The 459,244-nt window shown below is 33.4% G+C and carries 402 protein-coding genes, 7 tRNA genes, 2 rRNA genes and 2 pseudogenes (1 of these 413 cut by a window edge); 88 read left to right on the top strand and 325 right to left on the bottom strand.

All coding sequences use genetic code 11. The annotated features are described in order from the left end of the window. Window positions 1-120 precede the first annotated feature (120 nt). Genes ROY99_13175 through ROY99_13185 form a run of 3 tightly spaced genes read left to right on the top strand, consistent with a single transcriptional unit; the run spans window position 121 to window position 5,443 of the window. A complete protein-coding gene (locus ROY99_13175) occupies window positions 121-1,041 on the top strand; it encodes a hypothetical protein (GenBank protein MDT3697329.1) in 921 nt (306 codons plus the stop codon). Between the two features lie 12 nt (window positions 1,042-1,053). Next, a complete protein-coding gene (locus tag ROY99_13180) occupies window positions 1,054-3,552 on the top strand; it encodes an Ig-like domain-containing protein (GenBank protein ID MDT3697330.1) in 2,499 nt (832 codons plus the stop codon). A 55-nt stretch (window positions 3,553-3,607) separates the two neighbouring features. After that, window positions 3,608-5,443, top strand: a complete 1,836-nt coding sequence (locus tag ROY99_13185; GenBank protein MDT3697331.1) for a PQQ-binding-like beta-propeller repeat protein — start codon at window positions 3,608-3,610, stop codon at window positions 5,441-5,443. 905 nt (window positions 5,444-6,348) lie between these two features. On the opposite strand, the gene ROY99_13190 is transcribed toward ROY99_13185, so the two are convergent. Continuing rightward, on the bottom strand, window positions 6,349-7,950 hold the full coding sequence (locus ROY99_13190) for a phosphoenolpyruvate carboxykinase (GenBank protein ID MDT3697332.1): 1,602 nt from the start codon (window positions 7,948-7,950) through the stop codon (window positions 6,349-6,351). A gap of 44 nt (window positions 7,951-7,994) precedes the next feature. Continuing rightward, on the bottom strand, window positions 7,995-8,720 hold the full coding sequence (gene bshB1, locus ROY99_13195) for a bacillithiol biosynthesis deacetylase BshB1 (protein ID MDT3697333.1): 726 nt from the start codon (window positions 8,718-8,720) through the stop codon (window positions 7,995-7,997). Window positions 8,721-8,911: 191 nt separating this feature from the next. Here bshB1 and ROY99_13200 point away from each other — a divergent pair, with 191 nt between their 5' ends. The 3 genes from ROY99_13200 to ROY99_13210 all read left to right on the top strand — a co-directional run bounded on the left by ROY99_13200 (window position 8,912) and on the right by ROY99_13210 (window position 12,694). Continuing rightward, complete coding sequence (locus ROY99_13200; GenBank protein ID MDT3697334.1) at window positions 8,912-10,444, top strand: T9SS type A sorting domain-containing protein; 1,533 nt, start codon at window positions 8,912-8,914, stop codon at window positions 10,442-10,444. A 129-nt stretch (window positions 10,445-10,573) separates the two neighbouring features. Further along, window positions 10,574-12,226, top strand: a complete 1,653-nt coding sequence (locus ROY99_13205; protein ID MDT3697335.1) for an amidohydrolase — start codon at window positions 10,574-10,576, stop codon at window positions 12,224-12,226. 75 nt (window positions 12,227-12,301) lie between these two features. Next, a complete protein-coding gene (locus ROY99_13210; protein ID MDT3697336.1) occupies window positions 12,302-12,694 on the top strand; it encodes a hypothetical protein in 393 nt (130 codons plus the stop codon). A 382-nt stretch (window positions 12,695-13,076) separates the two neighbouring features. Here ROY99_13210 and prmA read toward each other — a convergent pair whose 3' ends face one another. The 12 genes from prmA to ROY99_13270 all read right to left on the bottom strand — a co-directional run bounded on the left by prmA (window position 13,077) and on the right by ROY99_13270 (window position 26,441). Then, window positions 13,077-13,928 carry a 50S ribosomal protein L11 methyltransferase gene (gene prmA, locus ROY99_13215; protein MDT3697337.1) on the bottom strand — a complete coding sequence of 284 codons (852 nt, stop codon included), beginning with the start codon at window positions 13,926-13,928 and terminating at the stop codon, window positions 13,077-13,079. Window positions 13,929-13,933: 5 nt separating this feature from the next. Continuing rightward, window positions 13,934-15,304 carry a D-alanyl-D-alanine carboxypeptidase/D-alanyl-D-alanine-endopeptidase gene (gene dacB / locus ROY99_13220; GenBank protein ID MDT3697338.1) on the bottom strand — a complete coding sequence of 457 codons (1,371 nt, stop codon included), beginning with the start codon at window positions 15,302-15,304 and terminating at the stop codon, window positions 13,934-13,936. A gap of 118 nt (window positions 15,305-15,422) precedes the next feature. Further along, the gene (locus ROY99_13225; protein ID MDT3697339.1) at window positions 15,423-16,784 is read right to left on the bottom strand and encodes a YchF/TatD family DNA exonuclease; all 1,362 of its coding nucleotides are present in this window, start codon (window positions 16,782-16,784) and stop codon (window positions 15,423-15,425) included. Next, on the bottom strand, window positions 16,784-17,779 hold the full coding sequence (gene purM / locus ROY99_13230) for a phosphoribosylformylglycinamidine cyclo-ligase (protein MDT3697340.1): 996 nt from the start codon (window positions 17,777-17,779) through the stop codon (window positions 16,784-16,786). The genes ROY99_13225 and purM overlap by 1 nt, the downstream gene beginning before the upstream one ends. A gap of 94 nt (window positions 17,780-17,873) precedes the next feature. Further along, entirely contained in the window at window positions 17,874-18,356 is a 483-nt protein-coding gene (locus tag ROY99_13235) for a PaaI family thioesterase (protein ID MDT3697341.1), read from the bottom strand. Window positions 18,357-18,386: 30 nt separating this feature from the next. Next, window positions 18,387-19,265, bottom strand: coding sequence for an EamA family transporter (locus tag ROY99_13240; protein MDT3697342.1), 879 nt, complete (start codon window positions 19,263-19,265; stop codon window positions 18,387-18,389). Window positions 19,266-19,394: 129 nt separating this feature from the next. Then, a complete protein-coding gene (locus tag ROY99_13245) occupies window positions 19,395-21,770 on the bottom strand; it encodes a TonB-dependent receptor (protein ID MDT3697343.1) in 2,376 nt (791 codons plus the stop codon). Between the two features lie 231 nt (window positions 21,771-22,001). After that, window positions 22,002-23,192, bottom strand: a complete 1,191-nt coding sequence (locus tag ROY99_13250; protein ID MDT3697344.1) for a YeeE/YedE thiosulfate transporter family protein — start codon at window positions 23,190-23,192, stop codon at window positions 22,002-22,004. A gap of 17 nt (window positions 23,193-23,209) precedes the next feature. Then, complete coding sequence (locus ROY99_13255) at window positions 23,210-23,725, bottom strand: YeeE/YedE thiosulfate transporter family protein (GenBank protein MDT3697345.1); 516 nt, start codon at window positions 23,723-23,725, stop codon at window positions 23,210-23,212. Between the two features lie 8 nt (window positions 23,726-23,733). Next, a complete protein-coding gene (locus ROY99_13260) occupies window positions 23,734-24,387 on the bottom strand; it encodes a cytochrome b/b6 domain-containing protein (protein MDT3697346.1) in 654 nt (217 codons plus the stop codon). Then, the gene (locus ROY99_13265) at window positions 24,387-25,961 is read right to left on the bottom strand and encodes a tetrathionate reductase family octaheme c-type cytochrome (protein ID MDT3697347.1); all 1,575 of its coding nucleotides are present in this window, start codon (window positions 25,959-25,961) and stop codon (window positions 24,387-24,389) included. Before ROY99_13265 ends, ROY99_13260 begins: the two co-directional genes overlap by 1 nt. Window positions 25,962-26,000: 39 nt before the next feature. Continuing rightward, window positions 26,001-26,441, bottom strand: coding sequence for a MarR family transcriptional regulator (locus ROY99_13270; protein ID MDT3697348.1), 441 nt, complete (start codon window positions 26,439-26,441; stop codon window positions 26,001-26,003). Between the two features lie 252 nt (window positions 26,442-26,693). Here ROY99_13270 and hrcA point away from each other — a divergent pair, with 252 nt between their 5' ends. The 8 genes from hrcA to coaD all read left to right on the top strand — a co-directional run bounded on the left by hrcA (window position 26,694) and on the right by coaD (window position 32,734). Beyond that, window positions 26,694-27,749: a heat-inducible transcriptional repressor HrcA gene (gene hrcA, locus ROY99_13275; protein ID MDT3697349.1), complete on the top strand. Its 1,056-nt coding sequence runs from the start codon at window positions 26,694-26,696 to the stop codon at window positions 27,747-27,749. Between the two features lie 15 nt (window positions 27,750-27,764). Next, entirely contained in the window at window positions 27,765-28,337 is a 573-nt protein-coding gene (grpE, locus tag ROY99_13280) for a nucleotide exchange factor GrpE (protein MDT3697350.1), read from the top strand. Window positions 28,338-28,359: 22 nt separating this feature from the next. Then, window positions 28,360-29,508 (top strand): molecular chaperone DnaJ, encoded by a 1,149-nt coding sequence (dnaJ, locus tag ROY99_13285; protein MDT3697351.1) that lies wholly within the window; start codon window positions 28,360-28,362, stop codon window positions 29,506-29,508. Between the two features lie 52 nt (window positions 29,509-29,560). Continuing rightward, entirely contained in the window at window positions 29,561-30,055 is a 495-nt protein-coding gene (locus ROY99_13290; protein ID MDT3697352.1) for a helix-hairpin-helix domain-containing protein, read from the top strand. A 30-nt stretch (window positions 30,056-30,085) separates the two neighbouring features. Then, entirely contained in the window at window positions 30,086-30,658 is a 573-nt protein-coding gene (locus tag ROY99_13295; GenBank protein MDT3697353.1) for a hypothetical protein, read from the top strand. A gap of 12 nt (window positions 30,659-30,670) precedes the next feature. Next, window positions 30,671-31,597, top strand: a complete 927-nt coding sequence (locus tag ROY99_13300) for a hypothetical protein (GenBank protein MDT3697354.1) — start codon at window positions 30,671-30,673, stop codon at window positions 31,595-31,597. Between the two features lie 16 nt (window positions 31,598-31,613). Beyond that, complete coding sequence (gene rsmD / locus ROY99_13305) at window positions 31,614-32,168, top strand: 16S rRNA (guanine(966)-N(2))-methyltransferase RsmD (GenBank protein MDT3697355.1); 555 nt, start codon at window positions 31,614-31,616, stop codon at window positions 32,166-32,168. A gap of 86 nt (window positions 32,169-32,254) precedes the next feature. Further along, window positions 32,255-32,734 (top strand): pantetheine-phosphate adenylyltransferase, encoded by a 480-nt coding sequence (gene coaD, locus ROY99_13310; GenBank protein ID MDT3697356.1) that lies wholly within the window; start codon window positions 32,255-32,257, stop codon window positions 32,732-32,734. Window positions 32,735-33,282: 548 nt separating this feature from the next. Here the strand turns inward: coaD and ROY99_13315 are convergent. Next, window positions 33,283-33,355 (bottom strand) — tRNA-Thr (locus ROY99_13315). A gap of 59 nt (window positions 33,356-33,414) precedes the next feature. After that, on the bottom strand, window positions 33,415-34,734 hold the full coding sequence (locus tag ROY99_13320; protein ID MDT3697357.1) for a hemolysin family protein: 1,320 nt from the start codon (window positions 34,732-34,734) through the stop codon (window positions 33,415-33,417). 123 nt (window positions 34,735-34,857) lie between these two features. On the opposite strand from ROY99_13320, the gene ROY99_13325 reads away from it, so the two are divergent. Continuing rightward, window positions 34,858-35,199, top strand: coding sequence for a DUF971 domain-containing protein (locus ROY99_13325; GenBank protein ID MDT3697358.1), 342 nt, complete (start codon window positions 34,858-34,860; stop codon window positions 35,197-35,199). Then, complete coding sequence (locus ROY99_13330; GenBank protein ID MDT3697359.1) at window positions 35,196-35,960, top strand: RNA methyltransferase; 765 nt, start codon at window positions 35,196-35,198, stop codon at window positions 35,958-35,960. Before ROY99_13325 ends, ROY99_13330 begins: the two co-directional genes overlap by 4 nt. A gap of 21 nt (window positions 35,961-35,981) precedes the next feature. Here ROY99_13330 and ROY99_13335 read toward each other — a convergent pair whose 3' ends face one another. From ROY99_13335 to ROY99_13350, 4 genes are all read right to left on the bottom strand, one after another. Further along, window positions 35,982-37,181: an RtcB family protein gene (locus ROY99_13335; protein MDT3697360.1), complete on the bottom strand. Its 1,200-nt coding sequence runs from the start codon at window positions 37,179-37,181 to the stop codon at window positions 35,982-35,984. Window positions 37,182-37,315: 134 nt separating this feature from the next. Continuing rightward, a complete protein-coding gene (locus ROY99_13340; GenBank protein ID MDT3697361.1) occupies window positions 37,316-40,177 on the bottom strand; it encodes an alpha-amylase family glycosyl hydrolase in 2,862 nt (953 codons plus the stop codon). Between the two features lie 3 nt (window positions 40,178-40,180). After that, the gene (locus ROY99_13345; GenBank protein ID MDT3697362.1) at window positions 40,181-40,612 is read right to left on the bottom strand and encodes a secondary thiamine-phosphate synthase enzyme YjbQ; all 432 of its coding nucleotides are present in this window, start codon (window positions 40,610-40,612) and stop codon (window positions 40,181-40,183) included. A gap of 70 nt (window positions 40,613-40,682) precedes the next feature. Further along, a complete protein-coding gene (locus tag ROY99_13350) occupies window positions 40,683-43,190 on the bottom strand; it encodes an ATP-dependent Clp protease ATP-binding subunit (protein ID MDT3697363.1) in 2,508 nt (835 codons plus the stop codon). A gap of 317 nt (window positions 43,191-43,507) precedes the next feature. On the opposite strand from ROY99_13350, the gene floA reads away from it, so the two are divergent. The 3 genes from floA to ROY99_13365 are packed head-to-tail and all read left to right on the top strand — an operon-like array spanning window position 43,508 to window position 47,148. After that, the gene (gene floA / locus ROY99_13355) at window positions 43,508-44,497 is read left to right on the top strand and encodes a flotillin-like protein FloA (GenBank protein ID MDT3697364.1); all 990 of its coding nucleotides are present in this window, start codon (window positions 43,508-43,510) and stop codon (window positions 44,495-44,497) included. Between the two features lie 54 nt (window positions 44,498-44,551). Beyond that, window positions 44,552-45,154, top strand: coding sequence for a hypothetical protein (locus ROY99_13360; protein MDT3697365.1), 603 nt, complete (start codon window positions 44,552-44,554; stop codon window positions 45,152-45,154). Continuing rightward, on the top strand, window positions 45,151-47,148 hold the full coding sequence (locus tag ROY99_13365) for an ATP-dependent helicase (GenBank protein ID MDT3697366.1): 1,998 nt from the start codon (window positions 45,151-45,153) through the stop codon (window positions 47,146-47,148). Before ROY99_13360 ends, ROY99_13365 begins: the two co-directional genes overlap by 4 nt. A 453-nt stretch (window positions 47,149-47,601) precedes the next feature. Here the strand turns inward: ROY99_13365 and ROY99_13370 are convergent, their stop codons facing one another. The 38 genes from ROY99_13370 to ROY99_13555 all read right to left on the bottom strand — a co-directional run bounded on the left by ROY99_13370 (window position 47,602) and on the right by ROY99_13555 (window position 91,495). Then, a complete protein-coding gene (locus ROY99_13370; GenBank protein ID MDT3697367.1) occupies window positions 47,602-48,099 on the bottom strand; it encodes a hypothetical protein in 498 nt (165 codons plus the stop codon). Window positions 48,100-48,210: 111 nt separating this feature from the next. After that, window positions 48,211-51,087, bottom strand: coding sequence for a S8 family serine peptidase (locus ROY99_13375; protein ID MDT3697368.1), 2,877 nt, complete (start codon window positions 51,085-51,087; stop codon window positions 48,211-48,213). Window positions 51,088-51,237: 150 nt separating this feature from the next. Then, a complete protein-coding gene (locus tag ROY99_13380; GenBank protein ID MDT3697369.1) occupies window positions 51,238-54,819 on the bottom strand; it encodes a S8/S53 family peptidase in 3,582 nt (1,193 codons plus the stop codon). Window positions 54,820-55,120: 301 nt separating this feature from the next. Beyond that, the gene (locus ROY99_13385; GenBank protein ID MDT3697370.1) at window positions 55,121-56,119 is read right to left on the bottom strand and encodes a hypothetical protein; all 999 of its coding nucleotides are present in this window, start codon (window positions 56,117-56,119) and stop codon (window positions 55,121-55,123) included. 23 nt (window positions 56,120-56,142) lie between these two features. Next, the gene (locus ROY99_13390) at window positions 56,143-57,273 is read right to left on the bottom strand and encodes an autotransporter outer membrane beta-barrel domain-containing protein (GenBank protein ID MDT3697371.1); all 1,131 of its coding nucleotides are present in this window, start codon (window positions 57,271-57,273) and stop codon (window positions 56,143-56,145) included. A 2-nt stretch (window positions 57,274-57,275) separates the two neighbouring features. After that, window positions 57,276-58,187 (bottom strand): hypothetical protein, encoded by a 912-nt coding sequence (locus ROY99_13395; protein MDT3697372.1) that lies wholly within the window; start codon window positions 58,185-58,187, stop codon window positions 57,276-57,278. Window positions 58,188-58,210: 23 nt separating this feature from the next. Next, window positions 58,211-59,353 carry a poly-gamma-glutamate system protein gene (gene pgsW, locus ROY99_13400; GenBank protein ID MDT3697373.1) on the bottom strand — a complete coding sequence of 381 codons (1,143 nt, stop codon included), beginning with the start codon at window positions 59,351-59,353 and terminating at the stop codon, window positions 58,211-58,213. A gap of 26 nt (window positions 59,354-59,379) precedes the next feature. Beyond that, window positions 59,380-59,832 (bottom strand): poly-gamma-glutamate biosynthesis protein PgsC, encoded by a 453-nt coding sequence (gene pgsC / locus ROY99_13405; protein MDT3697374.1) that lies wholly within the window; start codon window positions 59,830-59,832, stop codon window positions 59,380-59,382. Continuing rightward, window positions 59,833-61,032, bottom strand: a complete 1,200-nt coding sequence (gene pgsB, locus ROY99_13410; GenBank protein MDT3697375.1) for a poly-gamma-glutamate synthase PgsB — start codon at window positions 61,030-61,032, stop codon at window positions 59,833-59,835. Window positions 61,033-61,137: 105 nt separating this feature from the next. Continuing rightward, a complete protein-coding gene (locus tag ROY99_13415) occupies window positions 61,138-64,914 on the bottom strand; it encodes a C25 family cysteine peptidase (protein ID MDT3697376.1) in 3,777 nt (1,258 codons plus the stop codon). Window positions 64,915-65,195: 281 nt separating this feature from the next. Next, window positions 65,196-66,359 (bottom strand): iron-containing alcohol dehydrogenase, encoded by a 1,164-nt coding sequence (locus ROY99_13420; GenBank protein ID MDT3697377.1) that lies wholly within the window; start codon window positions 66,357-66,359, stop codon window positions 65,196-65,198. Window positions 66,360-66,392: 33 nt separating this feature from the next. Then, window positions 66,393-66,917, bottom strand: coding sequence for a DUF6580 family putative transport protein (locus ROY99_13425; GenBank protein MDT3697378.1), 525 nt, complete (start codon window positions 66,915-66,917; stop codon window positions 66,393-66,395). A gap of 30 nt (window positions 66,918-66,947) precedes the next feature. Then, window positions 66,948-67,496: a BMC domain-containing protein gene (locus tag ROY99_13430; protein MDT3697379.1), complete on the bottom strand. Its 549-nt coding sequence runs from the start codon at window positions 67,494-67,496 to the stop codon at window positions 66,948-66,950. A gap of 13 nt (window positions 67,497-67,509) precedes the next feature. Further along, window positions 67,510-68,850: a 4Fe-4S dicluster domain-containing protein gene (locus tag ROY99_13435; protein ID MDT3697380.1), complete on the bottom strand. Its 1,341-nt coding sequence runs from the start codon at window positions 68,848-68,850 to the stop codon at window positions 67,510-67,512. Window positions 68,851-68,865: 15 nt separating this feature from the next. Further along, window positions 68,866-69,693, bottom strand: a complete 828-nt coding sequence (gene eutJ, locus ROY99_13440; protein MDT3697381.1) for an ethanolamine utilization protein EutJ — start codon at window positions 69,691-69,693, stop codon at window positions 68,866-68,868. Window positions 69,694-69,698: 5 nt separating this feature from the next. Next, a complete protein-coding gene (locus tag ROY99_13445; GenBank protein ID MDT3697382.1) occupies window positions 69,699-71,108 on the bottom strand; it encodes an aldehyde dehydrogenase EutE in 1,410 nt (469 codons plus the stop codon). A gap of 3 nt (window positions 71,109-71,111) precedes the next feature. Next, window positions 71,112-71,417 carry a EutN/CcmL family microcompartment protein gene (locus ROY99_13450; protein MDT3697383.1) on the bottom strand — a complete coding sequence of 102 codons (306 nt, stop codon included), beginning with the start codon at window positions 71,415-71,417 and terminating at the stop codon, window positions 71,112-71,114. Window positions 71,418-71,488: 71 nt separating this feature from the next. After that, a complete protein-coding gene (gene eutM, locus ROY99_13455) occupies window positions 71,489-71,776 on the bottom strand; it encodes an ethanolamine utilization microcompartment protein EutM (protein MDT3697384.1) in 288 nt (95 codons plus the stop codon). A gap of 33 nt (window positions 71,777-71,809) precedes the next feature. After that, window positions 71,810-72,082, bottom strand: a complete 273-nt coding sequence (gene eutM, locus ROY99_13460; protein MDT3697385.1) for an ethanolamine utilization microcompartment protein EutM — start codon at window positions 72,080-72,082, stop codon at window positions 71,810-71,812. A gap of 34 nt (window positions 72,083-72,116) precedes the next feature. After that, a complete protein-coding gene (pta, locus tag ROY99_13465) occupies window positions 72,117-73,097 on the bottom strand; it encodes a phosphate acetyltransferase (GenBank protein ID MDT3697386.1) in 981 nt (326 codons plus the stop codon). Further along, complete coding sequence (gene eutT, locus ROY99_13470) at window positions 73,094-73,924, bottom strand: ethanolamine utilization cob(I)yrinic acid a,c-diamide adenosyltransferase EutT (protein MDT3697387.1); 831 nt, start codon at window positions 73,922-73,924, stop codon at window positions 73,094-73,096. Before eutT ends, pta begins: the two co-directional genes overlap by 4 nt. A 12-nt stretch (window positions 73,925-73,936) precedes the next feature. Then, window positions 73,937-74,632 carry a cupin domain-containing protein gene (locus tag ROY99_13475; GenBank protein ID MDT3697388.1) on the bottom strand — a complete coding sequence of 232 codons (696 nt, stop codon included), beginning with the start codon at window positions 74,630-74,632 and terminating at the stop codon, window positions 73,937-73,939. 38 nt (window positions 74,633-74,670) lie between these two features. Continuing rightward, the gene (locus ROY99_13480; GenBank protein MDT3697389.1) at window positions 74,671-75,120 is read right to left on the bottom strand and encodes a EutP/PduV family microcompartment system protein; all 450 of its coding nucleotides are present in this window, start codon (window positions 75,118-75,120) and stop codon (window positions 74,671-74,673) included. Beyond that, entirely contained in the window at window positions 75,120-75,479 is a 360-nt protein-coding gene (gene eutS / locus ROY99_13485) for an ethanolamine utilization microcompartment protein EutS (GenBank protein ID MDT3697390.1), read from the bottom strand. Before eutS ends, ROY99_13480 begins: the two co-directional genes overlap by 1 nt. Then, a complete protein-coding gene (locus ROY99_13490) occupies window positions 75,479-76,237 on the bottom strand; it encodes a ParA family protein (protein ID MDT3697391.1) in 759 nt (252 codons plus the stop codon). Before ROY99_13490 ends, eutS begins: the two co-directional genes overlap by 1 nt. Further along, window positions 76,234-76,797, bottom strand: coding sequence for a BMC domain-containing protein (locus ROY99_13495; GenBank protein MDT3697392.1), 564 nt, complete (start codon window positions 76,795-76,797; stop codon window positions 76,234-76,236). Before ROY99_13495 ends, ROY99_13490 begins: the two co-directional genes overlap by 4 nt. Window positions 76,798-76,808: 11 nt before the next feature. Beyond that, a complete protein-coding gene (eutL, locus tag ROY99_13500) occupies window positions 76,809-77,480 on the bottom strand; it encodes an ethanolamine utilization microcompartment protein EutL (GenBank protein MDT3697393.1) in 672 nt (223 codons plus the stop codon). A 16-nt stretch (window positions 77,481-77,496) separates the two neighbouring features. Next, window positions 77,497-78,399: an ethanolamine ammonia-lyase subunit EutC gene (eutC, locus tag ROY99_13505; protein MDT3697394.1), complete on the bottom strand. Its 903-nt coding sequence runs from the start codon at window positions 78,397-78,399 to the stop codon at window positions 77,497-77,499. A gap of 15 nt (window positions 78,400-78,414) precedes the next feature. Beyond that, window positions 78,415-79,776, bottom strand: a complete 1,362-nt coding sequence (locus tag ROY99_13510; protein ID MDT3697395.1) for an ethanolamine ammonia-lyase subunit EutB — start codon at window positions 79,774-79,776, stop codon at window positions 78,415-78,417. Window positions 79,777-79,794: 18 nt separating this feature from the next. Continuing rightward, window positions 79,795-81,231: an ethanolamine ammonia-lyase reactivating factor EutA gene (locus tag ROY99_13515; protein MDT3697396.1), complete on the bottom strand. Its 1,437-nt coding sequence runs from the start codon at window positions 81,229-81,231 to the stop codon at window positions 79,795-79,797. Window positions 81,232-81,305: 74 nt separating this feature from the next. Next, complete coding sequence (locus tag ROY99_13520; GenBank protein ID MDT3697397.1) at window positions 81,306-82,562, bottom strand: haloacid dehalogenase-like hydrolase; 1,257 nt, start codon at window positions 82,560-82,562, stop codon at window positions 81,306-81,308. Window positions 82,563-82,580: 18 nt separating this feature from the next. Next, window positions 82,581-83,684, bottom strand: a complete 1,104-nt coding sequence (locus ROY99_13525) for a hypothetical protein (protein ID MDT3697398.1) — start codon at window positions 83,682-83,684, stop codon at window positions 82,581-82,583. Window positions 83,685-83,724: 40 nt separating this feature from the next. After that, window positions 83,725-84,960, bottom strand: a complete 1,236-nt coding sequence (locus ROY99_13530) for an ethanolamine utilization protein EutH (GenBank protein ID MDT3697399.1) — start codon at window positions 84,958-84,960, stop codon at window positions 83,725-83,727. A 299-nt stretch (window positions 84,961-85,259) separates the two neighbouring features. Beyond that, window positions 85,260-86,018: a response regulator gene (locus ROY99_13535; GenBank protein MDT3697400.1), complete on the bottom strand. Its 759-nt coding sequence runs from the start codon at window positions 86,016-86,018 to the stop codon at window positions 85,260-85,262. Between the two features lie 4 nt (window positions 86,019-86,022). Beyond that, a complete protein-coding gene (locus ROY99_13540) occupies window positions 86,023-88,041 on the bottom strand; it encodes a cache domain-containing protein (GenBank protein ID MDT3697401.1) in 2,019 nt (672 codons plus the stop codon). A gap of 4 nt (window positions 88,042-88,045) precedes the next feature. Further along, on the bottom strand, window positions 88,046-88,747 hold the full coding sequence (locus tag ROY99_13545) for a hypothetical protein (protein MDT3697402.1): 702 nt from the start codon (window positions 88,745-88,747) through the stop codon (window positions 88,046-88,048). Between the two features lie 196 nt (window positions 88,748-88,943). Next, window positions 88,944-90,917: a hypothetical protein gene (locus ROY99_13550; protein ID MDT3697403.1), complete on the bottom strand. Its 1,974-nt coding sequence runs from the start codon at window positions 90,915-90,917 to the stop codon at window positions 88,944-88,946. Next, window positions 90,914-91,495, bottom strand: coding sequence for a hypothetical protein (locus ROY99_13555; GenBank protein MDT3697404.1), 582 nt, complete (start codon window positions 91,493-91,495; stop codon window positions 90,914-90,916). Before ROY99_13555 ends, ROY99_13550 begins: the two co-directional genes overlap by 4 nt. Window positions 91,496-91,941: 446 nt before the next feature. Here ROY99_13555 and ROY99_13560 point away from each other — a divergent pair, with 446 nt between their 5' ends. From ROY99_13560 to mscL, 4 genes are all read left to right on the top strand, one after another. After that, window positions 91,942-93,159: a pyridoxal phosphate-dependent aminotransferase gene (locus ROY99_13560; protein ID MDT3697405.1), complete on the top strand. Its 1,218-nt coding sequence runs from the start codon at window positions 91,942-91,944 to the stop codon at window positions 93,157-93,159. Further along, complete coding sequence (pckA, locus tag ROY99_13565; GenBank protein ID MDT3697406.1) at window positions 93,156-94,808, top strand: phosphoenolpyruvate carboxykinase (ATP); 1,653 nt, start codon at window positions 93,156-93,158, stop codon at window positions 94,806-94,808. The genes ROY99_13560 and pckA overlap by 4 nt, the downstream gene beginning before the upstream one ends. A gap of 152 nt (window positions 94,809-94,960) precedes the next feature. Next, entirely contained in the window at window positions 94,961-96,331 is a 1,371-nt protein-coding gene (locus tag ROY99_13570) for a T9SS type A sorting domain-containing protein (GenBank protein ID MDT3697407.1), read from the top strand. A 130-nt stretch (window positions 96,332-96,461) separates the two neighbouring features. Next, a complete protein-coding gene (gene mscL, locus ROY99_13575) occupies window positions 96,462-96,860 on the top strand; it encodes a large-conductance mechanosensitive channel protein MscL (GenBank protein ID MDT3697408.1) in 399 nt (132 codons plus the stop codon). A gap of 48 nt (window positions 96,861-96,908) precedes the next feature. On the opposite strand, the gene dsbD is transcribed toward mscL, so the two are convergent. Then, window positions 96,909-98,702 (bottom strand): protein-disulfide reductase DsbD, encoded by a 1,794-nt coding sequence (gene dsbD / locus ROY99_13580; GenBank protein MDT3697409.1) that lies wholly within the window; start codon window positions 98,700-98,702, stop codon window positions 96,909-96,911. Window positions 98,703-98,902: 200 nt separating this feature from the next. Between dsbD and ROY99_13585 the strand changes: the two genes are divergently transcribed. After that, window positions 98,903-99,808: an EamA family transporter gene (locus tag ROY99_13585; protein MDT3697410.1), complete on the top strand. Its 906-nt coding sequence runs from the start codon at window positions 98,903-98,905 to the stop codon at window positions 99,806-99,808. Window positions 99,809-99,839: 31 nt separating this feature from the next. On the opposite strand, the gene ROY99_13590 is transcribed toward ROY99_13585, so the two are convergent. From ROY99_13590 to ROY99_13605, 4 genes are all read right to left on the bottom strand, one after another. Next, complete coding sequence (locus ROY99_13590) at window positions 99,840-100,880, bottom strand: agmatine deiminase family protein (protein MDT3697411.1); 1,041 nt, start codon at window positions 100,878-100,880, stop codon at window positions 99,840-99,842. Between the two features lie 55 nt (window positions 100,881-100,935). Beyond that, on the bottom strand, window positions 100,936-101,829 hold the full coding sequence (locus tag ROY99_13595; protein MDT3697412.1) for a carbon-nitrogen hydrolase: 894 nt from the start codon (window positions 101,827-101,829) through the stop codon (window positions 100,936-100,938). Window positions 101,830-101,930: 101 nt separating this feature from the next. Further along, window positions 101,931-103,292, bottom strand: a complete 1,362-nt coding sequence (pfp, locus tag ROY99_13600) for a diphosphate--fructose-6-phosphate 1-phosphotransferase (protein ID MDT3697413.1) — start codon at window positions 103,290-103,292, stop codon at window positions 101,931-101,933. A gap of 33 nt (window positions 103,293-103,325) precedes the next feature. Continuing rightward, the gene (locus tag ROY99_13605; protein ID MDT3697414.1) at window positions 103,326-105,506 is read right to left on the bottom strand and encodes a UvrD-helicase domain-containing protein; all 2,181 of its coding nucleotides are present in this window, start codon (window positions 105,504-105,506) and stop codon (window positions 103,326-103,328) included. Between the two features lie 542 nt (window positions 105,507-106,048). Here ROY99_13605 and lon point away from each other — a divergent pair. The 7 genes from lon (at window position 106,049) to ROY99_13640 (ending at window position 115,480) form a co-directional block, all read left to right on the top strand. After that, the gene (lon, locus tag ROY99_13610) at window positions 106,049-108,487 is read left to right on the top strand and encodes an endopeptidase La (protein MDT3697415.1); all 2,439 of its coding nucleotides are present in this window, start codon (window positions 106,049-106,051) and stop codon (window positions 108,485-108,487) included. Further along, window positions 108,487-108,975, top strand: a complete 489-nt coding sequence (locus tag ROY99_13615) for a GAF domain-containing protein (GenBank protein ID MDT3697416.1) — start codon at window positions 108,487-108,489, stop codon at window positions 108,973-108,975. Before lon ends, ROY99_13615 begins: the two co-directional genes overlap by 1 nt. Before the next feature lie 5 nt (window positions 108,976-108,980). Next, entirely contained in the window at window positions 108,981-110,657 is a 1,677-nt protein-coding gene (gene dnaX / locus ROY99_13620; protein ID MDT3697417.1) for a DNA polymerase III subunit gamma/tau, read from the top strand. A gap of 71 nt (window positions 110,658-110,728) precedes the next feature. Continuing rightward, complete coding sequence (gene cmk / locus ROY99_13625; protein ID MDT3697418.1) at window positions 110,729-111,400, top strand: (d)CMP kinase; 672 nt, start codon at window positions 110,729-110,731, stop codon at window positions 111,398-111,400. Window positions 111,401-111,503: 103 nt separating this feature from the next. After that, the gene (rpsA, locus tag ROY99_13630; protein MDT3697419.1) at window positions 111,504-113,321 is read left to right on the top strand and encodes a 30S ribosomal protein S1; all 1,818 of its coding nucleotides are present in this window, start codon (window positions 111,504-111,506) and stop codon (window positions 113,319-113,321) included. A gap of 71 nt (window positions 113,322-113,392) precedes the next feature. Beyond that, window positions 113,393-114,712 (top strand): tRNA (N(6)-L-threonylcarbamoyladenosine(37)-C(2))-methylthiotransferase MtaB, encoded by a 1,320-nt coding sequence (mtaB, locus tag ROY99_13635; GenBank protein MDT3697420.1) that lies wholly within the window; start codon window positions 113,393-113,395, stop codon window positions 114,710-114,712. 30 nt (window positions 114,713-114,742) lie between these two features. Beyond that, the gene (locus ROY99_13640) at window positions 114,743-115,480 is read left to right on the top strand and encodes a hypothetical protein (protein ID MDT3697421.1); all 738 of its coding nucleotides are present in this window, start codon (window positions 114,743-114,745) and stop codon (window positions 115,478-115,480) included. A 44-nt stretch (window positions 115,481-115,524) separates the two neighbouring features. Here ROY99_13640 and ROY99_13645 read toward each other — a convergent pair whose 3' ends face one another. Continuing rightward, window positions 115,525-116,676 (bottom strand): choice-of-anchor V domain-containing protein, encoded by a 1,152-nt coding sequence (locus ROY99_13645; GenBank protein MDT3697422.1) that lies wholly within the window; start codon window positions 116,674-116,676, stop codon window positions 115,525-115,527. 781 nt (window positions 116,677-117,457) lie between these two features. On the opposite strand from ROY99_13645, the gene ROY99_13650 reads away from it, so the two are divergent. Both ROY99_13650 and ROY99_13655 read left to right on the top strand, forming a co-directional pair. Continuing rightward, window positions 117,458-118,495, top strand: a complete 1,038-nt coding sequence (locus ROY99_13650) for a tyrosine-type recombinase/integrase (GenBank protein ID MDT3697423.1) — start codon at window positions 117,458-117,460, stop codon at window positions 118,493-118,495. Between the two features lie 65 nt (window positions 118,496-118,560). Then, window positions 118,561-118,698 (top strand): hypothetical protein, encoded by a 138-nt coding sequence (locus ROY99_13655; protein ID MDT3697424.1) that lies wholly within the window; start codon window positions 118,561-118,563, stop codon window positions 118,696-118,698. A 91-nt stretch (window positions 118,699-118,789) separates the two neighbouring features. On the opposite strand, the gene ROY99_13660 is transcribed toward ROY99_13655, so the two are convergent. The 7 genes from ROY99_13660 to ROY99_13690 form a co-directional block, all read right to left on the bottom strand. Continuing rightward, window positions 118,790-119,053 (bottom strand): hypothetical protein, encoded by a 264-nt coding sequence (locus tag ROY99_13660; GenBank protein ID MDT3697425.1) that lies wholly within the window; start codon window positions 119,051-119,053, stop codon window positions 118,790-118,792. A gap of 67 nt (window positions 119,054-119,120) precedes the next feature. Next, window positions 119,121-121,547, bottom strand: a complete 2,427-nt coding sequence (locus ROY99_13665) for a PriCT-2 domain-containing protein (protein ID MDT3697426.1) — start codon at window positions 121,545-121,547, stop codon at window positions 119,121-119,123. 49 nt (window positions 121,548-121,596) lie between these two features. Continuing rightward, complete coding sequence (locus ROY99_13670) at window positions 121,597-122,685, bottom strand: site-specific integrase (GenBank protein MDT3697427.1); 1,089 nt, start codon at window positions 122,683-122,685, stop codon at window positions 121,597-121,599. Window positions 122,686-122,730: 45 nt separating this feature from the next. Beyond that, window positions 122,731-123,084 (bottom strand): helix-turn-helix domain-containing protein, encoded by a 354-nt coding sequence (locus ROY99_13675; protein ID MDT3697428.1) that lies wholly within the window; start codon window positions 123,082-123,084, stop codon window positions 122,731-122,733. A gap of 193 nt (window positions 123,085-123,277) precedes the next feature. Continuing rightward, window positions 123,278-123,694 (bottom strand): hypothetical protein, encoded by a 417-nt coding sequence (locus ROY99_13680; protein MDT3697429.1) that lies wholly within the window; start codon window positions 123,692-123,694, stop codon window positions 123,278-123,280. After that, on the bottom strand, window positions 123,694-126,786 hold the full coding sequence (locus tag ROY99_13685) for a DEAD/DEAH box helicase family protein (protein ID MDT3697430.1): 3,093 nt from the start codon (window positions 126,784-126,786) through the stop codon (window positions 123,694-123,696). The genes ROY99_13680 and ROY99_13685 overlap by 1 nt, the downstream gene beginning before the upstream one ends. After that, entirely contained in the window at window positions 126,786-129,869 is a 3,084-nt protein-coding gene (locus ROY99_13690) for a site-specific DNA-methyltransferase (protein ID MDT3697431.1), read from the bottom strand. The genes ROY99_13685 and ROY99_13690 overlap by 1 nt, the downstream gene beginning before the upstream one ends. A 268-nt stretch (window positions 129,870-130,137) precedes the next feature. On the opposite strand from ROY99_13690, the gene ROY99_13695 reads away from it, so the two are divergent. From ROY99_13695 to ROY99_13735, 9 genes and pseudogenes are all read left to right on the top strand, one after another. Then, the gene (locus ROY99_13695; protein MDT3697432.1) at window positions 130,138-131,076 is read left to right on the top strand and encodes a hypothetical protein; all 939 of its coding nucleotides are present in this window, start codon (window positions 130,138-130,140) and stop codon (window positions 131,074-131,076) included. Window positions 131,077-131,085: 9 nt separating this feature from the next. Continuing rightward, window positions 131,086-131,322 carry a hypothetical protein gene (locus tag ROY99_13700; protein ID MDT3697433.1) on the top strand — a complete coding sequence of 79 codons (237 nt, stop codon included), beginning with the start codon at window positions 131,086-131,088 and terminating at the stop codon, window positions 131,320-131,322. Further along, entirely contained in the window at window positions 131,309-133,090 is a 1,782-nt protein-coding gene (locus ROY99_13705; protein MDT3697434.1) for a DUF2326 domain-containing protein, read from the top strand. The genes ROY99_13700 and ROY99_13705 overlap by 14 nt, the downstream gene beginning before the upstream one ends. A 279-nt stretch (window positions 133,091-133,369) precedes the next feature. Next, complete coding sequence (locus ROY99_13710) at window positions 133,370-134,329, top strand: hypothetical protein (protein ID MDT3697435.1); 960 nt, start codon at window positions 133,370-133,372, stop codon at window positions 134,327-134,329. A gap of 42 nt (window positions 134,330-134,371) precedes the next feature. Continuing rightward, window positions 134,372-134,947, top strand: coding sequence for a hypothetical protein (locus ROY99_13715; protein MDT3697436.1), 576 nt, complete (start codon window positions 134,372-134,374; stop codon window positions 134,945-134,947). Between the two features lie 184 nt (window positions 134,948-135,131). Beyond that, entirely contained in the window at window positions 135,132-136,133 is a 1,002-nt protein-coding gene (locus ROY99_13720; GenBank protein MDT3697437.1) for a putative DNA binding domain-containing protein, read from the top strand. Between the two features lie 39 nt (window positions 136,134-136,172). After that, window positions 136,173-136,793: pseudogene (locus tag ROY99_13725) on the top strand (hypothetical protein). 1,468 nt (window positions 136,794-138,261) lie between these two features. Next, window positions 138,262-138,519 (top strand): hypothetical protein, encoded by a 258-nt coding sequence (locus ROY99_13730; GenBank protein MDT3697438.1) that lies wholly within the window; start codon window positions 138,262-138,264, stop codon window positions 138,517-138,519. A gap of 208 nt (window positions 138,520-138,727) precedes the next feature. Continuing rightward, the gene (locus ROY99_13735) at window positions 138,728-139,411 is read left to right on the top strand and encodes a hypothetical protein (GenBank protein MDT3697439.1); all 684 of its coding nucleotides are present in this window, start codon (window positions 138,728-138,730) and stop codon (window positions 139,409-139,411) included. Between the two features lie 562 nt (window positions 139,412-139,973). Here ROY99_13735 and ROY99_13740 read toward each other — a convergent pair. Next, window positions 139,974-140,267, bottom strand: a complete 294-nt coding sequence (locus tag ROY99_13740; GenBank protein ID MDT3697440.1) for a hypothetical protein — start codon at window positions 140,265-140,267, stop codon at window positions 139,974-139,976. Between the two features lie 395 nt (window positions 140,268-140,662). Here ROY99_13740 and ROY99_13745 point away from each other — a divergent pair, with 395 nt between their 5' ends. Then, on the top strand, window positions 140,663-140,857 hold the full coding sequence (locus ROY99_13745; GenBank protein MDT3697441.1) for a hypothetical protein: 195 nt from the start codon (window positions 140,663-140,665) through the stop codon (window positions 140,855-140,857). Next, on the top strand, window positions 140,854-141,033 hold the full coding sequence (locus tag ROY99_13750; protein MDT3697442.1) for a hypothetical protein: 180 nt from the start codon (window positions 140,854-140,856) through the stop codon (window positions 141,031-141,033). The genes ROY99_13745 and ROY99_13750 overlap by 4 nt, the downstream gene beginning before the upstream one ends. A gap of 179 nt (window positions 141,034-141,212) precedes the next feature. On the opposite strand, the gene ROY99_13755 is transcribed toward ROY99_13750, so the two are convergent. The 3 genes from ROY99_13755 to rnhC all read right to left on the bottom strand — a co-directional run bounded on the left by ROY99_13755 (window position 141,213) and on the right by rnhC (window position 143,822). Beyond that, a tRNA-Asp gene (locus ROY99_13755) sits at window positions 141,213-141,286 on the bottom strand. Between the two features lie 501 nt (window positions 141,287-141,787). Beyond that, window positions 141,788-142,885, bottom strand: a complete 1,098-nt coding sequence (locus ROY99_13760; GenBank protein ID MDT3697443.1) for an ATP-dependent 6-phosphofructokinase — start codon at window positions 142,883-142,885, stop codon at window positions 141,788-141,790. Window positions 142,886-142,898: 13 nt separating this feature from the next. Beyond that, entirely contained in the window at window positions 142,899-143,822 is a 924-nt protein-coding gene (gene rnhC / locus ROY99_13765) for a ribonuclease HIII (protein ID MDT3697444.1), read from the bottom strand. 76 nt (window positions 143,823-143,898) lie between these two features. Here rnhC and ROY99_13770 point away from each other — a divergent pair, with 76 nt between their 5' ends. Continuing rightward, window positions 143,899-144,228, top strand: coding sequence for a hypothetical protein (locus ROY99_13770; GenBank protein ID MDT3697445.1), 330 nt, complete (start codon window positions 143,899-143,901; stop codon window positions 144,226-144,228). A gap of 27 nt (window positions 144,229-144,255) precedes the next feature. On the opposite strand, the gene ROY99_13775 is transcribed toward ROY99_13770, so the two are convergent. From ROY99_13775 to ROY99_13840, 14 genes are all read right to left on the bottom strand, one after another. Then, window positions 144,256-144,681 (bottom strand): septal ring lytic transglycosylase RlpA family protein, encoded by a 426-nt coding sequence (locus ROY99_13775; protein MDT3697446.1) that lies wholly within the window; start codon window positions 144,679-144,681, stop codon window positions 144,256-144,258. Then, entirely contained in the window at window positions 144,678-145,376 is a 699-nt protein-coding gene (locus ROY99_13780; GenBank protein ID MDT3697447.1) for an RsmE family RNA methyltransferase, read from the bottom strand. Before ROY99_13780 ends, ROY99_13775 begins: the two co-directional genes overlap by 4 nt. Next, window positions 145,360-146,706, bottom strand: coding sequence for a BamA/TamA family outer membrane protein (locus ROY99_13785; GenBank protein MDT3697448.1), 1,347 nt, complete (start codon window positions 146,704-146,706; stop codon window positions 145,360-145,362). Before ROY99_13785 ends, ROY99_13780 begins: the two co-directional genes overlap by 17 nt. Window positions 146,707-146,752: 46 nt before the next feature. Then, window positions 146,753-149,635, bottom strand: a complete 2,883-nt coding sequence (gene gcvP, locus ROY99_13790) for an aminomethyl-transferring glycine dehydrogenase (protein MDT3697449.1) — start codon at window positions 149,633-149,635, stop codon at window positions 146,753-146,755. A 103-nt stretch (window positions 149,636-149,738) separates the two neighbouring features. Further along, on the bottom strand, window positions 149,739-150,524 hold the full coding sequence (gene rnc / locus ROY99_13795; protein ID MDT3697450.1) for a ribonuclease III: 786 nt from the start codon (window positions 150,522-150,524) through the stop codon (window positions 149,739-149,741). Between the two features lie 2 nt (window positions 150,525-150,526). Further along, window positions 150,527-151,774, bottom strand: a complete 1,248-nt coding sequence (fabF, locus tag ROY99_13800) for a beta-ketoacyl-ACP synthase II (protein ID MDT3697451.1) — start codon at window positions 151,772-151,774, stop codon at window positions 150,527-150,529. An 82-nt stretch (window positions 151,775-151,856) separates the two neighbouring features. Then, a complete protein-coding gene (locus ROY99_13805) occupies window positions 151,857-152,090 on the bottom strand; it encodes an acyl carrier protein (protein ID MDT3697452.1) in 234 nt (77 codons plus the stop codon). Between the two features lie 92 nt (window positions 152,091-152,182). Then, window positions 152,183-152,959: a 3-oxoacyl-[acyl-carrier-protein] reductase gene (fabG, locus tag ROY99_13810; protein ID MDT3697453.1), complete on the bottom strand. Its 777-nt coding sequence runs from the start codon at window positions 152,957-152,959 to the stop codon at window positions 152,183-152,185. Beyond that, window positions 152,952-153,557 (bottom strand): DUF3109 family protein, encoded by a 606-nt coding sequence (locus ROY99_13815; protein ID MDT3697454.1) that lies wholly within the window; start codon window positions 153,555-153,557, stop codon window positions 152,952-152,954. Before ROY99_13815 ends, fabG begins: the two co-directional genes overlap by 8 nt. Next, complete coding sequence (gene fabD / locus ROY99_13820; protein ID MDT3697455.1) at window positions 153,557-154,471, bottom strand: ACP S-malonyltransferase; 915 nt, start codon at window positions 154,469-154,471, stop codon at window positions 153,557-153,559. The genes ROY99_13815 and fabD overlap by 1 nt, the downstream gene beginning before the upstream one ends. Before the next feature lie 24 nt (window positions 154,472-154,495). Beyond that, window positions 154,496-155,494, bottom strand: coding sequence for a beta-ketoacyl-ACP synthase III (locus ROY99_13825; protein ID MDT3697456.1), 999 nt, complete (start codon window positions 155,492-155,494; stop codon window positions 154,496-154,498). A 13-nt stretch (window positions 155,495-155,507) separates the two neighbouring features. Beyond that, a complete protein-coding gene (plsX, locus tag ROY99_13830) occupies window positions 155,508-156,536 on the bottom strand; it encodes a phosphate acyltransferase PlsX (GenBank protein ID MDT3697457.1) in 1,029 nt (342 codons plus the stop codon). A gap of 22 nt (window positions 156,537-156,558) precedes the next feature. Beyond that, window positions 156,559-156,738, bottom strand: a complete 180-nt coding sequence (gene rpmF, locus ROY99_13835; protein ID MDT3697458.1) for a 50S ribosomal protein L32 — start codon at window positions 156,736-156,738, stop codon at window positions 156,559-156,561. A gap of 20 nt (window positions 156,739-156,758) precedes the next feature. Beyond that, entirely contained in the window at window positions 156,759-157,265 is a 507-nt protein-coding gene (locus tag ROY99_13840) for a DUF177 domain-containing protein (GenBank protein MDT3697459.1), read from the bottom strand. Between the two features lie 319 nt (window positions 157,266-157,584). On the opposite strand from ROY99_13840, the gene ROY99_13845 reads away from it, so the two are divergent. Genes ROY99_13845 through ROY99_13875 form a run of 7 tightly spaced genes read left to right on the top strand, consistent with a single transcriptional unit; the run spans window position 157,585 to window position 164,515 of the window. Next, complete coding sequence (locus tag ROY99_13845) at window positions 157,585-158,538, top strand: PrsW family intramembrane metalloprotease (GenBank protein MDT3697460.1); 954 nt, start codon at window positions 157,585-157,587, stop codon at window positions 158,536-158,538. 3 nt (window positions 158,539-158,541) lie between these two features. After that, entirely contained in the window at window positions 158,542-159,228 is a 687-nt protein-coding gene (locus ROY99_13850; GenBank protein ID MDT3697461.1) for a hypothetical protein, read from the top strand. Further along, window positions 159,225-159,806, top strand: a complete 582-nt coding sequence (gene nadD / locus ROY99_13855; protein ID MDT3697462.1) for a nicotinate-nucleotide adenylyltransferase — start codon at window positions 159,225-159,227, stop codon at window positions 159,804-159,806. Before ROY99_13850 ends, nadD begins: the two co-directional genes overlap by 4 nt. Beyond that, window positions 159,807-160,727 carry an NAD-dependent epimerase/dehydratase family protein gene (locus ROY99_13860; protein ID MDT3697463.1) on the top strand — a complete coding sequence of 307 codons (921 nt, stop codon included), beginning with the start codon at window positions 159,807-159,809 and terminating at the stop codon, window positions 160,725-160,727. Window positions 160,728-160,731: 4 nt separating this feature from the next. Beyond that, complete coding sequence (gene meaB / locus ROY99_13865; GenBank protein MDT3697464.1) at window positions 160,732-161,685, top strand: methylmalonyl Co-A mutase-associated GTPase MeaB; 954 nt, start codon at window positions 160,732-160,734, stop codon at window positions 161,683-161,685. Between the two features lie 11 nt (window positions 161,686-161,696). After that, entirely contained in the window at window positions 161,697-162,854 is a 1,158-nt protein-coding gene (locus ROY99_13870; protein MDT3697465.1) for an acyl-CoA dehydrogenase, read from the top strand. A gap of 5 nt (window positions 162,855-162,859) precedes the next feature. Further along, window positions 162,860-164,515 (top strand): carboxyl transferase domain-containing protein, encoded by a 1,656-nt coding sequence (locus tag ROY99_13875; GenBank protein ID MDT3697466.1) that lies wholly within the window; start codon window positions 162,860-162,862, stop codon window positions 164,513-164,515. A 9-nt stretch (window positions 164,516-164,524) separates the two neighbouring features. Here ROY99_13875 and ROY99_13880 read toward each other — a convergent pair whose 3' ends face one another. Both ROY99_13880 and ROY99_13885 read right to left on the bottom strand, forming a co-directional pair. Further along, window positions 164,525-165,178, bottom strand: coding sequence for a response regulator transcription factor (locus ROY99_13880; protein ID MDT3697467.1), 654 nt, complete (start codon window positions 165,176-165,178; stop codon window positions 164,525-164,527). Window positions 165,179-165,220: 42 nt separating this feature from the next. Beyond that, entirely contained in the window at window positions 165,221-167,020 is a 1,800-nt protein-coding gene (locus tag ROY99_13885) for a histidine kinase (GenBank protein ID MDT3697468.1), read from the bottom strand. A 79-nt stretch (window positions 167,021-167,099) separates the two neighbouring features. On the opposite strand from ROY99_13885, the gene ROY99_13890 reads away from it, so the two are divergent. From ROY99_13890 to ROY99_13900, 3 genes are read left to right on the top strand one after another with little or no spacing between them, the layout of a single operon-like run. Beyond that, a complete protein-coding gene (locus ROY99_13890; GenBank protein ID MDT3697469.1) occupies window positions 167,100-167,759 on the top strand; it encodes a hypothetical protein in 660 nt (219 codons plus the stop codon). Then, window positions 167,756-169,111 (top strand): sigma-54 dependent transcriptional regulator, encoded by a 1,356-nt coding sequence (locus ROY99_13895; protein MDT3697470.1) that lies wholly within the window; start codon window positions 167,756-167,758, stop codon window positions 169,109-169,111. Before ROY99_13890 ends, ROY99_13895 begins: the two co-directional genes overlap by 4 nt. Then, the gene (locus ROY99_13900; GenBank protein MDT3697471.1) at window positions 169,111-169,455 is read left to right on the top strand and encodes a histidine triad nucleotide-binding protein; all 345 of its coding nucleotides are present in this window, start codon (window positions 169,111-169,113) and stop codon (window positions 169,453-169,455) included. Before ROY99_13895 ends, ROY99_13900 begins: the two co-directional genes overlap by 1 nt. 23 nt (window positions 169,456-169,478) lie before the next feature. On the opposite strand, the gene dinB is transcribed toward ROY99_13900, so the two are convergent. From dinB to ROY99_13965, 13 genes are all read right to left on the bottom strand, one after another. Continuing rightward, window positions 169,479-170,669 carry a DNA polymerase IV gene (gene dinB, locus ROY99_13905; protein MDT3697472.1) on the bottom strand — a complete coding sequence of 397 codons (1,191 nt, stop codon included), beginning with the start codon at window positions 170,667-170,669 and terminating at the stop codon, window positions 169,479-169,481. A gap of 95 nt (window positions 170,670-170,764) precedes the next feature. After that, the gene (locus ROY99_13910; protein MDT3697473.1) at window positions 170,765-171,646 is read right to left on the bottom strand and encodes a DUF72 domain-containing protein; all 882 of its coding nucleotides are present in this window, start codon (window positions 171,644-171,646) and stop codon (window positions 170,765-170,767) included. A gap of 70 nt (window positions 171,647-171,716) precedes the next feature. Then, window positions 171,717-172,340 carry a transcriptional repressor LexA gene (gene lexA / locus ROY99_13915; protein MDT3697474.1) on the bottom strand — a complete coding sequence of 208 codons (624 nt, stop codon included), beginning with the start codon at window positions 172,338-172,340 and terminating at the stop codon, window positions 171,717-171,719. A gap of 134 nt (window positions 172,341-172,474) precedes the next feature. Next, a complete protein-coding gene (locus ROY99_13920; protein MDT3697475.1) occupies window positions 172,475-175,939 on the bottom strand; it encodes a PAS domain S-box protein in 3,465 nt (1,154 codons plus the stop codon). 14 nt (window positions 175,940-175,953) lie between these two features. Further along, entirely contained in the window at window positions 175,954-177,168 is a 1,215-nt protein-coding gene (locus ROY99_13925) for a fibronectin type III domain-containing protein (GenBank protein ID MDT3697476.1), read from the bottom strand. Between the two features lie 68 nt (window positions 177,169-177,236). After that, window positions 177,237-178,817: a hypothetical protein gene (locus ROY99_13930; GenBank protein ID MDT3697477.1), complete on the bottom strand. Its 1,581-nt coding sequence runs from the start codon at window positions 178,815-178,817 to the stop codon at window positions 177,237-177,239. A 14-nt stretch (window positions 178,818-178,831) separates the two neighbouring features. Beyond that, the gene (locus tag ROY99_13935) at window positions 178,832-180,727 is read right to left on the bottom strand and encodes a hypothetical protein (protein ID MDT3697478.1); all 1,896 of its coding nucleotides are present in this window, start codon (window positions 180,725-180,727) and stop codon (window positions 178,832-178,834) included. Continuing rightward, window positions 180,718-181,170 (bottom strand): hypothetical protein, encoded by a 453-nt coding sequence (locus ROY99_13940; protein ID MDT3697479.1) that lies wholly within the window; start codon window positions 181,168-181,170, stop codon window positions 180,718-180,720. Before ROY99_13940 ends, ROY99_13935 begins: the two co-directional genes overlap by 10 nt. After that, on the bottom strand, window positions 181,171-182,601 hold the full coding sequence (locus tag ROY99_13945) for a glycosyltransferase (protein MDT3697480.1): 1,431 nt from the start codon (window positions 182,599-182,601) through the stop codon (window positions 181,171-181,173). Window positions 182,602-182,778: 177 nt separating this feature from the next. Beyond that, window positions 182,779-185,625 (bottom strand): tetratricopeptide repeat protein, encoded by a 2,847-nt coding sequence (locus tag ROY99_13950; protein MDT3697481.1) that lies wholly within the window; start codon window positions 185,623-185,625, stop codon window positions 182,779-182,781. A gap of 15 nt (window positions 185,626-185,640) precedes the next feature. Further along, window positions 185,641-186,846, bottom strand: coding sequence for an ATPase domain-containing protein (locus ROY99_13955; protein ID MDT3697482.1), 1,206 nt, complete (start codon window positions 186,844-186,846; stop codon window positions 185,641-185,643). A gap of 176 nt (window positions 186,847-187,022) precedes the next feature. Further along, a complete protein-coding gene (locus ROY99_13960) occupies window positions 187,023-188,714 on the bottom strand; it encodes a glycoside hydrolase family 9 protein (GenBank protein MDT3697483.1) in 1,692 nt (563 codons plus the stop codon). 2 nt (window positions 188,715-188,716) lie between these two features. Continuing rightward, window positions 188,717-189,346, bottom strand: coding sequence for a sterol desaturase family protein (locus ROY99_13965; GenBank protein ID MDT3697484.1), 630 nt, complete (start codon window positions 189,344-189,346; stop codon window positions 188,717-188,719). 190 nt (window positions 189,347-189,536) lie between these two features. Here ROY99_13965 and ROY99_13970 point away from each other — a divergent pair, with 190 nt between their 5' ends. Continuing rightward, window positions 189,537-191,096 carry a sodium-dependent transporter gene (locus ROY99_13970; GenBank protein ID MDT3697485.1) on the top strand — a complete coding sequence of 520 codons (1,560 nt, stop codon included), beginning with the start codon at window positions 189,537-189,539 and terminating at the stop codon, window positions 191,094-191,096. Between the two features lie 198 nt (window positions 191,097-191,294). Here ROY99_13970 and ROY99_13975 read toward each other — a convergent pair whose 3' ends face one another. The 24 genes from ROY99_13975 to ROY99_14090 all read right to left on the bottom strand — a co-directional run bounded on the left by ROY99_13975 (window position 191,295) and on the right by ROY99_14090 (window position 220,635). Beyond that, window positions 191,295-193,352, bottom strand: a complete 2,058-nt coding sequence (locus tag ROY99_13975; GenBank protein MDT3697486.1) for an agmatine deiminase family protein — start codon at window positions 193,350-193,352, stop codon at window positions 191,295-191,297. A 221-nt stretch (window positions 193,353-193,573) separates the two neighbouring features. Next, window positions 193,574-195,685 (bottom strand): T9SS type A sorting domain-containing protein, encoded by a 2,112-nt coding sequence (locus tag ROY99_13980; GenBank protein MDT3697487.1) that lies wholly within the window; start codon window positions 195,683-195,685, stop codon window positions 193,574-193,576. A gap of 469 nt (window positions 195,686-196,154) precedes the next feature. Continuing rightward, complete coding sequence (gene rlmB / locus ROY99_13985) at window positions 196,155-196,892, bottom strand: 23S rRNA (guanosine(2251)-2'-O)-methyltransferase RlmB (GenBank protein MDT3697488.1); 738 nt, start codon at window positions 196,890-196,892, stop codon at window positions 196,155-196,157. 103 nt (window positions 196,893-196,995) lie between these two features. Further along, window positions 196,996-198,252, bottom strand: coding sequence for a histidine--tRNA ligase (gene hisS / locus ROY99_13990; protein MDT3697489.1), 1,257 nt, complete (start codon window positions 198,250-198,252; stop codon window positions 196,996-196,998). Between the two features lie 101 nt (window positions 198,253-198,353). Next, on the bottom strand, window positions 198,354-198,824 hold the full coding sequence (locus ROY99_13995; protein ID MDT3697490.1) for a PTS sugar transporter subunit IIA: 471 nt from the start codon (window positions 198,822-198,824) through the stop codon (window positions 198,354-198,356). A 99-nt stretch (window positions 198,825-198,923) separates the two neighbouring features. Beyond that, window positions 198,924-199,409, bottom strand: coding sequence for a tetratricopeptide repeat protein (locus ROY99_14000; protein MDT3697491.1), 486 nt, complete (start codon window positions 199,407-199,409; stop codon window positions 198,924-198,926). 177 nt (window positions 199,410-199,586) lie between these two features. Continuing rightward, window positions 199,587-202,733 (bottom strand): CusA/CzcA family heavy metal efflux RND transporter, encoded by a 3,147-nt coding sequence (locus tag ROY99_14005; GenBank protein MDT3697492.1) that lies wholly within the window; start codon window positions 202,731-202,733, stop codon window positions 199,587-199,589. Between the two features lie 10 nt (window positions 202,734-202,743). Then, window positions 202,744-203,721: an efflux RND transporter periplasmic adaptor subunit gene (locus ROY99_14010; GenBank protein ID MDT3697493.1), complete on the bottom strand. Its 978-nt coding sequence runs from the start codon at window positions 203,719-203,721 to the stop codon at window positions 202,744-202,746. Window positions 203,722-203,833: 112 nt separating this feature from the next. Continuing rightward, a complete protein-coding gene (locus tag ROY99_14015) occupies window positions 203,834-204,382 on the bottom strand; it encodes a TolC family protein (protein ID MDT3697494.1) in 549 nt (182 codons plus the stop codon). After that, on the bottom strand, window positions 204,367-205,086 hold the full coding sequence (locus tag ROY99_14020; protein ID MDT3697495.1) for a TolC family protein: 720 nt from the start codon (window positions 205,084-205,086) through the stop codon (window positions 204,367-204,369). The genes ROY99_14015 and ROY99_14020 overlap by 16 nt, the downstream gene beginning before the upstream one ends. A 74-nt stretch (window positions 205,087-205,160) precedes the next feature. Next, window positions 205,161-205,493 carry a hypothetical protein gene (locus tag ROY99_14025; protein MDT3697496.1) on the bottom strand — a complete coding sequence of 111 codons (333 nt, stop codon included), beginning with the start codon at window positions 205,491-205,493 and terminating at the stop codon, window positions 205,161-205,163. Between the two features lie 170 nt (window positions 205,494-205,663). After that, window positions 205,664-206,035 (bottom strand): YHS domain-containing protein, encoded by a 372-nt coding sequence (locus tag ROY99_14030; protein MDT3697497.1) that lies wholly within the window; start codon window positions 206,033-206,035, stop codon window positions 205,664-205,666. A gap of 236 nt (window positions 206,036-206,271) precedes the next feature. Then, a complete protein-coding gene (locus ROY99_14035; GenBank protein ID MDT3697498.1) occupies window positions 206,272-206,670 on the bottom strand; it encodes a heavy metal-binding domain-containing protein in 399 nt (132 codons plus the stop codon). A gap of 684 nt (window positions 206,671-207,354) precedes the next feature. Then, window positions 207,355-207,765: an endonuclease domain-containing protein gene (locus ROY99_14040; GenBank protein ID MDT3697499.1), complete on the bottom strand. Its 411-nt coding sequence runs from the start codon at window positions 207,763-207,765 to the stop codon at window positions 207,355-207,357. A gap of 310 nt (window positions 207,766-208,075) precedes the next feature. Then, window positions 208,076-211,240: a CusA/CzcA family heavy metal efflux RND transporter gene (locus tag ROY99_14045; GenBank protein MDT3697500.1), complete on the bottom strand. Its 3,165-nt coding sequence runs from the start codon at window positions 211,238-211,240 to the stop codon at window positions 208,076-208,078. A gap of 103 nt (window positions 211,241-211,343) precedes the next feature. Further along, window positions 211,344-213,026 (bottom strand): efflux RND transporter periplasmic adaptor subunit, encoded by a 1,683-nt coding sequence (locus ROY99_14050; GenBank protein MDT3697501.1) that lies wholly within the window; start codon window positions 213,024-213,026, stop codon window positions 211,344-211,346. Window positions 213,027-213,196: 170 nt separating this feature from the next. Continuing rightward, window positions 213,197-214,447 (bottom strand): TolC family protein, encoded by a 1,251-nt coding sequence (locus tag ROY99_14055; protein MDT3697502.1) that lies wholly within the window; start codon window positions 214,445-214,447, stop codon window positions 213,197-213,199. Window positions 214,448-214,589: 142 nt separating this feature from the next. Then, window positions 214,590-215,009, bottom strand: coding sequence for a hypothetical protein (locus tag ROY99_14060; protein MDT3697503.1), 420 nt, complete (start codon window positions 215,007-215,009; stop codon window positions 214,590-214,592). A gap of 143 nt (window positions 215,010-215,152) precedes the next feature. After that, window positions 215,153-215,962, bottom strand: a complete 810-nt coding sequence (locus ROY99_14065; GenBank protein ID MDT3697504.1) for a hypothetical protein — start codon at window positions 215,960-215,962, stop codon at window positions 215,153-215,155. Window positions 215,963-216,004: 42 nt separating this feature from the next. After that, window positions 216,005-216,409 carry a hypothetical protein gene (locus ROY99_14070; GenBank protein MDT3697505.1) on the bottom strand — a complete coding sequence of 135 codons (405 nt, stop codon included), beginning with the start codon at window positions 216,407-216,409 and terminating at the stop codon, window positions 216,005-216,007. 59 nt (window positions 216,410-216,468) lie between these two features. After that, window positions 216,469-217,965 (bottom strand): ammonia-forming cytochrome c nitrite reductase, encoded by a 1,497-nt coding sequence (gene nrfA / locus ROY99_14075; protein ID MDT3697506.1) that lies wholly within the window; start codon window positions 217,963-217,965, stop codon window positions 216,469-216,471. Window positions 217,966-217,992: 27 nt separating this feature from the next. Then, window positions 217,993-218,583 carry a cytochrome c nitrite reductase small subunit gene (gene nrfH / locus ROY99_14080; GenBank protein ID MDT3697507.1) on the bottom strand — a complete coding sequence of 197 codons (591 nt, stop codon included), beginning with the start codon at window positions 218,581-218,583 and terminating at the stop codon, window positions 217,993-217,995. A gap of 490 nt (window positions 218,584-219,073) precedes the next feature. Further along, a complete protein-coding gene (locus ROY99_14085; protein ID MDT3697508.1) occupies window positions 219,074-220,171 on the bottom strand; it encodes a 4Fe-4S binding protein in 1,098 nt (365 codons plus the stop codon). A gap of 32 nt (window positions 220,172-220,203) precedes the next feature. Further along, window positions 220,204-220,635 carry an Rrf2 family transcriptional regulator gene (locus tag ROY99_14090; protein MDT3697509.1) on the bottom strand — a complete coding sequence of 144 codons (432 nt, stop codon included), beginning with the start codon at window positions 220,633-220,635 and terminating at the stop codon, window positions 220,204-220,206. A gap of 284 nt (window positions 220,636-220,919) precedes the next feature. On the opposite strand from ROY99_14090, the gene ROY99_14095 reads away from it, so the two are divergent. After that, a complete protein-coding gene (locus ROY99_14095; GenBank protein ID MDT3697510.1) occupies window positions 220,920-222,194 on the top strand; it encodes a hypothetical protein in 1,275 nt (424 codons plus the stop codon). Between the two features lie 56 nt (window positions 222,195-222,250). Further along, window positions 222,251-222,688 (top strand): DoxX family protein, encoded by a 438-nt coding sequence (locus tag ROY99_14100; protein ID MDT3697511.1) that lies wholly within the window; start codon window positions 222,251-222,253, stop codon window positions 222,686-222,688. Between the two features lie 170 nt (window positions 222,689-222,858). Here the strand turns inward: ROY99_14100 and ROY99_14105 are convergent, their stop codons facing one another. The 5 genes from ROY99_14105 to ROY99_14125 form a co-directional block, all read right to left on the bottom strand. After that, on the bottom strand, window positions 222,859-223,488 hold the full coding sequence (locus ROY99_14105) for a molybdenum cofactor guanylyltransferase (protein ID MDT3697512.1): 630 nt from the start codon (window positions 223,486-223,488) through the stop codon (window positions 222,859-222,861). A gap of 35 nt (window positions 223,489-223,523) precedes the next feature. Beyond that, complete coding sequence (locus ROY99_14110) at window positions 223,524-224,600, bottom strand: hypothetical protein (GenBank protein ID MDT3697513.1); 1,077 nt, start codon at window positions 224,598-224,600, stop codon at window positions 223,524-223,526. A 7-nt stretch (window positions 224,601-224,607) separates the two neighbouring features. Beyond that, the gene (locus tag ROY99_14115; protein ID MDT3697514.1) at window positions 224,608-225,258 is read right to left on the bottom strand and encodes a hemerythrin domain-containing protein; all 651 of its coding nucleotides are present in this window, start codon (window positions 225,256-225,258) and stop codon (window positions 224,608-224,610) included. A gap of 147 nt (window positions 225,259-225,405) precedes the next feature. Further along, window positions 225,406-226,713 carry a radical SAM protein gene (locus tag ROY99_14120; GenBank protein MDT3697515.1) on the bottom strand — a complete coding sequence of 436 codons (1,308 nt, stop codon included), beginning with the start codon at window positions 226,711-226,713 and terminating at the stop codon, window positions 225,406-225,408. Window positions 226,714-226,796: 83 nt separating this feature from the next. Next, on the bottom strand, window positions 226,797-227,264 hold the full coding sequence (locus ROY99_14125) for a CopD family protein (GenBank protein ID MDT3697516.1): 468 nt from the start codon (window positions 227,262-227,264) through the stop codon (window positions 226,797-226,799). 601 nt (window positions 227,265-227,865) lie between these two features. On the opposite strand from ROY99_14125, the gene ROY99_14130 reads away from it, so the two are divergent. Then, on the top strand, window positions 227,866-228,957 hold the full coding sequence (locus ROY99_14130; GenBank protein ID MDT3697517.1) for a tellurite resistance/C4-dicarboxylate transporter family protein: 1,092 nt from the start codon (window positions 227,866-227,868) through the stop codon (window positions 228,955-228,957). A 137-nt stretch (window positions 228,958-229,094) separates the two neighbouring features. Here ROY99_14130 and ROY99_14135 read toward each other — a convergent pair whose 3' ends face one another. From ROY99_14135 to ROY99_14160, 6 genes are all read right to left on the bottom strand, one after another. After that, window positions 229,095-230,570 (bottom strand): MFS transporter, encoded by a 1,476-nt coding sequence (locus ROY99_14135; GenBank protein ID MDT3697518.1) that lies wholly within the window; start codon window positions 230,568-230,570, stop codon window positions 229,095-229,097. A gap of 39 nt (window positions 230,571-230,609) precedes the next feature. Beyond that, complete coding sequence (gene narI, locus ROY99_14140; protein MDT3697519.1) at window positions 230,610-231,338, bottom strand: respiratory nitrate reductase subunit gamma; 729 nt, start codon at window positions 231,336-231,338, stop codon at window positions 230,610-230,612. Window positions 231,339-231,347: 9 nt separating this feature from the next. Beyond that, on the bottom strand, window positions 231,348-232,007 hold the full coding sequence (locus ROY99_14145) for a hypothetical protein (protein ID MDT3697520.1): 660 nt from the start codon (window positions 232,005-232,007) through the stop codon (window positions 231,348-231,350). Between the two features lie 99 nt (window positions 232,008-232,106). After that, window positions 232,107-233,657, bottom strand: a complete 1,551-nt coding sequence (gene narH, locus ROY99_14150) for a nitrate reductase subunit beta (protein ID MDT3697521.1) — start codon at window positions 233,655-233,657, stop codon at window positions 232,107-232,109. Window positions 233,658-233,764: 107 nt separating this feature from the next. Then, the gene (locus tag ROY99_14155) at window positions 233,765-237,373 is read right to left on the bottom strand and encodes a nitrate reductase subunit alpha (GenBank protein ID MDT3697522.1); all 3,609 of its coding nucleotides are present in this window, start codon (window positions 237,371-237,373) and stop codon (window positions 233,765-233,767) included. Between the two features lie 27 nt (window positions 237,374-237,400). Then, window positions 237,401-238,285, bottom strand: a complete 885-nt coding sequence (locus ROY99_14160) for a cytochrome c (GenBank protein ID MDT3697523.1) — start codon at window positions 238,283-238,285, stop codon at window positions 237,401-237,403. 407 nt (window positions 238,286-238,692) lie between these two features. Between ROY99_14160 and ROY99_14165 the strand changes: the two genes are divergently transcribed. Beyond that, entirely contained in the window at window positions 238,693-240,321 is a 1,629-nt protein-coding gene (locus ROY99_14165; protein MDT3697524.1) for a C69 family dipeptidase, read from the top strand. A 239-nt stretch (window positions 240,322-240,560) separates the two neighbouring features. Here the strand turns inward: ROY99_14165 and ROY99_14170 are convergent, their stop codons facing one another. From ROY99_14170 to ROY99_14470, 61 genes are all read right to left on the bottom strand, one after another. Further along, window positions 240,561-240,980, bottom strand: coding sequence for an Rrf2 family transcriptional regulator (locus tag ROY99_14170; protein MDT3697525.1), 420 nt, complete (start codon window positions 240,978-240,980; stop codon window positions 240,561-240,563). Between the two features lie 12 nt (window positions 240,981-240,992). Then, window positions 240,993-241,781, bottom strand: a complete 789-nt coding sequence (locus ROY99_14175; GenBank protein MDT3697526.1) for an ABC transporter permease subunit — start codon at window positions 241,779-241,781, stop codon at window positions 240,993-240,995. Next, a complete protein-coding gene (locus ROY99_14180; GenBank protein ID MDT3697527.1) occupies window positions 241,772-242,488 on the bottom strand; it encodes an ABC transporter ATP-binding protein in 717 nt (238 codons plus the stop codon). Before ROY99_14180 ends, ROY99_14175 begins: the two co-directional genes overlap by 10 nt. Beyond that, a complete protein-coding gene (gene nosD, locus ROY99_14185; GenBank protein ID MDT3697528.1) occupies window positions 242,485-243,729 on the bottom strand; it encodes a nitrous oxide reductase family maturation protein NosD in 1,245 nt (414 codons plus the stop codon). Before nosD ends, ROY99_14180 begins: the two co-directional genes overlap by 4 nt. Further along, window positions 243,730-244,179 carry a nitrous oxide reductase accessory protein NosL gene (locus ROY99_14190; GenBank protein MDT3697529.1) on the bottom strand — a complete coding sequence of 150 codons (450 nt, stop codon included), beginning with the start codon at window positions 244,177-244,179 and terminating at the stop codon, window positions 243,730-243,732. After that, window positions 244,169-244,750: a hypothetical protein gene (locus tag ROY99_14195; protein MDT3697530.1), complete on the bottom strand. Its 582-nt coding sequence runs from the start codon at window positions 244,748-244,750 to the stop codon at window positions 244,169-244,171. The genes ROY99_14190 and ROY99_14195 overlap by 11 nt, the downstream gene beginning before the upstream one ends. Before the next feature lie 54 nt (window positions 244,751-244,804). After that, complete coding sequence (nosZ, locus tag ROY99_14200; GenBank protein MDT3697531.1) at window positions 244,805-246,763, bottom strand: Sec-dependent nitrous-oxide reductase; 1,959 nt, start codon at window positions 246,761-246,763, stop codon at window positions 244,805-244,807. A gap of 21 nt (window positions 246,764-246,784) precedes the next feature. Further along, window positions 246,785-247,273: a cytochrome c gene (locus ROY99_14205; protein MDT3697532.1), complete on the bottom strand. Its 489-nt coding sequence runs from the start codon at window positions 247,271-247,273 to the stop codon at window positions 246,785-246,787. Between the two features lie 114 nt (window positions 247,274-247,387). Then, entirely contained in the window at window positions 247,388-247,918 is a 531-nt protein-coding gene (locus ROY99_14210) for a GAF domain-containing protein (GenBank protein ID MDT3697533.1), read from the bottom strand. 9 nt (window positions 247,919-247,927) lie between these two features. Next, window positions 247,928-248,242, bottom strand: a complete 315-nt coding sequence (locus ROY99_14215; GenBank protein ID MDT3697534.1) for a cupin domain-containing protein — start codon at window positions 248,240-248,242, stop codon at window positions 247,928-247,930. Window positions 248,243-249,336: 1,094 nt separating this feature from the next. Next, window positions 249,337-251,019, bottom strand: a complete 1,683-nt coding sequence (locus tag ROY99_14220; GenBank protein ID MDT3697535.1) for a formate--tetrahydrofolate ligase — start codon at window positions 251,017-251,019, stop codon at window positions 249,337-249,339. A 420-nt stretch (window positions 251,020-251,439) separates the two neighbouring features. After that, window positions 251,440-252,225 (bottom strand): class I SAM-dependent methyltransferase, encoded by a 786-nt coding sequence (locus ROY99_14225; protein ID MDT3697536.1) that lies wholly within the window; start codon window positions 252,223-252,225, stop codon window positions 251,440-251,442. A gap of 26 nt (window positions 252,226-252,251) precedes the next feature. Continuing rightward, window positions 252,252-252,953, bottom strand: a complete 702-nt coding sequence (locus tag ROY99_14230) for an FAD-binding oxidoreductase (GenBank protein ID MDT3697537.1) — start codon at window positions 252,951-252,953, stop codon at window positions 252,252-252,254. A 233-nt stretch (window positions 252,954-253,186) separates the two neighbouring features. Continuing rightward, window positions 253,187-253,531 (bottom strand): carboxymuconolactone decarboxylase family protein, encoded by a 345-nt coding sequence (locus ROY99_14235; GenBank protein MDT3697538.1) that lies wholly within the window; start codon window positions 253,529-253,531, stop codon window positions 253,187-253,189. Window positions 253,532-253,605: 74 nt separating this feature from the next. Then, entirely contained in the window at window positions 253,606-254,091 is a 486-nt protein-coding gene (locus tag ROY99_14240) for a hypothetical protein (protein MDT3697539.1), read from the bottom strand. Window positions 254,092-254,464: 373 nt separating this feature from the next. Next, window positions 254,465-254,821, bottom strand: coding sequence for a DUF488 family protein (locus ROY99_14245; GenBank protein MDT3697540.1), 357 nt, complete (start codon window positions 254,819-254,821; stop codon window positions 254,465-254,467). 36 nt (window positions 254,822-254,857) lie between these two features. Next, window positions 254,858-255,529, bottom strand: a complete 672-nt coding sequence (locus tag ROY99_14250; protein MDT3697541.1) for an FAD-binding oxidoreductase — start codon at window positions 255,527-255,529, stop codon at window positions 254,858-254,860. 49 nt (window positions 255,530-255,578) lie between these two features. After that, on the bottom strand, window positions 255,579-256,040 hold the full coding sequence (locus ROY99_14255; protein MDT3697542.1) for a carboxymuconolactone decarboxylase family protein: 462 nt from the start codon (window positions 256,038-256,040) through the stop codon (window positions 255,579-255,581). Between the two features lie 69 nt (window positions 256,041-256,109). Then, entirely contained in the window at window positions 256,110-256,490 is a 381-nt protein-coding gene (locus ROY99_14260; protein MDT3697543.1) for a hypothetical protein, read from the bottom strand. A gap of 115 nt (window positions 256,491-256,605) precedes the next feature. Continuing rightward, window positions 256,606-257,067, bottom strand: coding sequence for a carboxymuconolactone decarboxylase family protein (locus tag ROY99_14265; protein MDT3697544.1), 462 nt, complete (start codon window positions 257,065-257,067; stop codon window positions 256,606-256,608). A gap of 68 nt (window positions 257,068-257,135) precedes the next feature. After that, window positions 257,136-257,867 (bottom strand): iron-sulfur cluster repair di-iron protein, encoded by a 732-nt coding sequence (gene ric, locus ROY99_14270; GenBank protein MDT3697545.1) that lies wholly within the window; start codon window positions 257,865-257,867, stop codon window positions 257,136-257,138. 13 nt (window positions 257,868-257,880) lie between these two features. Next, window positions 257,881-258,186 (bottom strand): cupin domain-containing protein, encoded by a 306-nt coding sequence (locus ROY99_14275; protein MDT3697546.1) that lies wholly within the window; start codon window positions 258,184-258,186, stop codon window positions 257,881-257,883. Window positions 258,187-258,311: 125 nt separating this feature from the next. After that, the gene (locus tag ROY99_14280; GenBank protein ID MDT3697547.1) at window positions 258,312-259,715 is read right to left on the bottom strand and encodes an NAD(P)/FAD-dependent oxidoreductase; all 1,404 of its coding nucleotides are present in this window, start codon (window positions 259,713-259,715) and stop codon (window positions 258,312-258,314) included. Window positions 259,716-259,728: 13 nt separating this feature from the next. After that, window positions 259,729-259,971, bottom strand: coding sequence for a 4Fe-4S dicluster domain-containing protein (locus ROY99_14285; protein MDT3697548.1), 243 nt, complete (start codon window positions 259,969-259,971; stop codon window positions 259,729-259,731). Then, window positions 259,971-260,426, bottom strand: a complete 456-nt coding sequence (locus ROY99_14290) for a cbb3-type cytochrome c oxidase subunit I (protein MDT3697549.1) — start codon at window positions 260,424-260,426, stop codon at window positions 259,971-259,973. The genes ROY99_14285 and ROY99_14290 overlap by 1 nt, the downstream gene beginning before the upstream one ends. A gap of 2 nt (window positions 260,427-260,428) precedes the next feature. Continuing rightward, window positions 260,429-260,731 carry a metal-sulfur cluster assembly factor gene (locus ROY99_14295; GenBank protein MDT3697550.1) on the bottom strand — a complete coding sequence of 101 codons (303 nt, stop codon included), beginning with the start codon at window positions 260,729-260,731 and terminating at the stop codon, window positions 260,429-260,431. A gap of 2 nt (window positions 260,732-260,733) precedes the next feature. Next, window positions 260,734-262,002, bottom strand: coding sequence for a hypothetical protein (locus ROY99_14300; GenBank protein ID MDT3697551.1), 1,269 nt, complete (start codon window positions 262,000-262,002; stop codon window positions 260,734-260,736). Between the two features lie 6 nt (window positions 262,003-262,008). Continuing rightward, entirely contained in the window at window positions 262,009-262,812 is an 804-nt protein-coding gene (locus ROY99_14305) for a DUF2249 domain-containing protein (protein MDT3697552.1), read from the bottom strand. Window positions 262,813-262,826: 14 nt separating this feature from the next. Beyond that, a complete protein-coding gene (locus ROY99_14310; GenBank protein MDT3697553.1) occupies window positions 262,827-263,054 on the bottom strand; it encodes a DUF2249 domain-containing protein in 228 nt (75 codons plus the stop codon). Between the two features lie 200 nt (window positions 263,055-263,254). Beyond that, window positions 263,255-263,950, bottom strand: a complete 696-nt coding sequence (locus ROY99_14315) for a Crp/Fnr family transcriptional regulator (GenBank protein MDT3697554.1) — start codon at window positions 263,948-263,950, stop codon at window positions 263,255-263,257. Window positions 263,951-263,958: 8 nt separating this feature from the next. After that, window positions 263,959-264,948 carry a YihY/virulence factor BrkB family protein gene (locus ROY99_14320; protein MDT3697555.1) on the bottom strand — a complete coding sequence of 330 codons (990 nt, stop codon included), beginning with the start codon at window positions 264,946-264,948 and terminating at the stop codon, window positions 263,959-263,961. Next, window positions 264,941-267,169 carry a phosphoribosylformylglycinamidine synthase subunit PurL gene (gene purL, locus ROY99_14325; GenBank protein ID MDT3697556.1) on the bottom strand — a complete coding sequence of 743 codons (2,229 nt, stop codon included), beginning with the start codon at window positions 267,167-267,169 and terminating at the stop codon, window positions 264,941-264,943. The genes ROY99_14320 and purL overlap by 8 nt, the downstream gene beginning before the upstream one ends. Window positions 267,170-267,530: 361 nt before the next feature. Continuing rightward, window positions 267,531-268,418, bottom strand: coding sequence for an SDR family oxidoreductase (locus tag ROY99_14330; protein MDT3697557.1), 888 nt, complete (start codon window positions 268,416-268,418; stop codon window positions 267,531-267,533). A gap of 55 nt (window positions 268,419-268,473) precedes the next feature. Further along, a complete protein-coding gene (locus ROY99_14335; protein ID MDT3697558.1) occupies window positions 268,474-268,983 on the bottom strand; it encodes a UpxY family transcription antiterminator in 510 nt (169 codons plus the stop codon). 231 nt (window positions 268,984-269,214) lie between these two features. Further along, window positions 269,215-271,719, bottom strand: coding sequence for a T9SS type A sorting domain-containing protein (locus tag ROY99_14340; protein MDT3697559.1), 2,505 nt, complete (start codon window positions 271,717-271,719; stop codon window positions 269,215-269,217). A 71-nt stretch (window positions 271,720-271,790) separates the two neighbouring features. Then, entirely contained in the window at window positions 271,791-272,600 is an 810-nt protein-coding gene (locus ROY99_14345; protein ID MDT3697560.1) for an IPT/TIG domain-containing protein, read from the bottom strand. A gap of 75 nt (window positions 272,601-272,675) precedes the next feature. After that, window positions 272,676-275,042 (bottom strand): serine/threonine-protein kinase, encoded by a 2,367-nt coding sequence (locus ROY99_14350; GenBank protein MDT3697561.1) that lies wholly within the window; start codon window positions 275,040-275,042, stop codon window positions 272,676-272,678. A 28-nt stretch (window positions 275,043-275,070) separates the two neighbouring features. Then, window positions 275,071-276,951 (bottom strand): protein phosphatase 2C domain-containing protein, encoded by a 1,881-nt coding sequence (locus ROY99_14355; GenBank protein MDT3697562.1) that lies wholly within the window; start codon window positions 276,949-276,951, stop codon window positions 275,071-275,073. Window positions 276,952-276,970: 19 nt separating this feature from the next. Further along, entirely contained in the window at window positions 276,971-278,461 is a 1,491-nt protein-coding gene (locus ROY99_14360; GenBank protein ID MDT3697563.1) for an FHA domain-containing protein, read from the bottom strand. A 37-nt stretch (window positions 278,462-278,498) separates the two neighbouring features. Continuing rightward, complete coding sequence (locus tag ROY99_14365) at window positions 278,499-279,098, bottom strand: DcrB-related protein (protein ID MDT3697564.1); 600 nt, start codon at window positions 279,096-279,098, stop codon at window positions 278,499-278,501. A gap of 1 nt (window position 279,099) precedes the next feature. Beyond that, window positions 279,100-279,681: a hypothetical protein gene (locus tag ROY99_14370; protein MDT3697565.1), complete on the bottom strand. Its 582-nt coding sequence runs from the start codon at window positions 279,679-279,681 to the stop codon at window positions 279,100-279,102. Window positions 279,682-279,784: 103 nt separating this feature from the next. Further along, the gene (locus tag ROY99_14375) at window positions 279,785-280,813 is read right to left on the bottom strand and encodes a hypothetical protein (protein ID MDT3697566.1); all 1,029 of its coding nucleotides are present in this window, start codon (window positions 280,811-280,813) and stop codon (window positions 279,785-279,787) included. A gap of 40 nt (window positions 280,814-280,853) precedes the next feature. Further along, on the bottom strand, window positions 280,854-281,717 hold the full coding sequence (locus ROY99_14380) for a SpaA isopeptide-forming pilin-related protein (GenBank protein ID MDT3697567.1): 864 nt from the start codon (window positions 281,715-281,717) through the stop codon (window positions 280,854-280,856). A gap of 2 nt (window positions 281,718-281,719) precedes the next feature. Further along, window positions 281,720-282,871, bottom strand: a complete 1,152-nt coding sequence (locus ROY99_14385) for a hypothetical protein (protein MDT3697568.1) — start codon at window positions 282,869-282,871, stop codon at window positions 281,720-281,722. After that, window positions 282,843-286,097, bottom strand: a complete 3,255-nt coding sequence (locus ROY99_14390; GenBank protein ID MDT3697569.1) for a hypothetical protein — start codon at window positions 286,095-286,097, stop codon at window positions 282,843-282,845. Before ROY99_14390 ends, ROY99_14385 begins: the two co-directional genes overlap by 29 nt. 8 nt (window positions 286,098-286,105) lie before the next feature. Next, a complete protein-coding gene (locus ROY99_14395) occupies window positions 286,106-287,182 on the bottom strand; it encodes a PAAR domain-containing protein (GenBank protein ID MDT3697570.1) in 1,077 nt (358 codons plus the stop codon). Window positions 287,183-287,203: 21 nt separating this feature from the next. Further along, window positions 287,204-289,321, bottom strand: a complete 2,118-nt coding sequence (tssI, locus tag ROY99_14400) for a type VI secretion system tip protein TssI/VgrG (GenBank protein ID MDT3697571.1) — start codon at window positions 289,319-289,321, stop codon at window positions 287,204-287,206. A 117-nt stretch (window positions 289,322-289,438) separates the two neighbouring features. Then, window positions 289,439-292,057, bottom strand: a complete 2,619-nt coding sequence (tssH, locus tag ROY99_14405; GenBank protein MDT3697572.1) for a type VI secretion system ATPase TssH — start codon at window positions 292,055-292,057, stop codon at window positions 289,439-289,441. 109 nt (window positions 292,058-292,166) lie between these two features. Then, window positions 292,167-293,186: a type VI secretion system baseplate subunit TssG gene (tssG, locus tag ROY99_14410; protein MDT3697573.1), complete on the bottom strand. Its 1,020-nt coding sequence runs from the start codon at window positions 293,184-293,186 to the stop codon at window positions 292,167-292,169. Then, complete coding sequence (gene tssF, locus ROY99_14415; protein MDT3697574.1) at window positions 293,150-295,003, bottom strand: type VI secretion system baseplate subunit TssF; 1,854 nt, start codon at window positions 295,001-295,003, stop codon at window positions 293,150-293,152. Before tssF ends, tssG begins: the two co-directional genes overlap by 37 nt. Next, the gene (gene tssE / locus ROY99_14420) at window positions 295,003-295,455 is read right to left on the bottom strand and encodes a type VI secretion system baseplate subunit TssE (protein MDT3697575.1); all 453 of its coding nucleotides are present in this window, start codon (window positions 295,453-295,455) and stop codon (window positions 295,003-295,005) included. The genes tssF and tssE overlap by 1 nt, the downstream gene beginning before the upstream one ends. Before the next feature lie 240 nt (window positions 295,456-295,695). Continuing rightward, window positions 295,696-296,163 carry a type VI secretion system tube protein TssD gene (gene tssD / locus ROY99_14425; GenBank protein MDT3697576.1) on the bottom strand — a complete coding sequence of 156 codons (468 nt, stop codon included), beginning with the start codon at window positions 296,161-296,163 and terminating at the stop codon, window positions 295,696-295,698. Between the two features lie 52 nt (window positions 296,164-296,215). Beyond that, window positions 296,216-297,685: a type VI secretion system contractile sheath large subunit gene (tssC, locus tag ROY99_14430; protein MDT3697577.1), complete on the bottom strand. Its 1,470-nt coding sequence runs from the start codon at window positions 297,683-297,685 to the stop codon at window positions 296,216-296,218. A gap of 41 nt (window positions 297,686-297,726) precedes the next feature. Next, a complete protein-coding gene (gene tssB, locus ROY99_14435; GenBank protein MDT3697578.1) occupies window positions 297,727-298,242 on the bottom strand; it encodes a type VI secretion system contractile sheath small subunit in 516 nt (171 codons plus the stop codon). Between the two features lies 1 nt (window position 298,243). Beyond that, window positions 298,244-299,947 carry a TssA family type VI secretion system protein gene (locus ROY99_14440; protein ID MDT3697579.1) on the bottom strand — a complete coding sequence of 568 codons (1,704 nt, stop codon included), beginning with the start codon at window positions 299,945-299,947 and terminating at the stop codon, window positions 298,244-298,246. Between the two features lie 32 nt (window positions 299,948-299,979). Then, on the bottom strand, window positions 299,980-300,927 hold the full coding sequence (gene tagF, locus ROY99_14445; protein ID MDT3697580.1) for a type VI secretion system-associated protein TagF: 948 nt from the start codon (window positions 300,925-300,927) through the stop codon (window positions 299,980-299,982). Between the two features lie 3 nt (window positions 300,928-300,930). Then, window positions 300,931-304,452 (bottom strand): type VI secretion system membrane subunit TssM, encoded by a 3,522-nt coding sequence (tssM, locus tag ROY99_14450; GenBank protein MDT3697581.1) that lies wholly within the window; start codon window positions 304,450-304,452, stop codon window positions 300,931-300,933. 44 nt (window positions 304,453-304,496) lie between these two features. Further along, window positions 304,497-305,189 carry a type IVB secretion system protein IcmH/DotU gene (gene icmH / locus ROY99_14455; protein ID MDT3697582.1) on the bottom strand — a complete coding sequence of 231 codons (693 nt, stop codon included), beginning with the start codon at window positions 305,187-305,189 and terminating at the stop codon, window positions 304,497-304,499. Window positions 305,190-305,233: 44 nt separating this feature from the next. Beyond that, entirely contained in the window at window positions 305,234-306,568 is a 1,335-nt protein-coding gene (tssK, locus tag ROY99_14460) for a type VI secretion system baseplate subunit TssK (GenBank protein ID MDT3697583.1), read from the bottom strand. A gap of 57 nt (window positions 306,569-306,625) precedes the next feature. Continuing rightward, window positions 306,626-307,072, bottom strand: a complete 447-nt coding sequence (gene tssJ / locus ROY99_14465; protein MDT3697584.1) for a type VI secretion system lipoprotein TssJ — start codon at window positions 307,070-307,072, stop codon at window positions 306,626-306,628. 42 nt (window positions 307,073-307,114) lie between these two features. Continuing rightward, on the bottom strand, window positions 307,115-308,323 hold the full coding sequence (locus ROY99_14470; protein ID MDT3697585.1) for an FHA domain-containing protein: 1,209 nt from the start codon (window positions 308,321-308,323) through the stop codon (window positions 307,115-307,117). A gap of 1,066 nt (window positions 308,324-309,389) precedes the next feature. Here ROY99_14470 and ROY99_14475 point away from each other — a divergent pair. Then, on the top strand, window positions 309,390-311,828 hold the full coding sequence (locus ROY99_14475; protein MDT3697586.1) for a phosphodiester glycosidase family protein: 2,439 nt from the start codon (window positions 309,390-309,392) through the stop codon (window positions 311,826-311,828). A gap of 121 nt (window positions 311,829-311,949) precedes the next feature. Here ROY99_14475 and ROY99_14480 read toward each other — a convergent pair whose 3' ends face one another. The 13 genes from ROY99_14480 to ROY99_14540 form a co-directional block, all read right to left on the bottom strand. After that, a complete protein-coding gene (locus ROY99_14480) occupies window positions 311,950-312,780 on the bottom strand; it encodes a class I SAM-dependent methyltransferase (protein ID MDT3697587.1) in 831 nt (276 codons plus the stop codon). After that, window positions 312,771-313,856 carry a glycosyltransferase gene (locus tag ROY99_14485; GenBank protein ID MDT3697588.1) on the bottom strand — a complete coding sequence of 362 codons (1,086 nt, stop codon included), beginning with the start codon at window positions 313,854-313,856 and terminating at the stop codon, window positions 312,771-312,773. Before ROY99_14485 ends, ROY99_14480 begins: the two co-directional genes overlap by 10 nt. A 6-nt stretch (window positions 313,857-313,862) precedes the next feature. After that, window positions 313,863-314,552, bottom strand: coding sequence for a ribonuclease H-like domain-containing protein (locus tag ROY99_14490; protein ID MDT3697589.1), 690 nt, complete (start codon window positions 314,550-314,552; stop codon window positions 313,863-313,865). Window positions 314,553-314,669: 117 nt separating this feature from the next. Then, complete coding sequence (locus ROY99_14495; GenBank protein ID MDT3697590.1) at window positions 314,670-315,113, bottom strand: thioesterase family protein; 444 nt, start codon at window positions 315,111-315,113, stop codon at window positions 314,670-314,672. Window positions 315,114-315,195: 82 nt separating this feature from the next. Then, window positions 315,196-316,218 carry a low-specificity L-threonine aldolase gene (gene ltaE / locus ROY99_14500; protein MDT3697591.1) on the bottom strand — a complete coding sequence of 341 codons (1,023 nt, stop codon included), beginning with the start codon at window positions 316,216-316,218 and terminating at the stop codon, window positions 315,196-315,198. Between the two features lie 99 nt (window positions 316,219-316,317). Further along, complete coding sequence (gene lnt, locus ROY99_14505; protein MDT3697592.1) at window positions 316,318-317,970, bottom strand: apolipoprotein N-acyltransferase; 1,653 nt, start codon at window positions 317,968-317,970, stop codon at window positions 316,318-316,320. After that, window positions 317,967-318,575: a DedA family protein gene (locus tag ROY99_14510; protein MDT3697593.1), complete on the bottom strand. Its 609-nt coding sequence runs from the start codon at window positions 318,573-318,575 to the stop codon at window positions 317,967-317,969. The genes lnt and ROY99_14510 overlap by 4 nt, the downstream gene beginning before the upstream one ends. Beyond that, the gene (gene ispF, locus ROY99_14515; protein ID MDT3697594.1) at window positions 318,568-319,065 is read right to left on the bottom strand and encodes a 2-C-methyl-D-erythritol 2,4-cyclodiphosphate synthase; all 498 of its coding nucleotides are present in this window, start codon (window positions 319,063-319,065) and stop codon (window positions 318,568-318,570) included. The genes ROY99_14510 and ispF overlap by 8 nt, the downstream gene beginning before the upstream one ends. An 86-nt stretch (window positions 319,066-319,151) precedes the next feature. Beyond that, window positions 319,152-319,433, bottom strand: coding sequence for an acylphosphatase (locus ROY99_14520; protein MDT3697595.1), 282 nt, complete (start codon window positions 319,431-319,433; stop codon window positions 319,152-319,154). Beyond that, on the bottom strand, window positions 319,426-320,328 hold the full coding sequence (locus ROY99_14525; GenBank protein MDT3697596.1) for a DMT family transporter: 903 nt from the start codon (window positions 320,326-320,328) through the stop codon (window positions 319,426-319,428). Before ROY99_14525 ends, ROY99_14520 begins: the two co-directional genes overlap by 8 nt. 36 nt (window positions 320,329-320,364) lie before the next feature. After that, window positions 320,365-321,276, bottom strand: coding sequence for a GTPase Era (gene era / locus ROY99_14530; protein ID MDT3697597.1), 912 nt, complete (start codon window positions 321,274-321,276; stop codon window positions 320,365-320,367). A 118-nt stretch (window positions 321,277-321,394) separates the two neighbouring features. After that, window positions 321,395-321,901, bottom strand: coding sequence for a hypothetical protein (locus ROY99_14535; GenBank protein MDT3697598.1), 507 nt, complete (start codon window positions 321,899-321,901; stop codon window positions 321,395-321,397). Continuing rightward, window positions 321,898-322,470, bottom strand: a complete 573-nt coding sequence (locus ROY99_14540; protein ID MDT3697599.1) for a sigma-70 family RNA polymerase sigma factor — start codon at window positions 322,468-322,470, stop codon at window positions 321,898-321,900. The genes ROY99_14535 and ROY99_14540 overlap by 4 nt, the downstream gene beginning before the upstream one ends. Before the next feature lie 170 nt (window positions 322,471-322,640). Between ROY99_14540 and ROY99_14545 the strand changes: the two genes are divergently transcribed. Beyond that, on the top strand, window positions 322,641-322,991 hold the full coding sequence (locus ROY99_14545; GenBank protein MDT3697600.1) for a DUF6249 domain-containing protein: 351 nt from the start codon (window positions 322,641-322,643) through the stop codon (window positions 322,989-322,991). A 97-nt stretch (window positions 322,992-323,088) separates the two neighbouring features. Here ROY99_14545 and trxB read toward each other — a convergent pair whose 3' ends face one another. From trxB to ROY99_14595, 10 genes are all read right to left on the bottom strand, one after another. Beyond that, window positions 323,089-324,048: a thioredoxin-disulfide reductase gene (gene trxB / locus ROY99_14550; GenBank protein MDT3697601.1), complete on the bottom strand. Its 960-nt coding sequence runs from the start codon at window positions 324,046-324,048 to the stop codon at window positions 323,089-323,091. Window positions 324,049-324,132: 84 nt separating this feature from the next. Continuing rightward, complete coding sequence (gene queG / locus ROY99_14555; protein MDT3697602.1) at window positions 324,133-325,059, bottom strand: tRNA epoxyqueuosine(34) reductase QueG; 927 nt, start codon at window positions 325,057-325,059, stop codon at window positions 324,133-324,135. A gap of 162 nt (window positions 325,060-325,221) precedes the next feature. Then, a complete protein-coding gene (locus ROY99_14560) occupies window positions 325,222-326,067 on the bottom strand; it encodes an MBL fold metallo-hydrolase (protein MDT3697603.1) in 846 nt (281 codons plus the stop codon). Window positions 326,068-326,168: 101 nt separating this feature from the next. After that, window positions 326,169-326,501, bottom strand: a complete 333-nt coding sequence (locus ROY99_14565) for a 4Fe-4S dicluster domain-containing protein (GenBank protein MDT3697604.1) — start codon at window positions 326,499-326,501, stop codon at window positions 326,169-326,171. A 126-nt stretch (window positions 326,502-326,627) separates the two neighbouring features. Further along, entirely contained in the window at window positions 326,628-327,356 is a 729-nt protein-coding gene (locus ROY99_14570; GenBank protein ID MDT3697605.1) for a TPM domain-containing protein, read from the bottom strand. 1 nt (window position 327,357) lies between these two features. Then, window positions 327,358-327,966 (bottom strand): LemA family protein, encoded by a 609-nt coding sequence (locus ROY99_14575; GenBank protein MDT3697606.1) that lies wholly within the window; start codon window positions 327,964-327,966, stop codon window positions 327,358-327,360. A gap of 112 nt (window positions 327,967-328,078) precedes the next feature. Further along, window positions 328,079-328,918, bottom strand: coding sequence for a hypothetical protein (locus tag ROY99_14580; GenBank protein MDT3697607.1), 840 nt, complete (start codon window positions 328,916-328,918; stop codon window positions 328,079-328,081). Continuing rightward, complete coding sequence (locus ROY99_14585) at window positions 328,902-329,747, bottom strand: hypothetical protein (protein ID MDT3697608.1); 846 nt, start codon at window positions 329,745-329,747, stop codon at window positions 328,902-328,904. The genes ROY99_14580 and ROY99_14585 overlap by 17 nt, the downstream gene beginning before the upstream one ends. Continuing rightward, window positions 329,744-330,211 (bottom strand): membrane protein insertion efficiency factor YidD, encoded by a 468-nt coding sequence (gene yidD / locus ROY99_14590; protein ID MDT3697609.1) that lies wholly within the window; start codon window positions 330,209-330,211, stop codon window positions 329,744-329,746. Before yidD ends, ROY99_14585 begins: the two co-directional genes overlap by 4 nt. Beyond that, on the bottom strand, window positions 330,198-331,343 hold the full coding sequence (locus ROY99_14595) for an acyl-CoA dehydrogenase (protein MDT3697610.1): 1,146 nt from the start codon (window positions 331,341-331,343) through the stop codon (window positions 330,198-330,200). Before ROY99_14595 ends, yidD begins: the two co-directional genes overlap by 14 nt. Window positions 331,344-331,498: 155 nt before the next feature. On the opposite strand from ROY99_14595, the gene rlmN reads away from it, so the two are divergent. The 5 genes from rlmN to ROY99_14620 all read left to right on the top strand — a co-directional run bounded on the left by rlmN (window position 331,499) and on the right by ROY99_14620 (window position 336,556). Next, on the top strand, window positions 331,499-332,611 hold the full coding sequence (rlmN, locus tag ROY99_14600; GenBank protein MDT3697611.1) for a 23S rRNA (adenine(2503)-C(2))-methyltransferase RlmN: 1,113 nt from the start codon (window positions 331,499-331,501) through the stop codon (window positions 332,609-332,611). Between the two features lies 1 nt (window position 332,612). Further along, window positions 332,613-333,173 (top strand): RNA methyltransferase, encoded by a 561-nt coding sequence (locus ROY99_14605; protein MDT3697612.1) that lies wholly within the window; start codon window positions 332,613-332,615, stop codon window positions 333,171-333,173. 158 nt (window positions 333,174-333,331) lie between these two features. After that, the gene (locus ROY99_14610) at window positions 333,332-333,517 is read left to right on the top strand and encodes a hypothetical protein (GenBank protein MDT3697613.1); all 186 of its coding nucleotides are present in this window, start codon (window positions 333,332-333,334) and stop codon (window positions 333,515-333,517) included. A 61-nt stretch (window positions 333,518-333,578) separates the two neighbouring features. After that, window positions 333,579-333,947 (top strand): nucleotidyltransferase domain-containing protein, encoded by a 369-nt coding sequence (locus ROY99_14615; protein ID MDT3697614.1) that lies wholly within the window; start codon window positions 333,579-333,581, stop codon window positions 333,945-333,947. 500 nt (window positions 333,948-334,447) lie between these two features. Next, the gene (locus tag ROY99_14620; protein ID MDT3697615.1) at window positions 334,448-336,556 is read left to right on the top strand and encodes a hypothetical protein; all 2,109 of its coding nucleotides are present in this window, start codon (window positions 334,448-334,450) and stop codon (window positions 336,554-336,556) included. 66 nt (window positions 336,557-336,622) lie between these two features. Here the strand turns inward: ROY99_14620 and ROY99_14625 are convergent, their stop codons facing one another. Then, window positions 336,623-338,059: a T9SS type A sorting domain-containing protein gene (locus tag ROY99_14625; protein MDT3697616.1), complete on the bottom strand. Its 1,437-nt coding sequence runs from the start codon at window positions 338,057-338,059 to the stop codon at window positions 336,623-336,625. A 224-nt stretch (window positions 338,060-338,283) separates the two neighbouring features. On the opposite strand from ROY99_14625, the gene ROY99_14630 reads away from it, so the two are divergent. Then, the gene (locus tag ROY99_14630) at window positions 338,284-338,487 is read left to right on the top strand and encodes a hypothetical protein (GenBank protein ID MDT3697617.1); all 204 of its coding nucleotides are present in this window, start codon (window positions 338,284-338,286) and stop codon (window positions 338,485-338,487) included. 29 nt (window positions 338,488-338,516) lie between these two features. Here ROY99_14630 and ROY99_14635 read toward each other — a convergent pair whose 3' ends face one another. Further along, window positions 338,517-338,741 (bottom strand): type II toxin-antitoxin system HicA family toxin, encoded by a 225-nt coding sequence (locus ROY99_14635; protein ID MDT3697618.1) that lies wholly within the window; start codon window positions 338,739-338,741, stop codon window positions 338,517-338,519. Between the two features lie 2 nt (window positions 338,742-338,743). Then, on the bottom strand, window positions 338,744-338,992 hold the full coding sequence (locus ROY99_14640) for a hypothetical protein (GenBank protein ID MDT3697619.1): 249 nt from the start codon (window positions 338,990-338,992) through the stop codon (window positions 338,744-338,746). A 196-nt stretch (window positions 338,993-339,188) separates the two neighbouring features. Here ROY99_14640 and ROY99_14645 point away from each other — a divergent pair, with 196 nt between their 5' ends. Beyond that, a complete protein-coding gene (locus tag ROY99_14645) occupies window positions 339,189-339,326 on the top strand; it encodes a hypothetical protein (protein MDT3697620.1) in 138 nt (45 codons plus the stop codon). A 61-nt stretch (window positions 339,327-339,387) separates the two neighbouring features. Here the strand turns inward: ROY99_14645 and ROY99_14650 are convergent, their stop codons facing one another. After that, a complete protein-coding gene (locus ROY99_14650; protein ID MDT3697621.1) occupies window positions 339,388-342,252 on the bottom strand; it encodes a LamG-like jellyroll fold domain-containing protein in 2,865 nt (954 codons plus the stop codon). 133 nt (window positions 342,253-342,385) lie between these two features. Between ROY99_14650 and ROY99_14655 the strand changes: the two genes are divergently transcribed. Continuing rightward, window positions 342,386-343,390 (top strand): hypothetical protein, encoded by a 1,005-nt coding sequence (locus tag ROY99_14655; GenBank protein MDT3697622.1) that lies wholly within the window; start codon window positions 342,386-342,388, stop codon window positions 343,388-343,390. 141 nt (window positions 343,391-343,531) lie between these two features. Then, complete coding sequence (locus ROY99_14660; GenBank protein ID MDT3697623.1) at window positions 343,532-344,074, top strand: hypothetical protein; 543 nt, start codon at window positions 343,532-343,534, stop codon at window positions 344,072-344,074. A gap of 39 nt (window positions 344,075-344,113) precedes the next feature. Here the strand turns inward: ROY99_14660 and ROY99_14665 are convergent, their stop codons facing one another. The 5 genes from ROY99_14665 to blaOXA form a co-directional block, all read right to left on the bottom strand. Further along, window positions 344,114-344,770: an ATP-binding protein gene (locus ROY99_14665; protein ID MDT3697624.1), complete on the bottom strand. Its 657-nt coding sequence runs from the start codon at window positions 344,768-344,770 to the stop codon at window positions 344,114-344,116. A 23-nt stretch (window positions 344,771-344,793) separates the two neighbouring features. Next, the gene (locus ROY99_14670; GenBank protein ID MDT3697625.1) at window positions 344,794-347,190 is read right to left on the bottom strand and encodes a tetratricopeptide repeat protein; all 2,397 of its coding nucleotides are present in this window, start codon (window positions 347,188-347,190) and stop codon (window positions 344,794-344,796) included. A 45-nt stretch (window positions 347,191-347,235) separates the two neighbouring features. Further along, window positions 347,236-347,574: a P-II family nitrogen regulator gene (locus ROY99_14675; protein ID MDT3697626.1), complete on the bottom strand. Its 339-nt coding sequence runs from the start codon at window positions 347,572-347,574 to the stop codon at window positions 347,236-347,238. Window positions 347,575-347,589: 15 nt separating this feature from the next. Then, window positions 347,590-350,628, bottom strand: coding sequence for a preprotein translocase subunit SecA (secA, locus tag ROY99_14680; GenBank protein ID MDT3697627.1), 3,039 nt, complete (start codon window positions 350,626-350,628; stop codon window positions 347,590-347,592). 114 nt (window positions 350,629-350,742) lie between these two features. Continuing rightward, window positions 350,743-351,531 (bottom strand): class D beta-lactamase, encoded by a 789-nt coding sequence (blaOXA, locus tag ROY99_14685; GenBank protein ID MDT3697628.1) that lies wholly within the window; start codon window positions 351,529-351,531, stop codon window positions 350,743-350,745. Window positions 351,532-351,616: 85 nt separating this feature from the next. Between blaOXA and ROY99_14690 the strand changes: the two genes are divergently transcribed. Both ROY99_14690 and ROY99_14695 read left to right on the top strand, forming a co-directional pair. After that, on the top strand, window positions 351,617-354,382 hold the full coding sequence (locus tag ROY99_14690) for a hypothetical protein (GenBank protein MDT3697629.1): 2,766 nt from the start codon (window positions 351,617-351,619) through the stop codon (window positions 354,380-354,382). Between the two features lie 3 nt (window positions 354,383-354,385). Then, window positions 354,386-356,338: a DUF2723 domain-containing protein gene (locus ROY99_14695; protein MDT3697630.1), complete on the top strand. Its 1,953-nt coding sequence runs from the start codon at window positions 354,386-354,388 to the stop codon at window positions 356,336-356,338. A 61-nt stretch (window positions 356,339-356,399) separates the two neighbouring features. Here ROY99_14695 and ROY99_14700 read toward each other — a convergent pair whose 3' ends face one another. The 7 genes from ROY99_14700 to ROY99_14730 all read right to left on the bottom strand — a co-directional run bounded on the left by ROY99_14700 (window position 356,400) and on the right by ROY99_14730 (window position 366,356). Continuing rightward, complete coding sequence (locus ROY99_14700; GenBank protein MDT3697631.1) at window positions 356,400-357,503, bottom strand: DUF4837 family protein; 1,104 nt, start codon at window positions 357,501-357,503, stop codon at window positions 356,400-356,402. Window positions 357,504-357,505: 2 nt separating this feature from the next. Then, on the bottom strand, window positions 357,506-358,174 hold the full coding sequence (locus ROY99_14705; GenBank protein MDT3697632.1) for a dolichol kinase: 669 nt from the start codon (window positions 358,172-358,174) through the stop codon (window positions 357,506-357,508). 2 nt (window positions 358,175-358,176) lie between these two features. Then, entirely contained in the window at window positions 358,177-360,210 is a 2,034-nt protein-coding gene (gene ftsH, locus ROY99_14710) for an ATP-dependent zinc metalloprotease FtsH (GenBank protein ID MDT3697633.1), read from the bottom strand. Between the two features lie 8 nt (window positions 360,211-360,218). Further along, the gene (hpt, locus tag ROY99_14715; GenBank protein ID MDT3697634.1) at window positions 360,219-360,776 is read right to left on the bottom strand and encodes a hypoxanthine phosphoribosyltransferase; all 558 of its coding nucleotides are present in this window, start codon (window positions 360,774-360,776) and stop codon (window positions 360,219-360,221) included. Further along, complete coding sequence (gene tilS, locus ROY99_14720) at window positions 360,769-362,133, bottom strand: tRNA lysidine(34) synthetase TilS (GenBank protein MDT3697635.1); 1,365 nt, start codon at window positions 362,131-362,133, stop codon at window positions 360,769-360,771. The genes hpt and tilS overlap by 8 nt, the downstream gene beginning before the upstream one ends. Window positions 362,134-362,411: 278 nt before the next feature. Continuing rightward, the gene (greA, locus tag ROY99_14725) at window positions 362,412-362,888 is read right to left on the bottom strand and encodes a transcription elongation factor GreA (GenBank protein ID MDT3697636.1); all 477 of its coding nucleotides are present in this window, start codon (window positions 362,886-362,888) and stop codon (window positions 362,412-362,414) included. A gap of 306 nt (window positions 362,889-363,194) precedes the next feature. Then, the gene (locus tag ROY99_14730; GenBank protein MDT3697637.1) at window positions 363,195-366,356 is read right to left on the bottom strand and encodes a carboxypeptidase regulatory-like domain-containing protein; all 3,162 of its coding nucleotides are present in this window, start codon (window positions 366,354-366,356) and stop codon (window positions 363,195-363,197) included. A 269-nt stretch (window positions 366,357-366,625) separates the two neighbouring features. On the opposite strand from ROY99_14730, the gene ROY99_14735 reads away from it, so the two are divergent. From ROY99_14735 to ROY99_14745, 3 genes are all read left to right on the top strand, one after another. Continuing rightward, entirely contained in the window at window positions 366,626-367,849 is a 1,224-nt protein-coding gene (locus ROY99_14735) for an ectonucleotide pyrophosphatase/phosphodiesterase (GenBank protein ID MDT3697638.1), read from the top strand. Window positions 367,850-367,912: 63 nt separating this feature from the next. Then, window positions 367,913-369,181, top strand: a complete 1,269-nt coding sequence (locus tag ROY99_14740) for a pitrilysin family protein (protein ID MDT3697639.1) — start codon at window positions 367,913-367,915, stop codon at window positions 369,179-369,181. Continuing rightward, a complete protein-coding gene (locus ROY99_14745; GenBank protein MDT3697640.1) occupies window positions 369,178-370,542 on the top strand; it encodes a pitrilysin family protein in 1,365 nt (454 codons plus the stop codon). The genes ROY99_14740 and ROY99_14745 overlap by 4 nt, the downstream gene beginning before the upstream one ends. A 3-nt stretch (window positions 370,543-370,545) precedes the next feature. On the opposite strand, the gene ROY99_14750 is transcribed toward ROY99_14745, so the two are convergent. The 5 genes from ROY99_14750 to truA all read right to left on the bottom strand — a co-directional run bounded on the left by ROY99_14750 (window position 370,546) and on the right by truA (window position 374,249). Continuing rightward, window positions 370,546-371,562, bottom strand: a complete 1,017-nt coding sequence (locus ROY99_14750; GenBank protein ID MDT3697641.1) for a hypothetical protein — start codon at window positions 371,560-371,562, stop codon at window positions 370,546-370,548. Window positions 371,563-371,573: 11 nt separating this feature from the next. Continuing rightward, window positions 371,574-372,356, bottom strand: coding sequence for an enoyl-CoA hydratase-related protein (locus ROY99_14755; protein ID MDT3697642.1), 783 nt, complete (start codon window positions 372,354-372,356; stop codon window positions 371,574-371,576). 11 nt (window positions 372,357-372,367) lie between these two features. After that, on the bottom strand, window positions 372,368-372,976 hold the full coding sequence (locus ROY99_14760) for a hypothetical protein (protein MDT3697643.1): 609 nt from the start codon (window positions 372,974-372,976) through the stop codon (window positions 372,368-372,370). A 17-nt stretch (window positions 372,977-372,993) separates the two neighbouring features. After that, on the bottom strand, window positions 372,994-373,443 hold the full coding sequence (locus ROY99_14765; protein MDT3697644.1) for a DUF2231 domain-containing protein: 450 nt from the start codon (window positions 373,441-373,443) through the stop codon (window positions 372,994-372,996). A gap of 77 nt (window positions 373,444-373,520) precedes the next feature. Further along, window positions 373,521-374,249 carry a tRNA pseudouridine(38-40) synthase TruA gene (gene truA / locus ROY99_14770; protein ID MDT3697645.1) on the bottom strand — a complete coding sequence of 243 codons (729 nt, stop codon included), beginning with the start codon at window positions 374,247-374,249 and terminating at the stop codon, window positions 373,521-373,523. A 157-nt stretch (window positions 374,250-374,406) separates the two neighbouring features. Between truA and ROY99_14775 the strand changes: the two genes are divergently transcribed. Continuing rightward, the gene (locus ROY99_14775; protein MDT3697646.1) at window positions 374,407-377,511 is read left to right on the top strand and encodes a PAS domain S-box protein; all 3,105 of its coding nucleotides are present in this window, start codon (window positions 374,407-374,409) and stop codon (window positions 377,509-377,511) included. Here ROY99_14775 and ROY99_14780 read toward each other — a convergent pair whose 3' ends face one another. The 6 genes from ROY99_14780 to ROY99_14805 all read right to left on the bottom strand — a co-directional run bounded on the left by ROY99_14780 (window position 377,512) and on the right by ROY99_14805 (window position 382,664). Further along, the gene (locus ROY99_14780; protein ID MDT3697647.1) at window positions 377,512-378,876 is read right to left on the bottom strand and encodes an NAD-dependent succinate-semialdehyde dehydrogenase; all 1,365 of its coding nucleotides are present in this window, start codon (window positions 378,874-378,876) and stop codon (window positions 377,512-377,514) included. Between the two features lie 12 nt (window positions 378,877-378,888). After that, a complete protein-coding gene (locus ROY99_14785) occupies window positions 378,889-380,124 on the bottom strand; it encodes a SpoIIE family protein phosphatase (GenBank protein MDT3697648.1) in 1,236 nt (411 codons plus the stop codon). A gap of 9 nt (window positions 380,125-380,133) precedes the next feature. Next, window positions 380,134-381,405: a M64 family metallopeptidase gene (locus tag ROY99_14790; protein MDT3697649.1), complete on the bottom strand. Its 1,272-nt coding sequence runs from the start codon at window positions 381,403-381,405 to the stop codon at window positions 380,134-380,136. Window positions 381,406-381,494: 89 nt separating this feature from the next. Continuing rightward, on the bottom strand, window positions 381,495-382,079 hold the full coding sequence (gene pyrE / locus ROY99_14795) for an orotate phosphoribosyltransferase (protein ID MDT3697650.1): 585 nt from the start codon (window positions 382,077-382,079) through the stop codon (window positions 381,495-381,497). Beyond that, a complete protein-coding gene (locus ROY99_14800) occupies window positions 382,066-382,377 on the bottom strand; it encodes a hypothetical protein (protein MDT3697651.1) in 312 nt (103 codons plus the stop codon). Before ROY99_14800 ends, pyrE begins: the two co-directional genes overlap by 14 nt. Continuing rightward, window positions 382,374-382,664 carry a 4a-hydroxytetrahydrobiopterin dehydratase gene (locus ROY99_14805; protein MDT3697652.1) on the bottom strand — a complete coding sequence of 97 codons (291 nt, stop codon included), beginning with the start codon at window positions 382,662-382,664 and terminating at the stop codon, window positions 382,374-382,376. Before ROY99_14805 ends, ROY99_14800 begins: the two co-directional genes overlap by 4 nt. Before the next feature lie 132 nt (window positions 382,665-382,796). On the opposite strand from ROY99_14805, the gene rocD reads away from it, so the two are divergent. Further along, entirely contained in the window at window positions 382,797-384,017 is a 1,221-nt protein-coding gene (gene rocD, locus ROY99_14810; protein MDT3697653.1) for an ornithine--oxo-acid transaminase, read from the top strand. A gap of 86 nt (window positions 384,018-384,103) precedes the next feature. Here the strand turns inward: rocD and ROY99_14815 are convergent, their stop codons facing one another. Then, window positions 384,104-386,731, bottom strand: a complete 2,628-nt coding sequence (locus tag ROY99_14815) for an ATP-binding protein (protein ID MDT3697654.1) — start codon at window positions 386,729-386,731, stop codon at window positions 384,104-384,106. A 97-nt stretch (window positions 386,732-386,828) separates the two neighbouring features. On the opposite strand from ROY99_14815, the gene ROY99_14820 reads away from it, so the two are divergent. The 4 genes from ROY99_14820 to fabF (ROY99_14835) all read left to right on the top strand — a co-directional run bounded on the left by ROY99_14820 (window position 386,829) and on the right by fabF (ROY99_14835) (window position 390,011). After that, complete coding sequence (locus ROY99_14820; GenBank protein MDT3697655.1) at window positions 386,829-387,419, top strand: phosphatase PAP2 family protein; 591 nt, start codon at window positions 386,829-386,831, stop codon at window positions 387,417-387,419. Between the two features lies 1 nt (window position 387,420). Then, window positions 387,421-388,155 (top strand): DUF3298 and DUF4163 domain-containing protein, encoded by a 735-nt coding sequence (locus ROY99_14825; GenBank protein MDT3697656.1) that lies wholly within the window; start codon window positions 387,421-387,423, stop codon window positions 388,153-388,155. 1 nt (window position 388,156) lies between these two features. Continuing rightward, window positions 388,157-388,624, top strand: coding sequence for a GNAT family N-acetyltransferase (locus ROY99_14830; GenBank protein ID MDT3697657.1), 468 nt, complete (start codon window positions 388,157-388,159; stop codon window positions 388,622-388,624). A gap of 127 nt (window positions 388,625-388,751) precedes the next feature. Further along, window positions 388,752-390,011 carry a beta-ketoacyl-ACP synthase II gene (gene fabF / locus ROY99_14835; GenBank protein ID MDT3697658.1) on the top strand — a complete coding sequence of 420 codons (1,260 nt, stop codon included), beginning with the start codon at window positions 388,752-388,754 and terminating at the stop codon, window positions 390,009-390,011. An 82-nt stretch (window positions 390,012-390,093) separates the two neighbouring features. Here fabF (ROY99_14835) and ROY99_14840 read toward each other — a convergent pair whose 3' ends face one another. Genes ROY99_14840 through ROY99_14850 form a run of 3 tightly spaced genes read right to left on the bottom strand, consistent with a single transcriptional unit; the run spans window position 390,094 to window position 392,560 of the window. Next, on the bottom strand, window positions 390,094-390,789 hold the full coding sequence (locus tag ROY99_14840; protein MDT3697659.1) for a hypothetical protein: 696 nt from the start codon (window positions 390,787-390,789) through the stop codon (window positions 390,094-390,096). Between the two features lie 11 nt (window positions 390,790-390,800). Further along, entirely contained in the window at window positions 390,801-391,640 is an 840-nt protein-coding gene (locus ROY99_14845) for an ABC transporter permease subunit (GenBank protein ID MDT3697660.1), read from the bottom strand. Beyond that, window positions 391,640-392,560: an ABC transporter ATP-binding protein gene (locus tag ROY99_14850; protein ID MDT3697661.1), complete on the bottom strand. Its 921-nt coding sequence runs from the start codon at window positions 392,558-392,560 to the stop codon at window positions 391,640-391,642. The genes ROY99_14845 and ROY99_14850 overlap by 1 nt, the downstream gene beginning before the upstream one ends. A 424-nt stretch (window positions 392,561-392,984) precedes the next feature. On the opposite strand from ROY99_14850, the gene ROY99_14855 reads away from it, so the two are divergent. Next, window positions 392,985-396,572, top strand: a complete 3,588-nt coding sequence (locus tag ROY99_14855; GenBank protein ID MDT3697662.1) for a vitamin B12-dependent ribonucleotide reductase — start codon at window positions 392,985-392,987, stop codon at window positions 396,570-396,572. 118 nt (window positions 396,573-396,690) lie between these two features. On the opposite strand, the gene ROY99_14860 is transcribed toward ROY99_14855, so the two are convergent. The 55 genes and pseudogenes from ROY99_14860 to ROY99_15130 form a co-directional block, all read right to left on the bottom strand. Next, window positions 396,691-397,389, bottom strand: a complete 699-nt coding sequence (locus tag ROY99_14860) for an NlpC/P60 family protein (GenBank protein MDT3697663.1) — start codon at window positions 397,387-397,389, stop codon at window positions 396,691-396,693. Between the two features lie 3 nt (window positions 397,390-397,392). Further along, window positions 397,393-398,247: a sigma-70 family RNA polymerase sigma factor gene (locus ROY99_14865; protein MDT3697664.1), complete on the bottom strand. Its 855-nt coding sequence runs from the start codon at window positions 398,245-398,247 to the stop codon at window positions 397,393-397,395. A gap of 115 nt (window positions 398,248-398,362) precedes the next feature. Continuing rightward, window positions 398,363-398,767 carry a hypothetical protein gene (locus ROY99_14870; GenBank protein MDT3697665.1) on the bottom strand — a complete coding sequence of 135 codons (405 nt, stop codon included), beginning with the start codon at window positions 398,765-398,767 and terminating at the stop codon, window positions 398,363-398,365. Continuing rightward, the gene (locus ROY99_14875; GenBank protein MDT3697666.1) at window positions 398,745-398,927 is read right to left on the bottom strand and encodes a hypothetical protein; all 183 of its coding nucleotides are present in this window, start codon (window positions 398,925-398,927) and stop codon (window positions 398,745-398,747) included. The genes ROY99_14870 and ROY99_14875 overlap by 23 nt, the downstream gene beginning before the upstream one ends. Further along, a complete protein-coding gene (locus ROY99_14880) occupies window positions 398,920-400,083 on the bottom strand; it encodes a phosphopentomutase (GenBank protein ID MDT3697667.1) in 1,164 nt (387 codons plus the stop codon). The genes ROY99_14875 and ROY99_14880 overlap by 8 nt, the downstream gene beginning before the upstream one ends. 34 nt (window positions 400,084-400,117) lie before the next feature. Beyond that, window positions 400,118-401,977, bottom strand: a complete 1,860-nt coding sequence (locus tag ROY99_14885; GenBank protein MDT3697668.1) for a GAF domain-containing protein — start codon at window positions 401,975-401,977, stop codon at window positions 400,118-400,120. Window positions 401,978-402,066: 89 nt separating this feature from the next. Beyond that, the gene (gene yihA / locus ROY99_14890; GenBank protein ID MDT3697669.1) at window positions 402,067-402,651 is read right to left on the bottom strand and encodes a ribosome biogenesis GTP-binding protein YihA/YsxC; all 585 of its coding nucleotides are present in this window, start codon (window positions 402,649-402,651) and stop codon (window positions 402,067-402,069) included. 201 nt (window positions 402,652-402,852) lie between these two features. Then, window positions 402,853-403,200, bottom strand: a pseudogene (gene rplQ, locus ROY99_14895) (50S ribosomal protein L17). 17 nt (window positions 403,201-403,217) lie between these two features. Continuing rightward, window positions 403,218-404,213, bottom strand: coding sequence for a DNA-directed RNA polymerase subunit alpha (locus ROY99_14900; GenBank protein ID MDT3697670.1), 996 nt, complete (start codon window positions 404,211-404,213; stop codon window positions 403,218-403,220). Between the two features lie 32 nt (window positions 404,214-404,245). Next, window positions 404,246-404,872, bottom strand: a complete 627-nt coding sequence (gene rpsD / locus ROY99_14905) for a 30S ribosomal protein S4 (protein ID MDT3697671.1) — start codon at window positions 404,870-404,872, stop codon at window positions 404,246-404,248. 18 nt (window positions 404,873-404,890) lie between these two features. Then, a complete protein-coding gene (gene rpsK / locus ROY99_14910; protein ID MDT3697672.1) occupies window positions 404,891-405,277 on the bottom strand; it encodes a 30S ribosomal protein S11 in 387 nt (128 codons plus the stop codon). 25 nt (window positions 405,278-405,302) lie between these two features. After that, window positions 405,303-405,686: a 30S ribosomal protein S13 gene (gene rpsM / locus ROY99_14915; GenBank protein MDT3697673.1), complete on the bottom strand. Its 384-nt coding sequence runs from the start codon at window positions 405,684-405,686 to the stop codon at window positions 405,303-405,305. Between the two features lie 18 nt (window positions 405,687-405,704). Continuing rightward, the gene (rpmJ, locus tag ROY99_14920) at window positions 405,705-405,818 is read right to left on the bottom strand and encodes a 50S ribosomal protein L36 (protein ID MDT3697674.1); all 114 of its coding nucleotides are present in this window, start codon (window positions 405,816-405,818) and stop codon (window positions 405,705-405,707) included. Between the two features lie 11 nt (window positions 405,819-405,829). Beyond that, window positions 405,830-406,048, bottom strand: a complete 219-nt coding sequence (infA, locus tag ROY99_14925) for a translation initiation factor IF-1 (GenBank protein MDT3697675.1) — start codon at window positions 406,046-406,048, stop codon at window positions 405,830-405,832. Next, window positions 406,049-406,810: a type I methionyl aminopeptidase gene (gene map, locus ROY99_14930; protein ID MDT3697676.1), complete on the bottom strand. Its 762-nt coding sequence runs from the start codon at window positions 406,808-406,810 to the stop codon at window positions 406,049-406,051. 6 nt (window positions 406,811-406,816) lie between these two features. Continuing rightward, the gene (secY, locus tag ROY99_14935) at window positions 406,817-408,151 is read right to left on the bottom strand and encodes a preprotein translocase subunit SecY (GenBank protein ID MDT3697677.1); all 1,335 of its coding nucleotides are present in this window, start codon (window positions 408,149-408,151) and stop codon (window positions 406,817-406,819) included. Window positions 408,152-408,160: 9 nt separating this feature from the next. Beyond that, the gene (gene rplO, locus ROY99_14940; GenBank protein ID MDT3697678.1) at window positions 408,161-408,619 is read right to left on the bottom strand and encodes a 50S ribosomal protein L15; all 459 of its coding nucleotides are present in this window, start codon (window positions 408,617-408,619) and stop codon (window positions 408,161-408,163) included. A gap of 11 nt (window positions 408,620-408,630) precedes the next feature. Then, a complete protein-coding gene (gene rpmD, locus ROY99_14945) occupies window positions 408,631-408,816 on the bottom strand; it encodes a 50S ribosomal protein L30 (GenBank protein ID MDT3697679.1) in 186 nt (61 codons plus the stop codon). A gap of 7 nt (window positions 408,817-408,823) precedes the next feature. Further along, window positions 408,824-409,336 (bottom strand): 30S ribosomal protein S5, encoded by a 513-nt coding sequence (rpsE, locus tag ROY99_14950; GenBank protein ID MDT3697680.1) that lies wholly within the window; start codon window positions 409,334-409,336, stop codon window positions 408,824-408,826. Window positions 409,337-409,382: 46 nt separating this feature from the next. Then, window positions 409,383-409,456, bottom strand: a tRNA-Gln gene (locus ROY99_14955). Window positions 409,457-409,460: 4 nt separating this feature from the next. After that, window positions 409,461-409,826: a 50S ribosomal protein L18 gene (gene rplR, locus ROY99_14960; protein ID MDT3697681.1), complete on the bottom strand. Its 366-nt coding sequence runs from the start codon at window positions 409,824-409,826 to the stop codon at window positions 409,461-409,463. Window positions 409,827-409,849: 23 nt separating this feature from the next. After that, complete coding sequence (gene rplF / locus ROY99_14965; protein MDT3697682.1) at window positions 409,850-410,389, bottom strand: 50S ribosomal protein L6; 540 nt, start codon at window positions 410,387-410,389, stop codon at window positions 409,850-409,852. Between the two features lie 19 nt (window positions 410,390-410,408). Next, window positions 410,409-410,804, bottom strand: coding sequence for a 30S ribosomal protein S8 (rpsH, locus tag ROY99_14970; protein ID MDT3697683.1), 396 nt, complete (start codon window positions 410,802-410,804; stop codon window positions 410,409-410,411). A 12-nt stretch (window positions 410,805-410,816) separates the two neighbouring features. Then, the gene (gene rpsN, locus ROY99_14975) at window positions 410,817-411,086 is read right to left on the bottom strand and encodes a 30S ribosomal protein S14 (protein MDT3697684.1); all 270 of its coding nucleotides are present in this window, start codon (window positions 411,084-411,086) and stop codon (window positions 410,817-410,819) included. 18 nt (window positions 411,087-411,104) lie between these two features. Then, complete coding sequence (gene rplE / locus ROY99_14980; GenBank protein ID MDT3697685.1) at window positions 411,105-411,752, bottom strand: 50S ribosomal protein L5; 648 nt, start codon at window positions 411,750-411,752, stop codon at window positions 411,105-411,107. A gap of 24 nt (window positions 411,753-411,776) precedes the next feature. Next, window positions 411,777-412,103 carry a 50S ribosomal protein L24 gene (rplX, locus tag ROY99_14985; GenBank protein MDT3697686.1) on the bottom strand — a complete coding sequence of 109 codons (327 nt, stop codon included), beginning with the start codon at window positions 412,101-412,103 and terminating at the stop codon, window positions 411,777-411,779. Between the two features lie 14 nt (window positions 412,104-412,117). After that, entirely contained in the window at window positions 412,118-412,486 is a 369-nt protein-coding gene (rplN, locus tag ROY99_14990) for a 50S ribosomal protein L14 (GenBank protein MDT3697687.1), read from the bottom strand. Window positions 412,487-412,500: 14 nt separating this feature from the next. Continuing rightward, complete coding sequence (gene rpsQ / locus ROY99_14995) at window positions 412,501-412,758, bottom strand: 30S ribosomal protein S17 (GenBank protein MDT3697688.1); 258 nt, start codon at window positions 412,756-412,758, stop codon at window positions 412,501-412,503. Window position 412,759: 1 nt separating this feature from the next. Further along, complete coding sequence (gene rpmC / locus ROY99_15000) at window positions 412,760-412,993, bottom strand: 50S ribosomal protein L29 (protein ID MDT3697689.1); 234 nt, start codon at window positions 412,991-412,993, stop codon at window positions 412,760-412,762. 17 nt (window positions 412,994-413,010) lie between these two features. Continuing rightward, a complete protein-coding gene (gene rplP, locus ROY99_15005; GenBank protein ID MDT3697690.1) occupies window positions 413,011-413,427 on the bottom strand; it encodes a 50S ribosomal protein L16 in 417 nt (138 codons plus the stop codon). 21 nt (window positions 413,428-413,448) lie between these two features. After that, a complete protein-coding gene (rpsC, locus tag ROY99_15010) occupies window positions 413,449-414,090 on the bottom strand; it encodes a 30S ribosomal protein S3 (protein MDT3697691.1) in 642 nt (213 codons plus the stop codon). 16 nt (window positions 414,091-414,106) lie between these two features. After that, complete coding sequence (gene rplV / locus ROY99_15015; protein MDT3697692.1) at window positions 414,107-414,451, bottom strand: 50S ribosomal protein L22; 345 nt, start codon at window positions 414,449-414,451, stop codon at window positions 414,107-414,109. 18 nt (window positions 414,452-414,469) lie between these two features. Continuing rightward, window positions 414,470-414,754 carry a 30S ribosomal protein S19 gene (rpsS, locus tag ROY99_15020; GenBank protein ID MDT3697693.1) on the bottom strand — a complete coding sequence of 95 codons (285 nt, stop codon included), beginning with the start codon at window positions 414,752-414,754 and terminating at the stop codon, window positions 414,470-414,472. Window positions 414,755-414,771: 17 nt separating this feature from the next. Then, window positions 414,772-415,596 carry a 50S ribosomal protein L2 gene (rplB, locus tag ROY99_15025; protein MDT3697694.1) on the bottom strand — a complete coding sequence of 275 codons (825 nt, stop codon included), beginning with the start codon at window positions 415,594-415,596 and terminating at the stop codon, window positions 414,772-414,774. A gap of 21 nt (window positions 415,597-415,617) precedes the next feature. After that, the gene (gene rplW, locus ROY99_15030) at window positions 415,618-415,914 is read right to left on the bottom strand and encodes a 50S ribosomal protein L23 (GenBank protein MDT3697695.1); all 297 of its coding nucleotides are present in this window, start codon (window positions 415,912-415,914) and stop codon (window positions 415,618-415,620) included. 1 nt (window position 415,915) lies between these two features. Beyond that, window positions 415,916-416,569 carry a 50S ribosomal protein L4 gene (gene rplD, locus ROY99_15035; protein ID MDT3697696.1) on the bottom strand — a complete coding sequence of 218 codons (654 nt, stop codon included), beginning with the start codon at window positions 416,567-416,569 and terminating at the stop codon, window positions 415,916-415,918. Between the two features lie 13 nt (window positions 416,570-416,582). After that, complete coding sequence (gene rplC, locus ROY99_15040; GenBank protein ID MDT3697697.1) at window positions 416,583-417,206, bottom strand: 50S ribosomal protein L3; 624 nt, start codon at window positions 417,204-417,206, stop codon at window positions 416,583-416,585. A gap of 18 nt (window positions 417,207-417,224) precedes the next feature. Further along, window positions 417,225-417,533 (bottom strand): 30S ribosomal protein S10, encoded by a 309-nt coding sequence (rpsJ, locus tag ROY99_15045; protein MDT3697698.1) that lies wholly within the window; start codon window positions 417,531-417,533, stop codon window positions 417,225-417,227. 71 nt (window positions 417,534-417,604) lie between these two features. Next, window positions 417,605-418,810: an elongation factor Tu gene (gene tuf, locus ROY99_15050; GenBank protein MDT3697699.1), complete on the bottom strand. Its 1,206-nt coding sequence runs from the start codon at window positions 418,808-418,810 to the stop codon at window positions 417,605-417,607. Window positions 418,811-418,854: 44 nt separating this feature from the next. Further along, a complete protein-coding gene (fusA, locus tag ROY99_15055; GenBank protein MDT3697700.1) occupies window positions 418,855-420,951 on the bottom strand; it encodes an elongation factor G in 2,097 nt (698 codons plus the stop codon). Window positions 420,952-420,971: 20 nt separating this feature from the next. Then, the gene (gene rpsG / locus ROY99_15060) at window positions 420,972-421,439 is read right to left on the bottom strand and encodes a 30S ribosomal protein S7 (GenBank protein MDT3697701.1); all 468 of its coding nucleotides are present in this window, start codon (window positions 421,437-421,439) and stop codon (window positions 420,972-420,974) included. A gap of 3 nt (window positions 421,440-421,442) precedes the next feature. Next, window positions 421,443-421,823 (bottom strand): 30S ribosomal protein S12, encoded by a 381-nt coding sequence (rpsL, locus tag ROY99_15065; GenBank protein MDT3697702.1) that lies wholly within the window; start codon window positions 421,821-421,823, stop codon window positions 421,443-421,445. 147 nt (window positions 421,824-421,970) lie between these two features. Continuing rightward, the gene (gene rpoC, locus ROY99_15070; protein ID MDT3697703.1) at window positions 421,971-426,230 is read right to left on the bottom strand and encodes a DNA-directed RNA polymerase subunit beta'; all 4,260 of its coding nucleotides are present in this window, start codon (window positions 426,228-426,230) and stop codon (window positions 421,971-421,973) included. A 39-nt stretch (window positions 426,231-426,269) separates the two neighbouring features. Further along, the gene (gene rpoB, locus ROY99_15075) at window positions 426,270-430,028 is read right to left on the bottom strand and encodes a DNA-directed RNA polymerase subunit beta (GenBank protein MDT3697704.1); all 3,759 of its coding nucleotides are present in this window, start codon (window positions 430,026-430,028) and stop codon (window positions 426,270-426,272) included. A gap of 129 nt (window positions 430,029-430,157) precedes the next feature. Continuing rightward, window positions 430,158-430,538: a 50S ribosomal protein L7/L12 gene (rplL, locus tag ROY99_15080; GenBank protein MDT3697705.1), complete on the bottom strand. Its 381-nt coding sequence runs from the start codon at window positions 430,536-430,538 to the stop codon at window positions 430,158-430,160. A 33-nt stretch (window positions 430,539-430,571) separates the two neighbouring features. After that, window positions 430,572-431,093 (bottom strand): 50S ribosomal protein L10, encoded by a 522-nt coding sequence (rplJ, locus tag ROY99_15085; GenBank protein MDT3697706.1) that lies wholly within the window; start codon window positions 431,091-431,093, stop codon window positions 430,572-430,574. 72 nt (window positions 431,094-431,165) lie between these two features. Continuing rightward, window positions 431,166-431,861 (bottom strand): 50S ribosomal protein L1, encoded by a 696-nt coding sequence (gene rplA / locus ROY99_15090; GenBank protein MDT3697707.1) that lies wholly within the window; start codon window positions 431,859-431,861, stop codon window positions 431,166-431,168. 42 nt (window positions 431,862-431,903) lie between these two features. Continuing rightward, the gene (gene rplK, locus ROY99_15095) at window positions 431,904-432,329 is read right to left on the bottom strand and encodes a 50S ribosomal protein L11 (GenBank protein MDT3697708.1); all 426 of its coding nucleotides are present in this window, start codon (window positions 432,327-432,329) and stop codon (window positions 431,904-431,906) included. Between the two features lie 28 nt (window positions 432,330-432,357). After that, window positions 432,358-432,894 carry a transcription termination/antitermination protein NusG gene (gene nusG, locus ROY99_15100; GenBank protein ID MDT3697709.1) on the bottom strand — a complete coding sequence of 179 codons (537 nt, stop codon included), beginning with the start codon at window positions 432,892-432,894 and terminating at the stop codon, window positions 432,358-432,360. Window positions 432,895-432,905: 11 nt separating this feature from the next. Continuing rightward, window positions 432,906-433,088 carry a preprotein translocase subunit SecE gene (gene secE / locus ROY99_15105; protein ID MDT3697710.1) on the bottom strand — a complete coding sequence of 61 codons (183 nt, stop codon included), beginning with the start codon at window positions 433,086-433,088 and terminating at the stop codon, window positions 432,906-432,908. A gap of 20 nt (window positions 433,089-433,108) precedes the next feature. Next, window positions 433,109-433,182 (bottom strand) — tRNA-Trp (locus ROY99_15110). A 5-nt stretch (window positions 433,183-433,187) separates the two neighbouring features. Continuing rightward, window positions 433,188-433,352 carry a 50S ribosomal protein L33 gene (gene rpmG / locus ROY99_15115; GenBank protein MDT3697711.1) on the bottom strand — a complete coding sequence of 55 codons (165 nt, stop codon included), beginning with the start codon at window positions 433,350-433,352 and terminating at the stop codon, window positions 433,188-433,190. Window positions 433,353-433,424: 72 nt separating this feature from the next. Continuing rightward, window positions 433,425-433,497 (bottom strand) — tRNA-Thr (locus ROY99_15120). Window positions 433,498-433,554: 57 nt separating this feature from the next. After that, a tRNA-Gly gene (locus tag ROY99_15125) sits at window positions 433,555-433,628 on the bottom strand. 48 nt (window positions 433,629-433,676) lie between these two features. Then, a tRNA-Tyr gene (locus ROY99_15130) sits at window positions 433,677-433,760 on the bottom strand. 380 nt (window positions 433,761-434,140) lie between these two features. Between ROY99_15130 and ROY99_15135 the strand changes: the two genes are divergently transcribed. Continuing rightward, on the top strand, window positions 434,141-434,821 hold the full coding sequence (locus ROY99_15135) for a hypothetical protein (protein ID MDT3697712.1): 681 nt from the start codon (window positions 434,141-434,143) through the stop codon (window positions 434,819-434,821). A gap of 45 nt (window positions 434,822-434,866) precedes the next feature. On the opposite strand, the gene ROY99_15140 is transcribed toward ROY99_15135, so the two are convergent. The 6 genes from ROY99_15140 to ROY99_15165 all read right to left on the bottom strand — a co-directional run bounded on the left by ROY99_15140 (window position 434,867) and on the right by ROY99_15165 (window position 442,583). Next, complete coding sequence (locus ROY99_15140) at window positions 434,867-436,405, bottom strand: YifB family Mg chelatase-like AAA ATPase (GenBank protein MDT3697713.1); 1,539 nt, start codon at window positions 436,403-436,405, stop codon at window positions 434,867-434,869. A gap of 71 nt (window positions 436,406-436,476) precedes the next feature. Then, window positions 436,477-436,986, bottom strand: a complete 510-nt coding sequence (gene nuoI / locus ROY99_15145; protein MDT3697714.1) for an NADH-quinone oxidoreductase subunit NuoI — start codon at window positions 436,984-436,986, stop codon at window positions 436,477-436,479. A 52-nt stretch (window positions 436,987-437,038) separates the two neighbouring features. Continuing rightward, window positions 437,039-438,094, bottom strand: a complete 1,056-nt coding sequence (nuoH, locus tag ROY99_15150) for an NADH-quinone oxidoreductase subunit NuoH (GenBank protein ID MDT3697715.1) — start codon at window positions 438,092-438,094, stop codon at window positions 437,039-437,041. Between the two features lie 21 nt (window positions 438,095-438,115). Next, entirely contained in the window at window positions 438,116-439,801 is a 1,686-nt protein-coding gene (locus ROY99_15155) for a molybdopterin-dependent oxidoreductase (protein MDT3697716.1), read from the bottom strand. Between the two features lie 25 nt (window positions 439,802-439,826). Then, complete coding sequence (locus ROY99_15160; GenBank protein ID MDT3697717.1) at window positions 439,827-441,077, bottom strand: pitrilysin family protein; 1,251 nt, start codon at window positions 441,075-441,077, stop codon at window positions 439,827-439,829. Between the two features lie 285 nt (window positions 441,078-441,362). Beyond that, window positions 441,363-442,583, bottom strand: coding sequence for an aminotransferase class I/II-fold pyridoxal phosphate-dependent enzyme (locus ROY99_15165; GenBank protein MDT3697718.1), 1,221 nt, complete (start codon window positions 442,581-442,583; stop codon window positions 441,363-441,365). 418 nt (window positions 442,584-443,001) lie between these two features. Between ROY99_15165 and ROY99_15170 the strand changes: the two genes are divergently transcribed. The 3 genes from ROY99_15170 (at window position 443,002) to dprA (ending at window position 444,833) form a co-directional block, all read left to right on the top strand. Continuing rightward, entirely contained in the window at window positions 443,002-443,250 is a 249-nt protein-coding gene (locus ROY99_15170; GenBank protein ID MDT3697719.1) for a hypothetical protein, read from the top strand. Between the two features lie 149 nt (window positions 443,251-443,399). Next, window positions 443,400-443,687 carry a DUF3098 domain-containing protein gene (locus tag ROY99_15175; protein ID MDT3697720.1) on the top strand — a complete coding sequence of 96 codons (288 nt, stop codon included), beginning with the start codon at window positions 443,400-443,402 and terminating at the stop codon, window positions 443,685-443,687. 24 nt (window positions 443,688-443,711) lie between these two features. Next, window positions 443,712-444,833, top strand: coding sequence for a DNA-processing protein DprA (gene dprA, locus ROY99_15180; GenBank protein ID MDT3697721.1), 1,122 nt, complete (start codon window positions 443,712-443,714; stop codon window positions 444,831-444,833). A gap of 17 nt (window positions 444,834-444,850) precedes the next feature. Here dprA and ROY99_15185 read toward each other — a convergent pair whose 3' ends face one another. From ROY99_15185 to ROY99_15220, 8 genes are all read right to left on the bottom strand, one after another. Beyond that, window positions 444,851-446,146: a replication-associated recombination protein A gene (locus ROY99_15185; GenBank protein ID MDT3697722.1), complete on the bottom strand. Its 1,296-nt coding sequence runs from the start codon at window positions 446,144-446,146 to the stop codon at window positions 444,851-444,853. A gap of 38 nt (window positions 446,147-446,184) precedes the next feature. Beyond that, window positions 446,185-446,481: a septum formation initiator family protein gene (locus ROY99_15190; GenBank protein ID MDT3697723.1), complete on the bottom strand. Its 297-nt coding sequence runs from the start codon at window positions 446,479-446,481 to the stop codon at window positions 446,185-446,187. After that, window positions 446,478-447,479: a D-alanine--D-alanine ligase gene (locus ROY99_15195; GenBank protein ID MDT3697724.1), complete on the bottom strand. Its 1,002-nt coding sequence runs from the start codon at window positions 447,477-447,479 to the stop codon at window positions 446,478-446,480. The genes ROY99_15190 and ROY99_15195 overlap by 4 nt, the downstream gene beginning before the upstream one ends. 14 nt (window positions 447,480-447,493) lie before the next feature. After that, on the bottom strand, window positions 447,494-448,147 hold the full coding sequence (locus ROY99_15200; GenBank protein ID MDT3697725.1) for a class II aldolase/adducin family protein: 654 nt from the start codon (window positions 448,145-448,147) through the stop codon (window positions 447,494-447,496). Further along, window positions 448,126-449,127, bottom strand: a complete 1,002-nt coding sequence (locus ROY99_15205; GenBank protein MDT3697726.1) for a Gfo/Idh/MocA family oxidoreductase — start codon at window positions 449,125-449,127, stop codon at window positions 448,126-448,128. The genes ROY99_15200 and ROY99_15205 overlap by 22 nt, the downstream gene beginning before the upstream one ends. 4 nt (window positions 449,128-449,131) lie before the next feature. Then, entirely contained in the window at window positions 449,132-450,082 is a 951-nt protein-coding gene (locus tag ROY99_15210; GenBank protein MDT3697727.1) for a methylenetetrahydrofolate reductase, read from the bottom strand. A 110-nt stretch (window positions 450,083-450,192) separates the two neighbouring features. Beyond that, on the bottom strand, window positions 450,193-452,646 hold the full coding sequence (locus tag ROY99_15215) for a penicillin acylase family protein (protein ID MDT3697728.1): 2,454 nt from the start codon (window positions 452,644-452,646) through the stop codon (window positions 450,193-450,195). Window positions 452,647-452,919: 273 nt separating this feature from the next. Next, entirely contained in the window at window positions 452,920-453,753 is an 834-nt protein-coding gene (locus ROY99_15220; protein ID MDT3697729.1) for a c-type cytochrome, read from the bottom strand. A 504-nt stretch (window positions 453,754-454,257) separates the two neighbouring features. On the opposite strand from ROY99_15220, the gene ROY99_15225 reads away from it, so the two are divergent. Beyond that, a complete protein-coding gene (locus ROY99_15225; protein ID MDT3697730.1) occupies window positions 454,258-456,453 on the top strand; it encodes a helix-turn-helix domain-containing protein in 2,196 nt (731 codons plus the stop codon). Window positions 456,454-456,619: 166 nt separating this feature from the next. On the opposite strand, the gene rrf is transcribed toward ROY99_15225, so the two are convergent. Then, window positions 456,620-456,736, bottom strand: a 5S ribosomal RNA gene (gene rrf / locus ROY99_15230). A 71-nt stretch (window positions 456,737-456,807) separates the two neighbouring features. Continuing rightward, window positions 456,808-459,244, bottom strand: a 23S ribosomal RNA gene (locus tag ROY99_15235); it runs 570 nt beyond the window's last position.

The raw sequence follows: 459,244 nt of genomic DNA on the forward strand, positions 1-459,244 counted from the left end.
TTTTTTTATCTGTGTTATAAAGATAAAGCATCACACCATAATAAAACAAACTGATTATCTGCTAATTTTTTTTTATCTTTCAACGTCAAATACTAAATTAAATTAAGCAAGGTTTCTAAGATGAAAAAAGTATTTTTATTTTTAATTATTCTTTCAGTTTCTGTATTCCCACAACATAAGGCTCAGCTTATAATAGATGGAACGCAGGAAGAAGCAGCTATAAATCCACAATACTCACCGGATGGTTCTAAAATAGCATACACTAAATCTGGTTATCAGGGTTTATTTATATATGATTTAACTAATAATTCCACAACACAATTAACTGATGAAATAGCGGCTGGATTCGGTTATCAATGGTCTTCGGATTCCAAGAATATTTTAACACGTGTTGCAAAATATGAAGATATGAGAAGATATAATGCAGTAAAGATATTTGATGTTGAAACTAAAAGTTCAAATCAGTTAAATGAATATAAAACAATGATGCCCTATCTTCCACAATGGACAGATGGCGGTTCAAAAGTTTATCTGCCGGTAAAAGGTGTTAATGAGGTTTACAATTCAGGATTAGAAAAAAGTTTAACCGGACTTAACAAATATCTTGTATTTGAGAAAGGCAATAAATTAAATGTCCTCAACTTGTCAACTAATTATATTAATACATTTGAGCCTATAAGAGATGCTGAATATATAAATATTAGTTTATCGCCAGATCAATCGAAAATTGTTTTTGAAGTAATGGGCGGAAACATGTTTAAAATTAATATTGATGGTTCCGGTTTAACTGATTTAGGAAGAGGCAACAGACCAAAATGGTCTCCGGATAGCAAAAATATTATTTATATGATAACTGAAGATAACGGATATGAAATCACTTCTTCAGATATTTATCTTATCAATTCCGATGGCAGCGGAAAAAATAATTTAACCAACACAGACACAATTATAGAGATAACCCCTTCCTTTTCACCTGATGGCAAATCAATTTTATTTGAGAACTATCTGGAAGGTTCAATTTATTTAATGAACATTGAGTAACGGAGTAAGAAAATGAAAAATCTAAATCTAAAATTGTTTACTATAATACATCTGATATTATTTATCTTCTTATTAACCGGTACAAAAAGTTTTGCTCAACAGGTAACCGGACTTGCAGGCTGGAATATCTATATTGACCCCGGACACAGCGGCTATGAAAACATGGGTATTTATAATTATTCAGAAGCTCAAAAGACCTTACGGGTTGGATTAAATCTCAGGCAAATGCTTACCGACTGGACTGATATTGATACAGCTTACATCTGTAGAACAAACGATCAGCAAAATGTGTCACTTACACAAAGAACTGATCAGGCAAATGCACTTGGTGCAGCACATTATCACTCAATTCATAGCGACGCTGCAACTATGGGAGGTTCTGCTAACAGTACTTTAATTATGTGGGGTCAGATGGGAATTGGCGGACCCGAGAAAACTCCTCCAGGCGGTAAAAAAATGTCTAACATTATGATCGGATTGTTAACAGCAGGCATGCGTACAAATACACGAGGAGCAATGGGAGACAGAGATTTTTATCAGGTTGCTGGTTCATTACCATATTTACATGTTAACCGCGAAACTAATATGGCTTCAGAATTAAGTGAAGCCGGCTTTCATACTAACCCAACCCAAAACCAGTTGAATATGAATGCTAAATGGAAAAGGCTTGAAGCAAAAACAAAATTCTGGACAATACTCAGATATCATAATATTGCCAGACCATTTGCCGGTACTGTTGTAGGTATTATTAAAGATTTGGAATCAGGATTAGCAATCAATGGAGCAATTGTTTCACTTGAAGGACAATATGATACCACAGATACTTACGAATCACTATTTCATTTATATTCTACTGATCCGGAACTTTTAAGAAACGGATTTTATTACTTTGAAAATATTTCACCGGGTACTCATCAGATTCAGGTTTTGGCAGAAGGTTATGATCCCTATACAGCTAATATAACAACACAGGATACTTTCTTTACTTTTAAAGATATTAATCTTATTTCAAACCTGCCTCCAAAGGTAGCTTCTACAACTCCCGCTCAAAATGATAGTATTTATCCCGGAGTTGAAAATGTTGTTATTTATTTTTCACGTCCGATGGATAAAACATCAGTAGCATCAAATATTACTGTTACACCAGCAGTAAGCTATACTTTGAGCTGGACTAATAACGATAAAACTTTGACTATTAAGACTGATAACTTCAATTTTACCACTCAATATGATATTACAATCAGCGGCAATGCAAAAGATAAATACGGACATCTGTTTGATGGTGACGGTAATGGTATTGGCGGTGATCCTTTTACACTTACAATTACAACTAAACATCCGGATTTAACAGCACCTTCGATAACTTATGTTTATCCTTCAGCTAATGCTGTAAATGTTGAATACAGACCAGTTCTAAATATATCTTTCGATGAATTGTTAAAAACATCAACAATTTCAAGCAGATTTAAAGTTGTTAGAAATTCTACTCAGACTAATGCAGCAGGTATTTTAAAACACTATGCGGTTAATGGAAGAAGTGTTTTAAACTTTTTTGTTTCAGCTCCGCTCATAGAGAACGAAGCATACACAATAAAAATACTGGCAGGAATGGAAGATGTATTTGGTAATCAAATTGCAGAAGATCATAATTATGAATTTTCAACCGGCAGCTCTAATTACTTTACAGAAACTAATATAGATAATTTTGAAGCCGGAGTTGGTAACTGGTGGCAGCCGGGTAGTTCGGGCAGCACTATTGGAATCTTACCTTTATCAACAAATATGGCTCTTTCAACTGCTATACTTAATCTGAATACTGCGAGTACAAAATCAATGCAACTAAATTATGAATGGGATACTTCAGCATCAGCATGGCTAATAAGAGAATATTTTACTCCAACTACTCCATCTTTTGGTACAAATACATTACTTCAGGCTTTTGTATTTGGCGATGGATCAAACAATAAATTCAGATTTGCTGTCAGAGAAACATCGCCGGGCAATTTTGAAGTAAGTCCTTGGTATGATATAAACTGGCTCGGCTGGAAGTTAATCAGCTGGGATCTTTCTCAAGGACAAACAGGAAACTGGATCGGTAACAATATTCTTGAGCCTCCATTAAGATTTGATAGTTTTCAGTTAACATATACACCGGGTAATCTCAGCACATCAACAGTATATTTTGATGATCTCAGAACTGCTGTTTTTGCTCCATCCGATGTTGAACAAGAAGATGGAATTACTCCAACAGAATTTGTGCTTCAGCAAAATTATCCGAACCCTTTTAATCCGGTAACACAAATAAAATTCAGTATTCCATCATCATCAAATGTTAAGTTAATTGTTACTGATATTTTAGGAAGAGAAATAACCGCCCTGGTTAATGATGAATTAGCAGCCGGAAATTATAGCGTTAGTTTTGATGCAAATAATCTTTCAAGCGGTGTTTATTTTTACACTTTGGTTACAGACAATTTTAAGCAAAGTAAGAAAATGATTTTAATGAAGTAAATTATCAAACCCTTCCTTAGTGAAGGGTTTTTTATTTTTAAAATATGTTTATCTAATGAAGAAATTTTTATTATTATTTCTGTTGTTCAGTACTCTGATTTTTAGCCAGAATTTTCAATTTGCCTGGCTGTCTGATATACACGTTGGCAATCTGATTTCTGAAGAAGACCTGAAAAGATCTGTAATTGATATAAATGCCCAGAAGAATATTCAATTCACTATTATTTCCGGTGATATAACTGCTGATGGAGCTTTATCAGATTTGATAATCGCAAAAAATAATCTCGATATGCTGAACAAACCATATTATATTATTCCTGGCAACCACGAAGCTAAATGGTCTGAATCAGGATGTACAGATTTTGCAAAATTATGGGGATATGAAAGATTCGTTTTTGAATTTGATAAATTTTTGTTCATTGGACTTTATGAAGGCCCATTAATGCGAATGGCAGATGGTCATTTCTCTCCTCAGGATTTGCGATGGTTAGATTCTGTAATTAATAATATGCCGGACATTGATAAGCCAATAATCTTCGTTACACACTATCCGCTTGATCAAAGTATCGCGAATTGGTATGAAATGACTAACCGTCTAAAAAAAATTAATACTCAGATTGTTTTTTGCGGTCACGGTCATAAAAACGAAGTTTTCGATTTTGAATCTATCCCCGGTGTAATGTGCAGATCAAATTTAAGAGGTAATCAAGAAACCGGAGGTTATAATCTTGTTGAAGTAAAAGATGACTCTGTTTTCTTCTATGAAAAAAATCCGGGCAATGAAAAAAAACTATGGCATAGTTTGCTCTTGAAGCAAAGAGACTTTGATAAAAACCTGCCGGAACCAACAAGACCTGATTATTCAATTAACTCAGTTTATCCAAATATTAAATCAGTATGGAAGATAAACACCGGTTACACAATTGGGTCATCAGCAACTGTAACAGACAAATCAGTTTTTGCAGGAGATGTTTCAGGAACATTCTATTCAATAAATATCAGCAACGGAAATATTCAATGGAAATATAAAACAGATAACGCTATCTACTCTACTTCTGCAGTAAGCAGCAGTTTTGTAGTTTTTGGTAGCGTTGACAGCAATATTTATTGTTTAAATACAAATGATGGAAAATTAAACTGGAAGTTTAAAACAAATGCAGCAGTTATGGGCTGCCCTGTTATAATTGATGATATTGTTTATATAGTCGGAAGCGATAAGGTCTTTAGAGCTTTAGATTTGAAAAACGGAAAACTGATCTGGCAGTTTACTGGTCTTAATGGTTTTGTAGAAACTAAACCAACTTTCTACGATAATAAAATCCTATTTGGTGCATGGGATGAAAACTTTTATTGTCTCAGCGCTGATGATGGACAATTACTCTGGAAGTGGAATGGAGGCAGAAAAGGTAAATTATATTCACCTGCTGTTTGCTGGGCTGTTGTTTCTGATGATGTTGTATTTATCGCTGCACCTGATAGACAATTAACTGCTATTGATATTTCGACCGGAAATAATTTATGGCGTACCGGTAAATATCAGGTTAGAGAAACTATTGGTATCTCCGAAAATAGTAAATCTATCTATGTGCGTACTTTCAATGATTCAATCATCTCGATCCCTGCATTAAAATATTTACAGGAACCTAACTGGATAGCCGATTGTAAATTCGGTTACGACATCAGTTCAGCACAAATTGTTGAAAAAGATGGAGCTGTTTTTTATGCTACTAAAAATGGAATGATTTTTTCTTTAAGTCCGTTAACAGGAAAGATTAATTGGCAGCATAAATTTTCTAATGGATTTATTAATACTATTACTGCAATCAGCAATAAAAAGATCATTGTTACTGACTTTGATGGGGCTATCAGTTTAATAGAAGATATTGACTGAGTTTTATTTTTTTTAATGCAAATATTCTATAATCTTACAGAGCATCTCAAGCAGTGCGTTACACTTAGTTTTTTGAAGTGTGGATGAAGACTAATTAATAATGAATGTCACTCTTTATCAAGTTAAGGATAAAAGATAATTGTCACTTTGAGCGAAGTCGAAAAGTGACAAGAACAAAATCAGTCTTCGACTCCGCTCAGACTGACTAATTAGAAACTAAAAATCCTCTGTAACTTTGAGCGAAGCCGAAAAGTGATAAGAACAAAAGTCAGTCTTCGACTCCGCTCAGACTGACTATGTAAACTGTTAATCCTCTGTCACTTTGAGCGAAGCCGAAAAGTGACAAGAACAAAAATCAGTCTTCGACTCCGCTCAGACTGACTAATTAGAAACTAAAAATCCTCTGTAACTTTGAGCGAAGCCGAAAAGTGATAAGAACAAAAGTCAGTCTTCGACTCCGCTCAGACTGACTATGTAAACTGTTAATCCTCTGTCACTTTGAGCGAAGCCGAAAAGTGACAAGAACAAAAATCAGTCTTCGACTCCGCTCAGACTGACTAATTAGAAACTAAAAATCCTCTGTAACTTTGAGCGAAGCCGAAAAGTGATAAGAACAAAAGTCAGTCTTCGACTCCGCTCAGACTGACTAATTGGAAAATGTTAATCCTCTGTCACTTTGAGCGAAGTCGAAAAGTGACAAGAACAAAAATCAGTCTTCGACTCCGCTCAGACTGACTAATTGGAAACTGAAAATCCTCTGTCACTTTGAGCGAAGCAGAAAAGTGACAAGAACAAAAGTCATTCTTCGACTCTGCTTAGACTGACAGAAAATAAGATTATAATGAAACGAAGAAATGCTCTATCAGTTTATTGCAATAAAATTACAATGTTATTCTCAATAACTATTAAAACTTATTTGGACCTGCGTTTCTTATCTCTTCTGAGGTACTCTCTGCATACTCTAAAAAATTATCAACAAACATATTCGCAAGTTTCTTTGCCTGCTCATCATAAGCATTTTTATCTGTCCAGGTATTTTTCGGATTCAGGATTTCTTCAGGAACATCTGGACAGCTTTGCGGCACCATCAAATTAAAGAACGAGTCTTTAACAAATTTAACATTATCAAGTTTGCCTTCTAATGCAGCAGTAAGCATTGCTCGTGTATATTTTATTTTCATTCTGCTGCCAACACCATAAGGTCCGCCTGTCCAGCCTGTATTTACGAGCCAGCAGTTAACTTTATGTTTAATAATTTTTTCACCGAGCAGTTTAGCATAAATACTTGGATGCAGAGCCATAAATGGTGCTCCGAAACAAGTACTAAATGTAGCTTTGGGTTCATTAACTCCTTTTTCAGTTCCGGCAACTTTTGCAGTATAACCGGAAATAAAATGATACATCGCTTGTTCTGTTGTAAGTTTTGAAATTGGCGGCATAACACCAAATGCATCAGCGGTTAGCATAATAATATTTTTAGGATGTCCAGCTTTTCCGTCTTCAACAATATTTAACAGATGTGTAATCGGATAAGCAGCGCGGGTATTTTCTGTAAACGAATCATCATCAAGATCCAATCTGCGTGATTGAGAATCAATCTGAACATTTTCCAGGATAGTCCCGAATTTTCTTGTGCACTCATAAATCTCAGGTTCAGCTTCCTGTGAAAGTTTTATCACTTTGGCATAACAACCGCCTTCGTAGTTAAACACCCCATCATCGCCCCATCCATGTTCGTCATCACCAATTAATTTTCTGTTCGGATCGGAGGATAAAGTTGTTTTTCCAGTACCGCTTAAACCAAAGAATAAAGCTACATCATTATCTTTACCAACATTAGCAGAACAGTGCATAGACATTACTCCGCGTAATGGCATAAGATAATTCATAATTGTAAAAACAGATTTTTTTATCTCACCAGCATAACTTGTTCCGCCGATCAATACCAGTTTCTTTGCAAAGTTTAAAAGTATAAACGATTCTGAGTTTGTACAATCAACATCCCTATCGGCATTAAAATTAGGCATATGGATAATTGTAAAATCTGTCTGATGTGCAGTCAGCTCTTCCGGAGTTTTATATCTTCTAAACATATTTCTGGCAAATAATGTATGCCATGCATTTTCAGAGATAACCCTAATGCCAATTTTATGCTTTGGTTCTGCACTTGCAAAGCAGTCTTCAACATATAAATCTTTACCCTGAATATAAGCCATCATCTTAAAATAAATTCTCTCAGCACATTCTGAAGACATGCCTTTATTAACTTTTCCCCACCAGATATTTTTTTCACTTTCAGGTTCACGAACAATAAATTTATCATTAGGGCTTCTTCCGGTATGATAGCCGGTCCTAACCACTAAAGGTCCCAAATGAGCTAATAATCCTTCACGCCGTCTTATCACCTGTTCGTAAAGTGCAGGCGTGCCGTAGTTATAAAATACCTCTCTGATATTCTTAATACCTAAGGTATTAAGTTCTTCCATCAATCTAACTTTTTTAATCATAATTTTTCCTTTTACTGTTTAATCAAGTCTTTAAGTGTTTAATCTTATTTATTTATTTTAAATATACTGTTATGATCGAGTTCAATTTTCTCTTCACAAAAGAAAGGTTCAGCATAATTTCTTCCTATTGCGAAACCATAAAACTTTGCCCGTGACTTAACATAATTTATAAATCCTGGTTTACTAATAAAAGTTTCAGGTTCCAAACTTCTTGGGTTATGAAATTGTGTAGAATAACATTCAATAGCTTTCATTTTTGTTTCAAATGTATCGGAGATATCATATACAAACGAAGGCTCAAAAGTGTAAGTCTGCATATAATAATATAGTCTTTCAGGTCTAAAATGATTTTGTGGAACCTTCCTATCAAATGTTTTGATTTTTGCAAGACCGGTAGAAAACATTGCTCTTTTAACAAGATTGCTTGCATCAATATGATCAGGATGACGATCATTAAAATAAGGAGCGAAAATTATTTCAGGTTTATATTTTCTGATTTTACAGATAACCTTCATCAGATTTTCTTTTGTATTTTCAATATTTCCATCCGGAATTCCAAGGTTTTCGCGAACAGTAACTTTCAATACAAGTGCAGCATTAAAAGCCTCTTGTTGTCTGGTTTCTGCGGTACCCCTTGTGCCAAGTTCTCCTTTAGTAAGATCAATTATACCAACTTTAATATTGTTTTTAGAAAAGTCTGCAATAGTTCCACCCATTGCCAGTTCAGCATCATCCGGATGAGCTGCGAATACCAGTACGTCTAATTTCATGCTTTACCTAAATTTTAAAATTGATACTCCGAACTTAAAAATTTTATTTTATGTAAGCTAATAGCTTTGATGATGTTCTGATTTGGATTAACAATTTTATAATAAGTTTATTGAATCATTTGTTATTTGACATCATATTTTTATTTTAATAAAAACTAATCCAATTAATAATTAAAATCTCAGGTAAATAAATGAAAAAACTATTTACTCTTTTAATGGTCATATTTTTTCTGCCTTTTATTTTCTCGCAAAATTATGTTTGGCAGCTTAAAAAATCCGGTTCTAGTTTAGGCGGTCCAATTGATGTAGAAAAGTATAACCACAATAATGTTTATTACGGCTCAGTTAATAAGATTTTTAAAAGTACCGACCGGGGTGAAACTTTTGTTCAGATTGGTGTAAATATTCCATCAGCAAGTGAAATCAAATGTGTAATTATTGATGACAATAATCCGAATGTTATTCTTGTTGGAATTGAAGCCGCATCAGATAAGATAGTCAAAACTACTGATGCTGGTGCAACCTGGACCATTACTGCCGATGGCTTATCTTTTTCATATTTTGGAATTCCAATTACACAGGATCCTGCTCACCCGGATACTTTTTATACAATGAATGGAAACAATTTTATGCGCTCAACTGATTTTGGTTCAACCTGGACTACTATTGCGGCATCCTTTGGAACAAACAGCGCACCTTGTGATATCGAAGTTTTCCCGGATACTTCAATCATCCTTGTTGGAGATAATGGAACAGGTATTTTCAGAAGTTCAAATTATGGTTTAACCTGGACACAAACTTACAGCACTTCAGGTGAAATCCCCACCATTGCTGTTGACTTTACTCAGCCAGGTATTGCTTATGCAACAAAATGGGCTGGCGGCGGCGGACTGCTTAAATCTACTGATTATGGCGCAACCTGGACACTTATACCTGGATTTACAGGTCAGTATATGTGGGGAGTTCATGTTAATCCTTTCGATGGAAATGAAGTTTATGCAGGCTGTTACTCTTGCAACTTAACCTGGAAAACAAAAAATGGTGGAGCAACCTGGCAAACTGTTTCAATTCCTTCAACAAATTATCAGTACTTTATTGTTGATTCTATGAATGTTTTTGCTGCTCAGGGTAATGGGTTTTATAAATTAGATTCACCTTTCTTTATTCCGGTTGAGTTAACTTTATTCAAGGCTGAACTGCAAGATGAAAATATTTTACTTAATTGGACTACTGCAACTGAGTTAAATAATTCCGGATTTGAAATTGAATCAAGTACAAATAATGTGGATTTTGTTAAGATAGGATTTGTTCCCGGATATGGAACAACAACAGAATCAAAAAGTTATTCGTTTATTATTTCACAAACCTATGACTTTAAAACCTTTTATAGACTTAAACAGATTGATTTTGATGGTTCACATCAATATTCATCTTCGGTTGAAGTTGAATCAGTTCTGCCCAAAGAATTTTCTTTAGCTCAAAACTATCCCAATCCATTTAACCCTTCAACAACTATCCGTTACCAGATTCCAAAAGATGGTTTGGTAACACTAAAAATTTATGACATACTCGGTAATGAAATTGCCGAATTAGTGAACGAACAAAAAACTGCAGGCAGATATGAATTGAACTTCAATGCCTCCGGAATTGCAAACGGAGTTTATATTTATAAAATACAATCAGGAGAATATATTTCTTCCAGAAAGATGATGCTGATTAAATAATGTTTGGTATTAACAAACCCAATTTCTAAAAAATCTTTTCAAGAATAATTTAACTCAGCAATTGGATTAAATCCTTTTTATTTTTGAAGCAGGAAGATATTTTTACAAAAGTAAATCAAGAGGCATTTTATGAAATACTTCATAACTATTTTTATAATATTTTCAGGATTGTCTTCAATGCTTGCACAAAATAATAAAACAGCTTTCATTAATGGTAAAGTTTTTACAGTAAACGAGAATCAGCCGCTCGCACAGGCAGTAGTAGTACAGGATAATAAAATTCTTTTTGTCGGTACCAATGATGAAGCAAAAAAGTTTATTGATAAAAATACTAATGTAGTTGATTTAGACGGCAAACTGATGCTTCCGGGATTCAATGATAATCACGTTCATTTTTTAACAGGTGGTTTTTATTTACTTGGCATCGATCTTAGACCGGCAAATTCAACTTCAGAGTTCAAACAAATACTTAAAGACTATGCAGCTAAGTATCCCCGTAAATGGATAACCGGTGGATATTGGGATCATGAAAAATGGGAAGTTAAAGATCTTCCGACTAAAGAAATGATTGATGCAGTAGTTTCTAATCAGCCTGTATTTGTTGAAAGACTTGATGGACATATGGGTGTTGCAAATTCTTATGCACTTAAAATTGCAGGAATCACAAAAGATACTGAAAGTCCTGACGGCGGTCTTATTGTTAAAGATCCTAAAACCGGTGAACCAACCGGAGTGCTAAAAGATAATGCAATGGAAATTCTGACTAAACATATTCCTGACCCAACTGAAGAAGAAAATTATGATGCTCTTTTAGCTGCACTTAATGAAGCCAAGCGATTGGGAGTAACAAGTATTCAGGATATGAGTTATCTTGATGCTTTAACAGTTTATGAGCGTGCAAAAAATGAAGGTATATTAACTTGCAGAATTTTTTCACGATGGCCCATTGCTGATTATAAATATCTTGTAAAGAACAATATAAAGGCAGGCTATGGTGATGATTTGATCAGAATGGGTTCATTAAAAGGTTTCGCAGATGGATCATTAGGATCAAGCACTGCATGGTTTTTTGAAAAATATGTTCAGGATACTACTACAAGCGGTTTGGCAATGGATAATATAACCGATGGCAGTATGGATAAATGGTGTCTGGATGCAGATAAAAACAGACTACAAATTTGTGTTCACGCTATCGGAGATAAAGCAAACTCGTATATGCTCGATCTTTACGCTAAGATTATACAAGAAAACCCCAAGTGGGATAGAAGATTCAGAATTGAACATGCACAGCATGTAAAATTTGAAGATATTAAAAGATTTGCTGAGCTTGGTGTTATTGCTTCTGTTCAGCCTTATCATTGTATAGATGACGGCGTTTGGGCTGAGAAAAGAATAGGACCTGAAAGACTTAAATATTCTTACCCTTTTAAATCATTTCTTGAAGCGGGAGTTAAATTATGCTTTGGTACTGATTGGTATGTTGCACCACTAAATCCATTACTTGGGATTTATGCCGCCGTAACAAGAAGAACTCTGGATGATAAAAATCCTGATGGCTGGATACCTGAGCAAAAAATCTCAGTTGAAGATGCAATTAAATGTTATACTTTAAACTCAGCTTATGCATCGTTTGAAGAGAATATTAAAGGCAGCATTGAAACAGGCAAGCTGGCTGATTTAGTTGTACTTAGTGATGATATACTCACAATTGATCCAGTTAAAATTAAAGATGTAGAAGTTACAATGACTGTCTTTGATGGCAAGATCATTTATAAGAAATAAGAATACGGAATCTGCCTTATTTACTTAAGTAAAGTTTCTGAATAGGTTTTGCTCAAATAAATCAAGGATTCTGTTATGAAACATTTCAAATGGCTCTCTTTTGCATTTGTGCTTATAATCTTTTCAGGAATGTTAAATCATTCTTATTCACAATCTATTTACTTCTGTGAAGGAGTAGATGATGATGGGCAGCCAATTAACGAAAGTTCAGTGTTTACAATTCCGGAAGGCGGTGGATATCTCTATGTACTTATTCAATTGCCGTATGAGATTGATTGTAAAGAGATTGATCTTGAGATTTACAGAAATGACAGCTATGATACTACTATTACCATCAATACAGAGAGAAACTGGACATGGTTCTGGAAAAAAGTTACTTTTTATAAATCGGGCGATTTTGATATTGATGTTTATGATTGTAATGATGAATATATTATATCCGGATCAGTCACAATAGAAATGGAATAAAATTCGTCTATGTCAGTCGAGCAGAGTCGAAGAATGACTTTTGTTCTTGTCACTTTTCTGCTTCGCTCAAAGTGACAGAGGATTAACAGTTTACAATTAGTCAGTCTGAGCGGAGTAGAAGACTGACTCTTGTTCTTGTCACTTTTCGACTTCGCTCAAAGTGACAGAGGATTAACAGTTTCCAATTAGTCAGTCTGAGCGGAGTCGAAGACTGACTTTTGTTTCTGTCACTTTTCTGCTTCGCTCAAAGTGACAGAGGATTTTCAGTTTACAATTAGTCAGTCTGAGCGGAGTCGAAGACTGACTTTTGTTCCTGTCACTTTTCGGCTTCGCTCAAAGTGACGATTTTCTTTTATCTTGAGATTGAAGAAGACTGGCATTTTTATTTTATCTTCTTAAACACCAACCCAATCCATTCATCCATTTTCAAATAATCAATTTCTTGAAATCCTAAAGAAGAGTATCTTGAAACAATTACTTCCCTATCCATCTCTAACAAACCGGATAAAATTAAAACCCCATTCGCTTTTATTCTAAAACTAAATCCATCAGATAACTCAAGCAGAATATTTTTCTGGATGTTTGCAATAATTAAATCAAAATCATTTTCTTTTATTTCATTCAGCTCACATTTCCTGATTTCAACTTGCGAACTAACTTCATTCAAGTTTGTATTTTCAACTCCGTTTTCATAACACCATTCATCAATATCAAATGCAATAACTTTTTCTGCTTTAAGTTTAGCGGCAGCAATTGCTAATATAGCTGTCCCTGAGCCGGCATCCAGCACCTTTGAATCAGCTTTCAAATATTTTTCAATAAACTTCAGACAAATTTTAGTTGTCTGATGATCTCCGGTTCCAAAGGACATTTTAGGATCAAGTGTTAATACAATCTCTTCGGGTTTGGGATGATATTCTTTAAATGTCGGCTTTATAACTATTCTATCGGTAACGTGTACAACTTCTCTGCTCTTTTCCCATTCTTCATTCCAGTTTTTTTCCTGAACATAATTTTCCTGAATTGAAAAATCCCTGAGTAAACTATTATCCTTTAAATGATTTAGAACGGTTTCTATCCCGTCAACAGTAATATCTTCTTTACTTGCAAAAACTTTCAGACAATTAACATCTTCGTTAATTCCGTCAATATCAAGTTCCCATAAAACAGAGCTTAATATCTCTGCATTAAATGGCTCGGCAGTAATAATAAATTCTTTAAATAATCTGGTCATAATTTTTATTTATACTCGTAAATAATTTTACAGATTTCATCTTCTAATTTTTTAGCAGTTGAAGATGAGCCGACAAAGTTTTGAAGTATAATTGAAAAAGCGATCAGGTGTTTATTTTTTGAAGTGAGATATCCTGAAAGAGAACTAACACCTGTTAATGTTCCGGTTTTAGCATGAACATTATCTTTTAACTGACTGTTAAGCATTCTTTTTTCAAGTGTTCCATCAATCCCGCCAATTGGAAATGAATCATAAAGCAGGCTAAAAAGCTCAGGTTTCGCTGTATAAAAATATTTTAGAAGCGTTAGGAGTAATTCAGTGCTGACCACATTATAATGAGAAACACCTGAACCATCAACTAATCTGTAGTCTTTGGGGTTTAATCCAATTTCTTCAATCATCTGCTGAATAACCTTAATTCCGTTTTTTGCATTAGCTGGTTTGCCATAAAATTTTTCTGCTAATGCTGATAAAGTCATTTCAGCACTAAGATTATCACTTTCTTTATTCAGATTAATTATAACATCGGAATATTTTCTTTTAAGCGAAGTAAGAAATATCTGAGTATTGGTAAGGGTATCAATTCTCAGGTTTCCCTTACACTTAATCTGATTTGAGTCTAATACTTCCGAAAAAACTTTTAAGAAATATAATTCGGGTTTTAAAACATTAACCTGCACTGAATAATCATTTTTATTATCAGAACCTTTAACAATAATTTCATTTTCTCTTTCAAACCAGTTTCTGTCGATGGTTAGTTTATCAGTATTAATATTTCTGTTTACACTTACATAATTTGTTTTGGGGATAATCTCAATCGAATCAGCTTTACCATAATAATTTACTATAACACAATTATCATTGATGTTCAAAGCACTTAAATACGGTGCATCGCTTGAAGGATCATCATCCCACATCCAGCCGCTGCCCCAATAAAGTGAATCCTTAAATGAAACATCACCGATTATATCACCTGTTACAACAGAAATATTCAATGATTTAATTGCATCAACAAAAAAATAAAGATCATTGGTAGTAAAATCAGGATCGCATCCGCCAAGCACATAAATATTTCCATAAAGCGTATCGTGCAAAATTGTTCCGTCATAATACAAATCAGTTTTAAACTCATAATCTGGACCAAGATAAAGTAATCCTGCGGCTGAGGTTATAATCTTCATGTTAGAAGCTGGTCTCAGTAAATATTTTTCATTTTTCCTGAAAAGAACTGTATTTGAGGTAAGGTCTTCAGCGTCAATTGATACGACACAGGATTCAAAAAATTTATCAGTTAAAAGCTGATCAAGTTTTGTTTTGATTGACTGTGGATAAACTGAACAGGCGATTATAAATGCAAGAACTATTTTCTTTATCATATTTCTTTTATCACATTTTATTTTGCTTGTTTAAACTTTTAACAACTATTAAAAATTTAAAAGCAAGAGATGACTGTTTCATTAAATTAATTGCTATTTATCTATTGGAATCAATGAATTAGAAATATTCTCTGATTCTAAACTCCACACCGATTTCTTCTTCAACAACTTTACGTGATTTTTCAACTTCAACTTCATCTAACGAAACGATACTCAATACAACTTTATTAACATATTTCTTAGCAGAGCCGGCAAAGTTTTTCATTTCGACAAAATGATCTTCACTAACCTGCATCAGTTCTGAGTACTGTTTCGGATCGTACGAGTTTAAGCTAATGGAAACTGTATCAATCAAGCCTTTCATTTCAGGAGTTATATCTTTTTTGTTTATCAGATTTCCATGCCCGTTAGTATTAAGTCTTGTTTTGCCGCCGTTTGATTTGACATAATCAGATATTTTTTTTACAACATTCCAGCGGATTGTCGGTTCTCCATATCCGCAAAATACTATTTCATCATACTTTTTAGGATCACCAATTTCACTAATGTAAGTTTCCGCAGGTGGTTCTTCAGATTTTTTCATCCCAAGATTATATCCAGCTAAATAAGGATCTTCTTTTCTTCTGCAGAAAGTACAATCAGCATTACAGCGATTTGTAATATTAACGTATAATGAATTATGAATCTTATAAGTAAAACTTGTTTCCGGCGGACTTCCAATCCCGAAAAACCTGAAGGCATTAAGTGAAGTTATTCTGCCTGTTTCTTCAATTGTTATTTTATGGATATCGGCAATTTGCTGCGCAATATATTTCAGGTTAGCGGGTTCATTTCTTTTACCACGAAAAGGAACAGGTGTCATAAATGGTGAATCAGTTTCGAGCAGTAAATGATTTAGATTTATTGATTTTAATATCTCCCTTAATGAATTACTCTTTTTATAAGTTATGTTTCCAGTAAAAGAGATAAAATGATTCATCTTCATAAATTCAATTGCATCATTTAATGAAGCGTTGAAACAATGAAACTGAGCTTTCAGACCGGTGCCGCAATAATCTTGAATAATATTCATCATATCTTCATCGGAGTCACGGTTATGTATTATTACAGGCAGTTCAAGTTTTAATGATAAGTCAAGCTGCGCTTTAAAGGCTTTTATCTGTTGCTCCTTTGGAGAAAAATCATAATAGTAATCTAACCCTATTTCACCAATTGCAACTACCTTTGGGTGTTTCGTTAGTTCTTCAATCTCCTTGATTAAATTATCATTCCAATCTTTTGTATCGTGCGGATGGATCCCTACAGCTGTATATATATTTGGATATTTTTCCGATAGAATAATTGCTTCTTTTGCAGTTTTAATATCAGTAGCAGGTACTATAATATAATCAACATTATTTTGCGAGGCACGATTAATAACTTCATCAATATCATCTTTGAAATTATCAAAAAATAAATGTGCGTGAGTATCAACAAACATCAGACAACTTCACCTATTAATAACGGATGTTCCTGTGCATCGTGTGCAGCCTGAAAAGCAACAATTTTATCTTCCTTCGAGATAACAGCAATTAGACCAATGCCGCAATTAAAAACCTTTCTCATCTCATCATTAGAAATATTTCCGGTCTTCTGAATCAATTTAAATATTGCAGGCATTTCCCAATTACCCCAGAAAATATTTATGTTCAAATCTTTTGGAATTATTCTTAAAGTGTTTCCGATAATTCCGCCGCCCGTAATATGAGATAAACCTTTTACATTTATTGTTTTCTTTAGATTTGAAATTAATCCGAAATATGATTTATGAACTTTTAAAAGCTCATTGCCAAGAGTATTGTTTAATTCAGTAATGAAATCATTAACAGAATACTTTTCGAGAAGAATTTTTCTGGCAAGTGAATATCCATTAGTATGCAATCCGTTAGAGGGATAGCCGATTAGATAATCACCTTTTTGAATTTGTTTACCGTCAATAATTTTAGATTTATCAACAACACCGACAATAGTTCCTGAAATATCAAAATCATCATCATTATAAAGTCCCGGCATCTCAGCAGTTTCGCCACCGACTAATGCACAATCATTTTCTTTACAGGCAATTGCAAATCCTTTTATTACTTCTGCGGCATTATCAGGATTTAATTTACCAGCAGCATAATAATCTAAAAAGAATAATGGTTTTGCACCGCATACAGCAATATCATTAACACAATGATTTACAAGGTCCTGACCAATAGTATCATACTTTTTCATTTCGACAGCAATTTTAAGTTTGGTTCCGACTCCATCAACACTCGATACCAAAACGGGGTTAGCTAATCCTGAAAAATCAGGTTCATAAAAAGCACCAAACATTCCTATATCTGTTAGAACACTTTTGTTAAAAGTTGATCTTGCATAGGTTTTGATTTTATCAACAGTTTTTTCGCCTGCTTCGATATCAACACCGGCGGATTTATAATTCTCTTCCAAAACTCACTCTCTTTTTTTAAGTCTTATTATCTTACAAAAAAATTAATATTAAAATCAGATTATTACAAAATATTTAATTACAATATTAAGCTACCTATTTATTACTAAAGTTATCCGGCATTTGAACTGCAACCACTTTCCCCTTGGCAGTTATAACTCCATCTGCTAAAAGTGAAATTTCTGTTGTTACCCTACGTGCTTTTATTTCAATAATTCTTCCTCTTAACTCTAACTCAACGCCTAAAGGAGTTGGTTTCAGATAATCTACATTCAAAGATGCAGTAACAAACCTGAAAGCAGGTAAAGTATCAATATCCCTGTTTTCATTACGGTAAGCTGCTAATGCAGCACTGCCAGTTCCATGACAATCAATCAATGAAGCAATCAGACCGCCATAAACAAAACCGGGAATAGCGGTATGATATTCTTTTGGAGTAAACTTTGCAATTGTTTCATTACCATCCCAATAGCTTTTTATCTGAAGACCAAATTCATTTAATTTCCCGCAGCCATAACAATGGGCAACATCATCCGGATAAAAATCCTGAACAGCTTTAATCTTTTTATTTTGTTCCATATTAAAAACCATTATGGTTAAACTATTAAATCAATCCCTAAGAATTAAGATTGCACCGAATAAAATAAACAGAACTGCAATAATTTTTTTTAACATATTGGAATCTTTGAAAATTTTGCCGCCTATTATTGTTGCCCACAAAACAGAAGTTCTTTTTACTGCAAGAGTTAAAGCAACTGAAGACATACTGATTGATATAACCTGTGTAAAACGATAGCCCAACGTTAAAACCGATATCAAAGAAATCCATATATAATCTTTTCTGTTTGCCAATAAACTTTTTACCTCAAATTTCTTTTCTGATATCAAAAATATGAAAAAGAATAAAACAGCATAGAAAAGATGTTGGAAAGCAGTTAGCGAAACAGGAGTAAAATCAAGTTTTACTAAAAGCAGTTTATCCATAACTGAAGATGCAGTAAACAAAAGCAATGCTGCAAGGATATAATGATGATATTTTGATTTGAAGAATACATTTAACGGAAATAATATCTCTTTTAAGTTTTTGCTTTCTAAAATATATGTCCCAACTATCAGAGATATCAATCCGATAACTTCATACAAGCTGAGTGATTCGCCAAGGAATATGAATGCAAATACAGCTACAAGTCCTGGAGTTAAAGCAAGTAAAGGCAAAGCATTGCTGATCTGAAGGTTCTTTAACGCAGTCATTACACATAAAAATGCAAGCACTCCAATAACTGATTTGATAAACAAAACAAAAAGATTGTATGAATATATTGCTTCATAATTAATAAAAAAGAAAAATGGTATTGATAATATTAGATTTACTACTGCTAAATGAAATGAGAATTCAACAGGGTTAAGATCAAATAATACTTTCTTTTGAGTTATCGCTGCAAATGCAGAAAAGAAAGAAGAAAGTAAGGCAATTAAAAACCAGTCCATCAGAATATTTGTTTAATTAATATTATTGTTCTTGTCTATCATTACAATTTAGAAACAGCACGGTAATCTTTGATTTGTATTAAAAGTAAGATCACTTTGCTCAACTTGTAATGACAATAATAAGAAATATTAAAACTCCACTGCTAATTTAGCAAAAATATTTCTGCCCGGTTCAATTGTTAAATTACCTCTTGTAGTTGAAAGGTGATTACGGTATGATTTGTCAAATAGATTATCAATACCAGCAAATACTCTCACTTTTACCGTTGTAAAGTCTATTGGCACAGATGAAAAAGCACAATTAAAAATTACATAACCCGGAGTTTTTAATTCACCTGGTGCAACATCACCCTGCTCAGCAAATAGTGTAGATGAGATATCTGCATTGGCAAAATCAAATAAGTTAAATTTAATTCCCGCAGTTCCGTTTAATGGCGGAATCTCAGACAGATTTCCTCCGCTTGTAACATCATCACCTTTGGTATAAGAAAACGCTGTATAAAAAACATAATCATTGATAAAGTTAAATTCAGAGCTAAGATCAAATCCATATATTCTTGCTTCACCAATGTTTGTTTTGAATGTTGCATTTCTGCCTTCGAAAGTACCGCGGACTTCTGAAACAAGATTATTGAAATAGCTGTAGTAAATACTTGTAATAATTTTAAGATTATCTCCATATAGTCTGAATCCTAAATCTATATTTTTTCCTTCTTCGGGTTTTAAAGCAGGATTTCCAATTCTAACCAAACTGCCCTGATCTATGAATTGAAATCTTTCTTCCAATGAGGGAGAACGAAAAGAATAAGCTAATCCGAGAGTAATATTTATTAATGAACTCAGCGAATATTTCAATCCAAGGTTAGAACTAAACGAGCTATTATTTGATTTAACATCATTCCAGATTATTTGCTGTCCGGCTGGATTATTATTCAGGTTTCCGTTCACAATTTCATACTCAGGATTAAAAGTCTTTTCACCAGAAATACCGATGTAATCATATCTGACACCAAGATTAAGATCTAATTTATCTTTAAGCAGATTCATTCCATCCTGTGCAAAAACGCCAAAGCTGCTGTATGATGAATTTGGAAGCGGTTTTTCACCGATTATTTTATTTGTAGTACTTAAAACTTGTCCTGCTGAATCCAGTGCTTCTATCTTTTGATATTTTTCTCTATGACCTTCATATTTTCTATCCCAATAATCCAGCCCAAGAATTAAGTTATTCCAATCTGCCAACAAAAGATTTCCCTGAAGCAGAATATTATTACTCTTGTGATCGGCACCGGGAGTAATCTTAAGAACACTGACTCTTCTTGCCGGTGTGCCGCCAGAACCCGGAACCATCTGCACAGTATGTGGAATATTTTCCACGTCTCTTGCGATATACTGATAAGAGTATTTAGCAGTCAGCTTATAAAACATTTCTGAAATATTCTGGATTTCATATCCGGCAGAGATCAATTCTCTTTTTTCAAATGGATAACGAACATCTGCATTATTTGGAAAGACTGATGCACCTGGTATCCCTACATTATTTGCTTTAAATAATTGATAATCAATTGAAAGTTTTTGATTTGTTACCGGTAAAACATTTAGCGAACCGGTAAAACTATAATCTTCAAACTGACTGTTTTTTAATTCACCAAGTGGAGTACGGGTATTGTTTGCTTTTCTGTACGAGCCGGAAAATTTTGAAGCCCAGAAAGTTCCACCGCTGTATAATGAACCTGCAAATGCAGATAAGTTATTTACCGAATTAAACTGTGCAGCAAAATTTCCATTAACTGAAAATGTATTGTATAAAGAAGGAGCCTTTGTAATTATATTCACAATTCCTCCTGTTGCACCAGATCCATAAATTGAAGATGATGCTCCTTTAATAATCTCAATTCTGTCAATGTCATTTAGATTTACCATTGATAAACGCGCCGCTATATCTGTAGCTGTTAATATCCTGCTGCCATCAATCAAAGTAACAATATTTTCTCTGTTTAATCCTCTAATACTGATTTCAGTGCCCCAGACACCATCGCGTAAAAGAGACACTCCCGGCTGATCTTTTACAATATCAGCAAATGATTGTAATGGTTTTGATTCTATTTCTTTAGCACTGATAAGCAATTCAGAGTAAGGTGAGTTTTTTAAATAGTCCTCAGTTTTACTAGTACTTACTATTACTTCATCAAGCTCAATCAATGATGGTTCAAGTGTTATACCTAAATCTTTCATTGATGATTCTATTGTTACTTTATCTGAAAATAGTTTATATCCTAAGCGTGAAATTTTTATTTCGTAACTGCCTGAAGGAATATCATGAATTGTAAATAATCCATGATTATTTGTGTATGTGGAATAATTATAATTAATAAAAACAAAAGCACCTGATATGGGTTGATTCGTTTTTGAATCAGATACTTTCCCCTGAAAATTTATTGACTGAGAAAATATTGACTGGGTAAATCCAATTAATATTACTAATGTTAGGACTCGGAGTTTCATGATGGTAGTTTGGTTTTTCAATGAATTGTATTAACATATAAAAGTAAATTTACTATGTAAAGATAACTCTTCTTATGCAAGTTTCGAAGTTTAGATCAGCTTCAGCAATTATTAATAATTATGAAAGATCGAATATTTGATAAACATAGTTTTAATATTTTACAGATAGAATTAAAACCTGCAAATCAATGTTTAGTAATAATAAACACCGCCATAAGCCGGCATTAAATCTTAGCATCCACCTATAATTCGCTTTTGTGTTTTCTTTACAGGTCCTGCTGATTTATTTTCTTTTATCAGCACAGGAATTATTGAACTAGCTTTTGTCCTGAACCTGTATGTATCCTCTTCCCTTTTATTATTTGCAACGAGAGTTTTATCAAATTCCAAAATTTCTTTATTGAATTTATTTAATCCGCCTTCAAGAATTATAATATTTTTAAAACCTAATTTGTTCGCTACAATTGCCAATTGCCTTTCTTGAAATTCGTCTTCAGCAACAAACAAATTAATTTTATGTCTGATGCTTAAAATTCTTCCCGGTTCTTTCTCAAAAAGATTATCGAATGTAAATGAAGTTGATCCTGGCAGACTTTCTTTTTTAAATTCTAAAGGCAAGCGGAAATCTATAATCTGTAATCTGTTGTCATTTTTAATCAATCTGTAAGCTAATTCATCTACAGTCATACTTTTTAAATTGTAACTATTTACAAATTCTTTATCTGAAACTAACTCCTGTAAATGATCTTTTCTCTCGGTTAATACAAAAGCAGAAACTGAAAGCACAAATCCAATTATTCCTAAAGTAACATAATAAGGTGTAAATCTGAAAACAGGTTTTTTAATTCCGTTTACTTTATTCTCAATTATAGATACCATCCAAAACATTGAAAGTGCAATTGCAGTTAATATAAAAGCAAAAACAGTTTGCTGCATCCCAAGCAAATCAAATACTCTTACATTTCCCCAGCTTTCAGCTTTATATAAACCTTCCCATATTGGATAACCTTCTGCAAAAATAAAAACTCCAATAAATGAGCCAGCAACAAAAATCATTGCATCAATCTTTCCAATTGCTGCCGCACAGATACTTGTACCCGGACAGAATCCACCAATAACAAAACCTAAACCCATAATCAGTCCACCAACAATAGCAGACCAGAGAAATGTTGGATTTATATAAGTTAGACTTATATCCAACAAACCGAAATGTTCAAATGCAATAACACCAATCATTGCAACAACACCGGCGGTAAAGAAAACTCTTAACACTGTAAAATCGTATCCATAAAATAATCCAACTAATTTCTTAGACGTTGAAAATCCAGCCTGCTCAAGTATAACACCAAAGAATATTCCGATGATAAGAGCAGCAATATAATTTAATTCAGGTCCTACAATATCTGGTACTAATGGTCCCATAATTTACAATCTCCTCTCTATATCCAGAGTTTTCTGAAAAAATATGCAAACATATATGCTCCGCCGAATATTGCCATCATTGTTATCAATCCTCCTGCTGAAAGCACTGCCATGCCGCTCAGTGCAGAACCGCTTGTGCATCCTCTCCCAAGCTGAGCACCAAATCCAAAAAGTAATCCTCCAATCAAAGCGCCCGCAATTCTTATGTTTGGTTTTGATCTTGGTCCGTATTCCAATTTAAGATTTAATCTGTTAGAAATTAATCCGGATATAAATCCTCCTATTAGTACTCCAACAACTTCAAAGACAAGCCAGTTCATTAATGGACTACCTTCATGTTCCTTTGCATACTCTGTATAGAACGAGTTATTATTTGCATGTTCAGGTGCAGCAGATTCAACAATTCCAACAGTAAAACTTTTAACCGCCCCGCTTGCACCTAATCCTCTGCCTGTAATGTAAATTGTAGCCAGTAGTAAGAGTCCTAATAATGTACCAGCCAAATATGGATTCATATATTTTTTTTCTTCCATAAATTCCTCTATTCCGATTTTTCTGACGAAGTTCTTTTCACTTCATCTTGATGTTCTTCTAATTCTTCGTAACCAGTTAACATTGCTTTTAAGTTTGTAGTAATTTTTTCGCCGGTTGTAATCAGATATAAATGTGCTATAATAAACGAGATAAGAAAAAAAGCAGCTATCGTATGAATAATTGCAATAAGCTCTAATGATTCAATATTCAGGGATTCTATTCCATATCTTTGCGGATATCTGTAAAGCATATAAAGTAACCCTGATGTAACAATAACCGGAATTACTAATATCTTCAGTCCAAAATAAGTAAGCTTTTGCAATGGATTGAGTTTACTTAATACCGTTTTTTTTGTTGGATGCGGAGTATTTTTAAAAATTCCAAAAATGTAATAGTTAAGTTGTGCTGCTATGTTTTTAAATGAAGGAATATATTGTCTCCACTCGCCTGTAGCAAAATGCCAGAAGATTGCAAAGACAATAAGAATAATTAGCATATAAGCAGCTATGTTATGATATTTAACTGCATCTCTAAAACCGAAAAATGTGTAAGATCCATGTATTTCAAATCCGCTGAAAGCTAAGAAAAAAATCAAGATCGCCTGCATCCAATGCCAGAATCTTTCAAAAGCTTTATAGACATAAACTTGCTTCTTTTTCATTAGATGCCTCCTTTCTTTGATCTTATTGCGATAACTATTCTAACCGAAGCGTGTGCAAGCACACCGATTAATGTAAGTATCAACATCCAAACTCCGCCTACTTCAACAATATTAGAATAGTCTCTTCCGGGCATATAAAAATCTTTAAGCCCAGCAAGTCTGCTGTTTTCTCTTGTATGACAGCTATTACAATCAAGCGTGTTTTCTTTTACAGAAACCATATGATTTACAGGCCAGTACATTTCAGTATTAATAAATGATATCTGTCCGCTGAACGGAAGATTTGCTTCTTTCATTCCTTCATCAGCGGCTGAATGCCAATCAAAATCTATCCATAGTGCGCCTTCACCTTTTTTATCGGCAAATAGTTTAGGCTGAATTAAAATCTTGTTAACAGGATCAAACGGTTGTTTTGCTTTATGAATTTTTACTGGATAAATCTTTGATTCATCGTCAGCATAAGACCCATGCAGTTGATTTAATATCAAAGGTTTGGTTGTGTCGGTTATCAGATCACCTTCAAGATAATGCGAAGCTGTACCATTAAACCATATATAATCAGGAACAACATTTCTATCCCAGGTAAAATCTCCCTTAATAGACAAATAAGTGTGATTACCTAAACTATCATTTTCTTCATAAGGTTCACCATTTCTTAATTTGCCTGCGGTTGACCAATCCCATGTCATCTTAGTTGAATTTACTTTAGCATAAATGGGTATATGGCAGCTTTGACATGCAACTTTAATTGTATGCTCGTTTAAAATATTATCTTCGTGCGGTGTTGCTGTGTGGCATTGTTCGCACGTATTTCTATTCATATTCATTGATGAAAGTGAATAAACCTTTCCGGAAATATTATGCTTTTCAGTTGTATGGCAATCAACACACTGCAGCTTAGCACCATCAATCCCCATATGAACATCAACATCCCTGGTTGTTTCAAACATAGCTTCATCAAGATCACCATGTTTAACATTATTGCCTCCGCCACCATAAAAATGACAAACACCGCAGTTACTTAATTTTGGTTTGCCAACACTTTGAGCAATTGCATTAAAATCTAAAGTGGTTAAGGGCATTCCTCCCATTTCAGTACCCTTTACATAAGTTTCGGTATTATCATGGCAAACTAAACAATCAACACTAGTAGAATCAGTAAAAGACTTACCTTCAGAAGTCATTCCATAACCTATGTGGCATTTTGCACAGCTTTTTTCATTGCCCTGAGTTCCAATACAAAAATTATTTATCGCATTTTTTTTACCCAGATATACAATTCCTTTTCCCTCAACATATTCTTCTCTTTCCCAGTTCCAGTGATTTGACTGCATTACTTCCTGATGCCGTTTATTGTGACAGCTTATGCATGCTGCTGTAACCTGCTGAGGAGCTGAAAATTTTTGCTGAAGTGATGTAAACTTTGAATGATCAACAGACGGAAAATATTTTTTCGAATATTTTTCTTTCAATTTCATTAAAGTAGTTGGCTCATAGTCTTTTTGGGAAAAGAAGCCAATTGCAATAATTATCATTAAACCGATGAAAGCAAGAATTACAATTATCTTTCTCATTTTATTTTATGAATTATTTTAGTTGTTTTAGTGTATAAATTATTTTTGATTGACCCATTCAGCAAAAACTTGATTGAGAGTCTTTAATGCCGATGAAATATTTTCAAGTTCTCTCTGGCTTACATTCTGAAGAATTCTTTTATGAAGCTCGTTATAATTCTGCTTCAAATTTGTAATTAGTGGATTAGCTTTTGGCAGCAGGCTAACTAATATTTCCCTTTTATCATTTACATTCAAAGTTCTGGAAATAAGGTTTTTGGCTTCTAATGAAGTTAAAACATGTGTTATTCTGCCAGGTGTAAGTTTTAATACATCACGCAATTCCTTGATAGTATATTGAGGTTTGACTGCAAAAAGTTTTAAGAATTTAATTTCAGTTGGCGACATATTAAAACTCGCAGCAAAATATTCTTCTTTAATATTACAATTGCGTGTAAGTTCGCAAATCATATCTGCGATTGGTTCCATTTCAGCAAGCATAAAAAACCTTATATATTTTATATCCTAAAATAATTTGGATATTCATAATTTCAAAAATATTTTTTATTAGCAACTAATAATGGCTTTATTTTGCACCAAAATCTCAACATTTTTATAATTGGAGTAATTATTGAATAAAAATTACTCTTTTCTTTTAGCATCTAAAAGCTTTTGGAAGTTTGGTGATTCAGATTCTAAATAATCTTTTGAATTATTGATATATTTGCAACTTAAATAATAGTTTTTATGAAAATGGCATCGATACTTCACGAAAATCTAAATGAACGGGAGAAATTGATACTGCGATCAATTATACAGCAGTTTATTTTAACTGCTTCTCCGGTTGGTTCAAGAAATATTACAAAAAGATTTGATGTCGGAGTTTCACCGGCAACAGTTAGAAACATAATGTCTGAGCTTGAAGACTCTGGTTATATTAATCATCCTCATACCTCCGCCGGAAGAGTTCCAACAGATAAAGGATATAGATATTATGTTGATTCACTGATGGAAATCTCTGAATTGAAAGCCTCCGAAAAGGGATTAATAGACAAAAGTCTTGATACTCAGTTAATTGAGAAAGAACAAATACTAAAAGTTGCTTCCAAATTGCTTAGCAGTATTACCAAACAGATAGCTTGTGTTACATATCCAACACTTGATAAAGGAATACTAACCAAGATTCAACTCGTTTCACTTTCAAGTACCAGATTGTTAGTTATAGTTAGTATTCAATCAGGTCTGATAAAAACAATTACTTTGGAATTTGATTCAGAAATTGAAGCAAGTTCTTTACACGAAATAGAATCAATACTAAATGAGCGATTAAACGGTCTAACATTTCAGGAAATAAGACAAACAGCTAAAGAGAGACTGATAGATATTGAAGATTCAGAAAAGCCCATAATGCGTTTATTTGTAGATTCTGTCGATAAAATTTTTACTAATGTTCAGCCTGAAGAAAAAATACTGATTACAGGAGCAACAAACATAATTCAGCACCCTGAATTTGAAGACCCTGAAAAATTTCAGAGTGTTATTGAACTTATTGAAGATAAAGATATTATAATACATATATTAGATAAGAAAAAACCTGATAAATCTGATAACATAATCATTTCAATCGGTACCGAAAACGAAGATGAAAAACTTCACGAATACAGTCTAATTACAAAAGAGTATTCCTTTGGAGAAACATCTGGTACGGTTGGCATAATAGGACCAAAAAGAATGGAGTATTCGAAAGTTGTAGCAATCATCTCATATCTTGGAGATATGTTAACAGAAGTATTAACAGGAAATAAATAAGGAGAAAAATGAAAAATGTCTAAAAAAAATGTTAATGATGAAAAACTTGAAGAGTTAAACCAAACTAATCAAACAGAAAATGAAGTGAAAGAAGAAGTAAATAATGAGCAGCAAACATCTGAAAAATTATCTGACGAAGAAAAGATAAAAGCTTTAGAAGCAGAAGTAGCTAATTACAAAGACTTGATGCTCCGTAAAGCAGCAGAGTTTGAGAATTATAAACGGCGAACCGAAAATGAACAAATAAATTTATTAAAATATGCCGCTGAATCATTAATCATTAAACTTCTTCCTACAATAGATGATTTTGAAAGATCATTATCTCATATGTCTGAAGAAACTGATGTTCAAAAAATTAAAGAAGGTATCCAGCTTATTTACAATAATTTTTTAAAAACACTTGATGAACAAGGTGTACAGAAAATTGAATCAGTTGGTAAACCATTTAATTTTGAGTTCCACGAAGCTTTGATGCAAAGACCTGATGATTCTGTTCCACCGCACACAGTTCTTGATGAATTGGAAACAGGTTACATTTATAAAGATCATGTTATAAGATATGCTAAAGTTATTGTAAGTGAAGAATAATTTTTAAATAAAAAGAGAATCAATGAGTAAAAGAGATTATTACGAAGTATTGGGAGTTACAAGGAACGCTACAAAAGACGATCTTAAAAAAGCCTACCGAAAACTTGCAATGCAATATCATCCGGATAGAAACCCCGGAAATAAAGAAGCAGAGGACAAATTCAAAGAAGCAGCTGAAGCTTATGAAATCCTAAATAACGATGACAAACGTGCAAGATACGATCGTTTCGGTCATAATGGAGTTAAAGGTAGCGGATTTGGCTCTCAGGGGTTTTCTGATATCAATGATATATTTTCACACTTTTCAGATATTTTTGGCGGCGGCTCTTCTATCTTTGATGACTTTTTTGGAAGCGGTCAGCAAAGAGGAAGACAAAGAAGTAAAGGTGTACCTGGTTCAGATCTTAAAGTTACCCTTAAACTTACGCTGGAAGAAATTGCAACCGGAGTAACAAAGAAAATTAAAATAAAAAAACAAATCATCTGCGATCAATGTTCCGGAACAGGCGCTGAAGGTAGTACTTCCAGAAAAAAATGCCCAATTTGTAATGGAACCGGCGAAATAAAATCAGTTTCAAGATCTGTATTCGGACAGTTTGTTAACATAACTGCTTGTGCAAATTGCAATGGAGAAGGTGAAGTTATTGATACACCCTGTAAAAAATGCTCTGGCGATGGCAGAATTAATAACGAATCAACAATAAAAATTGATGTGCCTCCTGGTGTTCACGAGGGAAGTTATATGACATTGCGAGGTGAAGGAAATGCAGGCAAACGAGGCGGTCATCCGGGTGACATAATAGTTGTATTTAAAGAAGAAGAGCATGAATATTTTGTAAGAGAAGAAGATGATATTTTATATGAACTTTCCATTACATTCCCTGAAGCTGTATTAGGTACCGAGGTTGATGTTCCAACTTTAAATGGCAAAGCAAGATTAAAAATAGATTCTGGAACTCCATCAGGTAAATTGTTGAAAATGAGAGATAAAGGGATAAAGCATCTGAACCACTCCGGCTATGGCGATCAAATAATTAAAATTAACATAAATATTCCTAAAAAATTGTCTAATAAAGAAAAAGAATTACTTAAAGAATTAGCAAACCAACCAAACTTCAAATCGATAGATAAAGAAAATGGTAATGGAATTTTTAGTAGATTCGGACTTTGAGAATAATTGACTTAAACAAATTTTATAATTTGGTACAATCAAAGCAAAATCAATGCTTGAAAAGCTGTCAAAAAAAAGCGGGTTAACTAAAACTGAGATAAAAATTTTAGGATTTTTTATATCTGTATTCCTTATTGGGGTTGTTTACAAAACATTCTTTACAAAGGAAAGCAGTCAATATCTCAGTTTTGATTATGCCAAAGAAGATACAAAATTTTATGCTTTAACATCAGACTCGGTATCTTTAAATAGTCAAAAAAGTGGCAGTACAAATGTTGATTATAAGCAGGAAGTTTTAGATTTTAACACTCAGAATTTTAAGAATATTAATAAGAAAATTCTGCCTGCTGAAAAAAGTATAAATCTTAATACAGCTACAGCGGATGAGTTGTCTAATTTACCGGGCATAGGCGTAAAGACAGCTCAAATAATTATAGAATATCGACATAGTATTAAGAAATTTAAAAGTATTGAACAGCTTTTAAATGTTAAGAACATCGGCGAAAAAAAACTTATGCAAATTAGAAAATATGTTTATATCGATTAACAATAATCAAATTATTTTACCGGAGGAATAATGCCATCCAATAGTTCTAAAAAAAATGAAGATCCTTGGTACCTACATGCTGGATTATATCTTATAATTGCAATTCTTACTGTACTACTTATTAAAGTTGCTGTACTTGATCCTCAAGAGCAAATTAATAAAGAGAATTATTTTAAGAAAGAAACCAGATTAAGAATGACAAATCTTAAGGAAGCTCAGATACTATGGCAGCATAAAAATGGCTCATTTACTGGCAGCTTAGATAGATTGATTAGTTTTATTAAAAATGATAAATATGTTGACAGTGTTCGCAAAGCTTTCGATTCATTAAGACAAAAATCTGCTGATCCATTCAAAGTATTATCTGATGGCACATTTACTCCGGACAGCTTGTTCTTATCACCCAAAATTAATCAGAGATTTGTTATGGGAATTGACAGTAATGTTGTAAGTGATACTGTTATTAATCCATCTGGTAAAGTTATCCGTGTTGAAAAGAAAATTGTTAAGGGAACAAAATATTACATCGAAGACCCTGCAGGATATGGTTCAATTGGCAGTCTGGATAATGATGCATTAAAAAATACTGCTTCCTGGGAATAACAATATTGGATAATGGCTGGATTTGAAAATCATATCGGGTTTAATTTGTCCGGCACTAAATTGCAGATTGTTGAAGTTAATTATCTCAATGATCAGTTTAGACTTGTAAATGTAGATGAAACTTACTTTAATGATCCGATAAATTTTGAAATAGATAAAGAAACAAAAGTCAGCGCCCTTTTGCAGGGCGCTTTTGATGAATTGCTGATCAAAAAGAATTTCAACAGCAATTCTGCATCCTTTACATTACCTTTCGAACTTTTTCATACAATGCAAATCCCTTATGATACCACCTTGCTTTATCAGGATTTGATTGATGAATTCAAATGGGAATTTTCTGTCAACTATCCATTCATCTCTACAAAAAATCTGGTTCTTCAATATTACGAAATTGAAAAGGGACCGTTTATTGAAATAAACACAGCACTTGTTTTTGCTGTTCAAAGAAGATACTTACAAATGCTTGATACATTCTGTAAAAAAAATAATTTAAAACTGAGATTTGTTGATAATCTCCATATCGCCGCAGAAAGATCACTTTCGGTAAGTAATGCAATCGTTTATAAAGGATTAACTCTCAGTGTTTATTTTAATAGTAAATTTCTATCACTTTTTTATGCTTTTAACGGAAGACCTTTATACTTCAAAGTTATTCCTTTAAATGATGCAAGTGAAATTACAGAACATTTGTTAAAAGAAACATCAACTTCGTCTATATTAAATATTCAAAGAACACAAATTGAAGCTGCATTTATTTCCGGTGATGAAATATCACCCGCAATTGTGCATACACTTAAAAAAGTTTTAGGACTTGATTTTATCGCCTTTAATCCTTTTGATAAGATCAGACCAATGCCTGATTTATATGAGAGTAAACTTTATCTTGAAAAATACAATTCATTTTCTTCTGCGGCTGGTATTGCATTTCGAATAGCATAATTTTACCGGTAATGCGATGAGAATAAGAATCATTTCCGGAATATTTAAAGGAAGATTTATTACTGTGCCTCAGTCCAGAGAGATTCGCCCCACAACTGACAGAGTAAAAGAAACATTGTTCAATTTACTTAATAACAGAATTGATTTTGACGGGATTGAAGTTCTGGATTTTTATTCAGGTTCAGGCTCACTCGGATTAGAGTGTATTAGCCGAGGGGCAAAGCATGTTACTTTTGTTGAACGAGACTTTAAGATATATAAAAACCTATTGGAAAATATTAAATCGCTTAGTGTTGAAGATTACTGCAAAGTGATACGAATGAATGCAACAGACTATTCTAATAAAATGCCTGATAAACAGTATGATCTTATACTTGCTGATCCGCCATTTTTTAAAGATGATATCTACGAGGTAGTTAAAAATATTTTGCAAAACAATTATCTTAAAAACGATGCAAGAATGGTTGTTGAACGATCTGTTCAAACTAAAGTTAAAGATATAGAAAATTTTAAAACTGAGCCGTTCAAAATTATCGGCGACTCCTGCCTTTATGAGATATTTCAAAAATAATTTTCTGGATTATTTTTTCTATGTTTTTTTATCTAAACCTGATTATCAATAGATTTGATTATACTAAATAAGAAATTTATAATGTTATGAAAAGAGTAATTTATCCCGGCACTTTTGATCCTGTAACTTATGGACATATTGATATCGTTAAACGAGCAGTTGATCTTTTTGATGAAGTTTTTATCACAGTTGCAATTAACCCATCAAAACAGCCGTTGTTTACTACTCAAGAACGAGTTGATATGCTCAGAGAATCATTAAAGGAATTTAGTAATAAAGTGATAATTGATTCATTTGATGGACTTTTAGTTGAACACGCAAAAAAAGTTGGCGCTATTGCAATTGTAAGAGGTTTAAGACAAATAAGTGATTTTGAATTTGAATTTCAAATGGCATTGATGAACCGCAAACTTAGCGGAGATATAACAACTATTTTTTTAATGCCTCACGAGCGTTATACTTATCTTAATTCAACTGTTATCAGAAATCTTGCATCACTCAAAGCTGATATCAGCAACTTCGTCCCGTCGAATGTACAAGAGGCACTAAAGAAAAAGTTTCGATAGCTGTTTATTTTTCAAACACAATTTTAATCAGCATTATATTACGAGTGATAATACTGTAAGTGAGAAACATAAAAGCAACTGTTCATAACACTAATATCTATCGTTTCAATGTATCTTTATTTATAAAGAGAATCTTTTTTAAAAAGGAGTGTTTTACTTTTCTAAATAATCTTTCCTGATAACCTTTCTTCCTCTCTGACAGCTCAGTTTTCCACTTTAAAACACAAAAAGAAAATTCAATAATAAATTGTTGGAAAGGAATGTCTGTGATGTAAGTTCTGAGATTCTTTGTTAAAAAATTAATCAGGATAGATAGATATTCTCTCTTAGTCCGGTACTTTTTTCTAATTTATTCTTTAATCAATTTAACTTCTTTAAGTCAATAATCTCCATTATGATTATTTATAGTGGGCTTTAAGCGATTTAAATCCTTTTTGAATTATTATATCTTACTTTGGTCAGTAAATTGTAAATAATCATTATTAGTTTGAGTAGAACCGCATTAATTAAAAAACCCCAAAACATTTAATTTTGGGGTTTATTTTTTGAGCTGGTGAACGGATTCGAACCGCCGACCGGCTGATTACAAATCAGCTGCTCTACCAGCTGAGCTACACCAGCGCAATTTTTTGTGTGCCAAAAATAATATTTATTTTTTTGTTGTGCAATTCCTTTTTAAGCTAACTTAATTCAACTTGCGAACTAAGACTGAAGTTGCCAGCTTCGTCATAAACTCTGAATTGAACCATCTTTTGCCTGATCTTTTTGATCAATTCAAATATTAATCCATCAAATTCAAATTTTTCGCCCACATCTAAAATTTTACCTGATTTATCTGCAACAAATCCTGCAATAGTATTATACTCATCCGATTCATCCAGTTTAAAATTAAATGTATCATTAAACTCATCAATAAACATTGATCCCAGCACATAAAACTTACCATCGGGCAATTTGCTGTAACTTTGTATTTCGCTCTGTGTTTTATCTTTTATCTCTCCAACAATTTCTTCAAGAATATCTTCTATCGTTACAACACCTTCTGTTCCGCCGTATTCATCAGTTACAATAGCAATTTTTTCTCCTTGTTTTTGCATATCCTTTAAAATTTCTGAAATAAGTTTTGTTTCCGGGACAAAACATGCAGGTCGAATCAAAGATTTAAGATTTAAATTCCTTTTTTCAATTATCGCACGCATTAAATCTTTAGTATGAAGTATCCCAACAATGTTATCCAATGAGTTTTCGTAAACAGGAACCAGAGTATGTCCAGACTTAATTATTAAGTTTATGTTTTTCTCATTTTCTTCATTCAAATTAACAGCAATCATTTCTGTTCTTGGAATCATTACTTCATCGGCTTTCAAATCATTAAACTCAAAAATATTTTCAATAATTTCCTGGTCTGCTTCATCAATAGTACCTGATTTTACTCCATCCGAAATTATATCAAGTATTTCATCCTCTGTAGGACGTTCTTGTGAGAAGTTGATCTTTTCTTTAAAGGGTAATAAAATAAGATTACTGATTGCTGTTATACCTGAAGTTATAAATTTAAGTGCTTTGGATATTATTAAAATTATCTTAATAGATTTTTTACCAATAGAATCTGAGTAACGATAAGCAATCGCTTTCGGGACAAGTACATTAAATACCAAAATTATAATTGTAATTACTATTGATGTTATAACAATAGTTATAGCAGTATCTAAATAGTTGTAAAAACCTGTAAGTGTTAGAGCCTGATTATAAATCCAGTTTGAAAAAATAAGATAGCCTAATACTGAAATTATAACTATTAAAAATTTAGAAGTGAGCTGAATGCTGCTATACACCTGCTCTTCATTTTTATTCAATTCTTCAAAGTATGGAACATCTTTATCCTGCTTTTGTTTTAGTTCTTCAATTTTTGATTCACCAAATGATGCTAATGCAATTTCTGATGCTGCAAGAATAAAGTTAATAAATAGAAGCAGTAAAAATACAAGAACCAATTCCATTAAAAATTTATTATCCTTCTGTTGTTATTAGATACTACAAAGATAATGCATTATTATAAAATTACATTACAAATTTTTGATTATTATGTTATTTTAAGGCAAACATTATAATTTATTAATCGAATGAAGCCAAAACAAATTAAAATCAAAGATAAAGCTGATTTATCAATAACGTGGCAGGATGACAGCATAACAGTTATCCCGTTAAAATATCTTAGAGATGAATGCCCTTGCGCAAGCTGCAAAGGCGAAACTATTTTACTTAGAACTTACAGACCACCAAAACCAACTATTTTTTCAGAGAATATGTATAAGGTTTCAAATATTAATATTGTCGGTGGTTATGCAATTCAGATTTCATGGAAAGATGGACACGATACCGGTATTTATTCCTGGGATTATTTAAAAACTCTTGAAGATGGAATAGATAACAATTCAGAACAAAAGTATAACAGACTTATATGATCTCAAAAAACGATCTTAAATATTATTCATCTCTATTAATTAAAAAATATCGCACTCAAGAAGAAAAATTTATTGTTGAAGGATTAAAAATTGTTGAAGAGGGATTAAACAGTAATTATTCCAACGAGGTTGTTTTTGTAACTCCGCTATTTGCTGAATCATTTTCTGAAATTGTTTCTTTATTAAAGAAAAAAGTTAATAAAATTATTGAATTGAAGTCATCTGAATTTCAGCGAATATCAGACACTAAAGCACCTCAAGGTATAGCCGCTGTTTTCGAGAAAAAATATCCTAAGAGAAAGTTAACTGAATTAAAAGAAAACATACTTGTTCTGATTGATAATATTTCTGATCCCGGTAATCTTGGTACAATTATAAGAACTTGCGATTGGTTTGGGATTTATAATATTCTGATAACAAATGAATCTGTTGAATATTTAAATCCTAAAGTCCTCCGTTCTTCAATGGGTTCTGTTTTTCATCTTAATATTTATGATGAAGTTTTTGAAAATGATATTATTAATCTAAAGTCAGAAGGTTATCAGATAATTAGTTCCGATACTAAAGGAAAAAATGTTTTTAATTTTAATCCTGCAGCAAAGTCTGTTCTGGTTTTCTCAAATGAATCTACCGGACCCTCGGAAATGATAAGTGGACTTGCTGATAAAACAATTACTATCCCGGGTAAAGGCAGAGCAGAATCACTTAATGTTTCTACGGCAGCAGCAATAATTATTTCAACAATTGTAAATAAACAGTAATATTTTGCTCACTTTAGTCAATTAATCTTTATAAGGATCATAAACATCGGAGCCAGCCATCGCTACACCGATCGGATGTAATCTGAAAATAATCTTTATTGTATTTCCCATGTAAGAAATAACTTCATCTAATTTTTTATAACATTCGGGAGCTTCATCTGCGCCTGAACCGCGAAGTTCTATTCCCTTTTGTTTCATTTCAAATTTAACTTTTTCAAAATTCACCTTCCCTCTGCTAACAGACAGAAGTCTGCCGTGTTTCCATTTTTTTCTGCCAGCCGCCTCGTTCCTGCTCATTGTTCTACCTGCTCCATGAACAGTGGAGTATAAAGCCTGTCTGGAAAGTTCAGAATCAATGCCTTCAACGATAACAGAGTCATCCATCATATTTGCACCGATAAATCCGAGTTGTTTAGGAAATGCAGGAGTACAGCCTTTTCTTACAACCCAGTATTTCTCTCCAAAATGTTCTTCTTGCCATGCAAAGTTGTGATGATTATGCACTTCAAAAGTTTTAGCCGGATTACCTAAAATTCTTAACACCTGCTCTACAACAATATCTCTTCCAGCGTAGGCATATCGACCTGCAAGATTTATCGCCTGAATATATGCTTGTCCTATTTCGGATTTAATATCAAAAAGTATTGGTGGAGAATCCATTGAACCTTCACTGACTCTATCTTCAAATGATTGCCCTTTTGATAGTGCAATAAAACCCATAGTAGTTCTATGTCCAAAACCTCTCGAACCAAAATGAACTCCAATCCACAAATAACCCTCATCATCTTCAAAAAGATCTACAAAATGATTACCGCTGCCAACTGTTCCAAGTTGTTCCTTAGCTAAATTAATAAGTTTTCTTTGCTGCTTAAATTCAGAAGATGCAATTTTATCAATAACCTCGTGGTCAACCGGTTGATTATTTTTTCTTCCCATACCAAATGAAATTTGCGAATAAATCTCATCCATTATTTTCGGCAATTCAATCATATCTGCTTTGATGTCAGTTCTAACTGCTTTATTCCCGCATGCAATATCAAATCCGACACCGGAAAGAGAAATCTTATTTTTGTATGCTACTGCTCCGCCAATCGGGTGGCTGTACCCGTAATGTGCATCTGCGGTTAATACGCCGATATCATTTTCAGATGTACATCTATCAATCTGAGCAATAGATTTTTCATCTATTATTTCTTCTCCGAATATTTTAATACGTTTCATCCGACAGCTAATCACTTAGTAATAAACAATAAGAAAATAAAGGTGTTAATCAACCTTAATAAAAACAAAATTGTCAGTTCTGAATACAAACTAAAGTAATACTCTTACTGCAGTAACTTTTGAACATTATTTGTTTATCTAAGCAGAATCATTTTTTTTGTTTCTAAAAACTTTCCTGCATTGATACGATAAAAATAAACACCAGAGCTGACTGACTTATCATTTTTATCTTTTCCGTCCCATGTAATTTCATAGGTTCCGGCTGACTGTTCTTTGTTCACTAAAGATTTTATCTCTTTGCCAAGTGTATTATAAATTTGTAATGTAACCTTTGCAGGGGTTGTTATACTGTACCTGATAGTTGTGACAGGATTAAAAGGATTTGGATAATTTTGTTCTAATACATATTCAACTGGAATTTGGTTATCAATTTGTTCAACATCAGAAAGGATTCCTTGTTCCGGAAGCGGTAATCTAACAGAGGTATAAAGTTTAAAATCTCCTGGTGCAAGTACAATGCTGTCTGTTAAATTAGTTGTGCTTGTAACATTAATGCTATCACCTGTAAAGTAATCATACCAATAACCAATCTTACTGAAATTTGGTTTTGTTGATTGCTGAATTACATTAAAGTTACCAACAATAAATGCATCCATTGAAGAATGATAAAGATTAATTTTCTTCATAAATCCGCTTACATTCAGATTAAAATTTGCTGCGTGAAAAGTTTCATAATTATTACGAAGATTTATTAATGCAGAATAAACCTTGTAAAGATTAGTTCTTCTGTCATCGTTTAGATAGTCCCATTTAACCGGCTTTTCACCTGTTCTTCCGTTAAAATTAATACTAATATCATAACCAAGTTCACCAAACTGCCATAAGAGTTTTGGTCCGGGTATGGTAAAGAAAAAAGCACCTGCAAGTTTCATTCTGTTCAATGCAATATTAAGATTCTTTATGTTATAAGAGCCTGAAGAATTACCAAAAGCAAGATTTTTTACCATAAGTCTTTCTTCATCATGGCTTTCCATATATCCGACCAAATGCGGATCTGTCCAGCCCCGATTGAGATATGATATACCGGAAAAATCTGAAGTATATCCCATTGTTGCTTCATTATAATCGTGGTTATGATTACCCCAAAGCATCATGCCATAATCTGATAATACTATTTCTTCACTGTTGACAGCAAAATGTTCAAGTATTACATAAGCAGTTGAATCAACTTCCCATAACTTATCAGCCATCCGTTTCAGGATATTTATTCTGCTTTGATCATAAGCATTCCAGGCATTTACATCATTAGAAAATTTTTGAGTAAATCCTTTTGAAAGATCGAAACGGAATCCATCAAATTTAAATTCTTTTAACCAGTATTCGTTTACACGATCAACAAAGTATTTTGTAGCATTACTTTCATGGTTAAAATCATTAAAAACATTAAACGGATGCCGTGCTATTGGATTTAAATATGGATTATTAGCTGCGGGTCTGTTGTTTACATTATCCCACCAAAGCATTGCAAGCGGAGATGCATTATCAGCCTGATTTAATACCATATCAAGTATTACTGCAATTCCGTTCTGATGACAAGCGTCAATAAACTCTTTGAGTTTATTAGCTGTTCCGTAATATTTATCCACTGCGGTATGATAAATCGGATTATATCCCCAGCTAAGATTTCCACTAAATTCCATTACTGGCATTAACTCAATTGCATTAACACCAAGGGATTTTAAATAAGATAAAGTATCAATTAGAAATTGAAATGTTCGCTGTGTCGAAAAATCTCTTACAAGTAATTCATAAATAACAATCTTTTCTTTGGCAGGTCTTGTATAATCTGATGCCTGCCACTGGTATTCTGATTGATTTGTCTGAACAATACCTACAATTCCGGATGTTTTACCCGAAGGATATGGTTTTAATGATGGATATGTTGTTGAAGGAATATAGCCGTCATTCCAGGGATCGAGAATTTTTTCTGAGTAAGGATCACCAGTTCTTATTTTACCATCAACAAGATATTGAAACGCATATTCAGTACCTGGATTTAATGTTAAATTAATCCACCAGATTACACTATCTGCATTAACATACTGCCTGTTAAGAAAATAATCAGTCTGAACTTTCCAGTCATTAAAATCCCCGATCAGATAAACATACTCTTTATAAGGAGCATACAAAGCAAGTGTAGCAGTAGTTGAACTTGAGTAGTTTAATCCGAGTCGTAAACCGTCTGGCAATGGTAAATTATTCATAACAGGATTTGAGAACATCACAAAGGTTGTTGAATCTGTACTTCCTGTTGTATCTGTACCAATTATCTTTACATAGTGTGCCCCAGCTGAATAATCAGCGTAATTAAAATTAAAAGATATATTACTGGAATCTGTCTGTGCGACCTGAACACCATCGATCAAAATATTTAAAGATGAAACTTCTGTTTCTATTTCAACTGCTTCAATATTTATCGGAACAATTTCTCCTTCTTTAACAAATGCCGGCGAGCGAAGAGGATCACTAAAATCAACTGAGACCTGAGGGCTTTGAATAACCAAATTTAATCCGGGTTCATAAAGATCAATAAAAATATCGGGTCTGGTTTGTTTTGATGCGTCTGAACTTCGGAAAACCATTGCAAGCTGTAAAATTTTTTCTGATGGATTGGTAACAGAATAAAATGTTCTCGGAAAACCAATCGTTAATTTGTATAAGTTCTGTCCCAACCTGGTAAGAGCAGGCTGATTTGAATTATTTCCCCAATTTCCAATTACGTGCTGCCACTGTCCCAGATTAGAAGTAACGCCTGTATGCGCATATACTGTTCCTGTGTAGTTTAATAATTCACTTGCACCGGGTTGTGTTGCATCAAAGATAACCACTATGCTGTCATTCTGAGTCGGGTATTGTGGTTCAGTTACAACAATCTGAGCAAAACCTATTAAAGCAAAAGCAAAAAACACAATGATAGATAAATACAATTTTTTCATACGTTACTCTTTTATACCTGTTATTTGAACAATGATTTCTCTTCTCCTCGGCTTGTTATCAAAATCAATAAAAACAATCTGCTGCCACGTACCCAAAATTAGTAATTTATCTTTAAATGGTACTGTAAAGGAAGCTCCCTGTAATGAAGCTCTTACGTGTGAGTGTCCGTTTCCATCATGCCATGTTCTATCGTGCTGATACTCCTGGTTTTGTGGGATGATCTTTTCAAAAAAGTGCGGATAGTCTTTTAACAAACCCGGTTCATATTCTATGGTAGTAATTCCGGCAGTTGAACCCGCAATAAAAACAAGCGCGCTGCCTTCTAAAAATAAATTATCTGAAACAACTTGCTGAATGTACCCGGTAATATCAATTATCTCACAATTTCCTTTGCTGCTGACAGTAAAAGAATGTGTTTCAAGTTTAAGCTGCATAATTTGTCCGCTGTTAATAAAAAAAAGGCTCGCATTATAGCGAACCTTTAATTTGTAAAAGAATTATTACTTAATTACCGGATGAATCAGATTTTTCTGGTTCCACATTAGGATCAGGATGTTCGAGTGATTCATCAAAAAAGACCAGCTCTTCAGAATTTTCAACATGTTTTGCGATGATTGTAGTTCCTTCTTTAAACGAGCCTCGCAATATTTCTTCTGCAAGAGGATCTTCAACATACTTCTGAATAGCTCTGCGCAAAGGGCGAGCGCCAAATTTTTCATCAAATCCTTTATTGACAAGAAAGTCTTTTGCTGTTTCATCAAGCTGAAAGTGAAGTTTATTCTCTTTAATATTAGCGTGAAGATCTTTTATTTCAATATCAATAATCTTGTAAATATCTTCCTTAGCAAGATTCCTGAATACAATAGTATCATCTATCCGATTTAGAAATTCAGGATTAAACAATCTCTTCATTGCATCTTCAACTGTATCTTTAAGAGTTGAATATTTATCAACATTCTCATCGCCGCCAAAACCAAATTTACTGATATTCTTAATATCTTTAGTTCCAGCATTTGATGTCATTATGATGATAGTATTCTTAAAATCCACTTTTCTTCCGAGTGAATCTGTAAGTGTTCCATCATCAAGTACCTGAAGCAGCAAACTGAAGATATCGGGATGTGCTTTTTCAATTTCATCAAAAAGAACAACTGAGTAAGGTTTTCTTCTGACTTTTTCTGTAAGCTGTCCGCCTTCTTCATATCCTACATATCCTGGAGGCGCTCCAACTAATCTGGAAACTGAAAATTTTTCCATATACTCGCTCATATCAATTCTTACAAGAGCATCTTCGCTGTCGAACAAATACTTTGCAAGCACTTTACATAGTTCTGTTTTACCAACTCCTGTTGGTCCCAAAAAGATAAAACTTCCGATCGGGCGATTAGGATTTTTAAGTCCTGCTCGTGTTCTTCTGATTGCTTTTGTCAGTTTACTAACTGCTTCATCCTGCCCGACAATGTGCTGCTTTAATGCATCATCCATCTTCAGCAATTTTTCTGATTCGGTCTGAGCAATTCTGTTTACCGGAATTCCGGTCATCATTGCAACAACAGTAGCAATATCTTCTTCACTAACATCGTGGACTATATCTTTAGTCTTTGTATCCCATTCACGCTTTGCAGTATCAAGATCAGATAAAAGATTTCTTTCTTTATCGCGTAAGCGTGCTGCTTCTTCATAGTCCTGCATTTTAACCACACGTGCTTTATCTTTTTTTACACCTTCAATCTCTTCTTCAAGTTCAAGTATTTCCTGCGGAACTTCAAAGTTACCCATGTGTACTCTTGAACCGGCTTCATCAATAACATCTATAGCTTTATCAGGTAAGTGTCTGTCTGTTATATAACGATTACTTAATTTTACAGCGGTTTCAATTGCTTCTTTCGAGTATTTTACGCGATGATGTTCTTCGTACTTAAATTTAATATTTTCAAGTATCTGAAGCGTTTCATCATACGTTGGCGGATCAACCATTACTTTCTGAAATCTTCTATCAAGTGCTCCATCAGTTTCAATGAATTTTCTGTATTCATCAAAAGTTGTTGCACCAATACATTGAATATCGCCGCGAGCTAAAGCAGGTTTAAACATATTTGAAGCATCAAGTGAACCGCTTGCACCGCCGGCACCGACAATCGTGTGCAGTTCATCGATAAAAAGAATTACATCTTCAGCTTTTTCAAGTTCATTCATCAGAGCTTTCATTCTCTCTTCAAATTGTCCCCGGTATTTTGTACCAGCTACAAGTCCGGCAAGATCTAATGTTACCACTCTTTTATCCTGAAGAGTTCTAGGTACCTTCTTTTGAACTATCCGGAGTGCCAATCCTTCTGCAATTGCAGTCTTACCCACACCCGGCTCACCGATAAGTACAGGATTATTCTTTTTCCTTCTGCTTAAAATCTGAGCTACTCGTTCAATTTCTTTTTCTCTGCCAACAACCGGATCAAGTTTATCTTCGTTAGCAAGTTTCGTAAGATCGCGTCCAAAATTATCCAATACAGGTGTTTTGGTTTTTTCTTGTTTCTTATCAAATGATTGAGAAGCTTTTTGTCCTGGTTCTTTTGGATTTTTTGCACTAAGCATTGAATTCAATTCAGCCCGGGCAGCATCATAAGAAATATTAAATTGATGAAGTATCTGTGTAGCAATATTATCTTCATCTCTTAAGAGAGAAAGCAGAAGATGTTCCGTTCCGATAACATCTGCTTTATAAATTTTTGATTCTATTTGTGTAATCTTAAGTACTTTTTCTGCCTGTTTTGTCAGAGGAATGTTTCCAATTGTCAAAGTTCCGCCGGAAGTTCTGACAGTATCTTCAATAGCTTTTTTTAATTTAAGTAAATCACATTCAAGATTTCTTAAAATCCTTACAGCAACTCCCTGTCCCTCCCGGATAATTCCAAGAAGAAGATGCTCCGTACCAATATAATCATGACCAAGTCTAAGAGCTTCTTCCCTGCTAAGTCTTATTACATCCTGCAGTCTATCCGAAAAATTTCCGTCCATATTTCTCCTTATTTTAACTTAAAATGAACCAAAGATTTTGAATTTTGGTTTCACGGTTGAAATATACTAATTGTGATTCGCCGTTTCAAGGCAACATAAAATCGTTGTTAAATCATCACAATTACTTATCAGATCAACATCCCAAATAAAGGCAATTCAAATGCCAGTAAACTTTGGTTAATTTTTTGCTTAATTTCATATTGAAAAGAAAAATTTTTCTGTTAAAATGATATTTTTAACGTCATAAAATCTTAATAGTAGTCAATACGACAGATAATTCATCTGAAAATATATTTCAACAAATCAATGGAGAATAAATGGAAGCATTAACAGGATTATCACTCATAGTTATTATAGCAATTATAATCTTCTTATTCTTATTTCTCTATTTCGTTCCTTTGGGATTATTTATAACTGCTTACTTTTCTGGTGTAAGAGTAAAAATTGTTAAGGATCTTATTGGAATGAGATTAAGAAAAGTTCCGCCGGTTTTAATTGTAAGAAATATGATAACAGCTACAAAAGCCGGGTTATCAGTTGACCAGGCAAAAATGGAAGCACACTATCTTGCCGGCGGTAATGTTACAAAAGTAATCAATGCACTTATCTCTGCAGATAAGGCTAATCTTGGATTAACATTTGAACGAGCCACAGCAATTGATCTTGCAGGAAGAGATGTTCTAGAAGCAGTTAAAATGTCTGTTGTTCCTAAAGTTATCGAAACACCAATGGTTTCTGCTGTAGCAAAGGATGGTATCCAATTAAAAGCGATGGCAAGAGTTACTGTTCGTGCCAACATTGAAAGATTAGTCGGCGGTGCTGGTGAAGCTACTGTACTAGCAAGAGTTGGCGAGGGAATTGTGTCAACTATTGGATCGAGTGAATCACACAAAGATGTACTTGAGAACCCTGATAAAATATCCAAATCAGTTTTGGCAAAAGGATTAGACAGCGGAACAGCATTTGAGATTTTATCAATTGATATTGCTGATGTTGATATTGGTCAGAATATCGGTGCAATTCTTCAAGCTGATCAGGCAGAAGCTGACTTAAAAGTTGCCCGTGCTAAAGCTGAAGAAAGACGTGCTGCTGCAGTTGCAACAGAGCAGGAAAATATTGCCGAAGTTGCTAAAATGAAAGCAAAAGTTGTAGAGGCAGAATCAGAAGTTCCGCGTGCAATTTCTGATGCATTCAGAAATGGAAAGCTTGGTGTTATGGATTACTATAATCTTAGAAATATTCAGGCAGATACTGAAATGAGAACTTCAATAGCACAGCCAGAAGAAAAGAAAAAAACTGATTCATAAAGCGTATCCGAAATGAAAATAAATAACAGTTTAATTAAGAATTAGAGAAGCCTGATGGATGATTTATTTCAATACCTTATTTGGGGAATCATAATTTTCAGTTTCTTAAGCTCCTTCTTTAAAAAGAAAGAGCCTCCGAAGAAAACCCCTGTGCATAAAAATAAAACTGCAGATGGAAACATCTCTTTGAGGCAAACATCAAAATCTGAACCTGAGGTGATTACACAAAAAAGGGATGAATATGATATTCTTAAGGAGCTTGAAAATCTTTTTAAAGGTGAAATAAACATTCCTAAACCGCAGCCTCCTAAGGTCAAAAAATCTTATGAGTATTCAGAAACGGAAATAGAAGATAAGAACCTTGATCTTGCAAACGATACAAGATTACAAAAAAGTGTTGAGGATAGAAAACCCATTGGCTCAAGAGGAACTTACGATACAAGAATAACAAGCAGGAAAACTGTTACAAGTCAGCCAAAAGCAATCAGTCCAAAAACAGAAGCAGATGCTAAAAACTTTGAAAGACTTTTATCCAGCCGTAACAAACAAAGAGTTAATGTCTCTGATGTTAATCTTAAATTAAAAAATCCTGTTACAATCAGAGAATATATTTTATTTTCAGAAATTTTAGGAAAGCCTAAAGCACTGCGAAGATGAATCAAAAGAAATATGTTTTAAAAAGAACATCACAAACGGGCTTGGTTAATAAAATTGACGAAGCCCGTTTTACAATTAATTATATTGAAGAATTAAATGCTTCACAGTTTGAAGCAGCATCTGCAGTCAGCGGGTGTTATTTGATTATTGCCGGCGCCGGAACAGGTAAAACAAGGACACTTGTTTATCGTGTTGCCAGATTAATCGAACTTGGCTATGATCCAAATTCTATTTTACTTTTAACTTTTACTCGTAAAGCTGCTAATGAAATGATGAAGCGTGCAGCAATGCTGCTTGATGACCGTTGTTCAAGAATCAGAGGCGGAACTTTTCACTCGTTTGCAAATTTAACTTTAAGAAAATATGCCAAGGCAATCGGGCTTGATTCTGCTTTTACTATTCTTGACCAGGGTGATAGTGAAGATATAATAAATCTTATCCGTGCCCAGGATGTATTTCTTACAAAAGACAGAAGATTTCCGAATAAACAAACACTTAATAAAGTTTATAGTTTAAGTGTCAATACCGGAAAGAAAGTTGGAGAAATAATTGAAAATGATTATCCGCACTTTATTCCATTGCTTGATAAGATTTTAGAAATCCGGAAAATATTTATTAAATATAAAAGAAGTAATAACCTTCTGGATTATGATGATCTGTTAATTTATTTACTCGAATTTCTAAAAACTGAAAGTCCTGCTGTTAAAGCTCTACTTTCTGAAATAAAATTTGTAATGGTTGATGAATATCAGGATACTAATCACTTACAAGCAGAAATTGTAAAAGGATTGGCTAAGTATAATAAAAATGTTATGGTTGTTGGTGATGATTCACAAGCGATTTATTCTTTCCGCGGAGCTGATTTTCATAACATTATGGAATTCCCAAAACTGTTTAATGATGTAAAGATTATCAAACTTGAAGAAAATTACAGAAGTGTTCAATCTATTCTGGATTTTGCAAACCGCATTAACGAAGCAGCTGTTGAAAAGTATAAAAAAGACCTCTATACAAGACGTGGCAGCGGACAATTGCCGAATATTGTTGCAGCAACAACTGATAATCTTCAATCTAAATTTATTGTAGAAAAAATTCTTGATCTAAGAGAAGAAGGTGTTCTGTTAAGAGATATTGCTGTATTGTTCCGTTCATCTTTCTTTTCGTTTGATCTGGAGCTTGAACTTTCAAAAGCTAATATTCCCTTTCAGAAATTTGGCGGAATGAAATTCGTTGAAACTGCACACATTAAGGATGTTATGGCATTTCTTAGAATTGTTGTTAATCCCAAAGATGTTATCAGCTGGTATAGAGTTTTGCTTTTACACGAAGGTGTTGGACCAAAAACAGCACAGCGTATTCTGGATGAACTGGCAAAAGCCCGGATCACAATAAAAGCAGAACCCGATAATCAGCCTGAGTTTAAACATCATAAACTTGGTCCATTGTTTTATCTTTTATACGAACTTCAAAAGAAAAAATATATTCCCTCTGAAATGGTGCAGAAAGTTTATGAATATTACTGGGAATTATTCAAAGCTAACTATGATGATTGGAACAAACGCAAAAAAGATTTAGAGATTTTTCAGAATATTGTAGAGAATTATACTTCGGTTGATTCATTGCTTTCTGATATGGCAATTGAACCGATAATTGAAAGTGTTGTTGATGTTGATGCAACTGATAAAGAAGAGGAATATGTTACGCTTTCCACGATTCATTCTGCTAAAGGATTGGAGTGGCATTCAGTCTTTATAATTCACGCTGTTGAGGGCTACTTCCCCTCTGCAAGATCAGTTGAGAATTTAGATTCATTAGAAGAAGAAAGAAGACTAATGTATGTTGCTTCAACCCGAGCAAAGAATAATTTGTTTATAACTTACCCAATGAATCTTTATGATAGGGAAGCAGGAATGACATTATCAAAGCCATCACGATTCATTTCAGATATTTCTCCTGATTTGGCAGAAGGCTGGCTGCTGGAGGAAGAGTCTTAACTCAAATTTAGCAGTGGAGTTCTGGGGTATTGGAATATAAATGTATTGTTTGTTTTTGTCTTACTTCTTTCTTCTTTCGTCTCTCGTCTTTCATCAGAGAATCATCTCATTCTTAATTCGTTCTTCTCTTCCCTTTTTTGCTGTAATCTTTCCTGATGCCAGTTATAATCTGCAAGCCATTTATCAACTTAAAATTTTATCAGATAGCAATAAATATAAAATGACATCAGCGGAATAAGAATTAATGCTTCAACAAAAAAAATGTTATTATTATTAAAAGAATTGGAATAGCAATTCCAACCAACTTTGAGCAAAACCTAAGAAGTAAAATACACCCACTAGCGAAAATCCATCTACAAATCTTAATTCATAAAATAAAATATTCCTGAATCTTTGAACTATATCATAATTTTTAATGAGATTTTTATTTTCTTTCACTAGTATCACCCCTTGCTAAAACAGACCATTCTTAAGTCTTTCCGATTCTTCTTCTTTTAATCTTTTTTGTTCTAATCTGTTTTGATGTCCGTAATATTCAGTAAGCCATTCACTTATTTGGGCTTTTAATAGATAACAATATAAAGCATACAAATAAACCGGGACGCTTGCTGCCATATTGTAAAACACTGAAATTTGAAAAATCAAGGAGACAAACAAAAAAGGAATTACTACGATTATTATCAGAAAGGAAATCCAGCCTTTTCGATTTTCTTTAATAAGAACATATAATATGTAAGGTATAAAAATAACCGCAGTTGAAGCTATTATTATTATTAAAATCCTTGCTAAAGGATTAACCATATTATCTAAAACACCGCCCGTTCTTCTAACAATATAAATCAACAATGCAATTATTATTGTCAAAGCCAATAATATTCTAACATAGATTTGAAAATAATTCTGAAATGTCTGAACTAAAAAGACATCACGAATAAATTTTTTATCGGACATCATTTTATTACTCTAAAATTGTTATTTAAAAATGAGGAATTCGTAACAAAAAAGCGAGCCAAATGGCTCGCTTTTCATTTCACATTTAACCTCTGATGTCTTACATAAAAATTATTTCATCAACAACATTTTTCTAACTGATTTAAAATCACCGGACTCCATCGAATAAAAATATATTCCGCTTGATAGTGATGAAGCATTAAAATTTACTTCGTAATTACCAGCTCTTTGAGTTGTATTTACAAGTGTTGCAACTTTTTCACCAAGCAGGTTGAATACTGCAATGTTTACAAATCCATCCTGTGCTAGCGAATACTTTATTACTGTATTAGGATTAAACGGATTCGGGTAGTTTTGTTTTAATGAGTATTCCGTTGGTAAAAGATCCTCTTCTTTTTCAACACTTACAACAATTAAAGCTGATTCAGTTGTATCAGAAAAAGCAGTTGAATTTCTGCAATAAACAGCATAATGATAACCCACTCCAAATTGAGCAGAAGTATCAATATATGAAGTTTGATTTGCTCCCAGTGAATCTAATTTAGTAAAACTTGAAGACTCGGTTCTTCTCAGAATAAAATAATTGGTTTCAACAGATGACTTATCAAGCCAATCTAAAACAACATCATTATTTAAGTTAACATTAACAGTCAAGCTATCAGGGCTTTTTAACTTTGTTGTAAAATTACTTTTTGGTGAGTAGGCGCTTGTACCTGAAGGATTTATAGAACTTACTCTCCAATATAATTTTTTACCTTCTTGTAAATCATCAACCGGGTATGAGTTATCTGACAAAATAGTATCAATAATTATATCTGAAAAAGGAACATTATTGGACAATTGATATCTGTATTCAGTTGCATTTGAAACATCTTCCCACTGAAACACTTGATCAATGTTTTGATGAACAGAGTTATTAGCTGGTATTAACAAAGTTGGTGGTGAAGGAAGAGCATAAGTTGTTGTGAATTTATTAACAGCTGACCAAGCACCAATTCCACCGCTATTAATTGCTCTGACTCTCCAGTACACAACTGATAATTCTGGTAAGTTAGTTAATGAAGCTGTTACAGTTTTACTGAGCACACTAATAACGCCTGTATTGAAAGTTGAATCTAAAGAAGCTTGAAGTTCATATCTCATACTTTTAGGTGCTCTTGTCCACTTGCATAATACCTGAATACTTGAAATTCCCTGTGCATTATTTACTGGTTCAACTAAGGATACAATATCAGGAACAGGTACAACTGTTCCACTAATTATAATTGAAAATTTTTGTGAACCGGTTGCTAAATTATTTTTATGTCCAACTTTGATCGTATATGTGCCAGCAACAGGTGATTCAATATAAACCTGTTCAACATTATCTCTGAAGTTATTTCCGGTAGTAGCAGCAGCTGATGGATTTGCCGGATCTAGCACCCAGGGATAATATACAGTTGAATTAGGAGCTGTTACAGTTAAATCCAAATCATTAACAAGCATAAGATTTGCAGGATTTAGAGAAGCTTGTGCCGGTGTACCAGATGGGTCAAGCCAGCAAATTGTAACTTTTAGTGGTTCACTACCATTAGATTCAACAGTAAATTGTTCAACGCCGCTCTGATTTAATGTAAGTTCTCTTATTAATTGATTACCACCAACTTCATGATTTAAGGTTAATAATTGAATTGCTCTATAAGTGTTCATCAATCCCCAACCGTGCCTGTAGTCCGGACCCGGTGCGGTACCGGCTTCATCTGTAGTATTGATAATCAAACCTTTAACTGTTGAAGAACGGAGATAATTTGTTGAACCATTTAATGCAGCTTGCTGTTCTAATATCAAAGCAACTGAACCAGCAGCATTTGGTGAAGCCATAGAAGTACCACTCATATTCTCATAAGCTGTATTTGAAGTGTTAGTAGAGGAATACAAATCAGTACCATTTGCTACAATATCAGGTTTTATTCTTCCATCATCAGTTGGACCCTCGTTACTCCAGGATGTAACAACAACATCTGACGGTGAATTATATCCATTGACAATATCATTTACTGCTCCAACAGTCAGTGCATTTTTTGAAATGCCAACTCCATCATTGATACAATCATAACCATCAATACCTCCATCTTTTTCTCTAACAGTTGAAGACCAGACCCAGTTACCATTAACTAAAACCCAATGAGCAGTTCCACTGGTAGGTCCATCGCCTCTATCATTACCAGCACTTTTACAAACTAAAATATTTGGTGCGTTTACCAAAAAATAATCCCACGAGGCAGAAGTAGTAGAATAAAACCCAAACAGGTAATCTTCAGTTTCGCTGATAGACGGTGTTCCAAACCAAGCCCACTTACCGTCATTACGATAATCATATACCCAGCCTCTTATGGATCCATAGGAGTGATTAGATACTTTTAAACCATTTGCAGCAGCATTCATAATCTCACTTAAATCATTACCAGAAGTATATGCATCTATCTTACCCATTTTAGACATACCTCTTGCATTAGAAACAATTCCAGTTGCAACCAAAGTACCGGCAACGTGAGTAGCATGATCAGTATAGGTACCGCCTGCATCTCTTTGAGTTACTTTGCCAGATAATTCCTGATGCGTCAGTAATGGTATTCCATTGCCTGCTTCCCATAATCCAATTACCTGACCGATACCTGAAAGTGAAAAACCTCCTCCTCCATTATCCCATAAATATCTGGTGGATATGGTAGCAGCGGCATTAATATTATCAGTCATATGATAATTTGGCATGCCATTCTCAAAACTTTGTAATTCTATAATTGCACCATTACTTAAAGTCTCCAAAATGGGCATCCCATAAATTTTTGCTAATGAATCTGCTTCTGCTTTTTTCAAGTCTTCAATTTTTTTAATTCTGGATGAATTTTCAATTAACCAGTTTTTTTGTTCGATGGTTTGTGCAGTAACAACAAAACTTAAGAATAAAACCATCCCTAATGCGAAAATTGTGAATGTTTTTCTCATCATAAAATCTCCTATTATGTATTTAAAGATATAAAAAAAGCTGACACTTTGCTTAAAATATTTTATACAAATAGAAAGCGAGCTGTCTAAGCTCGCTTTAATTTTTTTAAATGTATATACTATCTCTTTTCAGAAAGTATGAATGAACAAATATTATTTCATCAACATCATCTTACGCACTGCTTTAAAATCACCAGCTTCAATTGAATAGAAATATATTCCGCTAGACAGTGATGAAGCATCAAATTTTAATTCATAACTTCCTGCTGTTTGATTTGTATTCACTAAAGTTGCTACTTTTTCGCCAAGCAGATTGAATACTGATATTTTTACCAGTCCATCTTTAGCTATGGAATAATTTATCATTGTTGACGGATTAAATGGATTTGGATAGTTCTGTTCCAAACTGAATTGTAATGGAGCAGTTATATCTACATTAACCACTTGTGAGTAAGAAAATGATCCGTCAAAATCTATTTGCTTTAGTCTGTACGAATAACTTCCAACTTTAAGATTGTTATCAATAAATGAATATGATTTTGGATCTGTTGTTGTACCAAAGCCTGCAACAAAACCAATATTGTTCCATTCACTGTTATTGGATTTTCGCTGAATTTCGAAACCACTGTTATTTAATTCAGTTGCGGTATTCCAAATCAGATTTACTGAGTTACCAGCTGATACAGCATTAAATGAAGTAAGCTCAACAGGAATAATATCTCTGAATAAATATGCGACTGTATTTTCTATCAGATTTGCAGCAACTGTTTGATTTGCTATTTGTGATACTGCAAATGTAAAGAATATATTTCTGCATTTTGATGTGTCATTACCAGGGCTATGAATAATAATACCAGCATTGGAAGCAGTACCGCCTGTCCAGTTTGCTATTCTGCTGACACCAATTTTATTCAACAAAGTAACTTCATCTCTTGTCCCCCAGCCATTAGTGCCTCCGTTATTAACCGCAATGGGACCAGTAATAGCATTTGGCATAGTGAATATTGAATGAGTTGTTGTTACAATCTGAATACTTGCACCACTGCGATCACTAACCCAGGTACTATCATTTAATACATTCCTTCTGAAAAGCGGGTCAAGATCAGTTGTATTTCCTGATTTTCTATATATGTAACCGACTTCACCGCCATCAACTAATGTTTTACCACCTGCCAAAGTCCAGTTTGTAATTGCAGTTCTCTTTGTTTGATTATTGAACATAGTTCCTTCATTTAACCCGGCTGATAAAATAACAAGATCATAGTTATTCAAATCTGCTGGATTAAACGCACTGAAAGTAACTTGTTCAGCCAGATAACCAGCATCATTTAATGTATTAGTAAACAATGTTGCTGATGCACCTAGCGGAGTTAAAAAATCTGCTTCGTGAAATTCTTTATCAGGTGAAATTCTGTTTTCGTAAGTAGCGTCATCATCAATTACCAGTACTAAGCCTATTACATCAGTTATATTAAATGAATGATATCCAGATGCGGGATGATAACCAACATTACTTTGAGCTGAATTATCAGTTGCCTTAATTCTGTATTCAACAAAATCACCAATATTAACTGTTCCGGTAAAGGTACCTTTATAAGTATTGTTATTTACAAGGTTCATAGTTACAGTAGTAATTGAACCATTATTAATTCTAAATTCACAAACAACAGATCCAACGCCAATATTATCAGTAATATTTGCTGTAATATCTAACGGCCATCTTTGTTTTGGTGTATTATCTAATGCAGTATGTGTAATTGCAGGAGGAACTAAATCTGTTGCTGCTTCGAATGAATATAAATTTGAAGGAGCATTTAATGGACTTGTAGATTTTCTTCCGAGTATATCCTGTGCTTTTATGTAATATCTGTACAGACCTGCACCTGAACCAACGATATCTGCTGTATAGTTGCTGCCGCTTGTATTTGTCAGCATAACACTGTCGGTTATTGACGGATTATCTTTTGACCAGAATAACTTCAGACTTGATGGATCTACTGTTGAAGAAGCTGAAGTAATTGAACAGTTAATGGTGTAATTACCTGTGATCTGTTCTGTGTTTTCTAATGGTACGTGCTCAATTACAGGTCCCATTAAGTTTAATGTCTCAAGTAATACTTTATAAGCATTCACTTTTCCATAACCCATCTCATTATTCCATCTGGAAAGATTTCTAGGCCCCACTTGTGTATATGAATAAGAACCAACTCTGTCTGCTGTTCTGTCTATTCTTACTCTTACAGAATCCCATCTTAAATTTGGATCTACTGATAGTATTAAAGCACATACACCTGCTGTATTAGGTGTTGCACTTGAGGTCCCATTAAACTCCGGATCATAGTCTCCGCTTGTAAATCCGCCACTACCTGTTATATCTGTTGCATATATTTTTACACAGGGCGCCACGATATCCAAATTAGAACCATAACTTGCACCCCAAAAACTTTCGTTATCACAACTGCTAAATGATTTACGCTGATTACAAGGACTTATTCCACCAACGACTAAAACATTAGGATTTGTATTTGCCGGAAATCTCATCGCTCCATTTTCATTACCTGATGCAACTACAAACAAAGACCCCTTGCCGCCTCTGCCTAAGTTCTTTGCATCTGCTATTGCATTATCCAATGCTGAACTCGCACCATTCTGAAAACCCCAGGAGTTACTGATTACCCAGGCACCTGCCTGATAAGAATAAACAGTTGCATTTGTTGCTCCGGCATAGTCACCACCTCCCTGTGAATTCATCCACTTTACAGGTAACATTTTACAAAGAGGTGCGATGCCTGATATACCAATTCCATTATTACCTACTGCAGCTATTATTCCCGCACAACTTGTGCCGTGCCCCATATCATCAAAACCACCGATAGTGTTATTGTAAAAATTTCTTCCTGTACCGGGGATGAAATTAGCTGCAAGATCTACGTGCAATGTATCGCAGCCTGTATCGCTTACTGATATAATTACATCTGGATTTCCAAGAGAAATATTCCAGGCACTATCTACATTCATATCACAGCCAGGTGTGCCTACTATTCCTGTTGGAATATTGAGACCTGTGTTTCTAATCGACCACTGACTAGTTACAAGCGGATCGTTTGGCATATAGGTAATCAGGTTTGTAAAAAATAAGTTTGGCTCAGACCAGTTTACCATACCGCTCTCATATAGTGCATTTGCTGCTGAAATTGGAAAATCTGAAACTGAGGTTTGTAGTTTATAGCTCTTGCCGCCTTCAAGCTTAAGCTCTTCTAATACTTTTAGATTATTTGATCTCAGATAATCTGATATCTGATTTGATGAATATTCAGGTTTGAATTGAACCAAAATTTCATCCTGAACTCCTATCAGTGTCTTACCTTCATCGGGAGAAAACACTATTGAAGCATATTTAATCTCCGGATTTTGTCTAAGCTTTCCTAAGAGTGAACTAACTTCAGTGTTTGTCAAAGGATTGTTAAGCAGAACAAAATCTTTTCTATCCTTTACATTAAAATCTGCTCCGGATTTGATTTCAGGAAAAGATGAAATTAATTTTATGAATGAAGATGCTGTTACATTTTCATTCAATATAATAAACACAGCATCAGATTTTTGTGTTAGCTTAAAAGGTTTACCCTGATAATAATAGAAGTCAACAAATTCTTCATTACTGAATTTGAAGCCTAGTACTATTCCTACAAACAAAAATAGAAACAGTAGTTTAACACGTAAAGACTTTCTTTTCATATTGGTCCTTATTTATATAGTGATTAATGTTGATTAAATACTTAAAAACTTGGGGGATAATAAGTAAAAAGGTTAAGGAAATTATTAAACCGGATAATGTATATGAAAACAATAATAACCTGATTAGTTAAAGAAAAACAATTTCAATTTCGCAACTGAAACTATAATCATTTTATAAAAGATACAAGAAAATAAATTAAAAGATTATTTTCTTTTAATTCAAACACGGCGATAGTTTGTTAAGAATAAGTACTATTAGTTCAGCTCAATGTTGTTAAGTAAAAATTCTAATATTTATTCATTATGGTATTTTAACTATAACAATTCCTTCCTGCTGATCAGCTACATACACATACTGATCTTCAACATAAATTCCCATAGCATATTTAGTAGTTACTGCTGCAATACGTTTTGGCTTTGATAAATCTGATACATCAATTATTTGAAGCCCTCTTGTTTCAGTTGTTATGAAGATTTTATCGTCTTTATATGCCAGTTCTTTTGCATATCCGCCAGTATTAAACACACTAAGTACTTTTAAATTTAACGTATCAGCATAATCAATAATTACCAAGCCTCCTGTTCCACAAGCTAAAAATGCAACTGGTTTAGAAGGATGAGTTATCACATCTACAGCATAACCCGGTGTATCAAGCCAGCCCGCAACAGAATAAAGCCCAAATCCATCCTGAAAATCAGAAATGTCCATCATAGCAAAACCAAGCTCACCACACGCAACAAGCAAGTATTTATCATCATCAGTAGTAATAAGGCTTTGTGCATAACCTGGAGTAAAAGTTGTTGTTCTAACATCTGGACTATTGGGAAAGCTGATTTCAGCAATATTAAATCCAAGCTCACTTACAGCAGTAAAAAGATAATCATCTTTAACAAACAGGTTTTTTGCAGGTTTCATTGGCAGATTGTTACCTGTTACAACCGGATTGCCAGGATCAGAAACATCAACCACCGATACACCAAAGTTACCTGCTGCTATAAATACAACACTATCTTTGCCGGCAATTTTGTATGAATATCCGCGCAAAGATGAAATTACTTCTGAGACGAGTTTGGGTTTTGAAGGATCTTTGATATTAACTATTACTAATCCTCCTTCGCCCTGAGCAACAAATAATAATGAGTCTTCTTTGATTATATCCTGGGCATAGCCTGATGTTACAAATTTGCTGACTATTTCATACCCGTTATTATTATCTGTAAATACTTCTGGTTCATTTGGCGAACCACAACTGATAATAAAAAAAATTGTAGAAATTAAAAGCAGTAATACTGTTCTCATCTTATTAACCTTCTGTACTTTTTTTAAAATTGAAGTTTATATAACACACTGACACCACACTTAGCCTGATCATAATCTTTTTCATCCGATATAAATTCGTTATTTGTGATGTTTGAACTTTGAGCATTTCTGAAAGCATAATTAAAATATAAACCTGTAGTCAGATTTTTTAATATTGCAAAATCATATTTTAATCCTATACGATAGCTTAAATCATTTCTGCCGCTATGCAGCTGATCTTCCGTTACAGTTTTATCAGTTAAATAATATCGTCTGAATAATTCAACAGAAAAATTAATTTTATTATCAAGGTTAAATATTCGGGGCATTTTATAAGCTGCGCCAAGGGATATATTATGTTCATTATAAGTTGCATCAGCATCATCAGAAGTTAATTTATCTTCGCCCAGTTCATCAAATCCTTTTGCATTTGATCTGACAAACTTATAAGCAGCATCAAGAGATAATTGTGGACTTAAATTATGAGATACTCTTACACCTGTTAAATAATTATCGCTGTCATATTCAGTAAAATGTTTGTTGTAATAATACTTCATCAAAGAAAAATAAACCCTTACACGAGTGTTTGTATTAAAGTTGTGCTGAAGCCAGAAACTAAAATCATTTTTAGAAAATGTATAAGGCTGAAATGTAATCGGAGTATAACCATACATTTTTACCCAATCATTATCTCTAAAGTGTGCAACGTAAAATTCAGGTAAATATGAATAAGAAAACATCAAACTTGTCTTTTGTGTTATATACTGCTGATACATTAAGTCTATCTGATACCAGGTTTTAATTGTATTGAATGTATATTGGTTATAATTAATTCTTGCTGTAAAAACTGATAGCATATTTTTTATAAATCTTTCTGAGTATGATATGCGTGCAGTATAATCCATTACCAGATCATCATATTTTTTTATATGAAATCTGCCCTTGTCTTCATTGTTTTTAAATCTCTGAAGATATTTATCAGAATAACGTAATGCATTATTATCATAGCCTGACTGCATTGATAATTCCATCGACCATCTTTTGCTTGTTTTAACTTTTTTCTTTTGCGCAATAACCGGATTGTTAATTGTTATCATTAAAATAATTAAAACTAAAAATCTTATACTTATTAATTGAACAGGAAAGCTTTTCATAATCATTCCTTAAATTCATTTTTAATATCTTTTTTAGGAAATAAAATTCTGCATAGCAAAGAGCATTTATTTTTATCGAGCAGATTTAATTGATAAGAATGGCTTCCTTTGGGAACATCAATTACAATTTCATTTGCTTTGCCGGGTATTTTTGTGTTTTCGTGCATGTATTTTGCTGTTTGTGAACGAACGCTGCTTAATTGATAAGTATTTTTGACTTTCGAATCTTCTTTTATTTGAAGTCTGTAATCAGTTCTTCCTTTCATCGAATAATCATTTTCAACACGAAGAAGGAATTTCAATTTAGATGGACCTGTTATTTTTAACTTAACAGGTTTTTCATCAGTAAACCGGTAATATAAAACTTCATCTTCATTACTGATAAGGTTAACAGGTTCATTATTAGAAGTTGGAGTTAGTGAAACCCAGCTTTTTTTCTTTGTCTCTTTTTGTATGAAAATAAACCTTGCTGCAACTTTTGGATCAGATGATTCTAACCAAACTTTTATATTATGCTCGCCTGCACCAAGTTTAAATGAAATAATTCCTTCATCTCCAGGAATGCCAAGTGACTGATTTTTATAAATTGCTTTCAATGATCTTTTAATCCCGTCGAATTCAATTTTATTTTTTTTACCCCCGTCAACACGATAACCAATAATATACTTGATGTCATTGGGTTCTGAGTTAGTGAATCTTGCACGGGTGATTATCTTAAACTCACCGGCACCTTTGATAGAAATGATTGCAGCATTCTTACTGGATAATGGATAATACAATCTTTCTTTGCCTGAAACAATCGTTGTAACGGGTTTGGAAGGGTTATCAGGCTTGATTGATTTCCTTTCATTATCAGCCCCATAAAGCAAAATTGATGAAATGAGCAAAAGTAAAGCTGGGTAAAATAATTTCATTTAAACCTCATAATTCTGAGTGACTAAATCTCACCAATATTATTTGTTCTGCTGTGTTTAAATATTTCTACTTGTTCAGTTCCCATTTTATGTCTTTTTTGTTCTAACATAAATACAGTAACGATAAGCACAATTAATATTGATGTAACAATGATTGTAAGCAGAACATTATATTGTTTTTTTACAAACACCTCTCCGCTGCCAGGAAGTGGAATTGGCTTAGGGCTTACAGGTAAACCATATTTTTCTGCAAGTTGATTAACATTTAAAAGATGTATTACTGGAATTTTTTTATCTGCCATTTTAAGTAATACACCTGCAGATGGATAATTTTTAACAGGTAATGATTTAATCAATCCGGATGGAATAAATTGCGTGTTCTCAATTGACCCTAAACTTGCTATTCCGCCGCCAACATTAATAAATGCTTTGATTGATTTACTATCAGCATATTTTTTATATATCTCCATTCTTTTTTCAATACTTCTTTCCAGATACTCTTCATTAATAAACAAAACATTATTCCTTTTTATAGCTGCATAAATTAAATCACGCCCTTCTGGACTAAGCCCTCTGCCTCTGTCAAGTCCGCCACCAATTGAAGCAGCAATAGATTTATATTTAAATATCCCGGCATCAAAAAGAATTCTTTCCATATCAAGCCAAGTAAAATCCGGGTTATTGGCTCCCCAGTTGGAAGAACCTACCGAAGTGATAATGATTGGATTAAGTTTTAATGTTTGAAGAGCAGAAATAACACATACATTTAAACCTGGAATTGATCCTGTAAATGCAACAGCAACATTATCGCCCTGCATAATATCAGCTTCATTTAACATCTCAACAATAACAGCAGCAAAGTTTGGGTTTAATGCTGTTAATTTGGCTTCGATATATCCTCTGTCGGTTGTAATCGGAGTTATATCCTGACCTATCAGTGCAGTTTCATTAGGGTCATTGATTGCATCAATAAACACTCCTTTTTGCAAATGATAATTCTTCAGATAATCAAAAGAACTTTTTGCAAGTTGTGATGCTTCTAATTTCTGATCGTACCACTTTCTCTTAAAATCAACTTTATAATGCTCAACTACTATAAAAGCAACAAGAGAAAAAACTGTTAATACTGTTAATACACGTTTAGATTTTGCACTGAACTGATACATTATTTAATAATCCTGTATGAGATTTATTATGCCGGGAATAGCTCACCGTTAAATAAAATAATAACAATTAGCCGAACCAGAACTGAAGTAATAAGTAAAACACAAATCGTTCTGAAGATACCCTGTTTAGCAAACCAATGTGCAATCAATCCGGGAATAACCCACCCGACTGCCTGTAACTGAATGGTACTGGCTGTAAGATCAATAGCTAAAAAATATCTTGAAGCATTGGCAAGCAAGCAACCAATTAATAAACTCAAAACCATTTGACGTCTTCCATATAGAAAAGTATAGCTGCCAAGCAACTTAATTACTGCAAATGTTACCAGACTAACTATAATTGTTCCAAGCAGTCTATCAGGCTGCGAGAGCTGCAAAGAAATATATCCGGGGACAACAATGCCGCCGGCAGCCAAGCCAAATATTTCATAAGATATTAAACTGAAAACCAATCCAATTGTAACGGCTAACTCTATCATTTAATTACTCCGGTTTTCTATTGCTAAACTTTTATTAAAAAAATATTCTACAACAGGATTTCCCATTCCGCCAACATTTCCAATTGCCAAAACAGTTGATATGTCTTTTGTAAGATTGATAATTGAATTGAAAACATTTTCCGGTTCAGTCCAGCCAAGATTTACAATTTTATCTTTTTCAAATCCAAAATCTTTTGTTAAAGATTCAACTACATCAGTTGACTGCCCTATTAGGATTAGTAAATCTGTATCATTGTTAATCTCTTTACCAACCATTTCAGCTAATTGTTTTGCACGATCCAATCTATCCTGCCTTGTATTAAGCAGCAGAATTTTATTACCTACAAATCTTTTCTCTGCTTCAAGTTTTTGCCAGATCATTAAAGTGGATTGCGGATCATTTGCTGCAAATCCATTATAAAAAATAATTTCTTTGCCTGAATCGGAAATATTATAACGGACCAAAGCACCTGAATCCGGATTAGCTTTATACATTCCTTTAAGTGCGGTTGATCGTTCTATGCCAAGGTGTTTGCATATTAAAAGAACCAGGGCAACATTTTCTTTATGCTCAATATATTTGAAATGACTCATTTCTTCATCTGTAACATCATCAACATTTGAAAAATGTATTGAACACTTTTTATCGTTTGAAATTTTTCTTAATACATCGGGGATCTGGTTTTCGGCAGTAAATAAATGCTGTTTGCCTGGGATAGTTCTGCCCAGCACATTAGCAATTTCAGTAAGAGTATAACCCATTATATCTACATGATCGAGTCTGATATTTGTAATAACACCAATTGTAGCATGGATCATTTTCTCTTCAGTAATTGATTGATACTGGGGTTCAAGCGCCATACACTCTATAACAAGTGCTTCTGCTTTTCTTTTAAAAGCAAATTTTACAATATCAAGCTGTTCAATGATATTGGCATTGGCTTTTCTGAATATTGAAACTTCTGTTCCATCTTCAAGAATCAATCGTGGATAAGTTCCAGTAACTTTAGTAATAGTTCTTATGCCTCCCTCAGTCAAAGCAGCGCCAATTAAACGAGTAACACTTGATTTACCTCTTGTACCATTGACGTGAATCCTGATAGGGATTGAATATATTCTCTTTTGATGCAGATGAAATTCAATGATGCCTAACACAGAAACTGTAAGGACCATTATGAGCAGCAGAAGAAATATATACATAATAATATTTAAAATATTTTAAGTAAAAACATCTGTCAGCAAAAAATAAAAACTACTGTTATCATCAATTAAGAACTAAGTCCAAACGATAATAACAGTGATGCTTTACTTCAACAAAACAAGTTTTTTTGTTTGAATAAATTTATCAGTAACCAATTGATAGAAATAAACACCGGAGCTTACTTTCATTCCGTAATTATTTGTACCGTCCCATACTACCTCATAGTTTCCGGCTCTTTTATTTGAATTGACAAGCTCTTTAATCATTTCACCATCAACTGTATAAATTCTAACCGCAACAAATCCTTGTTCAGGGAGACTGTACCTGATCCTTGTTTGCGGATTAAAAGGATTAGGATAATTTTGTTCCAGAGAAAAATCAGCAGGTGCAAGGTTATTACCTTTAGTGTCTTCATCAATAAATGTAATCGTCGGAATGTCAGTAGTTATTTTTATTGCGAATTCACTTTCAAGCTCATTTGCGGTTATATCATAACTTTCATTAAACAGATAGAGCAGCCCGATATCCTGGCTGTTGTTTTCCATTCCCACAGTTACACTTGATGGTTCTTCAACATCTTTATATTGTATAAGTATTTCACCATCACCTGTGGAAGTAGGATAATAAACCGGATCAAAAAGGATTATTTCAAATGTTTCAAGTTCATCAGGTTCAGCAAAATGTGGAACTTTGTGCCACTCAACAATAAATCTGTGATTTTCCTGATCGCTATAGTAAAGTAATTTAGCTTCAGCATTAGCAGTATTAGTAAATAAATCGTCCCAATAGGCTGCAATCATATTATTTATATCATCATTAAACGGCAGTATCTGATTTTCAAAAGCAGTTTCTTCACCGCTTCCAAATGCTATCCATCCATCACTACTAATTCTAACCTGATTAAAATTTAGACCATAATACTTAAATGCAAATGGAAGTGTAACTGTCTGCGTAAAATCATTTTTGTTGGCAGGTTTGGGTATTTCTGTACCTATTCCATTAATTTCGACCCAGTTATACTGCGGTGCCTGATGCCATAAGAAATCTTTGTTTGAATATGCATAATATCCGTATGCGTCTGGTCCGGTTGCATCTAATGCAGAAGGCATAGCAATGGGTAAAGTTATATTTTTTTCGATTGAATAGGGATACAAACCATTTTCTGTCTGTAATAAAAGTAAAAAACTGGTTTCATATTGTACCGGACAGCTCTCATCAATTTTAACTTCAAAATAATCTGCATCGTTGAAGGCTGAACTATCTTTAAGCAAAGTTCCAAATGTACCTATTGAATCAATGATGGTTATAAACTGATCAGCTGATCTTAACACTGCATTTACATTAGCAGCAAGATCATCACCTGAGTTTAACAGTTTAACTTTTAATTTTACAGTCTCACCTGGATCCATTCGGAAATTTCTAAGTATATTTCCTTCATCATCTACTACATAGTCTTTGTATTCGAGTTTACAGCCATGAGTAGTTAAATTTAGGAAATATTCCCAACTACTTGTTTCGCTGTAAACAGAAAGTTTCAGAGGAATTGTTGCTCCAATCGGACAATCGGGTTTAATATAAACTATAAACGGCTGACCGACAGCAGAATCTCCTGGTGCAATATTACCAAATAACACTGAGTCAACAGTCTGAACTTCGGCTTTACTTGTTGAATCAGTAATTGTCAATACTGCACTAACATTATTGGAAGTAATTGTTCCCCAATTTTTTAGAGTATATGTTATAGAGCAATGTTCATTTGGATTAACCAACCCATCATTATTGCCGTCAATATCTGTTACATTCGGAATAGAGCCTGGTGTAATATTTTCAGTTCCTGTAACAACTTCAATCAAAGTGCTTTTTGGAATTATAGCTCCGCCGCTAACAGTAATCGTTAAAGTTCCTTCAGCAACTGGAGAACAAGTAATTAAAGCACTGCCTAATGAGTTAGTTTTACCGGTAACAAAAAATGAATTACCTGTAATTGTAACTCTTGCATTTGGAATCTGTAAACCTGTTACTGAATCTTTAACCACAACTTCAATTTGATTTAAACCTACATATATTGTATCAGGGTTAGCAATTGTAATTGGTCTTGGCACCTTTTTCCAAATATGGATAGAAGGATCACCAAGGATACAATAAACTTTAAAGTGATGCGCAACAGCAGTGGTATTACCGAAGATGTTGTACATATTTATCTTGCCTCTTAACAAAGCTTCACCTGGACTATCAAGCCCTTCCTGAAACATACCCATATAAATTCCGAGATCAATTTTATTATTATAAGTAGTATGTGTATTTGAAGTTGGTCCAACAAAAGCAATTGCACCTCTTGGCTGGGTTGCTGTTCCAAGTTCCAACCATTGCTCGCCAAAACAGTTTCCGCTGCCCGAATTAAACATAGCTGTACCACAGCCAATATTTGTAACAAATGTAAGTTTACGTCCGTTATTTATCGAACTAATATTTGTTGTGCGAAAAGGAAAACAATTTTGTGAAGTCCACCATCCATAATCCCAGCCTTGTCCCCGATAGTTTAGAAAACTTCGGCCGTCATTTATAAAATTAATAAGTGTGTTTACATTTCCGGGACAGGGATAACCATCATACATTGAATCTACTTTTGCGAAACTGCCGTATTCCAGCATATACTGAGCAGTGGTTCTTTTAGTTTGTCTTTGAGAAGGATATTGACTATCAGAACAAACTAACGCTTTTTTAAACCAAGTATTATCCTGAATGTAAGGCGTTTTTTCATATCCGATAAATTTGTTTATTAATATCTGAAGAGTACTGGTATTCTGATTGGTAAATCTTCCGATTATCATTTCCGGGAAGAAATCATTACCATCAATCTCAACAAAATAATCTTCGTTAACAAAAGTATAACCATCATATTGTGAAGTATAATTTTTTGTAGGTGCAACACCGGCATCTCCTATAAGCAATATATGTGTTGGGGGTTTCTGCCAGTTATGATAGGCATCAGCAATAAAATTTTTAATAACATCCGGTGTATTTGAAGTAGCACCAATCTCACTGAATTTTTTTACAACTACTTCCATCCCGCTTAAAATCTTCCAATCTTTATATGCAGTAAAAGTATTAACATAAGAATCCGGCATAATACAAAGCATAAGATCATTTGCAGTTTCATCTCCAATTCCGTATCGGCTTCTTATTACTTCATCGTAATTAAAAATCATTGTCTTGTAAATCTTATCAAAAGATGATGCTATTTTCCTTTGAGGTGTTGTTTTAATATTCTCACCTCCACCGGGTAAATAATTTACTTTTACAGTTATTGATGAAAATGCTTCAATTTCATTTTTTGATGGCGAGTATCTAATTGGAAATATTGAAACACGAACTAATCTGAAATCACGAAAAATTACAGGTTCATCAACACTAACAATTTCTGATGGATAAACATTACCGTTTTTATAGAAGTCAGAGTTTTCAATATATTCTGTTTCGGGATTACCTTCCTTCCAACTGTTACGAGCAGGTAAGATATTAAAACCACTGACAACACTTTTAGTTCCTGTCTCTATAACCTCTACACTTACAGAACCATAATCAGGTATAGCAAGAATTTTAGCAATGTGAGGAATTTCCGGCAAACCTACTTCGGTTGTGATTGCTTCGTCTCCAATGTCAATTGAGTAATAGGATTTATCTTTATACATAAAATGATTTAGCATATATCCAGGCAGGTCAACTTTTATGATCGAACTGGCTGCATCACTGCTGATTAGTTGAACTTCCGGATTTGAACCAGGTAAAGAATAATTTTCGATGCTAATCCACTGGGCTTTTATTGGTGTCGTTATCAGGCAGGTTAGAAAAAAAATAAAAAGTAAGTTAAATACTTTCATAGATTCTCCTGATATAATGTTTTAATAAGAGACTAATGCTCAATCATTTACTTTCTGATTCTATAAGAATTTTTTGAATCAAGAATTAAGGAATCAAGAAATTTCTGTCGTAAAAATTAAACGATTCCTTTATTATATCAAATAACTTGAATTAAATAATTACTGGACACATCATTTTTTATTTAGCTGAACTAAGTTTATCAAGGTAAGTATTGGAAGTGAAATTCTCTATACTCAAAACATTAAGCAATGATTAATAAATACTGATGGTTTAATAATGGTTAGATCTTTGGCAAAAGCATAGCATCTTTATAGATCTGATTGATCATTATTATGTTTGCTTTTCTTGGATTTGTACGACCGACAATTTCATCATTTGCTGCTTTTGACAAGACAGGAATATCATTTACATCAACACCCAAATCTTTAAGCCCACCCGGTAAGTTCAATTTTTTAATAAGTTTTATAATGGCAGGAATAACCCTTTGTGCGTTTTCATAATCAGTATGCCAGGAGATTGCAGCCTTCATAGCAGCTGCAACCCTGGCATATTTACTCATGGAGGATACCATGTTAAACTTTACCACAGCAGGTAGTAAAACAGAATTAACAATACCGTGAGGAAATCCATACATTGAAGTTACCGGATGAGAAAGGGCATGCACTAAACCTAATCCTGAATTGTTAAAAGCTATACCAGCTAAGAAAGCACCGTGACACATTTCTGTCCGGGCTTTTAAATTCTGACCATCTTCAAATGCAGCAGGCAGCCATTCATTTATCAGTTGAATTGCTTCAAAAGAAAGAGCATCTGTAATTGGAGTTGAATTATTTGATACAATTGCTTCAATTGCATGAGAAAATGCATCCATACCAGTAGCAGCAGTTAAAGACTTCGGCATTGAAAGAGCAAGTTCTGCATCGTTAATAGATACAGCAGGAGTAATCCGCCAATCAACAATTGTCATTTTGCGACCGCTTAATGATTCAGAAATTACAGTAAATGATGATACCTCACTTCCGGTACCCGAAGTGGTATTGATTGCAATTAACGGCGGAACGTTGTTTAGAGATTTATTAACACCTTCGAACTCTACTATATTCTTTCCGGAAAGGGCTACAAGTGCAATTCCTTTTGCACAGTCAATTGCGCTTCCCCCTCCAATTGCAATTATTATGTTACACTTGTTGCTGTTAAATTCTATTGCACCCTGCATCACCATTTCATCAGTAGGATTTGAACCAGCACCGGAGTATAAACAAGATTTTATCCCATCATTAAAAAGAATTTCTTCGACTTTCTTTCCCAGTTTTTTGCCAAATTCATCGGGTGAAGAAACTATCAGTGCATTTTCTCCTCCGAGAATCTTAGTCCACTCTCCTGTTTTTTTAATACAGCCCGGCTCAATAAGATTAGTAGTCGGTATATGATAAGTTCCTGGCACTTTAATTTATTATTTACTTCTTAAAATTGTTATTTAAACTTTTGCTAATACCTGATATTTTTTTGTCAAAAATTCAAATGTCATAGACATTGCAATAACAAAGAACATATCTGCAATTAAAGTATTAAAGAAAAATGGAATTGCAGCTACATAACAAGTAATCAATCCGCTAAAAGTATGCGGGTATAATATGCCTGCATACCACTCAAAAAAGTTAGTAAGAATAAAAAACAAAGTTGAGGCAGCAATTGACCCTGCAATTAACCATGATACTTTGTTTGACTTCCGAAGCATTATTCCGATACCCACTATAAGCAGGAAACTTATATAAACTGCGGGAATTAAATAATGAAAACCTATTACAGCATCAGTAATAATCATCACAAAAACCGGAACAACAAAAGCCAGCTTTTTATCAGCATAATATTTCCCTCCGAATAATGCTAATGCGGCAATAGGTGCAAAGTTTGGAGGATGCGGAATAAATCTGACAAGTGCGGCAAGTATTATCATAACTGTAATAACCAGAAATCTCGGTTTAATCAAACTCGAAAACATTTTATTTCTCCTTTAAGTTATTAGATTAAATTAAATCCATTGTTTAAGAATTTCTTTCCTTGGAGAAGGAATAACAACTTTGTTAACAAGAAGTCCCTTTTCTTTAATTACATTTACACCAGCATCAACTGCGGCTTTAACAGAGCCAACATCACCGGTTAACATCACATAAGCTTTCCCTCCTATAGCCATTGCAAGATAAACAGTAATTAAACTGACCGGTGCTGCTTTAACTGCTGCATCAGCACATTCTATAATCGAAGCAACTGAAAATGATTCTATAACTCCTAACGCATCTAACTCTTCAATTGCGTTTATTCCATTGATAGCTGGAAAAATTGATGGATGAACATTTGGAATTACAAAATGATCAACAATCTCTTCCTGTGCTAACTCAACACCAGTTTCAACACTTGCATTAACAGCATCAACATCCCCTCCTATTAACACCATATATTTACCAGGGCAAATAGTTCGGTTAATTATCATCTTAACCTGAGCTCTTTTCAACATTGCATCTGATACTTCGATTCCTTTTGCTATACTTGATAATTCAACTAATCCAATTGAAGCTTTCATATTCTTGTAACCTTTAAGAATTATTTGAAGTTATAATAACACAGTTATTTACTATCTCCTTCACTCTGCCATCAATGCTTGAATGAAAAGGAGTAGCTAAAGCATTTCCATTTACTTTACCAATCATCTGTCCTTTTGTAACAACATCACCAGGATTAACACAAGGAACTGCATCTCCGCCAAATGTATTTTTCAATTCTATTTTTACGCTGTTTACAGGTGCTGTTTTTACGAAATCAGCTTTGCGGTCATATTTTTTTATCCCTAATCTTTTATACAAGAAACTAATAGGAATTTCTCTTCCATCTCTAATCGGATGTACATCATTGAATAAAACTTCAAGTTCAGTTTTTGAAAATCCCTTATTTTCTTTTCTCAGTCTCTTTTTAGTATCGGTACAAATGTTTTTTGGATCAAGTTTTTCAGGGCAGGCAAAAAGTGAACATACATTACACTCACAGCAATTTTGAGCCCAATTACTTAATATATCTTTTTCATCGCCAGTCATTTGCAAGCTTCTCATTACTAAATGAGGCTGTATTGGATAACCTAAAATGTAGCGCGGACAAAGTTGAGTACAAATACTGCATTGATCGCAGGCGCTATGACCTATGTTATTATATACTTTAGCCGGAGTGGTTTTTCTTACAACTATACTATGATCTTCGGGAAGAACTATAAGTCCGCTTAATGTCTTTGATACTGATAGAGATAAGTCATTCACAACGCTGCCCATCATAACACCGCCGGTTAAAATAGAAAACCTTTCAACTGCAGCACCGCCGGCAAATTCCAAACATTTTTCATAACTTGTTCCTATGGGAACTTTTATTGTAACAGGATTATTAACTGCACCAGCAATGGTCAGATACTTTTCAGTAACCGGAATATCATTTACCGCATTGGTTATATTAATTATTGATTCAACATTTTCAACTACACAGCCAACCTGTAACGGAATGCCAAGCGGCGGAATTCTTTTACCGGTTACATCATATACCAATATATATTCATCACCTGCAGGATAAACATTTTCCATAATAAATAAATCAATATCATATTTATCTGCTGATGGTTTAAGAATATTAATCAAATCAGAGTTTTTTCTTTTGATAGCAATAGTAGCTTTTGCTGCACCAGTTATACTTTTTGCAATTATCAATCCGGCAATCAGTTTATCAGCCTCCTGCAGCATTACTTCTCTGTCTTTATAAAGCAGTGGTTCACATTCCACACCATTTGCAATTATATGTTCAACATTTGCATCAAGCTTTTTAAAAGCTGGAAATCCTCCGCCGCCAGCTCCAACAACTCCGGCTTGTTTTATTTTATTTAATAACTCTTCTCTGTTCATATTATTTCTACCCGACTAATTTTTTCTATATGATGTTATTGCTAATGGGGTTGAATAAAGAGGATTGCTAGGTAAATATATATTTTTATCAGGGAAAGCATTTTTAAAAACTTCATCAATTCCGGGATAACAACAAGTTCCGCCGGTTAAAAATATATCATTCACTTTGTAATCAGAAATATGATTTTTAACTATGTCAGTCATCTTTTCAAATACAGGCAGTATTATTGGCTTTAGTTTGCCATTAAAATCTTTTCTCTTCATGATTTCAGCATCATCAAAAGATACTTTTTGATTACCGGCAATTGTTAAAGTAAGATGAACCCCGCCTGTTGGTTCATCACCAGAGTAAATAATTTCCTTATCCTTTACAATAGAAATACCTGTCGTACCTCCGCCAATATCAATTACTGCCCCGCTTTCCAGATTAATCAACTTTGCAAAACTTGAAGGTTCATCAACAATCTCGCTTACCTCTAATCCGGCACCTTTAATAACATTAACAGAAATATACGGGTCTGTTCCGGGCGGATAAGATGTATTCACTGATTTGATCTCAACACCTAATTTGTTCTCAGCTTTTTTAATCAGCCTTGATACAATATTTATCGCTTTCCAATAGTCAAGAACAATCCCATCTTTAACTACATCAGCCCATTCAAGAAATGCAGCGGCAACATTATTATTTTCATCCAGAACAACAACTACAACATCAGACGTTCCAAGATCAACTCCAGCTCTGAAAGTAGAATTGAACTTTACTTTAGACTCATCATTTACAATTTCTTCAATTCTTCTGATTTGTGAATTAACAAATTCAAATTTTCCGTTGGCTCTCTCCATTTCAATCAAACAATTCTGAAATGATCAACCAGAGTGCATCTTCTTAACCGCACAAAAGTTTTTGCATTTGTTACACCTTCACCAGTCGGAGTTGAGATCGTCATACTTGTCCATCCTTCACCACCAACACCAAGCCCAGCAAGGCAAGGTCCGTTTTTTACAAACAGGCTTGTATTGATTTCACTTGCCATTCTATGAAGATTATCAATATTTCTTGAGTGCATAGCTGCAGTATGTTTCAATCCATGTTCAAGCTCAATCCCGATATCAATTGCTTCATCAGCATTACGCGCTCTTATCATTGCAATCACCGGCATCATCATTTCAGTCTGCGGAAAAGGATGATCTTTATCAGTTTCTACAAAAAGCAATTTTGTATCTTCAGGAACATTAACTCCAATTGCATCAGCAAGAATCTTAGCATCTTTCCCAACAAATTTTCGGTTCAATACCAGATCATTTGATGGATAATTTTTGAACATCAGTTTTGCTAATTCATATGCCTGAGCAAGGCTGATTTCAACAGCGTTGTGTTTTTTCATTTCACGTTTAAACTCATCAGCAACAGAATCAACTATTACAATTTCTTTTTCATCAACACAAATAATATTGTTATCGAATGACGCTCCGAACACAACTGACTTAGCTGCTTTTGCAATATCTGCAGAATCATCAATCACCACTGGCGGATTACCGGCTCCTGCTGCAATAAGTCTTTTATCAGTTACTTTTTTTGCTGCACTTATAACTGCCTCGCCGCCTGTAATGACAAGTAAATTTATTCCCTGATACTGGAACAGATTATTTGCAACTTCAATACTTGGCTCGGCAACAGTAACCATCAGATTTGCTGGTCCGCCCGCATTTATGACAGCTTCGTTAAGTATTGCAATAGTTCGCTGTGAAGCCGCTTTAGCTGCCGGATGCGGAGAAAATATTATTGAATTACCAGCAGATATCATACTTATACTATTGTTAATAATTGTAGCAGTTGGGTTGGTTGAAGGAGTAACTGAAGCAATAACGCCCCAGGGTGCATTTTCAACTAATGTTAATCCGCGATCTCCTGATAGTGCCTGAGGTTCTAAAATCTCAGGACCCGGAGTTTGATTTGCCACAAGTAGATTTTTACTTATTTTATCAGACACTCTACCCATTCCGGTTTCTCTTACTGCTATTTCAGCTAGTTCTTGCGAGTGTTTTATAGACGCTTCTCTAATTGTCTTGATAATTTTATGGCGCAACTCCAGGTTCCTGATTTTCTTTTGAGCATTACTTGCTTCGTAAAACGCTTCTTCAAGAGTTTCAAAAATTCCTATCGGCAGTTTTCCTTTTTTATCATAACCAGGTGATTCTTTTAATCTTCGAAGTACACCTTCAACAATAAGGTTTACATCTTGCTTAGTAAGTTCCATTATTTATTCCTTTAGAATAGGTTCATTTTTAATATACACTACCTTACCGTTTGAACGGATATTATCAACTATCCCTACAACATTTAAATCGACAGATGATTTATTGGATAGAGAGACTCTTGCTGAACTTCCCCGGACGAGTAATACAATCTCCTCTTCACCGGCACCAATTGTATCAAGTGCTACCTGAGGATTTCCGACTGCAATACCGTTTTCATCAATAGATTTTACCAGCAAGAGTTTTCCTGCTCCAAGATTTTCTATCTTAACTGTTGCAACAACATTTCCTATTACTTTAGCTAATTCCATAGCATTACCTACACTTTCTTACCGAAGTAATATTATTAAACACTTAAATTAAAACAGATATTCTGTTATAATTATTCTATTGGAGTTTTAACAGATATTTTAAAAATATCTTCAAGATCTCCGTGAGGTCTTGGTATTACATGAACAGCAACAAGCTCTCCGATTCTTTGAGCAGCAGCTGCACCTGCATCTGTAGCAGCTTTACAAGCGGCAACATCACCTCTTACTAATGCTGTAACAAATCCGCCGCCAATCTGTTGGTAGCCGACTAATTTAACTCTTGCAGCTTTTACCATTGCATCTGATGCTTCGATTAAACCAACAAGACCTTTTGTTTCTATCATTCCTAAAGCTTCCATTGTGTTTCCCTTTCTATTAATAATTTATTTTTATTATAATTTAATTGAATAAACGTCTTCAAGATCTCCGTGAGGTCTTGGTATTACATGAACAGCAACAAGCTCTCCGATTCTTTGAGCAGCAGCCGCGCCTGCATCTGTAGCAGCTTTACAAGCGGCAACATCACCTCTTACCAGTGCTGTAACATAACCACCGCCTATTTTCTGCCATCCGACAAGTTTAACTCTTGCGGCTTTTACCATTGCATCAGAAGCTTCTATCAACGAAACCAATCCTCTGGTTTCAATCATTCCTAATGCTTCCATTTTATCTCCTGTTTTATTGTGAAATAATAATAATTTAATTTTCAATACATGAAGCGATAACAGTGGTATTAACAATATCCTGCCAGCTGCATCCACGTGAAAGATCATGCATTTGTTTTTGAAGTCCTTGTATAAAAGGACCTAATGCCAAATAATTACCAAGTCTTTCTGCAATTTTATAACCGATGTTACCTGCCTCCAAAGATGGAAATACAAACACATTTGCATCTCCTTTAATTCTTGAATCGAGAGCTTTCTTTTTTCCAACTTCCGGAACCAAAGCTGCGTCAAACTGAAGTTCACCATCAAAGATCATATCAGGATATTTTGATGATAACAATTTTACTGCGTTTTTAATTTTTTCTGTTGATGGATGGTCAGCACTCCCTTTTGTTGAAAACGACAGCAATGCAGTTTTGGGTATATTGCAAGTAATACTTTTATAATTCATAGCTGATGAATATGCAATATCAGCTAACTGATCGCTTGTTGGCTCAGGAATTACGGCGCAATCTGAAAATGAATAAATAGTATTTCCATCAGGACTAATCATTAAAAAGAAACTCGATACCGTCTTTATTCCATCTGGCATTCCGATTATCTGAATGGCTGATTTTAATACATTTGCAGTTGTTGAAAGATTTCCTGCAATACAAATATCAGCACTCTTTTTTCTAACAAGCATTGCGGCATAATTAACTGGTTCCAGAATTAATTTTTCCGCTTCTTCAAGTGTCATTCCTTTATGTTTTCTAAGTTCATAAAAGGTAGAAGCAAAACTTTTAATGTCAGGACATTGTGCCGGACTATTAATGTTTATACCCTTTGTTGAAATCCTGTATTCATCAGCTAAATCTCTTATTTCAAAAGGACCGCCGATTAATACCGGAACTGCCAAGCCTTCATCAGCTAAATATCTGGCAGCTTTAAACACACGCTCATCCTTTGAGTCAGGAAACACAACTCGTTTAGGATTTTCTTTAATCTTTAGTTTACAAGTTTCTATTAAATTCATTTTATCTCTTCAATTACCTGGTCTAATTTTTTTCCTTTATCTGAAACAAGAATCATAATCATAACAATATATAAAGCGCTGCTTAATCTGTTAAGCGCTCTCATAATATCCGGTCTTAAAACATTTAATGAAGAATCTATATACAAGTTTGCTGCAATCAACTCTGCTTCTCTAACCATTGATCTGAGATAATTTAACAATGCGATCCACTTGCCATGGCTTAACTCTGGAACAATATGATCGTGCCCCAGATATTTTAACGGGTTATGAGATATTTTCCTGATTGCATCATCCGAAAAATCGCCCATAAATATCGGGTCAATATTCTCATCTTTAACTTCAGCTTTAAGTACATTACCCATATTAGATCTTATGTCAGCAAGAAATCTTTTGATGATCTCAGGTCCGTCATAATTAACAAATTCATTTTGCACCAGCACAGCATAAGAAATCATACTATCCAGTTTACCTCTGAAGGCAATCCGTGGATGATTTTTTGGCACCAGATGGTTTGAATCCAGCCAGGTCAATACATCTGATTTTGTTTCAATTTTGTTATTGCACAAACCACAATAAAGAGCATCCGGTCTCTGATCAGAAGTTGTAAGCGGATGAACCTTCTTTTCTTTACCAGTATCATCACCAAAGCTATTTTTAACAAAAACTTTCCCCTGCTCATCAATATATTTAACTGATATTTTTCTATCACTTAGGTATTGAGAAGCTGATGGTGTCAGTCTTGTATTATAAGGCAAATGAATTTCAGTGCCCCAGGTAAGACTGAATTTTTCTCTAAGTTCTGTTTCTGTTAAGAATTTATCATTCATATAATTCTCAAACTATGCAGACCAGTTAGCCGGATAAGTTACATACATAATTTTAGTATAACTTGGAGTGCCAAATATTATTTTACTTCCTTTTGGTATGTAAAAAATATCACCTTGCTTTCCGGAAAACACCTGTCCATCAATTGTAATCTCTAATTCACCTTCAATAACATAATCAACTTCATCATAAGTTAATTCCCATGGAAAGGAATCTTCTTTTTTCCAGGACATAATTCCTGCAGACATAGGAGATCCATCCTGATAGGTAATCACATCCAGCAGATTTACATTCTTATCTTTACCTGCATCTTCAAATCTTTTTAATTTTATCGAGTTACCCTTAATCACTTTTAATCCGTTAGATGCCTTACCTGAAATATATCCGGTATCAACATTACAGGTTGTTGTATTTTCCCTTCCGAGATACTTACATACAATCGCTGTTATTTCATCTTTGCTGTATTCAGAATTACCAAGTTGCGAAATTATTTTATCAACAATAACAGTGATTAACTCATTTGATGTTTTGTCAAAGTCATCAACAGGACTTGCAGAAACAGGGCTGCAAAAATTAAACTTTATATTGTACTTCTGGGCTAAATCTCTTGCTTCAGATGTTATTATAGTATTTTTATCATCTACATAAATGTATTTTAGCCCGTCACTGTGGCATTCTTTAACAATATTGGCAGAGATTAATTTTTTCATGTTTTTCTCATCTATCTAAATTGATAAAAGTATTTTTATTATTCTTTACTAAGAAACTCCCTGAGTTTATCTATTGAGTTTTCAGAATAAATTGAGACTTTAAATATTTCTCCTTCGATCCCAAAATCTCTCAGAATTTCTTCTACAGCATCTATATTTGCATCAGGTAAATCTGTTTTTGAAATTACACCAACTAATCTTTTTGAATTATAAATCTGAAATAAACCATGCGGCAGTTTTCTTTCAATAGAATTTGAAGGATGAACATAAATGATTGTATCAATATCCGACATAGTTTGAATTATTGCCGAGTAAAGTCTTGGACTATCAAAATATTCACCAGGAGTATCAACAGTTTTTTCGTTATGATAAACAAGTGCCTGTGTTTTCAGAGCTTCATCTTCAATACCCAACAACATATTAAACAGTGATGTTTTACCAACACCTACTCCACCTATTAAAATGAAGTTTGTTAATTTGTCAGTCATTATGTTATCGTCAACTTGCATGGTGTATAGTTTAACAATTTTTCTAATTTATCATTTACCATTTTTAATGATTCTTCAACAGCTCCAACAGAGCCGTATATAACAAGTGCACCGGTAAATCTGTCTAAAAAACCTATCTGAACTTCAGCAGCTTTTAATGCAATATCGCCGGCAATAATGGCTGTTTCACCAGGTGTTAATGTCATTATCCCAATTGCATCTACAGCAGGAACACCGATTTTTTTACAAAGCTCCTGCCCAGGATGAGCAATTAAGTGTGCAAGTGTTACCTGCTTGCCGGGAACATATTCCTGAATAATCCTTTCTTTATTAGAAAATAAATTTTCCTGTTCAGACATTAGTAAATCCTCATCAATACTTCTTTTGCAAGATTCATATAATCCAGTGATCCTTTGGCACCGGGAAAATATTCAATTACAGTTTTACCATTATTATATGCTTCTATAAGTTTACTATTAACACTGATTGTACTATCAAATAACTGATCACCAAAGTTTTCTTTTAGTTGATTAAAAACCTCTTCAGATAATTTTATTCTTCTGTCAAAATATGTGGCAAACAGACCCAGTATCTTTAACTCAGAATTAAAATAGCGTTTAACTTTATCAACAAGTTCAATAGTTATATACAAACCGGAAAGAGCACTATATTGCACCTGAGCAGGTATCAGCACATAATCTGATATTGACAATGAATTAAAAACCAGATTACCCATATTTGGCGGGCTGTCAAAAAGAACAAAATCATATTCAGAATCAAAGTAGCTTCTTTGCAGTAATTGTTTTTCTTCTTCATCATTTGCTACTTCCTGATAGAAATCTGATAGAAGTCTTTCAGAGGGAATAACATCAAGGTTCTCTGAGTATTTCTGAGTATAACTTTTCAGGTTTTTATTTTTATCAATTATAAAATCACAGATAGTAAGAAACTTCTTTTTAGTTTTATCAAATCCTAAATGAATAGAAGCCGATGCCGAAGAATCAAGATCAACAAGAAGAACTTTATTCTTAAGCAAAGAGATACAATATGCAAGGTTTACTGCACTTGTAGTCTTTCCTACTCCGCCTTTATTATTTAGAATTACAACTAATTTCATTTCATTATAAAATATTTGTTACCTGCTTTTTCAATCAGATTATCATCAATCATTTTCTTTAGTATTTGTCTTAATTTATCTCTGTCGATTCCGGTTTTTTCAGATAATAAATCAAGTGTCAATCCCTTAGAAGATTTTACCAAATCAAGAATATCCTTTTCTGAATCTTTTTCTGAATCCTTTTTCTTACTAACCGATTTCTTCTTTACAACTGCCTTTTTTGACTCTGATTTAACAGGAATTTTCTCCTCTATCTTCCCAGCTATAAAAAGATTTACTAAATGATCAGTATCTTCAAACGGTCTGGCAATTACATTTGATGATAATAATTCTCCCACTTTCATTGCTGCTTCTTTACCAGCTTCAACTGCTGCTATACAGGAAGCTAAATCTCCTTTAACAACAACAGTTACTAATGCGCCGCCGATTCTAAAATGGTTAATCAGTTTTACTTTGGCAGCTTTTACCATTGCATCAGAAGCTTCAATTGCACCTACAAAAGATCTAGTTTCTATAAAGCCTAAAGATTCACCGTAAATATTTTCTGTTACATCAGCCATTTAAATAATCATTATTTTACATGTAACTTATAACGAATCGGATAATCAGCTACCTCCAGCACTGCTTCCTGAAATGCATCACAAGCTGCTTTACATGCTGCCTGTGTTCCGGTTAATAGTCCACCAGAATAGTTTGTTTCAGATGGCGGAGCAAACCAGGATTTTATTTCAACATTTGCTCTTTTAAGTGCAAGGTCCAGCGCATAGTTAGCTTCTAACGGCGGCGCGATTAAATAAGCTAAAGATTCACCTGGATTTATACCAGCAACCTTTGATAAATATGTTCCGGTCCTGGAAATAAGATGTGGGAAAAATGTAATTGTATTATCTTCATTTGCAGAATACCAGATAGCTTCGTTTTTAATGTATTGAATGGCTGCATTTAATCCTGCTTCAACTTCGCCCGGTGTTGGTCCAGATAACATAGCAATTATTTCACCGGATAGTTTACCTGAAGCGTGTGCTGAACCAGCATAAAACGATTTAGCATAGATAACTTCAACATCAGCCATTTTAGTTGCTTCGTCTATTGCTACATAACAAGCATCATCTATGTCACAAGTAAGAAGACCCAAGCTGCGATGTTCTTGTGGCATGTTAATCTGTTTTGAAAGTCCTGCATCAACTGAAGAAATTAGCCTGACAGCCAAAACGTTTGCTATAATTTGATCTAATTTTGCCATTGCTTTTCCTGATTCCTTATGAGTTATTTGATAATTTAATTCCGCTTGCCTTATTGGCTAACATCTTCTTAACAAGATCTACAATAACCGCAGATGCTTCTACCGGCGGTGTTCCTTGTCTGTGAATATTAGAAATAACTGTTCTGTCTGATTCAACAGTTGTGGCAACTGAAGGTTTGTAAATCATATACGAGCTCATACTTTCAGACTGACCAAGACCCGGTCTTTCACCAATTAGAAGTACTATCACATCAGCATCCAATAGTTCACCAATTTCATCTTCAACTTTTACTCTGCCGTACTTTACAAAAAACGGTGTTCCAACATTTATTCCAGCTGATTCAAACCCCTTTAATAATGGAGGTAAGATTTCATCATAGTTCATTGTAAGTGCATCAGTGCTTAATCCATCTGATAGAACAATTTGCACCTGCGGATTTTTCTTACACTTTTCTTTAATTGTCTGTATCGCTTCTTCACTAAGCTTTCTTCCTAAATCCGGTCTGGTCAGGTATTCGTCTTTATCCTGAATTTTTGTTTGAACCATGAACAAGCCGGTTTTTTTAACCCACTCTTCCGGAACCTCTTTAAAGACAGTATCGCGCGAAAGTGAATGATCGGCAAGAAATCTTAACAGAGTATTTGTACGTGGACGTGGACCAGCGTGTCCAACGCATACTCTGGCATTTGTTGATTTTCTGATCTCTTTTACTGTTTCAAAATTTTTTGCATGATCAAGCCCAATCCAGGCTTTACATTCATCACCAGTTAAATCAGGTAAAGCTTCACCAATATTGCAGGCAGCAGCAGCAGTTGTACCTGAAGGTGCAGTATTAACAGCTTTTTTTGAATCAGAATTATCTTTCTTAATTTCTTTAAGAACAGCTTCAACTAATTGTTCAATTTGTTTATTGTCCATCTTTTACTTCCTTTCTTATGAAAAAATTGATGGATCACCAGCAATAGCTGTTAATTTTCCATCTGCCATTAAACCCATTTTCTCCATCCACTTCTCATACTCAGGGCAAGGGCGGAGATTTAACAGTTGTCTTACAGTAGCTGCATCATGAAAACTTGTTGTTTGATAATTAAGCATTATATCATCGCCCATAGGTACACCCATAACAAAATTGCAGCCGGCAGCAACAAGAAGAACAGTTAAATTTTCAATTGTGTTTTGATCTGCATCAGCATGATTAGTATAACAAGCATCAGCACCCATTGGTATGCCGGTTAGTTTACCCATAAAGTGATCCTCAAGACCAGCGCGTGTTATCTGACGACCATCATATAAATATTCAGGGCCTATAAATCCAACTACGGTATTAACCATAAATGGTTTATATCTTTTTGCTAATCCATAGCATCTTGCTTCCAATGTAACCTGATCAGCGCCAAAATGTGCATCTGCTGAAAGTTCAGCGCCCTGACCAGTTTCAAAATACATCATATTAGGTCCAGCTATTTTACAATAGTGCTTGCCTATTTCATAAGCTTCATCAAGCATTGCAACCGAGATTCCAAATTCATTATTACCTTTTTCTGATCCGGCAATACTTTGGAATATCAGACCTGCAGGAGCACCATCCTTGATTGCTTTCATTTGGTTGCTAACATGAGCCAATATGCAATTTTGTGTTGGTATCTGATACTTCTGAATAATTTCATCAGTTGCAATTAATAACTTCTTAATATTTTCAGGAGTATCAATAACAGGGTTGATGCCGATTACAACATCACCTGAGCCATAGGCAAGACCTTCAAATATCTCTGCTCTTATGCTCTTTACATCATCGCGGGGATCATTTGGCTGCAGTCTTTGTCCAAATGTACCCGGTAATCCGACAGTTGAATTAGCTTTAGCTACAACTCTGATTTTCTTACCGGCATAAATTAAATCCATATTCGACATCAACTTGGCTGCAGCAGCCACCATTTCTGATGTTAAACCTCTTCTAAGTTTTTCAATATCTTCGTGCGTAGTCGAATCAGAAAGGATATACTCACGAAGTTCTCCTACAGACCAATTTTTTATCTGACTATAGAATGTTTCATTAACTGAATCCTGGATAACCCTGGTTACCTCATCTTTTTCGTAAGGAACTACAGGATTATTTCTCAAATCAGCTAAAGTTAAATTACTCAGGACGTACTTTGCTGCAACTCTTTCCTGAGATGTTTCGGCAGCAACACCGGCTAACACATCCCCCGAGCGTTGTTCGTTGGCTTTAGCCAGAACATCTTTTACATCCTTGAAAGTATAATTTTTTCCGAACAATTGAGTATTTAATCTCATTGTTTATACCTCTTCATTTTATGGAAACGCTAGTGACTTAATTGTTAAGGGAACTATTTCACCGCCAAAATAACTTTTACCGATATCAATGTAATCTCCTTCATAAGAAACTACCTCATCAATAATTGCCAGTGGATGAGATTTCAGAGATGCTGAAAGCTCCATCCCCAACACCTTTCCAATATCATTAAAAGCTAAAATTATAACGGGTGAATTGTCTTCTTTTCTATGTTTATTTAATACAGTAATTAATTCCTCTGCACATTTTTGAACTGCTCTGTAAGTAACAGGAATTTCTTTGGGAAGATAAATTGCATATTCATCATTAGATAAACTAACATCCATTATTTTTGCTGCCTCCTCAATTCCATAGGACAATGATGAATTTGTATCGTTCCAATCGAAGTGAGGATGAAGCACCGGTAGATTACGCAGAGGCAAATTTTCTGCAGTTAACCATATCGTACTTCCGCTTAATGATAAAGTATATGCACCTGCTCCTATAACTGTTGCTCTTATAGTTTGATTAGGTTCAATTACATTAAATTTTCTCAATTTATTGTTTTTCATTAAAGCTTCTGCCAGTAATACACCAATATCTGAAAATTGAAATCTGTCTTTTGCCATTTCATCAAGTTTGTAGTAACACTCGCCAACACCGCCTGATAGAAAAACAGCGCTAAAAGTATATTGCTGCTTTAACGGATTTGTCTGCAGTAATTCGTTAGCTAAAGGAGATACATTATTACCTTCTATACATTCAATTATCAAATCTGCCATTACATCACAAATAGATTTAATATCATTTAGAGAAAGTGAATCGTAATCTTCGTGAAAATTTGGAATAATGCTTTTCAATATCTTCTTAACAGGTTCAGTTATTTTTGTAACCTTGCCGTTTCTATCTGTTTGGATTAATCTTCCGCCTACATTCAAGCAACAAGAATCTATGATTCTGCCGTTTCTAAAAACAGCATAATTAGAAGTTCCACCACCGATATCAATATTCAAAACAGTTGTTGTATGATCTTCAGAATAAACAGAGCTTCCTGATCCTCGTCCAGCAATTACTGATTCGAAATGCGGACCAGCAGTTGCAACAACAAAATCTCCCAAATCACCAGCTAATTTCATCAGTGTTGCTTTGGCATTTTTTGCTTTTGAAGTTTCACCGGTTATTATGATTGCACCGGTTTCAATTTCTTTCAATCCAAAGCCAGCTTTTTTGTATTCATCTAATACCATATCCCATAATTTTATATGATCGATCGATCCATCAGAGTTAAATGGAGTAAATAGAATTTTACCTGTATAAAGAATTTTCCTATCTACAAATTCAAAGTGTGGGACTTGAGTGGGTGCTGCAATATTCCTCAGCACTAGAGATGAAAATATGACCTGTGTAGTAGTAGTACCAACATCAATCCCCACACTATTTATAACCTTATTGCTCAATTTTTTTTGTATATCCCATCATTAGTAAAAGTAACAGAGAGGATTTTTCCTCCCTGTTACAATACAAAAGACTATTATTTTAGCAACTGCGGTTCAGTTTTGCCTAAAAGAATAGATTCAGAGCTTTTACGAAATACACCTGTATTTTCATCTCGTCCCTGTAAAATAAATCTTGGATATGCTTCGCCTTGTTGTTCAACAGATTTCTTACTCAGCTCTCCAATTGGTCCGCCTTTTACTCTGTTAAATACAACTGTAAGTTTCATATCTTTAAACTCTGTTGACATTTCATAATCACCATCACTATCACCAGCTGACATTAAAGGATCATAATTCTTTCCAAGACCATCCTGAATTATCATCTTGATCGCTTCAACTTTACCCATTCTTTGAGTCTGAGGATAATTTTCTTTATAGTATGGCTGGATAACTCCGTTCTTTTCACCTAATTCCATTGCAATAACTCTGTCAGAAGGAACATTGTATCCATAATCGTTACCTGAAATTACCTGTATAACTGGTTTATAGCTTGCTGATACAATCCATACATCAAAACCATTTGATTTAAGTGCGTGAATAAGATTTTGCATTTCAGGATATAATCTTAATCCTGTTTTAAAGGAGTAACTAACCGGACCAGCTTTAGTATTAAATCCAGCTGGTGTTCCCCATTTGCTCTTTCCTAACTTATTTCCTAATTCAAATTGGATAGCTTCTTTTGCTAATGCCTGAACATCAGCTTCTGTAAAGCCAGCAAAAAGATAAAGAACCCAGGGATATCCATAATCTGCTTCAATACCTTTTGTATCGCAATAACCATCATATAAGAACGCAACTTTAGCGATAAAATCATTGTATTGAGGAGTCTTTTGAATATCTTCTAATTTCATCTTGCCGCCCAAGCCTTCATAATTATCATAAAGGTAATTGTAATCAGCTATCAGATCAGCATTGATGTCTTTCAATAGTGTATTATTATAATCTGCTGAAAGTTTAGTAACACCTTTTATTTCATCTTTTAACAAACCGGCAAATTGATCTTTTGTCATCTTAAAACGAAGATGACTTAACTGATATCTCATAATTGCTTCTTCAACATCAAAATGACCGCAAGTTTGATCCCAGTCAAATACAACATAAGGAGGTTTACTTGCATCATAATACTTTCCTCCAATTCCATAGTCTGTAATAAAATTATTAAGAACTTCATAATTCTTATCAGACCAGTTCATTCTGGCTAACTTTGTTTTGTCGCCGGCAGAATTAACTGATGAACACCCCAGCACAATAGCACTAAGAATCAGAATATTAAAAACTTTTTTTAATAACATTTTTATACCTCTAATTTTTTAGAAATTAACTAATAATTGGAAATTATATCTCATATTTGATTTTGATTCGCCGCCTACTTTAAAGCTTTCGTTAATCAGGTTGAACATTATGTAGGTATCAGAAACAAATTCATAATTAAAACCGCCAATGATCATCAGCATTTCATCATCACTTGTATCTGTATCATTATCCATCATACCTACCTGCCCAACAAACATCAACTCAGGTAGTGGTGAATAATTAACATATCCCATATATGAAGCAGCTTTAATTTCAGAAACTGAATTTTTTGCAAAATCAACTTCGCCGCCGACGTCTAACATTTTAGCAAGTTTATATTCTAAACCGCCGCCAAACATGTTGTTATGTGCTTCATTATTATTTGCTGCATAATAATCAATCATCGTCCAGCCAAATACTGTTATACCGGTTCCTGGAGGTTTTATCCAAATGTCTGATATAAAGTTTTTAGCTTTATTATTATCTACTGCATTTGTATAACCGTTATAATTAGCAACTGCAGCTCTAACATATCCCCATTTTTCCGGGAAGTTATAAGTTAACATTGCACCGGTAACAGCAGAACTGAAACCATAAGTATAATACCTGTCTAACCAGCTGTTCTCAATTGTGTTATGGTAATCCTGCGGACCTGGCTGCTCGTAATTACCAAAAGTAGCTGTAAGACCATTTAGCCCAAGAAAATCATCCATTTCCAAATAAGCATATTTTATTCTTCCACGGGTACCATCATTGGCATTAACTGTACTTGTAGTTAAATCTCCACCGGAGCCAATAGAAGCAGACCTAAGTGCAACTCGGTTGGTATGATCAAAATCCATTGTGAATCTTGCCCGGATTTTATCATTGAATTTGTACTTCATAGTGATATAACCACGTTGGAAGTAAAAATAGTTTTGTGTCCTTTTTGTATATGGATCATCAATTAAATATCTGTAACGCAGTGTTGAAGACAAACTGAAGTTATCAGATATTTTTCCGAAAAAAGGAGTATTTGGGATATATGAATTATCCTCAGAATACTTTTCCGGGTCAGCAGCAAATGTTGCAGGAATCAGCATCATAACTGCGACCATAATTAAAAAGAAGTTTTTTATCATTGTAGCTCTCCTCTGTTTAGTTGAATTGAAAAAAGAATATTTAATTAGATAATTTATTTTTGGGTGCAACAATCATTGCAACTAAAATAGCAGTAACTCCTGCTGTTAGTTTTCCAACCATCACCGGAAATATCATATCCGGTTTAACTGCGGCTGTAAAACCAAGATGATCTCCTAAAGTAAATGCAGCACTAACTGCAAATGCAATATTAATTACCTTCCCGCGCTCATCCATATTACTTAAGATTTTGAACATTGGAATGCAATTAGCAAGCGTGGCAATAAACCCAACAGCTGAAACTTCGCTCACTCCCAGTTTTATTCCCAGTTTTGTAAGTGGTTTTTTAAACCATTTGGAAACAAGATAAACCATTGGATAAGCGCCGGCTAGAATCAGTGCAATTCTGCTGACTACTTCGAGTGCCCTGATATCTATCCCGGGTGTATCTCCAATAATAGGAACAATTGGTTCGAGACCTGGTATCAATGGAATTCCTGTCAATGTTTCAAAAACAATTGAAGCTAATCCTATTGTAATTAATGCCACTAATATTTTTGCGAAAATCATAAAACCTTTTATCATCAAGTTTGGGATCTTCCATAGTCCGATGGATATCAGAGCAGAAAAAACTACAATAGGAATCAGATTAGTAAACACTAATGAATAAGAAAAGATTATCGGAGCTCCTTCCGGAGTTGTAATGGAAGAATAAATGGCAATCAAACCTCCGGCAATACATCCAATTGGTATTGTAACAATTCCGGCTAATATTCCAAGTGCTAAAGATGGTCTGTCTTTTTTATCAATTATTCCGATGCCAACAGGAATTGTAAAAACAATCGTTGGACCCATCATAGAGCCAAGTATTAATCCTGCATACATCCATGATGCATAATCTGTTACTACTCCATTTTCGGTAACTAATTCTTTAGCAAGAAAATATCCGCCCATGTCATTAGCTAAGAGAGTGGTTCCGAACATTGCAGGACTTGCACCAAGAGCTGAATAAAGAGGTATAATAACAGGGCTTAAAATAGCCGCTAAAACAGGTGCTAAAGCAATAACTCCAACCATTGCCAGAGCCAGAGCGCCCCACGAATTAAATCCTTCTTCAAACTCTTTACCTACTCCATCAATTGCATTGCCCAAAAAACCTAATCCAATTTTTTTTAATACATTTGCTGAACCACCGAATTGATCCAATATTCTGTCCAAAGCACCAATGATTAAAAATCCCACCATTATGTATAAAATTATTTCATTAATAATCTGCATATCAATTTCCCTTAATTATAAAATATGAATTGATTTTCTGAGGTAAACAATTTTGGTCAGATTTCTGCTTGTCTAAAAAGCAAAAACGATTTAAGAGATTTAGATTTTTATAAGTTATATCTACACGAATAGTATTCATAATCAAAAGCATAACACCATTTTGTTCGATAAATTTTCTGAAATCCTGAGCAAACATCATTAAAATTGTTATGAATAACATGAAAATGTAATAAGCTTGCTGATTTTTGTAATAAGCTTAGTCTTTTCAGGATAAAAATCTGATGTGCAAAAAAGAATGTTTACTGAAACAACTTTTCTCTTAATCTTCTGCTGAATTTATGACTTGATACAATTGCGCGGTTGAAATCTTTCAAGAAAATCCTAAAAGTGTGGTTTGGACTTTTTTCAATAGATTTGATATGATTAGTATTTATAATTGCTGTCCGGTGAACTCTAATAAAACACTTTTCCGGTAAAATTTTTTCCCACTCTTTGATTAATTTTCTTACCAAAAAAACTTCATTATTGATGATATTAATATTTGAGTAAACACCTGCAGAGATAATACATACAATTTCATTTATGTTTACTGAGTGTGCTTTCCCATCAGATGATATTAGAATCGAATCTTCAATGGATAATTGCTGGTTTTCGTCCTGTTTTACATCTGCTGCCATTTCACTTACTTTAATTTTCTTATCCAATCTCAAACGAATTGCTTTAAGTACTTCTTTGGTTTTTATTGGTTTTGTTAAATAATCATCAGCACCTAAATTCATACCTTTACGCAGGTCTTCCATCTCAGCTTTGGCAGTAAGAAAAATAAATGGAATGGTCTGAGTTTCTTTTGATTGAGAAAGTTCCTTTAATATCTGATAACCATCAATGTCAGGCAGCATAATATCACAGATTATCAAATCCGGTATTATCTTTTTTGCCAATCTTAAACCCATCTCTCCGGTTTCTGCTAATATAGGGTAATAATTATTTAAGCTTAGGATTTTTCCAAAATTTTCGCGCAGGGCTCTATCATCTTCAATAAAAAGTACTGTTTCCATAGAGTTAAATTTTTTCAGTTATGGTTACTTTGGGTTTAGTTTGTTTATTAATAATGTTATGCGGAATCTTTACAATAAAAACACTACCGACATTTTCTTTACTGTTAAAGAAAAGTTCGCCGCCTAAAATCTCAATTGATCTTTTAGTTATCGCTAATCCAAGTCCGGTTCCATGAATCCCTCCAACATTTTTTCCACGAGCAAATAACTCTAAAACATTTTCCTTATCTTCATCTTTAATCCCAATACCTTCATCCTTTACTTCAATTATTACTTTTTCCTTATTCAAAGAAACGTGAAAGTAAACTTTTTTATCTTCGTGTGTGTATTTAAGTGCATTAACAACTAAATTTGAAATTATCTGTCTTAATTCCTTCTTGTCAGAATTAACTTTAATTTCAGTATTGCTGGAAGTAAACACCAACTCAGGTTTTTTTTCAAATCTTGAAGATAATTCCTCAATAATCTGCTTGCTATAATCAACAATGTTTATTTCTTCTATCTTAAGTTCAACTTTACCGATTTCAGCTTTATTGATGGAAATAACATCATTAAGCAGTTCCATAATTTCTTCAATTGCATTTTGAATTCTTTTAAATTGTTCAATCTTCTCATCATCTTTAATTCTGTTGCTATACAATTCCAGAATTTCTGCAGAAGATGATATTGTATATAATGGTGTTCTAAGCTCGTGCGAAATCATTGAAATAAATCTGGATTTCAGTTCATTCAATTCTTTAGCTTCAACAAGAACTTCCTTTGTTCTCTGATTAACAATTTCTTCAAGTGATCTGTTATATTTTTCTAATTTTGTTTTTGTATCCCTAATCTCCTGATAAGCTTCATGGAGTTCATTCATTTTTCTTTTAAGCTCATCCCGCATATAACTAAAGGATTTCGCCAGGTAACCTATTTCATCATTCGAACTTACTTCAGATAACGGAAAATCCATTTTACCTTTTGCAAAGTGATCAGCAGCTATTGATAATTTGGTTAATGGTCTTGTAATGGATTTTGATATTATCATTATAACTGCAAATAAAATAACAATACCAAAAACACTTAATGCAATTATTTTTCTGCTCAAAGAATCCAGCTCGCCTGTCAGTTCATCAAGCGGATACATTACTGCTAATGACCAGCCATTGTGTGGAATAGATGCATAATAAATCCAATTAACTATTCCATTTGTTCCGTCTGTGTAATTTATTTTTGCAAAACCAGTTTGTCCTTTCGTCATCTTGTTTGCAACCTGATCTAACTGCGGTGATTTCAACGATCTTGCTAAATCAAATATTGTATAATTCATGATCTTTTCAATTTCAGGATAAGTAATCAATCGCCCTTCTTTTGAAATAAGGAAACCATATCCTGTTTCAAGTACTTTAATAGTTGATACTATCTGATCAAGCCACTCCAACGAAATGTCCGAAGTAATTATTCCAATAATTTTTCTTTGACCATCAATTGTCCTGAATATCGGGACTGAAAATGTTGACATAATAACATTACCGCCGCCTTTATCGAAATAAGGTTCACTCCAGACAGCCTTTCCAAGTGATTTAGGTTTAGTGTACCAATCCGCAAAATGATAGTTATATGTTTCTGTTCCTAATGAAACTGCTTTTAATGATCCAAATGATTTGTACACATAAGGAGCAAAATATTTTCTGTTCTTATCAAACATAAATGGTTCAAAAGCAATCGTAGCTCCGTATATCTCATCATTTTCACCAACCATTGTATTTAATATCTCAACAAGCTGCTCTTCAGTATATGAAATCTTTTCGATCAGGTTTGCAATATTTTGAGGCACCTTTTCAACAGAAATTAATACTTTTTCAACCTGATTAATTTTATTCTGTGCAAGATTTTCAGCATTGTCTTCGATATTCTTTTCAATAATTGTTCTGGTAACATTGTAGTTATACAAAAATATCACCAATAGTATAAATGAGATACTGAGAAAAATAGAAGTAACTATCTTAAATGATAATCCGGTTTGTGGTTTATAAGTTATCATTAAGTCATTTTCTAAATTCTGTTACCAATGCCTTCAAAGCTTCGTCAACAGCAAGATACATGTCATCTTTACCAAGTGATTTATCTATCATATAACTTTTCTTTGCTACACCTTGCACAGTACCGGAAATGACAATTTTTTTTCCACTTATATCATAAACTGCATAACTAACAGAAGCTTCAATCCCCGGTTCAACTAAATCTGCACTTTGATAACGCTCATTAATATTCCGTACATCATCCAATTGAATTGCTAATGGAATTAAGATGTAATCACCATTTTGTGTAAGCTTTTCGTCTATATTAAACTCTGTTTTTGATGCAGCTCTGTAAATACCGTCTCTTTTAATTATTGGTATTAAAATTTTTGAGCCTTTGTTATTTTCAAGGACAAAACCTTTATTCAAAGATTTTGGAATAAACAAATCCAGATTCTCTGAAATTTTTTTCATCATAAGATTTTGTATATCTGTATCAATGCTTTCTCTCTTTGAAAAATCATCGCCATCAAAAAAAGGTAATTCAGTTGCTTTTGAAACATTGTTTTCTATTACCTGCGGAACAGATATAAGCACCTCTTTGCCCTTCAGCTTATTTAAGTTAAAATCCGGATCTTCAATCACTAAACCACTATTAACAGTCTGACAACTATATATTCCTGCAATCAGTGGTAAGATTGAGAGTAATAGTTTTATTTGGCTTTTCATTTGGGTTTTCATAATAAAGTATTAGTATATAATATTTCGAATGTAATTTATTGATTTCACCAAATATTCGCAAAGAAACGAATTAGGCATATATATTTGACGAAAACTAAGGGTTTACTAAAAAGAAACTGATTGCATTACTACTAATTGGTACTAATACCAATGGTTTACTAAATCATTTCTAAAATTTTCAATATCATATTTTTAGTACCGAGTTAAAATTAACTTCAACTTTCAGAAAGAATGTCAGATCGAAAGTACCGCCGACCGGATGGTACTGAATCCTGTTGTTTAATAAATTTTTGACCGCTGCTGTAACTTTAATTTTTTCTTTCCAAAAATTTTTTGTTAATGAAAAATCTATCATAAGTTTTTCAGATAATGTGCTTTTATATAAATCGTTAGTCATTAATTCTATATTTCTGTATTCAATCCATTCGGCAGATGATAAATATGTAAAAGCAATAGAACCATAAAGATCCTCGACCGGCTGATATGTTAATAAATAAAAAGCTTTATGAGCAGGTATTCTTTTTATCAGCATTTTGTAAATCTCACTGCCAGTTAAATAATATCCATAACGATAATAAAATTTTCCTCCGAATCCTTTTAAAAATTTATGCTCAAAACTCAAATAAAGTTCACCGCGACCGCCCTCAATATCAGTAAACAATTTCTGATTTCTGTTTTCAACAATTCTATCCTGATCATTATAAATAAAATCATTAAGGATATAATTCAAACCATTATCCTTAAAGATGGTAATGCCTGAATTTATTTTTTTATTATCAAGTTTATATTTGTAATCAAAACTAAAGAGATAGGATACTCCGTTATAAGTTATGTTGTGATTGTTTATCGTGTCGTTGATAAATGATAAGTGATTTATATTTTTTCGTTGTTCAAGTAGGTTATCTATATTATACATATTACCAACTGAAATTGAAAACATTAAAAGATTTTGATTGTCTATCTCATACAGATTGGCAACATTTGTAAAAAAAGCTGTATTTCTTTTTTCATTTCTGAAATTGAAATCAATATTATGTTTTAGTTTCTCTGTGGTTCTAAAATTCAATAATGCAAAAAATGAATTTATATTTCTGCTGTAATCTACTCTTTCACTTTTTGTCTGCAGATTTTGGTATTCAATGGATAAGCCGGCAAAGTAATTTATTGCCCCAACCGATGACTTAAGTCCTGCTTTGGTATTAATCAAAAGATTGTCTAATCTGAAATTGAAATCATCTGAAAGCCTTGACTGTTTAGCACTCGAGTGCTTAATATTCAAATCAAGACTTATTATATCCGTATCATTTAAGAATATTTCATTACCTGAAACAAAATAAATATTCTGACTTTCATAAGGGATCTCAGAACTTAAATTATCATCAAAATATAAATCAGCCCCATAAACATAACCGATTAAAGGCTGACCTGTTTTACTAAATGCTGTAAATAAACTATGGTGGCTTGTGTTATTCTTTAAATATGAATTTACCGACAATCCAGAATATCGGACCTGATAATTTTGAAAAATATAATCAGGAGTACGCATTAAAATTGCCTCATCAGTTGCAGGCGATACCTGATCGACAAAATTAAGTGAAAGTCCAAAATTTTTATTTCCATAACTTGAGTTAAATGAAGTGTTTGGTCCAAATTGATCTACATTGTTACTAAAATATTTTGTATATCTATAGGGACCAGGATCACCTACTTCGTTTCCGGTTGAATAGTTAAATGAAAATGAAATATCCTCTGGCGGCTCTTTTGTAATAAAATCAATTAAAATACCTGCAGAGTAATTGCCAAAATAATTAACCGGATAATATTGGATTACAATTGAATCAATTGCATTCGGGTCTAATGGTAATTGACTTAAATTAACTTTATCCAGAAATCCAAAATTAGTTTTAACCCCGTTTATAAGGATGGATATATCTGCTGGTGTTTGTTCGAATAAATTGTTTTTTAATGAAGTATGACGATATCCATCAAGAGTATATAGATCAATTTGAGGCAGAATTGAATAAATGTCTGACAATCTTATTATTGGAAAAAATTTCAAGTCATTTTTTTTTAAAATAATCTCACCTGCCGACTGAGAATAAATTGAACAAAAAGTCATTAGAAAAATTATCGTTAAATTTTGTACAATTTTTTTCATTCAAAGAACTCACTAAGCCAGGCTGGCGCTGTAAATGATTTAACTAATCCAATCCGAAAAGAAAGTAATTCAATTTTCTTTCTGGTATAAATGTAACTGTAACCTAATCCTAACTCTGCACTCCAAGTATTATAAATCTTAAAGTCAATACCGGAAACAAGTTTAAGAGCAAATTCTCTTTCAATCTGCCCTGCAGGGTTTTCAAAAAGATCTGCATCTTCAAATCGAAACTCATAAATACCAAAATCAAACCCAGCCATTAAACTAAAATCAGAAAATAATTCAAAGTAATTTCTGTAAAGGAAATAATAATCTATTCCATAAAATCCCAGTGTAATATCATTATAACTATCAAATTTCATTAAACTTAACCCAACACCTAATTGACCGACTGGATGCTCAAAACGAAATTCACCCAGAATACCAATATCAGAGCTCCAGATATTTTCAAAATCACTTGAACCAAGGGCTTTCATGGGACTGACAGACAGATAAATTTGCTTATCCGGATTTTGAGGATATAAACATCTGATAAGCAGAAAAGCTATTACAAGAATTTTAATTATTAATGAGTTCAAGATTTTACTAATTTACTTATTAAAATTATCGAAATAGAAACTTACATACACTAATAAGCTTCAAGAATCTCAAAAGATTAGAAATATTCTCTTCTTCTTTGGAATTGTTATTTTAAATTCAGTTTAGGATTTTTTTTACGTATGAATAAGGTTTTGAGTTATTGTAATTACAACTTTTAGTCAGCTTATATCAAATAGCTTAAGAATCACAAAAGATTTTTTATTTTCAGTCCAAACCAATTTCGGAATCGGAATAAAAAGGTTCTTAAATAATCATTTTATAGTGATCAGAATGATATTCTCCAATTAATAATTTTTTAGGAACAGTATTTCAAAATAATGAATAAGGAAAATCCATGTTATTTTCTTGTTTCTGTTACATATCACAAATAATTTAGCAGTGTTAATTTTAAATTAATATTATTCACTTAATTAGAGGTTCTTGTATGAGTCTCAGTCTTATAGCAAAATCAATTAAAGCGTCACCAACTTTAAAGCTGAATGAGAAATTTGCAATTCTTAAAGAAAAAGGAGATCCTGTAATTCACCTTGGTGGAGGTGAACCCAAAAGTAAAGCACCAATGGATGCAATGCTGGCAACTATAGCACATGTAAATACAGGCGAGGTTCGGTATGCTCCGGCAGATGGTATCCCTGCATTAAAGCAAGCAGTCATCCGTTATACAGAAGAGTTTTATGAAAGAAAAGTAAAACCAGAAAATGTTATCGCTTCCAGTGGTGCAAAACAAGCGATAATGGTTGCATTACAGGCAGTATTAAATCCGCAGGAAGAAGTATTATTTCCTGCCCCTTATTGGGTAAGCTATCCGGATATGGCAAGATTGATTGGTGCAATTCCAATTGCAGCTCCGCCTGAAGATGGTTCGTTTTATCCAACTTTAAAAGATATTTCCAGCAGGGTTGGGTCTTACACAAAAGCGATTATCATCAACAGTCCGAATAATCCAACCGGTGCTATGTACAGCGCAGACTTTATTGCAGAGATAGTAGAGTTCTGTGAGAAGAAGGATATCTGGCTGATTATGGATGATATCTATCATCGTCTTATCTTTGATGGAAAGAAGCCAATTAATGTTTATAAGTTTGCTAAAAAGCTGGATGATAACTCTAAGATCATTGTTATCAACGGAGTCTCTAAACAGTATGCAATGACTGGTTACAGAATTGGCTGGGCTGTCGGAAATAAAAAAGTTATCGAAGCAATGGCTAATATTCAGGGGCATCAAACTTCTGGTCCGTCTGTCCTTTTGCAAAAAGCAGCAGTTGGCGCTATAAACGGGATACAGTCAGGTGTAGAAAGCTTACGAGCAACATTAGAAAATAATAGAAATGTTATGATTGATCTCTTAAAATCTTTTGAAGGAGTTAAAGTTCATAAACCTGACGGAACGTTTTATTGCTTCGCTGATTTTAGTGCTTATATGAAGGATTCAAATAAACTTTCAGAATTTTTAATTGATAAAGTTCAGGTATTAACTGTACCGGGGAAAGAGTTTGGTTTGGATGGTCATTTAAGATTAAGTTATTGCGGAACAATAAAAGATATTCAGGAAGGTATCGAAAGAATGAAATGGGCTTTAGATCCTAATTCACCAAATGAACTATATATTGGTGATAGAAAACTAGTGAGGGATTGGGCATGAGTAAATATTTAGAATTCAATACACCTGCAACAAAACAGGCACAAGAGCTTGCTTCAGATTACAGATTAAAGAATCAGGGTTTTACAGATCTTGATCGTGTGTTCTGGAATTTACCAGACGAAGCTTTATATGAAGAAGCTATCTTTAGAAATGAGGGTAAACTTTCTAAACACGGACCGCTGATTGTAAACACCGGTAAACATACAGCTCGTGCCGCAGCAGATAAATTCATTGTACAAGAAGCAAGCACCAAAGATAAAATTTGGTGGGGCGTTTATAACCGTCCATTCAGTTCTGAAAAGTTTAATCAGCTTATGGGAAGAGTGCAGGCTTATCTTCAGGGAGAGGAATTGTTTGTACAAGATTGTTATGTAGGCGCAGATCCTGATTATAGAATGCCAATCAGAATTGTAACTGAAAAAGCATGGCATAGCTTGTTTGCAAGAAACATGTTTATTACAACAGAAAACAGAGACGAATTGAAAAAATTTGTTCCTGACTTTACTGTTCTGACACTTTCTGGTTTTAAAGTTGACCCTTCTGTTGATGGAACAAGAACTGAAACAGGAATAATCCTGAACTTTGAACAACGAATTGCTGTGATAGCCAATAGCCTTTACGGCGGTGAGATTAAAAAATCAGTGTTTACGCTACTAAACTTTTTATTAACATTTGAAGATGTTCTGCCGATGCACTGCTCAGCAAATGTTGGTAAAGATGGCGATGTTGCCTTGTTTTTCGGATTAAGCGGTACAGGTAAAACAACTCTTTCTGCTGATCCAAAAAGAAAACTAATCGGTGATGATGAACATGGCTGGAGCTCGCAGGGCGTTTTCAATTTTGAAGGCGGATGTTATGCAAAAGTAATTCGTCTTTCTGCTGAACATGAACCTGAGATATATGCAACAACCAGAAGATTCGGAACAATATTAGAAAACGTTGTTTATGATCCAGTCAGCAGATACATTGATCTGGATGATGATCAAATTACTGAAAATACAAGATGCTCGTATCCTTTAGAATTTATTCCGAACGTTGTGCCTGATGGATATGTAAGAACTCATCCAAAGAATATAATCTTCTTAACTTGCGATGCATCGGGAGTACTTCCGCCGATTGCCAAATTAAATCCGGCACAGGCACAATATCATTTTATAAGCGGTTATACATCTAAAATTGCCGGAACAGAAATCGGGCTGGGAGTCGAACCTCAAATAACTTTCTCTGCCTGCTTTGGTGCACCATTTATGGTTCGTTATCCATTTGAATATGCAGCAATGCTTAAAGAAAGAATGTTAAAACATAACGCAAATGTCTGGCTGGTAAATACTGGATGGGTTGGCGGAAGGTTTGGAGTTGGTAAAAGAATAAGCATACGACACACAAGAAATCTTCTTAATGCTGCATTAGATGGAAAACTTGAAAAAGTTAAGTTCAGAAAAGATAAATTATTCGGATTTGAAGTTCCATTAACTTGTCCTGAAGTTCCTGAAGATGTCTTAGAACCATCAAACTCCTGGGGTAACAAAGACGAGTACTGGAAAAAATATGATGCTCTTGCAGCGCGATTCATAGAAAACTTTAAACTCTTCTCTGATGGCTGTTCTGAGGAAGTAAAAGCAGCTGGACCAATCCGGTTTTCGAAATAATAAATGGCGGGCTTATGCCCGCCTTTTTTTTTGACATATCTCCGTAAAAAAAATTGACAATTAAATATCAAATTATTAGGTTAAAATCAGTTAATAAATAGTTATTAACAAATCCAACAAATAAGTAACTAACAAAAACAAAGGAGTGTGTTATGAAAAAAACTTTTTCAATATTTACTATGCTCATCTTCTCTGTCCTTCTTCTAACGGATGGATTTTCTCAAAGTTTCTTTACAGGAGCAATAGGTGTAAATCAAAGTAATGGAGGAAGACAAAGAGTATTTTCAGACAACTTGTCAACCAGACAAATTGAAAGAATTTCTGTTTTAGTAGGTGTAAGTACCTCAGCAGTATTTGACTATAATGAAGATCAGAATTCTGAAGTTCCTGCAGCAACAGTTGCTTCACCTTTAATGAGTGATTTTGAAGTTACATCTACAATTAACAACACATATTCTAATTTGCCGCCAAATGTTAGTGTCAGTTACAATATTTACGGATGGACAAATGATCCTTATCTGTTAGTTAAAACAACTGTAAAAAATAACGAAACCTCTGCAATCAATGCAGCAATTGGTTTGGAGATTATTCCTCGCATAAATGGAACTTACGAAAACGATACTTTACAATGGGATGCTACCACACTTTCTTTATCTATACATAAAGGATACTATGTCAATGTAAAGTTCTTATCACACACTCAGAAATCACTTAAACTAGTTCCCTGGACAGATCCTTATGCCAATGATTCACTTTATTATTCCTGGTTAACACAAAATTCATTTGACCCGGTTTTGGTTGCTAATTCTGCTGGCGATGGTGCAGTAGCTATTATGGGGCAGGATCCGGTAAGTATAAATCCCGGAGAATCAACTGTTTTCTATTATGGTGTTTCGGTTGGTGCAAATTATAATACTTGCGTTTCAAATATGGCTTTATGTATTGCAAAATATAATCAGGTTGTTCCTGTTGAATTGACTTCATTTACTGCATCTGCTCAGGATCAGCAGGTTACCTTGAATTGGTCAACGGCAACTGAATTGAATAATAATGGTTTTGAGATTCAAAGAAGTTTGAATAATAGTAGTTTTGTAACTGTCGGATATGTTAAAGGTAAAGGAACAACAACTAATCAAACGGATTATGTTTATGTTGATAAAAATTTAACTCAGGGAAATTACTCCTACCGGCTAAAACAAATAGATTTCAACGGTCAGTTTGAGTATTCTGATGTAATAGAAGTTTTAGTTGCAAGTCTTGATAAATATGCACTAGTTCAAAATTATCCGAACCCATTCAATCCATCAACAACTATAGGATATATTCTTAAAGATAATGCTAATGTTAAATTATCAATCTATAATTCGCTTGGAGAAGAAGTAGCAGTTCTTGTAAATGAATTACAGGAACAAGGATATCATCAGATAAATTTTGATGCTTCCGGTCTGCCAAGCGGAATTTATTATTATACGATTAATGCAGGCGATTTTGCTCAAACTAAAAAAATGCTCCTCATCAAGTAATCATTTTTAATTAAAAGAAACCGCAGTAATTAAGCTGCGGTTTCTTTTTATATAGTCACTTAATTTTTAAAATTTGCCTGTCAGTTCATTATAACAAACTATTTCAAATACTAATTAGAAGGAAAATACAATGAGTATGATTAAAGAATTCAAAGAATTTGCAATGCGCGGTAATGTTGTTGACATGGCTGTCGGTATCATAATCGGCGGTGCTTTTGGCAAAATTGTTTCATCTTTTGTTGCTGATGTAATTATGCCGCCAATCGGGATTTTACTTGGCGGAGTGGATTTTTCTAAGCTGGCAATTACAATTAAAGAAGGCTCGGAAGGTGTTGAACCTGTACTTCTTAAATACGGTATGTTTATAAATACAATTATTGATTTCTTAATAATTGCATTCGCAATCTTTATGGCAATTAAAGCTATGAATTCATTGAAGAAGAAACAGGAAGAAGCACCTGCAGCACCACCCGAACCACCTGCAGATGTTAAACTGCTTACAGAAATAAGAGATTTATTAAAAAAATAACAGGTAATTAAAAAAGGCCGCGAATTTTGCAGCCTTTTATTTTATTCTTTACTCAACATCTTTAATAAAAGTTAAAAATTCATCTGCATTAACAAAACCTGTAAGCCGTTTTGTTTCATTTCCATTTGCATCAATAATAAGTACAGTTGGCATTCCGACTACATTGAATTTTTTCCTGAGTTGTTCATTGGTTTCATTATTTTTCGTCATATCAACTTTATAAACTGTAAAGTGATCAAACTTTTCAATAATCCGTTTATCTGAAAATGTAAGTGCATCTAATTCCTTACACGGAATACACCAATCAGCATAAAAATCAATAACCATTCTTTCTTTATTATTTAATGATGATTGATAACCATGTATAGAGAATGGTTTCCATTCAGGTTCAAGTTTTTCAGATGGGATAAGCACATAAATTGATAATACAAGTACAACTACTGAAAATATTGTTTTAAAAGTTCTGAATCCCTTGGCATCGTTTGCTGTTCTATCAATAAATAAAAGTATCAACGCAGCAATAATTCCAAAAGCCGGTAAAACATACCCTTGAGCAACTTTTGGCAAAATAGGATCTAAGAAATATAACGCCATCCCAATTAGTAAAAATCCAAAAATATGTTTAACACCTTCCATCCAAATTCCTGCTCTTGGCAAACTTTTAATTTTACCAGAAAAGATTGCAAGAATTAAATAAGGAAACCCTAACCCAAGTGCTAGAACAAAGAACATTAAGAATCCATAAAGCGGGTCTCCTTTTGCGGCAACATAAGTAACCAGTCCAAGTACAAAAGGACCAATGCAGGGTGCAGCAACAATACCCATAGTTAGCCCCATAAAGAAAGCACCAAAAGTTCCACCCTTTGCACCGCCGGCTTTAGCAACAAGTGAATCCGGCAATTTAAATTCATAAACACCAAACTGACTAAGTGCTAATGCAACAAACAATAAAACAATTACTATTATCACAATTGGATTTTGCAAGAGCGAACCGAATACTGCCCCGCTAAGTGAAGTAATTACTCCCACAACAGAATAAGTTAATGCCATACCAAGCATATATAATAAACCAAGCAAAACAAGCCGACTGGTTTTACCTTCTGCTTGTCCTCCAAAATATCCTATAGTAATCGGTATCAAAGGATAAACACAAGGAGTCAGATTTAATGCAAGACCCGCAAGAAATACAAAGATCAGACTCAAAAATATTCCACTGCTCTCAAGTGTAGAAGCAATAGAATTTTCATCAGAAGATTGACTTTGCTGAGAATTCTTCTTTAACATCTCAAAATTGCTTTCTTCATCCTGCTCATCAGTATCGGAAGATACTGTAACCTTAGAAGTATCTTCTGACTTATTCTCAATTACTTCAATTTCAAATTCAGTAGCTGCATCGTTTGGCGGCATACACGTCATATCATTACAAGCCTGATAACCAAGATTTATTTTTACTTTCTGTTTACCAACGGGTGCATTTTTATCAACTCTGAAATTTAACTTAGCAGCTGTAGTCCCCTCATAAACTGAGACCAGTTCTTCGGAGAATGCAAGTTTAATATTATGTGCTTCAGGATAGATAACCTTAGTTAACCTAACACCATTTCCTTTAGCAGTAATTTCGCTTGGTATTAAAAAATCATCATTGGGTTTCTGGGAATTGATATGCCAGGTTTGATCTACGGTAATTTCAAGAGTTATTTTAAATTCATCCCCCTGAATTACTCTTGGAACAGACTCTTTTGGAGTAATCTTTACTACATCACTTCCCTGTGCAAAATTAATTTGCTGAAATGATAACACAATAAAGAATAAAAAAAAGCCAACAAATCGTAATTTTGTCATTTCCATCCTTAAAAAATTAATTTATTAAGGCAAAGATAAAGCCCTAGTGGAATTATCTACAAGCCATTTAAATAAATAGAATAAATATTCATTCATTTAGATTCGGACAACTAATAAAAGATTTAAATTTTTGACGACTTCAAACCTCTCAACATATCAAAGTTTGATCAGGATTATGTAAGTTTGCACAGAATTTTTTTATGGATAAACCAAACATCAAAGCATACTTTGCCTGGATTGCAATCTGTATAATCTGGGGTACGACCTATCTTTTTATCAGAATCGGAGTCGAAACTATACCGCCAATGTTGTTTGCAGGATTTAGATGGGTTGCTGCGGGTATATTTTTGATTGCAATTTTAGCTCTTAAAAGAAAGGCATTCCCCAAAAAAAATGATATCAAGCATATTCTGATAATCGGAGTTGCATTGCTTGGCTTAGGAAATGGACTTGTAGTTGTAGGAGAACAATGGATCGAAAGCGGATTAGCAGCTCTACTTATAACAACTGTGCCTTTTTGGATGGTTGGTGTTGAATCTTTACTTCCTAAAGGACCGAAGTTAAACAGATTAACAATCTTAGGCTTAATCGTGGGAGGTTTAGGCGTTGTATTAATTTTTGGCGGTGACTTAAAATACATTTTTGATTCAAAATATCTGATCGGGGTTATATGTATTCTCGGTGCAGTGGTAGCCTGGTCTTTAGGATCTGTATATTCAAAATATAAAAAAGTAAGTGTTCATCCCTTGATGAGCGCTTCAATCCAAATGCTGTTTGCCGGTAGTGTGCAAGTTTTATTAGGGTTTATTCTTGGTGAGTTTAATCAATTACAATTTACTCAAGATGGTTTTTTGTCTTTAGCATATCTAATTATTTTCGGTTCAATTTTTGGTTATGGTTCATACATATATGCGCTTGAACATTTGCCTCTCTCACTAGTTTCAACTTATGCTTATATTAATCCAATAATTGCACTCTTTCTCGGTTGGGTTTTTCTAAATGAACAATTGAATATTTTTATAGTTATCGCCTCTATTATAATAATTGCTGGAGTAGTACTGGTTAAGATTGGTAATAATAAGAGAACCCTGCTAAAGAGATTTTAATATAAAAATAGAAATAATTTTATAGATGCTGCTAGAAAACCTGCTCGTGAGTAAGACAATGAAGTGTTCCAAGTCCCCAAATCAAATCAACAGCATGAATTCCGATTACAGGACGATCCTGAAACAACTCAGATAAAATCCCCAATGCATTTTTGTCATTTGGATCATTAAAGGTAGGAACTAATACAGCGTAATTTGAAATATAAAAATTTGCATAACTGGCTGGCAGTCTTTCACCTTTAAAAAAAACAGGTAGCGGCATTGGCAATTCAACTATTTCTAAAGCAGTACCATCTTCAAGTCTTGCTGTTTCAAGAATCTCTTTGTTTTCCATCAAAGGAATATAATTAGGATCATTTGGATGAGTTTCAATAACTGTAACAACTGTATTCTTGTTTACGAATCTTGTTATATCATCGACATGTCCATGAGTATCATCACCAGCAATTCCTTTATTGAGCCAGATAACATTGTCTGCTCCAAGATATTCTTCAAAAACTTTTTCATAATCTTTTTTTGTAAATCCAGGATTACGCACCTGAGTTACAGAATCCATTAAACATTCTTCTGTAGTTATTATAGTACCAAAGCCGTTGTAATCAATGCTGCCGCCTTCAAGCACAACATTACGATTTTTGTATAAGGCTTTAACTAGTTTTAACCCAAGCTTATCGGAGATCATCGCCGGAATTTTATCATCAAGTTTGTAATTGTTATACTTTGCCCAGGCATTGAAACCGAACTTTATTAAAACAGTTTCATTCTTTTTATTTTTTACAAATTGAGGACCAGAATCACGAAGCCAGTTTCTATCCGTTGAAAGCTTATAGAATTCGATATTGAAAAAATCAGCATCAACAGCATTAAGTACTAATTCTGCCTTTCTTTGCTGCTCTTTTGACTGAACAATAATTCTAACTTTTTCTCCGCGTGATATATATCTTACAATCTCTCCATAAACCCATTGTATTGGTTGAAATTTACCAGGCCAATCTTGTGTATTTGCAGGCCAGCCTATCCAGGTAGCTTCGTGATATTCCCACTCTGCGGGTAATCTAAGTTTTGTTTTCATCTTTTAATTAATCAAATTTCTTTTTGAACAGATCTGCTAAAGTAATTGCTGAACTTTATTTCAGGAACCTTTCAGTTATATCGCTATAAGCATCAATTCTTCTGTCTCTCAAAAAAGGCCAATTGCGTCTTATATATTCAATTCTATCAATATCAATCTCAGCAATCAAAATCTCTTCTTTATCGTGCGACGCTTCTGCTATAATGATACCTTGAGGATCACAGATAAAACTTTTTCCCCAAAATTCTATGCCGGCAGAATCTTTTGTTTCCTTTTCAAGCCCAATTCTGTTAACTGAAGCAACATAAACTCCATTTGCAATTGCATGTGAGCGCTGTATTGTCTGCCAGCTTTCAAACTGTGGCTTACCGTGTTTTGCTTTTTCGTGAGGATGCCATCCAATTGCTGTTGGATAAAACAAAACGCTTGCACCTTGCAGCGCAGTTAATCTTGCACCTTCAGGATACCATTGGTCCCAACAGATCAATGTTCCGATATTCCCAAATTCAGTATCAAATGACTTAAAGCCTAAATCGCCCGGTGTAAAATAAAACTTTTCATAAAATGCAGGATCATCAGGTATGTGCATCTTGCGGTAAACACCAGATATTTCACCCTTTGTGTTTATTACAGCAATTGAGTTATGATAAATACCTGCAGCACGCTTTTCAAAAAGTGGAACAATTACAACAACCTTAAGTTTTTTTGCAATCTTAGAAATGACATCAGTAGATTGACCCGGAATAGTTTCAGCCAAATCAAAAAAATCAATGTCTTCTGACTGACAGAAATATTGTGAGCGGAAAAGTTCAGGTAAGCATATAACCTGTGCACCTTTTTTAGCTGCTTTCACTATCCACTCAACCGCTTTATTTAAATTATTGTCCAGATTTTTTGAAAGGCTAATTTGAATTAAACCTACTTTAAATTTTTTAGGATGGTTTTTCATATTCATCATAATTTGTTTTATGTGCAAATATAAAGTGATGTGCTGTTAAATAAAAAAACCCGGGATGTTAACCCGGGCTGCTGTATAATTAAAAACAAAATCTATTCGCTATAATGATCTTCTTCTCTGTCAGCACTGTACCTGTGAGCCAAATTTGATTCAGTAGCATCAATAGCAAAAATACCCTGTTTAATAAACTGATATAAAAGATCATTTTCAATCAGATAACCAAATCTTTTTTTGAACTCATCAATTGATATCCCTGCAGTTGCTGCTAATTTAGCCAGCTCATGCGGATCATCAAAATCAGCCTGATTTAATCTAAGCATATAATGCCGGGCTATATAAAAACTTTCAGATGCCGGGTCAACCATCCTCACCTTGGTTTTCATAGTTGTCGGATCAATTATATCTTTAAAATACATAGGCACGAACATACCGTTCTGTATTGAAACCATTGCACCGCTGCCTTCTGATAGGATAAACTGAGCAGCCGAAAAACCAAGGTCTCTGGTATATTCCATATCAAAAGGAATCGGGTCAGCGCATCTAAGTTCGTAACCAATATTTTTTGCAACTATTGTGGATTTTAATCCAAATTCTTTTAATCTCTCCTGAACTTTTGCCTTTAATATTTCGCCAAAATTTATCTCAGCAATCCGGATATTATCATGTGCATCTCTTTCAATTTCCACTAAAGTATCCAAGTCTGAAGTATCAAGATGTTCGACCAGCCCTTCCGCAATAATAGCAACACCATCAGGCTTACCGTAGCTTAATCTTTTAATGATTGCACCGACAAGAATATCTACGATATGCGATAACTTAATTTTTTTATTTGAAAACTCCTCGGGGATTAAAGTTAAGGTAGCACCGGTTGCTTTGCCAATTCCAAGCGCAAGATGCCCTGCTTTTCTACCCATTGAAATTACAAAATACCATCTTGAAGTTGTTTGTGCATCTACCATCAGATTTTTAACCAGTTCTACACCTATATGTCTTGCAGTATGAAAACCAAAAGTTGGAATTCCATGCGGCAGATCGAGGTCATTATCAATTGTCTTAGGAACATGAACAACTTTTATTCTGCCTGAAGCCATTTCATTTACCTTAAGTGCGCTGTAAGCAGTATCATCGCCGCCGATTGTAATAAGTTTATCAACATTAAGCCTTAATAAAGATATAACTGTATTTTCTAAGTGTTTAGGATCTTTAGTTGGATTTGCTCTTGATATTCCGATGTAAGATCCGCCTCTAAAATGGATTCTGCTTACACTATGAATAGTAAGTTCTCTTACATGACTGATATCTCCCTGCATTATCCATTGAAAGCCATCTTTAATACCAATAACATCAACTCCCTCTACTGCTGCTCTAATAGTTGTAGCACCGATAACACTATTAATGCCTGGTGCCGGTCCTCCACCTACTAATATTGCAAGTTTCTTAGGTGCATAGGTCATTTGTAACTACTCCTGTAAAATTTAATCAGATTATTATAATACTTTAAGCTTAGCAAATTTAAGCATTAATTGTTTAACATTGTTTCCTTCAAAATGAACTGTTGCTTTAGTCATATCTCCAGCTCCGGTAACATCAATAACTTTTCCTAATCCAAATTTATCATGCATTACTCTGCTTCCAATCTTTAGAGTTGTACCATCATTATCAAAACTTTCGTAATCAACTTTTTCAAAATATTCATAATACATTTCTTTTTTTGTTTTACGATTAGCTTTTCGGTTAAACCCGCCATTAAGTTCTTTATAGGTCTTAGGATCAAGTTCATCAATAAATCTTGATCTGCTTTGATAAGCTACTTCGCCAAATCTGTAACGAGATCTTGCATGTGTGATATAAGCTTTTTTCTGTGCACGGGTTAATGCCACATAAAATAATCTTCTTTCTTCACTTACTGATGCGTCTGACAAAAATTTGTTTGCAATAGGAAAAACCTCTTCTTCACATCCGCTGACAAACACGATTGGCCACTCTAAACCTTTTGCAGAGTGAACAGTTAAAAGTGTAACACAATTTTTATCCTCTTTATAATTATCAACATCTGCAATCAGAGAAACTTCCTCCAGAAATTCTTCCAGTTTAGCTTCTGTATTGACTTCAGAAAATTCATTTAAGGAAGCAAGCAGTTGATTAATATTTTCCATACGCTGCAGTGATTCCTGAGTTCCCTCTTCTTTAAACATGCGTATCAGAGCCAGCTCATCAACCATTGCCCTTGTAAGCTCGCCAACTGATAGTTTATCCTTTAATGAAATGTACTTATCTAAAAGTGTTTTGAATTGTTTTACATTTTTCTGAATTCTTTCTTTTATATCAATTACTTCAAACACTCTTCCCATAGTCTGAAATAAAGTAATATTATGTTTTCGTGCAAATGCAATCATACGGACAATTGTAGTACTGCCGATGCCTCTTTGAGGAAAGTTCATAATCCTAAGCAAACTTTCTTCATCATTCTGGTTGGAAATTACTCTTAAATAAGCAACTACATCTTTAACTTCTTTGCGTTTATAAAACTCCAGACCGCCAATAATCGTATAAGGTATTTTTTCTTTTCGGAAAATATCCTCCATTGCCCGAGATTGAGCATTTGTGCGATATAAAATTGCAAAATCTTTAAAGGATATTTTTTTCTTTGAAGCATCCTGCTTGATATATTTAGCAATCTGAGATGCTTCATCTTTTTCATCAGCACACTTAAGAAGCATTACAGGTTCGCCTTCTTCATTCTCAGTCCATAAAGTTTTAGGAACTTGTTCAGCATTATTTTTAATCACAGAATCAGCAGCTTTCAGTATCATCTTTGTAGATCTGTAATTCTGCTCAAGTTTAAATAATTTGAACTTTGGAAAATCCTTTCTGAAATCCTGCATATTGCCAATATTAGCACCTCTCCAGCTATAAATACTTTGTGCATCATCACCAACTACAGAGATCAATCCATTTTTAGATACTAACAGTTTTAACAATTCATACTGGGCTTTATTAGTATCCTGAAACTCATCAACCAGCAGATATTCAAATCGTGATTTATACTTTTGATGAATACTCTTCTTTTCATTAAAAAGCTCTATTGGTTTCAAAAGCAGATCATCAAAATCCATGGCATTAAATTCCACCAAACGCTTCTGATATTCAAAGAATACTTCTGAAATTTTTTCCTCAAGAAATGATTTAACCTGATTTTTCCGGTATTCTTCAGGCGTAATCATATAGTTTTTTAGAAAACTTATTCGATGACGTACTGAGTTTGGTGTAAATTTATCCAGATCAATATTCAGATCTGTCATAATATTCGATACAAGTGAAAGTGAATCAATAGTATCGTATATAGAAAAGTTACTTTTATAATTGATATGTTTTGCTTCAGTTCGCAATATCTTTGCGAATATTGAATGAAAAGTCCCCATCCATAAATTATCAGCTTTTTTGCCTATAAGCTCTTTAATCCTGCTCTTCATTTCATTAGCAGCTTTATTTGTAAAGGTAAGAGCCAATATAGATTCTGGTGAAAAATTCTTCTTTAATAAATAAGCTATTTTATAGGTAAGAACTTTTGTTTTACCGGAACCTGCGCCTGCAACAATAATTTGAGGTCCCTCAATATATTCTACTGCTTCTAATTGAGCAGAATTTAAATCCTTAAATTGATGCATAACTCTTTCTATTTTTTGGAAAAACAGGTGCAAATATACAAAAAGTGACCTCTAATAGAAAGAAATGAAGCCTCTAAAAAAAAATTAAAATTAATTGATACCTCTGAAAAATTGTTGTAAGGGTTATTCATAACTGGTTTCGGAACCAAAATAATCAGTTTATTATATAATTCATCATTTTCAGTAAGAATGAAATTATCTGCTTTTTAATTTTTGAAATAAATTTAAGATTCTTTTATCCATTATTGTCAGTATCAAAACCTCGGGTAATTAACTAACATTCCAGTTGAAGATAAACTATCACCGAAAATTTTTAATAATCATCATAGCCTTATCATAAAATGAAGGAATGCGAAATGTTTTATTCAGATTATTTTTTATGTACTGTTATAGAATATTTATGGTCATTCTATTGGTTATTTTTTAATAATTATTGGATAAAAGAATCATTAGAAATTTTTAAGTGTATCTTTCACTTCCTTGATAGCCCATTGCATAATAAGTATATTTGAATAAATAATGTTTGAAACTAAGGAGATAAATTGACAAAAGAGAAGGAACAAATAAAGAAATCAAACAGCGATAATTCACTTGTTGATGATATACCTTCAATATTACCGATTTTACCTTTAAGAGATATAGTAATATTTCCATATATGATTTTCCCGGTTTTAGTGGGTCGTGAGCAATCCATTAAAGCTGCTAATTATGCTTTAGATAATACAAAGTATATTTTCCTATCGACGCAAAGAAAATCAAGTATAGAAGATCCCTTACCAGCAGATCTTTTTCAGGAAGGAACAATTGCAAAAATTGTTCAGATATTAAAACTGCCAAACGGATTACTTAAAATACTTGTTGATGGTTTACTTCAGGGCAGAATAAAAAGATTTACAGATAATAAGAATTTTTTTGAAGCAGAAATTGAAGTAATAATTCCGCAGATTATTTTGGATCACGAGATGAATGCATTAGTCAGACAAATGACTCAGCTATTCAAGGATTATGTTAAGATAAGCCGTAACCTGCCAAATGAAACTATCGCTGCTTTTGATAATATAGAAGAACCGGACAGAAAAATATTTTATGCTGCTGCTAATATCAATCAATCGATAGATGTTAAGCAGAATATGCTTACCAAATTTGATCTTAAAGAACAATATTATGAAGTTATTAAAGTACTTAATTCAGAAATTGATATACTGAAAATAGAAAAAGAGATTGATACAAAAGTTCAGGAAAATATTGCAAAAACCCAGCGTAAGTTTATAATTCAGGAACAAATAAAAATTTTACAAGATGAACTTGGAGATGAAGAAGAAACTTCATCTGATTTTGCAAAGATAAAAGAAAAGATTGCTAAAGCTAAAATGCCAAAAGATGTGGAGACAAAAGCATTTGAAGAATTTAACAAACTAAAAAAAACTCCACCAATGTCGCCTGAATCAACAGTAATCAGAAATTATTTAGATTGGCTTGTTGATATCCCCTGGTCAAACAGAACTAAAGATAATCTGAATATAAAACATGTTCAGAAAATTCTTGATGAGGATCATTTTGGATTAGAAAAACCAAAAGAAAGGATTATCGAACACATTGCTGTTCTTAATCTTGTAAAAAATATGAAGGGACAAATATTATGTTTTGTTGGTCCTCCCGGAGTTGGAAAAACTTCGTTAGGTAAATCTATTGCCAGAGCTATCGGCAGAAACTTTGTCAGAATAAGTCTTGGCGGTGTTAGAGATGAAGCAGAAATCAGAGGTCATCGGAAAACTTACATTGGATCAATGCCCGGTAAAATAATTCAATCAATGAAAAGAGCAGGCTCAATAAATCCTGTTATATTACTTGATGAAATAGATAAAATGAGTATGGATTTCAGAGGCGATCCATCTTCGGCAATGCTCGAAGTTCTTGATCCTGAACAAAATAATACCTTTAATGATCACTACATCGAAGTTGATTACGATCTTAGTCAGGTTATGTTTATAACAACCGCAAATGTCAGATACAATATACCGTTGCCTTTACAGGATAGAATGGAAATAATTGAACTACCGGGTTACTTGGAATATGATAAACTTGAAATAGCAAAAAGGCATATTCTTCCTAAACAGCTTGCAATCCACGGAATAGAAAACAAGAATGTTACAATACCTGATGATTCAATTAAAAAAGTAATTTCTGAATATACCCGTGAAGCCGGTGTAAGAAATCTGGAAAGAGAGCTAGCAACGGTGTGCAGAAAAATCGCCCGCGATATTGTTTTGAAAGAATCAGGCAATGGTACAAAGAAAAAAACTCATAAGTTTTTTATTGATAATATCAAGATCGAAGAGTATTTAAAAACTCCGAGATTCAGAATTCACAGACACAGCAAGGTAAATAAAGTTGGAAGTGTTACTGGTTTAGCCTGGACAAGTGTTGGCGGCGAAATATTAACTGTTGATGTTACAATTATGAACGGCGGCGGTAAACTTACACTGACCGGACAGCTTGGAAATGTAATGAAAGAATCTGCTCACGCTGGATTAAGTTATCTAAGATCGAAAGCCAAACACCTTGGATTAAATCCTGATTTTTTCAAAGGAAAAGAAATACATATCCATTTACCTGAAGGCGCAATACCAAAAGATGGTCCTTCTGCTGGAATAACAATGGCAATGGCTATGCTTTCAGCTATAAGCGGTAAACCTGCCTCAAACAATGTTGCTATGACTGGTGAAATAACTTTGACCGGTTCTATCTTAGCAATTGGCGGATTAAATGAAAAGCTGCTGGCTGCAAAACGAAATGATATTAAAACTGTCTTAATACCTAAGGATAATGAAATTGATCTTAAAGAAATTCCGGAAAAAGTTAAAGAAAGTCTTAAGATTATTCCAATTTCAAAACTTGAAGAAGCAATACCATTTGTTTTCCCGGATATGAAATCAAAAAAAACACCGACTGTTAAAAGTCCTGTAAAAAAGAAAAAGTAATGGCTGAATCCTTACAGATAAATACTTTAGCCGCATTGGATGAGCAGTATGTTTTATTAATAAAACAGATAAAGAGTTTATTAAGCAAGAATGATCATCTTATAACTAATCTTGCTAACCTTGCTGCAGCATTAAAACAAACATTCAGTAAAATCAGCTGGGTTGGATTCTATTTGTTTGATGGAAATAAACTTTATCTTGGTCCGTTTCAGGGTAAAGTTGCTTGTACTGAAATAGAAATTGGAACAGGTGTTTGCGGAACAGCAGCACAAAAAAAACAAACTTTAGTAGTTAGTGATGTTGATAAATTTCCAGGTCATATTGCTTGTGATGCTGATTCCAAATCGGAAATTGTTGTTCCTGTTTTAAAAGATGGTAAGTTATTCGGAGTTTTGGATTTAGACAGCACAGATTACGGTTCATTCAACGAAACAGATAAATATTTTTTAGAAAAGATAACTGATTTTTTAAGCAAAGAAATTATCTAAATATTATGGAATATCAGGTAACTGCAAGAAAATGGCGACCCCAAAAATTTGAAGATGTTGTAGGTCAGGAACATATCACTGCTACATTAAAGAATGCACTTAAAAGTAACCGGATCGCACATGCATATATCTTTACCGGACCGAGAGGTGTAGGTAAAACAACAACTGCAAGAATTCTTGCCAAAGCTTTAAACTGCGAAAACTCAAAAGACTTTGAACCTTGCAATAAATGTGATATGTGCAGAGCTATTAATGAATCTCAAACATTGGATATAATTGAAATTGATGGTGCTTCAAACAGAGGAATAGATGAAATAAGAACTTTACGCGATTCAGTAAAATATGCACCGACACGCGGTAAATATAAAGTGTATATAATTGATGAAGTGCATATGTTAACAAAGGAATCATTTAATGCATTTCTTAAAACTCTTGAAGAACCGCCGCCGCACACTATTTTTATTTTTGCAACAACAGATATTCATAAAGTTCCTTTAACAATCATCTCCAGATGTCAGCGTTTTGATTTTAGAAGAATACAACTTGAAACAATTAAAAAAACTCTTAGCAGCATTGCACAGCAGGAAAAGATTTCAATTGATGATAAAACTCTTACTTTAATTTCCAAGAAGGCTGATGGTGCGTTAAGAGATGCTCAGAGTTTGTTTGATCAGGTTGTATCTTTTTGCGGTGTAAATATCAATGCTGAAACTGTTTCTAAAATGTTAAATCTGATTGACGAGGATTTATTCTTTAATATCTCTGATGCTGTATTAGAAAAAAACTATAACATTGTATTTGAAACTACAGATAAAATTTTTCAACACGGCTGGGATTTTATTGACTTCACAAATGGCTTGATTGAACATTTCAGAAATATCCTAACAGTAATTATTACAGAAAAAACTGAGCTGATCGAAACTGCAGATGTATTCAAAAAGAGATATATAAATTACATTCAGACTTTTTCCAAAGGTGATCTGCTAAGAATACTTAATTATTTAAATAAACTGCAGCAAGAACTCAGATATTCTAATAATCATAAGCTTAAAATAGAAATTGCACTTACAAATTTAGTTGGTTTGGAAAAGTCAGCTACACTGTCAGAGATATTATCACAAATCGAATCTCAAAATATTCCAGAAAAAAAAAGTAATTTCATTGACTCCGAGCCTGAAAAACAACTGCTAAAAAATAAAACTTCCATTCGTAGTCAATTACAAAAGAATGATACTGCAACCGACGCAAATATTAAAACGGAACCGTTTATTCCTCCAACCGTTGAATCCCAAGCCGGAATGCAAACAGATTTTAATCTTGGCAATCTGACTGATAAATGGCAGGATTTTGTGAATGTTGTATGCAATGAAAAATCGCTGCTATTAAGTCCCTTTTTCAGCAAAATAAAACCTGCAAACTTTGATGGGGTCAATCTTTATCTTGATCTTGAAGATGAAAATATGGAATCATCATTATTACTGCATCTTGATTATTTGACTAAGAAATCAAAAGAAATCTTTGGTAAAAAAATCAACTTTAAATTTGGTTCAGATTTAGCAAAAGAAAATAAATCAAACGAAAAATCCTCTGAAAAACTGAAAAATCGAGATAAATCTCAAAAAATCACCGATCCTTACGAAAAAATTATACTCGAAGAATTAAATGGAAAACAAATTCAGTAAGTATAATTCCTGAGTATTTTGATCTCCATAAACGTTTGATTATTAAATAGTTATAACTATTTTTGACGCCTATGTCAAAAAAGTTAATCATTGCCATAGACGGACCGGCTGGTTCGGGTAAGAGCACAACTGCAAAGCTTGTTGCTCAAAAGCTGAGCTATCTATATATAGATACCGGTGCGATGTACAGAGCAGTTACTTTGTTTGCACTAAGGGAAGGTTTAATTGGACAAAGCGATAAAATAATTGAGCTGGCTAAACAATTAGACATTGTTTTAGAATTTGTTGATGGTGAAACTAAAATTACTGTAAACGGTGAGGATGTTTCAAAAGAAATAAGATCTTTTGAAGTTAACAGTAATGTCAGTGAAATAAGTGCTATCCAAAGTGTGAGAGAGATACTTGTAGAAAAACAGCAGAAGATGGGAAAAGATGGCGGTGTTGTAATGGAAGGACGTGATATAACAACAGTTGTTTTTCCTAATGCAGATATTAAAATCTTTTTAACTGCAAGTATTGACCAAAGAGCAATAAGAAGAGCTAAGGAGTTTTCTGAAAAAGGTAATAGTGTTCCTTTAGAGAAAGTAAAAGAAAATCTTAAATCAAGGGATTACATTGATTCTCATAGAGAAGCAAGCCCTTTAACAAAAACTCCGGACTCAATCGAAGTTGATACATCTGATATTACGATTGAACAGCAGGTTCAGAAAATATTGGATTGTGTAAAAGAAAAACTAAAATGATTATAAATTAAGCCGTTTTAACTAATGTTAAACTAAACAATCTGTTTCTCTAAGTATTACGGCTTAGACTTAGAAAAACAGAAAAATATTTTTAGGAGGATTAATGTCCGAAACAAAAGAAACGACTCTAAAAACAGTGACTCCCGATGAGTATGAAAAAGCAAAAATTAAATTTAACGACGATGAATATTCGCAGGAAGAATTTTTAGCTCTTGCCAAACTTTATTCAGATTCTTTCAGAGATGTTAAAGAAGGTGAACTGATAAAGGGGAAAGTAGTACGAATCCAAGGCGATAATGTTATTGTTGATGTTGGATTTAAATCTGAGGGTACAATTCCAAAAATTGAATTTGCTAATATAAATGAGATTAAAATTGGACAGGAAATTGAAGTTGTTCTTGAAAGTGTTGAAGATCAGGAAGGAAATCTTGTTCTTAGCAAGCAGAGAGCTGACTTCTTACGGATCTGGGAAAAAGTACTCAGAGCACATGATACCGGAGAAATTATCGAAGGTAAAATTGTTAAAAGAATCAAAGGTGGAATGGTTGTTGACCTTTTAGGAATGGAAGCATTCTTGCCTGGTTCACAAATTGATATCAGACCTATCCGTGATTTTGATGCTTTTGTAGGTCAGACAATGGACTTTAAAGTTGTTAAAGTAAATGTTCCGACCGAAAACGTTGTCGTATCGCATAAAGTACTTGTTGAAGAAGAAATTTCTGATCAAAGAAATGCAGTACTTAATAGTTTGGAAAAAGGTCAGATTCTTGAAGGTGTTGTAAAAGCAATAACAGATTTTGGTGTATTCGTAGATCTTGGCGGTGTTGATGGTCTTATACATATTACTGACCTAAGCTGGGGCAGAATAAATCATCCAAATGAAGTAGTTAAACTTGATGAAGTAATTAAAGTTGTTGTTACTGAATTTGATGAAGAGAAAAAGAGAATATCACTTTCACTCAAAAAATTATTACCACATCCCTGGGAAAAAATTGAAGAGAAATATAATCTTGGAGATAAAGTTTCAGGTCGTGTTGTTTCTCTTACAGATTACGGTGCATTTATCGAAATTGAAAAAGGGATTGAAGGTTTAATTCACAATTCTGAAATGAGCTGGACACAGCATATCAAACATCCATCACAAATTGTAGCGATGGGACAAATGGTTGAAGCAATAATTCTTAGCCTTGATAAAGAAGAAAAGAAAATCTCGCTTGGTATTAAACAACTTGAACCAGACCCATGGGATACTTTGATGGCTAAATATCCTGTCGGCTCAAAGCATTCAGGTATTGCAAGAAACCTTACAAACTTTGGAGTTTTTGTTGAACTGGAACCGGGTGTTGATGGATTGGTTCATATCTCTGATCTTTCCTGGACAAAGAAAATACGCCATCCCGGCGAAGTTGTAAAGAAGAACGAAAGAATTGATGTAATTGTTCTTGGTGTTGATGTTGAACAAAGAAAAATCTCCCTTGGTCATAAGCAAATTATGGATAATCCCTGGGATCTTTTTGAGAAACAGTATTCGGTTGGAAATATTACCGACGGCAAAGTTGTGCGTATTATTGAAAAGGGAATTATCGCAGAACTTCCATCTAATGTTGATGGATTTGTTCCAACAACCCAGCTTTCAACTACAAAGATAAAAAATATTGCAAATCACTTCCCTATTGATTCGACTTTACCACTTAAGGTAATTGAGTTTGATAAAGAAAGTAAGAAGATTGTTCTTAGCGCAATTGCAGCACTTAAAGAAAAAGATGATGCTGAGATAGAAAAATATCTTACTGCTTTCAAATTGGATAAAGTATCAGTTCAGAGTATTAAAAATGCTGAAATGGGTACTATTGATTCATCTGAATTCCCGATCTTTGAAGTTGCTGAACCTGAGATGCCGAAGAAAGAAGAGACTGAATAATATTAACTCAATATTCTAAATTCAGAGCGGGAAATTATCCCGCTCTTTTTATTTAAAAAAGAAAATAAAAAGTGAATCAAAAAGTTGCATTACATACTTTAGGCTGTAAACTTAATTTTTCAGAAACATCAACAATCGGAAAACAGTTTTTAAAGAAGGGATTTTCAATTGTTGATTTCAACGATAAAGCAGACGTTTATCTTTTCAATACTTGTGCTGTAACTGAAGCAGCTGAACGTGAATGCAGACAGCTTGTAAGAAAAGCTCTCAGAATAAATCCGGAAGCTTTTATAATTGTGACAGGATGTTATGCCCAACTTAGACCTGAAGAAATTTCTGAAATTGAAGGAGTTGATGCCGTACTTGGAAGCAACGAAAAATTTGAGATATTCTCATTGCTTCAGGATTTTGACAAAAAAGAACTTTCGTGCATTTATGTTTCACCCAAAGAAGATCTAAATTTATTTGGACTTGCATCTTCAACGGATGCTGACAGCAGAACACGGGCATATTATAAAATTCAGGATGGCTGTGATTATAAATGTTCTTTTTGTACTATTCCGCTTGCCAGAGGTAAAAGCAGAAGTATGCCACCTGATTTAGCAGTAAATGAATTTAGGAATCTTTTAAAACAGGGCTATAAAGAAATAATTCTTACCGGTGTAAATGTTGGTGATTATGGAAAGTCATTCGATACTTCTTTTTATAATATTCTTAAATCCTTAATAAGTGTTGAAGGTGATTTCAGATTAAGAATAAGCTCAATCGAACCTAATCTTCTGACTGATGAAATAATCAGTTTAGCCGCTGAATCTGAAAAGATATGTAAACATTTCCACATTCCATTACAAAGCGGATGCAATTCAATTCTAAGGTCTATGCAGAGAAGATATACAGTTGAAGATTATAAAAATGTTGTTGAAAAAGTGAAAAAAAGGATTCCTGATTGCGGCATTGGTGTAGATGTAATTGTTGGTTATCCCGGAGAAACTGAAAAAGAATTTTTGGAAACTCATAATTTTTTACTTGAATTACCGGTTTCCTACTTTCATGTTTTTACTTACTCTGAAAGACCGGATACAAAAGCAATAAACATAAATGCTAAGGTTAGTGTAGCTGAAAGAAAGAAAAGGAATAAAATGCTTAGAATACTTAGCGATAAAAAGAAAAATTCTTTTTACACCTCAATGATAGGAAAAGAACTTGAAGTACTTTTTGAATCTGGTGATGCAGGTAAAACTATTAAAGGATTTTCATCAAACTATATTAGAGTACAGACAGATTATTACCCTGAACTGGAAAACTCAATTTGTTTTTTTACAGGAACCGAAATTCACAATGGTATTCTTACAGGAAAGATTAAAGAGATTAAAAAATCAATTGCTTCCTAAATTGCATAATTATAATATTGAAATAAAAAAATGAAAAATATCTTATTTCTGCTCATTATTTTCGCTGTTCAAATTTCTGCACAAGTAAATCAACAATCATTTTACAAACTTAAAAATGATGTAGTAAATCAGCTTCAAAATGCTGAGACCGAAACTAATTCTGTGTTTAACGATGAAGTTAAGAAAAAGAAAAGCACCGGATTAGCTATTATTTATTCATTTTTGCTGCCGGGTATGGGTGAGCTTTATGCTGAGGCTTATGATACAGGTGTTTACTTTACTATCGCTGAAGGAGTTCTTTGGGGCACTTATTTAGGAATGAATATGTATGGAAACTGGCAAAAGGATCGTTATATTTCTTTTGCACAGGTTAATGCAGGAATCACTACTAATGCAAAGGATGAAGATTATTATGCAACTATTGGCGAATATCTGAGCATTGAGCAGTACAATAATGACAAAACCTTCGAAAGAAATTTTAGTCAGATGTACAACACCGAAAAGTTTTTTTGGAAATGGAATTCATCTGATGATAGAAAAACCTACAGAAGTATGTGGGTATCATCCGAACAAACTTTTAATGATCTAAGATTTGTTGTTGGTGCTATGCTGGTTAACCGGCTTGTCAGCGCTATAAATGCAGTTAGAATGGTTTCAAAATACAACAAGAATCTTGAACAGGAAATAAGCTGGAATGTTTATCTGGATTTACAAAAGTTACCGGATAATTCTTCTGTTTATAATCTGAATTTTTCTGCTTCGTTTTAAACAAAAGAAATAAATAAGATAATCTTCCTTAAAAGACAATTTGGTTATCTCATTAATACCATTTTCTTTGTTTGTATATAATCTACAACCTTGCTGTTAGCGGATTGTATTTTAAGCTGATAGAAATAAATACCGCTCGATAGATTACCTGCATTAAATATTACTTCATAAACTCCAACTGGTTTTTCTTCATTAACAAGTGTAGTGATTTCTTGCCCAAGTAAATCATAAACACCAAGAGTAACAAGAAAACTCTCCTTCGTTCCTTTTCCTTTGTAAATATTAGCTGGAATGCTATAAGATATTTTTGTAACAGGATTAAAAGGGTTTGGAAAGTTCTGTAATAAAGAAAAATCAGTTAACTGTTCAACTTCAACCTTAACTTCATTTGAATATTTAAATGAGCCGTCATTGTCTGTTTGTTTTAACCTATACCTTATAAATTGAGACTTATCTGTTATGTTAGAAATATCATCTTTGAAAAAATAAGTATTTGAATTGGTCGTAGTGCCATTGCCTTTTACAAATCCAACAGATTCCCAAATCTCTTTCCGATTAACTTTAATTATTGACCGTTCCAGATCAAAACCATAATTATTCAGTTCAGATGAAGTTATCCATTTTAGATTAACAGTATTATTTTCTATCTGTGCTGAAAAAGAAACAAGCTCAACTGGAACAGGACTTTGAATAATAGTAACGGGAAACTTCGGTCCAAAATTCCAACGGTCGCGGGCATCAGGTATTGAGTCATAAACAATGCTCAATCCACAAGAATAAAGTGTATCGGTTAAAACTGAGTCAGGTGCAGTATAAGCAAAAGCCCAATAAATAGTATCCATAGGTGTTGGAAAAACGAGCGGAAAAGCTTGAGTTAATTCATTCGGCGATCTGTAATCCCAAACAGAAAACGAATCTACCAGAGACATTGTTCCATATCTTCCGGCAACATTGTAACCTCCGGCTTCTGCGGGACCTTTAGCAAGATACATTTTGAACAAAGCTGTTTCACCAGATATTAAAGTATCAGGTCCTTCAATCCAGACCATTACTGATGTATCAATCTCTGTTGTATGACAAACGCAGCCGCTGCCATTTAATTGTGTCCCGCCTAATAATTCATGATCAAACAGACCAGAGTATGCAAACACCACAAAAGAAACGAATATGACAAATAAAACAGAATAGACTTTCATAATTATGTATCTTGGACTAGATGAATAAGTTCTGCAACAATATAAAAAATCTAACCGCAAATTAAAACATTAAGTCGCTAGATCAATCACTCATTTTTTACTAAAATAAATCAACCTTGTAGATGATATTTTGTTTCAAAGCAGTTTCATACAGATTCATTAAAGCTTGCAAAACTATCCTTCCATTAAAACAAGTTTGATCTCAAGTAACTTATAGAAAGACCCTTATGTGGTTTAGAAAAATTATTCAACCACTATGCAAACAAATTTTTGCAAAAAGATTCATATTTAGAAAAGCAATTATAAATGATAAACTCCCTTAGTATTTAAAAATCTATTTTATGTATTTAAATAACAATAAAGTTATCAACGCTTGCTAAATCTAAACCTGCATTGCACTCTCAATTGTTCTAAAAAAGATATGATTTTAATGTGTTGCTTTGGTTTGTTGAAAAAAAAAAATTCCAACCATCACCTATGTATATATAACTCTGCTATTTCTGAAACTGTCCAAGGGAAATTACTAGCAATCATTATTATTCAGCTTTCTTTCTGTTATGTACTCATATTTGTACAAAAAACCTGAGCAAACTAAAAAAAAGGAAAAAAGAAAAGCCTTATAAGTTATTCACTTACAAGGCTTTTAAGAGCGGGGCCGACGAGACTCGAACTCGCGACCTCCTGCGTGACAGATATTCGCATTTCTGCTTTCCCGCTGTCAATTTACTGCTTTTTAGCCAGTGGGTACACATTGGGTACATCCGCGAAAGGAGTATCTATTATGTTTCTCACACCGCCTAACGCTAAAAGACGCTATTACCAATTAGTCTATTTTATTAATGGTAAACGAACAAAAATTTCTACTAAAACCACAGACAAAAAAGAAGCAGAAAAATTTCTAAAGTCTTTTGTGCCTCAAATCAAAGATAAGAAAGTTGAACAAGAAAAACTAAACGAAAATACAACCACAATAAAACTAAGCAGCTTCTTTACTGAGTATAAAATATATATTGGTAATACCTACTCTGAAAAGTACCTTAAAAAAGCTGTTATTCCTTCCTTCGCTGCTTTACAAAAAAATATCCCTGATATGCAACTCGAAACAATATCAACGAGAATCCTCGATCAGTTCATTTCTTCAGTAGCTGCCAGATCAAAATTTTGTGCTTCACTTTATTATCGTACATTGAAAGCAGCTTTTAATAAAGCTTTAGTTTGGAATTACATTGAAGTGAATCCTTTTAGCAAAATAAAAACTCCTAAGCTGCCTAAATCATTCCCGTTATTTATTTCTGAATGTGAATTGATTGAGATCCTGAATAACACAACTTCTAATTTGATGAAAGATATTTTCACGACTGCCTTTTACACTGGTATGCGTTTGGGTGAGTTGCTAAATATGAAATGGAACTGGATTGACTTCAATCAAAATATAATCACAATCAAAAACTCTAACCAATTTATTTCTAAGAACAAACGTGAAAGAATTATCCCAATTCATCAAAAAGTTAAGGCAATTTTACAAGCTCGTTTTCTGTTAGGCAAGCCGGAAAATAATCTATTGTTTTATAAATATGAAGATGTTAAGCTAAATGAAGATTTTGTTAGTAAGCAATTTAAGAAAGCTGTTAGGGCTGCTAAGCTTAATGAGAAAATTCACTTTCACACTCTCCGACATTCATTCGCTTCTGCCTTAGTACAGCGAGGTATTTCTCTTTATGCAGTAAAGGAATTGTTAGGCCACGAGAATATTAAAACAACTCAAATTTATTCTCATCTGCAGAAGCAGAATTTGATGGAAGCGGTGAATCTCTTATAAAAAGAATTTGAGTTTTTCATTTTTTAAAGTAAGCTAATTTTTAAAAATCACTGGAGGCAATAAATATGGCTAAAGGTAAGGGTTCCCACTCTGCATACAGAAGTGCAATTTCTGGTAGGTTCGTTACAACTAAGCACGGAAAATCTCATCCAAAAAAAACTGTTAAGGAAACAGTTAAAAATCCTTCTCCAAAGAAAAAATGAATCTTTAACGCAAGGACTGATTTAAATTGAATTTTATTTCCGTCCTTGCGTCCAATTTTTGTTTTATTCCCAAAAACTCCCCTCTCAACTCTCACTTTTCAAACAAACTGGTTTCAAAAAATGGTTTATGTTCAACTCTATCTATCTGTTTCTTTTCAATAGGTGAGACGCTGTTTTTAATTCCTTCTTGAGCGGGCGAAATTTTTAGACGAAGCCCCTTCCGGTTAGGGTTTTTCCCCAATCTAAAAGGATAGAGCGGACAATCCTGGATAATACATTCTCTCACTTCTTTTTTAGAACCACCGGAACAATCAAGACAATGTTTTTTAATTGCTTTTACTGGTGACAAGTGCATTTCTATTATTCCTTTATTTATTAATTACAATTTTTTGGTCGGAAATCCTTGGTAAGCTTTTATTCAATTAATTTCTGCCACTATTTCCATCCTTGCGTCCAAATAAATCAGCTTCACCTGTCCCGATGCGGGGACTCTTTTCTCTTTCCTTAAAGCATATCGTTCTTTTACTTCCGCTCTTTCCTTCAACAACTTCATAATTCTTCACCCTTCCCCATACCTTCAGCCAACGAGTAAATTTACTTTGCGTAAGCTTATCAAATTCTTCATACTCTTTCTTAAAGTTTTCATAGAGTTCTTTCTTTTCAAACTCTTTCCCTGGCGCAATCGATTCAGCGAATTCCACAAACTCCGGACAAGTTTCATCAATCAGTTTTTTCTTTTCTAAGTTTATATACTCATAAGCAATCAAACCTTTATTCAGATAGAGCTGCAAGCAGCCAATCATAAAATTATCAAAGTCGCTCCATTCTTCTTCATTCCATCCGCTAAAGAAGGGATTGCCAAAATCATCAACGGGACGATGAGATTTGTTATAGTAATCCGAAAACTCAATAATAAATTGCCTGTCAATTGTAGAGTCATCAACACCGGTGATAGAAAAGTTTGTACTTAAAACAATTTTCGGAGATTCAGTGAATGGAATAAAAATTTCATCTTTATTTTTTCTTTCTACAACGCAGCCGTCTGTAATAAGAGAGAACAATCTTTCAAAGGGAAATTTTTCCCGGATATCCTCAAAGCCAATTACATTTGTATCTGCCTTAACTCTTTGGAAAGCAAAATTCTTTGAAGGATTAAAATTCCTTCCATCCTCAATAACAACATTTCTAACTTGTGAAATAGATTTTATAACTAATCCTTTTCCGCTTCGTCCAAACGCACCTTCACTCAGCTTCTCATCAATAAACACAACAGCTTTAGCTAATGAAGGATCTTTGTAAGTATGAAGCAGATAGCCAATCCCACTCTTTAACGCATTATATCTTTTAACATCATTCCGACATACATTAAAAAGAAAATCTTCAAACACACTTCGCTTTGTACTTTCAACAAAGTTTCTGTTTATTATCTGCTTTCGCCAAATATGTTTATTCAGCTTCTTATAATTGTAAAACTCAATCGAACTGCGGCTTACCTCAACAAATCCGTTCTTAAAATAAAAGTAACCCTTATCGTAAGTGTCTTTGTTAAATTCAATATTCCTTGTAATTAAGAACTCAAGAAACTGCTGAGTGAAAAGCTGATTCGCGGATTTTATTAACGCATCAATAATCTCATTCCTGTTTGTTCCCTCAAGTTCTTCAGTAGCCATTCTTTCAATAAAATTCATTACAAACTCTTTTACATCAACATCAGCAATTTCCTCAACAATATTATTTTCAATCCGAACGAAGATATGACTCGATTCGATCTTGTATTTGCAAAATCCTTCGCTCTCCAAAAACTTCTTAAAACGTATTCGTGAAATTTTTATTCTGTCATTTTCTCGATGCCAGAATTTAATTACCGGTTTCTTCCACCCATACATTTCAGCAATATGATAAATCGTTCCTATCGTTACTCTGCCATCATAATCTTTATTAAGCAAATCAAATTTTTTCTTTAACTCAAATTCAGTGTCTTTATACTTAGGATTCTTTAAGCTCATCTCCACAAAATATTTCTCACCCTCTGCACCTAAAGGAACTAAAGCAAAACCTATTTTATACCATTCCTCATAACTTCCATCCGGTAAATTCTGTGAGAGGAAATCAAGCGCACTTTCCAACCTTGCTTTATCATAAAAAACTTTTTCACCATTGTTGTTTTGATTCTGGGTTTTCTCCCTCTCGCTTTGGTGAGCCTGTCCGCCTTTGGCGGAGGATGGGGTGAGGGTGCAATACTTCTCTAAGCAGCAAATCAACTTCTCCAAATCAACATAAACCGGCGGCTCTTTCGGTTCATCATAATAAAAATTATATATGCCACCGCTCTCGTGATTTGAAGGAGGCAAAGCAGTTTGGCAGTTCATCCATCTCAGTTCAATATGTTTGCAATAACCACTTTCCCTGCCTCGGCTCTCCGAAGGAGAGACGGGTTTTAGCTTAAATTTATAAACTGCTTTTTCACCACCAAGTCTATAGAAAGGATTTCCCTCTCCCTCTGGGAGAGGGTTAGGGTGAGGGCTTCTAATATAGATATGAAATCCTTCACCACTTCCACTTTGAACAACCCAACTATATTTTCCCGGCAGTTCCAATTCTTTTAAGATCAATTCAACAATCTCAAAATCTTCCACCCTATCAAAGTCAATACATCGCCAATCATTTATTCCTTGAATTCCGCCAAGTCCGGTTGAATTAGTCCATTGCATTTTTTCTATATCTTCAATTGTCTGAATATCATTTTGCCATCTATCCCAATCGATTATAGGTCTTTTACCTTTCAAAGGCAGCAAATTCATATTCAACTTCTGTTTATACGTTAATGCTATTTGCTTAAATAAACTCATATTGAAAATCCTTTTTTAATAATCTTGAAATCTTTCAATTTTGAAATCTTTACAATCTATTCACCGCATCCCTCAACTCTTCCAAATCCACTCCCGCATAAAACCTCGTAGTTACATTCACAGTAGAATGACCAAGCAGCTTTGACACAGTGAATATTGGTACCTTATTGCTCGCCCAACGAGTTGCTGCAGTTGCACGCAAACAATGCCAGTGAAGTTCATCGGGCAGCCCGGCTTCTTTAATTATTTTCTTCAATGACTTCGACACAGTATCCTTCTTGTATTGCTTTCCGTTTTTCTGAACGAATACAAACTCTCTCAATATTTTTCCATTCTCAATTTGCCTGTTGGAATTCCTGATTAATATTTGCTCCATTTTCTCATTAAAAGGAATCCGTCTTATTTTTTTCGATTTAGTTTTAAACAGCTTATTACCGATTGTTATAACCTTGTTTTTAAAATCAACATCACTCCATCGCAGATTATTTTCTTCATCTAACCTCATTCCTGATTCAACAGCAAACAGAACCATATCTGCAATAACTTCTTTCCCTTTTCTCATTAATCCTTCACAAACAATGTTTATCTGTTCATCAGTAAAAGCAATTGGATCTTCTTTTTGTCGTTTCGGTAATTTTACTTTTAGGAAGGGATTGATTGAGATGTAATTCCAGTCAACAAAAACATTAAACATTGTTCGATACACTTTCAGATAATTATAGCAGCCAAGAGGGGCAGATTTAGAAATCTTCATCATTAAATTTTCAGCTTCTTTTCTTTCAATTGTATTTAATGATCTGTTTCCGGGAATGAATTCTAAAAATCTTCTCTCAGCAGTCTTTGCAGTATCAACAGACTTTTTCGCAAGGTTAAACTCAATAAGTTTATTATACTCACTAAATGCCTGTTCAACTGAAACATCTTTCCTTCCGCCTGTGGAGGACTGCTGTGCTTGTCCCGGTGAAGCGTAAGCGTAGCCGGAACCTATTCCAAACAATCCAGCAAGAAGTTTTATCTTTTCAATATCCTCAGCAGTGAAATTTTTAAAAATCTGAAGAACATCACTTTGCGTCGAGTTTATCCCGCTTGCTGGGCTCTCTGCATTTTGCTGTTTATGTATGTTATTCAAGCTTTCCATATTTCTTATCTGTTTTTAATCCGTTTTATTAGTCTAATCCGTGTTCTATTCATAATCCCATTTTGAGCAGTCAGCATCACTTGTCGCGGCGTAGCCATTAGGCGAAGCCGGATCTTCCTCATCTTCATCACTGCCTTGCATTTCGTTTGACTTTTCACTTTTTACTTTTGACTTTTTACTTGAGAATATCCACTCATCTAATTCCACCTTTGAAAAAAACAGCATCTTTCCGGTTGGTCTATGACAAGGAATAATTTTACGCGAAGTTAATTTGTAAAGGTAGGAATGAGAGAACCCAAGATATTGTGCAGCTTGTACGAAGTTGAGGGGCTGATCGTTCTGCTTTCTGAGAAGAGTTTTAATCTCCTCAAGTTGTTTCTTTATTTCTTCCTTTTTCATAGTAAATCCTTCCAACAAAAAAGCCGCATTGACTTAACCCGGTTTAATGTCAGTAACCGAGTGTCAATAACGGCTCTTAATAAAAAAACCGTCAGCTTCCGAGTTATTAACTCGATTACTAACGGTTCGAAAAATATATTATGGATTAGGATTTTGTTTCACGGGTTTTTCACCTTTTTTCCCCATAAAATCCCTATTTCTTTTTTACAATATCATAACATTGTTCCTTTGTCCAATCTTTCCAACGAAAATTGTGTTCATCATATAATTTATTTGAAGCATCTCTTAAGCTAAGATATTTTTTCTGACCTGTTTTCTGATCTTCCAAATAAGCATCATTAACAAAAGTTGCAAATTCGCCTTTTGTACCTTTCCAATCTTTTTTCAATTCATCTTTCCCATTATCTAAAAGCTTTATTTCCCTTTTGATCTCTTTATCAAAATTATATGGTGCATAAAGGCTATGGTCAATTAAAATTTTGTTGTGCTTTTTTAAGAATAGTATATCCTTAAAATATTTTTTTCTTTCTGTTCTATCTTTAATGTTCCTTCCGAAATCTTTTACCTTTTCTAAGTCAAAGTTAAAATGTTTCAGCTCGTTCTTATCCATTAGCTGACTATTTTGTTTATAATTTTTTCGATATAATCAGTACTTCCAATCTGTAAAACGTTAAACTGTTCTGCTTCTTCACTATTCCTAAAATGCGCAATTTGGTGCAATGGCGTAACCGAAAGTATAAATGAATTTAGAATAAGATTATCATCATTTAGCTCTAAATCTTTTATCTTGTTAGACAGTTGTATTTTATCGCTTTGAAATCCATCTGCCTCATTTCTTAAACCGTGTGGATCAATAAATGTTAAATATTGTTTGTCAGCTTGTTTGATCCATAAAATAAAATCTGGATAAAATCCACCGGAAGATTCAAAGTAAAAACCAAATCCTTTTCTGCTTTGATTTCTCAATAGATATAATTCCTTATCCTCAAAAAAATCTTTATTCTCTTCAATATAAGTTCTCAAATCTTGAATAAAAGTTCTTTCACCTTTATTCAATCCTTTTGGTCTAATTGAAGTAATTAATTTCTTCCTGTTGATTGCAAGTGTCTGATTATCCTCATCATCTAATAACGGCTGGTATAAATGTTCCTCAAGCCAAGTGTTATTAATAACTGTATTGTTTTTAAGATTTATCGGATATGCCGGTTCAGTGCTATTTATAATTTGCTCAATATCATTAAGAATTTGTTCGATGTTGTGCAGCGGGTTTCCTTCATCGTCAGTTTCTATCAATTCAACAACATAATCAATTCCAGCTAAATTTGGGTGGTTACTGCTTAGTGGCACCGTTTCTAAATGTTGGCCTTCGTACACATTTAATTTTCTGTTAAAGAATAATGTTATGTATTGTTCAAAAATTAGAAGCACAACTTTATTCACTTTTTTAATATCTTCATAACTTTTAACAGCAAGCACATCATCAGTGTATAGTTCAAAATCTATTTCATTCAACAATCCCGGTAATTCAGTTTTTTCTATTCTTAGATTATTAAATCTTTTCTCTCTTTTAAATTTTAATAGACTTAAATAAATATCGTCCCATTTGATATACTTTTTTATTTTATCTTCTATTGCAGTGGTTTTTAATCTATCTGCACTATCATTACTTTGTCCTTCTGCAGTTACCAATAGTCTTTTAGTACTTAGGTCAATAATCACCTTTATGTTTTTATTTACCTCAATCTTCACTTCTTCAGTTTGATTAAATGGAGTAATATTATCTTTCTTTTTTAGGCTGGTTAATCCAAGGTTACTTAAATTTTCCTTTGGCACAATTCTAAATATTTTCTCACTCTTTCTTACTTTAACACCTTCCTGGCTCAAATCATCTCTGAATTTTTTCATATAATCAGCATTCAATCCGAATATATTCAGCGTCTCAACAATATCAATATTTTGATATTCATTTCGCTCACTTCTTTTAAGCGAATGATTTTTACCCCTTAAACGCACTCCTCTTCCAAATAACTGTATTATTTGAGCTCCCTCTGCACGCCCAAAATTAATTAGTCCAATTGATGAAACCCTATAGCTGTTCCATCCCTCAATAAATTTCCTCGCACCAATTAATAAGTTTATAGGCTTTTCTTTATTTGCGGATATTGTATCAAATAAAGGCTCTGTCAGCTTATCTTGTTCAAAAGTAAATTCATTCTCCAGACTTGTCTTAAAAGTAGATACATCACCAATATTTATTAAACCAAAATAATTTTCACTTCCTTTTAGTCTTAGTGCAATTTCCCCATCAGCTTTTGAAATTACCCATAATATAAGTTGGTCTGGTTCAACAGCATTAAATACTTCTTTTATTATAAATCTGTATACCCTTTCTGAATCATTCAATCGTTCTTTTATGTAAATCAATTTTGTATAATAATCTTCTTTATATATTCCTTCATTTGAGAATATATTTTGAATATATCTTTTGTATTTGCTCCCGTTATCAAGAAAATCTTTAATAAACTCCAATAATATTTTAACATCACTAACTGTTACAGTATTGTCTTCTTTCTCGCTTTTACTCGTTGCTTTTGGATTCACCGTATGCCCGATAAAAATTAGCAGCGGATTTTCAATATTGTATTCCTCAATTTCATTCTTATTATTTTTATAAAACAAAACTTGCTGCACAAATAGGAGTAAATTCAGAAGAAGATAATTTTGCTTTCCTTCATTATTCTCAATGTATCTGTTATCGCTTATATTATGAATCCAATAGTCCTTTCCGTAGCCATCTCTGTGAAATTTACCATACGAATAATCAAATATTATATTTTTTGCGTATTCATCTTGAAGCGAACCGCTTATTTGTCCAAACGTTGCACTGTATTCAAAGGTAAAACCATTAAATCCGATTTTTTCTCTTAAAAATCTCCAAACGCTTTCATCTTCACCCGATGAGCCTTTATGTCCTTCATCTACAAAAAGAGCATTGCTTTGTTCAAATTCATCAACTCCGATTGTTACTCCTTCACCTTTTTTTGATTCTCTTATCTTATGAATATCAATTACTTTAACCTGGTCACCCATTTTATTATTTAAGTAATAGTCAGCTTCAATAGAATCGGTGGCTAAATCTTCCAAGTGCTGTTTGCTCATCATTTCACTGGGTGTAAGCAAAATATAATTATTTGCATTTGTCCCGTAGTAATTGCTGTAGTGTTTGTATTGAAGAATATTGAAATGAAGTATAAATGTTTTCCCGGAACCCGTTGCATTCCAGTATGAAAGTTTATTTAATTCTTCTGTTTGATAATGCGGTAAGTCTAAACGCCGCGAGTTATTATATCCGTGTAAATACTGATTCAGCTTATCACAGAATTCATATTTATCATTAAAATAATTATCCAAATAATATTCAGTAAATATTAGCGAGAAATACTGAAAATACTTTAAACTTATTTTTCTTTCACGGCTTCTGTTAATAACTGCCAAATGCTTTATAATATTATCTTCATATCCTTTCAGTTTCAGCAGCCCAAATTGTAAAGTTTCGCGACTAAGCATCTGGTAAAAAATTGAATTTCCCGGAACATCATAACCAAGTTCATAATCCTTATATTTATTCCTCAAGTCATCAAAACTTGAAAAACCAAATTGCTCCAGTAAGAAATGAAATAAAACAGTCTTGTTAGTAAGCATTATTTCACATCCTCAAACATCAATCTCTTAAACTCTGCCTCAGTACTTTCTGCCCCAAATCCGTTATCTGCATTGCAGTACAACTTGGCGTTCATATCAAAATAAGGCAGCGATTTTATCCAATCCCTTTCATCATCTAAACGTAACGAGTCGTCAAACTTCCGCCAAACCACAAAATAATTTTGCTGTTTCTTTGTGCCGGTAATTATTCTATAAATTCTGCCGTTATGTTCTTCAGTTTTTATTTTGTCCACATCAATACCGAGCAAGAAGTTGAAAGTAGTTACCAAATCTACATTCTGCAGCTTTCTTTCATTCTGCTGTAGTATTTCCATTTTGTAATTAAACGGATCTGCAAACCTATCCACCATCATTATTGAAGCGCTGTTTTCCGCTCCTTCCCTAAATCTATATTTTATTCTGTCTTCAAATTCTAATTCAATTTCTTGTTCATCAAAAACAATGTTGTTTAAGCTGTCTTCGTATTGCTCAAGTTTTTGGTATTGTAATATCGTACTATAACCATCAAGGTTTTCTCTATCCTTTGGTTTGCCGTCTTTCCATTCAGCAGCAAACATTATTTTTTTTAATCTTTTTAAAAGTACGCTTTCAAAATACTCTCCCATTTCCATTAAAATAAATTTTCTATTCCCGTCATCTTCTTTATTTAATTTTATCACTGCGTGACCGGTTGTACCGCTACCAGCAAAGTAATCAATTATTAAACCTTTATCGTTAAAATAAGTCTTACTTTTAATAATAGCTTCCAAAAGCGTGATAGGCTTTGGATAATCAAATTTATTTTCATTAAATAATGAGTATAATAGCGCTGAGCCATCTTCATTTGTTCCAACTTTTATATCTTCATTAGGCATAGAAGGAAATGGTTTTGAACTTTCACCCTCCCTAAAGAACCTTGGTAACATTTTATCCTTATCCTTTATAATAATTGTTGCTCCTTTTTCTAATTCTTCTTTAAGAAAATTTTGAGTCCACGTAAAATTTCCCTCAAGTCGTACCGGATTCATATTCATTTTATTTCTTACCCTTATTTTTTCCAACACCCTTACAATAGATGCTGTAGTTCCATATTCGCCTGGCTGTATTTCAAATTCACCGTTATCCTCATTTATAAATGTTATTTTTCCTATATCAAAAATTAATTCTTTAATTGAATTACCATTTTTGTTCAATGGCTGGGATTCTTCTGGATCAGCTTTGCCACCGAATAAAAATTGTTTCGGATAATTTAAATCAGTAATTAATACATAATCTGATAATTTGTTTACTGTATTACTTAAATGGCCACCCGTTCTTGTTCTTCTCCATACAAAATTGCCTAAAACTCGATAACCGCTATTTTCATATAATGAGATTGATCTTGCTAATTCATCATCACCAATGCTTTGGAATTGCAAACCGTCTTTTGCTAAAACTTTTTTTACTTTATTTAATCTATCGCTCATCATATCAACCCACGTTGAGTGTTCAAAAGAATCTTTATATACAAATTTTCCTTGTTGTCTGTCTAATTCTGTATTGTAAGGTGGATCAATGTATGAGAGGGTTACATTGTTCTTATATTTATTTTCAATTACATTTAATCCTTGCCAATTCTCAGAATTTATCAGTAACCCATTACTTTTTTCATCAATCCTTTCAATATAATTTAACAGTTTAAATTTTAGCCCATCATTAAAAAACTTTGTATCAATTACTAATCCCTTATTATTTTCAATTTCTTCTTTACATATTTCATTGCTTTCGAGAAATCCTAAATCCACCCATTCATTAATTTGCTTTTTCTCTGCATCGTTTACTATTGCTTCAACAACCTCGCTGTAAACCTCTTCCGGTATCATAGCCATTGTCATTACATATTCGCTCTGCACAACAAATTTTTTCTTTTCAAAAAGCCGCCGCTGGAAGTTCTCAAGTTCACTTAAGAAGTCTATAATTGTGTATGCCGCTTCTCTTATTACTCCGGCTTTAACAACATTTAATTTTATTGCTTCCTGCACATCCTCTTCACGCCAGTCCGGGTCAAGAAAATTTATAGAAAGAATTTCATTCTTTAGAAAGTAATCCAGCTCTCTCATTAAAAATTTCTTAAGGTCTTTATGTATGAAGTAATCAAATTTATTTAATGAAGTGTAACGGTTTAAGTGGTAGTAAAAGACTTTCTGCTGTTTCTTATTTACCTCACGCTCTTTACTAAAAAACAAACTTAGCTGCGGATAGTTTGTTTCGTTTATTTTTCTCTCTAAAGCAATAATTAATTGTTCATTAATTCCCTTATTATCTTTCTTAACGGACTGCTTGCTTCCCCAAGTTTCTTTTTCGTTTTCATCCGGCACTTTATAATAAAAATAAATACTTAACTTTTTATCGGCTTCGTTCCATTCATAAAAATCTTCCGCCGGAATAAATAATCTTCCTTTTTGGTTCTGGTTATTATTAACGCTTGTTTCCACATCTTTAATTCTAAACTCTACAGTAATTTTGTCTTCGCCTTCTTCACCATTCGTAAAAACATAATTCTTAAAATTCTCTCCGGTTTTTATATAATACTGGTCGTAATTAGCCCAATAAAGCTTTACCTCCTCGCCGTCATAAGGTATCATATAGGTTTTATCGCCGGCACGCGGCTTTGTCACAAAATCGCCTTCCTCATAATAACGTTCAAAAAATCTGTAAAGCTCATTATAAACATCCGTCTCGAGTTCCTCGGAAATTCTTGCATTATCTAATTTCTCTTTTAATAAAGAATACCTGCTATATTTTTCCTTAAACAATTCAATCTGTCCATATTGATCAACTTTAGTTTCAAAGTCATTGCCATAAGTTGTTTTCAATTCGGTTGTAACGGTTTCCAAATCTCTTTTAACATCTGCGGAAGCTCTATCGGCAAGTTTCTTTTTTACTTCTTCTAACTTTTCCGGCAGCACATTATTGATAAATTCCTCAACATCACGGCTTCTTAATTTTAGAATCCGGTAAATACCAAAGTCCAAATCGGTATTATTTAACTGGAAAAGTTCTTTTAATAATTCAATAAAATTTTCTTTTGGATTTTGCGGCATCTGAATTCCTTAATTCTTTTAATTTTGTCATTTTTCTTCCCTTAGATTTCTCCCGGAGTTTATCCCGATTTTTTCGGGAGTCGAAATGACAACACACACTGTCATTTCGAGTGAGTCCTCGAGCGAGAAATCTTTCATTCACTTCTCACTTTGTCATTTTGAAGAAGCGAAGCGACCGAGAAATCTTTTCTTTTTTCTTCTCTTTCTTTCAATTTTTGTAAAAATATCATAATTTGCGTTAAATTACTACAAATTTTCGTTCTTTTTAATGAATAAACTAAATTATTCAAGCATTGTAGAAGAACATATTAGGTCTCTTGACGACAATGCTTTTCTTGAAGTTTGCAGTAGATTACTGGAAAAATTATTTCCTGATCACAAATCATCTGTAAATGGGGAAAGCGCCAAACAAGGGATTGTAATTGAATCGGTTTTGTATAAAGCATTGCCTTCTAATTTAAACTCAAAATCGGTTCTTAAAAATTTATTGCCCAAAAATAAAATCCAGTTTAATTTTTGCACTTTGTTTGCAAAAGATTCCGGTTCAGTTGATGGTAAAATTAAGGAAAAGTTGAACAAATTATACCCCGGAAATGTTTTTAATATTTGGTCGCCTTTGGATATCTCCGCCAAAATCCTTTCCTTTGAAATGAAAGATATTACTTTTATTCTCGGTTCAAATTCTTTGCTCGCTTCCTATATGTACAACACCTACAGTGAAGAAAGAGACCGCTCGATTCTGAAATCAATTTTTGATTATTTATTTAATGCGCCGCTTCCAGCTGATTTTAAAACGCTCGCCGAAGATGATATTAAACTAAAAAAAATTGAAGAAAAGATTCCCTTAAATTTTGGGAAATATCAATTCGATATTGTTAAAGATATGTTTGTTAAATGCTTCTCCAATATATTATTGGCTGAACAATTTTTGAAGTACCAGCTCGAAATAGATTCACGCCAAGTTGATTTTTTAATTAAAAGGATTCGGATGTCATTCTGTGAAATCAGAGATATTGCTGATTATCGTGTTATACTATACGATTATAAAATCATAGAAAAGATTGCCAAAACTTTAGTCCAGCCTGAACATCGCGATGATGATTATTACATTCACAATGCAACTGCAATTGTATTTTTATTTTTTGAAGCTTGTGAATTTGGCGTAAGGACGGAAGAAGAATTAAAAGAACCTTCTTTTTGGAGCTGACAAGAATAGATGATTATTCCGAATAAATACGAAGACTTAAACCAGAATCCTTTAATTATTGGGTCATATATAATAGAGCATCTAAAAGATAAGCCGTACAATATTGAAAAACTTTTTCAAAGGCTTCGTGAAAAACATTTGCTTAATTTAGAACAATATTATAATGCTATAACATTTTTATGGTGGGCTGATATAATTACTTTTTCAAATTCTCAACTAAATTTAACAAAAAATGCTGCTGAATAAATTATACACCATTGGTAAGGAATTTTTTGAACCGATTGAATTTCAACCTGGTGTTAATTTTATATTCGGTAAAAAAGAAGTTGATACAGATACTAAGGAATCACTTAACGGAATCGGCAAATCCGCCTTACTTGAATTAATTGATTTTGCTCTTCTGTCCTCATTCAAGAAAAATGAAGGCAAGAGAATTTATGATGCTAAAAAAGCTGGTATACTAAATGGCATTTCGGTAGTTCTTGAATTTACTGTTGATGATGAGGTTTATAAAATAATTAGGCCATTCGATACACCGGCTCGCATTAAATTTTCACAAATAGATTCCGCTCCGGTCGAATATTATATTGAAGATTTAAAACCCGTTCTTTGCGATCTTATTTTCAAACGTCCGGACTATCCCGGTTTCTATTCCAATCAATGGTTAAGAAAACTTTTACCCTTTTATATTAAAATACAATTTGCAAAAGATCATAAGTTCACCAATCCTATAAAATACTTGAAAGGTTCTTCTCTTCCTGAACTTATTCAATATCATTTCTATTTACTTAACATCGATAATGAAATATCCCATCTAAATTATGAAGTTCAGCAAGAATTGAAAAAGCTTGGCCCCGCGCTCGATGAAGTAAGCGCTATTCTTAATGTGACTTATAACCTTAAAGAAATTCCGGCAGCAGAAAATAGAATAAGTAATCTTGAAATTGAAATCGAAGAATTGAACCGTTCAATCGATGCCTTCAAATTAAAAAAACAGTATAAGGTTGAAGAAAGCAAAGCGGATAAATTAACCTCTGAAATTAAGCAGCTTTGGTTTCAGAATAATAATGATCAACAAAAAATTGATAATTACCTTGAAAGTTTTAACCTTGAATTGGGTTTTACTACTTCTAAAGTAAAAAGATTATACGAAGAATTTAATTCTTTACTTGCCGATAATATTAAGAAATCTCTCGATGAAGTAATTGCCTTTCGAAAATCTCTCGTTAAATCACGAAGTGAATTTTTAAAAGATGAAATCGAAAGGTTAAAAGGTGTCATTAGCGAAAGGGAGGCTAAAATAGAAGCGATGGACAAAGAGCGAAGCAGTATTTACAAATTTTTATCAGCCCAAAAAGCCATTAAAGATTTAACTTCCGCTTATCGCTCTCTTGATGACCTAAAAACTGAGATGAATGATTTAAAAAGCAAAATCACTATCTATCAAAATCTTTCCCGCAAAAAAATATCAATTGAAAAACAAGAAAAAAATATTGAAGCCGACTTGTTGGATTTCAAAGATAAAATTAATCGGCAGCAATTTGAATTTGCTCGTGTATTATCCGGAATATACCACAGACTTTATGCAGACATCAAAGCCCCCTCTGAATTTGTTATAAGTACAAATTTCAAAACTGATGCAAAGCTTACGATAAGTATTTTAGAATCCAGCAAGATGCTTTCAACCGGCAGAAATCAAGGGAGAACACTAATATATGATTTATCCGTTTTATTTTATTCAATAGAAAAAGGTTACAAGGCGCCTCGTTTTTTAATCCACGATGGAATATTTAATGAGATGGATAAAACACATTTGATTGAACTATACAAATACTTAAATGAACAGAAAGCAGACGGCAAAGAATTTCAGTACATCCTTACTTTAAATGAAGAAGGAACACTCACAGACAATTTCGGCGAAGCAGACTTGCTCACTCCCGAAAAAATTGCCAATGAATCTATAAAAGTACTTACACCAACTAAATTATTATTTGGAGTAGATTACTCTATATGAAAGATGAAGATTTTAAATATGAACTTCTGAAATCATTTCATCAACAATTTGCCCAGAACCAGAACCACAATCAAGGATAATATTCTTCAAGATGACAGATAGCTTTACGATTTGGTAGTAAAAGCAATGATGGATGATTATTGCTCAAATTACATAATTGATAACTCACCGCATCTTTACGCGAGTTTAACCAAATATGAAATTCAGAACTATATCAATTATACAACTTTTAAGATGATGAAAGAATCATTAAGAACTTTTTAACTTTAACAATAACGTATGAATCCTGCTTTACAACAAAATAATTATCTGAAAAAGGATCTTTTTGGACTGATAATCAATGAGCAAATTGAAGTAAACATTTATGCTGATGAGATAATGTCAAGGAAGTGCCCATATAGCGGTAACTACTGGCATTATATAGGCATTATAGTCGAAGATTGCAGTAATCCATTGTTACCGGATATTATTTGTGAAAGATTTTGTAATAACTTTGATAAAAAATCTCCCTACTATAATAAGAACAATTTACCTATTCATTGGGTTGATATATGTTCTGCTGATGAAAAAAATATTTGTAAAAGATGGTTCCAATACATTCTTAATCCATCCAAAAGTCATAAAAAATTTTATTGCTACATTCTCGGAATAAATGATAGCAATCTGAACAAAGAGGAATTCGATCCTAACAGCAATTTCAATTCTAAATATAACCGATTTTTTAGAACCGCGATTAAATATGCACTTAAGTGTTTCTTCAGAAATAAAAAGATTACTATTAAGAACATCTATCACGAACAAGGACAGCAGCAGCTTCATCACTATTTCCCTTGGCACGTCATTCATAAATTGCATTCCGAAGAATCAAATTTCACATTCCAAAAAAATGAAATAGAATTTTTACAAAAAGATCATACAATTGATGAACGCTCGAATATAATTCAACTTATTGATTGCGTATTAGGTGCTGTTACAAATGTTATTCACGGAGTAGAAGAAAGCAATAGAGGGAAATACAGAACGGAATTATTAAATCTTATGCTGCCTTTAGTTCAGCGAATTATTAGAGAACCGCAAAACAAAAACAGTCCTTATTCACATTTTAATAGAATTATGATCAGATTTTTCCCAAAGGAAAAAACAGATTTGAATGATCCTCAGAGATATAGAAACCAATTTTATAATGTCAGACCATTGAAATATGAAGATGATATTTCCGGTCAAGGAAAGTTATTTTAAAAAATCTTATGCTCTAACATCATCAAACGTAATACCCAAAATATGAACGAAAATAAAAAACTTGACGAAGCCAAATATTTTTTAGAAATAATGAAATCTCAAAAAATGAAAAGAAAGGATTTTGAGAACAATTTAAGTGCTTTTTTAACATCATCACGTTCTGTTTTTCAATATGCCCAGAAAGAATGTAAAACTATTTCTGGTGGTCAAACTTGGTATGATAAAAAAGTTAATTCCAATCAAGTAATTAAATTCCTTAAAGACAAAAGAGATTTAAACATTCATAGTGAACCGCTCAAAACACAAGCCGAGCATTTTATAGAATCAACAGCAACAATTTACGTGAGCGGCACTGCAACAGTTACTGATAAGGATGGAAATATTATATCGCAAAGCGAATTCGGACAAAAAGCCCCTAAAATAAATTCAAATATAACTAAGGCCTCGATTATTTATAGGTTCAATGATTGGTCTGGCAAAGAAGAAATAATTACTCTTTGCGAATTATATATCGAAGAAATAGAAAAATTTCTTGATGAAGGGAAAAAATTAAAATTTATTATGGTTAAAATTGTTATACAAATGCTTGTACGGTGCAACAACATAAAAGCATATTAATTTGTCCAGTTTTTTAATTAAAAAACTGGACATTTCTTGAACCGGCGTAGTCAATGACAGCGCCGTTTTTATTGATTCTATTTGGAGAATACAAATAAAACTAAACTTTCCATCCTCTAATTCTTTTCCTAATTTTACTAATATCATTTTAAGTATGTTATTAGCATCAATTCATAATTAAAATATGACTCAATCTGAACTATTAAATAAACTAAACAAATTACTTGCTCTTCCTGGAGAGACAGAGCTTGTGGAATTCAAGGAAGCAAGAAACGATTACTCTTTTGAAAAACTGGGTAAATACTTTTCTGCTTTAAGCAATGAAGCAAATCTTAAAAACAAAAATTGTAGTTGGCTAATCTTTGGTGTAAATAAAAATCACGTTGTTGTAGGAACCAATTATCGTAACTATCGCCCGGCTTTGGATTCTCTTAAATCTGAAATCGCAAATAAAACTACTAACCGGATTACTTTCGTAGAAATCTTTGAAGTAAATCATCAAAACGGTCGCGTTGTTTTATTCCAAATTCCTGCAGCTCCGCCCGGAATTCCGGTAGCGTGGGAAGGTCATTATTACGGACGCGATGGAGAAGATTTAGGTGCGTTAAACCTTCAAGAGATTGAACAAATTCGCAAGCAAGCTAATCAATTCGATTGGTCTGCTCAAATAATTCCGCAAGCTTCAATCAATGATTTGGATCCAACAGCAATTCTAAAAGCCCGCGAAGTATACAAAGCAAAAAGTAAGGACAAAGCAATATTCAGTGATATTAATAATTGGAATGATGCTGCATTCCTTGATAAAGCTAAAATCACTATAAATGGTAATATTACAAATGCAGCAATAATTTTACTTGGCAAACCCGAATCAACTCATTACTTGTCACCGTCAGTTGCAAGAATAACCTGGAAACTCGAATCAGAAGAATCCGGCTACGAACATTTCGACCCACCGTTCTTCTTAACGATAAATTATCTTTATCAAAAGATTCGTAACTATAACTACAAAATACTTCCGGCTGATAGTATTACACCGATTGAAGTCAGCAAATATGAGCAATGGATTATTTTGGAGGCATTAAATAACTGTATAGCTCATCAAGTCTATTCACTCAACTCACGGATAAATGTAATAGAAAAAACCGATGAATTGATTTTTACCAATGCCGGAAAATTCTTTGAATGAAATCTTGAAGAATATCTTTTCAAAGATAAAACACCGGAAAAATATCGCAACAGTTTTTTAGCACAAGCAATGGTAAACCTTGGAATGATAGATACTGTTGGTCACGGAATAAAAAAGATGTTCCTTGAGCAGAAGAAAAGATACTTGCCTTTACCCGAATATGATTTTTCTATGCCTGATAGAATAACACTAAAAATCTATGGTCGTATTATAAATGAAAACTATTCAAAACTTCTTATTGAAAAAGCAGACTTAGATTTATACACAACATTTCTATTGGACAAAGTTCAAAAAAGTCAGCAGCTAACAAAAGAAGAATCACAGCATCTTAAGAATCAAAAACTCGTTGAAGGCAGATACCCTAATATTTTTGTAACATCAAAGATTGCATCCATCACTGGTGATAAAACTACCTACATTAAGAATAGAGCATTCGATAAAGATTACTATAAAAAATTAATTTTTGAATACTTATCTGAATATCATTCAGCTTCCAGAGAGGACATTGACAAATTATTATTGAATAAGCTTCCTGATGTTTTGAATGAAAAGCAAAGGTTGAATAAAATAAAAAATCTATTGTCTGAACTTTCTCAAAAAGACAAAAGAATAAAAAACGTTGGCACTCGCTCCATTTCTAAATGGATTCTCGTTAAATAATTTAGAAAAGAAAATCGAACATTTTAGAAAAGGATTAGCAGAGGTTATTGCATAAATCTTTATAAATCAAAGGATTTCCTTTTCTAAAACCCTCTTTACTTCTTGCACAAAATCTGTTTTTTAGAAAAGAAATTAGACAATCTTTAGACAATAATTAGCCAATCATTTAGACAATAAAATCACTAAATATTACGTTTTCATTTAATAATCAAAACATTTTTAGCCAATATTTAACCAATGAATTAGCTGTAAAACTCATACTTTTAGCTGTAAGTAAGCTGTAAACAATAAGTTTTAAGTTCAGTAAGTCCCTTTTGTTCTTTTCTAACCTTATATAACTCCAGTAAAGAAATCGCCCTTTTTAGTAAAGCCCAAGTAAAACTATCCTTATAACTTACCATAGAATAAGAATTTACCTTTTCTAAAAATCCTTTCACTTCTCGCTGGGAAACTATTATTTAAGAAATGAACGAACCAAAAGAGGAACATCATCAAGCAACGATACATTTGTGGTCTCAGTTCACCTGCCCCGCCAAATTATTTTAATACTTACGATCCAGCTATTGTTTAATTTGGCGGGGTCTGACATTGTCAGCCAGATTTACATAAGAAACATTATATAACTGGGTTAAGTAGTTCTATCTGATACTTTGTAGTTCTATCGAAGTCATATAATGTTGGCTTATGTAAACTCGGCACGTTACCTTGTCAGTTCATCATCGCTCATTCCGGGTGGCTCGTTCCTCGCCACACCCTTCATTCGCTTTCATTGGTAGAAAGCATCATTTAATCATAATATTTTTTGTCCTGTCGAAATATTTTAGATTAAACATCGCTTCATTACGGCGGCTCGTTCCTCGACACGCCTTCATTCCGCTCATATAGGCAAGCGACACGCTGGAATTTATCCCGATGCAAATCGGGCTTCAGCTTACACTGGTAAAAAGAAACCAACATAAAACATTTCCTTTGTATAATTAACTTTTTCTTTCTTATTGTTCTCTAAAAAACGACCTCAAATAAATTCCGTCAAGAAATTATTCGCAATGGAGCAGCTTGTCCCGATTCATCGGGATTAAACAGAAAAATCTGTTTGAGCGAAGCGAGTTATTTTTCTGTAGCGTAATGAAGAACAATTTTAGGAATTTATTTGCAGTCTTGATCTTTTGGTTCTTTTCTATCAAGAGAAAAGAACGTAAAAGTTTTGGACACTTTGGATACAATTAATGGTACTTTTCATTTGCGATTTAAAACCTCTGGAATTTGCGTCCAATCTGTCCAAATACAAAAATACACTTTAGAAAATATTTCCGTTTTATCCGCCGTAATGAAATGAAGGCGGACCATTTCGTCCAAGTTACATTTTTAGAATGAAGTGAAAACAAAGGCAATACAAACATAAACATTGAACGTTGTCTCAAATTCATCCATTCAATAATTTTGATTATGGAAACAGTAAATAATTACAATGAACGAGAAATTTGATATAAAGCATATTATTTCATCTGATTACTTCAGCCAACTACGTTCATTAAATTTGATTGATGAAACAGAACTCCGCAACCTAAAGATTAGAAACGAGTATAAAGAACTTCGTAACAAATTCACCGCTTCAACTTGCATCCAAATCTTAAGTGAGAAATATTCACTCTCTGATTCTACAATCAATAATATTCTTTTCCGAAAAAGAACTTTGAAGCTAAAGCTTCCAGTTGTCTTTTCTTAATAATCTTTTTCAGCCAATCTTGTAATCTTGCAATTTTGCAATCCTGCACTCGCTCCAAATGACCGTTGACCAATGACTGTTGCCCAGCCCTGACCAAGTCTCTAACAAGTCTCTAAATAGTCTCACTGTCAAATCTCTACAGTGTAAAATTCCTCATCCTTTTTTAGAATTGAGCCATAAATTTTCACTAAACATAAGAGGTAATAAAATGGCTATAGTAAAAGGTTCAGTAATTGGAAATTTAAGTGGTAAGCTTGGTAACCTTGCTGCCCGAACTGTTAAAGGTAGAACCATACTTGCTTCAAGACCTGCCAGCTTTAATGCAAGTCAAGATCCTACCGTTGTTGAAATCAGAAAGAAATTTGCTGTAACCGGCAACTTCATTAAGGTTTTGCTCTCTCTTCCATCTTTATATGAGATATGGAAGAAGGTGAAAACATTTCGTTTATCGGTGTTTAATTATGCATTTAAGAATAACTTTGCTTATTCTTCAACAGAAAGACCAACCGATCAGAACATTTTGACACCTGGTGGTTTCGCACTTCCAGTGCAAGCAGCTACAGTTGAAGCTGATAATGTTTCTGTAGAGCTTTTGGCTCTTAATTCTGCTTCTGTATTCACTCCGGAAGAAGTTAATCTTTCAGCAAATGGTGTGTTGTGTTACTTCAATCCAACTAATCCTGAAGATCCGGCATATCAAGTTACTTCAATTAATTCTGAATTGGCTGATTATGATTTCACTCAGCCATCCACAGTTGACATTCCATTGAATGTGTTACAGCAAGCAGTAGCAGCTAAATACCAGAACTCAATTTTGTTCTTTATTGTTGCTTCCAAAACTGCTGAAGGTAAGATTGTTCAGTATTCGGCAACCTATACTACAAACAACTAATCTTCAGTAAATCAATCCTTCCAGTTCACCTGCCGGAATAAAATGAAGGTAGGAAGCCTCGAGTAATCGGGGCTTTTTTATTAACAATTACTCATAGTGTTTGTATTTCTTTCTATTCCTTCGCCCTTTATTTCATCATTTTGCTTAGTGACTCCTATCGGAGACACACGCTTCATTCTTCATAAAAGGCTCTCAGTAAAACCTATTATTATCATTAATAAGGATGTAACTGTTTCTCCCGATGCTATCGGGATCAACAACTACAAAGAGATTATCACAGAACATTTGAAATTCTATCATTCACTTCGCCCTATTTCCTTCATTTCGCTTGTACTACATTTCGTCGCTTTGCTGCCGCAAAACAAAACTCCATTTCGTTCAGCCCTGCCTGCCGGTAGGCAAGTTCATTTCGTCAATAAGGCTCTCATATAACTTTGGCATAGCCATCCCTTCGGGAAACCTTTAGCGTCAATTGAGTGTAGCTGTGTCGCTATCGCTCCACAACTACCAGAGGAAACTCATTCTCAGCTTATATTTTAACCATTCTAATAAAGACATTATATTAGCCTTTGTTTATGAACAGTGGTATAATCTGCAGAATATAACCAAGGATAATGAACAATAATCCAATATATACCAATCTCTTTGATACCTTAAAAGAAAAGTTTTCTAAGTGTCTGTCCATTCCTGTAAGAACAATCTGATCAAAATTTCTCACGTTACTATCATTTACCATTTCCATAATTTTAAACAACCCTTTAATTGATTTGAATACTGGATTCACGCTGAACGCTAATAATATTGTTCCAATAAAACCAGAAATTGCTGAAAAAATATTGTATAATGAATTTTCCATTAGCTTTCTCCTAATTAATTTGATAAAAGTTTATTCATATATAAATATAGGATTCAAATTAATTAATACTGTTTTTCTCTCTTTTTTTATAAATATTTTATTACTGATTATTACAACCGCTTCTTTGAACGGTCTCTACTTCTTTAAAATTTTGCCCCCTTTGAACAATTTGCTATAAGGCGTTCCAAACATTTCCTTTTTCATTCTCATTTTATTCTCATTCCAAACTGACCTGGCAAGGCAAAAAATACAACCAACCGCTTCGCTATCGGCAGTCTTTTTCACCTTGCCTTTCTCAGTAAATCAAAAAAAGAGGTTAGTAAGGGGGCAAAATGTTTTTTTTCGGGGCGGTGTGCCTCGGCTTGTTTGATTAAGAAATAAAAGGAGCATTAATAATGATTGAAGTAAAAATACCTGGTGTTGTCGTTAAATCTGAATTGTTTCCAAAACACAACTGTAAAGAAAATTTACGAGTGACTGAAGAAACTCATTCGTTTGTTAATTCCCGTAATGTAGTTATTGGTCGTTATTTCAGATGCAAAATCTGTTCAAGAATTTTTGAACAATATTATCCAAGGGGGTTAAAATGAAAGTTTACGAAAGTAGTCATCCAACAAAGAGGGATTTTACAAAAGTCCCTCAAATTAAAATCAAGAATTCGCAGCTTGTTCGTTCCGGCTTTGAAGTTGGAAAAGAATTTGCTGTAATCTATCAACCGGGAAAAATTACCCTTGTTTTAGTTGCTAAAGAAGGAAGCAATCAGTAATTTATTTCCGCAATGTCTATAAATTTAATCAACCATATTAACCAATCAATAATAAACCGGATGTACCTTCGAAAAGTGGGTACAAAATGGGTACACAGTGGATACAATGACAGTGGGATTATAGAAAAGAACAGAAATAAAAAAAGCCTCAAAACTATTCGTTTTGAAGCTTTTAAGAGCGGGGCCGACGAGACTCGAACTCGCGACCTCCTGCGTGACAGGCAGGCGTTCTAACCAACTGAACTACGACCCCGTTATACTTTTCTGTTCTAATTTTATTCTTACTGAACTCGAGACCTTCCCGACACAGTCGGGACGTTCTAACCAACTGAACTACGACCCCGTTATACTTTTCTGTTCTAATTTTATTCTTACTGAACTCGAGACCTTCCCGACACAGTCGGGACGTTCTAACCAACTGAACTACGACCCCGTTATACTATTCTGATCTAATTTTATTCTTACTTAACTCGAGACCTTCCCGACATAGTCGGGACGTTCTAACCAACTGAACTACGACCCCGTTATACTTTTCTGTTCTAATTTTATTCTTACTGAACTCGAGACCTTCCCGACACAGTCGGGACGTTCTAACCAACTGAACTACGACCCCGTTATACTATTCTGATCTAATTTTATTCTTACTTAACTCGAGACCTTCCCGACATAGTCGGGACGTTCTAACCAACTGAACTACGACCCCAATTTTTTTTGCACGGCAAATATATAGTTACTGCTTAATAATTCAAAATATTTAATCTCCAAATGAAATACCAACTGCTCTAGCTGCAAAAACAGCCTGATCGTCCAATTGAACAAGCTTTTGTTTGGAGATTGCATCTTCAATTTTTACACTTTTAATTTCATTACCTTTTAATGCAACCATTTTCCCAAACTTTTTATTGGCTACCAGGTCAATAGCAAATGCACCAAATTTAGTTGATAGAATTCTATCGTAAGGTGTTGGACTTCCACCACGTTGGAGATGCCCCAAAACTGTAACTCTTGTTTCGCGACCGGTCATTTCTGCAATTTTATTTGCTACTATTTCTCCTATCCCGCCCAATTGAACAGGATCGGTTCTTTTGATGTCATTTCCTTTTGCAACAATTTCTCCGCCAATCGGCTTAGCTCCTTCTGCTACACAAACTAATGAAAATCTTTTTCCCTTTAATTCTCTTTCACGAATTTTTTCAGCCACACTATCCCAGGAAAAAGGAATTTCAGGAATCAAAATAATATCTGCTCCTCCCGATAGTCCACCGTGTAATGCAATCCAGCCGGCATAACGCCCCATTACTTCTGTAACAATCACACGATGATGCGATGATGCAGTTGTATGCAGTCTATCTAAAGCTTCAGCTACAACAAAAACTGCAGAATCGTGACCAAAAGTTACATCAGTTGCATCAAGATCATTATCAATTGTTTTAGGTACTCCGATTACATTTATTCCTTTATGAGAAAGTTTATGAGCAATATGCATAGTTCCATCACCACCAATAGCAATCAGAGCATCAAGTCCCCAGGTTTTATAATTCTGAACTGCAGCATCTGATTTATCCTGTATTACTATTTTCCCATTTACTTCAACAGGCCAATGATACGGATCCCCTTTATTAGATGATCCCAATATAGTTCCACCGCGAGCAAGAATACCGGAAACATCAGAGTTTTTAAGTTCTTTTGCTTTACCTTCAACTAATCCTTCAAAACCATCAAGGATACCATAAACCGACATTCCATAATCTTCAGCTGGTTTTGTTACACCCCTGATAACTGCATTAAGTCCAGGACAATCACCGCCTCCAGTCAATATTCCTATTCTTCTTATTCCGTTTTTCTTAGGCATTAAATATTTCCTCTCACTTCATAAATATGTTTTTGGAATTTTTAAAATGAAATTTAATCATTTTAGATAAATATTCTTTATCTGTTTTTTTTAAAATTTTTTGTGCAATAAGATTCACTTGTCCACCTGCACCTTTGGGAATTTCCACTCCAATCTCTTTACTTTTGTTCTTAAACCAATCAATTACTTTTGCTCTTGCAAGAATAGAGGCTGCGGCAACACCAATAAATCTTTCTCCCTTTGTTATCTGAAAGATATTTAACTCAATATCTTTTTTTGATAATTCTGATTTTATCAGATGCTCGTTTCCAAATTTATCACTTATTACATTGTTGCAATTTACAGACTCAATAAGATTTTGAATTGCTTTAGTATGAGCCCAAGCTAAAATCTTATTCAGATTATTAAACTTTTCAAACAATAAATTATATTTTTCCGGATTTATTACGATTAAATCAAATTTATTTTTAATAATTTTTTTAACATCAGCTTCCATTTTCTTTATTTCATTATCGGAAATAAGCTTACTGTCTTTAACCCCTATTTTTCCTAATTCAATGCTAATTTGTTTATTTGTATAGACTGCTGCAGTCACCAATGGTCCAAAGTAATCTCCCTTACCTGATTCATCTGTACCAATGTATTCATCAAAGTCTATTTCATCGGCATTGTTGTTTTCGATAAACAATTCACTTCCAAATAACAATTTACTGATCTGTTTATAGAGTGCTGATTCTCTGTTGCCCTGTAATATAGTTTTAACTCCTTTTTTTCCGAAATACACTAATATCTTGATATTTTCTTTATTTTTGATTACAATCATTTCGTAATTGAATGCTTTTGTAGTCAGTTCCGAAATCTGACAACCAATATTTGTTAGCTTTTGTTCAATTTTTTTAATTTCTGCTAGAGCATCTTTTTGGAATAGAACTTGCATAAGATAGGCTGTAAAGTTTGATTATTTTTTTGGTTAAAATTAATTTATATTACCAATAGTTACAAAGGAGAAAACGATGAAAAGAATACAAATAAACTTGATTAAGGTTTTAGTAATCGTATTTGCATTTTTTCTTTTTTCAAATAATTACCTTTTTGGCTTCCAGCAGGATGAAAAAAAGACAGATGAAATAACTAATACTTTAAAACAAAAAGTATTACTTACCAGTGATCAGGAAACCAAGGTAAAAGATATTATATCTGAGTTACAAAATAAAATTGCTGCTAATCCGGCTTCTAAAAGTCAATTTATCAGTCAGGCTCAAACTAAACTTGAATCTTTACTGGATAAAAAACAGAAACTCAAATACGATATTATTAAGAATGAAATCTGGAAAAAATTCTAATTTTTAAGCCCGGTTTATCCGGGTTTTTTAATTCCCCCATTTTAATACTTCAATTTTTACTTCCTGAATACCATCTCTAATCATATTTATTTTTTCAGCAGCTTTTAGTGACAAATCGATTATTCTGTTTTTAAAGCTGGGCATCCTATCATTTATTCTTACCTTAACACTCTTGTTATTCTTTAGATTAGTAACAATAACAATTGTGTTGAATGGATAACTTGGATGTGCTGCAGTAAGTTCATTCATATTATAGATTTCTCCGCTTGCTGTCTTCTTTCCATTAAACTCATCTGCATAAAAAGATGCTGTTCCTGTTTGGATTTCTAAATAGCCGTAGATTTCATTTCTATTATTATCTTCTGAAGATTTTGTATATCGTGATGTAGAACTGCAGGCAGCAAGGAACAATAAAAGATTGAGTACTAAAATAAGTTTGATTTTCAATTTCATAAACTTAAAATAGATGCTGCCTTAATAATTGCAGTCTCAGATCTTAATCTGTTTTCAGATAACTTAACAATCTTGTCAGGCTTAAGAGTAATTATTTCTTCTTCAGTTAAACCGCCTTCAGGACCGAAGACAAACAAGTATTCTTTGTCTTTATTTATTGATAAGCTATTTAACTGCATATCAGAATGCTGATCAAAAAGAATAACTATCTTATTAGAAGAATTAATACTTTTTATTTCCTCTGCAGAATTTATCTCAGGTAAATAAGTTCTAAGTGATTGCTTTATTGCTGTAAGAACAATCTTGTTTAGTCTAGAGATATTAATATTTTTATTAACCGACCGAGCCGAATTAAAAATAATCATCTTTGTGAAACCAAGTTCTGTACATTTTTCAAATGCAAATTTCAGTCGTTCCGGATTTCTGAGATTTGGAATACAAAATGTAATATTGCTATTAGAATTCTGATATGTAATAGTATTTAATATTTCTGCCTTTAATGTATTCTTATTTATTTCGGCAATTTCAGCTTTAAATAAATTCCCTGTTCCATCTGTTGCATATATTTGCTGTGCTTTTTTATTACGCATTACTTTAATACAATGCTTAAATTCATCATCTTCTAAAAAGAAACAGTTTTGTTCCTTATTGACAATTTTACAAAAATACAACTCAATATTAGAAAGATATTCCAAGGTCTAGAACCAATTGTGATTCAAATTTTTCATTAAATGCTATCTCAACTCTTAAGATTTGATAAGGTAAAACTAATAATGTTATTCCTAATCCATAGCCCGAATTAAATCTATTTAATGCAAAGGGCTGTTCCTTAAATCGTGTCAAAGCTGTTTCTGCAAAAATCTGTGCAAATAATCCTATTCTATAACTTAATAACTGGTTTGGAATAATCGGTAAAAAAGATAAATCCAGGTTTAATTCTTCAATTATCGGATAATACAATTCAACTGAACCAAAATAAAATTCCTTACCTTCAATTTTTTCAGAAAGATGACCTCTGACTTTTTCATCCAAACCAATAATTGAGTAATCATAATAAGGCACATCATCTCCAAATGTAACTCTGGTAGAAAATCTCCATTTACTGATAAGATTAAAAAGAAGTTTCCGGTATTCGCGGAAATCAATTTTGCCAACGCTGTAATTAATGCCATCTATGCCAAGTCCTCTGAAATTAAAACTTACACTTGAGAAAATTCCATTCTTTGGAAATTGCGCGAGGTCTCTTGTATCATGCTCGTATCCCAAACCTAGTTCAAATAAGTTATCAATTCTGTTATCAGAAGCATTTACACCGGGTATGAAGAATGGAGTTTCAATATAACTATAGCCAGTTAAAGCATAGATACGATTAAACAAGCTCAGTCTTTTGCCAACTAAAAAACTTAAACCGATAGATTTTTGAGAAAAACTGCTCCCGTACAATTTTTCTGCTATAGGACTTTTATTTGAAATAGAAGCATATCTAAAAGAAGTCCTAAAAAAAATATTATTCTTGTATAGGAGATTAGGACTGTAATAGCTTAACGAAAAAGAAGGATCGTAACCAAGCCCGATTGCAGCAATAAGATCTTCATTCCTACCTCTAAAATTCTTCAACCTTAAATAGATTCCATATGTTAATTTCTTTAAATCACCTTCATTCGCATCAATAAATGGTATGGGATATATATACCAGCTTTCCTCAACAATAATATTTAGAATATTAGTTGAATCAAAAATGGTTGGTTCAAAATAAACCTGATTGAAGATTCCAAGACTATATACTCTTTCGCGGTTAAAAATTGCGTTTGATTGTGTTAATGTATCGCCCTTTGCAAAATTCAATTCTCTTAGAATAATAAACGGTTCTGTAATTTCATTTCCGGTAATTATAATTGAATCAACTACGAATGGATAGAGACTAGAGGAAAATTGAGAGCCGGTTGTTTGTGCATTTGAAATAAGTGAAAATACAATAACAATAAATGACAAAAGATATTTTAGTTTTTGTGTAATTATTATCACTAAGGTTATTGTATTTTCAAATAAAATATTAATCTGTTAATTAATTTTAGTCATTATATTCTTCAATTGGCGGACAACTGCATACTAAATTCCTGTCTCCATAAGCATTATCAACTCTGCTGACACTTGGCCAGAATTTATTAAGTCTTGTCCACTCTATCGGATAAGCTGCTTTTTCTCTTGAGTACTGATAATTCCAATTATCAGAAATTACAACACTGGCAGTATGTGGCGCATTCTTTAATGGATTACTCTTTTTGTCAGATATACCATTTTCTATATCCTTAATTTCCTGACGTATGCTGATCATTGCATCGCAAAACCTGTCAAGCTCAGCTTTTGATTCACTTTCAGTCGGCTCTACCATTAAGGTTCCTGCTACCGGAAAAGAAACAGTTGGTGCATGATATCCATAATCCATTAATCTCTTGGCAATATCTTCAACTTCAATATGGGCAGATTGTTTAAATTCTCTCATATCAAAAATTAATTCGTGAGCCACTCTTCCTTTAATGCCTGAATAAAGCACTTTGTAGTAAGGTTCAAGTTTTGCTTTAATATAATTTGCATTAAGTATTGCAAATCTGGTTGCATTAGTTAATCCGGCTTCTCCCATCATTTTTATATAAGCATAAGAAATAACAACAACACTTGCACTGCCAAAAGGTGCTGCTGATACAGAAGTAATTGATTTTGATTTATTAATATCAACCAAAGGATGTCCTGGTAAAAATGGAGTAAGATGTTTTGCCACTGCAATTGGACCCATTCCAGGACCGCCGCCTCCGTGAGGAATTGAAAATGTTTTGTGTAAGTTCAAATGACAAACATCTGCACCAATTTCCCCCGGACTTGTTAATCCAACTTGTGCATTCATATTTGCACCATCCATATAAACCTGACCGCCAAACTTATGCACTATGTTACAAATTTCTTTAATTGATTCTTCAAAAACACCATGAGTTGATGGATAAGTAACCATCAATGTAGCCAAATCTTCTTTATGTGCTTCTGCCTTTTTATGCAAATCTGCTACATCAATATTACCTTTATCATCACAATCAACAACAACTACTTTCATTCCAGCCATCACAGCGCTGGCGGGATTTGTTCCATGTGCTGAAGAAGGAATTAAAGCAATATTTCTTTGAGTTTGTCCGATATCATCCAGATAAGCTTTAATAACCGATAAACCAGCATATTCCCCCTGCGCTCCGGAATTAGGCTGTAGAGATACAGCATCAAACCCTGTAATTTCAGCAAGACTCTTTTCAAATTTCTGAAACATCTCAAGATATCCTTCTGTCTGATTAAGCGGTGCAAAAGGATGAATATTTGAAAATTGGGGTATCGTTACACCAAGCATCTCTGTAGTTGCATTTAACTTCATTGTGCAGGAACCAAGCGGTATCATTGAATGAACCAAAGAAAGATCTTTGTTTTCAAGATGCTTCATATATCTTAAAATATCAGTCTCGGATCTATAAGAATTAAAAACAGGATGTGTTAAATAATTTGTTCTACGCTTAAATTTATCTTCAAATGATTGCTTAGTAACCGACAAGGGTTCAATAGATTTTATCGGATTTGCTTTGCCAATTGCATTTGCAATTACATCTATTAATTCAACTACATCTTCTATTGTAGTGATTTCACTTAAAGAAATACTGATTGAATCTTTTAAGAAATAGTTAAGATTGATCTCTCGTTTTAAAGCTTCATTTTTGATTTTTCCTTTTGTTGTTTCATCTGAAGAGAACGTCAAAGTATCAAAATAATTTTTATTTACCTGATTTAATCCTAGTCTTATCAATGCTTCACTAAGAACAGAAGCTAAAGCATTAATTCTTTGCGCAATTGTTTTCAGATTTTTTGGTCCATGGTAAACAGCATACATACCTGCCATTACTGCTAACAGAACCTGAGCAGTACAAATGTTACTTGTTGCTCTTTCTCTTTTAATATGCTGCTCACGAGTTTGAAGTGCCATTCGCAAAGCACGTTTACCTTGTGCATCAACAGAAACACCAATTATCCTTCCGGGGATAACTCTTTTAAAATCCTCAGTTGTAGCAAAATATGCAGCATGAGGACCACCAAATCCCATTGGAATTCCAAAACGTTGTGTACTTCCGACAGCACAATCAGCACCAAACTCTCCAGGCGGCATAAGTAAAGTCAAGCTCAATATATCAGCAGCAACAACTTTTAGGATATTAAAAGATTTTGCAGTTTCAAAGAATGAAGAATAATCATACACTTCACCATTTAATGCAGGGTATTGAACAAGCAAACCAAAAAAATCATTATTTAATTTTACCTTAGTATGATCACCGATAACAAGTTCAATTCCCAAAGGTTTTGATCTTGTCATTAAAATATCTATCGTTTGCGGAAAAACCTGATCTGAAACAAAAAACTTGTGAGAGTTAGATTTGTCTTTTTTTCTATTATTATAAAACATCGCCATTGCTTCAGCAGCTGCAGTTCCTTCATCAAGCAAAGAAGCATTTGCTATTGGCAAACTGGTAAGGTCAGATACAACTGTTTGGAAATTAAGCAATGCTTCCAATCTGCCTTGAGCAATCTCAGCCTGATAAGGTGTATATTGTGTGTACCAGCCTGGATTTTCTAGGATATTTCTTTGAATAACCGGTGGTAAAATTACAGGGTAATACCCCAAACCAATATAACTTTTATAAATTTTGTTTTTTGAAGCGAGATAATTAAGATGTTTAATAAATTCCTGTTCACTTAATGAAGCATCAAGATTTAATTTATTTTTCAATCTGATATCTTTTGGAATTGTTTCATCTATTAATCCCTCAAGTGAATTAACTTTGCAAGTATTCAGCATTACTTTTAATTCATCTTGATTTGGTCCGATATGTCTTTGTTCGAAAATATCGGGGTGTTGAAAATTGTTCATATTGTTACTCTTTATTAGGTTAGATTACAAAATTTTTGGTAAGCAAAATTAAGGAAAATCTTAATAATTTTGCCCGATTAAAAACAGAAATGGTCGTTTTATTTTATTGAGATAAGTGATTATTAATTTGTTGTAATGCTGATTGTGCCGCATTCTGTTCGGCAGTTTTTTTATTTTTGCCAGTCCCGATTCCCGAATGTTCTTTTCCAATAGTTACTTTAATCGTAAAGACTCTGTCATGCTGGGGACCTTCTTCTTTAATTACAATATAATTAGGAGTTTCCAGTTTATTTGCCTGCGCGTATTCGAGCAGCTGACTTTTATAATTCTCGTCTTTTAGATATTCACCTTCTTTAATCAAAGGTTCAATTAATACATTACGAATAAATTTTCTGGCAACACATATATCATTATCAAGATAAATAGCTCCAACAATAGCTTCAAAGGCATCGGATAATACTGTTTTAGATGCTTTTGAAAAACTATTTGAAAGATTTTGATTAATCAAGATAAACTTAGCTAGCCCAATAGACTCAGCCGCATCTGAAAGTGCAGATCTGTTTACTAATTTTGCTCTGGTTTTAGTTAAGAAACCTTCGTCTTCGTTAGGAAAAGCTTCAAACAAATATTCTGCAGCAGTTAAGCTTAATACTGAATCACCAAGAAATTCCATTCTTTCATTTGAAATATCTCCGCTTTCGAGCTCCTCAAGAAAAGACCGATGCATTAAAGCCTGGATATAATATGATTTATTTTTAATAGGAAAGCCAATGATTTTTTCTAACTGAGAAAACTTATCCGCAGTTAAAATTTTTTCTACAGGATTGTTGATTTTATTTTCTTTCCGAACACCAAAATATTTTAATAAGCGGGAAAAAAAAACAAACAAGACTATTCCTTAAACTTTTTAAACAATAAAGAGGCATTGTGTCCGCCAAATCCAAATGTATTACTTATAGCAGCTCTGATCTCTTTTTTTGTAACAACTTTTGCGCTGTAGTTCAGATCGCATTCAGGATCAGGATTATCAAGATTAATTGTAGGCGGAATTAAATTATTTTTTAGAGAAAAGATTGTAGCAATTGCTTCAACTACACCTGCAGCTCCAAGTAAATGTCCTGTCATTGATTTTGTCGAATTTACAATCAGCTTATATGCGTGATCTCCGAAGACAGTTTTAATAGCTTTAGTTTCATTAATATCATTATGCGGAGTAGATGTACCATGAGCGTTAATATAATCAATATCGAAAAGAGTCAAACCTGCATCTTCAATGGAAATCTTCATTGATCTGACAGCACCCTCACCGCCCGGCGCAGGTGCAGTAATATGATATGCATCAGCAGTTAAACCTATACCAGCAAGTTCAGCATAGATTTTAGCTCCTCTGTCAATAGCATGATTCATCTCTTCTAAAATTAATGAGCCAGCTCCCTCACCCATTACAAATCCATTTCTATCTTTATCAAATGGGCGTGAGGCTTGGAGATATTTGTCATTCCAGGTTGAAATTGCTCTCATTGCATTAAATCCACCGACTCCCATTTCTGTTATTGATGCTTCACTGCCTCCGCAAATCATTAAATCAGCAGAACCTCTCTGAATTAACATAAAAGCATCTGAAATTGCATGTGAAGATGTAGCACAAGCAGAAGTAGTTGCATAATTAGGACCTTTAAATCCAAAGCGGATTGAAATTTGACCAGCAGCAAGGTCTGAAATCATCATTGGAATAAAAAACGGACTTAATACACCAGGATTTTTCTCTTGAAAATATTTCCAGTGTTCATTTTGAAGCGTTTCTAAACCGCCAATACCGCTTCCAAAGACTACACCGCATCTTTCTCTGTTCAAATTCTCAAGCTTTAATTCAGCATCATCAATTGCCTGAACAGCAGAAGCAATAGCAAATTGTGAAAAGCGATCTAATCTTTTGACAGATTTTTTATCAAAATAATTATCTGGATTAAATTCTTTTACCTCTGCAGCAAACTTTGTATCAAACTTTGCTGTGTCGAAAAGAGTAATAGGTGCAACACCATTTTTTCCTGAAAGCAGAGCTTGCCAATAATCAGGGACACTAACTCCAATTGGTGTTATTGCTCCGAGTCCGGTAATTACAACTCTTTTTTTAGTCATTTAACCACTACAAAAGAATTGTTAATCTTTGATGGTAAAACATAGAAGGACAAAGTCGGGAGTTTTAATCCCGACTAATAAATTATGCTAATTTCTCGGAAAGATACTTTACGGCATCACCAACGGTACCGATTTTTTCAGCATCTTCATCAGGTATTGAAATCTGAAAAGCACTTTCAAATCCCATAACTAATTCGACAATATCCAAAGAATCAGCACCTAAGTCATTTGTAAAGGATGCCTCGGGTGTAATTTGAGATTCTTCCACTCCTAATTTATCAATGATAATCTCTTTAACTTTTGCAGCAACATCCATAATATTCTCCTCTTTTGATTTTTATTTGTATTTATAATTATTGGTTTAAATTTAATAAAATTAAAAACTAAGAAACAACTTGAATTAGCAAATTACATAGTCATTCCGCCATCAACAGAAATTACCTGCCCTGTAATATAATCAGCATCTTTACTGCACAGAAATGATACAACTTTTGCAACATCTTCCGGCTTTCCTAAACGAGCCATTGGTACGTTTTGAATAAGTTTCTTTACCTGCTCTTCAGTCAATTTATCTGTCATATCGGTCTGAATAAATCCAGGTGCCACCGCATTAACAGTTATTCCTCTCGAAGCTAACTCTCTTGCCATTGATTTGGTGAATCCAATTATACCAGCTTTGGAAGCTGAATAATTTGATTGCCCGGCATTACCGATTAAACCAACAACAGATGAAATATTAATTATTCTGCCATATCTTTGTGTAATCATAGGTTTAACAACAGCTTTAGTATAATTAAACACACTTTTAAGATTCGCAGCAATAACTTCATCAAAATCTTTCTCAGCCATTCGTAAAAGCAAATTATCTCTGGTAATACCGGCATTATTTATCAGAATATCCACACCACCAAGTTTTTTCAAAATGTCATCAACCACCGCTTGAGTTTGCTCAAAAGATGAAACATCTGATTTAAAGCTATATACTTTAACATCCGGATTATCAATTTCATTTATCAGTTGTTCTGCACATTCATCACAGCTATTGTAAACAAAAGCAATATCAGAGAATAAATTACTTCTGGAGTTTCCTGATGCCAGCTCTTTTACAATAGCTCTTCCGATACCACGAGTGCCGCCAGTTACAATTGCTCTTTTAGGATTAGTTTCAATTGTTTTATTATCCATTTTTTGCTACTCCAGAATAAAATGTTGAAAGATATTCATTCTTGTATTCCTCCAGTTCAGCAAAATATTTTTCACCAAAAAAATGTAATAATTCTTCATGACAGGCTTCGTAAATAGATGTAGTTTGAATAGGATTTTTATTACAGGTTTTTAACCTATCAATATGTTCATCATCAATTGTCAAAGCACCTTCAAAAATTGTGAGAGGAAAAAGAACACAAAATATCGGTTTATATTTCCATTTATGTTCGCCTTCTAAAATTGCAAGTTTTTGTAAAGTACATAATCCATTTTTATCTAAGAATGTACATTTATTATTGATGATTTCAGTTCCTACCGCAATTCCACTCTCAAAGTCATCATCTTCTTCCGGTGGTTCAAACCATTTCGCAACATTTTTTGATTGGGTTTCATCCATTAAAGGAATAACTTTATCTTTTATACTAAGAATATAATCATGTTCTTTTAAATCAGTATAAACCCCGTAGTTACAGCATTCACCGGCACAAGCGCACGAAAATGGAAAAGTGAATATCTGCGGATCAATAAAAACCCCTTTTATTTGCTTTGTAAATTTTGGGTGTGAAACTGATTTCACTATAAATACTCCTCTACATCTTTAAATTTATCTATTCCAAATATCTTAACATCTGGATTAATTCTTTTAACCAATCCTTGCAAAACCTTTCCAGGTCCGATTTCATAAAACTCATCAAATCCATCAGCAATCATATTTACGATTGTTTCTTCCCATCTGACTGGTGATGTTACCTGTTCATACAACAGATTCCTTATTTCATCTTTTTTAGTAACTGGTTTTGCAGTAACATTAGCATAAACAGGAAATCTTGAATCGTAAAAAGGGGTTTCATTAATATCTTTTAAAATAGAATCTTTTGCAGATTGCATAAGTGGCGAATGAAATGCCCCGCTAACAACAAGTTCCTTAACAATTTTAGCTCCGCCGGATTTACAAAGCTCCATAGCTTTTTTAACACCAGTTAACGATCCTGATATAACAATTTGTCCTGGTGAATTAAAGTTAGCACATTGAACAACACCTACTGAAGATGCTTCTTTACAAAACTCTTCAACTTTTGCTGCTTCTAATCCAACTATTGCTGCGAGGGTTCCGGGATTATCTAAACCAGCCTGCTGCATAGCTTTTCCTCTTGCTCTAACGAGTTTAATAGCATCATAAAATTGAATAGAATTTGCAGAAACCAAGGCGGAATATTCACCAAGTGAATGACCTGCAGCTGCATCTGGCTGTAGAGTTCTGATAAGACTTGATAATACAATACTATGAAGGAAGATTGCCGGTTGAGTAAATTCAGTTTGCTTTAACTGCTCTTCCGGTCCGTTAAACATTATGTATGATAGATTAACACCGAGAGCATCATCTGCAGTTTTAATCATCTCAACAGCTTCTACTGAATTATCGTAAAGATCTTTTGCCATCCCAACATATTGGGAGCCCTGACCCGGAAATAAAAATGCTTTTTTTGACATCAGCTAAGTAAAAATTATTTGTTATTAAATAGACCAAACAATATGCAAAGCACCCCAGGTATAACCGGCACCAAAAGCTGATAGTATCAGGTTATCACCTTTTTTAAGTTTTCCATCTCTGTAATATTCTGTTAAACAAAGTGGAATTGTTGCTGCAGTAGTGTTTCCATATTTATCAATGTTGATCATAACTTTGTCTTTACTTAATCCCATTCTTTCAGCTGTTGCATCAATTATTCTTAAATTTGCCTGATGTGGTACGAGATAAGCAATATCATCAGATTTTAAACCGCTTAATTCCATCAGTTCTGCTGAAACATCAGCCATTCCTTTAACAGCAACTTTAAATACTGCTTTACCATCCTGATAAATGTAATGCCATTTTTTATCAATTGTTTCATAAGAAGCGGGGTTTAAACTGCCGCCGCCAAGCATATTTAGTGCATCCTTTCCTGTTCCATCAACACGCAAAATAGATTTTTGCAGTCCAATAGATTTATCCTCAGAAGGTTCCAACAAAACTGCAGAGCCTGCATCGCCAAAAAGGATACAGATATTTCTATCAGTATAATCAACTATTGAACTCATTTTATCTGCGCCGATAACTAAAACCTTTTTATATCTTCCGGTTTCGACCAATGACGCACCGGTTTGCAATGCAAATAAAAAACCTGAGCAAGCAGCCGAGAGATCAAATCCCCAAGCATTTTTAGCTCCAATCTTATCCTGAACAAGACATGCAGTTGCAGGGAAAAACATATCAGGTGTTACAGTAGCTACAATAATTGCATCAATATCTTCAGGATTAATGTTATGTTTATCAAAAAGATCAAGGGCAGCTTTTGCACCCAGATCGCTTGTAGCACCATGTTCAAGAATTCTTCTTTCCCTGATTCCTGTTCTAACTCTTATCCATTCGTCATTAGTTTCTACGATGGATTCAAAAAACTTGTTATCAAGTATTTTATCAGGAACATACATTCCAACACCGGTTATTTTTGCATTATATTTTTTTTCAGTCATTAGATATCTGTAATTATTTTAAATTTTCTTTAATTGAGTTTTCTATTTTTTTCACTAAATCCGTTTGATACATCTCATAAGCTTTTAGTACCATATTTTTTATTGCTTTTGGTGAACTGGAACCATGTCCAATTATACATATTCCATTTACTCCAAGCAAGGGTACACCACCATGTTCCTGATAATCCAGAGATTTTAATGCTTTCTTAAGAGTTCCCTTTGCAATACCGACTCTAATCTTATCTATCAAATTAGTATTTGCAGTTTGGGTTAGTAGATGTTTTAATAACTTTGGAACAGATTCACCAAACTTTAAAATAATATTACCTACAAATCCATCACAAACAACAACATCAACATTTTTTGTTAATATATCTCTTCCTTCAACATTACCAATAAAATTTAATTTAGATTCTTTAAGAAGTTTAAATGCAGCGGCAGATACTTCATTACCTTTGCCCTCTTCTTCACCCATACTTAATATGCCAACAGTTGGATTTGAAATTCCTCCCATTTCTCTGGCATAAATAGTTCCCATAACAGCATATTCGAAAAGATGAGATGCTTTTGCATCTTTACCTGCACCGACATCATATAAATAACAAATTCCGTTTACATTAGGCATTTCAGCACCTATTGTAGGACGCCCAACTCCTTGTATCCTGCCCATGATTAAAGTTGCAGCACTCATTACTGCGCCAGTATTACCAGCACTGACAAAAGCTTCTGCTTTGCCCTCTCTTACAAGTTGTGCTCCTTTAACAATTGATGAATTTGGTTTTGATTTTAATGCAGCAGTCGGAGTATCCTCCATTTCAATAACTTCAGGTGTATCAATAATATAACTTTCATCAAAAGAAAGCTGACTTGCTTTGATCACAGAAATTATATCATTTTTTTTTCCGATAAGATAAAGTTGAAAATCTTTACTATGATTATATGCATCAATAGCACCGATAACTGTGTTTTGAGGGGCATAATCGCCCCCCATAGCATCAACAATAATTCTACATTTAGAATTTTTCAGATTTGAATCAGGCATTATCTTTAAAAGCTATCAAATATCAGCTTTTGGGAATAAATACCGATCGTTCGTTGTAATATCCACAAGAAGGGCAAGCACGATGAGCTAATTTCATTTCACCACAATTTGCACAGGTACCTAATGAAGGTGCAACAGCTTTGTAATGTGTTCTTCGCTTATCTCTGCGGGTCTTAGACATCTTACGTTTTGGATTTGGCATATTATAGTTCCATTATATTTTTAATTTAAATTTAATTTATCTTTCAAATCAATCAGTGGTTTCCATCTTGAATCAATTTCGTCATTCTTGCAAGTACATTGCTCTTTGTTAAGATCTTTACCACAATTAGGACACAAGCCTTTACAGCTTTCCTTGCACAATTTCTTCATAGGAACTGAAAGTAAAGCATATTCTCTAACATCAGATGAAATATCAATCTTAACAGTATCTCTGGAAAGATAGCTTATATTTATTGAATCAGTTTCAGCAGGTTGTTCATTCATTAAATAAACCATCTGATAATCGCTTTTAAGTGTTGTTTTATAAACCTTTCCGCACCTATCACATTCATACTTAACTTTAAATTCTGAAGATACATCAACAATTATCTGATCGTGATGTTTATCTAATTTAACACTCGAATTAAAGCCATTATAGAAAGGCTCACTAAGTTCAATAGTGTCAATTTTCTCTTCAAAATCAAAATTATGCACCCCATCGTTTAAATTTGATATTCTAATAATCATATAGCAAAATTGTGCAAAAAACGAGGCTTAATATAAAACTGTATGATATGATAATCAAACATTCAGATCTGTTAAATTATTGGTTTTATGAAGAAAATATGCGGTCAATTTTAATCTTCATTCGTACTGAGGGTAAAGTAAGCTTTTTTAATTATTGTGTATTAACTAACAAAGACTTCTATAAATTGTTGATATTCACTTTCTGTAAACTGAAAAGCTTTTATTGCAAATTGATTATAACAAATGAAAATTCATTTGGTATTTTTAACTCTAAATCTATAATTTGAATGAGTTATTTATTTACTCTAATTATAATTAAATGCTAATATTTTTTTCTGCCATTGCAGCTATCATCCCAATGAGTTTTTATCTGTTTCTTATTTGGAAATTTGACAGATATGATAGAGAGCCTTTTAAATTTGTACTTATTAATTATTTATGGGGCGCTTTAGGTGCAATTTTTTTAGCTCTGATCGGAAGTCTTATTTTAACAAGTTTTGCTTCAATTTTTATTTCAGATAAAGATAGCCTTTCTATATTCAGCTCAATTGCAGTTGCTCCTTTTATGGAAGAAATCACAAAGGGAGTTTTTCTTTTAATTACCATTTCAAGTAAAAAATTTGATAACTTAACTGACGGCATTGTTTTTGGAGGAGCAATTGGTCTGGGATTCGGAATGACAGAAAATTTTCTATACTTTGTTGCTTTTAGTGAATCCGTTTCTGATTGGATAATGTTAGTTATAATCAGAAGTTTATTCTCGGCAGTTATGCACTGTGTTTCAACTGCAACTTTAGGAGCTTTTCTTGCTATTGCTAAATTTAAATCAAACTTTCTGAAAATAATTTTAAGTTTTATCGGATTATTAATTGCTATGCTGATTCATTTTATTTGGAATTATAGTGTAAGCTTTGAAAAAACTGCTCTGTTAGGATTTGTATTTATGATATTTTCAATTATCATTTTTATAGTTATTTATATTATTTCGATAAGAAAGGAAAGATTGTTAATTTACAACGAGCTTAAAGAGGAATCTGAGTCAGGTCTTATTCCAGAATTGCATTTAAAAATTTTAAGCTCAGCTAACAGAGAGCGTAAAGGATGGCTGGATGAATCGAAAAGAAATATTTACATCAATGCTGCAACTTCATTAGCATTCAGAAAAATGCAATTTCGTAATGCTAAAGGTGTAAGTAAAACATATTATCAAATGGATATTGATAATTACAGAAACTTTATCAGCACATTGCTTTCAAATTCTGAAAGAAGTTAATAAGTGAATCAAAATGCTATATATATTTTTTCACCATTACTGTTTGCCTCCGGTGAAGAAAATCTGATTAAGAATTTTAGTGAAACTGATTCGAACTTCTTCAAAGCTACATTGTACCTTAACATAATGGATAATATTCTTAAGAGAAAAGATAAAACTGATTTGTTTGTAATTTTATCTAAGGATGAGATGTATTCCGAATTTGAAGCTGTAAATGATTTTAAGCTGATTACTGCAGAACAGAATTCAATTGAAGTCCTTCAATCAGAGCAGATAACCAAAGAGTTTAGTAATCATAAATACAATATCTTAGTGGCTGGTAATGTAGTAAATTTAAGTTCGTCTGATATCGACAAATTTTTTAACCTGCTTGGGATAGATGAAAAAACTATTCTGATATCCAAATCTTCATCTAACAAAATATCTGCATTCGGATTGTGCGGATACACAGAAGAGTTAGTTAGATTTTTCATTGAATCTGAGTTATCAATTCAAAAATTTCTCGGTTTTAACAAATCCTGCGATTACTATATTACATTAGCCAAGGACCTTTTTGAAGTTACAGACACAAACGATTTTAAAAAATTATATATTGATTTATCACAAAAAGCCAGTCAGGAATATTGTTCACAAGATATTCATGAAAGGTTTACACATTTGTTTATAGAATATAAGGATTTACTTAAATGAGCCGGATAGGGATATTTGGAGGAACTTTTGACCCAATCCATAATGGACATCTGATAACAGCACAGTCTGTTAGAGAACTTAGAAATCTTGATAAAGTTGTTTTTATTCCAACTTATATCTCACCGCATAAGCAGCAAAAAGCTGCATCAACCGCTGAGCATAGAATTAATATGCTCAGAATTGCTTTAAATGATGTTCCCTTTTTTGAATGCTCAGATTTCGAAATTAAACAGCATACTATTTCATATACTATTGATACACTGCGCGAGTTTAAAAAGTATTATGATGAGATAGATTTAATAATCGGTTATGATAACATTTTCCAGTTTCACACCTGGAAAGAACCAGATGAAATTTTAAAACTGGCAAACATAGTCGTCTTAAAAAGAAAATCTTCACATCCATTAGATTTTGTTGATAAGTATGTTGAAGCAGCAATATTTGTTCAGACTCGTGGAATCGAAATCAGTGCAACTGATATCAGAAACAGAGTTAACGCCGGTTTGCCAATTTATTATCTTGTACCGGAAAAAGTTTTAGAATATATAAATAATAATAATCTTTATAAGGAAGACTGATTGAAAATTTTAGTTACCGGAGGAGCAGGATTTATTGCTTCTCAAGTTGCGGATGCCTTTATTAATGATGGACATCAGGTTGTGGTTTTAGATGACTTATCAACAGGTTTTGAAAAAAATATTAATCCAAAAGCCAAATTTGTCAAAGCAAATATCTGTGATAAAGAATTAACAGAGTTGTTTGAAAAAGAAAAGTTTGATGTTGTAAATCATCACGCAGCTCAAATGGATGTCAGAAGATCTGTAAAAGATCCTGTTTTTGATGCTACAACAAATATATTAGGCACTATAAATCTGCTGCAAAACTGTATTAAATATAATGTAAAGAAATTTATGTTTGCCTCAACCGGCGGCGCTGTTTATGGAGAGCAGGATTACTTTCCTGCAGATGAAAAGCATAACACTCAGCCAAAATCACCTTACGGAATTTCTAAACTTGCTGTAGAAAAATATCTTTACTTCTATAATTCCGAGTATAACTTAAATTATACAATTCTGAGATATGCAAATATTTATGGACCAAGACAAAATCCATTTGGCGAAGCAGGTGTTGTTGCTATCTTTTCTACAAAATTATTGAAGGGTGAACAGCCAATTATTAATGGCAATGGTAAACAGACCCGCGATTATGTTTATGTCGGCGATGTTGTTAAAGCAAATGTTATAACAATTAATGACAGCAATTCCAGTATCTACAATATCGGAACAGGTATTGAAACTGATGTAAACCAATTATTTAATTATCTTAATGAAATTACAAAAGCTAATAAGGAAGAAAAACATGGACCTGCTGCGCCCGGAGAGCAGATGAGAAGCGTTATTACTTCAAATAAAATGTTTGCTAAGTTTGGCTGGTGTCCAAATACAAAACTTGAAGATGGACTAAAAGCAACGGTAGATTTCTTTAAATCCAATTTGTGAAGTAATGATCAACAAGAATCTAATTGAAAATCTTTATAAAACTGACCGCAGGTCTGTAGCTCGTGTTATCTCAATCATTGAATCTGATAACTTGCTTACTTCCGAATACCTGAAAGAAATATACAGCAAAACCGGAAACGCATATCGGATTGGTATTACAGGACCACCCGGTGCAGGTAAAAGTACAATTACAAATCAGCTTACAAAATGTTTTTTGAATGACAATAAAAAAATCGGGATAATTGCTGTTGATCCGACATCTCCTTTTACCGGCGGTGCTTTATTGGGTGATAGAATTAGAATGACAGATATTGGTATGAATGATAATGTGTTTATCAGAAGTATGGCAACAAGAGGCAGTTTGGGTGGTTTATCTAAAAAGGCGGTTGATGCAGCTGATGTTCTGGACGCCGCAGGATTTGATATTATTATTTTAGAAACTGTTGGCGTAGGGCAGTCTGAACTTGATATTGCGAGTGCTGCAGATACTACAATTGTTGTTCTGGTTCCAGAAAGCGGTGATTCTGTTCAGGCAATGAAAGCAGGATTGATGGAAATAGCTGATTTTTTTGTTCTTAATAAAAGTGAAAGACCCGGCGCACATCAGGCATATACTGCTTTGCAGACAATATTGTTGATAAAAGACCGTGATGAAAATTCGTGGAAGCCGGATATCATTAAAACAATTGCTTCTGAAAATAAAGGCATAGATGAAATAGTAAAAGAAATTGAACGGCATAAATTTTATATGAAAGATAAAGATCTTTTTTTTGCTAAAAGAGAAAATCAGGCAAAGATTAGAATTAAAGAAATTGTTGAACACAAACTTAAAGATGAACTTTGGAGTGAGACAGGAGAAAAATCATTGAACGCTTTTTTACAAAAAGTAATTCCAGGCAGCTTTTCACCTTATCATATTGCAGAAAAAATAATACAGGAATTTAAAGACAGAATTTAAATGGAGTTTTAGTGGAACAGATACCTTTTATACCGGAGTTAACAGAGAATCAGATTATTATCAGAGATACTATAAAAGATTTTGCTGAAAATAATATTCGACCTGTTATTATGAAATACGATGAATCTCAGGAATTTCCGATGGAAATTATGAAACAACTTGGAGAATTAGGATTCCTTGGCATACTTGTACCTGAAGAGTTTGGAGGAGCAGGTTTAGGTTATGTTGAATATGCTTTAATTATTGAAGAAATTTCTAAAGTAGATCCATCAATCGGACTTTCTGTTGCTGCACATAATGGATTGTGCACAAATCATATCAATCTTTTTGGTAATCCAGAACAAAAGAAAAAATATTTACCTGATTTAGCAAGCGGCAAAAAAATCGGTGCCTGGGGTTTAACCGAAGCTGTTTCGGGCAGTGATGCAGCAGGATTAAAAAGCACGGCTGTTAAAGATGGAAACTATTGGATTCTAAATGGAACTAAACAATTTACCACTCATGGCAGTGTTGCTGAAACTTATGTTGTTATGGCAATTACAAATAAAGAAAATGGGAAAAAAGGAATCTCTGCTTTCATACTTGAAAAAGGAATGCAGGGATTAATTATTGGCAGGAAAGAAAATAAACTTGGAATGCGTGCAAGTGATACTACACAATTAGCTTTTGAAAATTGTAAAGTTCCTGCAGAAAATTTGTTAGGTGAAGAAGGAATGGGATTTATAAATTCAATGATGGTATTGGAAGGCGGTAGAATTTCGATTGCTGCAAATAGTATGGGATTGGCTCAGGGTGCATTAGAAGCTGCTGTAAAATACTCAAAAGAGCGCAAACAGTTTGGAAAACATCTGGCAGATTTTCAAGCAATACAATTTAAACTTGCAGATATGCAGACAAATATAGATGCAGCAAGACTGCTGACATATCGTGCGGCATGGATGAAAGACAATGGAATTCCAAATACAAAAGAAGCTGCTACAGCAAAATTATTTGCAAGCGAAATTGCAGAAAAAGCAGCAAACGAAGCTGTTCAGATTTTAGGCGGTTATGGTTTTATAAAAGAATATCCAGTTGAAAAATTTTACAGAGACGTTAAACTTCTTACGATTGGAGAAGGAACATCCGAAATACAACGCATAGTTATTGCAAGAGATTTATTGAAGGATTAAAAATAATGAGGCAAATCGGAAATAAATTATCTGAAGATAGCTCTTTTCTTAAACGCGAAGATTTTCAAAAAGAATTGTTACGAAAACTAAACGCTGTAAAAGATAAGGTAAAAGAAGGCGGTGGTAAAAAAGCAATTGAGAAACATAAAGCAAAAGGTAAATTAACTGCGCGTGTAAGAATTGAAAAACTCATTGATAATCCAAAGGATTTTTTTGAATTAAGTACTCTTGCTGCCTATGGAATGTATGATGAGTTTGGAGATGCACCATCTTCCGGAACAATTTATGGAATTGGAAAAATCCATAATAGACTTTGTGTAATTGTTGCAAATGATGCAACTGTGAAAGCCGGTGCCTGGTTTCCAATTACTGTAAAGAAAAATCTTCGTGCGCAGGAAATTGCAATGGAAAATTGTTTGCCGATTATCTATCTGGTTGATAGTGCCGGTGTTTTTCTACCAATGCAGGATGAAATTTTTCCTGATAAAGAACACTTTGGAAGAGTATTTCGTAATAATGCAAAAATGTCTTCAATGGGGATTCCACAAATAGCTGCTATAATGGGACCTTGTGTTGCCGGTGGAGCTTATCTGCCAATTATGAGTGATGAGGCATTGATAGTTGAAGGTGAGGGTTCAGTTTTTCTTGCCGGCTCTCATCTTGTTCGTGCTGCTATTGGAGAAGTAATTGATAATGAAAAACTTGGAGGCGCATCAGTTCAGTCAAACATTTCAGGTGTTACCGATTATATAATGAAAAATGATGATGAGTGTATTCAACAAATCAGAAACTTGATCGAAAAGTTTGCGAAAAGAAATTCTGCTGGTTTTGATAGAGTTAAAAATAAACTTCCTAAATATCCGACAAAAGAAATTTTAGGTATTTTACCCGAAGATACAATCAAACCTTATGATTCTTATGAATTACTTTCACGCATTGTTGATAACTCCGAAATTGATGAATACAAAGCTGGTTACGGAAAAACAATTATTACTGCTTATGCAAGAATTGATGGCTGGGCTGTTGGAATAGTTGCTAATCAAAGGAGCGTTGTTAAAACAGAACAAGGAGAAATGCAGGTTGGCGGAGTTATCTATTCTGACTCAGCAGATAAAGCTGCAAGATTTATTATGAATTGTAATCAGAAAAAAATCCCTTTGATTTTTTTACAGGATGTTACAGGTTTTATGGTCGGCAGTAAAGCCGAGCATGGCGGTATAATTAAAGATGGAGCAAAAATGGTTAATGCTGTTGCAAATTCAGTTGTACCTAAAATTACTATTATTGTTGGAAACAGTTATGGTGCCGGTAATTATGCAATGTGCGGAAAAGCTTATGACCCCCGATTTATTTTTGCATATCCAAATGCAAGAATCTCTGTAATGGGCGGCAGTCAGGCTGGCAGTGTTTTACTGGATATAAAAATTAAACAAGAAGAAAAAAGCGGTAAAAAATTAAGCGATGCTGAAAAGAAAAAACTCCTTAACGATATAATCAAATCTTATGATGAAAAAAGCTATCCATCATACGCTGCAGCAAGATTATGGATTGATGAAATTATTGATCCTTCACAAACCCGTGAATGGATTTCTATGTGTCTGGAAACTGCTGATAATAATCCTGATATACCAAGATTTAATCCCGGAGTAATTCAGGTTTAAAAACGTAATCTATATAATCCTGCTGGATGAAGCTTTTTGGACAGCCTGCATTTTATTATTTACCTGCAGTTTTTTGTAGATGTTTTCGATGTGTTTTCTAACTGTAAAAGGTGAGATAAATAATTTCTCAGCTATCTGGATATAATCAAATCCCTTTTTTAAAAACTCCAATACTTCAACTTCTCTTTTAGATAAGTTAAAATCCTCTTGAGGATCTTCTGAAATTATATCTGAAGATTGTTTTAATAATTTAAGCGTTTTAGATGCAATTGCTGCAGACATCGGAGCGCCGCCATTTAAAACCATATCAATACTTTCAACTATTTTCTCAACTGATTCATCTTTTAACAAATATCCGCTTGCACCTGATTTGATTGCCTTTAATATTTTGTCTTCATCATCAAATACAGTAAGCATTACAATTTTTATTTCAGGAAATTTTTCATTGATTTTAGCTGTTGCAACAATACCACTCATTACCGGCATTTCAATATCCATAAGTATAACATCAGGTAAATCTGATACATTTAAATAATCAACTATTTCCAAACCATTTTTTGCTCGGAACACCATTGAATATTTATTGGGGAATAAAGCAAGTTTTTCTATCAAAGATTTTGCTAGAAAATCATTATCCTCGGCTATAGCAATTTTAACTTTCATATTATCTATTATTCTTGTTAAAAAGTTAAATTACAAATCCTGTTAGTTCAATAAGGCAGATGTAGTAATTATTTTTGATTGATCCTGAAAGAATTTTAATCTGCAAATTATTGTAGTGCCTGTTTCATTACTTAACAGATTTAATTCCGCACCAGCCTTTTCGCATCTTGATTTCATATTATTAAGTCCATTGCCTTCCATGTTTTGTTTAGGATCAAATCCTTTTCCATTATCCTTAATAATTATTTCCAAACCATTTTCGTAATTATTAAATACTATTTCAATCTTACTTCCGCCGGAGTATTTTAGTGCATTCTGAATTGCTTCCTGAACTATTCTAAACAAATTAAGTATTTGGATAGATGACAATTTAAGATATCCATTAAAATTATTCTGGAAAGAAATCTTGACACTACCTAAACTTGAATTCAATTTTTGAATCATCTCATTTAATTTTATTGTCAATTTTTCACTATCCCCTTCTTCCTGTTTCATAGCCCAAATAGTATTTCTTAAATCATAGAGTGCATCTTTACTAAAACTTTTCAAAACACTTAGTCTTTGATAAACATCTTCCTGAGGGTGAGAATATGTCAGATTATCCAGTGAGCTGATAATAAATGTCAACTGAGAGCCGATGTTATCATGCAATTCCCTTGAAATGTTTAATTTTTCTTCAGCTATTTCTTTTTCAAGTTCTGTATTCTTCAACTGACTTTTAAATTCAACTTCTTTAACAATCTTAATCCGCTTTAATTGCTGATATCTGTATATTCCAATTAACAGCAGCACCAAAAGAATAACTACTACAAGAGCAAATATCAGCAACTGATTTCTGCTTTCAAGTTTATACTGACTTTCTTTTATTTGTAAATTTTTTTGTTCTGTTTCATAAGCAATCTCCAGCTGTGCTACTTTTTCATTTGTCTCTATATTAAAAATACTGTCTTTATAGGCAGAGTATTTTTGATATGTATCTAAAGCTTTATATAGGTTGTTTTTTTGTTTATACAGCTCAGTAAGATTTTGGTAACAATACAAAACCATATAATTATAATCTAAAGAATCAGCCATCTTCTGACACTTTTCATAGCTATCAATTGCTTCATCAATCCTGCCTTGCATTTTCAGAAAATCTGCATGTATGGATAAGTTTTCTACCCGACCAAAATTACCTGATTCTTTACTGCGATATTCATCGGATACTGCCAAATATTTATTCGCTTCTTTAAATTTTCCCTGAGCGGCTTTTAAGACAGCAATTTTATTCAGACTATAAGGTATTCCAATATTATCTTTGTTTCTCTTTTTTATTTCAAGTGCCTTTGTGTAATAAAGTAAGGCACTATCTGCATCTGATTCCATCTCTTTCAATACACCGTAATTATCAAACAGTTTACCCAATCTACTTTCAGGAATTTGGTGCTCATTGGCAATATTTAAAGCTTCCTGCATATATGCAACGGCTTTATTTAAATCGCGCCTTTTTAACTGATAACCATACTCACCATAGGCATTACTTAATTCATCATACATTTGCTGACTTAAGAATATTTTAAAAGACTCAATATGATATTGAGTTGATTTATCATAATCGCCTCTTAGATAATAAACCAGAGCAAGATTACTTAAAGCTATTCCTTCACCGCGCGGATATGATATTGATCGAGCTTTTATAAAATTTTCTGTAAATATTTTTGCTGATCTACCAAGATTTGAAACTACAACTTCGTAACTGATTGAATTTATTGAATCAATACTGCGTTTAACATCCTGGCTAAAAGAAATACAATTAAAAGCCAGAAATGCAATTATTACTCTGACACAACAATAATTTTTCATCAGTAAATTTAAATAATTTGTAATCTGTTATTAGATTTCTAAAGCAAATATAATATACTTGTATAAATCTAATTATATCTTGAACAATAAATTTTCAATATTGCTTTTAATTATTCTTTCGGTTCTGTTCACTTCAATTATTTATCCTCAGCAAAGCCAAATATCCAGAACAGTAAATCATATTTCAGAATATATTGCATCTGAAAAATTTATATCAATCAGAAATCAATTCGGGGATCTGGCTGCTAGCGATTCAATTTACTCTGAAGCTGTAAGGTATTGTGCAGGTGATATTGGAGATGCGTTACTATGTTTAATGTTGGCAACAGTGCCTTATCGCGAAGTTCCGATCTCCATACCTTTAATTAATTCAGTAATATACTATCCATTAACATCTGCAGATGAGGAAACATTTCATAAAAAAAACGAAAACCTTCCAAGATATTTGTTCATTGATTCTCCTGATAATGATTATGGTGATAAAGATAAACTAGCTCATTTTTTTGGAAGCGCATTCTTATCATACGAGTCATGTATCTTTGATTTGGGAAGGCTAATTGGTTATTTTGTGGAAGTGTTTGAAGAAAATTTCAAAGTTCAGTCTAAAGTCGATTATCGCGATTTAGATGTTAATGATTATGGAAGATTATTTGGCAATCTGCTAAAAAAAGATAACACAATTTTACCGTCAAAAATATTTTTATTAAGATCATTTAGTTTTTTAAGAGTTACATTATGAAATCTGTACTAATTATAGATGATGAACTTCTGATTTGTGAAAGCATCAATATGATTCTTGAATATGAAGGATATGATGTTGAATTTACAACTAGTGCAATTGAAGGATTAGAAAAATTTTCATCGAAAGATTTTGCTGCTGTTTTTCTCGATATTCAAATGCCGGAGTTAAATGGATTTGAAGTACTAAAAAAAATAAAAGAACAAAAACAATCTGCTTCAGTAATAATTATTTCTGCTCATGGAAGTGTTGAAAACGCAATTAAAGCCACCCGATTAGGTGCGTTTGATTTTCTTGAGAAACCTATTGATAGAGATAAACTTTTAATAAGTGTCCGTAATGCAACTGAAAGCGCTTCTTTAAAAGAAGAATACGAAGAAATAAAAAAAGTATGGGTAGGTGATGGTGAGATTCTGGGAAAGAGCAAAGCTATCAGGAACATTCTGCAAATGATTGATAAAGTTGCACCGCTTGATACCCGTGTTTTGATTACTGGCGAAAACGGAACCGGGAAAGAACTTGTTGCAAGAGCTATTCATAATAATAGCGAAAGAAAAGATAAATCTTTTGTGGAGGTAAATTGTGCAGCTATCCCAAATGAATTAATCGAATCTGAATTATTCGGACACGAAAAAGGTTCTTTCACTGGCGCTGTTCAGCAACGAATTGGCAGATTTGAACTTGCAAATAAAGGTACATTATTTTTAGATGAAGTAGGCGATATGTCTTTGCAGGCACAGGCAAAAGTATTAAGGGCAATTGAAGATGGTAAGATTGAAAGAGTTGGCGGCGGCAAAAAAATTGATGTTGATGTTCGTTTAATTGCTGCTACAAATAAAAATCTAAAGGATGAAATTTCAAAAGGAACTTTCAGAGAAGATTTATTCCACAGATTAAATGTAATCCCAATAAATGTACCTCCTCTTCGCGAGAGATTAGAAGATATTCCAATTTTAGTTAATCACTTTGCAAATGATATTTCTTTAAAGCATAAAAAACCTTTAACCAGGTTTTCTGATGATGCAATACAGGTTCTGAAAAATCAATCCTGGACGGGTAATGTGCGTGAGTTAAGAAATATTGTTGAGCGGATAATAATTATCGTTGATAAAAGAGAAATCAGTCAAAAAGATATTGATTTTATGTTTGCAAGTAATCAACAATCAGTTGATGATCTTGTTGATACAAGCAATTCATTTCAGGAATTTAAAGAAAAAGCTGAGCGTGTTTTTATTCTTAAGCAGCTAATTGCAAATAATTGGAACATAAGCAAAACTGCAGAAATTCTTGATATTCAAAGAAGCCATCTTTATAATAAAATGAAAAAATATGGAATTGAGAAGGAGGAATAATGCCGACAATTTTCTCTAAAATTATCAGCAAAGAAATACCAGCTGATATTGTTTATGAATCTGAAAATGTTCTTGCATTTAAAGATATCAAACCTCAGGCACCGGTTCACATTCTTATTATCCCAAAAATTGAAATACCTAAAGTAACTGAGATTAAAGGAAGTGAGCATTCAGCCCTTCTTGGTGAAATGATAGATGCAGCTAATAAAATTGCAAAGGATTTAGATATAGCAGATGATGGATTCAGATTAGTTTTTAATTGCGGTAATAACGGCGGTCAGGAAGTTTATCATTTGCATTTGCATCTGCTTGGCGGCAGAAAAATGAACTGGCCTCCGGGATGATAGAGAGAATATCAGGCAGCCCATCAAATCTGAAAATAATTTTCCATCCCTTTTAATTTTTTATCTTCTTGTGTTCTTCCGAACAATAAAGATTCATATCCAAACTTATCTCTTACCTTTGTAACTGCCCTTAACATTTGTTTTCTTTTTATTTCATAATCTTCAAACAAATATTCCTGTTCATTTAAAGGAGAAAAATTTGTAACACCAACACCTATTAACCTTACACCAACTCTTCTGGTTCTTGCTTTCTTCATTAAATCCCATGCAGTCTCAAAAATAATTTTATCATCATCTGTTGGTTTTATTGTTTTTGAGCGAGTTAAAGTTTGGAAATCTGTATAGCGGAGTTTTATATCGATTGTTGATGCTTCCCAGCCTCTTTTTCTTAATGATTGTGCAACTTTTCCGGTTAGATAGAATAAAGTACTTCCAAGTTCTTCTTCATTTGTTACATCATTATTAAAAGTAGTTTCGCGCGAAATACTTTTTCTTTTCCTTTGAATTGTTAAATATTCTATTCCTTCACCGTTTGCTTTACGCCAAAGCTCAATTCCGTATTTACCAAATGCAGTTCCAAAATAATCTGAAGGTAATTTTGTTATATCAGCTATCTGAAATATTCCGCGATTATTTAAGCTTTGTTTCATAACTTTTCCAACACCTGGAATTGTTTCAACAGGCATTGGAGCTAAGAATTCTCTTTCCATTCCCGGAATTATATATGTTATGCCTTTTGGTTTCATACAATCTGAACCGATCTTTGCAATAGTTTTGTTGCTGCCAATTCCAATTGATATCGGCAAACCAATTTTATCCCATATTTCTTTTTGTAATCTTGTAGCAAATCCAAACATTGAGCCGTACATTTTTTGTGTTCCGCTCATATCAAGATAAAACTCATCAATTGATGCCTGTTCAATCAAAGGGGCATATTGTTCTAAAATATTTTTTACAACTTGCGAAAATCTTGTGTACTCATCACCATGTCCATGTAAGTAAACACCGTGTGGACAAAGTTTGTATGCGGTTCTGATTGGCATTGCAGAATGTAATCCAAATGCCCGTGCTTCATAAGAACAAGCAGCAACAACTCCCCTTCCGTATTTTGGATCGCCTCCGACAATTACAGGTTTGCCATTAAGCTTTGGGTCGAGAATTCTCTCTACAGAAACAAAAAATGCATCAAGATCAAGATGAAAAATTGTTCTCATAAATAGTTATTCAATTCGTAGTATCATCCTTTAACTCAGCCCGGGGTAACAAAGCTGATGTAATACTGAGCAGTGTTGAAGTATGCTCACATAATTCATTGAATCTCCTTCAGCCTCTGATAAGCCTTAACAATTGTCGGCGGCATATTAACTTTTCTCTTTTCTTCAAGTAAATGAATCAACTCAAAAGCATTTGCTATCGCATCGCCTTGCGGATGATTATTCATTATCACATTTACTTCTTTCACTTTATGCAGTACAGATTTTATCTTTTGTTCAATTTCCACAAGTTCGCCAGGTGAATAGAGATAATTGTACCGGGAACTTTGCTCCTCATAAGTTTGCGCTTTTCCGAAGTTAGATAAAGATTTTTTCCAGGCTTCAACATTTCTTCCGTGAAATCTGATATAAGCTTTGTCGTTAGTAACTACAGGATTAAACCCAATTGCCTTTCCAATTTGCGGTTGATCAATAGTGCAAAAGGTCAAGTCATTTTCTTTAAAGAAATCCAGTGCACGATTATTATTCCAGCTTTGATGACGAACTTCAACAAAACAACTAACATCAGAAAAAATATTTTTAAGCTTTTGTATATACTGAATAGAATTTCCATCAAAAGAATATGAATAAGGAAACTGAATTAACAATCCTCCAAGTCTCTCAGATTTTTTTAACCGCTCCAGATTATAACGAACATCTTTTATATTTTGCTCATCATACTTTCTCTTATGTGTAAAATCCTGATGAAGCTTAATATGAAAAACAAAGTCATCTGTATTTTCAACTTTTCTTATCCATCCATCAACTACTTTATGGCTTATATAACTATAGTAAGTGGAATTAACTTCAACACAATTAAAATAATGTGCATAAAACTGCAGCCAGTCAAATCCGGCAGATTGATTTTTTGGATAAAAATTCGGCACCCAATCTTTATATGACCAGCCTGCAGTGCCAATGTTAAATTTCGGGTTCATTACTTTATTTTAATTTTAAATACATATAATAAACACATTTGTTAACCTTCTAAGCTTAGTAAAGAAGCAGTTATACTTCTTTTTTTTCCATACTTCTGTATATGCCTACAACTATTCCAACAACTTGAAATAATGTATATTTTTTATCAATAACAATTGGTTTGTATTCAGGATTCTCAGAAATCAGTTCTATCTCATTTTTCTTCTTATAAAATCTTTTTACTACAGCAGCATCATCAAGTATTGCAACAACTATTTGTCCGTTCTTCGGTTCAAGATTTGGATTAACAATTACTATATCGCCGCTGAAAATATAAGCATCTTTTAAGCTGTCACCTTTTACACGAAGTAAAAATGAATCCTGAGGCATTTTAGCTATTGTAGGAAGTTTAACTGTATCAATAGCATCTGGATAGATAGTCAGTGGATTACCTGCGGCAACTTCTCCAAGTATTGGTTTAGGAACAAAATACTTATCGTCAAGAGTTAACTCTATTCCACGGGAAAGTTTTGGGTTCTTCTTTATATATCCTTTTTTTTCGATTGCATGCAGATGCTGCTGAACAGTTGCTCTGTTTGAGTAGCCGAAATAATTTGCAATATCAGCAAGGGTTGGCGGAATCCCCTTGCCTTTTATCTGATCAATTAAATAATCCAGAATATTCTTTTGGATCTCTGTTAATTCTTTTTTCATAAACTATATCTATAACAAAATACCATACATTTGTATGGCAACATAAATTGATATAGTATAAATGTCAAGTACAGATAAAAAAAATCCTCTTAGTTGTAAAAACCAAGAGGATTAAAAACTTTATTAAAGATTTTTCATCTAGAAAGGAATATCTTTTCAAGAGAGGCTATCATTTTTTCTCTAAAAATGGGTTTAGAAATAAAATCATCAAATCCAGCAGCTATAAATTTTTCCTTATCACCAGGAAGTACATAAGCAGTAACAGCAATAACTGGAATTGAGCTGAATGCGGGCATCGTTTTAATTATCTTAAGTGCATCAAGTCCATTATACTCACCCTGTAAATTTATATCCATAACTATAAAATCAAACTGATGATCGAACAAAAGCAATTGTGCTTCTTCAAAACTAACTGCAAATTTTACATCTCGCAATTCTTTTAACTGAACTTTAAACAAAAGCTGAGAATCTATCTGATCTTCAATGTATAAACAATTCAGTTTAGACAGGTCTAATGATTTTACAGGAACAACTTCAGGAGTCTCCTCTTTAACTTCCTGCTGGGGTATTAAACTTTCTTGTTCAGGTAATTGATCGCCTTTATTAGCAGTCTCTGCTTGTACATCAAGAGTTTCATCCTGCTCAAAACTGGTTACTACTTCTTCATCAGCTGCATTTTCATCTAAAATATTTTCAGAAAGTTTACTCAATATCTCCTGTGATACTGGCGGTACAGGTTTAAAAATATCATCATCTGCTGCAGGTATTTCCTGCCCAGTAGTTAAATCAACATCTTCTGACTTCTCAATTTCCTCTGAAACTTGTTTCTGATCAGCAACTGCATTTTTATAAATTATAACATCAGGTTGAGTCCGGGCAGTTTCAAATCTGCTTTTTGAAGACAATGTCAAATTGAAAACAAATCCTGTTTCAGGTCTTAAAGTCTGAGCTGATGAACGATAAAATCTTCCGCCAAGATATTCAAGCAGTACTCTTGACAAATATGTAGTTAGCTTTGGTAAACCGAAATCTTTAGGATCGCGGTTATTTTCATAAACCTGCTCAAGTACATTTGCAACATATTCTGAAGGATTTCCATATTGGTCGCTTAAGCCAATTAAAAATGTATCATTATCAAGCGGAAATGCAGAGAAATATACTTTTTTGTCCTTACTTAATCTTGAAACAACTTTAATTACTGTAAGAACGAAACTTTCAAACTTATGCAGATCACTTTTAAATTTTAAAGATGAAGAAATTTTTCCATACAAAAACTGTATGTCATTAATACCCGAAATATTCTGAATATTTTCATCAAGCTTTTCGATAATATCTGTAATGCTAATATCATCAACTTTTAATGGTGCCCTATTTTGAAGTATATCTGAATACTCAACAACGGAATTCATTGTATCCATCATCTTTATACGATTTTGATTGATGATTTCTGCCGCTTCCTTTTGTTCTTCAGTTGGACTTTCAGTACTGCTTATCAGCTCCTGAGAAAAACCAATTATAACATTTATCGGAGTCAGAATTTCATGGAACATTCCTGAGAGGAAGTTCGAATCAAATATTACAGTTCTTTTATCTTCTTCAACAGGTTTTTCAACTGCAATTTCTCTTACAATTTCTTTAATGATTTCTTTTGGTTCAGATAGAACTGTCTTTGGTTTTAATATTAAAGTAAATGAATCGGTCTCACCTTCAAAATCCATAATCGGGTAGGCTGATAGATAACATTCTATAACTCTTCCATCAGATGATTTGATTGTTGTTTCAAGCTCAATAGCATCTTTTATATGATATTGAAAAATTGAAGTATTAATCAATGCTCTTTCGTCATCAATAACAAGACTTGCAAATGAAGAGCGTAATAATTCATCCGCATTATAACCGAATGTTTTAACAGAATTCTGGTTAACATAAGTTATAAACCCGGCTGCATCTGTGGTTAATATCATCAAATCCGATTGTGCAAAAATTGCACGAAGCATTTGATTCTGTTTATCTTTCTCTATGCTATCGGTAATATCATTTACAATATTAAAATGAGCTTCTCTATCATTAAAGATAAATGATGTTTTACTAATCTTAACTAAAATGATAGTTCCGTCTTTTTTCCTATGTCTGAAAGGTTTACTGAAACTAGCTGTTGAAGTTTCATCACCAGAAGAATCGAGAAGAGTTTGAATATCTTCAGGCGAATACAGATCAGTTAAATCCATCTGAAGAAATTCATCTCGGGTGTAACCGTACAGATTTACAGCAGCTTCATTAACTTCAAGAAACTTTAAGTTTTCTTTATCGTATATTAAAACCGGTTCTGGATTCTTTTGAATTAAAACGTCAAACATTTCTCCTCTATTAGTTAAAATGAATTCTATTTCATCTTCATAAATCTTTTCATCAATAATCAATTCAAGAGTAATGAGTACTGCTTTTTCTGAGTTGAATTCTGAAACCTGCTTACAAAAATACAGTTTATATTTGTATTCAACATTCTTTTTATCATCAAAAAATAAAGTATCAGTTGTAAGATCAGTTAATTCACTTTCAATAAACGAAATAAATTTTTCAACTAAGTCCTCAGAAAATAAATCACTTAATTTTTTATTTAATATTTCTTCGGAATTTTCATTTGTAATTTCAAGAAATTTCTGATTACATAACTTAAAATTTCCCTTAAAGTCTGCTATCGCTAATGGATCTTTAAAACTTTCTAAGATTTCCCTAAAAAAACCCGTTAATTTGCCTGTCCCGCCGTATTCTGTCTTATTATCAACTATCAGACCAAGTATATAATTTACTTGTCCATTATGATCAAGAATTGGTATCTGTAAAAGATCTTGCGAAACCTTAAAATTTACATTTTTTTTAATAAACCCTTCTAAAATTACAGGTTTTTTGTTCTGACATACAAACTGATTTACAAGTTGTATTGATAATTGCTTATGAAGCGGTAAAAACATCTCATGTTTTTTACCTGATGCAAAACTTTTTTCAACATCCAGATTATTAGCAAATGCATCATTTACACATATAAGTTTATCATCTGAAGTTTTAATCCATATCGGCTCTGAAAAATCATCAATTATTTTTTGAACATTTTTTAATGACAGAATAGTAAAAGGAAAATTAGAACTGACTGCATCAAACAATTCCTTAATTGCAGGATAAACTAATTTTAATTTTTCAATTGAAACAGAAGAATTAATAATGCCGGTCAGATTATCACTGATTTCATTTTTCCTGGAAAAAAAGAGAATTGTATTTATGCCGTACTCTGATGATATTGTTTCGAGAACTAACTCATAATCTTCTGTCGTTCCCGTTTTTAATTTCAGTGATATATTTCGTTCTATCAGTTTAGTAGATGTATTTATAGACAATCCGATTAAGTCACTTAATTCGATAACCGTATCAGGTTCAAAAACCTGATCAAGATTAACATTATGATCATCAATCAGAAAATTTGAAATTGCGTTTTGATTGGTAAAAACAATTTCTTGTGATTCATCCAGAATGATAAGTGGATTACCAAGCTTATCAGCAGTTTTACTAAAAAACTCTAACCATTCTTTATTTAAGGTTAACACATTTAAGCCAATAATCAATAGGTTGATACTACTACTTCATTTGAATAATCTGAATATCTTACTGAATCAAATCCTCTTACCCGATAAGCATAATTCTGTTGCAATTGAATATTAAAATCAAGATACAAATTATTTCCTGCATTCACTCTTTTTAATAATGCAAAATTACCATTTTCTGTTTTTCTTTCTATATCAAAAAACAAGATTCTATTATCATTATTTATCCACCTAAGTTCCACAACCGGTACAGTACTATCATAATTTGCAGATAAATTCGTTGGAGGATTAAGTATTGTAGAATTTAATACAATGCTTGCCACCTGACTAACTGCTGAATCCGAATTGCTAAAGTTTTTTATTCTGTAAAAATAAGTTAATCCTAATGTCAGTCCACTCTTGGGATCTACATATTGAGTGGTATTTGGCGGCAAATATGCTACTGAACTAAATAAAATGTTATCAGTGCTTTTTTCAACAGAAAAATAATTTTCATTATCACTATTATCAGTCCAGTTAATCCGAATCGAATAATCTTCAAGAATCTGAAGAGTAAGATTAGTTGCAGGTAATAAATCGCCTGAACTGATAACTCCAGAAGTATTTACTTCAGAGCTAAACTCAGATACACCAGATAATTTTACTCCTCTTATTTTGTAATAATAAGTTTTACTTGAATCCAGCCCGTTATCATTTGTATTAAAAGATGCTCCGGATAATTTCTGATGCAAAAGATATTCACCATCAAGTCCTGTTTTTCTCCACAGTTCGTACTGCTCTATATATTTTGAAGAATCCATCCAGCTAATGTTACAAGTGCCATTTTTAAAATTAATAAGTCTTACATTGTACGGTTTGAACGGAAGGCGTTCATCTTTAATAATCGTTATATCCGAAATAATATTGCTTTTGTATGACTTCCCTTCATTGTCATAAAATATAATATATAAGTTGTAAATTTTATTTACTTGGCTTGAATCAAAAAAGTAGTTTACTGGCGGAAGTGTGCCATCAGAATTGGGAGGAATATTTTTTATAAAATTTCCATTTATATACAATTCCAGAAATTTTACCGAATAAGGCTGATTAACATTATAATAAATATTAACTAATCCTTCGGAAATTTCATCTCCGCTTTGGGGATAAGTAATCTGAATTTTCTTTCCATCATTCAGATAATTTTCAGGTTCAGAACTCCACTCAGCGCAAGAAACATAAAAAAACGCCAGCAAGAAAAATATCTTAATATAAAGGTAAGAGAAGTAATTATTAAAAAAATTATTTCGAACAATTTTAATCATCACCTGCCTGAATTGAAAATAATTTTTTCTTCTGATCTTGGCAGGATTTCATTTATAAATATCTTTTTCATACCGTTTCCTGAATCGACAGAATAATTTAAAAAAGATTTTCTCTTATCAGATACAACATTAAAATCATTAATATTTACATATAAAATAATGTCTTTAAGTTCAACCGGATTATCGTTTCTTACAGTAATTTCAATACTCTGATTATTCTGAACACTTACTTTTATTTCTCTTTCAAGATTCAATTTATTTCTTAGTACAGTAAGGTTGGTAAATACAGTACGATCATTTACTTTGTTTTTGAGATCTTTCAGAAAATTATTTTCGACATCAGTATTGCAATCAATCTTGGGTATATAATAAACTACTTCCACAGGTTCATTAAAATAAGTTCTAGAAGCTGAGCCAACAGTTAAAAACAAACTCCCATCATTTGTTAATTGTGTCCCAGAAACCTTTTCATTAAAAAGTATAAAATTTTTTATTCCATATTCTTTTAATTGAGTAATCTGTGAGGGATCAAAATCAGAGGAAATAAATACCGACTGCACAGTTATATTATTCAAAGATTCAAAGCTTCTTAAGTAATCAATAATATTACTATTATTTTTATTATACTGGATTGTTGATCTTAAATCTAAAATAATCTGTTCCTCAGGAACCTTATTCAGCAAACTCTTATCAAGCTGTGATATTTCGCTAATTACAATATGCGGATTAAAACTATTTAGTATTAAAACATCAGCAAAATCTTTGTTAAAGGCATTATTATACTGCATAAGGAGAAGCTTTATTTGCTCTTTTTTATTAATAGTTAAATATGGGAATGCAGAAACTTCAATATCTAACCATTTTATGGAATCCAGTAAGAACTGTTCAAAGTTGTGATACTCTTCAGAGCCGCCAATCAGATCTGTTAATCCAAATCCGATAAAAACAAATTTGCCAGAATTATTTTTTCCATAAACTATTGAACTAATTTCAGAATTATTATCCGCATTCAAAATATAACCAGCAGTGGAATAATTATATCTTCCTAAATCAACACACTGATTTTCGCTTTTTACAGCAACTAAAAAATCCGAATAATTTTTGAACGAATTTATTGGACTTTGAAATATTGTCTGAGTGAAACCAAGCCTTTTATTTAGCACCTGATTTTTTAACATTATACCAAACAAATCTTTTAACTCGTTTGTATTACTGTTCATCAAAGCTGAGTTAAAAGCATTTGCTGATAGAATAGATTTACCTGCCAGTAAAAAATTTTTAATTACTAAATACTTTTCAATTGATTGAACATTATACCGCGGTAATACCAAAATATCGAAATCATCCTCTAAACCAGTAACCAGATCTTCATCATAAATAACTTTGTAATTAATTTTATACTGCATTAAAAAGATTTCCCATGCAGTAAACTCATCTAAATAAGAATTGGTATTTGTGAAAAATGTTTTTTGAGAATAATCTGAATATAAAACAGCAATCCGGTTATGCGCATTTAACTCAATTGAAGTAAATAAAATAAGAGTGATGATTAAAGCAGATATTTTAGTTTGAGTATTCAATTTGTCTGTGGTAATTATTTTATTTGATCATAATCTATATAATACTGTCTTGATTCACCTGGTTTAAGATCGTCTATAAAAAGATAAACCATTTGAGAACCATTACTGTGTTTTACACTAGCCGGTTTCGTTCCGATTAACTCAGATCCAATTGTAACATTATTTGCAAAATCATTTAAATCGATATCTATAACAAGATTATTAATATTTTCCACACCTGGATTTGAAACTTTAACCGCTACTCTTGATTTGCCTCTTCTATCGGATCTGATTTCAATATAGTCCCTTTTTTCATACCATTTCTGAATTTCAGAAGCTGTGGTAATCCAGAACTTTTTTCGTTTTAAGTCTTTAACTATATCTCTTACAACTCCGATATTTTCACTCCTGCACTGATAATCTGTATGGACTTTGAATATGTACATTCCACCCTCAAATAGAGTACGGTCTAAATCCTCCTGATAAGTATAAAACTGAAAATCAGGAATCGTCAAACCAAAATCTCTAATTACTTCATAATCATCACGTGCTGTTTTTGTCATTGTAACAATGCGTTTATCACCGCGTATAATAGTTTTTGGAACAGAGCGGTCTGTAAGAGAATCAGTTAATACATATTTATAATCAGCATACACTACTGCATTTAGAGTGTTATTATCAAACAATCCGTACAATGGAAGCAAACCAGTTACACTTTTAGATACAATGTTTTCAAGAACACCTTTAGCCTTTGAAATTTTCTGAAGCTGTAAATCATAATTATTAAGCTTATTATCTTTATCATTAATTGAATTTAAAAAACCGATATCTACTAATGCACCTACTTCACCGTAATTAGAAATATTTTTCAATATACTTTTATTAATTTCTGCAGTTAGCGGGTCAACAAAAAAAGTAGCAGTTAGACCTTCATCTCTTAAAACAGGCAGCAGATTATTTATATTTTCTACTTTTTCTGAAAGAACCGGAATAATAACAGCAGCAGCTTCATAACCTGTAGGCCAATCTCTTACATAAGCAATTGGTGCATATAAAAGCCATTTGATTGAGTTATTAAACAATCTTTCGAAGTATATGTAGTCTTCCTGAACACCAATTATAGAATTAAGTTCAAAACCCATCCACATAAATCTGCCTTTACCATAATTTCCAAAAGCAATACCAGCAGATTTTTTTATTTCTTCGCGTACCAATCCATCATCGAGCCGGTAATTATACCAAAAGCTAACTTGCGTAGTCCTTGGATCTAATACTTCCACAGCCATAGGTCTATCCCATGTAGCAACTTTTAGTGGAAATCCTGTAGGAATATTAGCAGTTATTGGTAAACTGCCACAGACAGTATGAATTTTTGAAAACTCGTTTGGTTTTAATTCGTATGAGAATTGGATTCCAAAAACCTGATTGAGAAACTCCCAACCCCGCCATTTACCATCATCAGAATAGGTACCAATTCCACCAGTAGCAAAAACACTGCCTCCTTGTTCCAGATATTTTTTTAATTGTAAAGCTTCTTCGCTGCTTATCGATTTTGTACCTGGAAGAACAATTAATTTATATTTGAAATGCTTACCGGTTTCAACAGTATTATCCGAAATTACATCGTATTTAATATTCAGGTTATCAAGAAATTTTTTCCAGGTTGATAAATTATCATTTAACCAGGTGCTTCCAATTGGTAATGTGTTTTCTGTGTATTTGGAATAAAGAATTGCAACTTCAGGTGATTTTCCAAACAGGAAGTCTTCTATAACAGATTGATTTGGAATCACATCATCAATATCAAATCGTCCATATATGCCGCGTAATATAAAATAATATATAAGAAAGGCTGAAATAAGTATTACTATTCCAGATAAAATAATAAAGAATTGATTAACCCTTACCCCGAAGATTTTATTTACCGCCACTTCAGTTCCCCTGAACTTCTATCTTCCTGAGTCGGGATGTACCCTTCAGAAGTATATTTCAGGAATTTATTTTCATCACTACGTCCAGAGTTTACACGCATTCTAACTTTTTGTTTTTCAACTTTAGATTCCTCAGCTTTATATTCTTTTGGCTCAGGAGTAAATTTGGATTGAGCGGGCTGTTGTTGTTTTGTGTATTCCTCTCTTGTTATACCAGGTTCTACAGGCAGTGTTCTCCTTTGCTCGGGTTGAATTGAAACTTTACCAATTGCTGCTTCACTTGGAATAACTAACTCAGCTTTTACAGTAGAAGGTTTTGTTTGAAAGGCATATTGTTGTTTACCTTCTCTAATCTTATAGAGTATATAGGCTCCAACTGCCAGAATAAATGTGCATATAGTGGCAACAAGAATAATAGTGGACAATATCGGTATAAGTTCCATTTAATTTCCTACAGTATTAACGACAATCTTACCTGATTTACCAGATGTACTTCTTTCCAGTTTACCCCATGTCATTCTAATCCCTAAAAATTCTTCAATTGTTGACATGGTTTTACAAATATCGATGATTAAAATAAAAAACATTCTGTAAATAATCGCATACCATACAAGTCTGAATTCTTCTTTCTCTACAGCTACACAATATAGTGCAGTTACAAGATCCAAGATCGCCAATCCCGCCCACCAGAAAAAAATCAGGTGAGAAAACCCAAACAGTAATGCTGCAAAAATAAAAAAAGCATTAGCAGCAATATTCATTGTTGGCCATATCAGCGCTTCATAAGACATCACCCAAAGAATAAAAGCTTGACCAAAATGTGTAGCCGGACTAAGCATAATTTTTTTGTGTTTTCTGATCGATTGCAATATTCCTCTTGTCCATCTGTATCTTTGTTTTAATAACTGCTGCAAAGTAACCGGTGCTTCAGTGTATGATATCGACTTCGGCTCATAATAAATTTTCCAACCTTTTGACAGAAGTTTTAATGTTAAATCAGCATCTTCTGCATAAGTATCACTCGAATAAAATCCTGCCTGTTCAATGGCAGCTTTTCTAAATACTCCAATTGGTCCCGGGATTATATTAACATATCTGAAGTAACTTTGAGCACTTCTTGCCATATTTAATCCCTCAATATATTCAAGAGCCTGCAGATCTGTAAAGAATCTTTTTCTGTTTTGAACTTTAACATTTCCTGCGACAGCACCTATCTTAGGATCTTTAAAGTGTCTTACTGCAACTTTTATTGATTCAGGAGATAACTGAGAATCACCATCCATACAAAGGACATAATCTGCTTTTGAATAAAATATTCCTGCATTCAATGCTCTTGCCTTACCAAGATTAGGCTGATTGATTAAAGAAACTAAAACCTTTCCATAAAGAGCATCCTGAAACCCTACCATTGATTCTGCAATTTGTTTTGTATCATCTGTAGAACCGTCATTGACGATAATAATTTCGTAATTGAAATAATCCAGTTTCAATAATGAAGAAATTGAATCACGAATAATCTTTCCTTCGTTATACACCGGAACTATAATTGAAACAAAAGGCGCAAATCCATTTACAGACGAAAATGTATATTCGTTTATATACAAATACGCTGAGATAAGAATTGCAAAATATCTTACCAGAAGGATAAAGAGAAAAATTACCAGAGCAACAATTATCGAGTATTCAAATAGTGAACTATATGATAGTATAGTGTATGGTAAAGAATAAATGATAATCAGAATAAGCAGTAAAGACATAATTCCGCTTATAAGAATCCTTCGTAAATACTTCTGCTCTAGATTTTCTCCTTTTTTTTCTTCCTCACGGTTTGAAATAGTTATTACAGCACGCTCTACGATTTGGTTAAACTTCATTTCTCCGAAAGATGGTTTTGCAAAAATTTTTCAATAACAATGCCATTAAACCGATTTTTTACAGTTTTTTTTCACACAGAATTTCTACCAAAATATTACCAATTTTAGATTTTGATTTGAATTGTATCATTATCAAACAGCGACAAAAATTGCAGCACTATTAATTTTTTAATGAGATTACAGACTCCAAATTAAACTTCCAGAAATGGAATTAGAGCGATAACCTGTTCCAGATCTGAATGAACTACCCGTCAAAAATCTTGCTTGAAACATCAGTGATTTAATAATCAAATAATCAAACTCTGCATAAAATTCGGATAATAGATAATTATTTTCAGGAATTATTCCGCCCTTTCCGCCAATTGTAAATCGCACTTCTTCATCTTTATACAAACTCCAATCAGCCCAAAGAGAATGGGATTCGAAGTTTTTCGGACTCCAGTATAATGAAACAGTGTTATCAAAATCAAAATAGAAATATTCATAACCGGCACTAAGATCACTTTCAAACTCTTTCCCTAATCTTAACTGTAGTTGGTTACCTGAATTTTTATCAGAAAGATCAAAGTATTGAAACTTACCAGAGATAATTAATTTATTTCTGAATTTATATGAACCTATTACACCAAGATGATTTACACTTATCCGATTGTTGACCAGAAAAGGAGAGTAGAGAATAAATACTGCATCTGAATAATTTGCAAATGCTGTAAAATCAAATATATCTTTTTTACTGGCTGATAATTTGATTTCATATAAATCAGAGTTCTTATCATCAATAAATCTATTCTGTCCAATTGAAGCTGAACCTGAAATAAATCTATTGACTTTGAAGTACGCAATACCCTTAAACTGATTGAATCTTACATTAAAATCTTTAGAAGAAAGCGTACCTGCAGAACCCGAAAGACCAAGGCTTAAGAAGTTTGTAACTCCCAAATCGAAACCAAGACCAATATTTGAATATTTGAAGTTTGTATTATCATTGAAATATGCTGCTCTAGGAATTAATTGTATATAAGTAGGAAATTGAGCAAAAGAAAATTCTCCTGTACCATCAATCCAACCTAACCTGGTTCTTATAATATGAGAGTTTGGTGATTCTTTCAGCAGATCTTCATAAATAATTTTTGCTGTTTCTGTCTGGTGATTCTGCAAATAAGCATCACCCAGCAGCATTTTGGTTTCTACATCTCCAGGATTATTGGTATGTAGATCTATAAATTCCTTTAATGCTAAGCTTGAATCGCCTGACCATAAATACAACTTTGCAAGCTTTTTTCTGATTTCATAATCAGGCTTATTTTTTAAAAGCTCTTTATAAATCGATATTGCTTTGTCCTTCTGATTATTAAGGATATAAATATCTGCAAGTTCCATTTTAACATTTGAATTTGAATCAACAGAAGATAAGTAATCATTAAAAAGTTTAATTGCAGAATTATAATTTTTATCAGCAGCCAAAAATCTTGCTTCATCAAGTTTTGCAAATAATTTTTTCTCTTCAACATTCATTTGAATGATATAATAATCCTGCAGTAATTTTTTATACTCTCTTGAAGTGCTGTCAATTTTTGAAATTTCGTTAACAATCTCACTAAAACTATTAAAATCAGAATTTGTTAAATACACATTTGCCAATCCAATCATAGCCTCATAATTAAGCGGATCAACCATAAGTACTTTTTCATAAAGAGATTTTATTTTAATCGGGTCAGCATTTAACCAGTAATTTAACTTAGCTGCTAATAACAAGTACTCAACTTTGTTCTTTCCCTGTTTAATAAGAGATTCAACTTCGTCCAGTGCTTCACATAGATTATTCTGCCACATTAAAACCTGAGCTACATTAAACCTAACTTCATTATCTGAAGGATCAAGATTCAAATATCTTTTATATAATTTAATTGAATTATCATATTCTTGTTTATAAGAATAATATTTTGCAAGCTCTAATAATGCTGTTTTATTATCAGGATTCTTACTTAAAATATCCTCGTAGTATTTAACCTTATCCGAATAGTAAGAATTGCTCAGCATTAAAATTCTTTCAGACAGTTCAACATTCCTTTGCAGATTATTTGTATTTAAGGCTAAAACTTTAAACTGATCTTTAGCTTCTTCAAACCGATTTGCTTTAAGCAATTCTTCAGTCAGTTTATATCTTGTATCATAATCTTCAGGATTGCTTTTCAACAATCTATAATACTTATCTATTATATACTCTTTAGATTCCGGTGCAATACCATAATTATAACGTACAGTGGTATCGTTAATTGAATAGACATAAGCTTTGCCCTTAGCCATATCGAGCCCGTCAATAGCTTCTTTAAAGAAGGGCCTGATTTCAAGCGATTTGGTAAATGCATCAACAGCAGATTTATTTTTTCCTAACCACAATAAAAAATATCCATATCTAGAAAGTAACCTATGATCATCTTGATATTTTTCTGTGTAAATTTTGAGGATTTTTTCACCCTTAACTAATTGATTATTTTTTGCCAGAATCTCACTATACCTAATAATTTCATCTGCTGAAGCTGATTCTTTTTCCAGATACAGATCATACCAAACCTCAGCTTCACTCCAATTACCTAAATGTTTAAAACACTTTCCTATCTCAAGATAATTCTTTGCAGAGTTTGGGTCTATAGCTATTTCTCTTTTATGTCCCTCAATTTTATTATAAAGGATTTTATACCAATTGGAGATTGCCCTGTTAAGATTGGAATTAACTTCTTTATCATGAGGTTTTAGTTTTTTGGCAGTTCTAAAATCATAAACTGCATATTCAAAATTTCCTCGCTTTTCGTAACACACACCTCTGAGATTAAAACCTTCAGCAGAAGTGGGTACAGCTGAAACATACTTATTTAACTGATCAATAGCCTCACCGTAACGGCCATAATCCATTAATTGCAAAGCTTCAGATTTGAATTTTTCAGGATCCTGCGATTGAGGAAAGATAAAAGGACTAATTAAGAAAATTATTAAGAAAAACTGTGGAGAGTAAAATGATTTCATAACAGACTATCACTTTTATCCCTGGTTTAATTGAGTTCTGGCTGCCTCAAGATCAAATTCGTTAAAAATGTCCTCAACACTATTCATAAACTGGTTAATCTTCAAAACAAGATAAGATACATTTACGCTTGTTTCAACTTTTAGTGAACTGTGTACTTTATTAATAAACTCTTCAACAATACCGTTTTCGGATTTTGTTAACAGAATAAATATTTTTTCACCGATAACACATATCTTATTTTTTTTATCTGCGGTTATTTTAACAGCATTAAACAATTGTTCAAAATTGATTTTTACTTCTGCATTACTATACTGGTTTAATCTTAATGAAACAATCGTAAAAGGCTGACCGGTAGTTTTGTAAAGTGCAATCTGATTATTGACAATTAATTTGAAATCATTAACGGAATAAATATTAGGAATCAACAAATCCGAAATAGCATTTAATGAAGTTTTTGAAGGCTGAAGCTCAGTAATATCTAACAAGTTGTTTTCTTTTGTAGATTTTTTGGCAGATTTAAAATCTGTTGTTATTCCTTTATAAGGTTCGATAAAATAATTTGCTTTAAAGTAGCCTTCTGTATGTCCTATATTTGGAATGATTTCAATTATACCCGGTTGTTCTTCACCAGATTCTTTTGCTTTGTGAAGATGGATAATGCCGGTTGAATATGAATTAAGAATATCAAATATCATCTTGGAAGTTTGAGCAGCAGGTTCGCGTAAAATCAACAGACTTGTAATGCCTGCTTCTTCGATTGATTCAATTAAAGAGCCAAATGCTTCTTGCAAATTGTTAAGATTCTCAAACTCTACATACGGAGTTATCTCATCAAAAATAATCTTTTCGGGTTTATACTGATTTATAACTGATAACAAATCACTTAAATAATCATTCAGTAATTCATCTCTGGTTTTAAATTCTTCGGAATCTGATGGGTGAGCAACTCTTACAACTATTATGAGGTTTTGATTTATATAGTTTTCAAGATCAACATCAATTGAAGCAGCATGAATGATCAAATCTTTTGGACGTGAACTTGTAAAAAACAGACAAACTTCATTACTTTTTGCTGCTTCGATAGCGTATTGTAAACTTAATAGAGTCTTACCAGTTTTACGCTCCCCAACAAGCAAATAAGTCCCCCCATGATAAAATCCCCCCCATGCGTTATCGACAATAGGAATCCCCGAACGAAATAGTTGAACGCTTTTTTTCATGAATTAATTTTTTTTTTGTTGATTTTACCAATAATTATACCGTAAAAGCTTTTATTTAAGCTATAAATCAATAAAAACATTATTATTTTTTGGATTAAACAGAGACAAAAGTTTATTATGTATTATTATGCAACAACCTGATTTTTCAAAAATTTATTTGCATTTAGAATTATTTTTTATTCTGCTATACTAAAACATCCAAAAACAAATAGTGCAGTAGCATTACCTGCTATTGTTGGTTCATTAGTTACAAAATCTTTATAATCATCAAAATATTTAATCTGTTCAGAATTAAAAAAATTATAATCAGAGTTTCCTCTAAATATTTCTTTGGTTTTTAATACTGAATCTGGAGCTGGTCCAGCAGCTAACCCGCCAGGCAGGTATCCATTATTATAGAATGCAACTTGTGAATGAAGATGTTTTGAAAATTTTTTTCCAATGTTATATATAAATGAAACTCCCCACGCATTCCTACCAAGCACAAAATCCCGTTGATAAATATTTAATAAATCGAATTCTGTTGAATGAGTTAACTCTTTATATAAAATTGATTGAAGACTTATCCCTAACAGACAATTAGTAGTGCCCCAAGAAAAATCCAACCCAATATGAAAAGGATCTTTATCGGAGTTTTCTTTTGCCATCTTCAAGTTCTGATAAATATAATTTGCAAATTCTGGTTTATACTTTGCTATTTTGTAATGAGCCAAAGAATTAATCTGACTGACACTCCACCAAAAATCGGAGCCGGCAGATGTACCATATTTTACAGCATCATCAAGATAGTTTTTATCACCCGTCGTAATAAACAACTCAACAGCAGCTAAAGCAAGCTTACCATTAAAATCTATATCCGGATAATGATTGGAAAATAAAGAATCAAAATCAGGTACATTGTTTTTTAATTCATAAAATTTTCTTGCCAAATCCAAACATTTGGCTGAAAATTCCTGATCATAAAATTTTTCTTTCCAAATCCTGGCGGCAATAGCAAGTACAGCAGAATAATACCCAATTGAATTTTTACTTATGCTTACGAATGCAGGTCTGTTAAACTGTAATGAGTCGTTTTCAGGTAACCGCCAACCCACCGAATGATCTTTTTCGTCCTGCACCTGAATAACCAGTTTTTGATTATCTACATTAGCCCTGATTAACCAATCTAATCCAACTCTTGCTTCCTCAAGTATATCTGGAACGTTATTATTATCAAGATCAAAACCAAATTTTGTGTTATCAAATTCATAACTGAACAATAAAATGTATGATGTATAAGCAGTGGTTTTCAGAAATTTTATATAATCACCGGCATCATGCCATCCTCCAGTAAGATCTTTACCCACAGAATCTTTATATCCTATTAAATATGCTGCATCAGATAAATGACAAGGTTCATGTAGAATCGGATTTGTTGGTCCGCATCTTTGAACTTTAAAGAACAAGCTGAGTGAATCTCTAACATGATTAAATATTTTTTTATCTATTCTAAAATCAATTGATTCAATATTATTGATTTTAATTTTATATCTGCCGGGTTTTTTGATATCAGAAAAATTTATTTCAAAACAGTATTCAAAATTACCGAATGAATAAGTTGAAGAATCAATCATTCTTTTTAGAATTGTTTCCCCTGATGAAGTATCAAGAATAGAAAAATCCTTTTCAGTAAGATCAGTATTGGATAGAATCAAAGCGGTCTTAATATCCTCAGGTAAAAAACCTGTTTGACTTGTGTGTATGTAAATATCTTCTGTTTTAACTGTACCGCAGCTAGCAGTAATCAAAAGAGTAAAGACTAATTGAATAACACCTTTAATAAAATGACATATAAAATCTTTACTCTCTTTACAACAACAGATAAGCAAGATTATTTTTCTTCTTTTTCTTTAAAAGTTGTACCAAAAACTTTATCCCAAAATGGAGAACTTACACCATAACCTTTAGCAGGGTCCTGAAAATGATGCTTGATATGATGATGCTTTATTGCAAGCCAAAACTTATTATGCATATTAAAATGATGGACAGCATAATGAGTTAAATCATAAAAAAGATATCCTGTTAAAAATCCAGCAAAAAAAGGATGAACCGAAATGCTTCCTATTAAATAAAAAAACAAGAAGTAGAAAATAACAGCAAGCGGAATGCTGACAGATGGAGGCATCACTAATCTTTTAGAATCACTTGGATAGTCATGATGAACGCCGTGAAAAATAAAATGAATCCTTTCGCCAAGCTCGCCTTTTAGTTTGAGATGAAAAACAAATCTGTGCAGTAAGTATTCAGTTAAAGTCCAGACAACTATACCGAAGATGAAAATCCCTATAATATTACCAGCCGAAATACTATACTGAAAGATTGATAAATAAAGCATGTAAAGTATAACGGGTAAATATATTATAACCGGAACTGAAGGATGAACTTTTGACAGAGCTTCCATAAAATCACTTTTAAACATCCTTACAGTTTCATCTTTATTTGATACAAAATTTTTTGTCATAAAAACCTCTTCCAAAATTTCTTCTGCACAAATTTAATAATTCATAATAAAATTGAAAATCCATCTAATTTATTTATAACGATCATTGACTTATCTCACTAAAAACAATCTGCCGTTTCAGTTGTAAATAATATTCAAAGTCATAATATTCAATATTAAAATTTATAATTCCTTGATATCAGGAGGTAAAATGACCCAAGTTACTGAGCGTGAACAATGGGGTACAAAAATAGGATTGATTCTTGCAGTTGCCGGAAATGCAGTTGGTTTAGGTAACTTTTTAAGATTTCCTGTTCAAGCAGCTCAAAATGGCGGTGGTGCTTTTATGATTCCGTATTTTATATTTTTCATTCTGCTTGGCATTCCGTTAATGTGGATTGAATGGGGAATCGGTAGATATGGCGGGTCATACAAGCATGGCAGTGCACCCGGTATGTTTGATGTTTTATGGAAAAATAAACTTGCTAAATATTTTGGTGCTATTGGTCTTTTTATTTCAATTACCATTCTTATTTACTATACTTACATCGAATCATGGACGCTTGGTTTTAGCTTATTTTCAATATTAGGAATGTATTCCAACGAAACCAAGGAAACAATGGCAGGATTTTTATCAAGCTATCAGGGGATAACAACTTCAGAAACATTCAGTTCAATGTGGACAGCATATCTTTTAATGCTTTTAACTTTTTTCATAAATTTTTTCGTTTTATATAGAGGGATATCTAAAGGAATTGAAAAACTTGCCAAGATAGCTATGCCACTGCTTTTCATATTTGCAATTGTACTTGCGATTCGAATTATAACATTAGGTGCTCCTGATCCTGCTCATCCTGAAAATTCAGTGGCAAACGGATTCGGTTTTATATGGAATCCTGATTTTTCTGCGTTAGGAAATCCTAACATCTGGCTGGCGGCGGCTGGTCAGATATTTTTTACTTTATCGGTTGGGATGGGTACCATTCAAGCTTATGCAAGCTACTTAAAGAAAGATGATGATATTGTTTTATCCGGATTAACAACTTCTTCTACAAATGAATTTGCAGAAGTGATTCTTGGTGCCTCAATTGCAATTCCAGTTGCAGTAGCTTTTTTTGGACTTGATGCTACAAAAGAAATCGCTAAAGGCGGAGCATTTAACCTCGGGTTTGTTTCTATGCCCACAATTTTTGGAAGCAGTGCATTTCCACAAGGTAGCATTTTTGGATTTATGTGGTTTCTGCTTTTATTCTTTGCAGGAATAACATCTTCAGTTGCAATGGGTCAGCCGGTTGTTGCTTTTCTCGAAGAAGAACTTGGGATGAACAGAAAAAAAGCTGTAGTGTTTTTAGCAATCGGTGTTTTAATTGCTGTTCAGTTTGTAGTGTTCTTTCTTAAATATGGTTTTTTAGATGAAATGGATTACTGGGCAGGCACTTTTGGACTTGTTGTTTTTGCTTTGGTTGAAACTATACTTTTTATGTGGGTATTTGGTGCAGATAAAGCCTGGAAAGAAATGAATTATGGCGGTGATATTAAAATACCATTTTTCTTTTATTACATTATGAAATATATAACCCCTGTTATATTAATGATATTAATGATTTGGTGGTTTATCGAAAGTGCTTTACCCACACTTTTACTTAAAAATGTCAAACCTGAAAATATTCCTTATATCTGGGGTTCAAGATTGTTAATGGTGTCGATCGCCTTGATATTCTTATGGATGGTTAAAAAAGCCTGGGATAATAATCATAAGGAGGTAAAATAATGGGTTTAACAACTGCCGGTTACATTTTCTTAATAACAGCCTGGTTAATAATAATTACTTTAGTTACATATACTTTTTATAAAGTATTTAAAGGTCAAAAGAAAAAACAGTGAACTTGTTTTAAATAAAATATCCGGATTGTTAGTCCAATTACTACAATCCGGACAAATATCACTAGTATTGTTCACTGATATTATATTATCTGATTAATACCATTTTCTTTGTTTGAATAAAAGCTCCGTCATTGTTATTTGCGGAGTAAATCTTAAGCTGATAAAAGTAAACCCCGCTGACCAAATTATTTGCATTAAATTCAACTTCATAATTCCCTGCTGGTTTTTCTTCATTAACCAGTGTTGAAATCTCATTCCCCAGAATATCATATACTTTTAATGTTACCAAACACTTTTCTATTTTGCTCTGAATGACTTCGGGAATTGAGTATTTTATTTTAGTGGATGGATTGAATGGATTTGGATAATTCTGTTCAAGTGAAAATACATTTGGTACATTTACATCTATTTTTATTTCTTGTGAATATGCAAATGAACCATCGTAATCAATCTGTTTCAATCTGTAATCAAGAGTAAAACTTGGATTGTTTATATGCGATAGATCATCTTTAAATGAATAGAATTTTGGTTCAGTAGTAGTTCCGGACCCGGGAACGAATCCTACTTTCTTCCAATCATTCATTTTTTCAATATTGCCATGCTGCAATCTTTCAATCTCATAGCCTTTGTTATTTAATTCAGTAGCAGTTCTCCAGTTAAGAGTCACCACTGAATTATTTATATCTGCTGAAAAAGAAATCAATTCTACCGGCACGTTATTAGAAATTTCAAAACTATAAAAACCCGCCGGTGCAGTTAATGGTTTGGTTACAGTTCTTCCACTAAATGAAGAAGCTGAGATGTAATAATAAACTTCAATTCCATCTATCTGAGCAGGAATATAAGCTTTAAATGTATCACTATTTGTTTCGTTCATTGATAATTGAGTAAAACCAGAAGTTGTATCAGTCGTCCAGTAAACAAAAGCATCTTCTATTCCAGATTTGGTTTTGATGTATGCCTTTATTTCTATTGAATCAGATGAAACTATAATACCACTTAACTTTGGATGTGAAATATAAACTGGTTCTGTTACTCCGATCTCTTTTGTAATGCAATGAATTGTTCCGAGTGCAGGAATAATAGAATTAGAATTTATTCCAACTATTCTATAACCAGGCATTGCCTCTCTATATATTCTTAATGCTGTTGTATCATACTGTAACTCATAAGTTGGAACAATTACTGTTTTGTTTATAATTAGTGAATTTGTATAAGTTCTGTAATTTGCAGAAGGTGGATATTGACCGTTTTCGGGAGGCATTGGAATACGGACAACTTTAAAGGGTCTTCCATAGCAGGTTAAAAAATTATTTAACACATACTGAAGATTTGCCTCTATCTGCGGACCATCTGCAACACCGGGTGGATACTGACCAACAAGTAATGTTTCTTCATCAAGTAATTTCATATGCATATCTATATGATGGATCTGATCATAAGGAAGTGTTTCCATTTTAATATATCTGTCCAGCCCCATAAACTTATTCATTATAAGATTGATTTGTGCTTCGGTTTTCCCAGAGTTTTCATTTAAAATAAGTTTTGAAGAAAAACCAGTACCATGTCCATCAGTCATAAAATTTCCGCCAGAAGCAATCAGATCATAAGGAGGTGTTGTTGTTTGATAGATCGGAAGTCCAGTATAGTTAGCAAAGAATACCGGAATTACATCATCGAGAGGTCGTGGTCTGTTATAAATCCAATCAATAATTTTTAATGTATCAGAAACTCCTGAATATACACTCCATGGACCATAATCTCTGACCCAAATGGAATTGAATGAAGTGATAAGAAATTTAAGATTAACTAAAGGTACCCCTCCGGCAGAAAGATAATTTTTAACACTATTGGAATCACTGCAAACTATATATACTAATCCTTCTTCTTGAGCATAATCCACTATCTGCCTTAGTATCGAAGTATAAGATGTCCAGGTAATTAATATACCCTGCAGTTCTTCCCATTCAGCCATAGTTCTTACAGGTGTTGGCGGCGGTTCAGAAAATTCCGGAAATAATAAAGGCTGGTAATTTTGCCATAACTGTTTTTCTTCTTCTGTCATCTGATGAGGAAGATCCTGTGCAAAATAAATTTGCGTTACAAGGATAAAGAAAAACAGGATTCTATAAATAGTTTTCAAAATTCATCCTATTTCTGATTGAAAAATATTTGATTATATCTTTTCTTTTTAAAGTGAACTCATCCTAAGTCAAACTCTTAAAAAGAGAAAGGATTTCTCTCCTTCTCTTCTTACGGGAAGTGGCAGGGAGATGAATCCTGTATTTAATGAATCTCTTTATATGGCTAAAGCCAATCTCTGATTATTTTTCATTTCCAAGTTGCAAGGTAAGGGATAATATTTTATCTCAGCAAAATCATTTTGCGCACTTGAACTAATTCACCTGCATTTAATTGATAAAAATAAACTCCACTTGAGAGATTAGTTGGAGACCACTCAACTTCATAAGTACCTGCGGATTTGTATTCATCAACCAATGCTGCAATTTCATTTCCTAGAACATCATACACTTTAAGTGTAACGTATTGAGTACTGTTTATTGCATACTGTATTCTGGTTGATGGATTAAATGGATTTGGATAGTTTTGAAAAAGCTGAAATGATTCAGGTATCGAAGTTAATTTATCAGAGACACTTACGGGTGATTCAAAAAAAGAAATTACCTTGCTTAAAAACAAATCTCGTTTAGCTTCGGGATAAATAGTTTCAAAAGGGAAACCCATAAAAACTACTTTAGCATTTTCAGAACCACCGGGGAATATACCTGCGAAGTTAACAGCAGCGAATTGACTTGTTAGATTAGAATATTGCAGACAGTTTACTCCGCCATTTACTCCTTTAACTACATCAGGATACTGAACATTTATAGTTCCCTGTGTTCCGTTATCAAAATTAATCACACCAATGCCATCAAATATTCCGGATGATACAGGTTCTGCTTGATAATATGTTCCGGAAATATTATTTGGTGCATCATATACATACTGGCTTTTTAAATAATTGTGAATAAAATCTTTATCGCTTGAAGAACCTTTATTATCCAAATCCCATGCAATCTCTGCTCCTGATACAAAAAGGTTGCCTCCGTTTTTCAGAAAATTTTTTACAATCTGCTGTTCAGTATTGCTAAATGTTTCATCTGCAGTGCTTTCATCACCAAGAATATAATCTACAATTGAATAATCCTGAAGCGATACTAACCCTTGAATAACTGCATCATTTGTTGCAGAACAAAATGAATAACCATTTTGTTTAAAAGATTTTCCATGCTGACGAATAAAATTGTAAGTGTTTCCTGAAGAAGCGCGATCAAAACCATTGATAATTAGAACCTGAGAATTAGATTCTGAAGTAATACCCCCTAAAACTTCAGATGGAATAGAATAACCGTCAGAATTCTGAGCCCTTAATCGGAAAAAGAATATGCTATCCATTGACAAACCGCTTACAATTATACTGTCAGTAAATGCAGAAGTAGAATCATTAAAAGTTAATCCATCATTTCCATAGAATGCTTTGTAAGTTATACCCGGAGTTGGTAAAACAAAAATCTTTAAGCTTGAAGGTGAGTTCCAAATTATTCCAAATGTTTTAGGCGGAGGCGGAGCATTACCGGAAAGAGTATAATATGGTTTTAAAATTGTTCCTTCATCACTGACAAGACTGCACAAATTAGCATTAGCTAAAAGCTGTGCAAAAGTAGTGGGGCTGCCATCAACAATAACTGAATCCAAAACTAAACGGATACCATGGCTATAATCAGCATAAGTTTCACTATGTCCGTTGTAAACAGGCTGGATTGGAGAACCATTCAACTGATGCCAGCCATAAATTACAACAGGCTTTGGGACGTTTGGTCTTAAATTTTGGTAAATGCTGTTCGATATTATTACATCTTTCTTTGTTCCACCCACTAAGCTTCCAAGCGGATATTGCGGGATAACAGGAAATCTTATTGATTTAACAGAATCATTATGCTGTGAAAAAACCGGAACAGTTGTCATTGCACCGGTTGGAGGAATTGGCTGCGGTCTCAATTTTAATGTTGATGAAGTATAAATCTGATCAACCATTTTTTTTGTCGGAAGTGTACAATTAAGATAATTGCATATCCTTTGAGCAAGCAGCGGCGTCATCGGACATAAAAAATAATCTGAGTCAGATCCAACTGCAAGATACTCGGGAATAGCAAAATATTTTACTGAATGATTATTGCCGCCAATATTTACATTAGCTGTGATTGAATTTAATTGTCTCATAAACTCAGGAATGTTTCCGGTTGTAATTTGAGAGTATATCTGTTCTTCTCTATCCTCTAAAGACATACTCCAGATTAAATTTACAAAGGAAGAGCCAGACATCGCATTTGGTGATCTTGGGGGAACCGGTAATGTTTGAGTAAATGAATTAAATGAGACTAATACAGAAAACGTTATACAATAAATTATCTTCATTTCATCCCTTAAATTTGTTTGAGAAAATTTATCTTTTGTTTTGATAAAATTACCAATTATAATCCTTTAAACCGAGTCTCACTCTGTAAACCTTGTCTGTAGCTAAATATGTTACTTAAATAAATTTCGGATCATAACTACAGGAATTTCTACATTCGTTTTCCAAGCCTGCAACTTCATTTGATTAAACTCAAAAAGTTTTTAAAGTAATATCTGGTAGAATAAATCAATATTCTGTCCAACTGTGAATTGATAATAATACATAAAAAGATACAGGTGTTTGAGTGGAAAATGTTTTTGTAACGCTCAAAACATCAAATGAAAAGTAATTGTAAGTTTTGTTTGTCCGTTTGAATTTGGAATTGTTGTGATAATGAAAAGTTAACAACTGTTGGAGATAACATTAAATATTTTATTCTGTTTTCTTAAAAATAATATTCATGCTTACTAAGCAAAAACATAAAGTAAGTTAACTGCTAAGATTTCTTTGTCTGATTATTTCAAAAAGCAATATTCCCGCTGCAACTGAAACATTTAATGACTGAATTTTCCCCTTCATCGGGATACGGACAAGATGATCACAGTTATCGGCAGTAAGCTTTCTGATTCCCTTTTCTTCATTACCCACTATCAATGCAATCGGAGTTTTGTAATCAACTGTTGTATAATCTTTAGCACCTTCGAGATATGAGCCAACAATCCAGAAACCATTTTTTTTGAGTTCGGTAATTGCCTGAGATAAGTTATTAACCTGAGCTATTTTAATATACTCACTTGCACCGGCAGATGTTTTTGCAACTGTTTCATTAATAGGTGCTGAATTGTGTTTGGTAACAATAACTCCATCAACGCCGCTGCATTCCGCACTGCGTAAAATTGCGCCAACATTATGTGTATCCTGAATTGAATCAAGTATTAGAAGAAGAGCTTCACTTTCTTTCGATTTTGAAATTTTGATAATTTCATCAAGTGAATAAAACTTAAACGAGGATTTAACAGCAGCAACACCCTGAGCGATTTTATCTTTGGTAATAAGTTTAAACTTATCAGAAGGAATCTGATTTATTTTTATTCCTTTTTTTTTAGCAGCAATACGAATTGCATCAATTATTCCCCCCTGCTGACCAAACAGAATATAAACCTGAGAAATATCTTCATCAGAATTTAATGCTTCTAGAACAGGTTTTCTTCCGATTATTATGTTCATAAAATATTCAGGAATTCTTAATTATAGCGTTAAGCAAAACTGAGGTACTGTATATCAAACTATTAATTTTAATTTCTCTACACTACTAATACTAAACAGTTCTTCACTTAAGTTTTGCATAAAGTGTATTGAATTCGCTTAGAGCAATTATCTCTTCAACACCAGATGACATATCCTTAAGCTTCAGTAATTCTTTTTTATATTCATCGCCGCCGACAAATAATACATACTTTGTATTCATTTTATTTGCTTCACGCATTTGTGCTTTTACGCTTCGATTCAGATAATCATAATCGCAGCTAATATTCTGTGTTCTCAAAACAGAAGCAAATTCAGCGATCTTATCTTCCAGTCCAGAATCAACTCTTATCAAATATACATCAATTGATTGATCGGGAATATTAAGTGATTTTTCATTTTCACAAGCAAGAAGAATTCTTTCTATCCCGGCAGCAAATCCAGTTGCCGGAGCTGCTTTACCTCCAAGTGTTTCAATCAGCAGATCATATCTTCCACCGCCGCATAATGCTGTTTGTGCTCCAACACTTCCGCTGTCAATTTCAAAAGTCAGTTTTGTATAATAATCCAACCCTCTGACAAGTGCGGTATCAATCTGAAAAGGAATTCCGGCTTTTGATAACTGGTTTTTTACCACTTCAAAATCTTGCTTACTCTCATCATCAAGATGTTCAATTAACTTAGGTGCATCTTTTATAATATTTTGATCTGATTCGATTTTACTATCAAATATCCTTAAGATATTAGTATCAAATCTTCTTCTGCTGTCTTCGGATAGCAAACTCTTTTTATCTTCAAGATAATTTTTAAGCAGCTTTTTATAAGTTTCTCTTGTTTCAGGTGTGCCTAAAGAATTTATTTTAACAGTAAGATTATTTAATCCGAGTGATTTAAGAATTCCATACGCTAATTGAATCATTTCAGTATCCAGCAAAGGAGACCTGCTGCCGATTGCTTCTGCACCAAACTGATTAAATTGTCTTAGTCTGCCTGCCTGCGGTCTTTCCTGTCTGAACATCGGTGAGATGTAAAACAATTTTGTGAGCGGCTGTTGTGCCCCAAGTGAATGCTCAATATAAGAGCGTACAACTGGTGCTGTCATTTCAGGTTTTAATGTTAAGCTTGTTTCACTTCTATCTTTAAAAGTGTACATCTCTTTTCCTACAATATCAGTCTCCTCACCTATTCCACGAATAAACAAAGCTGTTTCTTCAAAGACCGGAGTACGAATTTCCTTGTAATTAAAAAGACGAAAAGTTTCTCTTAATAGTTCTTCAAGATACTGCCATTTTGCAATATCAGCCGGCAGAATATCTTTTGTCCCTGTTATTGATTTAATCATTTATCAGTTGGATTTATTTTCACACTGAGCAATGTCGAAGTGTGACAGAGTAATAATTAATTAAGGCAGGTTATCCTTCGACCGGCTCAGGATAACAATTATTAAAGTTCAAGAAAATGTTCTTCTTCTTCAGAAAACAATTTAATTATATCTTCCTTAGTATCTGCTTCAAGCAATCGGTGTCTGAAATCATCTTTATTCATTAATCTGGATATTCTGCTCAGAAGCTTAATATGCGTGCTTATCAAATTATCCTTGCCTACTAATAAAAAAATTAATTGTACCGGATTTCCATCAAGGGAATCATAATCAATTCCTTCATTAATTTTTCCAAAGGCACCTATTATATCTTTTACTGCATTTGTTTTCCCATGCGGAATCGCGAATCCTTTTCCAACCCCGGTGGACATAATTTTTTCACGATCCAGAACTGCAGCTCTTACTTTCTCAATATCTTCAACTTTACTATCATTTTTAAACAGATCAATCAATTCATTAATCACATCTTCTTTTGATACGCCTTTTACATCAGGAACAACAAACTCCGGTTTTAGCAGATCACTTACTTTCATATTAGCTCAAATAAGAAATTAAAAATTATATGAATTTACTTGAGTAAATTTAACGATGGATGGATAGTTTTACAATTAACAGTTTAAGTAATTGTAACATTAATTCAGGATTGAAGTTAATCTGAAAAATGCGTCTTTTGCTAATTGATAATCAGCTTTGATTTTCAGAGCTTCAGAATAATAACTGAGAGCAGTAAACCAGGCTCCTTTCTTTTCGTAAATTTTTCCCAGATTATAAAAGGAGAAGTGTTTTGATTGATAATCAGATGCTTCAATTGCCTTTTCAAGCCAGTATATTGCTTCATCATGTTTTTCAAGATTAATCAAATAAGAGCCGATATCATTGTATGGATTTCCATATTCCGGGTCCAAATCAATTGCAATTTTACATTCCTCAATCGCCTCTTCAAATTTTCCATTAAGACTGAATGCCCAGCCTAAATAAGTATGTGCTTTAGGGGTTGGATAATAACCGATAGATTTTTTATATGCTTCAATTGCTTCGTTTATATTTCCATCCAAATGAAATTTAAAAGCTTTATCAAAGTATTCGACTGCTAATAATATTTTATCTTTTTCTACCATTATAAAAAAATCTTTTGAATCAATTCTGATACATATATAATGAAAAGGAATTAAGAATACAACCTTTTGATCCTGGTATTGTTATTTGTCGCAACGCTGCTTCTTTAATAATTTTTTATTGTTTAATTGAAGCACAGACTATCAATCTGTGCTAAAAAATTTCTGTTCATGATTTACTTACGATTCATCATCTTCAGTTTTAACTGCAAACCATTTATATAATGCCGGCAGTACCAACAAAGTTACAACAGTTGATGTAAGAAGTCCTCCGGCAACTACAGTTGCAAGTGGTCTTTGTACTTCACTACCTGTACCAGTAGCAAAAAGTAAAGGTATTAAGGCAATTGCTGTTGTTAAAGCAGTCATTAAAACCGGTCTGACTCTTAAACAAGCTCCCTGTATTGAAGCATCATCAATATTCAATCCTTGCATCCGCAATTGATTTAAATATGTTATCAAAACAATTCCGTTAAGCAGTGCAATTCCAAACAAAGCAATAAATCCTACCGAAGCAGGTACGGAAAGATTTTGTTCAGAGATCCACAAAGAGGCAATACCGCCAACCAATGCCAGTGGTATATTAAGAAAAATCAGCAGCGAGTTTTTTAAAGAATTAAAACTGGAAAAAAGCATTATAAAAATTATAAATAATGTAATAGGCACAACAACCATCAATCTTGCATTTGCTTCCTGCTGAAGTCTGAACTGCCCGCCCCAGGTTACAAAATATCCAGCAGGCAGTTTTATTTTCCCATCAATAATTTTTTGTCCTTCTTCTGCAAACGAACCAATATCCCTTCCTACAACATTACACTGAATTGTAATAAATCTCTGATTGCGTTCACGTGTAATCTGCCTTGGTCCAACTACTTCTTTAATTTCAGCGAGTTGAATTAATGGTACCTGAATACCTTTCGGTGATTCAACTAATAATTTACTGATTGAGTTGATATCTTTTCTAAATTCTTCATCAAACCGTACATAAATATTAAATCGCTTTACGCCTTCAAATATTTGTCCGGCAGTTTCTCCGCCGATTGCAGTTCTTATTGTATTCTGAACATCTTCAACATTAATTCCGTAGCGGGCAATCTGATTTCGGTTAATTACAATTCTCAATTGAGGAGCACCTGAAACCTGATCGACCTGAACATCGGCAGCACCTTTTACTTTTCTGATTTGATCAGCAATCTCACCGGCTTTGTTTTTAAGTACGTCAAGGTCATCACCAAAGAGTTTAATTGCAAGCTCAGCCCTTACCCCTTCAAGCAGTTCATCAACAGACATTTGAATAGGCTGGGTAAAATTTATTAGTGCTCCCGGCATATCACCAAAATCTTTTCTTATCATTTCCTCAAGTTCTTGTTGTGATGCATTATCTCTCCACTGACTGTTTGGTTTAAGAAGGATAAGCATTTCAGCATTATTAACCGGATCTGCATGAGCACCAACTTCGCCCCTTCCAATCCTTGTTACCACTCCTGAGACTTCCGGAATTTTCATTAATCTTTTTTCAGCGATCAGTGTCAGTCGTGTGCTTTCGGTTAAAGATATTGAAGGCGCCATAGTCATTCTTAAAACCAAGGTACCTTCCTGCAGAGTTGGAGTAAACTCGGAACCAAGACGGGGAAAGATTATCACACCGGTAATTATTAAAATAACAGCGAGCACTATTGCAGCTATTCTTTTCTTTACAAAGAAGGTTACAATTGGTTTGTAAACTTTTATTAAAGTTTTAAGAATCCATATCTGCTCACTATCTTCACTTTCAGAATTTTTAGTTTTATCAATATCTTCAGTTTTCTTTTCATTTAGATTTTTCTTTAAGGGAGTTTTCATAAAGAATGAAGAGAGAACAGGTGCAGCTAAAATCCCAAACAAAAGCGAGCCGAACATAGCAAGTGCGATTGTATAAGCAAGTGGTTTGAAAGTTTTTCCTTCAACTCCATGAAGTGTAAAGAGAGGAAGAAAGACAATTATTATAATTATTACGGCAAAAGTTATCGGTTTGATTACTTCTTTAGAAGCTTTAGCAATCACATTAAGTTTTGATTCGCCTGAATAATTTGAACGCAGCAGACGATCCGTATTTTCAACTATAACAACAGCCCCATCCACTATCATTCCTATTGCAATTGCCAATCCGCCAAAAGACATCAGATTAGCTGAGATACCGAAATAATACATCCCGATCATTGTAAACAGAACCGAGAAGGGTATAGCAAATGCAACAACTATACTAGGTCTAACTGCACCAAGAAACACAAACAAAATAATTACCACCAGAACAATTCCTTCAAGCAAAGCTTTAGTAACAGTTTTTACTGCGGCTTCTACAAGTGTCTTCTGCTGATAATAAGGAATGATTTTAATACCTTCAGGAAGTGATTTATTGATTTCTGCCAGTTTATCCTCTACTGCCTGAATTACCGCAGATGAATTAGTTCCAAATAATTTTACAACCATGCCGGAAACAACCTCGCCAATACCATTAGCAGTTTGCACTCCTCTTCTAATTGCACCGCCGATTCTTATATCTGCAATCTGATTTAAATAAACAGGAATTCCGTTTTCAGATTTAAGAACAATGTTTTCGAGGTCTTCAATATTGGAAATAAGTCCTGTAGAACGCACAATAAATTCTTCTGCATTCTTTTCAATGAACTGAGCACCTACATTAAGATTATTAGATTTAATTTTTTCTACAACACTGTTGATTGTTAAGTTGTACCGAAGTAACGAGTTTGGATCAACAACAACCTGATATTGTTTTTCCCAGCCGCCGATACCAAGAATCTCAGTTACTCCCGGAACAGTTTGAAGTTGATATTTTATCAGCCAATCCTGTATTGTTCTTAATTCTTCAAGTGAATACTTTCCGCTTTCATCTTCGAGATAATAAAAAAGTATTATTCCCATACCGGTAGAAATTGGACCCATTTCCGGATCACCAAAACCTTCCGGAATTTGTTCACGAGCTTCAATCAGTCTTTCATTAACTAACTGTCTTGCAAAATAAATATCAGTTCCATCTTCGAAATAAATATTCACTACAGATAAACCGAAGTTTGAGACTGACCTGATAAGTTCAAGATTCGGTAAACCATTCATTGCAGTTTCAACAGGATACGTAACATACTTTTCAATTTCTTCCGGTGCTAACCCTTCGGTAATTGTAAACACCTGAACAAGTGTTGGAGAAACATCTGGGAAAGCATCAATTGGAAGCTGCTTATAACTCAAGTAACCTGCTGCCATAATAATAACTGCAAGCACTGTTATTAACAGACGGTTATGCAAAACAAAATCAATAATTCTATCCATATTATACCTCTTAATGCACGTGCCCGCCGCCAAAAGATTCTTTCTGAATCTCTGACTTAAGTATGAATGAATTTTTTGATACATATTTATCTCCTGCTTTTAAGCCTGAGATAATTTCAATCGTATCATCATTTTCGCCGCCGGTTTTTACATCACTTGGATGGAAACCGCCATCCTCATCTTTAATAAATACAACTAACTTATCATCTAAAGTCTGTAATGCAGTTTTCTCAATAACCAACGCATATTTTTTTTCACTTACATGGACCTTTGCTGTTACAAACATTCCCGGCATCCACCTGCCTGATTGATTATTTAATATAACTCTTCCTGAAGCTGTTCTGGTTTTTTCATTTACAACGGGACTAACATAAGAAATAGTTCCTGTTTCTTGAGAGTCATTTGCTCCAATAGATACAATAGCTTTCTGTCCTGCTTTTATTTTACCAAGATCTTTTTGATAGATATTAAAAATAGCCCAGACTTTGTTCAGGTCTGCAATAACAAATGCGTGCAATTCATTGCCAATAAGTTCACCTTGAGTCATATGCATTTCGATAATAGTCCCATCAATCAACGACTGAACTTCGTAAGTTGCTAAACTTTCATTGCTTTCAATCAAAGCAAGCACCTCGCCTTTTTTTACTTTATCACCTACTGTTTTGAATACTTCTTTAACAATACCTTCAAACCGCGGAATTACGTGAGAGATTCTGGAAGGTTCGGCAATTATTTCACCTGTAAGTTCGATATAATTTTTAATTACACCAGAACCAGCCTCTTTAACTTCAATACCTAATTCTTTCATTGTTTCTTCGGTCATAAATATTTCATCAGAATGTTCTTCTGATTCATTATGTACTTCAGCTTTATTTGTATCTTCGTTTGTATTGCTATCACTGCATCTGATTGATAGGAATAGCAATAACGATGCAGCTATTATCCCAAATAATTTGTATGAATTTACGTTGCTTATTTTATTTATCATTTTATTTTCTCTCTTTTTTACATTGCTGATTTTCTTAACCGCAAAATTTAATTCTCTTCATATAAATCAAGAATATATTAATAGAATTTTTAGACTGAGAATCATATAGATTTTAATTAATCATTAAAAAATTCTTTCCGGTTAGATTTTCAATTTCAATTATTGAATTATAATATTCAGAAAGTTCAAGCAGATATTGTGCTTGTGTATCGAACAGAGTTCTTTGAGCATCGAGCATATCAATAAACGCAAATCTGCCTTGTAAATATCCTTTACTTGTAATCTCGTATGCATTCTCAGATTCTGACAAAATATTTTCATTAAACTGAACCGCATTGTTGTAAGCAATTACTAAATTATTAAAAGAAGCAGTCAGCGATTCAATAATGGAAAGTTTCTGTGCGTTTATCAGCTCTTCCATCTGCCGCACTTTTATCTCTGCAGACTGAATATTTCCCTGGTTTCTGTTAAAGAACGGCAGCGGCATCGATAACCCCGCGACAAAGGAATTTGTCTTAAGTTCATTTAAATACCTTATCCCTAAGCTTGCAGTTAAATCCGGTACCGAGTTTGATTCTTCTAATTCAAGCTGTGCTTTCCTAATATTAGTTTCATTGTTAAGATATTTTATTGAAGGAATATTTTCTATCTCATGAAATATTTCTCTTTATTAGGCGGAGAAATAAGTGCATCAAACAAATCGGATGAAGGAACAAAGTTTTTGCCTGAAGTTCCGCATAATGAATTTATTTTAGTTTGAGTAGATAAATAATCTCTTTGAAAACGCTGTAACTCAAGTCGGCTATTCATTAAAGCAAACTTTTCTTTTGATTCTTCTGCAGGAGAGGTTTTGCCGGCTTTAACACGCTCAGAAATTATTTTTAATATCTCTTCATTCAAATTCACAAACTTATGCTGCAATTTTATCTGATGCTGAATTTTAACAAGCTCAATAAATGCTTTCTTAACCTGTGAAATAACATCAAGTTTTAATAATTCATAATTACTTTTAGCTGAATTAATTTCTTCATTAACAAGGTTAACACGATTATTCCTTTTGCCTCCAAGTTCAAAAAGATAACTTGCTGATAGAGTATATTCTGCTCCTGTAAATCCATTTAATTCCTTACCACCAAGAATATTTTCTATCTCCAGATCTGCTTCTGGATTTGGGAGCAGACCCGCTTGTCTTTTAATGCCCTCCAATGAATTAATATCATAATAATATGCTCTGAGATTAGGATTATTCTTCAACGCCATATCAACAGCATCTATTAAGGATATTTTAATTGTATCATTATTTTCCTGTGCATATCCTGTGAAATAAAAACAAACAGATACGAACAAGACTAAAAGTTTGTTCATAGAAAAACTCCGGTTTTACCAAAAATAATTACTTGAGAAAAAGTATCACTTGAAATTGAACTGAGATAAAAAAATCAGATCAGCAGTGATTTATTGATTAGATAAGTTGGTAGAATATTTAAATGATGAAATGAAGAGTTTTGTAAGTGATCCAACAATGGATTTCTGGTGATATAGTTCGCCAGATTATCCTGAAAAACTGATTCAGAGAAATTAATTTGTTTAGGAACACTTTTAAAACCATTATGGCGTACTAACGATGCGGCTTCAACGAGTTTGCAGTAATCGTTTACAATCTTACAATTAAAATTACCTTCAAGCTGATCAATTATTTCAGAATGGATAAAGTTGAAAGCAAAAATAACTATAATTAAAACAGATAAATTTTTAATGTAGTTAATTAACATAATTATCGTGCTTCAAATATAGATACTGAATTATTTATATGAAAACGTTTGATAAGTTTTGTTAATTATCAAATAAACCAGAATAAAATCTAACCGAATATCACAAACAAGTTTAATTTGGAATTGCAAATAAATAAGGGATGCAGATAACTGCATCCCTATTTGAAATACTAGCTGCCAATGAACTCAGAACCATCTTTATTCAGATTTTTCATATACTTCTCAGGATCTTTTTCAAATTTTGAAACGCATTTTTTGCAGCAGAGCCCGATAGTCTTGCCGTTATATTCAACAGTTCTTGCATCACTATCCAATTCTTCACCTGTTACTGGACATACTTTATTCCAGATTTTAGGATCAGAAGTGTTCAAACTCTGTTGTATCTGCATTTCGTTATTGGATTTATCAGTTGAACAGCAGCTCTTAGAATCTTTTGTTTGTTCCATCTTTTCTTTTTTAACTGTCGTTGTATGATCTTGGGCGGATGTAAAAACACCAGTCAACGAAACGACAACAGCAATAAGAATGAGTTGTTTTAACATTTAGTTACTCCTTTTTGTTTTAAGACATTTAGTTAGTTAGTTTTTTTTCAGCTACAAGCAATTTCAGTATTGGTCTTTATTATATCGGCTTAATATAAAATCAGAGAATTTGGATCTTTTGATGATTAGGTAATTATTTTTTACAACAATCTTTTCCACTACTTACGCGCCTGAATCTCATAAATCCAATAAAAGCCACAAATACAATAAATACAATTCCTACAATTACTTCCATTTTATTTATCCTCTTTCACTTTAAAATCATGTTTTAAAAGATTTTCCTTTGCTTTTTCAAGCGATACTTCCTTGAGTATCATTCCGCATTGGGGACATTCACCCGGTTCATCCGAAATCACATTCCAGCACATCTGATCCTGATAAACTTTTCCATCTTTGTTAACATCAATTAAAGCAAGGTTAATTTCTCCTTCACGAATTATTGAACTTTCATCTTTGGATTCTGAATGATTATCGTGATTCATATCGTGATGCATTTTCTGCATAGTAGAATCGTGCTTCATATGCTCCATTTTATGATGTTCGTCTTTTTTGTCTGTCTTAGGTTTTTCCTGTGCAAATATAAAAGCACTGAAAAAAGAAACAAATACGAAAGCGATTACAAATTGTTTTAACATTATGTTACTCCTTTATTGATTGTTAATATTAAGTGTTATTTATTATCACATTAAGTACATCATCATTGAATTAAATAGTTCGTGAAAATTATTTCAGAATCAACTCACAGTTATCTAATGCATTATCCTTCAATTATTTTACTATAACAAAAAAAATATCATTATAAAAAAGATCTAACTTATATTTTGAACAATTAACTTCTTCCTTTGTCAATACCAACTCACCCTTCTTCCCTCTCTTAAAAAGAGAGGGACTGCTTCCCCTTCTCTTCCTAAGAGAAGGGGCGAGGGGTTGAGTTAAGTAAACAACTCACAGTTATCTAATGCATTATCCTTCAATTATTTTACTATAACAAAAAAAATATCATTATAAAAAAGATCTAACTTATATTTTGAACAATTAACTTCTTCCTTTGTCAATACCAACTCACCCTTCTTCCCTCTCTTAAAAAGAGAGGGACTGCTTCCCCTTCTCTTCCTAAGAGAAGGGGCGAGGGGTTGAGTTAAGTAAACAACTCACAGTTATCTAATGCATTATCCTTCAATTATTTTACTATAACAAAAAAAATATCATTATAAAAAAGATCTAACTTATATTTTGAACAATTAACTTCTTCCTTTGTCAATACCAACTCACCCTTCTTCCCTCTCTTAAAAAGAGAGGGACTGCTTCCCCTTCTCTTCCTAAGAGAAGGGGCGAGGGGTTGAGTTAAATAATAAATTATTCTTTATCTCTTTTATTACGTTGGATAAATCATTCAGAACTTCTTCATTCTTAAATCTGATAACTCTAATCCCAAGATTGTTTATAATATTACTTCTTATAATATCCTCAGTTATTCTGTATTTATGATACTCACCATCAAGTTCAATAATTAATCTTTCTTCGTGGCAGTAAAAATCTGCTACAAAAAAAGAATCCTTCCCGGTTAAATCATAAAACAGTGGATGTTGTCTCAAAAATTTTCTTCCTTCCATATTTCTATTACGAAGAAATTTCCACATTATTTGTTCAGCTTCAGTAGATTTTTTTCTTAACTCTCTGCAAACAAATTTTGCTACTTCTCTAAGTTGTCCTTTTTTGTTAAGACTCATTTAATTTATCCTAAATTATCAACTCACCCTTCCTCCCTCTCTTAAAAAGAGAGGGACTGCTTCCCCTTCTCTTCCTAAGAGAAGGGGCGAGGGGTTGAGTTAAGTAAACAACTCACAGTTATCTAATGCATTATCCTTCAATTATTTTACTATAACAAAAAAAATATCATTATAAAAAAGATCTAACTTATATTTTGAACAATTAACTTCTTCCTTTGTCAATACCAACTCACCCTTCTTCCCTCTCTTAAAAAGAGAGGGACTGCTTCCCCTTCTCTTAGGAAGAGAAGGGGCGAGGGGTTGAGTTCATTTAGTTATTCTCCAAATTCATTCTTCTCAACTCTCTCTTCTTTATTGTATAAAATATTGCAGGATAAACAGTCAACTCCATTATCATACTTGTTAAAATCCCTCCAACCATAGGTGCAGCGATTCTTTTCATCACATCTGAACCAGTTCCTAGCCCGATTACAATTGGAAGTAAACCAAGCAGAGTAGTCATCACAGTCATCATCTTTGGTCTGATTCTTTTTACTGCTCCTTCAAAAATTGCTTCACGAAGATCATCCAGATTTTTTAACAATCCATTCTTCTTAAATTTTTCATAAGATATATCGAGATACAAAAGCATTACAACACCGGTTTCGGCATCAACTCCGAGCAAAGCAATTATACCAACCCAAACTGCAACCGAAAGATTAAATCCTGCTAAATACAAATACCAAATTGCACCAACCATTGAAAAAGGCAGTGCTAACAAAACTATTCCCGTTTTTATTGCAGACTTTGTATTCATATATAACAAAACAATAACGATTAAAAGTGTTAAGGGAATCACAAGCAAAAGATGTGACTCAGCTCTTTCCATATACTCAAATTGTCCGCTCCATTTTATAGAATATCCTGCGGGTAGAGTCAGGTGTTTATCAACAACTTCTTTTGCGTTCTTAATATATGTCCCGACATCAATATCATGAATATCAATATAAACCCAAACATTTGGTCTTGCATTTTCAGATTTGATCATTGATGGACCTTCACGCACAATAATTTTTCCGAGTTGTTCAAGAGGAACGTTTCCACCGCCTGGCAGAGAAACAAGAACCCGTTTAAGCTGATCAATATTTTCTCTATAGTCTCTCTGATATCTCATATTAACCGGATATCTTTGTAAACCTTCAACCGTCTGAGTAAGATTCATTCCACCTACAGAGGTCATAAAAACATCCTGAACATCACCAACAGTTAATCCATATCTTGCAACTGCATTCCGGTCAATTTCAAAATCAACATAATTTCCGCCGAGAGATCTTTCAGCAAAAGCGGAACGTGTGCCGGTAACCGTTTTTACAAGAGTTTCTACCTCTGCACCCAGATCATCCAGTAATTTAAGATCAGGTCCGGCAATCTTAATTCCAATCGGTGTTTTTATTCCGGTTGAAAGCATATCAATTCTTGTTTTTATCGGCATAGTCCAAGAATTTGTTAAACCAGCAATATGAACAGCTTCATCCAATTCATCTACGAGTTTATCTGGGGTCATTCCATCTCGCCACTGATCACGCGGTTTTAACCGAATTGTTGTTTCGAGCATTGTCAATGGTGCTGGATCAGTTGCTGTTTCTGCTCTTCCAATCTTACCAAAAACTGATTCTACTTCGGGAAAAGTTTTGATGATCTTATCAGTCTGCTGAAGAATTTCTTTTGCTTTTGTGATTGAAATTCCCGGTAGTGTTGTAGGCATATAAAGTAAGTCACCTTCATACAAAGGAGGCATAAATTCAGAGCCAAGTTTAGAATATGGAATTACAGTGATAAGGATTATCACAAAAGCTGAGCCCATCACCCACCATCTTTTGTTCATTACAAAATCAACAACAGGATGATAGATTTTAATAAGAACTTTTGTAATTGGATTATCCTCTTCCTTTCTCAGCTTACCACGAACAAGAAAACCGATTAAAACCGGTACGATTGTTACTGCAAGTATTGCTGCGCCAGCCATCGCATAAGTTTTTGTAAATGCGAGCGGCTTAAACATTCTACCTTCCTGCTGCTCAAGTGTAAAGACGGGAAGAAAAGAAATTGTAATTACTAAGAGCGAGTAAAATATAGAAGGTCCGACTTCTTTTCCTGATTCTAGAATAACAGTCCAATGTGATTTTCTTTCAATAACAGGTTTATCTTTTTCCATTGAAAGATGAGTAGCAGCATTTTCAACCATTACAATCGATGCGTCAACCATCGCTCCGATTGCAATTGCAATTCCGCCTAAAGACATAATGTTTGCATTAATTCCCTGAAGCCTCATTATTAAAAAAGAAAACAGAACGGCAGCAGGCAAAGTGAAGATAGCAACAAATGAACTTCTGATGTGAAGAAGAAATGCAATGATCACAAGCGCAACAATTATTGTCTCTTCAAATAATTTTCCTTTAAGATTATCTATTGCACTGTCAATTAGTGTTGATCTGTCATAAGCAATATCAATTGTTATATCTTCAGGTAAAGATTTTTTTAATTCTTCAAGCCGTTCTTTAACTTTATCAATAACCGACAAAGCATTTTCGCCGTAACGGATAACAATAATTCCTCCGACAGTTTCGCCTTCACCATTCCAATCGGCAAGACCTCTGCGAAGTTCAGGACCTACATCAACAACTGCTACATCTCTTAAATAAATCGGCGCTCCGGTTTTTGGTGAATTTCCGATTGCAATACTTTTTAAATCGTCAACATTTTTTATATAACCGAGAGCACGTACCATATATTCCATTTCACCCATTTCGATAACTCTGCCGCCTACATCGTTGTTGCTTCGTTTTATTGCCATCTCAACCATCTGCAGTGGAATATTGTAATAGGCAAGTTTAGTCGGATCAATGTTTACCTGATATTGTTTTACAAATCCTCCAACACTTGCAACTTCAGAAACACCTTCAATTGAATTGAGTTCATATCTTAAAAAGTAATCCTGAATTGAGCGCAGTTCCTGTAAATCGTGCTTATCTGAATTAAGCGCATACTGAAAGACCCAACCAAGTCCTGTAGCATCCGGTCCAAGCTGCATTTTAACTCCGATAGGCATCTGTGCCTGAATAGTGCTTAGATATTCCAATACCCTGCTTCTCGCCCAGTAAATATCTGTTCCATCTTCAAAGGTTACATAAACCATTGAAACGCCAAACATCGAAAATCCCCTTACATCTTTTGCGAATGGAACTGAAAGCATCTTTGTTGTCAGGGGATATGTTACCTGATCTTCAACTATTTGTGGTCCTTGTCCTTCATATTCGGACATAATGATAACCTGCACATCGCTTAAATCAGGAATCGCATCAACCTTAGTAGTTGTTAATGCCCAAATACCAAGTGCGATCAGTGCAATGGTAAAAACTATTACTAAAAATTTATTATTGACTGACCATTCAATGAGTTTAGCAATCAGTCCTTCTTTATTTTGATCTAATGTCATTTGATTACTCCAAAACTTTTTTGCATAAGTGAACTCAGCTCCTTGGTTTCCCTTAGAAACAGAATAAGAGTTTAACAGTTAATCTCTTTTCAAGAGAGCGAGTTTATTTAAACTTATAACCATATTTATCAAGATTAACTTTTATCTCTTCAATCGAATACTCTTTCAATTTCATATTACACAATGGACATCTTCCTGATTCATCAGAAATTACATTCCAATCCATCGGGCATTCCCATAGCTTTCCATCTTTATTCTGATCAATTGATTCAACATCAATTATACCTTGATGAACGATCGAAGAAGTATGATCGTGCTCTTGTTCTTTCATCTTCATTTCTTTCTTCTCATCCTGTTCCTTATGTTTTTCGTCTATCGTATTTGGTTTTTCATCTTTCATTTCCGGCGTTTCAGTTTTATCGGAAGAATGAACAGCAGTTCCTGTTTGAAATTGACTAACCGCAGCTTTAAGATTACTTTCGGAATCAATCAGGAATTGGGCAGATGTTACAATTTTATTTCCTTCCTTTAATCCACTTAAAATTTGATAATAACCATCAGAATAAATCCCAAGCTTAACATGCAGAGGTTTAAATTTTCCATCGCCAAGATCTACAATTACAACATCTGTTTTTCCTGTTCTAATCACCGCGTTTTCAGGAATAACAGGTGCGGGCTTCAACGAAGGTCCATCAATTACAACATTTGCAAACATTGATGGTTTAAGCTCACCTTTTATATTCGGAACATCAATTCTTACTTTAACAGTTCGGGATTGTTCGTCAAGTGTAGGATAAATGAACGACACTCTTCCCTGATAATTTTTCCCTGGCAGAAAATCAAAATTAATATCAGCTTTTGAACCGATCATTACTTTCGGGATTTCATATTCATATATTTCAGCAGTTAACCAGAGATTGGCTAAATTAGCAATCCTCAAAAGTGGTTCGCCTGCCATAATTTTTTGTCCCTGAAGAATATTTTTCTCTAAAACGGTTCCTGAGTTTTGTGCATACAGAGTAACATAAGTTTTCACTTCACGGGTTTCTTTTAGTCTTTCAATTTCGGAATCAGAAACATTTAATAACTGTAATTTTCTAACTGAATTTTTCAGCATTTCATTACTGCTGCTCTTAATTTCTTCAAGAGCACTCCCCTTCAATGAGCCTTGATAGGAAAGTGCAGTTAATAATTCCTGTTGTGCAGAGACAAGCATCGGTGAATATATATCCATCAGTTTTGCACCCTTTGAAACCTGCTGCCCTGTATAATTCACATAAAGTTTTTCAACCCAACCATCAACTTTTGTAGTAACGATATATTCCTGAGTTTCATCTGTAACAAGAACAGCATTTGTAGTAACCTTCGAAGAAAGTTTTTTGTTTTCAACAATCGCTGTTTTGATATTCATATTCTGCTGAACGTGAGGATCAATTGTTACAACACCTTCAGAACCTTCTTCATCTTCATAAACCGGCACATAGTCCATTCCCATTTCATCTTTCTGAGGATGATCAGAAATAATATCCGGATTCATTGGATTGCGGTAAAACAAAATTTTTCTTTCGCCGGATTTTTGATTTTTGTTTTTTATCGGCACTAATTTCATCTCACAAATTGGGCAAATGCCCGGTTCATCAGAAATTATCTGCGGATGCATTCCGCAAGTATAAAGCTGTTTTTCTCCTGAGGCTGTTTCAGAAGAACCGCCGGCAAAAAATAAAAAGTAAGCAGGCACAAGTATTACAACAGCTATTATGGCTATTATTAAAATTTTCTTATTCAATTTATTTTCTCCTAAAATTTTATTCTTTGTCTTTTGAGCTTACGCTTAATAAGTATATTTCAATTTCATTATTCGAATTAATAATTCGTGGTTAATCAATCTTTTTCACTCTATAGAATAAATGTTATTAATCTGTTAAACATTTATGTTAATCTGATGCGAGTAATATTTTAGATTTTAGTTCCTGTTAAAAATTCAAGTTCGGCAATTAGCTTTAGATAATCAGTTTTTAGTCTATACAAATTTTTCTCAATAGTATAAAGATTATCTTGCGCTTCAATAATGTTCATAAAATCAATTTCGCCAACCTGATATGAAGCAAGTGCAGATTTAAAATTTTCTTTTGCTTGCACAAAAGAGCCTTGTTCAACAAGTTCTATTCTTTCTTCTATAGATTTAAGTTTTGCTACTCTCATTCCAAATTCACGTTTCAGCATCTGAATTGAAGCTGAATATTGCTCGCGATACATTTCCTGCATTGATTTTGTCTCATCAACCATTGCACTTGCTTTGCCGCCATAATTAAACGGTAATGAAATATCAAGCATTACCGAGAGCATATTATCAGGCTTCATTCCTTCAACTTCACTTCTGAAAGCATACTGAGCGGAAAGTTTAAACATCGGATAAAAATCATATTCTGCGGCTGATTGATTTAACTTTTCTTTTTCTTCAGATAGTTTAATACCTTTCAGAAAAGGACGATTTGCTTCAGCTCTGAAAATTAAATCATCAACATTTATTTGATTAAATTTTATTTCGGGCAGCGAATCAGTTTTCAATTCTGCTGAAGGATCTCTCAACAGCAGCGAATTAATTACAGATAACTGCTCGTTCTCTTCACTTTTCAATGCTGCAAGCATATCTGACATTTTGGTAATCTCCAGATCAACTCTGAAAATATTTTGCTGGCTTGCATCAGCAACAGAATACATAGATCTTACAACCTCAAGTATCTGTTTCATCAGTTTACGCGATTCAATAGTTAACTGAGTTTCTTTACGGATGTTAATTAATTCATAGTAGCTTTGAGTTATATCTTTAATGATCTCATTTCGTTTATCTATGTATTCCTGTTTTACAATTTCAACATCTTTGCTGTTCACTTTCTCTTTTGCACTTAACATTCCGGGAAAAGGAAATTCCTGACTAAGTCCTACGACTTTAGCAGTCATCATATCTTTATTAAAAGAAAATGATGGGAGCGGAAGGCTCATCACACCAAGCGTAAGCATCGGGTCTGGCAGATTTGTGTTTTGCTGAATCCGGTTTTCTGAAGCATTGATTTTTGCCTGATACATTTTTAGTTCCGGACTTACCTGCAATGCTGCATCAATCAAATCATGCAGAGGTTGAACTTGTGCAAAAGAATTACTTATAAGTGCAATTAATCCAATTATTAAAACTCTGATTTTATTCATCTTAATTATTCCTGTTATTGTTTTAACCTCGTGCTCTTCCTTTAATGCAATAGAAGAAAAGGCAAATGAGGTGAATAAATTTTAAATACTAAAAGTATAATGGACTGGCTTAACTAGTCCAAAGAAATGGAAGACAGAAGTATCAAATCAGAAGTATTGAGTTTGTAATATAAAGATCGTGATGTATTAGAAATGGTGGGGATGAATTATTATGAAAACATAAACTGTTTGAAAGTTCTACAGGTAAATGTAAGATTTCTACAGAGTGTAAAATATTTTCATTTGCTGAAGGATCTAAACTGGTTTTATTGGTGAGATATTGATCTTCAACTTTTTTATAAACAAATTTTGTCTGGCAGCAGCTTGACTGATCAAACGTAATTGACGGTTCCTGTTCAGCAGTCTGATTACTGCAACAACTGGAACTGACTGGTGCATTATGCATCGTGCATTGTTCTCTTTCAGAAACAGCCATTTTACAGAGAGTAATTGTTATCGGTAATCCTGCTGTTGAAATAACAAATAAAAATAAAAGTGAAAATATTTTAATTTTTCTAATCATCGCTGATTAACATATCTAAATAATTGTTCATAAGCAATGATGATGCCGGCTAAAATGTTGCGGAATTTTAGAAATCTTTCATAAATTATTTTTCATAGGTGGAATGTGTCAGATATATTTTCCTGAAATCAAGATTCCGGTTTTCAAAGATTCGCAGTAATCATCAGATAAGTCCAATATGAAATATCACTGTTTCCGAAGTATGAGCTCATCAAATCATCCGGTAAAAACAAACTTCCACCCCAGCTTAATGCAGTTCCTCTTATTAAATTATACTTTACTGTTAAATCTAATTCCTGACCGAAAGTATTTTCATCCGCTATTGAGTTTTTATTCGACATAAAATGATGAAGCTTTACATCAAAATTCCATTTTGAATTTTCCGGAGAAAAATTTCCTGTAAGATAAAAATCATTTAAACCAAGATTACCAGTATTTGTTGCAACATTAATAAAGTAATCCATGTATCCGTAAAATTTATGGTTAGTACCATATGCTGGCTGAAAAGTGTTCATACTTGTCGAGAAGTCATCGGGATCTGTACCTGACAGCAAATCAAATCCTAAGCCCAGTTTTGCTTCATCAAAAGAATAATTTCCTGAAAGTGAAAACAGATAAGCAGATAAATCTCTTCCTAACATATCACCAAAGTGGAAAGCAGCTTCTGAGATAATTGAAAGTTTGTCGTAATTTCCCCAGTAACTTCCTCCTAAAGTAAACATATTCAGAAAACAAGTGTCTTCGGCTATTTCTGTTCTGTCAATCTCATAATAGCCGAATAAATCAAACTTACTTTTTTCAGTCAACGTATTCTGCTTCCAGAATCCATAAATACTTCTGGAGGGAGTTGATTGTCCGGGTGAGAGATACATACCTGGTGTTGCGTTTGCTATGTAATTTACTGATTCATCAATCCTTAAACCGAACAAATCAAGCTTCCAGGTTTCTGGCAAAATAGTAAAACGAACTCCATCAAACGATCTCCCGACATAATGTCAGCCAACTGCACCGAAAAATCTTTCTGTTCCATAAGCAACTTCAAATCTTCCTGCCTGTATTTGCCAATCCCAATCAAACAGTTTATTAAATTTTAAGAAGCCCTGATGAAGATCAAAGTTATCAATCGGAGTAAGTGTATTTGGTTCTTCACCAAAGACTCTTGAATCCTGAAATTGAACTAAAAACGAAACGACCTCCTCGAATGTTTTTTCAACTCCAAGTCTTGTTCTCATGCTCGCAAACGTCAGCGGATGTGTACTGTTTGAAAAATCTCTTACGTCTAATTCAGTTCTGAGCTGGATTTGTCCGTTGAGTTTCCATCCTCCGCCAAGATCCTGTTGGGAAAAAATAATCGGTGATAGAGTTAATAAAACTACAAATGTTAAATTCGATATTTTCATTTCTCTCTCTCCGCTTTAATTCATTGTCACCCTTCGAAAATCTCAGGGTGACTGAATTCTTATTTCTTCAATTTATAATCGAACAAAAACCCCTGTCGTTGTTTTGCTTCTTCATCCCACTTTACTGTTGTGGTTTTCAGGAATTCTTCTTTATCGGCTTTCATCTTTTCAGGATTCAGTCCGATAAATATTTGAGCTTTTTCTTTTGAAGAAATATCAGGCATATCAATCGGGTATTTCCAACCTTGTTTTGAAAACAGGATCGCGATTTCTCTTCTTGCCTGCTCTCCCTTTTGAATTGAAGTACCAAGAACTCTTAGGGCTTCAACCGGTGCATGAAAACCATAAGCATTAGCAGCTGCAACCCAATCCCATCTCCATTGTGCGTGACGAATAAGTTTTAAAATAGGTTTCATTTGTTCTTCAGTAGCACCGTTATCCCAAGCAACTTTAGCTTCAATATGTGCAGCAGCTAAAGTTTTCTCCGCTATTCTTCTTATTTCTTCGATCCTATCCTGTCTGTCATAAACATCCTGTATCAATCTTGTAGTTTCTTCACGATGGCAGATCTGACAAGTGTTCGCAGTATTATTCAATGGTGATTGAATGTGATGATCAGTAAACTTAACTCCGCCTTCACTCTTGTAAGGCATATGGCAGTCAGCACAGGAAACACCGCGAATAGCATGAATGCCAGTCATAAACAATTCATAATCAGGATGTTGTGCTTTCAACATTGGAGCCTTGCTTAATGCATGTGTCCAATCAGTAAATTCAATATTATCATAATAAGCTTCCATATCATCAGCACTGAATCCTTTATCCCAAGGGAAGGTAAGATATTTTTCATCACCTTTGAAGTAATATTCAACGTGGCATTGTGCACAAACAAGTGATCGCATTTCCTGTCTTGAAAAACTATTTATATCTTTTCCCTGTCGTTGATATGCTTCAATAAGAGCAGGTCGTGTAATTCTCAAATTCATTGTTTTCGGATCATGGCAATCCTGACATCCGATTGGATTAATTATCTCAGAACCGAGATCAGTCCATTTTTTCTTATAGAAGTTTGCAGCACCAATTTCATTCATCACTCTAGGAACATCAGTGCTTTTACAAGTCCAGCAAGTTGCTGGCTGTGGAGAATACTGATTATCACCAGTCCTTAAAATCTTTCTGATATCTTCAATTGCATAGCCATGACCTCTTCCCTGATTGTATTCCCTTGAAAAAGCATAACCAGCCCACATAACAACAAGCTCAGGATATTTTTCAAGATAGTCTATCATCTTTGAGCCGCCATGTTTGCTGGCAAAATCTGTATTTAACGTTTTTAGATAAGATTCAAATTCACGCGGATAGTTTTCACCCCACACTTCATTTCTTGGCTCCCAGTCGTTGATTGGTTTTACAATTTGTAATGTTGCTGATTCACTTCGTCTTTCAATGATTGATGAAGCAAATAATCCTATTAAAAAAACTACTACTGCAGTTGCAAAAAACAAAAGCCATCCAAGCCATGGTTTATTTTTTACTACTTCACTAATTGGTTTCATAACTTATCCTGATTGATTTATTATTAATTAATTCTTTTTTATTCCTAAACTTTTTTCTATCCACTTAGGTATCGGTGATGTTAAAACCGGCACTCTTGCATAAGGAGTTGATGATAAGCTGTTAACTCTACCATGTGGAACTTCCCGATGACAATCCCAGCAATATCCATCACCTTCTTCCTGAATTTTCTGATTGCTTATTGCTCTTACTGAAATAGGGTGTATTGTTTCGATATGACAGCGAATACAATTTTGCTGAACTGCATTCCTTCCTGCTTCGTGTATTTGGATTACCTGAGGTTCAAGCCTGAATGTAAACATAAATGAGTGTCTTAGTCCATCAGTAGCTTTGAAGTAATATTTTTTTAAAATATTATCCTGCGGAACGTGACAATCATTGCAAACAGTAAATCTGCCGTGATTACTTCTTTCCCAGGTTGCAAATTGCGGTGTCATTACATGACAATTTACACAAGCTTCAGGCTTATCGGATAAATATGATGTTGCTCTGGCAACATGTAGTATAAAGAAAAATAGTCCGGTTATTATTCCAAGACTGAATAAAACCGGTATCTTCCATTTGGGAGGCGGTTTGATTTTATCAATAACTTTTTTCATAAACGTATGAAATTTGTTTTATTTGTTTTATTCTATTACTGGAACTGTTTTGCTTACTTTTTGTTTTTCCAGAACAAACTCCTCTAAAATAAGCAGCTATAAAATTCTGTTACTAAGATTTTGTCCTATAGCCCGGTGCAGGACGCAGGCAGGCAATCATAGTATAAATTTAGATAAAAAATTCTTTTATCAACTAGTGTTAATATATAGTTTTTTAAAACCACTTGCTTTTGAAAGAATTACGGAAATCGCACAATCACCTGCAATTTTCTTTTTAATCTATTGTGCGTTCGGTTCAATCATTCATCCCCTGATATTGATTTAAATATTGGATAAAGGTTCAATAATTATCCGTATTAGGATTTTAATTTCTAATTATTAAATCTGCTATTCAAATTATCTTTCAATAATAATCCTGATTAACAAAAGATAAGATAAATGCCTCTTTATATCAGCTGTCTGCACAAAAAAATTTTCATCAGCTTAAATTTTATTTTTTCATCTCAACTTCTTCGTTCAGCTTCTTAAACTCTCTCGTACCAGTGGGATGACCATAACTATTCATTATCTTATAGTGCATCAGATATTCTTCTTTGGTGATACTGTTTTGCCAGTTACCGGTTAACATTGCAAATCCTGTAACAATCATAAAAACTGAAATGATACCAATTGCTACTGTTTTCTTACTGATTCTTTTCTTACCTGAAAAAATCGTTTTCAACTCTAAAGTATCTTTTACCGGACAAACATCAACACAATTAAGACAGGTTGAACATTCATCTGATAAAACAGTTTTTACACTATCAACTTTTATAAATGATGGACAAGCTTTGTTGCATAGTCCACAATCAATACAGCTATTAACATTTCTTTGAATTTTATTCGGGCTTAATAATGATAAGATTCCGAGTAAAGCTCCATAGGGGCAAAGAAACCTGCACCAGAAATTTCTAATAAATATTGAAAGTAGAAACAACACAGCAATTACTATCAAGGAGGTCTGAGAAATGTCTGCAAAGAAATAATACATCTTAACATCGGATACTAAATTATATGGACTGTCAAGAAAAGCTTTTAATGCAGCTTCAGTCATTACAAAAGCAACCGAGTAAACAAGAAAACCTAACAATAAATATTTTAAGCTTCTTAAAGGATAGTCCAGCCATTTTGAAAGTTTTAATCTCCGCTTAAAAATTTTTTCTCCGAAATCACCAATAAGCTCAGAAATAAATCCAATCGGACAAAACCAGCTGCAAAAAGATTTGCCAAAGACAAGTGAAATTAAAATGATAGCAAAAAATATAAAAAATCCTGCTGGATGAGCATTATGTATTACTCCGGTTTTTAAGAACAAATAAAAGCTCATAAAAGAACTGATGGGAAGGAATCCATCAACACCGGGCGGTCTGGAATAAAATTCCGCAGCACCATTAGTTTCCAGATATTGAGTGAACAAATAAAATTCAACTCCAATCCATATACACAATACTGCAAAAAGAGATTGAATAATAAATCTTGTTTTCTGAATCCCCTTTTCATCATTTCGGATTATTTTCACTTTGTTCAATTTTATTTTTGTCTTATCCATTTTTATCAATTCAATTTATCTTAAAATAATTTTCAAAGAACACTGATTTTATTTAATGTTTTTTCTTTGAATTTATCTATCGTTTCAGAACTAAGCATTTCATAGGCTTTGTTTCTTAATTCTCCCCATTCCTTGTGAACAGGACAAGGATTTTTTGGAGAGCAGTTGGAAAATCCAAGGACACATGAATTAAAACTCTCAAGACCGTCAATCGCTTCAACAATATCTATTAATTTTATTTTTGATGAATGGATTGCAAGTTTGAAACCTCCGGTCTTCCCTTTTTTGGATTCAATTATTCCGCTTGCTGTTAAACTTTGTAAAATCTTTGAGGTGAATTCTTTAGGTATGTTTAATTTATTTGAGATTTCTTCAGCAGAACAAATACGATCTTCTTCCAGAGCTGCCATAAATAATACAGCTTGCAAACCGTATTCACATTTTTTGGAAAACAAAACTGTCATATAATAAACAAAAAAAATCAGATATTTTTATCTGATTTAAAATAAAAAAGTTATGCAGCATAATCAAGAAAGAATAAACGTATTAGTCTTTATTTTCTATAATTATATTATTTTTTTCGTATTAAATACCGTTGACAGAAATAAATTATAGTGCTATCTTAAACACGACTTTAATATCTGATTATGATTAATCACTTGTCTTTATAATTGATTTGATACAGTCATTTTAATTCTGATATCGATTGCATTAATAAATTAATTCTTAAACAAAAAATATTTTACCAATGGATTGGCTTAATAAACTTGCACTACCACAATCATTTGAGCATATTGAACTTTTAGGCTATATGCTGTTAATAATGATTTTTCTTTTCATTCTGTTCAGCAGTATTGCGCTATGGGGTACTGTTTTATCGTTCTATCTAAAAAAGAACGTGAGTAAAAGTCTTAATGCAAATTACAGGCGACTTTCAAAAGAAATTATGGATATAGTTTTGTTTAACAAAACAACCGGCATAGCGTTTTGTGTTATACCAATTATAACTATGATTATCATTTTTTCTCAACTGTTTCAGTCTCAGAGTTCTTCTGTTCAGGAATATCTTGTTTACTCATTATTATTTTCGCTTATTGGTTTGATTTTAGTTTACAGTTACAAAAATTCATTTGACGATTTCAGACAAACAGATATTTATTCCGGTCTGATTGGTTCGATAAGTTTGTTTTTCTCTTTGTGGTTATTTATTGCTGCACTTACAAATTCAGTGTTTATTGAGTCATCACAAACAACAACTGCAATCGGATATTTGTTCACTTCAGTTGTATTGAACAGGTTCGTACTTTTATTGTTGATATCTCTTGTAATAACAGGAGCATATCTCGCTTTCGGAATTTTCAATATTAAAAACACGCAGAAAGAAGATGATGAAGAATACTCGGGGATTGCAAAAAAATTTATTTTAAATATTGCTTTTACGGCTGCTTGTTTTATACCTGTATTTATTATTATAGATATGAAGATGATGCCTGAGAGCTATCTGACTGCCGGTTATTTTCTTTACTTAGTCATTGGTCTTATCTTTCTTTTTATTGGATACCATCTTTTTTATCTCCTCTACAAAAAAAGCAATAAAACAATCGCCGCTTATCTTATAGCTGTAATTATAGTTTTCTTGCTTACTTATGGTTTGAATAATCAGAAGATTATTTACGGTGCTAACCAGTTCAATTTTGTAAAACTAAATAGTGAATATAATATTCATCTGGCAGCATTAAGGGGTGAAGATAAAGCATTAGTAATCAATGCAGAAGAGGTTTATACAGTAAAATGCGCACCGTGTCATGCTTTTGATAAAAAATTAGTTGGTCCGCCTCACGATGAAGTAATCCCGAAATATTTTAATAAAGAAAAGCAGCTAATTTCATTTATTCGAAATCCGGTTCGGGTTAATGAAGAATATCCCCCGATGCCAAATCCAGGATTAAAACCTGATGAAGCAAAAGCAGTTGCTGAATATCTTCTGACAAAAGTTCAAGAAGATATTAATACTAAAAAATAAATTTAATCTGTTCAATTACTGTTGATGAATGTTTAATAAATCTTAAAGGATAGCTGATGAAATCTGAAAACTTTTGGTCAATTTTAGATGACAATAGTTCGCTTGCTTATTCTCTTATCAGAATTTTTTTGGGCACAGCACTTTTTGTAAGAGGTATTTTACTTTTTTCAGACCCTGATACTATTACCCGTCTTGCAGGCGAAGATAAAATTTACTGGTGGTATTCATACATAACAATTGCTCATGTTGCTGGTGGATTTTTATTAGCTATCGGTTTTCTTACACGGCTTGCTGCTGTGATTCAGATTCCAATTCTGTTTGGAGCAGTTTTTATTATACATCTTAAACAAGGATTGCTTACAGTCGGACAGTCGTTGGAATTATCAGTTCTTGTTCTTGTTTTACTGTTAGTTTACTTTATTTTTGGTTCGGGTTCGTTAAGTGTGGACTGGAGATTAAAGAAAAAGAAACAGGAAAGTAACACTAAAGGATGATTTGTTAAATTCTTTCCCTTGTGTATTTTTTCCAATGAGGAGCGGACTTTAAATCCCTCATTATATTTTTATCACAATTTCGCTTCTGCAAATTTAATAAAACCTTTGCGGACTTTGTTTTTTTGCATGTAATAAATTACTGCATCATCCGCCAAGAATCGTAAGCTTGTTTATTCATTAAATCTTTTTATTGCTACTTCAAAATCGTCCTTCTGATTTACGTTTAAAAACATTCCTTTCTTATATTTATCAAACTTAGCTTCAATATCTATTATTTCAGTGCTTATGCTTTGGAATAGATGCTGAACTTTAAAACTGATATTTTTTCTATACTCTTGTTCATTATTAATTAATAAATTTTCTTTAATAAGTCTTTCTATGTCAGTCAAGATACTTTTTGAAAATACTCCGCATAATTGTTGAGTACTTCCTTCAGCATTTGGAATTGTAATATGTTTATCTGTTTTATAGTTAATAATAAATTCAATAAGTTCTCTATTTATAAACGGCATATCGCAAGCAATAATAAAGTTCTTTTCTGTTAATGAATGGAATAATCCTGAATGTATGCCTGCAAGGGGTCCAACATTTTTATAAATATCTTCAAAAGTTTCCAGTCTGAGAAAACTATATTCTTCTGGAGTATTGGTAATCAATAAAACTTTTCTGAATAAACCTGACATTAAATTACCGGCTCTTTCAATCAATGTTTCATTACCAATCTTTAACAATGCTTTATTAACACCCATCCTTTTGCTTTTACCGCCTGAAAGGATTATTCCTGTAATATCATCATACATTTCTTATAACCATATTGAATAAATGTTTTTAGGAATCAATTTGATTTATAATCCTGAAGAAGATAAACCAGTGAAGTTACAATAAACAGATTAAGCCTTTTAATCCCTTTGCGATTTGAACTGCTTTTCCAACTGGCTGCAATCAATCCTTTTAAAGTTGGAATTGATGATAAATACAAATCAATATCTTTTGCGTATTTATTCTGCCTGTTATAGAAAAACTTTTTAACATAATTCTTAACTCTCGGGGCAAAAACAAAAAACCATAATGACATTATAAGTATTGATCTGCCAATCATAATCAGAATATCATTAACAACTATTTTATCAGACAGGGGATAAAAATAATTGAGGATTACTATCACTGATGCAATAAGTAATATTATTATTGCTGATGGCTTTAACCATTTCCTTCTTTTAGCTTTTTTTAATTTCTGTTCTTCTGATACAGTATCAACAATGGGTATAAATAAAGCGGGTTCACTAAGTTTTTTTTCAACCGATTTGGGAATTGTATATGCAAATATCCCAGCAGCAATACCAATCAGCAAATGCATTCCTACATATAAAATAATCAATACAAAACTAAATTGAACTTGATTATTTATTGGAATAAATAACCAGTCTTTAGCAATATAGTTTAAAAGATCATCTATGCTTTTCCACAGAGTATTTCCATAGATCAGTGTTAATACCAAAACTCTTTGAAATCCGTTAAGTAATGAAATAACAATTCCAAATATTAAGGACGAGATTAAAGTGAATCTTTTAGAAAAGAATAATAACTCTCCGATTAATCCCTGAAGCAAAACTGAAAGATAAGCAGTTGCAGGGCTGTGTGGACTAATAGCAGCTTTAATAAAAATCACAACAAAAGTAGATTTTATTATCTGTCCGCGCTTATCAGAAAATTTTGCAATCATTCCGATGAGAATTATAGCAGCGCTTGATATAATCATGCCGCGGAAAGGCAATTTTAATGCGTGGAGCAATCCGCCCAATGTTGATTCGCTTAATGCCCAAAGTGCTGTAATCTTTCCTGCTTTTGATAAAGAAAGGAATGATTCCTTATAAAGATTTTCTGATTGGGATTGGATTTTAACTTCAGTCAATTTTATTCTAATCGGTCATGTTATTGAATTCTTGTTCAGTAAAATACTTCATAGCTTGAGTGAATAAAATATTTTCCTCTCTAAAGATATGCAATTTCATTGTTTCAATAATTGCCATTCCCTGATTAAATACTGACTGATAAGTAATTTCTCTTGACCGCTGATCCGGAAGCCTGGCTGCCAAACCGAGAAAATTAAAAACAATAGCTGCAACCTGTGCAACTTTTATGTGTTCATCTTCCATTATATTAATTCCGGTAATAGATGAATCGGCAGAGTTGTGTTCTCCTTTCTCAATCAGTTTTTTATGCAGAAGCGGAAATAATTTTTTTTCTTCTTTTGAGTTATGAATCGGAACTTTCTCATCAAAAAAAGTAAAAAATTGTTTTAATCCCTTGTTAATCTCGTCATTAAAAACCCAGTTGTTGTTTTTCCATTTGAATAATGCTTCTTCAAACTTGATCAGAACTTCAGTAAATGCTTTATGTTCATCCATTAATTTCTGGATAAAAGGATGCATATTTTCATAAGGAACAGATTCAATATTTTGTGGATCGTAAGCATCGGGCGGATCCATTGGTGAAAGCTCTTCACTGCCGGTGTCTTTTTCTACAAAGCGTTTAATTGGGTCATTGTTTTTTAATTTATCTGAGTCCATAATAATTATTTAGCCTATATTTCTGAAATAATATGTTTTAATATAACTATTAAACTCATTAAAGTGAGTATCCTGAAAGCACACATATTACCACTCACTTATAAATAACAAAGGATTTTTTATCAGCCGCCCGTATAAGAAAAAAGTTTAATCCGCTAAATTATTGTAATTGTAGTGTAGAACATTTTCTTTTTCTTTCTCTGTACCTTTTTCTCTTTTGGGAACCATCCTAAGAAAATCACCATACTTCATCGGTTCTTCCAGTCTGCAGGACCAAACAAGTTTTTCTTTTCCATCTTTGTCCTTCCAATAAGTAATATCAGGACATCCATCACACATACTCTGATCTCCATTGGGCATTAAATCCGGAGGCTGAATAATTAAAATTGACTGCAGATGTGCTCTTTTAAATAATCTCAATGGATTTACCACCAGATATTTCAGATAATTTTTTAATGCTTTTCTGACTCCTTTATCAAAAACAGAGAGAAGAAACATTGTTGATCTGCCCATTCGTAATGTTTTTGGAGAAGCATAACTCAGATATTTATCAAACATAAAATGATAGGATATCATTACCAGTTCCATAAACTTCTTACCAGTGTATCCAAAAATTTTATCCTTCGTCCCGATTCTTTCAGAAAGCAGCCACTTATAATCATCAGCTTTGTGAGTGCCGTTAAGAAATGCAGATGGTGTAAATTCAGGAAATTTTTCCCGGATCTTTTCTATAATCATCGGTGATTTCAAATCTACAACTTCTTCCTGATCTGAATGATAATGAATATCCGTCCAGATGATCTTGCTGTCACCAACGTAAAAATTAAACGGAGTGTTTGGAGTTATATATCGGAATAAAATAAAAACCATCGTATCAACTATATCAATATGTTTCTGTGCCCAGGCAACGAGTTCGGGAACGTATTGAAGCGTATCTCCATAAACTGTTGAATTAAATGAGCAAGCTATTCCTCCTTCAGCAGCAAGCATATCTGCATAATAAAAACGAAGTTCGTTAAGCTCAACTTCATTTTTGTTACGCCATTTTTCTTCTCTACCTCTTCCTTGCTTTGAATCTATGTGGAATGTAAAGCCAAATACTCCGGCTTTCTTAAGCTCGTGAAGTAGTTCTTTTGTAAGAGCTATTCCATTAGTATTAATAATCGGTTTTAATCCTCTTGATTTTATTTCCTTTACCAGTTCAATAATATGCGGATATACTAGAGGATCACCGCCAGCTATAGAGATACAATCTGATTTTCTTTGTGACTGGAAAAAATCAAGTTCGTGGTTAATCTGTTCAATGGATTTATGTGAATCTTTGATATTCTTCCTGTAACATCCGTAACAACTAAGGTTACATTGCGATGTTGGCTCGAGCCATGTTATGCCGTTATCTGGCATTGTCCAGGGCATTCTATAGAGTGATTCAATTGGGAAATATGGCTTTTCCATTTTTGTTGCTCCTATTTATTAACAAAATTTTTTAAATAATTATTTTGATTTTAAACTTTCTTTATAAAGTACTCTTCGTTTCATTACCAAAGCATTGATGCACAAATTAGTATCAATATTCCAAGTATTAAATTCGTTGTTGCAAGTAACTCTAATCTTTTTTTGAATAATAAGAATTTTTCCCTGGGCTTTTCACCGGGATTTGGCATATTTTTTCGTAATCCCGGAACAACTATTCCGCCGATTACAATTCCAACCAAAACAACACCGAGGATAAAAATATGTTTTATAAGAAGAACGATACCAAATTGAGTTGAAATATTCAATAACATTTCACCAGGAGTTTTTAGGAAGCCAGTTATAATGAGAATTATTATTGCAACCCAGGCAATTATAGAAAATCTTTTAGCAGCTATGCCCTGTAGTTTACCGCTTTCACCAGGATCTATTTTGGATACTGATGGCAATAAAATAAAATGAGTGTATATCATACCGCCGATCCATACTGATGTACCGAGCAGATGAAAAAAATTAATTGTTTGGTCAGCCATATTTTATTCCTTATATTTTTTAATAATGAATGTTTATTAAAGACTTAACCAAGATATTCTATCGATGCTGCAGTATTGTTTTACTGCTCTTCCCTTTATAAATAAAGTGGAGATAAATTTGCTTTCATTAAAATTTCAATATTACATCTACAAATTATGGTTTTGATTATTGATTGCTAAAATATTCTCATTTGAACCCTTTCTGTCTTTTTAAACAATTCTACTTCTTGTTTTTCATTCTGCAAAAATTTTACATTTACTTTGAATTAATAAATTACTGCTATTACACTAATGGAATTAAATATATTTATAGAAATTTAAATCGCGGGTCTTTTTTTATGAATATTTATTGCCTCTGAGACAGGAGAAGATTAAGATAAGTGTAGCTTTGTGATTTTTTTTCTCATAGGATTTACCAACTTATAACCGCGAATCTCTGACACACTCATTCGCTTATATAGTAAACTTATCAGTCATTGCCCATATTTCATAATAAAATTTAGAAAATTTCAATTGAAGAACAAAATAATTTTTTTTTTTTGCAATATTCTTTTTTAGAATTTGGAACATTCCTTTTTTATTCACTAATTTTCACTTAACTATGAGTAACAAAACTAATACTCCACACAGTGGAAACTCTTTAATCCGATTAAGAGAGATTATAAAAAATCTTCCGTCTGCATATTTCGCGATGGTTATGTCCACGGGTATTATTTCTATTTCCTGCTATCTACTTAAAATTAATTGGATAGCATATCTGCTCTTCTGGCTGAATTTATGGTTTTACATTTCGCTTGTGCTTTTAACTCTTTTAAGACTTCTATTTTATCACAAAGAATTCTTAAAGGATATGATTGATCATCAGAAAGGACCGGGTTTTTTTACCATTGTTGCTGGTTCATGCATTCTTGGCAGTCAGTTTATAATTATTTATGATAATCATTCAGCATCATTTATTCTTTGGATAATCGGACTTGCTGCCTGGATTATTTTAAACTATTCAATCTTTACTGGATTTACTGTAAAAGAAAATAAACCGCCATTAGACGAAGGAATTACCGGTGCATGGCTTCTGGCAGTTGTCGCAACACAATCTATTGCAGTACTTAGCACATTACTTGCAACTAATCTGTCGCAACCATTTAAATTACAAATGAATTTTTTAGCTCTTTGTATGTGGCTTTGGGGCGGCATGCTTTATATCTGGATGATATCGCTTATCTTTTATCGTTATACTTTTTTTAAATTTGTTCCGGGAGACCTTTCGCCACCTTATTGGATAAACATGGGTGCAATGGCAATATCTACTCTTGCGGGTTCACTCTTAATTTTAGAAACTGATAATGCTCCTTTTGTGCAATCCCTGCTACCATTTATAAAAGGATTTACAATTTTTTATTGGGTTACAGGTACATGGTGGATACCAATGCTTTTCATACTCGCTATTTGGAGACATATCTATAAAAGGTTTCCTCTTAAATATGATCCTTTATATTGGGGAGCTGTCTTCCCTCTTGGGATGTACACTGCCTGCACATTCCGTATGGCTTATGCATTAAATATTCATTTCTTGGATAAAGTGCCTGAGTATTTTATTTACATAGCTCTTATAGCATGGTTAGCAGCGTTTGCCGGATTTGTTAAATCAGTTTTAATTCAATTTAAATGGCTGATCAGCAAAAGTGCGGTTTAGACAATCAAATTTTTAATACCAGATTTATCTTCTTCACAATTGTAATTATCTCAGAAGTGTGAAGATTTTTCTATTAAATTTTTAATAAGATTCCTATTTAATCCGCAAATGACAAGAATTATTTTCTTACAATTAATTTACTCCAGACCCTCAACCACTTTTGGGTCCAAAGTTTTTGTTACAGATTTATGTAACCATGTTAAACAGATAGCTGCAAGAATCAGCATCATAAACCAGCTTGAAGTCCAAACTCCTGAAAAACTAAGCACATATCCAAAAATTATCGGTGCTATAAATCCTCCTAAACCGCCGAGCACACCCACCATTCCGCCTACTACTCCAACTTCATTAGGAAAATATTCCGGAATAAATTTATAAACTGCACCCATACCAAGCCCCCAGACAATACCAATTAAGAACACAAATCCAGAAAATATCCAGACATTAGCCTGAAAGAAAATCCTCGTAACACCTTTGGCAAGCAGCTCTCGTTTCTGAACCTGATCACCTACTTTAACCGCCGGCTCGTTCCAGGATTCTATTTTAGGCAATACAAGAGTTTCATCAGATTCGGGATTAAAATCAGAAGACTTTTTTATCAATGGATATTTATGGTCATCAAGAATTATTTCATTTTCATTCACTTCAGTAATTACTCCGCTTTGATCAGCCATAATACCTGAACCGGGTGAGTAAATCTCCATCTTAGGAAATATCAACAGAAATGATAAAACAATTGATACGCTGAACACGTTAAACAATACTCTTTGCGGACCGAATTTATCTGCAAGCCATCCACCTAAAGCACGTACAATCCCTGAAGGTAAGCTAAATGCAGAAGTTAGAAGTCCTGCTGTAATAAGCGACATATAATATGCATTCACATAATAAGGAATCAACCATTGAGAAAAAGCAACAAAGCATCCGAATACCAGAAAATAATACAAGCCAAAACGCCAAACCTGCACTTGTTTTAAAGGCTTGGTAAGCTCTTTAAATGATTTCTTCTTTTCAGGAACTCTTTTGTTTGAAAACAGAAAGAAGACTATCCCCATAATCAGCAGAACAGCTGCATAGATTTGAGGCAGATATCTCCAACTTTCAATATTCACTCCATTGTCAGTTAACATATTTAATAATCTGGGTGCGAATATCGCTGTTAAAGCAGTACCGATAGTTCCAACACCAAAAATACCAAGTGCAGTTCCTTGCTGTTTTTTGGGAAACCAAAGTGATACATAAGCAACTCCGCAGGCAAAACTTGAACCAATTATCCCAAAACAAAAACTTAATACTGCAAAGATTAAATAATCATTAGCAAATGAAAGCAGATACATCGGTACAGAACAAAGAACAAGCAGTAAAGTAAAAACAATCTTTCCGCCGAATTTATCAGTTAGAATACCAATCGGAAATCTGAAAACTGCACCCGATAAAACCGGAATACCGAGCAGCCAACCAACTTCTACGCTGCTCCACTTAAATACATTATTATCAACAAGAAATGCTACCAGTATTCCATTAATTGTCCAGGCAGAAAATGAGAGCATAAATGCAAGAGTATTAAGAAATAAAATTTTGTAAGACCTGAAGTCGGCTTTTTCTATATTCATAACACTAATCTCACCCTGTAACTATAAAAGAATAGTTAATTAATTATTTTTAGATTTTGTTACCGACCATATAGAGCGTGGATTCCGAATTTTTTTTCTATTCCAATTCCATATAACTTTTTGATACGGTCTCCATAAATAACTTAGCGGAAAGACAAGAAAATGGACTAATCTTGAAAATGGAATAAGCAGCACAATTAAAAAGGCTGTTGCTATGTGCAACTGTATTACAAGCGGCAAATTAATAATAGGATCAATTTGGGGATTAAGAGTAAAAATTGATATTAAATATGGTGATAGTACAGAAGCAAACCACGAAGAGCCCCAGCGATAACCGTATGCAATCCATAAACCTAAAAATATTTCTGCAATTAACAATATCTCTATTATCATATCCATTTTGTTTGTAACCATCTTGATTCTTGGATTGGTTTTTCTCCTGATAAAAAGATGAATTATTCCAACGAATGTTGTAATACCAAAAACAAATGCTGTAATTTCAAGAATTATTAATCTTACAGGATGGCTGTTCCACAATAGCACTTCCCTTGGAAACAGAAATGCAGTCAAATGCCCGAAGAACAGAAAAACAATTCCATAGTGGAATGGAACAGAACCCCAGAAAAGCTTCCTGCCTTCAAGAAATTCGGACGATAAAGATGAATACTTAAACTTTTTACTTTTATACCTATAAATAGTACCTATCAAAAAAACAATAAGTGCTATATAAGGCAGTGCTATAAAGAGAAAATTATTTAGTAATGTCATAATATTTTCCTATTCAGGTAATTCCATTTCTTTGGCAAATTCAGTCTTAAAATTACTTCCATCGGCTGAGTTATTAACATCTCTGCCGAAATCTGTATTCAGAACTATCAATAATGCTTTTAGAATAGACTGATAAACTGTTCCGTATTTCTTTTCTTGCTGTATAATTGTTCTATGATGCTTTTGATAGACCTTATTCTTTTTATCTATATTAGTACTTTCAAACTCATCAATAATTTTGTTAAGCGCCGGTATAATAATTAATCCAACAAGATCATTTTTAAACTCATTATCATCGTGTTTACTTAATAGATTTAAAACATTTGGTAAATGATCAGCTAATTCTGTAGAACAATCATTGCCGGCCTTATTATGCTCCCTGTTTAAGTTCGCTAACAATTCACCTCTTTTATAATCATCACCGAACAAAGTATAACCAATATCAAGAGTTGATATAGCCTGCACATCAAAAGTACGCGTAAATATTTCTTCCCATTTCCAGATAGATATTGATTTTGCAAATTCAAAAAACTCAGCCATCATTTCAGAAGCACCAGGATAATCATTGTCCAATAAATTCTGCATTTGATTAACTGTCTTTCGAACTTCTTCATCCGGATAAGTTAATGCTGAGGCAAATTGTTTATAAATTTCTGATTTAAAACTCATTCATTAGTCCGGGTTTATATTTATTACAAAATCATCAAGCATATTAAAATTGTTTACCTATTAATAACTTACTTTGATTAATTATACATCTTAAAACAATCACACTCCTCTAACTGGTCTTTCTTTAAATCCAAATCCGGTTGAACCTTTTTCGTCAGCAGTACTTTCCAGCATTTCAATTGCTTGTTCACGATGAGCTGGCGGTATAACGAATCTTTCATCAAATTTTGCAAGTGATGTCAAAGCATAAATTGCATCTGCCTGTTCAGGGCTTAATCCTGTATCTGTTAAAGCAGAATTAACTTTTTCAGCGGATAGATCACCAACCGTTACACTTCTTCTGTGTATTCTAACAGCCATCATCTTTTTAAGAACAGGACTTATTTTAGAGGTATCACCGGCACCAAAAAGATTTGCCATATACTGCAATGGAAATCTTGCTTTTTCAATAGTTCCCCAAAGTTCTTCGGTACTTGTATCATACAACCAGTTATCATCCCATCTTTTTGCAATCGGATTCAGTTTATCGTTTTGTGCTCCATTCTTTGATTCGCTTAAAGATGCCATAACAGGCAACAATGGCGGAACATAAAATAGCATTGGTAAAGTTCTGAATTCAGGATGCAGCGGCAGTGCAAGTCCCCATTCTTTTACAAATTTATAAACGGGTGAATTCTGTGCTGCATGTAAGGTTGAATCAGCAATGCCATTAGCTTTTGCTGCAGCAATAACTTTTTCATCAAACGGATTAAGAATAATATCAAGCTGCTTTTCGATCAGATTATTATCATTAGCAGAAGCTGCTTCATGAATACGATCAGCATCATAAAGCATTACACCTAAGTATCTGATTCTTCCAACACAAGAGTGCATACAGGCTGGAGTTAATCCTGCTTCAAGCCTGGGATAACATAAAATACATTTCTCCGACTTTCCTGTGTGCCAGTTATAATATGATTTTTTATATGGACAAGCAGTAACACACATTCTCCAGGCACGGCAAACATTCTGATTAATCAGAACGACGCCGTCTTCGCCTCTTTTATAAATTGCACCAGATGGACAAGAAGCAACACAAGCAGGGTTAAGACAATGATTACAGATTCGCGGTAAATAAAACATTGCCATTTTTTCAAGCTGAAACATCGCTTCCTGTTCAGCAGGAGAAAGATTTTCCAGATTAGGATCATTTCTTGCATAGTCAGGTGTCCCGCTCAGATCATCATCCCAGTTAGGTCCTGCCTTTATATCAATTGGTTTTCCGGTAATCAGAGAAATTGGTCTTGCAACAGGTTGATCATCCTGCTCAGGTGATTCGATCAGGTCCAGATATTTATAAGTCCATGGCTCATAGTAATCATCAATTACCGGCAGGTACGGATTATGAAAAATATTTGCCAGTCCTTTAAACTTTCCGGATCCTTTTAAGGAAATGCTTCCGTTATTTTTCTCCCAGCCTCCTCTATAGATTGTCTGATCTTCCCACTTAGAAGGATAACCTGTACCTGGTTTTGTTTCAACATTGTTCCACCACATATATTCAGCACCTTTACGATCAGTCCAGATATTTTTACATGCAATTGAACAAGTATGACAGCCGATGCACTTGTCTAAATGAAACACCATTGATATTTGTGATCTTACATCCATAATATTTTAATTATTATTTATTAATGATTATTGTTTTTCTATCTGATTTTTCAATTTCTTTTATCCTGTTTTTTCAGGATAATAAATCATCACTTTCTATAGATAAATTAAAAATTAACTTTGTCCATCTTTTTAACAACAACGTGCGTATCTCTGTTCGGTGCCGATGGTCCCCAATAATTAAAATGATACGAAAACTGAGCATATCCGCCAGCCAGCAGATTAGGTTTCAAATGAATCCTTGTTATACTGTTATTCATACCGGCTCTTTTATTTCCACGAACTTGTGATTTCGGAATTGATATTGTTCTTTCTACGGTATGATAAACGATGCAAACACCTTTTGGTATTCTTGTGCTGACAACAGCTCTGGTGCAATAAACCCCGTGATCGTTATAAACTTCAACCCAGTCATTATCATTTATTGAAAGTTCCTTAGCATCTTCTTCATTAAGCCAGCATGGCTCCATACCTCTCGAAAGAGTAAGCATTCTTATATTATCCATATACGTTGAATGAATATGCCATTTACCATGCGGTGTTAAACAGTTAAGCACTTTAGCTTCACCGAATTTTAAAGTTTCTTTTAAATCACCATAAGCCTGATACCTTGGAGAAGGTTTATATGTAGGCAGATTTTCACCAAAGCTAAGATACATATCATGATCAAGATAAAAATGCTGTCTTCCGGTTAATGTACGCCATGGAACCAGACGCTCTACGTTATATGTATATGCTGAATAGGCTCTACCATCATTCATTAAACCTGACCAAACCGGCGAGTTGTGATATCTTCTTGGTTGTGCTTGTAAGTCTTTAAAATTTATTCTGACATTTTTATTGCCTTCTGCCAGATCAGCAAGCACAAGTCCTGTTTTTGTTTCCATGTATTTATAAGCTCTGTATGCTAACTCGCCATTAGTAAGAGATGATAGATAAAGAACGGCATTAACAGCAGAAACATCTTCTTTAATTGATGGATAGGTTTTGCCGTCGAATTTTTCAACCGGAAAATGATAAGAGTCTATCATATCATCATAGAAGTCATCGCACTTATAATGATTACCATGAGCGCCCAAACCTTTGCTTTTTATATTGGGTCCCAGCGAGATATACTTATCATAAATTTTGGTAAAGTCTCTTTGAAGCACTGTAATTTTCTGTGTTGTCTTCCCTGCGATAACATCGCATTCGCCTAAATACCAATCCTTCATAGAAGGCTGAGTAATTTCATCCGGTGAATCGTGGGAAAGAGGACTTGTAACTACATCAACTTGAGTTTGCTTTAAATGTTTTTTAGCTGTTTGACTGGTTGCCCATGCAATATTTCTAAAAATATCCCAGTCAGTTTTTGCTTCCCATACCGGAGGGATAGCAGCAGATAAAGGATGTATAAAAGAATGCATATCAGTACTATTTAAATCATCCTTTTCGTACCAGGAGGCTGCAGGTAAAACAATATCAGAATAAAGTGCGGATGAATCCATTCTGAAATTTAAATCAACAACTAAATCCATTTTACCAACCGGCGCTATATCATGCCACTTTACCTCTTCGGTTTTATCTTCACTGTCTTTTGCAATAATATTTGTGTGAGTTCCAAGATAATGATTAAGGGCATATTCGTGTCCTTTCATACTTCCGGCTATTGCGTTACCACGCCAGATAAACCACACTCTAGGAAAGTTTGTATCCTGATCGGGATTTGCAATTGAAAATTCAATTTCTTTATTCTTGATTTTTTCTAAAACAATTTTCTTCAATTCATCCGGATCATTTGAATTACATTCTTTAGAAAGTTCAAGACTATTTTTATTAAACTGCGGATAAAACGGCATCCATCCCATCCTAACTGATTTGAATATCATATCAGCCATGTGTTTATTTGCCAATTCATTATCCGGCACAGCATTATATTTTGAAGTCTTTCCGTCATATCTGTACTGACAAGTATTTATATAATGCCACAAAGGAGTTTGTTGTAATCGTACTGCATCAACCCAATCTCTTGCAAATGCAATATTTGACCAGGAATCCTGCGGTGCTAACTTTTCCTGCCCAACATAATGATTTAAGCCGCCGCCGTTTTTCCCAACACATCCGCACATCATAAGAGCCATTGCACCAGCACGATAAATAAGATTTTGATGGAACCAATGATTAACACCGGCGCCGATGATAATCATACATTTACCCTCAGTGTTGATTGCAGTTTGAGCCCACTCTCTTGCAAAGCTTACTACTGCTTTTGAATCAGCTCCCGTAAAAACTTCCTGCCATGCCGGAGTATAAGAAGAGTCTTTATCAGAATAATCTTTTGGATAATCACCGCCTAATCCTCTGTCAACTCCATACTGTGCCATTATCAAATCATAAACAGTTGTAACAGGTATTTTCTTACCATCGCTTGTTTCAATAAGTTTTACAGGCACACCTCGTAAACGTTTAGTATTTAAACCGAACTCCGTAAACTCTACCTGCAAAATTTTATCATTAGATTCAGTAAGACTTAACACAGGATCGTATTCTTTATTATCGGTTTCATTTTCATATTTAAGATTCCAGTTGCCTTGTTTTGAATCCCATCTGTGACCGATAGTACCTTTTGGTACTACAAGCTTACCGGATTTGGAATCAATATTTAAGAATTTCCAGTCTCCGTTATTAATATCTTTAAATTCAGATATTCTGTTTGCTCGAACAAGTCTGCCCGGCTTAAAATTACCATTATTATCTTCAAGCTCAACAAGGAAAGGAGAATCAGTATATTTTTTTACATAATCTATAAAGTAAGGTGATTTTTTCTCGTGATGATATTCTTTAAGAACAACATGTGTAACCGCCATCCAAAATGCACCGTCACTGCCGGCATGAAGAGGAAACCATTGATCAGAAAATTTTGCTACCTGACTAAAGTCCGGCGAAAAAACAATTGTCTTTGTTCCATTGTGTCTGCTTTCAGCAAAGAAATGCACATCTGGTGTTCTTGTCATATTAAGGTTTGCACCCATTACAGCAATCATTTTAGAGTTATACCAATCTGCACTTTCACAAACATCGGTCTGCTCTCCCCATATTTCGGGAAATGCATTCGGAAGGTCACAATACCAATCATAAAAACTAAGATTAACACCACCGAACAATTGAAGAAACCTGCTGCCAGCAGCATAACTAAGCATAGACATTGCAGGAATGGGTGAAAAACCAATAACTCTATCCGGACCATATTTTTTAGCAGTATAGATATTAGCCGCAGCAATTATCTCAAGCACTTCATCCCAGGTAGCTCTTCTAAATCCGCCTTTACCTCGGGCTGTCTGATAAGCTTTTCTTTTTTCCTTATTGTTCTGAAGATTTTCCCAAGCAGTTAATGCATCACCGGTTTTTAGTTTTTCTTCTCTAAAGGCATCTATTAAAGCACCTCGGATAAGCGGATATTTAATTCTCAGCGGGCTGTATAAATACCACGAAAAAGAAATTCCTCTCTGACATCCGCGGGGCTCATAAGGCGGCAGTGAACCTTCTAATTGAGGATAATCAAGCTGCTGTGTTTCCCATACAACTATTCCATCTTTAACATGAACCTGCCATGAACAGCCGCCGGTGCAATTTACACCGTGTGTACTTCTTACAATACGATCGTGCTGAAAACGGTTTCTGTAAAACTCTTCCCACTTACGGGTTTGAGGTGATATTAAATCCTTAATCCAACTCATAGAAAATTTCTCACTGTTAGATAAATATTAAATTGATTTTAACTGTCTTTTAAAAATTGAGTCATTGACGCTTTTTCTTTTTCGTTTCCACCAGATAACTCCGTAAACACCGAACAGAATAACTCCGCCAATAATTCCTGCATATAAAAATATCTGTTGAGGGGTTGCGGGTTCCTGCAATGAAACAACGAAATCAGCATTCTTTAAAAAAGCAGTAAGATAAAATGATTCATCTGCTGTAACCAGATGATTTGAATATGCTGCTTTCATAACCGGGAAAGGCGGATTTGAAATGATGGAATGAACTCCATTTACTCCAAGACGTGTAACAACATTAGTTAGATCGAGTGCTAAAAGCCCGCCGCTCACTACTTCGTCATTAACAACATTATGACAGGAAATACAAGCAGGTCCGCCGTTAGTTAATCTCTGCTCGCCCGAAAATATTTTTCTGCCGGTAGTAAATTCATTATCACGCGCCTGTTCAAGCGTTAATCCTGAGCTTAATACGATCGGCTGAATTTCAGTTACAACTGCACCAGTTGATTGCTGTTTGATATAACTTAAAACATCTTTTATCTCTGCATCAGATAAATTCTGATCCGGCATTATTGACTTATTAAATTCATTAAAAATAGCAACAGCATCAGCATCACCGCTGTTAACCATACTTTGAGATGATCTGATAAATTTTATAAGCCAGCTTTCAGGTCTTAAATCCTGTATATTTATTAAATCAGGTCCAACCAGCTTTCCTTTACCTATGGTATGACAAGCTTGACAAATACCTTTAAATGTCGTCTCACCAGGCGATTGCGGATATAAAAATGATGATAGATTGAATGTTAGTAAAAATAAAACTGTAAAGGTGAGTAACTTTCCATTGTAGTTTCTAAAAGAAGTATAAAACATCTTTCACCTTTCAAATGCAAATGATTATTAAACTTTTGTTAATTAGGACACTATAATATCTGCTCCGTACTAAAAACCTGTTCTAAGGTTGAGCATAGATAATTATTATAAATATAAATTGCAAATAATGAGCTTCTAAAAATCTATTTTTATTTCTCTTCTTTTCTTGAAGAAAATTTGGAAATATTATTTATTATCCGAAAAGAGGTATAACAAAAGATAAACTGCCTTTAATTCTTATATTTATTATAAATCCGGTTATAAATAATAATCCCTGATTTCAAACTATTATCAGGATTCTCTGTCAGTTTGAGAGAAGCAGAATTACTCTGATAAATCTTTTATTTCTTAACCAATATTTTTTAGTTTTGCAAAAACAATCGTACAATTTTGAAAGACACTGCCACATGAAAACCAATCTGACCATACTGCTTTTTTCTATTCTGTTATTTTCTCTTTTTATTCCATCACAAAGTACAGCCTGCACTTCGATAATCGTTACGAAGAGCGTTTCAAAAACCGGCTCACCGATTATTACTTATTCGTGTGATGGAGAGTTTCATCCGATCCTAAGCTTATTCCCTGCATCTGATCATAAACCGGGTGAAATGCTTGAGCTTTCAAACTGGTACGGTCAAAAATACAGCATCAGACAAGTCGAACATACATACAGGGTTGTTGGTTTGATGAATGAATATCAGGTTGCAATTGGTGAATCAACCTGGGACGGAAGACCTGAGCTGGAAAATACAAAAGGATCTTTTGATTATTATACTTTGATGCTTATTGCATTACAACGCTCTAAGACAGCACGCGAAGCAATTAATGTAATGACTTCGCTTGTTGAAGAATATGGTTATGCAAGCACAGGTGAATCTTTTTCTATTGCAGATAAAGAAGAAGCTTGGATAATGGAGATGATTGGACCCGGTGAAGGCGGTAAAGGTGCAATATGGGTTGCGATAAGAATTCCAGATGGATATGTTTCTGCACATGCAAATATGTCCCGCATACATGAATTTCCACTTAACGATCCTGAAAATTGCATCTATTCAAAAAATGTAATTTCATTTGCAACCGAAAAGGGTTACTTCGATCCTTCAAAAGGAAAGCCGTTTAGTTTTTCAGATGCTTATAATCCTCCGACAGAAGAGCAGGTGCGTTATTCTGCAAGAAGGGTTTGGAGTATTTTCAGAAGAGTTTCACCTTCACTAAACCTAAGTCCAGCATACAGTTCGTTTGAAGAAAATGCATTGCCTTATCCTCTTTACATCAAAGCTGATAATAAACTTGACGTTAAGGATGTAATTGAATTGCACAGAGATCATTATGAAGGAACTGAATTTGATATGACACAGGACTTAGCTGCCGGTCCTTTTAATGCACCTGATAAATGGCGTCCGATGAAATGGGAAGTTGATGGAAATAAATATGCATGGGAAAGACCAATTGCTACTCAGCAGGCAGCTTTTGTTTTTGTTGCAGAACCACGCACTGATCTGCCGGATGAAATTGGCGGAATATATTGGTATGGGTTAGATAATCCTTATACTAATTTCTTCGCGCCGTTCTATACTTCCATAACTTCTTTACCAAAATCTTATACTGTTGGTAAGTTAAGTAAATTTACGCGCGAGTCTGCCTGGTGGGCTTTTAATTTTGTTGCTAATTATGCAAATCTTAGATGGAGCTATATGATCCAGGATATTCAAAAAGTTCAGGATGAAATTGAAAATGATTTCTTCGGCAAACAATCAGAAGTTGAAGCTGAAGCTAAAAAGTTATTAACGGAAAATCCTGCAGAGGTGGAGAAATACCTTACTAAATATTGTGTTGAAAGTGCTGAAACCGGAATTCAGAAGTGGTGGGACCTTGGCGATTTTCTAATAACAAAATACAATGATGGCTATATAAAAAATGATAAAGGACGACCGCAGGAAATTGGTTATCCAGAGTCCTGGCTGAAGACAATTCCGAAAGAGAAGTTAGAAAAATACAGATTGCGACAAGAACGCGACGGCGTAGGTGAGTTGTAGCTTGAGTGAAGAAATTAGATTTGGTGATTAATGGTATTAATACATTAAGCAACTTTGAAAAAATATTTGCTCCAAACCTATCACTTGGGAAAAGTCCAGATAAAAAGATTATCTGAAAGTTAGTCGTAATACATTAAAGCAGCAAAAAAATAAAATAAGTGTTGATACTGATGAATTTATCTCACTGTTTCTATTAATCAACAGCTGAGTGAGAAATTACATTTAGTATTTAAAAGCAATTATGCGTGGAGAAACTTCTCCTTAAAATTGCCAACCGTTTCATTGCTCAGCATATTATAGGTTTGGTTTAATATATTACTCCATTCATCCTGAAGAAAACACTTTTTATATTTCCTGCAGTTATTAAATCCGAGAATACAGCTTTTAAAAATATCCAATCCATCAACTGCTTTTATAATATCAATCAGCTTTATTTCATCTGCATTGACTGCAAGTTTAAAACCGCCGTCTCTTCCCTTGCGCGAAAAAACCATTCCTTTATCGGTCAGGTCTTGTAAAATTTTGGATATAAATTCTTTTGGTATGTTCAGCTCTTCAGATATTTCTTTTGCTGAGTATAATTTATTGTTCTCTTTAGTGGCTAAATAAATAACCGCCTGTAATCCATACTCGCATTTTTTAGAAAAGAATGATGCCATTGAATAACTCAGTTAAAAATCTTTTTTATTAAAGCTTCGCAATCCAAAAAGAAACGGGATAATAAACCATAAAACCATCAAACCGGCTGATACCAGAACGCCCATCGAGGTACCGAAAAATTTATTGAACAAAGCACCTGTATATCCCATCAAAGCAGAAATATTAAAATCAAGTATGAAAAATATTCTTGCCAGGTCAATCGGATTTATTAAGCTGATCCCAAGAATAATATTTTCAATAGGATAGTCTCTGAAAAAATAAGTAATGAATAAAATCAATCCATCGTAAATTACTGCAAGCATCAGCCAGATAAGAATTGAAGCTCCTAAACCTTTTGCTTTATCAGAAAACTTTATTGCAGTTAAAAACGCAATTGATGTAAATATAAGTGTAAGAGCAAAGCCGTTTATCGTAAGGATTAAAACAGGCGCAATGCCTTCAGTGTTTGCACCGGTAAAAATAAATCCGATAAATATTCCGGCTACAAAGCTTAAAGCAAGCGGAACAGCATTGCCAAGATATAATCCAAAATAAAGCGATCTTCTGTCAAGAGGCTGACAAAGAACCATTTGTATATAATCATTCGAGTTATAAACATACATCGTTCCGAAAATTATACTTACTAATGGAATAACTATCAGTACAATATTCATCAGACTTAATACTGCTTTGCCTGTTTCATCTTCAAAGTTGAACATTAAAAAAGACAGAATTAAAAAGAAAGAAAAGTAAAATATTATCCATTTACTTCTCAGTGAATTGCTAAACTCAAACTTTATGATTTTTAAAATCAGTCCCATTTAAAATCCTTATTCATCATAGCTGCAATTGCATTTTCAAGTTTAGTTTCTCCGCTTAATCCGACAAGGTTTTTAAGTGAACCATCAAAAACAATTTTACCTTCAATCAGGAAAATTATGTTATCTGACAGCTCTTCAATTTCAGCCATAATATGCGAAGTAAGAATTACAGTTTTTCCTGCATCTCTTTGTTCTATTATTTTTCTTTTAAGATTTGCAGATGCAACAGGATCAAGCCCGGCAGTAGGTTCATCAAGAATAATTATTTTCGGATTAAACATTAAAGCAATACAAGCACTTACCTTTTGCTTATTGCCGCCGGAAAGATTTCTGATTTTTTTATTTAGTTCAGTCTGTAGATTTAATATGTTTATTAACTCCGCATTACCGTTCATCTGCTGCATTCTTAAATCACTGATCATACTGAATACTTCATTAACAGTAAGGTTATCAGGGAAGCTTGCAGCCTGAGGCATATATCCAATATCTTTTCTGTAAAGATGTTCTTTAATAACAGATTTATTGTTTAAAAGAATTTCTCCCTTATCAGGCTGTACTAGACCAAGAATTGATTTAATGATTGTTGTTTTACCTGAGCCGTTTGGACCAACAATAGCAGTTATTTTACCAGGTTCAATTTTTAAGGATATATTTTTTAAAACCTGATATTTGCCAAAAGTCTTTTCTATGTTTTTCAGCTCAATCAATTTAGTTTCCTCATCAAGGGCGATTGATCAACTAAAGTTTCAGGAGTTAATGAAGGAAAAACACTTTCTGCAATGTTCAGTAAATCAATAAACAAGCTGTTTAATAAGATCAATGATGGTTCATTTTGTTGTGCCATAATTGAATACAGCTTAACCGGTCTGTAAGGAACATCGCCAATGCCATCTTTATCAAGATCATAGCCGTCATATTTACTCCAGTAATTTGCATTAAACTGGTTAAAATTTTGTCTGCTGTTTGTTGACAGATCAAATGTATTTGCAATAAAATTGTTTGAACTGAAAATATTTTCCATCGAGTTTGCCATTAGTTTAATTGCCCAGCCGTTTTTTTCAAACTGATTATAAAAAAACTCGGAGCCATCACAGCCTTCGATAAATATTCCTGTAGTATTTTCAATAAAATAATTTTTCAGAATTTTACTTCGGGAAATATCCTTAAGCAGCAAGCCATAGGAAGCAGGTCCCCAATTATTATTGAACATATTTCCTTCCATATCAACATAACGGGAATACATTACGGCAACTCCGGCACTATTTTTTTCAAAATGATTTGTATAATATTTACAGCTGTCAGAAAACATAAAATGCAAACCATATCTTAAATTATTTACACCATAATTTTTACTGATGATTGTCTGCCTGACAAATTCAAGATAGATTCCATCGCGGTGCCCTTTTATTTTATTACCGGTTATCTGGCTGTCGCGGCAATACCATAAATGAATACCATTGCCGGATGAAGTTTCTTTTTTGCCATAAGCTTCAAAATAGTTGTTAAGCACTTTGCAGTTTCCGGATTTAGCCAGATAAACACCAAAGAAGTTTCCGAAGAATCTGCAGTCTGATACAATTCCGTTTTTTGTATTTTCAAATCTTACAGCAGCATTTTCTTTAAGATAACTAACACCGGCATTTTTAAATGTAATTCCGGAAATTGAAACATCATCTGCATGGACAGTAAATATTTCATATTGATTATCACCGTCTATAACAGGATTATTTTCACCAATAAACTTTAACGGCTTTGTAATTATAATGTTGCCTTCTTTGTAATAACCGGATTTGATTATTATCTCGTCGTAGGGTTTTGCAATTTCGATTGCTTTAGAGATAGAACTTACAGTAGTGTTTTTATCTACAATAATTTTATCAGCATAAATCGTAATTTGAATTGCCAGCAGAAAAAAAAATAAACGCGATATTCTTAAATGAATTTTCAATTACATTTCTCTTACAAGATCAGACAGATCTTCAAACTTCAATTGTGTACCGCCAAACTCCTGCAGAACCGGATTTAACTGTGCTTCATTTTCAACAGCTAATACATTCAGCCCCATCGGACTTCTCAAAGAATCATTCTTAAGATAGATAGCTGTTTCAGCATTAATAATATTTCCCGGGTCAGAATAATTACTTACCCAAAGAGAATGATAATCATCTTTTGTCATTTTCTGATTTTCTAAATAGCCAACGAGACATTCAATCGAATCAAAAAAATAAATTTTACCTTTAGCTGTAACCATCTCTGAACCGTAACGCTTATCCATAACAAGCATTTTGCAAAACTCACATTCATCTTCGCCATAGCTGATTGGTTTTGGTTCTTTACTGCATCCGACAAACAATATTGTTATCAGAACGAAAAAACTATATTTAAATTTATTTTGCATTTTTACTTTCTCTACTCAAATACAAAGCAGCAACATTTAAAAGAATCGAAATAAAAATTACAATAGCTGCAACAGATGGTAATGATGTTGCACTTATATTCAGTAATTGTTTGGAGCCGAATATTGGCGGCATATATGTCATTCCCGGCACTTTTATCGGTGCATTCGGGTTTAAATTATGTCCGTAATCATAAGCCCACATATAAAAATCATATATGCCGATTGCCCCGAGTATAACAAAAAGTATCAGCCAGATGTAGATTAGCTTTTTATTTTTCAGATAAGCATTTAACAAACCAAATAGAATCATAAAAATCATGATATAGGGCATAATTTCTAATTCCGGTATTGCATCCGGCTCAATTACTTTCATACCGATATAATGATTAAGTCCATTAATATTTTGCAGGTCGTTTGGTCTAAGCCCTGAAATTTCATTCAGCCAGATTCTTAAACCAAGTCCTTCAGGATACTGTGGTGCATCAAGATCAATCGTCCAGAGCGGAAAGAAAAAGGTAAGAATTAGTATTACTGCGCCAATGGCAATTAAAGCAGCCGATTTAGTTTTCATATTTTCCTCAAAAAAGAAGAGGAACTGTTTTTCCAGTTCCTCTTTAACAACTCATTATTTTCCTAAACTGTAAGATAGTTGGATATTTGAATTAGCCGGTGATACTCTTATGTATCCCTGCATTTCCTGATGTAATGCTGAACAGAAATCTGAACAGTAAAATGGAAATACACCAACTTTCTTCGGTTCCCATTTAATTGAAAGTGTTTGACCGGGCATTATCAACAACTCAGAATTATTCATTCCTTTCATTGCAAAACCATGCGGTATATCCCAATCCTGTTCAAGATTTGTAACGTGGAAGTAAACCACATCGCCAATCTTTATACCTTCGATATTATCCGGTGAAAAATGACTTCTTATTGCAGACATATAAATGTGAACTTCATTACCCTTTCTTTCAACACGGGTGTCTTTCTCAGATTTAACTGCATAAGGATTTCCGTTATCTTCAATCCTGTATATTTTCTGAGAGTTTTTCATAATAAGCTCTGCAGGAATAGCCTGTGCATAATGCGGCTCGCCGACAGTTGGGAAGTCAAGCAATAATTTCATTTTATCGCCGGTGATATCAATCAGTTGGGCTGATTGTGTAAGCTCCGGACCAGTTGGCAGATATCTATCCTTTGTAATTTTATTTAGAGCTATAACATATTTACCCCAGGGTTTCTTACTATCGCCGCCGGGAATACATAAATGCCCGATTGAATAATAAGTCGGGATTCTGTCAACAACTTCCCATGTACCTAATTTCCACTTAACAATTTCTGATGAAATAAATGATGAGGTGTAAGCATAACCGTTACCGTCAAATTCAGTATGCAATGGACCAAGCCCTGGATTTGAAACTTCGCCTGCAACAACAGCATCATATTTTAGAATAGGTATTCCATTGATTTCACCATCAAACTGTTTATCTTCGATAGCCTTTATCATTTTATCAAATGAATGAACGGGAATAACAGTAGCTAACTTGCCACCTGCAACGATATATTGACCGGTTGGATCAACATCCACTCCGTGAGGTGATTTTGGAGTAGGCAGATAATAAATCATTCCGGGACAGTCTTTCGGATCAAGAACTTTTACCTGTTTATTAAGCTGGCTGACTGCAGTATGGGTTTTTTCATCCACATAATTTCTATAATACTCTGCAGAAACAGTTTTAGCTTTACCTTCCTTAAGATATTGTTCAGCTTTTTTCCAATTGATAGCAGCAATAAAATCTTTATCATTTTTTGAAGCATTAATTTCCAACAGTGTATTTGCCTGCTCTGAATTATAACTTGTAAAGAAAGCCCAATCGTGTGAAGGACCTTTACCTGCATGAGCAAGATCGTAATTAAAACCGGGAACAATTATTTGAAATTCCAGATTCATGTTTTCCGTTTGCGGATCAAGCTTAATAAAACTAATAGTTCCCTTAAAATTTTCTTTATATGATGAAATTGACACATCACTTTGCGGGATCGGAACACTGAATCTTGTAGAAGCAACTATATATTCTGTATTCTCTGTTACAAAAGGCGAACCGTGATTACCTGCTGAATTTGGTATTTCAATTATCTCTTTCGTTTCAAATTCTTTCAGATCAATTCTTGCAACACGCGGAGTATTATTTCCGTTAATAAAAATAAATCTTCCATCAGGAACACCATCTGTCATTGAAAGCTCCGGATGATGAGAGTCATCCCATGGAATAAATCCATAAGTAGTGTTAAGCATTGCTTTTGTTTCTTCAGAATATCCGTAACCTGTTTCAGGATTCTGTGAGAAAACCGATATGGTTTTGAAATGTCTTCCTGAAGGAAGCCCATACACTCCCATTTGCCCGCTAAACCCTCCAGAAGTAAACAAATAAAACTCATCATAATTACCTGGGGCAACATAAACTCTTTCAGCTTCGTTACCTGATAATGAGCTTTTGGACTGATTACATCCTACATAAGCCAGGACAATCAGCAACATAGCTCCAAATGCACCAAATAGAAATTTTTTTGAAATGTTTTTCATAAGCGCTCCCTTTTATTAGTTTTATTTTTCTTCAGCTACTTTTCTAAAATAATCAAGTAATGCCTTAGCATCATCAATAGTAAGATTTTGATTCGGCATAGGCGTCATATATTCAGCAAGCAATTTCTTTGCTTCAGGGTGTCTATGAAGGTTTTCATCCGGATTTAACATATAGTTTATTATGTATTCCGGGGTTCTCCTTTTGATTATATCTCTTTGTGCAGGACCGACATATCGTTCATCTAATTTATGACACGCTGCACATTTTGTATCAAATATTTCCTGCCCTTTTTTTACAAGTAGCGGATCAATTGGTCCTAAGTCTAATTTTTTCTTAACCGGACCGATACCGTTTTCAAGTTCAAAGTCTGTAAGTCCGCTTGCATTTTCTTTTTTATCAGTATTAGAATTTTCCTTATTGGTGTTATCACCACAAGATATTAACGCAACTAATCCAAAAACCAGCAGCAAGGTAAATAATAATTTTCCTTTCGATGAAAGTAAGAACATAAATACTCCTTATAAGTTAATTTAAGATTTTTTCTATGATTGTAATTTAAGGAACGATTATACTTTTTATCAAAAAAATATAATCGGATTTTTTACTCCGATTAAATTAAAAAGTTATTTGAAATTTGTCAAATTTGCTTTATCAGGATTCACAAAATTTTCATTCAAAGAGATTTCTTTTAACGAATTAAAGATCAATTCACACTCTTTTTTATCCTTTTCTGTAATTCTATTGAAATAAATACAGATTACATTTGTTACTTTCTCCCCTTGAATAATCGGGATGCTTATAGAAGAATTCAATCCGGATTTGATCAATATATCATTTCTTAAGAAAGTACGTTCATTCAGTAAATCTTCAAACACTACTGGGAGCTTTTTTTCCCAGGCTTTTCCGATAATTCCTATTCCGTTTGCAAATTTAAAATATGAACTATACTTAGAGAACTTTTCAAAATAACTGTCATTGTTACTCCAATAACCAGCCCAAACCATAAACTTATTTGATTGAGCTAATTGCCAAATCTCAGAATAGCGCCAGTTATTTATACTGCAGATTTTTTTTTGAAAATATATTAATGAAGATATTGTATTCCCCCATTCACTCAACTCAGATATTATTTTTGTGTATTTGTTCTCTTCCATTTGCGCGATTTACTTTATCATTGTTAACAACATCTTAGAATTAGACATTGCTTTCAATCCATGTGGAATGTCCGCAGGCATAATCAGATATTCACCTTTCTTTATGTAGTGCGGATTTCCTCCGATTGTTATCTCCATTTCACCATCAGCCAAATAAACTATAGCTTCATAAGGTGATGTGTGTTCAGTTAAAGATTCATCTTTGGAAAAAGCGAACAATGTAATGTTTCCATTTGGTTTTTTAACTATCTGCTTACTCACAATTGAACCATCCTGATAGTTAATTGCTTCAATTAATTTTTCGTGTTTAATTATTTCTGACATCTTTTTTTTTGATTTAGTTGAGCAAAGATAATGATTATTGATTTAATCATCATGCTGAAAAAGTATTAAAAATTAACCAAAAACAGTACAATCATTCAAATATTACAACTGCTTGTGTATTAAATGCTGTGCTGGTTATTCTTTCTATTTTTAAAATGAACAACCGGTTTTAATTTCTAAAAAAAACACTTAAAAAATAATCTTTCCATAAAATCTATTCCTTGACTTAAGTCAGGTTTGCGTAGTTCTGATTCTCAAATTACACCCTATGTTGAATACAGCTTATTTAGTCAAAGAAATAGAAACAGTAACAATTTATTTTATTGGGATATATATAAATACAAATCCTTATCAGTATATGCTGTTGAATAATTGATAACCATTATGCAGGATTTTTTTATGAATTATTCATAATAACTAAAAAAGGCGGATATGTTGTGTTTGAAGTTGGAATAGTTAAAAATAGAAAAGAAAAGCTTGATGAACACATTTTGCCTTTAGGAGTTAAAGCCGGTTTTAAGGCAATAGCTTTTGCAATTAAACAATGACAATAAGCGAACTAACACAAACAGAATCGTGTTGTTTAAAATAGAATAAAAATATCCACAAGAAATTATCAATACACTGTAATCGCAATAATGAAGATATCGAATAATCTTTAATTATTTTAATTCATTGTTGAACGGTTTTATTTGCTTGATCAAACAACTAAACTACTCACCTCTTCTCTTACTAAGTGCAGTGGCTGGTGGATGACAGTTTAACTTTACATTGATACAAAGGTAGTAAAGCTGATAAAATCGAAGCTGGTACAAAAGTTTATATTACAGGTTGAGTAACGAAGAAAGAAACTAACTATACACCCAAACAGGATTTTGGCGTTAAGTTATCTGATCACAATGTTTACAAATATTTCCATATTCAGAAATAAATTTATATGATATGAATACTCCAAAAGTGGAAATTATAATTACAAAAGAAGTAAATGGGACTAGTCAAAATCCTGCCAGAATTTAAAAGTGCTGCAGTTCAGGTTGTTATTAAATTATAACCTGTAAAGCAGCACTAAACAATTACAAAAAAATTTCCTCTATTTAAAACAATCCGATTATTTCTCCTTCTTCGGTTACATCCATTTTTGCAGCAGCGGGTATCTTTGGTAAACCCGGCATCAACATCATATCACCGCAAACAACTACTAAAAATCCTGCTCCAGCAGAAAGATTAACATCACTAACAGTCAAAACCCACTCATCAGGTACACCAATAACTTTTGGATTATCTGATAGAGACATCTGTGTCTTAGCAATACAGATTGGTAAATTTCCAAAACCAGACTGGACAAATTTTTCTATTTTAGCCTTTGCACGTTTTTCAAAATAAACATCTTTAGCTCCGTAAATATTTGAAGAAAGGGCACGAATCTTTTCTTCAACTGACATATCAAGTTCATACATAAATTTCTTTTGCGGATTTTTATTTGCTTCGACTAATTTTATTGTCTTTTCTGCTAACTCAATTGTTCCTTTGCCGCCCTTGGCATAAGCTTCATGAGGGGCAACTTCAACACCAAGTTTTTCGCACAATTCAGTAATCATCTTTATTTCATCAGGAGTATCTTTTGGGAACCTGTTGATTGCAACAATAACCGGAACACCAAACTTTTTCATATTCTTTATGTGAACTTCAAGATTACCTAAACCTTTTTTAAATGCTTGGGGATTTTCTTCATACAACAGCGATTCGGGTTTTGATTTTACTCCGCCGTGATATTTGATAGCTCTGCACGTAGCAACAATTACAACTGCTGATGGCCACATCGGATTTTTTCGACATACAATATCAAAAAATTTCTCTGCACCCAAGTCTGAACCAAATCCGCACTCTGTAACGACATAATCAGCAAGCTTAAGTGCAATTTTATCAGCAATAACACTATTAGTACCATGAGCGATATTTGCAAAAGGACCAGCGTGAACTAAAGCCGGAGTATTTTCATTAGTCTGAACAAGATTTGGCATAATAGCATCATTAAGTAAAACTGCCATTGCATTATTAGCCTGAAGATCCTTGGCGTGCACTATCTCCTGCTTGTGATTATATCCAACAGCAATTTCACCAAGTCGTCTTTTTAAATCTGTCCGTGATTCTGCCAATGCAAGAATAGCCATTACTTCAGACGCAGCAGTAATTACAAATCCGGTTTCTCTCGGCACTCCATTGACACGACCGCCTAATCCAACAACTATCTGACGCAGTGCTCTGTCATTCATATCCATTGTTCTATTCCAGAGAATATTTGTAACATCAATACCAAGATCGTTTCCTTTGAGTATATGATTATCAAGCATAGCAGCAAGCAGATTATGTGCAGCAGTGATTGCACCAAAGTCACCGTTAAAATGGAGATTAATCATTTCCATCGGCAAAACCTGCGAATGTCCTCCGCCGGCAGCACCACCCTTCATACCGAAAACCGGACCAACAGAAGGCTCGCGTATAGCAATAATTCCTTTTTTACCTAATTGATTTAATGCCTGCCCTAATCCGATTGTTGTTAATGTTTTACCTTCTCCAAAATTGGTAGGACTCATCGCAGTAACTAAGATAAGTTTACCATCAGGATTGTTTTTAAGTTTATCAAGAACATTTAGTTTGATCTTGCCGGTGTATTTACCATAATAATCAAAATCATCCTCAGATATTCCTAATTGATCAATTATTTCTTTGATACTTTTTAGTTTTACCTGGCGTGATATTTCTAGATCTGTAGGCATAATTACTCCCTTATAATTTTATAATAGCACAAATAATTAAGGTAAAAAGCAATTTTCTTTCTTTTACATCTGATCATTTAGTTTATTCTTGTGTGGAAGATCAATATTTCTATGATACTTAACAAGAAAGAAAAATTGTTTTAATTACCGTTACAAATATCATAAAAATTATAATCATTAAATAAGAATTCCTGATTAATACTTTGTTGAGAAAGACAGATTTAAGCGGGGTTTATTTACAAGTGGTGTTAATGATGTTGCTACAAATAAATTAATCTTCTTCAAAAGAATTCATCTTTGAATATGTACAGTTTTGATTTTACTCAGACTGTCATTATCAGCAAAATAAATTCTTTAGAAAAATAACAGTCTTCTGTGTCAGTGAATGCAATTATGCCAAATAAGCAGTTGGAAGTTATCTTAGTTTTTCCGGGCAATAATCACCACAGCATTCATACTATCTTTATATTTTCTGAATGTTTCCCTCATTGCCAGGATTCTCTTCCGCTCTTTTGGATGTACAATAATATTAAATGTTATCTTTAGAGTTCTTAATAATCCTTCATCGTCAATCATACGTTTCAATTCAAGTAAACTCATCGAATTAGTTTCTACTTTTACAATCTTGAACCCTTCATTTTCCAGAAGCTTAGACCATTCACTGATTGTTAAAGGGCGTGCATTTACTTTTATTGTCTGAGCAAGTTCCCGTTGAATAATAGATTTAGTTTCTTCGTTAAGATTATCAGGAGTTAAACCAAGTTCGTGTATGCCATATAATGCACCGGGTTTCAGAATACGGTAAGCCTCTCGTATTATTTCAGACTTTCTATGATCAGCCTGAATTGTAAGCATTGCTTCACCATAGACTTTATCATATGAATTTTCACTTAGCGTAGAATTAGCCGCATTGCCAATTACTATTCTCCTGTCATAACCGTTCTGTCCGATAATATTTTTTCTTAAAATAGATGCTGCTTCTTCATTTAGTTCTACACCGGTATAAGACTTAGGATTTTTTCGCAATGCAACTGAAGCTGTAAAACCTAAGCCTGGTGCAAATTCCACAATTTCATCGGTTTGCTGAATATTCAGATTATTAATAAGCTTCATTGTCAGCTCTTTACCGCCGGGACGCAAAACTTTTTTCCCCATCTTTGCTAAAATCCAATGCCCCTGATCGAAATCTAATGTTTTATTACTCATAGTTTATTTACGTTTTATTTTAATTGTTAGCTTTTTGTTATTTGATATTCTTTAAGTATAGCTTCTTCAATGATAATTAATTCATCCGGTACATCAAGCCGCTTTAAGATCGAAAATATGTTTTTGACAAAGTGGGATGAACCATTAATGTAGAAGTATTGTTTAGTATCTGTTATGTGCATTTTTAAAAAGTTTTCATCAATTCGTCCAAAATAAAAACCATTGTAACGCTGCTTTGTAAAAAGATTTATATAATTCAGATTAAGCATTTCGAATAATTCGTTATGCTGAATAATATCTTCCATTGTTTTGTTAGAATAAATCAATTTGTTACCAGCAAGATTATTTTTTCCTCTTAAGTTTCGGAAAATTGAAAGAACAGGAGTAATACCTGTTCCTGCAACAATAAATATTCCCATCCCTTTATATTTAAAACTACCCTGTGGTTTTCCAATTCTGATTTTATCTCCAATTACCGAGTTGATAATCTTCTTAACAATCATGTTGCCGTTATTATTATACTTGATAATAAACTCAAGATAATCAGCATCAGTTAAACCGGTGAAGCAGAATAATGTTTTTCTGTTAGCTGGATCAGATGCATCAATTGAAAGGTTTGTGAATTGCCCGGGTATAAATGAATACTTTTCAGGTCTTTCAACCTTAATACAAAAAGTATCTAATGCAGCTTGTTTAATATCTAATATCTTTACTTCAGAATAATTCATATTCACAAATCAACTTTTACTGATTCCAGTTATTAATAAAAAGCTGCTGATACCATTATCAAATTAATTGGAGTTTGGTTTCTTCTTTTTTCTGAATGGAATAATAATGCACGCAAATACATTTGTACATATATGCTCAAGACACTAAGCTGCTTTTTAGTTTTAACTTTAATAATTCTGATATTTTTTTTTATTTCAATGCTTTGCAACTGACAAAAAAATTAAACATTGAATTATCTTGCAGCAGGAATTTTCTCTATCTCATCCATTGCAATATTGGCATGTGCATAAGCCGCACCCGATCGCATTTCAGCAGCAACCCAAACAGCTTCCATTATTTCTTCTTTTGTTGCTCCTTTTCTGATTGCTTGTCTGCTGTGTGATCTTATGCAGTATGGACATTGAGTAACGTGTGCGACAGCAACTGCTATAAGCTGTTTAGTTTTTTCAGATAATGCACCTTCTTCAAAAACAGTTTTGCTGAAATTCTTCCAGGCTTCAAGATTCTTAGTTGCATAAGCAGCTTTTTTATCAGCCAGTTCCTGAGTAGCTAACGGATATAAATTTTTTTCATCCATGATTTAACCTCAATTAAGTAGTCTTTTTATTTATAAACAGATAAGATAAAAATGAAACAGATTCAATCTTATTTTTAGATAATTCCGTGAGCAGCATTAATCATTAAAAGAAATATTATTGTTAAAATAGTTAATCCAACTCTCGGAACAATCTTCATTTTTAAATGTACTTCTTCCAGCTTCTGATTATCACCCTGTTTACCCTGCATTATTTTTTTTGATAATTTCTCTTCAAGGAAAAAGTGAAAAAGTGTTAATAAGATACCAAGTGAGCTTCCAATCAAAATCGAAATTCCCCATCTGCCATACAGTAATGCTTCAAAATTTCCGCTGGTGAGATAATAAACTAATATTAAACCTGTTAACACAACTGTTGCAGAGAATATAGACGCAAGCTTAAATATTTTTGGGAATATTGATTTTATAACCTGTCTTCTTAAATCGCCTTCAAGTTTAGATAATGTGGGTTGAATTACAAAATTAATAACCATTACCAATCCAAGCCAAAGAGCAGCAGCCAGTATATGAATTGCGCGTATTATTGTATAAAGCTCAGACATAATCTTTCTCGTTTCATACTTCTCAGCGTTTATCTAAAATATTTTTATACATAATCTTAAAATTTAATTAAGGCAAAATATCTTTCATTTAAAATGTTTACCATGACTTAAGTCAGAATTAGTCATTTAATAAGCTGCACAGGATCAGCAGTTAACCAGATTCATTTTGTACTCAAATATCAGATAGTATTAAATTGGATATTATTGTTAACTGAGGCTCCGAAATCTGATTTTATAATTTTGAAATAATTAAGTGAGAAGAATCCGGTAAGTCTGTTTTCAAATAATTCTTAAGGAATGAAATCGGCTGATATACAACACGACAAACAGATTGTTCTATGTTTTCAAATTAACAATCGTATCACAAATACAATCAGTTGTACTTATCAGACAATATCAGCTTTTGCAATATAACAGCATTGTTTCTAACAGTATCTTTATAGGAATAAACCAGAGTTATAGTACCTTTTTCCTTTTCAAGATTTTTGATTTGCACAAGTAATTCCTTTTTATTCTTTATTTCAGCAAGGAATTTCTTTCTGAAAGAATCCCATTCATCAGGATTCTGGTGAAACCATTTTCGCAGTTCGGTACTTGGTGCAATATCTTTAAGCCAAAGATCTAATTTTGCTTCAGCTTTGGTTATACCTCTTGGCCATAATCTGTCAATTAAGATTCTGAATCCATCAGCTTTAGATGGTTTATCGTAAGCTCTTTTAATTTGTATCATATAGAATTACAAAGAATAATTGAAATTCATTACAGACTATAAAGCTTCTATTACAATTCTGCTTTTATCAACCTTTAGATTATCAAATATTTTTCCAACAGCATTCATCATCGGCGGAGGTCCGCAGAGATAGAACATTTTATTAAAGTCATCTATATTTGATTTAAGAAACTGTTCAGTTACAAACCCTGAGGCATACTTTCCGCTCTTATCATCTGAAAGAATATTGATAAAATTCTTTCCAAGAATCTTTTCAAATTCATCTTTATGGATTATATCTGATTCTGTTTTATTAGCAAAGATAAGTTTATTGCTGCCAATCATTTTTTTGCTATAAAGATCTCTTAATATCGCAATAAACGGAGTAACTCCTGCACCGCCGGCAAGAAATATTCCTTCACCTTTATAGCTGATAGCACCCCAAGGATCACTGACAATCAGTTCGTCACCTTCAACTAATTTTCCTATTTCTTTAGTAACTCCATCATGATCAGTATAACTCTTGATAGTAAACTCAAGATAATCCCAATCATTTAATGCTGTAAATGTGAATGATCTTTTTTGATCAACAAACCCAGGTTTGTTAATTGCAACATCAGCAGCTTGTCCCGGAACAAATCTAAATCCTGCAGGTTTCTCTAATCTATATGATCTTACGTCGTGTGTTAATCTTGTAATTTTCAGAATTTTTAATTTATGATCTTCCATTTTTCTCCTAACAGTTAATGGTTTAGAACAGATTTATTTATGAATTATTTTATTTACCGGACTTCCGGTTTGACACATAGTGTCCGGCTTCAGATTCAAATCCAACTGCCAAACGATTCCAGCCATTAATTACAACAATAGCAAGAGTTAATTCGACTATCTGTTCATTTGAAAAATGTTTTTTTAAATCACTAAATTGTTTTTCAGGTGCACCTTTTGAAGAAATTTCTGTAAGTGATTCGCACCATGCAAGTGCAGCTCTTTCTTGTTCAGAATAAAAGGGAGCTTCCCTCCAAGCAGCCAACACATGCAGTCTTTGTTCAGTCTCACCGATTGCGATTGCATCCTTTGTATGCATGTCTAAACAATAAGCGCATCCGTTAATTTGAGATGCCCTAATTTTTATAAGTTCAATCAGTTTATGATCAAGAGAGCTTTTATCTGTAAATCCTTGTACAGCCATCATAGCTTTTAATGCTTCAGGTGAAGTTTTAGCCCAGTCTAATCTCATCTTTAATCTCCTTTCAAATAAATATCCTTTGCAATAACATCTTATCACAAATTTTAAAATTATCCGTAATTATTTCGGCTGAATTATGGTCAGCAAAAATATTGAATCTTCTTTCGCAACAACATCATGACTAATTGTTTCATCAAGAACGATAAAGCCATCCTTTGTTAAATTTATACTGCTTTCACCAGCAATGAACTTTATATTTCCTGATATTACAAATAATGTTATTGGTCCTTCAACTTTATGTTTATTTAATGCAGCACCTTTACGCAATGAAATCAATACAACTCTTATTTCAGAACTTTTTTGAAGTGTGATAGCATTGCGGTCTCCTTTCTCAAATTTTGATTCTGCTTTAAGTTTTTTAATTTCTTTATCAAGTGAGAAGAATAATAAGGGACCTGTTAAAGCCCTTTCTTTAAGTGATGGTCTTCTATTTGCAGCCATTTTTTTATTCCCTATGATTGTTTAATAATTACATTTTAATCTAACAGTATAGAGTTGAATTATCATTGAGTTGAATCACAATACAAATTACTTAAGTTACATCAAGTTGTAATGGTCACTTGGCTTTTCTGCGGTGCGAAACATAATACCCGACATCAGAATGGAAGGAGACTGCAAGCCTGTTCCAACCATTAATTGCAACAATTGCAAGAGTCAGGGCTACAATCTCTTTATCTGTAAAATGCTTTTGTAAATTTTTATAAAGATTTTTCGGAGCACCTTTTGAAGAAAGCTCAGTCAGAGATTCGCACCAGGCTAAAGCAGCTTTTTCTTTTTCGGAATAGAATTGACATTCTCTCCAGGCAGCTACAACATATAATCTTTGTTCGCTTTCTCCGATTGCAATCGCATCTTTTGTGTGCATTTCCAAACAATGTGCACAACCGTTTATTTGTGATGCCCTGATCTTTAATAGCTCAAGTAATTTTGGTTCAAGACTGCTTTTATGCACAAACTTCTCAAGCTCAAGCATAGAATGATAACCATCAGGCGATGTTTTATACCAATCAATTCTCATACACAATCTTTCGTACAACTTTCTGACTGCTTTTGAAACCGTGTTGCTTCAATAAATCTTATCTATGATTACACTGTTTCATTTATCTTCTTTTCAAGTTCAATAGTGCCGGGGAAAAGAATATTGTTTTCTAAATGAATGTGCATATATAAATCTTCTTCAAACTCTTTTAATAAAGAAAAAGTTACATTATAAGTACTGCAGCCATCCGGAGGTGTAGTATAATTATCTGTTAACGCAGCTATCTGTTTAAAACGCACACCTTCGTTCTCATGTTCAGATATCATAGTCTGAACAATTGTAGAAACTGAGCCTGGTTTCTTATTTCTATCAGCATCGTTATTTTCACTTAGTTTTACAAGCGCCTTAATCTTGGGAAATAACATCAACTCTTCTTTTTTCATATGCTGTGCAAGTTCACCAGCACCCTGAGTAAATAATTCTGTAATCTTAAAAAGCTCCGGATGATTATTTCCATGAACTCTGCATAGTTTATCAAGGTATGCTTTTATTTCCGGTGACCGTTGTTCAATGTAGCGGTGGTGTTTCTTTTCAATATAATCTGCAAGTAAATCCAAAGGCCAGGATTGAAAATCAACCGTTGGCTTCTGATTAGAATTAATTACTGAATTTAATTCTTCAGTAAGCAAATCAACATTAATCTTTTTAGCTTCACACACTTCACCAAAACTTTTATGCCCGTTGCAGCAGAAATCAATCTTGTATTTATTAAAAATAGTTGCAGTACGAAAATCATCTGCGACTATGCTGCCAATAGATTTTGATAAGTAATTATTCATTATTGTTTCCTTTTTAATTTATAAATTCAATTTGTGATTCAATATCCATAATAACGACTGCTTTAAAACTGCTTAGTATAGTCAGTTTATGTTTTGCACCAGCAGGAATTATAAACACATCATCTTTTTTAAGGTTGTAATTTTCATTATTAATTTCAAAAATTGCTTCGCCCTCCTGAACAATCACAACTGCTTCCTTTGTACTGATATGATCAGGCATACCCATTCCGGCTTCACCTGTAACACGTAATACTTTATGCTGTTCCTTTTTGTCCAGTAAAATTAATTTAGGTAATACTTTTTCCTGTATTGTATCCATTTTATCTTGTAATATTTTTTTAATATGCTCGTTATACTTTTTATTTAAGCTGGCTTTGTTTTAATAGTTTATTAAATAAAGCTGCAATCTACATTAGATATCCAGGCAGGTTTATTATTTATCAATTAGTATCTTATCCAATTACGACTCTCTTTCCTCAAAAGAAAAACATGTTTTTCCTTGATCGCAGCTTTTAGAAGGTTTGCCAGAAAACCTACAAATGTTACTTTCTTAATAAGCGGTAAAGCCAGCCAGCCAACAGCCAGATGTCTGCCCAAACTAACAACTTCACCCATTACCTTAGGAAGATATTGCTCCTTATGTTTATTGGTTACTTCTGATAATATATTTTTAGCAACCAAACGACCTTGCTGCAAAGCAAATTGTGCCGCTGCTGGAACAGGTTTATTTGTAACCGGATTTATTGCATTGGCGCTGTCACCTATTGCATATATCTGCTTATCATCTTTGGACTGTAAAAATTCATTAACCATTACTTTGCCTGCAAGCCCGGTTTGCAGCCCGCTGTTTCTTAACAAATCAGATACTCTTATTCCACCTGTCCAAATAAAGTTGCCAGATTGAATAACAGTTCCATCAGAAAGCATTATCTGATTACTTGTTCGCTTTATTATTTTAGCGCCCTTTAAAATACTTATACCTTTTTCGAGTAGTTTTTTCTCTACTCGTTCAGAAAATTCTTTATCCATAAACGGCACCAACCGCTCTGCTGCTTCAATAATTATTATTTCAACTTCACTTTTGTTAATCCCGAAGTTGGTTACACATTTAGAAGTGTGGTCTGCCAATTCACCTGCAAATTCAACTCCTGAAAGACCGCCGCCGCCGATAACAAATCTTAAATTTTCTTTTCTTTTTAATTCATCCTCCTTAGATGCAGTTGAAGCACAAATTTTTGAAATGTGCTCATAAATTAAATCTGCATCATGTAAAGTCTGCAGAGCAAATGAATTTTCTTTCATACCCGGGATGTTGTAAAAATTAATCTTGCTTCCGATTGCAATTACCAAAAATTCAAATATCAGTTTTTCTTCTTCAGTATTATCTGAGATATGAATAATTCTATTCTTAACATCTATAAAATTTACTTCACCCAGATGAAATCTTATATTCTTATTTTTTAATATTCTATCTAACGGAATAGTAACATCAGTGTTACGCACTGCTGCTTCGTGCAATTGTGTTTTTAATGTATGATATGGATTTTTATCAATCAGATGAATTTTATAATTGTCAGATTTTCTGAAAAATTTTTCCAGCCTTAGTGCTGCTGTAAGCCCGCCATATCCTGCACCGATTATTACAATATTCTTTTTTAGCTGCATAGCAGACCGATCATTTAATGCTGGTAATAAAGATTCACTTTCTGAATGATTTTGAAAAGGAAAAATCTTTGTAAACATTTCCTTGTAGTGTTCTCTTGCAAAGATATCGTCATAATCTTTGTATTCGATTAACATAAAATCGTCTAAAATCTTTTCAATATTTTCTTCTAACAAATCTGACATTTTAATTCAAAGTTCAAATAAAATTATTATTTACCTTTATAGCATCCATTGGACAAACAGAGATACATTTTATTTCTTCTAATTCTGCACATTCATTGCATAGTTCAGGTAAGATAAAATAATGCTCGGTTGATAATGGTTGAAACTTATTATTATAGAAATGTCCGGAACCGTTTGCTATAAATATTGCTGATTCAGGGCATTCGGATGCACAAGCAGCACAGTTTATACAATCATCATTAATTATCATTGACATTAAAACCTTTCTCCTTTCGCTTCGCGATGCTGGCTTCCAACTGCTCTTATTCTTCCCCACATGGAATAGAAGAACAAGATCATTGCCAAAACCTGAAAAGATGAAAATATAGCAACTGAAGTATTAACCCAGGGAATATAATAGTATGAAGAAATCATCTGCATTATAAATCTAAATGCTGTTGCAATTGTAATCATCCAATAAGTAATCCAGATTAAATCAGGATTATACTTTTTATCATTTTTTTCAGCTCGCGGAAAAAACCATAGTGCAACACCCATGATCATCATCATAACAGATCCGACAAGAATAATATGGGTATGTGCTGAAACCAATTCCTGTGTATAGCCGCTTCCCGAAACATATTTTGCAAATGACATATGCAGACCTGCTAATATGCCAACTACAAGAAAAACTAAACTTGTTTTAACAAAATATCTGACAGTTGTAAACACTTTTAATTCCTTTCAAATAATTCTTGTTTTGCTTCAGGACTCATTTTATCGGGAGTCCATGGCGGCTGCCAAACTAAATTTACAAAGACATTTTTCTCCGGTTCAATTTGTCTTACCGCATTTTCCACCCAATTTGTTATACTGCTGTGCATCGGGCATCCGGGTGTTGTCAGTGTCATAGTTATCTTATTTGCATCTTCAGTTGATTCAATTTCATAAACCAATCCAAGATCAACAATGTTTATTCCAACCTCCGGATCAATGACACTTTTTAGCACTTTAAGTATTTCTTCTTTGTTAGCCATAGTTATTTCCTTATGAATATTGTAACCATGTTAAATGAAAAGATCAGTGAACTTAAAAACATTAATGTAAATGATATTACTAATCCAATTTCATTTCTTAATGTTAACGAAAACAGCGAACCAAATAATGCTGTTACCATAAAATAAAAACCATACAATGCAATTTTTTCATTAAACATTTCTTTTAATAACGGAACTTTTTCCAAACCAACTTTACTGCTGTATCTGTGATACCATACAAGAAACGGAACTATCTTATACATCTGCCCGACAATGAGCATTGACAGATATCCAAAGATTATCATATAACCGTAAATTAAAGTCAGGTTAGTTATGTTTTCATAATCTACAAACGCGATAAAAGATCCAAGTATAGTTGTTAATGCCAGCATCAGATATGAATAAGAAGAAAATTTTAATCCGATATCTAATTTTTTTCTCATTCTCTTTTGGAAAATCAAAAAAACCTGTATAAGAAAAAATGAAATACCAAGTGCAATCATTGGTATAAAAATGTAATATAAAAATGTAGTATCCTTGTAATGAAAAATAGTATTGATCCCAAGAAGCCCGACATTAATTAGCCCAAATGCCCACTTTGCAAAAGTTAACTTAAAGCCATGTGAAAGAGTAAACATTGGAATCAGTTTGTAGGTTACTCCCATTACAACCATAGAAACCCAGCCGATAATAGCAACGTGAGCATGAAGACTTAAATATTGAAGATGATCTATTTTTATATATGGTGTTCCAAGATTTATTGCCAGCAGAAGTCCTGCGATAGCTGTAACAATTAGATAGAAGATTGCACCTCCAAGATATAAACCTGTTACATTCCAATTCTTTACTCTGGTAAAGGTCATAATGATATTGAATGAAAAAATAAACATGACAAGAGTTAAAAGAATAGCGGCAATATTCATAAACATTCCTGTAGTAAAAGTCCAAAAGCAGTAAACCAGCCCAACAGCACCAACGATATAAATCCAGTATTGAACTTCTGCGAGAATTTCACTGAATAGTTTTACTTCAAGTACTACAGGAATTAACTGAAATAATGCGCCGAAGATGATCATTGTTATCCATCCGAGTGTTGCTATATGTGTTATCGCCAGGATTTTAGGACTGAAATGATGACCGGCGATATACGAGTGATTTAACAGCAGAAAAAGATTAAGCAGTACAAACGAACTTATAGCTGTAACAAAATACTTTGATACAATTCTGAAAGGCGGCGAATATGCAGACACTATGGAAGTTGGTTCGCTCAATTGCTGTTACCTCTTTTTTGTAATAACTACTTTGTAATAGTTATCCTCTATCTTATTTGTAACTGCTGTATAGCCTCTTTCTTCTAATTTTGGATAAAGCATCATTGGCTCACGATGATGATGAACTATCATAACTGTTTTATCATCAACCTTTGAAATGTTCTCAAGAATTTTCATCATTGGTTCCGGCGGAACTAACTGACGCACATCAAGCTCAATCATATTTTCATATTCTATAGTTTCAGTTTGCTGAGATTTAGGCTCTTCTGTTTGCAGCTCATCTGAAACTGCAGTTTTAAAGAAAAATACATTAAACACATTTTCACTTTTTTCAGTCCAGTGATTAAAACCCTTCTTTTCCAGAACACTGTAAAGCGGGATCGGTTCGAAAGAGTTTATCAAATGTAATATCTCATCATCATTAAGAGATTTTATCTTAGTCATTATTTCAAGAAACGGATCTTTACCTGAATCTATTATAGGTCTTACATCTAACTTTTTAATTTTATCAGAGTTTATATTTTTTAGTACTTCAGGTTTTACAGCATCAGTCATTTTGTTTTCTGTTATTCCTTCATTAATAGTTACTGCATTATCAGAGTTAACTGATTTATTCAATTCATTTAGCAGCAGGATGAGATTTACTCCCGCTATTCCTGCTGCCTGCTCAACATTTACCCTGCTTGCTAAAGTTTTTCTCAAAATTTTATTATTAAGTTTTGAAAAATGAGGACTGTAATTAATCAACACATCAAGGGTTTGTGGATACTCAGCAAGCATTTTTGATATTTTAGTATCTTTGGTAATCATTGCTCTAAAATTCTTTAGACTTTGGAAATATTAACTCTCCACACCTGAGGTCCCCGCTCAACATATTCCCAGCCAAACTGATTTGGTCTTTCAGCATTGAACTGATAATATAATGGCATTGGATCGTGATCATTAACTAATTGAAACATCTCACCATTTTTCAATTCATCAAAAGTTTTGAAAATAGTTGGATGTTTTTCTCTGGGTGGAACTGGACGAATATCAAGTTGTTTTGTTTCCATTATAACTCCTTTTTTTTGAATTTCGAAGTAAAATTAAACAGTTATATAATGGATTTCCTTGACTTAAGTCAGAATTACTTAGTTATGTATTGTGTGCAAACAGGGGAGTTAAAGAATTTTTATTAATTCATTTGACAAAAACATATCGAAGATTAATACTTTAGCTTTTAGAGTAAACACCAACAAAAAAAATCAGGCACTTACCTGGATAAATCCTCTAACCGAGTTAAGTTTACTACAAAAATTGTTTTTCCACTTACTCTTATTATCTCTTCATTTTGTAATTTTTTAAACGCACGCGAAAGAGTTTCTGTAATAGTACCAAGGTAGGCAGCGATAGTTGATTTTGGAATTGTCAGCTTAACAAATGGTTCGGGTAAATTATATGTACCTGCAGATTTTATTTCACCAATTAAATATTTTGCAAGCCTGCCCGGCACTTCTCGTGACGCAACATCATCAAGCTGGTTTATTAATGATTTTAATCTTTTAGCAAAGCCTGCAAGCATTTTTAAAGATATTTCTGGTTCAGTTTTAAGCAGCTCCAAAAAACTTTCTTTTGGAATTAACAATGCAACAGTTTCATCAAGTGATACAGCACTAACGGGGTAATTGCCACCTTCAAAAAGCGGGATATCGGCAAAAGTATTTAACGGTTTTATTATATGCACAACTGATTCTTTACCTTTTGATGACACTTTAAATACTTTGACATTTCCCTTTAACAAAATATAGAAACCAATATAAGTATCATCTTCGTTAAAAATAATTTCATTCTTTGAAAACCTTTTCACTTTGCTGAACACAGAAATTTTTCTCAGTTGCTCAATGCTTAATTCTGAAAAAAGCGGAATATCACGTAATGTTTCTTTAGGTTTTAGATCTTTAGCAATCATTAACATAATTACTCAATCGGTGGAATGTTTTGAGCAGCAATCTTTTTTTGTGCAATTGATTCATTTAATCTTTCATCAAAAAGTTTAGCAATTTCAGCTCCGATTATGAAAACTGCAGCGGTATAATAAATCCAGAAAGCAATAACAATCAGCAATGCATAAGTTCCGTATATCTTTCCCCAGGTTTGGAAGTTTGCGAGATAATATCCAAACAGAACCTTCATCCCGACCCATAATATTGAAGACCAGAATGCACCAACCAGTGCAGAGCGATGTTTGATTTTAGCAGTCGGGATAAAACTATAAAACAAATACATCAACAAAAGCATTATAAAAATTGAAACCAGAATTGTAAAGAGTTGCTGAAAGATCGGGTGATTAAATATTTGCAGATAATCTGAAGACTTAGCAATTGATTTAAACAATTCTAAAAGCGGCAGAGCAAGAACTGAAGCGAAGAACAATAATATCGCAATAAGTATAACTAAAAAATCTCTTAGTTTGCCAAGAAAATAATTGATATCTATTTCAGTTCCATTAATTTTATTTAATACAGTACGCATACTGCTGAAAAAACCGCTTGCTGCAAAAAACAATCCGCTAAAACCAACAATACCGGCTATATTTTTTAATTCAACTACTTCTTCTACTCTTGTAAATATAATATCTTTAACAAATTCAGCATACTCGCTGTAAGGTATTATAGTATTTATCAAAGTAATAATTTGCAATTCCATTTCTTCAGAGCTTAAAAAATTTCCAAGTATCCAGAACATTATCAGTATTAAAGGAATGATACATGTAAAAAGTGAAAATGCTAATCCGCCTGAAAGCAAAAAAACATTATGCCTGTCAATCCGATCATACAAACCACCAAAATAATGTTTAAAGAACTTATATGTTCTTTGCCAGTGAGGACGGCGATGATATAGAAATCTAAGTTTTCTAAAGTATTTGAAATAAACTGAGCTTTTGTATTTTTCTTTAAGCTTATTCATCACCAGACATAATAGCGGGGATTGTATTGTAATAAATATCCGAAACTTCTTTAATGGTAATATCAAAAAGATTCTTTACTTTTAATAAAGAGCCGCCAACAAAACCAAGTTTCGTAAATTTTAACTCTGTCAGTTTAAGCTCTCTTTCAAGTTCGGAAGCATTTTCTTTTGAGACCGAAATAATTATTCTTGATTGCGATTCTGAAAACAGCGAAAAGTCTATTCTTGATTTAATCGGAATTTCAACTTCGCAGCCAATTTGTTCTTCCTGATTGATGATACAGCATTCAGCTAATGCAGAAACAATTCCGCCTTCAGATATATCGTGTGCGGATTTTATCAATCCCAATCTGATAAGGTTTAATAGAGAATCCTGCAATTTCTTTTCTTCATCAAGATTAATTGATGGTGAATCGCCGGTAACTTTATTGTAAACAACTTTTAAGTATTCGCTTCCTCCAATCTCCTCTTTATCTTCACCAAGCAAGTAAATTACATCACCCTCATCTTTAAAATATGATGTAGTTATATGTTTAAGATCTTCTACTAAACCGACCATACCTATTGTAGGAGTAGGATAAACTGCAGCTTCAGGCGATTCATTATAAAAACTGACATTGCCGCCTGTAACAGGAGTTTCAAATTTTCTGCAAGCTTCTCCCATTCCTGATATTGCCTGAGCAAACTGCCAGTAAACTTCGGGTTTGTATGGATTACCAAAGTTCAAACAATTTGTAACTCCCAATGGAATGCCTCCTGTACAAACTATGTTTCTGGCACACTCAGCAACAGCTATTTTAGTTCCCTCTTTAGGATTTAAATAAACATACCGTGAATTGCAGTCAGTCTTCATGGCAAGTGCTTTGTTGGTTCCTTTAATAAAAATAACAGCAGCATCACAACCAGGTCCAACTATTGTATTAGTTCTAACCATTGAATCATATTGCTGATAAACCCATTGCTTAGAAACAATATTTGGAGAAGAAAAAACTTTTATAAAGTTCTCCTTAATGCCTTCCAGTTCAGGCAAAGTATTCTGATCAAATTTTCTGGTTTCTTTTAAATACTCGGGCTCCTTTTGTTCTCGGATGTAAACCGGTGCTCCGCCGCCCAGCACTAACTCATACGCAGGTACTGATGCTTTAGGATTACCTTCATAATCAATGTGAAGTAAACCATCATTTGTAACTTCACCGATTATCTCGCAATGCAAATCCCATTTCTCAAAAACTTCTTTCACATGATGTTCATAACCTCTTTTAACACAACATAACATTCTTTCCTGACTTTCACTTAGCATTATTTCATAGGCAGTCATTCCATCTTCGCGCAAAGGCACTTTATCAAGATTAATTTTCATACCAGAATTTCCCTTTGCACTCATTTCACTTGTAGAGCATGAAATTCCCGCAGCACCCATATCCTGTATTCCGATCAGCCAATCATTTTTTATTATTTCCAAAGTAGCTTCGAGCAAAAGTTTTTCAGTAAACGGATCTCCTACCTGAACAGAAGGGCGTTTAGCTTCAGATTTTTCAGAAATTTCCTCTGATGCAAAAGTAGCGCCGTGTATTCCATCTCTGCCGGTTGAAGACCCTACAATCATCACAGGATTTCCAACTCCTTTTGCTATAGCAGAGGCAACGTGTTTTTTATTTACAATCCCGACAGCCATTGCATTAACAAGCGGATTACCTTGATATGATTCATCAAAATAAACTTCTCCGGCAACAGTTGGAACTCCGAAGCTGTTTCCATAATCTCCAATTCCGCGTACAACTCCATCAAATAAAAATCTTGTGCGGGCATCTTTTAATGATCCGAATCGAAGTGAGTTTAAAGAGGCAACAGGACGTGCGCCCATAGTAAATATATCACGCATTATTCCGCCAACACCGGTTGCAGCACCTTGATATGGTTCAACTGCTGAAGGATGATTATGACTTTCAATTTTAAAAGCAACTGCAAGATCATCACCGATATCAATAAGTCCGGCATTTTCTTCGCCGGCTTCAACGAGTAATCTTCCACCGCTTCGGGGTAAAGTTTTTAATTGAGCTATGGAATTCTTATAACTGCAATGCTCGCTCCACATCACAGAAAATATCCCAAGCTCTGTAAATGTTGGCACCCTGCCAAGAATTTTTAAAATCTTTTCCCATTCTTCTTTAATTAAACCGTGCTCTTTCGCAAGTTCAAATGTTACCAATGGTTCTTTCATCAGCTATTCAGATTGATTTAAAATAGTTTAAAAATATCGTAAGGAAATATAAGGAAAGCAGGATAAAAACATCTAAAAAATACCCTTCAATATTCTGTAGTTTCACTGACTATAATAATTATTAAAATGCTGAAAGGTTAAAATCACATTAAGAACACTTAAACTAGAAAAGTATTTTGGGTAAAGATATTCTGACGATAAAAGTATTGGGGGATCTATTTTAATAACATCGTGAGCCTGCTTAAAAAGAATATTGTTTTACAATAGATGTTATAATTAAATAACAGGTTTCAGACCGGGGAGTTAACTTACTTATTTATCTTCAGTAAAAAATCAATAAAATTAAATCTGTCATTTCCATCTAACTTCCTTTAACGCCCCGCACCATCTTTTCAATCTCACCCCATTGTTCGCTGGTAACAGTCTGTAGCAGATTAAACTGACCGGCTCCATTTAACCATTCACCGCCATCAATTGTAATTACTTCACCATTTATAAAAGAAGAAAAATCAGAGAGCAGATAAGCAGCTAAATTTGCAAGCTCCTGATGTTCGCCAACTCTTTTAAGTGGAATTTTTTTAACAGCATCAAGTTTTTCTTGTAAATCGCCTGGCAGCAGTCTATCCCAAGCACCTTTTGTAGGAAACAATCCGGGAGCTATAGCGTTAAAACGAATTCCATATTTAGCCCACTCAACAGCAAGTGACCGGGTAATTGCCAAAACTCCTGCTTTAGCAGCGGCAGACGGAACAACAAAAGCTGATCCTGTCCAGGCATAAGTAGTTACAATATTTAACACCACTGCTTTGTTTTTATTTTCTATCCAGTGTTTACCAAAGGCAAGTGTGCAATTATAAGTGCCTTTAAGTACGATGTTTACAATTGCATCAAATGCTCTGTTTGACAATTTTTCTGTTGGGCTGATAAAATTTCCTGCGGCATTATTTACTAATGCATCTACCCTTTCAAATTTTTCCAAAGAGGCTTTCAGTAATACTTCAACCTGTTTATAATCAGAAACATCACAAGCAAATGGAAAAACATCATTATTGGTCTGTGATGAAATTTCTTCAGCGGTTTTTTTCAATACATCAATTTTGCGGCTGGTTATAATAAGTTTAGCACCAAGCTCTGAAAAATATTTCCCCATTGATTTTCCCAAGCCAGTACCGCCGCCGGTTATTAAAATAACTTTATCTTTTAATGCATCGTTTTTAAACATAGAAGTCTTGTAGTTGTTATCTGACATTTTATTTCTCAATTCTTATTTTTTTGTAAAGATTAAAAGGCTCAATCAATATCATTCAAATTTTTGTAAAAGATATTTCATCTGAAAGATGAACAATTACAGTTCGATTTATAAGTTCTATAGATATAGCTAATTGATTACTGTTTTTCATTTTGATTATAACACCAGATATTCCCTTTAACGGACCATTTGTTATCTGAATTTTGTCACCGCTTACCAACCCTTCAAATATCTTTGGTTCCAAATCCTTCTGAAGCATCATTTTTAAACTTTCAATTTGCCATTCCGGAACCACAGCCGGTTTTCGCCCATCGCATAAACACCTGACAATCAGTTTATCTTCCAGGGAAAGTAATCTTTCTTTCTCATCAGTATAAATAAAAATGTAGCTTGTAAAGAGCGGCGAAGTAATTACTTTCTTTCTGTCACTCCATTGTTTAATTGTTTTCTTTACAGGCAGAAATACATCGATTCCTTTAATTTTCAACGATCGCTCAACTTTAAACTCAGCCCGCGGACGAGTATAAAGTACATACCAGTTTCTGATTACTTGAGTATTATCCATATTAGTTTTGGGATTGAGTGTATCTGTTTTTTCAAAATAGTTTTGAAAATAAATAAATCAATTTGAAAGAGAATATAATTAAAAAAGTTATTTTTAAGGCAATGTATTTCTTAACAGCTTTTTTCTGAATTCTGATTTTACAAAAGGATTTTAGCCAGTTTAATAATTTAAAATAAAAAACCCTGACAATAATTTGCCAGGGTAAAAAGAAAAGTGAAAATTTTCTTTGGGTTACTTCATCAGCAGCATCTTTTTAGTTTGGATATATTGTTTTTCTCCGGCAGAGTTAACTTCAAGCATATATAAATAAACTCCTGATGCTAACTGTCTTCCATCAAATTCTATTTCCTGATAACCAGCTTCAAATGTTTTATTATCTAACACCTCCGTAACTAATTGACCTAGAAGGTTAAATATCTTAAGGGTAACATTACTTTGTTTAGGTAATGCAAACCTGATAACTGTAGTAGGATTAAAAGGATTAGGATAATTTTGAGATAAGCTAAATTCAGTCGGTATCATTCCGGTTTGCTTTTGCAATATATATTCACTTGAACCTACAAGAATGCTGAAATTTTTTGAAGCAGTATTTTCTCTTATCCTAAATGATTCAGAAGTTTTCAGATTATAAAGTTTGGAAAGGCTTTTATCCAATAAATAAACTTCCTTGTCAGCAAAATTTTCAGTTCCGGTTATATTCATACTTACAGATTGGTCTGATAAATTCTTAACATTAAACTCAAACTCCTGCCCATCGTCAATAATTGGTCTGTAATCTTTTTGCAGAAATTTATAGTTAGTCTCAAGTTTATTGTTGACCAGATTTATATTTACATCGCAAAACTGTGAAGGCGGTGCAAAAACATCCATCATATCAACACCCTCGTTAGCCTGCTCTGTAATTCCAATATTCACAGATGCTCTAACTTCTGAATTATCTGTAAGTGTTATCTCCAATTCATTGCTGTTTACTGAGTTTTGCTTTGGTAAAATTGATGTTGTTGAATAAGGTATCTTAAGTACAGGTAATCCTGTGTTGTTAAAGAAGTAATATCCGTTATAAGGTTCTAAAGAGCTTGGATTAGTATAAGTGCCATTCTGAAAGAAATGGATAGGTTGTGTAATAGCATTAGAGTTCTGGACTGCAAGCCAGGAAATATTTTTATCAAATGGATTTGAAATAAGGTTCCATTCACTATGAACAGGAATATCATAAAAATTATTATCTTCAACTATAACAGAATTAACGCTTTGATTAACGGTTATAGAGTTTTTACTTATTACCCAAAAAGCTTTACCCGGTTCAAAATTAAAGACAGCACTGCCATCAAATTCTGTAAAAGCACCAGTACCCGGATCCCAGAAAGCACGCCAGTCTCCTTTTACTCCCGATGTACCACTGATTATATTGTTTATCGGAATAATATTTGCACCTGGCAAACCGATCATTTTATAACTTGAAGTCTGAGTAGCATCACCAAATGTATAACTTGTATTAAGTGTTATTGTGGTTGGATAATGTCCGGTAATGTAAGTAAATAATGATCTGCTTGAATTTATCCAGGAACTACCATTCCAATTTTGACTTGTCTGTTCTGTTAGATTATCGTTTGAGTCGTATGTATAAGAATTTTTTTGATTATTTCTCCAGGTTGAAACGTCCCAGGATTGAAATAATATCTCTGTAAACTTATAAGTTGAACTATAGGTTACAGAGTATTTATTTAGGTTAACCCACGCTCCTGCAACCCAGTCTTGAGAAATCAATCCTGTTATATCATTATGTGCATTAAAAGTGTAGGATGTCTTAAGATCATTTTCCCAAGCTGTTGAGTTCCAGGTCTGACTTAGATACTCTATTTGATTATTATTTGAATCAAAAGTATATGAATATTTTGAATTGTTCACCCAGGCAATGCCCGTCCAAGTAACATAAATCTGCTCAGTCATTTTATTATTTTGATTAAATGTACTTGAGCTTCTGGAATAGTTATTCCAAGCCGTTCCACTCCAGGTTTGATATAAATTTTCGATCTCATTTCTGTTAGAATCATAGGTATAAATATATTGTGAACTATTATCCCAGGACGACCCGTTCCAGATTTGAAATACAATTTTTGTTATTTTATTAAATGAGTTATATGTATAGACACTCCTGCTGCTGTTTACCCAGGCAGAACCATTCCAGTTTTGATAAGTTTGTTCAGTTCTATTATTATTTTGATCATAGGTGTTGAGGTATTTAGAATTATTAACCCAGGTACTTCCATTCCAAGTCTGATAGATCATTTCGATTTGATTATCTTTCTGATCATATAAATAGGAATATCTGAAACTATTTTCCCAAGCTGAAACATTCCAACTTTGATAAGTATATTGAGTGTTATTATCCCTGCTATCATAAGAATACAAATATTTGTTAGCATTAGCCCAGGCAACTCCATCCCAGTTTTGATAAGTTCGCTCAGTTGGCAAAAATCTCTTCTCAGCCATAGGTTTATAAAGTGAATTGCTATTCAGGGAACTTAAGAAATCTAAATTCGCTTGTAATCTTTCGGTACTGCTTGATGAATTAACTTGTTGATTTTCATTATAATCTGCAAGAGTATGCTTTAGTATTTCAATAAATTTTTCCAAAGCATTATCACCGTTATCCCGGTATGTACTTTTCTCTTGTGAAAGTATTTGCGCAGAGAAAAATAAAATTATTATTAAAAGTTTAGTTATGTATTTCATTTTCAATCTCGTCTTTAAATTTTTAATCAGTTTAATTCATTACTTAATAAATTACTTAAATAATTAAAATGTCAAGGTCTTGTAGGCGGATCAGCTAATATTACCTCTGGTGTTGTTGATTCATCTTTTTTACCCAAAGTCAGAACCGCAACAACAGCAGCTGCTACTACACCGCCTCCCACAGCTATCCAGGTCCAAGGGAATGAAGAGGCTTTCTGGACAGTAAATTTTTCTGCTTCAGAAGTTTTACCACCCATTATTGGGCTGTAAACAGTAACATCATATTCTCCTGTTTTTGCTAAGTCACTAGTAAGAACATCAGCAGTAAGCTCTGTGGAACTGACATAAGTAGTTGATTTAGAGACACCATTAAATTTTACAACAGAGCCATACGCAAAGTTAGTCCCTGTTACTTTTAACTTAATACCCTTTTCACCTTGATCAACATTATTGGGTGAAATACCTGAAATTTTAGGATTTAAAGTCAGTGCCATATTATCGATTATTTTTTGTAATGACGGCGGATCTTTAACCGGATCAACTTTATAATTAGGAACCATTATTAAAAGATTCTTCACTGCATCATTTGCTTCTTTTTCCAACTGAATTGCAATATAAACCAAACCTAAGATCCTGTATGCTCTGCCTTTCTCAAGTTCTCCTACATTCTCTTTCTTTAAACATTGTTCAATAAGTGCAATTGCTTCTGTCCATTTACCAGCTTGATACTCTTCTTCAGCTTTATCAAGTTGTTCAGTACATTGATCTTGAGTTTGTGCCCAAAGAACATTTAATTTAATTGAATCAGCATTAAACGTCAGAATTGGAGCAATAATTAAAATTGCTGCAATCAGTGTTATGCTGTTAATCATTTTTTTCATTTGAACCTCCTTAGAAATAATATTTAAAACCTTTACTTAATCAATTTTTTTTCTCAATTTATTTAAAGATTGAACTTACTTTGATTTAGTTAATTCAAATTCTTTTCTGTCTTCACGATCATTTGCTGCTTCATAAATACTATATGGCACCTCATATTTTTCTTCTTTTGAATTTACATATCCTTCTTTTTTGAGAACGATTTTATATGTGCCGGGTTTTAGCTGCAGCTGAACAGGTGTATATTTTCCGGTTGTACTTCCATTAATAAATATTTCACAATACGGCGGGTTAGAAATTAAAGTAAGCTTTGCTATCCTGCTTAAATCATAAACAAATTTTTGACTGCCGCCAGTAACATTAATAGTCATTGTTGGCGTTGAACCTAATGTTGGATGTGTTAATTTAATTTTATATCTGCCTGCTGGTAATTCAGTGTTAAAGGGAGAATTAGTATCCTGTGCTTTTAATTCATCATTGATATAGATACTTCCATAAGGACGAACCAGGATTTCAACCTTACCCAATGAGCCGGAAGATGAAATCAATTCTGCAGTAAGTGTAGTTGTTTTACTTACTTCAACTTCCACTGTTTCACTATAATCAGCAAAACCTTTTTTCTTAATTACTAATTTATGCTTACCAGCAGTTGTTTTTGAATTATTAAATGGTGTAGAACCAACAAATGCACCATCCAGATATACCGATGCTTCTGAAGGTTTTGAGGTAATTTTTAATCTGCCAAACTGATCTGCTGATGTTTCGGTTGCAGATGATAATTTTTTATTGATAGTCTTCGTTTTATTTAATAGTATCTTAAATGATTCAGTGTAATCAGTATAACCATCCTGTCTTAATACTAAATTGTAATCAGCAACTGGCTGTTCATTATTAAGAAAAGGAGTTTTTCCTACGGCTTCACCATTTAAAAATACTGTAGCACCAGCCGGGTTACTATCTATTTTTAAAATTCCAAAACCTTTGAAATTAGGATCCTTTGTAAGAGTAAAATTAAACAGCTTCGAGCTTTCTTTCTGAACATCAATTTCTGTATCTAAAACATTAAATCCAGCCTTTTCAACTCTTATCCTGTGTTTACCGGAATTAATGGAATAATTTTCGATTGGTGAGTTGTTAATTGGATATCCATCAACAAATAATTTCGCTCCCGAAGGATTAGTTGTAATACTTATTTTCTCTTTTTGGATTGGTCTTAAATTAAATGAAACGTTTTCATTCATACCGGATTCAACTGTAATAATCGTATCAACAGATAAAAATCCATCTTTGCTTACAGTTAAAGATATTTTTCCGGCAGATTCCAATTTATAATCCTTAACGGGTGAAACTCCAATTGATTTTTGATTAAGCATTATATCAGCATCAGAAGGATTTGAAGTAATTGACAAATAAGTTTCATCTGTCGAATTGCCACCGGGTAGAAATAAAAATAAAGAAGCAGCTAATAACACTATAACAGCTATAGACGGGAATAAAACAGCGGGTTTCTTAAAATCAAATTTACTGCTTTGTTTAACAGTTGGTTCTTTTACTACACGTTCAATAATTGTAGTATCCTGAGATTTGCCTTTACCTTTTTCAGGATGATATTCTCTTTCAAAGCTGTATATATCTTCAAGCATTTCATCAGCAGTTTGATACCGTTTATCAGGATCTTTGTTGATTGATCTGGAAATAATTTTTGTAAATTTTTTCGGAATACCGGCATTAAATTTTACTGGTGAAGGAATTTCTCCATCAACAATAATTTTTTGAATAGTAAAATCAGAATCAGTTTTATCAAACGGAACCCTACCGGCAATCATTTCATAAACAGTCATTCCTAATGAATACAAATCACTGCGTAAATCAACATTCTTTAACCCTTTAACCTGCTCTGGAGACATATAATATAAAGTTCCTGCTCTTGCCTGAGTTACTGTACTTGCAGGACCTTTTTGTTCAACTACTTTTGCCAGACCAAAATCTGTTACTTTTACTTTGTTAGTACCGGATAAAAGAATATTACTTGGTTTGATATCGCGATGTATTACACCAACCTTGTGGGCATGACCAATAGCATTAAGAAGCTGCTTAGTTATTGATATAGCATCTTGAATATTGAACGGACCATTTTCCTGAAGGTATTGGGATAATGGTACAGATTCAACATATTCCATCACCATAAAGAAACCGGCATCTGTTTCCCTTAAAGCATATACACCAACTATGTTTGGGTTTTCGAGTTTTGCTAATGCTTTTGCTTCTGTCTTAAATCTTCTGACAAAATTCTCATCCCTTGCAAGAAAAGGATCAATCATTTTCAATGCAACGATTTTTTCAAGATTAGTATCAAGCGCTTTGAATACAACGCCCATACCGCCTCTTCCAATCACTTCAAGGATGCGATAGCTATCGACAGTTTTACCAATTAATGAATCCATTTACATTACCGAATGTATAATACTATATTTAATTTTTTTCGAATGCTGATTTAATTGTAAGATTGCTGAATTCAACTTCAACATTTGAGTCAGCAAAAAAACCAAACTTACCTTTAATAAAATCGCTGCTAAGATACGATTCTAAAAGTTTATTGTCATTATATATCATTATCCAGGGACCAAGACATTTCAACTTTATTTGAAATCCTTTTTTACCTGTATCCATAATCTGTTTGCCGGTTACAATTGTTTCCTTTTTATCATCATTAACTTTAATTAAGGAATAACTACGCGAATTGTTCAACAAGAATAAATAATAATTTTCGTTCCCGCTGTTTTCATCTCTGTTATATCCAACAATAACGCCTGCATTTTCATTAGAATATTCATCAAAGCGAACATCAACATTTAAGTCAATATCTTCCATTGCCTGTTTAAAAAAAATCTTTTTAGATTTATTTGTTTTCAGAAACGCTATTCTATCGTCATTATTCTTAAAATCGCCTGCCGATAATCCGGGTTTTTCCCAATTACTTAAATTAAAGTTTGCAAAGATTATTTCCTTTTCATCATCATCTTTGTTTACTGTTTTATCATCAAGCTGTTTTTTCAGCTGGTCTTTATTTACCTTCGGATTTTTATTGTTATCGGATAAATTTTTATTATCAGATTTTTCAATTATCATTATTTTATTGTTTAACTCTTTATCATTTGGATCAAGTGTATAAGCTTTTTTAAAATTTAACAAAGCTTCATCTTTTTTGTTAACAGCTAATAATTCATTACCAGCTTGAATATATTTCAAAATCACATTCTCTCTGCCACTTAATGCACCAATATGCAGCGGATTCTGGTTTAAAATTAAATTATAAAGAACCATTGCACTATCAAGTTTACCTTCAGATAACAGATTATTCGCTTCAGTCAAAAGTGCATCAGGATTTTCATCTGTAATAATTTCTTCCTTAACCATAGTACTATCAGCAGCAGTGATATTCTTTTTAGAAAAAAGGTCAGTTATTTCTTTCTGATAAATTAAAATAAAGACAGCAATTAAAATGATCAGCAATAATAATACTGTAACCGGAAACCAGGAATTTTTCTTTTTAACTGCAGGTGTTTGTTTAATCTGATTATCATTCAAGTTTTCATCAACTATTTTGACTACCAGTACTGTAACATTATCATTTCCACCGCGATCATTTGCCAGGGCAATCAGTTTTTTGCAGGCTTCCTCTTCAGAATTACTTAATACTATCTTTTTTATCTCTTCAGGAAGCACTTTTGAAAGACCATCTGAACACAAAACGAAACAATCGCCACCGCTTATTAAAATATTTTCAATCAAGTCAACTTCCAGATCGGTTTCAATCCCCATAGCTCTGATTAATACAGATTTGGAAGGATGATTTTTTGCTTCTTCCTCCGTAATAATTTTTTTACGTACCATTTCCCCAACTTCTGTATGATCGTTTGTAAACTGAATTATATTATCATCAGAAATTTTATAAATCTTACTATCACCAACATGGGCAATATGTGCCCTGTCATTTTCTATTACAAGAGCCGAACAAGTTGTACCTTTTTTGCGGAATTGAAGAGCATCCTGAGAAGTTTGATTGATTTTATAATTAGCTTTTTTAAATGAATATAAAAGCGCACTGGAAATAATTTCAGAATCAAAAGAAAAGTATTCGTTTCCAATAACATCAACCGCTGTCTGGCTTGCTTCTTTACCTCCGGTATGTCCACCCATTCCATCGGCAACCATAAACAAAATGCCTTTGGATTGGTACATATTTAAACCATCTTTTGGAAATTTACCAAAGCTGTCCTGATTTTCAGTTCTTACAAGACCAATATCGGAAGCTCCAAAATATTTTATACTAAGCTGCTGCTTTTCTTTCAATAGATTCAACCTTTTAGAGTTAATTGAGTTGCTGTAAACTACTTAATAATGGATTATCAAAATCAAACCCGAATAATCTTGGATTTTCACCAATTACTGCGGCAGAAAAGATATAGAAAACATAGTTATATGTTTCATCTGGAATTCTTTCTCGATACTTAACAAGTAAATTCCAAAAATTTCTTTGTTTCGGATCTTCGGGTAATTCGTTGACAAGTTTTCTGAAATTATTTTCGCCCCAATTGTATGAGCCAATAACAAGTAAGCCAGAAGCTTGAGCTTCAGTCTGGTAAATAAATTTAATATACTTAGCAGCAGCAGTTGTAGCTTTAGGTACATTAAAACGATCATCCAAGGGATCGTACTGATTTAGCTCAACTAAAGGTCCTGTTTCCAAACCATACTGCCGCGCAGTCATTGGTATAAACTGCCACATTCCTTTTGCATATCCGTATCGTGTTATTGGTCCAACAATATCAAACTTAAAGTCACTTTCCTGCAATGCCAGATAAAAAAACTGTGGAGGCAGGCTCTGTTTTAAAAACGCTTCAATTATAGGTCGGATATAATTGTTTTCCTGTGCACGTGTTATTGCTGATTTTAATCTTGGAGATGACTTCCACTTGTTAATAAATGTTTTTACTTCTCCAACAAAATTTTCAGGCATATTAATTTCGCACTCACCAAATAATCTTGCCATTTTAAGAATCAACCTGTCCTCTTCACTAAGATCATAAACATCAAGTTCACCAACATACTTATCGTAAATTTTTTCCATTCTGTTATAATCACCGCGCATTTTTTCAATAGTCTGTTCAACTTCAGTATTACCGGCATTTTCCACAGCAGATGATAATTTTGAGAGCTGAATATCAATCCCTTTCATCTGATAAAAGATTGATTCAGCCAGTTCTTTTTGTTCGTTAGCTTTAATATGCTGATAAACTGCATAAGCTGAGGCAAGTATTCCAATAAATGCAACAAGAGCAATTATCAGCCAGTATTTTTTCGATTGCTTTTTCTGAACAACTTTAAATGCCTGCTGTATCATTCTTGTATGATCGCCGGCATTAGGATTATTACCTTCCTGTTCAAAGTAACGCTGGATATAACTTTGCAAAGAACTATCGGTATCGGATGCACCAGAAGTTGATGATGGTTTGCTTTCAGTGTCTTTAATTAATTCTAGTTTAACTATAGGACCATTCTTCCCCAATTCAAGTTTAATCGGATTGGATAATATAATGTGATCAATTTTTTTTCCATCCAGATAGGTACCGTTACTGCTAAACAGATCAGCAATAAACCATTTACCTTCTTTATAAGATATCTCCAGATGATCACGGCTTACTAAGCCATCATCAATCTTAACTGCACAGGTATCAACACGTCCGATACGAAAAGTGTCTTTAAAAAAGTATTCTTTCTTTTGTGATTCTCCTTTTTCTATGGTTAATCGGACAATAGTTTTATTCTGTTCATTTTTTATTGATGTAGGTTCTGTACCCATAGTAGAAGCATAATGTCAATTCTTTAAGATAAAGTATTTATTTTTTGTCTTGATTAAAACTAAGCATCATTCTTAATACAGCAGGCCCAATCGTTTGTCTTGTTTTTTTTGTAAATGTTGCCGTAAGTTTATACGCTTTTTTATTACCCATTACATAAATCTGATGCTGATATATTCTTAAATCATCTGTAGGATACCAGCTAAAAATTGCTTCATAGGCATCGCTGCCATTTGTTAATTTTGTTGCACCTTGTTTAAGAAGCATACAGGATTTTAATTCGCTTTCCAGTGTTTGTATCTGTATCTGGGAATATTCAGTAAGATCTTCAGCAGCTGGTTCTGTATCAATTGTAACAATAACATTATGTTTAATCCCATCTGTAACGGGACCTTCCAAAGTGTAAATTGTTTTATCTTTCCAATCTTCAAGCTGCTCTAACAAAAAACCATTGCCTTGAAACGGAATTGTTTTGTCTTTTACTGCAGGCTGCTGCGATTGTTGTGACTGCTTTTGAGGTTCAGCTTTTTGCTGAAGCTTTTCAGTAGAAGAGGCTTCAGCTTTTTCCGGCAGCTTAACTTCTTCCTCCTTTTTAGGAGGCTGATTTTGAAACTGTTTATAATATTCCGGGATATCCATTTTAATCTACACCTTCATCAGATAAATGCTCAATAAGAGAAATCCACTCTTTGGAAGATTTAATTCTTTCAATTTCCTTATCTTTCTGATCATCAGTCATGTTCAAAAATAATCTTTCATTCATCATTAAGTCTTCTTCTGTTTCTTTAAATGCAGTAAGTCGGCGTAGCATAAGATACCCTTCATCACAAACACGACGAGGAATAGGTAGTTCCTCCATTAGGGCTTGAGGCTCTGTATCATCCAGCTTTCTTTTATCAAGAAGCATGGAATTAATTACAGAAGTAATTTTATTTCTGTTATTTAAAATAACAGATACCAAAACATCTGTTTCCCAAACAAAATTATCAGCATTTTTTGTATCTAACGATTCCATAAGAGGAGTAAATGCTAAGTCGCCTATGGACAATAATACCATAGCAGCTTTTTGAGCTTCTTCTTCCTTATCGGAGTGCAGAATTTTTACTAATTCAACTGCATCTTTTCTTGATTCTTCTGATATAACCTTGCTAAGTGTGTCTATCTTTTTATTGTCTTGTAATTTAATCTCCTTAAGTATCGATGAGATATTCTTGTTTTCCATTTTTGGTTCCTCATTTATTGATGAATCATTACAGCTTGATAATAAGAATACAAATAGAAGATAAATAATATAAAGTCTGTTCATTCTTGAACTCTTGAAGTTTTTAGTAAAGTTGAAACTTTGTTTTTCCTCTTCTACTTCTCAGAAAATTATTTGTTGATCTTTTGGCATATTCAAGGCTGCGCCACCATGATTGATAAGCATTTACTTCTGAATAACTCAAAATATAAAATAACCAGTAGCACCACCCTCTATAATCACCGGGTCTGTCAGAAAAATATGCAAACCGGTCGGTAGGTGGAATATCTCTTGCCCAGTTTTTATAGGGATTCTTTCTTATAATTTTCCAATAATGGAGTTTAGAACTACATCCGAAATGACAGAAGACTTTGCATTTCAATTCTACTGCTCCTAAGTCATAAGGGCTACTAAAGGTATTTTCCCAGCCTGCATGAAGTAAAATGTGATTTTCTCTTTTGAAAAAACCCCAATAGCGGTTTGAAGGAGATTTAAATGCATCCAGCACATAGTTCTTTAATGAATCTGGTAAAGTAATTCTTCTTAAATCAAGTTTTGCCTCGGGATGTCTGTCATTAATTGATGGAGGTCTCTCCTCAACTGCAACCGGGGCAAATTTATACTTATGGTGTAAAATGTCAGAAAACGGAATCCCAACAAATGGATACGCAAGGCGAAATATTCCATTACGATTACTATCACCCTGTTCCCATCTATCGCCTTCAATATAATTATCGGATGAAATATCAGGATCAAAGCAGGTTCCTCTGCCGTAGCGCGAGTGTCCGGCATAGATAACATGAATCCCTGGTGTTTCCAATGCTTTGTAAAAATCATCTTTACTTCTTACAATTTCAATAAAAAAATGTACTTGTTGATCATCACTGATATATTCAAAGTGAGTTGAATCCAAAGCAGTAAAGTTTGAAGTAAAATTATTTTTTAAAAAATCTTCTAATGGTTCTTCAGAATATCTGCTGTCTCTGGCTTTTCTTGCTCTTAGGTCATCATCACGAAAATCTAGCCCTTGAGCCACAATAATTTTCCGTCTCTCGTATGTTAATCTAAAAGCACTTAACGAACCTGATGAACCAGAACTTGTTCCGTCAGTCATATTATAACTTGTTTATCTATAAGTTAATTAGTTGTAATTCTTATTTTGATTTGCCTATGCCTTTAATATTCTCAAATTCAATTTCGTATTTACCAGGCGGGACATTTTCAATTTTTGCATATCCATTTGAATCGAGCTTCCCTTCTTTATTCTTTCCATCAGAAAATTTAATTTTATACGAAATATCTTTCAAGGGATTTCCTTCCTGATCCTCAAGTTTTATCTCAATCCAATCTTTAAACTTTAATAAATCCGAATCAGCATAAACACCGCCTACATCAACCCGAAAAAAATATTCAGGGTTTTTATATCCTTTTTCTGTCTCCTGATCGGTTGGTATGTTTTTGGTGTCAGTCTGAAATTTAAATTCCCAATCAACTTCTATCTTTTGATTCTTTACATTTGTTTTAAGACTTGCGATCAGATCATGTGCGCCATCATCATCATGTTCAAAAATTAAAACCTTACATTCAGCTCCTTCATAAGTATCGGTAACATCTGCAGAAATCTTTAAGACATCACCTCTCCTTGCTTCCTGTTTATCCCACTTTAGATTTTTAATCTTCGGCGGTAGGTAAACATATAAACAATTGGATTTTTTACTCAATCCAAGCTTTGATAGCTTTACTTCAGCGTATAACTCATCTTTTGCTTTTTCAGGAATTTTTATTTTGGTTAATAAATAATTACCGGCAATCTTAGTTTTAATGGTATCAAGCACTTTGCCTGAAGCATCAGATATTTCTATTTTAACTTCAGAGTTATTACCGACAAAGTGTGTATTAATCTCAAGCCCAACCTCTGCACCATTACACCCGATTCCGGCTGTCCATATTACCCGGTCAATTGATGACTTAAGTTTTATTTTATTTGATTTACCTGTATTTCCTTTGTGGTCAGACATTTTTATTCCATCAGATATACAGTTGTATTTGTACAGAACATCAGCCTTCCCTGATCATCTAAAACGGGCGGTGCAAAAATCTTTCCCTCAGCTTCAAAGTTTAATGATTCATTTCCTTTTGCATTCAGTCTTATCAGCTTATTTTCTGCAGCAATGATAATGGAGTTATCAGCAAATGCTGTTGCAGAGTTAATACCTCTGATTAATTTAGACCAAATAAGCTTCTTATCTTTAATACAAAACACTTTGTTGTTAGTAAGAATAAATACAAATCCATCCGGTGTTAAGATTGGCGGACACAATACAGGTCTTGCATCAACAAAATCATCTATAACCTCAACAGAATACTTTTCTTTTCCATCAAAACTTATACACTTAAGATTTACAAAATGTTTTGAAGAAGAAGCTAAATAAATATCACCTTCTTGGGAACTGCTTGCAAAAACTGAATTATAATCCTTTGGTAAATCAAAACTGTAATCCGGATTGGCTTCATCCGACTTTTTTCCTAAAATAAATATCTGCCCCTGAGTTGGTGAAAAGGTTAGAACAAAACCTTTTTCATAATTAACTAATGGTAATGACGGACAAATTTGATTATAATATCTCTTATGCCAGATAAAACCTAAACTTTTTTTTGCTGCCTGATAGATTAAATATTCCGGTACTGAAGTATCAACAATATCTGAATAATAAATCTGAGCTATTAAACCATCTGCATCTGGTTGGAAAAGTATTAGTTGTGATTCATCAATTATCCCGCTTATCGGGTACTTACTAATCATTATGTTATTTTGATAATCAATTGCTTCCATATCATCTTTACGGGCAGCTGACTGATAGAAAAGCAGCTTATTATTTAGAACAACCTGCGAACCATACCATTTGGATCGCCTCCATTTAATTTTCCCTTCCCCGCTAAAACAGATTATTTCGGACATGTTATCCAGAAAATAATCCTTACCATCAGTTAAGATTAATCTGATTTCATGATTAGATGCACTCTTATCACCGATCTCAATTTCTCTTAGAATTTTGCCATTAACTTTTGGAATTGAGTTAATAAAAGAATCGTGGCGAGAATTTGAATAATACTGTGTGTACATATTATTAACTAAAAAAAAATTATAAATCAAACATAGTATAATTAGCATTGCCTACTCCAGGGCTGCCGACCCAATTAATTATTGTACTAAAATCTGTTTTTATCAGGTTTCCATTTCCGGTTTCTTTCCCAAAAAGATATCTGATGATCTTTTCTTTATCAGTATCCCAATCAACCTGTATTCTTTTTCCTGAAGTAGTAAAATTATTTCCAAGTCTGAAAGTTACTTCAATATCATACTGGGAATTAGCTGGAGCTGTACCTGTATAAACCTGATAACCTGGAGTAAAAGCAACAAATAAATTTTTAATGTCGTTACTGTTCGATGTTGCTGCTCTAAACTTATTATTAAGCATAACACCAATATCATTATTCAATCTTTGAGCCCAGCTTCGTTGAGATTCAAAATTCCAATTTTCAGTACTAGAATTGATAAACTTTAATGCAAGCCGGATTTGAACAACAAGAATACCATTAAATGTCTGACCCTCTTTCGCCATAATTGAAAATTCATCATCACCGAGTTTATATATTAATAAATCTACATTATGATTGGGAGAAATTAAATGATTGTTTATTGAATAAGAGGCTAACTCAACATTCCGATATTTGTCGTCCAGAAAAAAATTATGTTTGTGCTTAAGCCCTTGAAAAGTAATTTTAAATTTTGTGTCTTTCAGAAATTCGTTTAATTGTTTACCAGAACCGGATTCATCATTAATCCAAAGTATATATTTCCAATAATTTCTGATACGCGGAGTACGGTTATGATACATTCTTGCTAATTCATCAAACCTATATGGACCTCCAACAGCAGTATATGGCTGATCATATCTTGGTAGTCCGATCCACACGTTACTGCCTGTTTCATAATTATAAAGATAAGAATCCCAGTTGCCTGTAGCATGACCCATTTCATGGTGATTGGTTAGAACTGCATAAGTGTTTCCATCAACGTCCTTCAAAGAATTATTTGGATCAGGCGTACCAAAATAAGTAGGGTCAGCCTGGTAATCTCTGCTGCGGAATTTAGCATCACCGGTTCTCATCCAGGCGCCATTTGTGTTATCAGTAACACTAACTAAACATTTATGTCTGTCACCATTGGTATCGTTTTTTGCTTCCATATAAAAGAAAAGTCTGAGTAAAATATCTTCTGAGCCTGAATGCTTTTCAATTAAATAGTTTTTGTTCATCCTTGTCATCGCATTAGTCATTCCTTCTTTACGATGATTTGTTACATCAGCTGCTGTTCCGCCTTGATTGAAAATAAATCTGCAATTCCAATAGACTATTAAATAGTTAAGCGGCTTACCATCCAGTTCAGCACAGTCATGAAAATAATGCATTTCGTAATTACCGCAGCCAGTTAATGCGTATGCTTTAGTCCTATCAGCAGCATCAGTTGCAATCACACTTTTTGATTTATGCAAAGATGTATCGTCTTTTATTGCCAGTCTTGCACCAACAACATGATTTTTTTTATAATCAAAAGAGGTGTCCCCTTCGCCGGATCTTTGAAGTCCAATATCGTAGAAGTTATTACAAAAATAAACTACCCGGGTAAATATTGGTACATCGGTTATAAGATTTTTATTAAACTTACAATTTGTAAATACCGGTTGATCAGTATCCGGATTATAGATTTTCATCCTTCGTAAGTTCTTGTTCTTTCCATCAACCGTTTCCATAGTATCATAATCAATACAAAACAACGCATAACGAGAATTATCATCCAAAGCCAAAGCAGTACCATTCGGTTTTTTATCAGATAAAATTTGACTTTTGGAAGAATCCACTAATACAATATCATCCAATGAAAAAGTAAGCGGCTTTTCTTTATCAGTAACCTTATCGCCAAATGGTTTCAAATCAAGTTCATCTTTAAATACTTTCTCAAACCTATCACCTTTATTTATATCTCCATCGTAACGTGTCCAATAATTTCTTGATGACCACTTTAATGGCAGATCATAATATTTCTGACGTTCTACAAAAGTTAATTTTTTTATTTCCTCAATAGTTTTTTCAACAATTACGGGATCAGTGCTGTCATCCTGAGTAAATATCCATTTATTTTTTGCTTCAAATTCAAAATAAAATTCTTTTCTTTCCGGCTTTTTTATCTTTTTCCCAAACTTAACTTTAATAAAGTAAGTGTCATCTTTATAAATTGTTTCGCTGGATATTTCTTTCTTATTATCTTCATAAACCTTAAAAGTTAAACCATCAGGCACCGGTAATTGTTTTTTCTGAATCTTGTCGTAGAAAACTAATTTAAGATTATAAACAACATACTTTAAATCAGCAGGGTCTATGTATAATTGCTTAAAGTAAAATTTCCGCCAAAGAGGGCACTCTTCTTCTTTATGTGTGCGATTCTTTACTGCAGGGCAATTTATTTCTGGAATTTCATCTTTATCAAAGAATAGTATTTCTACTCTTCTGTTACGCTGTGATCTGTAATTGTCTTTATTTTTTGATTCAATCGGGAAAGATTCACCACATCCTAAAAAAGGGTTTTTATCATCAATAAATTTAACATCTGATTCTCTTCTTGCATTCAGGTCTGCAATTGAAATTTCAAGCGCTTCAGCTATTTCCTTTGAGTAAAGATCATAAACATATTCCCAAATTTCTTTAGGCCATCTATGTTTAGAGTCATTATTAACTAACTTAAAATTTTTATCAGCATTTGCTGAATCAATCTTATTAAAGAATTTTTGTGTAGCATTTCTTGTAGCATCATTATATTTATCATTAATTTCTCCAGGGTTGCATCCGCAATTTAATTTTGGTTCAAAGTATTTCATTATCTGCTGATAATCTTCCACTTTATGTCTGTTGTATGATAACTCAGCCCATTCTTCTCTTTTTCCGATTAATATGTAAAGAACATTTTTTGCTCTTTCATCCGAAAGAGTAAAATTAAATTCGGGTGTACCAGAGGTATCAGTATGACCGGTTATGATCATTCTTACCTCCGGATCAAATTCAAATTGTCTAAAAACAACAGCGAGCGCTCTGATACCAGTTATATCCAGACTCTCATCATTAGATTGAAGATCACCATCTTCTGAGCTTTTCCCCTTTGGATTTTCAGGCATTAACACACAGCTGTTAAGATGGAAAAGGACATCTTCCATTTCAAGTACAGACACTTTAACAAACTTCAGAATAAGTTCGTTCTTTTTACTGGTTAATGCAGAAGATTTGCCATTCCCAAATATATCGCTGAAAATAACATCAACTTTATTTTGATCACCATTACTCATATAATCACTTAGGGCTTAAACGAAATTTTAATTTTACCGGGCGGGATTTTTTCAATCTTTGTTTTTCCGTTACTATCAAGTTTTCCTTTCTTGATTTCTCCTGACGGCAGATAAATCTGATATTCTTTGTTGGCTAAAATATTACCTTCTTCATCCTTAAAAACTATCTCAATATCATCATCAACATCCAGTATTCCGGATTTAGCAACCATTTCATTACAGTAAGCATCAAAATAGAAAAACGGACGTGAGTATCTGCCGATGTTTTCTTTGTAATCAACAATCTTAATCAGATCTTCATCAACTTTTAACTCCCATTCTGTTTCAGCCTTATCACTATTGATATCAGCATCAAGTTTTGTTAATAAATGGTCGCTGTAATTAATATCTTTAACAAAAATCCTGAACTCAACCTTACTTCCATCTTTTATACCGATTGATTTTACTTTAAGTTTTATTTTGTCACCCATCTTTGCTTTTTCCTTAGACCACTCAGCGCCAAACAGATCAAATAATTCCACTTTACATTGTCCTTCTTTTAATGCATCGCGGGCTATTCTTCCATCGGAGTTAACTACTGCAGCAGATTCCTGATTGTCAGTATCGGTTAAAAGATAATTAACTCCGCTAACTGCATTTCCAGCTTCATCTTGTAATTCAAATTCAATCCAATGTTCATTTCTTGTTGTAGCTTCGACATTACCGGATAAAGCATTTCTTGCACCTGCATTTGCAGAAGCAGCTCCGCTTGATCCCGCACCGCCTCCGCTTCCGCTTCCACTGCCTGCTGTACCAATCATAACTGTCATACAACCCATAACAATAGAATCAGGCGGACCAACACAGGTAGCCATATCTCCCATTCTTGCAGCAGGCACTCCACCAATTAAAACTGTTGGACTGCCGGGCGGAAGGATTGGTCCTCCAACGTGTGGAATAGGCGGTGTACCTGGTGTAACCATCGGACACATGTGCATATCACCAACCCGGGCGGCTGGCATATTACCAATCAATACTGTCGGGCAGCCGGTAACAATTGCACCTCCGTGTGCACAAGTATCACCCATTCTTGCAGCGAAACTCATTTGTATTATCTCTGTTTATTATTAATTAATTTTAACTAAGGATCCTTTAATTGTATTTATTCCTGAGGCTTCGACTGTAACTAACGAACCTTTGACCTGAGTATTTACACCAGCTTCAACGGTTGTATTCATTCCTTTAATTTTATGCTCTGCACTTGCTTCTGCTGTAATGTTGAGAGCCTTAATCTTAAGATCAGCTTTAGCTTCTTGTTTAATATTAGCAGAACTTAGCTCATAATCCTGATCGGTTTCAGTTTTCATATTACCGGAATTGATTTTTGTATCCCCTTCTGTTTCGATAGTAAGATTTTTGGATTGGATTTTTATTTCTCCCTTAGGTGCAAGAATATCTATATCACCGTTCTTTGATTCTATCACAATTTTATTATTAGTTATATCAATTGTCAGATAATTGTTTCCCGGTTTATCCGAGAAATGAATTTTTTCACCTCCGCCGGAATCATCTATTTTCATAAAGTGACCATTCTTTGTCATCACCTCAAGTTTGGTATTTTTATCATCCATCAGAATTTTATGCCCTTCTTTACTGATGACTTCAATTTTCTGTTCTTCATCATTCATTATTAGTTTATGGTCTTCTTTACTTATAATTTCAATTTTTTTATCAGCATCATTTAAAGAGAGCTTATGATTACCTGATGAGGTTAAAGAAATTTTTGTCTCTCGTGATGAATCATCCATTACTATTTCATTACCGGATGCAGTTCGTATGATATTTTGTTTTCTGTTTTTCTGAGCAACAGGAGTTGCAGTAGATGGATTTGGAACGGTACCCAAACCAACAGGGCGGTCAGGATTTCCATCAACACAAGACCATAGCAATTCTGTTTCTTCATGATTCGGGAAATGGATTCCATATCCGGGTCCTGAATAAAACTGTGAAAGCCTTAAAGGCATTGTTGCTCCTTCATCACTAAGATCAAAATTCATCTTTGCCCGGTATCTTCCATGATCATCAATGGATGCATATTCGTCGCCGGCATTTGATAATATTTTAGCACTCATAATACCGGTTACTTTTGGTACTGGTGTATTTCTCAATGGTCTGTATTCGATACTGAATGGTATTGCTTCGAACTCACACTCAAAAGTTGGCTCATACTTTTTCTGATCAGGCAAAAAAGCAAAAAGACTTTTTTGCTGTCCTTTATAAGTAATACTTGTTAAAATATATTCGTTATTCCAATCATTACGATAATGTTTATCCATATTAAAACGATAACCAGCTCTGAACAATCTGCAATCACTTACTCCGTAAAAGATTTTACTCTGTGCAATAAATTCCTGATTTCTTACTTTCGCAAGAAATTCAGCTTCATTTTCATTCAGAAAATTATCTCCATAATCATAGTAAAAGCCCGGATCATTGTTATTTATCTGACTCTGACCAATCAATTGTTTTTCAGGAAACATATAATTGTAATCTTTTAGTTTTACCAGACCTGTAACAACTTTCTCCTTACAGCTTATTTCATGAATTGATTCATCTTCACCAAACGGGTCTTTGTTTAAATTAAATTTAATAGGTTCTTTGGAATCAATTTTAGGCAGGTTATTATTATTATCAGTAATTACTACTATATCTTTATCACTTGAGTGATCGAAATAATAGTAAATACCATAATGTTCAAGTCGTCTGTTGATAAAATTGAGATCTGTTTCTTTATACTGAACCAAATACTCACTTTCAGGGTATGAACTCTTTAAATCAATTTTAAAATCAATACTGGATTTATTGAATATAGTCTTAATTAAGTCTTCTATTTTATAATTTTCAAACACAGCATTCTGATAATTAAGACCAAGCCGCCAAAGCGAGGGAACTAAAGTAACTTTATAAAAATTGTATTCATTTGATTTGCCATATTGCTCTAAGTTTGAAATTATTCCGTGAATTTTAAATGGGTCTTCATCACCTCGATTAAAAACAAGTGCAGCGGGATTATTCAGGATTTTAGAAGAGTCCAACTCAAAATTATCAGAGATAAATCTGATCTGATATTCAAACAGCTCTGAAATTTTTTCTCTGCCTTCAAAAGACAACACATTAATACCTTCATTTTTCACTTCAGAAAAATGTATTTCATAATGCGGCTGGTTGTGTTTATAACTAACCATTACTTACCTCTTTTTAAAAATTTCATTTTAATAATTTTACATACTTAATTCACTGCTTCACAGATTCATTCTCTTAAACCGTCAATCAAAATGTCATCACTAAATAATAATCCAGTCTTAAGAAAATTTATATTTGAATGAACCGTCTTTAGCTTTTGTAACCATCAGTTTATCAGGTTCTTTGCCTTCAGCCATAAAGGCAATCATCTGAGAGGAAATTTCGGGTGCCAGTTTTTTATCAATAATTGCATCAATATTTCTTGCTCCTGTTTCTGCTCTTGTGCAGGATTCAAGAATATCATCAACAACTTTTTTATCAAATGATAATTCAAGTTTTCTGTTCTGCATCAAACGTTTTTTAATTTTATTTAATTTAATCTCAACAATCGGACGCATTGCCTCGGCATTCAATGGCAGAAAAACAATTGGTTTAACTCTTCCTAAAAACTCGGGTCTAAAATATTGATTAAGATATGGTCTTAACTCTTCGAGTAAATCTTCCGGAGAATTCATCCCTTCATTATACTTTTGAAATACAACATCCGAAGCAATGTTGGATGTCATAAAAATAATAGTATTTGAAAAATCAATATTTCTTCTGTCAGCATCCTGAAGCATACCTCTGTCAAAAACCTGCATAAAAAGATCTATTACACTTGAATTAGCTTTTTCAATTTCATCAAGTAAAACAACACAATAAGGTCTTCTTCTGACCGGCTCACTTAATGCACCACCTTCGCCATATCCAACAAGACCCGGATCAGCTCCAATCAATCTTGATGTATTATATTCGTTCTGATATTCTGTCATATTCAAAGTAACCATAAATCTTTCATCACCGAATAAAACTTCTGCAACTGCTCTGGCTAATTCGGTTTTACCAACACCGCTTGTTCCGATAAGCATAAAAACACCAATCGGTCCTTCTTCTTTTTTAATTCCGACTTTTGCACCCCGTAATACATCGGCTATTTGTTTAATTGCATGATCTTGTCCTAAAACACGCTTTCTTAATTCATCTTCTAATTGCAGCATAGTAGTCATTTCATCTTTAGTCATATTACCGACCTTAATTCCTGTCCAAGCTTCGATTACTTCTGCAACCGTGTTCTTAGTTACTTCTGCAAACACCTGTGGTCTTACATCCTGAATTTCACTAAGTTCTTTTTTAACCTTTTCAATTTCATCAATGATTGATTTATCTGCTCCACCGTTATTAGCTGCTGCAAATTTTTTCTTCCTTAATTCCATAAGCGTGCGTGTCAGTTCACTTTCCTTCAGCCATTTATCTTCTTTTTCTTTAACCTCTTTTTCAAGATTTTCTTTTTTTACTTTTAGCGCTTCAAAGCTTTCTTTATTAAAAGCAAGATCCATATCAGAATCTTTTTTAAGTGAGCTGATTGCCATTTCTGTAGATTTTAATTCGCTGATCAACAGTTCAAGTTTAGGCGGTTTACTTGTTAATGACATCTTAACTCTTGTTGCTGCAGTATCGAGTAAATCAACTGCTTTATCGGGTAATTGTCTTCCGGCAATATATCTTCTGGAAAGTTTAACCGCTCCTTCAAGCGCTTCATCAGTAATATGAATTCCGTGATATCCTTCGTATTTGGTTTTGATACCGCGCAGCATTAACACAGCTTTATCATCATCAGGTTCACCGACATATATCGGCTGGAATCTTCTTTCAAGTGCAGCATCTTTAGCAAAATATTTATTGTATTCAAGATATGTTGTAGCTGCAATTGCTCTGAACGAACCTCTTGCAAGTGCAGGTTTAAGAAGATTAGCAGCATCACCTCCGCCTGCAGAAGCACCTGCACCAATCAGAGTATGTGCTTCATCAATAAATAAAATTGCCGGTGTTGGCGAATTTGCTATTTCTGTTATTACAGCTTTCAATCTTTTTTCAAACTCGCCTCTCATTTTTGTTCCTGCTTGTAAAGAACCTAAATCAAGTGAATAGATTTGATTATTCTTCAATACATCAGGCACTTCATCAGAAGCGATCTTTATAGCTAAACCTTCTACCAAAGCAGTTTTCCCGACACCCGGTTCACCAAGAATAATTGGATTGGATTTTTTTCTTCTTGATAATACTTCAATAACCTGAATGATTTCATCATCTCTTCCAAGGATTGGATCAATCTTTCCATCTTTAGCCTGAGCTGTTAGATTTGTAGTAAACAAATCAAGGACTGTTCCATCGGCAGGAATTTCTTTTGCTTCTTCAGCTGATAGCATTTCAGATGCAACTGAAGCATCTTCAACTGAGCCTTTAAGAATATTATAAAACTCAGTCTTTAATTCTTCCTGTTTAATAGGTGCAAGAATATTTAACAAGTTGCTGCTTATTGCCTGCTCTGATGCTATAAAAACTTCAAACAATGCTCCTGATCTGATTTTCGTTTCGTGGTGATGGACGGAGCTTGTTATCCATGCTTGTTCCAGAAGTTCAGCAAGCAATGGAGACAGTTTTGGTTTGCCTGTATTTCCCTTTGTCATCTCTTCCAGATTCTTAATCACCCGGGATTGTACCTCACCCGCATCAATATTGTAATGTTTAAGAATCAAAGGTACATCACCCATTCCATCTTCGATTAAACAATTAAGCAGATGATCAAAAGTAATTTCATAATGTGAGCGATTTATTCCTAAACCAGTTGCCGTATCAAGATTTCTGATAAGATAGTTATTAAGCTTTACAAGAAGTGATTTTAAGTCCTTACTCTGCATTTTTATCTCCAGGAAATATTTTTATTTGATAATTAATTCTCATCAGAACTATTATACATTAAATTATTTTTTTGCTGATGAGTGAACTAAAACAGTGAATGTTGAAACTTTAATTTATCTCAAAAAGTTGTTCATAAGGCATATAAACTGAAATGATTTCGGAATGTGGTTTTCCAAGCCAAAGTGTTGAACCTAGCTTTAATCTATCATCATTCCAGGCAATAGTAGTTATAGTTTCACTTTTTATCTTAAAGCAAAAGTCATATTCAAGTCCATCGTTAAGATATATTGCCAGCAGTTCGGTTAGTTTTTTTGATTGTGTTTTACCGGGCAGAAATTCTAAATAATCACTGAATGACATTGGACCAATTTCGACACTTATTCTTCCGGTATAATCCAGTGCTTGTCTGCCGATAAAACTTGTTTCACCAAGAATATTATTATCATCTCCAAGCAAGGGTGCATCTGTTAGTTCAAGCCAGGTTGGCACAAACTCATTTATCTTATTTCCAAATTGCGGAAATAAATAATTCAGTAAAACTTCTAATCCGGATTTGTTTCTTACTCTAAGACTGAATAAACCGGAAAACTTGAGTAAGGCATAATCTGAAAGTTCGTTGTTTTTATTTTTTCCAAAGAAACCCCTGCCGCTAAAGGAACTAATCCTTTGAATTATTTTATTATTTTCATTGGAATTAAGATTCAGATAAAATCTGTATTTTTTCCATGACTGGTAATACAACCAGTAAAATCTGTTGTTAAAAATATCAAGAAAGTTTTGTAACGGAACCTGTCCTGCACCTAATATCCTTTGCTGAAAATCAACCTGCTCTACATAACATCTTGGTATTGGAGAATTAATGCCATATAAACCCAAAAAAGTAACAAGAAATGTAACCTCATCATTTTCAAATATAATTTTTTTGATGTCTGTCGGAGGATATTCGTACTTCTCATAAGGTCTAAATCTAATTCCGGTCTGTTCAAAAATAGATTCTTCCCTTTTAGGATGTAATTTTTTTACATAGCTGTCAGCAATTCTTGTAGCCTGCCAGACATTATACAATGGTCCGTTGTTTACAAGATCTTCAATTACAGCGGCAGTATTTTCCCGATTATCGGTTCCCATAAATATTCTTTATTTGTTCCGGATTCTGTAATCCTTAGTTGCACAAACGAATTTACAGTTACATATTGTGATAAAAACTTATTCAGTAATAATCCAAAGAGATAGATATCACCCGCACCGTGTTCAAACTCATTTGGGTCAATAGTAATATGAAATTCTATTCCGCGGATAATACTTCTGTTTTTCATCTTACTGATAATTTTAGGTTTATCTATTCTTAATATGCCATCAATACGTTTTTTATTTGGATGATTATGTATTTTGAACCAGTTATAAAGATTAAGAATACTCTTTAACGTCTCAACTTCTGAAAGGCTTGTATAACTGACTGATAGATTAGCAATAAGTGACCAGAGATAATTGCTCTTGTCAGGTCCTTCAAGAACATCAGTTGGAATAGTAACATTTGATGCTTCTATGCCAACAGGAAAATTTATCGGTTCTTTAATGGCTCCAACTTCCAAATATGAAGCCGGTAAAAACCCGTTTGAAAGAGTTGCCTGAATGCTTAATGTTTCTTTGGGAAAATCATCCTCTTCCATACTCGGTCCAAATAAACGAATAAATGTTTCTGACATATCGCTTATTTGAGTTCTTCTGAATACAGAAAAAAACCTTTTATAATTATAATCCGGATCACTTGTATCAAGAATATCGTGTGAAGAAATCGGTATATATTTATATTGTTCAATTTTACTCTCACTGATTCCCGAAACCTTATCAACTGAATATATCTCTCTGCTTTTTCTTCTGTCAATATCAGGAACTATATAATATTCCGGCAAACGCTGATTGACAATTACTTCTTCAGTCATTCTGCTGAATAGATTAACTATCGGTGTACAATGCAAAGAAATATTTTTTATTGTTGCCCATTTTTCTTTTACAATTCTTCTGTTAAAATCTATTTTAATTTCAAATGCGCCTGACTGTCCTGAACTTTTAAACTGTTCTAATCCATTTATCTGAATAAAAAAGAATTTTTCAGGAAAAGAAAAGTATTCCTGAAGAAGTTTATATCCGCTGAATGTTTGTTTTGAATAAGGCAGAATTGAATTATCCCTGATTGAATAATCCTCAGTAAACAAATCAGGTATTTCAATTCTGAAATCTTTGATCTCTGTATATGGTGCTTTATTATCTGATAACTCTTTAACCGAAATTGAGGAAACAAAATTTGTAAGGAAATAGAGCAGTTCATATTTAATAGATGCAGCGCCTTGTAAATATATCTGAAAGTTATTCATTTGAAGAGATTCATAATCAACATTTCTATCAGGCTGAATTTTAAGTTTCAGAATTGAATTTCCCTTAGTTGAGTCCTCAACGGTAACATCTGAAAGAGCCATTGGTCTTACAACTACATCCTGAGTTGTGCGGAAAATAAAATCAGCAGGTTCTTCTTTCTCAGTTAGACGGCTTTTATCAGAAACTCCGGCATATACTTTATATCTGACTTTATATTTTGATGAGGTGGTTTGAATTTCACTGCCTTTATTAACAACAATTGGTTTGGATATTGCCCCTGGTTTATGTTTTAACTGAAGAATTGAACACGAAGGAAATGGTTTTAAAAGATTAGGAAACAATATTTCAAGAATACCTCCGGCAATTTCAGGAAATTCATCATCCAGTCTTTCCTGAATTCTTCCTGCAAGAAATGCAAAACCTTCAAATAGTCTTTCAACAAACGGATCTTTTCTTTCACGCTCGCTCATTCTGAGTCGAGAGCCAAGTGTAGGATGTTTTTTAGCAAACTCTTCACCAGCGGTCTGAAGAAAATTATATTCACGTTCGAAATATTTTTCTATCCCCATTAGTTTGTATCCTTCTCAAACATAACTTTCGTCCAACCGGTAGTTGAAAATTCTGTAAGTAAAATTTCTTTATTTGGTATATCTTTTATGGTTGCAACCACTTTTAAAGTTATCTTCATCGACTCCTGATCAAAATCTGTTTTATGAACTTCAACATTAGCAATACGAGGTTCATACTTCAGTATAACATTTTTTATCTCTTTTTTAACCGGATCAATTGAATTGTTAGAATTAAAATATAACTGAAGAATGTCAGGCATTCCAAAATCAGGCAGATGCTGAACAGAGCCCTGTCTGGTTGATAAAACCATTCTTAAGTTTTCAATTATACTTGATCTTATTTTTTGTTCTTCTGTAAGATCATCGAGCTTTGAAAAATCAGTCTCATCTATATTCTTTGTTTCAGATGAAAATTGTCCAACTAATAAATCGTAGAGGCTTAAGTTTTTCAATTGATGTCAGTTATTAGATTAGATTTTATAAAATACGTATTACTTCAACTAACTTAATCAGCAGCTCAAATAAAGGTATCCGCAGCATAATTAAGTTAACGCAACAGTAAACTAATAACACAGACCTGCCTGCATATAACAAGCATTAGTCTGTGCTATAAATAAATCATATAAATAATTAAACTAAATAAAATGATTGTGAATAATCGGAATATCATTCATAATCATCATAAAATTTAATTAGAAAGTATTTTCCTCGAACATAATACCGCCTTCAATATACTCCCAGATAAATGTTCTTGCCAGCATTGAAACCTTTTCAAGATGTCCAACACCTTCATTCTTGGGATCATAAGTCGGAGGCATCCAATTTTGGACTGAAACAATTTTTGCATCTTTAAGTGTATAATGGAAGTACGGTTCTTCCTCACCAGTTTGCATTCCGATCCTATAGAGTGTAACTTTAATTTCTTTGCACATCTGTCCGTTAGAGCAAATCTGATACAACTGCGGTGTAAGCGGATCAATTGCCTTAACAATAGTAAAGGCGGTTATCTTTCTTGATCCTTGAATTTTGTTTTCTTCCTTTTCATAAGGGAGATAAACTTCATGAGCAAATTCATACACTAAACTGCTCCCATTGTCACGAGGACCTTTCAGTTCATTTCCTTCGTGATTTTTGATTACGATCTCACCTTTAACTGCCATAGTAGTGCTCCTTTTTATTATTGATAAATTATTTATTTAGAGTATCCGATTTCTATTGGCCTTCTTCAGAAGAATGGAATGCGATTAGTTTCAGATTAACATCCATACCAGTAATAGCAACATGAGGTCTAAACTCCGCACTAATCTGGAAAAAGCCGGGTTTCTCAGGTAATTCCTCAACATGCAGTTGATATGATCTTAAAGGTCTTTCAGCAATTACAGATTCAGGTGCATTTGGAAAATCTGCAACAAGAGTATCTAACCATTTTTTCATATCCTTTTCGATATCACCAGCACCGGCATTCTTACCGACAAATATTAGCTGTCTGTATTTAAGATAGTGAGCAATTCTGGTAACAAGCATAGTATATTGTAATCTTGCACCTACAGCATAATTGGCTGTGGCTTCAGCGTCATTCTTTATTTTCTTTGGTCTGTTAACAGATGGTACCTCAAAGAAACATGCATAATCTGTTCTATCCCAGTGAGCAAGAGGAATGAATCCAAGATCACAAAGTTCCTGGTCTTTTGCCTGTCCAACAGAAGCTTCGATTGGCACTTTTACTTTTTTCTGACCATGTTCTTCATAAGTAGGAGTTGGCAGGTTTTCAACTTTTCCACCGGAGTCAACTCCAACAATTTTTACGCTCCAGCCCCATTTCTCAAAGCTCTTAACCATATTTGAAGCAAGAGCAAATGAAGCATTGCACCACAAGCTGTTATCACTACCTTCTTTATAAACTCCCTCATTATAGTTGAAGTTTTTAGTTGGTTCAGATTCAGCACTATATGGCAGTCTTCCAAGAAATCGCGGCAAAGTTAATCCAATGTATTTAGATCTGTCATCATCTCTGAAAGCTCTCCATGCAGTATATTCTGCACCATCGGTTATCTGATCAACTAAAAAACGGTTGTTCATTACATCTCCAAAACTCTTTTCGCCAAAGAATTTATGACCAGCGTTACCGATAAATGGTATTTGTGCGGATTCTGAAAGTACAGATAAATGCTGAAGTAAATTTATATCCTGTGCAGAGTTGTCAACTTGTAAATCAGCAATGATGGCTGTATAAGAATGACCGCCTACTTTATCATAAGCGCCCCAATAGACGTGATGCCAGAAACCGGAGTCTTTTTCATATCCTTCTCCGTTTGCTGCTTCATTTAAGTCTTCATACAGTTCTTCTTTTGTAACATCAAGAAGTTCAAATTTAACCGGTTTACTGAATTCTGTATTTTGTACTAAAAACAATAAACCGCGCCAAGTTGATTCGAGTCCTTTAAATTCTTCATTATGAAGAATCTCATCCATCTGGGCACTAAGAACAGTATCAATATCAGCAATAAAAGAATCTACAAGCGCACCAGTAACTTTAAATACCTGTGATTCCTTGCCAACCTTACTTATAAACTCTGCTACTGCATCTTTCTTAGTATCATCCAGCATGGTTAATAATTTATCAACAGAGGTTTCCTGAGTTTTTTGTTCCTGCCCTGTTGAGGTGGTTTTTTCATTTTCCATTTTGTAAAGCCTCCACGCTTTTTTAATTATAAGTAAAGATATTAATTAGATTTTTGTTCTTTATCCTGAGAGCTTCCAAGCTTAGCAAGTAATTCATCAATACTTCCGCTGCCATCTTTAAGAACTCCCTCAATTGCCTTTTTAAGATTTGCATCTTTAAGAACCGCAACCTTTAATTGTTTGAGTCTTTCACGTGCATCAAGCAATTGCTTTAACGGTTCAACTTTTTTAACAATCTCATCCGGATGAAAATCTTTGATCTCTTTGAAATCCAGATTTACCTCCATTTTGGATTCAGGGTCATCAGATAGTTTGTTGTTTACAGTAAGTTTTAATTTAGGATTGATATCCTTTAAAACTCTCTGATAGTCGCCCTTGTTTGCTATTACGCGCAATCTCCTGTCCTTGATCATACCAAGGCTTCCTGGCTCACTTCTGCTGAAGTTTCCCGGAATCATCATTCTGTAGTCAAGTTCAACACTTTCCTTTGCATCGCTGCTCGGAAGTATTGATACTTTTACACGCTGCGCAATCTTTGGTGCTGTTGGTCGTGCCATATTAACGCTCCTTTTTTTGTTTAAGTTTTAATGCAATTATACTGTCATATTTTGCAATTTTATTAAATAAATCTGTCTGATCATTTTCCAAATCAGTTTTTAATTCTTTGTCTTTAGTCTTTGCAATAATTTCTTTGTTTACCAAATACATAGCCTGCCATACCGATGTACATAGCGCTGGTTCCCAAAGTGTTATATTGTATTCATCAATCAGACCAATTAATTCAGTTAAATGAACTTTGGCAAGATCATACATTTTTGCCTGCATACAATAATTTGCAAGATTGAGTCTTCTTAAAAACTTTCCTTTTCTTCTTTCATCAGAACCGATAGCTTTTTGCATCGAAGCAATATTAGCTTCAATATTATTCGGCAATTCTATACAAGCTTGTTTATATTCATTATTTATCTGTTCATAGTCTTCCCCCATAATCGGAGGTAATATTATCTGATCTCTATTCTCTGCTTTCGCGGCTGAAGTCATTACATCTTCAAGTATCCATCTTACAGTATCATCATCAGCAAATGGAGTGGTTTTATCTTTAAACTTTAATTTATAAATGTCAGGTATTCTGTTAACAAGCTGAGATAGTTGTCCTTTAATATCCTGTGCTGCCAAAGTGTAATTACCGCCCTTTTGTTCAAGAGCTTTAACAACATATCTGTGTGCATCAAACCAGTATGGAAAAGCACCATCGGCTTTAAGAAGGTTTATTTCAACTCTGGGAATCAACGAATCCCACTCAGAATTTTCAAACCACTTTTTAATATTAGTCTGCATAATGCTGTTCGGAGCTTCAATCTGAGTAATTCCATCTGTTTCCTGCGGCTTTATTAATCTGCCCCATTGTAGTTGTCTGATAATTCCAAATACAAAAAAGGAATCGGGAACTTTTTCTTTTTTATTTCCATCAACAATCTGTTCAAAAAACTGAGTTAATATTTGCCTCAACTGAATAACGCCATCATTTTCATTTGTTACTTTTACTGGTTGAGCAGCAGTCTGCTGTACGGGTGCAGCATGTTGAACCGGTTTCTCAATCTCTTTTGGAGCAGGTGCAGTTTCACTTACAGTTTTTGTAATAGTTTCAGCTTGCTTTTCCGGTTGTGGCTGTGCAGTTGGTTGTTCTGTTTTTACTGCTGATGGAGATAAGATTTTATTAGCAGTATCGGCATGATCTGCCAAGGCTTCAGCAATAAATTTTAATACAGGCGGATTATCAGGAAACAGCTTTGCACATTCGTTCACTATTTCTTTTAATACTAAATCAGCTTCAATAAATTCTTTTGCATTTGTTGAATCAGGTTTTTCTTTTTCTATCAGTTTAAAAAATCTCGGCTGATTCAAAAACTGTATTGCTTTACTTCTATAATTTGCATTTGATGGATAAAGATTATTTTCATAGTTCTTTAAATAATGATAAATAATTTTTAAACCGTTAAGTAATCCTTTGATTTTTTCGGTACGGAACATAGCAAAGCTTAACCAGCTTGCAATTTTTATGTCCTTGCTTTTTTCTGTCAATATGGTTCTGCTGAGTTCAATGCACTTTTTATAATCCGGAGTAGTTTTTTGAATTTCCATATTAAGGACAAAATACTCCTCTTCATTACTTGCATCATTACCAACTGGCGGATTATCCGATATTGGTTCTAAGTAATCCTGTACTACTTCAGGTATCTCAAGCTCCGAAATTTCAGGCATCTCTGTTTAGCTCCGCTTTATAATTTTAAACACTAGTTAAGATGAGTTTTAATATAGTTCAAAAATTCAGTTAAGTTTAAATTATAATCTATCATCAAACCATCCTGAATTAAATTTTTACCATTGCTAATACTATTCTGATCAGTTGTATTTACAGTTATCTCTGAATTGTTGCTGTTTAATAAAAGGTCTATAAAATCTTTAGGAGTCGGTTTGGAAAATGTAAAAAATATTACACCCGAATTATCATCATATTTAATCCAGAAAACTGCCGGTGATGTATTTGGATTTTTAAACAATATTTGTATTAACTGAATGTAAAAGCTTATGATTAAATTGCTATCTGATTGAACTCCTGTTGATTTATATTTAATACAAATTAAATGCAGAAATATTTTAATATTATTTTCCAGATAATTGTTTAACTGAATTACTTCATTATCATCAAATCCAAACAGACTGTTCAAATCAGTTCTTGAAACAAAATTTTTATAATCATTAAATATATTTGGATTTTTTGATCCGAACTGATTAAGATTATCCATCACTGCTTTTAAATCTGCTGTATCTTGAATCGTTTTGTTTTCTTCAATTACTTCTTCAAAACTCACAAACAATCTGTTATAAAAAGAAGGGATCAGATAGTTAGGCTCGTTTGCTTTTTTCTCAATATTCCTGAATACTAAAAAGGGATAACTTCTACCGCTTTTATCACAACTTGGAACCATAATTCCGATAGTAATATTATCAGTATCAGTAAACGGATAAATGAAATTTATATTTGATATTTTATCGTAATAGTTCTTCCATTCATTTTTAAGTTTTAATTTGGCAAGTGCCAATCCTTCCTGAAGCCAGCTATCAACTGTTAATATTTCGTTACCTGAAGCATTATATTTAATAAAATCAGCAAACCCTGTAAGCTTTCCAAAAAAGCCGGTGGTAACATTTTTAGTATTTGTGCTATTATCATTTAACATAAATCAGTTAAGTGAATTAGGCATCTTAAATGATTTGAAAAAATTCTGAGAAAACGGATGTTTTGAACTTCCGGCATTTAAGATATAACTTGCAGTAACATCATATAAATTCGGTTTTGCGAAATTCCAGCTGAGTATTAACTGAGATGCAGAATTGCCTCTTGAAATAGATGCATCATTAAGAAGTCTGAAAAATGACCAATCACCGTTATAAGATTTAATATCAGAAGTTCCAAACTCATTTAATGTTAAATATAAAGATGAACCAGAAGAACTTTTATCAGGCCAGTTAAAAACTGTTTCGTAAGGTGCACCCATTTTATAATTATCAATCACACCGTCAATTTTTAAGTAATATTGTATAACCGTTGCTTTTCTATCTGATATAGTTTTTGAATCTGGTAATTGCGGTTTGAGTTTAAATGTTAAATTTAACTCACCGCCTTTATAAAGCATACTTGTTATCTCATCAGCTTTTTTCAGTGCATTAAGTAAATCAGCAGAGAAACTGGCTCCGGTTCCTTCCTGCTGATTAACCTTCCAATCATCTTTCTTGATAAATGAACTTAGCTCAGAATTATAAAAAGTCCAAAATACCCCGGTTTGCGGATTAAAAAATTCATCAAAGTCCTGTATTGGTGCATCAGTTCCTTTATCATTAAATGGAAATGACTTGGCAAGAATCTTATTAAATACATCAACAACTTTGGTTTTCCACTGAACACTGATTGATGAAGTTGCATCAGAAAGAGTTGCTCTCCAGGTTGCATTGACTGGTTCGGTTAACAATGATTGTAATTCCGGTACATTATATATTGCACTCTGTATTGTCTTAACAGCAGTTTGATAATCAAGCGCCTGCTGATTCATAACCTTAATAGCGTAATCTTTTACTAAATCAGGTCCGCCTTTTAGTCCTTCAAGTATTCCATTTAACATCCCATACTGCATAATTATAATATTTAAATCAGGCGGAGCAGAACCATCTTCAGGACCAACAACAAATTTTCTTAATCTCTTAATATCAGAATTACTTGCGGTGCTGTAAAAAGCTGCATAAGGATTAGTTGAATCAACAGGTGTTTTGATATTTGCTAATACGCTTGACTGATCGGCAAATACTTTTAATAAAAGCACTAATGGGGAAGTGCCCGGATCACTGAGTAGTTTTAAACTGTTTGCCGCAAATGGTATTGATTCAAATCCAGAGTATTTTATGCTCTGAAAAAATTGTACCCATGTTTGTGTATAATCTCTGATATATAAATCAGTCAGTTGATTTCTCATATCTTCGCTATTATAATTATCATAATATGAGCGGCTGTTTTGAGACTTGCCAAGCACCCAATCTTCTTTACCCGGATTTTTGCTTTCTTCAGATATTGCCTGCTCAAAATAATTCCTCCATCCATCTAAAGTAAAAATGAATGGTATTCTGATATCTGTGTACATTATCTGTCCGGTTTTTCCCTGAACCAATTGTCCTAAAGTTAATTCTGCAGGATATTGAGTTCTGGCATTTTCTTTCATTCTTGCATAAATACTTTCAGCACTCGGTTTGTTTTGGAATTTATTTCTTACCAAACTTAGCAGAGTGTTATCATTTTGAATAGGATAAACTGCCGGATTGGATAATTTCTCTGTAAAAAATGTGGTGTAATTTCTGAAATAATTATTCAAAGAATCCTTATCTGCAGAAGAAACAATTGAATTTGAATTAAGAAATTTATTTTTAAGAATGCCAGTAAAAGTATTAATTAATACTTTTTGATTTATAGTATCCAGCTTTGACCGTTCGCTGCCAAGCAATAGATAAGCTTTAAGATTGTTATAAATTTGTTCACCAGAATATTCTTGTCCTTTTGAATAATTTGTAAGTGTATTAATAATATCGTTGTATATATACTGTGTAAAGAACGGATTAGTTTTATTTAAATAAAGACTGGTTAAATTATCGAGTGCATCTTCGCTTCTATCCAATCCGAAATTAAAAAATGAATTGTTGAAATCATTATTCTCTATCTGAACAATAATCTGTCTTAATGAATCTGCCTGAGTGAAGTTTTTAAGTAAATCGCCGCTCCAGTTAATCTTGCTGAATGAATTTGCTTTTGCACTTATTTTATCAAGTGCTTCAGAACTTCCGCTTCTGCCTAAAAGAAAGAATAATCCAAATAATAAAAACACAAATGCAGATGCGCCTATTGTTATAAGCCTTGTAACATTGCCCTGCTTAATAACAGATGCAGTTTGACCTACAACATAATTCTGATCAGGAATAACGACTTCATTAAGAAGATCTTTAATAAAATAATTTTTAGTCTCCAGCATCTCATCAAACTGTTCGCCCTGTGCTGGTGGAAGGTTAAACTGCTGAGCTATTTTTTTAATTGCCAGGTCAAGTGGGGCGCCCTCTTGTGTTCCGCTAGTAAAATAAAATCCACGGAAAATCGGATTATCCTGATAAGGATTTGATTGAAACACTTCACCAATTAAATATGTAAGTTTTTCTTTTAATGAATTAAACTGATACGGGAATAAAAAAACTTTTCTTCTTTGTTCTCTTTTAAGCGGATTACTTAGCCTGATAGTTCTTGCTTTATAGATAACTTCGGATAATTTATTAAATTCATTTTCAAATGCTTCTTTAGGATTTTTTTCAATTTGTCCCTGCGAACTAAATGTAGAGCCCCAGATCTGCGAGCGCTCTATCTCACTAAAATCACCAAAGTATTCTACAAATCCCTGTATCAAATCACATTTTGTAAATACAAAATAAACCGGAAAGACAATACCCAGATTAGAAATTAATTCATCAATTCTTCCTCTGATATTTTTAGCATGTTCATACAACTGAGCATTATCATTCTTGATTATCTCATCGATGTTTAACGCAACAATAACCCCATTGATTGGTTTTTTCTTTCTGTTCTTTTTCAGAGTTTCAAGAAAGGCAACCCATTCTGGTCTGTCTTCAGATTCAGATATATATCTGCCTGCTGTATCCAGAAATATTGCACGGGTCGAAAAGAACCAATCACAATTCCGTGTTCCTCCCACACCTTTAACAGAATCTTTACCATACGGAAATTCTAATCCGGAATTTTGAATTGCTGTTGTTTTACCCGCTGCAGAAGGTCCGATTATCATATACCATGGTAAACTGTAAAGTGCAGCTTTACCAGTTTTTCCGCGTCCAAGCTTTGAATTTTTTAACGCTGTTATTGCGGCTTCAAGTTGCTTCTTAAATTGGTCTATCTCAGCTCTTTTTTCCGGGCTTAACATTTGTGAATCAGATGAGCTGCTTATTGAGTTCTCAATTTGTCCTGCTTTCTGTGCATCTTTCATTTTCTTGAAAAGAATAACAATAACAGTAACAAGCAGAATAAAAATTATTATACCGATTCTAACTGTCCAGGTTATATGTATAACTGAACCGAGATAAATAACAAGAAATATCAGAATTACTAAGCCGAGAGCTAATAATATATTTTTACTTTTTAAGATTCCTGCAATTTTACCCATAGTAATAAAAGAATAATTTTAAAAGATTTATAGAAAATACCGCATTATGATTTCAATGAATTGAGAATATCCATAACATCATCTAATTTTCCGGAAACTGAGAATGATAAAATGACATATAAGACCAACAGCAATGCTGCGGCACCAACCGGATAAATCCATAAAGGCAAACCTGTGTTAACAGTCTGTACAATACTTTGTTTTGGTTTTCCGTTTGGTGAAAGTGCATCTAATGAACGATATGCTTCAGGATGTAATTCCAGATTAAGATCATCTATTACTCTTCTTAAATTTTCAGGAGATTGCAGCTGATATTTGCCTTTGAATCCAAGACTTAAGCATAGATAAAATATTTCAAGAACATCCTTATTTGCACTGCTTCTCTGCCGCAATTCACTCATATAAGTAAAAAATTCTTCCCCTGCGTTAAATGTATCGAATAATTTTATTTGTAATGGTTCGGTAAGCCATTCGCTCTTTTCTGACCATTCGGAGCTGATGATAGTTTCATCAAGCAATGCAACAAGCGCAAATTTTGCATGTTTTATCCTTTCATTATCCACACCGATTTTTCTTGCATTACTTTCAAATCTCTCGAACATTTCCAGCACACGCGATTTAAGTGTATTTGCAGCGCCGTAGTTAGTTGTTGCTCTTAATTGTAAAATAAGTATCAGACATTCAGAAGCTAAATCAGAAAGATTTTTCTTTTTCTCCATCGGATTATCTTGTGCCATTTAAAAACCCTATAAAAATATTTTTAATCAGAGTGATCAATAAACTAAAACAGTAAAACCAACTCCATCTGTAATGATTTAAATTCAGCAGCAATAAAAAAAGCTATATTGTTTTTCTGGACTATCTTTTCCCAGAATCTGCCTTCTTTATTTATTTTGAAATATTGTGCTTTCTCATTTACAGAAACTCCTGCTGGCGGTCGTGCAACATATTCAATCGTTACACCCTGTATGCCGGCTTGATGAACTGCAAAGATTTCTTCGTAAGCAGATATTTTGATGTTCTTTGGCAGTTCAGTAATTATTTTCTTTTCAGGAATATCACCCGTTACAGAGATAAAGAATTGTGCCTGAATATGATTTGGTGAAAGTTGTCCGACAAATAAAGTTTCAGCTTGTCTTCTTAATTGTATAACAAGATCCTTTCTCTCAACTGTCTTCTGAACATTCAACATAGTTTGTATCTCATTAACAACATGTTCAAATATTTCTGTAAGATGTTTATGATCGTAAATTGGCAATGAATCAACTCTTAACTCTGAGTTGGAAAAAGTTGATAACTGCCCCGCTACTGTTAATAGAAAAGAATATAGCACTTCGGGATGAATATGTTTTGAATTATGATAATAATTTAACAATGGAATAAAGGAATTAATTGATTGAAGCATTAAGAGAACTTCAACCTGTGTTAATGATAATTCAGGCTTTTGAATATTTGTCTGTGCTTTTAACTCTTTGCTTTTAGAAACGAGTGTGCTCAATATATTTCTAACGTGCTGCAGTATTACTTCTGAAGCTGAGATTTCAAGACATGGTGGAATATATTGCACCTCCATCTGATATTTTCCATCGGAACTTCTTGATATTTCGCCAAGTTTTATCGAAACAAAATCTTCTAAAGATTCATCTTCAAACTTAAATTGAAAATTAGGTTTGGCTATTCCAATGTTTCTAAGATTTGTTCCTGTATTATAATCCATTACATCAGTATTCTGCATTACAAATCTGTAAGGATCATTAAATTGTGAATCTTCAAGCTGACAATTTTTGCCTGAAGAATGTTCTACCGGTAAGGCAAGATATACACTAAGCCTTTCAGCAGTTGCAGAGAAAATACTTTCAAAATTTCTGCTTTTAGGTGCAGAATCATTTTCAGGGATATTGAATATCATTCCATCCGGCATTACACCGCTGCAGTTTATAAGGCTGAAATTACCGCCTGAAAGTGAAGCATTATCAATCATTATTTTTTTTAATCCCCAATTGCTGGAGTTGATCATTGATAATCTGGAATTGATGTAATAATGATTGTATCTGTCTGTTTGCTGGAAATGATGAGGATCCAGTTTCATTCCTTCATACCAAACTGTTTTTTGCATTTTCATAAAATTGTAATCGCTTTTAATGCTTGGAAAAATCTTTAATTAAGTAATGAACTAATTATCAACCTGAACAGAGATTGAATTATCCTGAACCTTAACTGTTAGTTTGTCTATTCCATCTTTTAAATCAACAACGCTCTGCCATCCATCTGCAGAAGGTGAATGAAAATCCGCCAAAACCCCAAGGAAAGCTGCTTCTTTCTTTATCTCAAGTTCATCAAGATTAAAACTTTCACCCGGTACCATTGTTTTTTCATAAACAGAATTTGGGATAAGATCAGACCCTAAAGCCGCAACTGCATTTTTAGTGAGAGATTCAAAACTTGAAAGACGGAATTTATCAGCATTTGCTAACTGGTAAATTGTAACTACAACAGCATTACCGCCGTTTGAGTTATCATAACTTTTAAAACTTACTTGTATATATTCTTTACCGCTGCCGCATCCGGAAAATAAAAGCATTGTAAAGACTGGTAAAAGTGTTAAGATTATTTTTTTCATATCTATCAACAATATTTTTTAAGTTAAATTGATTTGTAAAAGTTAATATTCGTTTACTTCGTTCCTGGCAGATATTCTTTTCTGATATCCTTTGATAAACGGCGGTCTGAAATATTTCTTTTCCAAATGATACGGATCCGAAATATATTTTTTATAATTGGTTTTTATCGCTTCAAGTATTTTTACCTTTTTTGCATTTGGTATCAGATTATCCATTGCGGATGTTTGTTTGCTTAATGTTTCTCTTTCAATTATTTCAGGATCAAGAGATTGAAGTAATGATTGACTGCCTTCAGTTGCCGATGTTCTGTATCCTTCCAGTATTCCAATCTGATGCGTAAGTAATTTTTGAGTTTCTTCTTTTATAAGACTGATTCTCTTCTTTTGTTCTTCTGCTGAAAGATCGGGATTAAATAAATATTCCTTAATATCCTTTAATGACCCGGTTGGAATAGTCTGATAAATAGTAACACCAAAAAACTCCTGCCTGAATTGTAAATAACCCTGGATAAGTTTTGTGATGGTATCAAGCAGTACATCCACAGATTCAGAAAAATATGAGCTGAATGAATAATCAACCTGTGGTTTTGTAGTTGGTGCAGAGTGGGAAGTTTCGATGTTTGATTTTATCTGAGGCTTTTCTTCGGTTATTATTTTTGGTGAGGGTTCTGTCTTAACAGAGCTGATAAAACTTTGATCTAAAAATTTAGATGCAAAATATTCTGATAATACTTTGTTAACATCATTTGATAAAAGTCCATCCAACCCCTGCATTATTGACATTCTAAGCATCTCACTTTTTAACGGAGACTCATCATAGAAATATTTTTCGGATAATTTAAGTATGGAATCAGATATTTTTTGCACTTCATCAACAAACGGATTTGAAAAGATCATTGTCTTTTGATCATCCCACTGAGGTGCGCTTTCAACCTTGATTTGTTCAACTGCTATATCAAGTTCATAATCGCCAATTCTAATCACATCGCCGTTTTTTATTGCATTCTCATCATTCGGAAATAATTTATTTCCGTTCAAGTAGGTAAAATTTGCAGAACCAAGATCAACAACTTGTAATAAACCATCGGTATTAATAATCCTGGCGTGATTTCTTGAAACAACTTTTCTCTGATCTTCTAATACAATATCATTATCGGCTTCTCTTCCCAATTTTACAGGATATTGTGTAAACTCAAATTTACGGTTAAATGAACTATCAGAAATTTTTCGGAGTGTAATTAGTAATTTCATAAAGCAATAATTCCAATATTAATATTTGTTTAAACACAGCTTCGCTTGGTCAGTTACATTTTAACTTTCAAGCTTAATTGATGTAATCCAAATTTCCGGTTTTTACATACCGAGAACAAACTACAAAATCTAATTACAATAAAACTTTATTTACAGAATTGAGTAAAACCAATAAAAACTTCTTATACTATTATTACTTTATTATTGATCACTTTTTTTTGCTCAATTAAAAGTAATTTATAAGAAATGTTCATTAATTGAGAACAATTAAAACAAAAGTCTTTTACCAATAAAAAATCTATGCTTGCTCAAAAATATGTTTTTTATTCAAAAATCAAAACTAATTTAATGAAAATGTTTAGTTAGGATACAGCGTCAAGATTGGCAGTGATCAAAGGTTATTTACAGGATGCTGATGAACTATTCTTTTAATTAAAAAGTTTAGAATTTCCTTTTACCTACTAAGGCAGGATTATTTTAAAATTCCTCAATATAAAATCAGAAATTATTAAAAATGAGTATAACAACAGTTTTTCAGAAGTTACTACAAAGTGGTAAACAGAATAACATTACTACTTAATTCTTATACAATTAGATTCTAAGTTCACACTAATAAACGGCGGCAATTTTGTCATAAAGAAATTAATCCGGAGTTTAATACTTGAGTAATATTAAAATTAAAATTTTATCCAACTATATTTTTTATCATTAAAACTATTCAAACAACCCTTACTTGAACCCTCATTAGTTTTAAAATTTTAATCACTGAATGCTTTTCCCTACCAACGTAAACAGAGTAGTACTAGTTTATTTTTCTAAGTTAATTTGTTAATTTTGGAGCGTACTTAGGAAAGGCTTACCCCCAGGCCTGAAACTAAGGCAAAGCCCTGGTACGAAAGTATCAGGGTTTTTTTATGAATATAACATTCCGCTTTAAGATCTTTATTAAATCCTATTAAATTTTTTTTAACCATTGTAGAGTTATTTAGATTGTTTTGATACATTATTGTTAATTTAAAGGTGTCATTTAATAAAATTGTCAACAGGAAATTAATTTGGAGTTATTATGAAAACCGCAATTTCTCTCTTTGCAATTTTAATCTCCTCAATAAGTTTTCCAGGTTCTCTGGATAGTGTTCAAATTGGACCCGGCGTAACTCATTATCATCAGATTCTTGATTCTGGTCCTTGGAATATTAACATTATTAAAATTGATCTTCAGAATCCGTGGCTTAAGTTTCAATCTGTAAAAGCAGGGGATAAGTTACTTGCATTTGAAAAAACATCTTCAATGGCTTTAAGAAACAATTATGAAGAACACAAAGTTGTTGCTGCAATTAATGGTGATTTTTACAATACAAGCACTGGAGAGCAAATCGGATCACAGGTAGCAAATGGAGAACTACTTAAATCAAACAATAATTGGCTTAATGTCGGTTTTGATGTTTACAAAAAACCTGTTATCGGATTAAATAGTTTTTCAGGTTCAATAATTACAACTGACAGCATTAAAAATATTTCAGGCGTTAACAAAACCAGAAATAATAACGAACTGATTTTTTATAACTCGTTTATGGGCGCTACTACATCAACTAATCAGTTCGGTACAGAAGCCAGGATTATTCCAATTGATAACTGGCTGGTTAATGATACAATAAGATGTTTGGTTGAAACAGTTATTTCCGGAGTAGGAAATGCTGCTATAGGAAATAATAAAGCAGTGATTTCCGGGCACGGCAGTGCAAGTGCATTTATTGAAAATAATCTTTCAACTGGTGATACAATAAAAATAGTTTTAAAATTATTACCCTCATTGCCAAGTCTTGACCAGTTAATTGGCGGAAATACCTGGCTGGTTCAAAATGGCGTTGTTAATCCTGATAATGGAGATCGTCATCCACGCACTTCTGTAGGATTTAATCAGGATACAACTGAATTTTTCATGTTTGTTGTTGACGGCAGACAACCTTTGCTAAGCATCGGTATGACTTATAAGGAACTTGGCGATTATATGAAAACTTGGAGTGTACATAATGGTTTAAATCTTGATGGAGGCGGGTCATCCACAATGGTTGTAAGAGGTAATATTGTTAACAGCCCTTCGGACCCCGCTGGTGAACGGTCAGTGTCAAATAGTCTTTTGTTAATCAGCACTGCACCAACTGGAGTTCTTGCTTCTATAAAGATAAATCCACGCGAGATTTTCATCAATGGAGGAAAGAGCATTACTCTGACTGCTAAAGGGTTTGATGAATATTATAATCCTGTTACAATACCTGCCGGCTCTTTAGTCTGGAGTTGTGATCCCTTAATCGGCAGTATAACTCAAAACGGAAAGTTTACTGCTTCATTTGATACAGTATCAGGTTTTATTTATGCAGAAGTAGGAGATATCAGAGATTCGGTAATTGTTCATCTTACTAAAATCTCTCAAATAATTTTAACACCGAATCCGGTTATTTTACAGCCCGGTCAATCACAGCAGATGACAGCAACAGCTTATGATAATTATAACAACACTATTTCTCTTCTACAGAGTGATTTTCAATGGTCAGTAACTAATAATTTAGGAACGATAAATCCCAGCGGATATTTTACTGCAAGTAATACAGGCTCAGGACAGATAATTGCAACAATTGATAGTGTCAGCGGAACTGCTGAACTACTTATTGGAACTTCAACTACAGTAATGCTTGATGATTTTTCCGATCTTTCCGGATATACTTTAACCGGTACAAGAGTTAATCTCGCTCAATGCAGCTTTTCATTTGATAGTACTATTTATATTTCTGAACCAGGTTCGGGAAAATTAATTTACAGTTTAACAACCGGGGGTACAAGTGCATTATATCTTAATAAAGAGATTCAAATATCTGGAATACCCAGTAAACTTAGTTTGCAGGTTTATGGCGATGGAAAAAAACATTGGCTAAGAGGTGAGTTTAAGGACAAAGACAACGAAACATTTTTAATTGACTTTACAAGCGGTGATCCGGGAATTAACTGGACAGATACCTGGAAATATATCGAGATAAATTTGAGTGATGCTGTTCCCAGTTGGGTAAATCCTTCTGCTATTCTTGATTTCCCGATAAAATGGGTAAGAACATACCTGGCTGAAACAAATGATGGAAAGAAAGATAATGGTGTAATATATTTTGATGATTTTCGTGCACATTTTATTGTAACTGATGTTGAGAAAGAGGAAGGGATACCCGGTAATTTCAAATTGAATCAGAATTATCCCAATCCGTTTAATCCTTCAACTATAATAGAGTTCGAAACCAAAAGCAGACAATTAATTTCACTTAAAGTTTTTGATGTCTTGGGAACAGAAGTAGCAACTCTTGTTAATGAGTATAGACCTGCTGGTAATTATAGTGTAAAATTCTCTAAAAATAATCTTAGCTCAGGTATTTATTATTATCGGCTACAAGCTACAGATCCTGAATCAAATTCAGGACAAAATTTTACCGAAACAAAAAAAATGATACTATTAAAATAGTGCCAGAGGTTACTCAGAATATTAGATTTAATTAAAAGCGTTAATAAAAATATTTTAAGTTGAAAGTAATTGTAAATTAGGATTTGTAAAGAACACTTTTATTGATAAACATAAACTTTAATCAGCTACTTTTCCTGGTGAAGACAAAATAGAATGTCGGGGTAATAAATTTGTTTACAATCCCTGATTTATTATTTGCTATTTTTTTTATAATTGTGTCAATACGGGTTATCTTACAAAATGAGATAAACTTTAAATGAATGTCACTCCATACTATTCCTTTATTTCCATCAAACAATTCTTCAACTGCTAATTTAGTATTCAGCTCAAAACAAAAATCTTTGGCAAATAATTCAATCAATTCTTTAAGTGATAGCAGCTGTGCAATATCATTTCTGTAAAAGTCATTTTTACGAAAATATTTTAAAAAATATTTTTTTATTGTCCGGCGTTTTAGTATTGAAATAAACGGTAATCCGAAATGCGGATCGGAAATCAGATTAATAAATGAAAGTTTATTTGGAGTGCTCAAATAGACAATTCCATCCGGCTTCAATACTCTTTTAATTTCCTCATAAAAAGAATGAATATTATTTAAATGTTCGATTACATCCTGAACAATAATTAAATCTGCAAACTTATCTCTGACAGGCAAATTAGTTACATCACCGTTAATCTTAGAGAATTTGATATCAGAATTATTCTGCCTTTGTAGTCTTATCAAACTTAGATCAACACTAACCACAAAGTTATCTTCTGCAAGCACTCTTGTAGTTCCGCCTTCACCTGAACCAAGGTCAATAATTAAGAAATTTTCTATCTTATTTTTTTGTTCAATGATTGACCGGACAAATCTACCACGCTCAAGCGATAGTTTGCGAGACTTTTCCCACCTTAAAAAGTTTGGATGCAAAGGGTCAAGCCAAATGGGGGTATTGCTATTTACTTCCACTCAGGTTTACCAATAAGTGAGTTGATAAAGTTTATTATCAGAAATATTTCAAATGCGATTTGCATAGGAATTATCTGCCAGAAACTAAAATGCTGTCCAAGTTCTTCCTGATGTTTGGTAACAACATAAAAATCATAAACAAGTTTCACTGTAAAAGGAAAGATAAAATTAAATGAAACTGGGAAAAGAACCACTGAAAATAATGAGCTTAGATTTACGGTATGCCACAAACCTAAAAAAAGTTTTTGCTTAGGCAGGTAATAAAGAGAAGTTTTAAGGTGTCTGCTCTTCTGCCTTAGATAGCTTTTTAATGAATTGGGCGGATCAGAAAAAACAAATGTATCAGGTTCGACAATAGTACCAATTAACATTTTACTTTTAACTGCTTCGCGCAAAAGCAAATCATCATCACCGGAAATTGTTTGGGTAGTATTGGAATAACCGCCAACACGATTAAACGAATTTTTTCTGAATGCAAAACTTCTTGCAGAAGCAGAATAAGGTATGTTCAATCCAACTGCTGATATAGTTAAATAGGTATTTCTGAAGTTTTCAAATGCAGCTAACTTCTGAATAAAATAACTTCCGCTTTTTATCGGTGAAACACCGAATGCAAAATCAAATCCTGCATCAAGTTTACCAGCAGTTTCTTTCAGCCAATTATTTTCAGGTCTGCAGTCTGCATCTGTTATAACGATTAGATTATACTTTGAGTTTTCAATACCCAGTTGCAATGCACCTTTTTTACCTTCAAACTTTTTTTTGTCCGCTTTTATCAGTTTATAATTTGTCTTTGATTTGATATACTCTTTAATCAGCTCGTTAGTTTTATCGGTAGAATTATCATCAACAAGTATTACTTCAAATTTTTCAACAGGATAATTTATTTTATCTAATGATTCAAACAGCAAAGGAATATTTTCCTCTTCATTCTTTGCTGCTATCACAACGGATAACTCTGGTTTATTTATGCTGCCTGATTTTTGTTTAATCTGATATAAATATCCTTTATAAACACTAACAGCCATCAGAAGAAAAAAAAATATTATAGAATAAATTGTAATTTGAATTTCCATTTTACACTAACGATTAGCTAAATACTCTTCCCAAATTTTATACAACTGATAAGTAGCATAAATATCTTTTGAACAATAGACTGCGATATCTTTTATTTTACCTGCTTCATAAAGGGTTTTCACTTCCATTCCCGATATATCTTTTGATTTTGGAGATTCAATTCCAAATGCGTGACAATAAAAATCAAGATTAAATTTTCTTGTTGTACTGTAAAAAGTAAATTGCTCGAGCAGATCAATATGCTCATCACCATACCGGTATGCCATTAAGTTTTTGCTTGGCTTAATTTTCAGAATTGCAGAACGCATCATTAAGAAAGGAACATCAAAATTTCTCCCGTTAAATGTTACAAATTGATCAACATATTTTGCAATTCTCCAGAATGACTCCAGCATTTCTTTTTCAGTTAAGCCTTTATAAAATACATTTGTATTTTCAGAATTCCATTCTTCTGATTTTTCTGATTCGTAGTACACATAAGATTTATCTTTCATAACATCATACATGCCAATTGCAATACACCTTGCAGTAAAGGGATAAAGCGAGGTATATCGAATAGTCTCATCTTTCATTGTTTCTCTCTTTACCGGATCATTTTCTTTTTCAGAGTACTTTAATAAATATTCCCGCTGGCTATCAGAAAGAGAATCGAAAGGAACAGAACAAGTTTCAATATCAAAGATTAGTTTACGCATTTTAACCTCCAAATAATGAATTAAGAATGTCATTGTAAATCCCTGATTCTATCGGGGTGAAGCAATCCGCAACCATAAATTATATTGTTTAGTTCGAGGATTTACTCGCAACGACAATTATTGAAGAATCTCAACTCCAGGTTCAAATGTTTTAATCTTTTCAATAAACTCATTTGTTAATGGTGTTGATTTCCTTGTTTTGGGATCAACAAAAACTACTACTCCTTTACCATCAACAATGATTGAACCGCTTTTTTTATTTACAATTATATGATCATATCCAAAAGAAGATTTTTTTATATATGATATCCTGGAGTAAATATCCAACTCATCATCAAAATAAGAATGTCCGCGATAATTAATTTCATTCCTAACCATAAAAAACAAATTACCGTCTGAAAAAATTCCTCCCTTAGGAATTAAGCCGGCAGCTTTAATATATTCAAGTCTCGCTGTTTCAAAATAATTTATGTAAACGGCGTTGTTACAGACACCAAGCATATCTACTTCGTGAAAGCGTACCTTAACTGATGTCTTATGTGTAAAATCTTTTATTTCCATTTATTTTTCCATTGCTACATCGTTGTATTGCTTCATTGTTAAAATTAAAACAATTGAACAATGAGATAATCCAACAATTTAATTAACTAAATACTTCATCAATTATATCAGCAGCTTTTTTAACATCATCAAAAGAAACATCCAGATGTGTAATAGCGCGTATCAAATCTACTTTACCTATTGAAAGAAGTAATCCCTTATCCTTGGATTTTTTTATTCCTTCTTCAACAGAGATATTTTTTGGACGAAAAAGCAGAATGTTTGTCTGCACTGCTTTCAAGTCAATCTCAAGATTTGTATTTGCATTAATTCTTTCGGCAAGAAATTTAGCTTTCTCATGATCATCTTTTAACCGATCAATATTATTCTGTAAAGCATACAAACCGGCAGCAGCAATAATTCCGGCTTGTCTCATTCCCCCGCCCCAGGCTTTTCGAATCCGGTAAGCCTCTTTGATAAAGTCTTTTGACCCAGCAATGATAGAACCAACCGGTGCGCCTAATCCTTTTGATAAGCAGCAGGAAACTGAATCGAAGTGTGAGGCATAATCCTTTACAGAAATGCCGGATGCAACAGAAGCATTCCAGATTCTTGCTCCATCTAGATGATAGTTAAGATTATATTTTTTTGCTAATTCCTTTAATGCAATAATATTTTCAATCGGACAGATTGTTCCGCCAGCACGATTATGAGTGTTTTCTATTTCAATAACTTTTGTCCTTGGCATATAATAAGCAGAAGAGGGACGGATAAATAATTCAACCTGTTCAACAGTAATAATTCCATATTTACCATCTATCGGATTAAGCTGAATACCGCTTAATGCAGCTGGTGAACCAGATTCATAATTAAAGATGTGGGCATCACGTTCGCATATAACTTCATCACCGGGTTTTGTTAAAATATTTAAGCAAATCTGATTTCCCATCACTCCGCTTGATACAAAAAGCGCTGCTTCTTTACCAAGTAAATCAGCAGCATATTGCTCAAGTTTGTTTACTGTTGGATCTTCTTTAAATACATCATCGCCTACTTCGGCATTATACATTGCTTTTCGCATTGCTTCTGAGGGACGTGTAACTGTATCGCTTCTAAGGTCAATCATTTTTTACTCCATATCATTGCGAACATGGTTTCACTAAACGAAGCAATATAAATAAATAATTACATATCACTTCGCTTTTGGTCGCGATGATATTAATTATTATAACTTAAATTTTTTCTTCATCCACATTAAAATATTAATACCAAAAATCCAGAATCCAAATGCAGATGACAGAACCGGAATTATCAACGGATATTTAGTATAGAAAGTTATCTGATCGTTTAATGGAACATCAACAACCAAATAAGTTCGGGTAAACATTTCAGTTTCAACTTCAGTAACGCCAAATTTATTTATCAAACAGCTTATTCCTCCATTGGCACAACGAACTACAGCTCGTCTGTTTTCAACTGCACGTAAATCTGCAAATTCTTTATGTTGATAAGGTCCGCTAAGTTTACCATACCAGCTATCATTTGTAACTACTGTCAGAAACTCAGCGCCGCGTTCAACAAAGTTATTTGGGAATGCCGGAAATACAGATTCATAACAAACCAAGCCTCCGATTTTTACAGTGTCACCATTATCATAAAAATTAAAGACTGTAGTATCCTGTCCGATATTCCAGCCGCTGATTCCTACTCCCCATTTTAGAAGATCACCTAAAAACGGAAGCTGATCAACAAAGGGTGTGTGTTCGCCGAGCGGTACAAGATGAATCTTACCATATCTTTGAACTTCATAAGAATCATCTTGCAGTAATAAGATTGAATTATAAGTTCCGTAAAAATATTTTCCGATCTCACTATATTTTGCAGACTTTGGAGGATCAGCACCAAAAATCCTGAAGTCGGGCATACCAGTTAATAATGATACTTTATTAGCATTCAGGAAAGAATAAATTGTATCAACTTCTTTTTCGTAACCACCCGATAATAAATAAACAGGTAAAGCTGTTTCTGGCCAGATAATTAATTTCGCACCTTGATCAATACATTTTTGTGATAGTTCAAAATAATTATCAAGTATTTGTCCCAAACCTCCTAATTCCCATTTATTCCAGGGATCAATATTTGGTTGAATGATTCCAACTTTTATTTTCTTCTCAATTTCATCCGATGATGAGATTTTTATAAAGCCATAAATAATAATCAGAACAAAAATTCCTGCTGCTGCAGATATATTCAATAATCCGGATGAAGATTTATCTATAAAATGTTTCAATCCTTTAAATATGAAAATGTTTATCCACAATACTATAAAAGATAAACCAAATGCCCCGACAACATCAGCAATCTGAATAAAAGAAGTAAACTTTGTCAAGCCGTGCCCGATTGTAAGCCACGGAAATTTTAAATCAGTTAATGTTAAAATATATTCTCCTGTAACCCAAAACATCGGAAAGAAGTATAGAGAAAGATCCTTCTTAAAAACTTTTCTTGATAAAAAATAAAGAGATGAATTTATAAGCATCACACAGGGCAGAAAGAACACAAGTACAACACCGCTCAACATTAAAAACGGATCAGCTTTACTTTGCCAGCTCCCGACCCAGTATATTGTGGTAATACTCATTGCAAAAAATGTCAGGTAAGAAGCTTTATTAACATCAGCTAAACTTTGTCTTTTAGTAACAACAAAAAAGAATGGAACAAAAGCAATAAATAAAAAGAGAGTAAACGGAAAAGGAAACGGAGTAAATGAAATACCAAACATCAAACCAGAAAGGATTAATAAGTACCTTTCTCTTTTTCTGATCTTTTTTTCTTCAGCTGATAATTCAATCTTATTTTTTCTATTAAATAATTTCAATTAATTCTTTTCTTCTTAATAAAATAGTTAATGACTAGTAACAATATTACTATAGCTGTTACTGCAACAACTATATTGCTGTAGGTGTTAAGATATCTATCTACAAGAGCAACATTTTCACCAAAAAAAATTCCAAGATAAATCAGTATAATATTCCATAGCAGCGAACTGATGGAAGAAAGAAACATTGTTTTGTGTACATCAAGACGGCTCATTCCTCCAAAAAATGAAATAACTGCTCTTGTGCCGGGTAAAAACCTGTTTGCAACGATTAAATAATATCCCCATTTACGAAATGCTGTTTCTGCTTTTTCAATTGTCTGAAGATTTATAAACTTCAATTTTCCTGAGTGAATTAGTTTTTTATCCAACAACCAGCCTATACCGAAAGCTGTAAGGAAACCTGCAATACTTCCTCCGGTAGCAAAGATAAGAGTTGGGATAAAATGTAAATAATTTGTTCCAACTAATGTACCTCCGATTACAATAACAATATCACTCGGCGATGGAGGGAAAAGATTTTCGATATAAGCAAAAGTGAAAAGCAAAACATAAATCAAGATTGGGGTTAAGCTTGATAAGTGGGTAAGCAGCTCTTCAATCATTAATTTCCTTCTTTACAAGTAAGACTGTGGCGTAAGAAATAACTCCTTCGTTTCTTCCAACAAAGCCGAGTTTTTCCGTAGTGGATGCTTTTAATGAAACTTGTTCAATATCTACTTTAAGTATCTCTGCAATCTTACTTCTAATCGCAGCAGAATAAGGAGAAATCTTCGGCTGCTGCAAAGCAAGAACACAATCAAGATTCCCGACTTCATAGCCTTTAGATTTTACTAACTCATTAACCTGTTTTAATAACAGCTTGCTATCTGCATCTTTCCATTTTTCATCTGTATCCGGAAAATAAACACCAATATCACCAAGTGCTAAAGCACCAAGCATAGCATCACATATTGCATGCAAAAGCACATCGGCATCTGAATGACCAGTCAGACCTTTATCATAAGGAATTTCAATCCCCCCGATAATTAACTTCCTTCCTTCAGCAAAAGCGTGAACATCAAATCCAAAGCCTGTTCTAAAATTTAATTTCATTTAATTCTCTTTGTTAGCCTTGATAAACTTTATATGCAATGCGTGAATTGATTGAATATTTAGCACGCAAAGAAAGATGAGTATGTTTAATATCGAACTTCAAATCTTGAAAATTCATTTTTATTCTCTGACCATTCAACAAAGCAGTTAACAACATGCGCTCTTGATGGACCAATTTTTAATTGTTTAATCAATTCAAGTATCAATACTTCATCACCTTCAACCTCAGTTAGTACTTCGCCTGTAAACAGATTTTGCGTATAGCCTTTCAACCCAAGGTTTTCAGCATGTCTCATCACAAAGTATCTGAAACCAACTCCCTGAACAAGTCCGTTAACGATTATTTTTGTCCGTTTACTATTATTCATTTTTAGTTGAAAATATTTCTGACAATATCAGCCCTAAAAAAATAAGAACACATCCAATCAAGCCAAAATTAGATATTTTTTCATTTAGTAAAAAGTAAGCAAAGACAGCGGCAAAAATAGGTTCGATGGAATAAATTATTCCTGCTTTTGTAGGTGATACTACTTTCTGGTATTTCAACTGAATTATTGTTGCAAGTACTGATGCAAAAACAGAAGTGTAAAGAACTGTAAAGATGAGATTACCAGTCAGGGTAAATCTAACAGTTTCAAGAGAAGTAACAGAAAACACTGCGGCTAATAAAAATCCACCAATAGCAGAAATTAAAAGCTGAACAAAAACCATTGGAAGGTAATCGTACTTTTTAGTAAATACATCTACATACACAACCTGAAAAGCAAATAACAAAGCACAGATTAAGGTCAGAAGGTCACCAAGATTAAAATCAGAGCCAAGTTTTTGCATAAAACTAATAACATTATCTCCTCCGCTTGATAACATAAGCAATCCTATAAGCACTAAAACAATACTAATAAGATTAAACCAGCCGGGTTTTCGTCTTTCAATAATCAATTGTAAGATTGGAATAAAGACAACAAATGTTCCGGTTATAAAACCAGATTTTGTTGCAGTGGTAAGATTAAGTCCGATTGTTTGAGTAGCAAAACCGGAGAAATAAAAAACTCCAAGTATTGAGCCGGCTAAAAAAGTTTGTTTGTTTATTACAATCAGTCTGTTAAAAGCAAAAGGGATGATTAACAGCGCTGCAATAGTAAATCGGATACCAACAAATAATGTTGGAGAAATATCTGAAAAAGCATCCTTCATTAAGGCAAATGTAGCACCCCAAATGATCGTCATTGAAAATAATGCAGTTTCGCCAAAATATTTTTTCATGAGTGCATAGTTCTGAGCTTTATTTCAGGCTAAACCTTAACCTTCTTTTTCACGAATGTAACCAAACGATTTTAAAAATACTGGATTTGAGCGCCACTTTTCTCTTACTTTAACTCGCAGTTCAAGATAAACTTCTTTGCCTAAAAATTCTTCAATTGCTTGGCGGGATTTTTCGCCTAATTGTTTTATTGCCCTGCCGGCTTTGCCAATAATAATAGGTTTCTGAGAATCACGCTCAACAACAATTTCTGCACTGATGTAATCTTTGGCGCTTTGTCTTTCTTTAAATTCAGCAATTAAAACTTCACAACTGTATGGAATTTCATCTTCATAAAGTTCAAAAATCTTTTCGCGAATTATTTCTGAAACAAAAAATCTCTCATTCTGATCAGATACAATTTCATCATCGTAATATTTTGGACCTTCAGGCAGGTTTTCTGCAATTTCGTTTTTTAATCTTTCTATGTTAAAGCTTAAGTTAGCTGAAACAGGAATTACAGATTTAATTTTTTTTGTGTCTTCATATCTTTGTATAAGCTGAACAGCTTTATCCTGCGGTATTGTATCAATCTTATTGAGTACTAATATTTTAACTTTCGAATCATCATCCATAAGGTTTTTTATAATTTCATTCTCTTCTGATTCTTTTAGTGAACCAATTGAGCTGACATCAAAAATTATTATAAAAACATCTGCATCTTTAATTGATGATTCAACATCTTCCATCATTCTTTCCTGAAGCAGATAAACCGGTTTTAAGATTCCCGGTGTATCAAGAAAAATTATTTGATATTCCTTTTCGGATAGAATACCAAGAATCCTTTTTCTTGTTGTTTGGGGCTTTGCCGTTATTATTGAAATTTTCTGACCGAGCAAAGCATTCATTAAAGTTGATTTGCCAACATTAGGCAAACCAATTATTGCTGCGTAACCTGATTTATTTTTCATCATTTTTAAATTTATTAGGGTGCAAATATAACAATGATAAGGGAATTAATAGATAGCCGAAAGCTGCAATTAAATCAACAGAAGAAAATTCTGATTAGAGAAAGGAGTACATAGTGAATCAGTGAGTAAAATTATTTTTTGATTTCTTTTGATATTCGTAAAAAAAATAAGCAGATACCAACATTACAAAAGATAAAACTGAACCGAAGATTGTAATGTTTTTCTTTCCGAACAAATCTGAAATATAATTACCTAAACCTTTAGAATAAGTGGTAACTACCCGACTTGACTCAGGTGCTGAAGAGGATATGATTTGATAGAATATGTAAACAACAGTTCCAAGTACAATAATTCCCAAAAAGGAAAGGACGATAAATAAAAAATATTTCTGTTGTTTTGCTAACACTTTTCTGCGTTGAATCTTTTGCAGAACTGATTTTGAAAAATCCGGAGTAACTGATTCTAAATTCATTTTGTGCAAAATTTTGTCTGCATTTACAAGAGCGAGGTATCTTGATTTCAATTCCGGAATATTTTTAATCGCATCATTTATTATTCTAACTTCCTCAGCACTAAGCTCATTATCAATATACTTATTCAGCATCTCATCGCTAATGTTGCTCATAATAATTCCTTTTTTAAATTCCTTTTTTGAATTATGTCTTTTAACAGATTGCGTGAACGATGCAGTATCACTTTAACATTTGGCACCGAAATATTTAAAACCTGACTGATTTCTTCACTGCTCATTTCCTCTAAATAAAACATTGATATTACAGCAGCATTTTTAGCTGGTAATTCATTTATAATTTTATTTATTATTTCTGAAAGCTCTATTTTATTATAATCATCTGCGCTGTATTTACTTTCCAGATAGTCCAGATTATCAATTGTCTGCATTTCATTTTCAACTTTTCGTTTTATACTTGACAATTTAGTCAATGCAGTGTTATAAACTATTCGATAAAACCACGTAGAAAATTTCGATTCAAATTTAAAAGAACCAAGATTATTATAAGCTTTCATAAAACAATCCATTAAAACTTCTTCTGCATCAAATTCATTCTTTAACATTCTCTTAAGCATCGTAAAAGATTTGTTCTTATAACGATCTACTATGACAGTATAATCCGCAGTATTTCCCTTTAATACTGATTCAATAATTTCTATATCTGAAAGATCTTTCACTATCATTATAGACTAATCCGTTTTAAGAAAGGTTACAAATTAGATGCTCAATTATAATGTCAGCCTTGATTCAATTCAATTGTAACCTAAAATGTTTTTGTCAAGTCAAATGTAATAGAAAACAAATTAAGATTTATAAACATATCTTTCATTAAGGATTAAAAAAGGAGAAAATTATGGCTTCCGAAGTTATTGCAGTATTTATTCCGATAATAATAACATTAGTTGTTGGGATAGTAATCATTGTTGCTTTTTATCTGGAATCAAAAGAAAAACAGCTGCTAATTGAAAAAGGTCTTTCTGGCGAGGAAATAAAAAAATTTCTGGAAAAGAAAAGAGATGGGCTTGGATTGATGAAGATCGGCATTATCTCCATCTTCTTTGGTTTAGGATTAGGTATCGGAATGATGCTTCAAGATTGGAGCAGCAAAGAATACTGGATTCCACTGTTTCTTATTGTTAGCACCGGTGTTGGATTTGTATTAGCTAACATTATCGCTAACAAAATGAAAAACAAAGACACATAAAACAAAAAGGGATTATCTCAAGATTATCATCATTAGTTTATTGAGAGATGACAGATAAAATTATTCTTGAGATAATCCTCTTAAAAATAATTTATTATTATTCCTGTGCTTCAAGCCAGCGCTCTGCATCCAAAGCAGCCATACAACCTGTACCTGCAGCAGTAACAGCCTGACGATATGTTTTATCAGCAACATCACCGGCTGCAAACACACCTTCAATATTAGTGTAAGTTGACCCTGGTTTAGTTATCAGATAACCTGTTTCGTCCATATCAATTATGCTTTTAAATAGACTTGTATTCGGCTGATGTCCAATCCCGATAAACAATCCATCAGCAGTAAATTCAGTTACTGAACCGGTTTTAGTATCTTTTAACATCACACCAGTCATACTCTTTCTTCCGCCCTCTTCTTTGCCTAAAACTTCCGTAATTACTTTATTAGTTAAGAATTTAATTTTAGGATTCTTTAATGCCCTTTCATACATAATTTTTGATGCTCTGAATTCATCTCTTCTATGAATGATTGTAACTTCACTTGCAAATTTTGTTAAGAAGTTTGCTTCTTCCATAGCTGTATCACCGCCGCCGACAACAATTACTTTCAGACCTTTAAAGAAAAATCCATCGCAGGTTGCACAAGCAGAAACACCATATCCCATATATTTGGATTCACTTTCTAATCCAAGCAATTTTGCTGATGCTCCGGTGGAGATGATTATAGAATCTGCTGTGTATTCTTCTTCATAAGATTTTAATTTAAATGGTCGTTTTGAAAAATCAACTTCTGTTATCTCTTTATAAAATGATTGAGCTCCAAATCTTTGAGCTTGTTTACGCATAACATCCATCAATACCGGACCATCAATTCCATTTTCAAAACCCGGATAATTTTCTACTTCAGTCGTAATTGTTAACTGTCCGCCAGGCTGCATTCCTTCAAATATCACAGGATTTAGTCCAGCTCTTGCTGTATAAATTGCAGAAGTTAATCCTGCCGGTCCCGAACCTATTATTAATACTCTAAAATGATTTTTTTTACCACTTTGTTCAGACATTTTTTCTCCAGAATTATCAAATTAACAAAATTTTTATTTTTCACTCAGGTAAGATTCAGATAAGTTGAGGAAGTTTCAAGTTGATTAGTCCGCATCTTTTAGAAATCCAGCATTTCTTTGCAAGCCTTTTAGCTTTGTCCGTTTAATCGGACTTTCAGCAAACCTTTCATTAAAGCCTTTGTTATCCAGATTTAATACTTCATCAAGAGAAAGCTCTTTGTTCTTGGGGTAAAAATCCTGAATTGAAGTTGTGAATGAGAATTTATTATTCCATGGACAAACATCCTGACAAATATCACAACCAAAAATCCAGTTTTCAAATTTTCCCTTCAACTCAGGTAAAATCTCACCTTTATTTTCAATTGTCTGAAAGGAAATACATTTATTTGCATCAACAACATATTCCTGAACAATCGCTTTAGTTGGACAAGCATCAATACACGCAGTACAAGTACCGCAATGATCAGTAATTATATCCGAATAATCAAATGTCCAATTAGTAATAATCTCTGCAATAAAAAACCAACTGCCTTTGTTTGGATTAATAATATTTGTGTGCTTCCCCATCCATCCTAAACCAGACTTAACAGCCCAAACTTTGTCCATAACCGGACCGGTATCAACATACGATTTAGTTTCAAGTTCAGGTTCAATTTGTTTTAATTCGCTCTCAAGCTTTTCAAGCATTTCCCACATAATAAAATGATAATCTTTTCCCCAGGCATAACGCGAGACTTTTCCCTTTCCCTTTTCTTCGATATGCCTGAATGGAGTATAGTAATTAAGTGCGAGTGAAATAACACTTTTAGCAGAAGGAAGAATCTCCTTGATATCTTTTCGCTTATGAAAATTTCTTTCCATATAACCCATAGTTGCCTGATATCCTTTATCAAGCCACAACTGTAGTTTTTCAGTTTCTCTTTCAAGCAGATTCACTTTTGCAAATCCAACCAAATCAAATCCGAGCAGTTTTGCTTTTTCTATTACTATTTGATTAGTTAATTGCGGCATAAGGTTTAATAAATTGCTCAGTTAAGTACTTGATGTTTTAGAAATTTCATATTGTCATTCTGAACTTATTTGCAGAATCTTATCATTTTAATTTTCAGCGTAAATCAGGAAAGACTGCACCAAGAATTCTAAAGAATCTCTTTCAACTGATTGATTTTAATACTATTGAAAATCCTTAAATACTTTATCCTGTACTATTCCCTTTTCAGAATGTTTTACAGTTGCAATTGCAAATTCAGGATCGTGACAAAAATATAGCATCCAGTTTTCATCAGCAGCTAACTTAAGATATTTTTTCTTTTCCTCAACTGTTACTAATGGCTGAATGTCATATCCCATTATATACGGGATTCTGATTTGCGAAACGAATGGAATTAAATCACAGCAATAAAGAAGTGTATTAGATGAATCAGATATTTTTATTATTTGCTGACTAATTGTATGACCGTTAATAACTTTAAACGAAATATCATCATCAAACTCTTGTTCACCATCAATAAAAGTCAGAACTCCCGCATTAGCTAAAGGTTCAAAATTTTCTTTGATATAACTTCCTTTATCCCTGTCGGATGGATTCATACCCCATTCAAAATTTTTCCTTTGAACAAAATATTTAGCATTTGGAAAAGAAGGGATAATTTTACCGTCTTCAATTTTTGTTGAGCCACCGGTATGATCAAAATGCAGATGGGTTAAAATTACATCAGTAATATCAAGGGGGCTTATACTGTTTAATTCGAGAGACTTTTCAAGACTGAGTTCAGGATCAATACGATAGATATTTTTTGATTTGTCATCCCACTTATTTCCCATACCAGTATCAATCAGGATTTTCTTATCCTTGCTGATAAGCAAAAGATTTCTTGTAGCAAGAGTAACTCTGTTTTGTTCATCGGCAAGATTTGATTTTTCCCAAAGCGGTTTAGGTATTATTCCAAACATCGCACCGCCATCTAAACCGATCTTACCAGAAACAATTGTTTTAAGTTTATATTTGCCAATTTGCATAGAATAATACCTGAAGAAATTTAGAGTAAATTTAAATAAGATTTTAGAAAGGTCGTAATGAAATGAAATAAAAATAAAGGGTGGATTTCCCACCCTAAAATTTATCTTCCTATACTGTCAAGATATTCTTTTCTCTTCAATAATGTATCAACATCTTCAACATGCTTTGGATCAGGGATACAACAATCAACTGGACAAACAGCAGCACACTGCGGCTCATCGTGAAATCCTTTACACTCGGTACATTTATCCGGAACAATATAAAAGAAATCGGTTGAATAAAAACCAGTCGCACCTGAAGGAGCAGCATCATCTTTGCTGTAATGTACACCAGCTAATTCCCAATCAACTCCGCCTTCATAAATTGCAGTATTTGGGCATTCTGGTTCGCAAGCGCCACAATTGATACATTCTTCAGTTATCATTATTGCCATAAATTTTCTCCTTAATTTATTAACAGAACTTGAATACTAATATAATTTCTAAATCTATATGCTATTTATAAAAACTTAAGCTCTTCTTCAAGGCAAAATTTAAAAAACAAGCATAATTTCAAAGATTTACCAACTTCCGCTAGCGCCGCCTCCACCAAAAGAACCACCGCCGCCGCTAAATCCGCCGCCCCCACTCCAACCCGAACTACCACCCCAGCTTCTGCTTCCACTTGACCATCCGCTTGATCCTGATCCGGTACGATAAATCCCTCCGGGTGACATCGGTCCAGAATTACGAGCAATTAAAAAGATTACAATTAAAAAAATGATTACAAACATAATTGGAAATTCATCACCTGATCCGTTATTAGAATCATCAGCATGATATTCTCCGCCAATAGCCTTAATAATAGCATCAATTCCATTTGAAATGCCGAGATAGAAATTTCCGCTTTTAAATTCTGGAGTGATTTCATTTCTTATAATTGAACTTGCTATCGCATCCGGAATAGCTCCTTCAAGTCCATATCCAACTTCAATCCGCAATTTTTTATCATCTTTGGCAATTAAAAGCAAAACCCCATTATTATTTTTTTCTGTTCCAATTTTGTTGTTTGTTGCAGTTTCTTCCGAAAGCATTTCTATCGGATAGCCCTCAAGTGAAGAGATAACTAAGACAACTATTTGAGTAGAAGTAGTGTCCTGATAAGCTCTTAATCTATTGTTAAGATCATTCAGTTCAGTTTCACTTAGAGTACCGGTAAAGTCATTAGCCCACATTTTAAGTTTCGGTATCTCAGGCTGGGCAAAAACAAAAACAGTACAAAAAGCAAACAGAAAAATGAAGTATTTCATTTTAGAATTCTACTTTGGGTGGTGTGTCAGCACCTTGAATCGCTTTAAAGTACTGTTTCTCACCAAAGCCAAAAATCCCTGCTAACATAGATGCAGGAAACCTTTTAATTGTAGTATTGTACTGCTGAACTACTTCATTAAATTTCTTACGCTCAACAGAAATTCTATTTTCAGTTCCTTCTAATTGTGCCTGAAGCTGTAAAAAGTTTTCATTTGCTTTAAGTTGAGGATAATTTTCAACTGTAACCAATAATCTTGATAAAGCTCCGCTCAATTCGCCCTGCAAAGATTGAAATTTTGCAAAAGCCTGCGGATCATTTAATACTTCCGGAGTTATATTAAACTGGCTAACTTTTGCGCGGGCTTCAGTAACCTGGGTCAATACTTCTTTTTCAAAATCAGCATAACCCTTTACTGTGTTCACGAGATTTGGGATCAAGTCTGCCCTTCTTTGATATTGGTTTTCTACCTGCGACCACTGCTGCATAACAGCTTGATCTTGTGAAACCATATTGTTATAGGTACTCATTCCCCAAAAGAACAGCATTGCGAGTGCTAAAAGAATTACTCCTCCAATTGCACAGCCGATCATCATCCCTTTATTTTTCATTGGACCTCCTTCTTTCAATTTATTTGGAGTTAACAATATAGATTATGTTAATTTGTAGTTAAAAAATAATACTTAATTTAATACAAATGTACAGTTAAAAACATTATTTTTATCAGGGTTTGCTGCCATAAAAATCAAATTGTAAGCGTTCAAGTGCATTATTAATAATTGTAAGATTCTTCTCTTTTGCGAATTTTTCAGCATTTTCTATATTACCAGTGTAAAACCGAAGCCACAAAAAATTTCCTGTGATAATTCCATCAAATATTCTGTCTTCAACAAAAGAGTTGATTGTCAGATAACCAAACAGAACATTCCATCCAAGAGAAATTAGACCATTTAAATATTCTCCGGTGTAAAACTGACCAAATCCGGGAATAACGTATGAGCTATATTTTGCAAAGCTTTCATTGTAAGAATCATTAACTACTGATCTACAAATAACAGCTAAAGCAGAATCCAGATTTTCTTCTGAAAATATTTCTGCAGCTCTTTCCCATTCGTTTGAAAAAATATAATTCCACCCTAACCAATATTTTATTTCTTTCGTTTTGTTAAAGTATTTTGGGCTGGCGAGCAGTGAGTTTAGTATTTTTTCAGATTGTTGTGTGGTTCTGCGTAAAGTATTTGTTCTTGCAGATAGTATTTTTGCATTAAATAATTGTTCGTCATTTTTTGAATTAATCTCAGAGAGTATAAAATATTTTAATGCTTCATTATACTTAGCACCGGCTTTATATGATAATCCTATTAACATATTAGCATCAAATTCATAAAGCTTTTGTTCATCAAAAAACAAGAGTCTTTTGGATTCAGTTATCGCATCAAAATATTTTTCCTGTTCAAATAAACTTCTTGCATAATTATATTGTTCTTCCAAAGAATTCTGTGCCAGACACGGGCAGACTAATAACATCACAACTAATATTATTTTCTTAATTGCAAAAATCATATTCGGGAATAAAAAACTTTTCTTCTTCAATAAAAGAATAAATATCATTTATAAAATCAAAATTAATTTTCGCATTGAATATCTGTGCTGAAGCTACTGAGCCATATATATTGCCTGCATAAAATCCTGCACCAGCTAAAGTAAAAATCCATGCGCGGATTGGATGATTATTGTTAAAATTCGTGTAAGCCAAATATGAAAATAATCCAGTAAGTAAAAATGAAGTGATTCCATCGCTGTAGTTTTCTGTATAAATTTTTCCCAAACCAGGGATTAACGTTGAATAAACTCCAGCCAGAATTTCACTTTTATAAGCAGGTTTTGTTTTACGTAAATAAAAGTTTTGAACAATAGATTTTTCCTGAACATCAAAAGGTTCTAAAAATATTTTTTCAGCAGGCATTAATTCATTGTTTAGTAAATATGAAAGATTAACAATTTTTTTCACACTGTTTGAAAAATTGGATTTTAAATAGAATAATTCATTTGCTTTTGAATTTAGTTCAGAAAATAATTTCAGTTTAAATAATGATTTCAACTCTTCAATCCTGCTTAATTGATAAAACCGTGAAGTTTCTGGTAGTTTGTTGAAATATCTTATTGCATTAGTCTGATCATCAATAGCAGAAAAAGCTATAGCAATTTTAAACCGGACAGTGTCTTCATCAGAAAATTTCAAATACTTTTCATATTCATCAATAGCTCTTAAATAATCATGATCACAAAACAGATAATCGGCAAAAAGCTTGATGTTTTCTGGCGAATTAAAATTTATATTCTGAGACAGGGCAGTTATTGAAATGATTATCTGGATTAAAAGAACTTTCATCTGGTTTCTTTAACCTGTGTTCCGGCGGGAATTATCTTAATAAGCTCTTTATCAAGGGTGTACAAATCAACCGGATCATAAAAATGATGCCTGCCATAAAACGGATAATGCTCTGCTCTTTCAAAAATGTTTGTATCTCTTGAAAACCGATCAAAGAACATCAATGTACCCTGAAAAATATTTGTTTGTTTAACTGCTGCAAAAAGAAAAGCAGAACAAGTTGGATAAAAAGGACAATTATCCCCATCAACATCTGAAATGAAAAATCTATATGCGTTGATTACAGGCTTCAAAACAAGATCACTAAAAGAGTTAATTGAAAAATCAAATTGTTTTGCGTTTGTTTCGGCTGATATTTTATAATCCGGGTCAGATTTTTCCCATCTAACCCAATCGGTTTGAGAATGTGCAGTAACAAAAAGCAGCAATACCAGAAGTAATAGTTTATTTTTATTTATTATCAAGCAAGGCTCTTGCAATTACAACCTTTTGAATTTCAGAAGTTCCCTCATAAATTTCAGTTATCTTTGCATCCCGCAAATATCTTTCAACCAAATATTCGCGAACATATCCATAACCGCCGTGTATCTGAATTGCATCAAGTGCATTTTGTACAGCTACCTTTGATGCATAAAGTTTAGCCATTGCAGCTTCTTTATAATAAGGTTTGCCGGCATCCTTTGCTGCGGCTGCTTTTAATGTAAGCAGTTTGGCAGCATCAACTCGAACTGCCATATCAGAGAGCATAAACTGAATAGCCTGAAAATTTGAGATTGTCTGCCCAAATGCTTTTCTTTCTTTAGAATATTTTACTGCTGCATCAAGCGATGCTTCTGCAATACCGACAGCTTGTGATGCGATTCCGATTCTGCCGCCATTTAATGTATTCATCGCAAAGTTAAAACCTTTTCCTTCTTCCCAAACCACATTTTCAGCTGGTACTTTACAATTCTGGAATGTTAATGAACAAGTATCAGAGCTTCTTATACCGAGTTTATCTTCTTTTACTCCATGTTCAAAACCGGGTGTTCCTTTTTCAACAACAAGTGTAGAGATACCTTTATGACCTAATTCTTTATTTGTAGTTGCCATAACTAAAACATAATCAGCAGTAGTGCCGTTTGTTATCCAGTTTTTAATCCCATTTAATACAAAATAATTACCTTCTCTGTCGGCAGTTGTTTTTTGTTTTGTTGCATCACTGCCTGCCTCAGGTTCTGATAAAGCAAAAGCTCCAAGCTTTTCACCTTTGGCTAATGGAATCAGATATTTCTCTTTAACATAGTCTGACCCATATTTCTCCAAGCCATAGCATACCAATGAATTATTAACAGACATAATCACACCAACGCTTGCATCAACTTTAGAAATTTCTATCATTGCCAGAACATAACTGATAGTATCAAGACCCGCCCCGCCAAATTCAGGTGGTACCATCATACCCATAAAACCAAGTTCACCCATTTTTTTTACTATCTCATACGGAAACTCAGCAGTTTTATCTCTATGAACTGAAGAGGATGCAATTTCATTTAATGCAAAATCTTTTGCAGATTCCTGGATCATAAGATGTTCTTCAGTAAGATTGAAATTCATGGCAAATCCTTTTTTAATTTTAATAAAACATTTAATTTTAAATTGCTTGTTAATAGTATTTATTTTATCCAAAAATAAACTAATAATTCAAATGTATCAATCTCGGGGAAAAACTGGTTGGTATTTTTGTCAAGAAAAACAATGAAGATCAGGTTATGACGGAAGAATTAAAAACAGAGGGTCCGGTAAGGAAAACCTTACTGAAAGGACTAACTCCAAAAGAATTAAAAGATTTTTTTGTAGCAGCTGGTGAAAAAAAATTTAGAGGAGAGCAGTTATTTGAGTGGATATATGGGCATATGGCGCAAAGTTTTGACGAAATGACCACACTACCAACTTACCTTAGAAAAAAACTAAATAATTACTGCGAGTTAAACTCTCTAACTTTGGTTTCAACACAAACATCAAACCGAAGCGGAACAAGAAAATATTTGTTTAAAACTTTTGATGAACATCTGATTGAATCAGTAATAATTCCGGAACCAAAAAGAATTACTCTTTGTATATCTACACAGGCAGGATGCCCGCTCGACTGCCAGTTTTGTGCAACCGGACTGATGGGTTACAAACGCAATCTTAGTTCGGCAGAAATAATAGACCAGTTTTTGATGGCATCAAAAGAATTCGGCAAAAATAAGATTTCAAATATTGTTTATATGGGAATGGGAGAGCCGCTGCTCAATTATTCAAATACCTTAAAGTCACTTCAGATTTTTGCTGAAGAAAAAACAAGAGATATCAGTTTAAAAAGAATTACTGTTTCAACAGCAGGTATTGCCCCTAAAATTATTGAACTTGCTGACAGCGGATTGAAGGCTAAGCTTGCATTTTCTTTACATTCTATGTTTGAAGAAACCAGAAGTAAAATAATGCCGATAAATAAAAAATATTCTTTGTCCGAAAACCTTGAAGCAATAAAATATTATACAAAACAAACAGATAGCCGTATTACATTTGAATATGTAATGCTTAAGGATTTGAATGACAGATCAGATGATCTAAATGCTTTGATAAAATTATGCAATTCAATTCCTTGTAAAATTAATGTTATTCCTTTTAATTCAATCGCACACATGAATCCAACAGGTTTTGCAAAAGAACTTGAACCTTCACAAAAGTTTGTAATTGATGAGTTTGTAAAAACTTTGCGTGATAATAATATAACCGTAACAATTCGTTATACACAGGGAGATGATATTGCAGCTGCCTGTGGACAGTTAGCTAATAAAACAATTAGTGAATCTCTTTCTAAAGAAAAGACTAATTAGTATGCGAAAATTATCGCACGATGAGATATCACAAAACAGAAGCACTCTCGAAAACATTGAACTTGTAAAAAAACTTCCTGTAATTGTTCTTCTCAACTCTATCAGAAGCTCATATAATGTCGGCTCAATATTCCGCACTTCTGATGGCGCTATGATTGAAAAAATAATTCTCTGCGGATACACTCCGCATCCGCCTTTTGATAATTCTAATGAAGGCAATAAAGATGTTCTTAAAACTGCACTTGGTTCAACTAAAAGTGTTAAGTGGGAGTATATTAAAAATCCTATTGACGCAATAAAAAATCTTCGTGAAAATGGAATGAAGATATGTGCTTTGGAACTTACCGAAAACAGTAAACCTTATTATCATACTGAACAATACAACTTTCCTATGTGTCTGGTTGTGGGGAATGAAATTTCAGGTGTATCTCAAGAAGTTTTGAATCTTTGTGATTACTCAATCGAAATTCCTCAGTACGGGATAAAACAATCACTTAATGTTGCAGTTGCCTACGGAATAGCAATCTTTGAATTAAGAAAAATATTTGATGGTAAGGTGTAAGGATTGATCTTTTATCGATCAAATAAAATCAATTTGTAAGAAATATAGTTCAAGATCTAAATGAGGGAAAGTGAAGTGAAATATTTGAAGCTAATATTTATATAATTATTTTTGTTTCCAAAAAGAAGTATATGTATCTAAAAGGGAATGGATGAATTATGATTATTAATGACGTCCTGAACAAGTTATTTTCAACTTGGTCTAATATTGCAGTAATGAGGGCATTAAGAAATTATGTTATGGGAGTCTCTGGAAATGAAGCTGCCCGTTTAGCAGGGTTGACCCCAAAAAATTGTTTAATTACTTTAAGTTTATTGAAAAACTCGGTGTTGTTATTCGCATAAGAGATCGAAGTGAACATTTATTCTTACTCAATTGTGATCATTTTTTGTTAATGAAGTAATCATGCCTATTCTTACTTCAGAAAAGAAGTTTGTCGAATGCATATCAGCAGAAATAACAAAAGCCCTAAAGAAATATTCAATAAGTGTTTTTCTATTTGGGAGTGTTGCTCGGAAACAAGAGACGATTAAAAGCGATATGGATATTTGTATTATTTATAAAATGGCATCTTCTAAAAAAATTTTTGAGGAAATTATTCCAACTTTGAGTATAAAATTATATAAAAAGTTTGGCGTGTCTTTAGCACCTTTTTATATATCAAAATCAGATTTTGTCAAGAGAGCAAAAAGTAATAAGCCTCCAATCGCAGATGTGATTACTGGAGGTAAATATTTATGTGGAGAACAGATTAAGAAATTATTAAATGGTTAGAAAAACAATAAGTAAAACTATCGACAAATCTCTGACAAAAAACTATAAGATTGTGGCAGATAATTTTTATAATGGAGCAGAAGTGGCAATAGAATATGAATAATGGAACGCTTCAGGCGTATCGATTATTTATTCTTCAATTGCTTATTCTGATGCTATAAGCATTAGATATGGCGGAGCTAAATGCCCAGGAGAAGATCATAATCAAACTGTAACTCTACTTAATGAGTAGTAACAAATACTTATGAAAACAAATAAGCAATAGTACAGTTAGAAAAAATAATTGCACATAAAAACATAGGTTCATACAGTGGTGAAACATATGATGAAAAAAATATTGAGGTTCTATGGAAAAATATCGTGAGATTTAAATTGTGGACTGAAGGTCTAATAGAATAGTAAGAGAGATCTGTTATTCAAATTACTGCATTTATTTCTTTCTTATATGAATCAGATTTCTAAAACAATATTATATTTTCTTGTATAAAAAAGTTTTGTTTGTGAAAAACGACAATGATACAAAACCAAATCCCATTGAGCTTGAAGAGTTAAGAACTAAGCTGTTTGAAAATATTTTAAGTGCCACCTCGCACTTTAGAAAAGTAGAATTATACACAGCGTATTTTAATTCTATACTTAATCTTCAATCTGAAAGAATTTGCGAAGCCTTTCTAAAAGAATTTATTGAAGAATTTTTATCTTCTGTAAAAAAGTTTGAAGTCTGCGGTACAGATCCGGCATATACAGAACATTTGGTTTTAATATTAACTTCTCTTGAAAATTTTAATTGTTTTTCACCGGAACTTTCAACTATTGTATTTGAAAAGAATAGAATAAATACCCAATTAAGTTTACTTAATAACGTTCTTAAAGGTGAAGAAAATCCAACACCAAATGAACATAAAGCTTACTTTCCATTAATTGATAAGGAATCATCAACTGAATTTTACGGAATACTTGATTCTGTAACCATTAGAATTAATAAAAGTACAGATGCCGATAAGTTAATAATTGTACCAAGCGAAACTGATCTTGAAAAAAGAATTGAAACTCAGGTTAATACTTCCTGGAAACTTGCTCTTGATTTATCTAAAAAATATTTAAAGAAATTATATAAGCATCACGAAGTCATAATCAGTTTTGATAAAAGATTGGGTTTTTATGAAGGCAACTCGCTTGGTATTGCATTAACAGTTTCTTTTCTTGAACAACTATTAAAATTTTATAATCCTGTTTATGTTATCAATATAAAAGAACAAACAGCTTTTACAGGCGGAGTTGATAACAAAGGTAAAATCCTTACAACCGGTGAAGAAATAATTAAACAAAAAGTTAAGGTTTTATTCTATTCAGAAATTAAAAACTTTGTAATTCCTAAATGCGAAGAAACTTATGCTTATTTTGCTTTAACACAACTTCAAAAAGATTATCCCAAAAGAAAATTAAAAATAATTTCTGTTGAAGCTTTTACAGATGTAATAAACAGGCGTGATCTTGTTGATATAAATAAACAGAAAGTAATAGTAAGAACAGGAAAGTTTGTTAAGAAGAATTGGGCTGCAGTTTCTGCAATACTTATTCTTTCAGCAATTATTTCTTTTTTTGTAATAAGAGACATTGATACTAATCCATCATTTTTTTCATCTGATGGAAGAAAAATTTATATAAAAAATAAAAGCGGTAAAATACTTTGGGATAAAAATATTGGTGTCCCGGAACATTTACTTAGGCAAGAAAATCATTTAAAATCATTAACAATGATTGTAGATATAAATTCCGATGGAGTTAACGAAGTAATAACTGCCAGAGAAATATCTAAAGACATAAGTGATCCTTACATTAAATGTTATGATTATGCCGGTAATTTAATTTGGAAATATTCTTTTAAGGATGAGGTCGTCTCTGAGCTGGAAGAATTGAATACAGAATATAGTAGTTTATTGTGCGATACATTTACAGTTAATGGTGAAAAAAGCTTATTCCTGATATCAAACAATTTAAATTCTTTTTCTTCTGCTATTTCACGAATCAGTCTCTTAGATGGCAGGAGACAGCCGGGAACGTTCTGGGCTTCGGGACATATAATGGGTGCATTTATTAAAGATATTGATTCTGATAGTAAACCGGAAATTGTGGGATTCGGTTACGACAATGGATTTGAAGATATTGTCTTTTTTGTTTATGAAATTGATAGTCTGACGAAAGTAAGACCGACAACAGAGAAATATCTCATCAGAAATTATCCCGTTGCTGATATGAAATCCTACATCAGGTTTCCGAAAACAGACTATGAAATATATCATCAAGTTAGAACACCAAGTCCGTGGAATGGCGGCTTTTCAGATGAAGAAGAAAGTCACAAGTACGCTTTCACATTTGCAAACGTTAAAAATAATTCCGAGCCAACAATTGGTTTCCGAATTGATTACAATTTTAAAGACATTGATATTGTAATCATAAGTAGTTATAGGGTGCAAAGAGATACACTTGTTGCTCACGGAGTATTAAAACCGCCTTACACAGATACAAAAGAGTACTGCAATCTGATAAAAAGCAAACTACTGTTTTATAAAAATGAGAAATGGGTGAAGAGGGAAGAGTTGGAATAAAAAAAAGAGAATAGCCAAACCTCCGAGGTTTAAAAAACATCGGAGGTTTACTAAGAATATTAATTGTTATTTTAAAAGCAGCATCTTCTTTGTTTCTATAAAACCTCCAGCTTTTAATTGGTAGAAGTAAATTCCGCTTGAAAGATAGCTTGCATCAAAGTCGATCGTATAATTGCCGGTCGATTGATCTTGATTAACTAAGGTAACAACCTCTCTTCCTAGAAAATCAAATACACTTATCTGTACTTTTGTGAGTTGTGGGACTGCATATTTTATTTTGGTTATTGGGTTAAATGGGTTAGGATAATTCTGAGATAATGAATAATTCTTGATAGTTAAATCACCGATTTCATTTGCGATTGTAGTAATTTGTATTCCATCAATAGATTTAAGGTAAAAACCTTGACTTTGTCTACTATCTTTTGATGCTATAATCCATTTTGCATTCTGAATGACAGTAGTAGGCGTAAATGTACCAGAAAAGTTGTTTCCTTGCACAGTTAAAGTTCCATCATTATTAAACGTTAGTGTAAAATTTATCATTTCTCCACTTACATAAGTTCCTATAGTATCTTTAAATGTCATATTTTGATTACCATTATCTTCAAAGTAATTAACAATGCCATTTCTAAAAACTATACCGTAGTTGTTGCCTTCGTAATTAGCCCAGCCATCTCCTATCCCAAAAAATGCAGCATCATAGTTAACACCACCCGAACTATTTATAATTTGTGCCTCAATATCAATTGATGTTCCTAGTGAAATTTGATAAATAGATCGGATTTCTCCCCAAGAATAATCATCAATGCTAAATGTAGCTAGATCTTCAAAACTAGGAAACCAAGAGCCCATATTCACATTTCCACTCCACCAATTACCTTCCCAATCTGCTGTAGTTATAATTTGTATTCCATCAATAGATTTAAGGTAAAAACCTTGACTTTGTCTACTATCTTTTGATGCTATAATCCATTTTGCATTCTGAATGACAGTAGTAGGCGTAAATGTACCAGAAAAGTTGTTTCCTTGCACAGTTAAAGTTCCATCATTATTAAACGTTAGTGTAAAATTTATCATTTCTCCACTTACATAAGTTCCTATAGTATCTTTAAATGTCATATTTTGATTACCATTATCTTCAAAGTAATTAACAATGCCATTTCTAAAAACTATACCGTAGTTGTTGCCTTCGTAATTAGCCCAGCCATCTCCTATCCCAAAAAATGCAGCATCATAGTTAACACCACCCGAACTATTTATAATTTGTGCCTCAATATCAATTGATGTTCCTAGTGAAATTTGATAAATAGATCGGATTTCTCCCCAAGAATAATCATCAATGCTAAATGTAGCTAGATCTTCAAAACTAGGAAACCAAGAGCCCATATTCACATTTCCACTCCACCAATTACCTTCCCAATCTGCTACAAGTTTATTATTGAAACTTGGTTGTGAATAAATAATTGAGATAAAAATAAACAAAAGTAAGAATAATTTTTTCATTATATCACCTTTTTAATTTTGAGTAAATCCTATTAACTACTAAGAATAAATAATTGAAAAAAGTTTAGGCTCGGAAAACAAATAAAAAATTTTTTAAGTTTCTTTTAGAAATATTTAAAAATCTTCAAATCGTGCATTTATTTTCATCCTTCAGTACACTCAGCCAATTGACAGATTGATAAAAAAGTCTGATAGGCTGGCTTATTTGCCCATTCCTGTAATAATTGAGAATTTTTATTAGAAAAAGAGGGGAAAATGATGTGGTTACGGTTATTAAAAAGAAAACCGGAAAAGAAAAAATTAAAGAGCTTTTAACTGCAATTGGTGGAAAAGAAAAACTGTTGATAACTTCCAGGTATTCGGGAAAACTAAAGCTAAAAAAGAGTCCGCTTGTAATTCAAAAGAAGCTTAGAAATGAGAGGAACTGATTTAATTAAATATTATAAGATTAACTTTTCTAACCAAAAAATTCTTCTACCGATACCTCAATTTCTCTTATGATGGCTCTCACGGTTCCTTTCCTGATATTTTTACCTCTATAATGTGGTACAGGAACAGCTTTACCATCTGAGTTTCTCACCCACAATTCGTGTGAACCTTTCCCCGAACGGTAATAAACAAATCCAAATTTCTTCAGGCGAGTGGTTAATTCTTTGTAGTTTAATTCGCGGAGTTTAGCCAATTTCAGATTCCAACGGGCATACTAAATGCGAGACGAGAATTTTTTGTCAGTGAAATTTCATTGAAACCAAGATTTTCATTTCTGCTTTTACGGTATTCAAAAATCATTTTTGCAACATCTATACAGTTAAAAATGGCTTCTTCAATTGTATCGCCTTCGGCAAATGCACCCTGAATACCGGGAACCTTTGCTAAGTATCCGTCTTCGCTTTTTTCAACTTCTACCGATACGAGAATCGTATTATCTTTCATTTAAATCATCCGATATTTTTTGCAAATATAATGAATTTTTTAGGTGATGACACACACTTTTATTCAATATTTGTATTGGATTCTTTAAATTTCTTTTGCATTTGCAAAGAAAAATAATCATTCTGATGCAACAATTAGTTTCCGGATTGATTACAATTTTAAAGACGTTGATATTGTAATCATAAGTAGTTATAGGGTGCAAAGAGATACACTTGTTGCTCACGGAGTATTAAAACCGCCTTACACAGATACTGAAGAATATAAAGAGATTGTTAAAAATAATATTCTTTATTGGCAAAATGGGAATTGGGTTAAGAGAGAAGAGTTGGAATGAGGTAATGCCAAACCTACGAGGTTTAAGAAAACCTCGTAGGTTTTTGTGAATACAGATTTTTTTATTTTAAAAGAAGCATCTTCTTGGTATCAATAAATTCTCCAGCTTTTATTTGATAGAAATAAATTCCAGAAGCGAGGTTCTTTCCATCGAACTCAATTTCATATTTTCCTGCATTTCTATACTCATTAACAAGTGTTGCAATTTCATTTCCCAAAACATCATAAACTTTAAGTGTTTGCTGACCAGAGACAGGAGACTGCCAGCTTATTTTCGTACTTGGGTTAAAAGGATTTGGGAAATTTTGTGAAAGACTATATTCTTTCGGTATAGAGATAATATTATTATTTCTTTGATCATCTTCGATTCCAGTAATAACATTAGGAGCATAAGTTGTATCAGGAGTTCCATCACCATCAATATCAACTTCAAGTGTGGGTGTTTGAACATTAGTGTTTAGTGTGCAAGTTGCGACTGTATTTGGTTCAATTGCTATACTGTCATATTCAAAAGTAATCGTTCCTCTGGAAGTATCCGAATAATCTTCAATAACATAACTGAAATAACTTGTTGTGTCTTGTGATTCAATTACAAATGTATATTCGTTCGTTCCATCTAATGGTTCAAGATAAACAGTTTTTATTTTTTCTCCAGTACTATCTTCATAAACATAATATTGACTGCCGGGAATTTCTTCTACATAAGTTGAATCATTAATAGGTCCTGTGTGGTTTCCCAAATTATCATAAATATGAAAATCTACAGGACAAGCAACACTACTTATAATCTCTCTCATAGCATAGAATCCAATATCATCTAATAATACTTGAGTGGATAATGGGACTGAATTTTCAAGTTCAAATTTAATTGTATTTGTACGTCCCTTCAAAGCAGAAGGTATGGCGAACTTTTTCCAAACAAAATTAAGATCAGGACTGTTTAATTGAAAACTGGTAATGAACTGATCCGATATATATACTTTAACTATGACATCACTTGTTGGAAAAATAGTACGTGTCCTGAACCAGATATATTCTACATCATCTGGAAAATAGAGAAAGTTATGTATCAGTACAGGTGAAGATTTAGTAAGGATAGCTGAAATGTTTCCCCCTATCAAAGTTACCTGAGGAGTCTCACCTCCTTGATAGCTCCATCCTGGTTCTTTTGAATAAAAAGATTTTGAAAAATTTCCATTAAATATCGAAGAAGTATTTGAAAGCTTAGTATCTTCAGTTACATCTTTCAAATTCTCTGTAAGAGAATATATATCACTCAAATTTCCAAGCCGATTTCTTGAACGAAAAAAACCCTCAGTTGTACCTAAGTTAGAATTATACCATTCAGTTCTTGGAATATTTGGTCCCTCGCCAAATTCATCTTCATTGGCTATTGTATTTATGGTTCCAAAATACCAAGTATGCACAAGGCCATGAGCATCATCAATTGGTAATTTTGTTGTTAGGTCAGTCTTACTTGGCGAAGTTGTATTGAGCCCTGGGAAATAATCTAAACCCTTAAACGGGTTCTGCCATAGATGAAAATGTGTTTCAAAATAATTATCGATGTATTTAGTCAGGTAGCTACCACTTTTCCATCCAGCAACTCCTATATTGAATGAATTTACACGGTCATCATCCATAGGGACTAAAAAACCACGCCAATGACCTGCAGGATGTGGGTCTAAGGTTGTCATATGAATTTCGGGATCAAGATTTACTTCGCTTGGTAAGATTCCATTAGCTGCCCAATATATAAGTCTTTGAATAGCTTCACTATTAACCACACAGCCTCTGCTATGACCAATAAAATGTAAATGCTTTAAAAGAAATGAATAATCATTTGCTAAATTTACGAGTGTGGCAGCAAGAACATCTCCTGCAGCTTCTGCGAAACCGTGTACATTTATTGCCGACTCTAACGTCCAATCAAAAATAAAAACATTATCTTTATCTGGATTAATAGCTCTCGAGACCACATAATTGTCTATAAGGTAATCTATTGTACTATTACTATATATGGCAGCAAATTGTGAGAAAGTTGCTTCAATGGGATAAACATTTCCTTTTCTGATTAAATAAATATCTCTGTTATCTGAAACAGCATCAGCCATTGCAAACTGCCATCGGAGGTGTTTCCATTTAGTTTCAACTATTGGATTTATAGGAATCAGCCCCTCTCCCGTAAAACCGTTTGTAATTATGATCGTATTTAATTCTCTACCGCTCCATCCACCTTCGTGATACAACTCGAGAATTTCCGTTTCACTTAATGCACGGTTGTAAATCCTAGTATCATCTATTGAGCCAGTAAAGGAATTCAAATATGAAATTAATGGTTTTCCAATTCTAATTGGTGTACTAGTATTCTGAATTGAGGTTATGTTTGAGGTCGTTGTTGTATCGAAAACACCATTAATATAAAAAGTTACTTTACTATCCGCTTTATTCCAGATAAATACAATGTGATTCCAAGTGTTTAAGTTTAAAGTAGTATTAGTTATAATTGTTTTTTGTTGATACTCTGGTCCATTAAAGGATCCGCTTAAACTCCCATTCGCGTTTATTTGCAAACTATATTCATCATCCAGGTAGCCACCCTCACCAATCTTTAATAATATTATTCCTGTAGTATTCTGTTCTTGTCTAATCCATGTTGCCAAAGTTACGCCTGTTGCATTTGAAAAATCGAAAGAATTATTATCAGGTACGTTTAAATAACTCATTGATGTGAATTTAGCGGCGGTATCTAATTGACCAGCAACATAAGTTACACCGTATATGGCTGTCGGATTATTCCCATTACCACTATAATCATTGGCATTACCATTAAACGGATAATATGCAACTAAACCTTGAGTGGATTGAGCAATTATGATATTTGTAAAAAATATTGCAAAAATTAAAACAGTAAATAGTTTAACCATTGTGTACCTCAAAAAAGGAATTTATGAGTAAATAATACGTTTAAGCTATGTCTTTCTATACCTTAAACATTTTTGTTTTCGGAAAACCCAAACAATCTTTTTTTCAAAAATCTTTTTTATAGCTTTGTGGTGTATGAAAAGTGATAATTCGATATTTAATACTCTTAACAGCATTTGTTTTGGAAAAGCTACTCGATCTGAAATAAATTATATCATTGAGTTATCACACAATTACGCCTGCACTTATCTTAAATACAGATATAAAAATTTAAACAAAGTTTTATTAGCTGAAGATGTAACGATTAAAGAACTTGCGATTGATGCAATTGCTCCTATGTTTGAAAGAGATGAAAATGAATTATTTATAAAACTTATTAAGGCTTTTAATAATTGGAATCCAAAAATTGAAAGTGAAGAACAAGCATTATTTTTTCTTAACAGGATTGTTGCAAAAAGTACTGAGAAATATGTTTCAAATTTACTCCGTGATTCCGATCCTTTCTTTTCTAAAATCCTGGATTCGATAAATTACTTAATTGAGAAAAACGGTTACGCCAAAAAACAAATACTTGGAACAACTTATATAGTTGAAAATAAATCGAGTAATGGAAAATGGAGTAATGGAGATTGCAATGTTGGAGTAAAAAACTTACCTGATCATAATTTTATTGACGAATTACCAATTATTGTATTTAACAGTAAACAGAATGTTGTTTCAAAAATATTTGAATTTATAAAAACAGAAACAGACAAAATACCTGCTATTCCATTAAATGCTCTTGTCATTAAGTTAAAACAGGTGAATGCATCATCGTACATTTATAAAGACAGTATTACGGAAAATGTAACTGAGATAAATTCAATTGTAGAGAAAGCTGTAAAGAATACTTTTAGTAAACTTCAGGAAAGCTATATTGAGAAAAACAAAATAGAAAAAAGTGATGGTGAACTAATTAAAAAAGCAATAGATAAAATTGTTGTTGATATGCAGGATGGAGGAATAAATGTCGGGCTGCATAAATATTTGATGGAACAAATGACAAATCTTAGTTTTGATGAATATAAAAATAAGTACCAGAACACTTTTGAGTATTTGTATAAAATCTTAAAAAAAGAAATAGCTGAAGAATTAGAATGAACTTAGTGATTTTGGGGAAATCCTTTGTGTTCCTAGTGGTAAAGTAAACCACAAAGAACACCAGAATATAAATCACAAAGAACACAAAGTTGCCAAACAATTTTCCGAAATAATATAAATTTGTAGTATTGAAGATTTACAATGAACAAGAAAAAAGAAAATATTTTAATAACTGAACAGGATCTGTTTAATTATGTGTTTTTTAATAACCAGATTTCTGATGAAATAAAGCAAATTATTGAGAATGATAATTCATTTGCAGAAGCTTTAGAATTTTATAGCATGCTTAAGATAGAATCGGTAAATAAACCTGATGAATCACTTAAAAAGAAAATAGCAGAAAAGATTCCAGCTTATAGCTTACCAAACATAATCTATCTATATCAATTAAAAGCTCCTGAGATAAAACAAAATGGAAACAAGTTTGCTGCCGATTCAAAGGAACTAAAGCCAAAGATGACAACAAAAACTTTTGTTGATAACGATAAAGAATATTTAATAAAAGTTTTGAACTATGGCGATTTAACAAAAGTATTTGTGTTTTCTACAAAGGATGATGTTGTAAAGAATTTTGATATTGTAATTGAACCAAACAATATTATCTACCATTTTGATGATAATTCAGAGCCGCTAAAAATTGATAAAGTAATTGAGGCTGAAAAAATCGAAATAAGATTTATTTAATTAATAAATTCTTCACACTTAGCTCTTTGCCCTATGTTATTACACCGCAGCAGTAAAAAACTCTTCGCCATTATCTTTTGTGTGTATCATTAATAAATTTGCTCTGACCATCTTAACTAAAGTTCTTGAAGCTCTTCTTTCAGAAATGTTAACCAGATTACTTAACTCTTTTACCGAAATTTTTTCAGTTTTATTAATGTATTCGAAAACATTTTTTTCAATAGGACCAAGAACATATTTCTTTAGTGCAGCCTGATTTGTTTGTGCACGAAATATCCGGATCATCTCTTTACTTGCAAGAACACTCTTATCATTAACTCTTATTGTAACTATTGCTGTATTGATATCGAGTTCTGGCTTGTAATCCTGCAATCTGTGAGGTTTAGTATCAGACTCTGGAATGCTTACGATAACAATTTCTTTTCCATTAACTTCCTTATAATCAATTGTAACATCTACGGCAGGTTCACAAAGGTTTTTTGCAGCAGTAAGCACTAATTCGGCAGTTTCTTTTTCACTATCAACACCAACAATTTTTTTATCATCGTCCACACCAAACAGCATAAAACCGCCTTTTGTATTTGCAAAAGCTATCATTCCGCGGGCAATTTTTTCAGGAGTTGAAAATTCTCTTTTGAATTCACATTGAATATTCTCCCCTTCTTCAATCAAATCCAGAAGTTCTCTGTATTTCATATTACATAAAAATGAGATTAACACTAATTAAAATGTTTTCGCGGATCCCAAAGCGGTTCAAGTTTTCTCTTAATCGGCGGCTTGAATTTATCATTGTGATTAACAAATTCTATTGGTTCTTTTTCGCCGTTCTTATGTTTCTTTATCTGCTCATTATCGACAATAAGAGCTTCATCTGTTCCTTTTTCTTCATCTTGTTTAATTTCATTCTCGGCAACTAATGTACTATCTGTAAGATGCTTATTGTTTAATGCAGCAAGACTGTCTTTTAACATTTGCTCTTGTTTTGTTTTTTCCTGTTTATATACAGTAACTTTTTTTGATACTATCTTCACATACTGACTTGAAGGATACTTAGCTATTAAAGTATCATAAATAACCGCAGCAGAATCCAGCATGAAGAGATCATTTTCAAGTATCCATCCTGTTGTATAAAGTGCTTGAGGAGCTATTGGTGATTTTGGAAATTTATTATAAATATTATAAAATTTAATTATTGATTGAGAGTAATTACCTTCAAGCATTAAATCCTCCGCAGAAGCATACTCATCTTTAGCAGGATCAAATCCAAGATTAATAAGTGGTTTGTTTAGTTTATTTGCTGCAGCATTAACAATTGTTCTATCCTTATAATTATCATAGATAATTTCAAACAAACTATCAGCTTTACTTTTATTATTTACAGTCAGATAATAACTCCCAAGAGCATAAAGTGTATTTGGATAATAAACGGGTGAGGGATATTTATCCAAAATGTTATCGTAAAGTGCAAGGGCAGAATCCTGAGCATTTAATTCAGTTAAAAACAGATTTCCAAGTTCAAGATTGTTTTTTGCAAGCACTGTATTGGCTGAATCAATACTGATCTTAAGTTTTTGCGGCGGATTTCTTTTAAATTTGACACTATCAAGACTTACTTTACTGTTTTTAAATATACTATTCGGGTTTTTAGGATCTTGTAATTCCTTTAAGCGTTGTGTTTTGAGTGAGTCAATCAGCTTTTGTCTTAAACCAATTGAATCCTGTGGATTAAAAAGTCCGATCTGAATAAGACTGTCAATTTTAATCAGACTATCACGAACAAAAATGGAGTCCTTAATAAATGTTGAATCTTTTAACTTTGGGTTTTTAGGATTTAACAAAGTATCAACACCACCCCAGATTTCCTGCATTTCTTTTCGCTCAAGGAACTCGGTCAGAAGTTTCAGTGAATCGGCAACATAATCCGAAGAGTCCTTTGTAAACACTGTTGGATTTTGTGAGTAGTACAACTGCTTGCTTAAGCGATTGATATCTTTTCTAAGATTAGCATATTTAATAAAAAGCTGATTGTTGTTTTTTGCTTTTTCTTTGTAATCTTCAGGCAATGTAGCTGTTGCAGCTTTGGTATAAAAATATCCTGCACTATCGTAATTCATAAATCTTGTTCTGAATAGCTCAGCGATCTCAAAATTGGAAGCTGAAGCAAATGCAGTGTTTTTATAAGTTGTATCTACAATTTTAAATTGATCATAAGCCCGGTTATAATCGCCAATTTCAACTAATGTTTTGCCAATTTGAAAATCGATCTCGCCGTAAGATTCGCGAAATTTATCTTTTCTCCGTATATCCTCAAATACCTTTAATGCTTTATCAGGTTGATTATTATCCCTTAATGAATTTGCATATTTTATTGTTGCAGCAATTTCCAAATCAAAATCCGGTTCATTTTCAAAAACCTTTTCATAAGCAAGTAATGCATTTCCTTTGTCATTCTGTTTAGAATACATATTGCCCAGTTCGTAATAAATCCGAGCACGCACAACATCATCATCATAAACTTCTGCAAATTCATTAGCAAGTTTAATAGCAGTTGTAAGATCGTTTTCTTTTATCCGGTACTTAATTTCTTGAACATAACTATCTTTTATAATCTCTTCATATCCTTCTTCAACAGCTTTGCTTCTGACTTCTTCTAAAAGTCTAAGTGCATTATTAAAATCCCTGAGTTCAAAGGCACATTTGGCAAGCCAAAGATTCGCTTCTACTATCTCCTCTTCATCATTCTTTTCAGCAGTAAGAAATTCTTCAAATTTCTTTTTTGACTTTAAGTAATTTCCCTGATAATAGAATGACTTGCCGAGCATCAATAAAGCTTCATTAACATAAGTAGAGTTGGAATAAAATTGAAGAAGTTTAGAGCTTTTTTCAATAACTTTAATAAGAGATGCTTTTGTAGTAGCTGGAACAATAAGAGGTTCGGTAGAAAATAAATCCCGCTTTTGTGAAAATATTTCTTTTTCTGCTTCTTCAAACAGTGTTGAAGTATTATAATACAGATTGAAATAGGTAGTAAAATTTTCCCAGACAGAACATCTGTTAAAAAGCATCAGCGGTATTAATACAAGAAAATATTTAAAAGATTTGTTTCTTAAACTCATATTTGAAACTATCAAACCTTGAAATAAAGAAAAAGGTATTTTTTTCTACAAAGCCTGTGGTCCGGATTCCTCTGTTCTGATCCTAATTACATCCTGAACATCTGAAATAAAGATTTTACCGTCACCGACCTGCCCTGTTTTTGCCGATCGAACTATTGCATCAACAGCTTTCTCAAGAAGTGTGTCATCTACTACAACTTCAATTTTAATTTTAGGTATAAATTCAATCTGATATTCACTTCCCCTGTAAGTTTCAGTATGTCCTTTTTGCCTGCCGTATCCTCTTACTTCCGAGATAGTAAGCCCGCGTATTCCTTCTTCAACAAGAGCTTCTTTAACTTCATCAAGTTTAAAGGGACGAATAATTGCCTCAATTTTTTTCATCAGACACTCCTGATTTTATTTGCCATGGCAATGTTTATATTTTTTACCGCTGCCACAAGGGCAAGGATCATTTCTGCCTACTCTCTGTTCAACTCTTACTGTTTGTACTTTTCCTTCAGGATTAGTGTGTGGTTGTCTTCCGGAAAGTCCGATATTTTCTGTGCTTTGTTTACTTTCCATCATTCTAACAGGTGCAGTTCTTCTTCTTTGAACTTCTTCGGTTGCCTGTGGAAAAAATTTAAATGAAAATGAAACTGATTCATTTCTTATCTGACTTAAAAGATCTACAAACAATTTAAATGCTTCAGCTTTATATTCAACAAGCGGATCTTTTTGACCATAAGCTCTTAAACCAATGCCTTCTTTAAGATCATCCATTTCTCTGAGATGTTCTTTCCACTTTTGATCAATAACACTTAGAACAGCGTATCTTTCCAATCTGGCCATCAGGTCAGAGCCAAGCATTTCTTCTTTACGTTTGTAAAAATCAATTGCAGATTGAACAATTTTATCTTTAAGACCATCTTTTCCAAGATGTTCAAATTCTTCAGGTTCAAGTTTGATATCAACAAGCAGATACTGCAATAACTGCTCTTTTATACCTATTATATTAACATCATCAAAATTCTTTTCAATAATTTCATCAACTAATTCTTCCATCTGGTTAAGAATTTCGCTTTTCAGTCTATCACCTTGTAAAGCTTTTTGTCTTCTGCTGTAAATAACTTCACGCTGTGAATTCATTGTATTATCATACTCAAGCAAACGCTTTCTAATGGCAAAATTATTTTCTTCAACTTTTTTCTGTGCACGCTCAACTGATTTGCTTATCATAGGATGCTGAATAACTTCACCTTCCTTTATTCCTATTCTTTCCATAACTGAAGAAATTCTATCACTTCCGAATAATCTCATTAAATCATCTTCAAGCGAAAGATAAAATTTCGATGTTCCGGGATCACCCTGTCTTCCGGATCGTCCTCTTAACTGTCTGTCAATTCTTCTGGACTCATGTCTTTCTGTACCAAGAATATATAATCCGCTTTTATCTTTTACTCCGGCACCAAGTTTAATATCGGTACCTCTGCCTGCCATATTTGTAGCAATAGTAACTGCACCAATTTCTCCAGCGTGTGCCACTACTTCTGCTTCGCGCTGATGCTGTTTTGCATTAAGAACATTGTGAGGGACTCCCTTTCTCTTCAGCATTCTGCTCAATGTTTCAGATACTTCTACAGATGTTGTTCCTACAAGAACCGGTCTTCCTTCTTTTCTCAGCTCTTCAATCTGCTCGATAATTGCATTATACTTTTCTCGTTTTGTTTTATAAACAGCATCATCCTGGTCTTCCCTGGTTATCGGTTTGTTAGTTGGAATAACAACTACTTCAAGTTTATAGATTTCGTAAAATTCACCTTCTTCAGTTTCTGCTGTACCGGTCATACCGGCAAGTTTGTTATACATTCTAAAATAATTTTGCAATGTAATCGTAGCAAGTGTCTGGGAATCTTTTTCAACTTTAACATTTTCTTTTGCTTCAATAGCCTGATGTAAACCATCGCTATATCTTCTTCCCGGAAGAATACGACCGGTAAACTCATCAACAATTGCAATTTTACCTTCCTCAGTAACAACATACTCAACATCTTTTTCAAAAAGAGTATAAGCCTTCAGTAATTGATTGATTGTATGGATTCTATCGCTTGCTTCCGAAAATTTTTTATATAAAGCATCCTTCCGTTTTAATTTTTCTTCCAAAGTAAGAGTATCATCATTTTCAAATTTGCTAATTTCATAACCTAAATCAGGAAGGACAAAATACTCTTTCTCCATTCCGCTTCCTTTTGCAAGTTCTTCTCTTCCCTTTTCTGTAATATCAATCTGATTTCCTTTTTCATCAATAACAAAATATAATTCATCATCAATGATGTGCATATTTTTACCCTTTTCCCGCAGGTAATCCAGCTCAGTTTGCTGCATCAATTTTTTGTTGGATGGTTCAGATAGAACTTTAGTCAGCTTGTTATTTTTGGGTAAACCACGGTAAGAGCGGAATAATAACACTCCTGCTTCAGTATCATTTTCGTTCCCTTTAGTCAGCATATCTTCTGCCTGCTGAACAAGGGTTGCAACAAGATTTTTCTGAAGTCTGAATAATCTTTCAATCCTTGGCTTCATATCATTAAATTGATGATCATCGCGGTCAACAGGCCCTGATATTATAAGCGGTGTTCTAGCTTCATCAATCAAAACAGAATCAACTTCATCAACTATCGCATAATTATGTTTGCGCTGAACTTGCTGAGATAAATCAACAGACATATTATCGCGCAGGTAATCAAATCCAAACTCATTGTTTGTTCCATAAGTAATATCGCAGGCATACATTTGCTGGCGCTGAGATGAATCCATCGTGTTAAGAATCACCCCAACAGTTAAATTGTGGAACCTGAAAATTTCCCCCATCCATTCGCTGTCTCTTTTAGCAAGATAATCGTTTACAGTAACAAGATGAACACCTCGTCCGGTAAGTGAATTTAAATAAAGCGGTAAAGTTGCTACAAGAGTTTTACCTTCACCAGTTGCCATTTCAGCAATTTTACCCTGATGTAAAACAATTCCTCCTATTAACTGAACATCATAAGGAATCATTTCCCAGTTTATTTTGTTACCTGCAGCTGTCCAGCTTTTGCCAACTAATCTTGCACAAGTAGATTTTACAACAGCAAAAGCTTCGGGTAAAATCTGATCCAGAATTTCTTCATATTGTTCATTAAGTTTTTCTTCCAGATCATCAAGTTCATCATAGGCTGTATTACGGTCAAAGTCCTCATCAGATTGAAGTTTAGCTCTTAGCTCATTAATCTGATTTCTGGTTTCTTCGGTATAAGTCTGAATTTTTTCTTTAAACTCTATTGTTTTATTTCTTAGTTCATCATCAGTAAGATTTTTGAAGCTCTCATAATGTTCATTAATCTCAGTTACAATTGGCCAGAGCAGTTTCAAGTCTTTTTCGTACTTATCACCAAAAATCTTTTTAATAATCTTCAACATTGTGTATAAATTTCTCCATTCATAATTACGATTGAAAAATTAAAGATAGCTATTATGATATGCAATTTAAGAATTATTGGACTAAGTATCTCTGTAGAAATACATATTGAAAATTTATTGCTTAATAATATTCAAGTATTTTAAGATATTGTATGTGATATTTATTCTGGAAATAAAACCAGCTTCGGGTTCTACAGACTCGACATTAGCAGCAAAAAAATAAGTGTTGTTGTTAGTTTCGATATAGCCGACAAACCAGCCGATATTTTTATCATTTTGCACCCCCCATCCGGTCTTAGCCCGTAAAATATAATTGTCATTTTGTTCATATATCATAATTCTCTTCAGAATATTGATACTTCTTTGAGAAAACTTAACTTCATTATTATAGATCTTTTTAAGAAATTCAATTTGGTCATCGGCAGAAATTCTTATTCCTCCATCAAGCCAAAAACGGTCTATCTCACCTGAGATATCTTCATTGCCATAATTGTTTATTTTAATGTATTGTTTCATCCTTTCTTCGCCGATTCTTCTTGCTAATTCCTGATAAAACCAAACGGCAGAAAATTTAAATGCTCTTTTCATATCTAAATCCTGATTCCAATTTTCATAGGTTCTTTTAACACTATCCCATTTAATAATTTCATTTTCATCTTTAACTGCACCTGCCTCTAAAGCAGCCAAAGAGTTGAATATTTTAAATGTTGAAGCTGGAATAAACTGTTCTTTACATCTTTTAGAATTGTATTTGATAAATTCATCTTTATTTAGGTCAAAAAGAACAAAACATCCGTCATGTCCATATTCATCGAAATATTTTTTTAAGTCAGCCCGTTCTTCAATACTTTGTGGTAAAATATTAAAATAGGGTAAGATGAAAAATATCAGTAAGAACTTCATTTTTATAACTCTTTTAATGCTGAATAATATTTTTAAATAATTGTTGTTTAATATTAGATTCCATTTATAAAAAAACAATATTTTAATGTTAAGACTCAGAAATCTTTCTGAAGATTTTATAAGAAAAATAATAGAGAAAGCTGCCGGCAGAATTTCTCAAAATATGCTTGAGGATTTCTTTTCTTCAATTGAAAATGAAATTACAAAACACTATTTCACAAGGTCTTCGGAATCAAATTTACTTCGTATTATTTCAAGTCAATTTGATTTTGCTTTTTTTGTTAATGAATGTCTAAAATACCCGCATCATTTTGAAATATTAATATCAATTTCCAACAACAGCAATTACCTGACAGATATTCTTGTCCGTAATCCAGAATATTTTCACTGGATTATTAATCCTTCTGTTTCACAGCAAATAATTAATAAGAAATATTTTACAGAAGTTCTGGATAAGTCTGTCTCAACATATAAATCATTTGAATCCAAAGTAAACACATTAAGAAACTTTAAAAGAAAAGAAATTTTAAGGATTGGGTTAAGGGATATTTTTTTTAATCAGGATGTTTCTGAAACAACCAGACAACTCTCAGAATTAGCTGAGGTTATTTCTTCCAAATTATTCGAAATCTGTTATTCTGAAATCTTACTAAAAAATAATTTAACAAATGTTAAAAACAGATTTGTTGTTTTTTCATTGGGTAAACTTGGAGGCAATGAATTAAACTATAGTTCAGATATTGATCTTGTAGCATTCTATGATAGAAATTATTTAATCAACAAAAAGATATATTTCAGCCAGCTCTTAACTGAAATAATACATTTATTCATAAATACAGCTGTTGAAAAAACAAGTGCAGGATTTTTATATCGCGTTGATTTTCGATTAAGACCTGATGGGCGCAACGCTCCGTTATGCGGCAGTTATCTTGAATATTTAAAGTATTATGAAATGCGCGGAGAAGATTGGGAAAGACAGATGCTGATAAAAACCAATTTTCTCTGCGGAAGTAAATTCCTTTATAATAAGTTCTTCAATTATCTTTCAAAGTTTATTTATCCTGTAAGTTTTAATGTTTCACCAATTGAACAAATTAAAAAACTTAAATTAAGCATCGAAAGAAAAAATGCAGCCGACGCAAACATTAAACTCTCTCAAGGAGGTTTACGGAATATCGAATTCTCAGTTCAGGCATTGCAGCTGCTTAACGGAGGGAAAGATTTTTCATTAAGAACCGGTAATACACTAAACGCAATTAAGCTTTTAAGTAAGAAAAATATTTTATCTGATTATGAAACCAAAGTATTTACTGATTCATACATTCTATATCGCAGAGCAGAACACTATCTGCAGTTAATGAATGATCAGCAAACGCACGAAATTCCGGATTCCGGTGATACAGCAGAAAAACTTGCTCATTTTATCGGATGTAAAGATCTCTCTGAATTCAAAAGAATTATTTCAGATTCAAAAGAAAAGGTTTATTCTGTTTATCAAAGTATCTTTGCACATAGTGCTGTGATTGAAATTAAAAATAATTTTGATGCAATTGATTTTTACGATAAAAAACGTGCCGGCAGTAATTTTGAATATTTAAGAACCGGTAAGGGGCTACTTGAAAAAAAATTATTTGATTCAAGAACAATATTATCTTTTGAAAAGATTGAACCAAAACTAATTAAATATCTCACTGATTCAATTCAGCCGAATATTGTGTTAGAGAATCTGGTCAGAATTATAAAGTCAGCTAAATTTCCGCAAATATGGTACGATGAATTTCAGAATGATAAATTTTTTGATCTGACACTTCTGCTTTGTGATCGCTCTCAAAAATCCATTGATCTTTTTGCCGAAGATAAACTTTTAAGAGATGAATATCTTTCACGTGATAGTTTAATTCCGTTAACTAATATTGATATTTCTTCATTATCTTTAAAGCAATTTCTTTTCCGAAGCTCTGTTCAGTTAACTGCATCGCTTTTAAGACCGGATATGTTTCCGAAACTTTATTCAGATTATCTGACAAATAGAATATCAGCTATAATTATTAATAACTGTGCTGATAAAATCTGGAAAAAAAACTTTTTTGTTCTTGCAATGGGTAGTTTCGGTGATGAGCAGATGTCGTTTGCTTCAGATATTGATTTAATATTTATTGTAAATGATATTAGCAGATTTCCATCGGTTCAAAGTGACTTTCAGAAACTGTTTGATATAATAAAAAACAATCTTCAGGGACTTGATATTGACTGCAGACTAAGACCTGAAGGGAAAAGCAGTCAGCTTGTCTGGGATGTTAATGAATACGGCAAATATTTTTTATCACGGGCAAGAATATGGGAGCTCCTTTCTTTTACTAAATGCAGATTCCTCAGCGGGAATAAGGATCTTTTCAATATTTTATTTTCATTTTATTCTGAAGCTGTGAAAACAAAAAATAAAAATAATTTAAAATCAGAATTATTAGAGATGAGAAAAAAACTTCTGCCGATAAGTGATAGTTTATTTGATATTAAAAAAAGTACTGGCGGATTGTATGATATTGATTTTGTTAACGGTTATCTGAATTTAACAAAGCCCGAAATAATGTTCTCTGATAGCTATAATAATACTGCTACTGAAACAGATATGTTAGTTAAGTTAAAAAGGAATTTTGATTTTCTTAAGCAAACAGAAATTTTTAATCAGATTATCTTTAATACTAAATCATCAAAAATTCCCGCCGATAAAATAAAACAAAATAAACTATCTTATTCATTAGGATTCAAAACATTAGATGAGTATATGAAAAGATTAGACGAAGTAATTCATTCAAATAAAAACTATTTTCAAATATTATTTAATAAATAAATTATGAAGTACCTTCAGAAATACTATTACATATTAACAGGTTCAATTGCCTTTATAATTTACTTAAACACAATTGCACCTTCAGTAATCGAAATTGATCCTGGTGAGCTTGCTACGGTTCAAATCACACTTGGTATAGCACACCCAACAGGTTATCCTCTTTTTACTATGCTTGGATATATATTTTCATTGCTGCCTTTACCTTTTACAAAAATTTTTCAGATGAATCTTCTGGCTGCGATTTATTGCTCAATAGCAGTTATAATTTTCTCAATTACAGCGAAACTTATTTTGGATAATATCAATCATTTTCAGTTTCTCAAAGTAAGGAAAGAAAAAACCAGTAAGAAGAATAAAAGTAAAAAGGAGGTTGATAAACCAGTTGTTTCCGGGTTTCAGTTTTCAGAACCGATAAAAATTATTTCGTCTATCGCTGGAGGATTATTTCTTGCATTCAGTAAAACATTTTGGTTTCAAAGTACTTCGGTTGAAGTTTACAGTCTGCATCTGCTTATAATGTCAATTATCATTTTAACATTATTAAAAGCATTTCTGCTTGCAAAACAAGAGAAAGTACTTGACAAATACTGGATGATATTTGCTGTTGCATTAGCATTTGGATTTACAAATCACATGACTACATTGTGGATAATTCCTGCTGCTGCATTTTTTTATTTTATACAGAACAAATTCACTTCAAGAAGTATAAAGCAAATTGGATATATGCTAATGTTCTTCTTCCCTGTTCTGATTCTGATTTATTTATATTTACCGATCAGAGCTTCGCAAAGCCCATTGCTTAATTGGGGTAATCCAATTGACTGGGAACGAATACTCAGACACATTTCAGGCAAGCAGTATCAGGTATGGCTTTTTTCATCAACTGAAGCTGCATCAAAACAATTTAAATATTTTATAAATAATCTTACGTCTGAATTTTCAATCACGCTCCTAATTATCGTACTAGGATTATTTGTTTCATTTATTAAGGCAAAAAAGTTTTTTGTTTTTAACATTATAATTTTTCTTACAACTGTTTTGCTTTCTATTAATTACGATATAAATGATATTGACTCATACTTTCTTCTTGGATATATCTCACTTGCATTTTTCGCAGTATTTGGTGCGGCATATTTTCTGTTATTCACAACCGACAAAAAAATTAATCTATCAATATCGGTTATCGGATTAATTCTTATTCTATCTTTTCAAACATACTCTAATTATGATTCAGTAAATCAAAATGATAATTATGCTTATGAAGATTATACTAAAATTTTATTAAACAGTGTACCTGACAGCTCAATTATATTCAGTTATCAGTGGGATTATTTTATATCAGCTTCATATTATTTTCAAATTGTAGAAAAGTTCAGGGACGATGTAATAATAATTGATAAAGAGTTATTACGCCGCTCCTGGTACTATAAACAGTTAAATACCAGTTATCCCGGATTACTAAGTGGAGTTAACAAGGATATTGAGCAATTTCTTAACGCATTAAAACCATTTGAACGCGAAGAAAATTTTAATGCAAATCTCCTGGAAACCATATTTAGAAAAATTATGACCGGACTTGTATCAACTAATATAAAGAAGCATAATTATTTTATAGCATTGGAACTTGTAGAAGGAGAAATGAAAAGAGGTGAGTTTCAATTACCCGAAGGATATACATTAGTGCCACACCTATTTTTGTTCAAGGTTGTTGATAGTAGTGATTATGTGGAAGCACCTCTTCCGGATTATAAAATAAGATTTAACAATGAAGACAATAAATATCAAAAATCGTTAAAGGGATTTATTTCTTCGATGCTGATGCGAAGAGCACTATATGAATTACAATATCAGAAAATTGATCGGGCAAAAATTTATGTAAAGAAAGTTAAAGATGATTTTCCCGATATTGTTCTTCCGCCTCAGTTATCAGGCTTAGCAGGAAAATCAGAGAAGTAAGCAGTTGATTATAAGTTATTCTTAAAGCAATCCTTGATCGACAAAATTAAATTTAATTACACTAATACTTGATAGATTCATCAATATCATCTATAAGGTCATCGGCTCTTTCTTTTGAAATTTCATCTTTAGTAAGAAATGATTGAAGAATCACATCCACCTGCTGAATAAGATTTCTCTTATAATATTTTGGTGCATAGATAGAACCATCAAGCATATATAGTCTTCTGCTTTTTTCCTCATAAAAAGTATAGTTAACAAAAGGACCGCCCATTCCTTTTATGTTCAAATCCCATAAACCTTGTGTATATAGTGCATATCTGTTATTAAAATTAACTTCACTAGTTGTATAAAAACTGTCAGCAATTACTACATAAGCCGAGTCATCAGCAGTTTGATAAAACTTTTTAGTTAATCTGTTACGAATAGATCTGATTGAATCTGCATTAAGATATTCCGGAGTTGCATTATCTATCCAATGAACAAAAATCCATCTTTCCATATCACTGCCGGGCGATCTTCTCAGCCAGACAAACTTATCCTCTTTATCATTCTTTGCAAGTTTAAAATCAGCCTGAACATAAATCATCCATCCATAATCTCTTAAAAGTAACCCTTCAATTGCTTTTCTTTCATATTTAGGAGAATAGAGGCTTTCTTTTAATCTATTGTCTGATTCCTTTTGATAGGCAAACAGCAGATTATCTTTATTTCTTAGGATTTTAAATTCCAATTCCTGCATATTTGAAGCCGAGAGAATTGTAACAAGCTGACCTCTTGCCCAAAGATCATATTTACTTAAAATAAAATCATTATCAGTTTCAAGTTTTTTCTGAACTTCTTGATCAGTAATTGATTTAATATACTGTGATGTGTAAGAGCCGGAATTAAGCGGTGCAACAATAACAATATTTTTTTTCCTTTGAGCTTTATCAATCTGATTGGATGATATTCTATGTAAAGTAAAAAGTTTTTCAGGCAAAGGTGTGTTTATCTCAACTTCAAAAACAGTTTGAAGAGCCAGTTTTAATTCTTCATACTCGGTTGAATCTGCTACAATGTAAATTTCATCTTCAAAACCTGTTGCAGGTTTCTGAACTGAATCACAAGATATAAAAAGAATTAATTGTACAGTTAAAAAGAATAATATCAAATACTTTTTCATAATTACCTCGGAACATTAAGTAAAACCAATTCGAGATTGGGAAAAATTATCAAATATAAAATCCACATAGTAAAACCAGTAGATAGCGGTATCGTCAGATTATCATCAGCAAAACCAAAGGAAATGTTTTCAACAATAGCACCGATAAATGCAGCAACAAAACCAATTACATATTCCATCGGAAAATTACCAACTTTAGGTGTAAAAAAAACTACTATGCTTGCACTAATAAAAAATGATAATGTTCCCTCAAAACTCTTTCTTAAAAATTTTCTTTTGCCATACTTTCTGCCTATTAATGCAGCCATTGAATCACTGATAATTAATATTGTAAAGGCAGTAACAAATATTACCTTAGGAAAAATTATTACACAGATTAAAGCCGAAAGCAAAACATAAGTTGCACCGGTTAAATTCTTCTTTTCATCATCAAGTTCATGCCGGCGTAAAAGGAATCCAAACAGTTTATAAAATAACTTTGCAAATGATTTAGATATAAATCTGCCGCCGTCAATAAATAAGGCTAATATTGTTAAGGCTGCTAAAATAATAAGTGCGGTTTGCTTTGGAATAAAATAGTAAATAACCGGTATAGATAAAGAAAAGAGATGAATTAATTTTCGTACTAATTCATCTCTGTAGTGAATTGTTCCATTATCAATGTGCGTCATCTTTAAGGATTCGTATCAGGTTTATTCCTTTGTTCCATTAATTTTTTAACATGATCTGGAATTTGTTCAGTCTGATTATTCTGGTTATTCTCTTTCTGCACCGGCGGCAGGTGTTCACCTCGAATAATTCTGTCAATCTCTTCAGCATCAAGTATTTCGCGCTCTAATAATTCCTCTGATAATCTATGCAGCAAATTCATATTTTCGCTTAGTATTTTAACTGCTCTTTCAAAGGCAATGTTGATGATGTTTCTTATCTCTTCATCAATTTCAATTGCAGTTTTTTCGCTATAATCTCTATGCTTTTGAATTTCTCTTCCTAAAAATATTTCTTCTTCTTTTGCTCCATAAGCAAGCGGACCAAGTTTATCACTCATTCCCCACTCGCAGACCATCTTCCTTGCGATGTTGGTAGCTTTTTCAATATCATTTCCAGCACCGGTTGTATAATGATTAAAAACAAGTTTTTCAGCAGCACGCCCGCCAAGTGCATAAGTTATCATTGCTTCAAGATATTCTTTAGAATAAGTATGTTTTTCATCAATTGGCAAATAACTTGTAACACCAAGAGCCCTGCCGCGCGGGATAATCGTTACTTTATGAACTGGATCAGCTTCTGGAATCATCCGTGCAACAAGTACATGCCCAACTTCGTGATAAGCAGTTGTCTTTTTTTCTTTTTCGGATATGATAAGACTTTTTCTTTCCATTCCCATCATTACTTTGTCTTTAGCTTCTTCAAAGTCATTCATATCAACTTTTTTCTTATTTTTACGTGCACCAAGTAAAGCAGCTTCATTAACCAGATTAGCTAAATCTGCACCTGATAATCCGGGTGTTCCTTTTGCAAGAACTTCCAGATTAACACCTTCTGCAAGTGGAATATTTCTAGTGTGAACTTTAAGAATTCCTTCTCTTCCTTTTACATCAGGTCTATCAACAACCACCTGTCTGTCAAATCTACCAGGTCTTAACAATGCCGGATCAAGAACATCAGGTCTGTTAGTTGCTGCAATAATTATTACCCCGCTATTCTGTTCAAAACCATCCATCTCTACAAGTAATTGGTTTAATGTTTGTTCACGCTCATCGTGTCCGCCGCCAAGACCAGCACCGCGATGTCTTCCGACAGCATCAATTTCATCAATAAAAATTATACAAGGTGCATTTTTCTTACCTTGCTCAAACAAGTCTCTAACACGACTTGCACCAACACCTACAAACATTTCCACAAAGTCTGCACCCGATATTGAGAAAAACGGAACACCAGCTTCGCCGGCAACTGCACGTGCAAGAAGAGTTTTACCTGTTCCGGGAGGTCCTAATAACAAAACACCTCTTGGAATCTTACCTCCAAGTTTTTGAAATTTAGTAGGTTCTTTCAAGAATTCTATTACTTCTTCCAATTCAAGTTTTGCTTCATCTGCACCAGCAACATCTTTAAATGTAACTCGTTTACTAGAAGGAGTAATTAATTTTGCCTTACTCTTTCCAAACGAAAAGATTCCTCTTGAACCGCCGCTTTGCCCCTGCATTCTTCTCATTATTATAATCCATATAGCAATAATCAGAACCCAGGGTAAAAATCCCACAAGTATATTAACCCATTCGTTTGACTCTTTATTAAATGAGTAATGTATTCCTTTTTCTTTCCATAATTTTTCTTGTTCAATAATTAATGGCTCAGGGATATACACTGAAAATGCCTTTATACCAACAGATTTACCGTTAATAGTAATATCAGTTTCTTTTTTCAAAGTGGCTTTTAAAGTGTAATCATTCGGATCAGATTTTGTAATATTTGCGGAAGTAATATTTTGTGGATCTTCAATCAGTTTTTCATACTGCCCGTAAGGAATCTCAGTAAAATTATCCACACCAGTTCTAAAGATTTGCATTATAATTACCGCAGCTACAATAACTGCTCCCCAGCCAAAAACAAGTCTAATCACCTTTGACCAATCAAAGTTGTCATCAGGTTTATTTGGGCTGCCTTTTGGTAATTTATTTCCTGATTTATTTTCGTTATCGCTCATTTTTTTTTCTAATTATTTTTTTCTGAATTATCGGATAGGGCATAAATGGATCTTAAATTTCTATATTGTTGTGCATAATCTAATCCATATCCAATTACAAATTTGCCCGGAATTTGGAAGCCAATATAATCAATTTTAACATCATATTTCAGGCTTTTTGGTTTCAATAACAGTGTACATACTTTTACACTTCGCGGAGAATATTTTTTGAAGAGGTCTCCGATGTATTTGATTGATAAGCCTGAATCAACAATATCTTCAACAATAATAATATCTCTGTCGTTTACATCACAATTTAATTCTTTGAGCAAGCGCACATTACCGGAAGATAACTTTGCATCTCCATAACTTGAGAGTTTAAAGAAATCTATCTCACAGTTTATTGTTACTCTTTTTATCAAGTCTGAAAGAAAAATAAAAGCACCGTTAAGTACACCAATGAAAATCGGAACTTTTTCAGAGTATTCTTCAGATATTTGTTCAGCAAGCTCTTTAATTCTAAATTGAATTTGTTCTTCAGTTAATAATGGAACAAAAACGTCTTCACCAATAATCAAATTATCCATTTTTAATATATACTTTAAGTGCTTTTTTTGTGGTTGATGTTATCTTGAATCTGTCATCAAGTCTTTTTCCTATAATCCAGACAATCTTATTATTATTCAATAATAATAATTGATTTTTCTTTTCAAATGTATCCATTTTTATATCGTTAAGATAATCAGAAACTTTTTTTGTTCCTTTCATCCCGATCGGATGAAATTTATCGCCATCTTTCCAGTTCCGTATCTGGAAAACACTTTTTACTTCATCAGCAGAGATAAATTCAATGTTAGGATTCTTTAATAGTTTAATATCTGCCGGATTTACCTTTTCGATACTCAAATTTTTATTGCCGATTTTTATTTTTTCACCAACTTTTATTCGTTTTGATATCTTTCCAGGTACTTCAGTTTTTGTTTTAATCAGAATATCATTTCTTGATCTTAATGCAATCAAACCTGCTGACAGTTCTTCAGACTTACCTGCCTGATTATTAATGAGTGATGTTATTTTTTTAATATCTGCTGAATGGAATTTTATCTTAAAATTCTTATCGAGAATATTTTTTAACAGATGTACAGATATCTTCTTATCTTTATTTTCAAAGTAGGTTAATGGAATCTGCACAAACTTATTTTGTTTCAATCTCAAATCACTTTCATTTTTATCAGTTTTTAATTCAGTGATAAGCCCCTGCAGGTTTACGGAGGTATTCAACAATGCTTTATCAAGCGATGGATTTAATTTGCTTTTAATTAAAGGAATAATTTCATTACGCAGAAAGTTCCGCTCAAATTCGCTTGACAAGTTTGATTGATCAATCCTGAACTCATATTGATTTAATTCAAGATAATTAAGTATTTCGGCTTTGCTTAAACAAAGAATCGGTCTTATAATGTTATCACGTTTTACGGGAATACCTGCAATACCGTTTAATCCAGCACCTTTAATCAAATTCAATAAAACAGTTTCCGCATTATCATCTGCATTATGAGCAGTTACAATTTTATCAAATCCAATTGCACCTGCAAGTTTCTCAAAAACAGAATACCTGACTTCTCGGGCAGCTAATTCTATTGAATAATTATTTTCCTGTGCAAAAACTTTTATATTTTTTTTATAAGGATAGAAAGGAATATCAAGTTCTTTACAGACGATTTCACAGAAAATTTCATCTCTATCAGATTCTTTTCCTCTTAAAAGATGATTCACATGAACCGCACTAATTTCAATCTTGAATTTTTTTCTAAATTTATTGAAGAAGTGTAAAACAAAAATAGAATCAGGTCCGCCGCTTAGTGCAATTAAAATCCTATCATTAACTTTGATAAGATCGTTTTCTTTTATAAATCTTAATACTTTTTGTTCAGTAGCCTTCATCAATTGCAAAAGTTCAAATTATCCACGATGTCATTAGCTGTAAAAAAACTGTCACAAATTTAATAAACTTATCAAATTCTATAATGACAGAATTACAAAATTGTTTATTGATAAAAGAGTGTCTTTACAATTAAAGAAATTAATTCTGATTGAAAATGGATTTTCTTTGAATAAAAACCTTCAGGTTAATATCATTGATTGTATTGAGTCTCAGAAAACTAAATAACTTTTAAAATCATCAAGAAAAGAAACAGGTGAATCACAATTAAAGTATTATTTCATTTAATCTCAAGAATCTCAAACTCCATCAAACCTGCGGGAGCTTTAACTTTAACCTTATTACCTGGTTTAGCGCCCATCAGTCCCTGCCCAACAGGAGAAGTAACCGAAATTTTTCCTTCCTGTAAATTTGCCTCTTCGGGAGATACTAAAGTATATTCAAAAACTTTATTTGTTTTAAGGTTTTTGATTTTAACAGTGGAAAGTAAATGAATTTCATCGGCTGGCATTTTAGATGTATCAATTACTCTTGCCCGTGAAAGTACATCTTCCATCTTGCTTATTTTTAACTCAAATAATCCCTGTTCTTCTTTCGCAGCATCATACTCGGCATTTTCTGAGAGATCACCATGTGATCTTGCTTCGGCTATTTTGGCTGCAATTGTTTTCCTGCCGTTTGTTTTCATTTCCTGCAGTTCTTTTTCCAGTTCAATTAGTCGTTCTCGGGTTAAATAAACAAAATTTTTGACGGACATAATAAAATCTTCAATTGTTAGTGATTTAAAAAAAATTGCCACCGTTCTAATAAATCAGAACAGTGGCTGGGCAAAGATAAGAATTGAATATCCTGATGTCAAGAACTAATCCTTCTCCTTTAATAACACCAGCAGCTTAATTAAATAATAAAAACTGATAACATTTTTGTGTATAAAATTCAGAACCTCCGTTTATTATTATACTTATGCTGAATATGGCTTTTTATATACAGTTCAGCTCAACAATTTTAAAAATAAAAAAGGCGATCCTAAGATCGCCTTAATGTTTAGAACTTAATTATTAAATTAGAATGAGTATCTTAAACCTAATTGCATCTGCCATCTTGATAATAAATCATTTGGAGACCAAGGAGTATTAGTAGTTGGTTTACTAAATCTGTAAACCGGTCTTCCGGTTGCTGGATCAGTTCCATTTAAGGTTACAATTGTATAAGTATCCTGTGGAGTTGTCTGGAACCATCCCCACTCAGATTGGATAAGATTCATTACATTCTGTATATCAAGTGAAATCTCAAAACGTCCAATACCCGGAATTATTGCAGCTTGAGTTATTCTCATATCAAGCAAATCATTCCAGGGACCTCTTGATGCATTTCTTTCTGACATCTGACCTTTATGATCGGATAAGTATTCATTATTATTGATAAAATCAAAAAGCTCTGCTTTCTGAGTTGCATTTTCTACGAAAGCCCCGCTGGTAACAGCACCAACTAATATATCGTTTTCATCTTTAGGAATATAGAATAAATCATTTCCGTTTAATCCATCATTGTTCAAGTCTCCATTAACTGTAAATGAAAATCTTCTTCCTGATTGGATATTATAAAAGAATGATATTGTTGTTGGTAAATTATCGAAGAATTCGCGTGAATAAGCAATAGCAGCAAATCCTCTGTGTCCCATATCGAAGCTTGAATAAGTTAATGGAGGCTTATTTGGATCGCTTGAAATAGGATTATATCTGATCTGTGATTGAGCCTGTGATGACAGCACACTGTTTATATCTTTTGTAATACCGTAATTATATCCAACATTAAATGATAATCCAGAAGCTACATTTCTTTGCAATTGAACAGAGAAATTTATCTGATTACCTTCATCAGTATTAGTTAAATAAAGTACATCAACATATCTGTTACTGTAACTATTGGTACCGCCATATCTTGGTCTGCCATCTCCCGGTATTGTGTTTGTTGATGGATTCAAATTCAATTTTTGATATACAAGATCGTTGATTGACTTTGAATACATAAATTCAACTGTACCAATCATTCCCCCGGGTAATTCCTGATCAACACCGAGGTTTGCTCTTAAAATCTGGGGCCATTTGAAATCAGGATCAATAAGATCTATTTCGGATCTGAAACTTGGTGAACCTGTTCCAGGATCACCAACACCAGGTTGATTGTACGGATCAACTGAGAAACCAACGTTACCACCTGAAGCCTGGTTAACTTCAGCAAGTAAGGTTCCGGTGTTTCCATAATTGTTAGACATCCAGACATAAGGAATACGACCAGTGAAAATTCCGACACCACCACGCACCTGAGTTGATCTGTTACCAGATACATCCCAGTTAAATCCAAATCTTGGTGAAAACATTATGTTGCCACTTGGTACGTCAGAGGTCTTATAATCTGGGAAATTTTCTGTAACCTGTGGATTATAGTCTGGTTCGGTCGGCAGAAACGGAATATCAGCTCTAACTCCAAAAGTTACTTTAAAAGTTGGAACAATTGTCCACTCGTCCTGTAAGTAAAAACCAAGTTGATTTACACTAAATCTTGCGGCAGGTTTTTCTACACCAGGGACGCGTGAAAATACTTTCTGATAATAACTCGGTGTATTATTTTGCAAATCTGCTAATGTATTAAACTCATAATATCCAAAGAATGATCTTATGAATGCATTTCTGAAAGTGAAAAACTCATTGTGAGTACCGACAGTTAAAACGTGATTACCAAAATAAGCTGAGAAGTTATTGGTAAATTCAAATATATCCTGATCTAATTCATTCACAGAAGAAAATCTGTCAGGACCAGCAACCAGAATTACCGCTTCTCTCATTACTCTTACTTCAGGACGTGTTTCGGAAGTACCTGCTCTTCTGTCTCTGATAGAAGTAAAACCTAAGATCAGGTCGTTTGAAAAGTTATTTCCAAGTGTACTGTTTAATTGCAGAACCGTAGAGTTAGTTATATTTCTGATTCTGTAATTAAAAGTATTAAACGATACCTGATTATTAGCATTTCTTCCAGCTAATACATCCTGATAAGAATTGACATAATTATGTCTTAAAGTAAACTTATGATTTTCAGATTGATTAAAATCTAATCTGATAAATAACTTGTTGCTTGGTTGTTCAAGTGTTGTAGCACCATAGGTACCAGCATCCATACCTTTTGATTTTAAGATATTGTAAAACTGATCAGCAAGACTTTCTGCAGATGCAGGACCAGTAACCAAAGAAATATTTGATAATGGTTGATCTTTTCTTGTTACTTCACCATTAAGAAACATAAATAATTTATCTTTAATGATTGGACCGCCAAGTCTGAACCCACCGGCATATTCTTTAAATTCAGGATATTCTTGTTCATTAGATTCTGTCTCAGGCTTATCAGTTATAAATGCACCATTACCAACAAGTTTCTGATTTCTTCCATATCCATAAACAGATCCTGTCCATTTGTTGGTACCGCTTCTTGTAATAGCATTAAGACCGCCTCCGGTAAAACTTCCATACTTTACATCGTAAGGAGCAACAATAACCTGAAACTCCTGTATTGCATCAATACTAATTGGATTGGTTCCTGTTTGACCACCGGGTGCGCCGGATGCACCTAATCCAAATAAATCATTGTACTGTGTACCATCAATTTGAATGTTGTTGTAACGATTATTTCTTCCGGCAATAGAGTTGCTTGTTCCACTTGCCTGCGGAGAAAGTTTTGCAAGATCACCAAAGTTTTTACCAATAGACGGTACTAACTCTATATCTCTTGCTGTAACGTTTTGTGTTGCACCAGTTCTGTTACTTGAGATAATTGAATTTTTTTCTCCGATGACAGTAATATCACCTAATTGAACTGCGTCCTCAACTAAAGTATAATCAACTCTAAGATTTTGACCTAATTGAAGTGCTGGAATCGTTGATTCCTGTGATTTGTAGCCAACAAAAGAAACTGTAACTATATATGGACCGCCGGTCCTTAAACCGTTTAAATTATATTTTCCATCAACACGAGAGGTTGTACCATATTGGGTTCCTGATGGAGAGTGAACCGCAATTATGTTTGCACCAGGTAAGGGATCACCTTTTGCATCTACTATTGTTCCATTCATTGCTGAGGTTGTAACACCTTGTGCAAACGAATTGTTATGCACTAAAAAGAATGAAAACATTATCAGCAGCAGGAATGAAAGGAAAGAGTATTTTTTTGTCATATTTTCTCCTTGATTGAATTAAAGAATTGAATAGTTAAAAGATATTGAAAATAAATTGTAAATAAGTTTTCCATAGCATGTTTGCTGTAAAAGGCACAGGAAATATTAGGCTATTAGATTATTTATGCAAGCATATTAATCATTTTTTAAATAATTATTTTTCAGTAACATGAAAATGAATACTTGCTTTTTAACTATATCCGAATTTTTCGATTGAATTTTCATTTCTATATTTTGCATATAGTCAATTAAAAATTAAAAGAAAAAAAATGTTCAGAAAAAAAATAATTTTACTCTTTCTCATAATTGTAAGTGTAAATCTTACCGCTCAACAGAAATCTTACAATATTTTAATATCTTTTGACGGCTTCCGCTGGGATTATCCAAATCGAGGTATTACTCCAAATCTTGAGTTTATAAAACAGAACGGAGTTCATGCAAGTTCATTAAAACCATGTTTCCCGACAAAAACCTTTCCTAATCATTATTCAATTGTAACAGGGTTGTATCCCCAGAACCACGGAATCATTGCAAATACTTTTTACAATCCGATAACCGAAAAGATTTATAGAATCGGAGATACTGCCGCTGTAAGAGATCCGCAAAATTATATCGGCGAAGCAATCTGGGAAACTGCAAAACGACAAGGAGTAATTACTGCCAGCTATTTTTGGCCTGGTTCTGAACTTACTCTTGAATACAGAAGACCAAATTATTATGAAAAGTATGATCATCACAGACCATATTCAAAAAGAATTGAAGGAGTATTAAACTGGTTAAAGCTTCCATTTAATCAACGCCCAAAGCTGATTACAGTTTATTTTGATGCTACTGATACTTATGGTCATCAGTTTGGAACAAATTCTCCGGAAGTTACTCGAAGCATTATGCAATTAGACAGTTTGATTGGAAACCTTTTCGATGGTCTTAAGAGTTTAAATCTTTATGACAGCACAAATGTAATAATTGTATCGGATCATGGAATGACTGATGTTGACAATGTTAAAATTATTAATATTGAAGAGATATTATCCAATACCAAACAGAAAATTGTTGATTCCGGACCAGTGATGTATCTCTTCCCTGATAATGATGGTGATAAATCAAAAATCTACGGGCTGTTAAAAGCTTCTGAAAAGAATTACAAGGTTTATTACAAAGAGGAAATTCCTGAGTATTTTAATTTTTCAAAAAGTTTTATCATTCCTCCAATTTTAATATTAGCTGAGCCTGGATGGAGTCTTATAACAAATCGTGAAGTAAAAAAATACAGCAATTTGGGTTTCGGCGGTGATCATGGCTATGATAACAACTTTATAGATATGCATGGGATATTTTTTGCCATTGGACCTGACTTTAAAACCGGATATACCTGCGGTACTATCCAAAATATTGATATTAATCCATTGCTTGCAAAACTACTTCATATTATACCGAATCAAAAAATTGATGGAAAGTTTGAACAGATAGAGTTTTTATTGAAGGATTATTAAAACCTGATATCGTTTCTGAATATTAATTCTAAAGTTATTTATCAGGCAGCAGAGGAAATACATTTGAAACATCTTAATATTAACTATTTAAAAGATAAACTTAGTAACGGTCTTGAATACATTTTGTATCAGGATAATTCATTACCAATAGTTTCGGTTAATATCTGGTATCGTGTGGGCTCTGGTTATGAAAAGAAGGGTAAGACAGGTTTAGCTCATTTGTTTGAACATATGATGTTTCAAGGATCTGTAAATGTACCTAAGGAAATGCATTTCAAATATATTCAGGAATCAGGCGGTACGCTTAATGGTTCTACTTCAAGAGACAGAACTAATTATTTTGAAAAACTTCCTTCAAATAATTTAGAACTTGCTTTATGGTTGGAATCTGACAGGATGGGATATTTTCTTCCAGCATTAACTCAGGAAAAGCTTAACAATCAGAAAGATGTGGTAAAGAATGAACGGCTTGAAAACTATGACAATCAACCTTATGGATTAGCGTGGGAAATCTTAAATAAAAATGTTTATCCGGCAGATCACCCTTATAACTGGATAACTATCGGACATCTAAAAGATATTGAAAGTTATACGCTTGAAGATGTTGAAGAATTTTTTAAAAAATATTACTCGCCGGATAATGCCTGTGTTGTGGTTGCCGGTGATATTAAGATAGCAGAAACAATTGATCTGATTAAAAAATATTTTTTAGAGATTCAATCGTTTAACACTGCTGAGAAACCGGAAAAGAAATTAGTAAAGCTAAATCATAATATTTATCTGGAACATGAAGATAATGTTCAGCTAGAAAGACTTTATTTATCATGGCCATCGGAATTTATTTTTGACAAACATGATGCGGCACTCGAAGTTTTTGCTGATTTGTTATCCGGAACCAAAAATTCACGTTTGCATAAAAAATTAGTTATTGAAATGCAGGCTGCAATAGATGTAACCTCATTTCAATATTCCGGCAGGTTCGGCGGACAGTTTGTTATTGTCTGCACACTAAAGCCGGCACAAAATGCTGATAACATAAAACAAATTATACTGGATGAAATTAATAATTTTATAATTGATGATGTTTCTGAAAAAGAACTTGAAAAATCAAAGAATGGAATTAAATCACAATTTGTTTATTCTATGCAAAACCTGGATAATATTGCAGATCATCTGAACTATTATAACTATTTTCTTGGAGAACCAAATTCATTTGAGTTTGATCTTAACAGATATAATTCGGTTACAAATGATGCTATCAAAACAGCGGTGCGCAAATATCTGCTTAATCCTTTTGTTGAACTTAGAATTTTACCCAGACGCAGTCAATGAGATTAAACCGGAAAAATAAACCTGCTGAGGCTTCAAACATTAAATTTAATCTGCCTTTACCAGAAGAATTTAATTTAGATAACGGATTAAGAGTAATCTTTATTCAAAAAAAGAATCTTCCGATTATTAAAACTTTAATGATTTTAAATGCTGGAAGTAAATTTGACTACAAGTCAAAAAAAGGATTATCTCATCTGACAGCACTTACGCTTGATGAAGGTGCCGGAGGAATCAGTGCTCTTGATTTAAGTGATGCATTTGATATACTTGGCTCTGATTTTAGTTTATCTGCTAGTCACGATCTTATAAATATTAATCTTCAGTCTTTGTCAGAACACTTTGAGAAATCTATCGAGCTTTTTTCTAAAGTAATTTTATACCCTGATTTTAATGAATATGATTTTGAGCGTGAGAAAAAGAAACTTCTTGTCAGGATCTTACAGAATAAAGATAAACCGGATTATGTAGCAGACCGGCTTTTCGAAAAGATTGTTTTCTCGCCTGATAATTCTTATGCTTTTCCAATTATCGGTTATACAGATACAGTATCTTCTATAACCAGAGATGAAGTAAAAAAATTCTATGCTGAATATTTCTTTCCAAAAAATTCCACTCTAATTGTGGTCGGCAATATTGAAATTGAAAATCTGAAAAGCATTCTTAATAAAAATCTGAAAGAATGGATAAACAGCGGTTCAGTAAAACCAGTCCCGAATAATTTTAAAATTAGTGATAAAAAAATTTATGTCTGTCATAAAGATAATTCAGTTCAAACCGAGATCAGAGTTGGTCATTTATCCCAGCCAAGAAACCAGAAAGATTTTTTTCAGCGTCTTCTACTTAATACAATACTTGGCGGTCAGTTTACCAGCAGAATAAATCTTAATCTAAGAGAAAGAAACGGCTACACATACGGTGCAACATCAAGATTTAACTATTACAAAGATGCATCGTTTTTTGAAGTCTCAACTTCGGTTGGAATTGAAAACACTGCTAATGCTGTTAAAGAAATTCTTTTTGAACTTGAGCAGATAAAAAACGGTGTTAAAGATTCTGAGCTTGAATTTGCAAAATCATCTATTACAAAGAGATTTCCATTGGGTTTTGAAACTTATGGACAACTTACATCGGGTTTGTCCGGAAGAGTACTGTTTGATTTATCATCCGATTATTTTTCAAGTTATGTTGATAATGTAAACTCTGTGGATAAAGCTGAGGTTAATCTGGCAGCAAATTCTTTTATTAATAATGATGCTTTAACCATAGTACTTGTTGGAGATAAAGAGAAAATTATTCCGCAGGTACAAAACCTGGGTATAGGAATTTATGAAGCTGATTTATATGGAAATGTTCAGGTATAATTTCTACATATTTAATACTAGATCACCCGGCTGAATAAAGCGATATCCAATTTTTCTGTATCCGGGTATCAGTTCAGTAATAAGCAAATAATCCTCTGCAGAAATTATCACGACTCTTTCTTCTTTTTTAGCCAAAGTCTTAATATACTCTCCGAAGCTTGATTCAGGATTAAGAGAATTAATCTTTAAAATATCAAATCTGCTGCTCTTTACAATTTTAATGTTTCTCTTTTTTAATGCGGCTTCAATTACTTTATAATTCACAGATTTAAACAAATCAGAATTAACATCAACAATAAAGAATGCTGCAGAGTTAAAAGCAGAAATAATATTCTTTAATGAAAGTATTGTTCTGTTTTCCGGAATTGAAGATGACAGTTTATAATCAAATTCTGTTATATCATCATTAAGAATAACAGCAAATCTCCTTTCAAAATTTTTCAGATCTTTTAACAGAGACTTTGATTTACTGTCAGGAACAAGAACAGCATAAAATAATTCAGGTGTTCTTAACAACTTGCTGTATTGTTCTAAATTATCCGGTTTTATATCCGAGACTAAAAAAGAAACAGCACCGAACTCTCTTCTGATTTTATCATCATAACTTAGTTCAGCCGCCAACTTTAAATATTTTTCGGAAATAATTTTCAGAAGAACTTTTTTTTCTTTCGTTTTTTCTTCACTTATGATATCAGCGTTATAATCCCATAACAATTCACTTACTTCCAACTGAAGCAGATTGATCGGAACATCTTTTGGAACAATAATATTATATGAAGCGAAGAGTGAATCCCCAGTTATCTGTTTAATCTTCTTCTTTTTGATCCAGCTGTTTTCAATTCCATAATTATATAAAGCTGATCTGAATAAGCTGTCAACGGATGCGCCGGATATCTCATCTCTGTTTTGTTTTAGTTCATCTTTTGCAATAAACTTATTAATAAAAACATTAACAAAAAGCAGAACAATTACTACAACTAAAAGAACAATTGAAATATTTTTAAGAGAAAATCTTAACACTGAATGTTTAATTATTTATTTATAAAAACCGGTTTTCTTTTTTCCAGAAATGCTTGTGTACCCTCTTTAAAGTCCTCAGTGCCACAGCAAAGAGCAAATAATGCTGCTTCAAAATTTTGTCCTTCCTGTAAAGATACTTCATCAACAGCTTTGATAGATTTTAATGCTAATCTAACAGCCTGCTGACCTTTGGAAGCAATTTTAACTGCCATATCAAAAGCCTGACTTTGTAATTCACTTTGCGGATACACTTTATTAACCAAGCCTATTCGTAAAGCTTCATTAGCATCAATCATATCGCCAGTTAAAATCATTTCAGCAGCTCTGCCCGAATTGATAAGTCTGGTAAGTCTTTGGGTTCCGCCATAGCCAGGAATAATTCCAAGATTAACTTCAGGCTGCCCAAACTTTGCATTTTCACTTGCTAATCTTAAATGACAAGATAAAGCAAGCTCACATCCGCCTCCGAGAGCAAATCCATTAACAGCTGCAATAACTGGTTTTTCAAACTTTTCAATCAGAGAAAAAACTGATTGTCCAAACTCAGCAAATATTTTACCTTCTAACATATTTAGCTTATTGATTTCAGATATGTCTGCACCTGCAATAAAAGCTTTTTCACCGCTTCCGGTAATTATCACTACAAAAATATTTTCATCTGATCTTAATCTCTCCAAAACATTTTTTAATTCAACTAAGGTATCATGGTTCAGGGCATTTAATTTATCTGGTCTGTTTACAGTTATCAGTCCGATATTCTGGTTAACATTAAGCAGTAAATTTCTATAATCCATTTTATCACCTCTCAAAAATTTATAGATAAAGGAATTCTTACTTTCAGATCTAAAGAAACAAATTGTTTTTCAGGCAGATAATTATAGGATGCAACTAATTCCATCATAAACATTGAAAATCCTGCTCCCGCACTGAAACCAAAATCATGTTTATCCTTAGTAAAATTATTTTTCCCGGCATTTTTATCAAATTCATGTAGTGTATACGAATAACAATATGCAGCAGAGATCTGAGCAATGGGCATCAGTAAAATTATATTTTCCAATATCGGAGAAAAATAATATCGGGCGCCGATATTAACAGGAATTGCATTTACATGATAATTTGAGTAATCGGTTTCTCTATAGAAATCTTGTGAACCGGGAAATTGTTCAAAACCTATTTTTGTGTATAAAAACACAGGTAGAAATTCATTGTCTGTATAAGAAAATTCTATATTAACACCGTATCCTAAATTTGTGGTACTGGAAAAATCAGCTATCGGAAATCTTGGTCCTACTCCAAATGACATAAATAATCCGGATACTCTGCCCGAAGGCGGTTGTTCTGCATACATTGACAATTGAAGAAGAAACATTAAAATCAGAAAATATTTTGTTGTAGTTATTATCTTAATCATAAACTCAGTTTAATTAATTATTTAATAATCTCCTGTGAATTAATAATAATCTGTTTTGATAATCTGCTGCCATAGTATCCGGTTTGATAAATCGTAAATAAACCAATTAAAGAAACTATAAAAAAAATAAAAGCAATAATCCTTTTAGAAGAATATTTTTTGTTAACAATAAATCTTACTGCAAGTATAGCTGAGAAAAACCAAACTGTTATGTTTGCATAAAGCTGATGCTGTTCAAAAATTTGTTTTGAATCTGACTGCCAATTACTGATCATTTCAGCTGCTCGATTACCGGTAAGAACTGCAAATAAAGCAGCAGTAACACCAAGGACTAAAAATAAAAAAGCTGTTTTATTAAAGTATTCTTTTTGAGTGATAAAATACAGCAGTTCAATAAATGGATAAACACATAATAAGGCAATCGGAAAATGAATTATCTTTAAATGTATTTGAGTAAAAATTTCCACAGGCTGTTTGGTTAAATTGTTTTAGTTTTATCGGGCTGCATATATAAAAACATTTTTTTTATCTTCGATTTATAAATTTAATACTCAACTTTATACAAGAATAAACCTTTTGCTGGAACAGCTTCAAACGCAGATTCTCTGTTTTTTAATCTAAAAACTCCGTTAAGATAATTCTCTGGTTCAGGCAATTCCTGAGACCTTAACAAAGTTCCTGCAATTGTTCTAACCATTCCGTGTAAAAATCTATCTGCCTTAATATAGAAAACTATCAGATCACGGATTTCGCGCCAGCCAATCTGGTAAACAGTGCAGATTTTATTTTCAACCTCTGAATTTTTTCTGCTGAATGAGGTAAAATCATTTGTTCCGGCAATTATTTTAGAAAGATAATTAAGTTTTGCTAAATCAATTTCTTTATGATAAAAATAACTAAAATTTCTGAAGAACGGATTTTTTGTTTTGGAAATCAGATAAAAATATACTCTTCTCTTTGCATCAAATCTGGAGTGAAAATCCTCTGATACTTCTTCCATTTTTTTAATTGAGATATCAAAGGGAAGAACAGAATTAAGTGAATGTTTGAATCTATAAATATCTATCAAATTATTTGTGCGGAAATTTGCAACCTGTCCGGCAGCATGCACACCGCTGTCAGTCCTTCCTGATCCAATAAGATTAATTTTCTCTTTTAACAATAATTCAATCGCATCAGTAATAGTCTTCTGAACAGTTTTACAGTTTTCCTGGATCTGCCAGCCGGCATATTCTGTTCCATCATATTGTATTAAAAGTTTATAATTTTTCAAGAATTAATGTGTTTTTAATTTACATCGTAAAGATATACCGCTTTTAAAACTATCCCAACTAAATATTTTTATCATAAACCAGTTAACTAATTGTTATAAGTTTCTTATTTTAACACAAGAAAATTTCTTGTCAAAAAAGTATTTCTAATTAAATAAAATGCAATCTGATCCAAAAGAAACAAATAATACTGTAAGCAACGGCACAAACATAGCCGCCGAAGACCTGATGAAGTATAAATTGCTTTACGAGAATTATCCATTAATTCTTTTCAGTATTTCTTTGGATAAGAAAATTATTTCTATTAACAAAAATGGTGCTTCTGAACTTGGATATGATGTTAATGAATTAATCGGTACTGATATTTCAGATATTTATATCCTTACTGAAAAGGATAGAATTGATAAACAAATTAAGTATGTGTTATTAAATCCGGGTAAACAATCTTCGCATGAAATGATTATGCTTAGAAAGAATGGTCAAAGTTTTTGGGTTCGTGAAACAATCTATACTTCTGCAGATACTGAAATAATTACCGAGATCAATTTCGTTTGTGATAATATAACCTATCAAAAAAATGCTGAAGAGAATGCAAAAAAACTCGCTCAAAGTCTTCAGAATATGCTGGATGCAACTCCTTTGGGGGTATTAGTGTACAGCTTGGATGAGAATGATGATCTGATTCTGATAAGCACAAATCAGTCGGCTGTCAATAAACTAAAGATTGACGTTTATAAACTTATATCAAAAAAGATACAGGATATTTTTCCCGGACTATTAAAAGAGAATTTCATTGAGAAGTTTAAGTCCGTATTAAAAACCGGCAAATCTCTATTAAATGCACAGTTAAATTATGAGGATACTTATTTAAAAGGAGTTTATGAGTTTTCAGTAATGAAGTTAACTTCAAATACTATTGCTGTCTTTTTTAACGACATAACAGAAAAACATAAAGCAACCGAAGCACTTATTCAGAGTGAAATAAAATATAAAACTCTTTTTGAATCTGCTAATGATGCAATCATTTTGGTTTTTAACGGTGTAATAGTTGACTGTAACCAAAAAACACTTGAACTATTTAAATGTACAAAAGAAATGTTCAAAGATATTCCTCCTTACGATCTTTCACCTGAATACCAGCCAGATGGAACTGTATCGAGCCTTAAAGGGAAGAAGAAAATCAATGATGCGTTATCGGGTCAACTGCAGTTTTTTGAATGGACTCATAAAAGATTTGATGAAAGTATTTTTATTGCGGAAATCAGTTTAAACAGAATTCAGTTGGGTAATTTAGTTTTTGTTCAAGCAATAGTTAGAGATATTACCGAAAGAAAAAATTCGGAAAGAATTATTTCTGAACAAAAAAGAGAACTTGCTACATTAATGAGTAACCTGCCAGGAATGGCTTATCGCTGCAAAAATAATATTAACTGGACAATGGAATTTGTGAGTGAAGGATGCTATCAGTTGACCGGTTACAGGCAGGATGAACTTATAAATGATAAACAAATAAGTTATGCAAGCCTCATTCATAAAAATGATCAGCTTTTAGTTTATGAGATAATCCAGAATGCAGTTGCAAATCATGAACCTTTTACTTTATTGTACAGAATTCTAACCTGGCAGGGTTTAGAAAAATGGGTTTGGGAAAAAGGACGTGCTGTATATGATGAGTTCGGAAATGTTGTTTGCCTTGAGGGCTTTATTACAGATATAACTGAACGGAAACTTTCTGAAGAAAAAGTAAATATACTTGCTCAAACATTAAAAAATGTTTCTGAATGTGTGTGCATAACCAATATACGCGATAAAATAATATTTGTTAACAAGTCTTTCAGCAGAGTTTATGGATACTCTCAAACTGAAATTATCGGCAAACCAATTTCACTAATCCGTTCACCAAATAACGATGCTGCGGTTGTTAAAGAAATTCATCCCCAAACGCTTGCAGGAGGCTGGACAGGTGAACTGATAAATAAAAGAAAGAACGGCGAGGAGTTTCCAGTATATTTATCAACTTCGCTAATAACTGATGATTCAGGTAAGCCAATAGCACTTGCTGCCGTTAGTATGGATATAACTGAAGCAAAAATGCGGCAGAAAGAATTAACGGATGCAAAGGATAAAGCTGAACAGGTATCCAGAATTAAGAGCAACTTCTTTACTAATGTAAGTCATGAATTAAGATCACCTCTTGTAGGTATCCTTGGCTTTGCTGAAATATTAAAAAATGAAATAAAAAATCCGGCACTTGCTGATATGGCTGAAACAATTCTGTTAGGCGGCAAACGACTTCTCGAAACTCTAAATAATGTACTGGATCTTTCTAGAATAGAAACAGATAAAATTAAAATTAATTACAAAGAAATTAATTTAGCTGGATTTGTAAACGAAAATATCAAGTTGTTTAATGCACTTGCAGAAAAAAAGAATCTCAAGCTGCTTGTTAAAAAATCTAAAGGAGATGTATATATACTTGCTGATGAACATTTGCTTTTTCAGATTTTCAATAATCTTATGACAAATGCCATTAAATATACTCACTCTGGTTCTGTTACTGCTGAGATAAAATCTTTTAAGAAGAATGATCTTAGATTTGCATCTTTAAGTATTACTGATACCGGAATCGGAATACGAGATGAAAATAAGATGATAATATTTGAAGCTTTCAGACAGGTTAGTGAGGGCTTGAACCGGCAGTTTGAAGGCACAGGTTTGGGATTAACAATAACCAAGAAGCTTGTTGAAATGATGTCTGGTGAAATTATTCTTAAAAGTAAACTTGGCAGTGGCTCAACTTTTCAGATTGTTTTTCCTCTTCAAAGTGCCAAGCTAAAAGAAAAGGATAAGAAAGAAAATAAAAAATCAGATAAGAAAACTGAAGAGACACCGATTTTAAATAGTCTTCATAAAGTCTTAATGGTTGATGATGATTCTGCAAGCAGAGATATAGCTAAGTTGTTTTTAAAGAATATCTGCGAAATGGACTTTGCTTTTACCGGACAGGATGCAATTGCTATGGCATTGATCAATGATTATAAATTAATACTGCTGGATATAAATCTGGGAATCGGTCTTTCGGGAATTGAAGTTGCTCAAAAAATAAAAAGTATAAAAGGTTATGAAAAAATTCCTATCGTTGCATTAACTGCTTTTGCTCTGCCGGGTGAAAAGGAGGAATTTTTGAATGCCGGATGTACACACTATCTCTCAAAACCTTTCAGCAGAAATGATCTTGTTGAGTTATTAAAAGATTTGGTCTGATTACTTTATATAAACTGTTTTAATATTAACAAACTCTTTAATACCAAACGGAGATAGCTCTCTTCCATATCCTGATTCTTTTATTCCGCCAAACGGCAAACGCGGATCTGATTTAACAAAATCATTTACAAAACAGCATCCTGCATTGAGTTTTTCTTTAGCAATCTGCTCCCCTCTTTTATTATCTTTTGTAAACACAGCTGCTCCTAAACCAAAAATACTTTTATTTGCTAATTCAACAGCCTCATCATCATCTTTTGCTTTAATTAAAGCAGCTACGGGACCAAACAATTCCTCATCGAATGCAGGCATACCAGGTTTAACATTTATTAAGATTGTCGGAGGGTAATAAGCCCCATCAAGAGAAGGAATTTTTCCGCCAAGAATTATTTCTGCTCCAAGTTTTACACTTCTCAACACCTGATCGTGCAGCTCATCTCTAAGCTGAATACTAGCTTGCGGACCGAGATGATTTTTCTCATCTAAAGGATCGCCCATTTTTTTCTCAGACATAAATCTGAGATAATATTTTTCAAATTCATCGTAAACTTTTTCAACAATGATAAAACGCTTTGCAGCAATACAGCTTTGTCCTGCATTTATCAATCTTGAATTAACACAAGAGAATGCAGCTTTTTCCAAATCCGCATCTTCAAGCACAAGGTAAGGATCGCTTCCGCCAAGTTCTAAAACTGTTTTTTTAATTAAACTGCCAGCTAAAGATGCAACCGATTTACCTGCAGGTACACTTCCGGTTAAAGTAACAGCCTGAATATTTTTATTTTCAATTACAGACTTCACATTTTTTGAAGTAACCGCTAGTGTTCTGAAGAGATTCTCAGGAAATCCTGCTTTTCTAAACACATCTTCAATAGCTAAGGCACAGCCGGTAACATTTGATGCGTGTTTTAAAACACCTGCATTACCAGCCATTAAATTAGGAGCTGCAAATCTGAAGACCTGCCAAAATGGAAAATTCCATGGCATTACAGCAAGAATAACACCCAGCGGTACATAAGAAACAAAACTTTTTGAAGCCTCAGTTTTTATAATTTCATCAGCCAAAAACCACTCAGCATTTTCTGAATAGTAATCACACACCCAGGCACACTTCTCAACTTCAGCTCTGGACTGGGCTATTGGTTTACCCATCTCCATTGTCATCAAAACAGAATATTCCTCAGAATTTTGCCGTAATACTTTTGCCGCTTTTCTCATTAACTCTGAACGCAGCGCAAATGTAGTTTCTTTCCATTTTAAAAATGACTGATGAGCAAGTGAAATGATCTCAGAAGACTGTTCTGTGGTCATTTCATCGTATTGTTTTAATACTTTATTGTTTGAAGGATTTATTGATGTTAACATAATATTTAAAATTTAAAAAGTTCTTTTTATAACGACAATTGTTTTATCATCATTATAGGTTCCGTTTTTCGAATACTTAAAGACATCTTCAAGTATTCCAAGTGCAATTTCTTTAGATGATTTATCTTTTAATTTCCTTACAATGGTGTTAAGTCTTTGTTCACCATAAAATGATGATTTATTATTTGCTGCTTCAGTAACTCCATCAGAATATAACACAAGAATATCATTTGGATAAATATTAATATTTTCAACAGAATATTTTGATTGAGGGACAGGACCCAGTACCGGACCGGTTGTTTCGAGATATGTAATTTTTTTTATTTTACTTTTGTAAAACAGAGGCGGATTATGTCCGGCATTTGCATATAAAAACAATCCGTTTTTATTAGTTGTAAGCTCGCCGTAAAACAATGAAGTAAATTTATCATCCTCAAAAATTTTATTGACCAGTTCATTCATTTGCTTCATAATCAGCGAGATATTAACATCAAATGTAGTTGTCATTCTTAAAGCACCTGAAACATACATTGCCTCTGCAGCTGCTGCAATACCCTTGCTGGCAGCATCTCCAATAGCAATTCCAACACGATCATTATTTTCACCGATTTCCAGATAATCAAAAAAATCTCCGCCAACAATTTCAGCAGGATCTGTTATTCCATAAATTTCAAAGTGACTGAAATTAAACTCATGCTCAGGTAAAATACTCCTCTGAAGCTGACGGGCTTTATCAATATCTGCTTTTAGCTGATTTGCGCTGTAAGATATTCTTCGCTGCTTTATTTGAGAAGTAAGTGCGGTAGAAATTATACTGAGATTTATTTTTAGTTCTTCATCAATATTTTTTGAATTAAGAGCAATTACATATTCATAAAATGGTTTCCCCTGTATTTTAACTTTATACCCTACACCGGAAGCTGAATATTTAAATATGCCTTTTTTCCTTAATGCTTCGATTGTTTCATGACCAAGTATTGTTCTTGATTGTGCAAGTTGTTCGAAAACAGGATACTCCAATGCTTTGATAACAAAGCTTTTTTCAATTTTATCCATTCTTCCGGTTTGATAGAGCAATTTATACCCTTCTATTTCAGGATATAACTTCCATATTCTTCCCCCGATAAATCCGATTGAAGGATCCTGAACAATTTCATTGATAACTTTTTTAAGCATCTCTTCATCAGAAAAAAATTTTTGAGATGCAATGGTTTCAACCGTTTTATGTAGCTTTTTTTGATCTAACATCTTAACCTGCTAATTACTATAGAAGTTTATCATCCACCCGATTGCTCTTTTACACACCGGACAAAAATTATTTACTGAAATTGATTTCATTGAACAATCCTGCATTGGACGATAAATTCCTTCTGCTGCATATCCCCCGCCCTCATATACTCCGACTTCGTTTTGATATTCTTTAATTTGAGGTGTCGGTACTGGAGTATCCTCATTCAGCATATCTTTCCATTTTGACTCAAAGTTAACCAGCGTTGTTAAGTTTGGTTCAAGTGGTTCAACATCAAGCGGATAAAATTCATTATATGCTACATCTGATGTATAATATTCATCCCCGAGACCGGCAAATCCATGCCCAAATTCGTGAGTAAAGATATACTCACTAAATTTATTATCACTTATACAAACTGAATAATGATTGTATATTGAGCCGCCTCCATATATATCAGAATTAACCAGAATAAAAATCTGATCATACGGAACATTTGAAGCAATGTCTCTAAGTGATTTATTATCTTTTGTCATCAGATAACGGTCAAGATCGAACATATAAAACTGAGAGTTTACAATTGTATTTTTCCAGATATTTTCCGGAGGTATATCGGTACCTGATTGCTTTGATGGTGCTTCGATTCCCCTGATATTAAATTTATCTTTATTTTCCTTATAAGGCGAGGCATTGAATAAATACCCTGCAAACCTTTCACAATCTTTTCTGAATTTAACCATCTCATCAGAAGTATATCCTTCAGGAATTAACACTATATCAACGGCTTTATCAGGATTAGCACTATTGTAAACCTCAAAGGTATTAAAGCTAAATACTCTTTCAGTTTTAATAAAATAATTATTTGGATCAACTATATATTCAAATTTTTTATTAAGCAGATTTTTTCTGTCTCTTGAATAAAATTCAACCACGACAGATTTTTTAGGATACGGAAAAACTATAGTCTCACTAAAAGTTCTTACAGTTTGTTTGGCTTCATCAGTAGTCTGCCATTCACTAAATAGAGTTGAATAAGTACGCGAGTAAATTATTTGTCCGGTTTGATAATCTTTAACAAAAAATTTATACTTTCCATAATCAAACTTATCAATCAGATTAATTTTTGAACCTGCCCAAAATGGTTCTTCAATCAATTCATCAAACGAATAATTATCTTCGGTTGAATTGCCGGTATGAAAATAATCAAGTCTTAATGATTTACTTTCAAAGTATTGATCGAAGTTAATTTGGGGAAATATAATGTTTGTAAACAGTAGAACCACAACTAAAAAATTTTTCATAAAAATAATTTCATTTGGATTTAAAATCTGAGCAGTTATAAAATCTCAGCTTTTTGTAAAAAATAATGCTAATTAAAAAAACACTACGATTAAAAAGTTTTTCGTGAGCCAGGTTTAACTAATTCAAGTTTACCTTCCTTGCATATTTCACATTCTTCCGGCAGATATGAAACCACCTCCAAACTTAATGCAGCAAAAAAATCATGACTAAAATCTACCTTGCCGTTGCTTCTATCAACTATGCTTCCAATTCCTACCACCTTTGCTCCAAATTGTTTAACAATTTCTATAACTTCAAACACTGATCCGCCGGTAGTAACAACATCTTCACAAACAATAACTTTTTCTCCTTTCGCAAGTGAGAAGCCGCGTCGTAATGTCATTACTTTGTTTTCTCTTTCAGTAAAGATAGATCTGGTATTTAGCTGTCTTGCAACTTCATAACCAACTATTATTCCCCCCATTGCAGGAGCAATAACGGTATCTATCTCATAATCCTTAAAATGATTAGCGATCAGAGAGCATATTTGCGAAGTGTATTCAGGATATTGTAAAACCTTTGCACACTGAAAATACTGGTTGCTGTGCCTTCCGGAAGTAAGCAGAAAATGTCCTTCCAGTAACGCTTCGGTACCTTTAAATATTTTAAGTACATTTTCTTTATTCAAGTTCATCAAGATAATCCTCCAGTGCCCTGACTGCTTTAGTGTCGTTTAACTCTTTAGCTATTTTTAAGCCTGTACGGTAATAATATTCCGCATCTTTAATTTCGTTGTTGTTCTCTTTAAGATTTCCGTAAGTAATGTAAGCCTGAACATATTTGGGTTCTTTCTTTAAAAGATCTTTAAGAAATTCTTCCGCTTCATCATCCATATTTTGCTTTAGATATTCTTTAACGATACTGAAGATGATATCGGCATCCATCGGATTTTCATCGTACTTATCCAACAGTTCATCTAATCTTGAATTCATTTTAATCTCTCCTCAATTTTTTGTGCAAGTTCAAAATCATTTTCTGTAACCCCGCCGGCACTATGTGTTGAAATTGTAATCTTAACTTTATTCCACCCAAACATTAAAATATCAGGATGATGATCCATCTTTTCAGATTCCAGACCAACAGCATTTACAAAAGATAATGCTTCAATAAAATCCTTAAACTGGAACTGTTTGAATATTGAATTGTTTTCAAAAGACCATCCTGAAAACTTTGATAAATTAGAATTGATTTGTTCCTGATTTAGTTTATTTAGTTTCATCACTGAACCTGATTATTACTTTGTAAAAATACAAAATATGTTGATTAAACACCTTGTCTTGTTTGGTTATTCAGGCAATAAGGGCTAACTTTTCAATGTAATTTTTAAACTTTTGAACAAACTGGAAGACTTATGAACTCACAATATTATATAGACTTAGAGCACAAGTACGGCGCTCATAATTATCACCCGCTTGAAGTTGTAATTGCAAAAGGTAAAGGAGTTTGGGTTTGGGATGTTGAAGACAAAAAATATCTCGATTTCCTTTCCGCATATTCAGCTGTTAATCAAGGACATTGTAATCCGAAAATAGTCAATGCAATGGTTGAACAAGCACAAACTTTAACTTTGACTTCGCGTGCATTTTATAATAATGCTCTTGGTGAATTTGAAAAATACATAACCGGATTATTCGGTTATGATAAAGTACTGGCAATGAACACAGGTGTTGAAGGTGTAGAAACTGCTATAAAACTTGCCCGAAGATGGGCTTATGATGTTAAAGGAATTAAAAAGTATGAAGCTAAAATTATTGTTGCCAACGAAAACTTTCATGGAAGAACATTGATGGCTGTTTCGGCTTCAACAGATCCAGATTCATATGATGGATATGGACCATTTGTTCCCGGATTTGTAAAGATACCTTATAATAACATTCAGGCATTGGAAAAAGCTTTGGAGGAACCGAATGTTGCAGCATTTTTGGTTGAACCAATTCAGGGTGAAGCAGGTGTTTTTGTACCTGATGACGGTTACTTAAAGAAAGCTTATGAACTTTGCAAAGCAAAAAATGTTCTTCTTATTTGTGATGAAGTACAAACAGGTTTGGCAAGAACAGGTAAAATGCTTGCATCTGATTACGACCAGGTGAAGCCAGATATTTTAATACTCGGTAAAGCATTATCCGGCGGTACTATGCCTGTATCAGCAGCTTTAGCAAATGATGAAATTATGCTTACAATAAAACCCGGTCAGCACGGATCAACTTTTGGCGGAAATCCTCTTGCATGTAAAGTTGCAATCGCATCTTTAGAAGTACTGATTGAAGAAAAACTGGCTGATAATGCTTTCAAACTTGGTAATTACTTTAGAGCCGAAGTTCAGAAGATGGTTGATGAATTCGAGAATCTCACTCTTGTTAGAGGTAAAGGATTATTAAATGCAATCGTTATCAAACCTTCATCAAAAGGTAAGACAGCTTGGGATGTGTGCGTTTCATTGAAAGAAAATGGAATGCTTGCAAAACCTACACACGGGGATATAATCCGTTTTGCACCACCTTTAGTTATAACTAAGGATGAAATTGATTTTGCTCTTGATATAATCAGAAAAGTTATGAAAGATTTCAAATAGATTAATTTAGTTCCGATCCTGTTTTATGTGAAGGCAGGATCGGGACAATATTATCTAACAAAAAGTTTTAAATCTTAAATTCCAATCTATACCAGCCGTTCTTTTAGTACAACTTTTGTTTCTTCAATTGATTTTAATAATCTAGGTAATCTTTCTTCAATATTCGGCAGATCGTTATTCCTAGCAGAAAGTTCAATGCCCAAAGCTTCATCGCCCACATATTTTGCACCAACAGAGTAACTTGAACCTTTAAGAGTATGCGATAACTCTACAAGTTTTCTAACATCCATCGCCAGAAGACACTCTTTAATCAAAGTAAGTTTATGTTCTGCATCTGCTATATAATCGGTCAGCAAATCTTTTTCAAATACTGCATCATTAAGACTTATTTGTTTTAATCTTTCAAAATCAAAAATTCTACCATCGTTAATTGTTTTATTAGTATTAGGTTCATCTGTGTAATCAATCTTTAAAAAATGATCAATGAGTTTTATTATGTGTCTTGCAACCATAGGTTTAGCTACATACTCATCCATACCTGATTCAATACACCTTTCGCGGTCACCAACCAATGCGTGTGCAGTAATTGCAATTATCGGCACTTTGCATTTGGGCTCCTTCATAGCACGGATCATTTTTGTTGCTTCAAAACCATCAACATCCGGCATTTGAATATCCATTAAGATAAGATTATAATCATATTGGGTAAATGCTCTTACCGCCTGCTCGCCATTCATAACAGCATCAACATCGTAACCGGCAGAGATTAATGTTCTTATCGCAACTTTTTGGTTAATAAGGTTGTCTTCTGCAAGCAGGATTTTGAATCCTTTTCTTTTAGCACTGTATTTTTTTATATCAGCATCAGAAAATTGAATTTCATCAAGATACTCTTCATCTATTTGAGATTTTAACTTATTTAAATGTTCAGTATCTGCACCGGGTTTTTTAACAAAAATATGGAACTCAAACTGGCTTCCTTTTCCCTCAACACTATTAACTGAAATATCACCTTCCATAAGATTTGTGAATTCTTTACAGATAACAAGTCCAAGTCCTGTTCCGCCAAGGCTGCTTCCTTCAAGTCCTGTTACCTGAGAAAAAGGCTTAAATAATTCTTTGATTTTATCAGCAGGAATCCCAATTCCCGAATCGAAAATTGTTGAACTTATCTTAACTTTATTTTTATCTGTATCATCAACACTAATTTTTATTTTGATTTCTCCAGCATTGGTAAACTTAACTGCATTACTGAGAAGATTCAGGTATATCTGTCGAATTCTTGTTGGGTCGCCAACAAAATTAAGATCAACATTCTCCGGAATATCAGTAAGTATTGATAACTGTTTTTCTTTAGATTTTGGAGTAACAATAGAAACTGCCTGACTGATTATTTTCCTTAAATTAAAATTCAATTTCTCAAGTTCTATTTTGCCTGCTTCAATTTTAGAAAGATCAAGCACTGCATTAATTGTCTCCAGCAACGACTCGGCAGATATTTTGGCACTATGAATAAACTGTTTTAACTCATCCAGATTATTATAAGATTCATTTTCAATCAAAGATAAAAATCCTATTATACCGTTCATTGGTGTTCGGATTTCGTGGCTCATATTAGCAAGGAAACGGCTTTTTGCTGTACTTAATTTCATAGCTTCTTTGGCAAGAGCATCAGATTTTTCTTTCTCTGCTTTAAGTTCAATCTCCGCCTGACGCCTTTTTTCCAATGTATTAATCTCTTCTGTTACATTTCGCAAAGTTCCTTCAAGATAAAATTTTTCTGAGCCGTTATCCCTTACCGCTTTTACATTCATCCTAACGATCAGCTCATTTTTATTTTTATCTATCATCCGCGAAACATAATTTTCTGCATAGCCGTACTGTTTAACTATCTTTAATAATTTTTCCCTGTCAGATTGATCTTTATAGTAATCAGGAATACGAGTAACAATTAAGTCGTCTAATTTCTCATAGCCGAACATTTTAACCAGCGATGTATTTGCTGTGATAAATTCACCCTCAGGAGTTGATTGGAAAATGCCATCTGAAGAATTATCAAATATAGACCTGAATTTCTTTTCTGATTCTTCCACCTTTAATGCATTCTTTGCAACTTCCAAACGCATTCTGAAATTTATTGCACTGCCAACTACAGAAAGGAGACTAAGGAACAGGACAAAAATCAGAGATTCGAACATATTTGGAAGAAAATAAATCTTCTGATCGTTAAAAAGAATTGCTACTGCAAAGACAATATTGTAATAAATCGCAACAAGTATCTGGTTTTTTATTTCCCAATTCAGAAACATTGCTGAAGTAAAAATCATCAGACCAACTATTTGCGAGTTTACTATCAGAGATTTAGGTATCAGTAGTATCATTACCCCAGTAGAGCCGATTATGGTTAACAGCAAGATATGAACTAATGGGATAGTATATTTTGTTGCTCTTTCTGTGTTAAGAAATACCAGTATTAAAAACGCAACTAATGTGGCTAATAATCTTACAAAGTATATCTGAACAGTAAATTCAGAATAATGCCTTACTTCAAAAATCATTGCAAAGATTCCGGAGATTGCTACCATCAAAGCAATAACTTTAAGCGGCGTAACTAAATATTTTCCAGTTTCTTCCCTGATCTGATTATACCTCTCTTTCAGGAATGGTATATTAGGGTTAAAGATGAAACCAACAACTGTTTTGTTGTTTTTCATTTTTTACTCATAATGTTTTTTCAAATCTACATAATTTTTATGAAAAATTGATTTATCCTTTCTATTTTATAGTTATAAAAACTAAAATTATTTTCAAATGGATTTTTTATATTCGATTGATCTGGCTGTATTTTATTTAATAAATCATACTTTATCAGCCGGATTTCTGGATAAATTCTTTTCTATAATAACCAATGTAAACAATTGGTATATCACTTATGTAATTTTGTTAGGCATCAGTTTTATTAAAGGCGGAACTAAAGGAAAGCTGGCTGTAATTGGTGTAATTCTGCTTGTTGTTGTAACCGATCAGTTTGGTTACAGAATTCTTAAAGATATAATTGCCAGACCAAGACCATTTTCGGTCTTAACTGATGTAATTTTACCAATTGGCTCAACCGGCACATACTCTTTCCCTTCAAATCACGCATTAAATAATTTTGCAGCAGCAGTTTTCTTCTACCGTTTATATCCCAATCTTAAATGGGTATTATTTATAACTGCTTTTCTTGTATCTGTTTCAAGAGTGTACCTGGGATTACATTATCCTTCAGATATTTTAGGCGGAGCTTTAATCGGAGTATTGTTTGGTTATATTTTTGCTGAAATTATTTTGAGACTTGATAAACTAATTGAACAAAATGATTTAAAGAAATCTGAATCTCAGAATTCTGAAAGGTTCAAATAATATGAAATTTTTAACAATAATCTTATCATTCTTTGTTTTTAGTCCGGCTTCATATTGTGTTTATAGCTCTTTTTCTGTACCTGATTCTGTAATTATAGAAAGCAGAAATTATTCAGACAGCAATAATGATAGTACTATATGGATAAATATTGACTATCCTTTTATTCTTAATTCTGATAAATCTGAAGTTATTAATAGAATAAACAAAGTGCTTGAAGAAGACTTCAAACAATCTATTACCTGGTATAATGAAATGGTTACTGATACTACTGTATTTTTTGATAAACTTTATCCTATGCAATATAGCTTTGAAACAGGTTTTGATGTTTTTTATAATACAAAAGATTTTGTCAGCATAGAAATGAATCATTATCAATTCACCGGCGGAGCTCATGGAAATTATTTTGCTGTCGGATATAATATTAATCTTGCTGATGGTTCGTTTCTTTCACTTACTGATATTATTCAGCCTGGCAAGCTTGACCTTTTAGCTTACGAATGCGAAGAAGCAATATTGGAAAAATATCAGGCTAATTCTTTATTTGAAGCTGGATTGTTTGAAAATGAAATTGTTATTCCTGAAGATCAGGATTTTTATATAATTCCCGGAGCTTTGGTATTACAATTTGATCCTTATGAAATTGGACCTTATGCTATGGGTGAGATTACCGCTGAGATTTCATTCGAAAAAATAATGGATATATTATCAGAAGATTTACCGTTCAGTACCAAATAATATGATTAACAATATTAATATCCGTTTTGCTGAAAAATCAGATACACCGATAATCTACTCGCTTATTAAGAAATTAGCTGAGTATGAAAAATTATCAGATATAGTTATTACTACTGAAGAAAAATTAAAGCAATCTATCTTTGATAATGAAAAATTTGTTGAAGTTCTAATTGCCGAGTTTGATGGTAAAGCAGTTGGTTATGCGCTGTTCTTCAAAAATTATTCAACCTTCCTGGGCAAAGCAGGAATTTATCTTGAAGATCTTTTTGTATTACCAAATTACCGGGGGAAAGGAATCGGAAAATCTTTATTAAAAAAAATTATATCTATTGCAAAAGAGAGAGATTATGGCAGAGTTGAGTGGTCTGTATTGGATTGGAATGTATCAGCAATTGATTTTTACAAAAAAATTGGAGCAAAACCATTGGAAGAATGGATAGCTTTTAGATTAACTTCAGATAAGTTTTGATGAAAAATTATCGCCAAATTATTCATTTTCTTAAATCAAAGTATAACTCTGCTTAAAACATTTTTCATTATTTTAACAGAGCAAAAATTTCCAAAGAAACAATTTTCTAACATAAAAAGAGGAACAAATGGCTAATCGTGATAGACGGGTTGTTGTAACCGGGCTTGGCGCCTTAACACCAATCGGATTAACTATAAATGAATTCTGGGACGGAATGATGGAATCAAAAAGTGGTTCAGCAATGATTAAACAATTTGATACTTCAAAAGTTGAAACCAAATTTGCCTGTGAATTAAAAGGCTTTGATGTTGGAAATTTTCTGGATAGAAAAACTGCACGAAGATTAGACCCATTTGCTCAATATGCTCTTGTAGCTGCAAAACAAGCTGTTGAAGACAGCAATCTTAATCCTGAATCCCTGTCCGAAGAACAGAAAAATAAAATCGGAGTTATATTCGGAAGCGGTATTGGCGGTATCCAAACATTTTATGATCAGGCTGTAATAAATCGCGAACAAGGGCCAGGAAGAATTTCACCTTTCTTTATTCCTATGCTTATACCGGATATTGCTGCCGGACATATTTCGATGCAATATGGTTTCCGCGGACCAAACTATTGTACTGTTTCTGCATGTGCAACCGGCAACAATAATATGATCGATAGTTATCTGCTTATAAAATTCGGAATGGCTGATGTAATGGTTACCGGCGGAAGTGAAGCTTCAATTAATGAATTAGGGATTGGAGGATTTAATGCAAACCGGGCTCTCTCAACAAGAAATGACTCTCCTGAAACAGCCAGCAGACCATTTGATGCAACACGTGATGGATTTGTTATGGGCGAAGGAAGCGGTGCTTTAATTCTGGAAGAGCTTAATCATGCTTTAAAAAGAAATGCTAAAATCTATTGCGAGATAGTTGGCGCTGGGTTATCTGCCGATGCACACCATATTACTGCCCCTCATCCGGAAGGAACCGGTGCAGTTTTATCTATGGAGATGGCTATAAAACAGGCTAATATTAATCCAACAGAAATTGATTATGTAAATATGCATGGCACTTCCACTCCTTTAGGAGATATCGGTGAAACCAAAGCGCTTAAAAAAGTATTTGGAGATCATGCATACAAGATGAATTTATCATCTACAAAAAGTATGACAGGACATTTACTAGGAGCTGCTGGTGCTGTGGAAGCAATTGCATCAATTCTTGCCGTAATAAATAACAGAATACCACCCACTATTAACTTTGAAAATCCGGATCCGGAATGCGATTTAAACTATACGTTTAATAGACCTCAGGATAGAACAGTTAATTATGCTCTAAGCAATGCATTTGGATTTGGTGGACATAATACTTCAGTTGTTATCAAAAAATTTGTTCAATGATGAAGATATAAACTGAAGTTTCTGAAATTCTTGTTACTATTACTTTTTTGAGGTGAAAAGAGAAAATAAAACTCATTACTGATTATTGATTTTTCTTTTCAAAAACAGAATCAGGAATACCTTTGTTCACTTCATAATTTGAATATTTAACAATAACCCTTCCTTTGGTAATTCCGTCAGGTTTACCGTTTTTCTTTTTTGGTTTTTCAGGCGTTAAATCTTCGTTACTATTTAATGGTATGTTCATTTTATCAGTATTAAAAGAAAAAACTATTTCTTCCGGAAGCGGATATTTGAAATCATCGGAATAAGAGAAATCTATAACAAAGATTCCATTAGTTTTTGTTGTTGATTCAACCTTTCGTATAACTTGTTTTGCCTGCTCAATCCATAAAGTTGAAAATATGACATCACCTTCATTACCAAGCGGAATAATTTTTACTATTGATGTTTTAATTCCATTTAACAAAACATCATTTTCGTAAATAGCAGTATGTTTTGTGTTTATCAGTGAAGTTGGTGAGAATTCCATACCGTTCTTGGGAAGCATTGCAAATCCATCTGATTTCAAGTGCACTTTATCAGGCTGTTTAAAGAATATTTTTGCTTTCGATTCGGGTACTTTGATAAACTCAACATTAACCTTAATACTAATTTCGGCAGTATAATCTTTAACCTTATTAAAATTATCAACAACATTCCTTAAAATTTCTTCAGGATTTTTTGATTGAGTAAATATCTGATTGGATATCAACAAAAAGAAAAAAATAATCTTCATCATAACCTCTTCTATGATAAAATATCTTTCCGCTTAAATAAAAACAATGTTAGAGAAAAGAAGAAGATAATATGTACTAACATTACAGTAACAGCTTTTACAATTTCGCTTAAATCAACAGGATCATCAAAGAATAGTTTCCAGGAAAGTAAGTAATTAGTAAAAAGATAGGGTTTAATATTCTGGAAGAAATCAATGTTAAGTGCTGAAAGAATCACAAATACAATAATTACTGCCATAGTGCTTATTATCGGACCAATCGCATTTTCAACCATAGAAGAGAAAAGAAATGCAAGAGCAGTAACAACCGACATACATAATGCAGCAAAACCGTATGCAGCTAAAAATCTCCAAAGAACATCTGATTTCTCAAAAATAATTATTATCTGATTATTTAAAACTAAAAGTTCACCCGTACCAAAAACTAAAAGCCCTGCTGCCAAACTGCTTACTGCCAGCCAAAGAATTAACAGACTTGTATAGATAATTCCGGCAATAAATTTTGAAAAAATAATCTCAGTTCTGGAAACAGGTCTGGTTAAAATCATTCGGTAAGTGCCGGCTGTTGCTTCTCCGGCTAATAAATCTCCAGCTACAAGTGTAATTAAAAAAGGTATATGTATTGCAAGGCTATTCATTATTAAATATGAAACCAGATATCCATTAAGAAGATTACCTACAAAAACAAACGATTGTCGAATATTTCTTGTAAAATAATTTATTGTGTCCTGTCCTTCATATTTAAATGCTATCTGAATTATAAGAACAAGAACACCAATTGCAATAAATCCGATATAGGTTCGCCATTTCTTAAAAATTTTATATAACTCAATTTGGATAAGAGTCAACATTACGAAGCCTCTTCAGTTATTTTTAAGAAATAATCCTCCAAGGAACGTTTGGGGATAACAGCACTGATTGAAATATTGTTATCAACGAAGTATTTATTCAGTTGTGATATTTCATGATTTTCGAGATAAAAAACAAAAACTGATTTTGTATTTGTCTCAAATTTTTCTTTCCATCCTGATTGAAAAATCAGCTCTTTAGCTTTCTGTTCATTATCTACATCGAAAGAAACCTTTAGTTTTTTTGTATTAAGTAAATCTTTAACATCACCTTCAACTTTAGTTGCTCCTTTGCTGATAATTATCATTCTGTTAGCAACAAGTTCTACTTCGTGGAGTATATGTGAAGACAGAAATAAAGTCTTTCCTTTTTCTTTGCTCAGATAGGTTATCAAATCACGTATTTCCTTCATACCCTGCGGATCAAGTCCGGTAGTCGGCTCATCAAGAATAATTAATTCAGGATCGTGCAGTAATGATTGCGCCAAGCCTAATCTTTGTTTCATTCCATGTGAAAAAGTTTTCACTTTACTATCAAAACGATTATCCAGACCAACTAACTCAAGAACCTGCATAATTTTATGTTTGGATATTTCTTTGCCCGAAAGTTTGCCAAGTATTTCTAAGTTCTTATAAGCTGACAAATAATTATAAAAGTCAGGCTTCTCAACGATAGCCCCAATTTTCCCAAGAATATTTTTTCTATCTGAGCTAATTGAGTTACCAAAGAGATTGATGGTGCCGGATGTTTGTCTGATAAGTGATAATAACATGCGTATAGTTGTGCTTTTACCTGCACCATTAGGTCCCAAGAAACCAAATACATCACCTTTATATACTGACAAATTAAGATTATTAACTGCGCGCAATTTTTTAAAGTCTTTTACAAGTGAATTTATTTCAATAATTTTTTCCTGAGCCAAGTTTTTCTCAATTGTATAATTTTGCAGTATTAAAATACTAACAAAAAAATCTTTTAAATGATTTAAAAATTTTTAGCGGCAGATTTTTAGGATAAGAAGTTCAAAATTCCTAATGATGCTAAAATTTATTTATAGTCAAGTGTTGTATAAAAAAAATTCAATTTGGTTTTTTATAAAAAAATTTTCATTTTCGATTCGAGAATTAGCAGACAAAAATAATTTTTTCTATTACTGATTATTTATTTTTATTTTAAAATTATTTTCATAGCTTTGGATAAATTTTGATATGAGTGATGATAAAAATATTAACCTTTCTTATACAATTACTAAATCACTCATAACGCTAAGCTCGCTTCTCAACAAAAATATAAATTTTATTATTTAACTTAACTGCTCAATGCAGTAACACCCTTAGGAGATTTGGATGCATATAAAAAGACTTTTTACCGAACAGGGAAGGGATCCTTTATCATCTTTTGAATTTATTAAGAGAACATCTGAGATTAAAAATCCTGATGGTTCAATCGTTTTTAAAATGGAAAATGTATCTGTGCCCGGGCAATGGTCACAGGTAGCTACTGATATCATAGCACAAAAATATTTTAGAAAAGCAGGCATCCCAAAACTTCTGAAAAAAATAAATGAAAAAGGAGTTCCAAAATGGCTTTTACCATCTGCTGCAGATACAGAAAGATTAATGGAACTTCCCGAGAATGATAGATTTACTTCTGAAACAGATTCAAGACAAGTGTTTCATAGACTTGCCGGTACCTGGACTTATTGGGCCTGGAAAGCTAAATATTTTGATTCAGAAGAAGATGCCAGAGCATTTTATGATGAACTGATGTTTATGTTAGCAAATCAGATGGCTGCACCAAACAGCCCGCAGTGGTTTAATACAGGTTTAAACTGGGCATACGGAATCACCGGTCCTTCACAAGGACATTTTTATGTTGACTATGAAACCGGCGAGTTAACTAAATCAAGTGATGCATATACTCATCCACAGCCACACGCCTGCTTTATTCAATCGGTAAATGATGATCTTGTAAACGAAGGCGGAATAATGGACCTTTGGGTGAGAGAAGCAAGATTATTTAAATATGGTTCTGGAACTGGTTCAAATTATTCAGAGCTTAGAGGCTCTAAAGAACCATTAAGCGGCGGAGGTAAATCTTCAGGATTAATGTCATTCTTAAGAATTGGAGATAGATCTGCAGGCGCAATAAAATCCGGAGGCACAACCAGACGTGCTGCAAAAATGGTAACACTTGATCTTGATCATCCAGATATTGAAGAATACATAAACTGGAAAGTGATTGAAGAACAAAAAGTTGCTGCACTTGTTGCGGGATCAAAACTTTGTAATTTACATCTTAACAATATCATAAAAGCTTGTTACGATGAACATCCTGAAAATGACCGCTTTAATAAAAAGCTGAACAAGAAGCTAAGAATTGCAATTCTTGAAGCACGTAAAGCTCAGATACCAAACAATTACATCGAAAGAGTTATTCAGCTTGCTAAATTAGGATTCAAATCAATTGAATTTCCTATTTACGATGCTGATTGGAATTCTGATGCTTATGCAACTGTATCTGGTCAAAACTCGAACAACTCTGTAAGAGTAACAAATGAATTTATGAACGCAGTTCTTAACGATGGCAATTGGAATCTGTACTGGCGTATAGAAAAGAGAAAAGCCAAGGTTGAAAAGAGAAATCCAAAACCCTGCAAAACATTAAAAGCAAAAGATCTGTGGGAACAAATTGCGTATTCAGCATGGTCATGTGCTGATCCTGGTATTCAATTTCATACAACAATAAATGAATGGCACACAAGTCCTGCCGGCGGTGAGATAAAAGCATCAAATCCCTGCAGTGAGTATATGTTTCTTGATGATACAGCCTGTAATCTGGCATCATTAAATCTGGTTAAGTTTTATAACTCAGATAATCATCAGTTTAACATTGAAGCATTTAGACATGCATCGAGAATCTGGACTATAGTATTAGAAACAAGTGTTTTAATGGCTCAATTTCCTAGTAAAGAAATTGCTCAACTTAGCTATGATTACAGAACATTAGGTTTAGGTTATGCAAATCTTGGTACACTACTAATGCTTCAAGGAATACCTTACGATAGCCGTGAAGGTTTTGCAATTTGCGGTGCATTAACTTCTATTATGCATATGTCTGCCTATGCCACCTCAGCTGAGCTTGCTAAAGAAGCAGGACCGTTCACAAAATATGAAGAAAACAAATACAATATGCTGCGTGTATTAAGAAATCACAGACGAGCAGCCTACAATGTTCCGGATGAAGAGTACGAAGGTTTAACAGTTTATCCTGTTGGCATAAACCCGCAATTTTGTCCATCAGATTTATTAAAAGCAGCTCGAGAGGATTCTGACAGAGCAATAGAGCTGGGTGAACTATATGGTTTCAGAAATGCACAGGTTACCGCAATTGCACCAACAGGTACAATTGGATTAGTAATGGATTGTGATACAACCGGAGTTGAACCGGATTTTGCATTGGTAAAATTTAAAAAACTTGCCGGCGGCGGTTACTTTAAAATCATCAATCAGTCAATACCGCCTGCATTAGAAAAATTAGGATATAACAAAGATCAGATTAATGAAATTGTTAAATATGCAAAGGGGGCAGGTTCTTTGGTTGGATGTCCTTATATCAATCCACAATCTCTTAAAGCAAAAGGTTTTACTGAAGAGTTAATTAATAAAATAGAAAAGATGCTGCCTTCAGTATTTGATATTACATTTGCATTCAACAAATTTTCGCTTGGAACAGAGTTCCTTACTAAAACATTGGGTTTTACTGAAACAGAAATAAATTCATTTGACTTTGATGTACTAAGCAGACTTGGTTTTTCTAAAACAGAAATTTCATCAGCAAACGATTATGTCTGCGGAACAATGACAATAGAGGGGGCGCCTTTCTTACAGCACGAACATTATTCTGTTTTTGATTGTGCAAATAAATGCGGTAAAAAGGGAACCAGATTCATCAGATCACTTGCACATATAAAAATGATGGCTTCTGCACAGCCCTTTATTTCAGGTGCAATTTCTAAAACAATAAATCTTCCGAATGGTGCCAGTGTTGAAGATGTTGCTAATGCATATATGCAAAGCTGGAAACTTGGTGTAAAAGCTAATGCACTTTATCGTGATGGTTCTAAACTTTCTCAACCATTAAACACTATGACTGATGAAGATATTGAAGTTATAATGGAAGAGAAAGAGAAAAACGATATTGTAAAAGTTGCTGAAAAAATAATTCATAGATACATTGCAAAAAGAAGAAGATTACCGGATAGAAGATCCGGCTATACACAAAAAGCAAAAATTGGCGGTCAATCAGTCTATATAAGAACCGGTGAGTATGATAACGGACAGCTTGGTGAAATTTTTATTGATATGCATCGCGAAGGTGCCTCTTTTAGAAGTTTATTGAACTGTTTTGCAATTTCTATTTCTCTTGGTTTACAGCATGGCGTTCCGCTTGAAGAATTTGCTGATGCTTTTGTATTTACACGTTTTGAACCAAGTGGAATTGTAACCGGAAATGACAAAATAAAAATGGCTACATCGGTTATTGATTATATTTTCAGAGAACTTGCTGTTACTTATCTCGGCAGGAACGATCTATCTCATATCGACAACGATGAAACTTCTACAAAAATTTCCAGAGGAATTGTCAAGAAATTAGCAGAACCTGAGTTTGAAAGTGAAGAATTAATTAGCGAAAGATTGGTTGAATTGGATAAGAGTAATATGGATGCCGATTACTTAAATTCTTATAAAAATTCAGATGTTGTTTCAGGAACGGTTACAAAAACCTTTAACAATATGACTGCAAAAGTTAAACAGGCAATTGAGAACGGATATACGGGAGATATTTGCCCAGAATGTCAGAGTATTACGATGGTAAGAAATGGCACCTGTCTAAAATGTATGACCTGCGGCGCAACAACCGGATGCAGTTGATAATTATTTAATGAGACTATCTTAAAATAAAATATAATGCCGAATTTTTTTTCGGGATTGTTTTACAACTGAAATAGTACCCGATTTGAGATAGTCTCCCTTTTTTTAAAATCCGATACTACTCTTCGTCTTCCTCAATTCGCCGTGCACCCATATAACGTTTATTATAGTAGTCATGCTCTAAAGAAGAAATTGTTACGCCTAATTTTGTTGAAGCGTGCGCAAATAAGTTTTCACCAATATAAATACCAACATGCCCTGGTTTTACACGTCTTCTGGTATTGAAAAAAACAAGGTCACCAAACTTCAGATCAGAGCGGTTTTCAATAGGAATTCCTTGTGTAAACTGTTCCCGTGCTGATCGGTTTAAATCTAACAACCAAGAATTCTTGAAAACACTTTGAGTAAATGCACTGCAGTCAATACCGTTTAATGAATTACCTCCAAATTTATAAGGAGTGTTCATATATTTAATTATCTCCATTATCATCAGATCTTTTTTGGTTGATAATGGTAAACTTTCTTCTTCCCTGTTTTTATCCAGATTTTTTATAACTGCCGAGATATCAATTTGCGATTCATCATCCGGAAGATCTCCGGGATCTTCCGATTCAGGGAAATCACCATCTTCAAAAACGATCAAAGAATCATCCGAAGCAGAATTTGTTTGATAACGCCCATAGTCTTTACCTTTTTTATCAGAGTTTTTACCTGAATCATTATATCTGGTAGAACTTGTTGTGCTTGAACAAGCAAGGAAAGTAAAGATGATCAACCCCAAACACAAAATCGGATAAAAACTTTTTATAACTATCATTAATCATCCAAGATATGATTTTAAAATATTACTTCTTGAGTTGTGTCTAAGTCTTCGAATTGCTTTTTCCTTTATTTGTCTTACTCTTTCCCTTGTCAGATTAAATTTTTCTCCAATCTCTTCTAAAGTCATCGCATACTCCCCATCAAGTCCAAAATAAAGTCTAATTACCTCAGCTTCACGTTCGGGCAGCTCAGATAAGATATTTTTAATTTCCAGCTTCAGGGATTCAGAGATTAGTTCATTATCTGGTGAAGGCTGCTGATCATTTTCAATAACATCTAAAAGGCTGTTATCATCATTTGTTGAGAAAGGTGCATCAACAGAAACTGATTTACCGGAGATTCTGAGAGTTTCTGAAATCTCATCAATATCCATTTCAAGAATCTGAGCTATTTCATCAGCACTCGGTTCACGTTCAAACTCCTGCTTTAAACTACTATATGCTCTACCGATTTTGTTTAATGCACCCACACGGTTCAATGGTAATCTAACTATTCTGGATTGTTCAGCTAATGCCTGCAAAATTGATTGTCTTATCCACCAGACTGCATAAGAAATAAACTTAAATCCCCGGGTTTCATCAAATCTTCTAACAGCTTTTATCAAACCTAAATTACCTTCATTAATCAAATCACCAAGTGACAATCCCTGGTTTTGATATTGTTTAGCTACACTAACAACAAACCGAAGATTAGCTTTTGTAAGTTTCTCCATTGCAGATTGATCCCCATTTTTCATTCGGATCGTCAGTTGTATTTCTTCCTCAGGTGAAAGTAATCCAACTTTTCCTATTTCCTGCAGATACTTGTCAAGCGATTGACTTTCTCTGTTTGTAAACTGTTTTACAATTCTCATTTAATTTTTTGCTTTTACTTACAAATGTTTCACTAAGAAAACCATAATATACAGTTATGATAATACCTGACTAAAAATAGAAATGTTTTAATTTAAAATAAAGCTACATCCATTTTCAGAAAATTTGAGAAGTTATAAATTCAGGATGATAACAGCTTACTTTATTATCTTTAAACTTATCGGGGCTTAATGTAACAATTGTCAATTTGTTTAATTCGGCTAAAATATAGAAAAGATTATCTCTCAGATTAGTAAATCTGTCTTTATGTTTTGGTATGGACAAACTATAGCGGGCGTGTATTCCTAAAACTTTAATACTATATAAAACATCATTAACCCGCTGTAGTTCTAAACGGGAGTCAGCTAACAGATAAAGCTCAGAGGCATTTAATACTGATGTAAAACAAATACCTGATTTCAATAATTTAATCAGATATGATCCTGTCTTTGAATCAGTTATAAGATGATCTGCCAATATATCTGTTTCAATAAGAAATTTAGGAATTATTTTTTGATTCATCTATTTTCTTAGCAAACTCAGAATCCTTTAATGAGCCTTGAGCTTCTATTAGTTTTTTCACTACGTCCAAAGGCATATCCTGAAGTTCTGAAATTTTATTTATTGTATCGTTTAGATTTTCTTCCGGTCTGTATGAATTAGTATTGTTTTGATCATTCATATAAAAAACTTTTTCCTTTTAAGTCATTTGCTACTCCAAAAAAATCTGCAGCTGTTTTACCAATATCAGAAAAGGTGTTTCTTGTGCCGAGATTATTTACAGCTTTGTTTAAGCCATAATAGAGAAGCGGAACATATTCTCTGCTATGATCAGTACTTGGTGTTGTAGGGTCGTTTCCGTGATCAGCAGTTATTATAACTCTGTCAGTATCATCTAAACTGCTTAAAAATTCCGGCAAAAAATTATCAAAACTTTTTAATGCATTTGCAAAACCGAGAACATCATTCCTATGACCGAAGTAAACATCAAAATCAACCAGGTTTATAAATATTAAACTTTTTACAAACTCTTTTGATGCTTTTAAAAGTTCTTTACATCCTTCTTCATTGGAGAAAGTTTTAACAATATGATTTATTCCACGATAGTTAAAGAGATCACTAATCTTACCAATGCTGACTGTATTAATACCATCTTTATAAAGAAAATCCAAGACAGTATCTGAAGGAGGACTAAGAGAATAATCTTTTCTGTAAACAGTTCTGGTAAAGTTTCCAACTGTTCCTATAAATGGTCTTGCGATAACTCTGCCTATCATTATCGGATCTGCTAAAACAATATTTCTTGTTAGTTCACAAATATGATAAAGAGCTTCCAATGGGATTACTTCCTGATGTGCTGCAATCTGAAAAACTGAATCGGCAGAAGTGTACACAATAGGATAACCTGTTTTAAGATGCTCCTCACCCAACTGTTTAATTATCTCTGTACCCGAAGCAGCAATATTACCAAGGTAGCCCTTACACCTGGTAACTTCTAAAAATTTCTGCATTATATCAGCAGGAAACCCATTTGGGTAATAATTAAAATCAGTATCTACATAAAGTCCGCTTATCTCCCAATGTCCTGTTGTACTGTCTTTACCTTTGGATATCTCTGCAAGCTTCCCAAATGAAGCCATTGGAATTTCAGTTCTATCAACTCCTGCAATAGGAATTATATTTCCCAATCCCATTCTTTGAAGATTAGGAAGTGAAATACCATTTAATGATCTGGAAATATTGCCAAGGGTATTACTTCCTTCATCGCCATATAAATTTGCATCAGGAAGTTCACCAACGCCAACTCCATCAAGAACTATTATAAAAAAATTATTCATACAGGTAAGAAATAATATTAGAACCGGTTAAATATCAACTAACACTTTTAACAGTGTTACCGCCTTTTTCAACAGCTTTCTGAAGCGCCAATTCGGCATTATGTAAAACTTCATCAGTATCAATTTTTCCAAGAGTTGAAGCAACACCGATTGATACCGTATAAGTGTTTTGTTTGCTTACAATTGCAATAGGCATGCGTGCAATTTTAACTCTAAGCTTTTCTGCCCAAACAAAAACTTTTTTTGAATCATTATTAAAAAAGTAAACTGCAAAAATCTTCTCGTCAATTCTGCCAAAGATATTAATAGGAGTCATTTCTTCGGCTATACTTTCCGAAATCGCTTTTAATACTTTAGGAAAGGGATCGCCATCAAATAAGGATTCTTGTTCAAGAAATTCATCAATCCTTATTAATGCCAAAGCTCCGGATATTTTAAGCATATTAGCTTTGTATAAATCCGAGGTAAGTCTTTCAATAAAGGTATCACGATTAAGAGCCCTTGTTTCCATATCAAGAGCCATAAGACTTTTTATAAGTGTCTGAGAAGAATGTGAATAAATAATATAGGATATTATATGAACAGAATGCCTAAGAAATTTTACATCAGAATTTGTGTATATATTTTTCTTAAGGCTCTCAAAACAAAGAACGCCAAAGTTCTGATTGCCGTAAATTAAAGGTATTGCAAGGAATGAACCATCAAATGTTAAATCTTCAGACTTTGAAAAACGTTTATAATTATCTGCTGCAGTATCATCAATTTTAACAGGGATACCTGATAGTATTGCTTTACCGACAAGTGTTCCAGTAAGATCGATCTGAAGACCTTTACCAACATATTTTAAGGAAGTTCTATTTACTACTTTTAAGATTTCAAATTTTTGCTCAACCGGTTTAAAGTAAACAAAGACTAAAGCATCCCATTCTATTAACTCACTCAGAGCATTCTGCATGGAAGCAAGTAAGTTATCTTCAGTATCAAAATCTGTTTCCGGTCCAATCAGGTTTAACAGCCCCTTTAATCTTTGTTGAGAAATAGTATCAGTATGTTTCTCTTCAAAAAACTGAATTATCATTGTTATAACACGAACAAATCTTCCAAGCGAATAAATAGTTTCAATGCCAAAAGCATCTCCGACTTTTGAATCAACTGCTAAAATTGCAATAAGAGAGCCTTCATAAAAAAGAGGTACACCAACAAAACTTCTAATCTTCTGAGTTTTATCATAATACCTTATCACATCAGATTCTGCAGCCGGAGAGATATCGCTCAATAATTCAGGCTCACTCTTCTGAACAATTTTACTAAGGATATCATCTTCTATATCAAATTTCCGTTTTGCAATTTCTTGTGGTGAGGCAGATACAAACTTTTCAATTGATAGTTTTTCTTTTTTCTTATTGTACCAAAAAAATATTGCGGTATGCGCTGAGTAAGCATCTTTAATTACAGTAAGAATTTTTTCGAGTGCAAATGTAAATTGTCCATCGTTGCCGATTTCAGCAGGCGGCAGCTCAGTTGCAATCTCTTCAAACCGCTCTTTAAGATCCGGAGGTATCAGAGTTGTTTTATGCGCCTTAAATTCGGGTGCATAATTATTTGCAGTAATTACCTCAGCCTCAGGGTTAGCTTTTGATATAATTGTAAATGATCCATCCTGATCAGAAGAAGCGGGTATATTATACTCACTATCAAAGTCGCTTTCTTCCTTAATCGAATACTTTCCATCAAGTCTTACTGAATCTCTTAGGAAAATAATAAAGGCAACATAGATAATAATTACTGCTATAATTATTACCCGTAAAAGCAGATCATCTGATATGAATAAAAGTGTTGCGAGAACAGGCACAAGCAAAAATATTAATAATCTTTTCTTTTGTCTTTTATCCATTAGAGTTGATCTTGCTGATAGTTATTTTTAATTAGTAAAAAACTTTTACAATAAAATAGTAAACTTTCTAACGCAAAGATATAAACTATTTAATTAAATAGTGAAAGCAGCACCTTCTTTATTTCTTTTTTCCCTGTTCCTTTAATAGATGAATACAAAAATAGATTCACATTAAATATCAGTTCAGGGAAATAATGGATTACTGACTTAACCCTTTTTGATACCTCGGATTGTTTCAGTTTATCCGATTTGTTAAGGATAACTTTATAAGGCAGGTTAAGATCTCTTAACATTTGGTTAAGCTTTATATCAAGTTCAGTAGGATGATGTCTGCAGTCAATAATATGAAAGACTAAGACAATATTTTTTGATTCCGTAAAAAAATCATTTATCAATATACCCCATTTCTTACGATCTGCTTGGCTTACCTTAGCATAGCCATAACCCGGCAGATCAACCATAAAAAAACTGGAGTCAATATCATAAAAATTTATTGAGCGGGTTTTACCCGGAGTTGAGCTGGTTTTAGCAAGGTTCTTCCGGTTAAAAAGTGAATTGATAAATGAAGATTTACCAACATTTGATCTTCCACATAAAACTATCTGAGGCAAATCAGATTTTGGCAAATCGGTCAGCTTATAAACTGAAGCTATAAAATTTTGTTTCTCGAACATAATAAAAAAGAGTAACCGGTATTCCGATTACTCTCAAAATATAAAATTATCAATTGTTGATTAATTTTTATCAGTGCTTTCAGAAACAACATTTGCTTCTTCAATTGCACTTTCAGATTTCTTTTCAGCTTTTTCTTTGGCTTTTAATTCCCTTTTCTCTTTTTGCTCTTCAGCTTTTTTGTTAGCAACATCATTATAATCAACCAATTCCAAAATTGCCATTGGTGCTGCGTCGCCCATTCTACTGCCGAGTTTAACAACACGAGTAAAGCCGCCTGGTCTTTCACCAATCTTTGGTAAAATTTCTGCAAAAAGTTCCTTTACAACTTCTTTATCATTTATTACTGCCATAACTTGTCTGCGTACGTGAAGGTCATTTTTTCTGGCTTTAGTAATTAATTTTTCAACAAAAGTTCTGGCTTCTTTAGCTTTAGCTTCGGTGGTTCTAATCCGTTTATGTTTTAAAAGAGAAGTAGCCAGCGAGTTTAGCAAAGCTGCTCTATGACTGGCTGTTCTACCTAATTTTCTTCCTTTAACGTTGTGTCTCATTTAATAACCCATTTAGATTAATTTGAATCTGAATCTTCTTTAAGATATTTATCTACATCCATTCCAAAATCAAGACCAAGATTTTCAACTATTTCCATCAATTCTGCCAAGGACTTTCTTCCGAAATTTCTGAACTTCAACATTTCCTGCTCATCTTTTCTAACAAGGTCAGCAAGATTTTTAATATTAGCAGCCTTTAAACAATTGTGAGATCTTACACTTAGTTCAAGATCGTCAACTGAAGTAAGAAGTACTTTTCTTATTCTTTCTGTCTCACTGTCTTTCTGGCTAACACTTTGCTCTTCTTCCTGTTCCATATCAAAGTTAATAAACAACTGAACATGTTCTTTTAAAATTTTTGCTGCCTGAGTTAATGCATCATCAGGTGTAATAGAACCATCAGTTGATATTTCCAAAGTAAGCTTTTCAAAATCGTTCTTATCACCTATTCTAACGTTTTCTACAAAATACTTGACTAATTTTATAGGTGTAAATATTGAATCAATGGGAATCACACCAATTGTCTGGTCAGATGAAATATTTTCATTTGCTGGTACATAACCAACACCTTTACCAATTCTCAACTCTACATCAACTTTTGCATTCTTGTTTAAAGTAGCTATATGTAATTCCGGATTAAGAATTTCAACTTCATTACTAACCTTTTGAATATCTGCTGCAGTCCACTCGCCAGGACCAGTCAAAGAAAGATCAATTTTACCTGGTTTCTTCGAAAGGAACTTCATCCGGACTTGCTTGAGATTTAAAATAATCTCTGAAACATCTTCAACAATTCCCTCGATAGTTGTAAACTCGTGAAGCACACCACTAAATTTAACGGAAGTAATAGCTGCTCCCTGCAGAGACGATAAAAGTACTCTGCGGATAGAATTACCAAGTGTAACACCATAACCTCTTTCAAGTGGCTGTAATGTAAATCTTCCGTATGAATTTGTGTAATTAGATTCATCAAGAACAACAGATTCTGGCATCTTTAACGATGATACGCTCATTATTATCCTCTATCTTATTCTAATTAAAAATTTTATTTCGAGTAAAGCTCAACTACTAATTGTTCATTAGCAATCAAAGGTACATCTGCTCTTTCCGGTATTTGAACAAAGGTTCCGGATAAAGAAGCTTTATCAACTGTTAACCAGCTATATGTATGATCTTTTACTCTTTTAAGTGAATTATGGATTGCATCCAGTTTTTTGCTTTGATCTTTTATCTGTATGGCATCTCCTGCTCTTAACAGATAAGCCGGGATATCAACAAGAGAATTATTAACTAAAATATGTCTGTGTCTGATTAACTGTCTAGCCTGTTTACGTGATGATGCAAATCCTAATCTGTAAACAACGTTATCTAATCTTCTCTCTAACAGTTTAATAAGGTTTTCTCCTGGAATTCCTTTTTGACTATTAGCCTTTTTATAATAATTTCTAAACTGAGTTTCCAACAAACCATATATTCTTTTAATTTTTTGTTTCTCTCTTAGCTGAACTCCGTATTCAGAAACCTTAGCTCTTCTGGAAAGCCCGTGTTGTCCGGGTGGATAATTTCTTTCTTCAAGCGGACATTTTTCAGTAAAACACTTTTGTCCTTTAAGGAAAAGTTTCTGTCTTTCTCTTCTACATAACTTACAAACTGAATCAGTGTATCTTGCCATTTAGTTAATCTCCATAAATTAAACTCTTCTTTTCTTTGGTGGTCTGCATCCATTATGAGGAATTGGAGTAACATCCTTGATTGATGAGATAGTTAATCCTGCAGTGTGTAATGCTCTTATAGCTGCTTCTCTACCTGAGCCTGGTCCTTTAACAAAAACATCTATTTTTCTCATTCCTAAATCATAAGCTTCTTTGGCAGCAGCTTCTGCTGAAACTTGTGCAGCAAACGGAGTGTTTTTTCTTGACCCCTTAAATCCATTTTTACCTGCAGATGACCATGAGACAGTATTTCCGTAAATATCTGTAATAGTAACCAGAACATTATTAAAAGTTGCTTTAATATGTGCAACACCATTAGAATCTACGTGAGTTTTTTTCTTAACTTTTTTTACAGTTTTAGCCAATGCTTAATCCTCCGTGTATCAAATATTATTTCTTAGTAGGTACTTTTTTCTTACCAGCAACAGTTCTTCTTTTACCTTTTCTGGTTCTAGAATTTGTTCTTGTACGTTGACCTCTGACAGGTAAACTTTTACGATGTCTGATACCGCGGTAAGACCCAATATCCATCAATCTTTTAATATTCTGCTGCACTTCAGAACGCAAAGCTCCTTCAACACGATAATCTGCAGTGATAACTGCTCTTATTTCTGCAATCTCTTCATCAGTCAGTTCCGCAACTTTTTTAAGCGGATTAACTTTAGCTTTTTCTAAAATCTGTGCAGCTACAAATTCACCAATACCATAAATGTATTGTAAACCGTATAACACCTTTTTATTTTTTGGTAAATCAACTCCAGCTATACGAGCCAATGATATACTCCTTTGTTTTTAACCTTGTCTTTGTTTGTGTTTAGGGTTTTTGCAAATAACTCTTACAACACCCTTGCGTTTAATAATTTTACATTTATCGCAAATCTTTTTTACAGAAGCTCTGACTTTCATTTTGCTTATTCCTATTTATACCTGTAGGTAATTCTGCCTTTTGTTAAATCGTACGGAGAAAGTTCTATAGAGACCTTATCTCCAATCAAAATTTTTATAAAGTGCATTCTCATTTTACCGGAAATATGTGCTAGTATTTCATGTCCATTATCAAGTTTAACTCTAAAAGTTGCATTTGGTAATGTATCTGTAATTATACCGTCTATTTTAATTGGACCTTGTTTTGCCATCTAACAAACTGTTAAGATTTCCGGCTTATTATTATTTATTAAAACTGTATGTTCAAAATGTGCTGATGTTGATCCATCTGATGTTAAAATTGTCCATTTATCATTTGCAGTTAAAACATCATACTTTCCGGCATTAACCATTGGTTCAATTGCTAAAGTCATTCCGTTTTTTAATTTGGGACCTGTGCCTTTTTTCCCAAAATTCGGGATTGACGGTTCTTCGTGTAAATATTTTCCTACGCCATGACCACACAGATCTCTGACTACCGAAAAACCATTTGCTTCAACATATTTCTGAACTGCAAATGAAATATCATGAACCCGATTTCCATCAATTGCCTGTTCAATACCAAGATATAAAGAACGCTCCGTTACTTCCATCAATTTTTTCTTTTCATCGCTAACTTCACCAATCGCAACGCTTAATGCAGCATCACCAAAGTAACCATTTTTAACAACACCAATATCAATAGAAATCAGATCACCATCTTTCAAAACTCTAAAACCAGGAATACCATGAACAACCTCTTCATTAACTGAAGTACAAATTGAACCTGGATAATCAGGTGCCCCACCTTGTGAATACCCTTTAAAAGCCGGTCTTGCATCATTACTTAAAATATAATCTTCAGCTATTCTGTCCAGTTCTAAAGTTGTAATCCCCACTTTAACATTTACTTTAAGAAGCTGAAGTGTTTCTGCAACAATTTTACAGCTTTCTCTTATGTAATCAATCTCTTTTTTAGATTTAATTAAAATCACGAAAAACTATCTACGACCTTTAACCTTACCGGATTTCATAAATCCATCATAATGTCTCATCAATAAATGAGATTCGATCTGTTGTAAAGTATCTAATGCAACACCAACAACAATCAATAAACTTGTTCCGCCAAAAAACTGTGCAAAATTGCTCGAAACTCCCCAACCAGCAACAAATGCTGGAAGTATTGCAATAATTGCCAGAAAGATAGAACCAGGTAAAGTAATCTTTGTTAAAATATTATCAATAAAATCAGAGGTTTGCTTTCCGGGTCTGATACCAGGAATAAAACCACCTTGCTTCTTCATATTATCAGCAACATCTTTTGGATTAAATGCAATTGCTGTATAAAAATATGTAAAGAATATAATCATCAACGCATAGAAAAATGAATAAATTGGTGATGTAAATACAAAGTATCTTGCAAGATTTTGCAAAAACTCATTGTCAGGGAAAAATGATAAAACTGTCCCGGGTATAAACATTATAGACTGTGCGAAAATTATGGGCATTACACCAGCAGTATTAACTCTTAATGGAATATATTGAGTTACTCCGCCGTAAACTTTTCTTCCAACAACTCTTTTTGCATACTGTACAGGAATTTTTCTTGTACCTTGAGTTACAAGAACAACACCTGCAATAATAAAAAACATAAAAGCTAAAATTATTATCTCGATTATTATTGACCTTTGTCCTGCTGAAATCAACTGATATTCCTCATGAACAGCAACCGGGAACCGTGCTATAATACCAATAAAGATTATAAGAGAAATTCCATTGCCAATTCCTTTATCGGTAATCTGTTCACCCATCCACATCATAAACATAGTGCCTGAAGTTAGAATAATAATGGTAGACATAACCCAGCCAAAGCCCTGAACTGGTTCTGGAACAATAGGTGTTCCCTGAACATTAATATTCAGCAATCTTATTGTAACTCCCCAAGCCTGCATTGCAGAAATAATAACTGTCAAATACCTGGTAAGTTGGGTAATTTTCTTCCTTCCTTCTTCACCTTCCTGTTGCAATTTCTGAAAGTACGGTACAACAGCACCCATTAGCTGTAAGATAATTGATGCAGAAATGTACGGCATAATACCAAGAGCAAAAATTGCTGCATTTGAAAATGCACCACCTACAAAAAGATCAAATAATCCGAAAAGATTATCTGAAGAAGCATTTTTCATACTCTCGGATAATAAAACCGTATCCACTCCGGGAATAGTTAAATGTGAACCAAGTCTAACAATAATCAGTATAGACAGTGTGTAAATAATCCGCTGTCTGAGTTCATTGATTTTGAAAATATTTCTAAAAGTATCTGTAAATCTTGACATTTGTATTAACTAAATCTTAGTGATAGAGCCACCAGCTGCTTCAATTTTTTGTTGAGCTGATTTACTGAAATCATTAACTGTTAAATCGAGTTTAGTTTTTATATCGCCTTTGCCTAAAACCTTAATTGGTTTTTTTGTACTCGAAACCAATCCCAGCTTTTTAAGTTCTTGAGCATTTAATTTCTGATCTGTAATCTTATTAAGATCAACTAACTTCTGTAATGCGTTCAAATTAACTACCTGATACTCAACTTTAAAGATATTTGTAAATCCAAATTTTGGTATTCTTCTTTGTAAAGGCATCTGTCCGCCTTCAAACCAGGCTTTATGTTTTGCACCTGATCTTGAGAGCTGACCATTTCTACCCCTTGTAGATTGCTGCCCGTGTCCGGAGCCTTCGCCTCGCCCGACTCTTTTACGATTTTTTTTAGAACCTTTTGCGTATTTAAGATTACTTAGAATGTCCATTATAAACCTTATTAATCTTTTAATTCTTCAACTTTTACTAGATGAACTACTTTCTTAATCATACCTCTTATTTGCGGAGTATCATTATGAATTTTTTGCCAATTTGGTCTTCCTAATCCTAAAGCTTCAATAGTAGCTTTTTGATTTTTTGGTCTATCAATCACGCTTCTTGTTTGTGTTATTTTAATTTTTCCCATTATATCCTCAGTTAGAAGAAATGAACAAATCTTTTACGGTGATGCCTCTTTTACTTGCCATTTTTCTCGCATCAATTTGCTGCATTAAACCATTAAGTGTTGCTTTAACCTGATTATGAGGATTGCTAGATCCCAGTGATTTAGTAAGGATATCGGTTATTCCTGCAGCCTCTAATACAGCTCTTACTCCGCCGCCGGCGATAAGACCGGTACCAGGAGATGCAGGTTTTAATAAAACCTTTCCAGCGCCAAATTTTCCTAAGATTTCATGCGCTACTGTTCCTTTAATAATAGAAACCTTAACAACATTTTTTTTGGCATCATCAATTCCTTTAGAAATAGCGTCGGTAACTTCATTAGCTTTTCCAAGCCCAACTCCAACAACACCATTACCATTTCCAACAACGACTATTGCGTTAAAACTGAATCTTCGCCCACCTTTAACAACTTTAGCAACTCTGTTAATGTGAACAACTTTTTCTTTAAGTCCTTCAGTCTCAGTTGATTTTACAGCTTTCAAATAAACTCCAAACAATCATTAATTAAAAAAAAATTTCTAAACACTTTGGCTGCCGGAAGAGGACTCGAACCTCTACAGACGCCTCCAAAGGGCGTAGTCCTGCCATTAGACGATCCGGCAATTATCAGAATTTTAAACCTGCCTCACGGGCTCCTTCTGCAACAGCCTGAATTCTGCCGTGATATTTGTAACCGTTACGATCAAAAACAACACTTGATATTTTCTTTTCCAATGCTTTTCTTGCCACCAGATTTCCTACCAGTTTACTTTTGGAAATTTTACCTTTGGCATTTTTAATTTCTTCGATTAATTCTTTTGATAATGAAGAAGCAGCAACTAAAGTATTTCCGGTAGCATCATCAATTATCTGTGCATAAACCTGATTTAAACTTCTATAAACAGAAAGTCTGGGCATTTCAGATGTACCAGATATTTTTTTTCTTAATCTGGTCTTTGATCTTAATCTTAAATTATTATTTTTCTTAATCATATTACTCTTTAACTCCGTTAGAATTACTTACCAGCAGTTTTACCAGCTTTTCTTAAAATTTGTTCACCAGAGTATTTAATTCCTTTTCCTTTATACGGCTCTGGTTTTCTTATTGATCTTAGTTTTGCTGCAACCTGTCCAACTAACTGTTTATCTATTCCTGATATCACAATCTGAGTTTGAGTTGGAGTTTCGATTTTAATTTCAGCAGGCGGCATGAAATAAATCGGATGCGAGTAACCCATATTTAACAGCAGATTAGTTCCTTTAAGTTCTACTCTGTATCCAACTCCAACAATATCTAGAACTTTCTTATACCCAGAAGTTACACCAATAATCATATTCTGTACTAATGCACGTGTTAAGCCATGCAAAGCTTTGTTTGTTTTCTGATCATCAGGTCTTTTAACTTCAAGATTAGAATCTTTCAGCTCCAACTTCATATTGGGATGAATAGCTCTTTGAAGCTCTCCTTTGGGACCTTTAATTTTAACAATACTACCATCAATGGTAACTGTTACCCCTTTAGGGATTTCAATTATTTTTTTACCGATTCTAGACACTTTTTTACTCCATCAAAAATTACCAAATGTAGCAAATTACTTCACCACCAATTGACTGATTTCTAGCTTCTTTATCAGTCATCAATCCTTTAGAAGTTGAAATTACTGCAGTACCCAGGCCATTTAAAACTCTGGGCAGTTTTTCGGAATCCTTATAAATTCTTAAACCCGGTTTGCTGATTCTTTTCAAACCAGTAATAGCAGAAGACCCATCTCTGTATTTTAAATGAATTTTAATAACATTTTGTTTAGCATCTTCAATCAAAGAAAAATCGTGGATATAATTTTCTCTTTTAAGAATTTCAGCTAACCCTACTTTCATCTTTGAAGCAGGAATTTCTACTCTTAGTTTTTTTGCTTTAGCAGCATTTCCAATTCTAACTAAAAAATCTGATATCGGATCAGTAACTGGCATATTATTATACTCCTACCAACTTGATTTCTTTAAACCCGGAATTTCACCTCTAAGGGCCATTTCCCTCAGAACCAATCTGGAAACACCAAATTTTCTGTAGTATGATCTACCACGACCGGTAAACATACAACGGTTTTTTATTCTAACCGGAGATGAATTTCTTGGCAATTTCTGAAGCGCATCGTAATCACCTTTTTCTTTAAGCTCTTCTCTAAGTTTTTTATACTTATCATAAAGTTTTCTTCTTTTAGCATCACGTGCAATAATACTTAATCTTGCCATTAAATCTCCTTTTATTCCTTATTTGACTTCTTTTTTTCTAAATGGAAAACCAAAAGCTTTCAGCAATTCAAAAGCTTCGTTATCAGTATGAGCCGTTGTTACAATTGTTATATCCATACCCATAACGCGGGTTATTTTATCAACATTAATTTCCGGAAAAATAATTTGTTCTTTAACTCCAAGAGTATAATTACCTCTTCCATCAAAAGATTTATCAGATAATCCTCTAAAATCTCTAACGCGCGGTAAAGCAACATTGATCAGTCTGTCTAAAAACTCATACATTCTATCTCTTCGTAAAGTTACCATTGCACCTATGTTTACATTTTCACGCAATTTAAAATTAGAGATAGCTTTTCTGGATTTTCTAACACTCACTTTTTGTCCGGTAATTGCTTCAAGCTCTTTTACAGCTTCATCCATAATTTTTTGATCAGCTACAGCAGCGCCTACTCCCATATTTACAACAATCTTATTAAGACTTGGAACCTGCATTATGCTTTTGTAATTAAATGTTTTTACTAGCGCTGGAATAATTTCCTTTTTATAGATTTCACCAAGTCTTGGTGTAATTCTAATTTCTTTTACCTGCTTAGCCGGCGCTTCTTTGCCAGTTGATTTTGGCTTAGCTTCTTTTTCTGTTTTTTTCGTTTTCTTTTCAGCCATTTTAATAAACTCTGTTAAATTTCATTAAGGAATCATTTCGCCGGATGCTCTGCTAATCCTGGCAATTTTCTTTTTACCTGTTTTGTCATCCAAAATAATTTTTGATCCAATTCTAGTTGGCTCATTAGTTTTTGGATCCAAGATCATAACGTTCGAAATATGAATTGGTGCTTCCTTTTCCTGAATCCCACCTTGAGGTGAACGCTGAGTAGGTTTAGTATGTTTTTTACGAAGGTTAATACCTTCAACTATCAAACGTAAAGTTTTCGGAAACACTTTTAATACTTTTCCGGTTTTCCCTTTATCATTACCGGCAATAACTATTACATTATCATTTTTTCTGATTTTCATTTATTCGTAAATCCTTATATAACTTCTGGAGCTAAAGAAACAATCTTCATAAATTGTCTCTCTCTTAATTCTCTGGCAACTGGTCCAAAAATACGTGTACCTTTTGGTTCATTCTGATTATTTATCAGAACAACAGCATTTTCATCAAATCTAATATATGAACCATCTTTTCTTCTAACTTCTTTTTTTGTTCTGACAATAACTGCTCGCGAAACCTCACCTTTCTTAACTGTACCATTAGGCATTGCTGTTTTAACAGAAACAACAATAGTATCGCCCAAAGTTGCATATCTTCTATCGCTTCCACCAAGTACGCGGATACATCTAACTCTTTTTGCTCCTGAATTATCAGCAGCAATCAAATTGGTTTCTTCCTGAATCATCTCTCTATATCTCCTTACTTGGCTTTTTCAACAATTTCTACAAGTCGCCATCTTTTATTCTTGCTAAGAGGGCGTGTTTCCATAATTTTAACTTTGTCACCCAAAGCACATTCTTGTTTTGCATCGTGTGCCATTAGTTTTGTGGTCTTCTTAAAAAACTTCTTATAAATAGGATGAGGAACTCTTCTTTCAATTGCAACCGTAATTGTTTTGTCCATTTTATTGCTAATGACAACACCAACTCTGGTTTTTCTTAATGCGCGTTCTGTCATTTTAAGAATTAGCTCCTTCCTTCGAAGTTTGTTGAGCTGTTTTTTCAGCTCTTTGTCTTTCACCCAAAATTGTTTTCATTCTTGCAATTTCTTTTCTTGCAATTTTAAGTTTAGCTGTATTATTCAATTGTTTAAGTTCGTGAGAAAACCGAAGATCAACAATATTTTTTTCTTCTTCTTCAATTCTTCTAACAAGCTCATCACTTGTCATTTCTTTAATTTCATATAATTTCATAATAAATAATTCTCTGTTTATTCGTAATCAGGTCTACTAACAACTTTGGTTTTAATAGGTAATTTGTAAGAACAAGTTTTAAGTGCTTCATTAGCAAGTTCCTTGGAAACACCAGCAACTTCAAACATAATTCTACCGGGTCTAATAACTGCTACCCAAAATTCAGGTGCACCTTTACCTTTACCCATTCTTGTTTCAAGTGGTTTTTTGGAAACAGGTTTATCAGGAAAAATTCTAATCCACACCTTTCCATCTCTTTTCATTTTTCTGGTTAACGCCACACGACAGGCTTCAATTTGTCTGTTGGTTATCCAGGCTGGTTCTAAAGCTTTAAGCCCAAAATCACCAAAGGAAACGGCACTGCCTCTATAAGCTTTACCAGCTCGTCTTCCTCTTTGTGATTTTCTAAACTTTACTCTTTTAGGCATTAACATAAGAAAAACTCCTGATCGATTTTAATCTGTAACTCTTTTGCCAAGTATTTCACCGCGGCAAATCCAAACTTTAATTCCAATAGAGCCATAAATAGTTTCAGCTCTGCCATTAGCATAATCAATATCTGCTCTGATAGTATGAAGTGGAATTCGTCCTTCTTTATACTGTTCAGTTCTTGCCATTTCAGCACCGCCAAGTCTTCCAGAGCACATAATTCTAATACCTTCGGCACCCATTCTCATTGCAGCAGTGATAGATGTTTTCATGGCTCTTCTAAATGAAACTCTACCAGCTAACTGACTGGCAATATTTTCAGCAACAAGCTGTGCATCAAGCTCGGGTCTTTTGATTTCTGATATCTGAACCTTTACATCTTTGCCAGTTACTCTTTTTAATTCTTCTTCAAGCTGAGTAATTTCCTTACCACTTTTACCAATTACGACACCTGGTCTGGAAGTATGAATTGTCAAAATAATATTCTTAGATGTTCGATCAATTACTATTCTTGAGATACCAGCTTTTTTAAGTCTGTTTCTGACATAAGTTCGTAACTGTTCATCTCCTTTTAGTTTAACAGAATAACTTTTGTTCTCATACCAGTTAGAATCCCATCCTCTTATGATTCCAACTCTAAATCCAACAGGGTTTGTCTTTTGTCCCAAAAATATATCTCCTTACTTAATCTTTACTTGCTACAACAACGGTAAGATGACAGGATCTTTTTCTGATTCTGTATGCTCTACCCATAGGTGCAGGTGAAATTCTTTTAATTGTTGGTCCTTGATTTACAAATACTTCTTTTACATATAAATCCTGAGGTTCAACTCTAGTTGCATCATCAGAGTTCATCAGATTAGCAACAGCAGATCTTAAAGTTTTTTCTGCATCTTTTGATGAATGCTTGGCTGAAAAATGAAGCACTTCAAGAGCTTTGTCAACCTGCATACCTCTTATTAGATCAATCACCAATCTCATTTTTCTGGGTGATGAACTGATAAACCTATTTATTGCTTTAGCTTCCATTAATCTCAAATCCTATTTTTATGCTTTTGCGGCTTTCTCTGCCTTTGTTCCAGGATGTCCTCTAAAAATTCTGGTTGGAGCAAACTCACCAAGTTTATGTCCTACCATATTTTCAGTTATATAAACCGGAATCATTTTATTACCGTTATGTACTGCAATAGTGTGTCCAACAAATTCCGGAAAAATTGTTGACGCGCGGGACCAGGTTTTAATTATTTTTTTCTGATTTGTTTCGTTAAGTTTTTTAATTTTTTCACCTAACTTGTAATCAAGAAAAGGACCTTTTTTTACGGATCTTGGCATAAATTACTCTCTAATTACTACTTACGTCTTTTAATAATAAATTTATTTGAACCTTTTTTTCTTTTTCTGGTTTTTAAGCCTTTAGCTTTTTGACCCCATGGAGATACCGGATGACCACCACCGGAAGTTTTTCCTTCGCCACCACCCATCGGATGATCAACTGGATTCATAGCAACACCTCTGACTCTTGATCTCCTGCCTAACCAGCGGCTTCTACCTGCTTTTCCTAAGTTGATATTTTCGTGTTCTGCATTTCCAATAACTCCATAAGTAGCCATACATTCTAATCTAATCATTCTGACTTCACCTGAAGGCATCTTCAACTGAGCATAATCACCTTCTTTAGCCATCAACTGAAGTGAGACTCCAGCGCTACGTCCTAACTGACCGCCTTTACCTGGTTTTATTTCCACATTGTGAATAAAACTTCCTAATGGCATTTCTTTTAACGGTAAGGCATTTCCAATCTGAATATCACTGCCAGGTCCAGAGACAACTTTTTGTCCGACTTTTAAACCATCGGGGGCAAGAATATATTTCTTCTCTCCATCAGCATAATGTAATAATGCAATTCTACAAGTTCTGTTAGGATCATATTCAATCGAAAAAACTTTTGCAGGTACACCTGTTTTGTTTCTTTTAAAATCTATAACTCTGTATCTTCTTTTATGACCACCACCAACAAATCTTGTTGTCATATGTCCAAGATTATTTCTTCCGCCAGATTTTTTGAGAGAAACTGTCAAAGATTTTTCAGGAGTAGATTTTGTAATTTCTTCAAATGAATAATTTGATCTAAATCTTGTTCCCGGAGTAGTTGGTTTTAAAATTTTTATTGCCATAATAAAATCCTGTTTCCTGCGCTATACTTGCTCAAATAATTCAATAGTCTCTCCCTCTTTAAGAGTTACTATAGCTTTTTTAGTTCTGGGGGTTTTACCTTCAAACCGCCCTCTTTTTCTAAATTGCGATTTCATCTTACCTGGATGATTCATTGTTGTAACATCAATAACATGAACATTAAACTTTTTTTCAATAGCTTTTTTTATCTCAATTTTATTAGCGTTTGGATTTACTAAAAACCCATACTTACCAGCTTGAGCAGCGCTAATATTTGTCATTTTCTCAGTAATAAGAGGTTTAACTAAAATCTGATTCATACTAATTCACCGCCTCTTCAGTTTCTTTTGCTGAAAATGTATCTTCAATAACTTTTACAGCACTTTTTTGTAAAAGCAGCACCTGGTTATTCAAAAGATCATAGGTTGAAGCTTTTGAAGCTTCAAGAACTTTTACCTTTGGAATATTTCTTCCAGATTTGAAGATATTTAAATTATTTGCATCTGTAAGTAAAAGAACTTTCTTACCTTCAACTTTCAATGCACTTAATATCTTAACAAATTCTTTTGTCTTTGGCTTATCAATAGAAAAGTCTTCAACAACAACAAGTTGTTCATCTTTCACTTTATAACTTAAAGCAGATTTACGGGCTAGTCTTTTAACTTTTTTAGGAAGATCCTGCCTGTAATCTCTTGGTCGAGGTCCAAAGATCGTTCCACCACCAACCCATAGTGGTGATCTGGATGTACCAGCTCTTGCACCGCCACGACCCTTTTGTTTCCAGGGCTTTTTCCCTCCGCCACTCACCTCACCACGCTCTTTAGTTTTATGTGTGCCTTGTCTTTGATTCGCAAGATATGCTTTTACTGAAAGATAAATTGCATGATCGTTAGGTTCAATTGCAAATATGCTATCAGCAAGAGTGATCTTTTCTTTTGATTTTGAACCGTCAATTTTAAAAACATCAAGTGTCATTTTTATTACCGAATTACTTCTTAATCAATTCTAAAATGCTGTTTACTGCCCCTGGTACTGCACCTTTAACAAATATCAGATTTTGCTCAGGTAGTACTTTAACTACCTTAAGTCCTGATACAGTTACATTTTCATTTCCCATCCTACCAGCCATACGCTGTCCTTTAAAAACTCTTGATGGGTATGAACTGGCACCGATTGAACCTGGAGCTCTTAATCTATCGCTCTGACCGTGAGAGGTACCACCGACACCGCCAAAGTTATGACGTCTCATAACGCCTTGAAAGCCTTTTCCTTTATTTCTTCCTCTGACTTTAATTTTCTCACCTTCGACAAAAAAATCAGCTCCTAATTGATCGCCGATCTTATAATCACCAACATTAAAACTTCTAAACTCTTTAAGTAATTTTGAGGGTGAAACTCCACTACTTTTAAACTGACCTGCCAGCGGCTTTGAAGTATGTTTTTCTTTTCTTTCACCAAAAGATAACTGTAAAGCTTCATAACCATTTTTATCTTTGGTCTTAATACTAACTACTTTACAAGGACCAGCTTGAATAATAGTTACAGGAATTATTTCTCCGTCGTTACCGAAGACATTAGACATTCCCAATTTTTTTCCAATTATGCCAGACATCTTATCTCCAAAAATTCATTAAAGCTTAATTTCAATATCAACACCCGCAGGAATATCAAGCTTACTTAAAGAATCTACGGTCTTGTTGTTTGAGTTGTGAATATCAATTATTCTTTTATGTGCTCTGGTTTCAAATTGTTCTCTAGATTTTTTATCAACATGAGGAGAACGTAAAACTGTATATACAGTTTTCTTAGTTGGAAGCGGTATTGGACCAGAAACTACGGCACCAGTACTTCTTACAGTTTTAATAATCTTCTCAGTAGATTTATCAATCAATATGTGATCGTACGATTTCAATTTTATTCTTATTTTCTGACCGGGCACTTAATCAACTCCTTTTATTTATTTAATAGGAAAAGGAAGTATTTACTCCCTTTTTCAGAGCAATACTATTCTTATGCAATAATTTTTGTTACAACACCTGAACCTACTGTTCTGCCACCTTCACGAATAGCAAATCTTAATTTTTCTTCCATAGCAATAGGTGCAATAAGTTCAATAGATAATCTTACATTATCACCAGGCATAACCATTTCTGTACCTTCAGGCAAAGTAGCAACACCTGTAACGTCGGTTGTTCTGAAATAGAACTGTGGTCTGTAACCATTAAAGAATGGTGTATGTCTTCCGCCTTCATCTTTTGAAAGGATATAAACTTCGCCTTCAAATTTTGTATGAGGAGTAATTGATCCTGTTTTTGCAAGAACCATTCCTCTTTCAATTTCATTTTTATCAACACCTCTTAATAAGATACCTGCATTATCTCCAGCTAAAGCTGAATCTAATTCTTTTCTAAACATCTCAATACCGGTAACAACTGTTTTCTTGTGTAATCCAAGACCAATCAATTCAACTTCTTCCTGAATCTTAACTTGTCCTCTTTCTACTCTACCAGTTGCAACAGTTCCGCGGCCAGTAATTGAAAATACGTCCTCAACCGGCATCAAGAAAGGTTTGTCAGTGCTTCTTTCAGGAATAGGAATGTAGTTATCAACTGCATCCATAAGTTCCCATATACAATTATATCTTGGATCACTAGGATCTGCATTAGATGCACCAGCCTCTAATGCCTGGAGAGCTGAGCCTTTAATAATTGGAATTTCATCACCGGGAAACTCATACTGAGTTAACAAGTCTCTTAATTCTACTTCAACTAATTCAATCAACTCAGGGTCATCAACCATATCTACCTTATTCATAAATACAACTATTCTTGGAACGCCTACCTGTCTTGCTAAAAGGATATGTTCTCTGGTTTGAGGCATCGGTCCATCAGTTGCAGCAACCACTAAAATCGCACCATCCATCTGAGCGGCACCTGTGATCATATTTTTAACATAATCTGCGTGACCAGGACAATCCACGTGTGCATAGTGGCGATTAGCAGTTGAATATTCTACGTGTGATGTTGCAATCGTGATACCTCTTTCTCTTTCCTCAGGTGCATTATCAATACTATCAAAAGATCTAACCTGTGATAAACCTTTCTTTGCTAGTGCCATTGTAATAGCTGCTGTCAAAGTAGTTTTACCATGATCTACGTGACCGATTGTACCAATGTTAACGTGAGGTTTACTTCTATCAAATTTTTCTTTAGCCATCGAATTCTCCTTTTATAATTTTTCTTTTTGTTTTATTTCAATTATTAATTTACTGTTGTCTTTTTTCCTAAGGATTTTTCAGAAATTTCTTCAGCAATTGCTTTAGGTACTGCAGAGTAATGATCAAACTGCATTGAATAGATTGCTCTACCCTGACTCATTGATCTTAATATCGTAGCATATCCAAACATCTCCGATAAAGGTACATTTGCTTTTATCACCTGAGCATCTTTTCGAGCTGAAAATCCTTCAATTTTTCCTCTTCTTGAATTAAGATCTCCCATAACATCTCCTAAATATTCTTCAGGAGTAACTACCTCAACAGCCATAATTGGTTCAAGCAAAACCGGGTTTGCTTTTTTTGCCCCTGCCTGAAATGCCATTGAACCTGCTACCCTGAATGAAATCTCATCAGAATCGACATCATGATAAGAACCATCATATAGTTTTGCTTTAACATCTACCATCGGAAAACCGGCAATTATTCCATTTTTCATCGCATCCTGAATTCCTTGAGAAACAGCGGGAATATATTCTTTCGGAACAACACCTCCAACAATACCATTAATAAACTCATAGCCTTTCCCTGGTTCATTGGGTAAAAGCTCAATCCACACATGTCCAAATTTTCCACGACCGCCTGATTGCTTTACAAACTTGCCTTCTGCTTGAACTCTTTGAGTTATAGTTTCTCTGTAAGCGACTTGTGGCTTGCCAATATTAGCTTCAACTTTAAACTCTCTTTTCATCCTGTCAACAAGAATTTCAAGATGTAATTCTCCCATACCACTGATTAAAGTTTGACCGGTTTCTTCATCAACTTTAATTTTAAAAGTTGGGTCCTCATCGGCAAGTTTAGTCAAAGAATCGGATAATTTATCCTGATCAGCTTTTGTTTTTGGCTCAATAGCAATCTGAATAACTGGTTCAGGGAAAGAAATTTTTTCTAAAACTATCGGATCATGTTCATCACACAATGTGTCGCCGGTTCTGGTATATCTTAGACCAACAGCTGCTGCTATATCACCAGCCTTTACCTCAGAAATTTCTTCTCTATGGTTTGCATGCATTCTGAGTAATCTGCTGATTCTTTCTTTCTTACCACTAACCGAATTAAAAATATATGATCCTGATTTTAATATACCAGAATAAACTCTAAAGAATGTTAATTTACCAACATAAGGGTCATTCATAATTTTGAAAGCTAAAGCAGTAAATTTCTCGTTTTCATCAACTTTTCGTTTAACTGTATCAAGCAATCCAATATGATGAGCTTCAATCTCCGGAAAATCCATTGGAGATGGTAAAAAATCAACAACAGAGTCCAATAATTTCTGTACACCTTTATTTTTAAACGAAGAACCACAAAGAACTGGGATTATCTTTAACTCAATTGTTGCTTTTCTAAGTACATTCTTTATCTCATCAGCACCAATTTCTTTACCTTCTAAATATTTTTCAAGCAAAGTATCATCAACATCAGACACTGCTTCCAACATTTGAGTTCTGAATTTTGATGCAATCTCTAACAGATCTTTTGGAATATCAATTTCATCATAAGAAGTACCGAATGAGCCCTCATGATACATTCTTGCATTAAATTGGATTAAATCAATAATACCAACAAATAAATCACCTTCGCCGATTGGCAAACAAACTGGTATAGCATTGGCACCAAGTCGTTCTTTCATCATATTAACTGCATTGTAAAAATCTGCACCTGTCCTATCCATTTTATTTACAAATGCAATTCGGGGAACTCCATATTTATCTGCTTGTCTCCAAACAGCTTCTGACTGTGGCTCGACACCGCCAACAGCACAAAAAAGTGCAACGGCTCCATCTAAAACTCTTAAAGATCTTTCAACTTCAACTGTAAAGTCAACGTGTCCAGGCGTATCAATAATATTAATCTGATGATCATTCCAAAAGCAAGTAGTTGCAGCACTGGTTATAGTGATACCTCGTTCTTTTTCCTGCTCCATCCAATCCATTGTTGCAGCACCATCGTGAACTTCTCCAATACGATGTAATTTACCTGTGTAGAATAAAATCCTTTCCGTAGTAGTCGTCTTACCAGCATCTATGTGAGCCATTATACCAATATTTCGAACCTTATTTATTTTAACTTTACCAGTCATCAAACTCTATACAATCATATTTACCATTTAAAGTGAGCAAAAGCTTTGTTTGCTTCAGCCATTTTGTGTACATCTTCTTTTTTCTTTACCGATGATCCTTCGCCATTTGCTGCAGCCATTAACTCAGAGGCTAATTTGGCTGACATAGATTTTTCACCACGAGCACGTGAGTAGTTTTTAATCCATCTCATAGCAAGAGCAATTCTTCTTTCTGGTCTAACTTCAGTCGGAACCTGATAAGTAGCTCCGCCAACTCTACGGCTTCTAACCTCAATTAAGGGTTGTGTGTTTGAGATGGCTTTCTTAAAAATCTCTAATCCAGGTTTACTGGTTTTTTCTTCGATCAATTGAAAAGCATCATAAACTACATTTCGAGCTACTGCTTTTTTGCCATCATACATTACACAATTAATAAATTTTGCCACCAGTACATCATTGAATTTTGGATCTGGCTTAAGATACTTTTTTTCTGCTCTTCTTTTTCTCATTTTTTATTTCGCTTTTGGTTTTTTTGCACCATACTTAGAACGACCTTTTTTTCTGTCAGCGACACCACTTGTATCTAAAGTTCCTCTAATAATGTGATATCGTACGCCTGGCAGATCTTTTACTCTACCGCCTCTAATCATCACAATTGAGTGCTCCTGCAAATTGTGCCCTTCGCCAGGAATGTATGCTGATACTTCAACATTTGTTTTTGTTAATCTTACCCTAGCCACTTTTCTGAGCGCTGAATTAGGCTTTTTGGGTGTAGTAGTATAGACTCTTGTACATACGCCTCTCTTTTGTGGACAGGCATTTAAAGCCGGAGCCTTATTTTTTGATAGTATTCTTACCCGACCTTTTCTAACTAACTGATTTATTGTAGGCACAAAATCTCCTAAAAATTTACTTCTTCAAAAAAATTCAGATTTCAAATATAGTTTTCAATTAAAAAATAGTCAAGAAAACTTAAACTATTTTTCAAATTAAGAAGAACAATTGAATTAATTATTCACAAGTGCTAAGAATTTAATTAATCAATTGTTCTGAACTGAATGACTTTCAGCATCTTTTTCTTCTTCGACTGCAATTTCTTCACTTTCAAGAATTATGTTTGCATAGCTCTTTAGACCAGTACCTGCAGGAATGAGATGTCCCATAACTATATTCTCTTTCAGTCCTAATAATCTATCTTCTTTAGCTTCTGTTGCTGCATTTGCAAGCACTTTGGTTGTTTCCTGGAAAGAAGCTGCGGAAATAAAACTCTCAGTGGATAAGGCAGCCTGCGTGATTCCTAACAATATGTTTTCGAATGTAGCTGGTTCTGCATCACGAGCAATTATTTCCTTCTTATCCTTCTTCTTCAAATCACTATTAATTTCTCTCAGCTTAGATTTTGGAATCAATTGTCCATTCTTTAATTTTGAATCACCTTTATCCTCAACATAAGCCATTGTCATAATCAAAGAATCTTCTTCAAAGAACGCCACTCTATCTACAATATCCTCTTCAAGAAATCTAGTATCTCCGGGTGATACGATCTTTATTTTTTGAAGCATCTGTCGAACAATTACTTCAATATGTTTATCATTTATCTTAACGCCTTGCAGACGATAAACATCTTGAATTTCATTCACTAAATATTCCTGAACGGCACTTGTACCCTTTATAGCAAGAATATCATGAGGATTTATCGGTCCGTCAGTTATTTTCTCGCCTGCAGGGATTTCATCTCCTTCCTGCACTAAAATATGTTTCTGAAAAGCTATATTGTATTTTTTCTCATCAGAGCCATCAGGTGCAACAACTATAATTTCTCTCGAACCTTTTTTACGGGTACCAAACTTTACGTTACCTTCAATTTCTGAAACAACAGCTGGCTCATGTGGGCTTCGGGCTTCAAATAATTCTGTTACTCTTGGTAAACCTCCCGTTATATCCCTGCTCTTAGTGGTCTGTTTTGATATTTTAGCCAGAATAGTACCAGCAGCAATATTTTCACCTTCTTCAACAGCTAAATATGCTCTTACAGGAAGGTTGAATGATTTTCTTTCTCCGTCTGAATTTTCAACTAAAATACCCGGAGTTAGGTTTTTATCTTTTGATTCGATCACTACTTTCTGAACGTGCCCAGTCTGATCATCGGTTACTTGTTGTAATGTTATTCCCTCAATAAGGTCAACAAACTTAACTTTCCCAGATATATCTGTTAAAATCACAGCATTATAAGGATCGTGATTATATAGTGGTTGACGTTTCTTAATTTTTTGTCCGTCTTTTACTAATAACTCGGCTCCATAGGGTACGTCAAATTTCTTTAACTGTCTGTTATTCTCATCATAAATCTCAATAACACCACGTCTACCAGTAACCACATTTACTTCAATATCAAAACCGCCGAAAGGATCCTTTACAGTTTTATCAACAGAATTTATTTTTTCAAACTTTACAATACCATCACTATTGGATTCAACCTGTGATTGTGATGCAATTCTTGAAGACGTACCGCCAAGATGGAAAGTACGAAGTGTTAATTGAGTTCCCGGTTCACCAATTGATTGTGCTGCAATAATCCCAACAGCTTCGCCAATCTCAACTGGTTTACCTGTTGTTAAATTTCTTCCATAACATTTCAGACAAACACCTCTTTTAGATTCACAGGTAAGAACTGTTCTGATGTAAACCGAATCAATGTTAGCATCTTCAATTTTCTCTGCTATAGGTTCAGTTATCATTTGTCCAGCCTCAACGATCAATTCGTCTGTCCTTGGATTATAAACATCTGCTTGTGCAAATCTTCCGGTAATACGTTCTGCTAAAGGTTCTCTTTCTTCCTCCACATCCTTTAATGCTTTAATTTCAATACCAAGTATAGTCCCGCAATCTTCTTCAGTGATAATTACATCTTGAGCAACATCCACCAATCTTCTGGTTAAGTAACCAGCATCAGCAGTTTTGAGTGCTGTATCAGCTAGTCCTTTTCTTGCACCGTGAGTTGAAATAAAATACTCAAGCACTGAAAGACCTTCTTTGAAATTTGCCACAATTGGATTCTCAATAATCTCACCGGCTTGTCCGGAAAGAGTTTTTTGAGGTTTCATCATTAATCCTCTCATACCGGCTAACTGTCTTACCTGTTCTTGTGAGCCTCTTGCGCCGGAATCAACCATCATATGTAAAGAGTTAAATCCTTTATCATGCTGTTTTATTCTATCCATCAGAACTCTGGCGACATCGTTTGTTGTATGAGTCCAAACATCTATTATTTTATTATATCTTTCAGCATCAGTAATTAAACCCATTTCATGTTCATTAAGGATATTTTCAACCTTTTTATTTGCTTTACTAATCAGAGATACTTTTTCATCAGGAATAATCATATCACTAAAGCTAACTGACAAACCACCAGCAGTAGCATATCTAAATCCAAGATCTTTAAGATCATCAAGAAACTTTGCGGTTACTTTATTTCCTAATTTCATAAACATCTTACCGATAATACCACCGAAGGCTTTTTTGATAAGGACCTGATTTATATAGCCCATTTCTTTTGGTACTATTTGATTAAATATTACTCGTCCAGTTGTAGTTTCAATTAATTCACCATTAAATCTAACCTTAATTTTTGCATGCAGCCCAACTACCCGGTTATCATAAGCAATAATTACTTCGTCAGGTGAAGAGAAGATCATTCCTTCTCCCTTATCACCTTCTTTAAATTTGGTCAGATAGTAACATCCAAGGACTAGATCCTGAGTAGGTACCACAATCGGACTTCCATTTTGGGGAGATAAAATATTATGGCTGCTAAGCATTAATAAAGAAGCTTCCAATTGTGCTTCATAGGAAAGAGGAACGTGTACCGCCATCTGATCGCCATCAAAGTCAGCATTAAATGCTGTACAGACCATTGGATGTAATTGTATAGCTCTTTCATCAATCAAGATCGGTTGAAATGCCTGAATACCTAACCGATGGAGAGTTGGAGCTCTGTTTAACAATACCGGATGAGCTTCAATAATTTTAGAAAGTATTTCCCAGATAATTGGATCTTTTCTATCAACTACTTTTCTTGCACTTTTAACAGTTTTATTGTGTCCCCTTTCGATTAACTTTCTGATAATAAAGGGTTTGAATAACTCAACTGCCATATCTTTAGGAAGACCGCATTGATGTAATTTAAGCTCAGGACCAACCACAATAACAGATCGGCCAGAATAATCAACTCTTTTACCTAAAAGATTCTGACGGAATCTGCCTTGCTTACCTTTAAGCATATCGCTTAAAGATTTTAATGGACGATTGTTATCACTTCTTACTGCGCTTCCTCTTCTTGAATTATCAAAGAGAGCATCAACAGCTTCCTGAAGCATTCTTTTTTCGTTTCTTAAAATTACTTCCGGAGCTTTAATATCGATTAATCTTTTTAGTCTGTTGTTTCTGATTATAACACGACGATATAAATCATTAAGATCACTTGTTGCAAACCTTCCGCCTTCAAGTGGAACAAGCGGTCGAAGTTCAGGAGGAATGACCGGAATGTAACCTAATACCATCCATTCAGGTTTATTAGGAACTTTTCCTTCTTCTTCCTTAAATGCTTCAAGCACTCTTAATCTTTTTAAATAATCAGCTTTCTTTTGCTGTGAGGTTTCGATTTTTACTGCTTCTCTTAATACTCTTGAAAGCTCTTCAATATTTGTTTTTTTCAAAATCTCTTTTACTGCATCACCGCCGATTTTGGCAACAAATTTTTTAGGATCATCATCATCAAGCTTTTCATTACCATCTGGTAAAGAGTTTAATACTTCAAAATATTGGTCTTCTGAAATCAGATCCAAACGGCTTAAGCCTGTTATACCCGGATTAAGAACAACATAAGATTCGTAGTAAATGATTTTCTCAAGTTCTTTTAGGCTGATGCCAATAATATTCCCTATTTTTGACGGCTGAGTTCTAAAGAACCAAATATGAACAACCGGAACGGCTAAACCAATGTGCCCCATTCTTTCACGTCTTACGCTTTTTTGTGTTACTTCAACACCGCATCTATCGCAGATAATTCCTTTATAACGGATTCTTTTATACTTTCCGCAAAAACATTCCCAATCTCTAGTAGGACCAAAAATCTTTTCGCAGAACAATCCATCTTTTTCTGGTCTGAATGATCTGTAATTAATTGTTTCAGGTTTAGTAACCTCACCATAGGATCTGGTTAATATATCATCAGGGCTAGCTAAACTTATTGTTATACTATTAATATCTCTAATCGTATTTTCTTGATTTCTAAAAGCCATTTTTTATCTCCTAATTTCTAAGTGAAAAACAGTTTAACATTACCTTATTTTAATATCCAGACCTAAGCCCTGGAGTTCCTTTATAAGAACGTTAAACGCTTCGGGAATATTTGGTTCCTGCAAATTTTCACCTTTAACGATTGCTTCATAAACTTTTGCTCTTCCGGTTACATCATCACTCTTTACAGTTAATATTTCCTGCAAAATATTTGAAGCACCATAACCTTCAAGTGCCCAAACTTCCATTTCTCCAAATCTTTGCCCGCCAAACTGTGCTTTACCACCAAGCGGCTGCTGAGTAATCAGCGAGTATGGCCCAATAGACCTTGCGTGAATCTTATCATCTACTAGATGGCTTAGTTTAAGCATATAGATATATCCACAGGTAACTTTTTGATGAAACATCTCCCCGGTTCTTCCATCATAAAGATCAGTTTTGCTGCCTGATTCTAATTCGGCTTTAGCTAACCATTCTTCAACATTACCTACTTTAGCACCATCAAAGATCGGAGTAGAGAATCTTACTCCTAATTTTTTACCAACCCAACCTAAGGCGGTTTCATATAGCTGACCAAGGTTCATACGAGAAGGTACACCGAGTGGATTTAAGATAATATCAATCGGAGTTCCATCAGGTAAATAAGGCATATCGGCAACAGGAACAATCTTTGCAACAACACCCTTATTTCCGTGTCTTCCTGCCATTTTATCACCAACAGAAAGCTTACGCTTTTTAGCAACATATACTTTTGCCAACTGAACTATTCCAGGAGGAAGCTCATCACCGCTTTGAATTTTTATTCTTTCTCTCTTAAAATCTTCTTCAATATCAGTTTTGATTGTGAAATAATTTTTGAAAAGAGTATTAATCAAATTATTTGTCTTTTTTGTATCAAACCAATCAAGCGAATAATCGAGTTTTGTTACATCTTCCATTCCGGAAAAAGTTTCTTCTCTTATTGTTGAACCGCTTCTTAAAACAACACTGCCATCAAGATCTCGGATACCGGTAGTAATCTGTTCTTTAGTTATCTTGGTTAGTTTTTCAACAAGCTTATCATAATGATTTTGCAATTTCTTTTTAAACTCAGCATCTAGATTATCTAATGCAGTTTTTTCTTGCTTTTTAGCTTCATTATCTCTTTTCTTTCTGCTGAAAAGCCGGGTTTTAATAACGGTACCCTTCAATCCGGGAGGCGCTTTCAATGAAGCATCTTTAACATCACCGGCTTTATCTCCAAATATTGCACGCAATAATTTTTCTTCAGGAGTAGGATCAGTTTCTCCTTTAGGTGTAATCTTTCCAATTAAAATATCACCTTCTTTAACCTCTGCCCCTTCTCTGATTATTCCGTCTTCATCAAGATTTTTTACAGCTTCTTCACTAACATTTGGAATTTCTCTTGTTAATTCTTCTTCGCCGCGCTTTGTTTCTCTAACTTGTAATTCAAATTCTTCTATATGAATTGAAGTATAGATATCTTCACTTACAACTCTTTCACTTATTATAATAGCATCTTCAAAGTTATAACCTCGCCAGGGCATAAAAGCAACCAATACGTTCCGTCCTAAAGCTAATTCACCGCCATCTGTTGCTGCTCCATCCGCAAGAACATCATCCTTTTTAATTTTTTGTCCTTCTTTTACAATTGGAATCTGATTAATACAGGTTTCCTGATTAGTGCCATGGAATTTTGTAAGATTATAAACTACTTCCCTTACTTCATTAAAACTTGTCAGGGCTTCAAAACTGTTAGGGTTGATATCATATTTAACAACAATTTTATCAGCATCAACATATTCAACTATACCGTTATCTTCTGCAACAACAATTGCCCTTGAGTCAAAAGCAATTTTCTTTTCCATTCCGGTTCCAACAATTGGTGCTTCCGGTTTTAGTAACGGTACAGATTGACGCTGCATGTTTGAACCCATCAACGCTCTGTTAGCATCATCATGTTCTAAGAATGGAATTAATGCAGCCGCTGCACTAACTATCTGTGCAGGAGCAACATCAAGATATTGTACATCTTCTGGACGAACTATCGGGAACTCACTTTTCAGTCTGGATTTTACTCTTTCATCAACAAATTTTCCTGATTCAGTTATCAACTCATTTGCTTGAGCAACAGTGTAGATATCTTCATGCTCGGCAGTTAAATATTCAACTTCATCAGTGGCTTTTCCTTTAACTACTTTCCGATAAGGAGTTTCTAAAAATCCATATTTGTTTACTCTTGCATAAATTGTAAGAGAAGAAATTAATCCGATATTAGGTCCTTCAGGAGTTTCGATAGGACAAAGTCTTCCATAATGTGTATAATGAACGTCACGAACTTCAAATCCCGCTCTCTCTCTGGTTAATCCGCCAGGTCCTAAAGCTGACATTCTTCTTTTATGTGTCATTTCAGCTAATGGATTAGTCTGATCCATAAACTGTGACAATTGATTGGTACCAAAGAATGCATTAATAACACTGGTTATTGTTCTGGCGTTTACTAAATCCTGTGGTGTAAAATTTTCTGTGTCGCGCATGTTCATACGTTCTTTTATTGTTCTGGCCATACGAGCCATGCCAACATTAAACTGCTGCCCTAACTGTTCACCAACAGTTCGGACTCTTCTGTTACCAAGGTGGTCAATATCATCAACATCTACTTCACCATTTTTAAGATCAATAATGTATTTCATTATTGAAATTATATCTTCGACAGTAAGAACAGTTGTAGTTTCAGGGATGTTAAGTTCTAATTTCTGATTCATTCTATGACGACCAACATCACCAAGATCATAACGTTTATCGTTAAAGAAAAGTTTTTCAATTAATGATTCAGCAGTCGCAAGATCTGGTGCTTCACCAGTTCTTAGCTGGCGATAAATTGCATACAAAGCTTCCTCACGTGTGTGAGAAGTATCCTTACGTAAAGTATTTACAATTAGATTTTGTTCATTAACAGATTCAGATTTAATAAATTTAAGTACATCAACTTCAGCATCATTTATTCTTTCCAGGTCTTCTTCGGTTAAGATTGAATCCCGAGTTAGAAAAATTTCGCCTGTTGACATATCGAATATATCACTTGCAATCATTCGACCGAGATAATTTTCAAGTTTCCCTTTTTTAACTGATACATTCTCAACTAAATCAAAAAGCTTTAATATCTCTTCATCCGATTGAAAATTTAATGCTCTTAACAAAGTAGTGGCGGGGAATTTTTTTCTCCTATCAATGTAAACATACATTACGTAATTAATGTCAGTAGCAAACTCTACCCAAGAACCTCTCAAAGGAATTATTCTTGCTGAGTAAATGGGAGTTCCATTTGGATGGATGGTTTGCGCAAAGGCAACACCAGGCGAACGATGTAACTGAGATACAACAACTCTTTCTGCTCCATTTATTACAAAGGTTCCTTTCTCAGTCATAAATGGAAGATTGCCTAGATATGCTTCCTGCTCAACAGTATTTATAAATTCCTCGGTTTCGGGATCTTTTGTCGAAAGCCTTAATTTGGCTTTAAGAGGTGCCGCAAAAGTGAGTCCTCTTTCCAAGCATTCTTCTACAGAAAATCTTGGTTTTTCAACATAATACTCAAGAAAATCCAATCTGTAATTTTCTTTATTATCAAATATTGGGAAATTAGATGTAAATACGGCTTGCAATCCTTGATTTTCTCTTTTTGAAGGGTGAACATTAAGCTGAACAAATTCCTCAAATGTTTCAGTCTGAATACCTAAAAGATTCGGAATATCAATTACTGATGAAATATGACCAAATGAAATACGGTTATTATCCAATTGAAAACCTCCTAATAATAGTCAAATGCTAATTAATTAACATCTAAACAACGTTCTCTATATATAACAAAGCGATAAGACGGTTTTATTCGCCTTATCACTAAAAAAATGTATTAAAAAAAAAGAATTTTATTTTAATGTAACGGTTGCGCCGGCTTCTTCAAGCTCTTTCTTAACCTTTTCAGCCTCATCTTTTGATACTTGTTCTTTAACTGTTTTCGGGGCACCATCAACAAGATCTTTGGCTTCTTTTAATCCTAAACCGGTATGAACCCTCACAACCTTAATTACATTGATCTTTTTGTCACCAGCAGATTGAAGAATAACATCAAACTCTGTTTGTTCTTCAACAGGAGCTGCAGCTGAACCACCAGCAGCAGGACCAGCCATTACAACCGGTGCAGCAGCGGTAACTCCAAATTCTTCTTCAAGAGCTTTCTTTAATTCAGAAGCTTCCAATAGTGACATACCTTTTATAAGTTCAAGTGCTTGTGCAACTTTTTCAGACATTTTTATTTCTCCTAATTATTTTTTCTAAATTAATTATGCAGCTTTCGTCTTTGATACTTCATCAATAACACTGACGAGTTCTCTGATTACTGCTGAAATAGATCCTACAATACCAGATGCAGGAGAATTCAAACTGCCGATAATACCAGCAATTAATTCATCCTTTGTAGGCAGCGATGCTAACTGATTTAATTTACTGCCGTCATAGTATTGAGTTTCAATGTAACACGCTTTTAACGCAAACTTTTGTGAAGTGTCGTTAAATTTTTTTATTATCTTTGCAGGTGCAACCGGATTTGTAGAAGCAAAGGCAAACCCTGTCATTCCTTCAAGATGTTCTGCAAGCTTTTCAAACTTTCCTGATTCAACAAGCGCACGTTTAAATAAAGTATTCTTAAATACTTTATACTTAACTCCGTCTTTTCTAAACTGATTTCTTAATTCAGTAATGTCTGCAACATTAATATTAGAGTAATCAGTAAGAAAAACAGCTGTCGAATCCTGGATTAGTTCTTTCGCTTCAGCAATTATTTCTGCTTTTTCATTCTTATTCATTTTTCTCCCGTATCATATTTTAGTATTTCGGGTCGGTTAGAAGCTATATTTTTATGAGTGCGTAAAATCTTATTAAACAATGCTTAATTCATCTTTAGAAATTTTTAATCCAGGACCCATAGTACTGGATAAAAACAAACTTCTTACGTATTGTCCTTTGGCAGTTGAAGGTTTCATCTTAATAATAGTATTAAGAAAAGCTCTTGTATTATCAACTAATTTGTCAGTGTCAAAATTCAACTTTCCTAAAGAAGTATGTACAATACCGGCTTTTTCAACTCTGAACTCAATTTTGCCGCCTTTTACTTCTTTAACAGCTTTTGCGACATCCATTGTAACTGTTCCGCTTTTAGGATTAGGCATCAAACCTTTTGGTCCTAACACTTTTCCAAGTTTTCCTAACTCAGCCATTGAATCCGGAGTTGCGATAACAACATCAACATCAGCCCATCCGCTTTTAATTTTTTCAAGATAATCTTCAAATCCGGCGTGATCTGCACCGGCATCTAAAGCTTCTTGAGCTTTTGCACCTTTGGCAATAACCAACACTCTTACTGTTTTTCCGGTACCGTGTGGTAAAGATACTGTTCCTCGAACCATTTGATCAGCATGCCGAGGATCAACACCTAATCTTATTGCACAATCAAGCGATTCCACAAATTTAACTTTTGACTGATCTTTCAAAATTGAAATTGCTTCAGCTAAGGTGTACTCTTTTTCTACGTTTACAGATTTAATAATTTCTTTATTTCTCTTAGTTTTTTGCATCTTAAATCACCAATAAATTTAAATTCTATTCAATAAATGAGTTTATTCATCTACAGAAATGCCCATACTTCTTGCTGTTCCGGCAATCATACTCATAGCATGATCGATATCGAAAGCATTAAGATCAGGCATTTTTACTTCAGCTATTTCCTTAACTTGTGTTTTGGAAACTTTTCCAACTTTAGTTCTATGAGATTCAGGCGAACCTTTCTCAAGTTTCGCAGCTCTTTTTAGAAGAACTGAGGCAGGAGGTGTTTTCGTAATAAAAGTAAAAGATTTGTCAGTGTAAACTGTTATAATAACTGGAATAATAAGACCATCTTTATCCTGCGTTCTTGCATTAAATTGCTTGCAGAACTCCATAATATTAACACCTTTTTGACCAAGTGCTGGTCCAACTGGCGGTGATGGATTAGCTTTTCCTGCAGGAATTTGTAATTTTATATAAGAATCTATTTTTTTTGCCATTATGTTAACCTGATATAATAAATAACTGTTATTTTTCTAATTCAGCTTGTACAAAATCGATTTCAAGTGGAGTTTTTCTACCAAAAATTGAAACCATTACTTTAATTTTCATCTTTTCTTCGTTCACTTCCTCAATAGTGCCTGAAAAATTATTGAATGGACCATCTATTATCTTAACTATATCACCATTTCTAAAAATTGTTTCCATTCTCTCAGTTGAGCTATCCTGCGTTATTCTTCCCACAATTCGTCTTACTTCTTCGGGTTGTAAAGGATTTGGATTGTTGCCAGAGCCTAGAAAGCCCATTACAGATTGAGTTGATAGAATAAAATCCTTAACCTGATTATCAAGCAAAGCATTAATTAAAATGTAACCCGGGAAGAAATTTTTTGTTTTACTTCTCTTTTTTCCATCTTTGACCTCAAAAACTTTTTCCATCGGCACTAATACTTCGTGTATTTTTTCTTTCAGATTTTCATTCTCACTGATACCATTATCCAAAAGAGTTTTAACTTTATTTTCGTGACCGGAAAAAGTTCTAACTACATACCATCTAGTTTCCATTAAATCTTAACCTAAAAAATACCTTTAAATACTTGGTTAATTATTATATCAATGACATAAGTAAAAAGCGCTAAAACAATGCAAACAACTATCACAATTTTTGTAGATTCTATTAGCTCGGCTTTGGTAGGCCAGGTAACTTTTTTCATCTCCTTAATAACATCCTGGAAAAAGTTTATAATTTTTTCTTTCATAAAAAGCCTTTCAAAATCTGCACGTCAGGAGGGACTCGAACCCCCAACCTGCGGTTTTGGAGACCGCTGCTCTAGCCAATTGAGCTACTGACGTATTCATCATTTAGTTTCTTTAAAAATTACATGCTTCCTTACTACTGGATCATATTTTTTATATTCAACACGTGCTGGATGAGTACGTTTGTTTTTTGTTGTAGAATATCTGTAGCCTGTTCCGGCAGTGCTTTCTAAAATAATAATTTGTCTTATGTTACTTTTAGCCATTTTACTTCCTTAACTATTCAACCTAAAAATGATCTGACACCAGCCAAGTATGGTGATCTTACTGTACTTTTGAGCTGACGACCGGGATTGAACCGGTGACCTCATCCTTACCAAGGATGTGCTCTACCAACTGAGCTACGTCAGCAGAGAAAAGTTAAAATCAAAATTTTTATAAATTATCAAAATTAACCAGAATCAACTGAGCGGGAGACGGGACTCGAACCCGCGACCAACAGCTTGGAAGGCTGTGACTCTAGCCAACTGAGTTACTCCCGCACATTTTCATGGAAAAAATATCTTTGTATAACACATCTTTTTTTGCAGTGGGCGGCGAGGGATTCGAACCCCCAAAGGCGCTTGCCAACGGATTTACAGTCCGCCCCGGCTCTCCAACTCCGGCGTCCGCCCAAACACAATAATGCAAATTAAAAACGAGCAACAAATATATTTTTCTTCCATTAAATATGCAAATTTTTTTACTTGAATAATTTAAGTTCCACAATCTAAAGCAAGAATAGATTATGTAGTGTATCTCTTATGTTGCTAGCATCAGATAGTCAACGTTAATAAACCAGCGTATGTATGACTGACATAAAATTTTAAACAGGTAATTTTTACATGATGATAAATTTTTCAAGTAAAATCTAACCACATAGATTTTCTACTTATTTATTATTCATTTTTTTTAGTCAATTTTAAGCTGACATAAACGGTACACTATTTGTCGTGTAAAAGCCAACTGGTAACAAAATCAAAATAATCAACAACAATATAAATAGGGGCTCATTATGAAAAACTTATTATTGGTTCTCTCGGTTCTTTTCCTTTTCGGATTAACTTCATGTACAGATGTAATGGACAACTCATTACCAACCAACCCGGTTTTAGAGAAAAATGGTAATGACAATTTATTTTCTCCATCTTCACATCCTTATCCATATCTGTTTAATTTTAATAAAATCGAAGGAGTTAAGTATTCAAGACTCAGTTTAGATGATAATGCAATAGAGTTATACTTACCACCTGTCTCTCCCAAATATTTGCATTTTTATGTAATCGTTAGTTATATAAACGATAAACCAACAAGTATGTTCTTTATAGATAAATTTAATGATGGTTCATTTATCATCTCTGGTTTAAATGCTTCAGAGGTACTTGATGTAAGTGTTTATGGTTTTGGTTCTAGAAATGATATTGCTTCACCTTTCTCAAATAATACTATGATGAAAGAAATTACCCATATTTGGGGAACAGATGGAGAGAATTTGAAAGTTGAGTATTCTGGAGTCCGCGCATCAAATTTTAAATATGTTTTTGCAGAGATAGAAACAAGAGTAGGAACACACTTAATATTCTTACATAAACCTGTATCACAATCTTTCTCAATTCCAGGATATGGTAAAGGAGCTGTTGACCTTAAATTATATGGATATCAAACTTATTTTGACAATGCAGATTTAGCGAACTAAAACAATCACGCTTATAAATTCAAAGCCGGACTTAGCTCCGGCTTTTTAATGTTTCCACAATTCTCTATCAAGACTTCTATATTGAATTGCCTCACTGATATGTTGAGGCAAAATATCCTGCGAGTTTTCCAGGTCAGCTATTGTTCTGCTAACTTTTAGTATTCTATCATAAGCCCTTGCAGAAAGTCCTAATTTTGTCATAGCAGTTTTTAATAACTCTTCACCCGGTTCATTTAATTTACAGAATGTTCTTACTTCTTTTGATCCCATATCACCATTGTTAAAAATATGCTTAAGATCATTAAACCTATTCAACTGAATTTGCCTTGCAGTTATAACTCTTTTTCTGATTTCTTCTGACTTTTCTCCAATCATTTTAGAAGAAAGTTCTTTATACTTTACTGCGGGCACTTCTATGTGAATATCAATTCTATCTAATAACGGACCTGAAATTTTTGCCATATATCTTTGAATCTGTGGAGGTGCGCAAGTACACTCCTTATTAGGATCTGTGTAAAAACCGCAAGGGCAAGGATTCATTGCGGCAGCAAGCATAAAGTTTGCCGGAAACTCTAATGACAATTTTGAACGACTAACGGTTACTTTCGCATCTTCTAAAGGCTGACGTAAAACTTCAAGAACATTTTTTTTGAATTCAGGCAGCTCATCTAAAAATAAAACTCCAAAATGTGCAAAAGAAACTTCACCCGGCTTAGGAAAAGAGCCGCCTCCAACTAAAGCAGCATCACTAACAGTGTGATGTGGACTTCTAAAAGGTCTCTCTGTTATAATAGCTTTATTCTTTGGTAAGATACCTGCAATAGAATGAATTTTGGTAGTTTCCAAAGCTTCATTAAAAGTTAATGGTGGAAGTATGGATGGCAATCGTTTAGCAAGCATCGTTTTACCTGAACCCGGTGGACCAATCATAAGAATATTGTGTGCGCCGGCTGCGGCAACTTCAAGTGCTCGCTTTACATTCTCCTGTCCTTTAACATCTGAAAAATCCAGATGATAATTATTAATTGCCGAAAATAACTCATCTTTATCAGTAAGTGTTTTTTTAGGTTGAATTTCTTCATTCAAAAATGAAATTACTTCATTTAAATTTTCAAATCCAAATACATCAATCTCATCAACAATCGCTGCTTCACTGGCAGATTCTTTCGGTAAAACAATTCGTTTTATACCTTTTTTTCTTGCTTCAACAGCAATGGGAAGGGCACCTTTAATGTGACGTAAAGTGCCGTCAAGAGAAAGCTCTCCAAGAAAAATAGAATCTGAAAGAAATTTATCTGAGACTAATTCTTCAGCAGCAAGAATTCCGATTGCAATTGAAAGATCAAATGAGCTGCCCTCTTTTTTAATATCTGCGGGGGCAAGATTTATTGTAATTTTTTTAGTGGGAAATTTTATGTTTGAATTTTTTATTGCAGCTATTACTCTTTCACGACTTTCACGCACTGCATTATCAGGCAAGCCAACAATTATAAAACCTGGTATTTGTTTTTCAACATGAGTTTCAACTTCAACAAGGTATGCCTCTATTCCATAAGTTGCACTGGTTAATGTTTTTGATAACATCTTACATCCAGATTATTTATTGATTTTCTGTTATGCGAGGCAACATTCAATCTACCCCATATTTTAATTTACTATCTATAATCTCTGAGAAAGCCTATCTTATTATTTAACTGATTAACTGGAATCAGCAGTTTATCCTTTCCATATATAGCATCTTCTCTGTTTGTAAATGCTAGTTCATAATCCATGCTCATTATAATAGCTTCTTCAGGGCATACTTCTTCGCAAAAGCCGCAAAAGATACATCGTAACATATTAATCTCAAACCGAACCGGATATCTTTCTTTTTCATTTTCAGTTTCGGAAGCTTGTACTTCAATAGCTAACGGAGGACATACTCTTGCACACAAACCACAGGCTACACATCTTTCTTCTCCATTATTTTCCATTACCAGGATCGGTCTGCCGCGATATGATGCCGGGGGAACAAATTTTTCTTCAGGATATTCCATAGTAAATTTTGGTCTGAACATTGTTTTTATTGTAAGAGCTAATCCTTTAAAAATTTCCGGAACATATACTTTTTCCAATAAGGTTAAGTCTTTGATTCTTTTCTTAGCAGGAATATTTTTTTCTGACATCAAAACTCCATTATAGATTTCTTTAATTACTAACTTATGAACAATATAAAAACTACATCTTAAATATCATTATTAAAAGTGCAACCCAAACAATATTTATCAATGAAAGCGGGAACATAACTTTCCAGCCTAAACTCATTAATTGATCGTACCTGAATCTTGGGATAGTCCATCTTACCCAAATAAAGAAAAATAAAAGCAAAGCAACTTTTAAGAGGAAAGCCGCTATCTGAAGAGCTACAACCAGCCCTGAAGACAATCCTAATGTTTCGATATACGGAATTTGCCAACCTCCTAAATAAAGAGTTACTATTAGTGTGCTTGCAATTAACATATTTGCGTACTCTGCAAGAAAGAATGCTGCAAACTTCATACTGCTGTATTCAGTATGATATCCGCCTACAAGTTCAGGTTCTGCTTCAGGTAAGTCAAATGGTAAGCGGTTTGTTTCAGCAAAAGCAGAAACAAGAAATGTTATAAATCCGATTGGTTGAACAAAAGCATTCCACATCCATCCTGATTGAGATTCCACGATAGCTATTGGTCTTAATGATTCAGATAAAAGAACAACTCCGCCAATTGAAAACCCCATTGAAATTTCATAAGAAATCATCTGAGCAGAAGAACGAATACCACCAAGTAAAGAATATTTACTTCCTGATGACCAGCCGGCAAAAGTTATTGCATAAACGCCAAGTGAGGTAAGAGCAAGTATATATAAGATTCCAATATTAACATCTGCAATAACCAATGGAATTTCATATCCTGCAATATTGATTCCAGGTCCAATTGGTATAACAGCATAAGTTGTAAATGCTACAAACAATGCAAGCATTGGTGCAAGCGTATGTATCATTTTATTTGCGTTATCAGGAACGATATCTTCTTTAAGTAAAAGCTTAAATACATCCGCAAAAGATTGTAAAGAGCCTTTCCAGCCTACACGGTTAGGACCTAATCTATCCTGTATCCATGCGCTTATTTTTCTTTCGAAATAAACAAGATAAGCAGCAGTTAAAAGCATCAAGACAAGTATTATTACAATTCTAATTAACAAAAAATTGTAAAAGCTAATTATCGACCATAGAAAATTTCCGAGTGCTTCCATTAGTTTTTAATTCCTTATAACCTAATTTTTGTCAGAAGATTTTGAGTTTACATTATTTAATTGTACACCGAGTTCTCCAAGTATATCATAATCTAATCTATTAAACACTTGATCATTGGCGGCAAGGTCAAGAAATACTTCTTCAGCCATGCCATATTTCATTTTGTGCCCCATTGCAGAAGCAAGCCCAACTATAATTTTCCAGCTGGACCTTGCATCAAAATGTTTACCTTGTGCCCAACGGTCGAATTTAGTACCGAATTTATCCCAACGACTCATCGACATTCCTTCTAACGCCCGATCAACATCTAATGTAGCAACAGCTGGGCGGATTCTCTGAACTCTTCCACTAAAATTAACAAACGTACCGTTCTTTTCCGCATAAGTTGAAGCAGGAAAGACAATATCTGCAAGCACTGTTGTTTTATTAAAATTGGTAGCATGTACAATTAGTAAATCAAGTTTTGCAAATATATTTTCTAATTCAGGATTTGCAGCAATTAAATCATCTTCAAGAATATAAAGAGCTTTTATTTTTCCTTCTTTAATGGCTTTAATAATTCCATTAAAATCATTTCCGTTTTTAGAAGGCTTAATGCCTGCTAATTCAGCACCAAAAGAATTAGGAGTAATATCATTTCTTCTTAAAATATCATCACCAAATGTTGGATCTACATGCCTTACAAAATCTAAATTTCCGGTTCCTAAAACCGATTTAGCAAACTTGGCTGCAATATAATTATCTTCAACAGTAGTAAAAGCAGAACCAAGTACTGCGATCTCATCTTTACCAAATCCTTTTAATCTGGATGCTGCTTCTGCAAAAGCTTCATCCCATCCAACTCTAATCAAATTTCCTTCAACTCTTATATGGGGTCCATCAACTCTGCTTTCAGCATTTACAAATTTAAAAGTATTAACTCTGCCGTGATCACACATCCAATAGCTGTTTACATCTTCATTATATTTTGGTACCAGCCTCAACACTTCATTGTTTCTTACCCATAGTTCAATGTTGCATCCACGAGCACAGCCGGTACAAACCGAGTTTGTGAGGGACATTTCCCATACTCGTGATTTAAATCTAAAATCACTGTTTGTTAATGCACCAACCGGACAAATATCTACAACATTCATTGAATATAAATTATCTAGTTTTTCGCCGGGATAAGTTGTAAGGAAAACCCTATCACCTCTTTTTGTAAATGTCAGCTCAGGGTCTTTTGCTATCTCATCACAAAATCTAATACATCTCGAACACATAATACATCTATCAGCATCAAACATTACATAAGGTCCGATCTGAATTCTTTTACCTTTTTTTACTTTCTCTTCTACAAATCTGCTTTCACCAACACTATGTTTATAGGTATAGTCCTGCAATTTGCATTCTCCTGCTTCATCACAAATTGGGCAATCAAGCGGATGATTGATAAGAAAGAACTCCATAACAGCATTTCGGGCTGCAAGAGATTTATCAGATTGAGTTCTGACAACCATTCCATCGGCAGCGGTTGTTGCGCAGGCTATTACAAGTTTAGGCATTTTTTCAACTTCAACAAGACACATTCTGCAATTGCCTGATACAGAAAGTTTTGGATGCCAGCAGAAGTGGGCAATTTCAATTCCGTAATCTTTTGCTGCCTCAATTATTGTTTGACCTTGTTTAAATTCTATTTCTTTTCCATCTATTTTAATTTTAGGCATAATTAACTCTGTTTTATACTTACTACTAAGCTGCGTTTTTTAATGAATTATTTTTTGAACAAATAACTATCTTACTTAATGTTGATTCATCAAGAACTTCTACAGAAAGTTTTTGAATATCGTGTAAACTTACCGAATCGATTTTATTTAATATATACTCAACCGGAACAACTTTTCCATAATGATTGATTGAATTTGCCAATCTTATCATTCTGTTGGTTGTATTTTCAAGACTCATTAAAGTATTGCCTTTAATATATTCTTTTACCCTGTTAAGTTCTTTCAATTTTACTTCTTCATTTCTCAGTTTTTTAAATTCCCGATATACAATTTCACTTACTTTGCCGGCTTGTTTATCGTTTGTAGAAAAGTAAACTCCAAATGATGACACATCCTGATATGAATTTAAAAAAGTATTTATTTGATAAGTCATACCAAGCTTTTCTCTTACCGCCTGAAATAATCTTGATGAACTTCCATCACCAAGTAAAGTAGAAAGAACTTTTAATTTATGTCTTCGCGAATCATTAAATCCATAAGTTTTTCTTCCGATGATTGAATGTACCTGTTGAATTTCTTTTTCGATTAAAACATCACAAACAGAATGTTTAAAGATACTTTTTCTTTTGGGGTTTGATGAATTTTTTTTATTTGTAAAATACTTATCAGCAAGTCTAACTGCTTCTTCGTGTTCTATTGCACCCGATACAGCAATCATAAGATTATCGGAGCAATAATTTGTTTTATGAAACTGATGAAGACTTTGTGCATTAAATAATAACAGATTTTTTTCTGTACCAATTATCGGATAACTTAAACTATGACCATTAAAAATCGCTTCCTCGAATTTATCAAAAATTAATTCTTCAGGATTATCATCAATATCTTTTAACTCATCTATTACAACACCAGATTCTTTTTTGATATGTGAGTCTTTGAATAATGGATTCTGAATCATATCTGCAAGAACAACAAAAGTTTTTTTAAAATTTTCAGAAAGTCCTCTGCCATAATAACATGTATGTTCTTTTGAAGTAAACGCATTCAGATAGCCGCCGTATGATTCAATTGTATCTGAGATTTGTTTTGCAGTTCTGGTTTTTGTTCCTTTAAATAGCATATGCTCAACAAAATGTGAGATACCATTATTGTGGCGATTTTCATCTCGAGCACCAATATTAAACCAAAATCCCAACGAAAAAGATTTTAGATGGGGAATAAATTCTGACACAACTTTTACACCGTTTGAAAGTGTCGTTACTTTACAATTATCCACAATTTCTTCTACTAATGATGAATTATTAGGGTTCAAATATAGACAAAGACGATTAGGCAATCAAGAAAAGAAAATAGAGAAATAAATATTCAGGTCATCTGAAATATTTTTGATTTGATCATCCTGAAATAACAGCATCTGAAAGAAAGAATAACATTTTCCACTTTTTAATTCTTGAATGATATTTCAGAAAACTGTATATGCAAAAATAAAATTATACTAGCGAAGCCGGAAAAAAATATTTCTATTGATTTCATTTTCGACTTCGCTAATAAAAAAAGAATCTTAAGCTTCAACTAAATCAGGATATTTTTCCTGATACTTAACAAAGAAACTTCCAATTGCTTTGTATGCTTTTTCAAGAATCTGTTCATTAGGTAAAAATACTACACGAAAATGTTTTGTGCCCGGTACCTGTCCAAAACCGCTGCCGGGAACAACAACAACTCCGGTTTCTTTTATTAGCTCTGCAACAAAATGATTATCAGGTTGCTTCATCTCTAATTTTGGGAAAGCATAAAACGCACCTTCTGGTTTAACACAAGAAATTCCTGGAATTGCATTTAACATTTCAACAGTTAAATCTCTTCTGCTGGATAATTTTTTCATTGCATCAAAAAGATGATCTTGATTTCCTTCAAGACAAGGTTTAATTCCATATTGTTCAGGATGATTTGCAGATAATCTGGCACGCAGGATTTTATTAATTGCTTCAATATAATCAGCAAGAACTTCTTTTCTTCCGCTAACAATTCCCCAGCCTATTCTAAAACCAGGAACCATATAATTTTTCGACAATCCGCCAAAAGTAATACAAGATACATCCTTATTTAATGCGCCGATTGAAATTTGTTTCTTTCCATCAAATAAAAGTTTATCATAAATTTCATCAGCAAAGATTACTAAGTTGTGTTTAAGTGCCAGATCAATAATCTGTCGCAGGTTTTCTTCTGTATAAATTGAACCAGTTGGATTATTGGGATTAATCAGAATGATAGCTCTAGTTTTATCATTGATCTTTGATTTAATATCATCAATATCAGGCAGCCAGCCATTTGATTCATCAAGATAGTAGGGATTCTCTATCATCTGTAATTTGCTTGCAATTGCAGTGTAAAGTGGATAACCCGGAGTTGGTGTAAGAACATTTTCACCATCATTAACCAAAGCAGTCAAGCAAATATCAATTGCTTCACTTGCACCGGTTGTTACAAAAATATCGTGAACATTTGTAATGCCCTTCCGGTCTGCTTCCTTTTCGATTGCAACTACTGCTTCTTTTATTCCTGATGAAGGAGCATAACCATTCAGGTTTTTTAACATTGCTTCATAAGTTGCATCAACAAGATATTTAGGCGGGGCAAAATCGTAAATATTCGGATCACCGATATTTAGATATAACATTTCTTTTCCAGTTTTTGCAACCTGATTGGCAAGAACAACAATATCTCTCACTGCATAGGTTATATTTTCTGTCCTTACTGCAGGAACTATTTTATTTATCATTTTTTAGACTCCTTAAAAAGTAAATCAAATTTTGCAAACAAAGTTAAAGAAAATTTGAGTGATTAGCAGAGTTAGTATTTTTTATCGTTCCTTCATAACCTCATCAATCAGATGCTATAAATTTAGCTGTTAAAAATACCCGCATATAACTTGACATTATTGATATTTCTATCAATATTTACAGTAGTAATTTAAAAAAGGAAAAATTTTAGAAGATTTGCTACATTATTAATTTTCGTTCGTCTAAAATATTATTTTTAAGAAAATTAACCAGAGTAGCAAAGTACACCGATTTAGGGAATTTCTCTGGTCGGTTTTTTGTTATATAATAAACAAATAATGGAGATTTGACTAATAGATAAATTGATACGAAAACTTTAGGTAAACGCATCCACTAATTTATTAGGAGAAACATGTGATGAGAGAAATAAAAGTAAAAATCGAAAATCCGTTATCTGAGCTTATCAGCGATGATATATTTGATCTTCTTGATTCTCACGGTTTAATTGATGAGAAAGCTGTCAGAGATTATCAAATAAGGAAAAAATTTAAACATCTTAGATCCAGTAAATTGAGTGCCGGAGATGCAATTGATGCTATCCGTGCTGAATATCCATATTTACAATTTGATACTATAAGAAAAATTGTATATCAAATCAGTAAATAATTAATGACATATAATACTTGACAATTAACATTTATGAATTTATTTTTAATTCGACTCTTTCAAAGGGTTCTCCCCTGCCCTTTGATGGAAATGAGTCGGGCCCGGTGAATCCCCCTCACCGGGTTTTTATTTTAAAATAAGGATGCATTATGGCTAAAAAAATTAAAAAGAAGAGTGCTAAGACAACTGCAAAGTCATTACCTTCACCATTTAATATTTATTGGGAAAGAACCAACTATCTGCTTTTTGGTCTAGGATTATTATTAATCGTTTTAGGTTTTTATTTTATGAGTCAGGGAACCTGGGACAGCACATCTTCATTAGTTGTATCTCCAATACTTCTATTTCTTGGCTTTGTGGTTGTTATTCCGGCTTCGATTCTTTATCGAAAAAAGACCGAGGCAATCAACACTGATATTGTTGAAACAGAAAAATAATTTAATAACTCAAAAATATTTGATTTGGGAAAATTAAGTTTCGATCAACTAACGGATTTATACGTTTTAATTTCCGTTGATAGAATTGGACCAGCAAAGGTGAGAAACCTTCTGGCTAAATTCAAACACATTTCCAACATTCTTGAAGCAAATATTTCTGATCTGATGGAAACTGATGGTATAAGTAAAGAGCTGGCTTCAAGGATCAGAAAGTCTTCATTAAACAAAGATTCAACAAGAAAACAATTAGAAAAAGAACTGAAATTTCTTGACAAGATTGGTGGTCGAGTAATTACTGTCTGGGATAATGAGTTTCCACAACTGTTAAAAAAGATTTATGACCCACCGATAATTTTATATCTAATGGGGAATTTTGATGAGATGGATAAATACTCAGTTGCGGTTGTTGGAACAAGACAGCCAACCACCTATGGAAAAATTCAGACTGAGAAAATTGTTGCAGATTTGGTTCGGCAAAACATAACGATTATTAGCGGATTAGCTAGAGGAATTGATTCTGCTGCTCATTCTTCCGCAATAAAAAACAATGGAAGAACGATTGCTGTTATCGGATCCGGATTAGATATTATTTATCCTTCTGAAAACAAAAAACTATTTAATGAAATAAAGGAACGCGGAGTTATTATCTCTGAGTTTCCACCCGGAACAATTCCAAATGCAGAAAATTTTCCCAGACGTAACAGAATTATTTCCGGATTAGCTTTGGGTACATTAGTAATAGAAACAGCAATTACCGGCGGTGCAATGCAAACTGCCAGACTTGCATTGGATCAAAATCGTGAAGTATTTGCTGTTCCAGGAAATCTTGGTATTAAGCAATCCGAAGGAACAAATATGCTGATTCAGCGGGGTGAAGCTCAGTTAATTAAAAATGCTGAAGACATATTAACCGGATTAGAATTGAAGCTTAAACCTGAAGTTGGAAAAAATATTCCTAAACATCAAAAAGATCTTACAATCTTTGAGGAAAAGATTTTAAACAGTCTTATCAATGAACCACTACATATAGATAAGATTGCAGAAAATACTGATCTAACCACTTCTGATTGTTTAGTTAATTTACTTTCTCTGGAGTTTAAGGGATTAGTTAAACAATTGCCCGGTAAAATGTTTATGTTGATGTAAATACAGATTAGATTTGTTTAATATTTCTTCTTTGTTTTCCACAAAAATTTTAACCAATCTTTTAACTTCTTTTCCTGGCCATTTTCTGTTGGGAAATAAAATTGCTTGTTTTTTATTTCATTGGGAAGATAATTTTCTTCGATAAAATGATTCTCAAAATCGTGTGCGTATTTATATTCTTTCCCATATCCAATATCCTTCATAAGCTTAGTCGGTGCGTTACGCAAGTGTTTTGGAACTGCAGCTAAAGGATTTTTTCTGACCTCTTGCAAAGCACTTTCAATCCCCACATAAGATGCGTTACTTTTGGGCTGAGCAGCCAGATAGGTAACGCATTGAGATAGAATTATTCTTCCTTCTGGCATACCGATTTTTTCAACTGCACTAAATGCTGCCTCAGCAAGAACCAGTGCATTGGGAGATGCATTTCCAATATCTTCAGATGCTAGAACTATCAATCGCCGCGCAATAAACAGAGGATCTTCACCTCCTTCTATCATTCGGGCAAGCCAGTATAAAGCTGCATCCGGATCACTGCCGCGGATACTTTTTATAAAAGCTGAAATAACATTGTAGTGTTCTTCGCCGGCTTTATCATATAGGATATTTTTTCTTTGAACAATATTCTCGAAGATTTCTTTTTTAAGGACTATCGCTTGACTATTTATCTCCTGAACAACAGCAGCTTCTAAAATTGTTAACATTACTCTTGCATCACCACCAGAGAGATAAATCAGATAATCTTCATCAATAGATTTAATATTAAGTTGTTTTAGAAGTTCATCCTTTAAAAGTGCGGATTTTAATATATCAAGCAAATCTTCTTTAGATAATTCTTCTAAAACAAAAACTCTTGTGCGTGAGCGAAGTGCAGGGATAACTTCAAATGATGGATTTTCAGTTGTAGCGCCAATCAATATAAGCACACCAGATTCTATTGAATGAAGCAGTGCATCCTGTTGTGCTTTATTAAATCTGTGAATTTCATCTATGAATAATATTGTTCGTTTAGCTAGGTTTCTGTTTTGTATCCCAATTTCAATAACAGAACGAATATCCCGCACACCGCTTGATACGGCATTAATTTGAAAAAATTCTGCTTGGGTTTGATTTGCAATTATTCGCGCAATTGTTGTTTTACCAGTACCGGGCGGTCCCCATAGAATAAATGATGACGGAGTATCATTCTCGATCATTAATCTGATTGGCTTGCCTTCACCAAGTAAATGTTTCTGTCCGTAAAAATCATCGATGGTTTTCGGTCTTATTCTTTCAGCAAGCGGGGTAGTAGGAATTTTTAATTTATCATTCATTTAAATATTATTAATCGAGACTTAATCCTTTTACCGGTTCATTCTTCAACTTTAAATGATATTTTTTTCTCTTTCGGTCTAATCATATCATATTTTTCTCTTGCAATTTTTTCAATTTTTGCTGGTATATTTCTTTTTAATGAATCAATCTCTGCTTCCAACTTTTTATTTTCTTCTTCCAGCTGAGCTATTCTAATATTTAAATCATCAAGTTCAGTTTTAACTTTTATGTACTTTATTACACCATAACTGTTAAAAAGCAGATATAAAGTTCCCAGCACCACTACAGTTACTATAATATAGAATTTGATTTTTTTGTTTTCTATTAATCTCATCTCAAGCTTAATGAAATAATCTTATCAACAAGCTGCTCAAATGAAATATCAACAGCTTTTGCCATTTTAGGAACCAGACTTAATGATGTCATTCCGGGTAGTGTATTTACTTCAAGAGCATAAATTTTGTTATCCGGACTCAAACGAAAATCAACTCTTGCATATACTTCGCACCTTAATGATTTACAGGCAAGCACAGCTATTTCTTTCATCTTATTACTTACATCATCAGGGATTTCTGCTGGTACAATATACTCACTCATACCAGATGTGTATTTACACTCATAATCATAAATACCATGTTTAGGTTTTATTTCTAGAACCGGCAGAGCTTTATCATCCAGCACAGCCACAGTTAGTTCTCTTCCAGGAATATATTTTTCTACAAGTATTCTGTCTGAATACTCAAATGCAAGGCGAATTGCTTCATGAAGCAGTTCATTTGATTTACAAATTGTTAATCCAACAGTTGATCCTTGATCATTTGGTTTAACAACTGCAGGATAAGCAAAAGCTTTTTTAATTTTATCGTTTACTTCGTTAGTTGTAAACTCATCTTTTTTGAAGTGAAAATATTCGGGTGTTGGTACTTTGTATTCCTCAAATAAAATTTTTGACATTATTTTATCCATTGCAAGAGCACTTGACAAAACTTTTGAGCCAGTATATTTAATACCTTTCAATTCGAGTAATGATTGTATTGTCCCATCTTCTCCATATTTGCCATGCAATGCAAGAAAAGCAACATTTATTTCAGATGGTGAAATCAGATTTATTGCATCCAGATAATTTTCATTTGAGATTTCTGTAAAATCTTCTTCACTAAAATAATCTTCAACATCAAACGGCTGATTTATTCCGTAAGCTGGGTCAAGTAAAACAACTTCATAATTAAGATTTATCAACGCATTATAAATTGATTTACCAGTGGATTTGGAAACTTCTCTTTCGGGTGATGTGCCGCCGAGCAGTAATAATACTTTTATTTTTTTATCCATAAATTAAAACAACTTTAATTATTTCTTTTATCAATTTTAATTCCATAGGTACTTTCAGAGATTCTAAGAATATCATTTATATTCTTCTTGGAAAGTCTTCTTGGGGTACCCGATAATTTTGCCAACAGAAGAATTTTAGAATAATGTTCTAGTTTTTCCATTTTATAATAAGCATCATCCAAAGTTTTACCTAAGGTAACAGCACCATGATTTTCTAAAAGCATTGCCCATGAAAAATTTATATAGGGGTTCATACTTTCAGGAACATCACTAGTTGATGGAGCAGCAAATTTACACAAGGGAATTTTACCAAGAGTCAGCATAACTTCTGGAAGATAATGTTCAAGTAATCCTTTACCTAAAAGACTAATTGCAGTTGCATAAACCGGATGACAATGAACAACTGCATTAACATCATTTCTTATTTTATAAACATTAAGATGTATCTTGTATTCAGTAGAAATTTTTGATTTGCCTTCTAATAACTTACCATTTGAATCAATTTTAACAATATCTTTTTCTGTAACATCACCTTTGCAAATTCCTGAACGGGTTATTAAGAACTTATTATCATCTAATCTGCAGGAGATATTTCCATCATAAGCTGCAACAAAACCTTTGCTGTAAACTTTATGACAAATTTCTACTAGCTTTTTCTTTGGAGACATTTTCTTTCCAGTTCTTCCAATAATTTAAGATTAGTTAAACCATCTTCACCGGTTACAAAAGGAGTTTCATTATTTAAAAAGGATTTTTGAACTGATTTAAGAACATACATCATCTTGTTTCCGCGTTTACGAAAACTTTTCCTTGTTTCATCTTCCAGAAGTATAGTAAGCTTTGGTGCAGCCATTTTCTTTCCGATAAGATTATCTATTGCAATGGCTCCTTTATGACATAATATTTCAATTCTGTTGAAAGCTTTTTTGTTATTGTAAGAAACATTAAAGATTCCGAAACCGCTTTTTTTAAACTTTACTGTTCCAATAGCAAAATCATCTATTTCACTGTTGTAAACTAAATTTTCCATATAACCATCAATACTTTCCACATCACCGCCGAAGTAAATTAACAAGTCTAATACGTGTGTGCCGATATCTCGTAATGCACCTCCACCGCTAAGTTCTTTCTTAAATCTGAAATTATTATCAGGAGGAAAATCGATATTAAACTTAATATCAATTGATACCAGTTTACCAAGTTTTTGATCAAGTAATAATTCTTTCGCTTTTTTTATAAGAGGGTGATACCTGTATATATAGTTTACAGAAAACAACACATTATTTTCTTTACACACTCTTACCATTTCCTCAGCCTGAACTGAAGAGAGAGCCAAAGGTTTTTCACATAAAATATTTTTACCTGCCCGTGCAGCCTTTATTACTTGTTCATAGTGATGAGCATTTGAGCTAGAAACGAAAACTGCATTAATATCTGAATCAAGGAATTTATCGTAGTCATCAAAATAATTTTGTACACCAAACTTTTGAGATAAGGATTTAGAACGTTTTATATCTCTGCTGTAAAGTGATATGACGCTGCTTTTCCTTAATAATTTTGTAACCGGTAAAAAACTGTTTTCAGCAAATCTTCCGCAGCCGGCTACTCCCCATTTGACTTTTTTACCTTTGTATAATTGTTCAACCATTGTATTATAGTTTTAGCCGTTCCATTAGTTTGATAATTGGTTTAGAATTTTGCATCACATAAAAATGGATGCTTTTAACATTTGCATTTAATAATTCTTCAACCTGTTTAGCAGCCCACTCAACACCAATATCCAGAACTTGTTCCGGTTTTGCTGCCATAATTTCATCAGAAAGTTCATCAGGAATATTTAGAAAAAAGTTTTTTGGAACTGAGGTTAAATGAGCTTTCGAAGTCAATACTTTAAGTCCGGGAATTATCGGAACATCAATTCCTATTTCTCTACACTGATCAACATAATTAAAATAATGTCTATTATCATAAAACATCTGAGTAACAATATACTCTGCACCAGCATCAACTTTTTCTTTAACATACTTTATATCAGTCTTCAGATTCGGAGCCTCAAAATGTTTTTCAGGATAACCGCCTACTCCAATACAAAAATCAGTAGGGCGGGCATCCAGTAAACTGTCTTCAAGATATTTACCATTATTCATATTAATTATTTGTTTAACCAGATCCACTGCATAAGGGTTTTTACTTTTCCCTTCCGGAATTGGTTTTTCGTATCCCGAATCATCGCCTCTAATTGCGAGTACATTCTGAATCTGCAAGTAATTAAGTTCAATTAAAAAATCTTCCGTTTCTTCTCTGGTAAATCCTTTTGATATTACATGTGGAACAGCATCTATGTTGTATTTATTTTGTATCAGTGCACAAATACCAAGTGTGCCTGGTCTTTTCCTCTTTACTTTTTTCTTAATACCTGTCGGAGTTTCTTCATAAAATACTTCTGCTGCGTGCGAAGTTATATCAATAAACGGCGGATTAAATTTTGTAATATCATCAAGTACCGATAATAACCCTCTTATATCTCCACCTCTTTTAGGTGGAATCAATTCAAAACTAATTAATGGATTTGTTGCATTATTAAGATGTTCGATAACCTTCATTTAAACTCATTTTATTTATTAAACAAAACTAATATAATAATACTTTACTATTTGATAATACTTATAACTAATGCTTTCTCAGAATATAATACTGATTTTTTGCTCAGCCTTTATTGATGCTTTATAAGCAATAAGTTTTTATTCTTCCTGATTGAGGATTCATCTGTTTTAATCAGCATATATTTACCTTTTAACCAGTAGGGTGTTTGATCACGATAATTGTCACTCATTACATTACCAGACTGACCAGTAGTTAAGATCAGAAAGTATTCATCAGTTTTTGCAAAATCATAAATGTACCGAACTGATGGTCCGAGTATATTATCAAATTCGTTGTGTCTGAACATAGAATATTTATCTATACTTTCAGCAAAAGAATATTCTGTGTTGTTAATTGTTGTGCCGTCTCCTCCTACCTCATAAGGACCTATGTTGATATACTTATCCAACAAACTAAAGTTACCGCTAAAAGCATGCTTAAATGTTACTGTATGTAATCTGCCCCATTGCCAGTCAGTTAAATCTTTTCCAAATTCTTTTTCCAGAAATGTTAATGCATCCACAAGACTTTTTCTAATAATCTCATTTTTAGTTTCAGTTTTAGCAGTATTAATATTATTAAAGATTAATGATTCCTGATTATCTAATACTTGCAGTAAGCTTCTGAATGGCACATTTGCCAGAAATACAAAACGATTAAACAAATCATCACCCAGTTCATCATAATAAATATTATGCAATAAATATTTTAATGTTACGATGTATATAGATGGGGTTTGACTTTGCTTATCTAAATTAAAATCCCACTCATTCAATAATTCAAGTGCAGTTTTAAGATTATTATCAGTGATTTTAATTTCTGCAAATGCTTTAACTATATGGGATGTTATCACTTTAGCATAAGGGGATGTAATATCCATCTGATATTTTTTAAAATCTTCTGCCGAGTGCTTCTCCTTTGAAGTTAACAGTTCACGTATTCTGTCAATACGTGATGAAGGTTCCCATAAATTGGAAATATGATACTTAAAATTTCTTAATGCCTTATTATTTGCAGAGGCAATAAAGTTTTCTTTTGGATTAAGTACAGCTGGAATCTCTTCTATCGGAACAAAACCTTCCCAATCGTTCTCAGTATTAGTTCCGTCAAATACTAGTGTTGGATTGTTTTTCTTTCGCAGTGGAATTCTTGCACCCATAATGTATCCGATATTTCCTGAAGTATCAGCATAAACAAAATTTTGACCCGGTATCCCAAAATATCTCACGCCTTCCTTGAACTGATTCCAGTTTTTTGCTTTGTTGATTTTATAGAAACCAAGCATCTCGTCACTAAATTCGTTGCCCGACCATTTCATACTTATCGGCGGAGATTTTGATTCTGATTTATTATAAATAAAATTAAACGTATGAATATCTGAGATAATTGGTCCGCGGTGGGTTTCTTTTATTTCAATAATCTGGTCTTTACTGTTTTTAACTTTAATTGTGTCCTTAATAATTTTAAGTTCCTTCCACATACCATCTACAAAATATTTAGTCTCAGATGAATCAAGTTTCTCAACATAAAAATCCGAATCGTCATTCATTACATTAGTAATTACCCAGGAGATACATTCTCCCTTGCCAATCACAACTCCCGGAACTCCGGGTAAAGTAACACCAGAAGTTTTCCATCCTTCCTTAGAATTGATAGTAGCAGCAAACCATTTACCTGGCGCACTAAAAGCAAGATGAGGATCGTTAGCCATAATTGGTTTTCCTGTTACTGATTTATTAGCATTAACAACCCAGTTATTAGAACCAATATGTGTCCCAGTCCATCCAATAAAATTTCTGAATGCTTTATCGGTTTCTACAAGAGATGAATTTATTACAGGTAAATATTTAAAATTATCTGCAATAATAGTCGGAGCGTTTTCAGGATAGTCAGGTAATATTTCCAATGCTTCTTTTTCACCGAGTTTTTGAATCAATTCTGAAAAAGTAATATCTGTCCACCAACTGATATTTAATTCCCATGCCATCATTTTAATAATAATTAAACTGTGCAGAGGTTTCCATTTTTCAGGTTGATAACCGAGAATATCAAACTCAATTGAATAATTACCTTTCTGTTCTTCAATATAAGCATTAACTCCATCTGAATAAGATTGAAGCAATGAGATAACTGAAGGATCAACTCTGGAATAATTTTTTAAAATATTTCTTTTTATTCCAACAGTTCTAAACATATTATCAAAAGGCACTGCTTCTTCGCCAAGTATTTCACTAAGTCTGCCTTCACCGGCTCTTCTAATGAAATCCATAGTGAAAAATCTTTCTTGTGCGTGAACATAACCTAATGCAAAGGCAGCATCATTATCCTTTTCAGCAAAAATATACGGTACAGCAAAACTATCCCTGTATATTTCTATATCAGAAATGATTTTTGAAGAAGTAATTCTACCATTATAAACCGGAAGAGACGATGAGAGCATATTGTAAAATATTGCACCAGCTACAATGAAAATAATTACAAAAGAAACTGATAGTCCGATTAATATTTTCTTCCAATTACGCATAAAATAAATCAAAGTGTTTAGACAAATATAAAAAGAATTACTCGTAAGGTAAGAAATAAACGAACCGATACTCTGTAACTAATAATTTAATGCGGATTGAATATTACTTAATCAGATTTAACTGCAAATGATTTTCATATAACATAGTACATAAATGGAGCAGATAAATGAATAAAGCATTTACCAGATGCAATTAAAGATCATTCAAATATTTCAAATGATAGTTACAATGCTGTAGAAAAGTTGAAATGCTTTTGCGAACTTTAATCGTATTTATTCCGAATCTTTCCAGAGGTCTCCTTCAGGCTGTTTTGGATTAGCAGTTGTTTTTCCATGCATTGAAATAACATAACTGGCAACTTCCTGAATTTGTTTTGGACTTAATATACTTCGCCAGGAAATCATTCCTTTTTCAGGAACCCCGTATTTAGTAACAGAAAATACATTTTTTATTCCACCGCCATGAATCCAATAATCATCAGTTAGATTAGGTCCAACTAATCCTCCGCCATCATTACTATGGCAAGCAGCACAATTTGCATCAAAAATCTGCTTTCCAAAATTCAATGATGAAGGATCAGTTAATAAAGTAACAGTAACTTCATCTAATTGTTCACTTGATGTTTCAAATAATCCATTACCAGTTCCAGCCTGCTTAACTTCAGTTTGATTCTTTCCGGTTTGAAGCTGATTCATGTTTAGAATATGATAATTAATTAAGAAAGCGATTACCGCAAATATTGTAGTATAAAACAACCACATAAACCAAGATGGGACATTATTAACCAACTTTTTTGCATCAATACTTTTGTCTACTAGTAAATGTTCATTTATTAAAATTTCAGAGGTTGTTTTAATATTATACTTTTCATGCTGATTCCTAACAGAACTTTGGTTTTCAAACGACTCTCCTTTTTGTATCTTAGATTCTTTCCCTTCATAATAAATTAACGCAATAAAACTTATAAGAATAACAGCAATAAGGAATATTGCAATAACATCATAATATGAAGGAGGAAAATCAGATCCTGTTGTTGCGTAAGCTTCCTGAAAGCCAAATAGAATTGACAGAAACATTAAATTAAAGACAGATAATTTTCTTTTCATAAAAATCCTAAATCCATTAAAATTTTTCCTTAAAAGTAATTACGATTAGTATTTGAAATTACAAATAACCCAAAAGTATTAAAAATTTATTCTCATGTATTTTAAGTAAAAGTGATGCAGGTAATATCTAATGAATAAGAAATTATATTTAAATTAACTTAAAGATTAAATGCTAATCATAGTCAAGTAACTAAATGAAAATGAATAATTTGTAGTCAGCTATTGTGCAAATTGATTAACGACCGAATACTGTCTGGTTAAAATCAGAATAAAGTAAGAAGCAGTATAGTTATCATATTTTATTCTCAAATAAGAAAAATTCAAATAATTGATTTTACTTTTTTCAAAGTGAAGAAGTACAATTATTTAAAATATTTTTATAAAGACTTAACGAGGCTATTCATTCAGGTAGCTGATGATCTGATTATATCATTTTGAATAAAATTATTTTGGACAGATGAGCATTAACCATATTTTAATGTTCAAAGGTAAAATAATTTTAAAATGAAAATAGACCACACTGAAGAATTTGATCTGGCATATCGTTTTGTTACTGAAACAAATTTAAACATTTTTCTTACGGGCAAAGCCGGAACAGGAAAAACGACCTTCCTGAAATATGTTCAAAAGAATTCAACAAAAAAGATGTTAGTTGCTGCACCAACCGGAGTTGCGGCAGTAAATGCCGCAGGTGTTACACTTCATTCTTTATTTCAGCTTCCGTTAGGAATAATACTACCATATACAAATACTGTTAATCCTTCTAAAGATTTATTTAAGGATCATCCTCTTCTTTCAAGAATTCACTATAGTAAAGAAAAATTAAATCTACTCAGAAGTATTGAACTCCTTATAATTGATGAGGCAAGCATGCTCGCTTCGTACATAGTTGATGCAATTGATATTATTTTACGTTATGTAAAGCGTAAACCTGAAGAAGCATTTGGTGGAGTACAAATTTTATTTATTGGTGATCTCAATCAGCTTCCTCCAGTGGTAAAAAATGAGGATTGGGAAATTCTGAGTGATTATTATTCATCAATTTTTTTCTTCGATAGCATCGTACTGAGTGAAAACATTCCTGTTATAATTGAATTGAAAAATATTTATCGTCAAAAAGATAACAAGTTTATTGAAATACTGGGTGAAATAAGGAACAATGAATTAACAGAAGAAAATTATAATCTGTTAAACTCAAGATTATTAAGAAATTTTACACCTTCAGATAGTGAGGGATACATTTCACTAACTACTCATAACTACCAAGCTGATGAAATAAACAAAACCAAACTAAAAAATCTTCCTTCACCTGAGTATATCTTTAGTGCTGAAATAATAGATGAATTCCCGGAAAACATTCTGCCCGCTGAAAAAGAATTAATCCTGAAAAAAGGTGCACAGGTAATATTTCTTAAAAATGATACAGAAGCAAAACAATATTTTAACGGAAAAATCGGGATGGTTACCGAACTTGATTGGGATTTTATAAAAGTCTTTTGTAGAGATGATCAACTTGAAATCATAGTTAAAAAATCTGAATGGCAGAACATCAGGTTTAAAGTTGATCCTGAAACCCATAAAATAAAAGAAGAAGTTCTTGGAAGCTTCATTCAATATCCTTTAAGACTTGCCTGGGCAATTACTATTCATAAAAGTCAGGGTTTGACTTTCGATAGAGTAATTATAAATGCGGAAAGAGCTTTTGCTGCCGGACAGGTTTATGTTGCACTTAGCAGATGCACTTCACTGAATGGGCTTGTTCTTTCAAGTCCTGTTCGAAGAAACTCAATTATTTCGCACAAAGAATTGAATGAATGGTTTATCAGGAACAAAGATATAAACTTACAGATGCAATTTATAGAAGCGCGGCAAAATTATATTCTCAGGGAATTAAAAAATATTTTCGACAGTCAAAAATTGTATAACTCATTGAAAGATTTAAAAGCATTCTTTGAAGAAAATATATCTGATCTCTCTGCTGAATCATTATCTTGGCTTGAGGAATTGATCTTCAGACAGAAGCAGCTTAATGAAACATCAGAAAAATTTATGATGAGTTTAGTCCATCTGGGTGCTATTGGTTCTGATATTGAGAACAACAATCAAATACAAAAAAGGATTAAGGAAGCTGCATATTACTTCTATAATGAAATTGAAGCTTGGAAAAAATCATTTATTAATCATCCTTTGAGGGTACATACAAAGAAAGTTTCGAGTAAGGCTGACAAACTCCTTTTTGAGATTAATTTAATTCTATCAGAAACTCTGACCAATCTTCACTGTTGCAAAAACGGATTTATGTTAAAGAATTATTTAATGAATAAGAACAGTTTAAGATTGCCGTCATTTGAATTAGATTCAACTATTAAAAGTTCCTATACAAAAGATAAATCATCAAAAACAGATACAGTAAAGGAAACAGTTAAACTGTTTAAAGAAGGTAAAAGTGCGGACCAAATTGCTGCAGAACGGAATCTTGTTATCAGTACAATTGAAGGTCATTTTGCTCAAGCAATTAAGCAGGGACTAATTGATATTGATGAAGTAATGTCAATTAGCGAAGCAAAAATGATTGCAGAATATTTTCCTAAGAATCTTAAAGATGTTGGTTTAAGCAGTATTAAAGAAACTGTTCCGCAAAATATAAGCTATGGAAAATTGAAGATAGTAATGGCTTGGTTAGATAAAATGAGTAAGTAATTTGACAACTGAAATTTCATTGTTCAAAAATTCAAGCACAGTAATTAAACAAATAATAACAGCAAGTTGAATATTATTTTAAGGTAAACAAATTTCATTTTAAGGATGGGAAGACCATAACAGCAAAAAAAAAAAAAATCCCGATCAAAGATCGGGATCAAAATAAATCTGGCAGTGACCTACTCTCCCACACACCTGCGCATGCAGTACCATCGGCGTTCTGGGGCTTAACTTCTCTGTTCGGGATGGGAAGAGGTGTAACACCCAGGCTATAACCACCAAAATTTAAACTCAAAAAAAAATTTGAAAGAGTGAGCCTGTAAGAGAGAAATCTAACTGTATTTATAAATTTAAATGGATAAGCCTCACGACCTATTAGTACTACTCGGCTAAATACATTACTGCACTTACACCTATAGCCTATCAACCTCGTCATCTCCGAGGAGTCTTTAGTCCTGATAAATCAGGAGGGATACCTAATCTTGAAGCATGCTTCGCGCTTAGATGCTTTCAGCGCTTATCACTACCGTATATAGCTACCCAACTATGCCACTGGCGTGACAATTGGTGCACTAGAGATACGTTCACTTCGGCCCTCTCGTACTAGAAGCGACCCTTCTCAAGTATCCTGCGCCCGCATAGGATAGGGACCGAACTGTCTCACGACGTTCTGAACCCAGCTCACGTACCGCTTTAATTGGCGAACAGCCAAACCCTTGGGACCTTCTTCAGCCCCAGGATGCGATGAGCCGACATCGAGGTGCCAAACCTTACCGTCGATATGAACTCTTGGGTAAGATCAGCCTGTTATCCCCGGCGTACCTTTTATCCTTTGAGCGACGGCACTTCCACTCGCAGCCGTCGGATCACTAAGTCCTGCTTTCGCACCTGCTCGACTTGTAAGTCTCGCAGTCAAGCTCCCTTTTGCCTTTACACTCGCCGCATGATTACCAACCATGCTGAGGGAACCATTGAGAGCCTCCGTTACATTTTAGGAGGCGACCGCCCCAGTCAAACTACCCGCCTAACACTGTCCCTAACCCTGATTCAAGGGCTGAGGTTAGAATCCAAATAAAACAAGGGTGGTATTTCACAGTTGGCTCCACCGAAGCTAGCGCTCCGGCTTCAAAGCCTCCCACCTATTCTACACATGCTTTACCCGAACCCAATATTAGGGTGCAGTAAAGGTGCACGGGGTCTTTCCGTCCATATGCGGGTAACCGGCGTCTTCACCGGTACCACAATTTCACCGAGCCCGTGGTTGAGACAGTACCCAAATCGTTACACCATTCGTGCAGGTCGGAACTTACCCGACAAGGAATTTCGCTACCTTAGGACCGTTATAGTTACGGCCGCCGTTTACTGGGGCTTCGATTCATAGCTTCGCTTGCGCTGACCACTCCTCTTAACCTTCCAGCACCGGGCAGGTGTCAGTCCCTATACATCGTCTTGATTGACTTCGCAGAGACATATGTTTTTGTTAAACAGTCGCTTGGGCCATTTCACTGCGGCCTCTTTCAGCTACGTTAGAAATAATTTCACTTACTAAAGGCACCCCTTTTCCCGAAGTTACGGGGTTAATTTGCCGAGTTCCTTAACCACGGCTCACTCGAGCACCTTAGAATACTCTTCCCATCTACCTGTGTCGGTTTGCGGTACGAACTGATAAAACTCTTCTGTACGAAGATTTTCTCGGCAGTATGATTACGGTTAGTTTGTTGGCAAAGCCATCCCGTTCGTATCTCGGCCTTAAGAAAGTGCGGATTTGCCTACACTTTCAGCCTACTTACTTAGACCACCTAATCCACCAGGTGGCTAACCTTCACTCCTGCGTCCCTCCTTACAGTCAAACGATTTTTACCAGGTACAGGAATATTAACCTGTTTTCCATCACCTACGCCTTTCAGCCTCGGCTTAGGGTTCGACTAACCCTGAGATGACTAACATTGCTCAGGAAACCTTAGATTTTCGGTGGATCGATTTTTCATCGATCTTATCGTTACTTATGCCTACATTTTCTCTTCTATGCGCTCCAGCATGGCTCACACCACACCTTCAGTGCACATAAAATGTTCCCCTACCACTCCGACAATGTCGAAGTCCATAACTTCGGCAGATAGTTTTAGTCCCGAGTATTGTCGACGCTAAGTCGCTTGACTAGTGAGCTATTACGCACTCTTTAAATGAATGGCTGCTTCTAAGCCAACATCCTAGTTGTCTAGGCAACTAAACATCCTTTCTCTGTTAACTATCATTTGGGGGCCTTAGTTGATGGTTTGGGTTGTTTCCCTTTTGGCTACGAAGCTTATCCCTCGCAGCCTGACTCCCGAAGAACATGTATATGGAATTCGGAGTTTGTCTAGGTTTGGTACCGTTGTGACGGCCCTAGCCCAATCAGTGCTCTACCTCCATTACACTTTTGTTCGAGGCTAGCCCTAAAGCTATTTCGGGGAATACGAGCTATTTCCGAGTTTGGTTGGCCTTTCACTCCTACCCTCATCTCATCCAAGCGGTTTTCAACCCACACTAGTTCGGACCTCCATGAGGTTTTACCCTCACTTCATCCTGGACAAGGGTAGATCACCCGGTTTCGCGTCTACCGCACATTACTTTAATCGCCCGATTAGGACTTGCTTTCGCTTCGGCTTCGTTTCTAAAAAACTTAACCTTGCAATGTACGAGTAACTCGTAGGCTCATTATCCAAAAGGCACGCTGTCATCCCGATAAATCGAGACTCCAACTGCTTGTAAGCATATGGTTTCAGGTACTATTTCACTCTCCTAATAGGAG

This window comes from Ignavibacterium sp. (assembly GCA_032027145.1).
Lineage (GTDB): Bacteria > Bacteroidota > Ignavibacteria > Ignavibacteriales > Ignavibacteriaceae > IGN3.

Excerpts from the sequence above, each read along its gene's own strand:
- rplD (MDT3697696.1), bottom strand. The coding sequence starts at position 416,569 with ATGACACTTGATGTTTTTAAAATTGACGGTTCAAAATCAAAAGAAAAG.
- ROY99_14800 (MDT3697651.1), bottom strand. The coding sequence starts at position 382,377 with ATGAATTCAAGATTAGATGAACTGTTGGATAAGTACGATGAAAATCCG.
- ROY99_15200 (MDT3697725.1), bottom strand. The coding sequence starts at position 448,147 with ATGTCTCCAAAGAAAAAGCTAGTAGAAATTTGTCATAAAGTTTACAGC.
- ROY99_14210 (MDT3697533.1), bottom strand. The coding sequence starts at position 247,918 with ATGGAAGAGAACAAATACACAAAAATAATATCTGAGTTGAGTGAATGG.
- ROY99_14540 (MDT3697599.1), bottom strand. The coding sequence starts at position 322,470 with ATGATAGTGAAAGATCTTTCAGATATAGAAATTATTGAATCAGTATTA.
- ROY99_14105 (MDT3697512.1), bottom strand. The coding sequence starts at position 223,488 with ATGTATGATGATATTACAGGAATAATCCTTTCAGGCGGTAAAAGCAAA.
- eutT (MDT3697387.1), bottom strand. The coding sequence starts at position 73,924 with ATGAATGATAAATTCTTAACAGAAACAGAACTTAGAGAAAAATTCAGT.
- ROY99_15225 (MDT3697730.1), top strand. The coding sequence starts at position 454,258 with ATGAAAATAGACCACACTGAAGAATTTGATCTGGCATATCGTTTTGTT.
- ROY99_14875 (MDT3697666.1), bottom strand. The coding sequence starts at position 398,927 with ATGAATGATCAAAACAATACTAATTCATACAGACCGGAAGAAAATCTA.
- ROY99_14360 (MDT3697563.1), bottom strand. The coding sequence starts at position 278,461 with ATGGGTACAGAACCTACATCAATAAAAAATGAACAGAATAAAACTATT.
- ROY99_13260 (MDT3697346.1), bottom strand. The coding sequence starts at position 24,387 with ATGAAAAAGAAGCAAGTTTATGTCTATAAAGCTTTTGAAAGATTCTGG.
- ROY99_14790 (MDT3697649.1), bottom strand. The coding sequence starts at position 381,405 with ATGAAAAATTTTTTAGTTGTGGTTCTACTGTTTACAAACATTATATTT.
- ROY99_14900 (MDT3697670.1), bottom strand. The coding sequence starts at position 404,213 with ATGAGCGTATCATCGTTAAAGATGCCAGAATCTGTTGTTCTTGATGAA.
- bshB1 (MDT3697333.1), bottom strand. The coding sequence starts at position 8,720 with ATGAAATTAGACGTACTGGTATTCGCAGCTCATCCGGATGATGCTGAA.
- ROY99_14775 (MDT3697646.1), top strand. The coding sequence starts at position 374,407 with ATGCAATCTGATCCAAAAGAAACAAATAATACTGTAAGCAACGGCACA.
- ROY99_13910 (MDT3697473.1), bottom strand. The coding sequence starts at position 171,646 with ATGAACCCGAAATTTAACATTGGCACTGCAGGCTGGTCATATAAAGAT.
- rpsH (MDT3697683.1), bottom strand. The coding sequence starts at position 410,804 with ATGCCAGTTACTGATCCGATATCAGATTTTTTAGTTAGAATTGGAAAT.
- ROY99_14585 (MDT3697608.1), bottom strand. The coding sequence starts at position 329,747 with ATGAAAGTTCTTTTAATCCAGATAATCATTTCAATAACTGCCCTGTCT.
- nrfH (MDT3697507.1), bottom strand. The coding sequence starts at position 218,583 with ATGAAAAAAGTTATTGATAAAATCAAACCGCCTCCCAAATGGAAGATA.
- ROY99_14610 (MDT3697613.1), top strand. The coding sequence starts at position 333,332 with ATGATTATTAATGACGTCCTGAACAAGTTATTTTCAACTTGGTCTAAT.
- lexA (MDT3697474.1), bottom strand. The coding sequence starts at position 172,340 with ATGAAAAAAGAATTAACAGAGATCCAAAAGAATATTCTGGATTATTTA.
- floA (MDT3697364.1), top strand. The coding sequence starts at position 43,508 with ATGGAAGCATTAACAGGATTATCACTCATAGTTATTATAGCAATTATA.
- rpmG (MDT3697711.1), bottom strand. The coding sequence starts at position 433,352 with ATGGCTAAAAGTAACATAAGACAAATTATTATTTTAGAAAGCACTGCC.
- rpmF (MDT3697458.1), bottom strand. The coding sequence starts at position 156,738 with ATGCCAAATCCAAAACGTAAGATGTCTAAGACCCGCAGAGATAAGCGA.
- ROY99_15195 (MDT3697724.1), bottom strand. The coding sequence starts at position 447,479 with ATGGATAAAAAAATAAAAGTATTATTACTGCTCGGCGGCACATCACCC.
- ROY99_15135 (MDT3697712.1), top strand. The coding sequence starts at position 434,141 with ATGAAAAACTTATTATTGGTTCTCTCGGTTCTTTTCCTTTTCGGATTA.
- ROY99_13675 (MDT3697428.1), bottom strand. The coding sequence starts at position 123,084 with ATGAAAAAGGAAGAAATAAAGAAACAACTTGAGGAGATTAAAACTCTT.
- pgsB (MDT3697375.1), bottom strand. The coding sequence starts at position 61,032 with ATGTATATATTTCTTCTGCTGCTCATAATGGTCCTTACAGTTTCTGTG.
- rpsD (MDT3697671.1), bottom strand. The coding sequence starts at position 404,872 with ATGGCAAGATACACTGATTCAGTTTGTAAGTTATGTAGAAGAGAAAGA.
- ROY99_14395 (MDT3697570.1), bottom strand. The coding sequence starts at position 287,182 with ATGAGTTTCGCTGCAAGAATGGGTGATACTTGTGCACACGGAGGTGCA.
- rlmN (MDT3697611.1), top strand. The coding sequence starts at position 331,499 with ATGACGGAAGAATTAAAAACAGAGGGTCCGGTAAGGAAAACCTTACTG.
- ROY99_14135 (MDT3697518.1), bottom strand. The coding sequence starts at position 230,570 with ATGAATATAGAAAAAGCCGACTTCAGGTCTTACAAAATTTTATTTCTT.
- ROY99_13655 (MDT3697424.1), top strand. The coding sequence starts at position 118,561 with ATGGCTAAAGGTAAGGGTTCCCACTCTGCATACAGAAGTGCAATTTCT.
- ROY99_14155 (MDT3697522.1), bottom strand. The coding sequence starts at position 237,373 with ATGAGTTGGATTAAGGATTTAATATCACCTCAAACCCGTAAGTGGGAA.
- ROY99_14175 (MDT3697526.1), bottom strand. The coding sequence starts at position 241,781 with ATGGGACTGATTTTAAAAATCATAAAGTTTGAGTTTAGCAATTCACTG.
- nuoI (MDT3697714.1), bottom strand. The coding sequence starts at position 436,986 with ATGTCAGAAAAAAATATTCCTGCTAAGAAAAGAATCAAAGACTTAACC.
- ROY99_14040 (MDT3697499.1), bottom strand. The coding sequence starts at position 207,765 with ATGAGTCTTAACAAAAAAGGACAACTTAGAGAAGTAGCAAAATTTGTT.
- rplW (MDT3697695.1), bottom strand. The coding sequence starts at position 415,914 with ATGAATCAGATTTTAGTTAAACCTCTTATTACTGAGAAAATGACAAAT.
- ROY99_14085 (MDT3697508.1), bottom strand. The coding sequence starts at position 220,171 with ATGGATAAGACAAAAATAAAATTGAACAAAGTGAAAATAATCCGAAAT.
- ROY99_13980 (MDT3697487.1), bottom strand. The coding sequence starts at position 195,685 with ATGAAGATAATTTATTGTATAACGTTTTCTGTATTAGTCTCATTTAAT.
- ROY99_14855 (MDT3697662.1), top strand. The coding sequence starts at position 392,985 with ATGCATATAAAAAGACTTTTTACCGAACAGGGAAGGGATCCTTTATCA.
- ROY99_14520 (MDT3697595.1), bottom strand. The coding sequence starts at position 319,433 with ATGAATAATAGTAAACGGACAAAAATAATCGTTAACGGACTTGTTCAG.
- ROY99_14130 (MDT3697517.1), top strand. The coding sequence starts at position 227,866 with ATGAGTAACAAAACTAATACTCCACACAGTGGAAACTCTTTAATCCGA.
- ROY99_13340 (MDT3697361.1), bottom strand. The coding sequence starts at position 40,177 with ATGAAAAAATTGTATTTATCTATCATTGTGTTTTTTGCTTTTGCTTTA.
- ROY99_14025 (MDT3697496.1), bottom strand. The coding sequence starts at position 205,493 with ATGTTAATTAACTACATTAAAAATTTATCTGTTTTAATTATAGTTATT.
- ROY99_14350 (MDT3697561.1), bottom strand. The coding sequence starts at position 275,042 with ATGGATTCATTAATTGGTAAAACTGTCGATAGCTATCGCATCCTTGAA.
- ROY99_14440 (MDT3697579.1), bottom strand. The coding sequence starts at position 299,947 with ATGCCTGAAATTTCGGAGCTTGAGATACCTGAAGTAGTACAGGATTAC.
- ROY99_13640 (MDT3697421.1), top strand. The coding sequence starts at position 114,743 with ATGAAAAATATCTTATTTCTGCTCATTATTTTCGCTGTTCAAATTTCT.
- ROY99_14265 (MDT3697544.1), bottom strand. The coding sequence starts at position 257,067 with ATGAGAATTGATTGGTATAAAACATCGCCTGATGGTTATCATTCTATG.
- eutL (MDT3697393.1), bottom strand. The coding sequence starts at position 77,480 with ATGGCAAAATTAGATCAAATTATAGCAAACGTTTTGGCTGTCAGGCTA.
- gcvP (MDT3697449.1), bottom strand. The coding sequence starts at position 149,635 with ATGAACAATTTTCAACACCCCGATATTTTCGAACAAAGACATATCGGA.
- dsbD (MDT3697409.1), bottom strand. The coding sequence starts at position 98,702 with ATGACAAAATTACGATTTGTTGGCTTTTTTTTATTCTTTATTGTGTTA.
- ROY99_14870 (MDT3697665.1), bottom strand. The coding sequence starts at position 398,767 with ATGAATCAAAAAATAATTCCTAAATTTCTTATTGAAACAGATATATTG.
- tilS (MDT3697635.1), bottom strand. The coding sequence starts at position 362,133 with ATGAAGGCTACTGAACAAAAAGTATTAAGATTTATAAAAGAAAACGAT.
- ROY99_14280 (MDT3697547.1), bottom strand. The coding sequence starts at position 259,715 with ATGTCAGATTTGTTAGAAGAAAATATTGAAAAGATTTTAGACGATTTT.
- ROY99_14615 (MDT3697614.1), top strand. The coding sequence starts at position 333,579 with ATGCCTATTCTTACTTCAGAAAAGAAGTTTGTCGAATGCATATCAGCA.
- ROY99_14625 (MDT3697616.1), bottom strand. The coding sequence starts at position 338,059 with ATGAAAAAATTATTCTTACTTTTGTTTATTTTTATCTCAATTATTTAT.
- eutC (MDT3697394.1), bottom strand. The coding sequence starts at position 78,399 with ATGGACAATAAACAAATTGAACAATTAGTTGAAGCTGTTCTTAAAGAA.
- blaOXA (MDT3697628.1), bottom strand. The coding sequence starts at position 351,531 with ATGAAGTTCTTACTGATATTTTTCATCTTACCCTATTTTAATATTTTA.
- ROY99_13730 (MDT3697438.1), top strand. The coding sequence starts at position 138,262 with ATGAACGAGAAATTTGATATAAAGCATATTATTTCATCTGATTACTTC.
- ROY99_13685 (MDT3697430.1), bottom strand. The coding sequence starts at position 126,786 with ATGCTTACTAACAAGACTGTTTTATTTCATTTCTTACTGGAGCAATTT.
- ROY99_14655 (MDT3697622.1), top strand. The coding sequence starts at position 342,386 with ATGAAAAGTGATAATTCGATATTTAATACTCTTAACAGCATTTGTTTT.
- rpmC (MDT3697689.1), bottom strand. The coding sequence starts at position 412,993 with ATGAAATTATATGAAATTAAAGAAATGACAAGTGATGAGCTTGTTAGA.
- rplX (MDT3697686.1), bottom strand. The coding sequence starts at position 412,103 with ATGAAAATCAGAAAAAATGATAATGTAATAGTTATTGCCGGTAATGAT.
- nuoH (MDT3697715.1), bottom strand. The coding sequence starts at position 438,094 with ATGGAAGCACTCGGAAATTTTCTATGGTCGATAATTAGCTTTTACAAT.
- ROY99_13290 (MDT3697352.1), top strand. The coding sequence starts at position 29,561 with ATGCTTGAAAAGCTGTCAAAAAAAAGCGGGTTAACTAAAACTGAGATA.
- rplN (MDT3697687.1), bottom strand. The coding sequence starts at position 412,486 with ATGATTCAGGAAGAAACCAATTTGATTGCTGCTGATAATTCAGGAGCA.
- ROY99_15155 (MDT3697716.1), bottom strand. The coding sequence starts at position 439,801 with ATGCCTAAAATTAAAATAGATGGAAAAGAAATAGAATTTAAACAAGGT.
- ROY99_14250 (MDT3697541.1), bottom strand. The coding sequence starts at position 255,529 with ATGGAAGATCATAAATTAAAAATTCTGAAAATTACAAGATTAACACAC.
- ROY99_14825 (MDT3697656.1), top strand. The coding sequence starts at position 387,421 with ATGAAATTTTTAACAATAATCTTATCATTCTTTGTTTTTAGTCCGGCT.
- ROY99_14190 (MDT3697529.1), bottom strand. The coding sequence starts at position 244,179 with ATGCAAAATAAATTTAAATATAGTTTTTTCGTTCTGATAACAATATTG.
- rplO (MDT3697678.1), bottom strand. The coding sequence starts at position 408,619 with ATGGACATTCTAAGTAATCTTAAATACGCAAAAGGTTCTAAAAAAAAT.
- ROY99_14125 (MDT3697516.1), bottom strand. The coding sequence starts at position 227,264 with ATGGCTGACCAAACAATTAATTTTTTTCATCTGCTCGGTACATCAGTA.
- ROY99_13445 (MDT3697382.1), bottom strand. The coding sequence starts at position 71,108 with ATGGAACTTACTAAGCAAGATGTAAACCTTATTGTTGAAGGTGTACTT.
- pgsW (MDT3697373.1), bottom strand. The coding sequence starts at position 59,353 with ATGTATCAGTTCAGTGCAAAATCTAAACGTGTATTAACAGTATTAACA.
- ROY99_13190 (MDT3697332.1), bottom strand. The coding sequence starts at position 7,950 with ATGATTAAAAAAGTTAGATTGATGGAAGAACTTAATACCTTAGGTATT.
- pta (MDT3697386.1), bottom strand. The coding sequence starts at position 73,097 with ATGAATTTAATAGAAACTTGTAAACTAAAGATTAAAGAAAATCCTAAA.
- ROY99_14275 (MDT3697546.1), bottom strand. The coding sequence starts at position 258,186 with ATGGATACAATACAGGAAAAAGTATTACCTAAATTAATTTTACTGGAC.
- hisS (MDT3697489.1), bottom strand. The coding sequence starts at position 198,252 with ATGATTAAATCAATAACAGGGACAAAAGATATTCTGCCGGCTGATATT.
- ROY99_14565 (MDT3697604.1), bottom strand. The coding sequence starts at position 326,501 with ATGGCAATAATGATAACTGAAGAATGTATCAATTGTGGCGCTTGCGAA.
- rplL (MDT3697705.1), bottom strand. The coding sequence starts at position 430,538 with ATGTCTGAAAAAGTTGCACAAGCACTTGAACTTATAAAAGGTATGTCA.
- ROY99_13225 (MDT3697339.1), bottom strand. The coding sequence starts at position 16,784 with ATGTTTGTTGATACTCACGCACATTTATTTTTTGATAATTTCAAAGAT.
- ROY99_13510 (MDT3697395.1), bottom strand. The coding sequence starts at position 79,776 with ATGAGATTAAATACTCAATTGTTCGGAAAAAATTATACTTTCAAGGAT.
- tssG (MDT3697573.1), bottom strand. The coding sequence starts at position 293,186 with ATGGGAACCGATAATCGGGAAAATACTGCCGCTGTAATTGAAGATCTT.
- ROY99_13715 (MDT3697436.1), top strand. The coding sequence starts at position 134,372 with ATGAACGAAAATAAAAAACTTGACGAAGCCAAATATTTTTTAGAAATA.
- ROY99_14010 (MDT3697493.1), bottom strand. The coding sequence starts at position 203,721 with ATGATAAATAAAATAAGCAACGTAAATTCATACAAATTATTTGGGATA.
- ROY99_13945 (MDT3697480.1), bottom strand. The coding sequence starts at position 182,601 with ATGAAGTTTAACCAAATCGTAGAGCGTGCTGTAATAACTATTTCAAAC.
- ROY99_13205 (MDT3697335.1), top strand. The coding sequence starts at position 10,574 with ATGAAATACTTCATAACTATTTTTATAATATTTTCAGGATTGTCTTCA.
- tuf (MDT3697699.1), bottom strand. The coding sequence starts at position 418,810 with ATGGCTAAAGAAAAATTTGATAGAAGTAAACCTCACGTTAACATTGGT.
- ROY99_13210 (MDT3697336.1), top strand. The coding sequence starts at position 12,302 with ATGAAACATTTCAAATGGCTCTCTTTTGCATTTGTGCTTATAATCTTT.
- ROY99_15140 (MDT3697713.1), bottom strand. The coding sequence starts at position 436,405 with ATGTTATCAAAAACATTAACCAGTGCAACTTATGGAATAGAGGCATAC.
- rpsQ (MDT3697688.1), bottom strand. The coding sequence starts at position 412,758 with ATGACAGAACGCGCATTAAGAAAAACCAGAGTTGGTGTTGTCATTAGC.
- ROY99_14780 (MDT3697647.1), bottom strand. The coding sequence starts at position 378,876 with ATGTTAACATCAATAAATCCTTCAAACAATAAAGTATTAAAACAATAC.
- rplP (MDT3697690.1), bottom strand. The coding sequence starts at position 413,427 with ATGTTAATGCCTAAAAGAGTAAAGTTTAGAAAATCACAAAGAGGAAGA.
- ROY99_13380 (MDT3697369.1), bottom strand. The coding sequence starts at position 54,819 with ATGAAAAGAAAGTCTTTACGTGTTAAACTACTGTTTCTATTTTTGTTT.
- ROY99_13550 (MDT3697403.1), bottom strand. The coding sequence starts at position 90,917 with ATGAAAAAAATTGTACAAAATTTAACGATAATTTTTCTAATGACTTTT.
- ROY99_13475 (MDT3697388.1), bottom strand. The coding sequence starts at position 74,632 with ATGAAAAAATTAATCTCTGCCAATATTGTTAAAGAATGCCACAGTGAC.
- ROY99_14255 (MDT3697542.1), bottom strand. The coding sequence starts at position 256,040 with ATGAGATTAGACTGGGCTAAAACTTCACCTGAAGCATTAAAAGCTATG.
- ROY99_14845 (MDT3697660.1), bottom strand. The coding sequence starts at position 391,640 with ATGTTGACTCTTATCCAAATTGAGTTATATAAAATTTTTAAGAAATGG.
- ROY99_13680 (MDT3697429.1), bottom strand. The coding sequence starts at position 123,694 with ATGGATAAGAACGAGCTGAAACATTTTAACTTTGACTTAGAAAAGGTA.
- ROY99_13320 (MDT3697357.1), bottom strand. The coding sequence starts at position 34,734 with ATGGAATTGGTTCTTGTATTTTTACTGCTTCTATTTATTAACTTTATT.
- ROY99_13360 (MDT3697365.1), top strand. The coding sequence starts at position 44,552 with ATGGATGATTTATTTCAATACCTTATTTGGGGAATCATAATTTTCAGT.
- pgsC (MDT3697374.1), bottom strand. The coding sequence starts at position 59,832 with ATGATAGAGTTAGCCGTTACAATTGGATTGGTTTTCAGTTTAATATCT.
- dnaJ (MDT3697351.1), top strand. The coding sequence starts at position 28,360 with ATGAGTAAAAGAGATTATTACGAAGTATTGGGAGTTACAAGGAACGCT.
- ROY99_14390 (MDT3697569.1), bottom strand. The coding sequence starts at position 286,097 with ATGAGTAATGGTGATCAAAATAAAGTTGATGTTATTTTCAGCGATATA.
- ROY99_14365 (MDT3697564.1), bottom strand. The coding sequence starts at position 279,098 with ATGGATATCCCGGAATATTATAAACAGTTTCAAAATCAGCCTCCTAAA.
- ROY99_14215 (MDT3697534.1), bottom strand. The coding sequence starts at position 248,242 with ATGTCAGAAATAATTAAACACGAAAAATTAATTGAAGCAATTAACTAT.
- tssB (MDT3697578.1), bottom strand. The coding sequence starts at position 298,242 with ATGGCACGACCAACAGCACCAAAGATTGCGCAGCGTGTAAAAGTATCA.
- ROY99_14195 (MDT3697530.1), bottom strand. The coding sequence starts at position 244,750 with ATGAAAACTAAATCGGCTGCTTTAATTGCCATTGGCGCAGTAATACTA.
- ROY99_14310 (MDT3697553.1), bottom strand. The coding sequence starts at position 263,054 with ATGGAAACAAAACAACTTGATATTCGTCCAGTTCCACCCAGAGAAAAA.
- pyrE (MDT3697650.1), bottom strand. The coding sequence starts at position 382,079 with ATGAACTTGAATAAAGAAAATGTACTTAAAATATTTAAAGGTACCGAA.
- ROY99_13720 (MDT3697437.1), top strand. The coding sequence starts at position 135,132 with ATGACTCAATCTGAACTATTAAATAAACTAAACAAATTACTTGCTCTT.
- tssM (MDT3697581.1), bottom strand. The coding sequence starts at position 304,452 with ATGGGTAAAATTGCAGGAATCTTAAAAAGTAAAAATATATTATTAGCT.
- ROY99_14220 (MDT3697535.1), bottom strand. The coding sequence starts at position 251,019 with ATGCCTACAGATCTAGAAATATCACGCCAGGTAAAACTAAAAAGTATC.
- grpE (MDT3697350.1), top strand. The coding sequence starts at position 27,765 with ATGTCTAAAAAAAATGTTAATGATGAAAAACTTGAAGAGTTAAACCAA.
- ROY99_14385 (MDT3697568.1), bottom strand. The coding sequence starts at position 282,871 with ATGCTAATTATACTATGTTTGATTTATAATTTTTTTTTAGTTAATAAT.
- ROY99_14815 (MDT3697654.1), bottom strand. The coding sequence starts at position 386,731 with ATGAAAAACAACAAAACAGTTGTTGGTTTCATCTTTAACCCTAATATA.
- ROY99_14805 (MDT3697652.1), bottom strand. The coding sequence starts at position 382,664 with ATGAAACTAAATAAACTAAATCAGGAACAAATCAATTCTAATTTATCA.
- ROY99_13435 (MDT3697380.1), bottom strand. The coding sequence starts at position 68,850 with ATGAACAGAGAAGAGTTATTAAATAAAATAAAACAAGCCGGAGTTGTT.
- ROY99_13525 (MDT3697398.1), bottom strand. The coding sequence starts at position 83,684 with ATGATAAAAAACTTCTTTTTAATTATGGTCGCAGTTATGATGCTGATT.
- ROY99_13365 (MDT3697366.1), top strand. The coding sequence starts at position 45,151 with ATGAATCAAAAGAAATATGTTTTAAAAAGAACATCACAAACGGGCTTG.
- rsmD (MDT3697355.1), top strand. The coding sequence starts at position 31,614 with ATGAGAATAAGAATCATTTCCGGAATATTTAAAGGAAGATTTATTACT.
- ROY99_13770 (MDT3697445.1), top strand. The coding sequence starts at position 143,899 with ATGAAAAGAATACAAATAAACTTGATTAAGGTTTTAGTAATCGTATTT.
- ROY99_14860 (MDT3697663.1), bottom strand. The coding sequence starts at position 397,389 with ATGATAGTTATAAAAAGTTTTTATCCGATTTTGTGTTTGGGGTTGATC.
- rplA (MDT3697707.1), bottom strand. The coding sequence starts at position 431,861 with ATGCAAAAAACTAAGAGAAATAAAGAAATTATTAAATCTGTAAACGTA.
- ROY99_13845 (MDT3697460.1), top strand. The coding sequence starts at position 157,585 with ATGCTAATATTTTTTTCTGCCATTGCAGCTATCATCCCAATGAGTTTT.
- ROY99_13180 (MDT3697330.1), top strand. The coding sequence starts at position 1,054 with ATGAAAAATCTAAATCTAAAATTGTTTACTATAATACATCTGATATTA.
- rplR (MDT3697681.1), bottom strand. The coding sequence starts at position 409,826 with ATGATTAAGAAAAATAATAATTTAAGATTAAGATCAAAGACCAGATTA.
- ROY99_13375 (MDT3697368.1), bottom strand. The coding sequence starts at position 51,087 with ATGATGAGAAAAACATTCACAATTTTCGCATTAGGGATGGTTTTATTC.
- ROY99_15175 (MDT3697720.1), top strand. The coding sequence starts at position 443,400 with ATGGCTAAAAAAATTAAAAAGAAGAGTGCTAAGACAACTGCAAAGTCA.
- ROY99_14785 (MDT3697648.1), bottom strand. The coding sequence starts at position 380,124 with ATGTTAGATCAAAAAAAGCTACATAAAACGGTTGAAACCATTGCATCT.
- ROY99_13520 (MDT3697397.1), bottom strand. The coding sequence starts at position 82,562 with ATGTTATTAAAAAAAGTTTTTAATATTCTGATTCTTAGTGCTATTGTG.
- ROY99_14165 (MDT3697524.1), top strand. The coding sequence starts at position 238,693 with ATGAAAACCAATCTGACCATACTGCTTTTTTCTATTCTGTTATTTTCT.
- ROY99_13670 (MDT3697427.1), bottom strand. The coding sequence starts at position 122,685 with ATGGAAAGCTTGAATAACATACATAAACAGCAAAATGCAGAGAGCCCA.
- tssF (MDT3697574.1), bottom strand. The coding sequence starts at position 295,003 with ATGGGGATAGAAAAATATTTCGAACGTGAATATAATTTTCTTCAGACC.
- ROY99_14495 (MDT3697590.1), bottom strand. The coding sequence starts at position 315,113 with ATGGAAATAAAAGATTTTACACATAAGACATCAGTTAAGGTACGCTTT.
- ROY99_14035 (MDT3697498.1), bottom strand. The coding sequence starts at position 206,670 with ATGTTAAAACAATTTGTAATCGCTTTCGTATTTGTTTCTTTTTTCAGT.
- ROY99_14820 (MDT3697655.1), top strand. The coding sequence starts at position 386,829 with ATGGATTTTTTATATTCGATTGATCTGGCTGTATTTTATTTAATAAAT.
- ROY99_13385 (MDT3697370.1), bottom strand. The coding sequence starts at position 56,119 with ATGAGAACAGTATTACTGCTTTTAATTTCTACAATTTTTTTTATTATC.
- dinB (MDT3697472.1), bottom strand. The coding sequence starts at position 170,669 with ATGAGAACAATTTTTCATCTTGATCTTGATGCATTTTTTGTTTCTGTA.
- ltaE (MDT3697591.1), bottom strand. The coding sequence starts at position 316,218 with ATGATTGACCTTAGAAGCGATACAGTTACACGTCCCTCAGAAGCAATG.
- ROY99_14335 (MDT3697558.1), bottom strand. The coding sequence starts at position 268,983 with ATGGATAATACTCAAGTAATCAGAAACTGGTATGTACTTTATACTCGT.
- ROY99_13880 (MDT3697467.1), bottom strand. The coding sequence starts at position 165,178 with ATGAAAGTTAAAATTGCTATAGCCGAGGATAATGATTTTCTAGCAAAA.
- ROY99_15210 (MDT3697727.1), bottom strand. The coding sequence starts at position 450,082 with ATGAAGGTTATCGAACATCTTAATAATGCAACAAATCCATTAATTAGT.
- cmk (MDT3697418.1), top strand. The coding sequence starts at position 110,729 with ATGTCAAAAAAGTTAATCATTGCCATAGACGGACCGGCTGGTTCGGGT.
- ROY99_14145 (MDT3697520.1), bottom strand. The coding sequence starts at position 232,007 with ATGAGTTTTAAATCAGAAATTTATAAACAATTTGCCTCAGCATTAACT.
- rpsS (MDT3697693.1), bottom strand. The coding sequence starts at position 414,754 with ATGCCAAGATCCGTAAAAAAAGGTCCTTTTCTTGATTACAAGTTAGGT.
- ROY99_13535 (MDT3697400.1), bottom strand. The coding sequence starts at position 86,018 with ATGGAAACAGTACTTTTTATTGAAGATGATAGAGCCCTGCGCGAAAAT.
- ROY99_14640 (MDT3697619.1), bottom strand. The coding sequence starts at position 338,992 with ATGAAAGATAATACGATTCTCGTATCGGTAGAAGTTGAAAAAAGCGAA.
- ROY99_14380 (MDT3697567.1), bottom strand. The coding sequence starts at position 281,717 with ATGTCTGACCACAAAGGAAATACAGGTAAATCAAATAAAATAAAACTT.
- fabG (MDT3697453.1), bottom strand. The coding sequence starts at position 152,959 with ATGGATAATAAAACAATTGAAACTAATCCTAAAAGAGCAATTGTAACT.
- ROY99_13605 (MDT3697414.1), bottom strand. The coding sequence starts at position 105,506 with ATGCATCAATTTAAGGATTTAAATTCTGCTCAATTAGAAGCAGTAGAA.
- rpsA (MDT3697419.1), top strand. The coding sequence starts at position 111,504 with ATGTCCGAAACAAAAGAAACGACTCTAAAAACAGTGACTCCCGATGAG.
- ROY99_13900 (MDT3697471.1), top strand. The coding sequence starts at position 169,111 with ATGCCGACAATTTTCTCTAAAATTATCAGCAAAGAAATACCAGCTGAT.
- ROY99_13250 (MDT3697344.1), bottom strand. The coding sequence starts at position 23,192 with ATGGGACCATTAGTACCAGATATTGTAGGACCTGAATTAAATTATATT.
- ROY99_14090 (MDT3697509.1), bottom strand. The coding sequence starts at position 220,635 with ATGACAGTTTTGTTTTCCAAAAAATGTGAATACGGTTTGCAAGCTGTA.
- ROY99_15190 (MDT3697723.1), bottom strand. The coding sequence starts at position 446,481 with ATGAGATTAATAGAAAACAAAAAAATCAAATTCTATATTATAGTAACT.
- ROY99_14490 (MDT3697589.1), bottom strand. The coding sequence starts at position 314,552 with ATGCGTAAACTAATCTTTGATATTGAAACTTGTTCTGTTCCTTTCGAT.
- meaB (MDT3697464.1), top strand. The coding sequence starts at position 160,732 with ATGATCAACAAGAATCTAATTGAAAATCTTTATAAAACTGACCGCAGG.
- ROY99_14160 (MDT3697523.1), bottom strand. The coding sequence starts at position 238,285 with ATGTTTTATACTTCTTTTAGAAACTACAATGGAAAGTTACTCACCTTT.
- narH (MDT3697521.1), bottom strand. The coding sequence starts at position 233,657 with ATGGATGTAAGATCACAAATATCAATGGTGTTTCATTTAGACAAGTGC.
- rlmB (MDT3697488.1), bottom strand. The coding sequence starts at position 196,892 with ATGAACATAATAATCGGAAGAAAACCTGTTCTAGAAGCATTAAATTCT.
- ROY99_14170 (MDT3697525.1), bottom strand. The coding sequence starts at position 240,980 with ATGGCATCATTCTTTTCTAAAAAATGCGAGTATGGATTACAGGCGGTT.
- ROY99_13545 (MDT3697402.1), bottom strand. The coding sequence starts at position 88,747 with ATGAAAAGCCAAATAAAACTATTACTCTCAATCTTACCACTGATTGCA.
- ROY99_13245 (MDT3697343.1), bottom strand. The coding sequence starts at position 21,770 with ATGAAACTCCGAGTCCTAACATTAGTAATATTAATTGGATTTACCCAG.
- ROY99_14070 (MDT3697505.1), bottom strand. The coding sequence starts at position 216,409 with ATGAAAATATCGAATTTAACATTTGTAGTTTTATTAACTCTATCACCG.
- fabD (MDT3697455.1), bottom strand. The coding sequence starts at position 154,471 with ATGTCAAAAAAAGCATTTTTATTTCCGGGTCAGGGCTCCCAATATGTT.
- ROY99_14730 (MDT3697637.1), bottom strand. The coding sequence starts at position 366,356 with ATGACAAAAAAATACTCTTTCCTTTCATTCCTGCTGCTGATAATGTTT.
- ROY99_14315 (MDT3697554.1), bottom strand. The coding sequence starts at position 263,950 with ATGATTGCTAAAGATCTAAAACCTAAAGAAACATTACGTGATATTCCG.
- ROY99_13425 (MDT3697378.1), bottom strand. The coding sequence starts at position 66,917 with ATGTTTTCGAGTTTGATTAAACCGAGATTTCTGGTTATTACAGTTATG.
- ROY99_13300 (MDT3697354.1), top strand. The coding sequence starts at position 30,671 with ATGGCTGGATTTGAAAATCATATCGGGTTTAATTTGTCCGGCACTAAA.
- ROY99_14295 (MDT3697550.1), bottom strand. The coding sequence starts at position 260,731 with ATGGCTAACAAAGAAGAAATACTTAAAGTGCTAAAAAGTGTCATTGAT.
- ROY99_14115 (MDT3697514.1), bottom strand. The coding sequence starts at position 225,258 with ATGGACTCAGATAAATTAAAAAACAATGACCCAATTAAACGCTTTGTA.
- tssI (MDT3697571.1), bottom strand. The coding sequence starts at position 289,321 with ATGGTTAGTTATAAACACAACCAGCCGCATTATGAAATACATTTTTCT.
- ROY99_13995 (MDT3697490.1), bottom strand. The coding sequence starts at position 198,824 with ATGAAAGTAAGTGATCTGCTAAAACCGGAGTTTGTTGTTCCTGATGTA.
- ROY99_14545 (MDT3697600.1), top strand. The coding sequence starts at position 322,641 with ATGGCTTCCGAAGTTATTGCAGTATTTATTCCGATAATAATAACATTA.
- ROY99_13615 (MDT3697416.1), top strand. The coding sequence starts at position 108,487 with ATGGCTGAATCCTTACAGATAAATACTTTAGCCGCATTGGATGAGCAG.
- ROY99_14665 (MDT3697624.1), bottom strand. The coding sequence starts at position 344,770 with ATGAAATACAGAGAACTTCTGGATTTGATTGAAGAAGGGGAGAATATT.
- ROY99_13415 (MDT3697376.1), bottom strand. The coding sequence starts at position 64,914 with ATGAAAGTATTTAACTTACTTTTTATTTTTTTTCTAACCTGCCTGATA.
- ROY99_14485 (MDT3697588.1), bottom strand. The coding sequence starts at position 313,856 with ATGGAAATTCAAATTACAATTTATTCTATAATATTTTTTTTTCTTCTG.
- ROY99_14095 (MDT3697510.1), top strand. The coding sequence starts at position 220,920 with ATGGATTGGCTTAATAAACTTGCACTACCACAATCATTTGAGCATATT.
- ROY99_13570 (MDT3697407.1), top strand. The coding sequence starts at position 94,961 with ATGAAAAAAACTTTTTCAATATTTACTATGCTCATCTTCTCTGTCCTT.
- ROY99_14320 (MDT3697555.1), bottom strand. The coding sequence starts at position 264,948 with ATGAATAAGCTTAAAGAAAAATACAAAAGCTCAGTTTATTTCAAATAC.
- ROY99_14120 (MDT3697515.1), bottom strand. The coding sequence starts at position 226,713 with ATGGAAAAGCCATATTTCCCAATTGAATCACTCTATAGAATGCCCTGG.
- ROY99_14370 (MDT3697565.1), bottom strand. The coding sequence starts at position 279,681 with ATGGAAAACAAGAATATCTCATCGATACTTAAGGAGATTAAATTACAA.
- ROY99_13345 (MDT3697362.1), bottom strand. The coding sequence starts at position 40,612 with ATGCAGCTTAAACTTGAAACACATTCTTTTACTGTCAGCAGCAAAGGA.
- ROY99_13200 (MDT3697334.1), top strand. The coding sequence starts at position 8,912 with ATGAAAAAACTATTTACTCTTTTAATGGTCATATTTTTTCTGCCTTTT.
- ROY99_13480 (MDT3697389.1), bottom strand. The coding sequence starts at position 75,120 with ATGACTGACAAATTAACAAACTTCATTTTAATAGGTGGAGTAGGTGTT.
- icmH (MDT3697582.1), bottom strand. The coding sequence starts at position 305,189 with ATGGCACAAGATAATCCGATGGAGAAAAAGAAAAATCTTTCTGATTTA.
- ROY99_14055 (MDT3697502.1), bottom strand. The coding sequence starts at position 214,447 with ATGAATAAAATCAGAGTTTTAATAATTGGATTAATTGCACTTATAAGT.
- greA (MDT3697636.1), bottom strand. The coding sequence starts at position 362,888 with ATGTCCGTCAAAAATTTTGTTTATTTAACCCGAGAACGACTAATTGAA.
- ROY99_14830 (MDT3697657.1), top strand. The coding sequence starts at position 388,157 with ATGATTAACAATATTAATATCCGTTTTGCTGAAAAATCAGATACACCG.
- ROY99_13350 (MDT3697363.1), bottom strand. The coding sequence starts at position 43,190 with ATGGACGGAAATTTTTCGGATAGACTGCAGGATGTAATAAGACTTAGC.
- ROY99_14580 (MDT3697607.1), bottom strand. The coding sequence starts at position 328,918 with ATGATTTTTGCAATTAAGAAAATAATATTAGTTGTGATGTTATTAGTC.
- ROY99_13840 (MDT3697459.1), bottom strand. The coding sequence starts at position 157,265 with ATGATTATTAGAATATCAAATTTAAACGATGGGGTGCATAATTTTGAT.
- ROY99_13175 (MDT3697329.1), top strand. The coding sequence starts at position 121 with ATGAAAAAAGTATTTTTATTTTTAATTATTCTTTCAGTTTCTGTATTC.
- hrcA (MDT3697349.1), top strand. The coding sequence starts at position 26,694 with ATGGCATCGATACTTCACGAAAATCTAAATGAACGGGAGAAATTGATA.
- ROY99_13805 (MDT3697452.1), bottom strand. The coding sequence starts at position 152,090 with ATGGATGTTGCTGCAAAAGTTAAAGAGATTATCATTGATAAATTAGGA.
- ROY99_14305 (MDT3697552.1), bottom strand. The coding sequence starts at position 262,812 with ATGATTACCAAAGATACTAAAATATCAAAAATGCTTGCTGAGTATCCA.
- ftsH (MDT3697633.1), bottom strand. The coding sequence starts at position 360,210 with ATGAGCGATAACGAAAATAAATCAGGAAATAAATTACCAAAAGGCAGC.
- tssK (MDT3697583.1), bottom strand. The coding sequence starts at position 306,568 with ATGCAAAAAACAGTTTGGTATGAAGGAATGAAACTGGATCCTCATCAT.
- pckA (MDT3697406.1), top strand. The coding sequence starts at position 93,156 with ATGAGTAAATATTTAGAATTCAATACACCTGCAACAAAACAGGCACAA.
- ROY99_13560 (MDT3697405.1), top strand. The coding sequence starts at position 91,942 with ATGAGTCTCAGTCTTATAGCAAAATCAATTAAAGCGTCACCAACTTTA.
- secA (MDT3697627.1), bottom strand. The coding sequence starts at position 350,628 with ATGTTGAAGATTATTAAAAAGATTTTTGGTGATAAGTACGAAAAAGAC.
- rpmJ (MDT3697674.1), bottom strand. The coding sequence starts at position 405,818 with ATGAAAGTCAGAGCTTCTGTAAAAAAGATTTGCGATAAATGTAAAATT.
- rplK (MDT3697708.1), bottom strand. The coding sequence starts at position 432,329 with ATGGCAAAAAAAATAGATTCTTATATAAAATTACAAATTCCTGCAGGA.
- rplV (MDT3697692.1), bottom strand. The coding sequence starts at position 414,451 with ATGGAAGCTAAAGCAATAAATAGGTTTATCAGTTCATCACCCAGAAAA.
- ROY99_14735 (MDT3697638.1), top strand. The coding sequence starts at position 366,626 with ATGTTCAGAAAAAAAATAATTTTACTCTTTCTCATAATTGTAAGTGTA.
- ROY99_14240 (MDT3697539.1), bottom strand. The coding sequence starts at position 254,091 with ATGTCTGAGCTTTATACAATAATACGCGCAATTCATATACTGGCTGCT.
- ROY99_13240 (MDT3697342.1), bottom strand. The coding sequence starts at position 19,265 with ATGGACTGGTTTTTAATTGCCTTACTTTCTTCTTTCTTTTCTGCATTT.
- rocD (MDT3697653.1), top strand. The coding sequence starts at position 382,797 with ATGAACTCACAATATTATATAGACTTAGAGCACAAGTACGGCGCTCAT.
- ROY99_13530 (MDT3697399.1), bottom strand. The coding sequence starts at position 84,960 with ATGCAGATTATTAATGAAATAATTTTATACATAATGGTGGGATTTTTA.
- ROY99_15215 (MDT3697728.1), bottom strand. The coding sequence starts at position 452,646 with ATGCGTAATTGGAAGAAAATATTAATCGGACTATCAGTTTCTTTTGTA.
- ROY99_13335 (MDT3697360.1), bottom strand. The coding sequence starts at position 37,181 with ATGAAACGTATTAAAATATTCGGAGAAGAAATAATAGATGAAAAATCT.
- infA (MDT3697675.1), bottom strand. The coding sequence starts at position 406,048 with ATGGCAAAACAAGGTCCAATTAAAATAGACGGTATAATTACAGATACA.
- ROY99_14345 (MDT3697560.1), bottom strand. The coding sequence starts at position 272,600 with ATGAAAAAAATGATTAACAGCATAACACTGATTGCAGCAATTTTAATT.
- ROY99_13710 (MDT3697435.1), top strand. The coding sequence starts at position 133,370 with ATGAATCCTGCTTTACAACAAAATAATTATCTGAAAAAGGATCTTTTT.
- ROY99_13395 (MDT3697372.1), bottom strand. The coding sequence starts at position 58,187 with ATGAAATTATTTTACCCAGCTTTACTTTTGCTCATTTCATCAATTTTG.
- ROY99_13595 (MDT3697412.1), bottom strand. The coding sequence starts at position 101,829 with ATGAAAAACCATCCTAAAAAATTTAAAGTAGGTTTAATTCAAATTAGC.
- ROY99_14510 (MDT3697593.1), bottom strand. The coding sequence starts at position 318,575 with ATGATTGAAGAGCTGCTTACCCACTTATCAAGCTTAACCCCAATCTTG.
- ROY99_13965 (MDT3697484.1), bottom strand. The coding sequence starts at position 189,346 with ATGACAAAAAATTTTGTATCAAATAAAGATGAAACTGTAAGGATGTTT.
- nosZ (MDT3697531.1), bottom strand. The coding sequence starts at position 246,763 with ATGAAAAACATTTCAAAAAAATTTCTATTTGGTGCATTTGGAGCTATG.
- ROY99_14605 (MDT3697612.1), top strand. The coding sequence starts at position 332,613 with ATGCGAAAATTATCGCACGATGAGATATCACAAAACAGAAGCACTCTC.
- ROY99_13490 (MDT3697391.1), bottom strand. The coding sequence starts at position 76,237 with ATGAAATTAGTTGTAATTCTAAATAATAAAGGCGGAGTAGGAAAGACT.
- ROY99_15205 (MDT3697726.1), bottom strand. The coding sequence starts at position 449,127 with ATGGTTGAACAATTATACAAAGGTAAAAAAGTCAAATGGGGAGTAGCC.
- ROY99_14705 (MDT3697632.1), bottom strand. The coding sequence starts at position 358,174 with ATGACGCACATTGATAATGGAACAATTCACTACAGAGATGAATTAGTA.
- trxB (MDT3697601.1), bottom strand. The coding sequence starts at position 324,048 with ATGTCTGAACAAAGTGGTAAAAAAAATCATTTTAGAGTATTAATAATA.
- fabF (MDT3697451.1), bottom strand. The coding sequence starts at position 151,774 with ATGACTAAAAAAAGAGTTGTAATTACCGGACTCGGAGCAATAACACCA.
- tssD (MDT3697576.1), bottom strand. The coding sequence starts at position 296,163 with ATGGCAGTTAAAGGTGAGATCGTAATCAAAAATCACGAAGGAAATGAA.
- ROY99_13700 (MDT3697433.1), top strand. The coding sequence starts at position 131,086 with ATGATTATTCCGAATAAATACGAAGACTTAAACCAGAATCCTTTAATT.
- ROY99_15185 (MDT3697722.1), bottom strand. The coding sequence starts at position 446,146 with ATGAATGATAAATTAAAAATTCCTACTACCCCGCTTGCTGAAAGAATA.
- ROY99_14525 (MDT3697596.1), bottom strand. The coding sequence starts at position 320,328 with ATGAAAAAATATTTTGGCGAAACTGCATTATTTTCAATGACGATCATT.
- coaD (MDT3697356.1), top strand. The coding sequence starts at position 32,255 with ATGAAAAGAGTAATTTATCCCGGCACTTTTGATCCTGTAACTTATGGA.
- ROY99_13665 (MDT3697426.1), bottom strand. The coding sequence starts at position 121,547 with ATGAGTTTATTTAAGCAAATAGCATTAACGTATAAACAGAAGTTGAAT.
- ROY99_13585 (MDT3697410.1), top strand. The coding sequence starts at position 98,903 with ATGGATAAACCAAACATCAAAGCATACTTTGCCTGGATTGCAATCTGT.
- ROY99_13590 (MDT3697411.1), bottom strand. The coding sequence starts at position 100,880 with ATGAAAACAAAACTTAGATTACCCGCAGAGTGGGAATATCACGAAGCT.
- ROY99_14690 (MDT3697629.1), top strand. The coding sequence starts at position 351,617 with ATGTTAAGACTCAGAAATCTTTCTGAAGATTTTATAAGAAAAATAATA.
- ROY99_14340 (MDT3697559.1), bottom strand. The coding sequence starts at position 271,719 with ATGAAATACATAACTAAACTTTTAATAATAATTTTATTTTTCTCTGCG.
- ROY99_14100 (MDT3697511.1), top strand. The coding sequence starts at position 222,251 with ATGAAATCTGAAAACTTTTGGTCAATTTTAGATGACAATAGTTCGCTT.
- rpsN (MDT3697684.1), bottom strand. The coding sequence starts at position 411,086 with ATGGCAAGATTAAGTATTATTGCACGTGATGCTAAAAGAAGAAAACTT.
- ROY99_13825 (MDT3697456.1), bottom strand. The coding sequence starts at position 155,494 with ATGACTGAAAAAAAATATAATGCAAAAATAACCGGTGTTGGAATGTAT.
- ROY99_13270 (MDT3697348.1), bottom strand. The coding sequence starts at position 26,441 with ATGCTTGCTGAAATGGAACCAATCGCAGATATGATTTGCGAACTTACA.
- era (MDT3697597.1), bottom strand. The coding sequence starts at position 321,276 with ATGAAAAATAAATCAGGTTACGCAGCAATAATTGGTTTGCCTAATGTT.
- ROY99_14045 (MDT3697500.1), bottom strand. The coding sequence starts at position 211,240 with ATGACATTAGATCAAAATAAAGAAGGACTGATTGCTAAACTCATTGAA.
- ROY99_13970 (MDT3697485.1), top strand. The coding sequence starts at position 189,537 with ATGACCCAAGTTACTGAGCGTGAACAATGGGGTACAAAAATAGGATTG.
- eutM (MDT3697384.1), bottom strand. The coding sequence starts at position 71,776 with ATGGAAGCTTTAGGAATGATAGAAACAAAAGGTCTTGTTGGTTTAATC.
- ROY99_13255 (MDT3697345.1), bottom strand. The coding sequence starts at position 23,725 with ATGGAAGAAAAAAAATATATGAATCCATATTTGGCTGGTACATTATTA.
- ROY99_14575 (MDT3697606.1), bottom strand. The coding sequence starts at position 327,966 with ATGAAAAATAAAGGGATGATGATCGGCTGTGCAATTGGAGGAGTAATT.
- ROY99_14660 (MDT3697623.1), top strand. The coding sequence starts at position 343,532 with ATGAACAAGAAAAAAGAAAATATTTTAATAACTGAACAGGATCTGTTT.
- eutJ (MDT3697381.1), bottom strand. The coding sequence starts at position 69,693 with ATGGAGAGAGCCAACGGAAAATTTGAATTTGTTAATTCACAAATCAGA.
- nusG (MDT3697709.1), bottom strand. The coding sequence starts at position 432,894 with ATGGAAACTAGATGGTATGTAGTTAGAACTTTTTCCGGTCACGAAAAT.
- ROY99_13650 (MDT3697423.1), top strand. The coding sequence starts at position 117,458 with ATGTTTCTCACACCGCCTAACGCTAAAAGACGCTATTACCAATTAGTC.
- fusA (MDT3697700.1), bottom strand. The coding sequence starts at position 420,951 with ATGACTGGTAAAGTTAAAATAAATAAGGTTCGAAATATTGGTATAATG.
- ROY99_13760 (MDT3697443.1), bottom strand. The coding sequence starts at position 142,885 with ATGCCTAAGAAAAACGGAATAAGAAGAATAGGAATATTGACTGGAGGC.
- ROY99_13735 (MDT3697439.1), top strand. The coding sequence starts at position 138,728 with ATGGCTATAGTAAAAGGTTCAGTAATTGGAAATTTAAGTGGTAAGCTT.
- ROY99_13950 (MDT3697481.1), bottom strand. The coding sequence starts at position 185,625 with ATGAAATCATTTTACTCTCCACAGTTTTTCTTAATAATTTTCTTAATT.
- ROY99_13660 (MDT3697425.1), bottom strand. The coding sequence starts at position 119,053 with ATGCACTTGTCACCAGTAAAAGCAATTAAAAAACATTGTCTTGATTGT.
- ROY99_14760 (MDT3697643.1), bottom strand. The coding sequence starts at position 372,976 with ATGATTAAGATAATAACTACAACAAAATATTTTCTGATTTTAATGTTT.
- ROY99_14060 (MDT3697503.1), bottom strand. The coding sequence starts at position 215,009 with ATGATTAGAAAAATTAAAATATTTTCACTTTTATTTTTATTTGTTATT.
- rpsG (MDT3697701.1), bottom strand. The coding sequence starts at position 421,439 with ATGAGAAAAAGAAGAGCAGAAAAAAAGTATCTTAAGCCAGATCCAAAA.
- ROY99_14570 (MDT3697605.1), bottom strand. The coding sequence starts at position 327,356 with ATGAAATACTTCATTTTTCTGTTTGCTTTTTGTACTGTTTTTGTTTTT.
- ROY99_14560 (MDT3697603.1), bottom strand. The coding sequence starts at position 326,067 with ATGCAAATTGGCAAATATAAACTTAAAACAATTGTTTCTGGTAAGATC.
- ROY99_14885 (MDT3697668.1), bottom strand. The coding sequence starts at position 401,977 with ATGGATAAAAGACAAAAGAAAAGATTATTAATATTTTTGCTTGTGCCT.
- ROY99_13885 (MDT3697468.1), bottom strand. The coding sequence starts at position 167,020 with ATGAAAAATTATTGTTGTGTCAGAGTAATAATTGCATTTCTGGCTTTT.
- rnhC (MDT3697444.1), bottom strand. The coding sequence starts at position 143,822 with ATGCAAGTTCTATTCCAAAAAGATGCTCTAGCAGAAATTAAAAAAATT.
- ROY99_13745 (MDT3697441.1), top strand. The coding sequence starts at position 140,663 with ATGATTGAAGTAAAAATACCTGGTGTTGTCGTTAAATCTGAATTGTTT.
- narI (MDT3697519.1), bottom strand. The coding sequence starts at position 231,338 with ATGACATTACTAAATAATTTTCTCTTTATAGCACTGCCTTATATAGCA.
- ROY99_13740 (MDT3697440.1), bottom strand. The coding sequence starts at position 140,267 with ATGGAAAATTCATTATACAATATTTTTTCAGCAATTTCTGGTTTTATT.
- rplE (MDT3697685.1), bottom strand. The coding sequence starts at position 411,752 with ATGGCTGAAAAGAAAACGAAAAAAACAGAAAAAGAAGCTAAGCCAAAA.
- ROY99_14840 (MDT3697659.1), bottom strand. The coding sequence starts at position 390,789 with ATGAAGATTATTTTTTTCTTTTTGTTGATATCCAATCAGATATTTACT.
- ROY99_14030 (MDT3697497.1), bottom strand. The coding sequence starts at position 206,035 with ATGTTAAAACAACTCATTCTTATTGCTGTTGTCGTTTCGTTGACTGGT.
- ROY99_13430 (MDT3697379.1), bottom strand. The coding sequence starts at position 67,496 with ATGAAAGCTTCAATTGGATTAGTTGAATTATCAAGTATAGCAAAAGGA.
- ROY99_13645 (MDT3697422.1), bottom strand. The coding sequence starts at position 116,676 with ATGAAAGTCTATTCTGTTTTATTTGTCATATTCGTTTCTTTTGTGGTG.
- pfp (MDT3697413.1), bottom strand. The coding sequence starts at position 103,292 with ATGACCTATGCACCTAAGAAACTTGCAATATTAGTAGGTGGAGGACCG.
- rpmD (MDT3697679.1), bottom strand. The coding sequence starts at position 408,816 with ATGGGAAAAATTAAAATAACACAAACAAGAAGCGTGATTGATAGACCA.
- ROY99_13875 (MDT3697466.1), top strand. The coding sequence starts at position 162,860 with ATGAGGCAAATCGGAAATAAATTATCTGAAGATAGCTCTTTTCTTAAA.
- ROY99_14205 (MDT3697532.1), bottom strand. The coding sequence starts at position 247,273 with ATGTTCTTACTTTCATCGAAAGGAAAATTATTATTTACCTTGCTGCTG.
- ROY99_14330 (MDT3697557.1), bottom strand. The coding sequence starts at position 268,418 with ATGTCAGATAACAACTACAAGACTTCTATGTTTAAAAACGATGCATTA.
- ROY99_13495 (MDT3697392.1), bottom strand. The coding sequence starts at position 76,797 with ATGGCTGATGTAACAGAAAATATTTACGGTGAATCTTTAGGCTTTATA.
- ROY99_14470 (MDT3697585.1), bottom strand. The coding sequence starts at position 308,323 with ATGAAATTACTAATTACACTCCGAAAAATTTCTGATAGTTCATTTAAC.
- ROY99_14700 (MDT3697631.1), bottom strand. The coding sequence starts at position 357,503 with ATGAAAAAGTATTTGATATTATTCTTTTTAACTGTACAATTAATTCTT.
- ROY99_14650 (MDT3697621.1), bottom strand. The coding sequence starts at position 342,252 with ATGGTTAAACTATTTACTGTTTTAATTTTTGCAATATTTTTTACAAAT.
- ROY99_13750 (MDT3697442.1), top strand. The coding sequence starts at position 140,854 with ATGAAAGTTTACGAAAGTAGTCATCCAACAAAGAGGGATTTTACAAAA.
- ROY99_15220 (MDT3697729.1), bottom strand. The coding sequence starts at position 453,753 with ATGAAAAGAAAATTATCTGTCTTTAATTTAATGTTTCTGTCAATTCTA.
- rplJ (MDT3697706.1), bottom strand. The coding sequence starts at position 431,093 with ATGAATAAGAATGAAAAAGCAGAAATAATTGCTGAAGCGAAAGAACTA.
- ispF (MDT3697594.1), bottom strand. The coding sequence starts at position 319,065 with ATGAAATTAAATTTTAGAACAGGCTTTGGATTTGATGTTCACGCTTTT.
- ROY99_13705 (MDT3697434.1), top strand. The coding sequence starts at position 131,309 with ATGCTGCTGAATAAATTATACACCATTGGTAAGGAATTTTTTGAACCG.
- ROY99_13370 (MDT3697367.1), bottom strand. The coding sequence starts at position 48,099 with ATGTCCGATAAAAAATTTATTCGTGATGTCTTTTTAGTTCAGACATTT.
- ROY99_14375 (MDT3697566.1), bottom strand. The coding sequence starts at position 280,813 with ATGACTGACGGAACAAGTTCTGGTTCATCAGGTTCGTTAAGTGCTTTT.
- prmA (MDT3697337.1), bottom strand. The coding sequence starts at position 13,928 with ATGACCAGATTATTTAAAGAATTTATTATTACTGCCGAGCCATTTAAT.
- ROY99_14245 (MDT3697540.1), bottom strand. The coding sequence starts at position 254,821 with ATGATACAAATTAAAAGAGCTTACGATAAACCATCTAAAGCTGATGGA.
- ROY99_13325 (MDT3697358.1), top strand. The coding sequence starts at position 34,858 with ATGAAGCCAAAACAAATTAAAATCAAAGATAAAGCTGATTTATCAATA.
- ROY99_13295 (MDT3697353.1), top strand. The coding sequence starts at position 30,086 with ATGCCATCCAATAGTTCTAAAAAAAATGAAGATCCTTGGTACCTACAT.
- rplB (MDT3697694.1), bottom strand. The coding sequence starts at position 415,596 with ATGGCAATAAAAATTTTAAAACCAACTACTCCGGGAACAAGATTTAGA.
- ROY99_13695 (MDT3697432.1), top strand. The coding sequence starts at position 130,138 with ATGAATAAACTAAATTATTCAAGCATTGTAGAAGAACATATTAGGTCT.
- ROY99_14230 (MDT3697537.1), bottom strand. The coding sequence starts at position 252,953 with ATGAATTATTCTGAAGTAAAGATATTAGATATTAAACAAGCTGCATTA.
- ROY99_13690 (MDT3697431.1), bottom strand. The coding sequence starts at position 129,869 with ATGCCGCAAAATCCAAAAGAAAATTTTATTGAATTATTAAAAGAACTT.
- purL (MDT3697556.1), bottom strand. The coding sequence starts at position 267,169 with ATGAAAGAACCATTGGTAACATTTGAACTTGCGAAAGAGCACGGTTTA.
- ROY99_14260 (MDT3697543.1), bottom strand. The coding sequence starts at position 256,490 with ATGGCTGCAAATAGAAGACCATCACTTAAAGAAAGGGCTTTAACAGGT.
- rplC (MDT3697697.1), bottom strand. The coding sequence starts at position 417,206 with ATGTCTGGCATAATTGGAAAAAAATTGGGAATGTCTAATGTCTTCGGT.
- mscL (MDT3697408.1), top strand. The coding sequence starts at position 96,462 with ATGAGTATGATTAAAGAATTCAAAGAATTTGCAATGCGCGGTAATGTT.
- ROY99_13185 (MDT3697331.1), top strand. The coding sequence starts at position 3,608 with ATGAAGAAATTTTTATTATTATTTCTGTTGTTCAGTACTCTGATTTTT.
- ROY99_14005 (MDT3697492.1), bottom strand. The coding sequence starts at position 202,733 with ATGGATAGAATTATTGATTTTGTTTTGCATAACCGTCTGTTAATAACA.
- ROY99_13390 (MDT3697371.1), bottom strand. The coding sequence starts at position 57,273 with ATGAAAAGCTTTCCTGTTCAATTAATAAGTATAAGATTTTTAGTTTTA.
- ROY99_14695 (MDT3697630.1), top strand. The coding sequence starts at position 354,386 with ATGAAGTACCTTCAGAAATACTATTACATATTAACAGGTTCAATTGCC.
- rpoC (MDT3697703.1), bottom strand. The coding sequence starts at position 426,230 with ATGGCTTTTAGAAATCAAGAAAATACGATTAGAGATATTAATAGTATA.
- ROY99_14675 (MDT3697626.1), bottom strand. The coding sequence starts at position 347,574 with ATGAAAAAAATTGAGGCAATTATTCGTCCCTTTAAACTTGATGAAGTT.
- secE (MDT3697710.1), bottom strand. The coding sequence starts at position 433,088 with ATGAAAGAAAAAATTATAAACTTTTTCCAGGATGTTATTAAGGAGATG.
- ROY99_13895 (MDT3697470.1), top strand. The coding sequence starts at position 167,756 with ATGAAATCTGTACTAATTATAGATGATGAACTTCTGATTTGTGAAAGC.
- ROY99_13775 (MDT3697446.1), bottom strand. The coding sequence starts at position 144,681 with ATGAAATTGAAAATCAAACTTATTTTAGTACTCAATCTTTTATTGTTC.
- ROY99_15170 (MDT3697719.1), top strand. The coding sequence starts at position 443,002 with ATGAGAGAAATAAAAGTAAAAATCGAAAATCCGTTATCTGAGCTTATC.
- ROY99_14235 (MDT3697538.1), bottom strand. The coding sequence starts at position 253,531 with ATGGATGAAAAAAATTTATATCCGTTAGCTACTCAGGAACTGGCTGAT.
- ROY99_14670 (MDT3697625.1), bottom strand. The coding sequence starts at position 347,190 with ATGAGTTTAAGAAACAAATCTTTTAAATATTTTCTTGTATTAATACCG.
- plsX (MDT3697457.1), bottom strand. The coding sequence starts at position 156,536 with ATGCCTGATTCAAATCTGAAAAATTCTAAATGTAGAATTATTGTTGAT.
- ROY99_14475 (MDT3697586.1), top strand. The coding sequence starts at position 309,390 with ATGAAAACCGCAATTTCTCTCTTTGCAATTTTAATCTCCTCAATAAGT.
- ROY99_13330 (MDT3697359.1), top strand. The coding sequence starts at position 35,196 with ATGATCTCAAAAAACGATCTTAAATATTATTCATCTCTATTAATTAAA.
- ROY99_15165 (MDT3697718.1), bottom strand. The coding sequence starts at position 442,583 with ATGATAAATAAAATAGTTCCTGCAGTAAGGACAGAAAATATAACCTAT.
- ROY99_13955 (MDT3697482.1), bottom strand. The coding sequence starts at position 186,846 with ATGAAAAAAAGCGTTCAACTATTTCGTTCGGGGATTCCTATTGTCGAT.
- ROY99_14595 (MDT3697610.1), bottom strand. The coding sequence starts at position 331,343 with ATGAATTTCAATCTTACTGAAGAACATCTTATGATCCAGGAATCTGCA.
- ROY99_13940 (MDT3697479.1), bottom strand. The coding sequence starts at position 181,170 with ATGGAACTTATACCGATATTGTCCACTATTATTCTTGTTGCCACTATA.
- eutM (MDT3697385.1), bottom strand. The coding sequence starts at position 72,082 with ATGGAAGCATTAGGAATGATTGAAACCAGAGGATTGGTTTCGTTGATA.
- ROY99_13265 (MDT3697347.1), bottom strand. The coding sequence starts at position 25,961 with ATGAGAAAGATAATTGTAATTCTTGCTTTCATCGGTTTAATGATAATT.
- yihA (MDT3697669.1), bottom strand. The coding sequence starts at position 402,651 with ATGTTCGAGAAACAAAATTTTATAGCTTCAGTTTATAAGCTGACCGAT.
- ROY99_14020 (MDT3697495.1), bottom strand. The coding sequence starts at position 205,086 with ATGAACAAACTTTTAGTCTTGTTCGTATCTGTTTGTTTTTATTTCACA.
- ROY99_14745 (MDT3697640.1), top strand. The coding sequence starts at position 369,178 with ATGAGATTAAACCGGAAAAATAAACCTGCTGAGGCTTCAAACATTAAA.
- ROY99_14535 (MDT3697598.1), bottom strand. The coding sequence starts at position 321,901 with ATGAGCAACATTAGCGATGAGATGCTGAATAAGTATATTGATAATGAG.
- ROY99_13540 (MDT3697401.1), bottom strand. The coding sequence starts at position 88,041 with ATGATAACTTATAAACCACAAACCGGATTATCATTTAAGATAGTTACT.
- ROY99_14000 (MDT3697491.1), bottom strand. The coding sequence starts at position 199,409 with ATGGTAGAAAAAGATAAAATATTATTAGCAGTCGAATACTTTGATAAA.
- eutS (MDT3697390.1), bottom strand. The coding sequence starts at position 75,479 with ATGTCTGAACAGGAAAATTTATTTTCTAATAAAGAAAGGATTATTCAG.
- ROY99_14225 (MDT3697536.1), bottom strand. The coding sequence starts at position 252,225 with ATGAGTAATAAAACATTAGATTTCGATCAGGGGCATTGGATTTTAGCA.
- nadD (MDT3697462.1), top strand. The coding sequence starts at position 159,225 with ATGAGCCGGATAGGGATATTTGGAGGAACTTTTGACCCAATCCATAAT.
- ROY99_14285 (MDT3697548.1), bottom strand. The coding sequence starts at position 259,971 with ATGTCAATGATAATTAATGATGATTGTATAAACTGTGCTGCTTGTGCA.
- ROY99_14865 (MDT3697664.1), bottom strand. The coding sequence starts at position 398,247 with ATGAGAATTGTAAAACAGTTTACAAACAGAGAAAGTCAATCGCTTGAC.
- fabF (MDT3697658.1), top strand. The coding sequence starts at position 388,752 with ATGGCTAATCGTGATAGACGGGTTGTTGTAACCGGGCTTGGCGCCTTA.
- ROY99_13235 (MDT3697341.1), bottom strand. The coding sequence starts at position 18,356 with ATGGAACAAAATAAAAAGATTAAAGCTGTTCAGGATTTTTATCCGGAT.
- dnaX (MDT3697417.1), top strand. The coding sequence starts at position 108,981 with ATGGAATATCAGGTAACTGCAAGAAAATGGCGACCCCAAAAATTTGAA.
- secY (MDT3697677.1), bottom strand. The coding sequence starts at position 408,151 with ATGTCAAGATTTACAGATACTTTTAGAAATATTTTCAAAATCAATGAA.
- tagF (MDT3697580.1), bottom strand. The coding sequence starts at position 300,927 with ATGTTAAATGATAATAGCACAAATACTAAAAATGTTACCACCGGCTTT.
- ROY99_14880 (MDT3697667.1), bottom strand. The coding sequence starts at position 400,083 with ATGAATAATTTTTTTATAATAGTTCTTGATGGAGTTGGCGTTGGTGAA.
- ric (MDT3697545.1), bottom strand. The coding sequence starts at position 257,867 with ATGAATAATTACTTATCAAAATCTATTGGCAGCATAGTCGCAGATGAT.
- nrfA (MDT3697506.1), bottom strand. The coding sequence starts at position 217,965 with ATGAAACCAATTAGTGAAGTAGTAAAAAATAAACCATGGCTTGGATGG.
- tssH (MDT3697572.1), bottom strand. The coding sequence starts at position 292,057 with ATGCAGAGTAAGGACTTAAAATCACTTCTTGTAAAGCTTAATAACTAT.
- queG (MDT3697602.1), bottom strand. The coding sequence starts at position 325,059 with ATGCCGCAATTAACTAATCAAATAGTAATAGAAAAAGCAAAACTGCTC.
- dacB (MDT3697338.1), bottom strand. The coding sequence starts at position 15,304 with ATGATAAAGAAAATAGTTCTTGCATTTATAATCGCCTGTTCAGTTTAT.
- hpt (MDT3697634.1), bottom strand. The coding sequence starts at position 360,776 with ATGGATAATTTGATTATTGGTGAAGACGTTTTTGTTCCATTATTAACT.
- tssJ (MDT3697584.1), bottom strand. The coding sequence starts at position 307,072 with ATGAAAAAAATAATCTTAACACTTTTACCAGTCTTTACAATGCTTTTA.
- ROY99_14755 (MDT3697642.1), bottom strand. The coding sequence starts at position 372,356 with ATGGATTATAGAAATTTACTGCTTAATGTTAACCAGAATATCGGACTG.
- tssC (MDT3697577.1), bottom strand. The coding sequence starts at position 297,685 with ATGGAAAATGAAAAAACCACCTCAACAGGGCAGGAACAAAAAACTCAG.
- ROY99_13450 (MDT3697383.1), bottom strand. The coding sequence starts at position 71,417 with ATGGAATTAGCTAAAGTAATAGGAAATGTTGTTGCAACAGTTAAGATA.